Source organism: Bacillus sp. N5-665, from assembly GCF_022637375.2.
Lineage (GTDB): Bacteria > Bacillota > Bacilli > Bacillales > Bacillaceae_G > Bacillus_A > Bacillus_A wiedmannii.
Map to the genome: position 1 here is coordinate 3,113,791 of NZ_CP093325.1, position 461,373 is coordinate 3,575,163.

A 461,373-nucleotide genomic window follows, 5' to 3' on the forward strand; every position below is an offset into this window, starting at 1 on the left:
CACTTACCATTAAGTGAAAATCTTTCATAGAAGATTTTATACTTGCTGGCATCCTCATCACACCCTTCATTTAATTTAGACCGACTGTCGGTCTGTAATAATTAAACAGAAATCATGATTTCTGTTTAATTAAAACCTCAACCATATAATTAAAGGATCCTTCTTTCGCTCCAACAGATACTTCCATCATTTTAATATAAGCTTTAGCTCTTCTGATCATTTCTTCCGGTTTCCACTGGAATAAACCTTCATCAAATATGACTTGTGCTGAAGAGAGTAATAGTTCAATCGTTTCTTGTGGGTATGGTGTAGAAAATATGCCTTCATCGATTCCTTGTTCTAAAATCTCTGCTAAAACAGGAGATAAATGAATAATGGATTGCACTATACTTTTTTGATGCATTTCCGCATTATTTGGTTGATGAAATTGTTCAATCATTTTATCTTTAACATCCCCTGATTTTGGCGATTGCTCCATTAAAACTCGAAATAATTTTTCTAATACCGGGATATTTGGATTAGAGACAATTACTTTCGCTTTAGCAACATCATCTTTAATGATCCTTATAATGATCTCATCCATTACTTCTTCTTTCGACTTAAAATAGTGATAAAATGTCCCCTTTGCTATCCCTATCTCTTTTAAAATGTCATTTACTGTTGTTTTCGTATAACCTTTCGTAACAAATAAACGTTCAGCAGTTTCTAAAATTTCCTTTCTACGCTCCTCATACTCCTTTACTATTCGCATTCACGTTCCCCTTCCCACCAGACCGACTGTCGGTCTATTTAAATTATATGTTTAGTTAGTAAAAAGTTTCCTATTTGTTTATATACAACATTCTTCTTTCTATTTCCTTTATAAATTTTTATTTTTTAACTTCCGTTCAATTTGTTTAAAACGTATCTCATGTTTCTTATCGTCACCTTTCATTTTAGGAAAAGAACGATGCCCCCGCTTGATCCTATTTTTCTTGATTCTTCATTCAGACGCACAATACTTTGTATTTTTTCAGCTCCTTTACCACAAGTCTACGCATCTCCTTTTCATCGATGACTTCAAAAAATGACAATTGATTCATACGATACGGTTCCCCTCTGTTCAATCTATTTACTTATGAATGGATTATTTTGTTAAGTTCCAATATGTAATTTTGCATATTTCATACTTTTAATTTTTGCACATGCGATAATTTATTTATAAAAATATAGATTATTAATAAGGGTGATTTATATGAGCAAGTTCCGAAAGAAGATGATTAAATATTTGCAAACATTTTGGGGATGCTTAGCATTTGGTGTATTAATGTTTGCTATCTTCTTAATTATGGATTTAACAGATACGCCTTTAAATTCATTAGGCTGGAGAGACTGGTTAGGTTCTGCAGCAGGTGCAGCCATTTTATCTGTTGGGATGTTTACTTTAAATAAATTGGATTTAAAATAAATATTCGGTCAATACTGTATGTAGGCTGTATGCCAAATCTCATTTAAAGTAGTTTTCCCTGTATCTCCTTGTATTGAGCAGTTAGCTTTTTCTAGCTGCTCTTTGTTTGTAAAAAACGAACTCAATTGACTACACGCACATATAATATTCTGTGTTCCTTTCTTTATAATTTGAAATAGTCATTACAAAATGAATCTCGTCACGAGAGCACTTTATTGAGTGCTCTTTTTTGATTTTTGAATACTTATTAAATGAAATTTTTGTTTAATTTATAAAATAAAAACGCTTGTCCACTTCAACCCATTCACCATCGTATATTATCCAACCATTATAATCGTATAATTCTTCTTGTATTTTCCATTCACTACGATACATTCTTTAATTCCCCTTAACAATCCTTGCCCTTTTATATAATTGCTTTCCAACTTCATGATTTACTTTTTGCTACCTTCACCTCCTATGACGAGCAATTATAGGAGATGAAGGTATGAATGAAGAAAATATTGTTTTACATGGAACTGCGGTTAAATCAAGTTTAATCGATTCAACACTCCTATCTATTTTTCGTCATTCACTTTACCAACAGAAGCAACAGAAGCAACAGGTTCAACGGTATTGATTTAGGAAGCGGACTCCCTTATATATATTAAAAGCTTTTTGGAGTGAACCCATGTTCCTTATATATTATGTAATGAGTTTATATTTGTGACATAAGGGCTTAATTTTTTATTTATTTTAATTTTCAAGGGCCTTTTTCTTATACTTGTGTGTTAACCAATTCATAAGTTGTAGTGTGTAAGTGGGTGAATGAATGTTAAGGATGGTGTAAAAATGAGTGAATTTAAAAAGAAATTTCATATTCCATGTGATTGTTTTCTCCCCCCTGTACCCCCACCTCAAGTTGGACCGACTGGACCGACTGGGCCGACCGGAGCGACTGGACCAACTGGGCCGACCGGAGCGACTGGACCAACTGCTGTAGGATGTTGTCCATGTAATAATGTTCTTAACAACCCTGGATTTGACATACCACCTGTAGGAGTAGATCCAGTTCCAGGTTGGAATCAAGTCGGTTCTGTTTCAGAAGTAGGTTTTCCAAACGTTCATAGTGGTCGTTTTCTGCCAGATGGGTCATTTAGTCTCTTAGCTGCATCAATTGGTCCAGGTGGAAGTATTAATCAAACAGTTGATGTTGACGAAGGTTGTTGTTTTACATTTTCATTTGCTGCAGATGTAAGGGATGGTGCATTTCTTATAGCTTCTGTATCTTTTCCAGAACTTGGGCAAGCATGTCCCCCAGCCCCTGCAACTCTTGGTCCATCAAACATTCCACATATTGTACCAGTTATGAATCAACCACAATCTCTTTTCCAACATTATGTTCTTGTTGTGTGTATACCTGCTACTGTGACTATAGCTTGTATTTCTTTCCAAAATACTGCTACAGGTGGTGAAGGCGCAACAGCCTTTGTTGACAATGTTGTATTTCAACCTACTGGTGGACCTTGCACTTCATGTTCACAAAATTTTTAACACATTAATACGCTTGAAAATTCCCTTTTTTCTGGCGAATACAACAACTATTAAAGAGGGCCTTCTAGCTCTCTTTTTATATTAGGAATCATTATAATCTGGCCCCTCAACCATGACTCCACTCACTATATATTCATTAATAAACCATTGGTTACTCTTCATTTCATTTCATTCCAATAACTATTTTATATTAAATCCGCACATCCCTCAGAAGCATACATACGATATTATGTTGTATTCTTTTTCAATATCAGTGTTTAGCCGAGAGTACCTTGGATGGCGCTCTTTAATTTTCAAATAACATTTTTAAGTAATTACGAGAGCGGATTTTATTATGTTGTACAAGCACTACTTCGCCTTTTTAAATAAACTATATAGACATCTAAATGAAGGGAGATTTATATTCATATGGCTGATTACTTTTATAAAGATGGTAAAAAGTATTATAAAAAACAGTCACATTCGGGCAATCAAAAAAACAACTGTTTTATTGAGACGCATACAATTGCAGGTTCTGAAGAAAATGCAAATGGAAATATACCTGTATCTGTTTTCCTTGAAACTACCACTCCACAAACTGTATTTGAGGATTTTACAAACAATCACAATAAAACATTAATCCAGTTATTTGTTGTTGGTATGAGTGCACCCGTTCAAGTAACTATTCTAACAAGAAGATCTAGCATACCAATTACTACTACATTACAACCCGTTCAAACAAAAATATTTCAAGTTGAAGATTTTCAAAGTCTTACTTTTACCAAACAGGAAGGTCCTACTAGTATAGTTAGTTTATTTGTGCAAAAAACATTTTGTATCTGCTGTAACGATAATAACGACTCATGTGATGAATATTACCATGAGTGCAATTAATAGATTAAATCACTTGAATAACTCTTTATATAGAGGGTTCTTTTCTTTTTTTAATGTCGTGTGAAATATACCAAGGTTTGAACCCCTAATCCTAGGGCTTCTTTATTTAAATAAGCATTTTAGTGAAAATAAATTTACTGTTTATTCTAAAAATCCATACACTTATATGAACTTTAAAAAATACAAAATATAGTCCTTGGTCCAAGAGCACCACACTCTCTGTCGGTGCTCTTTTCAGTTAAATAATACTTTTGCGAAAATTCTGTTATCTAATTTTTCACTTATCCATTTCACTTTGCTCTATTTTCGCATTTATTATTAGAAATACTAATTTTTTAGAGGTGAAATTATTATGGACGAGTTATTATCTTCCGCTTTAATAAAAGCCTGATTTACTCGGACCTACTTTACCAGCTATTCCACCATTCACTCTGCCTACCGGACCAGGATGTATAGAACCCCTACCAACTTTCACTCAAATCGTCTATGTAAACAAAGCTGGTGATGACGCTACTGCTGATGATTCTGAATGCGCACCATTTTTAACAGTGACTGCAGCAATGGCATCAATAACAGATGCTATAGCACCATTTCCGGATCCTTTAAATATAACTAAACGTTATGCTATCTCTATTGGACCTGGCAACTATATCGAACCATTAATTCATTTAAAAGCTAACGTTCAATTAGTAGAAACTAGTACTTTATTGACTAGATTACAAATTCCTTTCGATATAAATGATCCGTCTTGGTTTGATTTAAACTTTTCCCAGGATCCTAGATCTGGGTTTGTTAATCTGACATTACTAAGTTCGCCTCTTGATTTTAACTTTCAAACGGCACAAAGTGTTTCAGGTAAATTATTCTTTGTTAGCGTTAATATAACCCCTACTCCTATATTCACAACTTTATCGACTTCTCTGAATCAAGTGAATATCCGTGATTCAATATTATCCGCTGGTTATACTCAAAATGGAATTAACATGGAAATGTTTGCTTCGTTCGTTTCTAGTGGCAATATTACTATTAATTCGCAAGCAATCACAGATACCCAAGTCAACTTAGTTGGTGGAGGAATAAATGGTAATGTCATTATTAATGTGCTACCTGGTCATATTCCAATTGCCCCCTTAAATTTAACCAGCTTTGCTATTACAGAAAACATCTTCAATCCCAGCCCTAATTCTGGAAATTTATTTGTCAACGGCGCTAATAACGATATTACAAGAGTCAGAGCGACAGTTGATTCATTACCTATTCGTTCCCGAATAAATCTTATAGGAACAAATACATCTTTAATTAGAGTTGATGATGCTTTCGATTTAGCTTATACACCTAATAATCCAGCAAACTAGGCTCCTCTTCCTCCTACTACAGTACAGGAAGCTTTAGATGGAATTGCTGCATTGCTGGCAGTAACTATCGGTACGCCATAAACATCTTAGAATGAACTTAAATCCTAATTTAACACGAGCTAAATTGCTATGATATGTGAAAGAAAAGTCTCTTCAAATCTGATTGGAGAGACTTTTTTGTTACTAAGCAAATCCGATATCTGAAAATTAATATACATCATAAACAAATTGTATTAAACTTTATTTCCATCATTATTTTTTTGCATAACCGCTATTTTATTTTCCTCTGCTCTAAAACCAAAATAGAGTAAGCCACAAGTAGCAAACGAACCTAATACGGATCCTATAATGATTCCAAACCAGAACATAACGTAACTCCTCCTATACATTAATTCAGACATTTATAAAAAAATTAAAATATATAAATGCAACGTAAAACACTTGTTAAGATTGCTGTCATTCGCACTATTTGTTCTGATAACGTTATATAATCAAGATGCAACAAGCGACAAATGTGGGAAATAATATTCGAACATTTTCTTTTTAATACTAAAGGTGTCAGTTACTACACCTTTTACATCACCGTTTGGCAAATAGATCATGAATTCTGCTTTATATGTAATTGCATCAAACCGTTTGCCATTCTTTTTATAACCAGGTTGTAGAACAAACGATGGTTGCAAATCGATTGCCTGTATTTCACCTGCACCTTGCTTTTCTTTTAACAGCTCATAATATTTAGACTCGGCTTCTGAATTAAAGATACAACCATCTAGCTCAACCTTTTTATTGTTATATTTGCTCTTTGTTTTTCTCTTTTGTTTTATTAATTAGCTGATTAATTTCACAGACATCATTTATCAAACGTTCCATGTTTCTTCACCCCTTGAATATTTTTCAAATAAAAATACATACTATTTTCAAGCCGCCGTGTCCACGGCTAATACTTCTTTCTTTTGTTACAGCAGAAGCAGGTAGGTTCTTCACTTATCTGCTTTCTCTGTATATTTTTTAAGAAATCGAAAATAATACCAACAAGCTGTTTGAACTAGCAGCTTCACTCTTCTCGTAATGGGGATGCAATTTATTACAATTAGCTAACTCATTGAACTCACTGGAAGACAACCAAAATCGTTGTCTGCTTTTTGTATGAGATTTTTGGTTTTACATATACTACTTTTGAACCTGCAGACCAATACGAACCATTTTGGTGCTTGGGATTTCCCTTCCTGGGGATAAGTATTTTTTACTTATCCCTTTTTGTATAGACACGTACATTTAAGGTAAAGCTAATTACAAGCAGATTTTCTGTTTATGCGTAGTTCTAAACAAGAATACTTTTTCTCCTATTAAAGGACGGCAGGTACGACTGCTAGTCCTTTTTTCTTATATCGCATACAATCCCTTCAGGTAACTTCGTACTACATTACCTTCATCGTCGTAGTAAGCAATTTCCCAATAAGGATGGCAGTTGTGCTTCTCAAGTTCCCCATCGAGCAAAACGAACAAATTAGTTTTCCAGTTTCCAACGATCGTATCCCAATACGAGTTAAATCCTTCATAAACTTCTCTTGTTCCATTTCGATAATTGCGGAATGTGTAATGAAAATACTCGCTCGCTACATTACCTTTTCTTTCAACCAAAGTATTCTGCCGAAATAGTAGACATAATAAGTTCCGTTCTCTTTTTGCTGCAGCATAACATTCCCGTACCGTTTGAATGTGTTACGAATTTCTTTCACCAAATCGTCCAATTCTTTGTTAGCAAAAAATGTTTTCGTATCATTATACCAATTGATTTTTTCATAACCCGTATCATCATCAGGGCGCTAGTACGAATTGTTTTCTCTCGATTTTTTTTCCGATTAAATATTGTTCATACGTAAGTTGCACTTGTTCTTGAATTGCGACATGGCAGTAATACCTTTGCTCTACTGGTTTTGGACTATAAAATTCATTTTAAATACGGTGAATGAAATTTTTGCTTTTTCTCGGCATCACCCTTGTTGTCTACAAACAAAAAAAGAGCCGCAACACTTTGCGACTCTTTTTAAATAATAACTATTTAACGGCCACGTCTTTGCTGACCTTGTTTTGTACTACTTTTCTTATTACTTGGCTTATTAAATGATCGATTGTTATCATTTCTCGAACTATTTCTTGGGCCACCTTTTGAACCACTTCTTGAACCTTCACGGCTATCTCTTTGACGATATTGATCTGATTTCTTTGGAGCCGGCTTTGGTACCGGTTTTCCATTTTCATCTACACGTTTTATCTTCGGTTGTTCGATTATTTCTCTTTGCAGTGGTGCACCAAGCGTTTTTTCAATTTCTTCTAAATGTTTTTCATCTTTCGCTGCAACGAACGTAATTGCAATACCTGATCCACCTGCACGTCCTGTTCGGCCAATGCGGTGAATATAACTTTCTACATCTTCAGGAATGTCAAAGTTAAATACGTGCGTTACACCATCTACATCAAGTCCACGAGCTGCTACATCAGTCGCAATTAAGTACTGAATTTTAGCTTCGCGGAAACTCTTCATGACTCTTTCACGTTTCGCTTGAGGTATATCACCATGAAGTTCAGCACAATTATAACCTAGTCCTTTTAAATTATCATAAAGCTTACTTGCTCTAACCTTTGTACGACAGAAAATAACAGCTAAAAATGGCTGATCACGATCCATAACAAAACGAAGTGCATCTGGCTTTGCACGATCTGTCGTCTCAATGACACGCTGCTCAATTGTATTTACCGTTACTTCTTCACTTTGTACTTGAATCATTTGCGGCTCATCCATATAACGTTTCGCCAATTTCTTAATATCTTTTGGCATCGTTGCTGAGAATAACATCGTTTGTTTACTATCAGGTGTCTCATCTAAAATATCTTCAATATCATATAAGAAACCGAAATAAAGCATTTGATCCGCTTCATCTAGTACAATCGTTGAAAGATTACTTAAATCAATTGTTTCACGTCGTATATGATCTAATAATCGACCTGGTGTCGCTACAACAATATGTGTATTACCTTTTAATTTTCTCAATTGTTGTGCTACATCTTGTCCGCCATATATCGCTAGTACATTAATATCTTCTCTTTGAACAAGCATTTTTTTAATTTCAGTTGTAATTTGCAGTGCTAGTTCCCTTGTTGGTGCCACAATTAAAGCCTGAACATCACTAGACTCTGGATCGATTTTTTCTAAAATCGGTAACACGAATGCTAACGTTTTACCCGTTCCTGTTTTCGCCTGCCCAATAATATCTTTACCTGACATAATAACAGGAATTGCCTTCTCTTGAATTGGTGTTGCTTCTGTAATTCCATTTTCACGTAATGTATGATTAAAAGTTTCACTAATTCCTAATTCTAAAAAGTTTTTCAAATAGACCACTTCTTTTCCTTATTTTTCACATTAGCTTTCATTGTACCATTTGTTTCGCCAAATATGAAAAATAAAAAAATTCTTATCTTCTTTTTTTATATTCATCGTGTACTAAATGAATAAATTCTTTTTGTTTTTTCTCGGATTTTATTAATGCTTCCATATTAATAGAAGACAAAATGAACTTTTTAATTTTTCTATTATTCCAAATTAATTTTGTATACTTTGTATCTTCGTGTAGCTTTCGAAACCACTCGAATTCACTTAACTTTGCAATATGATGTTTTAATTTCATATCATTTCGAGGATAAAATAAAATTATATCCATTATTATATCAAGCAATAAACTCATCTTCTCCCCTCCTATACATATATATTTCAAATTTACGTAAATATAGTTACAGGGTGATGAAATTGACGACTACATTCATAAAGAGTTTTTGCGTATTTTTCTTACTATATTTTCAATCGAACTCAATTATTATGGCGAAGTCTCAAACAAATGTGATAAGTGAATTTAAACAAGCTTTACTCAAAAATGATAAAAAATTAATGCGGTCAAATGTAACAGAAGGGATTGAATTGCCTACTTTCCTTACAGATAAACATATTCATGAAATTAAAATAGTACCGTCTCCAAAAGAAGATACTACAATTCTTATTTCCTATTTCAAAGACACTGGTGATGAATTTACTATCGGTTGTATTTTAGAAATAGTAACAAAGAATATTAAAATATCTCGAATTAATCAAATTTATGATGGAACTAACCCTCTTATGAAAGAAGCTACTATTGTAAAAGAATATGAATTGAGGATTAAGCGGCATATACTAACACCTACAAAATTCCCATTCGAAATTCACGAATTTCAAGGGTACATCTATAACGATTACTTAAACCTCCAATACTACAATGAAGATATTCATGGGATTTTAAAAATCACTGTTTCACCAGTTCAACATAAATTAGATCAATATGTACATAAGGGAACTAAATTTCACATTTTAAAACATAATATAAAAAAGACGGTTTTCAAAATAAAATCGCCATTGGTAACAAACTATACATAAAAAGAAAATACAGTGTTAATGATTTGATTAGAATTGCAGAATCTATGAATTAAAAAACCGATCTTTCCTATATCGAAAAGGTCGGTTTTTTAATTCATACAGTGAGTTTTCCTCCATGATAGCAATAATAACTTGCAGCTTTAAGGTTTTTAATTCTCTTTAAAGATTCTTCCGCTTTTTCTATATCTAAACAAAAATCCGGATTAGCTATTTCTAATTCACAATTATCTTGAACGGCCGCATCCCCTGTAATTACACAATTTAAATTTGGAAAATATAATGAAATATGCCCCGAAGTATGTCCTGGGGTCGCTACTATTTGACATTCATCATTCAAAATCATTTGCCCATCATATACTTTTTCATCGACGGAAATATGTCTTATATTTTTTAAGTGTTGTATAAACCACTCACCAAATTCTTTCTCCTCAATTGGCATACGTTGTAACATTTCTTCAGCTTGAACTAATCTCTCTAATTTTATGTCACCATTAATGTAGTGGGATTCAATTTCACTAGCAATAATATTAACGTGAGGATATTTCACTTTGAAATCATTTAAAGATCCTATATGATCGTCATCATAATGAGTAACAATTATATTTTTTAAGTTTTTCATCTCATACCCCTGTTTTAAAATTGCGTCCTCAATTAAAGGTAAAAAATTGATATAACCCGTATCCACTAAAGTTAATTCATTGTTTATTATAATTAAGCTCGGATAAATACATTGTTTTGCCCCGTTAAATTCGAATTCAATTGGTAATTCTATTATCTTCATTTTTCTTCCCCCATACCGCTTATTAAATGTTTAATAATAAATAAATCCTCCACATACATTTTACTGTACATACTTATGTAACGAAACAATGTGAGTCGTTACATAACAAACATTCTATTATTTTGAACAGGTAATTCCTTATTTTTATGGAAATATACAATAAGATAAATAATAAAATTGATTACTTCCTCACTTTTTTGTCTATCCTTTTAAAAAATCTCTGTTTTAGTAAAAGGAGTGTTTATATGGAGAAACAGACACTTTGGAAAAAATTCAAACAAAGCTCAGCAAGCCTCGGAAAATCTAGCGTATATGAAAGTATTATTTTATACTACACAATGAGAAAAAAAGGGTTACCTACTAAAGCGAAATTTATAATTTTAGCCGCTTTATCCTATTACGTATTAACAATCGACTTCATTCCAGATATAGCTGCTATTATTGGGATTGGCTTATTAGATGATGTTTTAGCAATTGCTATAGCGCATAAGTTTGTAATGCGCCATGCGGACGCTGAAATTCGAGAGAAGAGCAAAGTAAAAATGGAGTCATTATTTACTTCAGCACAAGTATAATTATACTGTCCATTCATTTACCTAGCTTTTTACTTTCAAAAAAGCTAACTATAATTATTGATAGTTTTATTTAGCATTCACCATGAGAGCATTACAGAATAAATTCTTAATTTCTCTTAGCTCTCAACCGTAAACAAATAAGGTGTCAGTACTTGTTCCTAAGTTCTGACACCTTATTATTTGTTCTGAAATTTATCTGTTATACAATTCATTCAGGAAGGATTCCAGTAGTGACATTCTTATATGAAGAAATACCATATTAGTGCATGTAGTTTATACAGTTACATGCGTCCCCTTATACAAAACTGCTATTGCAACTACTATAAGAATCATCCCCATAAAAGCAGGTGCAGCATGACCAAGTGATACATAGATTTGCCCTCCAATAATTGGACCAATCATTCTTGCCAAAGCTTGAATAGATTGGCTACCGCCTTGAATCCTTCCTTGTTCACTAGAATCGACAGACTTTGAAAGCATCCCATTGAATGAAGGTCCGAAAATTGAGTCACCAAAACCAAACAGTAACATCCCAACGATTAGAAGAGGATATAAGGAAAATGAAGCAGATGCTGCAATAAAACTGTAGCCAATAATCTCCGAAACCATTCCAAGCATAGCTATTTGTTTATCAGTAAGCTTGATCAAAAGCTTTGGCATTATAAAAGCTTGTGAAATGATATCTTGAAAGCCCATAATTGAAAACATAAGTCCGATTAGTGCAGGTTTCCAGCTAAAAGTATCCATCGTAAATTGTGTAAAAATTGCTTGTAAAGATCCGTTAGGTATCCAAAGTAAAAACGCTGAGACAAGTAACCATTTTAAGTTTTTCATGGAAAGTATGTTTGCCAGCTGTGCAAAAGGATTTAACCTTACAAAAGTAATTTCTTTTAACCTATTATTTTTGTCAAGACTCTCAGGCATATATTTCATCCCATATAAAACATTTAATAAAGTTATAAGTGCTCCGAAATATAAAGGTACAGAATGACCAAACTTTGCAAGTAATCCCCCAAGAGTTGGTCCGATAATGGTTCCTGCACCTACCACTGCACTCACCCACCCAAAATACTTCGTTCTCTGTTCTGAGGGAATGATATCTGCAAAATATGCAAAAATTGTACTGATGCTCCCGCCTGTTATTCCTTCTACTATACGTCCAGCAAATAGTACCCATAAAGCCCCTCCTATACCAAAAACTAAGTACCCGATTGCAGAACCGAAAAGGCATATTAAAAGTAATGGACGACGGCCATATTTATCGCTCAAAGCTCCGAGTGCAGGAGCAGCGAAAAACACGCAGACCGCATAAACAGAGGTCAGTAGCGTAACAACTAGAGCCTGTTCTTCTGGACTACTTATATAAGGCTCCACTATAAGGCTCCACTAAGAATGGCACTACAGGCATAATGATACTGAAACCTATACCACAAAGAAATACAGAAATAAGACCGAATATTAAAGCATGTTTATCTATGTTTTTTTCAGTTTCATTTTTTGATTTTAAAATAGACATTTAATTTCTCCCCTCAGAACATTTTATTGCTTTGTCAACAAAAATAATAACTCTATTTTGTTGATTAGTCAACAAAAATAAAATAATAAAAAGGTAGCCTTACCGTGAATAGGCTACCTTTTTATTATTTAAATATATCTCGCATTAACAGGCAAATTTACGACTTAATATGTATACCTTGTTTCTTTATTTCTGCATCCAAATGCCTACTATACTTTTCCACGAAGTTAATAATACTGTCGAATTCCGCCTCGGTTACTTGCTCAAATACAGCTTTATCCCGTTGTTGAAACTCATTGTGCAACTCTTCGTGAATTTTATATATTTCTTTCCCTTGTTCAGTAAGCTTAAAATAGATTTCTTTTTTATTCTCTGATTTCTGGTAACTTTCGATAAGGCCTTTGTTTATGAGCTTCTTAGTCATTCTACTTATTGCACCGCGAGTCACATAAAAAGCCTCTGCAAGTTGTGTCACGTTAGAATCGGCATTGTTTTCAATGTATTCAATACAATGTACTTCAGAAGACTTAAAACCTTTAAGACCTTCTTCCATTTTATCCTTATTAAGCCAAACCATCTTATTATATAATTCCCTGAAACCGTTCATGACCTGTTCTTCCTTATTCATGGTCTATCCTCCTAACCGCTCATTCATACGTTAAAACCATTATAATAAATTTCTGTTTCCGTTTCGACAATATTGATATAATTATTTGAGTTATCTATGAAAGTAGACGATAAAATATAATAATTCACTATACGGAAAATAAAGCATGTATATTATAATATGCCCTACACGGTAAACAAAAAGTAAGAGCTAAGATTAGTTGTCTTAGCTCTTCTTCCATAAAATTTATGTTTTTTAAATACTATTTCACTTCATTGGCTACAAAAAATTGCTCACAAACACTGGAAATGCGCTGCAAGTCTACGTTTCCACCAGATATAACCGCGACTACCTTTTTCCCTTTAATATATGGATCCACTTTCCCTGCAAGTAGAGCAGCAGTAGCTAATGCACCAGCACCTTCTACAACAGCTTTTCCACGTTGTAATAAGTCTTTCATCGCTACTTCTAATTCACCTTCTGACACTGTTACGATATCATCTACTAATTCGTTTACAACTTCAAAAGTTAAATCGCCTGGTATTTTAACTGCGCAACCATCTGCTATAGTAGGTGCCTCATAATGTTCTACAATCGTGCCTTTGTCATAAGATGCCTTCATCCCATGAACATTTTCTGCTTGGACACCAATTATATTAATGGATGGATTAAAAGATTTTAATGCAACAGCAATACCAGAAATAATGCCACCTCCACCAATTGGTACAATGACAGTATCAACATCCCACATATCATCAAGAATGTCCAAACCAATTGTACCTTGACCAGCCATTACCTCTACATCATCATATGGATGTAAATATGTTTCACCTGTTTCTCTTATAATCTCCTCACATTTTGCCTTCGCATCATCAAAAGTTTCACCGTATAAAACAACTTCTGATCCATATCCTCTAGTAGCCTCAACTTTCGCTAAAGGCGCAGAAATTGGCATTACAATTTTACTCTTAATACCAAGCAAATGAGCAGATAAAGCAATACCTTGTGCATGATTACCTGCCGAACAGGCAATTACTCCTCGGTCTTTTTCTTGATCTGTCAACTGTGACATTTTATTAAATGCACCACGAAATTTAAAAGAACCCGTTAATTGCATATTTTCTAATTTCAAGTGAATTTCTCCACCTGTTTTACTAGTCAAATAAAAAGACTTTACTAATGGAGTTTTACGAGCATTTCTGTCTAGAATGTTTTGAGCTTTTTTAATGTCTGCTATATGTAATGGTAGTTTTTTAGTTATCATACTAATACCCCCTTCTCATGATTTATGATTTACTATTTGTCTCATTCCTAAGTTTTCTTAGGCAATAACTCCTTTATACGCAACCAACCCTGTTAAAAAATCATTCCTCATATATGTACGCTATTATTTACTGTACATATATGCAAACAATTCAACATCCTCTTCATATCACGTTCTTTGTAATGATTCAGGCATGCAATTTGGATCCAGTTATTCTTTTGTAAATACGCTGATTCATAATGGACGATATATCCTTGTAGCGCTAACATATCACCTACCGCTTTAGAAGAAAGACCTTCGCTTAATTGAATGGTAAGTATAACTGATGCAGCATGTTCTTTAGGTGAAACAAGATTTAAACCCATATTAGTAATAGCTTGTTCAATATATGCATACGTCTCGTTTATTTTTTCAAATGCTTTTGCATCTTCAAATCTCTTTAATGCTTCTTGCAGTGCATAAATTAAATTCCATGAATGAGAATATGGAATACTGTCATTTTCTTCGTACATGCCAATGTCCATATAGGCCGGTAATGCCTCATTTACTTTCACATTGTGATTATAAAAAACGAAAGATAATCCAGTAAACGATTTAATTGCCTTTCCACTTACACCGCTTGCAAAATATACATCTTTCAAATCTATCGGTATTGCTCCAATTGAGCTAATGCAATCTACACATAGTTTCACTTTATACTTTTCACAAAAAACATTTAGTTCGTCTAAATCATTTAACATTCCGGTTGATGTTTCATGGTGAACAAACCAAAGCCATTCATAATTGCCAGTTTCCATTATTTGTTCTAATTCTGTATAAATAAATGCTTCTCCCATTTCTTTTTTATACGTATCAAAATGTAATTGCGCGCGTGCTGCATGTCCAACTAATCTATTACCAAATTCCCCATTTGTTAATACTAGTCCTTTCCCTTTTAAAGAACGTAACTGTAAAGCAATGGCATCATTTGCTAACGTCCCTGTTCCTAACATAAGTTGTACATGCTTTGCTTTTGTCATGTGAAGTAACCGTTTTTTCACATTGTCCATTGTCATTTGAAATGACTTAGAACGATGCGAAATAGGCTTAGTAGAAAATGCCTTTCGAACATTTTCTTCAATATCTACTGGACCAGGTAAAAACGAATATTCTTTCGTCATAACCCCTCCAACGCTCGACGCTTCAAACATAGCAGGCGTAACATACATTGGCTGGAAGGCTGCTTCTTCTGTACCAACTAACGTATGGAAAGATTTGAATCCCATTTGCTCATATAAAGGTAGTTCACGTGTTGTAGCAGAAATGAGTGCCAATTCATATCCATTTAGAAGCAAATAACGATGTAAAAAGCGAATTAAACCTAACAACGCTCTTCCATTTCTATATTCACGTTCTACTGAAAGTAAACGAATTTCATATACGTTTTCTCCATGTTCTTGCAAATAATAATCTAGATTTGGAATTTTATTATCTAACGAGAATGGTCGTTTTCCTCGCAATGTAACCATACCTACTAACTTATCGTCATCCAAACAAATTAAATATGTATTTTCTTCATGGAAACGATCTATACGAACACGCTCTTGCGTTTCTTCATGTTGCGGAATTTCTTCTACAAATGTTTTATAATTCAACTTATGTATACTTTCAAATTCCCAAGCTTGATCAGCAACTTTATAAATTAACCCCATGTTGTATCTCCTTTATGTATTTAATAAAAATTATAAGTGGAGATTAACTCCACTTATAAAAAGTTCATTTCATTCTCGATTTACATATAAAATAAGTACAATTATAAGTGCACTTAATATAGTCGTAACAATAGAGTAAGAATACAAAATTATGCAAACTGGTAAACAAGCGATTGTAATTAGTCCTGGCTTAGTAAATCCTTTAAAGATTAAATAAAATATAATGAAAACAGCAACAAGGGTAAGCGCTATCAAATAATCAAATGCAATTAATCCTCCAATAAATGTTGAAATGCCTTTTCCGCCCTTGCCTTTAAATATAATTGGGTAAATATGTCCAAGTAAAACAGCCAGTAAAGCTAACATTACAAATGTAGAATCTCCAAAAAGGTATTTTGCAATAGAAACTACGATTGCCCCTTTGATCGCATCACCTAAAAATGTAGCGACGAAATACCCTTTTCCATATACCCGCCCCATATTTCTTGCGCCAGGATTACCGCTTCCTTCCTGCCGAATATCAACATTATGTTTCCATTTCGTCACTATATAAGCGGTCAATATGTTTCCAAATAAATAAGAAGCCACCAAATACAAAAATTGCATACTATTAATCATGTAATCATTCACTTTCTACATGGGAGTACTTATACAATATTCAATGACCATGTATATTGTACTTTTCTTACTTTACATCCCTTTATACATTTTAACATCATATTTTTACAAATCATACAAAAATTCTCATATAGCTATTTATTAAAATATAAATTCTTCATTAAGTAATAGGTTCCTTTCACTGCTAGTTCTGATGGTGATACAAATATAACTTCTCCCATACTTTTCTCGCAGCATTTCTTAAATTCAGCATATATTTCAGGAACGAAACGTAATATACTGCCACTTACTGCAATTGAAGTTGATAAATCAAACTGCATCTTATTGTAAATATTCACCGTAATTCTCGTTAATTCCGTAGCCGCTTGCACCATAATTTCACGTGCGTCATCATTCCCATTTCTCGCTTCCTCAATAATGAATGGTGCGATTGCTGCAACTTTATCTTTTGAAAAACTATATACTAGTCTTTTTATATGAGACGATGTCAAAAGTTGAAACTCTTCTTGAATTCTTACGCTTAATGGGCAAAGTGTAACTCCTTGATCAAATTGATTTGCCATTCTCTTTAAACCTTGTAACGCAATCCAATATCCGCTTCCTTCATCTCCTAAAATATGTCCCCATCCCCCACTATACTCGTACACTTCCCCTTTCTTTCCTATACAAATCGCACCTGTACCGCCAATTGTTAAAATTCCATCCTTTCCTTTTAAAGCAGCTGCATGAGCAATCATTGCGTCATTAAAAACTTCAATTTGTGTTCCGTACTTCTTTTTCAGACGTAATGTTAATTCATTTGTATTTGCTCCGCTTACACCCGCTAATCCTAAACAAATACAAACGCAATGCCCATTTAATAAACCTTTTTGGCATTGATCAATCGCTTCCATACTATGAAAAAGTGCTTCTTCAAAATCTATTAATATATTTCCAAAACCACTCGTAGCCCTTTCAAGTTCACTTCCGTCTTGATCAAATGCAATTGCTTCTGTCTTTGTTCCCCCGCCGTCTACTCCAATCATATATTTCATATGTTCGCCTCATTCTCTTCGAATTGGAGGGAATGTTATATTCCCTAAAACTACAGATTGCTTTGCACCTGTTGCACTTGGCACATTACTCGGATTACGATGATACGTTTCGTTTGCTAAAATGGCAAAGGCGATTGCTTCTTTCGCCTCTGAAGAATAGCCTATATCTTCTTGAATGAATATGGCGCATTTTTCATCCTTCAATCCATACCGTATCATTTCAACAAGTGTACGATTATAACTGCCACCACCGCCTAAAATCACCTCATCGATTTCATAATACGGCAGAATAAACTCCTTATACTGATAAACAATTGAACTTGCTGTAAACATCGTGACAGTCGTCACTATATTTTCTTTACTATGCTTTTCATACCGCTTCAACAACTCACTGACAAATTCTTCTCCAAACTGTTCTCTACCAGTTGATTTCGGTGGATTCATTTTCAAAAATGGATGGTTCATACAATAGGTCAATATTTCATCTACAACTACTCCCTGTTTTGCAATCTCACCATTTTGATCATATGATAACTGAAATAGCCTTTGACATATTTCATCAATTACCATATTCCCTGGACCAGTATCAAAAGCTATAACGTTCTTATCACTTAGGTGACTTGGTATTACGGTAACATTACCGATCCCGCCAATATTTTGTAATAGTCTATTTTTAGTTGGATGACGATACAAAATAATCTCTGAATATGGTACAAGTGGTGCACCTTGTCCCCCTGCTGCGATATCCATCGTTCGAAAATTAGAAATAACCGTCGTATTCGTTTTATATGCTATAACTGCTGGTTCTCCAATTTGCAATGTGGAAGGAATCATATTACCATCTTGCTTTGGCTGATGATAAATCGTTTGTCCGTGAGAACCAATTAAATTTAATTGTCCCAAAGGAAAATTGGCCTCTTTACAAACTTCCCTTACAGCATTGGTGAAGCATAAACCGAGTTTGAAATTTAAACTGCATATGAGTTGTACATTTGAATTTTCTATTGATAATGCCTGCTGGATCTCATTTTTCATATCATTACAAAATGGAACTGTAGTAAAATGGATGAGTTTGACCTTAGACTCTACACCACTCCCCTCTATATGAACGAGTGCTACATCTATTCCGTCTAACGAAGTACCGGACATTATCCCTGCAATATACATAACATGCATGACCTCCTATTTACTAATAAACAATCATGTAAGTTACAAACGTACAACCGATGGAAAATAATATAAATCTATAAAACAACTGAGCTTTCGATGCAAACGATCCATCAATGAAAGAAACAACTACTGTAAGCAAAATACTTGCCGCAATGCTTGTAACGAGCCATATACTATGCATTTGTGATAAATGTAGCATTCTTAATAAAGGTACGAAAAGTAAATTCGCACATACCACTCCAAATAATAATAAAAATACACCTTTATAACTAAATTTTATACCCATTCCATTTCACCCTCTCTGGACTTCATGTGAAAGAAGTGATAGACAAAATGCCTATCACTCAAAAATAAAATATAAAACTTACGGATTAACAGATTCCCCATCACCATTTTTCTCAATTTCAAGCATGTTTTTGTCGTACATTTTAAAGAATGGTAAATAAATAAGGAATGATATTGTTATGTTTATAAATACGAGTACAATCGCTCTCCAATCCCCACCTGTTGCTAAATATGCACCAATTGGAGCTGGTAATGTCCATGGAGGCATTATATGTGTTGGTGTAACAAACCCCATCGCAGTTGCTGAGTATGCAATAGTTGCTGTTACTAGTGGTGTAATGATAAATGGGATAATTAATATTGGGTTTAGTACGATTGGTAATCCAAAAATAACAGGTTCATTAATATTAAAAATACCAGGTACAATACAAGTTCTTGATAATGCCTTCGAATATTTTGATCGACCAAATACAATCATAGCTAATACAAGTCCTAACGTCGCACCAGAACCACCAATCCATATAAACCATTGGTATAATGGTTCTGGTGAAATGAATGGTAACTGATTTGCGCCACTAGCAACTGCTTCACCATTTTTCCCTAAATATACTTCCCATAATGGCCGGGCAACAGTTCCAACAACCGATACACCATGAATTCCGAATGACCAAAAAAATGTAATTAAAAATACTGGAATGATTACACCGAAGTAACTATCACCAGCTTTTACTAACGGTGCCGCTAATTTATCAACTACATGATGTAAATCAATACTAAAAACGACAGTTACTAAACTCATTAAAATAATAACGAATGCAGCAGGTATAAGTGCTTCAAACGAACGTGAAACAGACGGCGGTACTTGTTCTGGCATTTTAATCATTACATTTTTCGTCTTACAAAATCTTAAAATCTCAACTGATAAAATAGAAACAATCATTGTCACGAATAATCCATGACCTCCGAGATTTGTCATCGGAAGCATAAACCCTTTTTTATCAATTAATTCAGGCGTTAATGTTAATAGTAATGAACATACTGCAAGCTGTGCTCCTGATAAAGCATCTAGCTTATAACTTTTCGCTAAATTATACCCTATTCCAAATGCTATATATAAAGACATAATAAACATCGTTAAACGATATGGTATTAATATACTTGTTTGATTTTTTAATGCCCAAACAGATATGAAACTATCTTTCGGTAATGGTGGAAATGCTACGATTAAAAAGAAACTTCCTACAATAATAAATGGTAACGCTGAAATAACTCCATCACGGATTGCTTGTAAATGCCTCTGTTCAGAAAGCCTTGCCATCGGTCCAGATAAGTTTCTATCAAGAAACGTGACAAATTTATTCATAACGCTTCCCCCTAACTAATTAAATCATTTACAGTTTTTAATAAAGTCGGTCCGCCAAGCGGCGTGTATGCTTGTGGCGGTATGATACCGCACGGGATAGATTCCTCTTCTGCGAATTTTTTAACAGAGTCAAATCTATGTCTTACTTGAGGTGCAACCATTACAACGTCCCAGCCATTCTTTACTTCTTCCTCTATCTCACTTGTTCCAATGGCATGGACTTCCATGTTTACACCTTTTTTCTCCGCCTCTTTTTTTAAAGCGTTTACAACAATTGCACTGGACATCCCTCCAGAACAAACGAATAAAACCTTCATTTATTAATCCTCCTATACTTATAAATTATCCCCTTCGGATGAAAGGAAGTTTCACTTTACTAACAAGCATATGAAGAAGTAAAAGAATTTAGTTATATTGAAAGTAAATTTCAGTAAAAATATTTTTCCTATTAAATTAATGTTTCAATATTTATTTTTCTCAATTGTAAGTACAACCTCACCTCGGATATCATATTAGCTAACCATATAATAGGGAGGCGTATAAATAATCATGAAACGTTTATTAGTGATATGTTGTATCGTCATCTTTTTTATTCCTTTCTCTTTCATTTCTCCTCACTCTACTTACGCTGAAGTAAATACTACGTATAAAAAACACGAATTACGTGCTGTATGGATTGCTTCTGTACTTAATATTGACTGGCCCTCAAAAACTGGCTTACCTATCGCAAATCAAAAACAAGAGTTTATTAGATTATTAGACGATGTAAAAAACATTGGTATGAATGCAGTTGTTGTACAAATAAAACCAACCGCGGATGCTTTTTACCCTTCCAATTACGGTCCTTGGTCAGAATACATTACAGGTACACAGGGAAAAGATCCCGGATACGACCCGCTCGCATTTATGATTGAAGAAGCACATAAAAGAAATATAGAATTCCACGCATGGATTAATCCATACCGAATAACGATGAATCACACTGATATAAATCGATTATCGGATAACCACCCTGCAAAACAGCATCCGGATTGGGTTGTACCTTATGGAGGAAAGTTATATTTTAACCCTGGTATTCCAGAAGTGAAAAAATTTATTACAGAAGGCGCTTTAGAAATCGTACAAAATTACGATATTGATGCTTTGCATATGGATGATTATTTTTATCCATATAAAGTAGCTGGTGAAGAATTCCCCGATCAAAAAACGTTCGAAACGTATAATAATGGTAGATTTACAAATATAGAAGATTGGCGACGTGACAATGTAAATGAACTTGTCAAAGGTTTAAATACTGCTATAAAACAAGAAAAATCATACGTAAAGTTTGGCATAAGTCCGTTCGGCGTATGGCGAAATATAGCCGACGATCCAACTGGCTCTAACACAACTGCAGGCCAAAGAAACTATGATGACCTTTATGCTGATACACGTGAATGGATACAAAAAGGTTATATTGATTACATTACACCGCAAATATATTGGAATATTGGTTTCACACCAGCTGCATATGACATATTAGTAGATTGGTGGGTAAAAGAAACAAATAATAAACCGATTCACCTATACATCGGTCAGGCAGCCTATAAAATTAATAATAATTCTGTCCCAGCTTGGTCTGATCCTGAAGAATACCCAAGACAAATTGCATTAAACCGGTTATATCCTGAAATAAAAGGTAGTATGCATTTTAGCTTAAAAGATATGAATAACAATCCACTAGGAGTTAAAGATAGACTCTCAAAAGACATATATAAACATCCTGCATTAATCCCATCTATGCCTTGGCTTGATCATGATCCACCAAAACAACCGACTTTAAAAGGTGCTATTCCAAGAGATGAAGGTATTGCTGTAGGTATCATTGATGATAGAGAGAATGACACTGCGTATTACGCCATTTACCGTGTAAAGGGGAAAAATGAAGTGGATACAGAAAATCCAAAAAATTTACTTACTGCTGTAAGAAAAACAAAGCTCGGAGAAATTTATGTAGATAAAACAGCTATTTCTGGAGAAACGTATACGTATGTAGTAACTGCAGTCGATCGATTGCATAATGAAAGTGTTGCATCTAGTCATACAACCGTTAAAGCAAAATAACAACTAATAAAAAAACGCCTTAAAAGCTAAGCACTATAGCTTTAAGGCGCTTTTTTTATTTATTCTTAAACTTCTCAGTCGCTGCTCTCATCTTCACATTCAAATCGTGATCAATCGAGTCACGAATATCTCGCTCGACTACTTCCATTTCTTTTTGGAAATTTTGCAAGTAGATTTTTAATTCTTCTTCTTTTTCTGGTCGTTGTGAAGGAGGTAATTGTACGACTAACGATAGCATAGCTGTTAAATCTTTCATTAAAAACGTTTCAAGTTTATGTTGTTGTTCAAACATACGCTGCTCCTGATAATACGGCAAGGCATTTAATACTGAAATTGTAATTTCATCAACCGTTCTTTGTAATGAAGGGTTGATTGAGCGCTTATACGTTTGAATTGTATTTAATGCATCTGGATATCGATCATAAAAATACAATTTATAAAACGAAAGGTCTGATGGTTTTACTGTTTGCTGCGTTTCTTGTCTTAAAAAATCTTTTACTTTCATCGCCGCTACATCAATATCTTCATTTGTAAGTTTTTTCGTTGTTTTCGCCATTACATGTACTTTTTTCTGTTTTTCTTTCGGTAACATTGAGAATACTTGCTCTCTCGTACGTTGACCCGATGCACAGAAAAGAGTGTTTAATGTATATTGTTCTTTCTTTCCTTCCGTACGAATCCAGCGATAAAAGAGTGGGTGTTGTGTAAATTCTTGTAGAAACGGTAATGATTTATTCGATAACTTATCTAAAGAATCATGTGCTCTTTTATATGGTTTCGTCCATGAAAAATACAGTTTACGTCCGAAATATACAACTAAAACAACGACAGTAAATGCGATTAAAAGCAATGTACCCAATAGTACTAATACTGTTTGAATAAAACTCATTTTTTCACCTCCTCTAAAAGTCTGTTATTTCCTTGGACGCTGAATGAGTTTTTGTTTCATTTCATCATTAAATGTGTCTAATTCAATTACAAACTTCTTACTTGACTCGATAATACGTTCTGATGATTTCTCAGAAGCTTCAATCGCAGCAAATACATTTTGGAATGATTCACGTAATTTATCCATGCTAATAGCAGGATTTTCAAGAAGTTTTGTTGTTTCTTCTGTATTTTGTTTTAATGCTTGTGAGTTACTTAATACCATTGATTCAATTGCTTCATTTGTCGCATTCACTGCATCAATTGTTTTACGCTGATTTGTTAACGCTAGCTGGATAGCAGCTGAAACTGTTACAACGTTTTGCGTCATCGTAATTGCATTACGAATTGCCTCTGTTAACTTTTCATTATTTTTCTTAATAATGTCTACAGATGCGATAGATTGTAATAGCACACTTTTCGCTTGCTGCATATTTCGTGTACGTACTAGAATTTTTTCTAATGCATCGTTAATTAATGGAATATCTCTTTGACGTTCTGGATTTTGTTTCTCAGCTTCCAGCATACCAGCGAGTTTTCTTCCTAAGTATACTTGTTTATCAAGAGCGTGAATTTTATCGTGCGATTGTTCTTTAAGCATTTCAAGACCAACTGTATCTTCTTGTAAGTTGTCACGACCAATTAGAAGGGATCTTATAATCTCTTCAATTTGTTTATCTATAGATTGATATTTATGCACGTATGTTTCAAGTGGATTTTTCTTGAATACTTTAAACATAATTTTCTTCATACCACTTGCTTTTAATGAATTCGGATCAAGCTCTGATACCACTTTGCGTAATTCTAACAATGTATTTGGAATTTCTTCATTCTTTCCATTCATCATCGCTGTTACAGGACGTTTTAATGCTGATAACGTTTGTCCTGCTGCTTGTTGCTCTTTATCCCCTAAATCTCCTAGCTGTGACAATACTTTTGATAAATCCGTATTTTGCTCGCTATTTAATTTTTGTACATAAAGATCAGCTTCTTTATTCAGTTCCTCTAATTCTTGATCTTTTATAACTGTATCTACTACTACTTCTACATTATTATCTTTCACAATGGATACAGGTTCTTTTTTCTCGAGTTCAGTCAACAAAATCGCTCCTTTATTTATATGTGCGAATTTATATGCACTATATTTCATCTATTATATCGTATTTCATATACATTCTAACTGCTTGAAATCGATTTTTTTAGAAATGCCTGTTTATGCAGTCATTCCCTGTTTCTTACTATAAGTATACCTGTTCTCAACATTATTTTCCTCAGACTTAAGACCTAGAGAACAACATGCTGAAGGCGGATTCTTCGTATGTTACGTATATAAATTACGTCCTTCCCATCTTACTGTACTCAATCTTTTGACATACACCCTTTTTCAATGTGATAATTATATTACGCTCAATCCTAACTCTTCTTAAGCGCTACAAATGCTCCATTTTGAAATGCCAATAAGACCGTTTCAAACATTTCATCTTCTTCAATCATTTTTCTAAACTCGGCTAATTCGCTTGCATGAGAGGTTGCGTTATCAACAACAAGAAAACCCTTTGGTTGTAAAATGCGTTTTATATGCTCAAGCCACCACATGTATTGCGTACGCTTTGAATCTAGGAAAATAAAATCAAATGAGTGATCTAATTGCGCATCTAAAAATGCCCCTGCTTCTTGATTATGAACATCAATCCTTTGTAAAAGGTTTGCCTTTTCAAAATTGACAAGTGCCTCTCCAACTCGTTCTGAAGAAAGCTCTACAGTTGTTACATTTCCATTTGTTTCTTCTACCGCATTAGCTAACCACAATGTAGAATAGCCATTAGAAGTTCCGATTTCTAAAATGTTTTTTGCGCTACACCCTTTTACTAAAATCGATAAAAACTGCCCCATCTCACGAGTAATATTCCGTAACTTTTCTTCCCGTGTTTTTTTATTTCGATCATGCTCTTCTCCATATTGTTCAAGTTGAAATAATAATGAATCTAACGTATCCATTTTTTCATCGCCTTTCCAAAGCAATATGATGAAAAAGCTCTTGCTGCCCGTCTACTTTCATTATATGCGAAACAAAAACCTTTTTCTCGTTATATGACAAAGATTTGAATTTTTTTATAGCATATTGTTTCGTTTTTTGGTAAAGTTAATTTCTACGTGCAATTATTCCATTCATACTATTTTTAATTCAATTGCAGTTATTAAAAAATATAAACCCCAATTAAATGAATCGGTATTTCAAATTCAATTAAGCGCCCTTTCCGGACGCATTTTCTTTTGTTTATATATTTCTAGAAGAAAGGATGCTTACAATGAACGTGATTAGCTTAGATGCTGCTCGAAAGCGCAAAGAGCATAAAAAATTAATGATTACTATACCGATTATTTCACGTATTTATGAAGAAGATGGGGAAATTAAATTTGAGGTAGCAGGCGAAAAAGATGTACCTCTTGAAATGTTAGAGAAATAAAAAAAAGACGCACTTCTAAAGAAATGCGTCTTTTTTTATACTGTTACATTTAAGTGCATAAGTTTTTCAGGATTAACCATCATATAAATGTTTGAGATTTTCTCATTTTCAAATGTAAATGAAAGCACATAAGTCACTTTATTATTTACTTTAACAATAACACCTGGGGCACCATTTACCATCTTATAATCAACATTGTACTCTTCCGGGAACTTCTTCCCAATTCCAAAGAATAAACGTATAATTCTATCTGCAGAATAGATTGGATGGATTGCAGTTGTAGCTTTACCACCACCATCAGCTTTTAATATCGCATCTGTTTTTAATACTTCTAACATGCCTTGCGCATCCCCACACTGCAATGATGATACAAATTTCTCCACATAGGCAGCCATCTTCTTCGTACTTAATGTTGACTGCTTCGGCTTATCCAAAATACTTTTTCGTGCACGTTGAAAGATTTTTCGGCAGTTCGCATTACTCTTATCTACAATTGAAGCGATTTCTTCGTATTCATAACTGAAAACCTCTCTTAATATGAAAACAACTCTCTCTACCTCAGACAATTGTTGTAAAAGTAATAAATATGCCGTAGAAATTGATTCTTTCATTACAAATGACTCTGATGGATCATCAACCTCTTCCACAAATGGCTCTGGCAACCACATTCCGACATATACGTTCCGTTTATGTGCTGCCGAACGTAATTTGTCAATTGAGCGATTTGTTACCATTTTACATAAATAGGCTCTCATATTTTCTATAGATTGAACGTCCTCTATATTATTAAGTGATATAAATACGTCATGGACGATATCTTCAGCATCCATAACACTCCCAAGGATTCTATATGCTAACGAAAATAATAATGATTGATACGTTTCATATAATTGCTCCGTTTCCATGATGAATTGCCTCACTTTCGGATTGCTTTAATATGTGTAACGCTGCACGTTTTCCGCTTGCTACCGCAGCATCAGCTAATATTTCATCATGTCCTAACCAATCTCCTGCAACGTAAACACCTGGCATTCCAGGTATATTAGGGCCTGGTTTTTCAACACGGTCAATATGAGGAAAATCATATACTACCGTTATTTTCGGTAAATATTGCTGTGCAACAACTTCCCTTTCCCAATTCGGATGTAATAATTCCATCGTATTTTCTAACTGTTCTTTATCATCTTGAATATGATTTAGCTCAAACACAGGGGTATGATACTTAATTAGACTTACTGCAATTGATCCGTCTTCACTTAATTTAGCTGCTCTCGATTGATTTGTATAAAATATAGGTTGATCTAAGCCTAATACAAATTGATGTGTAGGATTGGGTAATCGTCTCAAACCAATATCTAATGCAGCAACGGTAACCGGTACTGATTGTTCACTCCATCTATGCAAACTTGTTCCTTCCGCACCTTTTATAATTTTACAAGCTTCTTTCGGTGGAGTTGTTACAATGACTGCACCTGCTTCAAATACTTCATCGTCAAAACATTGTATTCTTTGTTTCCCTTCACAATGCTGTATTTTCAAAACATGCTTTTTAGCCAGAAATTGCACACCACTAGTACTTGCTATATTCCTTAAATTTGTTATTATCGTCTCCCAACCGCCATCTACATAAAGTACTCCTTCTTTCATAGAAAGCTGTATTTGCTTTAGTACAGAAGATGCTAATTGTATTGTAGGAGCATACGTATATGTTGTTGTTCGGCATAATGCATAAAATATATTTCGAACCATTGGATCTTTAATTTCATTTTCTGCCCATGTAGTTAGGCTCATTTTCGGAACTTTTCCTACATCTAAGTTTCCTAAATGAATCATAAGACGAGCGAACTGTACTTTTGTAGACCATGAAAGTAACGGTGTTGATAAAATGGAGCGAAAATCTGTTGGAATGGTATAAATATCCCCTTTCCATATTCCATGTGCTTTTGTAGATGGGATTTCACCTGGAAGATTTACTCCTAGCTCATTAAAAGCTAAAAACGCTTCTCCACCTCTATATAGAGCATGTGCACCAAGATTCATACAAATGCCGTTTTTATTTATTGTCATCCCTCGACCACCGAAGTGACTGGACTTTTCTAATACAATAACTTTCCTTCCAGCTTTCGCTAAATATATAGATGCTGTTAATCCAGCAAGCCCACCACCAACAATTGCTACATCAAAATGTTTCATAACAAAATCCCTCCTTATACGTTCTACATACAAGACGAACGATTAAGGGGGGATGTGACATTCAGTTACACATAATTTATTTCATCTAACCACTTTATTGCAGTATCAACTGTCAAACAGTTACACCTTCTACAAACAAACTTATTTACATAATAATGTTATTTTCTAATCAATTACATGCTGGTGCCAAATTTCTCTTTCTTCTTCAGACATCCCTCCTATTATTTTTGAAAAATCTATTTTCCTATCAAATGAGTCTTTTAACATATAAAATTGTTCAAACGATCCTGTAAATATTTCTAATGATCGAGAACAACAAACCGTTTCAAGGTTATCAATTGTTGCGCCATCTAATTCTAATTCCTTTAGCCCTTTCATTTTACCTAATGCCGATACATCTTTTACCTTTGCATCTGTCAACTTTATATTTTGAATTGACGCATTGTGTCGAAAGCAATATAAATTAGCGATGTCGCTATTTTCAAATTCAATTGTGATTAACTTATTTAAATTTTGCAAAACAAGTAAATCCAATTCACTAACATTCTCTAAACCTAAAATATATAAATGCTTTAAATTATCTAATTTCGAAATCGCATAGAGCTGCTCACGATTTGAAATATGTACAGAAAGCGATTCTAATTTTTGAAACCGCGGTAGCAACGAAAAATCTTGAATACTAGTATGTGAAATATTTAATTTTTTTAATGATGACATTTCTACAAGTTCCGATAAATTATTTATCTTCGTATTCTTTATATTCATTTCTTGTAAGTGTTTTAGATGTATGATTGGCGTTAAATCTTGAACCGGATTATTAACTAAATATAACTTCTTTAAAGAATTCATTCGTTCTAATCCTGCTAAATCTCGAATTTCATTTCCGGATAAAATTAGTTCTCTCACTTCTGTACAAATCTGTAATGGACTAATATCTACTAACCCTTTTCCACCTAAATATAATCTCTTCTCTCTAATAAACCTGTCTGCACGTTCAGATGCACCCACTATATTTCTCCAATTCTCATCTAAACTATCGTACCAATCTTTCACGTTATTTTCAGATTGAAATATAAATTGAGGATGTAAAACAGGTAATTCAATATTAAATAAAGCGTCTAAAAAATGTATATTATCGTTAGCACCATAACTCCAATATATATAATCTTCCTCTTGATGAATGGTGAAATTTTTACTTTTTAGCGTTTGTAAAATAAATAGTAATAAATCTGAAATTCTATTTGCAATTACGTATTTCACTTCTTCATCTCTTCCAAAATTAATTACTTGTCCCATTTCCCCCTTTTCATCCGGATCAACATCTATTCCTATATTGTTACCGCCATAATCTTTACTAATAGGTATCCAATTGTGATTCACATATCTTTCCTTAATCCATTCTGTTGGTATTGAAAATGCATCAAAATTAAAAAAATCATCCTCTTCAATTCTTTTCCATATTCTCCACTCATCCAAAACTTCATCTAACGAGAGAAATGGCAAACCAAAAAATAACCCTGGTCCTGATTTATCCTCACCGTTATGTGCGAGATAAAGATTACGTAATTCATCTGGAAACGAAATTCCCATTTCACTTTCGGCATATTGAATTTCTTCTATTGTTGCAGGTGCATTCAAAAACGGTTGAAAGTAATTTGTTAATTCAACTTCCAACTCTTTTAAAATATTATGGTTCATTTTCTGCACTCCCCTTGTACTCCAAATTAAAAAAGCGCTATCTTTTACATTAATTGTAATTAATAGCACCATTTTTCGCAATGAAACTCTTGTAATTATAGTGCATTCAAACGAACAATTTTATCACTTTACAAACGAAGAGCAGCAACGCTTTCACATTTCAATAACTAGACTCATATCCTAAATTCAAATTGCATGAAAATATAAGAAAGGCAGGTAATACAAATGACTGCTAGTATCGACTACACTTCCCCCTCAACTAATTTCACCCATGATTTAAGTAAAAGTAATTTTTTTAAGAAAAATGCCCAAAATTATATAAACGTACTTGGCATGAAACAATTAAATACGTTAGAAAATACTTCTTTATTAGATATCTATTTAAGTACAGGAAATGTTATAGAGCCGCATATTCATCAAAATGCAGCTGAACTTGTTTACTGTATTTCAGGATCTGCTGTTGTTTCCTTACTTAATCCTTTTACAAACCAAATATTAAACTTACCGATAAAACCAGGGCAAGTTGCCAACATTCCACAAGCGTGGTGGCATTATGAAATTGCTACAGCAGATGGTACTCATTTATTAGCTATTTTCGATGCCCCAACCCCAGAAGTTATTTTTGGTTCTGATATTTTAAGATTAACTCCCGCTAATATGATAGCTCATACTTACTGTCTCGATGAACAACAATGGAAACAAGCGGTATCCCCTATTCAATCCACTACAGTAATTGGTCCCCCAGCAAACTGTAATAAAAACCGAGGAATGATAAACCCACCAACTCATCCTCCTAATCCACAACAAAATTTATATTACCAAGATTCATACTATTTCCCTCTTTACTGGGGATATTAATTTATTTCATTAATAGACAATTATTGATCTCCTCGGAAAATACGTAGGAGATTTTTTATTGTATATCCACCATTCCTATTTTTTTCGTAACAATTAATAGAGTACATACATATAATATTTATATATCTAATTGGAGGTGATAGTACTATGAGTAATTATAACTATCGAAAAAACTACTCTAATAATAAAAATAGTAGTTCATCAGCATCCTCTCAGTCTTCGAATTCTCAATCTTCCAATTCCCAATCACAAAGAGATTTAGCCGAGCAAGGCTATGTAAAGAAAAAAGGATGTAACTGTAATAAAAACAAATAGTTTATTACTAATTTGAACTATAACATTTCAACGCTCACGATAAATAACTTTCTTCCCTTGTATACCATTTATGAAATGGATGAATTCTATTTTTAATAGAATTCATCTTTTTTATTTATAGGTAATTTTTTCAAACCATTTAACTTATTCCATAAATAATAAAGTATAAATCATACATTTTGATTTACCACCTATCTTCCCATAAAATATAGCCCTTCCTAATAAAATTAGGAAGGGCTATATACAGAATACATTACCACAAGTTATTCGATATTAATACCTGCACTTACAAATCCAGCAACTGCAGCTATTGGACTTGCTGCTGTTAATGAAACATATAACAGTATTTTATCTCCAGCAGCTACTGGAATAGCTTCAGGAATGATTCCCGATGCTGTAGCACCAATCGCTATTACAGCAAATGCTGGTGCTAATAATAAAGGTGCGCCCTGTACTGTAAACGTATTACTCGCTGCTGGTGCAGTTAATATTTGTATCTGCACTTGAACAGGTGATAATGGAGCTAATGCAGCTGTTGCACTAAAGAAACCTGCTAATGACGTAATAGTTCCTGCACGTGGTGCTACAAATGCATAATCACCTATACCTAACGCTAATGTGATACTTGTTCCACCCGTTAAAGCTATGCCAGGCTGACTAAATCCAAATCCAAGAAGAGTTCCTGTATTAGCTATTAATGCGTTAACTAACGCAGATGGTGTTGTACCTGAAGCGAATGGAATAATAGCTCCGCCACCTGTTGCACCAGTTGCTCCTGTTAATCCTGTTGCTCCCGTTGCTCCTGTTGGACCTGTGTCTCCCGTTGGACCTGTTGGGCCTGTTGCTCCTGTCGGGCCTGTGTCTCCTGTTGGGCCTGTCGCTCCTGTTGCTCCTGTGTCTCCCGTTGGACCTGTTGGGCCTGCTACTCCTGTGTCTCCCGTTGGACCTGTTGGGCCTGTCGCTCCTGTTGCTCCTGTGTCTCCCGTTGGGCCTGTTACACCTGCTCCTGTCGCTCCTGTCGGGCCTGTTGCTCCCGTTGCCCCTGTTGCTCCTGTTGCTCCGCCTCCTGGACCTGTTGGACCTGTTGGACCTGTTGGGCCACCTCCTGGAGTAGCACCAATTAGTTGAACTAATAAGTTTAATAGAAGTTGTAAGCTTGCAGGATCAATAATTAAAGAGAAGAAGAATGGTGCAAGAGCACTGAAGAATTGTTGTAATAAAGAAAGTAATTGACCTAGGTCTGGGTTAGGAGATTGTAGTAAGTTAATAATACTTTGAATTAATTGTTTTAAGAAATTCCCTTCTGGAGAAGGTGCTAATTCATTTAGTAAGTTCAATAGTTGAGTAAACAAATTGAGTAAAGCTAATCTGTTTGCATCACTTGGATTTGCAAAAAACGCTGCAATAGCCGCAATTAAAGAGTTTAGTAAAGTTATTAATCTTCCTAATTGTTCGCTAGTAATTGGAACCGTTTGTGGATTGTTACAACAATCTGGAGTGAAAACAATCGGATTATTGCAGTTGTTATGACCAAAACAATTGTTATGTGACATTTATTTCCTCCTTACTTATCTTATATTTGAGTGTTTTCCTATTATAAAAACTATAAAATTGCGTATAGGTTTCAGTCACTTAAAATAGGAAACATGAATTATAATTAAACTGAAAAAACGATATTTAATTATGTTCATGACTCACATATTAATTATATGTTTTTAATAATTGACTGCTTAGATTAAACACCTAAACTTAAGAGTTTATTTTAATTTTCCACGTTTATCTCTTAGGTCCAAAAGCACATTTTAATTTAAATATTAAAACTAAGCATTTGCATATAACCAACAAGTAACAACACCATCTTTTCAGATAAGTAACAATATCTTTACTAAAATTATGTTCTCTCAATAATTAAGAAGCCGTTTCTATTATAGAAAACTCTCATACAATATATCGGACAAGTTATTCTATAATTCGTTCAAAAAATAATTTAGGAGGTGAGAATTAATTGCCAATCATCCAACCATTTATGGCATCTAGAAGATTTACATCTACACTAGGAGCTGGAACAGGAACAGGTGCAGCTTTTGCAATTGCTGCTACAGCTTGTTTAAACGATGCTGGTACTACTGCAACTGCTTTTCCGACTTTTACGTATTACAACTTTTATGTAAACGGCATTCTTCAACCTAGTGTGAACTCCAGTATTACTACTGGACCTACTGGTGCTATTACAATTCCTGGCGGAGATGCATTAGACGGCGGAATTCCAATTACAATTGAATTTATCGTCACTTAGTTTAACTACTTTAATGTAGAACAAAAAGACAGATTCTTTTTATTTAAGAATCTGTCTTTTTTAATTAATAATGATGAATTGCAAAATAATTGAAGAACCTTGCGTAGGTGGTTGATTATCCAATAAAGTTAGCTGACCATTACTAACCAGATATAATGGTTGTGGTTGAAGTATTCCATTAATAAACAAATTAATATAGGAAACCTCATCAGGAGGTAATATGTGTGTTGTACCATATTGAGCTATCCCATCTGAATCTGTATATATAAGTTTTTCTCCATCTGAAAAAGTGTAAAATAATAAATTAGTTGTTGTTATGGGACCAATAACTCCCGTTGGACCCGTTGAACCCGTTGAACCTGTTGCTCCCGGTGTTCCTGTTACTCCCGTTGGACCTGTTGCTCCCGGTGTTCCTGTTACTCCCGTTGGACCTGTTGCTCCTGGTGTTCCTGTTACTCCCGTTGGACCTGTTACTCCCGGTGATCCTGTTAAACCAGTCGCACCTGTTACTCCCGGTGATCCTGTTAAACCAGTCGCACCTGTTACTCCCGGTGATCCTGTTAAACCAGTCGCACCTGTTACTCCCGGTGACCCCGTTAAACCAGTCGCACCTGTTACTCCCGGTGATCCTGTTAAACCAGTCGCACCTGTTACTCCCGGTGATCCTGTTAAACCAGTCGCACCTGTTACTCCCGGTGACCCCGTTAAACCAGTCGCACCTGTTACTCCCGGTGATCCTGTTAAACCAGTCGCACCTGTTACTCCCGGTGACCCCGTTAAACCAGTCGCACCTGTTACTCCCGGTGATCCTGTTAAACCAGTCGCACCTGTTACTCCCGGTGATCCTGTTAAACCAGTCGCACCTGTTACTCCCGGTGACCCCGTTAAACCAGTCGCACCTGTTACTCCCGGTGATCCTGTTAAACCCGTTGGACCCGTCGGACCCGTCGGACCGGTCATTCCCGTTGGAATATAAATTGGGGGAAGAACTGGAAACGTAGGTCCAATGTTTTCAGGTTCTATCATAGCTTTATTTATTGATGATTTATCATCTCGCTTCACTTTAATACCTCGTTCCACATTTTTGTTTACTACTTAACAAAATAATACATCTATCATTTTAGAAGAATTCCATAACTACTTTTTTCATTCTCAAATGATTTTTACATATAGTAAACTTTTTACCGTTGCTATAACTAGTAGTAATAATATAATAAAATGATAGTTCCATTTCAAAATACTAAATCGGTTACGTTCTAATTTAAAAATGAGGTGATTTATATTCAAGATAAGAATGAAAAAATGAAAAAAGAACTATTATCACTGGCTCTTGAAATTATTCTTCCATACAGACTTACAGGTCCTACTGGGCCCACAGGTAATACCGGTCCTACAGGCATTACTGGACCCACAGGTATTACTGGGCTCACAGGCATTACTGGGCCCACAGGTATTACTGGACCCACAGGCATTACTGGACCCACAGGCATTACTGGACCCACAGGCATTACTGGACCCACAGGTATTACTGGACCCACAGGCATTACTGGACCCACAGGCATTACTGGACCCACAGGTATTACTGGACCCACAGGCATTACTGGACCCACAGGCATTACTGGACCCATTATTACAACAAACTCTATGTTCGCTAATAATACATTAGGTGGTCCCATCTCAGTCATATTAGGTGGAACTAATATTCCACTTTCTAATAACCAAAGTCTCGGTAATTTTACAGTGAACGCTACAAATGATATATATACAATTCCTGTTACTGGAAGATATTATTTAACCTATCAAATTAATACAACAACTTCTCTACTTGCTGGTACAAGGCTACTATTAAACTCTTCGACTCCACTTCCCGGATCTATTTTTTCACCCGCAATATCAACTTCAAATTATAATAATAATTTAATAACCAATTTAATTGCTGGTAATACAATTTCCCTTCAAATATTCGGCGTATTATCCATAGTTAATTTAGTTGGAGGTGGTTCAACAGGTGCCTCTTTAACAATTATACGAATCGATTAATAAATGATTCATTCTTTTTTATAATAAACATTCTTAGCTGCTAAAGTAGTAACTATTACGTCATTCCTAAAGCTAATAATATTTCAATAATTTCACGACAGTGATTAAGCAATAAAAACAATTTGTACTATACTCATAGTAATAACCATCTATACTAAATTTTCCGTATATACATTATCAATTTACACTTCTCCCTGCCAATGTTACATTAAATAAGAAGACAGTTTCCCAAAATGCGAACCATCTCAAAACGTATTTGAGAAACATAATCCAATCCTATACGCGAGAGCAATACTATGTCGACACTCAAACGAGTGTCTTTTTTTATGAATTTTAAAAAATAAAACCATCTCTTATAGATGGTTTATCAACACACATTTCTTTATATTCTTGATGCAATTGTAAGTTTATGCAGCTGGATAATAAATGGTCATACTTAACCGAGTTAGCGTACTTCCGGAATTATGATAAGAGTGCGTTCTATCCGCCTTAAAGCGAATTGCATCTCCGCTATTTAATGTATATTGACAATCATTTATTTCAATTATCAATTCCCCTTCAAACACCGTTATAAATTCTTCGGTCCCTTCTTTATGGCCTTCCGAACTTAATTTTCCTTCTGTTTCAATTTCAACCGTATAGATTTCAAAGTTCCTATCATCTTGAAAAGGAAAAGAAGGATACACTTTATATCTCCCATTGTCTTCTGATAATACTTGAACATCATTTCGTAAAACAACTTTCGTATCTGGTTGCGGATTATTGATTAAAGAAGTAAAAGACACTTTCAAACCATTAGCAATTTTCCATATCGTTGTTAATGTTGGACTTGACTCCCCTCGTTCAATTTGTCCAATCATCGTTTTACTCACACCTGTTAATTGCGAGACCTTTTCCAAACTCATTTTCTCTTTCTCTCGTATTGTTTTTAAATTTTTCGCCAAAATAAGTTGAATTTCTTCCATAAGAAACACTCCTACACTATATACAATATAACGACCGTTATGTATAATAAAAAGCACACGTTATATTGTTCTTTTTGGTCATTATAACACACACTAAATAATTAGGGGGTTTTGAAATGCCTATATTTTCTTTTTTGTTATTTGTTTTTATAAGTAGCTTCACACCCGGTCCTAACAATTTTTTAGCTATGACATACGCTAATCAACATGGTTTAAAAAGGAGTATGCAATTTTGTTTTGGAGTAGCTTTCGGGTTTTTCATCCTCACTTCCTTATGTAGCTTCTTTAATATTGTACTAATTAATATCCTACCCATAATCGAATTCCCTTTAAAAATTTTAGGTGTAGCATATATGCTATATTTAGCATTTAAAATACTCACTAGTAAAACTAGTACAGATCCTGATGAAAAACATAATAAAAACTTATTTACAGTGGGGATTTTTCTTCAGTTTGTTAACCCTAAAGGGATACTATTCGGCCTAACTGTAGTGTCAACTTTTATTCTCCCTTACTATAATTCATATTCAAGTTTTCTACTCTTCTCATTATTTCTAGGTGTAGTTGGGTTAATGAGTACATTTAGTTGGAGCTTATTTGGTTCCATGTTCCAAAAACTTTTATTAAAACATACTAAATCTTTTAACATCATTATGGCCGCTTTATTAGTTTTTAGTGCTTTTTCAATTGTAGTCAATTAAATTCAAATTCTAAATTTTTTTGATAGTATATTTTAAAAATATAGCTGAGATGCCCAATGAATCCTCCGCTCCATACATCACTTATTTAGTTTTAGGGCGGTGTCTTGTATATATTCTTATTCATTCGGATAAAAATTTTAAAAAGAGGATTACTCATTAAAAGTTATCCTCTTTTTGGCGCCAATTATTTTTTAAACGTACTGTTCCTCAAATTAAACTCTTTACTTAACTTCATACCACCAACCTTTACGATCAAGCCAACCTGTCATACCATTTAATTGCGTATCTGATGTTGGATCGGAAATAAAATATGTTAATCCATCAGGCTGTAAAATAAATTTAGCTGTCATTTTAACTGAATTTAAAGCTTGCATAGCTTCAGGAACTTCATACGGTGAGAAAGCGCCTGATTGGATAATATTTTGTTTTGATGGCGGAGTTGTCCCACCAGATTGCCCTGTTAACGCATAAACAATTGAATTTGCAATCTTATCTGGATTCCATTTTGACATATCTGCTTCATTATCGATAAATCCAAGTTCAATTAAGATTGCAGGTGCTTTCGTATTCGCTAATACATAAAGGTCTTTTCGCTCCTTCGCGCCACGATTTGACCAGCCAATATCTTTTGAAAGTTGCGCTGCTATCTTTGCTGATAAAGCTTGTTGGTCATAATACAGTACTTCAACACCATTAGCATTCGTATCATATGAGTTTAAATGAAATGAAACTACTAAGTCTACATCATGTGAGTTTGTTTTAGATACAATGTTATTTAAATTTTGCGCTTGTGTTGTCCCTACTTCATCAGTATCATCATAAACTGTATGCCCTAATGCTCTTAATTTAGCAACAACTGCATCCTTAACTTGGCGATCCATAATATGTTCTTTCCGATTCCCATAATTTGCACCCTGTACAATACTATTATGACCTCCATGTAAACTATATCTAGCCATTGTTCAACATCCCCTTTTTTATTAATATATTCAAAGCTCGTCTTATTGTCCGGTCAAATATCCAGTAAAGCTCCAGCAAACAATAATAAGGGCACTAATCTATTTTCTAAAACAAAGGACTCATAAATAAAAACCACAACTAATATTTTTTAGTTGCGGTTTTTACGCATTTAAACTATTTATTTCAAAATCTTTTTATTATAATACATAAAAATGCATTATAATATAAGCTACTGTTCTTTAGGAGGGATTTAATGGCTGATAAATATAAATTTTTGATACTCATTGTTACAGCATTTTTTTCTTTCTTTTCCTTAATAAAAGATTTCCGTAACACTTCAAAAAGTTTCTTTTGGGGGAGTTTTGCTATCCTAACAAGCTTTATATTATTATTAACTCACGCTTTAGAATTAACTCCTATACTTCTCTATTCAGCACAGATGGCTCTTGAGATTATTACAATTCCACGTAAATTAATTCTTCCATCTAGCACTGAAGTTGCTAGTTTTTGCTAACGAGAGGTGATCACTATAAACTGGAAACAAAAATACAATCCAAAGTATCTCTTTTACCGCATGTATAGTTATATTTATAAAGCCCTTGATGATATATCATGGTCCTTAAAATAATTTAGATTGTTATGAGTACACATTTTTTGTGTGCTCTTTTCATATCCCTATAAAATAACGCTTTCATTTCAAAGTTATATTGTTTTAAATTATCTTTTCTACTTCTCTTCTCTTGTTCATATACCCAGTTGTTTATTCATAAATTAAAAATAATTGACATAACTGAATGGAGGCTAACTATGTCTTTTGCAAATATTATTAAATACGGACGCGTTCCGCACTTTAACTCTAACTTCCCTTTGATTTTATTTTGGAGTCAGAAAAGTGGCTGTACTTCACTTGCACATTGGTTTTTTTATCAAATAAATTTATTTAAACAAGCCATAAAATACGATTCCTTCATCCATAATTATGAAAATGAAATATACAAAAACTCCTCCGACTACTTTATTGAACTAGCTGCTGCTTTATATACAAACGGAAAAGATTCCTATAAATTAGTGAGAAACCCCTATACAAGAGCTGTAAGTTCATTCTTTTCACTAATTGCCCCCCCTCACATAGAAAACCCAGCATGGAATCCTATTCGGAATTTTTATTATGGTAATGAATTTTGTAATAAGCCTATTTCATTTAAAATCTTCCTCTACTATTTAAAAGCGCAAATGAAAGATTTAGAACAAGTAGATCCACATTTAATGCAGCAATATGAACCAACTGAGGAGGAGTTTGTTACAAAGTATATCTACCTTGAAAATTTCTCTACTGAAATTGCGCGCTTAGAACAAACATATCAATTAAAAACTTCTCCTTTACACATACTAACCAAATCATGGCATCATCAGAAGGGAAGGGCGATTTTTAGAGGTGATTTTGCAGATGCTGATATTACCGATCCTTTATTCCCACGCCTCCCAACATACGATAGTTTTTATGATTATGAAACTATCCAATTAGTACAGGATATTTTTAATAAAGATTTTCACACGTACAATTACCCATTAACTCCTTTAAAAAATATGTGATTTTCTAATTGTAGTTTCATATATTATAGAGAAACTTAAATTCACCTATTTAAGTTTCCTCATAAAACTCTCGTAGTAAGTTGGGGCACTGGAAACAGTGTCTTTTTTTAATAAAATTCAAATTGTATTATTTATTAAATCATTAAAACGTATAAATATAACGTGAAACACTCATTAAGGTTGTCTTCATTCGCTCTATTTGTTCCACTGCCGTTGTATAATCAAAGTTCAATTATTTCACTATTAAATACAAAAACTTCAATTTCCAAACGATTAGTCTCAATTGTTAAAAAAGCAATTGAAGCATTATAATAACCTAAAATTATAACACACACTGATAAAGCAATACTTGGTCAAGCGTATTACGGACTGTGATTGAGTTGTTAGCATCAAAAAAGCTACATGGGGTTGTCGCAATGGGTTTCATGATATTTTTAAGGCTTATTTAATGAAATCTGAATTTAAAAAATTCAATTTCATAGTTTACGTCAGACTCATGCAACACTTTTTTTGAACAATTTGTACATCCGAAAATTACAAGTGAACGATTGGGTCATAAAGGTGTTTTCATAACCTTACGCATGTTTTACCTTTGATGCAAGAATACGCAGTTAAAACATTTAGTGAACAACTATTTGGATAATAATGTTTACAAATATAAAAATACGGTTTCTCTTTCCTAGAGAAACCGCACCATATCAAAGTTCTTATTATATTTTAAACTGACTCGTATACAGGTCAAAGTAAAACCCTCTATCTTCCATAAGAGATTCATGATTCCCTCTTTCCAAAATACTTCCATCTTTTATAACAAGGATTTGATCTGCTTTTTCAATCGTTTTCAGTCGATGAGCGATTACAAAACTTGTTCGACCTTTCATTAAATTATTTAGTCCTTCTTGAATTTGCAATTCTGTTCTCGTATCAATATTTGATGTTGCTTCGTCGAGAATTAATATATCTGCATCTGCTAAAATCGCCCGCGCAATCGCAAGAAGTTGTTTTTGTCCTTGACTTAAATTCGATCCTTCTGAAGCAATTTTTGTTTCATATTGATTCGGTAAATGTTTAATAAAAGAATGTGCAGATGCTGCCTTAGCTGCATTGATTACTTTATCATCACTAGCATCTAATCGACCATAACGAATATTATCCATAATCGTCCCTGCAAATAAGTACGTATCTTGTAAAACTACTCCTATTTTACTTCGCAACGAATTAATATCATAATCTTTTATATCTTTTCCATCGATATGAATTTGCCCTTGCTGTATATCGTAAAAGCGAGTTAGCAAATTAATGATAGTTGTTTTACCCGATCCAGTGGGACCAACTAAAGCAATTGTCTCCCCTGGTTGCGCCTTAAGACTCACTTCTTTTAAAATCGTTTTATTTCCCTCATAACCAAATGAAACATTCTCAAGTGCAACATGCCCTTGTAAATTTTGTACAACGAACGCATCTTTTTTATTTTGAATTTCTGGTACTTCATCCATAATTTCAAAGACACGTTCTCCACCAGCAACTGCCGCTTGAATTGTATTCATTAAAGTTGCGAATTGACTTAGTGGTCTTGAGAATTGACGAGAATAATTAATAAAAGCCGCAATGACACCTACTGTTGTCATTCCATTTAAAACCATAACTGAACCAGTCCCAATTACAAGCCCCATACCTAAGTTATTTATAAAGTTCATACTTGGAAAAATAAAAGCTGAAAATGTATCCGCCTTCGTAGCTGAAACTCTTAATTGTTCATTAATTTTATTGAAATTTTGTACGGTTTCTTTTTCTTTCCCATATAACGTTGTAACATCCGCTCCTGTTATAGCTTCCTCAATAAAACCATTTAATTCTCCTAAATCTCGTTGACGCTTTGCAAAGTTTTTACCACTATAAGTAACTAGTTTTTTTGTAACGAAAAACATAATAGGCACTGTAATTAAAGTAACAATCGCTAAAATCCAATCTAATGCGAACATCGCAATCGTTACACCTATAAAGGTTAATGCTGATGAAATAATTTGTACAACACTTTGTGTCAACGCTTGATTCAAATTATCTATATCATTTGTAACACGGCTCATTAAATCCCCTTGAGAACGTACATCAAAGAACCGTAAAGAAAGCGTTTGGATTTTCTCAAAAATATCTTGTCGTATTTTTTGTATTGTTTTTAATGCAACGTTAACCATGACAAATGTTTGTAGCCAAGTTAACAATACTGTTACACCGTAAATCGCGATAAGTAACAAACACATTCTCGCCGTACCGCTTAAATCTTTCGGTACAATATATTGATCTATAATTACTCCCATTAAATACGGACCTAATAGCCCAAGTAACGTCGTAACAAATACTAAAAATATTACGAACGTAAGAGCAGCCTTTTGATACCCCATATAGTTCCATACTCGCAATACAGTTCCTTTAGTGTTTCTAGCTTCACCCATTTTAGGCGCGTTACGCCCACCTTTATTAGCAAATTGCCCTTGAAAATTACGCATGTTCTTTCCCACCTTCTTTATGTAAATTGCCACCTTGGGAAAGATAGATTTCTTGATATACCTCACATTGTTCTAACAATTCTTCATGTGTACCATCACCAACTAATTCACCGTTATCTAAAACGAGAATTTTATCAGCATCTATTATTGATGAAATTTTAGAGGCAATTAATAATGTTGTTGTTCCTTTATATTCTGTTCTTAATGCCGATTGAATGTTAGATTCCGAATTCGCATCAACTGCTGAAGTAGAATCATCTAATATAAGAATGGATGGCTTTCTCACAAGTGCCCTTACAATGGATACACGTTGTTTTTGTCCACCTGATAAATTCGTCGCACCTTGTGTTAAATGATATTGATATGAATCTTCCAACTTGTTAATAAACTCAGTCGCACAAGCTGATGAAGCCGCTACTTCCAGTTCGTCATTCGTTGCATCTTCTTTACCATAACGTAAGTTCTCTTCTATGCTACCTGAAAACAATAATGCCTTTTGAGGTACAAACCCGATTGAAGCACGAAGTTTTTGTAAATCGAATGCTCTAACATTTATTCCATCAATGCATACTTCCCCTTGATCAACATCGTATAAACGCGGTAATAGTTTTGCTAAAGTGGATTTACCACTCCCTGTAGAACCGATAATTCCTACTTTTTCGCCTTTACATATGTTAAATGAAATATCTTTTAATACATATTCATTATTTTTCGTGTAACTATAACTAACATTTTTAAAGTCAATATGTCCCTCGATTTGCTTAGGTACAAGCGCATTTGTTTCACTCATAATATCAACCTCAGTATTTAAAACTTGCTGTACACGATCCGCAGATGGAAATGCTCGCGCGATTTGCATAAATACCATACTTATAGACATAAGTGACATTAAAATAATATTCAAATAGTTTATAAACGCTAAAATAGCTCCTACTTGAAGCGTTCCATTAAATACTTTTTCTCCACCAATCCATAATGTTGCGACAATCCCGCCACTTACAACTAACATAATGATTGGCATCATTAAAGAAATAAGCTGCACCGCTCGAATATTTATCTTCGTTAAATTCGTATTAACATTTCCAAACTGAGTAATTTCATATTTTTGTCTTACATACGCTTTAATAACACGTACTCCAGATAAATTTTCTTGTAGCTTTGTATTCACTTTATCTAATGCTTCTTGCACTTTTTTGAACGTTCCGCTCGCATTACTTGCAATGAATATAATCGCAAGTAATAAAATTGGAACAACCACAAGTAATATAGGAAATAACTCGCGTGCTGTTACAAAAACAATTATTATACTTCCGATAAATAACAAAGGACCACGAACAAGTACACGTAATGTCATCGTCATCGCCGATTGAATAGAAGTAATATCATTTGTCACAATCGTTAATAATTTCCCAGTTCCAAATGAATCACGATTTTCACTAGAAAATATTTCTACTTTCGCAAATACATCTTTTCGTATGTCTGTAGCGAAATTAACAGCTGCTTTTGTAGAATACATCATACACCCAAGTCCTCCAACTAAACCGAGTGCTGCAGCTCCTATCATAAGAAGCCCCATTTTTATTACATAATTCAAATCACGATTTGCTATCCCAACATCAATAATATGTTGCATAATAGTCGGTTGAATTAAGTCCATCGCAACCTCAAGTACCATAAATAGTGGTCCAATAATAGCGAAGAACATGTATGGTTTTAAATAATGTAATAATTTGCGAAATGATTTCATACTTAATCTCCTTTTTCCTATGAAATTACCATTTAATAATTCATACCCTCCTTACTTAAACCATATAATTTTTGATTTTCCCAGTACTTCTATTATATTATGTAAATTAATATTTAACATTATTAAATGATAAGCATTAATGACTTTCCGGTCAATAAATGTGCTTTATATTACGCAAATAGAAAAACCGTATTCTCAAATAGAAAGAATACGGTTTTTCTATTTATTTGTTAGATTGCAAAATTCAATCTCAAATTCATTTTTTCAAGTGGACTTCATATGTATAAACCTATTTTAATAGTATGTATACTTGTATCCCCCTCAAAAATATCTATATAAACATTTAAAATTCCGTTAACACTGGGAATTTAAATCCTTTAAAATCTAACTCTTTATTACTTCGAACCATTAAACACTTACTTGACTGTAATTCTGTAAATTGTACATCCTCAATCCCTAATTGATCTGGTGAGAAGTAAAATTCGATTTCTGTAAATCTTTCAGCAATTTCCCCGCATATTTCATCTAAAACTGGAAGTACTGGTGCAAACACTCCATATAATTTCAACTTTTCATTATCTACTTCATACACAATAAGAGCATCTAGCTTCTCTGAATAATACAATTTCTCATTCCATTCCGAGTCATACATATTCAAATAAAACGAAGGGCGGAAGTTTAATGTTGCAAAATTATTTGAAAGTCTTTGGCTACTATCAATAGTTTCATGTATTAACTTTCTATCCTCTTCCATATAATAATCTAACTTTCTAAGTAAAGAATCATTATTATTCTTTTTATCATATGGAATAGTCATCAAATACTCCTGCACAACTTTAAACCCAAATGATGCATATAGTTCAGGTATTTCCGTAAACAATAAAGTACATTCACATTTCTTATCGATTTCTTCTATCATTTTACTCATTAATTGTGTCATGAGTCCTTGTCTACGAAAATTAGAGTGTGTCATTACCGATTGAATTCCCGCTGCATTTATTCTTTCACCATTTACTAGCAATGGTAGCGAAAATGCCGCAACATTTGCAATTGCTTTATCGTCATGTAAAAATGATAAAGCTTTGTATGTATCATCCCAATAACCTCTCTCTGAAAAATCATTCAATGTTTGAATTGTAATCCCAAACACTTCTTCAAATAAAGGAAATAACTGCTCTCTTTTCGGTTCTTCTAAAAGAAGTTTTTCAAAATTTTCAACATTCCCCATGTTGTCCCTCCATACGTTAATTCCATCAAATTAGATGTAGTTGTAGAACCTACTCTTAAAGTAATAGGTCTTACCAATCAATATACTATCATAAAATATAAAAAAAAAGTCTAATTTATTTTATGTTTTGACTATTCGAAAATAAGTCGAATAAAATAATATTAGGATTTTTGAATATTAATAAGTTTGTTATATAAAAATAGTGCTTTCTAAGTCGTTTTTACTAATAGAAATGCACCATTTATAAAAAATATTTTTTTATTTTTTTTCCTTCTAGTCTCTCCTGCGTGTTAATTTCTTCTCCCCTCATTCGCCTTTCAAATGTATTTCTCCAACTCGTAGAAAGTGCCTGTACTTCTAAAATCCTTTTTAGCCCTTTTACATTTTGTTTTTCTTTATGCATGATACGATTAGCAAATGCTACCGTAACACCTTTTGGATCAGACTTCAGTAATTTTAACGTATCAGCAGGTGATACCCATCCTTCTTTTAATACGCGAAAATAAAATCCTGTATATCCTGTTTCTTGAAAATATAGTGGTAACTTTGGAATATTGTATTTCTTAGCTAATTTAAAACAAGGTTGTCTTGGTTGCGTCACTTGGACAATCGCTTCTCCAATTTGAAATGTATCACCTATACAAACATCCTCTTCACACATACGACTAATTGTTATATTTTCTCCGAATGCTCCATATACAAGGTCTTCATTCAACTCTTTTTCCCAGTATCTATAATGTTCTCCAGAATACACACAAACTGCTTTATCTACTCCGCCATGATGAACTAAGTCCGCTTGCCCATCTCCATTAAATTTTAAAAAGGATAAAAACACTGGTTCCCTTACTTGATTCTTATTTATACCTGTATGAATTACCTTTCCGCCGTATGTAACCTCTTTTGGTAACCCTATATTTAAAGATAGTACCTCATATACTTTATTCATCTTAATTGCTCCTCTTACTTACCCCAAAATTTTTCAATAGATTAATTTATACTTTCAAACTCTCTGTCTATTTTTCATTTAAAGTGACAAAAGATCAGCAAATGTAATAACCACTCAAATATCCTTGCTCCGATACTTATCTATCCTTACTTCAAAAACTTTTCAATCCCTCTCTAATAAAGTGATTATAAGCTCAACAAAATCATTGTTCAATCCAATTATTTATATAATAATGATAGGTATAACCTATCATCAAACTTGAGGTGGTCCCAATCGAATTACGACAACTTGAATATTTTTTAGCTGTTACAAAAGAATTACATTTCACAAAAGCAGCTGAGAAATTAAATATTTCACAGCCTTCACTAAGTCAGCAAATACGTGCATTAGAACATGAAGTTGGAATGCCACTTTTCGATCGCATTGGTAAAAAAATATCTTTAACTAACGCAGGAAGGATTTTATTATTACATAGTAAAACCATTTTTCATGAAGTCGAACAAGCTCGTTCTGCTATTCAAGATTTAAACGGGTTACAACAAGGTTCCTTAACAATAGGATCATTGTTAACCGTCGTAAATTATTTACTACCACCCGCTATTTTAAATTTTAATCAATTATATCCTAATATAGAACTCTCTGTATTAGGGCTTCGTACAGGAGATATTCGCGAAAAATTATTACAAAACGAACTTGATATTGGCATTACATTTCTCCCGGTGCAAGATAAGGAGATTATTTCTATCCCTCTATACAAAAGTGAACTTACATTAGTCGTACCAACCGATCATCAATTAGCTGAACGTAATCATGTATCTATTGCTGAATTACAGAACTACCCTTTAATTCTTTTACCTAAAAATTTCTTTTTAACCGAACTAATTACATCTTATTGTCAAAAATTTAACTTTAAACCAAAACCAATTTTAGAAATTAGTACGATGGAATCTTTAATCCAAATGGTTTCAAAAGGAATGGGAATTACAGTGTTACCAAAACCGTATATAGAATTTTTACAAAATAAAAACATTCAAGCAATTAAAATAGAAGATCCTACCCCAACAATAGAAATTGGGCTTATTTATAGAAATGATAAATATATGTGTGCTGCAACTCGAGAATTTATTGAACAACTAAAAAGAACAGTACGTTCTTTACAAAGCTAAACGAACAAAAGAGATTATCCTATAAAACCGTTTCACAACGCTCTAGTAGAATAATCTCTTTTCAAAACAAAATACAACATAACTTTTAAACTCAAATAAATTTCAATGTACCTTTTTAGATATTGGAATATATTTCGTAAAATATGCCCCCACTAGTAATAAAACAATTGAAATGAACCAAATAAAAATACCGCCAAAGTTAAACCAATATGCAAGCAAATTTAAGATTGCTAGTGTAAAGAAACAAATTGAAGTTAACGCACTCTTCAATCCTTTTACCCCTGCTTTTTTTCTTTTTTCATAAGTAATATACATTGAAACGGCAACAAATAAGATAAGAACAATCGGTAATATTACTTTTAGCAATGGCAATCCCTCCCGTATATACACCTTACTATTACCATTTTATCTCATTTATTCTTCTTGAATCAATTAATAGCGTTCTTCTTTCCAAAAGTTAGTATACGTTTTATTATTAAATTTCACATTCACCTTAGAAAAGGATAGGCTCTCTCCAACTTTCAATGAGTACCAGTCGTTGAATATTGGAGATCCGAAGCAAATATTCATTGTACGGTTATGCAAATCAAATAAGACAGAATGCAAAGTTCCAAACCATTCTTCATAATTATGTACTGTCAGCCCAGTAGGATACTCTTTTTCTACTAATCCTTTTAAAGACTTCATGCTCACTAGTTCATTTTGATTTAAATATTCATACAATGTGTGATATCTGTTTGTGGATTGTTCTAATCTTCTATTATTCAATTTTTGAATAGGTAAACTAATCGCATGGTTTGTTGATACGATAAAATCATGGCTTTCCTCATCAATTGTGGTTATTGATTTAAAACCGTCAAATATTTCAATACGCGCTGCGTCTAAAGGATCTGCTACAATTAGATTAATATTACTTGCAATTGGCATTTCATCAACTAGTGATATCGCCTCCTGCACATTTTTACATTTCTCCAATAATACTCGAATTACCGCAAAACATTGTAAACCATTTAACACCGGCTTTCGTAAGCCTTCAATACTCCCTACTGGTTGACCACATGCTGAAAATGTAACAGCTAACCCATGCTCATTAACACCTTCAGTTCGACCAAAATAAAAAGTAGAAAATCCACTATGGGCATACGCGCCTTCAACATGTGTAGAGCAAAAACGCATATCATCTATTTTTGGTGACAAATCATAATTTCTTAATACATATGTGTGCTTTGAATCTGTCTTTTTAGGTAATACGACACAATGACTACATCCTGCTTTTAATAGTGTTTGATAATAATACATCATATTTCTAGCAGGAATTTTCAACACTTCACAAAACCCGTCAATTTCTTCATTAATTCCTGGACAATATTGATTTAATATATTTCTAGATTCTGTCCAATAATTATCTGATACTAAATGTTCTTGTTGTATAAATTGTGGAATGAGATACGGATGACTTTTCACAAACTCTCCTTGTTGCCTTCCAATATCATAATGACTTCCTTTTAATGATGAAAAGTACCCCTTTACTTCATACATCATATTTCCCCCTCTCATTGATTATATCCATATCATACTAAAAGGATTTTATTCATTCTTGATGTTTTTTACTGTCTTTCAAATCAAATTTGGCTGGAATAAAGAAAACAATTATAAAATAAAAATTAGGAAACTGTAATCATTAACAGTTTCCTAATTTACCTATACTATATTATCCCTTCCTCCACCAACGTTTCTGCAATTTGAACCGAGTTCCAAGCGGCCCCTTTTAATAAATTATCGGAAACAATCCAAAGATGGAATCCTTTTGGTGTATCAGGGTCTTTTCTAATTCTCCCGACAAATGTATCTATTTTCCCTTCTGCATATAATGGCATTGGGTACAGCTGTTCACTAGGATTATCTTGCAGTATAACACCTGGTGCATCCAGCAACACTTCTCTTATTTCTGCAACAGTCGCTTCTTTTTCAAGTTCAATATAAACCGATTCTGAATGCCCTGAAACAACTGGAACACGCACACAAGTAGCTGCCATTTTTAAATTGAGATCTTCTAAAATTTTCTTCGTTTCTTGAATCATTTTTACTTCTTCAAATGTAAAATCATTATCTGTAAATATATCTACTTGAGGCAGTACATTAAACGCAATTGGATAATGCTTTTTATCTTTTTTCACAGGTAATATCGTACCCTTAACCTCTTCACCTGCAAGCATTGACTTAGTCTGTTCTTTTAATTCCTGAATCGCATGAATTCCTGAACCTGATACAGCTTGGTATGTGGAAACAATAATTCGTTCCAATCCGAATGCTTTTCGAATTGGCTGAAGTGCCGTCACCATCTGTAATGCTGAACAATTCGGAACTGCAATGATCCCTTTATGCTTCTTTAAAGTGTGCGCATTTACTTCTGGAACAACGAGCGGTACATCATGTACCATTCGGTATTCACTCGTGTTGTCAATTACGATAGCACCACTAGAGACCGCGTGATTGACAAATTGTCTAGAAACTTCTCCTCCAGCGCTAAAAAAGGCAATATCTACACCTTCAAAGCTAGTTGTTTTTGCCTCTTTTATTATTATCTCCCGTCCTTTAAATCGCACTACTTTACCAGCGGATCGTTTTGACGAAAGCAATGTAACTTCAACTATATTAAATTGAGTTTCTTTCTCTAACAGTTCAATAATTTTCTGTCCGACTGCACCTGTAGCCCCAACTACAGCTACATGATAGCCCTTTTTGATCATCTTTTCTCCTCCAATATCACTTAAATGAATATTTCTACAATTTCATTTTATAAAGAATTTAACCATTTGGAAAATTGAAATACGTGATATAATCATTCACAAATCATGATAATAAAAGAGGGATTGCTTATGGAAATGAGACACGTTAAAACATTTTGTGCGATTGTTAAATATGGTGGTTTTTCTAAAGCTGCTCATGCGTTAGGTTATGCGCAATCTACTGTAACAGCGCATATGAAAGCATTAGAAAACGATTTACATCTCCCTCTTTTCGATCGATTAGGGAAAAAAGTACTTCTTACAAAAGCAGGTCATCAATTTCATCCTTATGCTCTAGAATTACTAGCTATTTATGAAAAAGCGCAAGAAATCCCTCAAAATAGTGATGATTTAGAGGGAACATTAACAATTACATCTAACGAATCATTAGCAGTGTACCGATTACCACAATTATTACGTATGTACAAACAGGAGAATCCGAAAGTAAATATCGTACTGGAAACAACTACAAACGAACAAGCAATGAATAAGCTACGTGAAGGAGAATCAGATGTTATTTTCATAATTGGAGAAAGTATGGAACATAATGATTTTATTACGCGTACTTTTTGTAATGAAGCATTTGGATGGATTTTACCTCCCCATTACTCTACACACTCTAATCCATTTTGTTTACTAAATGATACTCAATTTATCTTTACAGAACAAAGCTGCGGCTATAGACAGATGGTAGATCGGTTTTTACGTCAAAGCGGAAATATTCCAGCTAAAACATTTGAAACTTCCAACGTTGAAGTCATTAAACAATCTGTGATGTGTGAGTTAGGAATTTCAATTCTTCCTTACATCGTTGTACAAGAAAGTTGTCAAAAAGAGCAACTCTGTTTTCAGCCTATCGAAACTCCAGCAGTTATTCAAAGCCATGTAATTTATCATAAATCTAGATGGATTTCACCCGTTTTACAATCGTTTCTTTCCTTACTAGAGCGGGACTAAAAGGTGCACAAAAAAAGAGTAACTGCCTAATAAGCACTTACTCTCTTCCAATATTATCTTATTTATTAGTCTGTCCCCCATCTGCAATTAATTTACTGCCTGAATAAGTACCTTTTTGTATAAACACTTGATTAATTAACTCTTTTTGTTCCGCCTCTGACATTACTCCTTTTCCTTCGCCTAAATTCCCGCTTTGTAATTTCCAAATCTTATTGTGATCCGCGTCCATCTTTTCATATTTTCCTTGTTTCCATCTCTCTAAAATATCTGCATATGTATTTCCTTGTACTAGATCATTACTCTTTACAATATCAAGTAAACTTTCAATTCGTTCTTGTGTGATAAAAATATAGCCCCACTTTTGATCAGCTTTCGTTTTTTGATGTGCCATTTCATGTAATGCTGTCTGTATGTTCTCATCTGTCCATTTAAAATTTTTATTAAAACCGCTATTTGGTAATGAATGATTGCCATTTTCTAAAAGCTTTGCATCTTCAGCTTTTACTTTACTATCCGCTAGTACTTCTGCTGCCGGAGCAGCTGGTGATGCCTTTTTCGCAGCTGGTTTACTATTATTTAGATAATACAGCATACCATATGTTAAACCTACGCCGATTACCGCCATACCAGCTAAAATACCTATTATTTTAAAAAATGTTTTCATATTGCTTGTTTCCTCCCACATATCCCATTCATATTTTCTATTTCTTGAACCACATGTATATTTCCTTATATTGTATTTCTTTTCTTTATAAATTGAAAGATTATTCTGTCAAAAAACTCGATCTTTTTCAAATGCAGATCCATCTCTAAGCATTTCGGTTTAATTTTATAAAAATATATGCTAGCCTACCTATAAAGGAGATGAATAAATATGAGTTTATTGTATAGCGGTTTAACTTTTTTAAACTTTGACGATACATATTTATTACAAAATAAACTTCATTCTTATTCACATGAAGATATTGATTTTAGTCATTTAGAGCACGCAAACCTGTATTGCGAGACTCCTTCTTTTAAGCGTATAAAACGGGAATTATATCGTAGAAAGCAAAGAGGAATCACCTTTATCGGTTCTGGAAATTATCATTATGTATCTTATTTGCTACTAAAAGAAATAGATGAACCATTTAGCCTTATTTTATTTGATCATCACACTGACATGAACTTAAAAGAAGAAAATGAACATACTCTTATTTCTTGCGGTTCATGGGTATCATTCGCACTTCAAAATAACCCGAAATTAAAGAAAGTAATTATTATCGGACCTTCTTCTTTAACCATTCATTCTAATGATTATTCATGCGTAGAAGTATTCCCGATAGATACAACTTATGAAGTATCTACACATACGATACTTTCGCATATTCATACAGATACTATATATGTAAGCATTGATAAAGATGTTTTAGATTCAAAAGTAACTATTACAAATTGGGATCAAGGACATATGAAACTTTCTACACTATTAAAATGTTTACATTCTCTTATTAGGAATAAAAATGTCTATGGTATCGACATTTGTGGTGAACTACCGGTTTATCCTTCTCAGCTCTTTCTAGCTAAATATGCAAATGCTATTAAGAAAAATGAAAAAGCAAACTTACAAATTTTAAAATCAATATATAATACATAAAAAAACAACGAGTACCTTATAAGGCACTCGTTGTTTTTATGCACGATGTTCTTTTAACCACTTCGTAATCGCATCTAACCTCGAAACATCAAAACGTCTCTCTTCACACACATTTAAACTGTTTACACTTTTCACAATTTCTAGTTCATTCGATTTTACACTTTTTGCTTCAATCATTTTGCAGTACCCGTCTGTAACCGTATTTAAATTTTCATAATAACGTTGAAACGATTTTGATATATGTAAATGTTTTTCAAAGTTTCTTCTTCTTTTTGTCTCGTCAGATTCTTTCCGTTTTCTAAGTTCTTCATCATTCGTATATAAATAAAAATATTGATCAGGAAAACCAATTTCCTTATTGATCAGTTTTTCTTTATAAAAGTTTTCTATTAAAGATAATGGCTGATTAAATATATCAAAATGGAAACACCAATTATAACTAAGTGGCTGATAAATATCACCATCAAGTATTACTAATTCATATTGCTCAGACTTCTGCACTGCTATTTTCCAGCGCTCTACTTGTTTTTCAAAATACCATGTTCTATGTTCGTTTTTTGGTCTTTCAAATAAAACATTCACTTCAGGTATAATATACGCACCATAATTTTTTTCTAATTCACGACACGTGCTACTCTTACCAACCGCACTTGCTCCCTCAAACTCTATAATCCCCATAGTTTCTCCCACTTTCATTAACTTAAATCTCTTTGCTTCGCATTTTTTCCCCATAACTGTCTCCATAAAACAATGGAAGCGATAGAAAGCATGATTGTTGTAATGATACTCCCCTCAATACCGAACGAGCCCCCATGAAGGACTTCCGATCCTTTTGTTACAGGTTTAAAAAGTGGTGTAGAATACATTGCCATTCCACTTACTGCAAAACCATAAATATTAAACTGTGCCCAATTCCACAACGAATGCCACGCGCATATCCCCCAAAGACTACTGTCCTTTAAAGCGTAAAAAGCTGCAAATACACCAACTAATATTATATTCGATATTGAAAGAATTGTAATACCTGGATTTAGTAAATGAAGAAAACCAAATAAAAAAGAAGTTACAACAATCCCAATCCATATACGACTTCTAACAGAAAGGACCGGAAATAACCAACCTCGAACAACAATTTCTTCTGTTGCACCTTGTATTAAAAAAGCAACTAAAGATCCTACAATTCCAAGTATAGCGGTTGGCGTAATTTGTTGCATTTGTAGTTGTACAATTCCTGTTAATAAAAGTAGCATGACTGGTATTGAAATGAAAACAAACCCTAATAATCCACCTTTCAAATATTTTCTTATCCACTGATTTCTCCAAAACCCAATGGATGAAATTGATCTTTTCTCTACAAATCTAACCCATAAAAAAACAAAAAATACAGCTCCGCCAAACGTCAATATCATCTCAATATCACTATGAATTGCCTTCATTAAAAGTGTTTCTGCTTTCGGTAAAAACAACATAAATAACATGAACAATTCACCTAAAGTTAAAAATACAATTGCAAGTATAACAGCGAATACTGGATGAATTTTTCTTCTTCCTTCTTTGGCTGCTTCAATTATTTTAAATTGAGTAAATTGCAATATTCTCGCCTCCTTAACAAATACATCAGCACTATTCTTATACTATAAACCGTTTTCCTAATACAAATATTCAATAAAAAAAGTTCTCAGTTTAGCATAAACCAAAATTAGGAATAATATATAAATAAAAGAGATGTCTTTGTGTCTTTTCCCATTATCTCCATCCTATTGCACACTGGTATTACCAGCACTTGCTATTTCCCACCATTTGTTGTAAAATAGTAATTAAGGTCAATTTAACACCATATTTCCTTTGCATATTATCAAGTATCAATCAGGATTATTTTGTACTCCTTATGGGTGTTTGATAATATGTGAACTTTTATTTTTCATTCAAATAAGGCCGATCATATTGTAATCTTTTTAAATTTTAGGAGGCATTACCATGACATTAACAGGTAAAGTAAAATGGTTTAACAGCGAAAAAGGTTTCGGTTTCATCGAAGTTGCAGACGGTAACGACGTATTCGTTCACTTCTCAGCTATCACTGGCGACGGCTTCAAGTCTCTTGACGAAGGTCAAGAAGTTAGCTTCGAAGTTGAAGACGGTAATCGTGGACCTCAAGCTAAAAACGTTGTAAAGCTATAATTCAAACAATAAAAAGGTTGTTACCAGCTCGGTTAACAACCTTTTTAATATATAACTAAAATTTTTTACATAAAAGGAGTGGTTATATGTATCGCAATCGAAAGAACGATGTAGCTGAAGTACCACCAGAACAAACCCCTGTCTGGGAATGTGAATCAGAGGATTGTTTAGGATGGATGAGAAAGAACTTTTCATTTGAAGAAGAGCCTAAATGCCCTTTATGTAAAAGTAGCATGAAAAGCGGAGAACGTTTATTACCTAAAATAGGTTAATTTTTACTTAACCCCTCTTTTATAAGAGGGGTTTTTTATTATAAATTTATATCCTCTACATCCGTTCGAACTATAGAATACAATAGTGCATCATGTTGCTTATTTCCTTGATGAATATATCCACGTAATATTCCTTCCTTATGAAAGCCTATTTTAGATAACATTTTACAAGAAGTAACATTTTCAGGGTATGTAATAGCTCCAATTCTAAATAAGCCTAAATCTCGAAATCCATAATGAATAATTTCTCGAGCCGCTTCTGAGGCATAACCATTCCCCCAATAACGAGGATGTAAGTCATATCCAATTTCAGATCGTTTACTCCATAGTTGTAAATTATTTAATCCAATTGTACCCACTAAAGTATTTGTTTCTTTTAATACAATCCCCCATCGTATTGCCTTTTTCTCAAAGTAATTTTTTGAAAAAGATTCAATCATACGTGAAGCTTGTCCAAACTCCGTAAAAGAATTCATACCGTAATAACACGTTACTTCATCCAATGAAAAGATTTCATATATTTTTTGACAATAAGATTGTTCTATTTCAACTAAACGCAAACGTTCTGTTTCTAATATAGGAAACGCCATAGGATCACTCCTTTCTTTCTACTCATTCATTATAGCAGAAAAAGTATTTATAATTAGGAAAGTCCTCAATGTCCCATTTATCAAATATTTCTAGAGAAGCTTATCCTCTTAATTCAATACGAACTAAAAATAACCCTTCTTGCTTTTGCATGATTAGAAAAAATAAAGAGGTGATCAAAATACTATGATCACCTCTTTATGCTCTAGTTTTATAATTAATTGTATTATTTTCATCTCCATCACCCCGCCCTTAATAATACGTCTTATAAATTCGATTCCGTGCTCACTTTTCCCTTCTAAAACAACACCTTATACATACATTTATGGTAAAATGTAGTTAATATTATATTTTACTGTGGAGGTGTAAATGTTCTATGTATATATTCATCGGCTTATCCCTCTTACTCATATTACTCATTTTTTTATTTGCAAAAAAATTCGTTCCAAACTCATTCATGATGACTAGTTTTAAAGGCAATAGCTTTAAGACATTTTCAATTGGCATGTTAATCGCTGCCACTCTTTCTCTTTCATATGGAATCTTTCACGCAGCAACCTATCAACCTAAACATTTAGATATCACGTTACAAAATCAAAACTTTACTGTTTTCGGTAATGTTGGGGAGCTTGGATATTTCTCAGAAGTATTACTAAAAAAAGATACAGAAGTTGAACTACATTTTGCCTCTTGGGAAACAATGCAATTAAATAATCCAGAAATAATAGTAAAATACCCTTCAGGTAAACAAGAATCATGGAAACCGAACATAACATCACTTGCAGCCAATAAATTAAAAGAGACACATGGCATAAAAGAGCTTTATCAACTCTCATCCTATTCATTTAAAGAATCCGGGAACATAACATTAACGATTACTGAGAATAATACAACTAATAAAAAAATCTCAATTCAAGTGAAATAAATAAAACGTCCCTCCAATATACTGGAGGGACGTTTTATTTATATATGTATTCTATTTTGACGGTTCATTTAATGTTGCAATTATTTCATTTGCAATGTTCTTTCCATTTCCAATACACGCACCAATTCCGACACCGTAATATGAGGCACCAGCTAAATATACATTAGGATAAAAATCCGTCATTTTTTCTTGTAATGTTTGAACCGCTTGATTATGTTCTAAATGATATTTCGGCATTAAATCTTTCCAATTTGTAACTTCAACTACTTCTGGTTCGCCTTTAATTCCGAGACTCTTTTCAATATCAAATAAAGCGACTTGTACCAATTCTTCTTCACTATAATTTTTAATCGTTTCATATACTGGATTTGTACTCTTATAAAACATTCTTACTAATAGCTTTTGTTTTCCCGATGTATGCTTCCACTTCCGGCTTGTCCATGTACACGCATCACAATGTAAATCGCTGTTTTCCGTTACGATAAATCCTGTGCCGTCCGCCGGTAATTGTTCATCAAGTACATCAAATCCTAAGTAAATACTTATAAGAGATGCGTTTTTAAATGTATGAAACTGCTCGTTTAACTCATTAGACTGTAATAAAGTTTGTGCGATATCATGCGGAGCTGCTAAAACAACATAATCAGCTTGGATTGATTCATGATTTGCAAAGGAGATTTCATAGCGATCACCTTGTTTCCTTACAGCAGTCGTTACAGCGCCTTTCTTAACGACTGTCTCAGTCAGCATTTCTTCTAAACGATCAATAATCGTAGATAGTCCACCTTTAAATGATACGAACTTTTTGTTTCCTGCTGATTGAAACTGTTTTTTATTCTCTTCAAAACCTTTAATAATACTTCCATATTTATTTTTATAATCCAGTAAATACGGTAATGTCGATGCCATAGTAAGCTCATTTAATTTACCGGAATATACTCCTGAAAGCACCGGAGCAATTTGTTTTTCCACTAACTCTTTCCCTAAAAAACTTTCTAAAAATACAGCAAGCGAAGTATCTTTTGTAAACTCTTTATTTTTCGTTATAAAATCTTTTAAAGCAACAATTTTCCCTTTCGTTGATACTAGCGTACTGCTAAACAAAGACTCCACACTCATCGGTATCCCAAATATAGTGTCAGATGGAATTGGGTGTAAAGTATTATCAGAATATATGTAAGAAATACCCGTTTCGTTATATACCATTTCTTCTTCTAGATTTAAATCTTTTACTAGCGGCATAACATGTTCATTACGAGCAACGATAGAATCCGCTCCTGATTCCATAATAAAATCCTTTTCTTCTACACTATGGATTTTACCACCTAAGTACTCTTCTTTTTCTACAAGGATTAAATTTAAATCGATATTATTATCCTTTTTTAATTTTTCTAAATAAAACATAGTAGAAAGTCCCGTTATACCTCCACCGATAACAACAACTGTTTTCATATGTGCTGCGCTCCTAACCGATACAATTAATAATTCCTTTATTATTATACCCAAAAGTCCTTATATTCGACTAGCAGCTTGTGCATTCTGTAAGAAATTAGACAATATATTCGAATATATTTCCGGTTGATCATTGTGCACTAAATGACCAGCAAACGGAATAACAGCAATATGTATATTGTCGTTTAATTGTTTAAATGTTGTAGCAGCTGTAACTTCATCTTCCGAATCTCCCCCTGCAATACAAAGTGTAGGTACTTGAAGATTAGCTACATCACCAGTTTCATCGAATGGGTACCAATCTTTAACTTGCCACGATTCAAGCAATGCTTTCCAATCACTTTTTTTATGAATTTGATTCATATAAGTTACAACTTCTTCATTTTCTATCAATTGCTGATGGCACTTCGCTTCATACTCCTGAGACTCCTCCCAATTTTCTCTCCTAAGCGGAAAGATACCAGAAAAAGTTAATGTTCTCACTTTATCCGGATATTTTTTTGCAAATAATAAAGCGACTAACCCTCCTAGGGAAACACCAGCTATATGACATCTATCAATTTGTAAATGCACTAACGTATCATGTAAATCCTTTACAGAACGTAGGAAATAATTCTCCAATGTCCCCCCTGATTTTCCATGCCCTCTTAAATCTGGACGAATGACTTCATAGTTTTTTTCTCGAAAAAATGCTACCTGCTCTTCATACTCTACTAAACCCGTCATACCACCAGAGTGTAAAAGCATAATTGGTTCCCCTTCGCCTGAAATGTGCGTATGTAATATCATATATCCCCCTCCTACAAAACAGAATATTCTATCTATTACCAGTATATAGAATATACATCTGAATTTCCAAATAAAAAAGAACTATAACATTTTCAAATCATGCCATAGTTCTTTTTATTTTAAAAACATAAAGTAATTAATCAATTTGTCTATTTCTTGACTTAATGCCAATACTTTTTCATGTTGAATTCCGTAATCCGATACTAAATATAAAAGTTCTTCTTTCTTTATTTCAATTGCTTTTTCCAATTTTACTAATTCCATGTCGTTTTACTTCTCTCTCCAATACTAAAATATATGTATTTTAGTATAGCCTATTTACATAATTAGTAAAAGTAAAATAAGCATGTAAAATCTTACAAATATAAAAATAATATACTATCAACATAAAATTTTAAATTTAACCCTTTATACAGATCATTAGACTTCATTACGTATTAATAAGAAATCGGAATTTATCTAATGTAATATCTTTATATTCCGGAACTCTCTTTATATGATCAAAATAACTATATGAGAATTTAAAAACATGCCCAAAATCCCAATTAAACACACTATAGTCTTTTAGCCAAAATTGATTTTCTGTTGGTAATACATGAGCACGTTTTGATTCGATTAAAGGTAAACGATCTATAGGTGAGTGCAAGTTAATTTCAGTATTCGGCATCAGATTTTGGCTAGCACGTAACACGTATACTAGTTTTAACAGTGGCCGTATCGCTCGATGGAATATATCTATATGCCCTAAGTCATACATAATATTAATTGCATGAGAAAAAGTAAGTAAATGACCAATTAAATCATGATGCGATTCCGCTCTATAAATAATATTAAATTGCGAGAGCTCCTTTAAAATAAACTTAGATAATTGTTTCGGATTTTTGAATTCACTTTCTATCTCATCGTTTATACTTAATTGTTTTACTTCCTTCGTCGTAAAACCAATCCACGATCTACCAGGAATTGTTTTTCGAAACGATAATATAAGGTTAGTAATCCCTTCAATTGCTTGATTATCACCCCATTTTTGTAACTCTTTCATAGCTAATAAACTTAATGCAGCATAAATGACATTATGCCCCACCCAATGAAGTTCATCAATTGTATGTTCCAATGATTTTATAATTATTTTTTCAGCACTTTGAAAATCAATTTCTTCTTTACTATCGATGATTTCACCTAAGTTTTGATTGTTCAACATCATTTTTGTTTGGGAATACATACAATGAGCGATCTCTTCTTCCATATTGTTATCTTTCATAAAAAAATAACTAGCAATTGCAGCTGCTCCGAAATGCGCATGCCAAATATCATTTGTTTGTTTTTTACACTGAGAAATAATTGAAAGACCATCTCTTAAAACAGTTTTATTTTCCATCTTTTTATCCCCCATAATAAAAATCACTTTATACTCATCCTAAAGATGGCGTCAATACAAATAAAATATGATTGGAAACATCACTTTTATTCAAAAAACGATGTTTCACATTTGGCGGAATACGTACAACATCACCTTCTTCTAAAAAATATTCTTTTCCTTCTAACTCCACATACACTTCTCCTTTCATAACAACAGCAATCTCTTCTTTATCTTCATGTGAATAATAACTTTCCGTTGTGCTTGCTTGTTTATTTAAATCCATTATTAACATTTCAATACGTGCTTTCATAAAATCCGGTGTTAATACATCATATACAATGTGATCATTGTTCTCCCGATATACTTTTTTTCGATCTTTTTTCTTAGAAATGAGTGAATCTGTATCAATTTCATTAATAAAAAGTGTAAATAGTGGTACATTTAATGCTTTCGCAATTAATTCCAATACACTTAAAGAAGGATTCGCATATCCTCGTTCAATTTGACTAATTAGTGAAGTACTAATCCCTGCATAATCAGCAAATTCCCGAATTGTCATATTATTTTTCTTACGATAACTTAATACAGTTTGTCCGAGTCTATCATGTATCATAGTAAAAACTTCCTTTCGTCCATCATATTGCATGTTTCATTGTCTTTGTGCTGACATACTAAACAAAGGCAAATAATCCTTTCCTATCGTCTCTGGGACTTATATACTTACCTTTGTACATTATATCGTATTTAGTTCATTATAATAAACAACCTATCGGAGGGACAAACTGTGAAATCACCTATTCTTTCATATTGCATCTTATTTTTCGGCGTATTCGCCCTATCAACTTCAGCAATTTTCGTAAAATTGGCAGATGCTCCTGCGGCTATCATTGCTTTTTACCGTTTATTCTTTGCTGCACTGATTCTATTACCGTTATTACTATTTAATAAAAATAATCGAAACGAGCTAAAAACAGTAACAAGAAGACAATGGGGATTCGGATTCATATCCGGGCTATTTTTAGCTGCACATTATGTACTATGGTTTGAATCATTACAATATACTTCTGTAGCGAGTTCTACAGTTATCGTAACGTTACAACCTTTATTTTCAATGATTGGTGGTTACTTTCTATTTAAAGAGAGATTTACGAAAGGAGCGGTTATTGGTTGCCTCATCGCTATTTCAGGAAGTATCGTCATCGGATGGCAAGACTTCCAAATTAGCGGAGAAGCATTATACGGAGATATTTTAGCATTTATTGCGGCCGGAATTATTACCGCTTATTTTTTCATTAGCCAACATGTTCGTAAAGATTTATCACTTATACCGTATTCGGTAATTAGTTATGGAAGTAGCGCCTGTTTTCTCGGTATATTTGCCTACATGCAGCAAGAATCTTTCATCCATTACTCTACACAAACTTGGTTGTGCTTTATTGGCTTAGCTTTCATTGCTACGATTTTAGGTCAAACAATATTCAATTGGTTATTAAAATGGATGAGTGCTACAGTTATCTCTATGAGCATTTTAGGAGAAACGATTGGAACTTGTATACTAGCGTACTTTATATTAAATGAGACTATTTCTTTACAACAAGGACTAGGCATTACAGTTATTTTTATTGGCTTAGCATTATTTTTAGTGCAACCAAAACTGCCTAACAACAACTAACAAATAAAAAGCATGACAGTATAATGTCATGCTTTTCACTATCCATTATGTATGATTAAACCATCAGGTCTAAAACGACTCATCATAATTTCATTAATAAACTTTCCGTGAGCCTTCAAATTCCCTACTTTTATTCCCTCTTCTACAAATCCAAATTTTTCATATAGCGATTTCGCTTTAGGATTCGTTGCTAAAACACCAAGCTCTACTCGCTCTAACATTAACCAATTATCAGCCAAATCAAGCATTTTTGTAAGAAGTGCTTTCCCAATGCCTTTATTATGATATTTACTATCTACCCCCATAAACAAATCCCCCGAATGAGATCTACGTCCTGGGCTTTGGGTTAATCCAACAAATCCGACAACTTTTCCATCATAATCTGCAACAAATTCAAATTGATTTGGCGCTAAATTACGAATTCTATTTTCCATCGCATCTACACGCATACTAGGTAAGAAAACCATATAAGGTAAAACATCATCTTGTATGCATATACGATGAATTTCTCTAGCATCTTGTATTTCTACTGCTCTAATGTTAATTCCCATTTTTCTCTCCTCCATTTGAATAATATATTGTTGTTTTGTTTTATTCTAGAACCCTGTATTAATGACCCTCTCATTCTTATTTCTTTATGTTATTTTTACATAATTATTTTGGTATTACACTTAATTCCCCCAAAAATTATCAACATAAAACGCGGTATGGTTAACTTTTCAAATTATTATATAAATCAAGCAGATTTTCAATTGAAATACCATTTATTATCATACCGACTATATCACAATTTTCTATTTCAACATTTTTCAGATTACTATTACTTATCGTACTACCTTCCAAATCACATTTATCGAATAAAATAGGTTCCTTCTCGTCTCCGAGATTTGTATTTTTGAATTGTACTCCACCTAAAGTCACCAAATTAAATTTACTACCAGAAAAATTTAAATCTGCATATGATGACCTTCTAAAATTTATATTTCTAAACTTTGATTGACTTACATTACAATTACTCATGTTCATATTCATTATATTGCTGCGAACAAATGCACTATTGTTTAAATTCACTTGATAATACTCTGTATTTGCTAAATTACAGTTTTCGTATTGACTATTTTTCATATCTTTATTTGTAACTACACTCTCTTTGTTTGAGCTTGTTTTTATTCTTTTCACGTAACAATACTCATCTTCCGATTCAAAAATCATTTGGTAACCCATCTTTTTATAAAAGTGATGATTATTAATTTGTCTACTAGATGTTTCGAGATCCCAAATCTTTATGTTCGGATATTCTTTTTCTATTAATTTAATAACATGTGATCCAATTCCTTTTCCTTGATACACAGGATCTACAAAAATACGATCAATTCGACCGTACGACTTACCAGAAATCGTAACTATTATTCCTCCGACTATTTCTTTATCCATTACAATTTTGAAAGAATCCAATTCTTCGATGGAATATTTCATCATTTCAACTGAAGAATATCCTGGTGGTTGGATGTTATAGTCAATAATATCATCTTGGCCGTATAACCATTGTTTTGCTTCTGCATCAAATGTTTTTTTCATTATTTCTGTTAATTTCTCAGCATCCAAAATTGTAGCTTTTTCTATGGATATTATCGTCATTTTTGTTTTCCCCTTCATTGTTACAAACCGACAACTTTTTTAAATAACATAATTATCAATTCACTTTTGCTTTTAATGCTTTCCCCATTATTACATATGGAACATCATTTTTACTTGGAAGAAATGGCTCCAATACATTTACCCAATCCAACCTTTCATATAGCGAACGTGCTTTTTCATTGTTAATTTGTGTTGTTAAAACACTCGTTCTATTTGAAATCCCTTCTAGTAATTCATTATGTAAGTTCGTTCCAAGACCTTCATTTTGATATTGTGGGTGAACTGCTAACTCTACAAATTCAAAACAATCTTGTAACCACTCGTCTACTTGCTCTAGATTTAACGCTGCTCTCATTAATTGATTATAGTACTGTCCCTCCATTGAGCGATAACCATAAGTAAAAGCAACTACTTCATTTTCATCATTTATTGCTACTATACCTTTAAAATCTGTATATTCTATATGTCTTTTCATTCTTTCGATTATTTCATTGAAATTTGTTTTCTCAAATGCTTTACAATACAATTTTGCCATATTCTCAATTAGGATCTCATCTTTTTCAATACTTACGAATTTCACTTTACTTCCCCCCTATTAAAACATTTATAGCTTTAATAAATCACAAAATAAAGAAAATTAAATCAACAACTCTCTTTACTATTAAACTACAAATCAATCTATATTTTCCACTGTTACTTAGTAGTAATGAAAAAAAAGAGACCATGCAATATAAACATGTTCTCTTCTTTTATTCATTTTCAATTGTGTATAATTAAAAATTACATATTACTTAAGGTTGCAACTATTACTTAACTCCTGTAAATCTTCTATAAATCGACTCGCATGATATCCATCACAAACCGAATGGTGTACTTGCAATGAAACTGGTAGCATAACCTTATTTTCTTCATTAAAATATTTCCCACAAGTTATAATTGGTAATAGAAAATCAGCATCATTATTAATATTAAGATTAAATCCAGTAAAACTAGTCCAAGGTATGCTAGAGATTGGAAAAGCATTTGGCGGAATATTCTCTTTCGTGAAGAGACCATGAACATTAGCATAGCATCTCATATCTTCTTCATAATTTTTATAGAAAATGTGGAAATCACTTGAATAATCCGTCCATATACTTGAAAAAGACTTATCATCTTTATGGAAGATTGTATAACTTGGTGTCATTTCCTCCCAATAGCCTAAAACTCCTTCATCGTTAAAACATGTTCGAAATTCTTTATGATTATTTACTACTCTAGAAATTAAATATATAAAAACGGGATAAAATTTTATTCTTTTTTGATGTAATTCCTTTAATAACATCGTGATATCAACATTTACAGTTATACTAAACGTACATTTCAATTTTAAATAATGTTCAAAATACTGCTCTCTATTCCAATTTTCCCTGTCAATTATATGAAACTTCATTGTAATAGCCTCCTAAAATTTTCTTTTTATTTTAGAAGGCTAATTTCCTTGCTTTCACCATAATTGTTCACTCCTAACAGTTTACATTTCACCCTAATTGTTTATTTAATTATATAACATCTATAAGAATCAATTCACATATTTCTGGAAATCCATCCACATACTATAAATAAATCAAATGAAATTTGGAGGAATCATACATGAATAACAAAAATGTAAATAAAAAAGAAAATGTTATCGAAAACGCTGTACCTATCCAAAATAATAATACTGCAAATCTTAATATCGAAGAACAAGCAATGAACGGCTTATATGGAATGCCAGAAACTTCCATTGAAGATGCTGATCATGCTGTAACTGATGATTTGACTTCAAAAGATTAATTAAATGGAAAAAGCCAAGGGAAATATCCTTGGCTTTCTTAACTATGCATCCACTTTTTGTATCTCTTCACTCTTTCTCGAAAGTTTCCCTGGCCAAAAAGCAAACCTTCCTAGAACAACTGTGATTGCTGGTACAAGTAATGGTCTAACAATAAAGGTATCTAGTAATACACCAATTGCTGTTACAATACCAAATTGAACAAGAACTTGAATTGGAAGTGTGCCTAACACCGCAAATGTTCCTGCTAAAATTAAACCTGCTGATGTAATGACACTACCTGTTTGTATAACGCCATTTTTTACAGCATCCAGGTGATTTTGCGTCTTTCTGTTTTTCCATATTTCAGAAACCATAAAGATATTATAATCTTCACCTAATGCTACTAAAAATACGAATGCGTATAACGGTATCGCCCCTTGTATCGCTGGAGCCCCCATACCGAAATGAAGTAATATCCATCCTGCTCCTAGTGCCGAGAAGAATGATAAAACAACAGTTACAATTAAATAAATCATCGCGACAATAGATCGTAAGTAAACAAGTAATAATAAAGCTATAATACTAATCATTACTGGAATAATAACTGCTTCATCACGTTCCGTAATTTGCTTTGTATCATATAATGACGCCGTTTCTCCGCCAATCCACAATTGATCTTCAACATTACTAATCCCAGCACCCTTTAATACTTTTTCTACACTACTTTTCAATTTAGGGATTTGATCTAACGCTTCAATTGAGTATGGATTTTCCGCTAAAGAAACCTCATACATTTGTATTTGCTTATTTTCTTTTCCCTCTTTTGGCTCTTTCACTGTATTTACAAAAGAAAATTTCTCTAGTTCTTGTTTAATAGGAAGCTCTTTTCCTTTCGTATCAACAACAATTTTTACTGGTGCTAGTTCACCAGCTGAAAAATGATCACTAATTAACGTAAACCCTTCGCGTGAAGGCATGTCTTTTGGAAACGATTCTAATAGGTCATATGTGTATTGTATACGTGGTACGAATGAAGCCAATCCGCCTAATACAAATACAGTTAGCATAATTATTGTCCACGGTCTTCTTACTACAATATCTCCAAGTTTTTTACTAAAGGCGCCTTTTGATTTTTTTACTTTTACTACTTTCTTTTTCTTTTTTGCAAATTCTTCATTCATTGAAGTTGTTCTCGGTATAAACGGGAAGAATGCAGCTCTACCGAAAATTAATAAAAATGCAGGAAGAATTGTTAAAGCAGCGATTCCCATTATGAATACAGCAACACTAAATGGTACTGCAAAACGATGAAAGGCACCATAATGAGCAAGTAATAATGTTCCTAATCCAAGTACTACCGTTAATGCACTCATTATAATTGCCCCGCCAGATGCTTTAATCGCAAGTTGCAATGCTTTATATTTACTTTCTTCCTCTAGTAAGTACTCTCTATATCTCGAAATTAAAAATAGACAATAGTCCGTTCCAGCACCAAACAATAATACTGTCATGATTGAAATCGCTTGGGCATCTACTTTAATCCATCCATGATCAGCTAAAAAACCAAGTGTAGGACTAATAATACCGTATGCAAATCCCACAACAAGTATAGGTAAAATTGCTAAAATTGGTGAACGGTACAGTAAAATTAATAAAACCAATACTAGTAATACCGTAGCCACCAATAATTTCACATCTGCTTGACTAAATAAACTAACTGCATCCGTTTGAATACCTACAGGTCCAGACAATCGGACATGTAAACCAGAGTCACTTATTTTTTGTTTGAATGGATCTTCATCCACTTTACTATTTACTATCTTTCTTAAATCTTCAAGATTTCCTTTTAATATATCTGTACCCGCTGATTTATTAAAAAATACTGGTGTGACAAATGATGTACCATCTTTTGATGCACTTTTTGATAATACTTGTTCCGGGATTGTATCAAATGGTGGTAACGTTGATTGTTCCTTTAAAGGACTAGCCTTTAATTCTTTATAAACGTCTTGTATGAGTTTATAATCCTGTGACTGTAATCCACCATCTCTATGCCATACTACAAGCAACGGATTCCCTGCATTATTAGGGAATTCTTTTTTCATAATTGCTTCCGCTTGCTGCGACATAGCTGTTTCAGGTAAATTTTTCGGATTCGGTTCTTTCGTGCTATTTACTTGTGGTAACGTAAATGAAAGTACTAATGTAATAAGAATCCAAACCGATAAAGTTATCCATTGCGTATTCTTCCCTGCTACAAGCCTCCCTAGCATATGTAACGGGTGCTTTTTCATAAAAAACCCACCTTCCTTTTTTCCTCCACTATTAATTATATATACTGGTCGGTTAATTAATCAAGAATGATTAAAAATTATGTTATAATTATCTCAACAATACATGTCAGGAGCGAATGGATTTGGAACAAAAACAACGTCCTCTCGGAAGGCCTCGTCAAAATAAAAATACAAAATCTACAAAAGAAACCATTTTGGAAGTTGCAACTCGGCTATTTCTTACTCAAAATTATCAAGTCGTTTCCATGGATGAAGTTGCAAAAGTTTGTGGTGTTACGAAAGCAACCGTCTACTATTACTATTCTACAAAAGCTGATTTATTTACCGCTACTATGATTCAAATGATGATACGTATAAGAGAGAATATGGATCAAATACTTTCCACGAATAAATCTTTGGAAGAAAGGTTGTTAGACTTCGCTAAAGTATACTTACACGCAACGATGGATATTGACATGAAGAACTTTATGAAAGATGCAAAACACTCTTTATCTGAAGAGCAATTGAAAGAATTAAAAAATGCCGAAGATAACATGTATGAAGTGTTGGAAAAAGCACTTCATAACGCGATGCAACTTGGAGAAATAAGTAAAGGCAATCCTAAATTTGCTGCCCATGCTTTCGTATCTTTATTATCAATTGGGAATTTTAAGGATGAAAATCACAATCCTATTCTTGCAAATATAGATGAATTAGCACAAGAAATCGTTTCTTTTTATTGGAACGGGTTAGGTCATTCGTATTAAATAGATTCCCTTTAATAAAAGAGCATATTTGAATTTTTCTCAAACATGCTCTTTTATCAATTAAGTGTTGTATTTATATACTTACAATTAGACTATTCTTTAGCACCAATTAACAAAAAATTATTATTTACAGATTTTGAATTTGTGCATTTATATTCCCTTTACTTAATCCCCCGTGGTAACAAACTACGGATTCAATATCTAGATTTAAATACTTCTTCAAAGACTGTAGTGCTTCCTGAACATCCAAAGTAGTTGGAGCGTGAATTCCTCCTAACATTCCATTTACACTATACATTGAATCCCCTGCGATAAGAGTTTTACTTTGTTTCAAATATAAACTAATATGACCCGGCGTGTGTCCTGGCGTATGGAGAATTAGTATGCCACCGCAATACGGAAGTTCTTGTCCATCAATCACAGTATCACTCACTTTTCCTTTTGGTGGATTCTCCACATTTCCACCTTTCAATAAAGGTAAATCCCCTTCAATATATGGCTTATCTAGCTCGTGCGCATAAACTTTAATATTACTTCCACAGTTCTGCAACAACTCTGGAAGACTACCTATATGATCTATATCCTGATGCGTTAAAATCACGGCTTTTAATTTATCAAACGATACGTCAACTCTCTCCATCTCTACTTGTATATCTTCAATTTGTCCAGGGAAGCCAGTGTCTATTAAAACTGCCATTTCATCATTCCATAAAAGAATTGGGTGAATAATAAATTCTTGAAATTCAAGTTGTAACATTTCTACCTCTTTAGCAATCTCCATACAGCAATTCTCCTTTATACTGAAGTTTAAAAATATGTGCGAGTAAACTGAAAATATAAAGCGCCACTATCTTTTAATATGTTTTGTCATCCCAATAGAGAATACCTCAAACCCTATAGATTCATAGTAAGATTGCAATCTTTCCACACACATAAGTTGGGGAATAACTTTGTTTTGTTCACAGTGCTGGATTAATCGTTCCACTATTTCTTTTCCAATGCCAATGGACTGATATTTTGGCAATACACATACACCACAAATAACGCCTGTTATTACACCATCGGATATAACACGCCCCATGCCAATTAATTGTTGCTCTTTAAAAGCATATATCACATACCAACTTTGTTTACACATTTGTTCCAATTCATTAACCGTTAATTTTAGAGAATTCCATCCTAAAGATTCATATAAAGCTAATAATTCATTGAAATTTGTTGGGTGTTCAATTGTATAGCTTATTTTAGTTTTCATAAACGCCTCCCTATTCTCCTATTTATATCCTCTTTTACATTACTCTATTAAAAATTTTAGCCCCTCACCAACTTAACTTGAACAAACTTCAATAAGAAAAATAGAATTCCTTCTCAACATAAAATAAAAAGAAGTTACCTCACCTGAGATAACTTCTTTTATATAAATCTAACACTATATTATCACCCAAAAATTATGCAGCTACATACGATAAGAACGAACAAAACTAATAAACTATTTGAGAAATAACCCATAGAATACTACCCCTTTATTTCATTATGTAAAAGATTTTATCATAAAATTATTTACAACATAATAACTGAAAAAGACATTGCATTCATTAGTTATGTATATTTAGTAATATTTTATTTTTGGCCATATTCGTCTTTTCTAAAATCACTTCTCATCCTCCTCTTCTTTAGTTCACATAATTTCAAAATAACAAATTAGTAAATGTTAATTTACTATAATAAGTTTAAATATTTGATTTGCAGCTAAATTAGTAATAAAATAATGACTAAATCCAAAAAGGAAGCGAAAATAATGTTCCATAAAGAATTATTAAATGAATACATGAATTTATTATTAAATATGTCAGGTACTTTCAAATTACTATCAGAAAAATCCTCTGAATTTACACATTTAGAACAACACGTAGTGGAGTATATCGCCCAGCAAAAAGTACCTGTAAATTCAAAGATGATTGCTAATTATTTAAACATTCCTAAGCAACAATTAAGTGTAACTGTACGTAACTTAGAACAAAACGGATATATTGTAAAAAAGCAAGATACGGTAGATAAAAGAGCTGTATTAATTTCTCTGACAGAAAAAGCTGAAAAGGTACATTATGAGAGATGGAAACAAATTTATAAAAATTTCACAGTAAACCTCGAAAAGTTATCCGAAGAAGATAGGCGGGATTTAACTTACGGACTATATAAAACAAATACAATGCTCTCAAAAATGTTAAATAACGACTAACTATATTGTTTTATTATGCAACGGAGGATGTTTCATGGTTAAAGAGTTAGATTTACAATCAGTACAAGGTACGATGCTTATTCCCCTATGGGGACGAGCATATGGCAGTGAGAAAAATAAGGATATTTTAGATGATACAGAGGCTATACGAATAATTAAAGAATGCGATTTCGACTTCTCAACAATAGCAGATACATTTGGCGAATACGGATGTATCACATACATTACCCGTGCACGAAAAATTGATGATACGATAAAACAATTTATAGCAAAACACCCGAACGCCACTATAGTAAATATCGGTTCAGGACTAGATACTACTTTTTCAAGAATTGATAACGGTACAATACATTGGTATAACCTTGATTTACCCGATGCAATCTCTTTTCGCAAGACTTTAATTGAAGATACACCGAGGAATATTAGCATCGCTAAGTCATTTTTTGATACTTCTTGGTTTGACGATATAAGATATGATCCAAACGACGGTATTCTTTTTATATCAGCAGGTGTATTTTATTACTTTAAAGAAGAAGATTTAAAAGAGATCATAGTTGCTATGTCAAAACGTTTTCCTGGAGGAGAGCTATATTTTGATGCTGAATCAAAATTCGCACTGAACCTTTCGAATGCAACTGTAAAAAAATCTGGCAATAACGGCGCGATGATGTATTTTTATGTAAACAATCCAAAATCAATAGAAAAATGGTCTTCTACCATAAAAGTATTAAGCTGCTCCCCTTTCTTTAAAGGTATACCTACAAATAAAGATTGGGATGGTAGTACACGTATTATGATGCGAATTGTAAACGTAATAAAGATGTTGAAGTTTGTTCATTTGCGGTTTGAAAAATAATAAATAAAGAAGGCCGCAATACATTTATATTTAGGTCATAAATGTTAAACTTAATAAAAGGGCAGGAACATATTTGATATGTTCCTGCCCTTTTATTATGGGTACCGATACATAGTCATCTAGCTATGAAAAGCAACTACCCCAAAATGAGAAATTTGGCATCTTAACACCCCTCAAGTGGCTTCTGTATATAACACATTTAAAATTTAATTTTTCTTGATAAATGAAAGATTTCCTGGCATACCCTTAAAATTATTTATGCACGAATAAAATCTCTCCGTAAACGTCCAATTACACTAAAATATACAAAAATTGAGAAATATGAAAAAGACACTCTTATGAGTGCCCTTCTTAGCAACTAAGTCCACTACAGCTATTATCATAACCCATATGAATTTCGCCTGTAAGAGGAAATTTTAAGTTCATATTTAATTATTAAAATAAACCGCACCAAAGTTTTCATTAAATCTTTTACACCAAACAGAAACCGAACCATATTCACTTACATCTATCCCTTCAGGAATTTCGTAGTTTTGGTCTCCTTTATTTCCCTTTAATTTTCCTAATTCAATATACTGATAGTTTTTTACGTCTTCATTATTTTTCAAACGATTTGTAGGAACTAATACAACTCGTACATCTGGCCCATTTGATGTTGCAAAATTAGAAAGTCGTAAAACACGTTTTCCATCCGCTAATTGGTGAATTTTTGCCGTTCCAGTTGTTTCATGGACACCGTTTTGAAACTGACCTTCCCTTATTACTCGATCACTTTGTTGCCTTACTTCAGTTGATTGTATCTCTGTTTGTGGCAATGATTCATTTACGTGCTTATCAATAAATAATTTCTCTGGTCGGAACAATGACCATAAAATCCCCAATACAATTATTAAACCACCTATAAGCCATACATATTTTCTTTTCATAAAGTAAAAAACCTCCTGTAACATACTGTGTAGTAGTATGTTAACAAGAAGGTCTTTCATTTTTCTAACGTAAATGTTACAAAAGTCTTTCAGCCATCTTATTTTTTTACTGATGTGATGGGAAGAGTGAACCAAAATTCACTTCCCTGCTTACCATCTGCGCGATTCCTTACACCAATTTCCCCTTTGTGCATTTCAATCAATGATTTTGCAATAGCTAATCCAAGTCCGGAACCTCCAGATTGTGAACTTCTTGATCGATCTGTTCTAAAAAAACGTTCAAATACACGTAATTGATCATTTGGAGGAATTCCCATTCCTTCATCCCGCATAGTGAATTGGACCTGTTGAGTTGGTTTATTTTCCACTACAGTCAATTCAATTGTTCCAGAGATAGAAGAATATCGAATTGCATTATGTAATAAATTACCTATGACCCTTTCAATTTTACAAGGCATAATCAAAAGTCGAGGTAATGTATCAGGGACATCCAATTGCACATGGATTTGTTTGTCTCCTAATAAGACAGAATGTGACTCTAATACATCTAATAGAACTTTATCTAAATGTGTGAAACTTGGGTGAAAATCTACTTGCTCAAACTCTAACTTTGAAAGATCAAATAAGTCGTTAATTAATCCATTTAATCTTTCTATTTCTTTTAAAACCGTTGCTAAGTATTGCTTTTTCATTTCAGGATCTTCAATCAGGTTATCTTGTAATGCTTCTATCATCATTTGCATGCTAGCCATAGGTGTTCGTAAGTCGTGTGAGATATTGGTAATTAGCTCCTTACGAGAGTTTTCCTGTTCCTCTAACTTAGTAAACCCTTCTTCTAATTTTTTTGCCATCTGTTGAAAGGCTGTTGCCAATTCTTTAAACTCATGTGGTTCTTGCCCAATTATATACATCGTTTCAAAGTGTCTATCACTAAATTGTTTCGTCAATTTTATTAAATTTTGTATAGATCTCATGATAGGACGTGTCATTAACCAATAAATAAACGTTGAAATAATGAATGCCACAAATGCAATTACTGTTAATAACCGCGTTTGTTCCGGTTCAAGTAACATTTTCGTCTCACTATACCATATAGCAATTACCATAATACTGGTACTTAATAGATTCATGAGTAACAATTGAATACGTAATCTCATGTTTCATTTCCTCCATTTGGCTCAAAGCGATATCCTATACCCCAAACCGTATGAATCCAACGATTCTTTATCGTATGCTTTTCGAGCTTTTCACGTAAACGACTCACTAACACGGTAACTGTGTTTGATGCTCCTTCATGTCCAAAATCCCAAATTAATTCAAGAAGCTGCGAGCGAGAAAATACTTGTTTTGGATGCTTTGCCATGAGATAAAGTACCTCAAACTCTTTCACCGTTAACTCCACTTCCTTATCACAAACAAGTACATATCTTGTCTTTGGATATATTTTTAAATCTGGAAACTCTATCACTTCCAATAGAGATTCTTTCGCTTGTATTGGTACATGGCTTCCTCTTCTTAGTATAATTTGAACCCTTAATACTAATTCACGAGGGGAAAATGGCTTTGTTAAATAATCATCTGCCCCCATTGTTAAGCCTAAAATTCGATCCCTTTCCTCTCCCTTAGCAGTTAACATAATAATAGGGACATTTGACTGTTGACGAATTTCCTCGCATAATTCCCATCCATCTTTTTTTGGCATCATCAAATCTAATATAATTAAATCTGGTTGATGTGTAAGAAATAAATCCCCACCTTCTTTACCATTTACAGCGGTATAAACTTCATATTCTTCTCTTTCTAAATACCGTTTGCATACTTCTCGAATATTTTCTTCATCTTCTACGATTAAAATTCTTTTCTTCATATACTATCCTCACTTCTTTTTCACCAATAACGCAAAATTTATTTTTTCTATTATCCAATAAAAATATCTTTATAGGTAAAAATATAGAAACTAATCACATAAATAAATCAGAATTCCTCATTTCAGCCTCGAAACGAATGAAGATTCAGAAAATAATTCATGTAATACAGATAGTAATCTTAACATTTGATTACTTATATGACTAGATAGGTATTTTAAATAGTAGTTACTAAATTATATAAATTAAAAGGAATGAGTCCGATTCAACATCGAACTCATTCCTTATTAGTAACCTAAATTATTGTATCTAACTTTTCGGATTCAATTCATTTCCGGTTCTCTTTCCAAACTTAGCAACAGAACTGTTACCTATTACTGAACTCTTGATAGATTCCATGCTATAGTATCAGTCCCATTCTCTCCATTACCATATTTCATATAATCAATTAAATATCCTACCTTTAACTTGTTACCATTAGATAGTATGTTCCATTGCTTATGGTATCCAGTGAAATTCTTTGGATATGCATGATTAAATTTAAAAGTACTTGCATTCTGTTTTTGATCTAAATGGATATAACTATCTTGAAGTTTTAAATATGCATAATCTGAATAAATAGGATTTCGAAATTTAATTAATACCTCTTCATCCTTTTTAATTGGTTTTCCAGGTTTAGGTTGACCTACTCTTTCAATAATTACATTCACTTTTTCATCACTAGATTTTTCAGCCCAAAGATACTCCCATTTATTCCCGGCATGATGACTTCCCCAATAAGCTGTATTTCCATATGAAGCTACGGTATAAGGAACCCCTTCTGTAACAAATTCACCTGAATTATCTACTACATAATCTTCAAATTCTTTATTAGCTTTAATTTCAATATCAATCTTTTGTGTAGGCGTTAGATTGTGTGCGTCATTGATTTCAAATGTAACTTTTCTGTGCGCAGCAATTTCAGATTTAATAGGGTGTATATTTTCTCTAGACTCATATGTAAATCCATTCTCACGTTTAACTAGTGTGACTGTTTGTGACGGAGCATTCCATTTCTTACTATAAGTAGTAGGAATCTCTTGACTCACACCAAATAAACCAGGTAAAATTGTTGCCCTAATCTTTTGCGTCACAGAATCATAACTACCTTCTACTAATGTTGGTTGCTGTAGTTTTGCAAAAGCACCGTGTACAGAGTCTTTATGTAAATAACCGCGATCTCCCTGTCCCGCTTTTAAATTGTTCAATGCATCAGTTCCATTATTAGCTGAAACCACTGATACGTTATTAGTACTTTTAGCCTTGTTTACAATATGATTTACTTTTTTCGTATCTATATTTACATGTTGAAAAACTTCATTATAGGATAAAACTGGCTTATCAGCAAGGGATTTGTCTTTAGGAGTGTATAGCCTAAACTTTGGTATATTTCCTATATCTGTTTCTAATTGTTCAGTAGCTGCATTTACTCTAGACTCATATCTCCCTGAATCCCCCAAATGCATAATTTCTTCACCTTTTTCAATAGATAAATCCATTGTACTTGTAGGTAAAACTTCAATCGAAAGAAGTTCCCCTTGTTCAACAGCTTTCAATTCATCCAAAGATAAGACAATATTCGCATCTGCTTGTCCTTCTAAACTGTCAATTACTACTTCTGTTTTATTCCGTCCACCTTTTTCTGTACTTAAATAGTTTGCTTTATAACGATCTTGTGTTGCCTTTACAGTATTAATAATTTTGTTTCCTAAACGAATATTAAAATGAGGCGAAACATTTTCAGCGGATGCTGTTCCTACATTCTTATATTCCAAATGTACCCGTAATTTTGCTGCGTTCGTTGTATCCACAGTTGTTGCAGTAGACCAATCAAAATTATTTGTATAACTCTCCGTTTCCGTAGTTGTTTTTGAATATCCGTATCCCACATTTGCTGAAACACTTCCGGAAGGAACAGGACCAGCTGCTGAGCCTTCTACACCACCTGAACCACTTAAACCTACATTAAATGAATGTTGTGTAGATACACTTTTTTCCCATCCTCTGCTAACTGATCCGCCATTATTATCCGTAATGGTTGCAATAGGAATTACTTCAATTCGTTTGACACCAATTTGCAAATTCGGCATGTTGGCAACTATCGGATTGAAATTAGTATCAGAATCGTTGTTATAATTCTCAACCTCATACATATCAGTAAAAGGATCACCATCCGTATTTGCATTCATAGGATTCGATATAAATTTTGGTTTCCCTTTATCCTTCTCGGGATCCCATGCTTTCACTTCATTTTTTCCAGTTTGTGAATTGAATTCAATTTTATATCCATTCATCTCTAAGTCGTTAGAAATACCATCTTTATCCCAATCGTTGTTTGCCATTTCAATGTTTTGTGTAATGAGTGAACCTATTTCCCCATCAGATCCGAGCGTGAAATTCTTATCTTCTTTTTTTACATTTGCATTCTCTTTGAATATTTCAACTGTACCTCCTGGATTCGGTTGTTTTACATCTGCTAAAGCAGGAGATGCTAAAGTCAGTGCCATCGATACACTACCTAATACACTAATTGCTGGCTTCAATTGTTTCATTGTAATTTTCCCTCCTTGGTTTCTAGGTCAATTAGAACACCTACTAGTAAGATTAATTTCATCATATATAACAAATCTTTCTTTTCTCTCTCATAACTGTTAAAAAAGTCTCTCGTAAATGTTACAAAACACTTACAGAGTTTTTAAAATCTATATATGAAACATTAAAAAGCCGTAATATGAAGAACCGATTACAATATATACAAAAAAGCAGCTAGCCAAAGCTAACTGCTTACTAATTTATAAAATCTCAGTAAAAGAATGTATTAATTTTGAAGTGTGCAAATTGGAAGAGTGACTTCAACTATAGTTCCCTTATTCACTTCACTCTCAATAAATACCTTCCCCTGGTGTGTTTCAATAATTTTATAACAGACCATTAATCCTAAGCCGATTCCCTCTTCCTTAATACTGTAAAAAGGTTCTCCTAAATATGGTATACGTTCTTTTGGAATCCCACATCCTTGATCAATAAAGCGAATCCTTATTTGATTATTATCAAGTTTATCAAATTGAATCAAAATTTCTCCTCCTGTTGGCATGGATTCAATTGCATTTTTTATAATATTAACAAATACTTGTTTTAATTGATTTCCTTCACATGGAATCAGTGGAATACCAGGTGTAAAATCAATTCTAATTTTTATATTATTCATCATTGCTTGAGGTTGCAGTAGCATTAAAACTTGATCCATTAGCACACTAATATCATTAGGTTGTATCTTTAACACCTGTGGTTTGGCTACCGCCATAAATTCATTAGTAATACTTTCTATACGCTCAATCTCTGATGATACTATATTTATATACCCCTGATTATTCTCAGTTTCCGTTGATTTTAGTAATTGCATAAACCCTTTCATTGCGGTTAATGGATTATTAATTTCATGAGCCATTGCAGTCGCTAATTGTCCTACGACTGCAAGTTTTTCAGATTTCCGTAGTAATTCTTCTGTTTTTAGCCGTTCAGTGATATCACGAGAAATACTCAGGAAAACTTTTTTACCATTTAAGTTAAAAACACGGACACTAAACTCAGTTGTTATTATTTTTCCTGTTGGAAAAGCATATTCGTCTTGCAAGGTGAAGGAAGTTTGTCCCTCTCTAATTTTTTCTAACAACCTTACAATCATTTTAGAATCTTGTGGTACTACATTTGGAAATGATAACGAGAGCAACTCTTCTCTACTATATCCAAATCTTTTACAACCAACAGGGTTTACCTCAATGAATCGACTTGGAACATAATTTTCATTCAGCTCTACTACATATACTGCATCAGTTGCTTGTTCGATTAGTGCACGGTACTTCATTTCACTATCTTTTAATTGTTGGTGTAATCGATGTCGTTCTCTTTCTGCTTGTTTTCTTTCAGAGATGTCTCTACATATTGCAGATAAAGCTATCACATTTCCTCTTACGTCTAGTATAGGAGAAACTGTCAGACTGACATCAAGAAAACTTCCATCGTTACGTCGTCTAACAGTTTCTAATCTAGTAACTACGGATTCTCTTGTTAGAATTTTCCGAATGTTTTCAAGTGATTCTTCCATTAAGAAATCTGGTACACAGGGTAATCTCTTACCTATGATTTCTTGAAATGACCATCCAAATATCTTTTCATAAGCTTTATTTGCTTGTAAAATATGCCCTTCTCGATCAGATATGGTAATAGCATCTACATTATGCTTTATAAATGATTCTAGTAATTCTTTGGTAGCTCTTAATTCTGATTCTACCCTTTTCCTTTCGGTTATATCGACTGTAGAACCAACAACTTCAATAACTTGTCCATTTCGTTTAATCGGCCTAAGTGCAATAAGAATAATCGTTTTATCATCTGGCCAGGGTAATTCAAATATAATTTCTTTCCCTTCCCATGCCTGAAGATAATACTTCATCAATTGTGAAACTAAATGTGGTGGAACAATAGAAGCATCAATAGTCCGTAAGCTTTTTCCTACCACCTGTTCAGAATAAAATCCTTTTTGATAATAAAACTGTCCATCACATAAAGTGTGTATAAAGTGCTTACCCACTTTTTTAAATTTAAAAATCCCTCCTTGAAGCTCATGTACGGTATCTGTGAGTTCTTGCTTTGATTTTTTTAATTCCCGATTCATTTTAGATAAGTCCTGTGTTAAATAATATAATCTCTGGTAGGCTTCCATAAGAAATAGCCCAATTAAAAGTCCTAACGCTATATATAATAAACCTCCAGAGTAAAGTAACGTAGTATTAAAGAATACACCAACTAACCACTTTATTCCGACAAAAACAGAAAAATATAAAGATGCACTTTTAAAAGGATGAAGGTTTTTAAAATATGTTTTAAAAGTAGAAAATAGAACACTCATACTTAAATATGCAATCACAGGTGGCTCCCAATACCCACCAATGAAAAAGATACGCATTATAATTATGCTAATTAGTGTAATCCAGCCAGCAATGCGACCAAAGTAAATAAAAGATAGAATAAGAGGAACAACTCGAAGATCGTAGGAAAATCCCATGTATGGAAAAGAAAAGAGCATCAAAGTAACTGCAATAATCCCTCCATAGAATTTTTCGAAATATCGCCTGGAATGAATCAAAAACACTTGAATAAATATCGCTGCGCTAACTAATAAAGAAAAAATAGAAAGATTGATGAAATATTCTTTAATAATCATGTAATGTCCCTCCTTGCATTAAAGATATATTCGACAAGAAAACAGAAAATCCTACAATTATTACAAACAGTTCAGGTGCAGAAAATATAATTCCCTACATGACAGTACATGTAAATAGTATCATATTGATTCAAATCGAAAACCAGGGAATCTTCCATCAGAACCTTCAAATCCCCCAAAAATAAGGTGTTTTTTTAAATGTTATGTACAAAAAAACGTAGGAATATTTAATTCCTACGTTTTTTATAAATTAATCAATTCCTTCACTATTACAATTCTTCTAATTCCTCAATTTCGGCTTTTCGCTTTAAAAATATTGCAATATCTCTATTCTCCCTTTCTATTAAACCAAGAGCATGTCTATCATTTAAAATCAATTCTTTATAACCCCATATATAATTCTATTGTTGTCGCTTTACTATGTTTATGATCCGCAAAATACCATTCTAAAGGTTCTAAAGGGTTAGATACTTCAAACAATTCAGCTGGCTACCATGAAGGCAAGTTTTCATTTTCACCCAGTCGCCTTCTTTGGGCCAACGAGGATCTGTCATTGGTATTCTCGCTAGAACTATACTTTATGGATTTGAATTAACTTTTTTATTACTTGTTGCTCTTTTAATGTATTTGCAGTGCTTCCACCTGCAGAGCCTCTTCCTAATATTTCAACTTCATATTTTGTATCCTTTGTAGCCTCTTCTAGTGCCTTTTCTTTCTTTTCAAGTTCGCCTATATTTCATGTCAAATTACAGGAGTGAGTCAGGCCACTCTAAATCGTAGATTAGAAGAACATGAATAATATTCTTTTTTGAATTGTAATTAAACCTCAGAGTGGCACCTCATACTCAGAACCATTTCCTTACCCAACAGAAGTTAATAAAACATAGTTAATTATTGCTTCACCGCTTTGGCTACAAGTGCTGCGTATGCTTCTGCACCTACTTTGGTTAAATGCACAACGTCAGGTGCAAAGTAGTCTTTCTTTCCAGCACTTGCTGCATACCAATCAACTAGAGTTACATTCGGATATTCAGATGCCGTTACTTTCAGTCTCTCATTCACGATTGATTCCCACGGACGTGGTACTCTCGTATTAATAAATATGATTTTACGTTCGTTTCCAATTACTTTTATTAATGAAACAAGTTGCTCAGTAGTAAAGGCTCCATTTGTACCTAATCCAATAATGACATAGTTTCCTAAATTCCCTTCATATTTTAACTGTTCAACTACCGGAATCGCTTTTGACAGCTGGCGACCAATTTGCGCATCAATCCTAATATCAGGAAAAGTATTTTTTAAATACGGAGTAATATCAATCATAACGGAATCGCCTATCGCAGTAACTGTGAGTGAATTTTTAGGTTGCCCAGAATTTACTTCTCTTGATTCCCCTTGTTTTTGAGGCGTCTCTTGATTTGGATCTTCCCAAACTGCAACTGGATGTGGCGCCGGTTGTGTTTGTGCTGCTTCCACCTTATCTTGTTGAGAGTTCTCCTTAGCCTTACTAGCTTTTGATACCCCTACAACTGCTATCGACGAAACGAATAATGTACAAATTAAAGCTAACTTAACACCTAAAGTGACATTTTGAATTCTTAAATTCTTAAACTGAATGTTCCGGAGCGCACCTTGTCGGATTGGTTTTTCAATAAACTTCCATGAAATTTGCGCAATCAATATAATCAAAAGAAATTGAAGGATTGCTCTTATTAATGAAAAATCCCCAGCATTTACCTTTGGAGTCGTCAATGTAAGAATTGGATAATGCCAGAGGTATATGCCATACGATCTTATCCCTATCCAACGTAAAGGTCTAAATCGTAAAAATTGAGCAATACGACTAGCTGGATGAGCTAGATTTGCCACTAACAATGCTGTTGCAATTGATAAGAGAACCATTCCTCCCTTGTATAGAAATGGATCATATTGATTGGTCTTCCAAAACATAACCAAAATAATAATAAGGGCAATGCCTCCCACTACATCAAGAATGAAACGCGCCTTTGGGATAATTTTATTTGCAAGCCTATTGCTTGGCCAAACTAAGGCAAGTACCGCTCCGATAAGTAAGGAAAAGGCCCTCGTATCTGTACCATAATATATTCTGCTCGGATCAGCTCCAGGTTCATACAAAATTGCCATCGCTAAAGCTGAAGCAACGGCTCCCAGACAAATTAATAAAATCATACGGGATTGTTTTTTTATGTAGTAAAGCCCTAAACTAATGATAAACGGCCAAACAACGTAGAATTGTTCCTCAACTGCTAACGACCAAAAATGATTCAATGGAGAAAGCTGGTTAAAATTATCAAAGTACGATAATTTATGATAAATATACCACCAATTACTAACATAAAATAATGCCGCTAATGAATCTCCGCGCATTTTTTCAAGTAAAGAGCTATGAAAAACCGTAATCCATGCCAACGTTATAACGAGCATAACAAGCATTCCTGGAAGCAATCTCCTTGCCCTACTAAGCCAGAATTTTTTTAAATCGATTCTCTTATTTCTCTCCCACTCTATGGCTAGAATATCTGTAATTAAATAACCTGAAAGTACAAAAAATACAGTAACTCCTAAAAATCCTCCAGGCATCCAATTAAAATTAATATGATACAAAATAACACCTAGTATAGCTAGACCCCTTAGACTGTCCAATCCAACCATATAACGACTATTTTTTTTAAAAGGTTTAGTCATCCTACATTCACCTCTTTTTCTTGGAAATTAGGTTAATAATAACGGCACAAAATGCTATTAATCCCCTGAAATCGTATAAGCTAAACTATTACAAACATCTTTTTGTAAGGCTCTTTTTTTATCTTTACATGCACAGTAATTAATACTTTAACACGTTATCTGGCTCTGTTGTGAAAATTTTTAAGCTAGATGTTCTTGTTGCTCTTCCGAAAAAGAGGAATATGATATATAACGTATATTTGAACATTTCCCTGCAAAATAACGTTATAAAGAAGGGCTACTGGTTATGAGCAGCCCCTCTTTTACCTTACTTCACATATACATATGTTTCATTTGAAATCACATTTTATGTCTTGCCCTTACTGTCGTGTATTTTATATTTCAGCGAACCTTGCATCAGAACAATATGTGTTCTGGTGCAAGGTTTTTTTAACTAGAATAAATTCTGGGAAAGCAAATAAGGAACATGACAGATGTGATATTTTAAAGAAAAATAGTTTAAGAAAAATAATAGTAGCCATTTGCTACTATTATTTTTTCTTTAAGTTATCGTAATATGCCTGAAATTCTAAAGGGACGTGGTATGTCAATTCATCTAACAACCATTATGTGCTGAGTTCGTGAATGCGGAAATTTCATTCGTGATTTTTGAAAAATAAAATAAAAAAGAAAAACTATCTTTGAAAATGGATGAAACCTACATTAATGTCAACTAATCTATGTACGAATTCCTTTGCTTTAGCTAGGTGTTCTAGGAAATAAGGAGCCATATGCCGGTCAATTTTTCAATTAACTTGGTGTCTAGTTTAGTGTACCATCTCCAATTAATGCGTTTTTTCGGGTTCAGTTCATTATATTTTCTACTTTGTCTTTATATACAACATATTCTTTTCCATCCACTACTGCTACCACCACAAATTCATCATTTGGATTGAATGAAAGCCAGTCAGCCCACATGCTTGTATTAGCACCTCCACTCCACATATGATGAACAGTGTTTTTAGTTAAATTCATAACTTTATAAGACGCATTTGGTGCATTTGTTCCAGTCTTTATTTCAAAAGTGTATGCGTTATGGATTTTTTTATAAAAGTAAAAAACGTTTGATGGACGAAGTAGATTCATAAAATCTTGTTCTTTTTTCTCTGCAATTTTTATGCCTTCTAGTAATGTGACAACATCTGTTCTTAATGTTTTCCAACTGTCTTTAGCTGAATTCAAGTTAGGCTTTAAAAATTTATATCTATTTTGATCAGCTTTTTCATCAGCTTTATCAATATGCCCCAGTATGCCCGAATATTGAGAGTCTAAATCATCCCATTGTGTGGACATATAAGTAAGAGCAGTAATAGCACTATCAATCGTACTATGCATATCACTAATATTATGAAATGCAACTCCGACTACACGATTTAATGTAATTTTATAATCTACAGTTTTACGTAATTCTGCTAAAGCAGGCTCTAATCGACCTAAATTATCTCTAGCAGTACCTATCATTATGCCACCAGAAATAAGCGTGGGGATAAAAGGGACTTTCACCATTATTAACCCATCAGATTCTAATTTCTTATAATAGTTTACTTGTCCTAAAACTTCATCTAAACGCTTTTGATCAGTCTCTACATCAGCTCCTTGGTTTTTTAAAATCGATTGCAAGGTCTCTTTATGGCTTCCAAATACTCTAACATCTTCTCCAATAGCGTTTTTTAATTTAGTTAATTCTTCTATTAATGCTTTTGCAGACTCTTGGTTTCGTTGAATCCCCAACCTTAAATCTGTAATCCCCTTTTTTAAAGTATCCCCATTTCCATTATTGATCGCCTCTACTAATGTTTCATAATAATTTTCAAACTTTGTATCGTATTCAATAATGCCGGTCAATGTATCTAAAAGCTGTTTTTTTACTTTTGTATTCCATGTAACAGCATGTGCTCTTGCATTCTTTTGATCCTGTACAATTTTACTAGGTAAATCTGCATATCCATTAATAGAAATTCCTTCAAAACTCACATCCGGATTATTAATTAGCAAATAAGAATATTCATTCATAGCTTTTGCAAATAACCCAGCATCTTGTACAGTTTTTTTCATCTTTTCTTCATTTGCTGAAAGAGACATATCTCCAGTGTTCGTTTGTTCAGTTTCAATTGCAAAGGTTGCTACTGGTGTGACTGCATAGGTAGTTGTCATAATTAAAAATGCTGATACAGCCAGTATTTTATAAGATTTTTTTTTCATCTTTTCTTATTCCTCCTGTATAGAGTATGATTTCAAGTCCTATTCTTATTAAAAGACGATGTTGTTGCATAGATTCGATATTATTAAGCAAATCTATATAACCTGTCCCCTATTGATTAATTCTGTTACAGATTTTTAAAAACAAGTAAACTACATGACTATCTTTTTATTTGGATAAAACTTATATATAAGTGAAAGGCGAAGTCTTTAATGAGACTCCGCCTTTTTAATATATAAGGATTTATTAATTATCGCTTTACTGTTTAACAGTGTAATCATAGACTCTCTATGTTATGGATCACTTTGCAATAGAATAAATATTTCCCTATTTTTGTGGAGTAACAGTTTCCACTTTTAATTCCTTTATCCCCTCTTTTAATGTAACCGCATCTGTTCTTAATGTTTTCCAACTGTCTTTCGCTGCATTTAAATTAGGTTTTAAGAATTTAAATTTATTTTGATCCGCTTTTTGAGCTGCATTCTCAATATGCCCTACAACGCCCGAATATTGAGAATCTAAATCATGCCACTGCGTTGACATATAAGTAAGAGCGTTAATAGCATCATCAAGCGCCTTGTGCATTTCATTAATATTACTATAAGCAACTCCAACTACACGATTTAATGTTACTTTATAATCCACGGTCTGACGTAATTCTGCTAATAAAGGCTCTAACTTACCTAAGTTGTCTCTTGCTACTCCCACTATAATACCGCCAATTATTGGTAGACCCAAAATAGCACCCTTCATTACATTAAACCCATCAGATTCTAATTGTTTATAATAGTTTACTGATCCTAATACTTCTTCTAGACGCTTTTGATCTGCATCAACATCTGCACCTTGGTTTTTTAGAATCGACTGCAAAAGATCTTTATTGCCTCCAAATGCTCTAACATCTTGTCCAATAGAGTCTCTTAATTTAGTTAATTCTTCTATTAATTGTTGTGCGTACTTTTGGTTTTGTTGAATTTCACCTCGTAAATCTGTAATTCCTTCTTTTAAAGTTTCTCCATCCCCTGTATTAATCGCCTCAACCAATGTTTCATAATAATTGTCGAACGTGGTATCATATTCAACAATACCAGTCAATGTATCTAAAAGCTGTTTTTTTACTTTTGTGTCCCAAGTAACAGCATGTGCTCTTGCATTCTTTTGATCTTGTACGATTCTACCAGGTAAATCTACATATCCATTAATAGTAATTCCTTCAAAATTTACATCAGGATTCTTAATTAGCATATAAGAATAGGCATTCATAGATTTTGCAAATAATCCAGCCTTTTGCAAGGTCTCTTTCATTCTCGCTTCATTTGCAGAAAGAGCCATATCTCCATTGTTCGTTTGTTCAATTTCACTTGCAAAAGTTGCTACTGGTGAGACTACTGAAGTTGCTGTCATAGTTAAAAGAGCCGATGCAACGATTAGTTTGTACGGGATATTTTTCATCATTTTCTATTCCTCCAATATAAGTTTTCATTTTCAGTTCTATTCTTGTTTAAAAGCGATGTCTTTTGAAATGAATTCTGCATCTTTATGAATATCATTCCAACTTTCTTTAGCAGCTTTTAAATCATCCGGTATTAAAGAGAATTTGTGGTCTTGCATAGAATCGATATTATCCAGTAAATCTGTATAATTTGCGCCCATTGTATTCCACTGCTTTTGAATATTTGTTAGAGACAATATCGCTTGATCTACAGTCTGGTATAGATATGCCAATGTTTCTTTCGCGTTAGTAAGCGAAAGAACTGCTTGATTAGCCCGATCTGCTTTCATACTTAATTCCCCGATTTTGTTAGAAATTTCGTTATAGGAGTCCATATGCTTAGATGCCGTGACACCAGCCGCAGTTCCTAGACCGATACCAGCTGCTCCAAGAGCTGAAAGTCCACCAACAACAGCCGGTGTTGCTGTACCGCCAGTTACAACAATTACAACTGCTCCTCCAATAGCTGCAATAACTAAAATAGCTGCTCCCAATCCACCACCAATTGACCATGCTAATACATCATCAAAATGTTTTTTCTGAGTAGAACGAAGTTGCTCAATTTCAGCTTGAAGTTGTGGAATCGTTGCTTGTTGACCTGCTAATATTGCAGTTAATCCACCTTTCCCATCTGGACCACCAACATTATTTTTAAAATCTGTAGAATTTTGATATAGTTTCCCTTTGAAGTCTTGTAGCATCTTAATTACATCTGTTACCTCTTTTGAATTTGTATTAATTGTTGTAATTAAATCATTTATGCCCTCTTTTAGACCTGCCTTATCTTTCTTTTGTACAGTATCTACTAATGTGTCGTAATAATTTTGAAATTGTTCATCGTAATTTACAATATTACGAGCTGTTTTTTGAATCTGTGGCTTCGCTGTATCTAACCAATAATTCGCATTGATTCGTGACAGTTCTTGATTAAGGTGAATATTTTTGAGCAACTCTCCTCCTTCTGATCCTAAATCGATATTAGATAAATTTACATTCGGTTGCTTAATCATTGTTTTTGCGTACAAATCCATTACAAGAATATGAGACCCTGTTTCAGCCAATGCTTTCTTCAGTCCCTCAGGACCTAAAGCATAATTGCCTACTTTTTGTTCTTGAGCGGTCGTTTCTTGTGCAAATGCATGAATAGTGTTACCAGTAGTAGCAGTTATAACCGTTGCCAGCGTGGCTAAAGTTAGCACTTTGAATGGGAATTTTTTCATCACTTTTCTCCTTCTTTCGCTAGATTCTTATAATCTTTATAGTTTTTTCAAAAACGTAATATCAAAATTTATATACCTGTTCTTCAAGGTAACTTATTACATTTTTTAATTGTCTTAATGTATCTTTTTGAGACTGCTCGTTAGTTACATCAACATTAGTAGATAATTTTGTAATGTTATTTTTTATTAAATCTAAATCTTCTTTATAGCATTTTAGTAGGTCAAGTTCTACATCTACTTGATTTGCAAACGTATGCAAATCATTTTGTGAAAGAAGAAGCATTGATTTTTGCAAATCTGCTATTGATAGTTTCGTTGTTAAATCATATATTTTTTGGTTTTGTTTCTCTAAGTCATCTAAATATGATCGCTGCTCTGCTGTTAGTTTATTTACTTCTGCGAAGACACCAAATGTTTTCTTAATCTTTTCAGTATCAATGGCTTTCATCAGGTCATATTCTTGCGTTTTTGCGGCTGCAGCTGCAGCTATTTCACCTTGTTTGCTTTTCTCAACTGCTTCACGAGCTGCTTTTTTGGCCGATTCAATTTCTAGAGCAGTTTTACCTTGTTCTGTCGCTTCTTGCGCTGCTTTTTTCTCAGCTTCTAGAATAGAGTTGTTAATTTCTTTTCCTTTGTTATACGCTGCCATCCCTGCTTGAGCAGCCGGTTCAATAATTTCTTTTGAAAGACTATAAATTTCTTTGAATATAGCAAATCCCTGCTCATTTAAAGCTCCTGGTATTAATGCAATTTGTTGTAAATCATTTTGAATTGCTTTTTTGGTATTTAATATTTCATTTTTTAACTGATCTATTTTTCCCGTTCCATCTGTACCTAATATGCCTTGCGCAGTTGCCACATCAGTATCGAAATCTTTTAATTTTTTATCAAGCTGTAATTTAAGATCAGTTAACCCATTAATTTGTCGTTGCGCATTTTCTTGATTCGTCATAGCCATTTCTTGAAGTACTTCAAGTCTATCCAAAAAACCTTCTCTATCTTCTTTATTGTCTACATATGATTTTAATGTCGGATAATAGCTATTAAATTTTGTTACAAATCCTTTGCTTTTTGAATTTAATAGAATTAACTGTGGATAGAGTTCCGATGACCATTCCTTCATATCTTGTTTGATTAGGAATTGATTTGTATTTAAAGCTGGGACTTCCTCTAGCTGTACATTAGGACTCATTAAAGATTGATCAATATACGTTTGGATTAATTTAGATTGCGCACCTAATTTTCGTAATGATGAAGAAATATCCATGTTTTCCTGTTGAGTTTCTGCTTGAACGATTGGTGTTGCGAGAGTATTGATAGGAATAGTCGCTCCAGTTACAATGGATGTTATTAAAAATCCTGTCATTATTTTATTCTTCATTCCGTACACTCCTTTACCATTTTTTTTTATAACTTGATTCATATAACTTGTACGACCTAGCGCTAGGCTCTCTCTTTGTACACGGATGAGGAAAGAGAATTCTTTCAGATAGGGTGTTATCCTTATTTTTTACTTCTAATAGGATGTAAGAATTTTACTCATCTCTCATTTAGATACTCTATTTTTCAAAAATAAACAATAAAAATTCATTAGCTATATTTGAATTAGACACCCAATGGGTAGTAAAATATTAATTCTCCCATAGAGTTGCGGTTTAACTTACAGAGCCGCGAAGATAGATAAACCAATGCTTACAGTTAATCCTGTTTTGACCTTTTTTAATATCAATTACATAATATGTCTCTTAGTTTTGTCAGCAAGAGCCTTACAAGACTACAAAAGATGAACTTATACTGTACATTGCTTATACTTTTATTGCGGAATAAATTCACTTTTGTTATGCAAAAACTTAGAACACTTTTATTACAAACTTGATCCTTCTGAGATTCTAGGTCTCTCATTAATTAACTGATTATTAGGAAAATTACTTCCGACATAATGTTACTTACAACTTCGCTATACTCCTATTAGCGTAATCTTCTCCTTTCTCTCTGGTCATACCAGTTATGTTGTTCATTAAAACATTAAATTTTTAATGCGTAAATAGCAAAATTTTGTCGATTGTACTCAATAATTTAACTGTTAAGTAAAAACACCAGCCAAAAACATTATACAAATATAATTAATTAAAAATTTCACCTCTGCAATTGTAATGATTACAAATTTATATGTATAAGGTTAAAAAATAACTATTTTAGCTTAACCAAGAAATTATATTTTAGAAAAAATACTTATAGAATAATTTAATAGGTTTTTTTATACTTTTTTACCTTTATTTAGTTATGTATAATTGCATAAAACATAGATATATCATGTGATATATGTTACATTATTAATTTTCACGAAATACACCCTAATATTAACATTAATAAATATTTAAAATGGAGATATTAATCTATAAACTTATCCATCGTTATAACCATAGGTTTTAAAATATAAAATAGCTGCAAAGCTTTCTTAAAAATCCTTTGCAGCCTCCTGTTTTTTTGTTTTCTTTAGAAAAATAGTGGTTAGTGTATTCTTTCAAGTTAACAATATGGTATAAACATTTCCATTTTGCTTGGATATATGTTTCATGGACTCTTCAAAAGCTATTTGTTTGAGCTGACGTCAGACTCGTTTGTCTAATTCAGAACTATACTGATAAATCCAGCACATAATTATTATTTAAAAAATAGATAAGCTTCGTTTCTCCATTATTTTTGCCAACTCCTGAAAATTGAAACTGTTCCACTAACAAGATAATATCAGGTTAATCATACGTCTATTTGAATACAAGTTCCTTATCTAAACAAATCACACACTTTTTCTAGAGTAATAAGCTCAGTATTTTCAAGTTTTAGAGATTACTTACACCTATGTTTAAGTTTTTACATTGAAACCAGATAACAAACCTATATTATTGTATATTTTTCACGGTACTGTCTAGGGGTCATGCTAGTAATTTTTTTGAAAACCCTCGTAAAATAACTTTGGTCATTAAAGTTAAGCCAAGCACAGATATCTGATAACGAATAAGTAGTTAGAGTTAATAATTTTTTTGCTTCTTCCACTCGTTCCCTTTGAATATATTCGCTTAAAGTAATTCCCATTTCTTTTTTAAATAGTTTAGACAGATAAGTAGGGGTAATTTCCAAATGATTAGCAAGTTCATTGAGAGTTATTCCATCGTAAACATTTTTATTAATATGTTTCATACATGTAGTAACCGCGTATGAATACTTTTGTGCATTGTATTCTTTCACACGATCTGCAAAGGTACGTAAAGCGTCTCCTGACAATCGCTTTGCAGATTCTACGTTATCTAATTGTTCCAAGGTTTGTATATATAAAATACTATGAGCAAAAGCAATATCTGGTGGCAGGTTTCCTTCTATCGCATACCGAGTAGCTAAGGTAATCGCAATAATTCCAAGGTTTTTTTGATTCCTGAGCGGATCCTCTATTAACATAAGTTCAACATCCTCTTGTGAAACTGCATACATATACTGTATTAACTTTTTTTTATTTCCTTCTTTGATAGTCAAAAAGAAATCATTTACTAATGCCATGTTGTGAGTTTTAGGTTTGTTTTGTCGGCGTTTTAAAATATATAAATCAGGTTTCACAATTTTATTAGGAACTTCCTCTAGTACTTTATTTTTTTCTAAAACAATACCTACATCTAACTTTTCATTGAAAATCATGTAATGTAATAAAATTCCCATATCAATTAATGTAGTTTTTTTAATCTCAGATAAACACTGATAATAGGCTAGTCTTTCTTGAATTTTATCATTTGATTTAAATTCTTTTTGAAGTTTTATGGTCATATCATCTGAACCTTTTGGATGTATAGTGGGACCGATAATAATAGTCCCTTTAATGTGATCATGATTTTCTATATGTATTAGAACAAAATTTTCAAGATAGCTGTTACATCTGAAAAGTGGTAAGTTAAAGGGATCGTTTTCTTGATAAATATCACTAAGATGTTCTTCTTTTGAAGAATAAAAAGGACTATAAACATCATCAGATATAGAATGATATAAAATTTTTTTGTCTGTAGATAAAATATGTACAGGGGCATTAAATGCTTTATGTGCAAGATCACACAAGTGTTGTATATCGATGGAAGTATTCATTACATTCTCCTTTTAAGTAAATTATTTGATGAATTTCCGCATTGTTCCTTTTATAGTTTCATAAAATATATTCTGCTAGGTATAATTCACGACAAATAATACTATAAAATATCAAATTAGTACAATTCACGACAAAATATTACTATATCTTTTTTATGAAAATCATATATTATTTAATTGTAATTAGCATCTAAATATCAGAGTAGATAAGAAAATGAAATGAACGAAGGTCATTTCTTAATTCTACAAGATCTAATCATTACACTTGAGAAAACAGTGAAGAACATACAAAATACAGTGGTACTCAATGCGAGGACCAAGCTGGAAAAAGATTCAAAATACAGCGAAAGTAACAGGAGATACTGTACCACCGCAAGAACCAACAATCAAAATTTCAATTCAATTACTTGTACAAATTGAATTCCAAAAATAGATAATGCTAATTTAAATGTAAAACTGAAAACCTACTGTGTTTCAAATTTTAGACAAAGATAACAAAAAGTCGGGAAATTAACAACAGAGGACAATGATAAGACTATTTATGAACCACTATGCTTCGGAAAGTACACGTTGGAAGAAATTCAAGCACCAAATAGGTCTACGTTATTTAAAGATCTAATTGAGAGAAGAATCTTATCATCAGTACAAAAATAAAAAAAGAAAACATAAAAAACGAATGGAATATTTAAAATTCTGGCGATATAAGTACAACTATTTTTATCTAATCCTCACAATATTACTGGTCCCAACATTAGTTTTATTTTCCACAAATGAGGAAGAAATATATAGATTTCAAAAATACTAGGAATTGCAGAGGAGATAGAACATATGAATAAACTTTATTTATATGTTGTTCATCTTTGTATTATTAATCTTTATGCTACCTAGCTTTAATACCGCACCACATCAACATATTATTAATTTTCCACTTTATTTTTAATTAAAAATCAAAATGCCTTTAAATGAAGTTGTATTATAGTTTATTAAATACTATAAATAAAAATGAAATGCTATTTAAACGCCCTCTGACTACTCATATGAGGTTTTTTCTCTAATGATACCTATGGTATTAACTTCACTTTAAAGAATCATTTTAAAAGAATTTGAGAAGCCATTTTTCTAGTTCACCATCAAAAATCTTGAAATTTATGTAAAAAAAGAACCCATTTTATATATAGTTTCTTTTTTCATTTCTTTAACTTAGTCTAATCTATATTGGCCAGTTAATTGTTCCTCAGCCATTCGAGCTAAGTGTAATTATTCTAATCATTAACACCTTTTTCCTTTAAATTCTTTAGACCCTATCCTTGTTTATATGAATAGCTTTCTTATTCGAAAATAGATTTTTAAAAATTCCTACCCCTACAATTACTACACCTATTCCAACTAATTTATTTATTTGTATTGGAACGCTCTCCATTCCAAACAATCCGAATGTATCAATACATAATGCAAAAACTAATTGTGTAATAAGACTAATTAACACCGTATACGCTGGACCTAAACTCTTTATTGCACCCATTATACAAATAATTAATCCGATACCAAATAACCCACTTACATAAAACAAATAATTTGTAGTGTAAAAATTAACGCTTATACTTTTCTCTGTAATGATATAAAATAACACTGAACTTATAAGACCTATTCCAAGAACACATGTAGTTGTTAACCACTGCCCTATATTTTCATTCACTTTCGTATTAAAAACAGATTGTAAGCTAATTAATATTCCTGCTAATATAGCTAAACTAAATCCAATCAAAATCTCCCTCTCCCTTTCATTACTCATATATATTATCTTTAGCAACTTCCTTCATTTTAAAAAAGTCTTTAATTACAATAACTCCATTTCTCTTTTCAATTAATTTTTCTTTATAAAATTTTTGTAACACCCGAATTACGTGCCGATAACTTACTCCTATAAAATCCGCAATACTTGATATCGAAGTTGCATCCAAATCTTTTTTATTCATATTCCCATTACTATCAGTAGAAATAGAAAGTAAATAACTAGCTACACGTACTTCTACTGGATAAAGTAAATTAAGTGCTGTAAAACGAGTCGATATTTTTAATGTGTTTGCAATGTTTTCAAGCAAGAAGTTCATAAATATAGGATCATGTAATAACTTATTTCTAATTACAGCATGAGAAATAGAGATGGCTATAACATCTGAACAAGCTTCAACGACATTATGCGCTTTGCTATTTTGTATGAATTCAATATCACCAACAACCGCCAATGGGTTGATAAAACGAAGGATCAGTTTCTTCCCCTCTTGTGTAATCGTATAAACTTTTACTTTACCTTTAACAACAAAGTATAAACGATCCATTGCGTCATCTATATTGCATATAAACTTACCTTTCTCAAAATGATTTACTTGAAAATAAGCTGTATCTATCTCTGAAAAAATTTCAAGCATTTTATTAGTTTTCAAATAATGGATAATTAAATCTGATCTATTCTCCATTTTCATTTCCTCCTTTCATTTACATATTAAATACAACAATACCTATAATCATTACTATTGTTCCCACAATATGATATCTCTCCATCTGTATCTTTTTTATTTGAAATAATCCCTTCATTTCAATTAGAGTTGCTGTTAATAATTGAGCAACCATAAGTGTTCCAGCTGTTAATGTAACTCCCATTGAATGTATTGCTATTGTTTCTGCACAAATAATTAACCCACCAAGTGCACCTGCTACTAAATATATTTTTTTCACATCCTTTAAATCTGCTACTTTCTCTTCTTTCTTTAACAAAAATACAGTTGTTGCAATAAGGAATCCAATTAAATGCGTTATAATACTCGTTGACCATATACCGATATGTGAACTAAGTTTTGCATTAAATGTACCTTGAAGTGTAATAAATACGCCAGCTAAAATAGCAAATACAACGCCTTTCAAAAAATCATCTCCTAATCTTCTATTTCTGACTTAATTAAAAGCTATAATCCTATAAAGGCAAAAGGACAAATGTCACATCAGTATGAAAATAGCTACAAATGAACAATAAAAAACACAACTCAAAATATTTGAGATGTGTTTTTTATTGTTTTATCTGTATAAAATATTTTAATAATTATAACTACGCTATATTAACAGGTTTATTCTTCATAACAAACTTTCCAAATAAAACACGCACAAGTGGCCCCATAATAATTAATTGTAGTGGATACGCCAAAATAAAATTTTTAATGAAAATTGAAAAATACATCGATACAAATGAGTCTCCTTGTAGTCCACCATGTAAATACATCATAGCCATTCCGTAAAAAGACATAAAGAAAACCATTCCAATTACCATAGCTGTCGCCATCGCAACTATAATATTTATTTTCTTCGATTTATCAAACGGTAACATGAATACAAGTTTTTTCGCACAAGGTCCAACGATACATATTTCAATTAATAATGCAATAATGAATCCAATTATTAGTTCTAATGCGATCTCCTTAATATGAATTGGCCCTCCTGCTCCATTCAGTAATACATTATAAAACGTCATTACAATAACCATCCCAAGGCACATCATCATACCAAATTGGAGGTTTTCCTTTCTTGTTGTTGGCAATTTCTATCATCCTTTCTGTTTAAGTCTTTGTCATTATATCGATTATGGAAACCTCTTCGTAAGTGAACATTTTGTGAACATATTTAAAGCGTTATCATATATTCACTATACTTTCTGATTAAATTCTCACTCTTACTTATAAAGGTTTTATATATTTCAATGTTGAATTACTAAATTTAACACTGAATTACATTACTACTAGGAGGATAACCATGAATGACACAGAATTTTACGTATACCACATCGTTACAAGGGAAAAAATGGATATTAGACAAATCATTCATTTCGATAAAAATCAAACTAATACCCTATTTCATTTCTTTTTTGAAAGAGAACATTTGAATTCTAGTGGTGAAGATGGCATAAAAATTATAAATAACCACTATAAAAATGAAGAATTACATATAAAGAATGAAAATGCTAAAGTAGTTATGAGTTATATCGATCAAACAATTAGAGCGGTTAGAGAAACGATTGTAGAAATGGTTAGACTACAAGAATTTCCTGAATACCCTTCAAGATTATCTTGTTTATATGCTGCAAAGAGCTATGATGATGCTTTAAAATGGAAAGCATTATTTGATTCTTACAATCGAGAAGTTTTGCAAATTGTTAAACTACGAGTAATTGGAAATTGTTTTGAAGGTGACGGAAATCTTTTACCGAAAGAAGATGGTATTCCTTTCTCTCAAAAAATTGAACAAGCGAGAGAGTATTGGAAAGGAACTGTAAATAATGAACTTCCGGAATTACTGATCAATGGAAAAATTGAAGTGGTGGAAATCATTGATGATTTTTCTAAAATTCATATTTAATTCCTTACTAAATCATATAGGATGGAGATTACAATGAGGGAAAAAGTGTACTTCAATCATGATGGTGGTGTAGATGATTTAATTTCACTATTTTTATTACTCCAGATGGATAATGTCAAGCTTACAGGTGTTTCAGTTATCCCTGCAGATTGCTATTTAGAACCAGCCGTGTCTGCAAGTCGCAAAATTATTGATCGCTTCGGCAAAGGCAATATTGAAGTAGCTGCATCAAATTCCCGTGCGAAAAATCCATTTCCAAAAGAATGGCGGATGCATGCATTTTATGTAGATGCTTTACCCATTTTAAATGAGTCTGGAAAAGTTGTAACACCCGTAGCAGAAAAACCTGCACATCATCATTTAATTGAAACCTTACTACAAACTGAAGAGAAAACAACTTTATTATTTACAGGGCCTCTTACCGATTTAGCCCGTGCACTATATGAAGCACCTATAATCGATGGGAAAATTGAGCGCCTTGTCTGGATGGGAGGAACATTTCGTACTGCCGGCAATGTACATGAACCAGAACATGACGGAACAGCTGAGTGGAATTCGTTTTGGGATCCTGAAGCAGTAGCTCGTGTATGGGAATCAAAAATTAAAATCGACTTAGTGACACTAGAAAGTACAAACCAAGTCCCATTAACTATAGACATACGTGAACAGTGGGCAAAAGAGCGTAAATATATTGGTATGGATTTCCTTGGTCAATGCTATGCTATGGTTCCTCCCCTCGTTCATTTCTCAACGAACTCTACTTACTATTTGTGGGATGTATTAACTACCGCACTTGTCGGAAACACTAGCCTTGCAAAATCTCAAACGATTAATAGTATCGTTCATACATATGGACCAAGCCAAGGACGTACAGAGGAAACTGCTGATGGACGGCCGGTAAATGTAGTATATGATGTAAACCACAATGAGTTTTTCGACTATATAACTGGGTTAGCAAAGAAAGTCTCTAATTAAAAACTTATCTATATGGAAAACCCAAAAATGATGTAGCTTCAGATGGTACAGTAAAAATAATTAGAAATTGGTTGGAACTTAATATTAAAAAGAGTATTGAAAGTTAATTCAATACTCTTTTTGTGCAGTTTAATGTTATCTGATTAAAGCTGCGTTTTATAGATTCACCATTTCATAACCATTTACAAAAAACGTTATTGTTTCTAGTTCATCTTCATTTAATTCTCTATCTACGTCTCGTTTATACGCTGCCTTTATGTTCTCTTCATCGCCTTTATGAGCTTCTGTATATGTTCCTACTGTTTTCAGCAAATGCATTTCTTGTAAAAACTCATCCCGATTTATAGCTGTCCCATGAGAAAGAATATATGTCTCAGCATCAAATTTTTCTAATTCATCTATTAATTTAGACGTTCGTTTCGTCGTATAGTTCCACTTCGAAGAAAAAATATCTGCATATATACAGTCTCCTAAAAACAATATCTTCTCTTCTTTTATATACATAACAACAGAGTCATGTGCATGATCTCCGCCTATATGTTTTAACACGCATGTCACTTCACCAAGATCTAATTCAAGTTGATCGTGGAACGTTAAGGTCGGAGGAATAATTTTAATATTTCTTTGTTCTTCACTGAACTCTTTTTTGATACAATCCGCACAAAATTCTATTTCAGTACCCTCTTTTACGCGTGCGTCCAATGCTTCATCTGTCCATTCATAAGATACTAGTTTCTGCATCTCTTTTTTCGTTTCAGTATGCGCAATAGTTAATGCATTTTGTAGTACAGGCAATCCAAAAATATGATCCCAATGCCAATGTGTTAGTGCTACGAGATCAGGATTTGATACGTTTTGTTCTTTTAGCATTTCTAAAAATAATTGTGCATGTGCTTCTGAATTCCCTGCATCAATCATTAAAGTTTTTTCTTGTCCGACGACCATTCCTAATATAGGTCTATCTGTTTCAGAAACAGGTGTCATATACCAAAATGAGTTTCCTATTTTTTTAATTTGTTGCATAATTAGTTCCTCCATTTACTACTATTCTCTTCAATTTATACTACTTATGAATTTCTTCCATCTAACATACTAACTATTTCCCTTTATTCATATACTGTTCTTGTACATGCTGCATTAAATCTCTCATCTTCTTTTCAGCAGGATGCTCTTGGTTCTCTGGTACCTCTCTACCATTTGCTGAAAATTCTTTAGAACATGCTGTACGAGTTACTTCTAAGTTTGCAAGTGGAAATTCCCAAGAATTTTCGGTTCTACTTCCAGTTGAAGCAAGGCGTATACAGCTAGAATCAAGCTTCGTACGCCTCCCTTCTTTATTTACTGTGTAATATAAATCGTTCACTGTACCATATTTCATATCTTTTGTAGATGTAACAGCAGTACCGTCAGCTGCGAAAGTGACAACACTAAACTCTTCTTCTTTTGGTAACAATTCAGCACCAGGTACGTTATATAAAACAATTAAATCCCCTTCATATTCTTCAGGAATTACGTAAATTGTATCTGTAGTTTCTTTACCAAAACTGATACATCCACTTAAAAATAACGTTAATATGATTCCGAAACAAAATGTACTTTTCTTTACAACGTAGTAAATTCTTCTATCCATTTAAATACGCATCCCAATCATAGTCTTCAATCTTATAGAATCTACCTTTATCATTTCTTTCATATGCACATAAAGGTGGTTCCTCAAGAAATTTTAAAATAGAATCATCTATATTCAATATGACTCCAACTGAAATAACTTGAAAATTTTTAGGATCATTTACATAGTCATCACTTTCATAGCCACTTAATATTGACCAACCAGAGTCGCCTTCTTCTCTCGAATCCTCTTTAAGCATAAAGTTAAATTCTCTTCTTTCCAGTACATCATTACTAACAATTACCTTCGTATCAAAATAAAAATCCCAATCTTTTGAAGCTGGATCCTGATATTCCGTATCACATATATTTTGAATTCCAAATGAAATTTCATCACCTATTTTTAAATTTAAACGATACGGATTATTATTGAGTTTCCCTACAAACTTCTTCTCATTTCTTTCAGTAATTTCAACCCACATTCTTTCTCAATTAAACCCATCCTCTTCTTCATTTTTAGTTACAAAAATTAACTTTACCAAATCTCCAACCTTTAATTTCTCCAAAACTTCTGAACTAGGAAGATAGAATGTATAGGGCGCTTCTTTATTTATTTCATAAACATTATCTAAGTACCAAGTCATCTTTTTCTCTCCTTAAAAGCTTTTCAAACTCATATTTTAAAAATAACACTATTTTTTCTTCCGGCAAACTATTACCATAGAATAGCAGTCTTCCCCTAACTCATTTCCTTCCCAATCATTATATATATGTAATAGTTCAAAACCATTCGCTACTAATAATCTTTCTAACTCTTGCGGATATGTATAGCGAAGGTCAATCGTTGTTTTCAGTTCCTCTACTTGCCCATCATCCTCATAAAACCTTCTTGTTGTTATGTAGTGCTGTATTTGCTGAATTGAATCATATGTCATTTCAGTATATAAATCACATTTTCTTCCCATTTCATCACGAATAGTTGTCCAATATACTTCTGTAGATGGTTGTATTAATTCTTCTTTTGAAGGAAAACGTGTATCGAATATGAATATACCATTATTAGCTAACACATGATGAATAGATGTTAATAGCTTATTTTGATCAATATTCGTAAGAAAATGCTGAAATCCATGACCAACCATAAATGCTAACGGAATTGTTTCTTCAATCTTCAATTGTAAGCAGTCTTGTTGTAACCATTTTACTTTCTTATATTTCATAGATTTTCTCTTCGCCTCAGCAAGCATACCTTCATGTATATCTATACCAATCATTTTATATCCGTTTTCTATAAATGGAATTGTAACCCTTCCTGTTCCGCAGGCAATATCTAGAATCCATTCATTTTGTATACTTAGTTTTTTTGCCCATGATAGTAAGAACGGAAAATCTGACAAACTTTTATTTTCCACATCATATCGTTTTGGATTTTCATATTCAGATAGACTCCATTTTGTTTGCAAACGTATTCCCCATTTCATATTTCCACTTAAGCTTAATATATAAATTATAACGAATTATTAGTTTTTTCTCTATAATCAAACACAATTACTTGGACTAATCTAACTTTCCTTTTCGTAAGCTAAAAATAAGTGGAAGAATCGGAGTGTGATACGATGGAACGATTATGGATTCCTATGATAGTTACATTTTTTTCATTCGGTGGATTACTATTAGGCGGCGCTGTCGGCATTGCTACGCGCCAGCTAATTGAAGAAAAAATGCATCGTTTATATGCATTATGTGGCGGAATTTTGCTTGGCCTTTTATCCCTTGAAATTATTCCTGAAACATTTGCAAGCTATGAAATAATTGGGCCTATACTTGGTATAGCTATCGGTATTTTAATTATGAGCTTATTAGATAACTATTGTCACCATCCAATGATACATAAAAAAGATCAACAAGCGTGGCAAACTTTCCTTTTTCTTTCTTTTGCTATATTTATTCATAATTTGCCGAGTGGCTTTGCATTAGGTACAGCATTTATAAATCATAATGATTCTGCCATTCCTTTCTTACTTGCGATTGTAATTCACCATATTCCTGAAGGCCTAGCATTAATCATCCCCTTCCTCTTTACAAAGCATAAATACATTTCATTTTTATTAACGACTTTATTACTTTCACTTATTCTCGGAACTGGTACTGTTTTTGGCATTTTGATGGAAGGAAAAGCTCTACATTTACAAGGGCTCATTATGGGGAGCGCTATCGGTTCACTTGGCTATGTCACAATTCATGAAATGCTTTGGAAAGCTAAGAAACAGCTCTCTTTCCTTTCATTTTTAACATGGGCAACTAGTGGATTTTTACTAATAACAGTATTTACACTATTTACTGGTCATCATTAAAGATAATAATATAATCATTTGTATATTTTTCCTTTTTCTCCAAAACATAATAGTATCTACCTATTATAAGGAGGAAAAATTATGTTTGGGAAAACAGCCGGTGAAGCATTAGTTGACCTATTAATTGACTGGGGAGTAGAACACATTTACGGAATGCCTGGAGATTCTATCAATTCTATAATTGAAGCTTTAAGAAAAAAACAAGATAAAATCAAATTCATTCAAGTTCGCCATGAAGAAGCTGGTGCACTAGCAGCAGCTGCCTATGCTAAGTTAACAGGAAAACTCGGTGTTTGTATGGCAATCGCAGGGCCGGGTGCTATTCATTTATTAAATGGTTTATATGATGCTAAACTCGATAAAGCCCCTGTTCTAGCAATTTCAGGTCAAGTAGAAACAGATTTACTCGGGACGGATTTTTTCCAAGAAGTAAACTTAGAAAGATTATTCGATGATGTTGCGGTATATAACCAGCGCATTATGTCAGCAGAACAGTTGCCTGCTGTCGTGAATCAAGCGATTCGAATGGCTTATACGAAAAAAGGTGTATCTGTTCTTACGATTCCAGATGATGTTCCGAAATTCGAAGTAAAAAGTGGTGCTCGTGTTACAAATACTTCTTTTACATTACCTGAGTTATTTCCGCAAGAAGAAGATTTACATGCTGCAAAACTCGCAATAAATGAAGCGAAAAAGCCTGTAATTTTAGCTGGAAAAGGTGCGAAACATGCGAGAGAATCTTTACTTACTTTCGCAGAACACATCGGTGCTCCAATCGTACTTACATTACCAGCTAAAGGCATTATCCCTGATGAACATCCACTTTGTATCGGTGGATTAGGATTAATTGGAACGAAACCTTCTTATGAAGCAATGAAACATGCGGATACTTTAATTATGATTGGTACTTCTTATCCGTTCACCGGTTTCTTACCCGAAAAAGCAAAAACAATCCATATCGATACTGATCCTGCCCAAATCGGAAAACGTTATGTAACTGATATCGGCTTAGCTGGTGATGCTGATAAAACATTAAAATGGTTAATTGAAAATGTAGAAAAACACGAGAATCACTCCTTCTTAAAGCATCACCAAGAAATGATGAAAAATTGGGAAGAAAAATTACACAATCAAGAAGACGATTCTTCTACTCCAATTAAACCACAACGCGTTATGCATACACTGCAACAAGTAGCTCATGATGATGCAATACTATCAGTCGATGTCGGAAATGTAACAGTATGGACTGCAAGGCACTTCCGTATGACAAACCAGCAATTTATCATTTCTAGCTGGCTCGCAACTCTTGGCTGCGGTTTACCTGGTGCAATTGCTGGAAAAATTGCTTTCCCGGATAAACAAGTGTTTGCAGTTTGTGGTGACGGTGGTTTTGGAATGACAATGAACGACTTTGTAACAGCTGTTAAATATAAACTGCCAATCGTTGTCATCGTATTAAATAATAATAAGATTGCCATGATTAAATTTGAACAAGAAGTTATGGGTAATATCGAATTTGGTACAGACTTAACAAACCCTGATTTCGCAAAATACGCAGAGGCGTGCGGAGGTATTGGATACCGCGTTGAAAATTTAGATGAACTACTTCCTGCTTTCGAAAGTGCGGTAAAACAAAATAGTCCGTGTATTATTGATGTAGTTGTAGATGTAAATGAAGCACCAATGCCAGCAAAAATCACCTTTGGTCAAGCAGCTGGTTATACGAAGCATATGATAAAAGAATTATTTGAAGAAGGTAAGATTGATTTACCACCACTTTAAACGAAAAGACGAGGATAGATAAAGCAGAAAGTATTATGCATTATCTATCCTTTTTTGTACATGTACTAAAACACATTTTTAGGCCTTATTGAACTAAAGCATTCTTTAATTCAATAAGCTTTACAGAAATGCTACCCTTTAGTTCAATGAGGAAAAACTGCCTTAATTGCAGCCCTTGCCTCTCCTTTTGTGCGTGGTGGGTGGTACTTCCATTTTACCAATGGATGGTTTCTTCTTGTTTTTCTTGACATAAAAAGGGGCCGTCCCAAAAGCCAATTTCCCATGGCTTTTGGGACGGCCCCTCTAACCCTTTAACTGAAAGAAAACCTGTTCAATATTGCCTCGGTACTAAGTATAACAGTGTTAAGCTCATTCCCTCCGCTATCTTGTCCCCTTCTGAAATAGAGACTGCGTAAAAAATTTTTGCTGTTCACGCGAGCAATCACCTGACTGCGACTTCTCGGCAAATTGCAGCATTGCGCTAAACCACTAATCCAATCAGCGATTTCTTGATGTGGAAGTAACTCTTTGTCAATCATCGTACCCACGATGTTTACTAACCGTTCATCATCCTCATCGCTAAAAATGTGTCTACCATTATGAAGCATGCCAGAAATAGCGACAAGAACCTTACGCAGCATTGTGACGCTGCTCTCCTCACACTGCACCAGCTCGACAAAAACATCCGCACCATGAGACGCGCTGTGAGCCCAGCCTCCTACTGAAAGGTAACCTCGCAGATCCTTCTCCTCTTTATAATAACGGAGCATCGCATGCATTAATTGCTCAATTTCCGCTTGATTAAAAAATGGATTCTGTCTGTGGCGTTGCACAATCAAAGCGATAGGTAAGGCCGAGAACGTCCTTGTAAAAACTGACTGATCATCCTCGCTACCAATACTATAGAACAAATGGTTCTCATCAGTCAGAACAGTTAAGAGGCTTCGTAACTCCTCTTCACTGAATCTATTCTCTTCCTTAATCCACATATAAAACATTGAATAAATCAAGTTATCTCGTAATTCTGGCTGAGGATCGCCAATATATTGAAGTAACAAAGGTAAGAAATCTTGATGCCGCTCACCTTCACGTAACTGATACTCATCCTTCTCAATTCTTTGCAAATCCAGCATCAATTTAGTCCTTGTATCGCTCATTTCCCCATCTCCTTCAACATTAACATAATCTCCTCTATAACAACTTCTGGCTCATCATGATGAATATAATGTCCACTTCGACTAGCAATCCGGTACTTGCTTGACGTTGATAGCCATTGGAATTCTGCTTGGAGCCTTTGCTCAATTCCCAATATTTCTTGAGATGGCCATCCCTCTTCAACATTGTCAGCTAAACCTCTTGTAATAATTGCAAGAGGTAGGTTACTTTGCTTTGAATGATCAACGATTTGCTTATAACTTTGTATTTTATCAATCTTCTCACTATTCAACATAGGATTCTCGTAATATTCCCTATTTCTTGCAAGCAGATTTTCGGGTAGAACCTTTTCATAGGCAAGTTCTTTATATTCCGGTGCAGCGTCAACCAAAACCATACCACAGATGTTCAGTGGATAAAGGCTGGCGTATAATCTAGCAACCAAACCACCAAAAGAATGTCCCACCAATATATAGGGCTTCTCCACTTCAAGCGCTAGCAACAATTCGTTTAGCTCCTCGACTAGATTATAGCAAGTCGTCGGGACGGATGCGACTTGACTCCTGCCAATACCCGACCTGTTATAGGAAAAGGTTGATGTTTCTTGCGATATTCGGTCTTGGACTTTTTTCCATGTCTCATAACTATCGCCTAACCCTGCTATGAAGATTACGCTTGGAATACTGTTACGTGAATATTTATTTAATAGTCTGTGGTTATCACATATATCAATTATCTTTTTATTTCGTATAGTCACTTTTAATCACCCAGTTCAATTATAGGATTTACACTATCGATATTTCTATAATAATTCGATTATTATTTCTTTTAAAACTTTACTGTTTTTTTAACTTCAGCTATCTTTTTTATTTTTGTATCTCTCTATAAAAAGAAAAATCATTCACATTAGTTTGTATTCGTTTCTCTTCCTTTACTTCTTTATCCTTGCTCTTAGGTATTTTTACATTTCCTAGTTTAATCGCATCTTGCATACTGTTACTAATCAGATTTCCCGCTAAAATTGTCATACTATAAAAAGCAATCGGTATAAGTACAATCCATGTATGTGTAGTTAAATGGCGGAAGTTTTGACCAATTAGACCCGTCCATTCTTTTGTTACACTATCTGGATCCATTCCACTGAAGGTTATTGTTCCACCAAAAAATAATTGCAACAAACCAAGGTGTAAAAGAAGCAATAAAGTACTCACAAATTGTTGGGCTACTAATAAAAGAAATGTTGGTAACATATGCGGCCATATATGGCGCTTCAACCTCTGCCATTTACTCCCGCCGAGAACAGTAGCTGCCAACATAAATTCCTCTTTCTTAATACGTTTTACTTCTTGCGCTACATATAGCATAACTGTTGGTACAGCAAGGAATACAAGAACTATAATTTGAAATGCCACCCGCAAATACAACGGCACAACTTCCGCTCCACTGTCAAACGTTAAAACTTCATTTAACATAAAATAAGAAATCATGACCATTGGTACAATACTAAAAGGATCAAAAAATGATGAAATAACTGGAAAAGAACGTTTACCATACATACCAAGAAGTAAACCAACTCCCCCTCCAACTATAACTCGTAAAATCGCTATAATTATACTCGCTCCAACTGTCCATTTCGCGCCTTCTATTATTAATTGAACAAGGTCGCGGCCTTTCACATCACTTCCAAACCAAAATTTACTTGATGGCGAAAATGGAGCTGCCTCTAGTTCTCCTTTTTCGTTATACATCATCGTAAGTTCGCGAATATTCCCATCAAAAAACACCGTATATCCAATACTAACAATCATTAGTACACTTAAAAAAGTAATACCTATCCAAAATCTCACATCTCTTTTTACAACTTGCCACATATTACACACGCTCCTTTATCACATTTTGCAAGAGTGTATGTACTATACGAAATAGTATAAAAAGCGGTACGTATAATATTACTAGACTCACTGTAAATATTTCTAATTTAGAATTTTCTTTTACAAAAACAAACATACCATATGTATTAAATATCCATTCAATAATATATAAATTGGAAAGCATAAATAATATATTTGTTTTCGCATAATAAATTGTCGTCAATAAAACATTTCTTGAAATATGATGTGTCAAAATATGCTGTAAGCTTAATCCTTTACTCTTGGCAAACAAACTATAATCTTTCTCTAACTCTTCTTTAAATCGTAATAACAACAGTTTAATAAATAATAATGTTGTTGGTATTGTAAGACATATAATCGGTAACAAACGTATCCTTTCTTCCCCTAATCCAGCTAGTTTGACCGGCATAAATCCTGTTTTTTGAAAAAGAATTACGACAAGAAGTTGTGATAATAAAATAAGTAATATATCTGGTATACTCTCAAGCGTAAGAAAAATCCCGTTCCACATTTTCTGTTTCATATGAGAACGTTGCAATACCCAAACGACAAGTACATACGCTATAAGCAAAGATAGTAAAAACGCTGAGAGAAATACAATCATCGTTTCAATATAATGAATCCATATTTGTGGAAATAATTTTCTTGAGTCCCGAAATCCATATGTAATTTCACCTGGTTGAAGTAACTTTCCTCCAAGAAATACAATCGTGTTCCAAAAACCGATTAAATCCATTTGCAATCCCTTAAATAAACGTGGCAGCGCACCTAAGCAGATTATACATAAAATAGCAGCTACTAGTTGTAAACAAGTAATCCCACACCATTTAACAATTCGCATCAACATAACGATTTCTCCTTACTATCCGATAGAATATTCAGAAATCAAAACCAGATATATTACATCTCTTCAGCTATACCTTGCACTCGTTTCTTTCCACTAGGTAAAATGGCTTGATATAAACACGTAACAAAAAATAATAAACCAAATAAAATAATAAACAACGTATCTGCAAGAATCCATTTCGGGAACAACATCGCTATCGCACCGAGAGATAACAGCTGGAATCCTGTCGTTAATGGACTAAGTAAACTTTGAACGCGTCCCATGAATGACTCTTCTACAATTTCATACATCCAGCCCATTATTGCAACATTAATAAATGGTAAAAAGAAAGTCGCAAAAGCGATACATACATAAAAAGACCATACGTGATTTACAAAGTAACACATACCGAAAAAGACTCCTGAGCCCGCCATTCCAAATACAATAATAGGCTTAGGTGCATATTTCTTACCTATACTTGTTGCTACTACACTTCCAATTAGTAATGAAATCCCTCCAACTGCACCACCCACCATCGCTAAACTTTCATACGTTGCTGGTGCTAATTTATATTTTAATATGTAAGTTGTGGATACGCTTAAAATACCATTTAATAGTCCAAACACGATAAATCCTAAAAGTAATTTTTTTAAAGTATCATTTTGATATATGTACTTGATCCCTTTTTGAAACTCTGTTATTAACATTTTCAAATTAACTTCTTTCCATTTTGTTCTACCGTTTGGCAAACGCACTTTTTCTGGAATGGAGATCGTTTGAATCAAAATACCACTCATAATAAAAGTGAGCGTATTTACTAAAATACTCCCGTATATTCCAAAAGTCCAGTACACCATCGTTGCAATTCCTACACCAAACAAAGCATACAAACTATTCACCATTTGATTCACACCTGCTGCTGCACCGTATTGGTCGGATTCAACTACTCCCTGTATCATCGACTGTTCTGATGGAGAGAAAAATTGTATACATGCATTTTCCAAAAATAAAAATATAAAGACGAGTATAATCATTCCGTAATAAAGCGAAATTAGAATTCCGATATTACAGAGCGAACAACATATGTTACTTACCGTACAAATACGTTGTCTATCAAAACGATCCACTACTGTCCCTACTAATAGAAAAAAGATTAATGCAGGTAATGCCATCATAATTTGTGTCATCGTTGCGTAAACTGGTTGTTTTCCGTATTGGTCTAACAAATAAAACATTAAAGAAACTCCAGCAATCATAGAACCGAGTCGCTCTAAAATATTTGCTAGAAAAAAACGTGCATACACTTTGTTACGAAATAACTGTAGCATTTCTTTCATACTTCTAACCCTTTCTCTCGACAAAATTTTATTTTTTCAGTCATTTCTCGGAAGTTACATTATATTTTTCGACCATTATCCAATCTTTTCCTTCTGTATAGAGCACAATAAAAAAAAGACTCATGTTTTTTATACAAGAGTCTTTTTATTTAACTTCGCTTCACGTAATAATATGTAGCTAAAATCTTTATACGTCTCGCTAACTATTTTAATTCTCTAAAGTTCGGATATACTTTATTTATTTTATAAATGTATCGCACATCCACTCATAAAATTTTTCCTTCTCTTCAAATTGCGGATAATGAGCTGACTTTTCAAAAGTAATGAATTCTTTTTGATTCACTTCAATCATATCAAAATATTTTTTCGCTGCATGAAATGAAGTATTATAGTCGTATTTTCCCATAAGGAAATAAAGCGGTAGCTTCATTTCAGTCACCTTAGTAGGCAATGGGTTCTTTAAATCCTTTTCTAATAAGACAGTTTGAGAATGTGATAATCCAACGTTATAACGAATTACATCTAAAAAGTTATATTCATTACTGAGTAGCATCCCAATGTTATCACCATCTGGATTTTCAATGAGTCTTGATGTTCCACCATATTTTGCAACATAATTCCTCGGAGTGTATGTATCGCCATTTTTAATTTTTTCAGTCAACTCATTTAAATAGGCAACCTCATCTGTATTCCCAGCACTTTGTGCCTGTTCAATCACATAGTTTAAACTATCCATTTCACTTTCTACTGTATCACTCATTTGCCCTATGCCAACATATGCTTCATATTTTTCAGGGGCTTTATTGGCAGCTTGCAATCCGATATATGTACCGTAAGAATGACCAACCAATATTACTTTTTCTTTACCAAGATGTTTTGAAACATAATCTGTCATAGCTAATAAATCTTCTACAAGAAGATCTGATGTAAGATTCGAATAGTCTTCAAAGAAATGATACGACTTCCCACTCGCTCTTTGATCGTAATTAACAACTGTGAATTTCTCTTCCAATAAGTTTTGGTATTTTTGCGCATATGGTATTTCTGAAGTACCTGGTCCACCATGTACAAAAATAATAACCGGATTGTTCTTATCTTTTCCGCGTATCATAATTTCATGATCACTTCCATTTATCTCTACTTGCTCTAATGTACTTATACTGTTTTTCCCTTTTATTTGCGAGGTCCATGTAGGAAATATTAGTGCTACGATTAATAATAGTAAAATGATGACTCCAATAAGTTTTATTAATTTTTTTATCTTCTTCATAAGTAGTTTCCTTTCTTTTAAATTTATAAAAACATTAATTTAGTTCAGTAAAACTACCTCAAAAAAATATAAATATACAACAATTTCACCTTGATCTTTTGCACATTTTTAATATCCCATACACTTCTTAATTTTCCCCTATATAAACTCTTAATATTTTCTTAATTTTCAATACATTAATCGTAGAAAAACTTGATCACAGGTATTACAAATATAGAAAAAAGCCCTTGTTTTCAAACAAGGACTCTTTTCTTAAACTATTTCGCTACTTCTTCTTTCGGCATTACCATACCTTTATAAAGTTGGACAGTAATCCAGTAATAGATGAAATAAATGACTAAGAAAATCCCAATCGGCACCCACACCTTTACAAACGGGTCAACTAATATAAAACTGAATAAGTTAAGCCCTACTAACACGTGGGAAATTCCAATAATCGCTGGGAAGATAAATAAATATGAAATTTCTTTATAAATACTTTTCGTTAACATACTACGTCTCACACCAATTTTTCGTAACATTTCATAACGGCGTACGTCACGAGAAGCACCTGTTAATATTTTGAACATTAGCGAACTTGCCATCATTGCTAAAAAGGCAATTCCGAGGAAAAATCCCATAAACATTGTTCCACTCATGAAACTGTTCATAAACTGATAAATTGTCATTTTTGTAAATAAGTCTACTTTTGTACCTGTTGTTTTTTCAATTTGCTCTTTTTGTCTCTTATCTATATCGAGCAACAACGGTTTATATTTTTTCATATCATCTACTTTTGCTAATGTTACACTATGTTCCGTTCCTTGAACTGCTTTGTAGTGTTCTTCATCAGCAATTCTTACAGGTTTTCCGTTAAATTGATTATGTGTAATTTGTATTTCTCTTACAACCGCATCTTCCCAATCTTTTGGCATACGAGGAAGCTTATTGGCTGCTTCGGGAGCTTCTAAAGCAGAATAGACAGGTTCAGTTAAAGGTTCAGCAACACGTTTACGAGCAGGCTCTTTTAAAGTTTTTGTATCGAAGTGATCGGAAACGAGTGGTGGTTTCGCCGTTAAGTCGTTACGTAAGTAATACACCGCTTCTCCATCTACTTTATACTTGTACTTACTTTCTTCCACAATTTCCATTTCTTTTAATGCCGCTTTATCTTGATCATTTGGATCATGAATTACAACATCATATACACGTGAGAAGTCTGTCATAATACCTACATTTTTTTGAAATGCCATCCCTGCCGTCATCGCTCCTGCGCCTAATGCAATTAACATCGCTACAGTGCCTAATACTCTCGATAAACTATTTACGCGAAAGCGCAGCTGTGCATATGTAAAACTATTTAAGCCCGTTTCATTTCGTTTTTTATTCCCTTTAATTTTCATCACAAAAAATGGGAGTAATGAACTAAAGATAAAATATGTTCCAAGAGTTGTAACGATTGTCGCTATTATAAAGCCTAATTCAGCATATATTTTTACATTGATCATAAAGTAGTATCCTATACTTACTAGCAATATACCAAGTACCGTCATTATAATAATGCGAGTTTTACTTTTCTTTACTTCATCTAGTGTTTCATCTTCACGAATTAACTCCAATTCTGTTTTACGTAATAACCGGATGCTATTCATTAAACCAGTAATAAAAAATAGTATTAAGAAGAAAATAGCTGTAACTAAGATTGCTGGTGTATATACAGATGAATAACTACCTTTTGCTGAAATTTCCATACCATTCATTAAAAGGTTTCCTGCTACACTTGCAAGTAACATCCCTACTAAAATACCGATAATAATACTGACAATACCCATACCGAATGTTTCAATAAATAGTAACTGTGCTACTTTTTTCTTTTTCGCACCGAGCATCATATACATACCGAGTTCTTTTCTTCTTAATGTGAGTAAGAACGAATTGGCATATATAATATAAAATACAGTAATGAAAGATAATAGTATGGCACCTACCCAAAATACGAGTCTAATACTACTAATAAGACTATTATCCTTCGTAAATTCACTATTCATCGCCATTGTTTGGAACATGTAGAAAATACTAATACTAATAACGAGACCAATTAGTAACACCATATAATCTTTTAACATCTTTTTCATACTATGACGTGATAATTTGAATAACATAGTCTCGCCCCCCTACTTGGACTCAGCAGCTGAGCCCATATGAGCGAGCACACCTAAAATGTCTTGATAGAAATTTTCTCGCGTTCCTTGACGCTTTAGCTCTTTATATAGAAGACCGTCTTGAATAAATAAAATACGTTCACAATAACTCGCACTAAATGCATCGTGTGTAACCATTAAAATACTTACATTGTGATTTTCATGTAAGTCTTGCATCGCTTCTAACAAGCTTTTTGCATTTTTACTATCTAACGCTCCTGTCGGTTCATCTGCTAATACGATTGCTGGATTATGTACTAAAGCTCGTGCTGCCGCTGTTCTTTGCTTTTGTCCCCCAGAAACAGCAGTTGGATATTTCGTTAAAATTTCAGTAATCCCTAACTTCTTCGCAACCTCATTCACCTTTCCAGTAATCTCACTTGAAGGTACGCCTTGCAGAGAAAGTGGTAAAGCGATATTTTCATAAATTGATAAGTTTTCTAGTAAGTTAAAATCTTGAAAAATGAACCCTAATTTTTGAGATCGAAAATCAGATAATGCATTCCCCTTCATAGAAGTAATATTTGTACCAGCTATTGTCACACTGCCACCCGTTGCTTGATCCAATGTACTAATCACATTAAGTAAAGTCGTTTTTCCAGATCCAGAAGGACCCATAATCCCGACGAATTCCCCTTCTTTAATACTTAATGACACACCCCTTAACGCTTTTGACTGATTCTCATTTCTTTTCCCATACGTTTTTTCTACACGTTCTACAGTAACTACATTTGTTGACATCTCTTTCACTCCATCCCTTTTGTGTAAAATTAATTTCTCACATATTTCTTATCTTTTTCTCATGTAAATCCTTAATAATTTTTAAATTTTTCAATCAGAAAGGATTACACGAGTTACGTAAACCTTTTTCCTATTACATGTTCTCACTTTTCTAAAACTCGTTCCTTCGATTTCGCTTACATTTACCTTACATTTTTGTAAGGTAAAAAATATTACAGACCATTTCATAAGGCGGATTCCTTTGTAATGAGCAAGTTTTTTATTTTTATCAAAATTAATGGGATACATAAATAACAATAATAATAAGTTAAAAAACAATATAGTTTTATTTTAAAACGATAAATTATATGATAAAATCATATTGTCATTAAATAAACGAGGTGCTTTTTATGAAACAAGTTTCAACACTCTTTTTAAAACTAGCTATTGTTTTTATAGGTATAGTAGTACTTGCATTGTGCATATTTTTAGTTCCTAAAATCGGGAATTTCGCTGGAGAATTGTATCCAGCTATTGCTTATATGAAATCTCTCGTTTTAATCGATATGTACGCAGCGACGATACCTTTTTACTTCGCTCTGTATCAAGTTTTTAAACTTTTAAGTTATATTGATAAGAACAAAGCGTTCTCGGTATTATCAGTAAAGGCTTTAAAAAATATAAAATACTGTGCCCTCACTATCGGTACCATATACATACTAGGTATGCCACTTTACTATCTTATGGCAAAAAAAATTGATCCTCCAAGTTTTATACCAATTGGATTGATCATTATTTTCTCCTCTATCGTGATTGCTGTTTTTGCTGCAGTTCTCCAAAAGCTCTTACAAGAAGCCATTAATATAAAATCAGAAAATGATTTAACGGTATGAAGTGAAGTATATGGCAATAAATGATGAAGGAATAGCGATTAAGCTATCCCTTCATCATTTATTATGGTTCTTTAATGAGTTTAAATTCAGTAATACATGTTAATGGTGTATTTTATTATCAATCTCTATTTCTTATTTTTTATTTCCTCTTTTATACTCTCCACAAACCCATTTAGTTCAATAACTTCTGACTGGTCTTCACCGTATTTACGTACATTTACAGATCCGTTCTCCATTTCCTTATCCCCAATAACAAGAACATAAGGAACTTTTTGCATTTGTGCTTCTCTTATTTTATATCCTAACTTTTCATCTCGTACATCTCTTTCAACACGAATGCCAGCTTGTGCTAATTTATCCGCAATCTCATCTGCGTATTGTACATGGACTGCATTCGAAACTGGAATGACCTTCACTTGAACCGGTGCCACCCATGCCGGGAACGCGCCTCCAAAGTGCTCAATTAATATCGCTAAGAAACGGTCTAAAGATCCTAAAACTGCTCTGTGAATGACAACTGGTCTTCTCTTTTCATTCTTCTCATCTATATAATTTAAATCAAACTTCTCTGGCATTTGGAAATCTAGTTGGATTGTCCCGCACTGATGACTTCTATTTAAGGCGTCTTTAATATGGAAGTCGATTTTCGGTCCATAAAATGCACCGTCACCTTCATTTAGTCTATATTTATAATTCAATGAATGTAATACATTTTCTAATGCCTCTTCTGCTTGCTCCCACAACTTATCATCACCCATTGAATCTTCTGGACGAGTAGAAAGCTCTACTTCATATTCGAATCCAAAAGTTTTATAAACATAATCAATTTGCGCCATTACAGATTTAATTTCATCTTCAATTTGTTCTGGAGTTACAAATAAATGAGCATCATCTTGGCAGAAAGTACGTACTCTTAATAATCCATTTAATGCCCCGCTAAATTCGTGTCGGTGTACTTGACCGAACTCACACATACGAATTGGCAATTCGCGATAAGAGTGTAATTTATTTTTGAACATTAACATATGTCCTGGGCAGTTCATTGGTTTTAATGCGAAACTTTTATTGTCTACTTCAGAGAAATACATGTTGTCTTTGTAATGTCCCCAGTGTCCTGATTTCTCCCATAATTCTTGGTTCATCATAAACGGAGTACGTACTTCTTGATACTTATACTCTTTTTGAATTTCTCTTAAAAATGCTTCTAATTCATTACGAATAATTTGTCCTTTCGGTAAATAAAATGGCATTCCCGGAGCCTCTTCAGAAAACATAAATAACTCCAGCTCACTACCTAATTTACGATGATTTCTTTTTGCTGCTTCTTCAACGAAATGTAAATAATCTTCTAATTCTTTTTGAGAAGAGAACGCAACACCATATATACGCTGAAGCACTTGATTGTTACTATCACCTCGCCAATATGCACCAGAAACGTGAGTTAATTGGAATGCTTTCAAATAGCCTGTTGACGGTACATGTGGTCCTCTACATAAGTCTACAAATTCACCTTGTTTATATAGTGTTACACTTTCCCCACTAGGAATTGCTTCTAACAATTCTAATTTCAGGTGATCATTCATTTCTTGAAACAGTTTTTTTGCCTCTTCTCGTGAAACCTCAACTCGCTCTATTTTTACATTTTCATTTATAATTTTTTTCATTTCTTTTTCGATTTCCGGTAAATCTTCTACGTTTACACTACTCGGAAGATCCATATCATAATAAAATCCATTTTCAATAACAGGTCCTACACCAAGGTTTACATTACCATGCATCCTCTTTACAGCTTGCGCTAAAATATGTGCCGCAGAGTGTCTTGCAATTTCTACCCCTTCATTTGAATCTATTGTAACGATTTCTACTTCCGCATTTTCTTCAATATTTCGGCGTAAATCATATAACTGATCATTTACTTTCCCTGCGACTGCTTTCTTTTTTAAACTACTGCTAATGGATCCCGCAATTTCTTCTAAAGTAATTCCTTTTACAAATTCTTTAACGCTTCCATCCGGAAATTTCATTTCAATCATCTGTTCTTTCATTTTTCATCTCTCCATTTCATAATAAAAAGCACACTCATCCCTAAAATAGGGACGAGCGTGCTTTTACCCGTGGTTCCACCCAGATTCCCATTGTAAATACACAATGGCTTCTTTTACGGTAACGTCGTTTACACGGCACTAGATACTTAATTTCCCCAGTGCAGCTCTAAGGTGGTAAGTTATTTTTCTGCGTTAGGAAGTTCTCAGCTTTCCTTCCTTCTCTGTATAACCGGATAAAATAACTCGTGTCCTTTTCTTCGCTTATTATGAAATTGAATACAAAAAAGCATATTCATCCCTAAAATAGGGACGAATATGCTTATATCCGTGGTTCCACCCAGATTCCCATCACAAAAAACATAATGGCTTCTTTTGCGATAACGTCGCTTACACGGCACTAGATACTTAGTTTCCCCAGTGCAGCTCTAAGGTGGTAAGTTATTTTTCTGCGTTAGGAAGTTCTCAGCTTTCCTTCCTTCTCTGTATAACCGGATAAAATAACTCGTGTCCTTTTCTTTGCTTTTAAAAGTACATCCATTAATTGTTATTTACTATATCTTATTCATTTTATTTTTGCAAGTGTTTAAAAATGATTTTTTATTTAATAAAAAAGAAACCAAAAATAGATTTTGGGTTTCCTCTTCTCAATTTTACCAATCTTGTGGTTCATAATTTAAGTCTGAAAATAGACGTCGTTTCTCTTTCTTCGATAAATCTCTCCACTGTCCAACAGGTAAATTATTTAATTCTATATTCATAATTCTTGTACGCTTTAAAGTGTATACTTGATAACCTAAAGCTTCACACATACGACGAATTTGACGATTCAACCCTTGAGTTAAAATAATTTGGAATTCATATTTTGATAACTGTGTTACCTCACAAGGAAGCGTTTTCGTTCCTAAAATTTTCACACCAGCTGCCATTTTCTCTAGAAAATCAGGTGTAATTGGCTTATCTACTGAAACGATATATTCTTTTTCATGTTTGTTTTCAGCACGTAAAATTTCATTTACAATATCACCATCATTCGTTAATAAAATTAAACCGTCTGAGTCTTTATCAAGACGTCCAATGTGACTAATTCGTAATGGATGATTCACTAAATCGATAATATTACCTTTTACAGCTTTTTCACTCGTACATGTAATACCTACTGGTTTATTTAAAGCGATATATACGTGATCTCGAGCAATACGAAGCTGCTCTCCATTTACGCGTACATCATCACCTGGATTTACTTGGTCACCAATTTTTGCAACCTTACCGTTAATAATTACTCTTCTCTCATTAATTAATTTATCTGCTCCACGTCGAGACGCTTTTCCAGCTTCACTAATAAATTTATTGATACGCAAATTAGGCACATCCTTTTCTAAACAAAATTTCAAGCTCACACTGCTTCTACCGTACAATACAAAAGGGTAAGCCTTCTATTATAACTTAAATATATTAACATGAAAGGGTATATAACGTCTTCTATTAATTACTCGTTTATAAGAAAATATCTTTATTATACATTCATTTATGCACGTTTTGAACACTTAATATACAAGCCACTCTTCCTTACATACAGCTTGTTTACCTCTTATATCTTCTAAATCCTCATGAATATTAGCTAGTTTATACAGCTCTGAGAAAATCTCTTCTACATAATTTTGATGCGCCATTTCATCTTTCCAATAAGTTAACACTATGTAACGATTTTCAGTTTTTAAAGACTTCCCAACTACTCCACCTATCATCCCGTTTGCTTTTTTCATTCCTTTATTCCAAATTGTTTCTTGTTTATGTAAAAACTGCTTTTCCTGTTCCACCTTTACATCACATATAGCAACTCTGACAAATGACCCTTCTGTAACAACCTCTTTCAAAGGCATATCAGTTATATCATACAATGTTTGAAACAGTTCAATTTCACATGAAAGAAACGTATCCTCTTGATTACTATTTAAATAAATGGTATCGTGAGCACCATTCATAAATGATTGATACGCCCCCCTATCATTCCATAAAGTATAAACACACGCCTCATCTTCATTCCATCCACCAAATTGTCCGTGAAAACCATCTAGATGCTGTATATCACGCCATTTTTCTTGTGCGATTGAAAATAACTCTTTTTTCTCTTCTTCCACCTTACAGTAGATTGTTTTTAGTAACATTTTTAACTCCCCCTTAGGATATAATTTATCTTCCACTTATATTTTTTAGTTTACATAATATTTTTATAATCTCCTCATTGCTCTTTATGTGCATATAGAACTAATCATATTTATCACTATATCTATCAAACCATCTATCTGATTTCATTTCAAATAATTCAGAATAAAAAGAAAAGTTGTAACCCTTAACGAATTACAACTTTATCTTACCTCCCTTCCTTATTCATCTTTTTTTCAAATAAATAATACGTAATTTCTCCCGGATAATGTACTACCGTTACCTTCCTCTCCCCTTTTTTAAAACTATTAGTATGCCCGTTTTCCCCTAAGTGCTCCCATCCACTTGCCTTTGTAATAGGTATTACACTTATATATTTATAATCCGCTTCATTATCATCGTTAATATGGATTGCTGACATTGGTACTGGAAAATCTTCCATTTTAGATTCTTTGTCCAGATATATGAGTGCAAATAAGCCAACTAATATCATAGCCATTGAAATATTTGAAGCTAGCTTTTTTCTATTCGTTTTCACTAAAAACCCTCTTTTCTCACATATTACTTTCATCATTTTACTAATCTTAGTTATTTATGTATATAAAAAATATAATTAAAATCAATTACATACTATATTCTCTACCATTAATAATATTATTGTTATATATTATAATTATAAAATGTTTATTTTTGGAGGGATTACCCATTGAAGAAATTATTTTTTAATAAATGGACAATAGTTATTTCTATTTTTATTATTACCTGTACGATTTTCTACACAACTAAAGATAAAAATAATAACGAAAAAACCACCGTAGAAACAATTGATACAAAAACTTTTAAAACTAAATTACAACCAAAAATTGATGAATTAACTACAAATTATAATGACATCATCGAAAAAGATTGGTTGCCTGCCTGGGAAGAGATTAACACGAACGGAGATTCAGTAGACAGAAATAAACTATTAGTCACAATGACTGCTATTTCCAAGCAATATGAAAAAATAATAAACGAAATAGACACTGTGAAAATTAAAGAAAATATATCGGAAGTACAAATACAAGAACAACTAATTTATTTCACAACTGAATTTAAGACTGCTTCTAAATTTATGAAAAACGCAGCAGATTTAATTATAGACGGAGCAAATAACTCTACTCCTTCCAATGAAACAATTGAAAATACTAAACATGCTTTAGGACTTGCGGACCAACATATTGTCCTCGCTTTATCTACGTTAAATGAAGTTGAAGTTAAATTAGGACTTGCAAAAAAATAAAACTGGTTACTATTTTAAAATAAAAAAAGATTGCAATTCACATTTTGTCTGTCTATAATGTTTTTATTGATTTACAATCAATGTTTTTATAAATTTTATAATTCGGATGAACCATTCAGGAGAAGGTCTATTGATCTACCGACGGGGCAAAAAGTTGCTGAATCAACTTTGAAACTCTCAGGTCTTGGTTACAAGTAGAACTGCATGGGGACGAATCTCTGGAGAGACTCCCTCTCGCTTGATATAGCGCGGAGGAAAAAGAGCACCGAAGGAGCAAATCCGCTACTATAGCGGATAATCTCTCAGGTAAAAGGACAGAGACAAGCGAAAGAAAATGCCGATTTGTATCGGTTTATTTTTCTATCCCTTGTTTCTCCAGAGACCATTTCATTTACTTGAAGTGGTTTTTATTTTTTCATAAAAAGGAGAATACAGATGGAGACAGTAAGTACAGTATTAGAACAAATCAATCACTATGTGTGGGGATTACCAACGTTGTTGCTACTTGTTGGTACTGGTATCATTCTCACAGTGCGTTTAAAAGGTTTACAGTTTAGTAAACTATTATACGCTCACAAACTAGCTTTTAAAAAATCAGAAGATACATCCTCCTCTGGAGATATTAGCCACTTCCAAGCACTTATGACAGCTATGGCGGCAACGATTGGTATGGGGAATATAGCCGGTGTTGCAACTGCTGTGACAATTGGTGGACCCGGTGCAATCTTTTGGATGTGGATTACTGCTTTGTTCGGTATGGCAACAAAGTATGCCGAAGCCATTCTTGCGGTGAAATACCGTGTTAGTAATGAAAATGGTGAATATTCAGGTGGTCCAATGTACTATTTAGAACGTGGTTTAGGTAAGAAATGGCTTGCTGTTTTATTCGCTATATTCGGTACAACTGCTTCTTTCGGTATCGGTAATATGGTGCAATCTAACTCAGTTGCAGAGGCAATGCGAATTAATTTCTCTTTCCCCCCTGCTTTAACTGGTATATTCATGTCGTTTTTAATCGCCATTGTTATTTTAGGCGGTGTGAAAAAAATCGGGAAAGTGACAGGATACATCGTTCCTATTAAAGCTTTCTTTTATATCATTGCTGGACTTATTATTATTTTCTATCACTACGATCAAATTCCAGAAGCATTTTCACTTATTTTTTCTGGCGCATTCAATGGTACTGCAGCTGCTGGTGGTTTTATTGGCGCAACAATTGCATCTGCAATTCAAATTGGAATGGCGCGCGGTGTATTTGCGAACGAAGCTGGTTTAGGGAGCGCCCCTATTGCAGCAGCGGCTGCAAAAACAGATTCGCCTGCAAAGCAAGCTTTAGTTTCTATGACTGGTACTTTTCTAGATACGTTTATCGTATGTACAATTACAGGGCTAGTATTAATTACTACAGGTGCATGGAAATCAGGTAAAACTGGCGTTGAAGCGACGACACTTGCGTTCCAATCTGTATTTGGCACTGCTGGTAGTATGATTCTTGGTATCGCAATTATATTATTTGCCTACTCTACTATTTTAGGATGGTCGTATTACGGCGAGAAGTGCGTGGCTTATTTGTTTGGAGAAGGTGCTGTTAAATATTATAAAGCAATCTTTATCGTCATGATTGCAATTGGTGCGAATTTAAAATTAGGCATCGTATGGACGTTTGCTGATATTGCAAATGGACTTATGGCGATTCCAAACTTAATTGGCCTTATTGGGTTAAGTGGTATTGTTGTTGCTGAAACAAATCGCTTTTTACAAGCAGAAAAATTGAAAGAAAGTCATAAAAAACAGGCAAGTTAATCTATGAAAAAAGGAATGACTCATACATGATGAGCATTCCTTTTTTTATCCCCTCTTTTACTTAATTACTTTCATTAAAAATATATTTATATCAATGTTTACTCCTTTTTATTCCTCCAAAAGTTTTTCACATAAATGTCATAAATCGTATGGTCTAACTATATAGTTGAAAAAGAATGCGACATTAAAGTGTCGCTGAAAAACTCATACAAGAAAAGGGAGGAAAAATCTTTTGAAAAACAAAATCATTGTTTTCCTATCTGTTTTATCTTTTATTATTGGTGGTTTCTTCTTTAACACGAATACTTCAAGCGCTGAAACATCATCTACTGATTACGTTCCTAACCAATTAATCGTTAAGTTCAAGCAAAATGCATCTTTAAGTAATGTGCAATCTTTTCATAAATCTGTCGGAGCCAATGTCTTATCTAAAGATGATAAGTTAGGTTTTGAAGTCGTTCAATTTTCGAAAGGTACTGTAAAAGAAAAAATAAAGAGTTATAAAAATAATCCAGATGTAGAATATGCAGAACCGAATTATTACGTTCACGCCTTTTGGACTCCAAACGACCCATATTTTAAAAATCAATATGGATTGCAAAAGATTCAAGCTCCACAAGCTTGGGATAGCCAACGAAGTGATCCTGGTGTAAAAGTAGCTATTATTGATACAGGAGTTCAAGGCTCACACCCTGATTTGGCTTTGAAAGTAATTTACGGGCATGATTATGTTGATAACGACAATACATCTGATGATGGTAATGGTCATGGTACACATTGCGCTGGAATTACTGGAGCACTTACGAATAACAGTGTCGGAATTGCTGGTGTTGCCCCACAAACTTCAATTTATGCTGTCCGCGTATTAGATAATCAAGGAAGTGGGACTCTTGATGCTGTAGCGCAAGGTATTCGAGAAGCTGCTGATTCGGGTGCAAAAGTAATTAGTTTAAGTTTAGGAGCTCCAAATGGTGGTACTGCATTACAACAAGCCGTTCAATATGCATGGAATAAAGGTTCTGTTATAGTTGCAGCTGCTGGAAATGCTGGAAATACAAAAGCTAATTACCCTGCTTATTACAGCGAAGTGATTGCAGTTGCTTCTACAGATCAATCAGATAAGAAATCTTCATTTTCTACTTATGGTAGCTGGGTAGATGTTGCAGCACCAGGTTCAAATATATATTCCACATATAAAGGAAGCACGTATCAATCATTAAGTGGTACATCTATGGCAACACCTCATGTTGCAGGAGTCGCTGCTCTTTTAGCAAACCAAGGATATAGCAATACACAAATCCGCCAAATTATTGAGTCTACTACTGATAAAATTAGTGGTACAGGTACGTACTGGAAAAACGGTAGAGTCAATGCATATAAGGCTGTACAATACGCTAAGCAATTACAAGAAAATAAAGCTTCTTAAGAAATAAAGCAAAACTTTAATCAGTCGATCTATCATTAATACGAAATAAAATAGAAGGAGAGACTTCTACAATTAAAGCCTCTCCTTCTTACAAACTATATTACTCCCCCTGCTTTTTAACCATATGTAAATATAGCACAAAATCCGTCATTGTCGATGAATGACCAAGTTGACGGATCATCGCTGTTATATTTCCTCTATGATATGTCCCATGATTTACAACATGTTGTACTAACTCTAAAATTGAAGTTTCTAATTTCCCTGCATATGGATTCTCAATAACAAATACAGCATTCACGTCTTGTATTGTAATTAAGAAGTCTTTATATTGATTTGCCATGTTTTCAAACATTTTTTCTAATTCATGTAACGATTTAGTTTCGATTTGTTTGCGTAAATTTTCTCGGTCTTGTATTGCTTCATTCATACTTTTACCATGCAATACGTGTAACCACACTTGATCTGTAATATAAATATGCGTAAAAGTATCCTTAATTGATGGAAATACACTCTGTATCTGTTCATTAAAAATAGTCTCATAGCTTGGTAATTCTTTTAGTCGATTGAATAACCGTATATTAGCCCAAGCATGGTAATCCACCTGTTTTAACATGTACTCTTTCAATCTAAATCGCCTCCTTATTGTACGAAACGAATGTTTTGTTTCTCCATTTCCGATTCTCTATCAGCTTTTGCAATTCCTTTTTCTTCAATTTCACGTTTATTTATTGTTTTATAATTTACATACGTATGAAATTCCGTTTGAAATGGAAACGGTGTAATCCGAATTGTTTCCTCGTCCACCCATTCAGCTTGAATAGGTTTCTCCACTTTACTATTAAACATTTCTGTTCCTTCAAAACCATCTTTAAACAAATCAATTTCATCTGTCTTTTCTACGCCAGGTTTATTCATACACACATATAAAGAAAGTTCATCGCAAAACTTTAATAATCTATAATGTTTATCGAACATCGCAAATTGTTCTTTTGTTAACGTTTTCAATATTCTTTTTTGTCGTTCCAATTCCCCTGTATAAAATGAAAGCATCTCTTCATCTTCATCATTTAATGGAAATGATAAAAAATGTTTACTACAAAGTAATGCTCCGTATGGATTTGAATCTTCAATTTCATTCAAACCAATCGTATAAAAAACAAAACGCAATGAACTTGGACAATCCATAAATGTATATGGAATATTTTTAGCATCATTCAAAATTGGTACTTTATCAAGTTCTATCCATCCTCTATCATGCTCATATATTGCATCAATTGTCTCTTTTAAGTATGTTTCATCTTCAAAAAAATCTTCTTTTATATGCTTTGCAATCTCTCCAGCTAAAAAACCATGATCATGTTGACGAATTAATATACTTTCTTTCTCATTCTTTTCACGAAAAATCATTCATATTCTCCCCCTCATCCTCATATTACAGCGTTTTCTATACATCAATTCTTAATTAATCCCTAATTATTAGCAGGGATTCAGTCTCTTACAACGAAATTAACATAACTATATAGTATTCTTTCTAACCATATAAATAGCTTTCTCTATACTATCCATTATACTAAAACATTCATTCTAAAAAACTTTTTATGAGGTGAAAACATGAACAAAACAGAATTAGTTAAAAACGTGGCACAATCCGCTGATATTTCTCAAAAGGAAGCTTCTGCAGCGGTACAATCCGTATTTGACACAATTGCTACTGCATTACAATCAGGCGATAAAGTTCAATTAATCGGCTTTGGAACTTTTGAAGTGCGCGAAAGATCTGCTCGTACAGGACGTAACCCGCAAACTGGCGAAGAAATTCAAATCGCAGCCGGTAAAGTTCCAGCATTTAAAGCAGGTAAAGAGTTAAAAGAAGCTGTTAAATAAACAAGAAACCAGCCATTTTATAGGCTGGTTTCTTGTTTTATTTAAGTAATTCCTTTATATTCTCAGCATGATACACTTCACAAATATAAAATATACATTTGCAGTTACTTACAATTTGATATTTTCTAGTTGGATACACATTCGCCGTAACAGAGCATCCATCAAACAATTCAATAATATTCCCAGATGGCTGATATCCTTCGTATAGTACGTTTCTTCTTACTTCCATCTTTTCTATAAGTTTTTCAACTGGAATATTTCCACTCTCTAATTCACTCTTAATTGTATTTGGTAAAAACGAAGTGTCCGCAAAAATTAGATTCTCAGATAACACTTTTCCTTTATAACTAACATTGGATACACGGTAAAGAAATGTTCCGTTTTTATCAAAGAAATTCTTTGCTTCTTTTGGGATGTACTGTCTATCAAGTACCTCTTGTTCGAGAACATCAAACTGAACTGTATCATTCAAAAGCTTTTCTAATGCATGAATAGATGATGTATCTCCAGAAAATAAAATATTTTTTATTGCTTGTACATTATAAGTGAATTCATTTGTTCTATTTTCCGCTACTAACATGAGGAACACCTCTTCTATAAGATTTTTTATTTAACTTATTTATAATTTAAAAGCGCTACTGCATCTAACTGTGTGATTTCAGTTACTTCTTTACTAAATATTGCAATTGAAGCCATATAATCTACACTAGGCCTTATATCTGCCATCATTGTATTTTCTACTAATTCTTGCCTATCCTTAAAAACTAACAAATTTGGAGGATCATTTGGAGCCGACACAGTAATATGTACTGGCGGAATCATTAGTCCTTCACCTGTCGCTTTTAGTACTGCTTCTTTTCGAGTCCAATATGTTAAAAAACCTTCTATTTTCTGTTCATTAGGTAATTTCATAACTTGTGCTATTTCAATGTCTGTTAATACGCCCTCTGCCATTTTCATAACATCTACATTTGGATTCATTTGTTCAACATCAACGCCAACAAGTGCAGACTTTGTAAATGCAACAACAACCCACTCACCCGAATGTGAAACAGATATTTGCGGCATTCCTTCTGGTAATTGTGGTCTACCATGTTGTAACTTACATACAGGGCACATTCGATCAATCGGTACTTGAACTGGCGACATAGAAAGGATCTTTCCAAGAACTAATCTACTAATTACACAACCTATTATAAATCGTGCACGATCTGCCGATTGATGATATGAATTTGCTTTCTCTCGTTCAACATCGTTTAGTAAATTGTAATGCCCTGATTGTAAATCTGAAATTCTTGCCCACCATATTTGACAACTATTCTCATTAAGAGTTGGTACAGAATCTACAACTTTACTCTCTATCATGTAAACTCTCTCCTTCTTAGTACGAATATCACTTTATTTCAAAAATATTATCATGCTATTAACTTATTCGTTTACAGCTTCTTTCTCTTTTTGTAATACAGGTAACGGCTTTTTCTTCTTCTTTGCCATTACCTCTTTATCAGAAATACGTAAAGAAAATAGTAATGCTACAAGTAAAAATATTGCTGATCCAATTAATGCAGCTTGATATGGTAAGAAATCTGACTGAGCATTATTTTGTACACTATTATTTCCAAAACCGGCTAGTATACTAGCTAAAACTGCAACTCCTATCGCTGAACCTAATCGATTTTGCACATTAAATATAGTCGTAGCTCTCCCCATAGAAGGTGGCGTGATATTATTAAATGCCGAAAATTGAACTGCTCCAACAGACTGACCTAAGAAAATACCGATACCAAACAATAATGCCCGAATTTGCCATGGGTTCGTATCGTGATTTACAAAACTTAATAAAACAAAAATAATCGCCGTACAAATTAGTCCAATAGAAATTACCTTTCGAGCTCCTAATTTCTTATATGACCATGGGACAATCTGTGACGATATCATTAACCCAATCGCCTCTGGGAATGTCGTAAGACCTGATTCCAATGCGGAAACTCCTATTACATTTTGATACATAAGTGGAAAAACAAATAACATTCCTAGTAAACCAGCGGATGAAAACAATGAAATAAGACTCATTTTTCTAAAGACTGGTTCTTTTAATAAGCGTAAATCTAACATCGGTTGCTTTACTCTAAGTTCTACAATGATGAACAATGTAATGAGTACAATCCCAGCTATCCCAGTACTCATAATTTCTGGAGAAACCCAGCCTTTTGATGGTCCTTGGCTAAGTGCATAAATAAGCATCGCAAATCCTGGTGCTGAAAGAACAAAACCGCGAGAATCAAAGCGACCAGCTGATTTTTCAATATGCTCTTTTAAAAATAGAAGACCGAATAGTAACGCTAAGATTCCAAACGGTACATTAATATAAAATGCCCAGCGCCAAGACATTTGATCTACAAAGAAACCGCCAATAATTGGTCCTACTGCCGGTGCGACAGCAATTGGCAACACAATAAACCGTGAAATTTTCGGCCTTTCCTCTGGTGAGAATGTTCGGAATAACATCGCCATCCCAACTGGCGTTAAAAGCCCCCCGCCAGCACCTTGAATGATACGAAAAATATTCAATGAAGTAATATCGTTCGCTATTCCACATAATACAGACGCAGTTGTAAATACGAAAAGAGCAGTTAGAAATACCCTTTTCGTACCGAAGCGATCTCCTAACCAACCAGAAATCGGAAGGAAAACAGCTAAGCTAACTAAATACCCAACATTAACCGTCCCCATTGCAGATGGAGGCACTTGTAGTTCTTTACTTATTGTTTGGAGTGCTACATTCACAATCGTTGCATCCATCGCAGCCATAAACATCGCTGTTATATATACGATACTTACAACTATTTTTGGATTTATTTTTGCCTTCATTATCGTTTTCCTACTAATATTTTTTCGCCAACTTGATTACTTTTTGGATTCAAATCTTTCCAGTTATTTTCAACATATTGTAAACAATCATTCCTACTAGCCTCTTCATGTACGACATTCCAACCAATAGGTACATCAAGAAAGACAGGCCAGAGAGAATACTGGCCCTCCTCATTTTTTAATACTTTGTATGTGTAATTATCATTTTCAAACGGATTCGTCATACTGTACTTACCCCTTTCTTATTCTGCAAATATTTCGCTAATACTTGTCCAATTTCTGTAAGTGGTCCTGGTTGACATAAATCTTTATGTCTACAATCAATATCGTGTTGCACAATTTGCCCATCTAAATAATTTAGCCACGTATTTGGAGAGATAGGATCAAACCAGTCTGGTATAACAGTAGATCTAAAGAATAAAATATCTCCGTTATAAACTTTCGGTACATATTTCCCTAACAATCCTACCGAATTTACATATGTTTCTTTCAAGTTCAAAATAGTCTCTTCTTCAAGACTTGCTAATGCACTACCATCTTTACGAAGTATTTCTACTGCACTTTCCATCGTAAGTGGTTTACCATCCATATTATCTGGATCGTATCCGCCTAAAGCAAGTAATGCGATTAACGCTTCTTCTTCAGTAGGTGCTTCCGTATTCGGTAAGAAGTGACCTGGATAAGAATCTAACATAACGAGTAATTCTACTTCTTCTCCTTCATTTTGCAGTTGCGCCGCCATTGCATGAACAACATTTCCTCCGAGCGACCAACCGAGTAACCGATATGGTCCGTGAGGCTGTACTTCACGAACGTGTTTTAAATAATCCGCCGCCATCTCCTCTAAACTTCTTGGAAGTTCTTCATTTTTAGCGATACCACGTGCTTGGACACCGTAGATTGGATAATCTGTCCCTAAAGATTTCATAAGTCCTGCATAGCACCAACTTAATCCACCTGCTGGGTGTACACAAAATAGTGGTAGTTGTTCTCCGCTTGCTCGTAATGGAAGCAACACATCAAGTGCACTTTGTCCATTTCCGACCTCAAGTCTTTCAGCAAGACCCGCAACAGTAGGTGCGGCAAATAAAGTTCCGATATTTAGTTCAACCCCAAGTGCTTCTTTAATACGACTCATAAGCTGCACTGCAAGAAGTGAATGGCCACCTAGATCAAAGAATCCGTCATCAATTCCAATTTGCGGCACACTTAAAACTTCTGTAAACAAGTCACATAACATTTCTTCTTGCGGTGTTCTTGGTCCACGACTAGAAGATGATGCGATAAATTCTGGAGCCGGCAATGCCTTTCTATCTAATTTACCGTTTGGAGTTAAAGGCAACTCATTTACTACTACAAAAGCGTATGGAACCATGTAATCTGGTAAACTACCTCCAGCATACTTACGCATTTCATTCGTATCAATCATTTCATTATTTAATGCAACGATATAAGAAACTAACCGTTTATCCCCTGGTTGATCTTCCCGTACAATAACAGCTACTTGCTCAACTTTAGGATGTTTCATTATTACCGCTTCTATTTCCCCTAATTCAATTCGGAATCCACGAATTTTTATTTGATGATCTGCACGTCCTATATAATCTAGCGTCCCATCTTGACGCCAACGTGCTAAGTCTCCAGTACGATACATTCTTGTACCTGGCTTACCAAATGGATCTGCAATAAAACGTTCTGCAGTTAAACCTGCTCTTCCTAAATATCCACGAGCAAGCCCTGCACCTGCAACATACATTTCTCCAACTACTCCAGGTGGCACCGGTTGTAAATAGTTGTCTAACACATACACTTTAAGATCAGGTATACTACACCCAATTAAACTATTTGCTCGTAAAGAGACGATTGTTTCATCTAATTCAATATAACTAACATGTACTGTCGTCTCCGTAATACCGTACATATTAATAAGTTTTGGTGCGTTATGAGAATGTCGACTATACCAATCTTCTAATCGACTTAGCTCAAGTGCTTCTCCTCCAAAAACAACATATCGTAAAGATAATTTTTGGCCAATTTCTTCATTTTCACGATCTGCTTGCATCAATTGATAGAACGCTGATGGAGTTTGGTTTAAAACAGTTACCTTTTCTTTAACAAGAAGTTGTAAAAATTCTTTCGGTGAGCGACTTACAGTATGTGGTACTACGACTAAACGCCCACCATATAATAAAGGTCCCCAAATTTCCCAAACCGAGAAATCAAAAGCATATGAATGAAACATTGTCCATACATCGTTCTCGTCAAATTGGAACCAATGATCAGTTGCGCCTAAAAGTCTTACTACATTTTGATGAGGTATCATAACGCCTTTCGGTCTACCAGTTGAGCCTGATGTATAAATAACATACGCAATGTGGGAAGGAGATAACTGCTTCATGAGCTCCATTTCATCAATATTGTCTTCACTATATTTCTCAATTTCCCCTATTACTTTCACATCATCAACTAAAATTTTCAGTTCCTCATCACATTCAATTTCCACATCTGAATTTGTTAAAACACATGATGGTTTCGCATCGTGGAGCATAAATGAAATACGATCTGACGGATAATCCGGATCTAACGGAAGGTATCCCGCACCAGCTTTCAGAACAGCTAGTAAGCTTACAACCATATTTAAAGATCTCGGCATCGCTAAAGCAACGAGTTGATCAGGGCCAACTCCTTTTGCAATTAGCAATCGAGCTATTTTATTCGCTTTTTTATTCAACTCTTCATAAGTTAACTTTTCATCTTCAAAGACGACAGCAATAGAATTTGGATTTATATGAGCCTGCTTTTCAAATAATTGTGGCAATGTCATTTCTGGTACAATTTGAAAACCACCATTCCACTTTTCTAACACTGTATTTTTCTCTGCTAAAGTTAATATTTCTAATGTGCCAATTGATTGATCCGGATGTTTCGCTGCATCAGCCAATAACAAAATGAATCGTTCAATCAATTTTTGAATCGTTTCACGTTTATATAAATCCGTACTAAATTCTAGTAACCCGTGTAAGCCGTCTGGCGTACCATCAACTCCGTTACTCTCGCTAATTTCAAATGTTAGATCAAATTTCGCAGAACCAACGCTTTGAATTTCAAGGTTCGCTTCTATATCCGGAGCATCAAACGTTGCTTCTGGCGTATTTTGGAAAGCTAACATAACTTGAAACAGCGGATGACTATTTCGAGTACGTACTGGGTTTAACACTTCAACGAGTCGTTCAAATGGAACATCTTGATTTTCATAAGCTGCAAGATTTGACTGCTTCACTCTATTTAATAATTCTTTAAAACTTGGATCTCCTGATGTATTTGTACGTAACACTAATGTATTTACAAATAAACCAACTATGTCAGTGAGTGCATCATCGTTTCTTCCAGCAATCGGACTACCGATTGGTATATCAGTACCTGCACCTAATCTTGTAAATAGCGCACTAAGTCCTGCTTGCAACACCATAAACAAACTAACTCCGTTTTTCCGTGCAAGCTCTACTAACCTACTATGCATACCCGCATCTATTTGAAAATGAATTGTTTCTCCGCGATAACTCGTTTCAATTGGACGCTGGTAATCTGTAGGTAACTCCAGCTGATCTGGTAAACCTTCTAGCTCTTTCTTCCAAAACTCTAATTGTGTTGAAATAAGACTCTCTTGTGTAGTTTCATCACCAAGCAACTGTTGTTGCCAAAGTGCATAATCTGCGTATTGAACTGGAAGTGTCTCTAACTGAACTCTGTTACCTTGACATCGTGCTTTATATGCCGCTGTAAAATCTCTCGTTAACGGTTGTAATGACCAGCCATCCCCTACAATATGGTGCAATAGAATTAGTAATACATGTTCGTTTTCATTCACTGTAAATAGTTGCAGACGAACTGCTGGTTCAACATCAAGGTTAAAACTATATCTTACCGCCTCTACAAGCACACTTTCTAATTCATCTTTACATGTTTTTGTTATTATCATCTCTAGATTTAAATTTTCCATATCTAAAATTTTCTGATAGGAACTACCTAATACGTTAGGGAAAATCGTTCTAAGCGTTTCATGTTTCTCAACTACATCATAAAAAGCACCTTGCAATGATTCCTCGTTCAACTTTCCAGAAATACGAATGACTAATGGAATATTATAAGTAGGACTTGGACCTTCTAAACAATTTAAGAACCATAACCTGCGCTGCGCAAATGAAAGTGGAACTTCATTTGGTCTACTTACTTTCTTAATAGCTGGTCTTGCAGTTTTTGCTTGATCCAATTGTTTCGCAAGTTCAGCAACAGTTGGCGATTCAAATAGTTTTCCAATTCCTAATTCAACACTTAACGTTTCACGGATTCTTGCCATTAGACGAGATGCAAGAAGCGAATGGCCACCCATTTCAAAAAAATTATCATCAATACTAATGCGAGAAACACCAAGTACTTCTGCAAATAAATCACATAATATTTCTTCTTTCGGATTTCTAGCAACTCTCTCCTTATTCATTTCATTAAAATCAGGAGCAGGTAATTTCTTTCTATCAACCTTACCATTTGGCGTTAATGGTAATTCTTCTAGCACAACAAATGCCGATGGCACCATATAATTCGCTAAACTTTCTGAAACATAAGAACGAATTTCTGAAAGGTTAATCCCTTCACTCCCTTCGGCAACGATATACGCAATGATTCGTTTATCATTTGGGCGATCTTCTCGTACCATTACTACCGCTTGTTGAATATATTCATGTCGTTGTAATACCATTTCAATTTCAGCTAATTCAATTCGGAAACCACGAATTTTAATTTGATGATCTGCGCGGCTCATGTACTCTAACACTCCATCGTTACGCCATTTTACCAGATCACCTGTGCGGTACATGCGCTTCCCTGGTTTTCCATAAGGATCTGCAACAAACCGTTCAGCCGTTAACTCTGGTTTTCCTAAATATCCGTTCGCAAGCCCTTCCCCTGCAATATATAATTCACCAATTACTCCAGGTGGTACTGGTTGTAAACCTGCATCTAATACATACACATCTGTACTCCAAATTGGCTTTCCAATAGGAGGTATACCACTTTCCCTTTCATCGATGTTCATGAAAGTAGACCAAATAGTCGTTTCAGTTGGTCCATATAAATTTGTAATAGAGCAACCTAATTCTTTTAATGTATTTGCTAAATGGGCCGGAAGCGCTTCACCACCAACGAGCACATTTAGTCCTTGTAGCCTCTCTGGATATTCAGTTACTAACGCCTGCCATAGTGTCGGTGTAGCTTGCATAATTGTCACTCTTTCTTCTTGTAACAATGCCGTTAACGCCGAAGGCTCTTGAATCACCTCTTTTGGAGCGATTGTTATACTTGCACCACTAACAAGAGGTAAATAAATCTCTAGAGCAGAAATATCAAACGCAAATGTTGTAACTGCTAATAAATGATCATTTTCATGTAATGAAAACATATCATCCATGGACAATAAAAAGTTACTTAAAGCTTTCATAGGAACAATTACACCTTTTGGATTGCCAGTTGAGCCTGAAGTGTAAATTGTATACGCAGGCTTTAAAAGTGATTCTTCATTTCTAAATGGTAGATTCATATGAGAATATGTGTTTAACGCTAGTTGCATTTTTTCACTATTTAATTCGATCTTTTTTATATCATTTTCTATAACTAAAGTTGATGCAACCGATAAATGCGTTATAATACAAGCTGGTTTTGCATCATTTACTATATAATTTATTCGCTCGGCTGGATATTCTGGATCTATCGGTAAATACGCTGCACCAGCCTTTAATACTGCTAGCATACTAACTACCATTTCCGTTGATCTTGGAAATACTAAAGCTACAAACTGATTTGACCCTATTCCTTCTTCTACTAAATAGTGTGCTAGTTCATTCGCTCGTTCATTTAGCTCTTTATACGTAAGATTTATTCCATTACAAGTAACTGCTATTTTATTTGGATTTTTTTGTACTTGTTTTTCAAATAATATAGGTAGAGAAATTAACTCTTCCGCTTCTTTAGTTTCATTCCATTCGAATAAAACTTTTTGATTTTCTTCAGGAAGAGTAATGTTTATACTTCCAATCGACGCGTCTTTTTCATAATCATTTATCACTAATTCTAATACATTCATAAATCTTTCTTTATGCAATGCTAGTTCCGAATAACTATATACCTCCGGGTTCGCATCAAAATGAATCATTAACTCATTTTCATCGAAACGTTTATAAACATTTATCGATAAATCATCGACAGGTCCTGCTGATAAATTATGTGTAATACCACGATTCCCAGCAAAATTAAGCCCATAATCAAAAGGCATCACATTCACTAACGGCCCGAATAACCTTTGATTTTCACCTAGTAACTTTAAGTCTCTTCTTAATTCCTCATGACGGTATTTATGATGACGACGTACTTCTCGAATCTCTTTAGAAACTTGCTGTAATAATTCCGCAAGAGTTATATTTGGAGTTACTGTAATACGAAGTGGTACTAAATTCATTACCATGCTCGGTGTATAAATAGATGCAGAACCGAGACGCCCCATCATTGGTAAACCTAAAACAATATCATTTGCACCTGTTAATTTATGCATATAAATACTTGTTACAGCGACAATAAATTCCGGCCAATTTGTTAACGAAACATTGATATCTTCTAGTAAAGTTTTCGTGCTAGAACTGGATAAATAAGCTGTTTCTCGTAAAAATCCATTTGATGTTCTCGGCGCTCGTTCTGCTAAACTTATGACATCCGGTTCATCTGCAAACTTTTCTAACCAAAAAGTACGATCTTCCTGAAATTGTTTAGACTCACGATACTCCATATCTTCTTGTACAACTTTTGCAAGAGAACCAAATGGCTTTTCATTCTTTCTTATTTCTTCTATAAGTGATGTATACTCTTTCGCTACCTTTTGGCTAAGAAGTGAAAATCCATAGCCATCCATCACAATGTGATGGATGCGCTGATACCAAAAGAAACGATTATTTTCAACTTGAATAAGTGCTTCAGTAAATAATTTATCTGTTTTCAAATCGACTGGCATATATAAATCATTTTTCATCCATATTTTAGCAGCCTCTTCAGGATCTTCTTCTTTACGAACGTCAATAAAATGCATATGAAAATTTGACGATTTCTCAATAACTTGCCACGGGCCAATTTCATCCTCTTCGAAACGAACATGTAGTACTTCTGCTTCTGTTACAACTTTACGTACTGCTAATTCGAAAATTTCTTGATTAATATTTCCGTTTATTTCAACATATTCCCCAGTATTATAAATCGGATTTAGCGGATCTAATTGCTGTGCAAACCACATACCAGTCTGCGCAGATGATAACGAATGACGAACCTTTTGACTATTAGGCATTCTTTACTACCCCTTTATTATGTAGTCTATTTGTTACAGCACCTGTGCTGTCTGTGAAGATAGTAAACTGTACCAATCGGAAACAGTTGGACGTTCTGCTAAATCTGCAAAAGTTATTTCTTTCCCTTCGCGACGCCACTTCTCTACTAAACTCATAATTCTGACCGAATCAAGTCCTCTATTTAGTAAGTCCTCATCAATATCAATACTCTCTACTGGCTCACGAAGTAGTTGTGCAACTAGTTCATGCACTTCCTGTATAGTGATTCCTTCACTCTCATCACTTTTTACACTTTGTAAATCTTTTAACAGTAAGTTTGTTGATGTCGTTACTGCACATCTATTAGATGCATACTCCAATGCTTGTTTATGATGGTCTAGTGAAAAATCAGCAACTGCATCTGCTACAAAAAATGGCTCTATACCATCCATAAATGCTTCGCAAGCTGTTAAAAGGCAGCCGATATGCGCATAAATACCGCAAATAATAAGTTGATCTCTTCCCTGTTCATTTAAAATTCCTAATAGATTTGTCTTTTTAAATGCACTATATCTCCATTTTGTTAAGAATATATCATCCTCATCAGGAGTAAGTTCACCGACAATTTTCTTTTTATCTGGTCCAGCAGGAATACCGTCCCCCCAAAAATCTTGTAATAACCCTCGTTGTTCTAACGTTTGTCCACCTGGTTGTGCTGTATAAACAACTGGTATACCAAGTTCCTTACATTTTTCTCTTATCACCTTAATATTTGAAATAAGTTCTACTTTTGGTGATTCTTTATCGCTATATGCATCAAGAAAATATTCTTGCATGTCATGGATTAGAAGAACCGCACGTTTCGGATCTGGTGTCCAGTTCACTTTATTTTTTGGTAGTTCTGATTCAACTGGCATTTTGTATACTGAAATAGATGGGATAGCCATCTAATCACTTCCTTCCAATTTTTATATTTTTTATTGTTTTACCGTAATAAGTTTTTCAGTAATGACTTTACGTAACTCTTTTTTGCTTACCTTTCCAACACCTGTTTGCGGGAATGATTCAATAAATTCAATTCGATCTGGAATCTTATAAGCTGCTATACCGCGTTCTCTTAAAAACATTTTTAATTCGCTTACTGTTGGAGCTTGTCCTCGAGCTATAACAAAGGCACAAGTACGTTCTCCTAAATAATCATCAGGCATTGATACAATGGCTACATCATGTACTGCATCGTGTGCTAATAGATGATTTTCAACTTCTTCCGCAGCAACTTTCTCACCACCACGGTTAATTTGATCTTTATCCCTACCTTCTACAATGATGTAACCTTGTTCATTTACTTTTACAAGATCACCTGTGCGATAAAATCCATCCTTTGTAAATGATCGTGCATTATGCTCTTCTGCTTTATAATAGCCACGAATTGTATATGGCCCTCTTGTTAACAAACTACCTACTTCACCAGGTTTCACATCGTTATCATTTTCATCAACGACCCTTACTTCATCGAATGTAGACATCGGTCTCCCTTGTGTATGAATGATGATTTCTTCCGGATCATTTAATCTCGTGTAATTTACTAACCCTTCTGCCATACCGAACACTTGCTGTAACGTACATCCAAATGTAGGGTGTATACGCTTTGCAACCTCAGCGCTAAACTTAGCACCACCTACTTGAATCACTTCTAAGCTCGATAAATCGTTATTACGAGAAGAAGCTGCATCAAGCCAAATCATTGCTAATGGTGGAACTAGAGCAGTAATCGTAACTTTTTCTTTTTCTATAAGAGCAAATGCCTCATCTGGGCTACCACCAGTTGCTAACACTACTTTTCCACCCGCATAGAAAGTTCCAAATGTCCCTGGAGAACTCATCGGGTAATTGTGCGCTACTGGAAGAACTGCCATATAGACGCTATCCGTATTCAAATTACAAATTTCAGCGCTAACACGTAAACTATAAATATAGTCATCGTGTGTTCTAGGAATTAATTTAGAAAGTCCTGTTGTCCCTCCTGATAATTGGAGAAACGCAACATCACTTGGCTGAACTGCTGGTAATGGAACGGGATCTATATACAGATCACTTATGTTCACAAACTCTTCTTCTTCTCCCACTACAATTACATGTTGTAAAGTTGGTACTTTCTCTTTCACTTCTCTTGCTAGTTTTCGATAATCAAAGCCGAGAGCCTTATCTGAAATAACGTAAGCACTCGCCTCACCAAACTCACAAAAATAACTAATTTCACTGCTTCGATGTGAAGGTAGTGCAAAAACAGGAAGTGCTCCAATTCGAAATAGCGCAAAGCATATTTCGAAAAACTCGATAATGTTGGGTAACTGTATTACAACTCGATCCTCTTGCTTTATTCCTAAATTCAGTAAACCTGAAGCTAAGCGATCTACTTTTTTATCAAGCTCACTATACGTCATATGCATATTACCACTTACAACTGCAATTTCATCTCCATACTTTTCAGCACGTTCTCTTAACAACGAACCAAATGTTTCTCCAAGCCAACATCCTTCTTCTCGATAACGATTTGCAAATTCTTCTGGCCATTCCGTGAAACCTGATAACATTATTTCTTCCCCCTATTTTTCATTCAGCGAATTATCTCTTAATCCTAAAGCCTTCAGCATTGTTTGGAACTTAGCTGATGTTTCTGCTAACTCATCTTCTGGTTTTGACTCAGCAACAACTCCTGCTCCTGCATATAATCGAAGTGTATTTTCTTGCACTTCAGCACAGCGAATTGTAACAATCCATTCACCATCTCCATTTAAATCGCTCCATCCTAGCATTCCTGTAAAGAATTCACGATCAAATGGCTCAATTTTTTGAATCGCCTCTCTCGCTTCTTCCATCGGCGTTCCGCAAACTGCTGGCGTAGGATGAAGAGCAATTGCTAATTCCAAAGAAGTAGTATTCGGATCCTTTAGTTCACCTTTCACTTCAGTAGACAAATGCCACATCGCTTCACTATGAATAACGGATGGTTTTTCCGGAACATGTAATGTATGACAGTATGGACGAAGCGCAGCAGTAACCGCTTCAACTACTACCGCATGTTCATGTAAATCTTTTGGTGAAGAAAGTAATTCCTCTGCTCTTCTCTTATCTTCCACTGGATCATCACTACGTGGTCTTGAACCAGCTAATGGATTAGAAATAACTTGCATACCATTACGTGAAACGAGTAATTCAGGACTTGCTCCAATTAATGTTTTATTACACTCGTTTTCATCTTCCGGTAAATTCACAGCAAATGTATAACCGTGCTTATTATGCTCTGCCAATTCGCGAAGTAGTTTTTGTTTATCAATCTTCTCTGAAGATTTAACATCTAACGATCTAGATAGAACGATTTTCTTTAAATCTCCGTCCTGAATTTTTTCAATCCCTTGCTTCACACCATTCATATAAACTTCAGGAGCTGGAACCGGTGTCATTTCAAATGTCAGTTTCTCATTTCGTTTTATCTCATTTGTTTTCTCTAACTGTAAACGCTCAGTAATTCTACTATGTTCTGGTACGATAAGTTGAACTTCTTTTCTACGATCAAAAGGCAAAGCACCAACAACGATAGGATTCGGATTTCCAGCTTGTTTTGCATTACTTAATACCGCTTGTACAAGTTCTGTAAAACTTTCAATTTCATGATGTTTTACTTTAGTAAACTCTCCTTCTGTCAATATCGTTCGAGTTGGTGAAGCAAAAAAGAACGAAGATTCAGTTTTATAATCTTCTAATAATTTTTCCGACAGTTCCTTTACGGCTATAAGTTCATTCATAGTATTAAAACCTCCTGAATTTTTTATTAAACTCCTAATGTAGCTCCGCCATCGACACATAAATTGTGCATTGTAATATGACTCGCTTTATCAGAGGCTAAAAACAATACTGCTTCAGCAATTTCTGAAGGTTGTGCAATTTTTTGTAACGGAATACCGAGTCTATATGTATTTTGAGAACCAGCAATTATATTTTCAGCTCCATTCTCATCAGCCCATAATAATCTTTGCATTTCAGTTTCAGTAGAACCTGGAGAAACTAAGTTACAGCGAATATTGTATGCTGCAAGTTCTAACCCTAAACATTTCATAAACATCGTCGTTGCAGCTTTTGATGCAGCATACGCAGCCATCTCCATTCTCGGAGTATTTGCCGCATTTGAGCCAACTGTAACAATTGCCCCTGACTTTCTTTGCATCATATATTTACTTACTGCTCGGCACATATAGAAAACTCCTGTAGAATTTACAGAGAATGTTTTATTCCAATCTTCATCACTTAAAGAGTGAATCGCTCCCATACGTAAAACCCCTGCAACATTTACTAATATATCTATCGGTGCTATATCATTTTCAATCCGTTCTACTACTTCTTCAACAGCGGCACTATCACTCACATCTAAACGAAAGGTTTTCACACGTGTTTCATTTAATTCATTTTCATTTAAGAGTACGTTTAACCCCTCTTCAGTTTGATCAGCCCCAATAACTGTAGCTCCTCTTTCTAAAAACATGTTTGCTACAACACTACCTATACCTTGCGCTGCACCAGTTACTAAAACCGTTTTCCCATCAAATTCCCCTATGTTCATTTCCTCTATCCTTTCATTTGAAAATTAATCTAATTAAACAAATAATGATAATGATTATCATTATTGATGTAAAAAATAATACACTTACTAAACTAATTGGTCAAGTGTACTTTTCATCAAAATATTATTCATTGATAATGTTTTTCATTTAATATTCTTACACCGAAATGATAATCTTTCTCAATAAACTTGTCAACCTATTTTTATTTTTCAGATAAAATAATTTAATGATTCTCAACACAATTACATCTAAAAGCATTAATAAGTACTTACATTACACATTTAATTCATACTCCTCTTTTTAAACTTGTAGAAGACTAACTGTAGATACCTTCCTTTACAAAGCCTTATCAAAAAACCAAGTATATATTTTCTCAACATTTTTCTGAAAATATATCTTGCAATTACTGATGTATGTCTTGTTTATAATTTAAGATTTAAGACGTATTTCGAATATGATGTATCATTTTTTGATATTCCAATATAATCCAAATAGGCATTTCACTCACTTTTTTGTCTCAAAAAATCCCAAATGTTATATAACCTCGTTACAATCATTCATAAAAAAAGCACCCTATTTAATAGGATGCTTTTTCGTATTTATAGTGTGATAGAAGATTTATATACTTATGCTACGCTGCGATACTCTTCTTCTTGTTCTTTTTTCTGCTTAGGTGCTTGAATTAAAATTGCGATAACAAATGATACGACACATAATACACCGATCACCATGAAGGTTGGTTTGAATCCACCTAGAAGTGCACCGATAAAGGAACCTGCAAGTGCTCCAAATCCAAATCCTTGATACACAATCCCGTAGTTCTTACTATGGTTTTTCATACCGTAGAAATCACCAACGATAGCTGGGAAAATAGTGATATTTCCACCAAAGCAAAACGCTACGCTTGCTACACATACGAAGTAGATACCATAATTTAAATCTACGAAACTTAAAACCAAGACTGAAGCTGCCATAACAACAAATGTACCAGTAACGATTTTTAAACGGCCGATTTTATCTGATAACGGTCCTAAAATAATACGACCTAATGTATTGAAGATTGCAACCATAGCCACCGCATTAGCTGCTGTCGCTGCGCTAAGCCCTACAAGTTGAACACCAATGTCTTTTACCATACCAATTAAGTATAAGCCACTCATACATGATGTAAATAACATAATAAATAATAAGTATACTTGTTTTGTGCCTAACATTTCTTTCGTTGTATATTCCTGAGTTTTTGTTTCATGAACTGCTCCTTGATCTGCAGCTTGATGGATTAAACAAGCACCAAGGACAATCATAGCTGTAACAATTAAACCCCAGTATATAAACGCTTGTGATACACCAACTGATTCAATTAACTGTGCGTTAACGTATTTAAAGATTAAGCTACCCGAACCATATGCAGAGACAGAAATACCAGCAATTAAACCTTTACGCTTTGGAAACCACTTTATTAAATTGGATAATGAAGTGATATATGCTGTACCATCTGCATAACCTACAACAACCCCTGCTAGTACATAAAGCAATATTAATGAGGAAGCTTGTGAACTAAGTATTAATCCTAGTCCTAATGCTAGTCCAGCTATCATAATAAGTTTACGCAGTCCCCATTTTTCTTGCAATTTACTCGCAAATAAAGTTGAAAATGCTAAGGAAAGACTAGTAATTGAGAAAGTTATAGCAACAGCGTTTAGGCTCCAACCGTATTTACTAACTAAAGGCTGATTGAATAAACTCCATGTATATATCGTCCCAAGTCCCATTTGTACTATGACTGTGCCAAGGACAACAAGCCATGGATTAACTTTTGATTTTTTCATATCATTCCGCCTCCTCTTTCTATTTCAATGCTATTAGCTAAATTTTCTTTTTTTATGTTCATATTGGTCACCTCATTTGATTTAACACCTTCATTGTATAAGATGTCCCCGCTTATGTAAGCACTTACAAGATAGAGCGTCAAAAATATGGAATCAGTTACAGAAAACGAAGGTCGAAATACAAAAAACGAATTATTAAATACGTAAGTAGCTATTATAATGTTTTGCATCAATACGACTTACAGCTGTTTTATCATCTCTCTTTATAAAAATTATGTCTCAAGTTATACGATACCTATATTGCGATATTTCGATTTACCTATGCAAACAAAAAAAACTATTTTCACACTACGATGCACTTTATTTTTTATAAAATAAAAAATATTTTATTGATAAATAAAACTAAATATTCACTAATATATCTATACGTGGTTTAATATATATAATAAAAAAATATTTCTGTCTTTAATGAGGAGGTACTATGAAAGCAAACGTAGGGGATACTATACTTTTTCAACGAAATAATTTAAAGATTACAGGATCTGTATTAAAACTTTATACTGAATCGGTCTTAGTTGAAATTACAAATGTAAGCGGTGGTACTTTTGAATTTGATCGAACGATTGTAAATCATAAAAACTATAAAATTTTAAATACGAATACATAAAACAACAAAAAATAGCCCCTGCTCACCAGCAGCGGCTATTTTATATGAAAATACTTCATTAGTTTATATATCCTAAAACACTTACAATCTTACTCGCTTTTAAATTATTAATATGATAATAAATTTCTAAGCCCCTTCTCTCAGCTCGTAACACTTTACCTTTCATTTTTGATAAATGTTGCGAAACAGTCGATTGTGGAATATTTAGTAATTCTGTTAATTGCGTTACATTACATGTTTTTCTCGTACTTAATTCATTTACAATTTGTAATCGGATTGGGTGAGCCATAATTTTTAAAATATCTACATCTTCTTCTGAAACTAAACTTTTTCTCATTTCACTCGTATATGTTGTCATAAGACATTCCCCTTTTATATGAATTTCTCTTATTTAGATCTATTTCCAAAATATTTAAAACTCCGACAAGAAACCTTTATATAAAAATAATAGAATTTTAAATTTTTAAAAACAGAACGAAATACAATTCACTTTATTTATTTGGTACATATACATAATACAATGTTAATATGTGCTCTATGTGAAGTTAGCATATATTTATAATGAAGATTTTTCAAACAATTCACATCTAACTATATACTTCCTCATAATACTATCCAGTGATTTTAACATATTTTAGGCGTTTGTATATACTATCTACAAAATAAATGTTGTTTAGGGGGATTTCAAATGCCAACAATGTTACAAGAAGAAGTTGAAGAAGCGCGCGAAACATATGTCAGTCGTATCATATTGGTCGGTGGATCAGCTTTATTTTTAGTAGGTGGTGTTATCTCGGCAATTTCGGCCTTTAAAACATATAATCGCTTGGAAAATACACCGCCTTCTACAGATAACTCTTAGGTGAATTATTTAATTCTGAATAACAAACAAATGCCGTCTCTAAAAAGAGACGGCATTTGTTTGTTCATAAGTTCTTTACTAGAAAATCGCAAACAATACTTTGTGCATGAATTACAATTGAACTTACTTCACCACAAACTTCGTCTGACTACAACCATCCTTCTGCTTCGTTACTTCTAATACAGCCGGCATTGCGTTTTTCAGCTCTTGAACGTGTGAAATGACACCGATAAATCGGCCTGATTTTTGTAAGTCAATTAAGGCGTCAACTGCTTTTGTTAATGACTCCTCATCTAATGAACCAAAACCTTCGTCGATAAACATCGTTTCGATGGAAATACCACCTTCATACGATTGAATGACGTCTGCCATTCCAAGCGCTAAACAAAGTGATGCATTAAATTTCTCACCGCCAGATAATGTTTTTACATCGCGTGTTTGACCTGTATATGCGTCGTATACATCTAAGCCTAATCCACTTTGACGATTTCTCTTCTCAACTCGTTCACTTCGTTTTAAATAAAATTGTCCATTTGATAATTTACGTAATCGTTCGTTTGCAATTTGAACAATTTGTTCTAAATACTCAATTAAGATGTAACGTTCAAATGATATACGGCTTTCGTTATCACCTTTCATTACTTCATATAAATCAACAAGTTCTTGGAAAGCTTTTTCTTCCTCATGAATTTGTTCATCAATTCGTCTAATGTTTTCATGTAAATCAGAAATATATGTTACCGCAGTTTGCGCACGTTGGCGTTTTTCTTTTATTATATCGAGATTAATTTGTAATTCTATTATGTGTTCACCTAACGCCGTAATATCCATGTACTCTTTATCTTTTAATTCAGCATGTAACTCTTCAATTTGTTTTGCAAGCACTTCAAGAGATGAATAATAACTTTGAATTTCTTTTTGTAACATCTCCATCTCAATATCACTTAATTTAGCTTCTTTATACGTGGATTGATCTGTAAATCCGCTCTGTTCAAGCTCTTTCATAAAGCGCGTAAACGTCTCTTCTTTCTTTAATTTTGTACTTTCAAATTGATTAGAAGCACTTTCCTGTTCTGCTTGAATTCGTATATTTTCATTTTGCCAATGTTGATACGCTTCCTGCACTTTCTTCCATTCGTCCTCCATTAATTTGAGTTCATGCATAGCTTGGTCAAACTGGACTTTCCAAGCTTGGACTGTTTGTAAGTTTTCAGGAATATTTTTCTTATCATGTTCATATGACGTACGAAGCTGCATACACTCCATTTCTATACGGTGCTGCTCTGTTTCTACCTCACGCTTTTGCTTTTGAAGTGCATCTATTTTTTCTTCTACGCTTTTTATATTCACAGCAGTTTGCTTACGCGTTTCTTCGCTTGCTTTTAACGTATTCACTTCAGTTGCTAATTGCTTTCCCTTTTGAACAAGCGCACTATATGTTTCAACTAATTCTTCCGAGCGATAGCCTCGCTTCTTAACATCTTCTATTACCTGCTCATATTGAAGATGATAGAAATTCCATTTCTCCTCTAATTGAACATGTAACTTTTCAGCAATATTCTTCTTGTCTCTTAAATCATTTAACTCATTTTCATCGATCGCATTACTTTGTTCTATAGCTTTTTTCGGATGGTTCGTACTACCGCATACTGGACAAGATCCACCATCATGTAAATGAAGAGCTAATATACCAGCTTGTTCACTTAACCAGCGGCGTTCCATATTTTCATATGCGTTCACTGCCATTTGCATCTTATTGTATGCCGCTTCTTTTTCGTTCTCGAATTTTTGTTTTTCTTGCCAAACATCATATGCTTGCTTTAAAACTTTTGCATCTTCTCGCATATTCGTTAGTTCTTCTACTTTAGCTACATATTGCTCAAGTGCTCGTTCTAATTGCTGTAATTCACCAGACATTAGCTGTTTTTGATTTGTATGCTCCTCTAATTGTCGATCTAAGTTTTGCATACTTTCTTTTAGTTTCCCTACTTGAAGTTCTGCATTTTTTAAATTCAATTGTTTCTCAGCCAATGATGCAATAATCGGTTGTAACTCTTCTAATCTTTGAACAAGTTTTTTTGCATTTTCTCTCTCAGGTTCTTTATTCTTTACTGCTTCATATTTCTCCTGAGCAAGTTCAAAGCTACTCGTTATATTTTCTTTTTTGGCGATTATTTGTTTTAACAAACTTTCAGCCTTCTGCTCATTTTGCATTGCTTCTTCATACCATTGTTCAAATGGTAATAAGCGCTTCGCTTCTTCCGCACGTTTAAAAGATGTTTCTTTCATTTCAATAACGGTACGATTTTCCTGTAAAGTATTATATTTCTCATTCTTTTGTTGTAAATCTATAAATTTCTCATTTACAGATTTCGCTGTATGAAAACGAGTTTCAGCATCTTTTAATTGCTTCGTTTGAACATCTTGTTCTAGTTGTAATTGCTCAACCTCTACCTTATACGCAGCTGTTTCTTGTTCTAATGCTTCTACTACTTGATGCGTGTTTACATGTTCTTGTTCCACTAATGTCTCTAATAATGCTCCATCGCGGATTGGTAATTTAAAAACATTACGGAAGTATAACTCTCGCTCTTTCTGCTTTTCTTGTAAAACGTCTTTCCATTGTTTTCGTTTTTGATCAAGTAACTCACGCATTAACTTATAACGATCCGTTTTAAAAATTCGACGTAAAATTTCTTCTTTGTTTTCTGTCTCAGATGTTAATAGTTTTCGGAATTCCCCTTGTGGTAACATAACAATTTGGCTAAATTGATGTTTACTTAAACCAATTAAATCTTCCACTTTTTTATTTACATCCGTTACATGGAAACGATCAACAGCTGGAACATTTTCTTCATCAATCACTTCATATAGTTCTACTGCATGTCCCGTAATTGTCTTGTTCCCTTGTTTTTTATGTCCAAGTTGTCGTTTTATTTCATAACGTTTCCCTTTTAACTGAAAGGTTAGTTCTACACTTGTATACATATTATCATCAGCAAATTGACTGCGAAGCATGCTCGTATCACTACGTTCTTCTCCGCTTGCCTCACCATATAACACATAACAAATCGCATCAAAAATCGTTGTCTTTCCAGCTCCTGTATTCCCAGAAATGGCGAAAATACGATGATCTCCAAGATCGTTAAAATCGATTACTTCTTTCTGTTTATATGGCCCAAATGCTGTCATAATTAGCTGAATCGGTCTCATCCTCGTTCACCTTCCCGTTCTTGCACTGTTTGTAGTACTTCTACAAATAGACGTTCTTTCTCTTCTGATAAATCTAAGCCTTTCATTTCTTTATAAAAAGCCTTTAATAACGATAAATCATCCGTTTTATGTCTTGAAACAGTTACTTCATTTGACTCTGTGAACTCTCGTCTTTGAATAGATCTTTCAACATGCATTGCATTTGGATATACAGAGCGTATTTTTTCCATTGGCTGCAAGACAGGATTTTCATCTAATAATTTTACAAACACGTAATCTTCACTTACTGGATGTTGTAATAATTCATCTATTTTCGCTTCTACTGTTCGCATTTTACGACGTGGTGCAAGTAACCTTTTTTCAATTGTTGCTTCACCTTGCTCGTCCAGTTCCACCTTATAATATCCTTTTTTATGTTTTTCTTCAGAAATAGAATATGCAAGTGGAGAACCTGAATATCGAATTGTCTCATTACGTACGAAATGCGCTTGATGTAAATGTCCAAGCGCTGTGTAATGAAACTTATCAAAATAATGACTATTTACGTATTCAGCACCACCAATTGAAAGTGGTCGTTCTGCATCACTTGTATTCTCTTCCGCTTCTCCCGCAGAAGTCACAAATGCATGACCAACAAATACGTGTCTTGCTTCTTTATCCATCGTTTCAGAAAGCTCATTCATAAAAATACGCATCGCATCATCATGAGAACGTACATCTTCGTTTTTCAAAACATGTCTAACTATGCTTGGATCCGCATATGGAACGAGATGGAAGTGAACCTCGCCATATTCATCATTTAATATAATTGGCTCATATGGAAATTGAAATTGTCCCACAATAAATAATCCTTGTTTCTTCATTAAACTACTTCCAAAATGAATACGATCTGGACTATCATGGTTTCCTGCAACCGCAATAACTGGTGTTTGTAAATCAATCACTATTTTTTGTAAAACATCATTTAATAAGTCTACTGCTTCCGTAGGTGGAATTGCTCGGTCATATAAATCCCCTGCAATAATTACGGCATCTGGTTTTTCTTCTTCAACAGCTTGTACAAACTGATCTAATACAATCTTTTGATCTTCAGTCATATACACGCCATGAACGAGCTTTCCTAAATGCCAATCCGCTGTATGAAATAACTTCATAGTTTCCTGCTCCTTTTAATTTACTGATTTTAGTGATACGAGTTGATAGTTTATTGTAGTTTTTCCGTTTTCCCACTCTAACTTTTGTATCATTGCACTACCAATTCTTTCTTCATTTGATTTATATAAAGGCAATATTTCTTGAACTGTAAATAAGTGATAACCATCCAATTTTAATTGAAATATGTTTTCTTCTATATGTAATCTTACTTCTTTTTCATTTGAAATAATTTTTGTGTGCATCTCAAATTTCATGACAGATACAACCCCTTTTTCTAATCTCTACACTATTAATAGTATATTGGCTATGCAAGATTGACAAGTAAATACACGGCAAAGTACACACTTTTCTATCGCTATATGTTTTTTATTTTTACATATAATACGGTATGTGAAATTTTATTTATTGTAAAAATAAAAATGTCTAATATGACATCTTTATTTTTGTATAAAGTCTTTCATTACATAATATAAAACTGTAATGAAAACGATCGCTACAAAAAATGAAAATACTGCGATAATGTACCCATCCTTATTTAATAAAATGCAAAAAGAAATAGATATGATAAAAATCGGAAATACAAGTCGTACTTTATCCTTCACTTCCTCTGTCGTATCTGTATGATGAAAATACTGCGTTATCCCTATCATTAAAGAAGACAAAATAATCAGCGACAATAGTAAAGGTCCTGGCATTCCGATTTCTCCTTTCTCTATTTCTAATGAAAAGCAATTTTTCTTACATCATAATCACTTCAAATACTCTTTTTGAAGTGATTATGCACAATTTATACATATATAATAGCGTGTTTATCATGAAAATTTCAAATAATTACAATTACAGTAATGTTGTAATATTCATTTTCAACCTCAGAAATCCTGCAAATATATCTCGTCAAAATATGCGGTATACAAATTAACACGTACCGTCAACTTTAGACAAAATTTATAAAGGACATTTCAATACGTATCAAGAATTAAGAATAAGAAGATATGTAAGGGAGGATGAATTATGACTGAACACGTTTTATTTTCTGTTAGTGAAAACGGCGTTGCATCAATTACTTTAAACCGCCCAAAAGCACTTAATTCTTTATCTTATGACATGTTACAACCAATTGGGCAAAAACTGAAAGAGTGGGAAAATGATGAGCGAATTGCGCTTATCGTATTAAAAGGAGCTGGCACAAAAGGTTTTTGTGCAGGCGGCGACATTAAAACTCTTTATGAAGCGCGTTCAAATGAAACTGCATTGCAGCATGCGGAACGTTTTTTTGAAGAAGAGTATGAAATTGATACATATATTTATCAATATAAAAAACCGATCATCGCTTGTTTAGATGGAATTGTAATGGGCGGTGGTGTCGGTCTTACAAATGGTGCGAAATATCGAATTGTAACTGAGCGTACGAAATGGGCAATGCCAGAGATGAACATCGGCTTCTTCCCAGATGTCGGTGCTGCTTATTTCTTAAATAAAGCTCCAGGGTTTGCTGGCCGCTATGTTGCTTTAACAGCATCTGTTTTAAAAGCTTCTGACGTATTATTTATAAACGCTGCTGATTACTTTATGACATCTGACTCATTACCAAATTTCCTTACTGAACTTGAAAGTGTAAATTGGCATAAAGAAGATGATGTACATACTAATTTAAAAGAAGTCATTGGTACATTTGCAACTGCTCCAAACTTAGAAAGCGAGCTTTCTCCTTCATTAGAAGAAATTAATTCACATTTTGCATTCGATACAATTGAAGAAATCACCCATTCATTGGAGAAAGCTCAAAGTTCCTTTGCTTTAAAAGCGAAAGAAACGCTATTATCAAAATCCCCTATTTCATTAAAAGTAACATTAAAACAATTTATTGATGGACAAGATAAATCCGTTGAAGAATGTTTCGCTACCGACCTTGTACTTGCTAAAAATTTCATGAGACATGAAGATTTCTTCGAAGGAGTACGATCCGTTGTCGTTGATAAAGATCAAAATCCGAATTATAAATATAAGCAATTAAGTGATGTTTCAGAAGAAGATGTAAATCGGTTCTTTAACTTACTTAATGCATAAGGTGAAACATTAATAAGTGGGGGCTCATTACCCGCTTATTATTAGCCCTCACCGCTCGTCCGGTCATGCGGGATAAAATTGAGGCTATATAGTAGTGGAATTCCACTACTATATAGCCTCTTTCTCATTTAATATTTTTTAATAAAATTTAATTTTATTAAATCAAAATGTATGCTACACTATTTTTAATCAAATATTCTAAAAATAAAAAAGGAGGAGCAACTATGATTGAAAATTATTTTCTTTTCATCATTATGTCTATTTGTCTTATTATTTTACCCGGTCCTGATACTGCAATGGCGACGAAAAATACATTGGTTGCTGGTAAGGTGGGTGGAGTGAAAACTGTGTTCGGTACATGTGTTGCACTTTTAATTCATACTTTAGCAGCAGTAATCGGACTTTCCGCAATTATTGTAAAGTCAGCGCTTTTATTTTCTATTTTCAAGTACGTTGGAGCTCTATATTTAATTTATATTGGCATTAAAGCCCTTTTAGCGGTAAGAAACAAAGAAGGCTTTAATACGAACGATATATCTTTAAATAATGAAGATGAACACACTTCTTGCTTTCGCCAAGGGTTTCTTACGAATTTATTAAACCCTAAAGTTGCAGTCTTCTTTTTAACCTTTTTACCGCAATTTTTAAATCCAAATCATAATACGTTTATCCAACTTCTCGTAATGGGTCTTACTTACCTCGTTTTAACAGTTATTTGGTTCGCTTTTTATATATTTTTAATTGATAAAATTAGTGCTTTTATGAAAAAACCGAGGACGCAACGTTATATTCAAGGCTTAACAGGAATCGTCTTAATTGGTTTTGGTATTAAACTAGCTTTTGAAAAAAATAATTAACAAGACGAAAACCACCACTATTAATAGTGGTGGTTTTCATTTAACAACTGATTTGGCTGTTTACTCTCTATTAAAACCAGCGCTCAGTTACAACTTTTTTACGTGTATAGAATTGAACGCCATCTGTACCATTTGTACCTAAATCACCAAAGAAGGAAGCTTTATTTCCTGCAAATGCGAAGAATGCCATTGGTGCTGGAACGTTTACGTTTACACCGATCATACCAGCATCGATATTATCACGGAACGTTTGTGCATGTTTACCATTTGAAGTATAAATAACCGCGCCATTTGCAAATTTAGATTGATTTGTTAATTTAATACCTTCTTCTAAATCTTTAACTCGTACAATGCTTAATACTGGAGCAAAAATTTCATCTTGCCAAATTTTCATTTCTTGATTTACACCATCAAAGATTGTCGCACCTACAAAGTAACCTTCTCCAACTTCTTCCTTAACTTTACGGCCATCTACTAATAAAGTTGCTCCATCTGCTACACCGCTATTAATATAGCCTAATACGCGCTCTTTATGAGATTCACGAATTAATGGTCCAACATAATTATCTTCGTGGAAACCGTCACCTACTTTTAATTTCTTCGTCTCTGCTACTAGTACGTCGATGAATTCATCAGCAATTTCATCCACTACTGCTACTACTGAACATGCCATGCAGCGCTCTCCACTACTTGCGAATGCAGATCCAATTACACCTTGCACTGTTTTCTCAAGATTGCAATCTGGCATTACAATCGCATGGTTTTTTGCACCAGCTAACGCTTGTACACGTTTCCCGTGTTTCGTACCTGTTTCATACACGTAACGAGCTACTGGCTCAGAGCCAACGAACGAAACAGCTTGAATATCTTTACTTTCTAAAATGCTATTTACAACATCTTTTCCGCCTTGTACTAAATTTAATACCCCTTTTGGAAAACCAGCTTCATAGAATAACTCTACAAGTCGCTCTGCTAAAAGTGGCGTTCTTTCAGATGTTTTTAATACGAACGTATTACCGCAAGCAATTGCAAGTGGGAACATCCATAATGGAATCATCATCGGGAAGTTAAACGGTGTAATACCAGCAACAACTCCAATTGGATAGCGCCAAATCGATCCATCAATGCCGCTAGCAATATTCGGAAGAGCTTGTCCCATCATTAAATTTGGTGCTGATGTTGCAAGTTCTACCGCTTCAATCCCGCGCTGCACCTCACCAGTTGCATCCGTTAATGTTTTACCATTTTCTAGCGTAATGATTTTAGCAAGCTCTTCTTTGTTTTCTTGTAAAATATGTAAATATTTGTATAATTGTCTTGAACGATTCGGAACTGGTACTTTAGACCATGTTTCATATGCTGCTTTTGCCGCTTCAACAGCTTTTTCAACATCTTCTTTCGGAGATAGCGGAACGTAAGCGATAATTTTTCCAGTCGCCGGATTCGGAACTGCTTCTACTTCTGTACCAGTAGATTCTACCCACTCACCATTAATATGATTTTTTACCCGTTTAATTTCAGTTGTAATCATTGTATTCTCTCCTTTTTATGATTTATTTTTGATTAGAAATTAATTGTTCACTAACTTTCTTATATAAAGCAGCCATATCGTTTTCGCCATACCCAGCTTCACTTGCTTCTTCATATACGTTTAATAGCATCTCGCTAACTGGTAAGTGCAGTTCGCTTTCTTTCGCTAAATCTACTGCAAATCCTAAATCTTTCTTTAATAAATTCACAGTAAAGCCTGGATCGTAGTTTTTAGTTGCAATGAAACTTTTATAATTACGCTCATAAATTCTACTTTGACCGTAACTTACATTTAAAATATCAAACATTTTATCTAAATCCATATTATTCTTTTTCGCTAATGTTAAAGCTTCACTCACACCAGCTGTATAAAAACCAATTAATAGGTTATTAATTAATTTAACTGTTGTGCCACTATCAATCTGCTCACTAACATGGAAAACATTCGCGCCTAGTACGCCCATGATCAATTCCGTTTTCTCATATACTTCTTTCGATCCACCAACCATAAACGTTAATGTACGGTTTTCGGCTCCAATTACCCCACCACTAACAGGTGCTGCTAAAAAGTCTACTTTCTTTTCCTTTGCAGCTTCCTCTAACTGTTTGTTTAATTGTGGAGATACAGTACTTGTATCAATTAAAACTACATTCGAGTGGCTATTTTCAAACAATCCTTCTTCCCCAAAATACACCGCTTCAACAGCGCGAGGTGAAGGTAAACTTGTAAAAATCACATCGCATGTTTCTGCTAGTTTTGAGATTGATAAGCCAATAATTCCTCCTTCATTTTCAAAGGAAGCTTCAGCCTCTTTATTTAAATCCACACCGTATACTGTGTAACTTGATTTAACTAAATTTTTAGACATTGGAAGACCCATGTTACCTAAACCGATAAAGCCAATCTTTTTCATATCGCTTTCCTCCTATTTACACAATATACTTTCCGCGATTTATAATAGCTTTCGCAATTTCTCTCTTTTTCGTAAACACGTTCGTGTATAAAGGCACTAATAATTGACGAATTTCAGCTAGAATTACGTGTCTATCTTGTTCTTCTGTGACAGCCGCTGAAAGTATAGAAATCGCTGCTTCTTCTACTTTACGATAGCCCTCTTCACAAATAACGTCAGTTATCATTTGTTTCGTACGCTCTTTCTCTTCACCATTTTTACTAATTGCTTTACTCGTACGTAAAAATGCTGATTCCATGACGTACACGTCCGTTAACATATTTGATAATACACGTGAATATTCTTGTTCTTGGTCAATTTTTAACCCTGGAGTTTTAGAGAGCGTTTTCAAAGATTGTTTCAACAATTTTTTCGCTAATAAAATGTAACGATGGTTTCTTTCAACATTTGCTACATCAACTTCTACTTCAGTATCTTCAATTTTTTCCATTTGCTTCATTAACATTTTAGCAACTGTTAATCTATTAATTTCGTTCGTTCCTTCAAAAATACGACTAATTCTAGCGTCACGATATAATCGTTCTACCTCGTACTCTTGCATATAACCGTAACCACCATGAATTTGTACAGCTTCATCTACGATATGACCAAGTGTTTCAGAAGCATTTACTTTATTAAGTGCACATTCAATTGCAAATTGAGACATTTTCTTCATAAGATCTTCATCACTCTCATGAATTGCTTCATCAATTACACCTGCTGTACGGTAGGCTGCACTTTCTGCTCCATATGTAGCAATGATCATATTTGCAATTTTCTCTTGAATCATCGTAAAATCTACTAATTCCGTTTGGAACTGTTTTCGCTCTTTTCCATATTGTACCGACAGACCAATTGCTTGTTTTGCCGTTCCAATATTTCCAAAAGCCAGCTTTAGTCTAGCGAAGTTAAGAATATTAAGAGCTACGTGATGCCCTTTGCCAACTTCCCCTAAAACATTTTCAGCAGGGATGACAACATCTTCTAAAATTAGAGTAGCCGTTGAAGAACCTTTAATCCCCATTTTCTTTTCTTCTAGTCCAATGGATACACCTTCACATGTTCTTTCGACAATAAACGCTGTCATTCCTTTATTTGTCTTCGCAAAAACAACGTATACATCTGCCATATGAGCATTTGTAATCCACTGCTTCTCACCATTTAACTTCCAAGCAGTACCATCTTCATTTAATACTGCACTCGTTTTTGCACTTAAAGCATCAGAACCAGCATTTGGCTCAGTTAAAGCATAAGCCCCAATCCATTCTCCAGACGCAATTTTCGGCAAATATTTTTCTTTTTGTTCTTTCGTTCCGTAATATATGTAAGGCAATGTACCTACACCAGCGTGTATATTAAAGGAAACGCTAAATGCACCAGCATATCCCATTTTTTCTGCTACAAGCCCTGAAACTGCCTTTCCTAACTCAAATCCGCCGTACTCTTCTGGGACTTCGATACTTAATAATCCAAGTTCTCCAGCTTTCTCAAATAATTGACGAGAAACTTTATAATTATGTTGTTCAATATTCTCTATTTGTGGAACAATTTCTTGTTTAACGAATTGTTCTGTCGTTTTTGCGATTAAATCTTCATCTCCTGAAAAATCTTCTGGCGTAAAGAAAGCATGATTCACATCTTTATTAAGTGAAAAAAATTCATCCCACGGTAACTTCGTTTTCTCCATCTGAATCCCCCTATCATTTCGGCCTTACTTGCTACTACGTATGCTCGTCTACGATGAGTGGAATTTCTTATTTTTGAAAACAGAAGGCGATGAATTGTCACATCAAGCAGTTCGTTTTGCCAAAGATGTATTCTCATCGCCTTAGTTGTTTTATCTATTGATCCTCTGATAATACTGTTTTTGCAATTCCAGTATCTAATTCTTCAAAGTCATGATATGAAATTGTTTCATATAACTCACTTCTCGTTTGCATACTTGAAAGTGCATCTTTTTGAGAACCTGTTTCCTTAATTAAAGTAAACACATTCTCATATGCTTTCGCTGCAACACGAAGTGAAGTTACAGGATAAATAACTATTTGGAAGCCCATATTTGCAAATTCCTCTGCACTATAATACGGCGTTTTCCCGAACTCAGTCATATTCGCAAGTAAAGGGGCATTTACTTTACTATTAAATAGACGGAACTCTTCTTCTGATTGAAGCGCTTCAGGGAATATTGCATCTGCACCTGCTTTTACATAAGCGTTCGCTCTTTCGATTGCTTCATCTAAGCCTTCTACACCGCGAGCATCTGTACGTGCCACAATATATAAGCTTGGTGCAACTTCTTTAATCGCTTTAATCTTTTGAACTAATTCTTCTGTAGTAACGAGTTTCTTACCATTTAAATGTCCACATTTCTTCGGTAATTGTTGATCTTCAATTTGAACAGCCGCAACTTTTGCTTCCACCATTTCTACTGCTGTTCTCGCTACGTTTAATACACCGCCAAATCCTGTATCAATATCAACAAGAACTGGTAAATCTGTAGCTCTTACTAGATCTCTTGCTCTTACTGCTACTTCAGTAGACGTCACGATTCCTAAATCTGGTAGCCCTTTACTTGCAGTATAAGCAGCTCCCGATAAATATAAAGCTGAAAAACCTGTATTTTTCGCAACAAGAGCAGCCATTGCATCATGAGCACCTGGAATTTGCAAAATCCCATTTGCTTCTACTAAAGCTCGGAAGCGATTCGCAAGCTCCTCTTGTGTTGACTGTTTATTCACAACCCAAGCCATTCTAAATTCCCCCTATTATTAATTTAAGAATAGATCTACAAATTCGTTTACATTCATATTTTCTAGTTTTTCTTCATTTAGACAAACTTCATGAATTTGTTCTTGTTGCTTACTAGAATAATGACCTGCCATATTTGCAGTGAACTTTTGAACAACTTTTGGAATTGCTTCGTCTCTACGGAAACGGTGACCAAGTGGATATTCACATTCCACATTTTCTGTTACAGTGCCATCCTTGAAATGAACTTGAACAGCGTTGGCGATTGAGCGCTTGTTCGGGTCAAGGTAATCTAAACTGTACTGTTTGTTTTCAACAACAACCATCTTATTACGTAATTCATCTACACGTGGATCATTTGCTACTACATCCTCATAATCATCCGCAACGATATCTCCTTTTAATAAACCGATTGCCGTAATGTATTGTAAGCAATGATCACGATCAGCTGGGTTATTTAATGGACCTTCTTTATCGATAATACGAATTGCTGATTCATGAGTTGTAATTGTAATACGGTCAATTTCATCTAATCTTTCTTTAATTTCTGGATGTAATTTCACAGCACACTCTGCAGCTGTTTGTGCATGGAATTCTGCTGGATATGAAACTTTAAATAATACATTTTCCATTACATAAGACTCTAATGGTCTTGCTAACTTTAATTCTTGTTTATTAAATAATACATCTTGGAATCCCCAACCTGGTGCAGATAATGCTGTTGGATAACCCATTTCACCTTTTAGAGCAGTCATTGCAAGATGAACACCGCGACTTGTTGCATCACCTGCTGCCCATGATTTACGTGAGCCTGTATTTGGTGCATGACGATATGTACGAAGACTAGAATTATCAATCCATGCATGTGATAATGCATTAAAGATTTCTTCACGTGTTCCGCCGAGCATTTTTGCAACTACAGCAGTTGTTGCTACTTTTACGTATAATACGTGGTCAAGACCGACGCGGTTTAAACTATTTTCTAAAGCAAGTACACCTTGAATTTCATGTGCTTTAATCATCATTTCTAATACTTCACGTACTTTTAATGGTTCTTTTCCTTCTGAAATACGAACACGGCTAATATAATCTGCAACTGCTAAAATTCCGCCTAAGTTATCAGATGGATGTCCCCACTCTGCTGCAAGCCAAGTATCGTTATAGTCTAACCAACGGATCATACATCCGATATTAAATGCACCTTTCACTGGATCAAGCACATATGACGTACCTGGTACACGTGTACCATTTGGTACGATTGTTCCTGGTACAACTGGTCCTAGTAATTTCGTACACTCTGGATATTGTAGTGCTAAAATTCCGCATCCAAGTGTATCAAGTAATACGTAGCGAGCAGTACTGAATGCTTCTGCACTAGTTACCTCTTTATTTAATACATAATCCGCAATTTCTTCTAATAATGCATCTTTTTGTTTAATTTCATTTGTTTTAATCATACTATTCTTCCCTTTCTGTCGAAAATTCGTTATTATTAATGATGGGTGTCGGTCAAACACCCATCTAGCGGGCGGCGCTAACAACTCCCGAGTTGTTCTTATTTACTAAGTACATGTCGCTCGCCAACATAATTTACACGTGGACGGAACAATCGATTGTTCGCATGTTGCTCAATTACGTGCGCACATAGTCCCACTGTTCTAGAGCTAAAGAAGATTGGTGTGTAAAGTTGAATTGGAATACCAAGCATCCAATATACTGGAGCTGCATAATAATCAAGGTTCGGATAAATTCCTTTTTCCTTCTCCATAATCTTTTCTCCAGCTTCACACATTTCATATAGTGTATAATCACCTTTTACATCACATAACTGCTTTAAAGCTTCCTTCATCATCAGTGCTCTTGGATCCATCTTCTTCATGTACACACGATGTCCAAAGCCCATAATTTTTTCTTTGTTATATAATTTCTTCTGTAACAACTCTTCAAACTTCTCAACATTACCAGCTTCTAACAGCATGTACATAACCGCTTCGTTCGCACCACCGTGTAAGCTACCTTTTAAAGATGCAACTGCCCCTGTTAAAGCACCATATAAGTCCGATTGCGTTGATGCAATAACGCGCGCTGTAAATGTAGAGTTTGGCATTTCATGTTCACTATATAAAACAAGGGAACGATCAAAGATCTTCTCCTCAAGTTCAGTTGGTTTTTTACCTGTTAACATATAGAAGAAATTCGCGCTATATGATAATTCTTGAAGAGGCTGGATTGGCTCTTCATTATTTAAAATATGATAGCTATTCGCTACAATGTTTGGTACTTTGCTCAATAATTTGTACCCGCGGCTTTTGTTTACTTCTAACGAGCGGTTTTCGATATCATTATCGTAACCAGCTAATGCGGACACACCTGTACGCAATCCATCCATCGGGTGCGTTTCTTTCGGTAATGCCTTTAATACGTTGAATACACCTTCTGGTACCGCGTATTCTTCTTTTAATTTCTTTTCAAGTTGTGCTTTTTCATCCTCATTCGGTAGATGTTCTTCCAATAAAAGGTGCACAATATCTAAATACTCTTTTGTTTTTGAGAGTTCGATTAAATCATACCCTTGAATTACAATTTCACCTTTCACTGTGTCAAGAAACGAAATTTTCGTCTCCGCTGCCACTATACCATCTAATCCCGGGGAAAATTTTTCTTTAGCTTTCATCATTATTTCCTCCAATCCTAATAGATCTTCGTGCACATAACTGTAAGCCTTTACAAATTCGTGAAACTACATTTCTATTTCAATGTATCAGAGTTTTTAGAAGATTTCAATTTATTTTATAATGATAAGTTTCCTATACTTTTACCGATGTAACAATACAATTTTTCAAAAATAATTTTCACATTTTATAAAGAAAGGACTGACTTCTTTATGTGTCTTATTAAAACAAAATATAAGGATGACTCAGAAAATCCCACAGAATATATCATTCAACCAATTTTTTTAAGAAAATAAAAAAAAACGAGCTGTACACATATACAACTCGTTTCTACATGATATTTATTTCACTATCTCATCAATATAATTCTTATATAAAACTTATTTATTTTTAAAAAAGTTATTATTTCACATAATTAAATTGAATTTCTTCCGTTTCCTCATAGTAACATTTAACTAAATGATAGTTTTTAAAGTACCAAAGATTATAAACATCTCCCAAAATAGAATGACTTCTTTCTCAACTGACACGATTTCCCCATCTGATTTCTCAGAAACTATCCCTAAAGAATAGTCCGGCTGAATTGAACTATTATTATGTTATCCTTTAACCATTGTAAATCGTTAAGTTCAATTGAAATTTTCCTCTTTGTTACTCCCGTTTACGCAAATTCTTTTTTACCTAATCGCTGTTTTACAAAAATGACAAAAATAATGAAAGCGATTAGTCCTGAAATTGCACTACCTGCAAATAAAATACGGTAACCAAACATTTGCGAAACAACTCCAAGTAAAATCGCACCAAGTCCAATCCCTAAATCAAATGCAGTAAAGAATGAAGCGTTAGCAACTCCTCTTTTACTCGGATCAACAATTGTAAGCATCGCTGCTTGTAATGCGGGCTGTGCTGAACCGAATCCAACACCGTATAATGCAGCTGCGATAACTACCCCTATTAAACTATTTGAAATCGTTAATACAACTATCGCGATAATCGTAATACATAGTGCCGGGAGTATAATAAATACTTCTCCATACTTATCTAATAGTTTTCCTGAAATTGGTCTTACAATCGTTAAAGCAACTGCATATACAAGAAAGAATGTCCCAGGATTCACATCGATTGAAGATGCAAATAGCGGTAAAAACGTCGTAATTCCTCCATATGCAAATGATAAAAAGAAAACTACAATTGTAATGGATAGAACCGATTTTTCAAACAACTGCATTTTCCCTTTTTCTTTTTGTGGTGTGAATGGCATTTTCGTCATGAACGATAATAGGACTGCCATAAAGGATAAAAGAGTTGCCAACAAGAATAGGCCGTGAAATGAATAATGTTGTACAACCGATAATCCAATCATTGGGCCGATTGCCATTGCAATTGTCATAGCCATCCCGTACCAACCCATACCTTCACCACGGCGTGAATCTGGAATAATATCAGTTATCGCTGTTCCAACAGCTGTTGTAGAAACAGCCCATGTCACCCCATGAATAACCCGTAAAACAGCTAAAAGAACAATAGTCGATGCTAAATTATAAGAATACATCGTTATCCCAAAAAAGACGAGTCCGAAAATAATAAAAGATCTTCTCCCATATTGATCTAACATTCCTCCGATAATCGGTCGTATTACAACTGCTGCTATTGTAAACATTCCCATCATAAGTCCAACTTGTGATTCATTGCCGCCTATCTCTTTAATAAAGAGCGGGAGCGTTGGTACAAGTAAATAAAATCCTGTAAATAAAAATAACATTGCGAAAGTCATTTGAATAAATGATTTCGTCCATAATCGTTCCATTAAAATTCCTCCATAAACACGTATATTCTTGCAATTAACACCTCCATTTTACATTTTCTTAGTCCCTTTTCCCTCCGTAAATAGACGTAACTTTTTATAATAAATGGTCCACCATCAATATAAATTGGTCTTACAACTTTATAAGTATACATTAGCCTAAAGTCCTATCTATATGTACCTTTATACGCGTGAAAAGAATATACTACTTTATTATCACAACTTAGGAGTGATTATGTTATGTGGGTATCTTCAAGAGTAACAGCCGTCGTTCCTTCGACTCCTGGGATACACGTTCCAGCCGTTCATACAGCTAGTTCCGATGTAGGAATTGAACTTCCTGCAACTTGGCAACAATATCAAATTCCAGGTCAAGTTACTCCCTCATTTTGGCATCATGGCGCACATCCAAGTAATACTACCTTTCAAAGTCACAGTTATCCTCCACTACCCCAGGCTCAAGTTTTTTATCATTTTCCTTCCATTTATTTTCAAAATTTCTATGGTACTTTTAACATTTAAACGAAAAAAGCACTTAAGATTTGTAATGTTTACAAATCTTAAGTGCTTTTTAATATTATTCATAAAATTTTCTTATTGTCCATTATTAGCAGGAGCTTCTCCTGCATTCCCACCAGTCTCTGGTTGTGTGGTCGCTGGTGGAGTTGTATTTCCTTGACCTCCCCCATTATTTGCTGGAGGTGTCGTATTTCCTTGACCTCCTCCATTATTCGCTGGAGGTGTTGTATTTCCTTGGCCTCCTCCGTTATTCGCTGGAGGTGTCGTATTTCCTTGGCCTCCTCCATTATTCGCTGGAGGTGTTGTATTTCCTTGGCCTCCTCCGTTATTCGCTGGAGGTGTCGTTCCTTGGCCATTTCCATTATTTTGTTCATTTTGTTTCTTTTCTTCTTCTTGTTTCTTTTGCTCTTCTAGTTTCTTTTGTTCTTCTTGCTTCTTAAGTTCTTCTTGTTTCTTTTCTTCTTGTTTTTTAAGTTCTTCTTGTTTCTTTAATTCTTCTTGCTTTTTCTCTTCTTCAGTTTTTTGTTGTTGATCTTGTTTTGGTTGTTCCGTTGTATCCGGTACGCTCGTATTTGGAGAAGAATCACGTTTTTCCCCTTTTATACGTAGCTCACTACCTTCTTGAATTACACTACTTGGCATTTTAAATCTTGATTTATCTGTAGCCATCTCGCTCATCATTTCTTTAAAGATCAACTGTGCAATTTTCGTATTTTTACTACTAATATACTCTTCTTTACCATCTTTCATATACCCAGTCCATACTGCCATCGTATATTGCGGCGTATAACCTGCAAACCAACTATCACGAGTTGCACTTTCTGGAATTTTATATTGAGCTAATTGTTTTGAAGCATAGTTTGTTGTACCTGTTTTTCCAGCTACATCTAAAGAACTTATATTTGCCGCTGTACCAGTACCTGATGTCACTACTGAACGAAGCATATCAGTAATCATATATGCTGTAGAGTCAGCTATAACTTGTTTTGGTTTTTGCTCAAAACTTTGTGACTTGCCGTCTGGATAAACTATTTTCTTAACAAAATGCGGTTTTGCATACTTTCCACCATTTCCAAATGTCGCATAAGCACCCGCCATTTCAGTTGGCGATACTTCGTTTGTACCAATAGCTGTAGATTCTGCCAGCGGTTTATTAAATGTAATACCTAATTTCTCAGAGAATTCCTTTGATTTATTAAGTCCTACTTCTTTCGCAGTTTTAACTGCTGGAACGTTACGTGACATTTTTAACGCTTCACGCATAGTAATTGGGCCTAAATGAGTTCTGTCCGCATTTCGAAGTTCTTGTCCAGTTGAATATTTAAATGGAGAGTCATCAATTTGATGATACGTAGCCCATTTTAAGTATTCAATTGCAGGACCGTAATCAAAGATTGGCTTCATAGTTGAACCAGCTGCACGATCTAATTCAATTGCCATATTATGCCCTTTAAATACTGCTTTATTTTCACCGCGCCCACTACCTATAGCACGAACTTCTCCTGTTTTCGTGTCCATAAATGTGAAAGCACCTTGGAATTTATCATTTGGATAATTAATAATATTTGTATTTAAAATATTATCAGCTAATTTCTGTGCATCTGGATCCAAAGTTGTATAAATTTCTAAACCATCAGATCCAATATTAGCATCGGGTAATTCTTTTTCTACTTCTTTCACAACTGCATCCATAAATGCAGGGTATGGCATTGCTTGAAGTTCAGTTGCAGGTTTAAGACCATCTGTTACTGAAACTTTTGATGCTTCTTCCATTTCTGCCTTTGTAATATAACCATGTCGGTTCATTAATTTTAGTACAACATCTCTTCTTTCTGTTGCCCTTTGAACATTTTCTGGTTTCGATGGATCATAGTTATTTGGTGCTTTCGGTAAACCTGCAAGCATCGCAACTTCTGGTAATGTTAAATCTTTCAATTCTTTACCATAGTAGTTTTGTGCTGCTGTTGCGATACCATATGAACGGTTTCCTAAATTAATTTTATTTAAATACATTTCTAAAATTTCATGTTTTGAATACTGTTGTTCTAGCTTATACGCTAAATATATTTCCTGAACTTTACGTTTTGATGTTTTTTCCATCGATAAGAAGTAGTTTTTAATAACCTGTTGCGTTATTGTACTTCCACCTTGTGAGCCGTAATCTCCTTTAAGACTCACCAACACAGCACGGGCAGTACCTTTAAAGTCTACTCCACTATGCTCATAAAAACGTGCATCTTCAGTTGCTAAAAATGCATTTTCTACTAATTTAGGAATTTGATCATACGTAACATTCGTCCGTTTTTCTTTCCCGTATTCATATACCAAATCGCCATTTTTATCATAAATTTTTGAGGATAACGGATTAACAAGTTTTGCTTTCTCAAGTTTTGGTGCGTCCTTAATCATTACGAAGAAGGTAGCAACCCCCGCCACTAAACCAACAATACCAAGTAATAAACAAGTAATTAAAAACTTACGAAAGAACGATGTTTTCCCTTTTGGTTTTTGTGTTTTAGAAGCTGGCTGTTTTTTCTTTTTAACTTGTCGTCGCTCCTCTCGAGAACGATAATTTTCTGACATGTTACTTTCTCCTGCCTTTCAATTCTCCCGTTGATTTACTTAAAAATATTGAGGTCACTTTCTAAACTGAATTTAATTAAGAAAGTAAATTGACCTGGAGCATTCAATATTTTCCTAATTCACAGATTATAAATTTTAGAATTCTTCTTATGCAAACTATTTTCACTTCTATTTTCCTAATAATGCTGCCCCTTGAAGCATAGAATGTAAAAAGTGAATTTTTCATACCTCGTATAAATAATATACCTTTTTTTCAAATGGTCAATATTTTCTTATTTATAAATCAAAGGTGAAATAAAAATAGCACAACGATATGTACTTCGTGTGAACTTCCTTATCATTACGTATAACGAACATTTAATATATTGTATATAAGTATAATACCTCTTTAATTATAAGGATTTCAACACCACAACCTCAACATCTACAAGAAATTATTAAAAATGAAAAGTGAGGAGTTGCATAATGATGAAGCTATCTCCCGTGAGTTCTAAAAATATTGTTGCTGTTGGCTATAATCCTTTTTCTATGATTTTACGCATTCAATTAAGGAATGGAATGTATGATTTCTTTAACGTGCCTGAAAACATTTACACCGGTTTATTAAGCGCACACTCTAAAACTAATTATCACAATACTTATATTAAAAATTCTTACCGCTATACTAAAATTTAAACTTAAACAGAATGAAAAAAAGAAAGGAGGTAGTCCCCCTTTCTTTTTACAATCATTTCACGACTTAGCTATCTTCTATTCCTCTTATTCATTTCATCATATGCTTCAATTTGTTTTTTTAATCTCCGGTCTGCTTTTTTATCATGTACAACTAATATCGCATGTATAACTCCTGGAACCCAAAATATTAATGTTAATAGGAAGTTAATTATTGCTTGAAATGGTTTTCCACAAAATAATACGGCTACTGGTGGTAGTAGAATTGCCAATAAATACATCATCTCTTGAAAACTCCTTGTTTTGTATTTTTTATCTCTCTTCTTATCATACGCTCACAAAACCAATTATTTTTATATTTCATACATTCCAATTAAGCATAAAAAACTTTTCTACTCTTATATATTCTATTCAAATGCCTAAAAACCTACTACTTTAATCTTACCACGTATGTAAAATTGAAATCCCCCTTCCTTTATCAAATGTGTATTTTCACATTTTTATTTTTTCTAATCTTTCTTCTTTCTCTATTATAGTTAATCCAATCGCAGAAATAATAGTTCCTATTGCTTGTATCCAAATACCAATGAGTGCTATTATCTTCTCATTCTTCTTATCAACCATACTGTCTTCATTTTCTATTTCGTTCTTCGATACATTAATAATACCTTGATACGCCTGAAGTCCAGCACCTAAACTTTGCAAAGAATTACCTAGTATTATAATTCTCTGTATTGCTTTCATCTGAAGCAAAGCTGCTTCTACTCCTAAAAAAGCACCAATCGATTGTAAACTGTTCCCGATAATTATGAGATAATCATTCTCTTTCAATTGTTTATTTATATTAAAATATGTTCCTATTACATTTGATATATTCCCTAATGCTAATAATTCAATGCCCATTTTATCAAGCATTTCGCTTTTATTCTCCAAACACATATTTTGATTTTCTCTTTCAGCTTCATCTCCGGTATCATTACTCGCTATTATTTGTAATATATAACCGAGGGCTTGTAATGAGCTTCCTACAATTATAAGATCTGATTCAACTTTCTCTTCTCCAATAAATCCTCTTGTCGTCCCAATAGCCGCAGTAAGATTTCCTCCTACTTGAAACCATGCTCCTGTCACTTTTAAACCGCTTGGATTCATTTTTATCACCTATTTAGAAATTTTCTAGTGCTTTTTTCGCCATACACAAATGACATCCTTTATCTCATATTTATTTTCTATATGTAATTTTGTGCATTCTAAAATGTGTTAATCATACAAAAAAGCACCTTTAAGGTACTTTTTTTAGACAAAGCGTATATCACTGAAAATATGCTAATTAAAAGATACGTATACACTTCAAAATATATTTACATACATTCTGGGCATGTCAATGAAGCTCCATTTTTATCTATTGTTATATTTAATATATATTGAATCGCATTACGTGACCACATTTCAGGTGTGGGTGATTCATTTACATACTGTGGTGCACATGAATACAGCATTGGAGTGCTAATGCTGCCGCCTGGATCTAAAGCGACAACAGCCATGCCATAGGGCAATTCAAGTGCCATAGATTTCGTGATACCTTCAATTGCAAACTTTGAGGCACAATATGGCGCCAGCTCAGCTTCTCCCTCTCGGCCCCAACTAGAACTCATATTAATAATCATTCCTTCTTTCCTAGCTACCATCGCTGGGACAAATGCCCTAATTACATTTACTACACCATTTACGTTTACATTCATTACATTTTCGAATTCTTGAGCTGTTACTTTCCACAGTGGCGCATTTTTATTAACAATCGATGCATTATTTATTAACAAATCAGGTGCTCTATATCTATGAAGTATATAATTCGCCCAATTACTTACTTGCTGGGAGTCTGAAACATCGATTATTTGAAAATCATGTATATTACCGTAATATTTTTTCAATTCTTCAATTTTATCTTTTGAACGTCCACAGCCATATATATTCCATCCCAATTCATGAAATCGATCAACCATTGCACGACCTAATCCTTGCGTCACTCCTGTAATCATTACAATTTTTCCAGTTTCGTTTCGTTGCATGTACCTCTCCTCCTTTATAAAATTTTACACTCTCCCTTTTCATTCAGCCATTTACTAAAGTATCAACTCATTTCATACTTTAGTAGGAGTTTTTATGTAAGCAAAAAGAGTAACCATAACAGTTACTCTTGCTTATATATCAAAAAAGTCATTATTCATTTCGTTATTACTTTTATATTTCAGCTTCTCTTTCCCGCATTTCTCACACCGATACATAAAAGCTACACCTAGATTACTTCTTTTAAAATCTTCATTATCCTGCATCTTAATAAACCCACATTTATGCTTACAGTGAGATTCATCTGAAAAAATTTCAAACCAATTTTTCATCATAGAACAGTTCACCTATATGAAAGAATCTTCATCTAGTCTGATTACCTATTTTTATTTAAATTCTCAATCTCATTTTGCAACTTTTTGAATTGTTCAAAATGCATAGTGATAGATTGACTGTTACCATAATCAACACTATGCTTCACAAATAAAACACCAGTGTCATGAAAAATTGCTTCCAGTTCTTTTCTGATAGTTACTTTCATTATATGTGCTGTTTTAATAGCCGATAAAATTGCAATTTCATTAAACTTTAATTTTATTTCATTTGGACAAAATGCTTCTTCAACCAAAATAACTTCATTGCTATAAATAAGCGCAACAAGATTACTTGATTTTGCATCTGTTAAATCTACTTTTTTTATAACATTATTCATTACATTTTGCCTCCTTTGATTTCGTATATATTAATTATACAATTGTTATTATTAATTACTCAACCTTACATTAATTTTAGCATACTTTTATTACGGGATTAAGCTACACTTCAAACGTTTTACGATTCCACAATTTTTGTTACATGAACTATTTGGACTATAAGACCATATAGTAGTGTTAACAAATGATTGTAAAGCGGGTGAAAAATATGCCCTCAGTTGTAGGGAATTTAGTTGTACAAAATAGTAACGGTTCATTTAACTTAGGTGATTTCTACAACGTTTCTCCGAAAGAAAATACGAAGGCTTATAATGGATCTGGTGCTTCAAACGTTGGTTTTGTTGTTAATACTTTTAATGGCGTGAGCGCGACTAATACGTTTGATTCTGACCTTGCAGATCAAAACCAAGTGGGTACAGCCTAATCCTATTTTTTTCATCGTTCTGTTTAGGAATTTTAAATTTGTCTATACTATAATCAGGCTGTTACACAGCTATTGTTGATTTTTGGAGTACCCTATCTTTTTCTCCCTTTCCCTGGGGCTAAGCAGCTAGTATGAAGCTAGCTGCTTTTTCTTTTCATTATTTATATCCCTCATCTAACATAACGTAAAGGAAGCTAAAATTGAAATTCCAGCTTCCTTTACGTTATTTCAATAATATCAGAAGTATTAAATACGTAAGTTTTATAAAATGCGTCAGTACATATTACAATGTACTTTAGCGGGTTTATATGCACTACTGTCATATAACTTGTAAGGATGTAACCATCTTCAAAATATGTCACCAATATTTCTTTCTCAGACAATAATGACGTTAATAATTTATCAGAAATTCTCTCTTTTGCTTCGTTTGTTAAGAACGGTTTTTGTACTTTAAACTTCTCTCCAATAACCTTTCGCAAACTTAACAACTGTTCCGACATTACTGTAAATGGAACCCATTCTTTTTCTATTTTCTGCACCTTTACATCATTCATTTCTTTATCTCCTTGATCATTTATCCATTCAATTTCACACTTAATGGTACTCAATTATTCTTTCATAATGCTAGGCTCATATTTATCCCGCATTAACAGGTAGTGAAGCTCCTACCTCAAAATCCGCTATATACGAGGAGGTAAGACGAAAATCAACTGCCCGTAAACGCTTAATTGGTGAAAGCTAATAAATAACGGACGATGAACACCCCGCTAATTAAAGTTTCACTTTATTTCTTATTCGCATACTATCTGCATATACAAGAACATTCGTTCTAATTATACACGAACCTACGTTCTTTTGGAATGATTTAAATTATATTTTTATACATCATTTATTGTTTCTTCATCAAATGAGCTTTTCACTTCTTATATAATAGGCCGTTCACATATCAACAGAAAAAGCGACTTCATACAAAATGAAGTCGCTTTTTTCTAAAAACGTATATTTCTATATTTACTTTTCTATCCTGACAAGCGTTCTTTCCGGAATACAAATCTCATCTATATTAAAATGATTTATTTTTAATTTTAATTCTCCCACTCGTTCCTGATCTTCATCACCAACCCAACAACTGAATAATTCAAAATAGTCCCCCTCAATTAAATAACCTTCCATAATCGAGCATAAAGCTAATAGCTTTTTTTAGCTTCTTTCTTCTCCTTTTCACTTTGCTACTCAACAAGTTCAATGCCCCAGCTCATTGAAACTTCATACGTGTAACTTGTTTGAAATTGAAACTCTTGTAAAATTTCAAGCATACTTTCATCTGAAAAGCACGATCCAAAAACAATTACATCATTAGAATCTGGATCCGTTAACTGAATTTCTACATTGCATCCTATATAACTTGCCAAACTCATTTTTACTCCTCCAATATTCATATGTAAAATACTTTATATTAACATTTATCTATTTGGATATAAAATCCCTGCCTAAACTAAAAAGCTTTTTTCAAGTTTATTAACCAACTATAAATGAAAGCATATATTATACAGAACGAACTCACAAAATTTCTATAGAAAAGAGAGCAATGTAAACACTCTCTTTTCGTACATACTGTTTAAGAATACATAATCTCCCCTTACTACATATATTTTGGTTGTACTATTATATATAATTCCCTCTCCGTTACTGCTTTTTTTGGGTTACGAAAATACTCTAATTCGTATTTTAATACTTCATAGTCAACCATCCCAATCTTAACCCCTTTCGTTTCTTTTAAAATAGCTAATAAGTTACTTATATCTTCATCATGCGATTCAAAAACCTTCCCTCCGCCTTCTCTTTGAAAAATTACTTTCATATTTTCTCCTCCTACATAATATATTTATCTATTAAGTAATTCGTTTAAAAGCATTCTTTATTTATCCTAAAAATTTCATACTAAAAAGAACATCCTTTTTTAGTAGAATGCTCTGCTTTTCACTTCCTATAACCTCACTATTTTTTAATACTATTGTATGTATCACCGATGATTTTATGAGTTTTTTAGATTAGTTAGTTCAAATTTGTTTATGGCTATTTCATAATGAAATACCAGGCCTTTCCTTTCGTATGAGAAATATTCTTGTTGCACGTTGTTTCTTATACCTTCCATGCCCTTGCCCCTTCTCCATCACGTTCAGTGCCATACTATATACATACACCGATATTCCTTTCATTCGTTCAACATATTTCAATTGTTTATGTTCGCTACATCCCAGTCCCCCTTCTTTTAAATCAATTACACACAAATGGGCATAATCTAAATTTACTAACGATAATGAAGCAAACATATTTTTAGGAAGACCCTCTTCTTTTCCTATTCAAAAAGTATTTTCATATATTCTGTACTTGTAATATGATATATAAATTTTTCGACATTTTTCTACACAAATAGACATTTTTAGTGTATTCTATAGTAGAAGAATAATTAAAAGACTTATTCTTTGCTATTGAGAGAAGAGCCTGAGAGCCATATCAGGCTCTTCTTTGCTTATATATGATGTATGATTCTTCAAATTATGTTTATTCACTTCAATCAAATTAATCAATTAAAACATTATAATATCAACATTCTATAAAGTGCTTATTTTCCCCATTCGAAAAAACCTATAATTTTCCATTGTAATTCTTAATATTTAAATGTAATATTATATTGTCTTACTATCTATTTATAACTCACACACTAACTAGAAAAGGGAACCTATAAAGGTTCCCTTTTCTAATTACAGTCATTATTTCTTTTCTAGAAATTCAAATGTATTTTTAAAGTCTTTATCGTTCACTTTAATATCAGCATCTTTCAGTAAATCATTGACTACTTGTTGTTTCCATTTTCCAGTCGTATCTTGTAGTCTTTGCTGTTCTAAATCTTTACGAATTTGATCTTTTACTTCATCAAATGGCTTCAATTCTTTTTTATCTGTCACTTTAATAATATGGTAACCGTGAGTTGTTTTTACTGGCTCACTTACTTGTCCTGCATCTAATTTATATGCAGCTTCCTCAAATTCTTTCACCGTTTGCCCCGGAGCAAAACCAGTTATTTCTCCGCCTTGTTCTTTTGAACCAGGATCCTCTGAGTATTGCTTCGCTAAAGCTGCAAAATCTTCACCATTATTTACTTTCTCTTTCACTTCTTTAGCAGTCTTTTCATCTTTCACTAAAATATGACTTACCTTAATCTCTGGTTTATAGTTATCTTTTACATCTTTTTCTGTGACAGTCGCTTTAATCGCTTTCTCAAATGCGATTTCCGGCTTCATTTTTTCTTTTAATTCATCTTCATTTTTCAATCCAACTTGCTCTAAAGTCGCTTTGAAGTTGTCACCCATTTTATCTTTTGCTTCTTCTACTTGTTTTTTTGCTTCCTCATCTGAAACTTTATATTTATCTAGTAACGCCTTACTTAACACCATTTGGTATAAAGTACTTTCCCCATATTTTTGTCTTAATTCTTTACTTAACTCTTTCTCTGTAACATTTCCTACTTTTGATGTTACTACGTTGTCTGAGGAACCGCATGCCGATAATGCCAGTACTACGCATGAAATAATTGTTCCTAAAAATAACTTTTTCTTTTTCAATTCAAAATACCTCACTTTTATTATTATATAAGAATAACTATACAATATACTTGTGTTAACAATGTGTTTTCCACATGTAATTCATTTCATTTGAATAAACTATGTATCGTGTCCTTTTTTCAATACGTAAAGGGTCATCTTACTATGTATTAGTAAGATGACCCTTTACGTATTCCTAAAACATTTATTTACTTATAGGTACTTAATATTTAAATGTTCTTCCAGTATCCAATTATTTTGCCCGATATCTACCGCATTTTTCGCTCTGCCCCACACACGAAAAGATTTTGATCCATCAATATTTCCTTTATAATTTATACATTCAGGCTCTGCATAATAATTTACTCGATACCCAACAGGATATTTTGAAACTGCATAAAACCATTTCACATCAAAATGTTTTACATATACCCACTGTTTATCATTGCCTAAGCAAATCATATCTTTATCTGCGTCTTCCCAATAACCATGTAAGATTAAATATGGATTTTTTTGAGTGATTGTACCTGTAAACTGAGGATTCGCAGGATTTTCATATACGTTTATGCCATATCCATCAGGATATTTTGAAACTGCAATACCAATACCATTTGATTGCTGTGTATTCTTTTTGTTAAATTGAATAGGTTGATTTACTTGATCCGAACCTATAAACCAAGAAAGCGACTTATTTCCTATTAATTGATTTAAATCACATTTCCCAATACCAGGAACATTTCCCGCATCAGTATATTGCCAAATATCACACGGATATGCTGGCTTATTTCCTCCATAACGAGGAATCCATACAAAATCAACTTCAATATTACGTGCTCCAAATGATACATACGTGTGATGCCCCACGTATAGCCCTACTTTTTTCGCACCTAAACAGCATAATTCATCTATAAACGCTTGTGTCCCCCCTTGCATATCCATCATCGTTTGAATTTCTATGTCCACCACCCAAAACTTAGCAGATTTATCGCCACGACTCCAAAAATCTTGTGCCTCTTTCCTTGCATCAGCAATAGATATAAAGCGACAAAATGCATAATTACCAAATGGAATACTGCGTTTCTTCATTTCATTCACATAATTTTGATACATAAAATCTACTGTATTCGAGCCATCTTGAGCTCTAGCAATAACTAAATCTAGCTGAGATGCTGCAATATCCCAATAAATAGTTCCATTCCATTTTGAAATATCGATAATATACCCCAATACAATTCATCTCCTTTTTAATATCATATTCAAAGCTTGTCTTATTGAAAGCCTCTTATGCCTAATACTAGCTATCTATAATATAAATAAGGAGAATCTATATTTTTTTCAAAATATATGATCTTTTAATTAAGTTTCTACTAATTCCTCATAATCTAATTACACCATTAAACTCCATATCATTATCAACTCAACTAAAAATTTCATATTATATATTAATACGCCTTTATCATCTAAACAAAAAACGCAGTATACAATACTGCGTCTTAGGAGCTGATTTCATGGAAAAAAAACCTATCGTGGTCAAAGTTCCACCAAACTCAAAACTAAAAATCACATTTTTCGGTCCTTGTAACGAGGTAATTACAAATGTTTCTATAATAAATCAACTTTCCACACCTAAGTGTCAAACTATTACGCAATATCCAAACTATAAGAAATACGAAACTGAAGTACGATCATTATCCAGTTGTTAATCCATTCTATTCACAATCCTTACAATTTGGTTAGCTCCGCGACTTCGGGAATAGACCAAAATTACTCATTTTATGTTATTCCATTGATAATCTATTGATTTTTTACACGTTTTTATTAGTCGAGCATATATTATCGTATGGAGATTATCCACTCATAAAACCTATCTTTCTTTAGAGCGTACTTTTTATGTATGCTCTTTTTTTATTTATCTCTCATTCTGTACACATAAACCTGCTTACTTTTATATTTCACAGGCAATCAACCTACCTGCTGCTTATAAACAATTTAATCAATGTGTAATCAACAATACTCCTTTATTTATTATACATTCACTACACTGTTAAATTAGTGTATTCATTCAATCATCTTTCATCTAATATATTTCCCTTCTAAATTGACCATAAATGTATTAAAATTCTTTATATACTCAAGGAGGTCAGATATGTTCAAGTTGTATCCAATACTACTCATCTTAGGATTTATTTTATTTTTATATAGTGTAATCGTCTTAATGTTTTTCCTTTCCATACAATAGCAATACCTACACAAACCTATGTTAAATATGTAATTTCTATATAGTAAAGAAAAAGCCCGTAATTATACGGCCTTTTATGTATTTATAAAATAAGATGTCTTTTCTATTCCATAAGACGACTAGCAAATGTAATGCCTAAGAACTTTCACAACCATGTTACTCGTTTCGTTGTACGCTTTTTATTACCTGCAGAATATCTAATACTCATAATAAGCTAGCACTTTCAACCTTACATCCTAGCATGTGAAATTCTCCTGAAACAAACTATATTTAACCTATTTACTTATATATTTTAGAAAAACAATAATAATCCCCCACCATTTGGTAAAGGGGATTAACTAAACCTACTGAAAAGTAATATATTCTCTTCGTTATTTTATTGGAGAAGGAAATCTTGCAGCTTCAAAATGAACCGTATTCAAACCATTAACATTTTGAACAATTACTCCAGCAACACTACTCTCAGCAAAAACTTCAACTGAATCCCCTGCTTCTAATTGAAGAATAGACGTTACTGAAACATCATTGTTAAAAAATACACCGGTCCCAAAGAAATCATTATCAATTGCTATTGCTAGATTTCCATTCACACGAATTTCAACTCTAGCTCTGTAATTTACATTAAAATCATTTGGAGAGAATGTTATATTCCCTAATACACTATATACCCCTTTAGTCTTCGGAATAAAAATAGATGTTGCTGCATTATATTCATTCGCTAAATCAAACTGTTCATTTTGAAATAATACTTTAACTGAAGTATTTTCCGGAACAGGTTGATTCATTGTATTAACAGCTCTAAATGCAGACGCCCTTACAAGCTTTTCTTTCTTATCATCACAACAATTCACTTGTACATACTTTCTATCACATTGACTATTTTTTCTAAAGCAATCGTGACTTTTCTTTTTGTAATCTTTACAATACTTACAGTAATAATAAGACGTAGTAAGTCCCCCCTTTAAATTTATTATTACATACTATGCAATATAGATTAGAATAGCTTGGACAAACTGTTACTATTTTCAATAAAATAAAATATCCCCACCATTTGGGTGAGGATTATTCTTTCTCTTTTTTTTACTCGACTTTATTTAATTGGAGAAGGGAATCTTGCAGCTTCAAAATGTGAGCCGTCTTCTGAAGGACTTAAAACTCCGTCTATGCTACTTTGTGCATAAACCTCAACTTGATCTCCTTCATTCAATTGAATAATCGTCGAGACACTTACTACATTTCCAAAACCTATTGGGCCGAAAAAGTCATTATCTATAGCTATTGCTGCGTTTCCATTTACACGAATTTCTACACGAGCTCTATAATTTAAGCTAGGATCGTTTGGAAAGAAACCAATCGTTCCAATAATAGAGTAAACTCCCCTAGTCTTCGGTATAAAAATAGACGTTACTGGATTATACTCATTTGCTAAATCAAATTGTTCATTTTGGAACAATACCTTTACAAAAGTATTGGCAGGAACCGTTTGATTCACCGTATTTCTAGCTCTAAATGCAGATGCCCTAACAAGCTTCTCCTCGTTGTCATTACACTTACTCGTGCTCTTACAACAATCATGCTGTTTCTTTTTATACTCTTTACAATACTTACAGTAGTAATAGCAAGACATACTAGTTCCCCTTTCATGCTTATTACTACATATTATGTAAGAGGGATTCGCAATGTTTGGACGAGCTATTGTTTTAGCACTATACTTGTCGCCTATTTATATACACTTGAGAGGAAAACATATTAATAAAAACACAACCTAGATGTATCGTGCAATCCATTCAAATTTAATGGATTGCACGATACATCTATTTTACTTTCATTACAAAAAAGAGCGAATCTACATTCGCTCTTTCCCACATATTTATGGCCCAAAGCTTACCATCCAACCTAACATAAATCCAAATATAGCAAACAGCAGCATAAAAACAAATAAACTACATGCCCACAATGCATATTTTCGACTTTTGCTTTTTGTGATCATACCTACGACTGAGCACACCACTCCAATACCAACTATTTGTAGAAAACCTTTACCTATAAATGTTTCTTGAATAAGCAATATAATGTTTAAATACAATAACGCTAAAAAGGCAATAATTAATGAAAGAGTCCCCATCCACGTTTCCTGTTTATAAATACGATTCTTTCTTTTTTTTAAGAATGCCAATTCCATAACCTCGCTTCACCTACTTTCAATTTTCTAACTTTTTCGTGGCTCATCAATTTTTCAACTTCTACTTTAGGCCCAGTTACAACCATCCCGTATGTTTTTACCCCATTTTTTTCAAGGAAAGAAATACGCTTTGACAACTCTAATACTTTTGCTCTAGATAGCTTCACTGCTAAATTTTCATGCTTCTGTAATGACTTTAAAACATCAATAAATTGTTCCTCATGAGGTGAATCACTTTCAAAAGCACCACTTGGCCTTGAAATCATATCTGCTGGGAAGCCAATCGGGGCTACATACATACCCTCATCATTCATTTGCTTCTCCTCTAATCCTGTATTAACGGCATACCAAACGATATCAATAGTAGGAAACATATTTGTTACCTCTTGTACACTTAATAATTCTCTAAAAGATACAAATGCTTCTACAACAGATTCTTGCGGAAGACCCTTTAATACCTGCGCTTCTTCACCACTATTATAGGACGCATTATAATTATTAGGATGAGATAATACTTCGTTATCTATATACGGGATTTCTGGAATTTTCTCATCTGTTGTATATTCACGGCTTACTTTCGTTGCTCTACTAAATACATAATCTGTTTTCTCTTCTCCTATTCGAATATCTTTCTTCCCTACCCTTTTATATAAATCAAAATGCAATTGCAAACTAAGTGGTAACAATGTTTGCTCCATGTCCCTATCTTTCAAAAATACATTTGGTTCTGTTACACTTAACGTTTGATTCACTACATTCCGTATCTCCATTGCGTTTGTAGGTGCCAATGTATAATATAAGAGTGTTGATATATATAAAATAGGTTGAATAAGTAATAAAAAAGTAAATACAATTAAAACATTCGTAATACGCGCTCTTTTTTTACCTATTTTCAACACTTGCTCTTGTTTTCCATCAGGAAGGGCAGCCGGTCTTTGATGAAGAGCTTCTTGTAACAATTCTTTATAATCATCTTGTTCAGAATGAGGTTTATCATTTGTCATTTTGACTCTTTTCCTCCTTTAACAATTCTTTTAATCTCTTTCTCCCACGAAATATGTGACTTTTATACGTATTTAACTTTAAATCTAGTACAGAAGCACCCTCTTCGTACGTTAATTGATGTACGTCACATAATAAAATAGCTTGTGCCTCTACCACCGGTAAAGTATGAATAATCTGAATTAACTTTTCATAACTATTTTTTGCGACTACATACTCTTCTGTAGATTCCCCCGCTTGTATCGTCTCTAATTCCTCCGTTCCTACAAAAGTTACTTTATTTTCTTTCCTAACAAAATCAATAAAAGTATGATATGCCACTTTAAAAAGCCATGATTTTACCTTTTGATTTTCATAGTCTTCTAAATAAAGATACGCTCGATAAAAAGTCTCTTGCATCAAGTCCTCTGCTACGTGATGGCTACGAGAAAGGGAAAATAAATACCGGTACACATCGTTTATATAAACCTTATATATTTCTTCAATCTCCATCCCCCTCCTCCTTTCATATATAACACGAATAAACAAATTAAAAAGTTGCATTATTTTTCCTATTTTTTTTATTAATAAAAAAATAACATTTACACATTTCAATAACTATTTACAATTATAAACAAAATACTAGATATTATGGCTGTAAATATCTTTCAAAACCAGTAAAAAAACTATTCAGATGTTCTCCTGCTTTTTGTAGGTTGATAGTTATAGGACAATCATCCTGTACGATATACCCGCAGATAGGACTTCGTTGTTACATCTCGATCTGGTCCGCGTAAATAAATGTTCATATATCCTTGCATACAGAGCCACTAACCATCATTTGTCATGATAAGATAATTCTCACTTTTTCTTTAATCGGTATCTTCTCATCAAAAAAAACACTTGTAGTATGTACGGAGATTATCTCATCGGTTAATTACAAATTGTAGGTGAGGACTATTTGGCGCTTACATATCCCTCTCCATTTGCGGGTAATAAGACGCCCAAAAAAATTTCGGAACATGCAAGAAAGGTAGGTAGGAGCCGGATCGTCCGTATATGTCCAATTGGCGAGGACTAATAATCGGTTTGGGATACCTGCCCCCTACTGATTAAACTTTCAATTTATAGATTAAATACAGTTCCATATGGGATAGTAAGAAAAGAACTTCCATACGGTGTGATTTGATGCACTGGGTAAAAATACTCCATAGATGAATAATACGGCTGGATACCTTGTTGCTGCATTTGCATTTGTTGTTGCATTTGTAACGCTTGTTGAACAGCTTGAACCGTACTTTGTGCTCCGCTAAACGTTATTGATGTACCATACGCTGGTCGTATACCTGCTTGGGTAGTAAAATATGAATAAAACATTATTTTCATCTCACTTCCGTAAAAGTAATTACAATTTATGTTATGATTTTTATTTCAGTGGGTGTGGAGAATTAATCTATTAGCTTTGATTAAGTTTAAAGAATTTTTATTATCTGTTACACTTGCATATGTCATTTACAAGGTTCATCTACTAATACTAATTTAATTTTTGGAGGAGCATTTCATTAACAAGTTTCTGATAACTATTTTTTAAATTCGACCACTTTCAAAATTTTAGAAATGAATGTTCAAGATTACTAAAAATAGATTACTTCTCTATACAACCTTCACAAAATAAAAACACCCTAAACGGATGCTTTATTTTTCACTACTTTTATTCATTAACAATACTTCAATTGTCCACGAATTTCACCATTAGGATGTTGTACGGTATGAACATTAATATATATGTTTCCAGATATGATTTCATTTACAAGAGTACCTAATGTTTGACCCGCTAACGGCCCGACCAAATCATCTTGAGTAATCATTCCTGTGAGGGTTGCACACTCTATTGAAACTGGATTTGTTATAGGTCCAAATAAAAAAGCTACAACAGGACCGTTCGTTCCTTTTGATCCAAGATGCAGATGGGCAACAACTACATCCTCTATATCGAATAAATCTAATTTGAATTTTAAGCTAAGCTTGTCCAGGCTTAATTTAAAGAAAGCCTCTCCTCGAGCATCTGTTTCTACTGATGGAACTTCATTCCTACCGCGTAACTTTGCAAAGAACATATTTACCACTCCTACGTTTTTATATACTCCTAATATATTCTTGCCCTTCATATATGGTGTTAATAAATCGGCTGTTAGTCTACTTAAATTTTTTATACCATAGGTTAAATTATCAATTCTATTAAATTCTATAATCTGACTATTACGTATTAAATTTTTATTCATATACTATATTAGATTACTCGAAAGGAGGCGTAAGTATGGAAAGTTGTGTTTTGTTCGTTAATGGACAACCTCTTTTAGTGGTCTCAGTCGCTGGAATCGAAATTGCTAGATTAGAACTTTCTCTTCAAGTAGCATTGACCTTAATAGCATTAGGAATTCCAATCTGTGCATAAACGTTAGGTATCTATTCAAAAGAGAGCTTAGGCTCTCTTTTTTATTTATATCTTTCCTTCACAACAAAAAAGACGCCACTAAAATCACGGCATCGTTTAAAATAATTGCTATTTGTTTAATCATTACTTCACTAGCAACCCTAATTCATATAGAATTTCTGAGAACGAATAGCCATATGCAAAACCTACAATACGAATCCCTGGAATCCATCTATGTTCTAAATTTTCATTGTATGTTTTCTTATAATACTTTAATTTAGAATCTATACTGTATTTGTCGTTAATAATTACTTCATCACTATGAAATCCATCCATTTCAATCTGAACAGCTACGTACTCTGCTCCCTCAATAAAGGCTTTATTATAACACTTTTCTAATTCTTCTAATGTCATCCCCATTAATAACCTCCTATCCAAATGGGTGTTTTGTTCAATAAAAAAGAGCATCTAGATCAGTAAATGCGAAGATATATAAAAGGTAAGCTCTTTGAGTATTTAATAGATTATAAGCTGGTTGCTTGTCCTCCAATATATTATATGATTTTCATATAAAAATGGTTCATCAAAAACAAGGTAAACATTACTCATTGTCATTTTAGAAAATAGTTACATTTTAATTTTTTAAGCTAGTCTATCAATCGCTCCCTTCCAACTCCTCACTTTCTTCACGTATTTGTCCAATTAATGAAATTACGGAACCTACGGCTTGTATCCAACTTCCTGTTATTTCTATAAGTTGTCCTTCTTTATTTTTTTCATTCGGTTCGCTGTTCACTTGAATGTTTGAATTTTTTTTAATATCATTTAATCGATTTTCTTTACCATACTGTCTCTCTTCTCTATTAGTTTTCAGTTCATAAATACCTCCAATTGCTTGCAATGAATTCCCGGTAGCTTGCATTAAGTTTCCTACTATATTTAAAGATTCATCTTTATCTGAAGTATCCTCAAATTCATCTGCTAATGCTGTAAGTCCTCCTAAAGCCTGTGTCCAATTCCCAGCAATCACTAATTTAATTTTTGTTTCATCTTTAAACTCAATAACCAATCCAGATATTACAGTTACATTACCAATTGATTGAATTTCATTCCCGATTTTTTCAAGAGATATTTCCCCTTGACCATCAGCCTCTAAAGCATTTCCAACTGCTTGTAATACGTTCCCGTATACACTCAAATCTTTCCTTACATTACTGCTTATAAAATAAAAAGGTGTACTTCCAATAGCGGCAGTTATTGTACCTATAGCTGCTATCAATGCACCAAATATTTCTTTTAGTTGGTTCTCCATTTATAACCTATCCCAACATTAAGTAATTACTTTCATCTTATTCAATCCCACATCTACCTGTTAAAAATTCAAATTATCTCTTCGTTTTCCCTCTTTTATTAGGTTGCTTTATAAAAGCAAATTTTCTAAGTAATCATGCTCATATATTGAGCGTAATTCTGTATTATTTTTATACATATTGCTACTTCTTTTTTAATGACTATACATTTGTAAGGTATTAAAATCCCCACTTTCTTTCTACAAAATAAAAAAGCAACTGTTAAGCTACTTTACATTCGTTTTATCCCCAAGAGAAATGATATATATATTCCCCCGTTACACTTTGATTAATTCCAATAATTCTGGCAAACCTCATTAAGTCCGCACCCTGAAGAAAATACATCGCAAGCGTGACTGGCACTTGTGACCACATAAATTGATAAAACTCCTCGACTCTCTGATTTGTTGAAACAATTAAATCATTTACAGGCCCTTGATTCCATACAGAAGTTCTAACTGAATTAAACGGAAGATCCTTCCCATTAACCACTATTCTTGCCATGCTTTGAGTTATGTCCACATCAATTCCCTCCATCATTACAAAAATCGGACCTGTATATTTACTCCTATGGTTATAAATATTCTCGACTTTCATAAATGACTAAGGCAAACCTCTATTTTTCACTTCTATTCAAATGAATTTATTTATTACAGTAAAAAAGCAAATGAAATTTTAGTATTACTCTCCCTCAACTTCCATGTGTATGAACATCGTTTTTCTAACATCTAGTTCACCTACTTAAAAATGCAGGATTTCCCTTTCCAATATCGAATTAGTAATGTTTGGAAAGGGGGTGTAACATGGCGGAAATTAAAGTGGGACTTACACAATTTTTAGACTTCACACTGAAAAGTAGTACTGCTAAAACAAATTTTGTAAAGAATTTAAAATCTCAACCTGAATATCACCCGGTTTTTGATTACTGGAAACAATTACGAGAAACTGTTATTAAATTTCATAAAAACGAACTACCTTTTGAATGTTTTGAAACATTAGTACAAACTGTTGATCAGAAGAAAAAGCAAAACTACATTGATGTTATAAAGCAGTACAAAAAATTTATTAAAAACAAAGACGTCTCTTGGTTTGATCCAGGTAAATCGCATTGGTTATCAGATAATTTAATCGTCCGCTCATCACCTGAACTCGGTTTGCTCATTAATGATGACCCGCATCTTATTAAACTATTTTTCAAAGGAAAGAAAGAGCGAATTGATAAATATAACATCAACTCAACACTAACATTATTAAATGAATCAACATTTTCAAATGAATATAACGATGTGAATTATACTGTCCTTAACATCCAAAAGAACAGAATGTATACGAATAACTCTATTAATAATGATCATTTAATAGCTCTTGAATCAGAAGCCCACCAGCTTTCTTATTTATGGAATAAGGTGTAAAAAGGTATAGGTATCTATTTCAATACCTTGTTCATGCGTAATTTGGGCACAATTTTCAAAAATCCAATTCGTTTCTTTTAAGTGAAGCTCACCTTGCATTGTTTCTCACAAACAATGCAAGGTGGGCGTTTTTTGAAAACAGTTTCTTTACCCATTTCAACATCCTAATTCCCCCTCTGAAAGAATAATATAATAATCTTTTTCTACCGCATCTACATCCCCCTTGTTAGTCACGCTTCTTTCACCCACATTTCTTTATTTGGTTGTGATTATTGCTGGTACTCAGATAACGCCGCCCTAATCTCTTCTCTCACAACTTCACGAATAAGTTCTTATAACGATTCCTCTAAATTCATATATGCATCCCCTACATCTTTTTTTGAATTTCCTGCTTGTTGTTTAATTCACTCATAAAATTTATGAGTAATGATCATCCACCATTTACCTTCTCTAAGTGCCGGAAAGAGATTGCTTGTTTTATCCGACATTATATTATAGGCGCTTCATAAACATCTCATAAAAATATGTGAGAAAAGAACGTTATAGCAATGGCTATCATGAATACAATTTGATTTACCCTACTTAAAATAGTAACCTTACAATTCATAAGTTTGACACAGCTCATGAAAAAGCTTATAAAGAAAAGTGAGGTTCCTAATATTCGTTTCTAGTTTCTAAGGTATACATCCGAAGATTATTAGCGAACGTTTAGGACTTAACAGAGTAGGTATCACATTGGACAATTTTTTCCATGTTGTACCAGGACTTCAAGAAACTGCGGTGGATCAATTTGCAAACGAATTATTCAGAAAGAAAACTCTCGTTAGAATTTCGTTAGAAGTTTTCATTTCACAGCAAATACACCAACTAAACAACCAAAAATATTGATAGTGAAAAAGGAGAAACAAAACATGAAAGAAATCAAATCTGAACAGGAATTCAAAGACATCATCGCAAGTGAGGAGCCAGTAGTTGTTAAGTTCTTTACTACATGGTGCCCTGATTGTGTGCGTATGGACAACTTTATCGGAGATGTAATGGAAGAGTTCAATAAGTTTGAATGGTATTCTATTAATAAAGATGAGTTCCCAAGTATCGCTGAAGAGTATCAAGTAATGGGTATTCCAAGTTTACTTGTATATCAAAATAGCGAGAAGCTAGGCCACTTACATAGTGCTAACGCAAAAACTGAAGAGCAAGTTACTGAGTTTTTAGAAGCATACTAAGATAAGATGAAGACCCTCTGAAAAATATTTTCTAGAGGGTTTTTATTTTGCCCAATCACCTTTGAGCGGTGTAGTATACGGATTCATCATAATATATGTATCCTTTCCCCTATCCCCTCGATCCAAATCGCGTTCACACCCTAACTTTGCACTTTACAACATATTTTTCCTTTACGAAACTTTGTTATCCCCTTCTTAAAAACCTAAAAAACGTCAACAATGTTTGTATAGACCCACACAAGTTTCGTTTGGTACTCTATTTATAGAAAGAAATTCCTTGTAGAAAGGTGAGTGATTAAAATGGATACTCTTTCTCATAAAGAAGCTGATAAAGGTGCGATTGTCAGCATTATGGCCTACATATTTTTATCCTCTATGAAAATCATCATCAGTTATATTACCCTCTCTAGCGCATTACGTGCTGACGGTTTAAATAACTTAACGGATATCGGTGCTTCTTTAGCGATATTAATTGGTCTAAAAATCTCTCGTAAACCTCGTGACCCAGATCATCCTTATGGGCATTCGCGCGCAGAACAAATTGCATCACTCGTTGCTTCTTTTATTATGGCAACGGTCGGTTTAGAAGTTGTTATTAGCGCCATTCAATCTTTTTTTAATCCGAAACAAGCAGCGCCTAATGTACTTGCTGCATGGGTAGCCTTATTTTCTGCTGTCGTTATGTACTTTGTGTATTTGTATACGAAAAAGATTGCAGCGCGCACAAAAAGTAAATCATTAGAAGCCGCTGCAAAGGATAATTTATCAGATGCTCTCGTAAGTATCGGTACAGTAGTAGGTATTGTCGGTTCGCAGTTCCAAATGCCTATTTTAGATCCTATTGCCGCTTTAATTGTCGGCCTTATTATTTGTAAAACTGCATGGGAGATTTTCGTAGAAGCTTCTCATATGTTAACGGATGGAATCGATCCAGATAAGATGGAAGAGTACGCTGGTGCTATTGAACATATTGGTGGCGTGGAAAACATCGTAGACATTCGCGCGCGTATGTACGGGAATCAAACGTACGTTGATATTACAATCGAGGTAGATGCTCGTATGGATGTTGGTGAAAGTCATTGTATTACTGACAACATCGAGGCTATGCTTCGGAAAAAGTTTGGCATTTACCATGCACACATTCATGTTGAACCAATGGAAAAAGAACCTATTATGACATAGGTTCTTTTTTAATGAACGCTTTATGAAATATAACACATAAAACGAGCCAGCTACCGCCAGCTGCCCATCCTGCTAATATGTCAGATGGATAGTGAACGCCAAGATATATTCGGCTAACTGAAATAGATAATACAACAAAGCTCGCTATAAAAATAATCAACAATTTTTTATGCAATGTAATACGTTCTTCAGTAATTGTGACGTATGCAATAAATCCTAAAAAAGCAGTAGCATTCATCGTATGACCGCTCGGAAAACTATATCCAGTTGCAGTAACAAGCTGCGTTACATCAGGTCTTGCTCGTTCGTACCATAGTTTAAGCATACTGTTTAAATAACGAGATCCATAATAATTAATTGTTAGAAGTAATGCACTAAGCAACTTTTTTCTAACGAGAAAATACATTACAAGAATGATGAGTAACGGAAAATATATTCTTTTGGAACCGATAAAAGACACCCAAGTAAAGTAGGCTGTCAAGTAATCGTTTCGAAAGCTTTGAATAAAATGCGCGACTATATTGTCAAATTTCTCAATACAAGCGGTATGATACGAAAGTGATAATACGACAAAACAAATGAGTAGCGTAAAACTTAACAAGTATAAATGTCGATATCGTTTCACATACATAACCTCACTATGCAAAAAAATGGAGCGGTTGTTTTAGTTTTCCTCTCCATTTCTTTTTTATGCATAGTTTATTAAAAAATATAATTGTTAATTTTTTCTTGCATTGTTGGAATATCTTCGTTCGTTACTGTAAAGCGAACCACTTTCTCGTCAAGATCAAGCGCTTCCGCAAATAAACCTGCTAATCCACGAGATTTTCTGTCTACTTCCATAATAATTTCTAAGCGATCGTAAGCGCTTGGTAAGATTAATAATTCTAGTTCATCTAATTTCCCATAATACTCTCCGGAAACAGGAACAAACTCAAATTCTTGTGCAAACGGAACTTGCTTACGTAATCGATACGGTAATTCTTCACATTCTATATGACGCGCTTTAAAACCTAATTGATTTACACTCTCCAACACACTATTTAATAGTGCATTGGGCAACACTTGAATGTAATCACGATCAATTGGATCTATACTGCGTTTAATATCAAGACCTGTATGCACCCAAACGGTTTTCATTCCAAGTGTAAGCGGCGTTTCAACTGGCATTATAAATGAAAATGGAATTTCTTTTTTTTCATTCGGCTCAACAGAAAAAGGTTCTGTTAAACGAACTCGCTCTAAATCATATGTTGCTGTTACTTTTTTATCATCCACTTCTCGTACATACGACGTCGATAACGTTAAGTAAATGCTTTCAATTTGTTGGCTAACTGAACCACCAGTTATATGAACCTTCCCTAGTATCTCTTCTCCAACAATATACTCATCTTTTTCAAGAACTGTATCTACTTTTGCATTACCAATACCAACACTTGCTAAAAACTTTTGAAACATGGAACCTCCATCCTTTCTAAAGCAAAAGCTATATCTTTTTTTAAATCTTGTACATTCTCATAGTACGGCGTTTTTATTTGTAACATTCGCATAAGCATCTCACGGTTATAATTTTCCAAAGTTAATTCGTCATACCATGGTTTTTCATGTTTTTCATGAGATTCATAGCCTGCATATAATAAAAATAACGAGAAATGACCAAGCGCATAAAAATCGCTACGAAAGTGAACTTCTCGCATCAAAGCTTGTTCACCTTCATAAGTTGTAGCTCGTTCATCACCCTCACCCTTCAATTTAGCCAAACCAAAATCAATAATACTAATTCGATTTTCTTTCATTAATATATTCGGAATACGTAAATCTCGGTGAATAATACCTTTACTATGAAACACCGATACAATTTCTAATATTTCATATAAAATTTTAAAAACTTCACGTTCTGTATATGCATGCCCATCTAAGAAAATATAATCTTCGAAATTTTTACCAGGCATATATTCCATCACGAAAAAGCTTTTTTTCTCCCATACGAAATGATCATATAAACTAGGAATTGCATGATGATTTAATGTTTGTAAAATCATTTTCTCTTGTTCAAATGATTTTCTACCAGACTCATATCTTTGTTTACTCTGTCTTAATTGTTTTAAGACTTTATATCTATTTATTTGTAAGTCATTAACGACATATGTAACCCCATAACTGCCCATTCCAATTACTGATTCAATTTTATAACGTTCTGCAACGATTGTATTTTTTCGCAGTGGTCTATCAAATAAAGCTAGTATACGACGCCATTTCATCAGCTACTTGAAAAGAAGCTACGACTTTTACGTTTTCTTTTATAATGCTGATGCCCATAACCAGATGAACGTCGTTTATAATCGCTACTTGAATAAGAGCGACCTCTATGGCGATAATCACTACTAGAATACGAACGATTTTTTTTCCTACCTAATAAAGAATCAATAATTTTTTTGAACATCCCTTCACCTCTTGAGTAAAATTTCCTTTTAATTATACCAATAATTTCCGACTATATTTGTGACAAGTTTGTAAAGAGTAAAAAACGACGAGTTAAGCCCGCCGTTACTTTCACTCATCCTCTTCATCAAAAACTTCATCAATCATACATTTCTCTAATAAATACTCGAATGTAATATCTGCGAGATCTTCAATTTCTTCTCGTTTTGGGACGTACCCTCTTTCAATTAGTTGCTCATAAAAAAACTCCGCAATCTCTTCCGTATCAATTACGACCTCAATTTCCTTCATGAGCATCACTCCTTTATTTCTGTTTTATGAAAAAATCTCAAAATTATGTATATGAGATTAGAAAAATAGTTTTTCTTTTTTTATAGGTCATATCCTTTGGACGAGATGCATACGATGGTAGTACAAGCTATCAAAAAGGGGGATTTAATTATGGAATACCAATATGAGGTAGAACAAGAAGTAGGGCAAACAAAAGAAGAGTTCATGCATGAAGATCAATGGGCAGACTCTCTTATTAAATGGCTTTTTATTTTTTTAATAATTGTAGGCATACCTTATACTGCATATGTTGTTGTTCAATTCATTCTCTCTTTCTAGTTAACTATTTTTTCTCTGTCAATTTAACTAAATAATTATGAACAACATCCATAACAATTTTGTATTCTTCATCTTTAAATGTATCGAATAACAATTGATAATCGTTATAAATATCAAGTAATCCATCAATGATTTCTTGACGATTTGTCTTAACACTCACTTTTTTTGAGTTGTTAATTGACTTTAATTTTCCTAAATCTAATTTATTCATACCAGCTTTATCTTGTTTCATTTTCTTCAAAATTGCATTTGCCGTTTGAGCATTAGCAAGTAACGTTAAATCTGACTCATCCGCTTCTAACCATTCTCCATCCGTAATTCGTGACAATTCGTATATAGTATCTTCCCATGCGTCATTTTTATATCTCCATACTTCTGTACGAAAACCAACAATACGAAACACATCTTTATCATATCCTGTTACTTGCACGAGATCACCAAATGTGAAATTATAGTTTAATTCAATCCACTCAGTTTCACCTTTTTTCATATCTTGCTCTGAAACGTGCTGCAACGTTTGCTCTACGTAAAACCCATCGTGATTATTGACTTCGTAAACGTAAACTCCATCTAAAACCTTCATATTTGTGATTTTACCAACGGTTCCATATAGCGTAATCACGACTATGTCCCCTACGTTATATTTAGGTTGCTTTTTTCTCGCCATCTATATCTCTCCTTTTTTTGACGTCGTGATTTTGATAACAGTATATGCAACCTACATAAAAACGCTTATCACAGAAGCGTATATTCATAAATTTTTTCAATAAAAAATATCACCGTATAAAAAAATTATTTACAACGTAAAAAAAGCTAGCAAATAGACTAGCTTCACGTCAAAAATTTCATATAGTTCTTATCTCTCTTGTATATATAAATCCCAAGCTTCATCAAATATAGACATACTTTCTAGCAATCCACTTAACTCTAAGTATGAACTAATTTCATCATAATCTTCAGATTGCTTTGGAAAGCTTAAATCATCATACATTGCTTCTGCTAAATTCGATACTTCATTACTAAATAAAGCTGCACGATGCTTCATCATATAGTGGTAAAATGTCTTTTTCAAAAATATTCCCTGCCTTTCTAACTTGGATACATTATACAAGGCAAAAAAGAAAAAAACCAGCATAAAAGCTGGTTAAAAGTCGAAATAATTTCTTTTTAATAGACGTGGTCTTCCCATTAATTCTTCATATGTTAGTTGTTTTGGTAAATCTTTCGTATAAATTAGAAACAATTGATCTTCTATTTCTTTCACTGTTTGATCTGCTTGATAGTCCATACCACATGAGGAACAAGAAATGCATGGTGTCTCTTGGATTTCAATGGCTTTCGTACCATCTGGTAATTCCCAATATACAGTATTCAAGCTTTCTTTCGCTTCTGTACTGTCACACCACATACAATTCATACTGCATCACCCTCATTTTTTTTGTCGTTTTCTTCTAATTTAGCCATTTGCGATTGATACTTTTTGTCTTTAAGTTGATCACGCTTATCACGTTTATCTTTTAGTGATGCATGAGTGTCATTATCTTCATAGTCTTTACGACGGCTCATACGCTGTAAGTCGTCTGGAACAAGGTTAAATTTCTTATCACTCATAAGACCTGCGATACCAACATCTGAACGTTTTTCTTCGTAGTTTGGATAGATTTCTTTAAAGTACCCTTCTGCTCTTCCTGGGATATAGCTCTCTGGCTCTGGATACGTTGTAATAACACCTTCAAAGTTACGAAGCACAACTTTATCTGCACTTTGCGAAATTAAATAGTTTGGTTGAAGCGCAATTTTCCCGCCGCCTCCTGGTGCATCTACAACGAATGTTGGAACCGCATAACCAGATGTATGACCGCGTAAACCTTCAATAATTTCAAGACCTTTAGATACTGGTGCACGGAAATGACCAATACCTTCAGATAAGTCACATTGATAAATGTAGTATGGACGTACACGGATTTTTACTAAGTCATGCATAAGTTTTTTCATAATTGGAACGCTGTCGTTAATACCAGCTAAAATTACTGCTTGGTTTCCGACTGGAACACCAGCATTCGCTAGCATTTCACATGCTTTTTTCGATTCCTCTGTAATTTCAATAGAAGTATTGAAATGTGTATTTAACCATACTGGATGGTATTTTTTAATAATGTTACATAAGTTTTCTGTAATACGCTGCGGGAATACTACCGGCGCTCTCGTTCCGATACGAATAATCTCGACATGCGGAATCTCTCGTAAATTTTTTAATACATATTCTAAAATTTTATCGTTAATAAGAAGACCGTCTCCACCAGAAATTAATACATCTCGTACTTGTGGTGTATCACGAATGTAACCGATTGCATCATCTAATTGTTTCTTCGGCACACCCATTCCAATTTGTCCACTAAAACGACGGCGTGTACAGTAACGACAATACATAGAACATTGATTCGTTACTAAGAACAATACGCGGTCTGGATAACGATGTGTTAGCCCTGGAACTGGTGAATCTTCATCTTCATGAAGCGGATCTTCTAAATCATATTTTGTTTTATATAACTCTTCCGAGATCGGTACAGATTGCATCCGAATCGGACAGCGTGGGTCATCAGGATTCATTAGCCAAGCATAGTACGGTGTAATATTTAACGGGATCGTTTTTGTTGAAATTTTAACGCCTTCTTCTTCTTCAGGTATTAAATTAATTACTTTCTTTAAGTCATCCAAAGTTTTGATCGTATTCGTTAATTGCCAAACCCAGTCATTCCATTGCTCTTCCGTAACATCCTTCCACAACTCGATATCCTTCCAGTGACGATTTGGTTTGTATACATCATGTAACATTGCTATTCCCCCTTTTTATACGCTCATCCTTTATATAAGCAATAGTTATGCCAACTTTACATTATTGATAAGTAAATGTACGGAGAACGCTATTACATAAACAAAAAAATATTTGTAAGCACTGTATGAAATCCATACATACTATCATATTCATTACTTTTTATATATGTAAACACGCTTTTATTGGTGCAAACACACAAAAACCGCCAATTATTCGGCGGTTTTGTCGTACTTACTCAATTTATATTGAAGCGTTTGGCGAGGGATACCTAACATTTTTGCAGCTTGTAATATATTCCCTTCCGTTTCAATTAGCGCTTGATCTATTAATTCCTTTTCCGTTTGATGAAGTGCTTCTCTAAGTGGCAATATGCTCTTCTTCTTTGGCAGATTCTCTTTCCGAAATGTACGCGGTAAACAATTGGCTGTTAGTGTATCCCTTTCTGCAATAATGACAGCATGTTCAATTGTATGTTTTAGCTCACGAACATTGCCAGGCCATTGATAAGCTTGTAGTCTTTCTTTCGCTTCCTTATCCATTTGAAGTACACCTTTTTTATAACTTTTATTATATTCGTTCAAAAAATAAGACGCTAATAATAATACATCCTCAGTTCTTTCACGTAGCGGCGGAATATATAATGAAAAGACATTTAATCGATAATATAAATCCGTACGAATTTTATTCTCTCTTAAACATACTTCTGGTGGCTGATTCATTGCGGTAATAACGCGAACATCTACTTTTCTCGTCTTATTATCACCAATTCGACGAATTACACCATCTTCTAATACACGTAGCATTTTCGCTTGTAAATCGAGAGGCATTGAATTCAGTTCGTCTAAAAACAATGTCCCACCATCCACAAGTTCAAATAACCCCGCTCGTTCAATTGCCCCAGTATAGCTACCTTTCGTCGTTCCGAACAATAAACTTTCTAATAGCGACTCTGGCAAAGCTGCGCAGTTTTGTGCAATAAATGGCTTGTTCTTCCGTTTAGAAGCTTCATGAATCGCTTGTACAAATAACTCTTTCCCTGTTCCTGTTTCCCCATATATTAAAACATTTGCATCAGTTGGCGCTACTTTTTGTGCTAATTCTTTCGTCTGTTTAAATCGAGCATCATCCGTCACGATCGTCTCAAATGCAACATGCTTTTTAATTGCTTTTTTTCTAGATGACCGCTTTATTTTTGACTGCAAATCTACAATTGTATCCGTAAGTTTTTGAACTGTAGAATAGTCCTTTGCAATTTCAACAGCTCCAGCAATATTTCCATCTATAAAAATAGGTAACGTCGTATTTACTGTACAAATGTCTTCCCCATTTAAATTTTGATAATGCTGAACTTGATGAACGATTGGTTTTTTTGTATCTAACACTTTCATTAACGTACTTGTTTCCCTAGATAAAGAGGGAAACGCTTCTAACAAATGTTTACCTAACACTTTTTCAATTTTTGATCCATCGTGTTTTGCAGCTACAGTATTATAGAAAATTGTAATACCATTTTCATCTACTGCGTGTATAGCCTCATCAATACTGCCCAAAATCGCTTCAATGACTTCTTGTGTCGAAACTGCTAGCAATGTCATCCCCCCTTTTGCCGAAAATCCAGCAATAACATGCCGGATTTCCGGCATACCTATATGCGATTATAAGCATGACGATTCCGTTCTATTTTTTATACCGTACTATTTAGACAAATCTTTCACCCATATATTCATATCTTCCAGCTTATCGAAAATGTAGCAATTGTTCGCCAATCTTCCTGTATACGTATAACCTAACTGATGAAAGGCCGCATTCATTCCGAATGAAAGTGATCGAGCAATTGTATAGGAGCAGAAAATCGATTTTTCTTGCAGTTCTTCTTCTAACTTAATTAGTAAACTTTTCATAAACCCATGTTTACGATATTCGGGTAAAGTAGCACAATTCGTTAATTCTGCATTTCCTTCTTTTATATTCATTTCTGCAGATGCTGTACTAATTATTTTTCCCTCGAATTCATACACATAGTAAATTGTATCGTCTTCTTTCATCGTTTGTTTTACATAACTCGCTTCGTTTAAAGGCGTCGGATAAACTTCAAATACTTTTCCAAAGACGGCTGCTAATTCTTCCGCATCCTCTTCTGTCGCTTTTCTTAATAAAAATTTCTCTGGGACTATTTTTTCCTTTACTTCTTTTGCTTTAACACCGCTTAAAATGGTATCTTCCTCTGCCCAATGAATACTATTTCGTCTTTCATCACTAATAAATTTCACAAAGAAGTATGCATCGTGACCTTGAAAATAATGCGGTATTGTTGCTTCCAATAAAAAACCGAAAGAGAGCCATGTAGAAACATGCTCTCCCTTTCCTTTAATAATACATTTAGTGAAAGAATGCTTCTCTGCTAATTCGTCAATTGTTTGGATAATCCTCTCAATATTTCCTGTGTAGTGGTCTACTCGAATACGTTTATTAAAATAGTCTAAAACACCTTCAACTGTATAGCCATTCGTCTGTTCTCTAAAAGATTCATAGTATTTCATTTTTTCACCTCACACCAATCTAGTAATGTACATGCAATTATTTTTGCGGCAGCTATCATTTTATCAACTTCTATATATTCGTTTGGATAATGTGCTACTTTCGTCTCTCCTGGACCAAATACTATCGTTGGTACGTTAGCGATTTGTGTAAATAAACCTCCATCAGTCCCCCACGGAGATGCTTCAATAATTGGTTTGTTCCCTTCGATTTCAACAAAGTTATGCTCTAGTGTCGTAATTAACTCATGATTTTCTTCTAGTTCACCAGGAACCCATCTCGCTCCAAACCACTCTACTTCTACAGGATTTTCAACAAACCAATTGTCCACATCATTTAATTCAGCGATCCAATTCTCAAACTCTTCTTTTGCTGCCTCTATAGTCTCATTCGGCGCAATACCACATCTTCCTTCTAAATTTAACGAATCAGGAACAGAACTTGGCCAGCTCCCTCCTTCAATTTTCCCAATATTAATTGGAATTGGAATTGGAATTCCTTTAAATAATGGATCTGTAATTCGATTATTTCTCTTCTCTTCCAATTTTCTCAAATGATCTACAACAAACATACTTTTTTCAATTGCACTTACTCCTTCATAACGCGTTCCACCGTGTGCTGCTTTGCCTTTCACATGTAGACGAAACCACATGGACCCTTGTTGTTTCGGGAAAAACTTCATATTTGTCGGTTCTGGAATAATGACACCATCTGCTTTATATCCTCGTAATATAGTCGCTAATGTTCCTGCCCCGCCGCTCTCTTCTTCTATTACACTTTGAAAATAAATATCTCCTTTTAATTCAATACCAGATTCAATAATGGCTTCCATCGCAAGCATCAGTGCGACATTGCCGCCTTTCATATCCGTTGTTCCACGACCATATATACGATTCCCTATTTGCTCACCACTATAAGGGTAATGGTCCCACTGATTCACATCTCCTTCTGGTACGACATCAATATGTCCATTTAATATCATAGATTTCCCGTCGCCACTTCCTTTTAAAGTTGCCACTATGTTCGGGCTATCTGAAAAACTTGTACGCGGTGATACAAAATAAGGATGCTCTTTCATTTTAGAAAATGAAGGTTCCCAAATATCAAGATCTAAACCTAGCTCACGTAATTTTTCAATCACAATTGCCTGCGCACCACTTTCATCACCAGATACGCTTTTTTCTTGAATTAATCGTTTTAAAAATTTTACGCTCTCCTCTTCATGACTCTCGATATAATCACAAATTTTCTTTTTTAATTGCTCCATATATTACATCTCCCCTCATTCGATTACTAGTAAGTTAGAACCAATTTTAAAATCAGCTTCTGTATGTTGTTTTATATCTTCCACTGTGTATGGGCTCATTAATTCTTGTAAAACGAGTCCACCCTGCGTCACTTCCATAACTGCCATATCCGTAATAATTAAATCTACACATTTCTTTGAAGTTAATGGTAATGTACACTCCGAAACAATTTTTGCATTTCCGTATTTATCAACATGATTCATCACAACAACGACCCGCTTCGCTTTTTGTGCCAAATCCATCGCTCCCCCAATACCTGGAACGCGTTTTCCTGGTACAATCCAGTTTGCTAAATCCCCATTCTCACTTACTTGTAATGAACCAAGAATCGTTATGTCTAATAAACCTTTTCGAATCATCCCAAACGCTGTGCAACTATCAAAATAACTCGCTCCTGTAATAAGAGAAGTCGGTAAACCTGCTGCGTTACATAAATTTTCGTCTTCATTCCCTTTTCTTGGCGTAGGTCCCATACCTACAATTCCATTTTCCGCATGAAACATAACGTTTATATCGTCAGGAAGATGATTCGGTACAAGCGATGGTATACCAATACCTAAATTTACAATCATACCATTTTGTATTTCTTTCGCCGCGCGCCTAGCAATCTTATCTCTCACTTCTACGCCCATACCCATTTCCAATTCACTCCTTCCGACGGTACGATATAATTTACAAATACTCCTGGGACAACAATTTCTTCTGGATCTAAACTTCCAAGTGGAACGATTTCTTCTGCTTCTACAATCGTTATATCCCCCGCCATAGCTACGTGAGGATTCATATTACGAGCACTTTTATCAAACACAAGATTACCAAACGGATCCGCTTTTTTCGCATATACAATTGCAACCTCTGCAGTTAATGCTGTTTCAACTAAATATGTCTTGCCATTCATTTCAACTGTACGTTTTCCCTCTTCTACAATCGTATCAACACCTACATCAACTAATACACCTCCAAGTCCTACACCACCAGCGCGAATACGCTCTGCTAATGTTCCTTGAGGAGAAAACTCGATTTGTAACCTTCCTTCGTTTAGCTGTCTTCCTGCATTTGGATTTGAACCAATATGTGAAGTAATTAATGATTTTACTCTTTCATTCGTAACAAGACGACCGATTCCTACATCAGGAAATCCCGTGTCATTTCCTATTAAATTTAAATTTGTAACTCCTTTTTCTAAAATCGCCTGTATTAAAGATGGAGGGGATCCAATCCCCCCAAATCCTCCAAACATTAATGTCATATCATCGTGGAACAAAGAAATTACTTCCTCTATCTCTTTTAATTTATCGAATGTATTCGTAATAGTTGTCATGCGATACTATGCCCTCCTTTTTGCATCATTTCTTCTACACTTTTTGCAAAAATTGAAAGTAATTCATCTAACTCGGAATATGTAGTTGTCATCGGCGGTGCTACAAGCAGTGCACTATCTTCTTTTCCTGCTTGCCCTGAAACAGCTTGATATAAAAGAAGACCATTTTTAGCTGCAACCGAAATAAGTTCCGACGCCTTTGTAAACGATTGCAATTCTACTCCAATCAGCAACCCTTTTCCGCGCACATCAGCAATGATTGTCGATTGTTGCTGAACTTTCTGTAGTCCTTTTATTAAATACTCTCCCTTTTCTGCTGTTTTTTCAGGTAGATTATGTTTCTCCATATATTCAATAACAGCTAGAGCTGTTGCTGCAGATAATGGATTTGCACTTAACGTATGCCCACTCATTACAGAACGCGATCCACGTAAAATTGGCTCCATAACACGGTCACTTACAATCGTCGCTGCCATCGGTGTATATCCAGCTCCTAAACCTTTACCAAGAGTCATAATATCCGGTTCTACACCCCAATGCTCCATCGCAAACCATGCGCCAGTACGACCAAGCCCTGTCATTACTTCATCAGCAATAAATAAAATATCGTAATGACTACAAATATCTTTAATGACTTTATAATATTCTTTCGGCGGAACGACTGCGCCTCCAGCTGCTCCAATAATCGGTTCAGCGATAAAAGCTGCGATATGTTCTGCACCAATTCTTTCAATGGATCTTTCTAGTTCAGTCGCACAAGCAAGCTGACAAGTTGGATATACCTTTTGCACCGGACATCTAAAACAATATGGAGCTGGAATAGTTGGATAATCTTCTAAAATTGACACGAAACGTTGTCTGCGCAGTGGATGCCCAGACATTGATAAGGCTCCCATCGTAATACCGTGATAACTCATCCATCGTGACAAAATTTTATGCTTCCCTTGAATACCTCGCTCTTGAAAATGCTGGATTGCAATTTTCATAGCTGTTTCATTTGCTTCCGTACCACTATTCACAAAAAAGCTCCAGTTCAAATCTCCTACACTTAAATCGCTTAATTTCTTCGCTAATTTTTCAGCTGGTTCACTCGTAAACTGTGATCTATAAACGAAAGCAATCTCCTCTGCTTGCTTTTTTATAACATCTGCAATCTCCTTTACGCCATGCCCAATCCCTGCCGTAATTGCCCCTGACGAGCCATCAAAATATTTATTTCCGTTTTGATCATACAAATACACACCTTTTCCATGTGAAATCATTGGATACGGCTGACCAACAAGTGGTTTAATTAAGTAATCGCGCATAGCGCTCCCCCATTTCTCCAATTTGTATATATATATGAAGAAAATTGACGTTTCTTTCATAAAAAAGAACCCTCTGCGAAAGCAGTGATTTTATCAAAAAACTATTATAAAATATACAAATGAGTGCTAAATATTAATTTCAAAAACAGAAAATTCAGAACTTAAAATGAAGACCAACCCTTATCTATACGCTCGAATAACCCTCCTTTATATAAAATAAACGCTTCACTACATACTTTCTCAAAATAATATCAGCTTCCCTCAATTGCCGACATTGTGTAAACTTCGACGAAACTCCCTTTAAACTCCTTCCTATTCTCCTACTTTATATTGCATATTTTCAAACAAATATCGACAATTAATCCCACTAAATACATAGCAATTATTTTTATAGAAACCAATATTTCACATACATTCTCCTCCGTTTTATACAATAAAAAAAGAACCGATTAACCACATTAATCAGTTCGGCACGACGCTCTTTTATCGGTTAATACTGCCACTTGCTAACGTAAATAGAAAAAATAATGTTACAAATTCAAAATTCATCCTACATCCTAAAGCACAAAATCGTCCATAACTCCATTCACAATTCCTTTTGGGATATCCCCATCCCAATATTTCATTCCTTTCCTTATATTTAAACTACCTTTCCTTTATAATTTATGTAGGACAATTATCACTTTGTATGTGTATTTGCCCATTATTAAAAAAATCCCTAGTTTCCTAAGGATTTTTGGACATGTTTTCGATATGTTACTTCATACGCTCTTAAGGTTTTTTATTTCGAAATATACATTGTAATCGGTACATCATCATCCAACATAGATGATATATTGCTGTATACTCTAGAAAATTATAAGGCTCTTTCGCCTAAAAAACACTTATCCATAAGCAATACTCTTTATTAATTTTCAACTTTTCTCCTTCAAAAAACAATTTTTTCGCATAACCTCTTTCTTGTTAAGCATATAGTTTTAATGATGACAAAGGAGGAATATTCATGTCTCAATCTGAAATCGAAAAATATGGACAAGAAGCTGCACGTTACGAACAGCTCGCTCGTTACTATCAATTTAATAATCCGAAAAAATATGTAGAACTATATATGAAATATTACGACGCGCTTACGAAACTTGTACAGGCGTATGAAAAAAGAGATTCACAAGAAGCTGCTTTACCGTCACACATACGTTTTTTTCACTCTGCTTCAAATACACCTGCGGTTGACATTTTAGTAAACGGGCAAAAGGTTATTAAAAATATTTCATTTAAACAATTTAGTCCCTATTTAACATTAGTGCAAGGTAAATACCGTATAGATATTGTCCCAGTTGGAAATGAAACTCCCATCTTTTCAGCTTTAGTACCAATAATGGGGAATCACACTTATACTTTTGCTGCAATAAATAGTGACAATCATCTACAATTACAACCTATGCTTGATAATACACATTTACCAGCTGGTCAAGCAAAAATGCGTTTTGCACATTTTTCTCCAGATACCCCTGTTGTAAATGTAGATTTAAAAGGTGGAGATCATTTATTTGAAAATGTACTCTTTAAACAAATAACAGATTTTTTAGAAGTTAGTCCTGGTACAGCAGATATTGAAGTTTCACTCGCCGATAATCCCAGCGTCTTACTAACTATACCGAATTTCAAAGTCGAACCGAACATCATATATACAATTTCACTTTTAGGTTATTCAGCGAAAGATCCTAAATTAGAAGCCGTTATACTTACAAATTAAAACAGTCTACACCATTCATTTGGTGTAGACTGTTTATTTTTGAAATACAATTTGAAATTCTGTCCATTCGTTATCTGAACGGCACATGATGGACCCATTATGTTTTTCTACAATTTGTTTACATACAAATAATCCAATACCAGTTCCTAACTTTTTAGTAGTTACAAATGGTTCAAAAATCGTTTCTACACTTTCAGCTGGAATCATTGGCCCATTATTTTTTATCACAATTCGAATCGATTGATCTTCTTCAAATACATCAATGATAATTTTCCGTTCTTCTTTCATTGATTCTAGAGCGTCAATTGAGTTCATTAATATATTTAAAAATACTTGTCTCACTTCACTCCGATAGCCAACAAGTGGAATTTGATACGGTAAATTCTTTTCAATCGAAACATTTGCATTGACCAAACTCGGATATAAGAACTGTATAATATCTTGAAACAAATCGTTAAGCCAAAATCGTTCTGATTCATTCCACATTTCTTTTTTCGATACGAGTAAAAATTGCGAAATACGAAAATTTAACTGGTCTAATTCATGCGAAATAATATCTAAATACGATAAACTTGGATGATCTGCTTTTAATAATTTAACAAATCCCATAATTGAAGTGAGTGGGTTACGGAATTCATGTACAAAACTTGCTGACATTTGCCCTAAAATCGTCAGCCTTTCTTTATGTGTTTCGTTAATATATTGCTGTTTTTCCTCTAAATTTTTTGATATAATTTCCGAGTATTTTAAAACAGTATAATAAATTAATTTATCAAAACAAGTATGTATTTGGGCCATAATCGGTTTCAATTCACGTGCGCTAACATCTAATTCACACATCGCTTCGAAAAGTTCATTTCTTCCCACATTTGCATTATAAACAAAATCTCCAATATTCGCATCTGCCCCTGCACGTTCAATAGCAATTTTCTCGCATAATGGCTGAAGATAATCTATATCTTTTTCTTCCATAGTAAGTTCGATAATTAACTCTAATAAATCCTCTCCATTTTGAACTGCTTCTAGTTTATATGGATCTTTATCGGAAATTATCATTTTGTTTTTCCAGTTCTCAACGAATTGGTGCCTGTTGTTTTTCAAGTGCGAACAAAATACTTCTTTAATATCCTTATCGATTGGAAAAACCCCCATTCCCTCCATTTCCATGCGACGAATACCCTTTATATTTTGAATATTAACACAAAAAATGCGATTCGTTAATAGATTATTGTCACATTTTGTTAATATGTGTTGATAAAATTTTTAATGTCTTTATTAAAAGTTTAAATTGATACATTCCATTTTCCTTCCTTTCATTCAAATTTTTTTACATTCGATGCGACTTTTTTTGCATCCTGCTTCATTCTTTCGTACAATAGAAAATGAAAGGTGTGAAAAATATGGTAAATAAAAATGTGGAAGATTATCTCCAAGAAGGCATTTACGGCCAAAAGCAGAACAAACCAGAAGAACGTAATATGTATTTAACTACATTACGTGAGCGTGTAGAAATCGCTTTAACTATCGGTCAAGTAATGCAAAGTAATGTATATTCTGAAGTAGCTAGTAGCATGCGCTCTTCTCAATCATTACAAATATTCCTAAATGGTGGCATTGCTTACCCACATTTATCAAAATACATTAAATTAGCAAATGAAAAAAATGTTCCTTTTACAATTGTTCAAAATAAAGGCATAGAAACACCAATCGGTTTAGTATTATCTCATAGCACCGCTATTGACAAAGAACAAATTTATGTAGAAGATGCTATTTTCAAACAAGAAATGAAATAAAAGGTACACTTGATTAAATGAAATCGTTCTGAAAAACGTAAAACAAACAATAAAAAACGAGTATGGAATCGTAAACATTTCCTTCTCGTTTTTTATTGTTTTGTTTAAGCTTAATCTACTTTATTTTTTAATACACACTAATTTCATTTCTGTCATTTCTTCTATTGCATATTTAATTCCTTCACGCCCCGTACCGCTTTCTTTCACACCACCGTAAGGCATATGATCTACCCTAAACGTTGGAATATCATTTATCATGACACCACCAACTTCAAGCTCATCAATTGCACGCATTGCTTTAAACAAATTATTTGTAAACACACCTGCTTGTAGGCCGTAACGTGAATGATTTACTTGCTCTATCGCTTCATCAAATTCTTTAAATGTATTTACTGTCATGAGTGGACCAAATACTTCTTGGCACTGAACAGATACATACTCTGGAACATTTGTTAATACAGTTGGTTCAAAAATCCTTGCATCACGTTTCTTACCACCGTATAAAACAGCTGCCCCTTCCTTAATAGCTTCTTGCACCCACATTTCTATTCGCTCTACATCTTTTTTCGAAATTAAAGCCGATACATCCGTTTCTTCCAGCAATGGATCCCCAACAACAACTGTTTCCATCGCTTTCTTTAGCTTTGAAAGAAATTCATCCATTCTCTTTTCATGTACAAAAACACGTTGTACCGAAATACAAACTTGTCCATTGTTTACAAATGCTCCCCATTTTACACGTTCAATTAATTCATCTGCTAATTCTACATCTTCATCAATAATTACAGCAGCATTTGATCCTAGTTCCAATGTAACTCGCTTTAACCCAGCCTTTGCCTTAATTCCAATTCCAACTTTCGGACTTCCCGTAAAAGTAATGGAAGCAACATCATCATTTGTAACTATCGCCTCACCTACAGTTGAACCGGGACCAGAAATAATATTTAAAGCTCCTTTTGGCAATCCTGCCTCTTCAAATAATTCAACTAATGCGTAAGACGATAATGGCGTTTGATCAGCTGGTTTTAACACAACTGTGTTTCCGGCAGCAATTGCAGGGCCGACTTTATGCGCCACTAAATTTAATGGGAAATTAAATGGTGTAATAGCTCCTATAACCCCTATCGGTTTTCGTATTGTGTATGCAATACGCCCATCTGCACCAGGTGCTGCATCAAGTGGCAGTGTCTCACCGTATATACGCTTCGCTTCTTCCGCTGCAAATTTGTATGTCTGAACGGTACGATCTACTTCTCCCCTCGCAGCACGAATTGGTTTTGCAGCCTCTTTTGCAATAATCTCTGCAAATTCTTCTCTTCTTTCATCCATTTTTTGTGCAACCTTCTCTAAAATAGTCGCACGATCATATGCAGATAATGTATTCATTTTTTTCATTGCATTTTTTGCAGCAGTAACAGCCTCTTGTACATCTTCTTCCGTTCCTTGTGCAATTTCCGCTAACGTTTCTTCAGAATATGGTGCGTATAATGGTTTATAAGTGTTTACAGGCTTCCAATCTCCATTTATATATAAATGCTTTTTCATAATTCTTCCCCTTCCAAATATATGTTTACAACAATATTTCACCTAGTGAAAGGTCTGACTTATGTCATTGTATCATAGCACTTATTCTGCCAAAAACATTATGCTCAAAAAAACCCTGCCATATAGCAGAGTCTACGAACTAATTTGTTCTTGAAATGGAATTTGTTTTTCATCTTCTAAAATAACAATTGATTCTACAGTTTTTGTTACTTCTAATCTCTTTATATAGTGTCCATCTAATTCTTTTACACAAAACTTATAATTTTCAATTTCAATGAAATCCTCTTCAGCAATTTCTATATTCTTCGTTAAAATCCAACCACCAATTGTATCAACACCATTATCATCAATCGTTAAACCTAATAACGTATTCACTTCACTAACAAGCACTTTTCCCTCTAGTATTGTTTTCGTTTCACTAACTTTTTGAATTTCTGGCTGTTCATCCGTATCAAACTCATCTTGAATATCTCCCACTATTTCTTCTAAAATGTCTTCAACTGTAACAAGTCCAGACGTACCACCATATTCATCTATCAATATAGCAATATGTGTTCTTTCTTTTTGCATTTTTAAAAATAAGTCGTGTATTGGGATAGAGTCGATAACTAAAATGATTGGCCTAATATATTGCTCTACTTTCTTATTACTTACTGCATTATGCTGCACAAAATCTGTGAAAATATCTTTAAAGTTTACAAAGCCTATTACGTGATCTTTGTCCCCATCTACAACTGGATATCTCGTATATTTTTCCCGAGACATTTTTTGCAAAGCTTCTTCAGCAGGCATTTCTTTACTTATAATATGCATCTCAGTTCGGGGTACCATTATTTCTTTCGCTATACGATCATCAAATTCAAAAATTTTATTTACATATTTATATTCAGACTGATTAATCTCTCCATTTTTGTAACTTTCTGAAACTAATAACCGTAATTCTTCTTCTGAATGAACCTCATCGTGCCCTTTCGGTGGTTTCAGCCCTAACAACTTCGTAATAATGCGGGCTGATCCATTTAATAGCCAAATAAATGGAAACGCCATACGATAAAAGAAAATTAATGGTTTAGCAACAAACAAACTCACTTGTTCAGCTTTTTGAATCGCGAATGTTTTTGGGGCCAATTCCCCTATTACAACATGTAAAAATGTAATAAACAAAAACACTAAAATTACAGCAAACATGTCTGCTAGTTGAGTAGAAATGTTCAAATTTGCAAAAAGCGTGTCAAACATTTGCTTTAACGCCGGTTTACCAAACCACCCAATCCCCAGAGCTGTAACTGTTATTCCTAGCTGACAAGCAGATAAATATTCGTCTAAGTTTGTAATGACTGTTTTGACAGATGTTGCGCGATTATTTCCTTCTGCAATTAAATAGTCAATTCGTGAACTTCGCACTTTAACAATTGCAAATTCTGCTGCAACGAAAAATGCCGTTAAGGCAATTAAAACAATCACTATACTTATACTATATATGTCCAAATACTTCTCCTTACTTACATTGTAAGCAAGGAAGCCACCTCCTACTTAATTTTATTCAAGTGAAGTAAGCATTCTAATACTCTAACAAAATTCTACATTAGCAACCACCTTTTTATATATTATATGCATACATAAAAAAGATATTTATCATTATGATAATCTAATTCATTTCCCTTAGTCAAATAGTTCTAAATCTTAAGATAAAACATTTTATATAAACGATATATTCTTCACAGCTTCATTTCGTGAAAAAACACTTTCTTTGCCGATTCCACACTTCTTTTGTCACACTAGAAGGGAACTTCCTTCATAGATCGAAATCATTCAACAGGATATATATAGGAGGGATTATTTTGGAATATAAAACACCATTTATCGCAAAAAAATTAGGTGTTAGCCCAAAGGCTGTTGTCCGGATTGCACAACAATTAAATCTTACGATAGAAAAAAATAAATATGGTCACTTTATTTTCACACAAGAAGATTTAGATCAAATGTTAGAATTCCATCTTTTACAAATAGAGCAGTCTCAAAACTCTCACCCTACTCAAAAAACATCATCAAATGATGTTGAAGAATTAAAAACTCAAGTAAATACAATTGTTCAAAACAAATCATCACATGAATTTGAGCAATTAGCAGCTCAATTAAACACTATTACGAGAAGGCTAGATCGAATGGAAGAACAAATGCAAGATAAGGCAAATGATGTTGTTACGTACCAACTTTTACAACATCGCCGTGAAATGGAGGAAATGTTAGAGCGGATTCAAAAGCTAGAAGCTTCCCTCAAGAAAGAAGAACCAATATATATTACTCCCGATTCAAAACCAACATATGAACGAGAAAAGAAGCCGAAGCGCCGCAAAATGATTTTTAGTATATTTGGATTATAATTTTTAGACCCTTATTAAAATAATAAGGGTCTTTTTTCATGAAGAAAGACTTCATATTAAAATAGCATTCTCTTTATTATATATATTCATTTCGCTTTATTTTGTTAACATAATATTTTTACTGTATTCTGCGATTAATGCCTGTGCATGAGCATTCCCTTGAATCACATCTCGAAATTCTTTTAAAGAATACAAATGCGTAGCCCCTTTTCGGGCATGAATTCGCACTGGTACACCTTGTAAAGTATCATGAAACTGAAATGGCTTATCTACCGGTTCAATTGGGAAACCGAGTGTTAATAAATACATATACATTCTTTTTGTCACTGCTGCAATATACCATTCTGCTTTCGTTTCTAATGCATGCATAAATAAAATAGCTGTTAGTCTTTTGAAGTGTCCTCTCCCACGAGACGTTTTCGCAATACTTAACTTGCCTATTTCATACACATTTTTCAAATCTTTCACTAAATCATTTTTAGAAAACGGATAGAAAAACTCAGAATTCGATTGCTCTGGTTCCGTATACTTAATACATTCTACTGTACCAATATGATGTTCATCTTCTATTAATAAAAATCGTGATGGATTTAAATTACGTTCTACGAACATTAAGTTTCTTTCTTCACAAAAATCTCCCCATAGTTGCTCGAACCAAAAATGTTCTTCTTTTGTTTGAACACGCTGGAACATATTTACCCGCCTTTCCCATCGCCGCTCTGTTTTTGATAACGCTTTCACTATCTATCATATAAGAACAAATCTTCGTATGCAACTAAAAATATTTATGACTTATTATATTCTGCAAAATGAATTAAATTCCATCTTAATTGTCTTTTATCCCTCATGTACCGTTCTTCTAACAATATATTTATATTACTTTCAAATTCAAATCGTATAAAGCTGCCTTCCATACAGCATATATTTCTTCTTAATCTAAAAAAATCCTTTATAAAAAAGGATTTTTTTACTTCTTCATGCTTTTTAACCACTTCTCAAAAATTTGTACCATTCCATGTTTTCCGGCTAATTTCTCTTCCCCTTGTTTCGTTTTATATGGATATAATTGCAAGAACACACCACATCCAGACTCAATTTTTTTACTATGCATATGACTTCCTGGATATACACAAATAACTTCATAAATGGCCCTTCGATAATAGACTCTCTTTCCATCCTGTTCTTCTACATATTTTATAGACCAGTACTTATACATTTGCTCAGTTGCCTTCGTATTTCCAACGTGCTGAAAAATATTGTACATGGGGCTATACTTCACTTCGATAATAATAGAAGATTGATATACGTATTTCCCTTCTTCCTTTACATAACAGTCTAAGCGAATGTCTGGCTTCTTCGTATCTTCTCCATTATAAAAATTACTCCCTTTACTTAATGCAATAAGAGGATGAGTTTCAATTAAATCATTAAATGCGACTTGTACTCTAATATCATCTCGTTGTAAAACTACTGTCGTTCCATCCTGTAATCCATCTACATAAAAATGTTCTTGAATTTGTTCACGAATGGAATTTCTAGCCTCAAAACCAATTTGCTCTAACATGGAAATAACGATAAAAAAAGCGTAATATTCATACACTAAAAATGTTGGTTTATAAACAAATAATAAAGATGGAGATTGTTCTGTATATTGTGGAAGTAAATCTAAATGCTGTAGTAGTTGTTGATGTGGTATCGGTAAATTATGTGAGTGCATGTTACCAGTTTCGGAAACTTCTCTCCAAAATGGAGAATGCATTAAAGTTTGAAAGTATTGTACACTTTCATGTACAAAATGCGCTAATATTTTATATTCTTGTATCTTCATAGAGCTTTTTCGCAAATCCGCCTCTTTTAGTAAATGTATATTTTTATATTTTTGTTTCTCTCTATCGGTCACTGATCCATTACGCTCAATTGTTTGTATAATCGTTTTTACAGCTTGAAATTCTTCTGATTTCTTCCTTTTTGCTCTTTCTAATATTTCAATTGTTTGGCGCAAAAAACTTTCCGCTTCAAGTAAATAGAGATAAAATTGCATCGCTTTAAATTTAAGAAATGCATTTTCCTTACTATTTTTTTGTTCTATCAACTTACGATTATAATATTTTGCATACGGTTTTCTTTCCGCCACTATGGCTCCTTTTCTCGTCGCTTTCCGCTCCTGTTCTTCCCATTTATATTCATGTATAAATTTTGAACTCGATTCTATTTTCTTGAAAATTTGCTTTATCTTTTTCATTTTTTGCGGCAACTTTCTAAGTAACACTAAATAAGAAGAATCTTCAATATCACTAAGTGCAGAGAAAGTCTTTTTATAATAACCTCTATCTAAAATCAACTCATTCAAAATTGACTTTACATAGTTTTGAATCATTTCAAATTGATCATCAAAAAAATTTTTGGGAACGATTTGAAATGCGCCATAATACGTTCTATCTTCTATATTCACTTCAAAATGATATAATCCACAACGCCATGGATAAAAGAATTCCGTTTTTCCATGTTCATATATTAATACCTTTTGTTTTTTTTCATTTATTTCATATTTTGACTCTTTTATATTTTTCTGTCCCTCATATACTTTATTCCATATAAAAGTAATATTCATTGGACTTTCATAATGGTAATGCAATCTAATTGGTTTTAATTCTTGTACTTTATAAATACATTGAACTAATTCTGTAGTAGATGTACAAAGACGATTTAATAAAATATATTCCCCTTTTGCCTCAGTTCCAATGATTAACTTTAATACAAAAGGGAGCGTTTCTTTCGTATCAACGATTTCTGTTTCATATCGCCCTTCATTTTGCATAGCCATACAGCTCCAGTTCTCTACGCTTTTCTCTTATATATGCTAAAGAGTGTTCAAATGTAGATACTCTGTTTGCAAGTGGCGATTGCAAAAGAGGTAGTAATGTTGCCCCCCTTTTTACGTCTTCAGAAAGTAAAGACCCAACCATCATTTCAGTCCCTCTTATTTTCGTCAATACACGTTGCTTGATTTGTAAATCAAATCCCTCTTCTCTACTGATCATATAGGAATGATTATTTTGGAACGGTATATTTTGCAAGTAAGTAGCGATTGCGTTTGCACATCGAAATGAAATTCCCTTTGACATATCATGTGATGACAATACAACATGTAACTTATCTAATAGTTCTAACTCTTCTTCAGAAAACACCTCAATCATCGCTTTATTCCTGACCCAGCTTATACGAAATTCTCCTGCAGTTACTTTCAGAGGTGGTTGTAATACAATTTTCTCTTGTTCCATACACATCTCACAAAACGGAATCTTTTGTAACGTTATTAAATTCGTCCGATCTAATAATCGATCTGAGAGTTCTTTCGTTGTTTCATCAAAATTTACTGTACCTACAAATATAATATTTTCACCAATTTCAATTGTTGATGGAATTGGATTTTCTTTTTCTTGTACACCTTCATACAAATTTAGAATACGGTTTTGCTTTTCAAGTTGAAGAACAGATAGAAATGGAGTAAACCAATGCTCAATATGCGACATATTCATTTCATCAAAAACGATTATATATAGTTGATTTTGATTTTCTTTTGCCTTCATTAACGCCCTAACTAATTTTGTTTCACTTTCAATAAAAGTACCATTTGGGTGAAGGTAACCAAGTAAATCATGTGGTTCTTGATACGATGGTGAAATCGGAATCCAAACCAATTCTTCCCCATACTGTAATCCAAGTGCTTCTGCATAAGCTTGCACAAATCGGGATTTCCCAGCGCCTGGTATACCACCTAGAATCGTCAACATATTTGTTTTCGCACTTATATGGAAATTATAAATGTCCGTTTCATCCAAATATAGCCCTTTATTACGTACAAAACTTTTTACATACTGTAAAAAGACGGATTCACGCTCATCCCATTCCCATTCATCCTTGTGCACTTTTATTTCCTCTACTTCTACATGCTTACCTTCTTCAGTCATTCGTTTTTTTAATTGCTCATACATGTGATTGCTTACAAAATACAATTGATCTTCTACCGCTATTTCCACATACTTCATCCAGTCATTTAAGTCTATATACTTACATTCCCGCTGCTGTTCAAAATAGGCGATTGAACTAATTGATGATGATTTTAAAGATATATTTCCATATAACCTTCCATCGTGCCACAATAATTCGGGAGGCTCAAAGTCTTTCGGATATTTTGGCATTAGAAATGACAAATAGCCATTTCCAAGTTTTCTTTCTAAAGACTCTCCTTTTTTGTATTCGGAAACTTTAGGTACTGGAATCATTTTATAGCCATTGGCCATTTCTCGTGGTTCTTCCGCACAAATTAACTCCACGTATATATGTCCTCTTTCATAATAGAGACGAAACATAACCAATTGCTTTTCTAATTTTCTTTTCTTTAATTCCGAAAAGACTTTTTCATTCTTTTTATTGCTACATAAACCTTCAAATACGTATGGTTCATTTTTTAATTGCTCTTGTAACGTGAATGGTATTGGCGATAGGCATTGCACAAAAAAATTCTCTCCATTCTTCTCTCTCTCTGCTTTTGTAAACTTTCCGATAAACCTCATATAGTACATTCTTTTTATAAAACTTGGCTGAAGAGCTTTATGTAATTTCACCTTCGTCACCTTCTTTTTTTCATACTATTCTTAGTGTATGAAAGAAATGAAAAACTAGAAACAAAAAACCTGACGTTATCCGCCAGGTTCAAAATAAAAACGTATATTAATGAGATGGAAATGCTTTTTTCTCTTGTAAAATGGCATTATGAGCAATTTTCATTTTAGCAAGTACATATCGTAATCGATCTTCAGCGTTTTCATCTGTATTTTGCTGTAATTCCGCCAAATTCTCTACAGCACTCGCTAAATTTTCAATCACTCCTCGTAGTTCAGGATGGTGATTAAAAAAGGATTCTTGCACTAATACTTTCCTTACTTCACTCGCTAAATCAACAATTCTGGTTAACTGTTCTTTTTCTTCCATTTTTATCCCTCCTGAATATCTTATGTATTAAATATTCTCTAGACAAAGAAAAAAGCCCTTTATTTAAAAGGACTTTTACATTTTTATATTTCCAGTTAATAGCATATAAAGTGATGTGATAGCTGCGATAACAATTGCCCACATTACATATCTCTCAATACCTTTAAAACAACGATTTCCTTTTTCTTTTCTTGCATACATGTAAACAATAATCCCGATTCCATACACGATTGAAACAAGTAATAAATTTTTCAAACCTGCTGCATATAGAAGCCATACAGAATAAATAGAAGCAATTAAAGCTAACGAGCCGTTTTTTACTTTTGCATCTTTTAGTTCGTTTGTAATAACTAATTTGAATTGGAATAACGCTGATAATAAATATGGTACTAAAATTGATGTTGAAGCTATGAAATACATAATTTGATATGTTGATTCTGAAAACAGAACGATTATAAATATAATTTGGGCAACGCAATTTGAGATCCATAATGCCATATGTGGCGTTTGTTTTTTATTTGTTTTCGTAAAGACTTTCGGAAACACGCCATCTTTTCCTGCTACGTGGGAAATTTCAGAAACAAGTAAAAACCAGCCTATTAATGTACCTACAAGTGAAGCAACTAACCCAATGTTAATCGCAACTGCGCCCCATGTCCCAACAACATGTTCTAATACATGTCCCATTGATGGGGTTTCTAACACGGAAAGCTCTCCTCTTGTCATCGCTCCCATAGACAAGACAGAAATTAAAATATAAATAGACATTACTAAAATAAGTCCAAGTACTGTCGCTTTACCAACATCTCGGCTATTTTTCGCTCTACCAGATAATACAACCGCTCCTTCAACCCCAATGAAAACCCAAAGAGTTACAAGCATTGTATTTTTCACTTGACCAAGTATAGAGGAAACTGATATAGTTCCTTCTCCCCAAAAATCATGTGTAAACGTATCCCAGCGAAACGCTGTTACCATTACAACAATAAATAATACGATTGGAACTAATTTCCCTATCGTTGCAATAACATTCATAATAGATGCTTCACGAATTCCAAATAAAATTAGAAAATGAAGTGTCCATAATAAAAGTGATGCTCCAACAATAGACGCAACATTATTTCCACCTTTAAAAATGGGGAAGAAATAACCTAATGTACTAAACAGTAACATGATTGTTGCAACGTTTCCTAAAATTCCTGCTAGCCAATATCCCCAAGCACTGTTAAATCCGATATATTCTCCGAAACCAGCACGTGCATAACTATAAATTCCGCCCTCAAGCTCCGGTTTTTGTCTTGCTAACGTTTGATATACGAGCGCGAGTGGAATCATTCCCATCGCTGTAATACACCAACCAATTATTATAGAGCCGCTATTCGCTCCTACTGCTAAATCATGCGGTAAACTAAAAACACCGCCACCAACCATCGTTCCGACTACTAATGCAATTAATGGAAAAAACCCTAACTTCTTTTCTATTTGTACCACCCCATCTGTCATTCTAGGTGTTATGTTCGTTCAACTATTAAAGTCACCTTTTTCTCTAATAGACGTTTCTCTTATATTTTTTCAGGAAAACATTACTTATTCTAAAAGAAAATGAAGAAAAATGGAATACTTTTTTGAAAAAATGTATAAGTATGCACAAAAAAACCGTTCATTTTGTAATGAACGGTCATTTCATACATATAAATTTGTATATTTCTTATAAAATTAACGAAGTAAATTCTCTTTTTGTAAAAATTGTTTCGCAACTTCTTCACTACTTTTTCCATTCACATTTACTTCATAATTCATTTTTCGCATTTCTTCATCTGTAATCTTCCCAGATAATGTATTTAATACTTTTTCAAGTTCAGGATATTTCTGTAACGTCTCTTTTCTTAATAGTGGTGCACCTTGGTACGGTGGGAATAACCCTTTATCATCTTGTAGCACTTTAAGTCCATACTGCTCAAGTTCACTATCAGTTGAATATGCATCGATTACGTTAACATCCCCTGATTGAATTGCACTATAACGTAGTTTCGGTTCCATCGTTTTCACATTTAAAAACTTATAGTTATATAATTTTTGCATTCCTTTATAACCGTCTTCACGATCAGCAAATTCTAATGTGAATCCTACTTTAGCATCCTGTGCCATTTTTCCTAAATCAGAAATTGTATTTATATTATTTTGATCTGCTATTTTTTTCGGCATAGCTAGTGCATATGTATTGTTATACTCCATCGGCTTCAACATAACCATATTATATTTCTTTTCCATTCCAATGCGAGCCTGCTCATATACTTCATCCCGATTTGTACTTTTTGGCTCTTCTTTCACGAAAGTAGATAAAGCTGTTCCTGAAAATTCAGGGTATATATCTACTTCTCCTGATTTCAATGCTTCAAATACAAATGCTGTTTTTCCAAGACCTGGTTTTAATTCTACGTGTAAATCGGTATCTTGTTCGATAAGTTGCTTATACATTTGAATTAAAATTTCAGGTTCTGATCCAAGTTTGCCGGCAATAACAATATCTTTCTTTTGTGTGTTCCAAAGAAAGGGAGAAGCAATCATTATACAAGTAATACATATCGTCAATATAATACGCTTAGAAGAGCGTTTTGGACTCTCAAGCACTCTAAGTACTACATCAAAGAATAAAGCGAGTAACGCGGCTGGTACGGCCCCTAAAATGATAAGCGCATGATCATTTCGATCGATACCAAGTAATATGAGTTTTCCGAGCCCACCAGCACCTATAAGAGCTGCTAATGTAGCTGTTCCAACAATTAATACCATCGCCGTACGAATACCGGCCATAATAATTGGTAAAGCAAGAGGAAGTTCTACATTCCACAGTCTTCTCCAGCTATTCATCCCCATAGCTCTCGCTGCCTCGATTAAAGATTCATCTAACTCCCTTATTCCTGTATATGTGTTTCGTAAAATAGGTAATAGTGCATACACAACTAATGCAATAATGGCCGGAAGTTTTCCAATTCCTACTAACGGAATTAAAAGTCCGAGTAATGCCAGTGATGGGACAGTCTGCATAACTGCAGAAGTTCCTATTATAAATTCAGCCATTCGTTGTTTTCTCGTTAATAAAATGCCAAGTGGCACCGCAATAATTACTGCAAAAAATAGTGAAATAAGCGATATTTGTAAATGCTCACTTAATGCAGTTAGTAATTCTATTTTTCGCTCTTGGAACGTTTGTATAAAATCAGTCACTGTTTAGCCTCTTTCCTTCATTTGTTCAACAATGTAATTAACAATATGACGACTTGTTAAAGCTCCAACATATTGACCATTTTCTTCAACTGGAACGACTTCGTCAGCTCGTACACGAATTAATGCTTCTTGTAAAGAAGAATGCAATGATAGTGCATCCCCTTCTATCCGCATACTTTTATCAAGTGGTAATACATCTTCTACACTTTTCCCCTCATACCAAGGCCGCCCACGATTTCCAATGAACTCCTCTACAAACTCATTTTTCGGATTATGTATAATACCTTCTGGTGTATCTAATTGAACAACTTTTCCTTCTTTCATAATACAAATACGATCTCCAAGCGATAATGCTTCTTGCATATCATGTGTTACGAACACAATTGTTTTTTGAATCTTTTTTTGCAATTGTACGATATCCTTCTGAAGCTGTTCCCTACTTAATGGATCTAACGCACTAAACGGTTCATCCATAAGAACGATTTTCGGGTTTGCGGCTAATGCCCTTACGACACCAACGCGCTGCTTTTGCCCTCCTGACAATTCATCAGGCATACGATCGCGATATACGTCTGGATCTAGCCCGACCATCTGTAGCAACTCATCGACACGAGCTTTTATTTTTTCTTTGCTCCATTTTCTCATTTCAGGAACAACTGCAATGTTTTCTGCAATTGTCATATGCGGAAACAAAGCGATTTGCTGCAATACGTATCCTATATTCCAACGCAATTCATTAATATTATATTGTTGAATATCTTTTCCATCGATTAAAATAGATCCTTCAGTCGTTTCAATTAAACGGTTAATCATTTTCATTGTCGTTGTTTTCCCGCAACCACTCGGACCAATGAGAACAAAAAATTCTCCCTTATTAATTTCTAAATGCAATGAATCCACTGCTTTCGTGCCATCTTCATACGCTTTTGACACATGATTAAATTGAATCACAAATACAGCTCCTTTAATGTTGTTTCCTTTATTTTGATGGAATACGGCATTCATTTCAAATGATACGCTTTATAATTAAAAAAGAGCCCACATTTGAGCTCTAACGGTCGAACAATATTGTTTTCATTATTGCAGCATATTCACGTACATACATTTTTTTCTTAGAGCGCATTGGTGTTTCAGCAGCTAGTGCCTCCATCTTCATGCCTAAACGCTTTGCAATTATTTTCGTTCTATATAAATGATACGTATTACTTACAACTACCGCATGTTTCACATCATATAAATCCATACTAAACTTTACATTCTCATACGTATTTGTAGATTGATCTTCTATTAAAATACGACTCTCATCTATACCATGTACCATTAAATAGTTTCTCATACTGTGAGCTTCTGGTATATCTTCGTCTTCTCCTTGACCACCTGAAACAATTACTTTCGCTTCAGGATGGGAAAATAAATATTCCAACGCTACTTCCAAACGGTTTTGTAGAGATAATGACGGTCTATCTCCAAATAACTTTGCACCTAATATAAGAACGTACGGAGAGTGATTACTCAATTTTTCACGAGCAACTTTCTTCATTCGAAACGTCATATAAAGAATGTACAGTGGTGGAAATAATAAGATTATAAGCAAAATCCATTTGTTCATAAATAAGTTTGCACTCCCTTTCTTTTTATTATATAGAAAAAGATAGGAAGGCAGAAGTATTTTTTATACGATTAATTTATCACTCAACTCCTAGTTGTTTTTTCACCTCTTTATATACGCTCATATATGCTTTTAATTCTTTAACTAAATCATGAATTAATGGTTTTGCATCTTCTCCCAGTTCACCGTCTTGTACATGAAGTCCATCAAGCACAACTTGTTTTGGGATTGCATTTGCGTACACCCCTCTAGCAACAATCCGCATATTGTTTAATGCGTTAATGCCACCTTTACCGCCTCCAGCAACTGCAAGTAATGCGACAGGTTTATGAACAAATTCACTACTGCTTAAATAATCTAACGAATTTTTCAACGCCCCACTCATTGCATTATGATATTCAGGTGTACATAGTACTACACAGTCTGCAGTTTTCACTAATGTCTTTAATTTTTTTACCGCTTCTAATTCACGTTGTGATTCTTCCCCGTTATATAAAGGCAGTTCCTCTACTGATAAATCGTATAACTCCCCTTCAAATTGATCAGCAATATATTTTGCCACCACACGAGTTCTACCGAATTTTCTTGGCGTACCGTTAATAACGACTAGTTTCATAATTATTTCTCTCCTTTGTTTTTCAGTTATACTTATATATTATCAGAAATTTCTATACAAAACACAATATAAAGAGGGAACTAGCTTGATAAAATAGTATGATAGACGAAAAAAAGAACTCATACGAAAGTATGAGTTCTTCACAATTACTTTTCCTCCTCTTTATGACACAGTATGCCAATGTTTCCTTTCGCTTCAAAATGGTTATACGCTTTTTCTGCTAATTTAATACGCTCTTCTGGTAAAGCTACATATTTCATAATACTTTCTATTATTTTTTCGTATGGAGTAAACACAATTCCTGGCCACTCTATCTCGTCCTCTCGATTACTATTTTCCGAAATAATAAATTTCTTATTTGCCACCGCATAAGAAACTCGAGGTGTTTCAAGAATGCCTGATAAGTAAAAATGAATATTTAATATAATTTTAGACCTAGCAATCAACTCATTTCTAACAATTCCCCACGCATTATTTTTAAAAACAATATTTAAATTTGGGGCAACTGCTTTTAATTGATCTAAAATAGCTTGCCGCCTCGGATTAAGAGCACCTATAAACAGTATATCGATGTCTTCAGTCACCTCATCTTCAAATGCATCTTTTTTTATTTCCAAAGTTGGGGCGTAGTTCATTCCTACATGTTTTATTTCTGTTCCTACACCTTTTTGTTTTAACCATTCTATATTTTGTTTACTATAATCCCAAATTTTCTTATCTTTTAATAACATTAAATAAAGTGGGTGTGCATAAGGGCTTCCTTCATATAGTTGTTCTAAATTATAAATAATTGCATTTTTCGGAAGTAGATTTGGATTATGTGCATACGTATGCGCTCCAAAAACAATTGTATTTTTCACATTTTCTAGTATTGTTTCTGAAATAATTGCTGTATTTCCCTCCTGCTCCAATCGCCATTTCAAAGCTCGCGCGACATCTATGAAACTACCATACGTCTTTGGGCATATAAAAAGACAATAATCATATTCTTTATTTAAATAAGCTTCCATTAGCCTTAAATTATTTTTATACAAATCCACATCCGGATATTTAAGTAAAAGCTCATTTGCATGTTTTTTTGCTACTTTATATAATCCAGCATAATAAGCAGCAATGCACCTTCTTAATTCAATTCTTTGCCGATGCTCATCTGCTACGTCCATATCTAAAAGAAGATTTGCAATACAATACGCTTTTAAATGATCACGATCATAATAATAATCTAGTAGTGGCATCAATTCTTCATACGTATTTCCATGCACAGATTCCCCTAGTTCTAGCGCCCATCGTATTAATTCCATTATTACTCCACTACTCCTTTAACCAAAATTGTATTTAATAAAATTTCGCATTACTTTCTACCATATTTGCTATATGCAACGGTAACTCTTCTTTTTTCGATTCCAAAAATTTTTGTGACACTGCGCCTAAATGTTTTTTATGCGGTATATAAAAAGCACTTATAGAAATCTCATAGTCAAATAAGTAATCATACACATGATAATCTACAAATAGAAGATCATTATTCGGAAAAGGAACTTCCTTCCCTTGCAACGCATACATCAAAGCAATATTATTTTGAGATTTTAATCGATACATTCTTGCAAGTTGGTATAATGGCTCAGCCCTAGTTGGTCGATATTCCCACGCTTTTTGAAAATAAAGAATTGCTAATGCTGTATATTGTTCTTCTTGCTTCTTCATAGTTTCTTTTTCATCCGCTTCTGTTACTTCATGTTGCTGATTTGCCGAACGGTTTGCTAATTGTTCATAACAAAATCCTATTCGCAATAACGAATAGAAAACTTCTTCAACCCATCCCCCTGCTTCCACTCTTTTTTTGTACCATTTAATCGAATCTTCAAATTGACTTAGATGAAAATAAGTTTGGGCTAAATAAAATAAATATCTTATATGCAAATCAGGCGTTGTTTCTGGATCATTAATCCCTTCTAACAACAATCTCTCATCTCTCTCAAATTTATCAGCTTTACTCCCACCATCCCCAGGGTCGTTAACGACAAGCGTCTCTAACCTTGCTACTCTCGTATTGTAATTCGCACCAACTTTGGAACGATCTATATCCCAATACTCATGAGTAACACCGACAGATTTCCATGGTAAAGAAGCTTTCAAAAGGCGTGTAAGCCAATACTTAATATGAATATCATATTGCAATGTAAGATAATGGTCTTCCGTTAAACTAGTCTTATCAAACTCAGGATCAACTTCTAATATCATATCTGCATCTAATATTAATAAATAATCTGCTTCTGGATATGTTTTTTGTGCCAATGAAACAGCTAAACTTCTGTTATAACCAAAGTTTTTAAATGGTTCATGATGAACTGTTCCTGGGATTTCATTTTCTTTACACCAACTTTCAATAATTTCAGGTGTATGATCAGTTGATCCCGTATCACAAATAGAAACAAAGTCTACAATTGATTTTGTAGCATTTAAACATCTTTCCATAATTCTAGACTCGTTCTTAACAATCATACAAAGACATAACTTTTTTTCTTCCCCTGCATTCTTCACTTGCTCATTTCCCATTTAACCACCCCATATTTTATTAACACGCTCTTTTCATATGTAACACCACTTCATAGCTACACTGATGACATAATCATCCTTTTACTATTTATGAAAATTTCATTTTATTTATTCTTATTTTTATGTTGGGACATCTTTCATGCTTCCTTTTATATTTGATACAATCAGTACAAATAGACAATGATTGAATGGTATTTTTAAATTAGAGATTTCTTACACTATAAAAAAAGAAACTTGCGCCTATGCACAAGTTTCTTTTCAAAAATCATTTCCTATTTTTTCACAACTTCATGTCCACCGAACTGATTACGAAGAGCTGAAACTACTTTTCCGTGGAATGTATCATCTTCTTGAGAACGGTAGCGCATAAATAATGACATCGCGATTACCGGTGCTGCCGCTTGAAGTTCAAGTGCCGTTTCCACAGTCCATTTCCCTTCTCCTGAAGAATTCATCACACCTTTAATACCATCTAGTTTTGGATCATCTGCAAACGCCTTTTCAGTTAAGTCCATTAACCAACCGCGGATAACCGATCCGTTTGCCCATACTTTTGCAACATCTTCATAATTGAAATCAAAATCACTTTTATCTAACACTTCAAAGCCTTCAGCGATTGCTTGCATCATACCGTATTCAATACCGTTATGAACCATTTTTAAGAAATGACCACTTCCGACGCGGCCTGCATATGAATACCCATTCTCTACTGCTAAATCTTTAAATAAAGGTTCTAATTGATCATATATTTCTTTTTCTCCACCAACCATTAAGCAAGCACCGTATCTAGCTCCTTCTACACCACCTGATGTACCGATATCTACGTAATGTAAGCCAAAGCTTTCCGCTTCTTCCGCACGGCGTAACGTATCTTTATAGAATGAATTTCCGCCTTCAATAACGATATCGCCTCCTTCTAATAATGGATATACATCTTTTAGTACCGATTCAACAACTTCTCCCGCAGGTACCATTACCCAGATTGTACGAGGAGCTTCTAGTTCAGCAATCATTTCTTTTAATGTATGACGAGCAGTAATCCCTATTGCACCTGCCTTTTCAACAAGCTCTTTATTAACGTCGTATACAACTACTTCATGCTTGTCTTCATATAAATGTTCTGCTAATGGGAATCCCATTTTTCCTAATCCAATTAAACCTAGTTTCATATTAATCAATCTCCCATTCTATACAAATATATTTAATAACGAAATTAGTCCAAGTGCTACAACAGATAATATCGTCTCCATTGCAGTCCATGTTAATAATGTTTCTTTCACAGTCATTCCAAAATACTCTTTAATCATCCAAAATCCAGAATCATTTACATGTGATAAAATTAATGATCCTGCACCTGTTGCAAGTGCTAGCAGTTCAACATTTACACCTGGTGTACTTGTTGCAATCGGCGCAACAATACCAGCTGCTGTCATCATAGAAACCGTTGCCGATCCAGTTGCAATTCGGATAAGTGCCGCAATTCCCCAGCCTAATAATATCGGTGAAATATGAGATTCTTTCGCCATTTCTGCGATTGTCGTTCCAATTCCAGAATCTAATAATACTTTATTAAATGCGCCGCCTGCACCAATAACTAACAGTATGTTCGCAATAGGCCCAAGGCAATCGTTTGTAAATTGTAATACTTTATCCTTTGAGAAACCTTTTGCATAACCAAGACTAAAGAAAGAGTATATCGTTGCAATTAATAACGCGACGATTGGATCTCCAATAAAGTGCAATACTTGTGCAAGTTGACTTGTTTTGTTTAGTGCTACTTCCGCAATTGATGCACCTAGCATTAGAAATACTGGAAGTAAAATTGTAAACAATGTATTTCCGAAACTAGGAAGCTCCTTCTTCTTATCTCTTTCAATAAATTGCTCCGCTATATCTAATGGTACTTCTTTATGTATACGAGCACCAATCCATTTCCCGTAAAGCGGACCTGAAATGATTGCAGTTGGAAGTCCGACAATTAAAGCATATAAAATTGTCTTCCCTACATCTGCTTTAAAAATACCTACTGCTGCCATCGCTGCTGGATGTGGCGGAACAAGTCCGTGTACAACAGATAAACCTGCTACTAGTGGTATACCAATTGTAATAAGTGATACCCCTGTTTCTAACGCAATTGTAAATACTAATGGAATTAACAGTACAAATCCAACTTGGAAAAACACTGGAATCCCCACTAAAAATGCAACGAACATCATTGCCCAGTGAACACGTTTCTTCCCAAAACGATTAATTAATGTGTTAGCAATTCGTTCAGCACCACCAGATTCGGCCATCATTTTTCCAAGCATCGTTCCTAATGCTAATACTATCGCTAAAAACCCTAACGTATTACCAAGCCCTAGCTTAATAGAATCGATAATCCCTGGATCTTTTGGTGAAGTTCCAATCAATGGCATTCCCATTGCAAGTCCTACACCAATTGCTGTTAAAATTAACGCGACAAACGGATGCCATTTTACTACTGTAATAAGTAAAAGTAGTATGACAACTGCCGCTAGTACGATTCCAACTACCATTTCTCCCAATCCCCCTATTGTTTACGTTGGAAAGCAGCTATACAATCAAATTCTTCTTTCAAGCGATTGTAAAGTCGTTCATACATATAAAACATTTCTAAATATATAGCCGTATTTTCTTTATTCGGTACATGATGATGAACAATATCAATCCAATCCTTTACCTCTTCAAGAGAATCAATTTTTCCTACAGCATATAAAGCAACTGCCGCTGCCCCAAGCGCAGATGCTTCATGACTTTCAGGAACAAGCAATTCTTTTCCCATCATATCGGATAACATTTGTCTCCAAAATGCAGATTTCGCAAAACCTCCTGAAACGCGTATTTCAGTAAGTGGCCCTGTACAATCCCTGATTGCGAGTGCAACAGAATATACGCTCATACAAACACCTTCCATGACTGCACGTATAAAATGTTCTCGTTTATGCTGAAGGTTTATTCCAAAGAATGTACCACGAGCATTTGCATTCCAGTAAGGTGCACGCTCTCCAGATAAAAACGGTAAAAATAGCAATCCACCCGCTCCAGCTGGTACACTTTCCGCATACTTAATTAATAAATCATACGGATCAATGCCAAGTTTTTTTGCTACTTCTTGCTCTGGGCTACCAAATTCATCACGTAACCATCTCAGTAATATTCCGCCGTTATTCGTTGGTCCGCCGATCACCCAGTGCTCGTCTGTTAATGCATAACAAAACGTTCTTCCTTTTTCATCTGTATTAACACTTGATGAAATTGTTCGAACCGCACCACTTGTACCAATTGTAATTGCAGCTGAGCCAGGCGATATTGCTCCAACGCCTACATTCGCAAGAACACCATCACTTGCACCAATAACAACTGGCGTATCTTCACGAATGCCCATCTTTTGTGCTAATTCAGGTTTCATACCCGATAAAATATATGTAGTTGGCACAGGTTTTGATAATTGTTCTGGTGACATATGTAACATCGTTAAAACATCTTCATCCCAGTTTAATGTTTCTAAATTAAATAACCCAGTAGCAGATGCTATTGAATAATCCACTACGTAACGTGAAAACAATTGATAAATAACATATTCTTTAATGGAAATAAATTTATAAGCGCCCCTATATAATTCTGGCTCTTCCTCTTTCATCCACAATAATTTAGAAAGCGGCGACATCGGATGAATTGGTGTGCCCGTTCGTCTATAAATGTCATGCCCATTCATATGTTGTAATAATTTTTCCGATTGTTTCGTACTTCTATTATCTGCCCAAATGATAGAACGCGTTAATGGTGCACCGTTTTCATCTACTGCAATTAATGCGTGCATTGCTGTACTAATACCGATTGAAGCAATATCTTCTGGTAACACGTTACCTTTTTCAATGGCAACGCTTACAGTTTTGTATACAGCAGCACATATTACATCAGGATCTTGCTCAGCCCATCCGACCTTTGGTTGAATAATTGGATAATCAACTGCATGTGATGCAACGACTTTTCCTTTTTCTGTGAACACAACCGTTTTTGTACTTGTGGTACCGATATCAATCCCGATTACTCTCCCCCTTGTTTCCATGCGAATCTTCCCTTCGTTTCTAGTAAAATACGAACTAGTAAACCGTTTACATGAATTAGTATATAAAATTTTTTTCATTAATCAAGTTTTAAAAAGAAAATTTTTTTCATAACAAAAAACAAATCCCCTCATTCCATTTCACTTACATACTAAATTTAGCTTTTACGTGCGGTAAAGTTGCATTATATTCGTTTCGCAACACATTCTTTTTCTTTCATTAACAACACATATATAGTCCTTCCGTACTTTCTACTCATTTGTCTGAAAAATGAGTTGTACAGCAACTACCTCCGCAATGGAAATTTTGTGCACTTTGCTCGTTTTTATTGTATTAAGTTCACTCTTCCTTTTATCTTAATAGTCTTAGAGTGCGGATCCTACTATCACTTTATTAACTTGTAAATATATGTTCCATACTATAAAATCTAATAGTATTTATATTTTTCAGAAAAATAAAACAATATTTTAGACTTTATTGTATAATGTTGTAAAAAGATGTCGGAGGGATTTAATGTTACATAAAATATCTCAATTCACAATTAAGCTTTCATCAATTCTTTTATCACTGTTACTATTATTAAATTTACCTTATTTATTTATCACTCAACAAGGATTCACCTTTCAACCAATTTATTTTTTTAACCAGATCGTTACTATGTTAAAACAGGTTTTCTCACCTGAATCATTGTTGGTTATAGGATCAGACCCAAAGTTTGGTCATTTAAAAACAACACCATTATTTCCAACTGTTTTAGAACCTTACCTATATTCGTTTATTATATTATTCGTAGCCTTTTTGCTTGCGCTCTTTATCTCATCTAGCATGGCATTTTTTTATTTTTTAGCAAAAGATTATATAAAAAAATGGATAAACCGAATTGTGTTCATATTAGAAGCTGTCCCTGATATGATGATGATGATTTGTTTACAAATATTTTTCATATGGTTACTGCGGAAATTCGGGGAATTACCTGTCACCATTATTTCTTTTAATGAAAATCGAGCTTATTTACTCCCTATTTTATCTTTAGCTGTCTTACCTACATTACAAATGTTTCGGATGATGGTGTTATACATAAAAGAAGAACATGGAAAACATTATGTAGAGGTTGCATATGGAAAAGGGTTTTCATCAAGTTATATACTATGCATTCATTTATTCAAAAATATATCTATCCACTTCTTCCACCATTTAAAAACGATTTTTGTTTTCTTACTTTCTAACTTATTCATTTTAGAATTTGTTTTTAATATGCAAGGCATTATTCAATTTTTATTTAAAAAGGCGTTTATTTCACCTCCGGCTGCATTTATTATACTTGTCATGATTATCTTACCGTTTTATGCCATTTTTCAAATAATCTCTTTCATGATGAATAGATGGCAAAAGCAATTGAAAGGAGCAGCTTTATGAAATCTATTTGGAAATCAAAACGCTTTTTAATCGGCTTTACTTATTTATTCATACTTGTTTCAGCTAGTTTTATTTATAGTTGGTTCTTTAAAGATAACATCCCAAAACCTCCTCAGTTACTTTACAATGACAATAACGAATTACTTGGAAAGGCCCCCTTTCCACCATCGTTAATACCGCCTTTTGGATCTGATCGTTTTGGAGAGTCTGTTTTCTTACAAATTATAGAAGGAGCAAAATTCACTATCTTATTAGCTGTGGCAATTAGCTTCTTTCGAATTTTATTCGGAACATGTATAGGAATTCTCTTAAGTTTATATGCTCCAAAATTCAAGAGATTTTTCCAGGCATGCTCAGAAGTGTTTTACTATATTCCTACTTTATTTATCGCATTTATACTCATCACGCCCGTTAATATTGTAATCATATCAAATGCTGATAGATTAGATCCAAATATTTCATTTGCGTTTTATCAAGTACTCGTACTTATTTTCGTCGCTCTGCCTACACTTTCTTTATATATATCCTCAGAGGTTGATGAATTTATGAAACAAGATTATATTTTAAGTTCACAATTACTGGGTGCTAGCCGTTTTCATATTATCAAAAAACACTTACGAGTCTTATTACTTGACCGCTTATTTGTGTTATTTATGGAACATATCGTCCAAACTCTCATACTCGTTATCCATTTAGCGTTGCTTGATATTATAATTGGTGGGATACAAATGCGTGAACTCTATGACGGAGTACTCAAACCTGTTTCTCTATCGAATGATTGGGCAGGCCTTATTGGATTAAATCGTTATGAAATGAATATTTCATGGTGGATTATTTTGTATACTCTCGTTTCATTCTTTATTACGATTCTATTTATTAAGCTTATGACAATCGGGATTCAAGATGCACTGAAAGCAAGAGATTCGCAAGTTGTAGCAATTCAAACCGTTCCAAATCATAAAAAATTTGTTAAAAGTAAAGACTCTTTTTCGTTTGTAGATAAAGTGAATCTTTAATCATTTCTCATTAATCGGCATTGATATAAAAGAAGCTGATCCCTATTGAATACAGGGATCAGCTTCTTTATGCCGTCTAACTTTTTTACATGTCCTTTGCTAGACTCATGCTTTTTATATTTAAAGTGAATTATTTACAATCACAATTATGCTGTTTAAAATCGATTACCATACGTCCTTGAATTCTGCCTTGTTCCATTTCTTCGAATACATTTTGTACTTTATCTAGAGAACAAGTTTGAACAACCGGCACTACTTTTCCTTCTGCACCGAACATGAACGCCTCCTCTAAGTCTTTACGAGTACCAACTAGAGAACCAACTACTTCAATTCCATCTAGTACAAGTCGCGGAATGTTTAAATCCATAGTTTCTACTGGTAAACCTACTGCAACGACTTTACCACAAGCACGTACTGCATCAACTGCTGAATTGAATGCTACTTTAGAAACGGCTGTTACTACAGCAGCATAAGCACCACCAAATTCATCTTGAACAATCTTATCAGCAGGACCTTGAGAAATTGGATTGATAGTCATATCCGCACCAACTTCTTTTGCTAACGCTAATTTATCGTCATTAATATCTACTGCAATTACCTTTGCACCAAATACGTTTTTAGCATATTGGATAGCTAGGTTACCTAATCCACCACAACCATAGATGACGATAGGTTGACCAGGTTTAATGTCTGATACTTTTATTGCTTTATATGTAGTTACGCCCGCACATGTGATTGATGATGCTTGAGCAGGATCTAATCCTTCTGGTACTTTCACAGCATAATCAGCTGTAACAATACATTGTTCTGCCATACCACCATCGACTGAATAACCAGCATTTTTAACTTCACGGCAAAAAGTTTCTCTACCAGTTATGCAATATTCACAACGCCCACAAGATTGGAACATCCATGCAATACTTACACGATCACCTATCTTTAGTGAAGTAACATCATCAGCAATTTTCGTAACAATACCTACACCCTCATGACCAAGAATACGGCCATCTGTGTTTCCAAAATCATGATTTGCAACGTGTAAATCAGTATGACAAACTCCACAATACTCTACATCTACAAGCGCTTCACCTGAGTGTAACGGACGTAATTCTTTTTCAATAACTTCAATGTTTGCTTTACTATTTTTATTAACTACTACTGCTTTCATATATGATCTCCCCTTTAGTGTTTTAGAATTTTAATGAGTACATCTCAAATCTTCTGTCTTCACTGATTTGGCTAATCATTATGCCAAATTTAAATGTTCAATCATCATTACACGTTCATCATAACATGTAATTTTAAAAGCTTATTGTTAAATATTGAACAATATTTGAATTATTAACCAAATGTTTTCTTACTATATTTGAAGGGAAAACTGAGATTTCATCTATGTATCGTTTATTAGAATTCAAGACGCGGAGTAATAAATAAAAATTTTTTTAATATAGGAAATTATTATCATCATATTTTCAAAAAAATTATAACGAGTAAACCTAGATTATATATCATCAAACTATTGACGAATATAAAAAGCCCTTCAACTGAAGGACTTTTTATATTCGTTTCATCGAAATTGTTTCACGTATACTTTGTAAATTTTGCAACGTTTCTTCTTGGCGTTGTAACGATAACCCAACGTATAATGTATCTAACAAACTTAACTGTGCTAATCTTGATGAACTTGCTTCTGTACGGAATTCTGTCTCACGTGTTGAGGTATACAAAGTAATACCAGCAAGTTGACTTAATGCTGATTTCTGATAGCTCGTAATTGCAATAATGTGAGCTCCCCTTGCTTTTGCTACTTCTAACGCTTCTAGTAACCCTTTATTGCTACCAGAATGAGAAATTGCAATTACCACTGCTTCTTTAGTAAGTAAACCCGCACCCATAATTTGAAAATGTGAATCTGTATGAGCAATACAAGAAATACCCGTTCTCATAAATTTATGATATGCATCCCTCGCAATAATACCAGAACCACCATTTCCATAAAACTCAATACGACTTGCATCTTGCAATACCTTTACGGCTTGCTCTAGCGCTGTATCATTTAACAAATGCAATGTATCTTGCAGTCCTGTAATATGCGAATGAAAAACTTTTTTAGCAACTGTTACCATACTATCTTCTGCCGATACTTCTTCATGAATATTTTGCATAGGAGTATGTACAATTTCACGAGCTAATGTAATCTTTAAATCTTGAAACCCTTGAAAACCGAGGTGCTTACATAAGCGGAATATCGTAGCTTCAGAACTATTCGTAACTTCAGCTAATTCTGTAATAGATTTATGTACAACATCTTGTGGATGTTTCAATATATGTTCGGCAATACTTCGCAATTTCGGTGATAAACCGTTTAACGAAGCTTGAATTTTTCCAATCCCACTTCTTGTAACTGGCATAGCATATCTTCCCCTTCCATCGTAGTTTTATTGTACCTAATTATAGAAAGAAGAAAAACCTTTATTTAGCACTACTATAAATTGAAACTTTAATCAGTGAGAGTATTGTACATCTACCACTAATTATAAGCCCGCAAATAGCATGATAAATTTTAAATACTCCTATGTATTCTGTCGTAATATGGTACATAATTATTCATACTTATTATTTCCCCCGTGCTTCACCGCATATAATGCAGCTTGCGTACGATCATCTACTTCCAATTTAGCTAAAACATTTGAAACGTGTGTTTTCACAGTCTGTTCTGTAATATGAAGCTCTGCTGCAATTTCTTTATTACTTCGCCCTTTCGCAATTTCACGAAGTACTTCTTGCTCTCTTTTCGTTAACATGGAAAAAGGGTTCTCTTTTTCTTTCTTGACTGCTGATTGTCCGAATAGTGCTGGTGTTACTTTCGGATGAAAATTCGCATTTCCTTCATGTACTGCAATGATAGAAGCAACAAGTTGCTCTGGTTGTACTTCTTTTAATTGATAACCATCTGCTCCAGCTTCCAGTGCTGGTAAAACATAATCTTGCTCTGAAAAACTGCTTAATATAAGTATCTTTATTGTTTCATCATATTGTTTTATCCGTTTTGTTGCTTCTATACCATCCATCTTCGGCATTGATAGATCCATTAATACTATATCTGGTCTTTCCGTTTGAATGAATATTAATGCCTCTTCACCATTTTCTGCTTCCCCAACTATTTCAAATTCTTCTCTCGTTTTTAAAAAGAATACAAGTCCTCTTCGAACGATATGATGATCTTCAACTAGTAGTAATTTAATCTTCAATCTTCTTCTCCCCTTTAAACCGGCAATTGAATTTCAATTTTCGTACCCTTTTTCAGCTCAGTTTTTATTTGAAATGATCCCCTCATTAACTGAATACGTTCCTTCATACTTTTTAAACCGAGCGCTGACTCTCTTACGTGATCTTGTATAAATCCTATTCCGTTATCCTCTATGTAAAAATACAACTGGTTATTTTCTATTTTTAAAAGAACATTTACCTTTTCACATGAAGCATGTTTTTTACAATTATGTATTGCTTCTTGACTAATACGCCATAAAACTTCTTCTATTTCATCTCCAATTGAAACCATACCATCAATTCGAACTTCCACGTGGATCCCTAACAACTTTCCGTAATTTTTAATTGCTTCTGCTAAACCTTTCTCTAATCCTTCCGGTCTTAATTGCCAAATTAAAAGTGTCATTTCTTGTAATGCTTCCTGTGATAATTCTCCAATATAGCTCAACATCTCTTGCAAGTCTCTATCTTGCGTCATATTTAAAGTACCTTTTGCTGTTAGCATAATAGAAAATAACAATTGTTTTACTGAATCATGTAAATCACGTGCAAGTCGATTTCTTTCAGCTACCACTACGTATTTACGTTCTTTCTCTACTAACTGAATACGTTGTATTGTCGTTCCTATTTGAAATGTAATTGATTCTAGTAATGCTAATTCTTCCTCTGAAAAATGTGTTTTTTGAGGTGAAGCCACATTTAATAGACCAAACTTCTCCGATCCAGACCTAAGGGGAATTGTCGCATGATGCGTAACATCTTCGGTCTCTCCCCAATTACATTCAATCGCATCCTCTATCCGCTTACATTCAATAATATTTGTTGCTTTTTCTAATCTCCCATTCACAAAACGCTCTACACACCAGCAATCTCCTTCACACATCGGCTTCTTCTCTTTCCATGTAAGAGCCGGTGGTAAGTTTTCATCTACAAGCATACGGTGCTTTCCACTTTCATCGATAAAGAATATCCACCCTGTTTGTAAATTCATAACTTGTAACAATGTATGTAACACTTTTTCTAACATGTCCTGTAAGTCTGTTGCTTCATTTAATAATTCAGCAATTGCTTTTAATGCTTCTAAACGATGCATCTCTTTTTCTTCAAAGTTCATTTTCATCACCAACTACCATTATAACATTAAGAAATTTCTAAATTCTACAAATAAAGAAAGAACCGCATTCCTTCAGTTCTTTCTTTAAATTAATCATTTTATTATTGTGTTTCTATCCAATATTAAAAACAGAATTTTGTTAATAAACTGTTCTTGTTCTTCTTTAGCTGTCCGATAAAGATTGTCCACCATGGTTATGCTGTAAACTTTCAGTAGTAACGACCATATTTGCTGCTGGCATTTGCACTTGATTCTTATGGAACATAGACATTAATTCAAACCTTACTTGTCTAGAAGTTTCAAAATAATCTTCTGGCTTTATTAAACCTGTAATACAAAATTCATATCCAACATATTTAAGATTCGGGTTTAAATCTGTGACACCAACATATTTAAACGGTTCAACAGCTTCATCCTCTACTTTATAAAGACTCGAAGCCAATTTTTCATTACAATTAACACAAACTTCTTCTAACAATTCCTTAACTCTTGTAGGATCTTCCTGATAACTTACCGTAATCCGTTCAATTACGCGCATCCATCCTTTATTAAAATTTTGTATCGTCCTAATCTCTCCGTGTGGTATCGTAAGAAGTTTTCCCGACCATTCACGAATTTGCATAAAACGAATACTAATTTCCTCAATCGTTCCTGAATTTGTTCCGTTAAAAGTAACAAAATCGCCAACACGAAACTCTTTGTCCGCTAATCTCGCAAAGCCTAATATAACATCTTTTAACATCTGTTGTGCAGCAAAACCAATAACAACTCCCGCTATCCCTGCACCTGCAATGATACTTTTTATATCTACAAATTGGCTAATTAAATATATGATTAGACTGATGATAATGATATATCTAAAAATAGATCGAATCACACTTTGAATCGTTTGCTCTACCTCTTCATCAAAAAAGCTTGATTTCCTAAAAAACCAATCAATAATGCGGTTAATTACAAAAGAGATAATGATTAGTACTAAAGCAAATAGTAAAAATCTTAAAAGTAAAAACTCTCTTACATAATTAAAAAATTCTTCAGTATACGTTAATAAACTCATCCATCCACACCCTTAACTAATGAAAATTTCATGAAAAACTAATTTATTGTCATACTTTTTGATTTCCTTAAAACTTGTTACACTTTCTTCTATAAATATACCCTTTTTTATTATCTAAAGGGAGATAACAATAGAATTTTTTATAAATGACTTTATGTTAAGACCTCAATACTTACCTAAACAAAAAGGGGAATATTAACACAACGCCGAATTGTTCATTTGAAAATATTTTGACTCGCGGAGGTTAACTAACAATGGGCTATATCGAAGAACTAAGAGAAGTTATTGGATCAAGACCACTCAATCTAGCTGGCGTTGCTGTAGCTGTTTTCAATGAACAAGGACGAATATTACTACAACAAAGGCGAAATGGTGTTTGGGGTGTTCCCGGTGGATTTGTTGAACTTGGTGAATCAACAGAAGAAGCCGGAAGACGTGAAGTTCTTGAAGAAACAGGGATTGAAATAGGAACTTTACAGTTAATACATGTATTTTCCGGAAAAGAATTTTTTGTAAAATTACCGAACGGAGATGAATTTTACCCTATAACAATCGCATACCTTTGCAAAAATATTACAAGTGGTACGTTAAAAGCTGATGGGTTTGAATCATTGCATGTACAATTTTTTAATTTAAATGGATTACCAGAAAAAATTAGTCCATTCATAAAAAAACTAATCGAGCAAAACGTCGTCACAATTTAAACGAAAAAAGAGACCTTTTTAAAGGCCTCTTTTTTTCACTTCACTTCTGCATGTAAGCATGACTTAAAATGTCCAAGTGCAAATTCATGTCCTTGCGCATTAAAAGATGCAACTGCCTTTTCATAAACTACAATTTTAAATCCTTTATTATAAGCGTCTACTGCTGTGTGAAGAACACAAATATCAGTACAAACACCTACAAGATGAACTTCTTCTATTCCTCTTTCTCTTAACTTCATCTCTAAGTTTGTTCCTGCAAATGCACTATATCGTGTTTTATCCATATAATATACATTCTCTGCATTTTTATATGTTTCGTACACATCTTGTAATTCACCAAACAAATCACTTCCATTTGTACCAGCTATATTATGAGGCGGGAATAACTTTGATTCTGGATGATATACATCGTTTTCTTCGTGTTTATCGATCGCAAAGACAACATAATCTCCATTTTCAATATATTGCTTCGTTATATGGACAATTTCCTTCTCAATTTCTTGTCCTGGTTTCCCGCAGGTTAAAGCACCTTTTTCAGCTACAAAATCATATGTATAATCAATATTAATAAGCGCTCGTTTCATAACTACTATCTCCCCTTCTTCTGTTTCACAGTAAACAATAGAAAATTTGTTATTACGACATCGTATGTACTATTCGACATTTCAAATGAAATACCTACATTTTTCATGTAAAACTTACCTTAATCTGAGTTTATCATATGATAGATAAACAATGGTAAAACAAATAGCTCCTATTAACAAATCATGAATTTGTTCATTGAGCGTAATTTGAATTACTTCTTGTATCATAAACCAAATTAATGACATCGTTATACGAATAAAGACGATACGAATACACCGATTCACATCTTCAGCCTCTTTCTCTGTCATAGTAGAAACAAGTGATTTACTATGACATCCTCTAGTATAAATAAAAAAGTACACTACTTTTTGAGTAATGTACTTTTTATTCTTCTTAAGACGCAGGTTTTGTTTCAAATGTTGCTTGATTAAAACTAATAACCTTTCCTTTCGGGTCATTGTTTTCATACTGAACTGCAGTAACCGTATGATTACCTGTCTCAAGCGCCTTTTCTTTTAATTGTACTGTTGTCTGTGTTGTACTAGTGACTTGATGTTTATCTGCATATACTTGATCTACAAATATAAATGTTTCTTTATCGTTTTGAAAATTAGAAAGCTCTAATTCAACTTGCTGAATTAAAGTATCCTTTTTGATGAACACAGCCGGTATATTGCCATTTTCAGAGGTGCCATCTGGAGTAATAACTTTCACTTTTCCTTCTCCGACTGGCACCGCTCCTTCAGGAAATACAACTATATTCTCATTACTTGCGTTTACAACTTTTTCTTCCTGCTTTGATTGTGTGCCCTCTTTTTCCTGTGGAGTACCGCAACCAACTAGTAACAATACAGACAATCCAGTGATTATGAATTTTTTCAAAATTCATCCCCCCTGTCATTTCATTATAATTTATTATACAAAAATAACTTTTAAATTTTAAAACTAATTTTAAAACTTTCATGAACAAATAGAATCTTGCCCACGATTAATGTATCATATTTTCCTTAATAGAACATTAATTTTTTTTATGAAATAAATAGTAATTCCCTCTTATCTATCATTTTAGCCCAACAAATTAATTACATACCTGTCCAAAATAAAAAGACATTGTTCATTCAATGTCTTTTTATTTTAGGCTTTAAAAAACAAATGTTGTAATCTCATCTACTTCTTTTCTTGGAAGTTTCTTCGGCTTATCTTTCGGAAAACCGAGTGAAATAACCATATTTATTTGTTTTTCAGGCTCAACTTGTAAATATTGTCGTAGTTCATCTTGAGCTAACAATACCGGTCCTGTCATCGGGCAAGTACCAAGCCCCTTTGCATGTGCAGCCAGCATTAAATTTTGTGCCGCTAAACAGCTACTCTTAATTCCTTCTTCTTCCCAAACTGAATCTGGAACAAAAGCAATTGGATCAAATATCTTTTCACGAAACTTTGATTCATATGGTGTTGCCAAACATACGATTAATACTGGCGCCTCCGAGAAAGCTGTTGCATATGGTCCGAAAGAACGTGTAAGTAATTTCCCTGCTTTCTCTTCTCCGTTTTCTGCCGCTTTTGCCGCAAGTTTATGTAATGCATCCCATGTCATTTGTTCAATTTCTTTAATTTTCTCTCGGTTCATAATGACCAAGAACTCCCAAGTTTGTGAGTTTGTATCACTCGGTGCATAACGAGCACAATCAATAATTTCTTTTATATCACTAGTGGATACTTCTTGTTCTGTGAACTTCCTAACACTTCGTCTACCGTGAATTACTTCTTTAAAATCTTCATAATTCATACATTAAATCCCCTTTTTACAGCGTTTTCAAATCTTGTCCTATGCTTGAATTATATCATGAAAAAAAGCTGGAGGAATACCAGCTTTTTTCTTCAATATTAGTTCGTAACTTTAAACAAACGAATACTTTCTTCATATGCAACTTGGAGTTTCTTTGTAATTGGTCCTCTTTCGCCGGTTCCAAACTGTTCATCACCTATTTGAACGACTGGGAATATTTCAAGTGGTGTCGCTGTAAAGAAGCACTCCTCAGCCTCATATACTTCTTGTAGTGAAAATTCTCGTTCTTCTACTTCAATATGTAACTCTTCCGCTAATGTAATAACGAAGTGACGTGTAATGCCGTGTAGAATGAAATTGTCAGCCCGATGTGTAATCAATTTATTATTCTTCACCATAAAGAAATTTGAATGACACCCTTCAGTTACAATTCCATCTCGTACTAATATCGCTTCTTGATAGCCTTGTTCATTTATTTTATTTTTAATCATAATATTAGGTAGCAGATTTAAAGATTTTATATGACAGAACTTCCACCGTATATCCTCTTCTACAGTAACTTTTATTCCTCGTTCCATAGCAGCAATTGGTCTTGGAAACGAAACAATATTTGCAAAATATGTTGGTTGCATATTTGACTCATATACATGATTACGTGCTTGAGCACCTCTTGATATTTGCAAATATACATTCCCATCTTCTTGAAATTGATTTTTTTCAATCATTTGATGCAACTCTTCCACTAACTCCTCCTTAGTAAAAGGTGGAATTAGTTTTATTTTTTCCATAGAATTAAAGAATCGTTCCAAATGTAGATCTAATAAATGTGGCTTCCCATCATATAGTCTGAATACCTCGTATATACCATCACCAAATTGAAAGCCTCTCTCCTCTAATGGAATCATCGGCTGTTCTTCCTTCGTATTTACAATTCTTCCGTTAAACAAAATCCAATCTTTATGAGTAGCTTTCATTCATTCCCACTCCTTTATTCCATAATTGGTTTAATTGTACAACTTATCCACACTCAAAAGAAGGAATTTTCTGTATTTTCATAAATAAAAAAGTACATCACCCATTTAAAGTGATGTACTAGACCATTCATTTACTTTAAAAAATATTTTTCAATATCATCTAACATAAGGTTTGCAGCTACAATACCACCTGCTGTATTCCAAATCACTTCATCTACTTCGAATACTTTATTATCTTTAGAAGCCTGTAACTGCTTAAAGAGCGGATCTTCTGTCCATTCTTTCGCTAACGTGTTTCCTTCATTATTCTTATCCGCATCTTTATCAGATGTGAAATAGAATAAGTAGTCCCCGTCCATATTTGGAATTTGTTCTTTTGTAATTCCTTTTATCGCAAATTCATCTTTATCTTGTAGTGGTGGTCGTTTAAATCCAATATCATTTAATACAACGCCTGAGAATGAATTTTTTTGATAAATACGAACATCACCTGGGACGAAGCGAATAATTGAAACTTTAGAGTTAATTTTATCACCTAATTGTTCTTTTATTGCTGCAATACGCTTTTTATAATCATTAAGAGCATTTTGCCCTTCTTTTTCTTTATTTACAGCTTTTGTATAAAGCGTAAAGTTTTCTTTCCAATCACCGCGCAATGTTTCAGCATATACTGTTGGTGCGATTTCTTTTAACTGCTCGTATATTTTTTCGTGACGCATTTTATTTCCAATAATTAAATCCGGCTGAAGCTTCATTACTGCCTCTAAATTAATGTCACGTTCAGTTCCTACTACTTTCGTATCTTTTAACTCTTTCGCTAAATGAGGATACCATTCATCCCCAGCTCGTGGTTTTGTCGTTCCAACTGGCGTTACTCCAACACTTAAAAGTGCCTCAGCACCCTCATTTGTTAAAACAACAACTCTTTTTGGCGTACCATTTACTGTCGTTTCGCCCATTGCATGTTTTATACTATATGAATCTTTTGCCTTTACTGATGTATCTTTATCTTTCTTCTCTTCTTCTTTACCGCACCCTGCGATTATGACCATTAATAACATAATGCAAAGTATAAGAATATTTTTAGTGCGTGTCATAAATCCTCCCAGTTGAAAATGATTTTCAATTATATTCACAAGACTAATGTATATCTTATACATTGTCAATAGATATATCAGAAAACTTTTTCAGTATATATAATTTAGATCTCATTTTTATTCAAAATATTTTTGTACTTATTTGCTATTCACTTTTTAACCGTAACATGTGAAACATAAACGGACATAAGAAAGTAATTGTAATTCCAATCAATGCATAACGTACATAATACATATCAGGTATTACTTTTTTTAGTATGAGCTGCATCATTAACATGAAACTAAGACCTAAAACTGTTTTTACTGCTTGTATTTTAAAATTATTATTTTCATTCATTTTAATAAAATGATTCTCTAACATGATACCAATCGTTGAACCTGTCAAAACTCCAAGTAATTTTAAATTATCTATTTGGTCAGTCATAAAATACATAATGAGTGAAACTGCCAATACAATTCGTTGTAACAATATAAATTTCCTATCACTCAATTCCCCTGTTACTTTCGTATATAAATAAACAACTATGACACTAATTAAAACGGCACCTATTATATCACTGAGCCAATGTACACGTAAATATAGACGAGAAGTAGCAACCAATATTATAAAAATAATTCCAATGATCCAAATGATTCTCTTTTTACATAACATCATAAAAGAGCCCCAAAATGTTGTCGCTAACTGGACGTGTGTACTTGGAAAAGAATAACCAGCGGCTGATTTTTCATATAAAGCTTGAATTCCGTCGTATGTATACGGTCGTGGGATTTTCATGAATTCTTTTACCACTATCCCCATATAACCAGAGAAGCAAAGCATAACAATCATATGAAACGCTTTTCTTTTAGAAACGCACCAATATAAAATCGAAATAATGACTAAATACAACGTTTCATTTGCAATACTGGATATAAGTTTAAAAAGTATTGTAAGCACACTTCCCTCCAGACTGGTCATCCATTCAAGAAATAAAAGATCAATATTAAACATACAAAAACGATACCTCCAAAAAAATTTCTTTCTGCTATTTGTCAGCACTTAAGTTAAACTAGTTGATTTACATGTCAAATTTATACACCTACTTACGTTATAGATTAAGAATATATAGTACCACATACTAATAATAGATACTATGTTAAATCATCTAATCATTTTTATAAATTTTAATGAAATTTTGAGCTTTATATACAAAAACATCTATATCTTGTATCCCATTACTTATCTTTCATTTCAGATCGCACCCATCGCAGTTCGTATTTTGGGTTATATGGAACTACTATTAAATAAAGCAGTATACATATAACTTTCAAAGCCATTACAATTACAAATAAAAAACCGCCTTATGTAAGGCGGTTTCTATCATTTTGCTTTAACCAATTTAAAATAAATATATACGATTGATAGTGAATATAACGTATGCAAAATAAAAGAAATAAAAGGGCTATTCCAGTGCTACTATACAGTAAACCGAACTTTAAAAAAATATTTAAAAGCGGTGGAAAGTTCGTTATGTTTTGTAATGTAATAAGCATACAAAATAAAAGGAAAAACACAGGGGCATATTGCAATTCATACGGCTTTCTCTTCTTATTCATTCTTTTTCGAATGAACATATGGCTTAGCTCTGCTACTATAAAACACCCTCCAATTAATACAAGACCAGAAGTCATCGTCATACATCCACCTGCCTTATATTTATCCCGCACGACTACTCATCGTTATATTTTCTTCACATATATTCCATCTTCCTCATTAAAACCAAAGCTCTCTATGAACGATTTTGCTTGTTCTGTTAATTCCGTTTGTAATACCTTTATCTCTTTCACATTTCTTTCTTTCATCATCGCTTCAAATGTAAAATACGTATTTGTCCCATAACCGTAACTTTGATAATCAAAATGAACAATTAACTGAGATAAAACCGCACTCTCCTCTTGAACACGATAATCTATCACACCAATATATGTATCATCAACTTTCACACAATACTGTACCTGATTCTCACTTAAACTATGTGAGCGAAACATTTCTTTAACAACGTTTTCATTTTCTACATTTACTTTTTCAAACGTAATCATATGTTGTCCATCCTTTTACTATTATTGTATCAATAATTCGTTCCATTTATGAAAAAAACCTTAAGATCCTATGCGATCTTAAGGTTTTTCTAATTAAACTAAGCTATACGCACGTTTCGTTTCTTCGTGGAACTTATTCGTATCGTATTTATGCTCAACATAAATTTGATGCCATACCATAAACGCAAGTACAGTCCAAATTTTACGGCTATAATCGCCTTTATCTGCACAATGTGCTTCCAGTAAGTTTAATACATACTGTTTGTCGATTAAATGCTCTGTTTTACTCTCGTTTATAATATTGATAGCCCAATCATGCATTTCGTCTTTTAACCAGTGACGAATTGGTACTGGGAATCCAAGTTTTTTACGATCTAATACGTGATCTGGAACGATTCCGCGTGCCGCTTCACGTAAAATAGCTTTCGTAGTTCCGTTAGCAATCTTAAATTCAGTTGGAATTTTAGATGCAACATCGAATACTTCTTTATCTAAGAACGGTACACGAAGTTCTAATGAGTTTGCCATTGTCATTTTATCAGCTTTTAATAAAATGTCACCGCGTAACCATGTGAACATGTCAATGTACTGCATTTTGCTTACATCATCATAATCTTTAATTTCGTTATACAATGGTTTCGTGATATCCATATAGTTAACACTTTCATCGTAATACTTCATTAATTCAGCTTTCTCTTCTTCACGGAAGATTTTCGCGTTTCCATAGTAACGCTCTTCAATTGGCGTACATCCGCGCTCTAGGAAGCTCTTTCCTTTAAAGCCTTCTTTAAGAGCACCACTTAATGCTTTTAGAACGCTCTTACCTGGGCTAGGAATGTAAGAGAACATTTTTAGTGAGTTTGGCTCACGATAAATGTTATAACCACCAAATAGCTCGTCTGCACCTTCACCTGAAAGAACAACTGTTACATGCTTACGTGCTTCTTTTGCAACGAAGTACAATGGTACAGCTGCTGGATCTGCTAAAGGATCATCCATATGCCAAATGATTTTTGGGAACTCATCCATAAACTCTTTCGCTGAAATGAATACGTTATGGTTTTTAACGCCTAATTTCTCAGCAGTTTCTTTGGCAACATCAACTTCACTGAAACCACGTTGTTCAAAACCAATAGAGAATGTTAAAAGATTTGGATTCATTTCTCTTGCGATAGAAGCGATAATAGATGAATCGATACCACCAGATAAGAATGAACCTACTGGTACATCACTGCGCATATGCACTTTTACTGAATCATATAACACATCACGAATTGCTTGTATATGCTCCTCTTTCGTTGCGCTTGAAGCATTGAAATAAGGTTTCCAGTAGCGATGGATTTCCATCTCTTTACCGATTTCTTTTACGAAATAATGACCAGGCTCGATTTTATTAACATCAATTGTTAATGTTTCTGGCTCTGGACCATATTGGTACGTAAAGTAATGTTGTAGTGACGTTGGATTAACGCCTTTATCTTCCATCACATGCATAATACTTTTCTTCTCAGATGCGAAGAATGTAGTATCACCTTGTTGTGCGACGTATAAAGGTTTAATACCGAAGTGGTCACGTGCACCGAAAAGTTTCTTCTCTTCACGATCCCAAATCATAAATGCAAACATACCACGAAGATAGTCTACACATTTTTCTTTCATATGTGCATACAATGCAATGATAACTTCTGTATCAGATTGTGTTGCAAACGTTGCACCTTTTTCAAGTAACATTTCACGTAATTCTACATAGTTGTAAATTTCACCATTAAAAATAATTACATATCGATCATTTTCATAAGTTAGCGGCTGATGTCCTGCCTCTAAGTCAATGATGCTTAAACGGCGGAAGCCAAATTGTACATGTTCATCACGAAAATATCCTTCGTCATCTGGACCGCGGTGGAAAATCATCGTGTTCATATTTTCAAATTGATGTTTTTCTGTTTCTGAAAACTCTCTAGGGTTTTCACATAAACATCCTACAAAACCACACATACTTCTTACCCTCTTTCAGTTTTCATTCTGTCTATATACTACTATATCAACCCTATTTATACTAGCATAATCAATTGAATATGGCGACCAAAAACTATAAAAAAATCACTCCATTTCACATTTTTAACAATTTTTTATGAAAACATGAAAACTAGGCAATCACCTTTCTCCGCTTTTGTCATATGATATTGCAAATTGATTTCTAGGAGGGAATACCATGAGTGAAGAAAAAAAAGACTCTTCTCGCCCACCGGTTCGCAATTATTTAAAGCAAATTGATGATTTCTTCGAGCAAACACCTCTTCGCAATGTAATCGCTGATTTAAATCATTTTTTCCAAAAAGGAAATCGTTTATTAACATTCCCTGTAGATTTATATGAAGTTGGTGAAGAACTCGTTGTTACAGCCGAACTACCAGGTATACAAAAAGAACAAATTCAAATTGAAATACAAAGTGAATACTTAAAAGTCTCTGTAAAAGAAGAGATACTTGAAGAGGTCGAGGAAGAAACATCTCATAACTATTATCGCCGAGAACGTTCCATTTCAGAAGCATCAAGATTGATTAAATTACCGTACTCAATTAATAAAAAAGCAGCGAAAGCTTCGTATCAAAACGGCGTGTTAGAAATTCGGGCACCAAAACTTCCACAACAACATGACATTTTATCCATAGACTAATGTAAAAAAAGAAGGGTGCTGTGCACCCTTCTTTTTAATCCACTAATCTCTTCATATCACGTATAATGTCTTCGTACGGCGTATTACTAATACCACTATACTTTTTCATTACTTTTCCGTTTTGATCAATTAAATAAAATGATGTACCATGCATAACTTGACCATTCTCTGGTTTATCTACAAGTGATTGGAAATTATCTTTTGAAAACTTTGTAATATCTTCTAACGAATAACCCGTTAATAAATTCCAGTTACTAGTATCCTCTGTAAACTTTTGAATGAAAGCCTTCAAATTTTCCGGCTTATCAAGGTCTGGATCTACACTAAACGAAACAAACTGAACGTCTAATTTCTCTTCTTTGGCCATCTTTTGCAGTTTTGCCATATTAGCAGTCATTGGCGGACAAACTGTTTGGCAATTTGTGAACATAAAATCAGCAACCCAAACTTTCCCTTTTAAATCTTTTGTACCAAATGACTTTCCATCTTGATTTGTAAATTGGAAAGTTTCTAAATCCCAATTCAATGGTTTACGAAGCTTTGAACCCGATCCACTACATCCAGCAAGTACAAAGAGACAAAATACAACCATAAGACCAATTATTTTTTGATAACGCTTCATTTATAAACCTCTTTTCTCTATCCTAAATTTAAATAGGTTATGTTTATCATAACAAAAGTTAACACTACGAGAAAATTGTTTACTACATTTGTTCACGAAATCGTACGAATTTACGTATGTTACTTCTTTATTTCAAGCCAATTACTAGACAAAATTTATTTTTTTACTATTATTTCTCTAAATAGAAGTTGCAAAACTAATTTTATTGTTACTTTTGTAAACGCATCCCCCTATTTTTTAACAATTCCTTAAACATTCATCCATGTTATACACTGTATTCCTTAACAACATTTCGGTACAATACAATTACAACGATTTTAAATGAGGTGATGTTCATGACAAAACGTTATGAAAACATGGATAATGTGAGTACAAAAAAATCAATTCGTTCCTTTATACGTTGGCGAAAAGAACGAAAACAAAATAAAAAGGATTTTTCTTTTTTAGTAGAACAATCACCTGTTAAACAAAGTAAATTCCTACAAAACAACTTTGAAAAGACGACTATAACTTGGATTGGTCATTCCACATTTCTTATCCAAACGAATGGGCTGAATATATTAACAGATCCAGTATGGGCTACTAAATTAAAATTAGTTCCAAGACTTACTGAACCTGGTCTTTCTATACAAGAACTACCTAAAATTGATATTGTCCTCATTTCACACGGTCATTATGATCATTTAGATTTTTCAACGCTTCGTCAGCTAAATGATGATGCTTTATACCTTGTACCTATTGGACTGAAAAAACTATTTACTCGCAAAAAATTTACTCGTGTAGAAGAGTATAATTGGTGGGAAAATACAATCATTAATGATGTTTCCTTTCACTTCGTACCTGCTCAACACTGGACGAGAAGATCCTTATTTGATATGAATACATCTCACTGGGGTGGATGGATTATTAATAATGAACCAACGAATGAAACCGTTTATTTTTGTGGTGACAGTGGCTATTTCCAAGGTTTCAAAGAAATTGGCAGACGCTTTTCAATTGATATTGCCCTTATGCCAATTGGCGCTTATGAACCAGAGTGGTTTATGAAAGTATCTCATGTTTCACCTGAAGAGGCAGTGCAAGCTTATTTAGATTTAAACGCTACACACTTTATACCGATGCATTACGGAGCTTTTGCCCTCGCCGATGAAACACCCCGCGAGGCAGTAACAAGGCTTCGAAATAATTGGAATTTACGTATGTTACCGTGGGAACAACTGCATGTACTCTTTTTAGGCCAAACTTTTACTTATAATAGCGCAACAAGCGGTAAGCAAGTAAATGAAAAAATTGAAACATTACACGTATAACGTAACTACTTATTTTCTATATCCAACATATACTATAGAAAATCATAAAGTAAAACTTTAATCAGTGGGTGTTTTCTATGAATGAATATTTACAGACTCGCTATATCATTAGCGGGAGTGCCTGTATAACCCTTCTTATTTCTTACTTTCTATTCACATAAAAAAAGCTACTTGAAAATATATTTCAAGTAGCTTTTTTATTACTCTGCTAAATACATAAATCCGATTGCACCTGGACCTGTATGAGTACTAATAATAGGCGTTGTAAAGAAAATTTCTGATTGAGCAAATCCACTCACTTTTTCAACAGCCGCTTTTACATTTTCAGCTAAAGGAATTGCTTTCGCATGCGGAATTGCAACAGCTTTTACAACTTTTCCAGCTGTATCTTCCTCAAATAACTTAGCTAACGTTTTTACAATTTGACCTTGGCTACGCACTTTCGTTACAGGGTTATAAACACCATCTTCAAGGCTAGCAATTGGCTTTATATTAAGTAGCGAACCGATAAACGCTTTTCCTTTACCGATACGCCCACCCTTCACTAAATTTTCTAATGTATCTACTACTACATATAAACGAGTATTCTTTCTCACTTCATCTACACGTTTTAAAATTTCTTCTAGTGAGCGTCCTTCATTTGCCATTTTCGCAGCTTCTATTACTTGATATGCTAAAGCATGTGTAATAAATTGAGAATCAACAACTGTTACTTTTGTGTCGGTCATTGATGCAGCACTATTGGCAGTTGCCACAGTACCACTCATTCCACTTGTCATATGAATGGAAAGTACTTCACTTCCATCTTCACCTAACTTGTCATACATTTCTACAAATGTACCCATTGCCGGTTGTGATGTTTTTGGTAATTCCTCTGATTTGATCATTTCTTCAATAAATTCATCAGGTTGTAAATCAACGCGATCTAAATATGTTTGTCCATTTACAGAGATTGATAATGGTAGCACATGAATGCCATACTTTTCGATTACATCCTGCGTTAAATCTGCAGTTGAATCTGTTACAATTTTAATTTTTTGCATATTATATTCTTCCCTTTCCAATACGCTCTCCTTGTTATTATACTAGCATTCCCTGTGCTTTCAACAATTTCGAACAAATTTCACCAAATTAATTATATTTTTATACCTAAAATGAAAAAGACAGAGTTTACTAACCCTGTCCATACTCTGTATCATGCATTTTTTTCAAGGGTATTTGTTTTATATACATTTAAATAATCATTCCACTTCAAACAATTTTGCAAATATTCACGGAAAGAATACGAAAATCTTGGGTGCTTTTGTTTTTGAATTTTTGCAATAAATAATTGAAGACGAGACTGAATTAGAAACGATAATGGATGCTGTGCCTGTAGGACAGGGATTTCGAATATTTTAATACAATCCCCTGTTGAATGAGTGAAATAAAAACTTTTCGTAATCACAATATCAATCCTCTTTTTCATTGGATTTTTGAACTTCCTCTACTTTACACTGTAACACGTTGTTTAAAGTGGAGACTTCTATGAATACAAAAGTATCCTTAGTCAATCCCTGTAGTCCTTTTGGTTAGAAGATTTATACTCTATTCATCCTCCGTCCTAAATATCCGATAAGACAGGAATCCCGTTATCCGTATATTGCTTAATAATTTTAGTATAAACTTAGCAAAGCGCAAAGTTTGTCTAAATTTTGGAGATTCTATAATTTTTTTCTTCTATATATTGTATACGTTTATGTCTAAAGTATAACAAATAAATAAAAAAAGTGCCTTTATAACGAGGCACTTTTCGACTGTATTTCTTCTTCTCTTTTCTTTTTTCGCTTATTAACAATCTTTGATAAAGCGATACTAATTTCATAAATACAAATAAGCGGTACCGCTACTAAACTATGAGATAAAAAATCAGGCGGTGATATACACGATGCAATGATAATCAATGCTACGTAAGCATACCTTCTTATTTTTATTAGAAATTCCGCCGTTAACAGTCCAATACTCGTTAAAAACATGACAACTACAGGTAATTCAAAAATTACAGCAAATGGAACTGTTAAATTAAGAACAAAATGAAAATACTTTTCTGTCGTAAACATCGTATTAAACATTTCATTACCTATCGTAGTTAAAAAATGAAATAAAAACGGCATTACAACGAAATATCCAAAACATAAACCTGCAATAAATAATATAGACAATACCGGTATATACATTACTGTCATTTTTTGTTCATTTGGATGTAAACCCGGTTTTACAAATAACCAAATTTGTATAGCAGCAAAAGGAATTGTACAAACGATAGCAAATACTGTAGCAATCGAGAAAAAAATCCATAATACATCACTTGGACCGAGAACAGTTAATTTCATTGGTAAATCTTTTACTAGCCAAAAATAAATATCCTTCGTAAAAGTAAATCCGATAATTAAAAATAGGACAAAGGATAGTACTGTATATATTACTCGTTTGCGAAGCTCAACAATATGTTCTACTACGCTCATTTCCCGATCTTCCATCTCGTTCACCACACTTTATTTATCCATTTCGAGGAAAATTCATTACATTTTTTCTTTCTTTTCCTTCTCTTGAAATGCATCATCAGTCAATTCTTTCGTTGATTTTTTAAATTCTTTTAACGTTTCCCCTAAAGCCTTTCCGATTTCCGGCAATTTTTTCGGCCCAAACAAAATGAGTACAGCTACTAAAATTAAAATTAATCCTGGAAAGCCAATATTTGAAAACATTTCTCCATCCCCTTTATTAGTAGATTCTTTGTCCTACTATTGCATAATTTTATTTTGTCAAAAAAGTTTGAAAACGTCAACAAATCCATTGCCTTTTGTCAAAAAAATTCAAAAATATAATCAATTATACAAATTTCATTTTCTATTGCTCTTGTGTATGATATGGTAAGGGAAATGACATATTATTTTATGATAGTAGAAAGGATTTGCATTATGACTGAAAAAATGACACGAATGACACATTTTGTGAAAGAAGAAATTGCAAATGCAATTACACATGGTATCGGTGCCATTTTAAGCATCCCTGCCTTAATTATATTAATTATTCATGCCTCTAAGCATGGTACCGCATCTGCTGTAGTTGCATTTACGGTTTATGGTGTAAGCATGTTTTTACTGTACTTGTTTTCGACCTTGTTACATAGCATTCATCATCCAAAAGTAGAAAAATTATTTACTATACTAGATCACTCAGCCATTTATTTATTAATCGCTGGCACATATACTCCTTTTTTACTGATTACGCTTCGCGGACCATTAGGCTGGACGTTACTCGCTATTATATGGACACTAGCAATCGGAGGTATCATCTTCAAAATTTTCTTTGTACGCCGCTTTATTAAGGCATCAACATTATGTTATATCATAATGGGATGGCTCATAATCGTTGCTATTAAGCCACTTTATGAAAATCTAACTGGACATGGTTTTTCACTACTTTTAGCAGGCGGAATTTTATATTCTGTAGGGGCTATATTCTTCCTTTGGGAAAAGTTACCTTTCAATCATGCCATTTGGCATCTTTTCGTTTTAGGTGGTAGTGCGATGATGTTCTTCTGCGTACTCTTTTATGTCTTACCTACAGCGTAATAAAAAAGGTTTCAGCTTAATGTAAGCTGAAACCTTTTTTATTACTTATGTAATTGTGATGCGATTACATCCTGTGTATGCTTCGTTAATTCTTTAATATCCATATTCGCATACTCTTCAGATGTAATCGGCTTCGAAATGGTTACTGTTGCATGAGCTGGTTTCATACGGTTTCCATTCGCTTCAAACATTTTATATGTCCCATCTAATGTTACAGGTAAGATTGCTACACCAGATTTTACTGCAAGGTGAAAACTCCCAGCCTTAAACTCTCCAATTTCGCCACCCTTACTTCTCGTCCCTTCTGGGAAGATTACGATAGAATGCCCGTTCTTTAACAGCTCAATTCCATCTTTAATTGCTTGAAGAGATTGACGACGATCATTACGAACCATAAATACACAATTCATAAGTTCCATCCAAGTTGGCACAACTGGAAACTTCTTAATCTCTGCCTTTGAAACGAATCCAATTGGTTTATTTAAGTAACCTAGTAAAACAGGAATATCCATATTACTCTGATGATTACTTACAACTAGTACCGGCTTATCTTTTGGAACATTTTCCAGACCATTTACTTCAATTGCCCCACCAGCTACACGTACCATTTTCTTACCAAACCAATTTGTCGTTTTATACACAACATTATCTTTTTCTTGTGGCGACATCGTATTTACTTGTCTTTTCAGACGCCACATTCTCGGTGTAATCGCAATTACGATTAAAATTAAATAAAAGATTTTAAAAAACGTTTGAATCATACAGAACCCCCACCTATTATCATTCCGTCCTTCATTATACTAGACAAACGAAGGAAAAAGAAGAAAAAATGTCCAAACAGCAAGTGCTTGGACATTTTTAAGTATTCTATATTAGAAACGTTTTGCTAATTCACGAGCATTAGCAATTGCTGCTTCTTTAATTTCTGGTGCTTTTTCAGGGTTTGCATTCATACCTTCAACTGCAATGTATTCAGTTTCATTTACACCAATGAATCCTAATACTGTTTTTAAGTGATTGCGGCCGAAGTCTACAGCTGCGTATGCTCCTTCAGAATAAACGCCACCTGTTGCTTGAATGTGAAGTGCTTTTTTGCCTTCTAATAAGCCAACTGGACCATTTTCAGTATACTTGAATGTTTTACCTGCGATTGCTAAGTTATCTAAGTATGCTTTTACTACTGGTGGATAGCTAAAGTTCCACATTGGAGTTACGAATACATAACGATCCGCATGCATAAATGTTTCTAAGTTTGTGTTCATTGCTGCAACTTTTTGTTGTTGAACTTCAGTTAAAGTTTCAAAGCCTTCACCTGCTGCAAATTTACCCCAAGCAGCGAATACATCTGCATCGATTGCTGGTACTGTAGTGTTGAATAAATCAATTGTTACAACTTCGTCTTGTGGATGTTCGTTTTTATAAGCCTCTATGAAAGCTTCCCCTACTGCCACTCCGAAAGAACCTTCTGCTGAATTTGGATTTGCTGTAATAAATAGTACTTTTGTCATTGTATTCTCTCCCTTTTACACATTTTATCTTTAATTTGAGATTTATATTTCGAAAGTAAATAACTTACCTTATGTAAGTATAATACAAAAAGTTGTGTTCAATGTCAATAAAAAATAGCTACTTTTTTTTCGTAAGTTAATAAACACTATCTTTTCAATACGTTTTTGGTGAAACAAAAAACTACCTCCACATTCCATGGAGATAGCCTTCATCATTTTCTATTTTTGAAACACATGTTTCACTTTTTCAGCCGGAATATTACTTCCGCCTCTACCTTTTACATCTTCAATCATCATTGTAATGACCATATCTGGTGAATTTAAATCAAATGCAGCGAACCAGCCTAGCTCTTTTCCTTCGGCCTCTTTTGATACTTTCAATTCCGCTGTACCTGTTTTTCCAGCAAGCGTCTTACCATCAATTTTAGCAATTTTCCCAGTGCCATCTGGATCATTAATTACTTTCGTCATAGCAGTTTTTAATATATCCTGATTGCCTTTTGAAATGACATTCTCTTTCCAAACTTTTGGCTGCTTATCTGTTTTAATAATGTATGGAGAAGGTATGTTTCCATCATTAACAATTGGTGCGTACGTTAATGCTAGATGGAGTGGCGTCATTAATACTTGCCCTTGTCCATAACCTGTGTCTGCCATTTGAATATCATTTTTAATTCCATCATTTGCGATTTTAGAAGCTGGGAATCCATATTCAATTGGTAATTTCTCATCGAATCCGAATTTTTTCGCTTCACTCATAAATTTATCTTTTCCGATTTTCAAAGCTTCTTGTGCGAAATAAATATTATCCGAGTATTTCATTGCTTTATCAAAATCAATCGGATTTGCATCTTTTACACGCGTTACATAATAATTACCCCAAGAAGAATCTTTTGTCCATTTGAGTCCTTCAATTTTCAATTCTTCTTTTGGATCGATTGTTTTCGTTTCAAGACCAATTGCACCTGTAATTGGCTTAAATACAGAACCTGGTACCGATAATTGTGTAAATCGATTCGTCATCGGTTTTTTCGGATCATTATTCCAAGCCTCGCGTTGTGCTTTTGATGTTCCTCGTGCAATTAAATTAGGATTATAAGCTGGACTACTTACAAGAGCAATTGTTTCTCCACTTTTCGGATTAATTGCCGCACTTGAACCAGCTTCTCCCTTCATTTCATTATACGTTTTTTCTTGAACAACACTATCGATAGTTAAAGTTACATTTTCTCCATCAACAGCATCTGTCTTCGCTAAATTTTTAATTTCTTTTCCCTGTGCATCTTCCATGAAGACACGGCCACCTTTTTTCCCGCGTAGCTGTTCTTCCAATACTTGCTCTAATCCAGCCTTACCAACTGGTTCATCGGCTTGATAGCCTTTCTTTTGAAGCGTTTTTAAATCTTCAGCATTTACTTTTCCGATATAACCAGTAAGATGCGCTGCTGCTTCCCCTAACGGATATGTACGAACATTTACAGGTTTTGCTGCAACACCTGGTAAATCGATGTACGTATTTTGCGTTGCTCCCTCAGGCAAAATTCCAATTGGTACGAGATACCCTGGTTTTACCCATTTCGCAGCTAGTTTTTGATCAATCTCTTCTACAGACATATTTAACAACTTCGCTACTGCTTCTTTCGTTTGCGGAGCAGTTTCATCTAATTTTTCTGGAACAATTCCAATCTCAGAAGCTTTCCCATTCGTCGCAAGACCTTTTCCATTACGATCGTATATTTCACCACGTTTTGGTTGTGTTGTTTGCATACGCACTTTACTATCTTTTGTCATACCTGGGAATATAAAATCAGGAGTCCAATCTATTTTCCAAGATTCTTTATCTCCATCTTTTTCTTTCACCATTTTTGCTTCATGACCAAAAGTGATTTTACCACCAACTGTATCCATACTTACTTTAAAAGGAACAGGACCTTCATCTTTTTTATCTTCTTTTACTTCCCCTGTTTCTACTTTTAAGTTTTTCACTTCAATGCCAGAATAAATTTTTTCATATTTCTCAGTGAACTCTTTCTTTGAAATATCTTTTTTTGCCTTTTCGGATAATTGATCATACATTTCTGCAAATTTTTGTTTATTCCATGCTTTTGTATATGTATCAAACGCTTCTTGTGGTTTTTCTTCTTTACCGCATCCAACTAACATGAACGTTAAGCAAAGAAAAAGAATCCCCCATATCTTTCTCAATCGATTCTCCTCCTCTTTCTATATGAATACTTTTGAAAATTTTAGCATTTTTACATGCTAGATTTCATTATAGCACTATTGAATATCATCTATAAACTTATATTAACGAATACAAATAAAAAGATTGATGTGAATTTCACATCAATCCTTATTATTATTGTTGCTTCTCATATACATGATAATAGTACGTATACGGATTCTTTTCATCCGTTAAACCTTTTTCAACAAAAACTTCTTTCCAATTTGTCATATCCATTTCTGGGAAGAATGTATCTCCTTCAAATGCATGATGGATTTTTGTTATATATAACTTGTCTACGTAAGGTAAAAAGAGATCATAAATTTGTGCTCCGCCGAAAATAAAGATTTCCTCTTCATTTTTGCATAGTTCAAACACTTCTTCTACAGAATGTGCTACTTCACAACCTTCAACATGATACCCTTCATTACGAGTTACAATAATATTACGTCTTCCAGGCAGTGGTCTACCAATCGCTTCGTAGTTCTTTCTGCCCATAATAAGTGAATGGCCCATCGTTGTTTTCTTTACATACTGTAATTCACTCGGTAAACGCCAAGGTAAATTATTATCTTTGCCAATTACTCTATTCTCGTCCATTGCGACCATAAATGAAACAATCATTTTTTCATCTCCTCTACAATTATACTGCAACCGGTGCTTTAATTGCTAGGTGTGGATCATATCCTTCAATCGTTAAATCTTCCATTTCAAAATCAAACACAGATTTCACATCTGGATTTAATGTAAGTTTCGGGAATGGACGTGGTTCACGTGCCAATTGCTTTTCTACTTGTTCAAAATGATTCGTATAAATGTGTGCATCTCCAATTGTATGAACAAATTCTCCCACTTCAAGACCACATTCATGTGCGATTAAATGTGTTAGTAATGAGTAACTTGCAATGTTAAATGGAATTCCAAGGAATATGTCACCACTTCTTTGATATAACTGACAAGAAAGTTTGCCATCCGCTACATAAAACTGGAATAGCGTATGACAAGGTGGTAATGCCATACTTGGTACATCTTCAGGATTCCAGGCAGAAACAATTAGGCGACGGGAGTCTGGCGTTTTTTTAATCATTTCAATTACATCTTTTAATTGATCAAGCGTCTCACCAGCTGTCGTTTTCCAGGCACGCCACTGCTTTCCGTATACATCTCCTAAATAACCATATTTATTCGAGAAATCATCATCTTCTAAAACGTTCTTTTTAAACAATTCCATTTGCTCATCGTACTGCACTTTAAATTCCTCATCTTGTTGTGAGCGAAGACCGAAATCAGTCATATCAGGACCAGTATACTCATCGCTTTCTACCCAGCTCTTAAATGCCCATTCATTCCAAATATTATTATTATGCTGCAATAAATAACGAATATTTGTATCACCTTTCATAAACCAAAGCAGTTCACTTGCTACAAGGCGAAACGGCACTCTCTTTGTCGTTAATAAAGGAAAACCTTTACTTAGATCAAAACGCATTTGATATCCAAATACAGATACAGTGCCTGTCCCTGTACGATCTTCTTTCTTCGTACCATGCTCCATTACATGGCGGCATAAATTTAAGTATTCATTTTCAGCATGTTTCATATGTAGTAAAACCTTCTTTCAATCGTGTATGAAATTTATCATAACATGAAAAATAGTAAATTTAATCATCCTAATCAATAAAAAATATTTCTATATTAACAGAATTCTACCCCTTTATATTTTTACAAAAGGTAAATTTATAATCGCCTGATCCTAAATCCTTTTCAATGTTATGTTCTGCTTTCCAATTCGTTTCGTCTATCCGCAATGTAGTGCTTGTATTTGGTGGTACAGAAATCTTGAGAAAGGCTTGTTCATTTTCTACACGCCACTCAATCTTAATTTCTCCATAAGCTGTCTCACGTTTTACTCTAATCCATTCTAAATTCGAATCAAAATGTGGTTGTACATAAAAATGTTTATATGCAGGTTTTGTCTCATCCATTTCTAATCCAATAATATATCGGTATATCCATTCAACGATAGAGCCATATGCGTAATGATTATAAGAATTCATACTATCATTCCAAAGTGTTCCATCCTCTTTCACGCCATCCCAATGTTCCCAAATCGTTGTGGCACCTTTTTTCACTTGGTATAACCATGATGGATAATCTTCATAAAATAGAAGCTTACAAGCAAGGTCATGCCTGTTAAACTTGCTTAATATTAAATTCAAATACGGTGTTCCTAAAAAACCTGTTGTTAAATGATTTTTATTTTCTTTTAATAGCTCAATTAAGCGATTAAATACTTTCTCCTTCACATCATCTTTCACTAGTTCAAAAAGAAGTACTAATATGTGGGCTGTTTGGGTATTTGAAATTAACCTTCCATTCGGTGTAACGAAATCATTTTGAAACGCTTGAACAATATTTCCATGTAACTCTGCATAAAACTTAGCATCTGTAGTTTCATCTAAAATCTCAGCAATTCTTCGTAAAAGCGATGTAGAATACGCATAATAAGCTGTCGCAATAAAATGCTTGTCTGTTCCGCCTTCATATACATCTGGTTTCGTATCTAATGCAAGCCAATCTCCTAAATGATAGCCTGTATCCCATAAATACTCGTTCTCACCTTGTGAACGTATGTAATCTATATACTTCTTCATACTGTTATATTGTTCTTTTAAAATCGATACATCTCCGTAATGTAAATAATGAACCCACGGGCATATAATTGCTGCATCGCCCCAACCACCAGAAGTATGTAAATCAAAATCCGCTCTTTTCCCAAAAGCATCTGGAATAACTAAAGGCACAGCTCCATTAACATTTTGATCTAATGATAAATCTTGGAGCCACTTTTTAAAGAACAATTGTACATTCATAATTTGCGTAGCTGTCCCAATGAACATTTGTGCATCTCCGGTCCATCCAAGTCGATCATCTCGCTGCGGACAATCTGTTGGCACATCAAAAAAGTTCCCTCTTTGAGACCATTCCACATTATGATGAAGTTGATTGATTAATGGATTAGACGTTTCAAATTCAGTCGTTTTTTCCATATCCGTATGTAATACAATCCCTTCAAAATCTGCTATTTGAGGCGGCTGGGTTAATCCACTTATCTTCACATACCTAAAGCCTTGATATGTAAAATGAGGTTCAAACGTTTCCTCTTCTTCTCCTTTTGCTATATACACTATTTTTTGTTTTGCCTTTCGGAGATTTCCGGTGTAAAAACTACCGTCTTTATTCAATATTTCAGCATGATGCAATTCTATCTTTTGGCCAATATAAACATGACGGACTGTAAATTGAACCCAACCTACCATATTTTGCCCCATATCAATGAGCCATTCGTGATTCGGTAGTTTTGAAATAGAAATCGGTTTAATAATTTTCATTTTACGAATTGCTTCGTTTTCTTGCGCAACAAGTATTTGTTTGGAATGCTCAATTACTTCAACATCTTCTAGCCCTTGCCCACTTTCTTCTAGCCTAGCGTCGTAAACCTCCCCTTCATAAATTTCTGAATACAAAATTGGGCTTGGTATTACCTTCCATGTTTCGTCTGTTACAATTTTTTCTTTCGTTCCATCTTCATACGTTATATGTACTTGAGCAATTATCACACGTCTTCTACCGTAATAATTACGTACATGATGCATGGTAAGTGGTCCCTTATACCAGCCATTACCTACCAGAACCGAAATAGTATTGTGCTCACCCTTTAATAAATGCGTTATATCATACGTTTGATACAGTACTCTCTTATCATAACTTGTCCATCCAGGGGTAAAATAACAATCTCCAATGCGCTCTCCATTTATAGAAGCCTCGTATAATCCTAAACTTGTGATATATAAACGCGCTTTTTTAACTACTTTTTTAATAGTAAAATTTTTATTAAAGGACATAACTTGCGCTCGTTCTTTTTTCGCAGCAATCCAGTTCCCGCTCCAGTTATCTTGCCCTTGTAATCCAGTCTCCCAAAATGCTACTTCTGACCAAGATGATTCTTCTCCGTAATTATCCCATACCTTTACCCGGTAAAAATAACGCGTTTCCGCTCTGTATGAAAATGAATTGATTGGTATATGTAAACTTTGATCTGTTTCTACTTTTCGCGAATCAAACATTATAATTTCAAAATCTCTATCCTTCGCAACCTGCAATTGATAAGCAAGTTGTTTTACATTTCGGTTACTCGACTCAAGCAGCCAACTCATTTTAACAACTTTTGAATCTATACCTATCGGATTTTTTTTATTATCGCAAAGTACTCTCTTTATTGTTAGCACACTTCTTCACCATCTTTTCTATATCTTAATTTAAATTAATTATAATAAAAATAAAATTCTAAACAAATAATAATTTCATTCATTCTTACAAAATTATTAACTTTCCAAATTTATAAAGGTTTTCATTTTCTATTACCGAAAGTATAGTGCGGTAGAACAAAATTTATATTTGGAGGTTAGAAGTATGTCTAAAATTGAAACTCCTGTTATGACTTCTTTACAAACAACGGTTGAAAAAATGATGAAGGATTTAAATGTTCCTGGAGCTGCTGTAGCTGTTATAAAAGACGGTGAAGTTATTATTTCAGAAGGATTTGGCTATCGAAATTTAGGGACAAAAGACACTGTTACACCGAATACTCGGTTCGCAATCGGTTCCTCAACGAAAGCTTTTGGTACACTTTCATTAAGCTTGTTAGCACAACAAAATAAGTTTAATTGGGATACTCCTGTCCAGTCTTATATACCTAACTTCTCTTTATCTGAACTACTTGCTAGCTCACAAGTTACCGGACGAGATTTAGCTTCTCATCGAACTGGTGTAAGCCGTCATGAGGCTCTTTGGTACAGCTCTTCCTTATCTCGAAAAGATCTCGTTGAAAAAATAAAACATTTACAACTTGATGCACCGTTCCGCACAGCATTTCTTTATAACAACTTAATGTATGCAACAATTAGCTACATTGTTGAAAACATTACGAATCAAACGTGGGAGCAATACGCTACAGAACATATTTTAGAACCTTTAAATATGAGACATACAAATTTCTCTGTTACAGATTCACAAACTACAGATGATTATGCTTTACCTTACATTGAAAATGAAGGTGAAATAAAAGAAGTTCCATTCCGCAATATTGATACGGTTGGCGCTGCTGGTTGTATTAATTCTACAATTGAAGATATGGCCAATTGGGTCCTTCTTCACTTAAAACAAGGGAAATTTGGAGAGCATGAATTAATTTCTCCTGAATTATTACAACAAATGTATACACCGCACAATTCAATTCCAGATCAACCGGTTTTATCACTACCTGAATCTCCATTAAATAGTTACGGCCTTGGTTGGTTTATTAGCGCTTATCGTGGTAATAAGGTGATTCATCATGGTGGTAATATTGATGGATTTTCAGCGCTTGTTTCATTCATACCAACAGAAAACATAGGCCTTGTCATTTTAACGAATGCTGGAGGTACATTACTACCTACTTATCTCGCTAATCAAATTTATGACGAACTACTTGAATTAGAATCCATTGATTGGCATAAACGTGCTGTAGAAGATACTGAAAAAATGAAGGAAATGATGAAAGAAGCAACTGAATCCATTCCTGAACAAATTAAAGGGACTACACCTTCTCACAAGTTAGAAGATTATACCGGTACTTTCGAGCATCCTGCATATGGAACATTACAAGTATACAAACGAGATGAGTCGTTATTTGTAAAATTTATGGAGATGGAGATGGACATTCAATTAGCGCATCATCATTACGACATCTTCTCTGCAAAAGTTGACTTATTCCAAATGAAAATGAGTTTATTATTGGCTTATGAAATGAGTGTTAGTGGTGAATTCCCATCCCTTCAGTTACATGTACCAGCTATGTTAAGCACGCAGCCGCTTGCATTTAAGAAAATTAAATAAATATTTTAATAGAGGGAAGATAACACTTCCCTCTATTTCCCTTTAAATTATCCATCCCAAAAAAAGGATAATACGTAAAGGATACAGAATTCTATTATTCAACTAATTAAATTACCAGGAGGAAAAGCTGTGTACACAGAAATTTCCAAAGAAATTGTTTCGATTACTCATCACGATTATTCAGGTTGTATAGATAAGGAAGGATGGGACGATCCTGCTACTTATTTACAGACAGTTGAAAAACTAGAGAGACAAGGAGAACTAACACCAGTACAATTTACTGAAATTGTACGTGATTACTTACTAGACTTTAAAGATAATCATATGTTTTTCAAAATGCACTCTAAAAATCAACCTCTTAACAGTGTTGGCTTCCAGGTGAAAAGATACGAAGACCGCCTATATATTACATCCAATTCACAAGAAATAAGATTGAAAAAAGGACAGGCTATTCTAGCATTAGATAATATGAAAATTCCAGAGTTATTAATAAAATATAAGAAGTATTTAAATGAGAATACATATGAACGTGAAAAATGGGATTATGTTTTATTAAAATCATCAAATTGTACACTTATAAATGAAAATGGCGTAACCGAAACCATTACTTTACAAAAGTATAAACAAAGCGAATATACGCCTATTTATTCATTTAAACAGCAGAATAAAGATACACTCTTAATTACTTTGACGGATTTCGCAAATACTGATGCTATTAATAAATTATTAGACTTACATAAAGATGAGCTTAATACTTTTCCGAACTTAATAATAGATGTGCGATTGAATCGTGGCGGGAGTGATGATGCATTTTTTAAATTACTTCCTTACTTATTCGAAGACAAAGAGATTTCCCTTTTAGATTCTTCAGATACAATGCAATTAAATCATACAGAACGAAACTTTCATTTACGCATGAAAGACATCGAAATGGAAGATTATGATTCTTTAGACGAACTTTCCAAAATATTCACAGATATATTTATTCAAGATTTAAAAAAGAATTATAAAAAAGGATTCGTTACATTTGATACTTCTGAGTTACCAAAAGAACTTCAATCATTAAAAATACACGGACGAAAATCACCTTGTAGAGTAGTTATATTAACAGATGTTACATGTGGAAGTTCTGGTGATTCTTTTGTAGAAGTAGCAAAAAAATCATTGAAAGTAAAAGTAATAGGTCGTCCTACTGCTGGTTTAAATGTTTATTCTAATTTAGCGGTAATGGAATGGGCTAATACATTCGCACTTTACTACCCTACTTCACGGCTCTCTATTATAGATAAAGGCGAAGGAATGTCCGGAATTGGTATACAGCCGCATATACATATCCCGTGGACTCCGGAACATCTACAAGAAGATGTTGATTTAAAATTAGCATTACAACTGCTTCAAAACGAAGAATGGTAAAAAAATAAAGGGAGATGTGAATCACACCTCCCTTTTCTATTTCATATTAATTTTTCTGGTTGAAACCAAATTGGCTTTAATGACTCAAAGTCTTTATGATCTTCTAAAACTATAGTAAGACGCTCTAACGTATCATCTAACATATGCGGTGCTGCTCGTAAACTCCAGACAACTGAAGAGAAAACCGTCATGCCAACGTAAACCGCATATAATTTCCAAAACTCCTCTGGTATTCTCCCGTTAAAGTATCCTTCTATTTGTCCGATTGAATACGGAATACTAATGTCCCTTGCAAATAGTGCAATTTTTACGAAATCATGAAGTGGGTCGCCCCAATCGTAGCCATTAAAATCAACAACACCTACATATTTCGCATCACGTACAATTATATTTTCTAAATGAAAATCATCGTGTTGAAATCGATTTGGGCGGTTTTGTAAATATATTTCATTTTCATCTATAAACTTAATGATTTTATCATCTTTTTTTATTTTTATTCCACATGTTTTATATGCCTCTACATATTTTCGATGTTTTTTCATTGCTCTTTCATACCATGGAAGGATATCCTTAGGAGCTTCATATGTATGCATTTTTGCTAAATCTTTTCCTGCCTCTATACCAATTTCATATTGTTCTTTTGGTGAATACGTAGGCAATAGCTTCTTCGCATCTTCCCCTTCTAAATATGAAAAAATGCCATAGCATAAACCTTTTTCTGCCAACAAACCCATTTCAATTGGTTTTTGTGCTTGCACACTACGGTTTTGCATTTCATTTAAAATTTGAAACTCTATTTTCTTTCTTTCATACTCTTTCATATCGCCTGTCCGCAATAAATATTTTTCGTTATTCGCACACGTAATTATATATTTCTTATCTGGTGAGAAACCTTTGGAGATTTCTTCAATATTAACTGCATCCTTTACTATTTGTATATTGTTTTGCCATGCTGTAATTGTCTTCATATATACTCCCCTTACATTTCTACATTTGGTGTATACGCTACTTCTATTATAAAACCATTCGGATCGTAAAAAGAAATGGGCTCCTCTAATTTGCTACCCAAAATTCAATATGATGAATACCTGCTCGAAGTGTATTCATATTAAGAATACGCCCCTTGTACTACTTGTACAATTTCCATCGGTGTATTGACCATATAATCTGGTGCATCTTTTTTCACTGTTTCAATGACATCATATCCCCAAGATACCCAAATTACATTTACCCCAGCCTTTTTACATGCTGCTACGTCTCGCTGTTCGTCACCAACATATAACATATCTTTCTCTGTTATCTTTTTGGATTTTAAAAACCGTTTTATCATTTTATCTTTTCCGAACAAATTTTTTGAACAATACACTTCTTGAATATTTTCTATATCATTATTGTGTAAAAATGCTCGAATATGCTCTTCTGAGTTCGATGATATGACTGCAATTCCGTAGCCTTTCTTATGTAGTTCATCTAATACATCCTTCATCCCATGGAACAAAATGAGATCTTTTATAGCAGGTTGATACAATTTATAAAACTCTAATGCTAATATCGGTAGTTTATACAGTGGTACATCGAGTTGTTTACATCTCTCCGGCATCGTTAATTTACGTAAATACTCAATTTCTTCTTCCCTTACGGTTTTATATCCATGCTTTTCAGCAAGCTGGTTATAAATTGGTACAAATATATTTTGTGAATCTACTAATGTGCCATCAAAGTCAAAAACAATATATTTTTGCATTCCCATACTCCCTTACTTCTTTTTTCCTAAACCTATTTTATTCAACAATATAGTTGTCTTACCCTTCTATAAGCATAAAAAAGAACAAGATTTTCTCTTGTTCTTTTTAAGAAAGCCATTTTGGCGGTACATTCGTATTCCAATAAATATTTCCTAACTCATGGTGTCCTGAGTACCCATCATCAAATCGATGATAGTGGAAATTAAAATAGTAACCATCTTGCGGTGGATGATCTCTTCTTACATGAAATCGCAATAAGTCATTTCCTGATTTCGTGTCATACACATGAAAAATCTTTTCATTATTTCCGCCAGCTGGCCTTTGAGAAATCGCTAATGATTGCAGCGAATCTTCTGGTACATCATTGGCAAGCTCAGCAATTGCCTCTTCAATTTTCGGTAATATTACATCTTTAAACTCATCTTCAATTACTGGACCAATTTTAGTGCCAAACTTTTGCATCGACTGCTTCTCTGCTTCTAGCATTGCATAAGTAATAAAAGTATCGGTGGTTAACCTGTCATTCGTTTCTTCATATGTATAGGACGTACTCTCCAAATTTTGTTGCCCAGCTGTACTCGTAGGCTTGTCCGCAGCTTTGGCATTATCAAGCAATATGGAAGGAGGCGTCACTAAACCAAATGTAAATACGGTAATTAATGCGACTAAGGTTTTTCTAAACCAATTTGGCATTTATGTTCCCTCCCTTTCACTCATTATATTTTATATAACGGTTGTTTCTTCTATTATACAAAATGATTGTAATTTTTGCACTTTACAATTTTGTTAACGTTCACATATTTTTCACTTGAATATGAAATTGTAAGATTTCATACAATATAAGTACAACAACAATGAGGAGGCAATCAGATGACTTTAGATGTCATGTATTCCGCCGCAAGCATACTCGTTTTAGTATATTTCCTTTATCAATGTGTAACAGATTAAAAAAAGAGCCATTTTCCGGCTCTTTTTCTATGGTAAAAATACAATCCAACCAATCCATACTATAAAAATAATCCCGGCAATTACAGTAGGTAATAAATAAAAATGAGAAAGTATAACTATTCCATACAAAAGCAGTACTGGAAGTAATAAATAGCAATCTGCCTTCCATCTTAACAGTAGTAATTTTCCTTCATCACAATATAAATGAAGAAACATTTTTTTCGTAAATTCATTCCAATAATCGCGCGCATAACGAGAAATTGCAACTAAAGAAAATACAAGAATAATAGCTACAATCCACCTCGGACTCATGATAATACTTACAGTACTTATACATACAATTTGAATATAAAATATTCGTGCACTACTTGTACGGAAAAATTCTTTTAAAAAGGATTCAACAATACGAGAATCTTTTTTCTTCCCTAAAAACTTTTTAGAACATGGAAACATCCACGGCTTTTTATTCGAACTACTCGGTTTAGCCGCATGACCACCAACTTGCATAATCCCACTCGTCCAGCGCATACTTTCTTCTTTCTCTTTCTCAACTTCTTTAAAAAAGCAATTTTTATAATTTAGTTTTTCTTTTATCAATACGATAATTAATAAAACTGCTAGACCGATACATAGTATAGAATAAAAGGAATTTTTATAAATAAGAGACAGACTCAATCCAAAAAAGGATAGACTTATAGAAAATATCACATTTTTTACAATCCATAGTAGCCATCGTTTCCCCACACGTATATGAATAAATCTCGTTAACAACGACAACATAAATCGAAATGCAGTAAAAAATAGCCAAAATAATATGATTTGTACCTGCGCCACTCCAATACTTTTCATCAACACTGGTAACATAGCAACTACTACCACTACATTCGTTATCGCTATTCGAATTAACGTATATGTCATGCCATACTGGATTAACTTTTGCATGTGAGCGGGATAAGAAATTAAAAATAAACTATCCGCTTGTTCAAAAAATGAGCGAACTCCTCTAGAATATGTAATCACATAAAATGCGAGTAAACCTAATCCGAAATAAACTGTCTCTCCCATCGATAATTCTTCCATCCATAGTGAACGATAATAAATCCCTATAAATATAAGTGCAGGAATAATAATATATAGTGCAACCGTCCAATCAGTTATAGAACGTATGGACTTCCATTTACGCCCAAGTTCATGGCGCAATCTTTTATAAAATTGTTGTTTAATCATGCTGTTCACGCCTTACTATTACATCAAAGCAGTCTAATAATGAACTCCCTGGCATTTCTGCTAACGCTTGGATAGATTCTAGATTTCCATCTGCGACTAATGTACCTTGTGAAATGAGTAAAAATCTCTCACAAATTCTTTCAGCTGTGTCTAATACGTGCGTACAAAGTAAAATACCTGCGCCACGTTCTTTTTCTTTATATAAATAACTTAAAAACTCTTTCGTAGCTACTGGATCTAAACCGATAAAAGGTTCATCAATGATATAAAAATCTGGTTCAGTTAAAAATGCCAAAATGAGCATCGATTTTTGTTTCATACCTTTTGAAAACTTTGATAAATACTCATGTTTATGTTTATCCATTCGAAACATATGTAATAACTCTTCTGCTTTTCTTTCCCAGCTTCCTACTTCGTTCTCGCGAGCATCCATTAATAGTTCGATATGTTCCCAAAGCGTCAAATAATCATAATATGTCGGGTGTTCCGGCACGTATGCATAAGGATTTTTCTTTTCACCAAATGATATTTCACCATTCATATTTACAAGTAAACCGAGCATCGTTTTAATCGTCGTACTCTTCCCAGCACCATTCGCACCAATAAGTGCAACTAATTCACCTTTTTCAATTGAAAAGGCAATATCATGAATTGTCTTTTCCCCTATATCATATCCGGCAGAGCGAATATTCACGTCTAACATACATTCCCCTTCTTTCCATTTCCAATAAAATCAAGGAAAAGAATAACAGATAACTATCTATATATCATTATAAAATATTTATTTTCATAGCAGGAATACATACTTTTTAACAGAATATTTAATGTTTGATTACATTTTATTGGAGTGGATTATATGTCTTTTCAAATTCGCGAAGCTACAATAGACGATATAGATGCACTTTGTTCTTTAGCGAAAGAATTAAAAGGTTCTTCTATTTCCTATGAAGATATGAACAACCGATTGCAATTCGTACAAATGAGTCCTTTTGATTTTTTATATGTTTATGAGGAAGAAGAAACCATATGTGGATTACTTGGGTTTCGTATACGTGAAAATTTAGAAGATATAACTCGTTATGGGGAGATTTCAATTATTAGCGTTAATTCTACAATACGACGGAAAGGCATTGGACAAGTATTAATGGATTATGCAGAACAATTAGCAAAGACACATAATTGTATCGGCACATGGCTAGTCAGTGGAACAAAAAGAGTAGAAGCACATCCTTTTTACAAAAAATTAGGATATGAAGTAAATGGATATCGATTTGTAAAACATTTTTAAACTACTTATAAATGGAAAGGACTAAAACTATGACAAACATCGAAGCTATTTTTATTGATCGTGACGGTACAATTGGCGGTGACACTACAATACATTATCCAGGCTCTTTTACATTATTTCCTTTCACAAAAGCAGCTCTGCAAAAACTAAAAGCTCAAAATATAAAAATTTTCTCTTTCACAAATCAACCAGGTATCGCAGATGGGATAGCGACTGTAGCTGATTTTGTAAAAGAATTAGAAGGCTTCGGTTTTGATGATATATACGTATGTCCTCATAAACACGGTGATGGTTGTGAATGCCGTAAACCAAGTACAGGTATGCTGCTGCAAGCGGCTGAAAAACACGGACTTAATTTAACAAAATGCGCTGTAATTGGTGATCGCTGGACTGATATCGTTGCAGGAGCAACAGTACATGCGACAACGATATTAGTTCGAACAGGCGCTGGATATGATGCTTTACATACGTACCGAGACAAATGGGCACATATTGAACCAAACTACATTGCAGAAAACTTTGAAGATGCTACAAATTGGATTTTAAATCAACAATAATACAAATTAAAAGAGACGTTTTCACAATGAAAGCATCTCTTTTAATCTTATATTTTTTTAAAACGTTAATTCATAATGGAAATAACGATTATCTCTCAAATAACCATTTTCAGCGTATAATCGCTGTGCTGATAAATTATCAATCTCCGTTTGTAATTTTACACCTTTTGCACCATTTTCTAAGGCAAATTCTTTAGCAGCTTCTAGTAATTTTTTACCTGTTCCTGCTCCGCGCTTAGTGGCTTGTACAAATAAATCATTTAATATCCATAATTCTTTCATCGAAATGGAAGAAAATGATGGATATAATTGTGTGAAGCCAATATATTCACCGTCTTCAACTGCTACAAAAATAACGGATTCTTTTCTCTCTATTCGATTTCGCAAAAATCCTTTTGCTCCTTCTATATCGGAATCTTGTCTATAAAACATACGATAGTTATTAAAAACTGATGCTAGTCCATCTAAATCTGCAATTGTTGCCTCATATATTCTCATTTCACTCCATTCCCCTTCCAATACTCTCTCATTATATCTGTTGCCCATTTAGGCTGTACAATTTCTTCTTTCGGCATAAACTCTTTCATTATCGGCTTTATATCCAATATAGGGGTGCCATCAATAGCATCTAATCCCTCAACAATAATTGATTTACCTTCTCTTTTGATCACCTTTACAATTGTGGTTCCTATGCGATTCGGACGATTTTTCCCGCGCTGTGCAAAAATGCCTACTTTAGGATAATCATTATTATTTCTAGGATGTCTAGCAAAATATTGAATTTGTTCATCAGTTACTTTATGAAAATAAAAAACAACTTCAATATGAGAAAAATCTTCAATCCCTTGTATACTTTCCTCTGTATATATTTCAGTTAAAGTAATATAGGATCTTACTTCTCCCCACTCATCATCTTTTATTTCCTTTCTTTCATTATGTACAAATGCGATTGGTTGAACTGAAAACATACGCATTCCCCCTTAAATGTAACCACTTACATTATAAAGTATTTTCAGAATGTTTTCCACAAACACGAACTAGATTACATAATATAATTATGATCTATTTCGTAAAGCGAAATTAACTGCTTCAACTGCATGTATATGAGTTGTGTCAAATATCGGAACTGATACGTCTTCCTGCTTTATTAATAATCCTATTTCTGTACAACCTAATATGATTCCTTGTGCCCCTTCTTGTACTAGCTCTTCTATAACTATTTTATAATACTCTCTAGATTGAGATGTTATCTTTCCTAAACACAATTCTGTATATATTACTTCGTTTATCTTTTCTCTATCCTTTTCTGATGGAACCATTACTTTTATACGATTCTCTTCTATGCGTAATTTATAAAAGTCTTGCTCCATTGTATATTTTGTTCCCAGTAAACCAACCGTTTGAATATCTTTCCTTTTAATTTCTTTCGCAGTTGCATCAGCGATATGTAAGACTGGAATATGAATATTCTCCTTTATTTTCTCAACTACTTTATGCATTGTATTTGTGCAAATAATTATAAAATCTGCTCCTCCCCTCTGTAACGAATATGCCGCATTTCCTAACATTTCTCCTGCTCCATTCCAATCTCCGTTAGACTGGAATCGCTCAATCTCTTCAAAGTCCACACTATGAATCATACATTTTGCTGAATGTAACCCTCCCAATCTCTCTTTTATTTCTTCATTTATGATTCGATAATATTCAGAAGTTGATTCCCAACTCATACCACCAATTAAACCTATTGTTTTCATTAAAACCCACCCACCTTATACTGTTTTTTAAAACTAATCACAACATTTTATTATGTATATTATACACAATAAAACAAGACTTTACGTTTATAATATAAAGTCTTGTTTTAACTATTTCCAAGGAAATTTTTATAAGAATATTCTGAAATTAACTTTCTGATGTTTTTATAGAATCTTCATATTGATAATGAAAACATTCTCGATACAACTGTTTAATTTCATCATATGATGGCACACGTGGATTATTTGCTGGACTTCCACTTTCAATTGCATCTGATGCCATTTTAGAAATAGCTGTTTCAAATTCAACTTCACCAATTCCGTATTCTTTTAAATTTGGGATACGAAGATCAAAACAAAGTTTTTTTATTTCCCTCAGCGTGTAGTCGGCTACTTCTTCATCACGATAGGAATACAAATCTTTATTTAAACAACGTCCAATATCCGCTAGTCTTTTTACTGCACTAACTTTTGTATATTCTAAAACTGTAGGTAATAGTATTGCATTCGATATACCATGTGGTACATGAAATAATGCTCCTACCGGCCTTGACATTCCATGAACTAACGTAACAGATGCATTGGAAAATGCGATTCCAGCTTGTAAGGAAGCAATCATCATCGCTTCTCTTGCCTCCATATTCTCTCCATCCTCATATGCAATACGTAAATATTTCATAATACCTTCAATAGCGGAAAGAGCTAGTACATCTGTAAGTGATTGTGAAACTTTAGAAATATATGCTTCGACTGCATGACATAATGCATCTATCCCTGTTGCTGCTGTAATATGGGGTGGTACCGAACGCGTTAAAATCGGGTCAATAATCGCTACTTGTGGGGTAAAACTCGGATGTTTCATCATCATTTTTACATCTGTTCGTTTATTCGTAATTACTGCTACACTTGTTACTTCCGATCCAGTACCAGAAGTTGTTGGGATTGCAATTAGTGGTAGCGGATCGTTTTCTATTTCCATATCTTTTTGGACGTAATCTTCCACTTCTCCACCATTTGTATATAACACCGCAACTGCTTTCGCAGCATCAATACAACTTCCACCACCAATACCGATAATAAAATCACACTTTCCTTCTTTACAAAGTGTTAACGCTTCTAACACGTGTATATTTATAGGCTCAGCATTTACTTTATTATATGTAATAACAGTTATACCTTTCGTATTTAATTGTTGTATACACCTCTCAACATATCCTAAATCCTCCATAATTGTATCCGTAACTATAAACGCTCTTTTCCCCAACTTCTTAGATTGTTCCCCCAGCTTTTCAAGCGAATTTCTTCCATATAATACAGACTTCGGCATACGAAACTCAGCAACATCTTGCAAGTACTCCACCCCTTCTTACCCTAATTTATATTTTAGTTTATAAAATATCGACTTAATAAATTCCTGTTGCAGTATAGAATGCAATTACTAAAAATACAGCAACCGTTTTCAAAATTGTAATAGCAAAAATATCTTTATACGACTGTTTATGTGTTAAACCTGTGACTGTAAGAATAGTAATAATAGCCCCGTTATGTGGTAATGTATCCATTCCTCCCGATGCCATTGACACGATACGATGCATTACTTCTAATGGAATATCAAATTGATTGGCCGCTGCAATAAACTTATCTCCCATCGCACTTAAAACAATTCCCATTCCTCCTGATGCAGAGCCTGTAATTCCAGCTAAAATATTCGTCGTGACCGCTCCATTCACTAGAGGATTTGTGAATGTGGCAGAAATGCCGTCTCTCATAATCGCGAAACCTGGAAGTGCTGCAATTACCCCACCGAATCCAAACTCAGCACCTGTATTCATCGTTGCAAGTAACGCTCCACCAATACTTGTATTTAATCCAGCTTGAAATCCTGTTACTACTCGTTTCCAATATAATAATAACGTTGTTACAATACCTATAATAAGTGCCAATTCTACTGACCAGATTCCAACTACTGCACTTAATTCTACTTTTCCAAATGCTTTCATACCAATTGCAGAAAAATCAAAACCATTCGGATACCACTTCGGTATCATAATAGTAAAAACTTTATTCATTACACCTACTAAAATAAGTGGTATAAAAGCAATCACTTGCTGTACTCTTGTAATTTCAATACTTTTAAGCATCGGCATATCTTTTTGTTCTACTTGCAAAGAAGCTGCCATTTCAGTATCCCCATCGTTAAAACCAAAATACCCTTCTCCTGCTGCCTTCGCCTTCTTACGTCTACTCTCTAAATATAGTAAACCTAACGTAAGTACAAAAATTGCCCCTACAATACCAAGTATCGGCGCAGCATAAATGTCCGTTTTAAAAAATGTTGTAGGTATTACGTTTTGAATTTGTGGTGATCCAGGTAGCGCATCCATTGTAAACGTGACTGCTCCAAGTACAATCGTTCCAGGGATTAAACGCTTTGGAATATTCGCTTGTCGAAACAGCTTAGCTGCGAACGGATATACAGCAAACACTACTACGTACACACTAACGCCACTATACGTTAAGATAGCACCCATTAATACAATCGCTAAAATCGTACGTTTTTCACCAACTAACTCTATAATTGTCTTTGCAATCGAGTCCGCAATTCCTGACATTTCTACTACTTTACCAAATATTGCCCCAAGTAAAAATACAGGAAAATATAGTTTAATAAAACCTACCATTTTCTCCATAAAGATATTCGAAAAGAAAGGTAATACAAAACTAGGCTCTGTCAAAAATACCGCAAATAATGCAAATATCGGTGCAAATAAAATAACAGAAAACCCTCTATATGCTACAAACATTAGTAAACTAAGTGCTAATAATATAATAACTAGCTCCAATTATACCCCTCCTTTAAACAGAAAATTCAAACTTTTATAGATAAACTTCTACTAATCTTTTGATTCTGACATCCCTCCTCTTATTCATACAAATTTTTCATGCTGAAAATGTCTAATTATACATATTCGATTACATATGAAAAATCCCTTTAAACATAAACGATTTCATCGTCATACGTTATAAAGGGATTGTTAGTCTCTACATTTACTACTTTACCAAACTATTTTCTAAACAAAAATGATGTAGTTCTTTTACATCATTTACTATATGAGTCGCACCAACTTCAGTCAATTCTGTTTCACTACCATAGCCATATAAAATACCAATTGAAGCAATCTCATTATGATTCGCACCGATTATATCGTGTTTTCTATCTCCAATCATAACAATTTCTTCTTTATTAAGTTCTTCATTTGTTTGTAAAATATGAGCAATGATTTCTTCTTTTTTTCTTCTCGTACCATCTAAATTACTTCCAATGATACTTTCGAAATAATTCTTTAATTGAAAATGCTCTATAACTTGTTCAGCAAATATAGTAGGTTTTGAAGTCGCTATAAATAAACGATTTCCGGTATCTTTTAATCGTTTTAAAAGATTTGGAATACCCTCGTATACATTATTTTCTAACAATCCACGTTGCTTTACATACTCTCTGAAATAAAAAACAGCTCTTTCAACTTCCCCTTCATTCATATTGTACCTCTCTACGAATGATTGTTGGATGGGCGGACCGATAAATGAGTCTAACTCATTTACATGTAATTCTTCAATTCCAAGCTTTTTTAATGCATACAATACTGAATTTACAATTCCTTCTTTCGGATCCGTCAATGTTCCATCTAAATCAAATAGAAATGTTGTATACACATTTAATCCCCCGCTCCTATTTACTTTACATATTATATGGAAGGCTTTTTCATGGCCACCTTTTACTATACTATCATTATTTATCTTTTCGAAATTTTTTCTTCTATGTCACATACTTTCAGTTACAAAATGTAATACATATGATAAAGTAAAAAAGTTACAATTATTTTAATAGAAACTGGTGAATCTAATGTCAATTACGTTAATTGTTATAATGGCTTTCACAATTGTTATTCATGCGGTTGAAACAAGCTCTTATAGTATTCGATTAGCTGGAGTGCGTTTAAAGAGAATTGCTGTTGCTTTGTCTGTCGTAGGCATGGTGTTACTCATTTCAAGAACATCTAACATGCTACAAGCCTTTTTAATCAGTGGGTTTGTCGATGAGGCAAAACGAGACGCATCCATTAATTTAGAACATATTATACGGCTCGTTCTATTATCCGCCTCTGTCGGTACATTGATTGCGATTATACTGTATCCAACTTTAACCAAACTATTTGGATATGTCATTCAAAACTTTGAAACAGACGGTTCTTTCATTCGAATGATGAGAACAAATAACATTCAAAAATTAAAGTACACAAAAAAATATGTACGCTTCCCAAAATTAGAAATGATTCATAGACTACGCATTGGTGGTATTCCAAAACGTATTATGCTTATTAACATGTTTGCTACTGCTATTTATACAGCTGGTGTTCTTTCAGCCCTATACGCTTCCTTTTTACTTCCAGATTACGCAACAAAAGCTACTACAGCTTCTGGCCTTATTAATGGGTTTGCTACTATTTTATTAACAGTGCTGCTTGATCCACGTATCGCTCTTTTAACAGAGCGAGCTCTTCAATCAGAAGAAGGTGCAGAAGCAATGAGTAAAATGTATGGCTGGCTAATGATTTCTAGACTTTTTGGTACGTTATTAGCACAACTATTATTCATACCAGGTGCTTACTGGATCACATGGATTATTAAACTGATGAATTAGTCCTCTATAAAAATAGTAGGTGGGATAACAAATGACTATACAAACAGAGCAAGATATAATTCGCTTAATAGAAAACGACGAATGGATGATGAACGTATTACAAATGGCAAAATCACTAGAGTTACCTGATTGGTGGATTTGCGCCGGATTTGTTCGCTCTAAAATTTGGGATACTTTACATAACTATGAAGCTAGAACAACTATGCCTGATGTTGATGTAATTTATTATAATAGTCTACATAAAGATGAGATATACGAACAATCATTAGAAACGAAATTAAAGAATATTGATGCTACTATCCCTTGGTCGGTAAAGAATCAAGCTCGTATGCATGTGGTGAATAATATGCCACCGTACTCTTCTTCTGTTGATGCTATTTCTAAATTTCCTGAAACAGCAACCGCTTTAGGGGTTACATTAGACGAAAAAAACAAAGTTATATTAACAGCCCCATGCGGTATTGAAGATGTTCTTTCCTTACAAGTGAGACCAACAGCTCCTTTTCTTGAAACAAAAGAACGATTACATATATACAACACTAGAGTTAATAAAAAGAACTGGCAAAACAAATGGCCTAATATTACAATCACTTATCCCAAAATGTAAGAAAAGGAGCTTCGCATTACACGAAGCTCCTTTTCTACTTTATTTCAAAAACTGAATGACTATTTCAGCAAATCGATCTGCTTCTTCATAATGCGGTGTATGACCACTCTCTTCAAATACAATATAATCCCCATTTTGAGCATCTTTATTAAATGTTTCAATTTGTTTTTCACACGTTACTACATCATGTTTTCCTACAATTAATAACATTGGATTTTGTATATCTTGTATCTTAGGTAATAATGAAGTATGAACTGCTCCTTCTACTTTTAATCTATCAAAATGAATTTTGGAGCGATTTGAACATACTTCCCACTCTTCATCACTATACAAACTCTCGTCTGTCATATCTTCCTTATAATTGTAAATCTCCATTCTATTTTCTTCTAATTCATTGCTTAGTCTTATATAAGCTTCTAGCAACTCTTCTGAAGTAGCATTGCTAGATGAATAGGCGATGGACTCTTCTGCTACTTCTTCTTTTCCATACTTTTTTAATAAATGCCCTGTCTTTTGTAACAAAGCTCTACTTGTTAATGCAAAATCGAAAGTTGGCGCTTCAAATATGATTTTCTCTATTGAACTTGGATATATCGACGCATATAACAATGCTACATATCCACCGAAAGAATGTCCAATGACAGACCATTTCTCAATTTGTAATACTTTTTTTAGTTCCTCACAGTCTTCAATCAAATCATTTAATCCAAAAGCTTCGTCCTCAGTAATTTCTTCTGAGCGACAAACACCTCTTTGATCTATCATTATTACATATAAAGAATCGTTTAAACGTTCCGCTTGATGAAATGAAAAATCATAGCAACTTTCTCCTGGTCCACCATGCAAGTATAGGACTGGTTTATTTTTAAGATTTCCATACGTTTCAACGTATAGCTTTTTCCCTCTAATGTTCATGTATTTCCCTGTTCCTATCAAATTCGCCTTTATAATCATCACCTTCTTTTTTACTGAATATTATAACACCTTAGATTAAATAATCCCTATTACATTTAAAAAGACGATGATTATTGCAAGTGGCGCTACAAATCGAAGTAAAAACGCCCAACAAGTAAATACTTTCTTTCCATAATTTCCACCTACAAAAAACTCTGCTTCTAGCACCTTCTTTTCCATTTTGAATGAAACGAAAATACTAATAAATAGTGCTCCAAGTGGCATTAATATATTACTAGATAAGAAGTCCACTGCATCAAAAATATTCTTTCCGAAAATCGTAATATCACTCCATATTCCAAATGATAACGCGGATGGTATACCTACTAAGAAAATGCTGAAACCGATTATCCATGATAATTTCGTTCTCTTTTCTTGTTCACCATTTGCTAATGCTGAAACAACTGTCTCTAGTAGAGAAAATGCCGATGTTAATGTTGCAAATGTAAATAGTGCAAGAAATACTGTTAAGAACAACCCACCGAATGGAATTTGACTAAATACAGATGGTAATACGATAAATAGTAATCCAGGCCCTTCTGTCGGCTCCATTCCTAATGAAAATACGGCCGGAAAGATAGCAAGACCTGCAAATAATGAAACAAATAAATTCAATCCAACAATTGTAACTGCTGATTTTGGTAAACTTTCTTTTTTATTTAAATACGAGCTATAGGTAACCATAATCGAAATCCCGATACTAATCGCAAAAAATGATTGTCCCATCGCGAATAAAATACTTTCTGAAGTAATCTTTGAGAAGTCTGGTTGTAAGAAAAACTTCACACCTTGTATTGCATTATCAAGTGTTAATGAACGAATAATAAGAGCAACAAATAAAACGAACAATGCTGGCAACATATATTTACTTGCTTTTTCAATTCCATTTTGTACACCCTTTGATACAACCCAAATCGTAATGAACATAAAAGCGAAATGTCCCATAATCGCCCAAGCGGGATTTCCAATTGTTTCAGTAAATAATGCTCCATAATTTTGTCCCGGAGTAATAAGTTGTCCCGTTACTCCTCTGAATAAATAAATTAACACCCATCCACCTACAACACTATAAAACGAAAGTAGTATAAAACATGTTCCAACGCCAAGGCGTCCAATCCAGTGCCATCCTGTATTAGGTGCGATACTTTTAAATGCTCCAACTGCTTGTTTCTGCGTACTGCGTCCAATCATAAATTCAGCTATAAGTAGTGGTAGTCCAATTAATACAGTAAATAATATAAAGATTAAAAAGAATGCTCCTCCCCCACTCTTCCCAGCGATATAAGGAAACTTCCATATTGCGCCAAGTCCAATTGCTGATCCTGCTGCAGCCATTATAAAACCTAATTTCGAAGTCCATTGCTCCGTCTGTTTCATCTTATTTTCCTCCTAGTTAAATTACTTTATATAAATAATTAAATTTTATAAACCAATCCGAATAAACCCTCCATTTCTATTTCCATAAAATAAAAAAATGGCTCAACGTCTCTATATAAAGAGACGCTAAGCCATTTACTTAACGCGGTACCACCCTTATTGATTCCATTATGAATCCACCTTAGTAGTAATCGTTTGATTACAAACCTAATATCGAAGGTTAACCGTTAAGATTTACTAAGAATGTGATTCCGTTCCACCTTACTGCTCCTAGGCGAGTTCAGGATGTCATTTGACTATGTCACACCAACCCATAGCTCTCTGTACAAATATACGACCTTACTACTCCTATTCAACACATTTTAATATTTAGAATATATTTTCTTTTGAAATTAATATGAAGTATATCGGTTATATTTATAACTGTCAAGGGCTATATTAAAATTTGATGAGAAACCTCTTTTATTTTTCATTATCCTTCGTCATCATCATCACCGTGATTATCAGTACTTTCTTCTTGATCATCGTCATCTTGTTGTTGAGATGACTCCTTTTGCTGAATAGCATTATTTACCGCAGTAGTAGACATGACTTCACCTGTTATTGTATGTACTCTTACATCAACCGTTTCTGTTTGTTTTTTTATTATAATTTGGTAGGTAGACGTACCATTTATATTGACTACACTTACCTTCTCGATAAAACCGCCTGGTACTTTTTGTAACGCAACTTCTTTCGCCTGCACTTCTGTAACGACTTTTTGTATTTGTGAAGTACCAATAAAAGCACCCGTCGCTTCTTCAATTTCTACCATTACATTCTCATTTGCACTTTTCTCTATCTCTATTACATATACATTTTTTTCGTTCTTTTTCTCTAGTCTTATCCCTTTCACATTCCCTTGTACTTGCTGCACTGCAATCTCTTTTGCTTGCTGCTCTGTAACTTTTGTCGTTTGTTTCTGTAACAATTGAATTTTCCCGGTAGTTTTTTCGATCTCAACTATTGTACTTTGAGTAGCATTTGTTTCTACCGATATTACAAATACCTCTATCCCCTTTCTTTTTTCTAATATAGTTTGTTTAATGATCCCCTGTACTTTCTGAAGTGCCATTTCTTCCGCTTTTTCTTTCGTTATTGTATTACTTTTTAATGATATTTCTTTTGCACGTTTTATGTTACCACTTTGAGCATCTACTATTATTTCATATGAGCCTTTTTCATTTAAAAGGTTTACCTTATATACATCTTGTTCCCCTTTGCTTACTAATTTCATATTTTTTATTTTTCCAGGATACTGTTCAGACACAATATTCTGAATTTGTTTTTCGGATAATATTTTTTCTCCTTGATTAGAAACAATACGTTGTGATACAAAAGCTACACTTACAAGCACAAAACAAAGTAACAATGCAACCTTCCATTTCTTTTTCATTTTCAAGCTCCTATCTCTTTATAAAAAACGAGGCAAATATACGGTAACTTTCGTCCATTTTCCCTCTTCACTTTCCAGTTGTATATTCCCTTCATGAGCATCAATAATTTGTTTCGCAATCGACAATCCTAGACCTGTTCCTCCTGTTTCCCTACTCCTCGCTTTATCAACTCGAAAAAAGCGATCAAACACTTTCTGTATATCCTCCTTAGGAATTCCCATACCGTAATCTTGAATAGAAAAAAAGACTCTTTCCTTTTGTATTCCTACTATCAAATCGATTGAATCTTTACTGTATTTCATTGCGTTATCCAATAATACTACTAATACTTGTTTTATTTTTTGTTCATCAATATTTACAACAATCTTTTCTTCCTCTGTAATAACACGAAAATCCCGATTATATGTTTTTTCTAGTTGTTCCGCAGTCAACTTGCATAAACGAACTACATCTGATTCTTTTGTTTCCAACTTCCACTCTGCACTACTGTTGGCAAGCAGTAACATTTGATTTGTCATGCCTTTCATTCTTACTGCCTCGGAGTATATCGCTTCTACAGATTCTTCTAAAACATCTTGTTTTTTCATTCCCCATCTTTTTAATAATTTTGCATAACTTTCAATAACTGTTAACGGTGTTCTCAATTCATGTGAAGCATCTGAAACGAACTGCTGTTGTTTTTCAAAGTTTTGATGTAATAAATCTATCATTTTATTAAATGTCGTTCCCATTTTGTACAATTCATCTTTTGATTTTTTCTCTAGCGATATCTTTTTGAATATCCCTCTATCTTGTATATGCTCCATTGTTTGTATTAAAGAGTTTACAGGTTTTAAAATGAGTTTACTTAACATTCTTCCCGCAAAAAAAGACGGAATTAAAACGAAAAGTGAAGCAATAACTAATACATTTTTTAACATATTTAAATTCTCTTGCAAACTATCTAAACGTTCCGTCATTTCTAACGAAACGATCTTCCCATCATTCCAAATGATTGGTATTTTTATATAAGCGAATTTCCCTCCATTTTTCTCATAAATTCCCGCTGATTCTTTTCTTTCAAATTTCGTATTTACTACTGGGATTGGTTTTGCAATATCCACTTCTTGTCTAATCATTACCTTTGAATTTTCATTAATAACTCTAATCATACCGTTTGAAGGTAAATATGGTTGCAACAGATTTGCTGCATCTATTTCTTTTACTGATTCTGCATTCATTCCTTCTATAATATGTACTGCCTCACGTTTTAAGCGTTCTAACTCTCCGTTCGTTGTAACTTTATAAAACAAAAAGTATATAGAACTATTAATAAGTAACAAAATAAGTAATAACCATACTGTAGAGAATAAATATATTTTATTTTTAATTTTCATATATTACACCTTTAAGACATAGCCAACACCTCTAACAGTGTGAATAAGTGGCACGTCCACATTACAATCTACTTTTTTACGTAAATATCGAATATATACATCGACAACATTTGTATCACCATAATAATCAAATCCCCAAACATTCGTTACGATCTGTTCTCGATTTAACACTTGATTTTCATGCTTCATTAAAAAGAGTAATAAATCAAACTCACGTGGTGTTAATTCCACTAAATGATTTCCTCTTTTCACTTCTCGTGTTTTCTCATCTAAATATAAATCTGCAATTTGATAACTACTATTTTCCTCTTCTTTTCTTACGTTTGAAATTCTTAAACATGCACGAATTCTCGCTAAAAGTTCTTCTATTTGAAATGGCTTTGTAATATAATCACTTGCCCCTTGATCTAAGCCACTTACTTTATCAACAACTGAGTCACGAGCAGTTAATAAAATAATAGGTATTACAGCATTTTTCAAACGTATCCTTCGAAGTACTTCTAACCCACTTATATTTGGAAGCATTACATCAAGTAAAATTAAATCCCATTTACCAACTTGAAACTTTTCCATTGCCTCTGTTCCTGTTTTAGCAATCTCACTTTCATATCCTTCAAACTCTAATTCTAACTGCACGACACGCGCAATTTTTTCTTCATCCTCAACAATTAAAATCCTTTCTCCCATAAAAGCCTCCCGCATTATATAATCTTTTCATACCATTTCAGTATAACAACTAATACTTTCCTCCAAAAGAAATAATACCCAATATTCTTTTCGACTTAATGAAAAAAATCAGGAATGAATTATATTCCTGATTTTTAGAGAGACAATCCAACCCACTGCCAATATGCATAGTAAAATACAACCATTACAAACATATACATAACACTTAAATAGCTGCTTAACTTTAATAAATCTTGCGGCTGAAAAGTTTCTCTATCACTTTCTTGAAATAAAAGTAATGCTTTAGAACTGACTGGAAAGGTTAAACAATAATTCATGCCAACAATGCCTAAAAATAGTACAGCGACTTCGTTTAACTGTAGACTACTTGCAAAGTATAATAATGGCGGAATAAAAATTACCGCTCTCGTTGTGTGAGATGTAATATATAAATGTGATGTGACTGAAAGAATAACAATTACGAGTAACACGATGAAAATGGATTGCTTATTAATTAGTTCTGTTACTAAAAATAACTTCTGCATAATCCATTGCGCTGCACCACTCTCCATTAAAGATTTCCCTAATGCAATTGCTGCTCCAACAAATAAAATTAAGTTCCATGAGACACCTTTTAAACTTTCTTTCCACTGCATCACGCCCAGTTTTGGCAAAGTTAATAAAAACACTCCGATTATCGTTACAGTTGCAATTTCCAAACCGTGAAACGACTCTGTTAACCAAAAAGCTACCATCGCTATTAAAATACTGATTGTATACTTTTCATTTCGCGATAATTCAAACTTAACTTTTTTCTGTTTCAGTTTTGTTTTTACTTCCTCTTTATCTAAAAATAAAAATAATATTACACGACAACTTATAAAGCTCATTATGAATCCAAATGGAAATCCCCATATTAACCACTCTACAAATGTAATATCCTTATTATTAAATTCCTTTAACATATCTAGGGCAATTAAATGGGAACCTGCACCAATAATTGTAGAACTTGTTGAAACTAAAATAACAGTAGGCATTAAAATTGCTAATGCTTTCGTAATTCTTCTACTCCCAATTTCTTTTGATATAGCTTGAAAAACAGGTAATACAACCGCTGCGCGTCCAGATGTTGATGGAATAAAGAAAGCGAGTATTTGAATAATCATTGTCAAAATCCCGCACAAGCCCAAAATATTCCGAGCACGATTTACAACAAAGCACGTCATTTTCTCAGCTAAACCGGTAACTTGAAGTGCCCTTCCTAAAATAAAGGAACCGATCATAAGCCAAATGACATCTGAAGCTAACGAATCAAATAAAAGATCTTGCTTTGCTGTTCCTGAAATAATTAGAAATAGGACAGATCCAAGTGCGATATAGGCCGAATTTATCGTTGTTGTTGTCCATAATATAATTGCACAGCAAAATCCAAACAAACTCCATTTCGCTTCCATCGTTAATGACGATGGAAGCAAAAGAACTATTTCTACTATTAATATAAGTGCTATGGGCAGAATCCAAGATGGCTTAGTTTTCGGATGATCAGTACTGTTCACATGTAATTCCACTACATTTTTTTCAATCATGATACGTACCCACTTTTATTCAACCGAGAAGCGATTTGATAACCGACTAAAACTGTACGCATCGTACTCTCTGTACAATCACGAAGCCATTTCTCCGCATTAGAAAATGCATTTTCTAATGAAGATGGCATTGGTAATATACTTGTATATGCATCAATTCCATAATCGTAATTAATACGTGCACCTTTACCGACTGTCCCAACTAATGCGATTACTGGTAATCCATATTTTTTTGCGCATTTAGCCACCTCAGCTGGAATTTTACCACGTGGTGTTTGAAAATCTATACTTCCTTCCGCAGTAAATACAAGATCACACGCTAGCAATAGTTTATTTAAATCCATATACTTCATAATAATATCGTATCTCGGATGAAGCGTTGCACCAATTAAAGCTTGCAGTCCAGCACCAAGTCCGCCAGATGCACCACTACCTGGCGTATGATGTACATCTATACCTATATCTTTTTTTATAACAGAAACATAGCGCTCCAGTGCTTTTTCTAGTTCTATTACTTGGGCTTCGTTAGCACCTTTTTGCGGACCGAATACTCGCGCTACTCCCTGCTCGCCGCATAATTGATTAAACCAATTACAGGCAACATCGATTTGAACATGCCTTAATCTAGGATCTACTTGTGATGTATCTATGTTTGAAACTTGTAATAAAGAGGTTCCACCTTGAATTTGTATTTCCTTTCCATCTTCATTTAAAAACTTTACACCTAACGCTTCAGCCATACCAGCTCCGCCATCAGATGTTCCAGAATCACCACACCCTATTAATATACGATCTACCCCTTTATTTAAAGCTAATTCTATTAACTGCCCAACACCATGAGTAGTCGTTTTTCTAGGATCACGTAAATTTCTCGGTACAAGGCGTAATCCTGCTGCAGCAGCCATTTCAATAACAGCTGTACGCTCACCATTTCTCGTTTCAAAAACACCAAAATAAGATTGTGTCTTTTCTCCTACAGGTCCCGTTACTTCTACTTCATACATTTTTCCACCAGTAATATTTGTAATTGCCTCTGTAAAACCTTCCCCACCATCCACCATTGGTAAAGTTTCTACAGTAGCTAACGGCATGACTTTTAAAATCCCTTCTTTCATTACATCAGCAGCTTCCTTCGCCCCTAAACTTTCTTTAAATCCTGATGGTACAACTAAAATACGCATGTAATATTTCTCCCTTCACCTTGTATATCTCTTTCGTTTCTAAGGCTTATACTAAAGGTGAAAAAAGAGAGAACAATTAAGCTTACATTAAAATTTGGTGAGAAAGTGCTGAGTTTTATGAACTAAAAAATCCGTTGTACTATAAAATAGCACAACGGATACATTTCCTTCCCCTATTATTAAGGGATAAGTCTTGTACAGTCCCTTGGAAAAGCACTCGCCTCTCGTACATTTGTTAATTCTAATAGTTTGTATACAACTCTCTCTAATCCAATTCCAAAACCACCATGCGGGGGACAACCGTATCGGAATGTATTTAAATAAGATTGAAATGTATCTGGATGTAATCCCTTTTCTTTAAAAGAAGCAAGTAACTTTTCATAATCATGAATTCGTTGTGCCCCTGATGTTATTTCTAACCCTTTATATAGTAAGTCGAACGAATCAGTAATAGACGGATTCTCATTATTCGGCATCGTATACATCGGCCTAGCTTCTTTCGGATAATGTGTAATGAAAACTAACTCACTCTTATATGTTTCCTTCACATATTTCCCTAGTAGTTTTTCACCTTCTGTATCTAAATCCCCACTTGGCGACTCTTTCCGGTATTTATTTTTCAAAATTTCTTGCGCTTCTAACAATGTAATTTTCGGTATTTCTATAATAACAGGTACTTCTATTTGTAATAGTTGTAGTTCTTTTTCACAGTTTTTTGCTACTTGTTGAAACATATATCGTAAAACATCTGTTTCTAATTGCATCACTTCATAAAAATCATGAATAAATCCAAGTTCTACGTCTAACGATATATATTCATTCAAATGACGGGAAGAATTATGATGTTCCGCTCTGTAAACAGGTGCAACTTCAAAAACACGTTCTAACCCTCCAGCTACCATCATCTGTTTATAAAACTGTGGTGATTGTGCTAAATAAGCTTCTTTTTGAAAGTATGGAAGTTTAAAAACATTCGCTCCTCCTTCTGCCCCTTGTGAAACAATTTTCGGAGTAAATATACGTGTGAAATCGTTCTCTATAAGAAATTCACTAAAGCTCTGAACGAGTGTAGATTTCACTTTAAATATCGCCGCGGTTCGCTCATGTCTTAATGATAATACCCGCTCATTCAGTAGTTGATCTAAACCAATTTGTAACTTCTTTTTATTTATTTCAAACGGAAGTGGTTCTGCGCCATTTAATATTTTCACTTCGTGAGCAAGCACTTCAACCCCTAACTCTGTTTTCGAAGTCTCTACAATTTCACCAACGACTTGAACGACACTTTCCACATCTACCTTATATCCAGCTAACTCATTTTCTAATACACATTGCATAACTCCCGATCGATCCCTTATTAATAAAAAACTAACATTACTTAGATGACGAATCTTTTTTACCCAGCCTTGAAGTAATACAACCTTTCCACCTTGCTCCGTACATTCTTTTGTGAGTGAACGCTTCATTATTGACCCCATTATTTTTCCCTCCATTAATTTTATATTTATTTACATTATTGTTGTCATCGTCATCATCCACGGTCACTCACCTCCTTTCAAAGAATACAAAAATCCGCCCCTATAAATAGGGACGGATTTTTCCGCGGTACCACCCAAATTGTCATAATGACCATCTTAGCCCTGATAACGGTAGGTACCGTTTGCTTTTACTAATTATCACGTTCAAAGCAACACTCACAGGTGTCCTTCCATCATGCGGTATCGCAATCTTCTCAGCAACCGATTGCTCTCTGTAGACCTTTGCATCATGTACTTTTCCTGATCCTCACTTTTTATATTTACAGAGTATTCTATCTCTTCGTTTTATAAAACGCAAGCCTTTTTTAATATATTTTGATTTTTCATATCCATTTTTGTACAATTTCCTCTAAAGCCATTCCACGTGAGCCTTTTAGTAATACAACATCCTTTTTCGTTATAACTTTTAATACTTCCTCTGCTATCTTGGCTTTACTATTAAATGACTGTACTTTTCCTATATCATATTTCTTTCTCGCTTCTTCCGCTACAATTTCAGCTAACTCTCCATAAGTAAATACATATTGAATGCTCTCTTGATTTAACATTTTACCAATTTCTCTATGATATGTTTCAGCATTCTTCCCTAACTCCAACATATCCCCAATTACTATCATTTTTTTCTTATAGGCATTTAATGTCTGTAACGTTTCAATTGCAGCCTTCATTGAAGAGGGACTGGCATTCCACGCATCGTTAATAATTGTAAAACCTGTTTTGGCAGTTAAAAATTGAAAGCGCATATGAGTAATATTTACTTGTCGCAATGCTTTCTGTATTTTTTCTGTAGGGACATTATAAAATTGACCTACGGCGATTCCGACAATCGTATTTAAAATATTATGTTTTCCATGTAAGGGAACATCGTACTGTATTTTTGAATCATTTAATTTAAAATGAACACCATATTCATCTAATTGCACGTTTGTTGGAAACAAATCATTTGTATACTTTTCACCAAATGCCTTACAATTTATACTCGATAAATTCTTATTTTTCAAAAGCAATGCTTCATCACCATTATACAAACATAATCCTTCATCTTTTAATCCATCAATAATTTCTAATTTAGCCTTCGCAATTTCTTCTTTTGATCCAAGTGTCTCTAAGTGAGAATGGCCAATCATTGTAATGATCACTACATCTGGCTGTGCTATTATTGATAAGTTTCGAATTTGTCCTTTTTCACTCATCCCCATTTCAAGAATTAAAAACTCTGTATCTCGTTTCATCTCTAAAATTGTTAATGGTAAACCGATTTGACTATTAAAATTCCCCTTTGTTTTATGCACACGATGAGTTGTACTTAAAATCGTGCTTATTATATCTTTTACTGTTGTCTTACCATTACTACCTGTAATTCCAATTACTTTTACATTTAGCTCTTTTCGATAAAATTGTGCCAATTGTTGCAAAGCAAACAAAGTGTCATCTACAAATATAATTGGCATCCCTTTTGGCGGAGTGCCGTAAGACTTTTTCCATAAGGAAGCGACAGCTCCATTATCGAATGCCTCTTTCACATAATCATGTCCATCTTTCACCCTAATGATTGGAACAAATAAATTTCCTTCTTTAATGCTTTTGGAATCTATGCAGACACCATGTATCTCTATGTGATGAAACGATTCTTGTAACCCTTCACCACCTACTACTTCTTCAAGTTTTTTCAAATTCATTTGAATCAAATTATCACCTTTTTCCATTTCATTACATAATTTCCGTTTCATTTACGCATATTGATAAAGTGAAACTTTAATCAGTGGGGATTTTGTTCCTCCCCACTGATTATCAGCCCTCACCAATCGGGCTTTTACGGGCAGTTGATCCCCCACCTAACTTCTTTGCTTTCCCTGAATTTTGAGGTGGAGGGTCTTACTGCCCGTTAATGCGGGATAAAAATTTTATAGCGAGGTGTTTATATGAAAAAAGCGATTAGTTTCTTTCTTCTTTTGTTATGCCTAATTGCAGTGAATGAAACATACGCCTATTCACCAAAATCTTTACCAATCTCCCAAAACTCTGATCAATGGAAAGTGAATATTGATGAACCGAAGAACATAGATAAAAATATGCTTCAAGCTAAAGAAGATGAATTTAAAACATATCAATTTTCAGTAAAAAATGTTGGTAACAGTGAAGTATATAACGTACAAGTCGAAGTATTCCGCAACGAGCCAAAAACGAAAACGAAATATGAACTTTTCTCACGAAAGGAAAGTCGCTTAGCAAGTGGAAAAACTGGATTTGAACATACTAATTTTCCAATTGCCACAAAAGCAGATGAAGTTGATGTAATCATTACTTGGCAAGAACACCCTTTCCGCTCCATGAGAAACGGTCAAAAAGTTGAGTCTAGAAAATTTAAAGAGCATTTTGTTTTTAAAGACGAAAAAAACAACTAGAATGCGGATGAATTTACATTAGCATTCATATAGCTTACTTTACTAGTACCAGTGCTTAAGCAAATTAAAAAGTCGTGGCTTATAAACGCCACGACTTTTTATATTAATTCGTACTAATTCCTCTTGCTGCCCAAATACGATCGATATCAGCAGCATGTTGTCCACCATATAAAAGAGCATCCGCTTGCTTAATCGCTTTTGCTCCATCACTGAATTTAGAGTTTGGTGTTAATGACCAGTGTGATTGTAAAATAATTTTCGTTGCTACATCACGTCCAAAAGCTTGTGCCATCTCATATTGACCTTGTGCCCAAATTTCCCCATCATCATGTACCTCATTTGTAATATCTTTCGGATACACTTTATTCGTATCTAATCGGCGTAAGCACGTCGGGTCTGAACTAGAATACGCAGCCGCATCCCATTCTCCAACACATGCTTTTCCGTATCCTGTAGTTGATACTGCATCTTCATACGTAGCACCTAAGAAGTCACCAAATCCTTCTCCCATCGCTCCGCCTTCTACTGAACTACCAAAGCCAGGAACTTGGTTATCTTGAATTGAATGTCCGTATTCATGTGCGATAATACCAGCATCTTCTGCATCATCTACTCCGCCAGTACCAAAAGTTAAAGCTTTCGTTGTCGGAGAATAAAATGAGTTATCCGCCGTCGTTCCATTCACATTCACTTTAATAGAGCGATTATTAATATTTTTAAAACCTAACCCTTGAATGTAACGCTGTATTGTATCGATATGATAATACGACATAACATCTTCAAAGCTATCATTTGCACGTGTATAGTTAAATTGTAAATTTGTAGATTTTGTTTTTGATTTTGAAGAAATCGTTACATACTCTCCAATTAAAAATCCTGTCCCATCTAAACCTTTTAACGTAACAGTCTTCAATTGATTCGTTAACGCTGTTGAATCTGCATCGTTATTATCTTTTAAGCCTACTTTACTACCGCTAGATACGACTGGGTTAGGTAAAAATACTTTTCCTGTCCCTTCAGCTTTTCGGTTTATATCAACCTTTTTAATTAACTTCCCATTTTCTGCATCAATAAATGTTTCCCATGCACCAAATGGATTATTAGAATGGACTACAACTTTATATACTGGACGAGCAATTCCCTCTTCAACAATATATCCAAATTCTTTCTCTGTAGGAGCCCATAAGTTTTGTTCACTTGCTTCTCCAACATACGCCATTGATTTTTGTATTGCATCTTTTTCACTAATTTTTGTCGTTACTTCCTTCACACCTTTGACAGATTGATAATCAGAAACAGCAAGTACGCCCTTTCCCTCTCCGTTAAGAGTAACTGTAATTTGTTTTGAAAATACAGGTGCACCATTAACAACTTGCTGGAACCTAACATATGAAGCTACTGACGTTTCTGTTGTAGAAATATATTGCAAGTCTGAAAGGTCTGTTTTTAATCCATATTGCGCAGCATTTTCTTTTAAATATTCAGTTGCTTTTTTCTGCGGCGAATAAGCTTCTAGCTTTACTTGCTGCTTTTTTTCCAATGCCGAAACCGTAGAAATCGTCCCCATTACTAACGGCACAGTCATTGCCATTGCCACCATTTTTTTATTAAACATAGAACCACTCCCCCTAATAAAGTAGCTCAACCTTATCCCATTACCACTAGGCAATCATTCCCCACAAAATGGGGGGATAAAAATTGAATCTACGAGTAATTCTCTATAAACAATTCTATTACCTTTCCATTTAGGGTCAGTGAAATTTTCTCAATATTTATGTGTAAAGTAAAAACAATACTTTAGAAAGAAATTTCTAAAGTCATTCCTTACCCCTGAAACTTTTCATATTACTGTTTTAAAAAATAGGATTTTTTACCTAACGATAGGTTGAAAAAAATATAAATGAATGCTACGATTTAAATAACCTTTTTTAGGAGGATCTATTATGAGTAAAAGTGAAGAAACACTCTCTTCAATAATGGAAGCAAGTTATCGCCTTTTTGCTACGTACGGTATCGCTAAAACAACTTATACGATGATTGGTGAGAAGGTTGGTATCGCAAAACCATCTATATATTACTACTTTAAGTCTAAAGATGCCTTGATTGAATGTATTTTTACTGAATTATGTAAAGCTATGCAGTTCTCTTCGTATTTTCATACAGAAGAATTTACGAAAACAAATTTTATTGAAAAATGTATTGCAATTGGCCTTAAAATAATTGATGAACAGCGAAACGACCCTTATTTTAATCTTGTGTTACAAGAATATGTTTTACTATCTTCAAGAAACAATATGTACAAAGATCGATTACTAACTGTGCAAACAGAATATTTACATGGATTTGAGGTACTCCTTACAAAAGCAAATAAACTTCAATTAATTGAAAATAAAAATCTAGTTTCAAAAGCTCATATGTTAGCATTAGTGCTTGATAATATCGGGAATTTTATGATGATTGATGCAAAGATAGATTATAAACAAATTTGGATTGAAGCTGTAAATAGCATTTTTGAAAGAAGGGATTGAAGTGAATACAAAAAAGCGCATTATCGGCTTAGATTTCGCTAGAGCTTTGGCGATGTTTGGTATGCTACTTGTTAATTTCATGGTGATAACAGGTGCAGAAGGAAATGGTCCCCCTTTTTTAATAACCCTCATGTCACTATTTGAAGGTAGAGCTTCTGCTTTGTTTGTTATACTTGCAGGCATCGGTATAACTTTAATGACTAGGTCAGCCGTTGCTAGCAATGAAAAAATAAAAATTTCTAATAGCCGAAAGACCATATGGAAACGATCACTATTCTTATTTATTTTAGGATTACTACTATATGGACTAGAGTGGACTGGGGATATAATACACTACTACGGTGTTTACCTTTTCGTCGCTGCATTACTCATTACAGTACGCAAAAAACTATTACTTTTTCTTTCTATCATTATTTTATTAATCGCACAAGCTCTTCAGCTTACTTTCAATACTTTCGAAGGTTGGGGAGGACCTACTCCATTCATAAACTATGTAGACTTCTGGACAATACAAGGTTTTCTTCGCAATTTATTCTTTAATGGCTATCACCCTATTTTCCCTTGGTTCTCGTTCTTCTTAATCGGTATGATAATTGGCAGGTTAGATCTTCATAATAAGAAAATTAGAGAAAGATTACTCTTACTGGGTATTACAATTACAATATTGTCAGAACTTTTATCAAAAGGGCTTACTCACTTTTTTATTCCATACATCGGCAAAGAGGCTGCCACATTTTTATTTAATACAGGACCCATCTTACCAAATGTATTATATATTTTATCTGCTACAGGATCCGCTATTGCTATATTAATCATTTGCCTCAACATCGCTGAAAAATATAGAAATAATTGGTTTGTCACTTCCATTGTACAAACAGGACAATTAACATTAACTCATTATGTCAGTCATGTATTTATCGGTATTGGGACGTTAATTCTATTAAATAAAATGGAACAACAATCACTACTATTCGTTTTATTATTTGCTAGTGGATTTTTCATTTTCAGCATTTTAATTAGTGTGTTATGGGGAAAGAAATTTTCTAGAGGACCTATCGAATGGATTATGAGGAAATTAGCCGGATAAATTTCCATCATACAAAAAGGAAGTTGGAATGATTCCAACTTCCTTTTTTCTTTAATGAGCCGCGCTTAATTTAATTCGAACTTTCGCTTCACCTAAAGATAGTTCATCGTCTTCATTCGTTAAGTGATCAAATGTAAATTGCTTAACGAGTAAATTTTCTTCCAATAAATCTTTATGGTTCGTTAATGTTCGTTGTAGTTCTTCCTCTGTATCAAGAATAACATCGACTCGTAAATTAACCGGTAAATTCAACTGCTTACGATATTCTTGAACCGCTCGAATGAATTCGCGCGCTACTCCTTCTTGTAACAATTCTTCCGTTACATTCGTATCTAACATAACTGTATATTGTCCGTTAGTCGTATTAGAGAACCCTGATTTCGCAACTTTCTCTACTAGTACATCTTCAGCTGTTACAACTACCTCTTCTCCTGATGCTGCTTCGTAAACTGCTCTTTCTGTAGATACAAAGTGTTGTACTTCTTCTTTTGATAATTGTTTTAACCATCCATTTAATGCATTCACATTTTTACCAAACTTCGGCCCAGCTGCTTTAAAATTCAACTTTAATTGATAGGACATGTATTTCGTTTCATCGAGTTCAACATGAAACGCTTTGACATTTAGCTCATCCATGACGATATCACGATAAGATTCCCAATCCATATCATTTTCATTATGCGCTAGTAATACAAGTTCTGCTAAAGGCTGTTTTACTTTTAAAGAATGCTGATTACGGTTACTTCTTCCTAGTTCAACAACTTGTAAAACAGCATCCATTTCCGCTTCTAGTTTCGGCTGAAGTAGTGATTCATTTACAACTGGATAATCCTCTAAATGAACGCTACTTCCAGTTAAATTTAAATAAATATCTTCAGCGACAAACGGTGTAAATGGTGCGATTAATTTACTAATTGTTACAAGTACTTCATGTAGTGTCTCATATGCAGCTGCTTTTTCAGCATTCATACCAGATTCCCAGAAACGATTACGTGATCGTCTTACATACCAGTTACTTACTTCATCTACAAGCGCCGCGATTTCACGAGCTGCATTCGTAAATTGATAATCATCAAGTGCTGTTCTCACTTTTTTCGTTGTGCTATGCAATCTTGATAATACCCATTCATCCAATTTCGTTCGCTTTACATCATACGTTTCATTCGGGTTATACTCATCTAAATTTGCATATAAGACGTAGAAGCTATACACATTGACTAATGTATCTACAAATTTAGATTTTGCTTCCAGTACTGTTCTTTCCGAGAAACGTTTCGCATTCCACGGAGCACTGTCAACGAGTAGCGCCCATCTTAATGCATCTGCACCAAACTGATTTACTAAATCAACTGGATCTAGTGCATTCCCTTTACTTTTAGACATTTTCTGTCCTTCTTCGTCTAATACATGCCCTAGTGATAACACTCGTTTATATGGAACTTTTCCTGTATATAGTGCTGATACTGCTAATAAACTATAAAACCAGCCGCGTGTTTGATCAATGCCTTCTGCAATAACATCCGCTGGAAACTGTTCTTCAAATAACTTTTTATTTTCAAATGGATAATGATATTGCGCAAATGGCATGGAACCACTATCAAACCAAACATCAATTACTTCTGGTGTACGATTCATTTTACTTCCGCATTTTTCGCAGCAAACTTGCACTTCATCTACATACGGCTTATGCAATTCCAAATCTTCAGGTGTTTCTTTCGTACTATGCTCTCTTAAGTCAGCAATGCTTTTCGGCGCGAATTGATGATCGCAACTTTCACATTCCCATACGTTTAATGGTGTTCCCCAATATCTATTTCGGCTAATATTCCAGTCCACCATATTTTCTAAAAACTTACCAAATCGTCCATGTTTCATATGGTCTGGATACCAAGTAACAGAATCGTTATTTTGTAAAAATGTATCCTTAATTGCAGTTGTTCGGATTAACCAACTCTCTCCTGCGTAATAAAGAAGTGGTGAATCACAACGCCAACAATGTGGGTAGCTATGTTCATACTTTTCTTTATGGTATAGTAAGCCTTCCTTCGCTAAATAACGAACGATATCCACGTCACAATCTTTTACAAATTTCCCTTTCAAAAATGGTACTGCTTCTGTATATTCACCTTTCTCATCTACAACATGCAAGAATGACAATCCTTCACTTTGAACGACTCTATAATCGTCCTCCCCATATGCTGGAGCGATATGAACGAGTCCTGTACCACTATCTGCCGTGACAAAATCGGCTGCGATAACTCGATAGCCATTTGTAACTTCCTTCATTGGAAATGGCGGCATATAAGATGTGTTTACTAATTCTTCACCTTTATGAACAGATAATACTTCATAGTTTTCTTTTAATACATCTTCTACACGTTCTTTCGCAACAATGTATACATGACCTTCTTGTTTCACTTTCACGTATTCCATATTTGGATGTACAGCGAGCGCAACATTTGCTGGAAGTGTCCAAGGTGTCGTTGTCCAACCTAGGAAATATTCATTTTCACTATCTTTCACTTTAAACTTAACTGTTGCACTTAAATCTTTTACTGTTTTATACCCTTGTGCAACTTCATGTGAACTTAGTGAAGTTTGACAACTTGGGCAATATGGTGAAACTCTATGTCCCTTATACAATAATCCTTTTTCATGAATCGTCCCTAAAATATGCCATACACTTTCGATATATGGATTCTCTAACGTAACGTATGGATCATCCATATCTACCCAATAACCGATGCTTTCAGTGAATTCACGCCACTGCTTCTCATATGTGAATACACTTTCTTTACACTTCTGAATAAATGGCTCAATTCCATACTCTTCGATTTCATGTTTACCAGAAATACCGAGTTGCTTCTCAACACCTAATTCTACAGGTAAACCGTGTGTATCCCATCCCGCTTTTCGTAGCACTTTATAACCAGCCATCGTTTTATATCTTGCTACTACATCTTTAATTGTCCGTCCAAGCGCATGACCTACATGCGGTAATCCATTCGCCGTTGGTGGTCCTTCATAAAATACGAAAGACTGTGCGCCTTCTCGATTCTGAATTGATTGCTCGAAAATACTTTGCTCGTTCCACTGCTTACGAATACGTGTTTCTCTCCCTACAGCTGACTCTTTTACATCTACTTTCTTCATCTACAATCACTCCTTTTGAATATTTTAAAGCACACAAAAAACCCGTCCCCATGAAGTAGGGACGGGTTTAACCGCGTTACCACCCTAATTCTATTAGCTCTTCGCTAATAGCACTTAGCAACGTACTATCATACGTGTTCTTTGTAACGGTAGACATCCGTCCGGGCTTACTTATTTTCAGCCTCGGCTCCTCGGAGATGATTTTCAAATAATGTCTGCACACCGGCTTTCAGCTATACACCGGCTCTCTGGGGAACAATTCATTATTTTACTCGTTCTCGTCTTCAGATTTGTATACTTTATTAAAAGCTATTTTATGCCATTGGGCAATAAATTGTCAACTAATTCGAAATATATATTTATTTATATCCTTTTTTCCCTATTCCTATACAATTATTTCTCAAATTCTTGTATTCCAGCTAAATCTTCATCTTCTTCAATAAGCTCAGCAAAGAATCCTGATTCATCCTCACGAAGAACAATTTCAAGCTCTTCCTTCGCCTCTTCAATTCTGTTTAACTGTGCTAAATAACAAGCGCGATCGTATCTTGCTAACAAATCACTCGCATCTATTGTTAATACATCATTTGTTATTTTTTCTGCCTTTAGTGTTTGGCCGGTATCATGATATGAAGATGCTAAAGAAAGAAGAATTGCTGCTTCATTTGGATGATGTATAGAAGCATTTTCTAATACATGAATTGCCTCTTCAAACCTTTCTTGACTTTGATACATTTCTCCTAAAGCAAGAAACGCTCTACTTACAAACGGTGTTTGCTCCATTAATTGTAAGGTAATCTTTTCTGCTTTTCTTTCTTCTCCTATTTTAAAGAATACTTGCGCTTGTAAAAGAAGCGTATCATAATCATCTGGTAACTCTCGAACCATTTGCTTCGTTATTTCTGAAGCATCCCGTAACATATCTTCTTCCTCACACGCTATGAAAAGATTTACAAGTTGCTTCGCTACATCGTAATCCCATTTATTTTCTAACGATGTTTGCAATACATCTATCGCCTCTTTATACATCGCCACATTCTCGTAAAATAGTGAAAATCGCTGCGCTGCCATACTATTTTTTTGATTTAACTTTAACGAAATTTCATACAAATCAATGATTGTAGTAATAATCGAAATTTCTTTCGCACGGTTTTTCATACGATAAAAAGCTCTCGTAATTATGGATTTCTTCGGCTGTTCATTTTGTTGACGTTCAATCCATCTTTCCGTCACCGCAGATGCAGCATACATAAATGCCATACTTCTTTCTGCCTTCTTCACCTTTAATGTATGAAGAAAATCTCGTATGTTAGACAATTTCTTATGTTGTTCTATCGCTTTTACATACACATCAAATATTCGTTCATTATTTGCATCTTTTTGTATAACTTTCATTGCAATTTCAATTGCTTTTTCATTTCTTTTTTTCACTAACACTTTGGCATAATGATATAGAACTTCTATATGCTCACTATCTAATTGAAGTGCCTCTTCAATCTGTGCTTGTTCTTTATCTATTTCATCCATCGCTCCATACACATATGCAATCGCATCTAATCGCCATATTTCAGGTGCTTCGTCCGCTAATTGTTCTAGTTCTGTCAGTAACTCTTCCTGAAGACTCATTTCTACTGAAAGCTGCGCCAAATATTCCATATTAATATGCATCGGCTCTTCTTTCATAGCCTGAACCATATGACTTTGTTCTTTAGAACGATTTTCTTCTTTTTCGTATATTTCTGCAAGCTGTAAATGTACACCTTCGAAATTCTCATCAAGCTCTAAACATGTTTCATACGCTTGTTTTGCTTCCGTCAATTGCCCTAATACCATAAGTGTTTCACCCATTCGGTAATAAGGTAATGCCGTTTCCTTTTGTTCTATCGCCTTATTATACCTTTTCATCGCTTGGCCGTACTGCCCAATAGATTCATATAAAATACCTGTATAACAACCGTATTCGCTTATTTCATTTCTTTCTTTGTGTAACGTTCTTAAGAATGCTATACCTCTTTGTACAAATACCGTTCCTTTAATTCGATTCACATATTCATCTAACGCACTTGCCACATTATATTCGCTCTGCTTTATACCACTCTCTAACTTAGACAAAGCTACTTTAAACCCTTCTTCATTTCCACCAAGTTCAACCTCAGCATCCCATAGAACCATTCCCGCATTCATAAGAAAATCTTGGCTCTTTTCAATTTGTTTTTCAATACCGAGAATATATTGTTTCGCTTCCTTGTATTGTTCTTTCGCCATATAAACTTGCGTAAGTCCAAAGTGAGAATAAACATCATCATGATTTTCTTCTAATGCACGATTATACAATGTTTCTGCTTCTTCCAGACTATCATTTTGAAAATGATAGTCACCGAGTTTTACGTATAGAGGTGCCTTATCGTCACAATTCTCAATACCTTTTAATAAAATTTCTTTCGTACTTTCCTCATCCTTCAAATCAGACTCGTATATTTCCGAAAGTTTCGTATAGATGTAAGGCGCATTACTATCCAAATAAATCGCTACTTTAAGCCCTTTTATCGCTAAATGTAATTTCCCTAAATGATGCGCACATCTCGCGCGCTCATACCATACATGTGCCTCATTTTTATTCTCTCTTAATAGGTCATTAAAAATTTCATACGCTTCTTCATATCTTTCTAAATCTATTAATATTAATCCGTGATTCGTTAAAGTGAATCTTTCTGGACTACGTTCTAAAGCAACTTGAGAAAACTGCAACGCCTTTTCAGATTGATCGATATACATGTATGATAAAGCGAGAAAACTCCAAGTAATCGGCTGATCTGCGTCTAATTGTAATGATGAACGAAAACTTGAAATCGCTTCTATATAACTCTCCTGTTCAAAAGCATATCTTCCGTTTATTAAATGATATAAAGCACGATTATTTTTCTTCTCAACACTTGTCAGCATTTGCCCGGCTTTTTCTAATTCTTGAAGGCGAATAAAGCACTGCGCACCATGCAATTTAACAAAATCTGAGTTTGGAAACTTCTCCATTAACTTTTCAATACAACATATAATAAACTCATTATCTACTTCAACATCTAAATGCTTAACCGTATATAACCACGTATTCGGATTATCACTCGTCTCTTTTAAAAATTGTACTAAGTTATGAATCCCCTCTTTATCATGTTCATCTAAATGATCCGTAAGAGAAAAAACAGATTTAAAATAATGATTTTCTTCTTCATTTAAAAATGCTAATCGCTCCTTCTTTTCTTTCGGAACAAACGTAATCGCTAAACAACCTGTGTAACGATATTTTTCTTGTAACTTACTATATTCCACAATAACTGGTTCTATAAAGTTCGGATCTTGAACATAAAAAGCTTGTAACGTATCATCATATCCAGATAGCACTTGTACATGTGAAGCATGCTCAATATCTATACTTAATAAAACAGGAATCCCTTCATCCAGCAGTCTCTTATAATTTTCCTCATTACCTTTAAAATAACGATATTCATAACCTAATTCTTCTAAATAAGAAACAGTATCTGAAAACTTTGAGCCTGTCATATCAAAAATAAACTCTGCTATTTCATCTTGTGTACGTTTTTCTCCCCATAACTGCAACATCATTTCTAAACTTGTCGGAACACAATAATTATCCTTTTGTACAATCGGAACTATCGGTAAATACACCTTTTTTCCATCTGGATTTTTTTCTAAATTATGATATAAAGACTCTTTTAAACTTTTTTCTTCTTTTAATAACTGTTGTAAATCTACAAGTTTATTCATTTTGTAAAGCGCTTCTGCACGTAAATGTACAAAGTAAGCTTTATACGCATGATAAGGAAGCTGATTATTTATATTATCTATTACCGCTAACATTTCTTCATACTTCCTTAAATCTAATAAATATTTTACCTTTTCAAAATGAAAATATGGTACTTGCGGGAACTTTACAATCGCATCATCAATTAGCTGTAAAGCACGTTTTTGTTCTCCTTTATTCGCATATAATTGTGATAATAAATAGGTAGATAGCTCTTCACAATCTTTATGCTGCATGCCAGCTATAAATTGTTCTTCTGCTTTCTCCCATTCACCTGTATGCATATAGACGTAGCCCCATTTATCAAATACGGCACGTGAACTGTACTCCTCTGCCTTTTGCATATAGATTAGGGCTTCTTCATTTCGTTTCATTTCCAACAAACATCGTACTAACGTAAAATATGTTTTCGCTAAAAGATCAGCTTCTATTTCTTCTTTATTTACCTCTTCTAATGAGTCTTTTAACAACTGTTCTACTTCAAGTATTTTCCGCTCATCAATTAACTCATCACAATATAAAGAGAGCGTTCTCATATTTGGGAATTTTTTGTAGGCGTAGCGAATGAGGAATGAACTGTATTGGTGCATAAGCCCTTCATCAGTAAGACGTATTAATATGTCAAACTCCTTATGCGAAGGAACACTAGCAAGCCAATTCTTCAAATAAGATAAAGTATTCTTTTCTTTTATATATGAAATTTCATTATTTATTTCCTGTAATCCATCTATAAATCTCTTGTCTTTCAAACAAGCATCTAACTGCTTAAAATCTAGCATGTATTCACCTCGAATATTTATTTATACTGCTACTTGCTTAGATTTTACACATCATATTGTAGGTATTCAACTAAAATCTCTTATAATGGATGGTATTAATTAATATTATTCAAATTTATAACAAAATATAGTAAAAATGATTGTTTTTCTCCATATTTTGTTTAATTAAATGGAATAACGTAACATGAGGATCTTATCTTTTGGAAGCCGAAATCCGTACATGGAATTATATCGGCGATAATTCAAATATATCAGCGATTATACGGTGCATATCGACTTACTACATATAATGACATTTTTTTCATTTATCAAATTTCAAATCTACAAAAACACCGTAATGATCGCTAGGAAATACGCCAGATGAAGTTAATGATGAATTCCCAAATATAGATACGTTTTCAATTATAGGAAATCTCATTGGGGCATTTTCTTGTATCATAATCCAGTCATATCTTTTGTCTTTCTTTATCTCTCCTCTTAAATTAGGATTCTTTCTATACTCTAAAGTTGGTTGAACCTCTTTAAGCTGCGCTACATCTATCCAATGATTATTTATTAAATATTGATGCACCCTTGAATGTGGATCGTCATTGAAATCACCACATAATAATTCGTAATCACTCACTCTATTTGTAATCCAATTATTTACGGCATTCATTTGTTCTTTTCTTAACCTATTAGATTTCCAATTTAAATGAACATTCGTTACTCCGAACTTACAATCTTTATATGTAAACATGATTCGAATGGCACAATAATTTGATTCCTTTATGTCATTTTCCCAAATTGCTTCTTCAGCTATAATAGGAGTTTTACTTAAAAAGCTAGCCCTTCATCTGGAGAATCAGGGTACTCCTTAAATATACAAAACGGATAACCTATTTGATCCGCTATATACTGCGCAACATTTTTCTTTGAATTCAAATTAACACAACTTCTAACTTCCTGTAGAGCAAGAATATGTGGGGAAATACTTCGAATCTCCTCACAAATAGCTTCTAATCGCTCCAACCAAAGATTATCATTGTTCCATATATTGAAGGTAGCAATCCTTAATAAACCGCTATCTTTCAACATTCTATTTCACCAAATGTAATTTTCATATTCGGAGCATATACTAAAGAAGAATGCAATTGCAATGCTTTAAAAAATCGTAGTTCTGCTTCATACTGAACTAAAGCTTCATCATATGTTAACCCTCTAGCCATTAAACATTCTATAAAATGCTGTTTATCACCCGGATCCTCTGCAATCCCCTCTTCTTTTAATGAATGATACAACCTTTGTTTATCATTATGGTGCATATTAGAATCTAAAAAGTTCACTTTATCACTTACTCTACATTCAATATTTTTTACGCCTAGTTCACTTAAAAACATCGGTATTTTCATGCCAATATTTCCATCTTTTCCGCTTCTCTGCATGTCACTTTCAAATAACTTCTGCAAAGCACCTAGCCTAATAATTTCCGATTGATTCTCTCCATCTACAGAGTATGAAGACATATTTGATATCCAATGTGGTTCAAAACAGATTATTTTTCCGCCCTTTTTAATTGAATGTATCATTTTTTGTAGCATCATTTTTGGCGAACTCATATGTAATAAGAAAGCATGACAAATTGCTATATCATATGTATCGTTCAATTCAATTTCTGTAGCATCTCCCTCAAAAAATTCTATCTCATATGGAAGTAAACGAAACAACTCTCTCGCTTCAGCTAGTAATGTTTCTCCACTATCAATGCCTGTATACTTTGATCCTTTTGGAAGTAATGGCATTAATACTAAGCCTAAATAACCATATCCACAACCGACATCAACAATTTGTACGGGCTTATGAATCTTCCAAACTGTATTTACTAAAAAGCTTACATAATCGTCATTGTAATATAAATCTCTCGTGTTTTTTTAAATATGTTAGTTTACTGTTCCAATCGTATGTTTCCAAGTTTAACGCCTCCTTTTTATATATGACATTACAATTCTCCATTTAATAAGGACATTCCTACACTTGAAACAATTCTAGAAAAATTTAGATTTAATAAAATAAAACTTCTGCTTTCACATTTTCTATAAAAATAAATAGGCATACATATCTACTATGATACGTATACCTATTTGTTTTACATCTCCTTAGGTGCCTCCACCCCAAGTAAACGTAATCCCTCTTTTAATACAACTGTCACAGCAAACACTAATGCCAGTCTACTGTCTTTCTCTTCGCTCTCTTCCAATATACGCACATTTCCGTAATATTTATTAAACGATTGTGCTACATCTAATACGTATTTCGAAATGATTGATGGCTCATTTTTGTTGAAGGCTGCTTCGACTACTTGTGGGAATTTATTCAATAATTTTACAACGCTCCAGCTATGATCATCTTTTAAAGCAAACGTACACGTTTCAAATTCTACACTTTCTTTTCTTAAAATAGAGCACGCACGTGCATGTGTGTACTGTACATACGGCCCTGTTTCCCCTTCAAATTTCAGCATGTTTTCTAATGAGAATTCAATATTATGCATACGCTCATTTTTTAAATCGTGGAAAATAACTGCGCCAGCGCCGACTTGCTTTGCTACTTCTTCTTTCTGCTTTAAATTTGGATTTTTCTCTTCAATATTTTGTTTTGCAAGGTCAATTGCTTCCTCAAGTACTTCTTCAAGTAAAATAACTCTTCCTTTACGTGTCGACATTTTCTTGCCGTCTTTTAAAATGAACCCAAACGGTACATGTTCCATGCCGTCAACCCAATTGTAACCAAGCTTTTTTAATACAGTGAAAAATTGATTAAAATGTAAACTTTGTTCTGGGCCAACTACATATAACGCTTTATCAAATGCATATGTGTTTTGACGATATAACGCTGCCGTTAAGTCACGTGTTGCGTAAATCGTCGCACCATCTGATTTTCTAATTAAGCAAGGCGGCATTCCCTCTTCTTCTAAATTAACGACTAACGCACCTTCTGACTCTTCAAGCAAATCATGTTCCTCTAAAATCCCAATAAAATCTTCCATTAAATTATTATAAAAAGCTTCTCCTTGAAAATTAGTAAATTCAACACCGAGCAGTTCATAAATATGAGAAAATTCTTTTAAGGATTCGTGACGGAACCAATTCCAAAGCTCAACTGCTTCTTCATCACCTTCTTCTAATTTCTTAAACCAAGCGCGTCCATCTTCTTCTAGTTCTTCGTCGTCTTTTACCTCTTCATGGAATTGAACATATAACTTAAATAGTTCACGTATTGGATCCTCTTTCACTACTGCTTCATTTCCCCATTTTTTATAAGCAGTAATTAACTTTCCAAACTGTGTTCCCCAGTCCCCAATATAATTAATTCCTACAACTTCATAGCCACATTTTTCAGCGATATGTTTCAATGAATTCCCTATCATTGTAGAACGTAAATGCCCCATTGAAAAAGGTTTCGCGATATTCGGAGAGGAATAGTCGATAACTACAGTCTTTTCACATCCAAAGTGATTTTGACCGTACTTTTCTTTCTCCGCTAAAATCGTTTTTAATACTGTATCACTTACAGTTTCACGATTAAAAAATACATTTACATAAGGGCCAACAGCCTCTACTTTCGTAAAGAACGGATCATGTAATTTCTCCGCAACTTCCTTTGCGATAATAGCTGGTGATTTTTTATATTGTTTCGCAAGTAAAAAACATGGAAATGCCGCATCTCCGAATTCATCTTGTTTCGGCGTTTCGATTAAATCTAAAATTTGGTTTTGCGTTAATTCATTCGTGAAAATATTAGATAAACTTTCCGCAAACTGCGTTTTATAATCCATACTACAACCTCCTTAATTTTTAAAACACAAAAAACTCGTCTCTAAAAAAGAGACGAGTTTTAACCCGTGGTACCACCCTTGTTGTTCGTTAAGAACCACTTTCCCGTTTATAACGAGGACAGGGGGCCTCGGCTTTCTCTACTATTCGTTCAAGAAGCATCTCCGAAGTGCGCTTCATCTTTTTCTTCCGTACTAGGCTCACACCATCCCTAGCTCGCTTTCCTTTGAAAAAAGACTACTCTCTTCATCACAGACAGTATATTTAATTAATTATTGCTTATTATACATCTTTTCAAACAATTAGCAAGGGTCAATTACACCAAAGTGAAACTTAGCACTTTTTCTTTTGTATACGTGAAAATTGTGTTTTTCAAATCTAGAACTACGGAAATGATCTTTCAAAACGACACGCTTTCTCGCCACACGCTTCGCTTCCGCAATTGTTTCGTCAGTAATATCATGATACAAAGCGAAGTGTTTTAATCCTTTTATTCCATCTGATTCTATAACAGTTTCTTCGAACATTGGATCAAGGTAAACGACATCATAACTATTGTCTTCACATTGTTTTAAAAATGAGTAATGCTCCGTTTGCTTCACATCGATTTGTTGCATTGCCTCATCAATTTCAGAAACAGATGAAGACCATGTTTTCAAACCATTTTCCATAATATAAGCCATATACTCATTGCCTTCAAGTCCCGTTACTTTTCCGCTTTCACCAACAATATAACTAGCTACAATACTATCTGATGCCATGCCAAGCGTACAATCTAACACTGTCATTCCGCTCTCTAATTGCGTGGCTTGTACAAACGGATCATGTTCTCCGCGCATTAACCTTTTCACACGAAACATCGCTGAGTTTGGATGAAAGAAAAACGACTCTTCCGTTCCTCTCGGATAAATAGCTAATCGGTTTTTCCCTACAACAAGTACATCTTGTTCATACTGCTCATGCAGTTTATGTACTGGTACGTCATTACGTTTAACGAAAGAACGATTTAATTCTGCTGCTACCTTGTTTGCATAATCTGTCATTTCTTTGTTCGTTCTTCCTGCTGTTGTTACGATCATTTTTTCACCTCTATATAAAGAAAAGAGGGAGATTTACTCTCCCCCTTCTTTAGCAATTCTTTTCAAAAGCTTGTTCTAAGTTCGTAATAATTTCGTCCATAGTTGCACCTTCAATTTCATGGCGGTGAATGAAGTGAACAACTTCTTTTCCTTTTAATAATGCCATAGATGGTGAAGATGGAGGAATTTCTCCGAAGTATTCACGCATTTTTGCAGTAGCATCTTTATCTTGGCCTGCGAATACAGTTACAAGATGATCAGGTTGTTTTTCAGCACGAACAACTGCTTGACCTGCTGATGGACGTGCTAAACCAGCTGCACAACCACAAACAGAGTTTACAACTACTAAAGTTGTACCTGCCGTGTTTTCCATAAATTCTGTTACAGCTTCTTCTGTAGTTAACTCTTCAAACCCAGAACGCACTAATTCTTGACGCATTGGGATTACCATTTGACGCATGTATTCTTCATAAGCATTTGACATCTTGTAATCTCTCCTTCAACTTTCATTCCAAATTCATCATATCACGCTCTATTACTAGGTGCAAAAGAAAGATTACGATGATTTCATTTTTTTGTAGGGATTTCACAAACCCCTTCACGGCAATGTCCAACTGGGACAAGTTTTCTATTGTTAGCGATATAATCGTATACTTTACTTCCAAATCCAAGTACAATAGATAGTTTTATAAAAGGCACGGCAAACCAGTAAGATGGAACAGCCTTTGCTAATACATGTATGCTATGAATCCCGTCATACCACTTATTATTTTTCAAAATATACAATCTTTGTTCCATCTTGCTTTGTAGTTCTTGAGAGAGTTCATATTTCTCAACTACATCTTCATCTCGAAATGAAACAAATTTCATCTTACCCTTTTTATCTAATTTTTTCGTACGTTCAGCAACCGCCGTACACATCGGGCACCAACTATCATAGAAAACAATCATACATTATTCTCCTTTACGAGACTCCGTCATTTGTTTCCATACAGAACCTTTTGCTTCTTCTCCGCCTTCAATACGCTCTAATGCTAGACGCGCTTGCATCGCTACTTCAAACTCTGGATCATCTTGCGCTGCTTTTAATGCCGGAATCGCACTTTCATCTCCAAGTTCAAATAAGAACATCGCTGCACGCCAGCGTACTAATTTACTTGAATCTTTCAGAGATTTAATCATAACGAACATCGCTGCTGGATCACCTACGTCTGATAAGCAATCGCCCGCTGTACGGCGAACACTTACTGAACGATCTAATAACGCTTTATATAATAACGGCAATACTCCATCACCTTTTACCATACCTAAATACGCTGTTGCTAAACGGCGGATCGAAACTTTTTCATCATCTAACGCCATCTTCAACACTGGCATATCTTCTTCAGTAGGATCCATTTGTTCTAATGCCGCAAAACGGTTTTTCCAGTCAGCATCTTTCATCATCTCTTCTGTTACTTTATATGGCTCACGCTTTTGAATCGTTACTTCAACAGCACCTGCCTGGTTTAATAATTCTTTAACTGTTTCATTTACACGTTCTTCTGAATAAGCAGCAACAATTTCTTCTACTACTTCTTTCCCGATTTCTTCAAAATTACCGTAACGTGTACTTTGTTCCACCCATTTACGTTCTTTTACAACGTTTGGTGCAGACATTTGAACTTTCATAATTGATTCTTTAAAACGATCTGGTAAACCAACACGTTCTTCCGTTGTTCCATCTGTTAACTTTACTTGCATTGGAATTGTAAAGAACATTTGAACAAACACTTTCACTTCTCCAAAATGAGCAAGTTGTTGTTCTTCACTTTCTTCTACTACTTCTTCGCCGAAAACAGCACGAACTTGTTGTAATAAAACTTTCCAGTCAAACTTCGCATTTCGCTCCACTGCTAAAAAGTCGGCTACATGATATACACCTTTAATGCCTTCAATTTTCAAAATTTCTTGCACTTGCATTGGTGCTTGTTCTTTATTTTCATTTGTATAATTATTACGCGCTCCTGATGGTAATACTTCATTCAAAATAACTTTCATTGTATTTGGACTTGGCGTCGGTTCAATTGCTTTAATCTTCACGTAAAAAACTCTCCTTTATTGCATGTTCTTAGCTGTATTGTAACATGTTCCACCTCTTTAAACCTACTCGGATGCTTTATCTTGCTGATTTCTTTCCATCATCATACTTTTTCATTCTTTCTCTTTCCACCTAATTCCCCCAAACCCATTGTTTAAAATCCCATCTTATTGCGATGCCCCCTCCCGCCTTTTCTCCAAAAATGTAATGCTCTCAATCAGAACTTCCGTTATATATATTCTCTTTCCTTGATCATCCTCGTAATTCCTCGTATGAATACGTCCGGTAATTCCAACAAGTGACCCCTTCTTACAATATTCAGTTACATTCTCAGCCGATTTTCTCCAAACGACACAATTAATAAAATCTACTTGTTGCTCACCTAAACTATTTCGAAAACCTTTATTCACCGCAACACATATTCGTGCATAAGCGACACTTTGCTTTGTGTAGTATAATTCTGGCTCCTTTGTCAATCTACCGATTAATACAACTCGATTCATCATATGTTATACCACCTCACATATTTTTCTTTATTGTAAAGAAAAATGTATGAAGGGTAAAAAACGTAAAATAATATATTTTAAAGTAAAAAATATTATTTTATATGCTGTAAAAGAAAAAAAGAAACCTTACATATATTAAACATGTAAGGTTTCAAAATTTATACTTCACTACAGGAAATGTAATATCCACCGCGAGCCATCTTTATCTCAACACGATACATTACATTTTCTAAGTAAAAAGTAATCGGTTTAACTTTACTCTCAAAATTCAATTGTTCCTGACATTCAACCGCATACCTTTCGATAGCGGAAATAATAACTTCTGATGATGGATACGTTAAAGCATCTTCTAGTTCTATGAAAAAACTTTTAGAAAATAGTTTTTTCATAATCCCTTTCTTCTCTTTCATCATATTCCATCCCCCTTCAATTTGATTTACCAAAAACCATATTATACCATTACCGAAATTAACCTGCATTAACAGGCAGTATAAGCCTCACTGATTAAAATTTCACTCTATCTTTGAAAATAAAAAAATCCTGCATTTTTCATGCAGGATTTTTTTATTAGTCATTTTTCGTAAAGTAAGAAACGAAACGAAGAATTTCTAAGTATAACCAAACTAATGTAAGCATTAGTCCCATCGCAGTGTACCACTCCATATATTTCGGAGCTTGACTACGTACACCATTTTCGATTAAATCGAAATCTAGTAATAAGTTTAATGCAGCAACTACGATAACAACTGCACTAATAATAATACCAATCGTACCGCCTTGGTGAATGTACGGAACAGTTACACCAAACATGTTTAGTAGAAATACGACTAAATACATAACCATAATTCCAAGTGTTGCTGCCATCACGCCTGTACGGAATTTATCCGTTACCTTTACTACACGCGTTGCATATAACACTAACATTGCAAATAGAATTGAGATTGTTAGTAATACAGCATTTAAAACGATAGAATCGCCAAACTTCATTGTATAAACCGCTGAAATACTACCTAATACAACCCCTTCTACTGCCGCATAGATTGGTGCACCAAAAGGTGAAATACGTGGGAAGAACATAGACGCAAATGCGATGATTGCCGCAACGATTAAAGCACCAATTAGTACTGGCATCTTCATCGTCCCCTGCATCATCTGTATGTATGAATAGACAGACGTTGCAAGTAGCAAGATAAGCATAATAAACGTTTTGCCTACTGTTCCGCCAATCGTCATCGCAGAAGCACTTGCTCCCTCTTTACGGAATGCCTCTTTTTTCAACATTGGATTAGATGTTCTCATTTTTTCCCTCCTAAAATAGGTTCTACCAATAGTGTAAAGTTTTTCTCTTTACTTTTCAATATATGCAGCTTGTTTTTATTTTAATCCTTCAACGATGTCTGATAGTTCACTCCATCTTTCCATCGTTTTTTCTAGCTCTTCTTCTGTTTTTTGCTGTGCTTCAGATAATTCTTGTGCCTTTGTGAAGTCAGATCCAACTTTCGTAAGTTCTTCTCCAATTGACTCAATTTTCTCTTCTAGTTCAGCAATTGTATCTTCAATTGTTTCCCATTCACGCTGCTCCTTGTATGAAAGTTTACGTTTACGTTGTTGTTTCGGAGCTTCTTCTACCACTTTTTTCTCTTTTTGAACTTCCGCCTTCTCAATAAGTTCTTTCGTCTTTTCCATTTCTAAAAAGTCCGTATAACTACCTAGGAATTCACGCACTTCGCCTCCACCACTAAAGATGAACAATTCATCTACTACTTTATCTAAGAAGTAACGGTCATGCGATACAGTTAAAACGACACCTGGGAAATCTTCTAAATAATCTTCCAGTACTGTTAATGTTTGTGTATCTAGATCATTCGTAGGTTCATCCAGTAATAGTACGTTTGGTTCTCCCATTAAAATACGTAATAAATATAAACGTCTTCTTTCACCACCAGATAGTTTACCAAGCGGTGTACCATGTGAGTGCGTCGGGAATAAGAAACGTTCTAGCATTTGAGATGCACCAATTACTTTTCCATCTGTCGTATGAATAACTTCTGCAATCTCTTTAATGTATTCAATCATACGCTGATTTAAATTCATCTCTTCATTTTCTTGCGTATAATAAGCAACTTTTACAGTTTGTCCTACTTCAACTTCACCACTATCAGGAGCTAACTTGCCTGCAAGCATATTTAATAGAGAAGATTTTCCGCTTCCATTCGCTCCAATGATTCCGATACGATCTCCTGGTTTTACAATATGATTAAAGTTGTGTAATACCGTTTTATCACCGAATTTTTTCGTTACATCTTTTAACTCAAGTACTTTTTTACCGAGGCGACTGCCGCTAAGCGCAATATCAACTGACTGTTTTGCAGCTGGTCCTTCTTGACCTTTTAACTCATCAAATCGTTGAATACGTGCTTTTTGCTTTGTCGAACGAGCTTTTGCACCGCGGCGGATCCATGCTAGTTCGCGGCGATATAAGTTTTGACGTTTTGATTCTTGCGCAATTTCTTGTTCTTCACGAAGTGCTTTCGCTTCTAAAAATGTACTATAGTTTCCTTCGTAACTATATAGTTTACCATTGTCTAATTCAAAAATACGGTTTGTCACACGATCTAAGAAATAACGATCATGGGTTACAAGTAATACCGCACCATTATATCTTGCTAAATATTCTTCCAACCATTCAACTGTCTCATGGTCAAGATGGTTCGTAGGCTCATCCAAAATTAATAAATCAGGTGTTTCAATAAAACATTGCGCCATTGCAATACGCTTTTTTTGTCCACCAGATAGGTTTCCAACAGTTGCTGTAAAATCAGTAATTCCTAATTTCGTTAATAACGATTTTGCATTCGCATTTGCTTCCCATGCACTCATCGCATCCATACGTTGCTGCACTGCAAATAATTGTTCCTGTACTTTTTCATTACTTGGATCTTTTTCGATATTTAATAACGATTGTTCATAATCACGAAGAAGACGAATTAAAGGTGTATCACCATGGAACACTTGCTCTAATACTGTTAGTTTTTCATCAAACTCTGGTTGCTGTGATAAATAACTAATTGTATACCCACGGGAATGCGTCATATCACCTGTATCAGGAGTTTCTAACCCTGCAATAATTTTTAATAATGTCGATTTACCAGTACCGTTTACACCAATAATTCCGACACGTTGTCCTTCTGTAATACTACATGATAATCCATCAAATAACGGTTTTTCTCCGTATGATTTCGATAAGTTTTCCACAGTTAACATTTTCATATTTGTGCATTCCACTCTTTCATAAATTGTTCAATAAACTGTTCCATATAACGATGACGAACTTCAGCCTCTTGTTTTGCTGCGTTCGTGTTCATTAAGTCTTTTAGTTTCAAAAGTTTTTCATAAAAATGATTTAAAGATGGATCGTTATTTTTTCTATATTCATCTTTCGTCATCACTTCACGTGGAGGAATAGTTGGATCATACATTAATCTCCCTTTCGCTCCACCATACGCAAATGTGCGAGCTATTCCAATTGCTCCAAGAGCGTCTAAGCGATCCGCATCTTGAACAAGCTTCCCTTCAAGTGAATCCACTTTACCGCCATGACCACCTTTATAAGACATATTGGCAATGATATGAAGAACATGTTTACTTTCCTCTGCTTCAACATGTAACTCTTCTAACCAATCAGAAACTTTTTTCATTCCTGCTTCTTCACTTTCATTTAACTTCTCATCTGCCACATCGTGAAGTAATGCTGCCATTTCAATTATAAAACGATTTCCCCCTTCTTGCTCGGATAAAGAAATCGCCAGTTTATGTACGCGTTCAATATGATACCAATCATGCCCACTCGCATCTTTTTCTAAAATATGTTTTACAAAAGTAATTGTTTTTTGAATCTTTTCTTGTTTTGTCATTTTATCTTCACCCAGTTACTTATTGTAACACGCCCGCATTTTTTCATCACATATTTTCTTGTCCGCCCATACACTGGGTGGTAGGCATCATCATGAAGGAGGAATAAATATGTTCTATAATAATCAACCGCCTTATCCACAACAACCATTTTACCCTCAGCAACAGGACCAAAGATACACAGAACAATATGAAGAACAAGAGCTACAAGAGCAACACTATGAACAAAATCCATACGCATCACAACAAAACCAAGAAGCTAATCATCAACAAAATTCATTCGACACACGTCCAAATTATGAATATCCTCAAAACCCATATGCAGCACCGCAAAATCAAGAACAACAATTTCAACAAAATCCATACGTAGCACCACAAAATCAAGAACAACAATTTCAACAAAATCCATATGTAGCACCACAAAATCAAGAACAACAATTTCAACAAAATCCATACGTAGTACCACAAAATCAAGAACAACAATTTCAACAAAATCCATATGCAACTCAGCCGCAAATGCACCAACCAAACTATGACGCGCGTGTTTCACCACCGGCACCTCAAACAATCGATCCAACACAACCACAAATTTTACCACCAGGACCAACACTCGATATTACACAACCGCAAATCTTACCACCAGGACCAACATTTGATATCACACAGCCTCAAATCTTACCGCCTGGACCAATTACAGAACCAACGCAACAACAAATTCAACAAGTTGTCGGTACACAGTTTTTACCTTTAAAGAAACCTGTACTAGATTTCGTAAAACCTTGGGTAGATTACGGTTTAAATGAAGCAAAACATACATCACACAAACATGCTTTAACAGAAGTTGCTGCGATTATGTTTTTAGTTGGGAAAGGATTCAACCCGACGATTGCACATTATATTGTAGAATCTTGGGAGAAGAATGAGCAGTTTTAGGGTTGTTTATTTGCTAAAACATAAAAAATATAAAAGTGCCAAATCCCTTATATCACAAGGGGTCTGGCACTTTTTAGTATCCGGAATAAAGTTTATTAGAATAATTATTTTTATGGATTTTCATACTTTTTTATATAATACGTGAACAAAATGTGAGCAAATATGTGAACATAAACGGCACACGAAACGCCTTTACTATTTTGAATTTCATATCAGGGCAAACCATTTACTTTAACTTTTAGATTCACAGTAAACCCTAATTCTTCATCATCCAAAGTATGTCTAAACTTGGGCATACTTTTTCACTTCATATATACATAGACTTCACATGCAGTTACATAGTATATTTTCCCTTGGCTGTTGTGTACTTTATATTGCGGTGAGCCATTAACACTTATTTTGGCATCGATAATGAAACCAAGTCCTTCATCTACAGTTCCAGCTACATCTTTATCAGACCAAGAAGCAGAATCATAGAAGCGAAGGTTGTCCACTTTAGAAACAACGCGTTTTCCTACTTCAGAACTTGCAGCAGAAGTTTGTTCCCCTTGATATTTAATGTAGGATGGATTGTTATAAATCCATTGATTACCACCAAGATTTAACCAATCACCTTGTTTTCCCCACACTTGATAGGATTCATCTTTACTTAATTGACGGATAATACCGTAATTTGTTGATGGTCCATTTCTAAGGTTTACATTATATCCATCGATATAAGCAAGCCCTGTTGTCCATGTTACGTTTTGAGAAGGTTCTTGTGGTTTTGGTTTAACTGTAACTGTTTCGCCTTCATACGCCTTTTGTACTATCTTCTGATTCCGCAATGGTATAACCGCCCTTAATAGATGAAAGTATGTCCTTCATATCGTCAAGAGCAGCTGCCATACGGTCGATATCGGGATTACTTTCCCAAATCTCCCAATAGAACACATCTTCAAATAAATTAAAAACAGCCCGTAAATCACGCTTTTGTTTTTCATCAATAAAGCGGTCTTTAACTTCGCCTTTTTTAATTTCGTGTTTTTCACCTTTGACGAAATCTAGCATTTTTCGAATGAGACTTTTATCTTCATGAGTAAAATCATCTGCCTTCGCAATTTCTACACGTTCAGCAAATCCCCCCATTGAAAACCCTGTAATATCGCCTTTCTTTACTTGTTCCCATGTTTCTTCATCGTCGACGCGGACTGTCATAAGCCAGGTACCAGCTGTTACCTCTTGATCGCCAACCATCATATCGCTTTTAGCAATCCAGTTTTCGACGACAGTACCTTTACCAGCTATTTCATCATGCTGCTTATCGATATGTTGGTAATTTTCCATAAAAGTATATGCAGCCTTTTCTATCTCTTCTGCAGTCATCATGTCATCGTGACTATCTTCAACAAGCGGTTCATATACTACACCTGTAATAAGCTGCTTCTCTTCCTCTGTTTTAAGGATTGGGATCTGTTTTGATATATTTGGTTGTTTAGCAGCTTCGCTTTTCATGATGGCAAATTGACGACCATTAGCTCCCTTTGTAACTAGGGAAACATAGCTAATATTAGCGTTTTTCAGTTCATATGCCATTGTTTTACCTCCTTCCCTATAAATATTGGGGTTCCACTGTCAAAACGCATAGCAGCCAATTTAAAGCTGTATACGTTTTGACGATGAAACCCCAATCAGATAGGTGTATTTTATTACTCTTCTGAAATCATAGTGCAACGGCAATGCGGATGAGCTGGTGGGCACATCTTTCCATTACTAAATAGATCATCAATATCTACCGTTTCCCCATGTAAACCACCACATTCTTTACAAACACGCTCGTCATTTCCTGTAAGCCATGTTTTCTTGTTTCTATTTGCACCCTTATAAGCAATTAAATTGCCGTAATTCATTGCATATGTTATTTCTGTACGTGCAATCATCATTGCTCTGTAGTTACTCGCTTCAGACATTACATCTGCAATAGAAACACTTAATGCATCGACACCCATTCCCTCACTAAGATTCTTTAACATCGTTTCTCTTAATCTATCTTTAGTAGTTTCATGGATTCCCTTTGCTAATTCAAATGCATAAGCAGCAACCCATTTTGCAGCGACGTCACCAATTGGATCTAATACCATCCAGGTTAAACCGTTTGATACAATAGTACTCTGTACAAACTCTGTTACATCACCCTGTAGCGTAGCAGTGACTTCATCGACAAACATTTTTCGTTCCTCATCCCAATCGACACTATCAAGAAATTCATCAACTTCTGCTTCTGTAATCACAAGATCAATCTCTTCATCTGCTTTATTAATACGAATTACGGGAAGCAGGTTTAAGAGCCGCTTTCCCTGCTCTGAAAAAAATCAGCTACCTTCTTTTGCATAGCTTTCTCTATTTCTTCATGCTTTTCTCTAAATGTATTAATAGCAATTAAGTTATCTTGTTTATCATCTGCAGCTTTTGCAATCTGCTCTACTTGAGAAACAGTTTGACTGCCTTCAAAGAATGTATCCCCATCTGCTACTGGTTCATAACCTACTACTTTATGAGATTCATTCCTTGTTAATATACGTTTCTCATAACCATCAGCCGCATATTGCATATCTGCTTCACGATCATCTGTATCAATTTCGTTTAATTTAAAATACCAATCTAAACCACCTAATATTTCAGCGAATACACGGAACAATTGATTATTCAATCGATGTTCTAATATTTCTTGCCCAGGCTCAATAATAGAACGCTTGTACATCTCATTCATTTCCTTAGCAGTTGTTTGTCCTAATGAACCTGTCATAGCCCAACCGATACGATAAGGTGGTACACGATGGGCCACACATATCTCCATTGCGCTATCCTGCTTATATAAACGGAAACTACCTTCTTTTACGTCTGGACGGACTGACTTTTTCTAACCTAGCTTTTGCTCCTGGCGGTACAGGAACAACGGCCAACTTGTGATGCTCTCCTTTTGTTTCTGCAGAGAAGAACTCTTTTAACTCGTTTTCTGTTCCATCATCTATTTCATCGACGCCCTCAAGAAATAACAAAGCATCTGGAATAGTCTTACCCGTGAAAAAGTTAATATCGTAATCTCTCACTGCTTGAGATCCAACTATTGAGCCAATAGAACTAACGTAATTAGGTATCCCATAATAAGAAGAACGAGAACCGAATTTACGAATAACAATAACTTCACCGGCTTTTTCTGTTCCATTTTCCGCGATATCCTCCGCTCCTAAAGGGCGACCATCAACAAGGCTATAATCATCTGGATAACCGAATTTTTTAAACCATCGTTCTTTGTTACTTACGATTTGAGCAAAACGTACTTTATCTTTATGAGCACGTACTGTATGAGCTGGAATATGGTAAAGTTTTGACGGTTCATCTTTGTTATTCCGAACAACCTCGATAATACCCCAGCCAACTGTTTCATAATCATCCCATACGGCCCTTATAATCTCTGCGCTTGTCATTTTTGGATTACAATTACGCATGAATTCTTTTAATCTTTTATATTGCTCTTGGTTTGCTTCTTTCACTTCTTCAAAAGGAGCAAAGTCGAAACCAACACCCGCAATATCATCGACTTTTGCGCTAATACAAGCAGAATGGATTGGATTACTTTCCTTTATTTCCAGCAGTACTGACATATCATAAGGAGGTATAATTAATCCCTTATCACCATATATTTGCGCGAATGGGTCAACCGCCATTTGCTTACTGTTGTCTTCCTTATTCTTCGGATCATCTGCAGCTTTATTAATACCAAATACTTTTACATTCTTAATTGTCTTCTTATCGCTCATATCGTTTATGTGTCCTCCTTTCTTCTATTAGGGGCACCGCCACATCGCTATCAAGTTAAGAAACACATTCTTCCCCAAAACGATAAAAATGAACTTCGGTGCTATAAAAAACACACAATAGTAAAAAGTTAGCATATAATATAGTGATGAATAGATTTCATGTAAGGTAACTGCTTATATTCCTATAACAAAATATACCCATAGGAGGTAGTTATATGTTTGATAAAAATCAAATACTTCAAGCTAATGCATTGAATCCAAATTTAATTGGTCCTACACTTCCCCCAATTCCCCCATTTACTTTACCAACAGGAGCAACTGGCCCAACGGGAGGGACAGGCCCAACGGGAGCAACTGGCCCAACAGGAACAACTGGCCCAACGGGAGCAACTGGCCCAACGGGAGCAACTGGCCCAACAGGAGCAACTGGCCCAACGGGAGCAACTGGCCCAACGGGAGCAACGGGAGCAACTGGCCCAACGGGAGCAACTGGCCCAACGGGAGCAACTGGCCCAACAGGAGCAACTGGCCCAACGGGAGCAACTGGCCCAACGGGAGCAACTGGCCCAACGGGAGCAACTGAAAGTTGTCTTTGTGATTGCTGCGTTTTACCTATGCAGAACGTTTTACAACAACTTATTGGGGAAACAGTAATTCTTGGCACTATTGCAGACGCGCCCAACGTCCCCCCTCTTTTCTTTTTATTTACTATCACTTCCGTAAATGATTTTTTAGTTACAGTTACAGATGGTATCACATCCTTTGTGGTCAATATTTCTGATGTAACAGGGGTAGGATTTTTACCACCAGGGCCATCTATAATATTACTTCCACCTGTAGACTCAGGATGCGAATGTGATTGTCGTGAACGACCAATTAGGGAATTACTAGATACGCTTATTGGTTCTACAGTGAATCTTTTAGCAAGTACTGGTTCTACTGCAGCAAATTTTAACGTGGAACAAACAGGTCTTGGTATCGTTCTAGGTACTTTACCTATAAATCCAACTACAATCGTTAGGTTTGCTATTTCAACCTGCAAAATTACAGCTGTGAACATTCTATAAAATTTAGAGATGTATGATACAAAATAGCACCAAATGCCCATCAACCTAACATTTTGAAGTATCCCCAAAACAAAAAATTGTACATTTTCACCTGAGGATGCCAATTTTCTTGTTTTTGGGGTATTTGCTTTTCTTAGCTTGATAGGTATGTGGCGATACCTCTATTAATAAAAAGCAAATGAAATAGCCGAACAATTTATACCCGACTACATTCTTTTAACCTTTCCACCCATAACGACTTTACGTTTACTCATATCGTCCTCACATGCATAACGAGTCATATCGATACTATGATTATCTTTATCTTGTAATCTATTTTTAGGATTACCGTCTTTATCAACTTCATAATCAATATTCTCGAATTCACCTGCAGTTTTCGGACAACGTTTAGGGTCGATTATGATTTCCACTAAATCATCTAGCCATTTTTCCCCGTATTCAACGGAACCAGGACCTTTAACTGCACCTTTTATTTTCTTAATATCATGATCGTTTTTCATTTCATCAATTGACTTTGGTTCCGATGAATCGGCAATTATCTCGACGTCATCCCAACCGAGTTGTTTAATCTTTTCAGCTAAGGAACGGTTACTGATTTTAACGCCATGTATTTCACCGAATATATAAAGCTTTCTGCGCGTTTTATCATAATGCATACGGCCAAAAGACAGCGCGTCATTCCCATAACCCCAGTCAATCCCTTGACGTATATTATCAAATGTTTTAATTTCTTTATCTGTAATACGTCTGAATGTGAGATTACTAAATGGAACAACGCCACTGCCTGTCGGTTTCCCTTCATATTCATGTTCATATTGCTGTGGTTTAAGTCTTTTTGTTTCTTCTGCTTCTTCCACGAACTGCTTAGAAATATGAGGATTATCATGATATGTACTATGATGTACAAATGTATTCTTTGGCTTGAATTGCGTTTCAAACTTCTTATTAACCCAGGACTGTTTTCTCTTCGGTGGTTTATACGAGTAATACATTTTATATCGCAGTCCATTCGGTAATTCTTTACGCAAAATAGACTTCTCTATTGTAGAAACATCTTCTTCTAATTTAAATTCGGCCAACTCTTCAAACCATGCAATAGCAACTGGATACTTCGCTATTTTAATAGATTTGATTTTTGCAGGGTCATCAGCACCACGGAATATCATTTTGTTTCCACGCGGTTTATAAATGATTTCCATCGGACTTTCTTTAAAACGAAATAAATGCTCTACACCTAAGATTTCTATCGCTTCTTTTATTTGCTCATAGCAGGATTCCCTTATTGTATCCTTTACTTTACGTATACAAAGAACCGTAATAGGAAACTGAATAAGGTCCATCCATAACGATACAAATGGATATATCAGTAGATTTACCCGAACCACGACCGCCCTTACAAACGATTTTTAATATAGATTCACATTTACGGGCTAACCAAACTTGATGAAATGCTGGTGGAAGTATTTCATCTATTTGCTTTTTAGACATTTAAATCACCACTGATATTATCTACAATGACAACTGGCTCAATATTATTATCATCATTATTAGTAGATTTAATCTTATCGATTTGAACCTGTATAAATTCAAGTTTAGCGCGTCGCTCATCATCTATATTAGCCAACCTATCAAAATCTTTAATAAGAGCAGACAAGGTAGAAAGTGCTTTAGATTGAGCATTTAAGAAACTTGCTTGTTTATCCCAAGCAAATTGAATCTCCCACTCTTCTTCAAAGCCGCTTTCACTAAGCTTTTTCTTTCGTAGTTCCTTTGTCATGTCCTCTTTATTATTAACGAACATAATACGTTGAGCATGAATGATTTGAGCGTGCTGCAGCATTATACTTTCCCATAGAATTGATAATGGATCATTGTTAATGGCTTCCTCTAGCTCTTCTTTTAAAGCGTATAATTCTTGTGGTAAATACTTTCTATACAAACCATGTGTAGCAGCATTACCATTACGTAGCGGAGCAGAACCTCCGGGATTACCGGTAGCATTTTTATTGCCCTTTTTGGCTCCACCACGATTGTTTACAGCATTCTTATTACCTTTGGGTGCTCCTGGTTTCTTTTTGGAGTACTCCGTATCTTTCTTTGGAGTACTCCGTTCATTTTTATGGAGTACTCCATTTAATTTGTCTATCCATCCATCTTTCGATTTCCATCCGCCAACCGTTTTTTCACTTACAGTTTTTTCGGATGTAGACAACAATTCGGCAATTTTACGATTCGTAATATCACCATTATGTTCTTTAAATATTTCATACGCTTTGTTACGGTCTGGACTTCGTTGTCTGGCCATAATTACATAACACCTGCCCCCTTATCCAATTGTTTGCACTTCCTTCTCTAAACACTCAATGCATATATGAGCATTATCCGTATTTGCTTCACGGATATATGTTTTATCAAAATGAGTAATAGTTAATGGCATTTTTAATGTCCACATACAAGGTTCATTACAAACAGAACATGTAGGAACGTTTATATTTTCTTCTTCCATTTACACCACCTCACGGTAATTCCTTTAAATCATTTTATTACATCCTATTATTGTAAATCTATTTATCTATATGTAAAATTATAAATAATCTCTAACATTTTGAATCGAGGTGAAAATCATGAGAAGTTTTAGTTCATTATTGATCTCTACCATCTGTTCAACCATCCTTTTAGTTTGGAATTCCCTTTCTTTTTATACTGAATTCACAACAGGACATACATACTACTGGATTTACGGTATCATAGCCTTGGTTTTTCTTCTATTCTTTATCCTAAACATGCGAGATATCATCAAGAAAAACTACAGAACATCAGGACAATAGGAGTTGATACATATGTGGAAAAAGATTAATAATTATAAGTTTCATCTAAAAGATTTGAAATTTATGACTTGGCTATTCCCAATTGTCGGTTTGTTATACGCTTATGACTTCTTCTCTGGGCTAATCTTTCACCAGGAGTTCTACTGGCTCAAATTAATATGCATGATAATAATGGTCCTGGGATTTATGGATATTAGAAAAAAGCTTAAAAACAACGATTATAGAACGGCAAGATGACAGAGGAGCCCTTTTTAGGGTTCCTTTTTCTCTGTAAAATAAAAAAAGCAGCAGATTCGCTACTTTAAATGTTTCTTATTTGGTGCTACCCCTATTTATAAACTGAAATCTTCCAATGATTTATCAATCTCATCTTGTTGAATGCCTATATAACGTAATGTAATTGATGGAGCAGAATGATTAAAGATCGTTTGTAGCATTACTACATCTTTTGTCTTTTGGTAATAATGATATCCAAAAGTTTTTCTAAGAGTATGCGTTCCAATTTCATCAAGGCCTACTTTTTCAGCAGCAGCGTTCATAATTCGATAAGCTTGAATTCTTGTGATTGGTTTTCCTGTCTTTTTAGAAGCAAATAAGCAATCTGTTTCATTCATTCCAGTTACATACTCATTTATTTTTTCTCTTAACCCTGTATTGATAATGAAACGTTTCTCTTTTCCGGTCTTTTGTTCTTTAATAACAATGTGAGTTCTTTCTTTTACATCATTTACATGTAACTTTAATAAGTCACTAATTCTTAGACCAGTATTGATTCCCATCTCAAATAAAAACAAATCACGATAAGACTGGCGACGTAAAACCTCTTTCACTTCTTCTAATTTTTTCTTATCTCGAATTGGTTGCACAAACTTCATTCCTTACCCCTCTATACGTTATGTTACATTAGATGTATCTTTATTATACAATATGTTACATAAAATATGGTATTTATTTTTAAAAATAGAAAAAAACGCTGATATAACGGCATTTATAATAATAAATATAATGTAACAAAATATATGATGTGTTACATTATATGGTTTTTGAACCTTCTTTACAATATTTGGTTTGTGTTGAGTTTGTTTTGTTTGTAAATGGCCAGCCTTTTTTAATTCTTACAGTAGCTGGTATCGAAATTGCTAGATTAGAGATTTCTCTTCAAGTAGCATTAGCTCTAAGAGTACTTGGAATACCGATTTGCGATTAATTAGCATATCAAAATAAAAAGCACCTGAATGTGTGCTCTGATATTAATTATTTATTTGTATTTCAATTACGGTAAATGAAGTTTTCTCCTTCTTCCAATCACCTAATATTGCTGCATCAATTTATTTGTACATTATTAAGTAACTGGAAGAAGAGCAAAAGCCCTTCTTCGTTTACACAATGTAAATTGTAATTGAATGTGAAATCAAGAAACAACTGTTCATTCAATCTGCAACCATCGCCACCGGTTATGACGATCCATTTTCAGTTATAAGGAATTTTGTGAGCAATGTTTTCCGCCACTTCTCACAATACAAATATAACACGGAAATGCCAAAACAACCGGCACATTTACTGCCAAAAAGCGGTCACGACTCTGCCACTACTTCCACATCTTTCTATTCTGTATTTGAAACTGTAGTTTGAACTATTTTTTCGTTTTCCCACCAGCTTTTAACAAAATAAATAATTTGAATGATTTCTAACTCTTTTTCCTTATCGAGTGTTGTTTTACTCCTATATATCATTTTTTATTTGCTAATGTTGTATATTCTACTTCTACAAGAACAGCAGGATATACAAGACTATTGATAGTTTTTATAGGAATATATAATCCGTCGTCACCATTTTAAGCCGCCAGGTATCTCGCCCTCTTCTTCCTTAGATTTTTCCTACAACTTCAATAAAAAAACTCATGTTTCTCTTTCTGTAAATCTTATTAGAATAATATATTATTAAATTCGTATATTGAGCACAATAAATTTTTTGTAGAAGCATACACCTTATAAAAATATCTTCTATTAATAAATTTTTATAAATAAATTTCTATAAATAAATTTTAAAAACTAGTATACATGCTTATACATAAATGAAAAAAACGAATATATTGACATTGAAAGATTTTAAAAATCTAAATTTATTTTAAAAAGGAGATTAGATAATATGAGTGAACAATGCCCAATTAACGTACCTTGTGAGGTAAATGGACAAACTCAAACACCATTAAGTGATGCAGCTGCAACACCAATTCTTACTCCAGGAGCACCCATTGTAAAAATCCCAGTTGTTTTAGCAGAAAGAACGATTCAAATTGTTGTAGAATCTGATATTTCATTAGATCCTCCAGCAGTTGAAATCAAACGCATTTTAAAAAATGCATTTTTAACACAATGTAAGTTAGTTCCTGTAGCATTTACTCCAGTACCAGGTACACCTTACCGCCGAGTTACAAGAGCAAAATTATTTGTACAAGGATATATTCGTAAAAACATTGAATATGCAAATGACGAGTGTAATGGTGTGCTATATGACCGCATTGCCAATGTCCCATTTTCTGGTTTTGCTGATTTAACAGCTGGTGATTTTCTATCACAAGCTATAGTAGCTGCTTCCTCAGATACTACTTCTCACTTTATTAATCCTAAAAATGGTGATCTACCACGTTTAGACAAATACTTCTTCGAAAATACAGTTTTTTATAATGAACAACCGTATTGCGAATTAGTCAGCGCTCAATTTTTTGAATTAGACTTTTCACCTTGTCCAACAGACCTAAACGAACCATTTGATACTCTTCGTGAAAAAATTGTACTAGATCTTACTTTAAAAGTTTTACAAGTACAACAAGTACGAGTTTAAAACAAAGAAGCACTCAAATTGAGTGCTTCTTTGTTTTATAAATTTGTAAATAAGAGAACTTCTAAACGTTCAAAATTAACCTACTTAAAAAGAACACCAATGTCCATTTTGGTGTTCTTGAAAAAGAAAACTATAAAATAAAGTAAACTGAAATAAGTGAGTGAAACCTATTCCGATACTATATTATATGCTTGACTAACATTTATAGTGTTAAAAATTTCAAATTATATATCATTATTAATAAAAGATCAAAAGCGAAATTCTCTTTAGCATTAAATTTTGAGTTCTTTACCAAACAGACGACTCCAAAATGACTTTTTTGTCCTGATTTCTTAAGTTGATGGGCGTGCTGTCTTACCTCTGCTTTTTTACCCGTATTAATAAAATGTGCATTGACTACCAATGCTATAATCGCTCCTATAAATCCTGAAATTGGTGCAACTTTAGTTATTATCATGTTCACGTTAATTCTCTCATATTAAATAGTACAATCCCATAACTACCATCGTAATTTCATCATATAAATTCTTTTCCCAGTTACCCATATCTTATATTGTGTGTAACTGACCCTAGCGTGAAATCCCTTGCTATCATTGATTTCATTTCACTTTCTCTTTTGAGTTACACAGTACAAAAATTATGAGTAACTGTATAGGGATACCACCAACATTTTGCAAAATAACCTACGCTGTGTAAAAAAATAAAATAAGCTGCCCATATGGACAGCTTGTTTACATATTTCTCGTTATTGGAAGTTAAATTTTATCAGTTTTTCCTTCTTTGAGTACCTGTATTAATTTTTATAACTTGTTTTTTTAAGTAAGAAAAACCCTTTAGGTTCCCATAAAGGCAATTATGTCCAAACTAACTAATTCCTTTTCTATATAGTATTAAAAAAGGAGGTGAGAAAATGAGTAATAATGAGCATAAATCTTTAAGTAAAAATAAAGTGAAAATAGAATCGGCACATCAAGAGTGTATTGACCGTGCTTATCGTATTCCCATATTTTTAAGTACGACAACTCATTTAAATGACAACCAACAACGGTTTCTAAACCGTCTAATTTTAGAAATTGAGTATGCTTTGCTTTTTCCACGTACATTGCCTTTAAGTGAAAGTTATCCGGAATCCATTTTAACTGATATTCGTCGTCTAGTTTCATCAAGCTATGGAATGTTGGCAGTAAACCTTCGTCGTTTTAAAATTCAAACAGTTGACGTCAATGTAGGACCTCTTCCACCATCAACTCCATTCTGGGTAGGATCAGTTTATTCACAAGTAGAACCTTCAATGGCTTTTCAATTTGGTCTACCCTTATTATTAGTAAGAGAAGAAGATACTGACGTAAATAATGGAATTTGGGCAGGAGGAATTGCCCCACTTAACCTATTTATAGTTTGGCATTCTGAAACTCAAACTGTAGACCAATTCTTTAACACTCCTGAATGGAGATCAGCTTTTGCAAATTGGAGTGCACAAGTAAGAAATGCTTTTTATATTCAGACAGAACCTAAGTTCAAGTACAGTTGTGAATGATAAACTGGCCCTTTAGTTTTCTAAGGAACACATGAATATTCTATACAAAACTAGTTAATATAACGTCCTATTATCGATAGCAAGGAAAAAGTGGCCCCTTACTCTGACAAGGGGACCTACTCCTGGTGCGGGTTTTCGGGTTCTCGTTTGTTACTGGATTAGTCGAAAACTGTATAAAATTTTGTATGCTCTTAGCGTGGTTTTTTCAACAATGCTGGCAATACCCCTAGATTTAAAAAGAAAAAAGCAATGATTAGATTTTAAACCTAATCATTGCTTTATCCATTGCATCTTGATTTACACCTATATAACGTAACGTAACCTTCTCTGACGAATGATTAAATATTTCCATAAGTAATGCTATGTTTTTCGTTTGCATATACATATGATACCCATACGTTTTTCTTAACGTATGGGTTCCTATTTCATCTAACCCAAACTCTGCCGCTGCTCCACTTAATATCTTATATGCCATGCTACGACCAATTGGACGATTCTTCCCTTGTCTACTTTGTAATAAATACTCATTGTCTTCTCTTTCTTCAATAAACCATTTAAGTTCTCTTTTCAGTGCTGCAGTAATTTGTATTCGTTTTTGTTTCCCTGTTTTCTTTTCCCTCATAGATATATGACTGCCTTTGACATCCCCTACTTTTAGTTTCAAAATATCTGAGATTCTAAGACCTGTATTAATACCCATAATGAAAAGAATGTAATTACGTAAGCTTTTTTCCTTAAAGTACTCTTTTAGCTGTTGTATTTGCTCCGGATCACGTATCGGTTGAACGAAATTCATTATTCATTACCTCCCTTTTCTTCTGTCTCGTAAACTTCTAATCTAAGTGCAAAAGCCAGTTTATAAAACGCTTTAGACTTCCAACGTCGATAAGTACGCTCTGACATCCCTATTTCGTTATAAACCATATAATCACATACGTCCTCTTCTTCTAAATAACGTTTATAAATAATATCTCTTTGGATACTGCCTGCACGTCCATTTCCTAATCGGTTTAAAAACTGATTAATACGTACTGACATTTTCTCAAGCCACTCTTCTCGCTTGCTTTGTTGAATATTTGCTATAGCAACATCTTCTAACGGCTTACCAACTGCATGTGTAGGACCATGCTCACGCATTTCATAAGAAGGAGTAACTTTCATTTCTTTACGCATCATCCCAAATTGCCTATGTATACGTACGCTTTCCAACACACCTTCTAATTCCTCCTGTGTTGCTGATCTATCGATTTTTGGTAAGAAAGATAATTGTTTAGTCATGTAGGACCACTCCTTTTTATTTTTTTACTTTTGTCTTAACGCTCCACGTCTACGTTCATAACGTGGACCACGAATTCCCATTAAATCTTCAATGTCACGAGTGCTTAATTTTTCTTTTCGTTTTTTCTTGTTTTTCTTCTTAGCTTGTTTTGATTGCTTTTTCCATTCGCGCAATTGATCTTTTAGCACCTTCATTTCCCCATCTCCCTTTTCAAAATAAAAAGGACACCTATCCCTAAAACAGCTTTCATTGCTGCTTTAATGAATTGGTGTCCTCTAGTTTTCTAGCCGGACTATATTCTGTTTGCTTTCACTTTAAAAGAATTACTGTTTTAACTGTTCTATTAAATTACTCTATTCATCGTTCCCTTCCAATTCCTCACTCTCTTCACGTATTTGTCCAATTAATGAAATTACAGAACCAACTGCTTGAACCCAACTTCCTATAATATCTATTAGCTTTCCTTCTTCATTTTCATTAGTTTCGTTGTTTACCTGAGTGTTTGTATCTTTCTCCACATCATTTACATTACCTTCTTTATTAGACTGGTCCTCATTTCTGATACTTTTTAATTCGTCAATACCCCCTATTGCCTGTAATGAATTCCCAATTGATTGTAATAAGTTTCCTATAATATTTAAGTGTTCATCTTTATCGGATGTATCCTCAAATTCATCTGCTAATGCTGTAAGTCCACCCAATGCTTGTGTCCAATTCCCGGCAATCACTAATTTAATTTGTGTTTCCTCTTTAAAATCAATAATTAATCCAGATATTACAGTGACGTTACCAATCGATTGGATTTCATTACCAATTTGTTCAAGAGAAACTTCTCCTTGACCATCAGCCTCTAAGGCATTTCCAACAGCCTGTAATACGTTTCCATAAACATTTAAATCCTTTCTTACATTACTGCTTATAAAATCAAAAGGCGTACTTCCAATAGCGGAAGTAATTGTTCCTATTGCTGCAACCCATGCACCAAATATCTCTTTAAATTGGTTCTCCATTTAAAACATATCCCAGCATTAAGTAATTAATATAATCCTATTCAATTACTCATCTCACTGTTAATAATTTCAAATGTCTCTTTACCATCTCCTTTTTTATAATAATGTCTTATAAAAGTACCTTTTTAGGAATTATACGTATTTATTAAACGTAATTCTATATTGCTTTTATACATATTACTTAGCATTGGTTGGATTGCATTATTCGGAATATGGTGGTCTGCATTCTTTCATTAAATGCATCTATCCACTGAATAAAACTCAATATTCCATCCATACTATAGATAACCCATCTTTAATGTGCTGTAACCAGTTAGATTTTATTTAAGACTGAGCAGTTAGCTTTTGCTAGCTGCTTTGTTTGTTAGTATTCTTTTAAGAGGAACAAGTTATATGCATAATAACTCAAACAAAATCCATACTATATTTAGGTTAGGTCTTAAAATTTAAAACCCTTATTCCAAACTTAGACCTAATATATCGCTCCTCTCCCTTCCCTGGGGCTCAGTAGCTAGCTTTTGCTAGCTGCTTTTTTATTAAAACGAATAAAATTCGATATTCTAACAATATTAATCGCAATACAACTTGCTTCTTACCCAAGTTGTATCTACTTGAGCAGTTAACTTTTGTTAACTGCTCTTATATTGAATAAATTTCTAAAACATGTTAACAATATAGGTACACCAAGGTTGAATACGAATGACCATTGCGTTCTTCTTATTCACAGAGCAGTTAGCTATGATAACTGCTCTTTTTTGGTTTGTCCGAATAAAACTCTAAATTTTGTCCAATACTATACATGGGCTGATACAGCTTGAATTCACAGTGACCTCTGTAATTTTCTTTTTCCCTTTCTCTGAGGGCTGAGCAGTTAGCTTTTGCTAGCTGCTCTTTTATATTGATTTAATAATAAAATTTAGGTCTTATTTCTTTTTTTACACCATATACTTCTAACCTAGCCCCAGCTCAAAGTGTTACCTCCTATCTTAAAGGGAACTTATGCATGGTGCTCTTTTTTAGTTTCTATATTTCTACAAAATGAAATTTTTGTTTAGTTTTCTTTCCTGCATAATATTTCGATATCCGTTTATACTATAGTTGTATCCTATGCTACTTCTAAAAGCGTACAATGGAGCAGTTAGCTACTTCAGCTAGCTGCTTTGTTGTGCCAAATAATTTTTTATTTCTCAACAACCATTATTGGAATTAAAATCCCAATAATGGTAATATGAAAGTAACTTTCAGTCATAATTATTAACATGTCAAGTGTTGTTCCCTTTTAAAAGGTCCTGTGTCAACCAGGGCCTTTTAAACTTGTTCCCTACTAAAATAGCTTTTTCTTCAAATACTTCACGCACATGAAAAAATTACATTTGGTATCACGTACTCTTTTACACTAAGAGATTTGATCCGAAGAGCACTTATATATAGTGCTCTTTTTGGTATGGAATGTGAAATAAAGGCTTGCTCTTAAAACCTTTTATGTAATTATTGTAGGGTTTTTCCTTACACCCGTGTGTCTGGTTACTCATAAGTTGTTAAAGTATAAATATAAATTGTTAGTTAATTTATAAGGGAGTTGTAAAAATGAGTAAATTTAAAAAGAATTGTCACATACCCTTTCCATGTGCCTTTCCTTTACCTCAAATCGGGTCTACTGGATTAACTGGTGCTACTGGACCTTCGGGACCTACTGGAGCTACCGGACCTTCAGGTGGACCTCGGGGACCTACCGGGCCTACTGGAATTCAAGGTAGCCTGGGACCTACTGGGCCTCAAGGTATTTCTGGACCTCAAGGGATTCCTGGGATTTCTGGATCTATTGGTTCAACTGGACCTTCTGGAATTCAAGGTAGCCAAGGTATCCAAGGCATTCCTGGCATTCAAGGTCCTATTGGACCCACTGGAATAACAGGGGTCACTGGAATTCAAGGGATTCCTGGCATTCAAGGGATTCCTGGCATTCAAGGGATTCAAGGGATTCCTGGTCCGACCGGCCCTCAAGGGATTCCTGGCATTCCTGGTTCTGTAGGTCCAACTGGACCTTCTGGAGCTGTTGGACCTACCGGCCCTTCCGGGGGACCGCCAGGACCAACGGGCCCGACTGGACCTTCTGGGGGACCACCAGGACCAACCGGAGTGACTGGCCCCACTGGACCTTCTGGGTCACCAGGACCAACTGGACTTCAAGGTATTCAAGGTATCCAAGGGATTCCTGGCCCCACTGGACCTCAAGGAAGTCAAGGGATTCAGGGGATTCAAGGTAATCCGGGGCCTATTGGTCCTATTGGACCCACTGGAATAACTGGGGCGACTGGAATTCAGGGTATCCAAGGTATTCAAGGTAATCCGGGACTTATTGGACCTATCGGCCCGACTGGCCCAACTGGGCTTCAAGGTATCCAAGGCATCCAAGGCATTCCTGGGCCTACTGGATTACCAGGAACCGCTGGAGCTACCGGACCTACTGGGCCTACCGGTCTTACAGTATCTGGGTTATCTCATTATGCTTATGTTTTCAATACAGCAGCTCAAGTTGTTGCCTTAGAAGCACCTATTCTTTTTAATTCACATGGTAGAATGACATCTGGTTTTACTCATACACTGGGAACTTCTCAATTAATGGTTCTTAATGCAGGAGATTATAAAATTTCTTTTTCTGTATCAGGAGTTGAGCCTAATCAATTCACACTTTTTTTAAATGGTGCTCCGGTTACCAGCGCAGTTTATGGATCAGGTGCAGGGACTCAACCAAACAACGGCCAAACAATTCTCGCTTTAGCTGCAGGTGATATTATTACCCTTAATAATCATACTTCCGCTGCTGCAGTTACTTTGCAGACTTTGGCAGGTGGAACACAAACGAATATAAATGCTTCGATTGTAATTGAAAAATTAATTTAATTTAATGATTTATTTCTTGAAACTCTAGCAGTTAATAACCTAGAGTGGATTCTTTTTTTTAACAAGCAGTTAGCTTTTGCTAGCTGCTCTTTTAATTAAAATAACGCTTTTGTTTAAAACTTTTCACATTTAAACCAGACAAGCATATGTTATTTTATGGAAACTTCCCATTCATAGCATTCTACCTTTCTTATTTAAGAGCACGCTTATATGTGTGCTCTTTTGTATTTGCTATGAAATAAGAATTTTATTTAGTTGCCATTAACCTTTTTATCCACTTTGAATATAGTATTATCATCCAAGTGAATACACAGGTCGCCCTGGACCAGCCTCCTTGTATTCCTTGTACACAGAACCCGTTATAACTAGCGGGTTCTGTATATTTTTATCTATACAATAACTATTTTGTTTAATTTATAAAATACAAGCGCTTGTCCATTTCATTTTGTTCTACCCCTACATTTACTATTAGTAATAAGAACTGAATTTTTCAGAGGTGAAAATATAATGGACGAGTTTTTATCTTCTACTTCAATAAACCCTAATTTAGTTGGACCTACTTTACCACCCGTTCCACCATTCACACTACCGACTGGGCCAACTGGACCGACTGGGCCGACTGGACCGACTGGGCCGACTGGACCGACTGGGCCGACTGGACCGACTGGACCGACTGGACCGACTGGGCCGACTGGGCCGACTGGGCCGACTGGACCGACTGGATCACTATCAGTAGCTTACGGAACTTTTTGGCAAACGGAAATCATTACAGTTCCTTTCGAATCCCCTTTTTCTTTTAATCAGGCTGACCCTATGGTGGGGGGAATTTCTCTGTTAAATCCAACCACAATTAATATCACACAAGCTGGGGATTATCGAATTTCTTTCATTTCCTCGATTAACTTGACTGTAGCCCTTTCATTTCCTTATTCGCCTACCATTTCTATACTATTAAATAACAGTCTGATTCCAAATTTCAAAGCTACTTTCGGTCTTTCAATACTAGATCCAGAGGATGTAGATTGCGCTCAACTCATTGGAGACACTATTTTATCAGTCCCAGCCAACTCAACACTTCAACTTATAAATAATAGCTTTGTAGGCGAAACAGCCATTCGTACATGCGATAATGGAATAAATGCTTTAGAATTAAACATTATCAAATTAAACTAGTACAAGTACGCCTTTAAAACTAGGTGTTATTATGGCATCTAGTTTGCAGTTTCCAATGAAATTTTTGTACAAAGAATACACACAAAATCAAAAATAAATTCATAAAATATTTTATATTCTTTTCTTTTAGAATGAATAGTCTTTACAGAGCACTTCCCGAAGTGCTCTTACATTTACATATCAAATAACGTTTTTAATTAATTACGAGAGCGGATTTTATTATTTTGTACAAGCACTCTATTCTTCTTTTAATAAAATATATAGATATCTCAAAGAAAGGAGAGCGACATAAGTATGGCTGATTATTTTTATAAAGATGGTAAAAAATATTACAAAAAACAATCGTATTCTCACCACCAAAAAGACAACTGTTTTATTGAAACCCATACATTATCTGGTTCTAATACAACTTTAAATTTCAGCGTACCAGCTAACACTACAAGAACTGCTTTTGAAGATTTCACCAATAACCACAATAAAACATTACTTGATCTTCGCATTCCCGGTACTTCCCAACCAATTGAAGTAACTATCCGAACAAGAAGTTCTCGTCTGCCGATTACTGTAACAATAGTTGCAGGTGAAACCAAGGTATTCCAAGTAGAGGATTTCCATAGTCTCACTCTCACAAATAATACTAATATCAATAGCAATATTGGTATATTCATTCAAAAAACATTTTGTATCTGTTGCAATAATCAAAATGATTCTCGTAACAAGTATTATAAAGAACAATCAAATTCTCACTATCAAAAAGATAACTGTTTCATCGAAACTCATACCGTAGCTGGTTCAGAAACTACCCCAACCGAAAATGCACCTTTAACTATTATCGTACCCCCTGACACTTCAAGAAGAGTTTTTGAAGATTTCACTAATAATCACAACAAAACATTACTTCAAATATCTGTTCCCGAAGATGTCTCCCCCATCGAAGTCACTATTCAAACAAGAAAATCTCCTACACCAATTATCGTGACTCTTGCTACAAATGAAACAAGAGTATTTCAAGTAGAAGATTTTCAAAGCCTTACTCTCACAAATAATACCGAATTCCTTAATTTCATTGAAGTATTGATTAAAAAGACATTTTGTATCTGCTGCAATGATAGAAATGATTCGTGCGATGAATATTCCCGTGATTACGAATGTGAATGTTAGATTGACTCCCCAAAAGAATCCTTATAAAGGGTTCTTTTTCTTTTACCTTAGTATCATCTAATCATTCACATTTATTCAACATTTCATCTCTTAACAAAATTCCGATTTAATTAATATCCTACAAAATAATACTTTCATTAAAAAACCATTCATATTTCATTTTACGAATAATCTTTTTTATATCGTACATACTATCTGCAAGCCGATTTCCCACGGCTGTACTCTTTCCAAACGGAGCTCTCTCCTCCGTACCACTTGAGAACAGGCGGGTAACTTAATTAGTTGCCTGCCGTTTTTACGTATAATCGTAAAACTTCTTGTCCATACTTTTTAGAGAAAACATCTTATGCCATTTGGAGCGACCTCCAGCACATGATATTTGTACGGCCGTTCCTATAAAAGGAGCGGTCTTATTTTATCTTTGCTTGCCTCTTTTCTATTCAAATAACGCTTTTTTTAAATCCCATTGCCTAATTCCTCGTTTGTCCATTTCACTTTACTCTACCTTCACATTTACTATTAGTAATACGAATTTTTCAGAGGTGAAAATATAATGGACGATTTTTTATCTTCTGCTTCAATAAATCCAGATTTACTCGGACCTACTTTACCAGCTATTCCACCATTCACACTGCCTACCGGACCCACTGGACCTACCGGGGGCACTGGACCTACCGGAGGCACTGGACCTACCGGAGGCACTGGACCTACCGGAGGCACTGGACCTACCGGAGGCACTGGACCTACCGGGGACACTGGACCTACCGGGGACACTGGGCCTACCGGGGACACTGGACCTACCGGGCCTACTGGACCTACCGGGCCTACTGGACCACCCGATGGACCTACAGGAGCCACTGGACCTACCGGGCCTACTGGACCACCCGATGGACCTACAGGGGGCACTGGACCTACCGGAGACACTGGACCCACCGGGGGCACTGGGCCTACCGGGGGCACTGGGCCTACCGGGGGCACTGGGCCTACCGGAGACACTGGACCTACCGGGGACACTGGACCCACCGGGGGCACTGGGCCTACCGGGGACACTGGACCTGGATGCATAGAACCTCTACCAATATTCACTCAAATCGTCTATGTAAACAAAGCTGGTAATGACGCTACTGCTGATGGTTCTGAATGCGCACCATTTTTAACAGTAACTGCAGCAATGGCATCAATAACGGATGCTATTGCGCCATTTCCGGATCCTTTAAATATAACTAAACGTTATGCTATCTCTATTGGACCTGGTAACTATATTGAACCATTAATTCATTTAAAAGCTAACGTTCAATTAGTAGGAACTAGTACTTTATTAACTAGATTACAAATTCCTTTCGATATAAATGATCCGTCTTGGTTTGATTTGAACTTTTCACAAGATCCTAGATCTGGGTTTGTCGATCTGACATTACTAAGTGGGCCTCTGGACTTTAACTTTCAAACAGCGCAAAGTGTTTCAGGTAAATTATTCTTTGTTAGCGTTAATATAACCCCTACTCCTATATTCACAGCTTTATCGACTTCTGTGAACCAAGTGAATATCCGTGATTCAATGTTATCCGGTGGTTATACTCAAAATGGAATTAACATGGCGATGTTTGCTTCATTCGTTTCTAGTGGAAATATTACTATTAATTCACAAGCTACTACAGATACCCAAGTCAATTTAGTTGGTGGAGGAATAAATGGTAATGTCATTATTAATGTGCTATCTGGTCATATTCCAATTGACCCCTTAAATTTAACCAGCTTCGCTATTACAGAAAACATTTTCAATCCCAGCCCTAATTCAGGGAATTTAATTGTCAATGGCGTTAATGACGTTATTACAAGAGTCAGAGCAACAGTTGATTCTTTACCTATTCGTTCCCGGATAAATATTTTAGGAACAAATACATCTTTGATTAGAGTTGATGATGCTTTCGATTTAGCTTATACACCTATTAATCCAGCAAACTGGGCTCCTCTTCCTCCTACTACAGTGCAGGAAGCTCTAGATAGAATTGCTGCATTGCTGGCAGTAACTATCGGTACACCTTAAAAAGAACTTAAATCCTATTTTAATAGGAGCTAAATTGCTATGATATGTGAAAGAAAAGTCTCTTCAATTCTGATTGTAGAGACTTTTTTAGTTTCTAAGCAAATCCGATATCCGAAAGTTAATATATATATCATAAACAAAGTGTATATTTCTTAACAAAATTCAAATTTGATTAAAGTAACTGTGTTTTTCGTTCTTCCATACGAATTACTTTTCCACTTTGATATACAAATGATTGTTCACCAAATCCACCTTGGGGTGGTTCTATTAGTTGGACCTGACCATTTTTAACAACATATATTCCGTTTATTTCCAAATCTATTTCAGCTTTCATTTCTACAAGATTTTCTTTAATAATTCCCATTAAGACCACTCCCGTATGTTATGATTATTTTGTCGAAGCAAGTCGGGAGCAATCTCGACTTTTTTATTTTGTTATAGATATTCCACAACATTATCGGGAATAAATGATTGTTCTAATGATAAATAAATTCGTATTGAAATCGGTTCTTTATTATCTCTCGCAGACTTGCAAAGCTCCTCCGCTTCTTCCCAATCGAACTGCTTATCTTCCACTCGCTTAAATCTCCAAATTCCAATTGTATATTCCTCAAATAATTCATACTGATCATTTGGCGCTGTTGTTGGTTTTAATTCATCAGTAGCTCTTACTTGCTTTGGTACTTGAACAACTACATCCGTAAAACGAACTTTAGAATTTAATCGATGAATGTTTGCTTTCTCAGTATCGAATGCTACTACAGGCTCAACATCAAATATTGTTAACTGCTTTGGCATTACAATCCTCCTAAACCTCTTTTTTATATTTAGATAACACTTGTTCTAAACGTTTACGTTCACCCTCTAAATCCATTTCATCGTGCTTTACAGGCTGAGATTGCACTTCTGTATCTTGTGTATGTAACCAATCAGGGACGATTTCTTTTCTAGTATTACTTCTCCCACCACGAGACTGGTATTTCTTACGGAATTGAGTTTGTGCAGCCTCAACATCAGTAATACTCTTATACCCCTTAGCATGCCAATCTCTTAAAATACCTTGTACATAAGACATATTAGGTGCATTCTTTTCTAGAGCTATTTTCATTGCTTTGATAACAAGCTGTGCATTCAAATCTTCAATCCACGCATTAATCCCTTCAGCCACAAATGGTTTAAGAACTCCTAAGTTTTGCTCATAAAATGCTATTGGATTTTCTTCTGCAACTTTTTTATCACTTGAGCAGCTTGCTGCTTCTTCTTTTGTTTTTGTTTCTTCTTTTTCTTTTGTTTCTGTTTTTGTTTCTTCTTTTTCTTTTGTTTCTGTTTTTGTTTCTTCTTTTTCCTTCGTAGGGTCTTCGAAGCCCCTTATAAGCCACTCAAAACGAGCTTGGAAGTATTCCTTAATACGAGGAATTTTAAAATCTTGCTGCTGTTCTAAATCTAAACATGTCTCATAAAAATCAATTAAAAAATCTTCACACTTAATATTTTGGATTTCTTTTAACACACACTTTTCAATATTCATATTTGTAATAGCATTGAATTTAAGCCAATTAATCAACACAATTTCTTTCGTCTTTTTGTTGTAATGAATTTTCTCGTAATCAGCAAACCGCTCTAGCAGCTTCTCAACCGTTTCACGGTTATATCCTGTATCCATTTCTATCACTCGTAGTGGAAGCTCATAGATACCACTCTGAGAAGTTTTGCTATTAGTCATTAAGTATAAATAGAAGTATTTCTCCTCCGGTGTAAGATCTAAAACGAAAGCATCTTGCCAATATGAAACTTGAACAGGTCTATAAACTGCCATATTATTCATCCTCCATTGTTTTACTTGATTTGCTTTGATATACTTAATCCAATTCAATTTTTAGAAAGACTCTCTATAAGAGTCTAAAATCTATCACTCTGCCAAGTGATAGATTTTTTATTTTCTTCGACTAACTACTGATGCATTTATCCCCTGCCCTTGAAGGCTTTTAACAACTACACGATAACTCTTTGATACATCGTGATCCTCTTTTTCATTACGAAGGCTCTTAAATTCTTTTGCGCATCTATTTAATTCCTTCTCCCAATGATTTGCTTCATCCAACGATTCAGCGTTGAACAAATTATGAAGACATGTAACCATGCAGAGGATTTTGGTCATGAGACCTGTCACATCCTATTTCATTCTGGTAATCAATTATTAATGCATCAAATGTTTCTAGATTATCAAGAAGCAAAGGCTAAAAACTTCGCACAACAATTTTGTGTACCTACTTTTATGTTACGAAAGCTTCCTCCCCTACAGTTAAAAGCATATATAATCTCAGAAAAATTCAATGTAACAACACAATTTGCTGAAAAAAGGCTTTTACATTATGAAAATCAATTATTAGCAAGTAAATTACAGAATCAAATATCACAATACTGTAATTTTCAAAAATAACGATGCAGGAGGTATTGAATATGAAAGGAAGTTTTCGTAAACGTGGAAATACTTGGTCTTTTACAATAGATATCGGTATAGATCCGGCCACAGGAAAACGCCAGCAAAAAAGTAAAAGTGGATTTAGAACAAAAAAAGAAGCCCAAAATGCTGCTGCAACGATGATTACGGAGATAGAGAAAGGCATATATTTTGATGACAAACAATTAACTGTTTTAGATGTATGGGAAAAGTTAAAGCCTCTTCGTAAAGCTGAATTAAAAATTACATCTTATGAAAAAGACATGAGCTTAGTTAGGCTCTATATCCTTCCCCCATTTAGTTATAAAAAGATTAAAAGTATTAAACCCGTAATGATTCAAAGCTACTATGCTGAACTTAAGGAAAAAGGCCTGTCAAATGGTACAATCAGCAATATCCATCGCTGCTTCAGATGCATATTCAAACATGCAGTAGAATGGGAAATCATACATGATAATATAATGAATAAGGTTAAAAAACCACGTGAAGAGCAAGGTAAGATGAAAACATGGTCTAGCGAAGAATGTAATCGATTCCTCCAGTATCTAAAAGAAAAAAATACTAAGTACCATATGTTCTTCTTACTCGCAATCTATACAGGTATGAGACGCGGAGAATTACTTGCACTAACGTGGAAAGATATTGACTTTGATAATAAACGTCTCCTGGTTAATAAATCGCTTGTAAAAACAGAAAAAGGACTATTTAAAGCTGCTACAAAAACTAAGTCTTCAAATAGAAGCATTAGTATCTCTTCTTTTGTTATAGAGAAATTACAATCCTACTACTCCTATAAAAAGAAAGAATTTTTCCGCTGGGGTATACACTTGAATGAAGAGGCCTTTATTTTCACCGGCAATACGATGCATTCGCCCTTACATATAGATGCTCCTCATCGCTTTTTGAATGATCACTATAAAAAAGCTGGTGTTCCTCGAATTCGTATACACGACTTACGACATACTCACGCTACACTCATGCTTCAGGCTGGAGAACACCCTAAAATCGTACAAGATCGCTTAGGGAATTCATCTATTCAAATGACTTTAGACAAGTATAGCCACATCACACAGAACATGCAGCAACAAGCGGCGGAAAACTTCGAGAGCATAATAAAATCTAATGAAAATACCTGATAAAAGATGAACAAATTTAATGTGAGCAAAATGTGAGCATCGAGGGAAATCACCACTTAAAAACCTTGATATAATAAGGTTTCTCATACTATCTCGTTGAATCTTGGGAGAAGAATGAGCAGTTTTAGGTTTGTTTATTTTATGTTATTTAAAACTATAAAAGTGTCACAAATGCCTGTTATATACGCATTTGTGACACTTTTTATTTGTTATATATTTTAAAACAGTAGTTTCATATTAATTGAGTGGAAAATATGAGCAAATAATCGCCTTTTAATTTAACTGTATTTGATAAATTTTTATTTTAAAAACCATTCATTATTTCTCTGTTTATTTTTTCCTATTATCTTATAATTTAGATTAGGAAAGGAAAGAAAATATATATGTCTAAAAATGAAACTGTACTCTATTAAATAAAATTGAGATAGTAATTGAAATTTTTAAAAATATATAAAAAGAAGATCCCTTCTATAAAGATTTATTAAAACGATTAAACCGTTTAGCCACATATCTGCAAAGTAAATCTCGTGGAATTAAAGGCGCAGTGAGAGCCTATACTGAAACTGGTCTCGTAAAAAGATTTGACGATCCTCTACTTATTGAATTAGATAAATTAGAGGCTATGCTAAATGAAAATAAATAATAGTAAACCGACATCGAAAAACGACTCAGATATGTAGAGGAACAAACTGATAGAATCTTAAAGGAAACTTGCATGTATCCCCTTTTTAGAAAAACAAGTAAAACTTTAGTCAGTGGGGTTTTATTCACCCACCACGCGAGTAAAGGTGTGAAAAATTTTGAGTAATATGAATAAAAGCCGAATTGAAATTCTAAAAATGAAAGCAAAAAGAAATGGTAGTAGAAAAGAACTGATAGACGAACTTTCTAATATTGTTACAGTTTCTATGGACTCATTTATGGATCCAGAATCTAATGATTTATTTTGTAAAGACTTATTTAATACGCTAGCACAAACTTCAAACATAAAAAATTTTGGTAGCACTAATTATGAAGAAAACAGAATACTATCAATAGCATTGTTAAAAGAAATAGCTAAAACTATTAAATTTCCAGTTAATCAAGGGAGACTCTTTTTCTCTAAGGGTGGTAAATTTGAAGCAGTTAAACTGAACATTGCTGAAGTATTTGAGAATTTAGAAGCGTTATCAACCATATCAAGATTTCTAACTGGATATGCAGATTTTGTATTAGTTGGGGACGATTTAGAATTCGGGATTGTTATTGAGCGCACTGAATACCACTACGAATTCAGTATGTGGGGCGTATCCACAATATGAAATACGAAAATACAAAAGACCACTTCAAAAATGAGAGTGGTCTTTTTATTACTTTATCTATCAACCTTTCCAAATTATTCATATCAACACTTTCTTTTAAGACCTTCTCTTCCTAGGACCTACAATTAATTTAATCGCCGTTCTTTCTTGATCATTAATAGTAACCTCTTGAAATGCTGGAACAAAGGCCAAATCAATACCACTTGGAGCAACAAATCCTCTTGCGATTGCAATTGCTTTAATCGCTTGATTTATAGAACCCGCCCCAATCGCTTGAATTTCCACATTGCCACTTGTTCTTAGTACACCAGCTATTGCACCTGCTACTGAATTTGGTTTTGATTTTGAAGATACTTTTAATATATTTTCCATGTAAGTTGCTCCCTCTATTATTTAATCGCTCTTTTGTTACGGTTTAAAATATTTCAACGTATCTTTTATTACTATTCACACCAAAAGCAAACAATGCTACATATGTACATTCATTCGATACTTTTCGTCTTCTTCCTGCCCCACTACGTAAATAAAAGAGAATAACCATAAACTCTAATGTACAAATTTTCAAAATAGACATTCGCTTTAACGATCACATCATTGCAACTGAGGATAATGGTTTTATTTTTACATGTGAAATTAAAATAAACATTCCCACTATACTTTAACATTTCAAGATATTCCACTGATATTTTTACCAAATCATTAACCTTTTCTTCTTCAAAAATTGTTACAACTACTATTCTATTACTATATTTCATCGTATTAGCACTTTATACTCCAAATCTATCACCTTTTATATAAGACAAGTATAAAATACTATGTGTATACACTTCATTCATAATAGGAGGTAATATATTGGGTTCATACTATCATTCTTCAAATTCAAATAAAAAATGTTCATGCAACTCCTCTTCTAGTTCCTATAAAAAATGTTCATGCGACCATTCACATAAAAAAAGCTGTCCAGCATACGGTACTTTTTGGCAAACTGAGTTTATAACTGTTCCTTTTGGAGATCCTTTTCCATTTAATCACGTTGGCCCTATAGCAGGAGGAGTTTCCTTACTAAATCCTACTACTATACAATTTAGTCAAGCTGGTGATTATAGAGTTTCTTTCATTTCAACGATTAACACTACTTCAAATCCTGTATTTCCACATATTCCAGTCATGACTATATTTTTAAATAATAATCCACTTGCTAATAGTCAAGGTGATTTCGCTTTCCAAATGAATACTTCATCAAATAACGAATGTCTTCAACTAGCAGGCGAAACGATTGTTACAGTGACAGCTAATTCCACTCTTCAACTGAAAAATAATAGTGGTTTTAATCGTCAAAGTATTGCAACTTGTGATAATGGTATTAATTCAGTTGAATTAACAGTTATAAAACTAAGTTAATAATCCTCTTCACATTCAGATGCTATTTCAGCATCTTTTTTTATTGAATAATGCTCTTTTGATTCCTATAATCAAACATAAATTCCATTGTACGTTTCTGTTAATCTAATAAACATGAAAAAAGTACCGAACTCTTCTACTACAAAAGTTCGGTACTTTTTATATTAAAAACTTCTCATTCTTTCTTACTTCTCCACATAAACCGACTTAACAATTGTACGATTATACGGTTGTCCTTCTTTATTCGTCCCTTTTATATCCATCGTAACGTTATATACTCCTGGTTGCTTTATGTCCTTCAAAGCACCAGTAAACGTATTGTTATTACCCTTTTGTAATTCATTGTATTCAGAGACTAGTTTCCCTTCTTTATTAACTACTCTTACTGTTATAGAAAGATCCCCTTTCATTTCAGGTGCCACAGGTGATTTTTTCAGTTTATACTCAGATTTATTCACTTTAACTTTTGTAGGCATTTGGAGAACAAATGGTGCACCACTATCGTAATCGCTTACAATTAAAAATGCATCTTTCGACTGCTTCGCCATCATTTTAACTTTCCATTCTCCTACATCCATTTTATCAAATTTAAATGTTCTAATTGTCGCACCACCAAAGAAAGATTCACCTTCACCAGTAGTAATAACACTATCCTTATTTGTATACATTTTTCCTTTTGGAGACATCATTTGTACTTCTACATCAGAAGACGCTGTTAAGATAGAAACTATTCCTTCAGCTTTTTTATCAACCGTAACAGTTTGCTCTATCCACTGATTTTGTGGCAATTCTCCTCCTAATATGTTTTGATTTGAAGTTGTATTTAATTGTTCTATATTTTCATTTGAATTAGTGCTGGATGCTACTAAAGCTGGTACGGCTACATTTGCTGTATGTAAATATGGTTCAATTCGAGAGAAAACAGCAGATCCTTTTCGTATATTATCATGATCAAATCTGGAATCTGTAAATAAATGCGTTCCATATGGCAGCTTAGCACTCCACTCATTTACTAGTCCATCATTTGAACCGTATGATGACAAATATAACCCGCCCATAGATAGCGCAGAAAATACTGGTCCCCAGCTAGTACCGGTAACCGTATAGTAACGGTTTAATTTAGCTGCTGGATTATTATCAATCGTTGAACGAAATTTTGCCATTTCCCCCATTTGTAATGAGTACGTACCATCATCTTTTTGACCTAATATAGAAGCAAGCCATCCTGCCCACCAACTATATGATAAATCCGCCAAGTTTGATCCATGATGTGGCGTCGCAAGCGTTATAACATTTCCAACAAATCGATTTGCACCATATTCTACTAATGCAGCCTGTGTATCGATACCGCCTTTACTATGTGCTACAATATTAACTTTTTTACCGAAGTGATTATATATTTCTTCTAATTTTTGTGCTAACAATTTTCCGTTATCCCACTGACTAGCTGACCCTTTCCCAGCAGCATCATATAATTGGATAAATACTGTTTGATAACCTGCTTTTAAAGCATAGTCATACATATCATTTATATCGTGATACACTGTCTTTCCATACCAACTATCAGCATTCCCATTCCTTCCTTGTACAAAAAGAATTGGAGGCTTATTCTCATCGTAATTAGCAGGTTTTTGACCTAAAAACCATTCTCCAGGTGTAAATACTTCTTTATCTGGAAAGCCTGTTTTAAGCTCTTTTACAACTTCTGCTCGCACATTTGTGCTAATCATTGGAACCATGATAAAAAATACAATTAGTAAAGCAACACATCTTCTCATCAATCGCATGTTACTCCCCCCACTTTTTTTGAAAGAAGGTGCTCTTTGTAATTTTTTTATCTTCTCTCTTAATACTAGATAATCTTTTTACTTAAACAAGATCTTGTCCCTATTTTCAAGAGATTACTAGTACCCCTTCTTCCTTAACACACGTTATTCTCTTTGATTCAATCTCTTCCTTTTGAGAGAGCGCTACAAAAAAGTTTCTCAACAATTGTTAACTTTACTGAATCCAAATATCCTCCAATTATTATTGTTTATATAAAGCATACAAATCTTGAAAAAACTTTAGTAAAAAAACACTTTATTACCAGCTAATTATAAAAAAGTTAATGAAGATATGTACTTTTATTTAAATTAAATACAAACTAAACAAAATAGAGGCTTATAATATAAGACTTTCCTACCATTAAATATTAAACTGAAATTTCCGAATAGAAAATAATATTTCCAGAAACATATATTATGATAATTTCCGCAGACTTGAATTACACTTTTAGAAGTACTAACCTAGCGATGAGCAGAAGAAAATTCTGTAACAAGAAAGGAGAATGCTTTATGATGACCAAGTTACAAAAGGAGTTTTTTAAACGATTAAAAATTCCTGCAGAAGAAGTAACATTTGATGATTTAGATGAAATCCTCTTAAAAATGGGATTGATTCTCCCCTATGAAAATCTTGATATTATGGCTGGTACTTTTAAAGACATCTCAAAAAAGAACTTAGTAGAAAAGTTACTTATTCAAAAACGAGGCGGTCTTTGTTATGAATTAAACTCCTTATTGTATTACTTTTTAATGGATTGTGGATTTCAAGTATATAAAGTAGCTGGTACTGTTTATGATCTTTACGATAATAAATGGAAACCCGATGATGGTCATGTCATTATCATATTAAATCATAATAATAAAGATTATGTTATAGATGCCGGTTTTGCCTCTCATCTACCTTTACATCCAGTCCCTTTTAACGGAGAAGTCATCTCTTCTCAAACGGGTGAATATCGAATTCGCAAACGAACTACCCGAAAAGGTACACACATTTTAGAAATGAGAAAAGGGGCTAACGGGGAATCTACAAATTTCTTGCAATCTGAACCATCACATGAATGGAAAATAGGCTATGCCTTTACTTTAGATCCAATAGATGAGAAAAAGGTGAATAACATTCAAAAAGTGATTGTAGAACATAAAGAATCTCCTTTTAATAAAGGAGCTATCACTTGTAAATTAACTGATTATGGTCACGTATCATTAACAAATAAAAATTATACAGAAACCTTTAAAGGCACCAAAAATAAACGTCCAATAGAATCAAAAGATTATGCTCGCATTCTTCGTGAATCTTTTGGAATAACGCAAGTGAAATATGTAGGAAAAACACTAGAAAGAGGCTAGTTGACTAGAAGTATTTCATAATAAAGCAGATTCCATATTTAGAATCTGCTTTATTTTATATTTTGTTATAAAGAAATTTATTTTGCTCTTATCCTTTAATTTTCAATCATATACTCATCATCATATTTATCGTATTGGAGCCCTGATCCTATTTTTGATTCCGTAACTTGATCTCTTAAAAACGGTGCAGCTTCCATTTTGCTAGTTGCAATTTCAATTCCATATTTTTTCGTTAAATGGGCTAATTCTATTAAAAACCACTCTCTTCGCAATGTAACTGGAATATCAAATGTTCTTCTTTTCATATATAATAGCACCTCTTTAATTTCATAACTTAATGAACATCATTACACGCACGTGTGAAAACTACCTTTCATCACTAACATCCAATGAAACATTATAGTATATGCATGTCCATTTTAAACGTGCTATTACAAAACAACATTTCAGTTTACATAATCATATTATGTAAGAGTAAAAGAGAAAGGTATATCCCTTCTCTTCTACTCTAGAAATTTAAATTAAGAACATCTTGGTACACCTAAAGCTAAGAATAAACCTGCTATTCCCGCAGTAATCGGTACTTTTAACGTAATAACATCGTCTACTTTCGTTACTAAAAAGAAAGCATTACCTTCTTGTAATATACAAGTTACCAATAATTGAAATTCCATTTAACCCCCCTCCTTTCAATCGATATATTATACTTTATGAATTTCCTTTAAAAATGTAATAGGAAACACATCTATTTTTCCTTATATATAAAATAAATGTTTATAAGTCTATTAAAAATACTAATTTTCTAAATTTATATAAATCGTGTAATATCCAATAAGTTCCTATATAATCAATAGTGAAAATCTTACAAATGGAGGTATAAAAATGGCGATTTTGAGTAATATTGGTGCAGCTTTATTTTTTATTGCTTTTATTCTTTTAATACTATGTATCATTTCATTCTTTAAGAAAAATGGAAAAGCAAAACACTATGGTCGTCCTACTGTTATTCTTTTTATGATTTCAATTCTCTTAATAGGAATGGGCACTACAAAATCTGAACACCCAGTCATCGATTTTTTTGCTACTTTAAGTTTAATTTTATTTATTTTTTTCCTTGTTCTAGCAATCTTATCCGTAATTAAAAAGACAGGTGTAGCAAAAAAACAATTTATTATCACTGCTATTTTATTTGTCATTTTTGTTGCATTATCAAGTATTTCAGCTCCTTCTTCTGAAAAGACGACAGCAACAAATAAACAAGTCGCTTCTAATAATGCAGAGAAAAAAGATGATAAAAAGAAAGAAGCGGACGAGAAAACTCAAAAGCAAGAAGATGAGAAGCGTCTAGCCGATGAACAAGCTCGTAAGCAAGAGGATGAAAAACGCCAAGCCGAAGAGCAAGCTCGTAAGCAAGAGGATGAAAAACGTCTAGCTGATGAACAAGCTCGTAAACAACAAGAAGAACAAAAACGTCTAGCTGATGAACAGGCTCGTAAACAACAAGAGGAGCAAAAACGCCAGGCTGATGAACAGGCTCGTAAACAACAAGAAGAGCAAAAACGCCAGGCTGATGAGCAAGTTCGTAAACAACAAGAAGAACAGAAAAAAGCACAGCAAGCTCAAACACAACCTGCTGCAAGTAGCAATAGTAATGTAACTTACAAAAATTGTACTGAAGTTAAAAATGCTGGGAAAGCTCCATTATATAGAGACCAACCAGGTTATAGCTCTAAACTCGATCGTGATGGTGATGGAGTTGCATGTGAAAAATAGTAATGAAAAAAGAAGCTTAGTAGAAGCTTCTTTTTTTTACTGTTACGTATAAAATCTAATTACTCTTCCATTCTTGTAAGCAATATATCAATTTAAAATAGCATCTTATTTTTTAAATACTTGTAACATTAACCATTAACTGGATCTATACTCCAATTAATGATTTCAATATGTTTCACCTCCACTTTCCCTTTGACAAGAACATGTGGAATTAGGTGAAACATCCCAAATCTTCTACCCTTTTCGTATTCATCTCTGTAATATTCTTTTGTGCAGGTATTTAATTGCTTTAATTCTCTATATTCATTAAAGTTGATGAGTTCTATTTCACATTCTTTTAATTCTCTATTTGGTCCATCCCAATTATGCTTTGAGTACTTGTATATTGCCATACACTGACCATTCAGTGCACTAATAGGAATTTTATAAAACAGTTTATTTGTATTAATGTTTATTCCTATTTCCAGTAATACTTTATAAATCTCATAAGGATGCAGTGGTAAAAAATGCACAACATCATTCCATAAACATTCTAGTTTTGGTATTTTACGTGTTAATAAGTTCTCCCTTTGAGTATGATCTTTATATTTTTGTATATACTCACCATATAAAATTGGATATACCCTTTTCAATTCATTTAATGGGATTAAATATTCTCCTTTTAGTTCTTCTGGTACCATATGATAAACATATTCCATAAAAACCTCCTATAAAAGATATACTTCCTACCCAAAAGCGTCTTAGATTGATAGAAAATAAATTTGTAAATCATCTATACCTTAATAATGCACTATGGATAATTTCCTGCTCAAAAAATTCTTCGTCATCAGTTCTATTATTTCCTCTATTAAATATCACTCCTATTATTCTCAAATCAGACACATAATAAGTGATTTCAATCACCACATTGTTTTTCATTTATCGCTATTCTTAATTTAGATATTACATTTAAACTTTATGGAGGCATTCATATGGAACATACATTTACTGAAACTTCAATTGTTGGTGAGATTGTTACACAATTTCCGAAAGCTAGTGATCTTTTTAAATCGTATAGAATAGATTTTTGTTGCGGTGGTAATAAGCCACTTATTGATGCAATTCATGAAAGAAATTTATCAGCTTCTGAAGTAATTACAGAGTTAAATACGCTTTATCATAATACGAAACTATTAAATGAATCTGAAATTGATTGGAAAAATGCTTCTTATCGCGAATTGATTGATTATGTAATTAATAAGCATCATCGTTATTTAAATGAAGAGTTACCGCAGTTAAGTCCATATGTGACGAAAGTATTACGTGTTCATGGAGTAAATCAGCCTCATTTAGCTCAAATTCATAAGCTATTTCATGAACTTAAAATGGAATTAGAACAGCATTTAATTAAAGAAGAAACGGAAGATTTTCCATTAATTTTAGAATTTGAACAAAATCCAACTGATGAAAACTATGCAAAGTTACGTAAAGTAGTAGATGAACTAGAAAATGAACACAATCATGCCGGAAATATTATAAAAGAACTTCGTAAAGTGACAAATGACTTTACTCCTCCAGAAGGAGCTTGCGGCACTTATCGACTTGTGTATCAACGCCTTGAAGCGCTAGAGTCTGATTTATTTGAGCATATTCATTTAGAAAATAATATTTTATTTCCACGTGCCATTACGAGAGCATAAATTAAGTGCAGGACATGAGTGTAAATACTTATGTCCTGCTTTTTCATTTTGCGAAAAATATCCACGCCCCTCTCAAACAAATCAGAATTTTAACAATTTGTGAATCATTATAGAAGTGTGATAAATATCACATCTCCCGCTTTTTTGATTTTCTATAATAGAAATATAATCCTTTGTTCAATATTTCACATAAAAAGGGGAAACGAAAATGAAAAAACGTTTAGTTATGATCGGAAATGGTATGGCTGGCATACGCTGTATGGAAGAAATATTAAAACATGATAGTGATTCATATGAGATTACTATTTTTGGAGATGAACCGCATCCAAACTACAACCGTATTATGCTCTCTCATGTTTTACAAGGCAAAACAAATATGCAAGATATCATTATGAATGAATATAGTTGGTACGAAGAAAACGAAATAACTTTATACACAAACGAAAGAGTTCAAAGTATTAACCGAGAAGAAAAAATTATCATTACAGAAAAGAATCGTACTCTTACATATGACAAGCTCATTATTGCAACAGGTTCTAGTGCTTTTATTTTACCTGTTGAAGGTTCCACTCTTCCTGGTGTAACAGGATTTCGAACTATTGAAGATACACAATTTATGATAGATACCGCTAAAGAAAAGAAAAAGGCCGTTGTCATTGGTGGCGGGTTACTCGGTTTAGAAGCCGCGAGAGGTCTAATTGACTTAGGAATGGACGTGCATGTTGTTCATTTAATGCCAAACTTAATGGAGCAACAACTAGATACGAAAGCAGCTTCTCTATTGCGTGAAGATTTAGAAGCGCAAGGCATGAAGTTTTTAATGGAAAAGAAAACTGTAAAAATTCTTGGTACAGACTATGTTGCTGGCATTCAATTTGAAGATGGTGAAGTTGTAGATTGTGATTTAATCGTAATGGCTGTCGGAATACGACCAAATACGAAAATAGCCAGAGATGCTGGTCTCATTGTCAATCGCGGCATTGTAGTCAATGACTATATGCTAACAAATGATGAAGCCATTTATGCAGTTGGCGAATGCGCAGAACATGATGGTATCGCATATGGACTTGTTGCCCCTCTTTATGAACAAGGCACAATATTAGCGAAACATATAACGAATTTACAAACGAATGGATATATGGGCAGTATCGTTGGTACGCAATTAAAAGTTGCTGGTTGTGATTTATTCTCTGCTGGCCAAATTTATGAAGATGATCAAACGAAAGCAATTTCAATCTTTGATGAATGTAAACGTTCCTATAAAAAAGTATTAATTCGTGATAATAAAGTCGTCGGTATCGTTTTATATGGTGACACAGCTGACGGTACACGCCTCTTTAGCATGTTAAAGAAAGAAGAAGATATACAAGAATATACAGCCGCTTCCCTTCTTCACAAAGCTGGTGAAGAAAGTGAACTTGACGTTGCTACAATGAGTGCAGATGACACGATTTGTGGATGTAATGGTGTTACGAAAGGTACAATCGTTCATGCCATTTTAGAGCAAGAGTTAACTACTTTTGAAGAAGTAAAAGGCTGCACGAAAGCCGCAGGATCTTGTGGTAAATGTCGTCCGCTTGTGGAACAAGTTTTATCTCATACACTCGGAGATGCTTTTGATGCTTCTGCGCAGTCTGCTGGTATGTGCGGATGTACAACTTTATCACGTGATGAAGTCGTAGCAGCCATTCACGAGAAAGGCTTAAAATCTCCAAAAGAAGTACGCAATGTTCTTGGTTTTGCACATGAAGACGGCTGTTCAAAATGTCGCCCTGCTTTAAATTACTACTTACGGATGGCGATTCCAGAAGAATATGAAGATGATAAATCATCTCGTTTCGTTAATGAAAGAATGAATGGTAACATTCAGCACGATGGTACATTTTCTGTTATTCCACGTATGTACGGAGGCGTTACAACAGCTGATGATTTAATGAAAATTGCTGAAGTTGCGAAAAAATATGACGTCCCTCTTGTGAAAATTACAGGTGCGAGTCGAATCGGCTTATATGGTGTAAAAAAACAAGATTTACCTAACGTATGGGCTGACTTACATATGACTTCGGGATATGCGTATTCAAAATCTCTTCGTAATGTAAAATCATGTGTTGGTTCTCGCTTCTGCCGTTTCGGTACGAAAGATTCATTAGGACTTGGTATGCTACTTGAACAATCATTAGAAATGGTAGATACACCACATAAAATGAAGATGGGTGTAACGGGCTGTCCTCGTAACTGTGCGGAAGTACTAACGAAAGATTTTGGCGTTGTTTGTGTCGAAAATGGATACCAACTTTATATTGGCGGAAATGGTGGTACAGAAGTACGCGAAGCTGATTTTGTAATGATTGTCCCAACTGAAGATGATGTCCTTCGCATCGCTACAGCTTACATGCAATATTATCGTGAAACTGGTATTTATGGAGAGCGTACTGCCTACTGGACAGAACGTTTAGGCTTCGATCACATAAAAGAAATACTACAAGATGCAAGTATGGTGACTACGCTAAATGAACGCTTCCAAACAGCTCGTAGCACATATACGGAAGCGTGGGGACAAGCACTAGAAACGAAGTCATTAAAAGCGATGTATGAAGTAGAAACTGTGAAATAAGGAGCTGTGATCTATATGATACAAACGAAAGAAAAAATAAAAGTTATGCGTGCGGAAGACCTTCCTATTCAAATCGGTAAAGAAGTGCAAATGAAAGGTACGTCTATCGCCCTATTCCGCCTTTCAAATGGAGATATTCGAGCTGTAGAAAATCGTTGTCCTCATAAAAACGGACCGTTAGCAGAAGGAATTGTATCTGGAGAATTCGTCTTTTGTCCACTGCATGATTGGAAAATCTCATTAATAACAGGTGAAGTTCAAAAACCTGATGACGGCTGTATCCAAACATACGAAGTAGAAGTTATTGATGGTGACATTTATATAAACATGTAATTTACGAAAGGAAGCCTCCCCCTGGCTTCCTTTTACATAAAAATAGAAGAGGTGCGATTATGAACGGATATGTATATTTAGTTGGTGCAGGACCGGGTGATGAAGGGCTTATTACAAAGAAAGCGATAGATTGTTTAAAGCGTGCAGATATCGTTTTATATGACCGTTTATTAAACCCTTTCTTTCTTAGTTATACAAAAGAAACATGTGAACTTATTTATTGCGGCAAAATGCCAAAGAATCATATTATGCGACAAGAAATGATTAACGCCCACCTCCTTCAATTCGCACAAGAAGGAAAAATCGTTGTCCGATTAAAGGGCGGAGATCCATCTATTTTTGGCCGCGTTGGTGAAGAAGCAGCAACTTTAGCAGCAGCGAACGTTCCATATGAAATCGTACCAGGTATTACATCTAGCATCGCCGCTAGTAGCTATGCAGGTATCCCCCTCACCCACCGTAACTACAGTAATAGCGTCACTTTATTAACTGGGCATGCAAAAGGCCCTTTAACCGATCATGGAAAATATAATTCATCCCACAATAGCGACACAATTGCCTACTACATGGGTATAAAAAACTTACCTACAATTTGTGAAAACTTACTACAAGCAGGAAAGAAAAAAGATACGCCAGTAGCCGTCATTGAATGGGGTACAACCGGAAAGCAGCGCGTTGTCACAGGAACACTTTCAACCATTGTTCCTATCGTCAAAAACGAGAATATTTCAAATCCATCCATGACAATTGTTGGTGATGTCGTTTCCTTACGTAATCAAATCGCTTGGAAAGAACGTAAACCATTACATGGTAAAAAAGTTTTATTTGCATCCGCAACAAATAAAACAAGTTCAATGGTGCAAAAGTTACAAGAAGCCGGTGCAGAAATATATCAAATTCCAACTTTCAAAAAGGAAGAATACACATTAACATTTGAACAAATCAATGAAATTTTTAACGTTGATCGCCTTGTTTTTTATTCAGCTGAAAGTGTAGAAATATTGATGCGATCATGTAGTAAACATCAGAAAGATATTCGTTCCTTACAGGCGAAACTGCAATATATGAACGTTGCCACTCAAGAAAAACTGATGCAATATGGGCTACTAAGTAAACAAGCAGCATTCTCTTCTGATACTACTGTTTATTTAGGCAGAAATATTAATCGGATTGCTTTTATTCAAGAGAAAATTGGTGCCGGGTCATATATGATGACTCATGCGTATACAATTGATCATCGTTTCGATGAAGTCCATTCTCGTATGCTTTCTGAATTCTCATGGGATAGTATTGTATTTGAAGGGCGTGCCTCAATTGATACATTTCTATCAGAAATAAAACGCCTTGGCTTTATCGATATTCTTACTCTTCCCTTCTCATATACCGATATTCCAACTTTACACTATGCGAAGAAAATCGGGTTTTATAACGTAGATCAACAATTACAAGACATGATTATGAAGAAAGACATGGTGGGACAATGAAAGGAATTGTATATGTTGGACACGGTAGTCGCCTGCAAGAAGGTAATGAACAATTCATTCACTTTATTCAATCTGTTATGAAAGAACGTAACGAACAGATTCAAAAAATAGCTTTCCTAGAACTAACGACACCTACCATTCAAGATGTAGTTACAGAAACGATACTAGAGGGCGCAACTGAAATAATGATTGTACCTGTTTTATTATTTGCAGCAGCTCACTATAAACGTGACATTCCTTTTGAAATAGAGCAACTACAAAAGAAATATCCACAAATAACATTTTCAGTTGTACCACCCTTTAGTACGCATCCACATATGGTGGAACTTGTAGTAAAAAGAATACGTGAAACTATGCCAATGCAAGATAGTAGTATTTTACTCGTAGGGAGAGGTAGCAGTGATCCACAGCCGATACATGAGTTACAACAAATCGGAGCAACGGTCGAACGAAAACTCAGTATGCCAGTATCGTGCTCCTTTTTAACGAAAGGAGCGCCCTCTTTTACTGCTGAGCTCAAGGCTATAACATCGACTGCCTCCCATGTTTATGTCATGCCGTACCTTCTCTTTACCGGATTGTTGCTTCAAAAAATTAAGTTGCATACGAAAAAATATGATCACGTTACGACTTGTAACTGTCTTCAGTTTGATACATATATGAAATTAACATTGTTAGAACGAATGGAGGAATGTGTGTATGTATGACATGTACCCTCTTATGTTTAATCTAAATAAAAAAGTGGTCGTGATTATTGGTGGAGGTAAAATTGCATATCGAAAAGCGTCTGGATTAAAAAATACAGGCGCTTTTGTGACCGTTGTCAGCCCAGAAATTTGCGAGGAAATGAAGGAACTACCTTTTATTACTTGGAAGCAAAAAACTTTTAGTAATGATGATATTAAAGATGCTCACCTTATTTATGCAGCTACAAATCAACATGATGTCAATATGATGGTCAAACAAGCTGCCCATGATTTTCAATGGGTTAACGTTGTAAGTGACGGTACAAAATCATCGTTTCACACACCGGGTGTCATTCGATATGATGAATATGTTGTCACTATTTCAACTTCAGGTAAAAATCCATCGTTTACAAAGCGTTTGAAGCAGGAACTAACATCTATATTTCCTAAACTTATAAAAAAGCTTTCTCGTACTCACAAATAATAATCTATTTCTTAACTAAAATAGTAATTACCTTTGGACAAACGTTTTTTAGAAGCGTTTGTTCTTTTTGTTTTGGTTCCTTTTTTGAATTAAGCCGCTTGATTATCAGGCATGGTACAATTGTAAACGACACCTAATATATCAAAGACTGTTTTCTTCTCATATCGATGGGATTTCTGTCCATCATTTACCGCCTCAAATCTATTCGTTTTTGCACGTATATTCAAAACAAAATATATGACAAATAAATAACGACAGTTACTGTAATAATGCTGAAAAGTGTTGAAAATAAAACGATTTGTGCATGTAATTCAGGCTCTATTTGATACTCCATAGCAATGGTTGATGTATTTCTTGAAGTAGGAAAAGAACTTGCAATAAATAATAATTGTGCAACAATACCATCAATGTTTAGTAGGTATATCATGGCAAGTGCTAATAATGGTCCCATCAATAATCTTCCAATTAAAGCCCATGTTATGACTCGATGGAAAAAATTAAGCTTAATGTTGGATAATTGCGCTCCTAGCAATATGAGTGCTATTGCAACAAAACTATTCGCAAGCTGATTAAGAGGTAGAAAGATATAATTAGGTATTTGAATTGTAAAAGATTGAAAGAGAACCCCTAATATGAGTGCATGAAATACAGGTAGTCTTAGAAATGATTGAATAATACTTCCGATTGTTTTTGTTGCTGATAGTAAGTTATATATCCCATATGAATAAGTTAAAAGATTCTGGAAAATGACAATAAAAATCTGAATGGAAACCCCCACTGGATTGTGACTGAAAATCAATTGACTTACTGGTAATCCATAATTACCGGAATTCATTAACGAAATGCTATTTTTTAGAGCTGCACTTTCTCCTTTTTCTAACTTTAATGTTTTTGAAATGAAATGACTTACTATCATCACACTCAGACTGTAAAGTATTAAATAGTATATTATCTGGAGCAACAAACCTGTTTCTATACTAATATCATATATATTCACAAATACAGCCGCTGGCATCAAGCAATAAGTAATAAGTGTAGATAGCTGCTTTAAGTTAAATTGGAACTTTCTTTGTAAGATTGCACCAATTAGCATCAATATTAATATTGGTAATATTACGTCTAATATAATAAAAACAAACATTTAAAACCTCATTCTACATATATTTTAGTTGGATTAAACGCTCTCTTTTCCTTAACATATCAAATATGACTCATAAAGAAAATTAGGGATTATTTATACAAATTCATAATTTTATCTTATCACCCTAAACTGTATTCTTTATTTTAAGTGTATTTTTTCACAATATCCATTAGCCTTACCCAAAAATCTGGGCCTAAAAATATGCAGTTTTTTCTCGTTATAGATACCTCCATATGTTTTTGAATTTCGAAACATTTCAATATTTTAATATTTTTTTATACATATTAATAGATATAATTTAGAAAGGAGCGACTATTTATCGATTCGTTAGCGATCAATAGTCATCGTTTCATTCAAAAGTTATTATTTTCGTTCTCGATATATTCCGACAAAGGCAAAGTCCCTTTCTAGTACGCTAAACGTGTAAGAGGCGAAGTACCTTTAGCTACTCGTTCCTTTAAAGTTCCCCATTGTGGAATTCGATTTAATTTCATACATTTATCGCTTAATTTCTTTATCTGTAGGCAAAACAATTGCAGCAATTATATAAAGTAACACTGTAAATCCACTAGTAAAAAAAGCTGATAATGCAGTTACTATGCGAAGAATACTTACATCAATTTCATACTTGTCGCTTAAGCCACCTAACACACCTGATACTTGTTTATCTTGAGTGGACTTATATAACTTTTTCATCTAAACACCCCGATCCAATTAAATATTTGTATGTTAAAAATTAGTTCGATCTTTGGAAGAAATTTAAACTTTCTTTAACTAACCTACCCTTTAATTGAATAACATCTGATATCTATATTTTAACATAAAATCCCATAAAACTTCTGGTTTTCATTTTAATACCACATTATTTTAGAAAACAAGCATTTGTTAAGATAGCAATATAACATATTGAAGCCTATTACTAAAAGAACCATCCTAGATTACTTTAGGATGGTTCTTTTTCTTTATCCTTTTCGGCAAGAAGACTCCATCTGATGTGTGTTACGGGTGAAACCCAACAAATCAGGTGGAGATGAATTGCTATCAGTAGGTAGACCAAACACTTTTGTTTCTTTTTGTCTTACGATACAATCTGCCCTTAGATAAGGAGGGAATAGATCGTAAGACAACGAAATTGGATAATCATAATCCTTTTGTTACTTGAGCCAATAGGAATTGCGATGCAGACTATGTTCACATTTTGTTCCGTTCCAAATATTGATTTGTCAAAAAAATAATTTTAATGAACTTTCTAAGAAAGGTGGTGAAAACTATGACTAGGAAGAAAGCAGTGAAAGTATTACGTAAACAAAAGAAAAGAGAAACTATGCAACGTTTTACGCAGAAACAAAATATCGGACGAGCTTGCCTGACTGCCAAAGAATTCCGCTTACTGCAACGCATGTCACATAGTTCAAAAGCATTGCGAAATGTTGGGTTGTACACGATGAAACAAAGTTATTTGAACCATAATAAAATGGCTACTGTAAAAGAAGTGGATACTGCCATGCAAGCCGATATGAACTACTGGGGCATTCAATCAAACTCTGTTCAAGCAATTCGTAGAGCCTTATATGCAGAAGTAAAGAGCTTTTTTAAAGCGATGGAAAAATGGAAGAAAAATCCTGAGAAGTTCACAGGTCGTCCTAAGTTTCCGAATTATTCTCGTCCAACTGACAAACGAATCATTGAAATCTATCAAGTTCCAAAAGTGGATGATAACGGATATTGGATGATTCCGATGAGTGTTGCATTCAGAAAAAAATTCGGTTCCATTAAAATACGTATGCCTAAAAACGTAAGAAATAAAAAAATCTCCTACATTGAGATTGTACCGAAGCAAAAAGGTCGGTTCTTTGAGGTGCATTATACATATGAGATGCACGTCTCTCAAATGAAGAAACAATCAGCGACCACTAGTAACGCTTTGAGTTGCGATTTAGGTGTAGATAGATTAGTAAGTTGCGTGACAAATACAGGTGATACATTTTTAATTGCTGGAAAAAAACTAAAATCCATTAACCAGTACTTCAACAAAATGATACGTAATCTCCAACAGAAAAATATAGAAAATGGACTTTCGAAACGTGTTGTAACGAATCAAACGGCTGCACTTTGGCATAAACGCGAACGACAAATAAATGGTTACATTTCACAAACTGTAGGCCTGTTGTTCAAAAAAGTGAAAGCATTTGGCATAGATACGATTGTCGTAGGCTATAACGTTGGTTGGAAACAAAGATCTGATATGGGGAAAAAGAATAATCAAACGTTTGTTCAAATCCCGTTTCATGAACTGATTGCAGCGATTGAGAATAAATGTATAAAAGAAGGGATACGATTTTTAAAACAAGAAGAAAGCTATACTTCTAAAGCTAGTTTTCTTGATAAAGATCCGGTTCCAGTTTGGTCTAAGGATGATAAAACTTATTATCGCTTTAGTGGCAAACGAATCACCCGTGGTCTGTACAAAAGTAAAGCAGGAACATGTATCCATGCTGATATTAATGGTGCGCTGAATACATTGAAAAAATCAAGAGTTGTAGAATTGGATGAAAGTCTTAAAGTGAAAACACCGATTCTATTAGAAGTACAAAAACGTAAGGCTGTTGCTTCGCGCATAGCTTAGTGGGTGCGTCAACCATCTATGTGTACTCGACTTGTCGGGGCTTGTAGTACACGCCGGATTCATCTGAGTGGTGGCTTCTTCCATAAGGAAGAACTGCTCTTTTTCGAAAGGGTGGTGCAAGTGGGAAAACAATCGTTCGTTGCCAGTACCAACCAAAAACATACTTGGGGTGTTACGGTAAGGTGGCATGAATGCTAGAGCGTCAAATGTCTAGCGATAGATGAAAAGACCTAGCTTTCTAACTCAAGCCCCCACTGAAACGCTTCATCTCAGTGGGGGTAGTTGACTAATGATTCTTTAACATCACTAACAGCTTCTCTTGACTATACATCCATACTGTAATGATTAAACAAGCAAGTGCGACTTCTGATAATGCCATAAATCCAATTGCATAATGACCTGTTAGTTGGAATAGTAAAGTTAAAATTAGGGGTGGGAAGAACCCTCCTAGTCCGCCTAAAGCTGAAACGAGTCCATTTACAATACCAGCTTGTTCTGAGAAGTACATTGGAACGAGTTTGAAGATTGTACCATTACCAATACCTGCGCAAAATGCGACTAGTAGGCAACCAAATGTATACACGTTCATACTAGGCATAAATGATAAAATAATACCTGAAAGTGTTAAACCGATAAATACGAAGATTAATATTTTAAACGGGTTAAACTTATCACCAAGCCAACCACCAATCGGACGCATCATTGTTGCTAATACGATGAATCCGGCTGTCCGCATACCTGCATCTACTTTTTCTAATCCGAAATGAGATACTAAAAAGTTTGGTAAGTATACTGTAAATGCGACAAATGATCCGAATGTTAAAAAGTAAAAGATACATAAAAACCAAAGTTTTTCATTTTTATATACACCTTTTATTTGTTCCATTAATGGTGTATTCACCTTTTTCTCCTTACGATCACCTAATAAAAAGTTCATAAGTGCAAATGCTGCAAGTAAAACTAAATAACACTGTACTGTCGTTCTCCAGCCAACTGAAGTTGCAATGACAGGTGCTAAAAACGAAGTAATTGCTGTTCCGGCGTTACCGACACCGTAAATACCATTTACAAAACCGTGACTCTCTTTCGGAAAGTATTTCGGTAAAGAAGTTACCCCTACGGAGAATACGGCCCCACCGATTCCGACGAATAAGCCACCAATAATTAAATCCATCATTGAATTGGCAACACTAATATAAAAGACAGGAAATAATAATAGAATAAAACTAATAAAGAATAATTTTCTTGCTCCGAAACGATTTGTCCAATAACCAATTGGAATGCGAAGAACAGAACCTAAAATAACCGGTACTGCTGTTACCATAGAAATTTGTCCCGCAGTTAATGGAATATCCGCTTTAATATAAGGCATTAATGATGATAAAATAACCCATACCATAAAACCGATAACTAGATTAGAAGTTTGTAAACTTAATTGAAAATTAGGACCTTTCATCCTGTTCCCTCCTATGTATGCATAGTTATATTCATTCCCTCCAGCCTAATCACGTCCTAACATGATTAGGCTGAAAAGAATCAACCACCACTTACTGGCGGAATCATTGCTATGACATCGCCAGTTTGAATGATATCATCCTCATTTGCATACTCTTCATTGATAGCGACCATTATCTCACTTGAAATTGCTACGTTGTATTTCGTAATAAGGACTTCCTTTAGTTCAGCAACCGTAATATTTTCACAATCTATGTGTAATGCTGACTTACTTACTTCTTCTTGTAAATGTGCAAATAATAGTACTTCAATCATATTCTCATCTCCTTTCTAGGCTCACCATTTACATACGCTACCTTCTCTAACTGATCACCTATCCATGACTCACCATCTTCCCAAAACTCTTTCTTCCATATTGGAACAATTTGTTTTATACGCTCCATAATATATTCGTTCGCCTCATAGGCAGCTTTCCGATGTGGTGTAGAAACAGCGACGACAACAGCAAGATCAGAAATTTGTAATGTACCAATGCGATGTGTAATGGCGACATTTGTCCCAGGCCACTTCTCTCCTACTTCGGTGCCAATTCTCTTAAGCTGTTTCTCCGCCATTGTCTTATAAGCTACATACTCTAAATATAGTGTACGACGCCCTTTCGTAAATTCTCTGACAGTACCAATGAAAGTTGCAACTGCGCCACATTCACGACGAATTACTTTGTTTGTAACTTCTTCAATTGAAATAGGTGTATCAATTACTTCATAATACGTATGTATCATCTTGCACCTCTTATCTTTGTATAAGTTAGCAACCTATTTTTCTATTATTTGTATGATCGAAGTGGTTCTTCCCACGGCCACTCACTTCCGGCGCTTGATTCTAATAACAGTACCGAAACAGTTATTCCTGCTTCAAATCCTCTCGTTCCTCCCGGCAGGACTATACATGCATTCGCCTCTGCAAGTGAAGAAATTGCACTAGATTTGTCTAAACCAACTGGTGTAGCTTGCAATGTTCCATCTACAATTTCCACTTTCCCTCGTACAAAACGAGTAAATGGGTTTGCTTTCAGAAAGTCTTTCTGTAATATTGCCTCTGCACGATATACGTGCGAATCTTTTCTATGCAAATATGTTCCAATGGCTGGCCGAACATATAATTCACAACCGACATAACAAGCTGAAGGATTACCAGATAGACCAAATAATAGTTTTCCTTCTAGCTCAGCTACAGTTGTCACACTTCCCGGTCGCATCGCTATTTTGTTGAAAAGCACATTAGCTCGTAATCTCTCATAAATAGCAGGTAAATAGTCATAGTCTCCTACCGAAACGCCACCAGTTGTAATTAAAATATCGACTTCTTTTATCGCTTTTTTCACAGTGTTATAACACGTCTCAAAATCGTCAGCGAATTGTCCATAATACTGTACAACTCCGCCCGCTCGTTCAACTTGAGCAGCTATCATATAGGAGTTACTATTTCGAATCTTCCCTGGCTTTAATTGTTCATGTACTTCAAGCAGTTCACTTCCTGTCGTTACAATTCCGATAACCGGCTGTTTTACAACGTAAACGGTACTATAACCAAACGTAGAAAGAAGCGCCACTACTCCAGGGTTAATAACAGTCCCTTTTTTCACAAGGATGGTATTTTGTTTTACATCTTCACCTTTAAAAGAAATGTTATCACCGGCGGCGAAGGAGCGTTTTAATTTCATATACGTCTTTTCTTTTTCTTCAAATCCTTCCGTTAGCTCTAACATAACAACCGCATTACACCCTTTTGGAATTGCGGCTCCGGTCATAATACGGACAGCTTGAAATGCTTTCACTTCTTCTGTAAAAACAAAACCGGCTCCAATTTCACCAATCACTTCAAACAGAATGGGATTACTGCTACTTGCTTCTTTTGTATCTTCTGCTCGAATCGCAAACCCGTCGTATGGAGAGCGATCAAAATGAGGGACATCATGATCTGCAATAACATCTTCTCCAAGAATTCTTCCGTAACTTTCTATAAGAGAAACCTCTTCTATTTCACCTTGATGAGCGTATTTCATTACACGTGCCACTGCTTCTGCCACCGGAATTGGTATACGTTTTTCTAACATTCTTTTTCACCTCGTTTTAATAAGGGGCAACGCTCTTTCTGTTCATCCTATATATTTTGCGTATAATCGTTTTGCTATTTTCACATCATTTGTTCCATGAATAAATGCTCTACCGTCTGTAAATAACACGAAACGATATTCATCAATTAGAAATGATAGTAAGTAAGGCGTTTTTTGGACATGTACACTTTTTTGTAATCGTTTTTGAATTTCGTTTAAATTAAGATTTCTCTTTATTCCTGAACGGATTTGAACCGTATTCCGTCCGCATAGCACTTCCGTTTTCATCTGCGCTTCAAATGCTAGACTTGGATACGTTCGTGATTTCCCACAAGATGGACATGTAGTTTTTTTCTGTCTATTTACTTTTAATGAGAGATATTGATTGTTCCAAATATCAAATGATAACATCGTTCCTCTTAGCGACTCATAATCATCCACCAATATTTTCATCGCCTCTGTCACTTGGTGAGCAACAACCATCTGTACAGCTGGCTGAATAATTCCGGCTGTATCGCATGTTGCACCGCCCATAGGATGATCCATTAGACAGCGAAAACATGGTGTTTTCCCAGGAAGAATTGTATACGTTACACCGTAACTTCCAATGCATCCACCGTATATCCAAGGTATATTTTCTTTTTGTGAGATGTCATTTATAAGTAGGCGCGTATCAAAATTGTCAGTCGCATCTAATATGAGATCTACTTCTTTTGTTAACTCTTCTATTTCTTGCATTGTGACATCCGTTACAACTGGTACAATTTCCACTTCAGAATTAATCTTTCTTACATGTTCTGCCGCTGCAATTGCTTTCGGTTTAGACTGCTTTGCATCTTCTTCTGTATATAACTGTTGCCGCTGTAAATTACTCCATTCGACGTAGTCACGATCGGCAATTGTCAATTTCCCAATTCCCATCCTAACGAGCGCTTCCGCATTTGCAGCTCCTAGTGCACCCGCACCGATTAGGAGCACTTGCTTTTCTCTTATTTTGCTTTGTCCCATTTCACCAATTCCAGAAAACAATACTTGCCTTGAATATCGCTCTTGCATAGAGGATCCTCCTTTCACTATCCGCCAATGTAAGACATTTCAACTTTTGGACGTTTATTTGTACTTTCCGTCGTTCTTTCATCTGAATATCGATCTGTTCTATATCGCCATGTATGTTGTAAAATTTTTAATAGTGAGGCATCCGAAATATTTTCTCGAAGAAGCGTTCGCAAATCCGTTCCTTTTTCTCCAAATAAGCACGTATAAAACTTGCCGTCTGCCGAAATACGAGCTCTCGTACAAGAAGAACAAAATGACTCAGATACTGAAGTAATAAGTCCAACTTCGGCATCGCTCCCTACATATCGATACAATTTCGCAACTTCTCCAAAGTAACGAGGTTGAACAGGCTCAATCGGATATACGCGATTAATCTTCTCTATTAATTGTTCCTTCGTAATAACTTGTTCAAAGTTCCATCCGTTCGTACTGCCAACATCCATAAACTCAATGAAACGTAACTGTATTTCTTGTTCTTTAAAATACTGAGCCATAGGAAGAATTTGACTATCATTCATTCCTTTTTTTACGACCATATTTACCTTTACTTCTAATCCAGCTGCCTTCGCTGCTTCAATTCCTTTTAATACAGGTTTTGTGCTTACATTTCGGCCATTTATTTTTTTGAAGACGTGATCCTCTATTGCATCTAAACTAATATTTACACGTTTTAATCCCGCGTCTTTTAACGCCTTAGCTTGTTTTGCTAAATGAATACCGTTTGTTGTGAGCCCAATATCCTTTAAGCCTTCTAACTTTGCAAGCCTTGCGATTAACTTCGGTAAGTCTTTACGCAATAACGGTTCGCCGCCAGTAAGCCTAATTTTATTGACTCCCATACTTATAAACAATCTTGCTAATCTTTCTATTTCATCGAACGTTAATAATAACTCTTCTTGTAAAAAAGCGTAATCAGGTCCGAACACTTCAGCGGGCATACAATATGTGCACCTGAAATTACAACGATCAATAACTGAAATACGTAAATCTTGAAGTGGCCGTTCTAAAGAATCTTTCATTTTCTCGTGCATCTATATCCCTTCTTTTCTGCTCAAATCCTTAGTAAGTTTTCGTTTTTTTATTTGCTTTCATTATAAAAAAGAAGCGACATATTCAATGTGACATTTCTCACATCACTTTCCCCATTCAAAAAATCTTCACAAATCCGTTCGAATTTTGTTCACATCTTCAGTCTCTCCTCCTTACGGTCATTGAAATTTCACTTTATTTTTAAAATAGCTCTTGCATTTTCAGCATATTTACACTCAAAATAGGAAATGTATTGCTTATAAGAAGAAAGGTGATTGCTGTGGCAAACAGTATGACATTATCTCAAGATTTAAAGGAATTACTTGCATCTGTTGAATATAAAATGCAGATTAAAAAGGGGAGTTTTATTTTTCAAGAAGGTATGGAAGCAACAGAACTCTATATCATCCACTCTGGAAAAGTACAAATTAGTAAACTAAGTGCTGACGGGCAAGAATTAACACTCCGTATTTGTTCGGCATACGACATTATTGGAGAATTAACATTATTCACGGACAATGCGAAGTATTTATTAAATTCAAAATGCCTTGAAGATGTTGAAGTAGGAGTAATAAAGCGTGAAACCTTAGAAAAAGCATTACTCCAAAAACCCGCACTTGTATTTGAATTTATGAAATGGATTAGTGAACATTTAAGAAGAATGCAAACGAAGTTCCGAGATTTAGTATTACACGGCAAAAAAGGTGCCTTGTATTCTACTCTCATACGAATGACAAATAGTTATGGTGTGTTAAAGGAAAATGGTATTCTCATCGATTTACCATTAACGAATCAAGAACTTGCTAATTTCTGTGCAACTTCACGTGAAAGTGTAAATCGAATGTTAAATGAATTAAAAAAGCAAGGCACAATTTCTATTCATAAAGGAAAGATTACAATCCACGATTTACAATTTTTAAAATGTGAAATTGCATGTGAAGATTGCTCTACCTCTGTTTGTAGTATTGATTAGCATCTTATTTAGATACTTATACCTATAAGGAAAGCCGAGGTCTCCAATTAGATCTCGGCTTTCCTTATAAACTACTAAACATATAAAACTAAATCATTTTTTCAATTCATTTGGAATACGTCTTCTGTAAATCACATAACTACGGCTTAAGTATTTAATTGGGGCACTAAAAACATGTACCAGTCTAGTAAATGGCCATACTGCGAAAAGCCCCATCCCTGCAAGAATATGAATTTTAAACCATACAGGCACTTCCATCATATATTCGACTTTCGGTTGGAAAATAAAGAGACTTCGGAACCAAGGACCGATCGTTGTACGATAATCAAACCCTTTTGAGTCGATGTTTAAAAAAGTTGAAGAAAGTCCTGCTAGCATTACGATAAGTAATAAAATAAGCGCAATATAATCTCCCTTTGTACTCGTTGCAATGATGCGTTTTACTGTTACACGGCGGTACGTTAATATAATTAAACCGATGATAGAAGCAATACCTGCCGGAAGTCCGAAACTAATTGCTATTATGTGATACATATGCTCCGAAATACCTATTGAACGATATACAGCCTCTGGAATTAAAATCCCCATAACATGACCGCCAATTACGAACATGATCCCAAAGTGGAATAATAGACTTCCAATTCGTAGCATTTTCTTTTCTAATAGTTCACTAGATTTTGATGTCCATCCAAATTGATCATAGTTGTATCTGAAAATATGTCCACCGATAAAGATCGCAAAAATGATATAGGGAAACAATACCCATAGAAATTGATCCATCATTTTGACAACTCTCCTTTCTAATTTGTCTGTACACCCCATGTATCGATAGCGAGTAGAACAGCCGCAAGAATCGGTTCATACATACTACCTGCTTCTTTTAACTGTACGTGTAATGCTTGTATGTTCTCCTTGTATTTACTCATAATTGGTTCACTGTCTTGCTCATTTGCATTTGCAAAAAACTCGAGTAATAACGGTAAATAATCAGGTAGTTCTTTATCTGTTACTTCAAAACCAGATTTTTTATAATGCTGCTTTAACTCTAGTAATTCAATACCTCTTTCTCTTTGTTCGCCGGTGTTCATATAAGTTAAATACATATTTGTCTTTTTACCAAAATCAAATGTATATACGTAACAGTCAATTAATTGATCATCCATTTTATCCAGCGCTTGCTTTATAAATGCTGTAAGTGATGCTTTAACGTCTTCCTGTTCAATCGCTTCAATCTCTTCTTGCAATTCAGTTAAAGCTTCTCTCCACCCGAGTTCCGGATAGGAAAGAAGGAATGAAGAACATGAAAAAGCAGTTTGTAAACTTTGTTTCATATTTTTCCGCCCCCATTATTTAAGAAATTGTCGTGCAAGAGCCTGGGCCACCTGTGAAAGATAAACCACAGCTTCCTTGTTCGTTATATAAATCTGCAACTTGCTCGCGGTGAGATGTCGGGATGACGAAGCGATCTTTATATTTCGCGATAGCAAGAAGACGATACATATCTTCTACATCCTGTTTCGTTAAGCCAAGTTCTTTTAATACCGATTCATTTGGTTCTTTATTAATTTGCAATGCTCTCATATGTGTTCGCATAACAGCCATTTTTTTCAATGTAAGTCGAATATGTGATTCATCTCCTGCAGTGAGTAAATTTGCTAAATATTGAATTGGAATACGCATATTATCAATAGTAGGGAAAATCTCTTCTGCTTGCCAGTTACTACCTTTCCCCTCCACCATGTTCATAATTGGGCTAAGCGGCGGGATATACCAAACCATTGGCATTGTACGATACTCTGGATGAAGAGGTAGAGCGATTTTCCAATCGATAATCATTTTATAGATTGGTGACTGTTGTGCCGCTTTAATCCATTCTTCAGGAATCCCTTGTTTTTTCGCTTCAGCTGCTACTTCTGGATCATTTGGATCGAGGAAAACAGTAAGCTGAGATTCATATAAATCTTTTTCATCTTCAACAGACGCCGCTTCTTTTACTTTGTCAGCGTCATATAGCATTACCCCAATATATCGAATACGTCCTACACATGTTTCCGAACAAATTGTTGGCATACCCGCTTCAATACGCGGGAAGCACATTGTGCATTTTTCAGCTTTATTTGTTTGCCAGTTAAAATACACTTTTTTATACGGACAAGAAGATACGCAAAATCTCCAAGCACGACATGCATTTTGATCTACAAGGACAATCCCATCTTCTTCACGTTTATACATCGCACCCGATGGACACGAAGATACACAAGATGGATTCATACAGTGTTCGCATATGCGCGGTAAATACATCATAAAGACATTTTCAAAATCCGTTTTAATTTCTTCTTCCATTTTCTTTACGTTCGGGTCTTGCAATCCTGTTATATGTCCGCCAGCTAAATCATCTTCCCAGTTTGGACCCCATTCAATTTTGTCGATAAATTCACCTGTAATTGCTGATTTCGGACGAGCAACTGGCTGATGCTTACGCTGTGGACTATTTGTTAACGTTTCATAATCATAGTTCCAAGGTTCAAAGTAATCATCAATTGTTGGTTGATCTGGATTGTGGAAAATATTCATAAGGCGCTTCATTTTTGAACCGGATTTCAGTTGAATTTCACCATTTTTCAATTCCCAGCCGCCTTTATATTTCTCCTGATCTTCCCATTGCTTCGGATAACCAATTCCCGGTTTCGTTTCTACGTTATTGAAGTACATATATTCAGCACCTGGACGATTTGTCCAGGTGTTTTTGCACGTTACACTACAAGTATGGCAGCCGATGCATTTATCTAGGTTCATTACCATTCCGACTTGTGCTTTAATCTTCAAGCCAATCTACCTCCTTCAGTTTGCGAATTACAACGTTTAAGTCACGCTGGTTCCCTGTTGGACCATAATAGTTAAATCCGTAGCTTAATTGGCCATATCCACCAATCATATGTGTCGGTTTCACATGAATACGGGTTGGACTATTATGCGTTCCTCCGCGGGTGCTTGTTAATTTCGTACCAGGCACGTTAATGTGACGATCTTGTGCATGGTGCATAAATGCCATTCCCCTTGGTATACGGTGCGTTACAACAGCACGTGCTACAACAACTCCGTTACGGTTAAAGCACTCAATCCAATCATTATCTGCAACGCCAGCTTCTGCAGCGTCCTCTTTATTCATCCAAACAGTTGGACCACCTCTAAATAGCGTTAACATCGGTAATGAATCGAAATACATACTATGAATTGACCACTTATTATGTGGTGTTAAATAGTTTAAAGTAATTTCTTTCCCTTCTACTTCAGGCCGTGATTTACGGAACGGCTTATGTTGCAGAATTGGTTTAAATGTTGCCATCGTTTCACCAAATTCTTTCATCATGTCATGATCTAAATAGAAAGATTGTCGACCAGTTATCGTTCTCCAAGGAATGAGACGTTCTACATTTGTAGTAAATGGTGAATAACGGCGTCCACCTTTTTCTGAACCTGTAAATGCTGGAGAAGTAATTACTGTTTTCGGCTGCGCTGTAATTTGTTCGAATGTGAAGCATTCTTCTTCACGTTCTTCTGCTAAATCACGTAGTTTTAAATCCGTTTGTTTTTCAAGTGCTTCCCATGCTTTTACAGCCATATGACCGTTTGTTGTAGAAGAAAGTGTTAATACCGCTTCAGCAGCATTAATTGCTTCTTTTATGTCTGGGCAACCTTTCGCAATAGAATCCGTTCGAACGACTCCTAATCGGCTCTTTAATTGCTCATATTCTTTTTCCGCAGACCAAGAAATCCCTTTCGTACCAATTGGCTGTTTTCCGGTATTTGGTCCTAGCGCAGTCATTTTGTCATAAATCGTTTTATAATCCCTTTCGACAACATGAATTTGTGGCATCGTTTTACCTGGGATCGGTTCACACTCACCTTTGCTCCAATCTTTAATCTTGCCAAGTGGTTGCGCTAATTCTTGTGGTGTATCGTGAAGAAGTGGTGTTGCAACAACTTCTTTCATTGGTTCAAGATCTATTTTCTTCGCTAAATCAGACACAGCTTTAGAAAGAGAAGTGAAAATGTCCCAGTCAGAGCGTGCTTCCCACGGTGAACCGATTGCTGGATTAAATGGATGTACAAATGGATGCATATCTGTACTACTTAAATCATGCTTTTCATACCAAGTTGAAGCAGGTAAGACGATATCAGAATAAAGCGCTGTTCCAGCCATACGGAAATCTAAATTAATGAGTAAATCTAACTTCCCTTCTGGTGCTTCTTCATGCCACTTAATTTCTTCTGGTCGTAACGAATCACTATCGTCATTCATTAATCCGTTCGTTGTACCTAATAAATGTTTTAAGAAATATTCGTGTCCTTTACCAGAACTTGAAATTAAGTTTGCACGCCATACGAATAAGTTGCGCGGGAAGTTATTTTTATTATCAGGATCTTCAATCGCAAATTTCAGTTCTTTATCTTTTAATTTTTGTGCAACGTATTTTCCGATTTCTTCTTGCGTTGTTGCACCAGAAGCAACAGCTTCTTTATATAATTCAATCCCATTTTTCTCGAATGTCGGATACGAAGGTAACCAGCCAAGTCGCGCTGCTAATACGTTGTAATCACCGTGATGTTGATAACGAGAGTTGCCTTCCACTGGTGATGCTAAATGTCCAACTGGTGTATCTTCATAGCGCCATTGATCTGTTACGAAATAGAAGAAAGATGTACCGTTTTGTAATTTTGGTGGCCCTTGCCAATCTTTTGCCATCGCGATTGTTTGCCATCCTTCTGCTGGTCTTAATTTTTCTTGACCAACATAATGCGCCCAACCACCGCCGTTTACACCTTGTGCCCCAACGAGAAGAACAAGATTTAAAACGGCGCGATAAATCGTATCAGAGTTAAACCAATGGTTAATACCCGCTCCGACAATAATCATTGAGCGACCATTCGTATCAACAGCATTTTGTGCGAACTCACGAGCGATTTGAATAATAAGCTCACGTTTTACTCCTGTCATTTTCTCTTGCCATGCAGGTGTAAACGGTACGTCATCATTGAAGTCTTTCGGCTCTTGCCCGCCAAGCCCTCGGTTCACACCATAATTTGCTAACGTTAAATCGTATACAGTTGTAACGAACACTTCTCCTTCTTCTGTCATAACTTTTTTCACTGGAATTGTACGTTCTAATATTGTATTTCCATCATCAGAGAAGTACGGAATTTGTACAGTTTGAACACTATCCTCCATTCCAAGTAAAGAAAGACGTGGATCAATCTTTTCACCTGTTTCTTCGTCTTCTAAACGTAAGTTCCATTTCTTTTCGTTATCCCAACGTGACCCCATTGTGCCGTGAGGTGTTGCAAAATCATTCGTATTCTCGTTCCAAAGTACAGGTTTCCATTCTCCTAACTTCGTTTCACGTCCAACATCAGAAGCGTTTAAGAAACGATCAGCAACGTATTGATCTCCTTTTTGTTTCAATGTGACGAAGAAAGGAAAATCAGTATATTGTTTCGCATACTTTGTGAAGTATTCCACTTGATTATCTACGTAAAATTCTTGTAAGATCACGTGCCCCATTGCCATCGCAAGTGCACCGTCTGTACCTTGTTTCACACTAATCCAGTCGTCCGCAAACTTTGTTGACTCAGCGAAGTCAGGACTTACAGAAACGACTTTCGTTCCTTTATATCGAACCTCTGCTAAAAAGTGAGCATCTGGTGTTCTCGTCATCGGTACATTTGAACCCCATGTCATAATGTATCCGGAGTTATACCAGTCACTACTCTCTGGTACATCTGTTTGATCGCCCCAAATTTGCGGAGAAGCTGGTGGTAAATCTGCGTACCAATCATAGAAGCTAAGCATCGGTCCACCCATAAGTTGCATAAAGCGGCTACCCGCTGCATGACTTAACATCGACATAGCTGGAATTGGTGAGAAACCAACATTTCGATCTGGACCGTATTTCATTACTGTGTATAGTAAAGAAGCTGAAACGAGTTGTAACACTTCATTCCAATTCGCACGAATGAATCCCCCTTTACCACGCGCCTGCTTATACGTACGTGCCTTCTCAGGGTTTTCCACAATGCTTTTCCAAGCGTCTAATGGTGACTCGTTATTTTGTAATTCTTCTTGCCACATATTCCAAAGAACACCACGTACATACGGATATTTCACACGAAGTGGACTGTAAATATACCAAGAAAAACTTGCTCCACGTGGGCATCCTCGTGGTTCAAAATCAGGCATATCAGGACCTGTAGTCGGATAGTTAAGCTCCTGCCCTTCCCAAGTTACAATTCCATCCTTCACATATATATTCCAACTACATGAACCAGTACAGTTCACGCCGTGTGTAGAACGAATTACTTTATCATGCTGCCAACGCTTTCTGTACACATTCTCCCATTCGCGATCTTCATATGTTTCTTGTGTATGATTATCGTTATAACGATCTATTGGTGAAAAATATTTTAAACGTCTCATTAGTGCTGAAGGTTTCTTCTTCATACTGTTCACTCCTTTAATACGTCTCTCTTACATACCCTTACTATAAGAGAGGTTGTAAAATACAGATGTGACATTTCGCACAGTTCAAGAGATTGTCAAAAATTACGGAACAAATATAAAAAAGTGAAAATCTAATCATTGTGGAGGGTTCACATCCTTCACTAACTGTTAAATTACTTCCTTACTTCTAGCAAAGTTTAAGATGAAGTACAGATTATAATGAGCGTGCAAAAAATTTCTTATATAATAGAGGAAATAATTTAGGAATAGTTAAATTTGATATGCCTAAATCGTTAGATGAGCTTATAAATGAAAATACAATACTTTCAATCCACCATACTAAGGGTAAATATCCTGAAAATAGTTGAACAAAAAACGCCAGGAAATCCATATGATTTGCCAGCAACTTGGATTGAATGAAGAGAAGAAAACACCAGAATGGCAGGATATTAAGATAATAATAAAAGGAGTAGATTATGATATTAGAACCGCTTTATGCCGAAAACATTATAGTAGCCGTCATATATAAAAATGAGTTTAGATGGTATGTAACAGATAAAGAACTATGGTTTTTAGATTATAATAAATTAGATCAAGCATATAAAAATATAGGTATAAGCATTGAAGATAATGATGAAACGGAAGAAAGAAATGGAATAAAAGTATTAGATCATGAAAATGTAGAAGTATTTTTAGTAAGGATTAATCAATATAAAACAACTAAAGAAGAATTAAATTATTTACTACTTGAAAATATTAAAAGGAAGAATGCAGGAGAAGATCTATTAGATTATAGTCCAGTCTTATTAATTAACTTTGATAATAAAATACTATATTCAATGTTTCCAGAACCGGCATCATACGAAAACTATGTTCCAAAAGATTGGATTGGTACATATGAAGATTTCACTGAACTCATACCTACATCAGAGAGATATTGGATAAATAAGTTTAATAATAATCTACTTTTACTATAAATGTAAGTAAGACAAGAGTAATGATTGTATAAGAATTTATTACCTTAATAGAGCTTATGAAATTAATAGAGAAGTAAATAGAATCACTAAAGCCAGAAATAAAGGAGTAAAATAGTCATGAAATATCCATATAGTTTTGAAGTACTTAACAGTAGTGATTTAGTTATGAGACTTCCTCAAGAAATAAAACTTGTTGAAACTTTTTTAGGAATTGAAGTTTCAGCTTTTGGAGATTGGATTTTAGAAGAAATACATAGTGTTTTAAACGGAGAAAAAAATTATGTAGTAGTGAATGGCAACATTTGCGGTTTAGAAATCCGGAACGATATAACTACTGTGTTAGACAATTTAGCCGAAGATGGTAAAGGCGAATATTGTGAGATTGAAACAATGAAATTGGTAGAATTGATTCATATTTGGTTAAATAAACGAAAAGAATATAAAAAAGATAACGGAGTGTAATAATTTAAATAGATGGTCTCTTCATGTGAAGCCGACTTTATTTTATTCATATACATTTTAATCACAAGGCGTATTAATATATGTTCCAAACTTTACGCGTAGGGTTTCCTACGCTATTTATTTTGCTCATTGAGGTCAATCTTTCCTGTCCTTCCCCTCTTCTACTTTTACCGACGATACTATTCTATATCAAAACGTATTTCACATAAAACGAGAAATCATTATTTACCATATTGCCCTTAGTTACGGAAACAATTATACTAGATGTAATCAGAATAAATAATCTGAATATTCTTAGAATTAAAGATAAAATCTTTAATTCCCGCAATTAGATGGATACATACTATTTTCCACTAAATAGATTAGCAAACGATAATAACATTAGGAGGATTACGATGCACCAGCTTGATTCATTACATCCCATTATAGAAAAAATAATTAACAATATTGAAAAGTTAATGGTCGGAAAACGAAAAGAAACGATCTTAGCTTTGACAGCGCTCTTAGCTGAAGGTCATGTACTATTAGAAGATGTGCCTGGCGTTGGGAAAACAATGTTAGTACGTGCTCTTTCTAAATCCATTGATGCTGATTACAAGCGCATTCAATTTACACCTGATTTACTGCCGTCAGATGTAACAGGAGTTTCTATTTATAATCCGAAAGAGCTCCAATTTGAGTTCAAGCCTGGACCAATCATGGGGAATTTTATACTTGCTGATGAAATTAATCGTACATCTCCAAAAACACAATCTGCCTTACTTGAAAGTATGGAAGAAGGCAATATTACAATAGATGGCATGACAAGACCGTTACCAAAACCGTTCTTTGTAATGGCTACACAAAATCCGGTCGAATATGAGGGAACATATCCTTTGCCAGAAGCACAGCTCGATCGTTTCTTATTGAAACTAAAAATGGGATATCCTACACCAGAAGAAGAGTTTGAAATTTTAAACAGGATGGAAAAAACAAATCCCCTCTCCCATTTACAAGCTATTACAACAATAGAAGAATTACTTTATTTACAACAGAGCGTACGGGAAATAAGCATGGACAAAGCAATCAAGCATTACATTGTAAAGCTTGTTAGCCAGACTCGTTCTTATAGTTCTATACAGCTTGGTGCAAGTCCACGTGGCTCGATTGCTTTAATGAAAGCTTCACAAGCTTATGCATTTATCCATGGTAGAAATTATGTTATTCCAGACGATGTTAAATTTTTAGCCCCCTACGTGTTAGCTCACAGACTCATTCTAAAAATGGAGGCAAAATTTGAAGGAATTACAGGAGAACAAGTTATCGCAAAAATAGTTGCGCGAACTACCGTACCTACTCAAAGGAAGATGAACCTTTGATGAAACGGATACTACGAGCACTCTATCATTTTACTAAGTTATCACTCATTCCGTTATGCCTAGTCTTAACATTTGTATACGCTATGCTTCAAGGAGGATTTGTAAGTTGGTTTTTGTTTTACAGTATGATTCCTATTGGCCTTTATTCACTACTGCTTCCCTTCTATGCTTTACGGAACGCCGAGGTAAAACGAACAACAAATCAAGACGAATATGTAGCAGGAGAACCCTTTTTAAGTACGATTACACTAAAAAGAAGTTTTCCTTTTCCCTTACTGTATTTAATTATAGAAGATGTGCTGCCATCACAATTTACAAATTGTAAACAAACGAAGATGAATAAAGTAATACTCTTTCCAGGATTGAAACGAAATATTTCGTTTCAATATGCAATTGACACAATACCTAGAGGAGAGCACACTTTTTCAAGCGTACGTGTCAAAACTGGTGATTTATTCGGTATGATGGAGAAAGAAGTAACTTTTTCAGTTCCAGATACATTTTTAGTCTACCCTCAGTATGTAGATATAACATATCGACAAATGGAAAATCATTTCGAACAAGGAGCACTTTCAGCAAATATAAATTTAGTAAAAGACTCTACCATTTCTGTCGGTGTGAGAGACTATAAACCTGGTGACCGCTTTTCATGGATTGATTGGAAAGCAACTGCACGAACAAACAACATTATGACGAAAGAGTTTGAACAACAGCGCAGCCATAATATTATGATATTCATGGACAGAACCCCATCCCCTCTATTCGAATCAGTCGTCACATTTACTGCCTCTATTGTCAGGTCTGTCTTGAAGCAAAATTCACCGGCGTCATTCGTATCTGTCGGAAAAGAACGAACTTTTTTCCCTTTAGACAATGGAGATAGTCAGTTACATCAAATCTTTTGTCATTTAGCGAAGGTACAAGCAGATAGTGTATTCCCACTCTCCCGGAGTGTAGAAATGGAATTAAGAAAAATTTATGAGCCCGTCACGATTATACTCGTGACAAGCGATCTTTCTCCCGATATTCAAAAGGCGGCTGACTTTGCTGCTATAAAAAATAGAAGATTAATGGTGTTTGTCGTAAAAGAAAAAGCAAATCAACTCTCACACCGAGAACTCAGTATTCTAGAAACTCTACAAAAACGAAAAATATTTGTAAATGTGGTTTATGGAAACCAGTATACAAACGTGTTTTTTGAGGTGAGCAAATGATAACATTACAGGTAAAAAAACAATTGGATATGACTAGATTTTTCATGCATGCATGCGCATTTCTACTTTTACTAGAATGGCTAAGGCCCCTTATAGGTATTACAAACGTAGGTAGATTAGATATTTTCATAATATTTATAGGGATTTGCTTCACGCTCTCTTTTTTTCAAACAAGGTGGCAGATTCCAATAAAGATCGTCACAATTTTATTCATCATTCATTTCCTATATTATAAAAACACTTTTATAAATCCATCTTGGCTAATGAAATTTTTTACTGATATTTCTCGAAATGCCTCCTTGTTATTTCAGGGGAATTTGCAAGATGTTTCTCCAGTTTTTCCAACACTTTTATTTTTTTTATCCTTTTGGTTTTTGAGTGCTTTCATCTCTTTTTGGATGATTCATAAAAAACGTGGGCTGTTATTTCTTATATTGACTATTATTTATATCACCGTTTTTCATAACTTACATTTATATCATGCAAACTACGCTATTATTCGTACTGTTGTCATCGGCTTTTTTATGCTTAGTCTTCTCCGCATAGAACGAATAAAAGAGATGGAACACTTTCAAAATTATGCTAGAGAAATCTCAAAATTACTTAAATCTCTTACAATATTTATTGTATTTTCAGCAACTATCGCATACTTTGCTCCAAAATTTGGTCCTCAATGGCCAAACCCAATGGATTTTTTAAAATTCAACACATCCGAAGCAAGTAAGAAGCAAGAAGTTTCTAAAATTGGGTATGGTTTAGATGACTCGAGATTAGGTGGTCCTTTTAAGGCTGATCCTACAATTGTTTTCACAGCACAAACGCAAAACAAACAATATTGGAGAGTCGAAACGAAAGATTTTTATACAGGAAAAGGCTGGGAAGTTTCTGAAAATCAAAAAAAGATTTCTTTTAAAAGTAAAAACGACGTCGTGAGCTGGTACGAACAAAATACAAAAACGGAGACAACAAAGGCAACAATCAACATGCAAAAAAGTTATCCTCACCTTACCTATCCAGCAGGGTTAATCTCAGTTGAGGCTTCCTCAGATGTATCATACAGCGTTGACCCATTTTCTGAAAAAATCTATACGATGGACGGAGGTTCTTCTACTACTTTACATTCATATAAAGTAACATATGGGGTCCCGGAGTTTTCCATAGAAAACTTGAAAGCTGTAAAAACGAATGAAGGTCAAGAAACAAATCCTTATTTCATGACAAAGTACACGCAACTTCCCGAATCATTACCGCAGCGAGTAAGAGACTTAGCTATTAATCTAACAAATGATAAAAACAACCGATATGATAAAGTATTAGCTATTGAAAATTACTTCACCGACCATTCTTTCGTATATGAAACAATGAATGTGTTGTTCCCTGCCAAAAATCAAGATTATGTTGATCAATTCCTTTTTGATACAAAAAGCGGCTACTGTAATAATTTTTCGACATCTATGATCGTGTTACTTCGTTCTGCTGGGATTCCTGCTCGATGGGTAAAAGGTTATACAGAAGGAACTCTTGATAACACACTAGTTGGTGCAGAAGGTGAGGATGTATATAAAATCGCGAACGATAACGCACACTCTTGGGTCGAAGTATATTTCCCAGGATACGGATGGATTCCATTCGAACCAACAAAAGGATTTACCAATCCCTATAATTTCACAAATAATACTCCTGCTCCTACTACACAAAATAGCGAAGAAACTAATTCTCAAAATGCGCAAATGCACCAAAGAAACAATGAAGCAAAGCTCAAAAGTTTAATTGAAGATACAGAAGACGCTCCTACTAAAAAGCTTACAAATTCTAAAAATGGACTTTCTTGGTGGTACGTATTCCTCTCTACGATACCAATTAGTATCATCGGATACATTCTCTTCACCACTAGAATGAAATGGATTACATTTTTTATTATTCTTTTCTACAAATACCGAAAAGATGATGCTGTTTATAGCAAAGCTTACGGTGCACTTTTAAAACAATTTGGCAGAATTGGTATACCGCGAGGGGAAAGTCAAACATTCCGAGAATATGCTCTCCACATTGATACACTTTACAACTCGGCTCATATGCAACAACTTACTTTCAGTTATGAGAACGCTATGTATCAAAAGGGACAGGCCGCAGCAGAATGGAAGAAATCCGTACACATATGGGAAATTCTTATGAAAAAAGCAGCCTCTCCGCCTAAATCAAATGACTTCCATTCAGCGATTTAATCTTGATAATGTGAGTTGAAAGAAAACGCCTCAAAGAACTACATTGTTCTTTGAGGCGTTTTTTAATAAAGTGAAACTTCTAGTTATTCTCCAAGTACCTTCTCAATCTCAACCTCTAAATCCACCGGCTTCGTCTGCGGCGCAAAACGCCCTACTACTTTCCCGTCTTTTCCAATTAAAAACTTCGTAAAGTTCCATTTCACTGCTTTCATACCGAGTAAACCTGGTGCTTGTTCTGTCATGTATGTATACAGGGGATGAGCCTTATCACCTTTCACATCAATCTTTGCAAACATCGGGAAATTCACACCATAGTTTAATTCACAAAAACTAGTAATATCTGCTTCTGTACCTGGTTCTTGTCCTCCGAATTGGTTACAAGGGAAACCGAGTATTTCTAGTCCTTGGTCTTTATATTTATCATATACTTCTTGTAATCCTTTATATTGTGGTGTAAAACCACATTTGCTAGCTACATTTACAATAAGAAGTGCTTTTCCTTCGTAATCTTTTAACGATTTATCTTCTCCTGTTATCGTTTTAGCTGAAAAATCATAAATTGTCATTGTCCTGCCCCTCTCTTCACTATCATTCCATGTTTATACTATACTACATTCGTGAATATACAGCTCTTTTTACGTACTTATAAGCTGAAATGATAGCGCTTTGTTTTTGTTCGAAAATTCGACACAGACTACTAGACTTTTATGATGGAAAGTTTTACAATTGAAATGTGAACAAAATGTGACAGTTTATATTCCATTATAAAAGAAAAGGATGGTGTCCATTATGAAAACTGCACAACATGAAACGATTTCAAATCGCGAGTTTTATTTCGTACTATATATGATGTTATTGTATGTTACTGGCTGGGTAATCGATGTAAATGGTTTATTCTTAAGCTCCTACTTTAATTTAGCAGGAGAGATTATGCTTCCATTAGTTGGCGGCATTGTTGGGCTGTTTGTTATGTCTATCAATAAAGAACAAACGAAATAATAACACTTTAAAAGGGCAGAAGACGAGCTTTCGTTTTCTGCCTTTTTTCTATTTTAGCGTATAATAGAAACATGCAGTAAATAAGGAGTGGTAATGATGAAAAAAGTAGAGCAATTATCTTCTCACCTATATCTTATTGATGATTTTGATTTACAACATAATGAACGAACTGGTACGTACGTTTTATTAGGTGACGATATTACTTTAATTGAAACTTGTGCAGCCCCTTCTCTTCCGTATATTTTAGACGGCTTACAACAATTACATATTGATTTAAACGAAGTTAAAAACATTATCGTTACACATGTTCATTTAGATCACGCCGGGGCTGCTGGTTTAATGATGGAAAAGTGTCCAAATGCTACTTTATATGTGCATTCTCGCGGTGCTCGTCATATGATTGATCCAACAAAACTCATTTTAGGCGCAAAAGCTGTATACAAAGAAGATTTCGATAAACTATTTGATCCAATTCTTCCTATAGAAGAAGAACGTGTTCATATTGTACAAAATGGTGATACATTACAGATTGCAAAAGACCGCATCCTGACGTTTTATGATACACCGGGACATGCTAAGCACCATATTAGCATTCACGATTCATTAACAAATGGCATTTTTACTGGCGATACAATAGGAATTTACTATAGAGAACTCGCAGACCTTGGTGTAGAACTATATTTACCATCAACGTCCCCTTCACAATTCCAACCAGATGCGATGATTGCTTCTAAGAATCACATTCAAAGTATGAATGTAGATACTATTTATTTCGGTCATTACGGTGCATCATCCAATGTTACAGAAGTATATAACCAGCTTGAACATTGGTTACCTATTTTCGTTCATACTGGTAAAGAGGTCTTTGAACAGTATAATGATTTCGATGAAGCGACTAAAGCTTTACAAACTATATTAATGGATAAGATCTCTTCTCACCTCACAAAGTTAAACGTTCCATCAGATCATTCCGTTTATAACATTTTACATCTAGATATAGAAATTAGTGCGATGGGCATTATAGATTATTTCACGAAGCAAGAAAAAGCAAACCCCACTATTAAATAACCGTAAAAGAAGAGATATACAACAGTAGTTATTGTATATCTCTTTTTTCTTTGAATATATTTTGAGTAAAGGATGGTGGAATGCAATGCAAAAAGTAATGCTATACCTCTGCTTTACATTATTTATCGTCTTATTATTATTTGTCGGAGTGAAAATTCAATTTTATTTAGATACAGATGCGCAGGTGAATTTTAACGTTTATCCAAGATTATTCTACTTTACACTCTTCCCTCTTATAGTTGGCATTTTATTACGATTTCTTCAATCCATTAATCGCGAAACAAGTAAACAAAACTGGCGCTTTCAACCGGATAAATTTATCGCTATTACTGTGCCTACGCTATTCATTTCCTTTTCTCCAGCTCTACTCTTTTCACCAGTTGGTGCGTACCTACCTTATTTAGCAAATATTATTCTTATAAATACAACTTTTGTTACGATAATTAGTTTAATAGCTGGTTATTCCCTTTTAGATTGTTTTATACAAAAAGATAAGGAGCATAGTAAGGAATATAACTAAGTGATTTCCCACTTTTATTTTATTAAGCAAATCAAGATAATTATGCCCTGACTTGTATGCAAAAGAACTTAATGTTCAATTTTTAAGTGTCGTTGGTTATGGTAGTTTATTTATAAGTGCAATACTCCTTGTAAGAGTTGCTATACATACGGTAAGGAAATTTATGTAATAACAAAACGAGTATGAAATCGCATAGATTTTATACTCGTTTTTTATTGTTCATATTTTTAATCGGTAATAGGAAATTTATGTTAAACTTAAGAAAGTCGTGCACTAAGTCAAAATACATTTCAAACAAGGGAGACTTATTATGAAATTAGGTACTTTCTCGTTTCTAACGTTTCTCGCAAGTATATGTTCTTTCTTTATTTTAAGAGGACCTCATGCAAATTTAACTTTAATTATTGCGATTCTCAGTATACTTTCATTACTCGGAATTATTTTTGCGATCGCATCAAAAAATTGGTTATTCGGAATAGTTGGTACAGCATTAAATGCAGTAATATTAGTATTTGTATATTTCTTATTGCTAGCAAAAGGAATAGGTGGTTAATATGTTTACGTTTCAATAAGAAAACCTCACAGCTTAGGCTATGAGCTTTTTTATTTATCGTACCTTTTCATCTACATACTCCATAAACTGCTCTGCTTTCATAAATCTTTCTTTGTACGCCTCAGGTATATCTTCTACTTTTATTCCACCAGTTGATTTAGTCTTCACTCGTACTATTTCATGTGTCATTAAAGCTTCCATATAGCGATCAAACTCTTCTTGTGTTAATACTTCTTTACTAGATTTATGACCATTTAATTTATCAAAGTATGGTTGAAGGCTCATACTTAAATTTTTCATTTCTTCTCTTTTTCCTAGTGATAATTGATCATAATCAATATTACCGTTCGAATCCCCGTACTCAAGTTTTGCATTTGTTAATTTCTTCAGTTCTGTTGTAAACTCTTCATATTCCTTCGCACCCATTTCATCTTTCGCTTCTGATAATTTTGCATTAAAACGCATATACGCTTCTAATGTCATTGCTCCAGCATGTTTTTTTAAATTCTCAAAAGATCCGTATATACCATCCGCCATAATAGATTGGTAAGCAAAACCAGTCGTTGGGATTAAAAATACTGCTGCAAGCACTCCTGCAATAAGTCGCTTCTTCCTTTTGTTACCCCTGCGATTCATTTTAATCTGAACAATTACTTTTTCTTTTAACTCCGGCGGGGCAACAATCCCCTTCGCTTCTTCTTGTATAGATTCTCTAACTCTACAATCTAAGCTCATTTCACATTCCCTACCTCTCCTAAAAAGATTTCTTCTATTTGTTCTTTTTGGCGTAGTTTCTTTAATGCCGCATGAATTCTAGACTTAACTGTACCGATTGGAATATGTAATATTTGTGCTACTTCTTCTTGAGAGTAATCGTGTAAGTATCTTAAGATAATAACTTGTTTCAATTTATACGGTAACTTATGAATGAGTTCGATTAATTTTTGATTTGATATTTTACTTACAACATCGTTAGAAAAATCAATTTGTACTGGTTTTCTTTGCTCTTCTGCTTTTTTTACAATTCGCAGTCGCATCCATCTCTTTCTTCTATAAGAATGAATTTGTTTAATTGCAAGTCCAATTAGCCAAGGACGAAATGGCTTCTCGACATCATATTTACGAAGCGATTCATATAGTTGTATGTATATTTCCTGAACGATATCATCTACATCCGTTTTATCTTCTATTAAAAAATGTGCTGTTTTATATACTTCTTGAATCGTTTTATCGTACAATTCGCTATATGCTTCTTTATTGCCTGATAAAGTTAATTGGATTAAATCTGAATACAATGTTTCATCCTTCATGTACCTTCCCTCCCTTGTCATACACTATATATTGGCAAGTAATTGATGTTTCGTTCGATTTTTTCAAACATTTTTTATATAAATTAATATAATGATTCAATGAGTTCATAAGCTTCACTTATAACCTTGCATAACTATTATATAATTTTCCAATTTCTAATGAAGACTTAAAATGATTTATATAGTTAAATTTAGGAGGATATATGATGAAAGCTATCGTTGTAACGTCGTTCGGTGGTCCTGAAGTGATGCAATATACAGATGTGGATATACCGGTTATTTCAGAAGATCAAGTTTTAATTCGTGTTGTTGCTACTAGTGTAAATTTCGCCGATATTAAATCACGATATGGAAAAAAAGGAAATAAAGCACTACCTTTTATTCCAGGTATAGATGCCGCTGGTATTGTAGAACGTGTCGGTTCTCATGTGAAAAATATTTATCCTGGACAACGTGTCATTGCTTTTCCTCAAAATGGATCTTACGCTGAATACGTTGTTTCAAATGAAAATCTTACTTTCGTATTACCTGATGAAGTTGACTTTCAAATTGCAGCTGCTTGTCCGATCGTATCTTTTACAAGTTATAATTTACTCGCAAATGTTGCACGACTTCAACAAGGCGAATCAGTACTCATTCATGCGGCTGCTGGTGGAATTGGTACTACAGCGATTCAACTTGCAAAACGATTAGGGGCTGGAACCGTTATCGGTACTGTCGGAAATGAAGCGAAAAGTAAAATCGCTTTAGACGCTGGAGCTGATTATGTTATATGTCATCAAGATGTAGATTTTGTAGAGAAAGTCAATGAGCTGACAAATGGTGAAGGGGTTGATGTAATTTTAGATTCTATTTCTGGAACGGTTTCGGAAAGAAGTTTAAAATGTCTTGCTTATTACGGTCGCCTCGTTCATTTCGGTAATGCAAGCGGTGAAATTGGTAACTTTCAAACGAAAGATTTACACGCAAGTTGCCGCTCTATACTCGGTTTTAGCTTTGGTACTACACGAAAAAAACGTCCTGAACTACTCCAAGAAACTGCAAATGAAGTTTTCCGTTATTTACGTGATGGCCGTCTGAAAATGAAAGCTGCGAAATCTTTTCCACTTCAAGATGCAGGGAAAGCACATGAATGGGTCGAAAGTAGAAAAAGTACAGGGAAAGTAATACTAACTGTTCAGTCCCCTTCCTGAAATGAATACTTGAAACCGAGGTGTCATTCATGGGATCACGAATTATGCATGCTATTATCGCTAACAGGATTGCCGAAAAACTAAATATCCAAGATAAAACTTCTTTCATACTTGGAGGCGTAGCCCCCGATGCTGTGCATTCAAAGATAGAAAAAGTCACCTCACATTTTTACGCTGGCTCAACAAAAGACTATACGAGACGAATTGATTATGAATCATTTATTCATAAATATAAAGATTATATGGAGTCCCCTTTTCTCCTAGGCTATTGCACCCACCTCATTGCCGATGATAATTGGCTAAGCGGCTTTTTTCTACCTTGGCTTAAAAACAGAATCGAAAATGACGAAACTATCGCGCCTATGTACTACAACGACTTTAAATTATTGAACGCAAAATTACTTTATCATTACGATAAAGAACAACGGCTCTTCTCTCTTCTCAATCAAGAGGCTCACATTATAGATATTGAAGAGGTTTCTAAAGAAAACGTTTTAGCTTTTCGAAAGTATCTTTTTGAAGATATGTTGTATCCAAAGCAACATTTACATGAAGACTTACAAGTATTTACGTTTAATCAAATCATTGGTTATATTGAGACAGCTATTAAAAAAGGCGTATTTTATATTAATCAACTCTCTAATGAAAAATCCACTTCAAACATGTAATCCCCCTCAATATATTTGAGGGGGATTTTCACATAGCAATATTATTATTTGTTCTTTTCCATAACCGCAAAATAATTGCCTTCACTATCAGCAAAGTTAAACACTTTACCAGAAGGCATAGTTACCATTTCGCCAACAGTAACATTTTTATTTTTTAAATCTGTATATAGTTGATCAAGATTTTCTGAGAAGAACATTAGGGACGGTGTACCAAGATTTAATTCTGGGCTCATCTTAGAAATAACTTCTTTATTATGTAATATAATGCTCGTTTCTGCACCGCTATTCGGAGCAATTTCAATCCATCTCATTCCTTGCTTGTTATCTTCCTCTGCAACTACATGAAACCCTACCTTTTCCGTCCAAAAATGTACTGCCTCATCTTGATTATTTACATATAACATAATTTGTCCGACTTTATGAATCATTGTTTTTCCCCCTAATGGTTTTAATATTCTATGTAGGTTTCTACAGGTACTATTATTATTCCTTTTTTCATTCAGTTGAATACTTGTAAATCGCTAGTTAGTGAACTGTGAACTACCCACCACTTAGTATCTCTTACGTGCTTACCCGGAAGTGGAGGCTTCTCGGTTCATCGTTACTTTTGATAGCTAACCCCTTGTTCCAAAGGTCATTTTGTTACTATTTATGCCAACGCTAAGAAGCTTATGGCTTCTTTTTTGATATTGATAGCTGCGTTATAATCACGACTGATTGTGAGTCCACATAATGGCATTTCTTTTTTATTTTCACAACGACTACACATCTTTGTAGAAGGAAACCATTTATCTATTTTTACAAGCTGTTTACCTTGTTCTTGTAGCTTATATGCTAAAAAAGGGCGTGAGCATCCGCCAACCGTTATCCGCTACACTCTTACCAAATCTAAGTACTCGTGACATTCCTTTCATATTGTATTTAATAAATCATGGTAATGTTTAAGGTCGATTATGGCTATAACTCTATATAAGCTTTTTCCCCACCTGGAATCTTAAATTTCTTTACATCATATTCTTTAATTATATATTTCTTTATCGCTTCAAAATCTTTACCAAAAGCAAGAATTGGATTTTTTGAGAAATATATTATTTCTTCCTCGTCATAAATTCGGGCTTTGATTACTTCTTTGTCAGAGTGAAACGATAAATTGACTCCTTTGTAAAAATATTCATAGTATCCCTCTTCATCCTGTTCACTCTTATCTTCAAAAGGAACAGATTCAATATGATATATAGTTCCATTTACATTTATTGATTTCATACAACACTACTCCTTTTTAAGAATATCCATCAGAACGTAAAGTGATAATAAAGTTGTTTAAATGTTGTTCAACTAAAACACCCGTTAGTTCACTTAAGGTAATCCTATTAAACCTGGAGTAACTCCTTCTATTCTTGCCCAGTCAAATAAAGTTTCAACTATCATTTGATTCTTACATTTAATTTTTAATAAACTGCCTTCTGAAGTCGTACTTATTTCAAAATGCTCAATGATATTTTCTGTTCCTAAACTTTCTATTGTTAAATTGCGAATAGTAAAGAAAGAGATTTCTACATAAATTACATCCCACTTATTCCAGCGTTTAGGTTTATATTCAACGTTTTCTTTTGTCATCAATTGGATAACTAAGGTAGGGCCATCCCTTTTAAGACACACTTCTAATAACTCTGCGTCTTCAAATTTTGGTATTTTTCCAAAAATGCTAATTAACGCCTGGGGATTTAAAATTTTTAATTGATCAATCATTTTTATACTCCCTATTTATTATTCCTCTTCTCAAAATAATAATGTTTCTCCATCCCATCTACTTGTCCCATTCTTGTATTGTACTCAGGTCTTTCATTTTAATGAGTTGGTTGATCTCCAATGCCACGTTTCCCGAAGATATGACCGGCTAAATGATCTAGAATTATAATTTTTTATCCATCGACTTCATATGTGAATTCCTGGGTCATAATAGGCTGTTTTTTATCGTTTAGTATCCATTTTTTGAAGAGTCAATGGGCTTTATGTCGCAACACTCAAAATGAATTTCATAATATTCTTCCTCAGAAAATATTTGTACAATTTGTCCCGTGCCCTTATCAGCAATTGTAAATTCGTTAGTTTCAGAAATGTCCCAAAGCTCCTCAATAAATTTTGTGAAGTTCAATATCCTAACATTTGCCCATATCGGTTCTAAACAATTAGGAACTAATATAAAATATTCTGTTATATGATTTGAAAAATTTAAAGAAGCTAAAGAATTTTCAATCCATAAAATATACTTACTTTTAACATTACCAATTGGAATACAAAACTTTGGTTTAGAGTCAACCTTACGAAACTTTTTCAATGGTATATCGAATAGTTCTATCCATGCAGAATCGGGATTTTCAAATTCAATAAATTTTAAATTTGAAAATAGGCTAATGATTTTTTCAGCACTAATTAATGCCTTCTTCCTACGAATCCTATCATTTTGATATATCATAATCTATACGCCTCTCATTTATTATAATAAGTATGATGATCGTTATTAAGCCTGAAATGTTCAAATATCTTTTCTTCATAAAAATCCTGTCTTTTTTCAAGACAATTATGGATGGTATCTTCCTTTCACGAGCTGTTGTAGACCCACTCTGTATTCCACGTTCAATAATATTTTTTCATAATAATTCAATTCTATCTTAAGGTCAGGGAAGGTTTTCGGCATTCTCGTTCGCCAGGGGTTCGCAAAATCTGTGTAATATTTAAAACTTCGATTCTAAAACACCACGTTTTATGGGGGAGAGATAAATCCCTTTAAATATATTTGCATTACTTCGGATATGTCCACTTTATTCTACTGATAGTTCTCTATGGAAAACAACTATAAAATATGGAGTAATTAAATTTAAGTGAAAAAAGACCACACTTTCTAGTGTTTTTTACGCTTCAATATCTTTCCCTTCTGCTACCACTGTATCTCGCCACAACACAAGTAGTTTTCTAAATTCAGAGGTCTCAATTTTACATTGGTTATTTGGGGCACTCATAAATAAGTTAATAGCACTAGTATAATTAGGTTCAATGTAGACTGCTGCTACGTTCCCTTCTATTTCATATTGTGGAACTTCTTGCTTCACTACAGTATCTAAAATCTGTATATACTCATCTGCTTCATCATCTAAAATATCTTCTAAAAAATGAGAAATTATAGAAATCTCTTTGGGTAAACGTATTCTTAATCCGCCGAGTCCATCACGATAAAATTCGTATATGTATTCCATTTTTCACCTCCTAGTATAAATAGATTACATATTTATTATCTCATTATTCTGTATAATTATTTCTATTTTAAATCTGAGAGAGGTTTTTCTTACATATCTAACTGTATCGACTTCAATCTTATTATTATTTGCTTCTCACGCTTTGGAATTAACAGTTACTGTCGTACGTATTGCATGTGGTATTGTTTTTGAACTGCTTCAGAATCAGAACTCATTTGCGTAGCAATTTTTTCAGCTTTTTGAACATCACTTTGAAAGATTGCCATTATAATATAACTCCTTACTGTAATATGTTTTTTAATTACAAAAGAAGAGCCTATGTAGTTTTTTATATTAATGATATTTAACAGGGAATATGTAGTATTTTCATATAACCCAAAGTATAGACCCTATATCAATAAGTTAATCCATAAAATGGAGCACATCATTAATTATACCAATACATCCTTACATTGACTTAGAAAAAATTTAAGTTAGTGAATAATCTTTCTATATATTTTTAAGAGGAAATAATTAGTTACCTAAAATGAGCATATTGACTCAAATAAAAAAGGCGTAACTATAAATAGTTACGCCTTCCCTATTATTTATCCCGTAAACGTCCGATTGATGAGGGATAATAATCAGCGGAGGAATCCCCACTGATTAAAGTTTCACATTATCTAGGCTTTTTCTTCCCAGTAAATGCTGGTTTCTTTTTCTTTGGTGCTTTCGGTTTCGTTTCTACAAATGATCCGTTGAACATTTCTTGCTTTGTAAATACGATGCCTAGTTTTTTTGCAAATTGAAGTAATTTACGCTCTTCTTGTTGTGTTACAAGAGAAACGACTGTTCCTTCTTTACCCATACGTCCTGTACGTCCTGAGCGGTGTATATATTGGTCGACTGTGTCTGGTAACTCCAAGTGGATTACATGTGTTAAATCATCGATATCAATACCGCGTGCTGCAATATCAGTAGCAAGTAGAATTTCTAATTTCCCACCGCGGAAAGCACGCATCGTTGCTTCACGCTCTTGCTTACTTGCTTCTGCATGAAGAGCTGCTGCTTTCATTTTACGGAATTGCAATTTCTGAGTAATTTCATCTAAACGGAATGGGTCATTTAAGAAAGCAACTGCTTTTACATCGCCCATATGCATAATTCTTCTTACGTAATCATTTTTTTCGCGTCGCTCACAAATGATATACGTATGCTCAACTAAGCTTTTTGACTCCGCACGTGTTATACGTACTAATTGTGGTTCAACTGCTAAATCACGTGCAGCATCTTCTGCCGCTTTTGTAATTGTCGCCGAGAAGAATACTAATTGACGATCTCGCATTGTAGACTTAATTACATCTTGTACTGCGCCCATCATCTTTTGTTTTACAATTTGATCAAACTCATCAAATACAATCGTTTTCACTTCATGCATCTTTAGCTTTTTCATTCGAATTAATTCTAAAATACGTCCTGGTGAACCGACAATTACTCTCGGATGTTTCTTTAATTTTTCAACTTGGCGCTTAATATCTGCACCACCAATTAAAGATGCCCCTGAAATTTCAGTCCCTGCTGTAAACTTTTGAACCTCTTCGTGAATTTGCATTACAAGCTCACGTGTTGGCGCTAAAACAACAACTTGTGGTTGTTTTACTTCAGGATTAATTTTATGTAAAAGGGGTAATAAGTACGCTAATGTTTTTCCTGTTCCAGTTGGAGATTCAGCTATAACGTCTTGCCCTTCTAAAATAGTTGGAATCGCTTGTTTTTGAATTTCAGTTAATTCTTTAAAACCAGCCTTCTCCCAAGCTTGTTGTAAAAATGGTTGCATATCTTTTATCATTTGTTTTTCTCCTTTATCTCTATTTTTGAAGAAAATGTTGTATTGTTCGCACCGTTTCTATCATGTGTGAAATAACAGCTATTAAATCATCAACATGGTCTTCTGTAATCGCTTTTTGAAATAGAACCTCTACCTTATTATGATATGAAATCGCTTGCTTATTATATTCGTATGAAATTTTTTGCGTAATCATTCTTTCTTTTCCCCATATAGAATGCATGAAAGTTTCAATTTCTTCACACACTACCTCTGGTTTTTCTATCGGGAATGAAAATGCTAACTTCATTTCACAACCTGGTGTAAATTGTGGTACTTCCAATATTTCACCAGACAAGTTCTTTGCATCTACAGATAGTGAAAATGTTGCTTTTACTACCGGTTCGAACGGTTCTGTTAATTGAAATGAAATATGGTATATACGACTTAATGAGGCAAGGTCCATCATATCTTTTCGATCTGTTACAAGAATATCTCCATGTAAATCAAAATCATAAACAGCACCTTCTACGATTACTTTTAAATTATCAAAAGCAGTTGGATCAAACATAATTTCCTCCAAAAAACAGGCGCCTTTCGATGGAAAGGCGCCACTTGATGTATATATAGTTTACAGATAAACGAGATGAATTACAACCTTTTAGAATAAACCTACTGCTTTTCCATCTTCATTTACATCCATTTGTAGTGCTGCTGGCTGTTTTGGAAGGCCTGGCATTGTTAACATTGTTCCTGTTAACGCAACGATAAACCCTGCACCAATAGATGGTTTTAGCTCACGAATTGTAACGATAAAGTCAGATGGACGACCTAATTTTGTTGCATCGTCAGAAAGAGAGTATTGTGTTTTAGCCATACAAATTGGTAGGTTACTCCATCCTTCTCCTTCATATTGAGCTAATTGCTTACGTGCTTTCGGAGCAAACTCAATATCTTTTGCACCATACACTTTTTGAGCAATTGTACGAATTTTTTCTTCTAATGGTAATTCTAATTCATAAAGTGGTGCGTAGTTGTTCTCACCTTTTTCAATTTCTTTTAATACTTTTTCAGCAAGGTCAACTCCGCCTTGGCCACCCTTTTCCCAAACTTCCGTTAAGGATACTGCATAGCCACGCTCATTGCACCACTCTTGTAAGTATGCAACTTCTGCATCTGTATCTGTAATAAATTTATTAATTGCAATTACGAAAGGTACACCGAAGCTTTGAATTGTTTCAACATGCTTCTGTAAGTTTTCCATACCTTTTGCTAATGCGTCTACATTTTCTTCTTTTAATTGATCTTTTGCTACGCCACCATGCATTTTAAGCGCACGAATAGTCGCAACAATAACAACTGCTTCTGGTTTAATACCAGCTGCTCGAGCTTTAATATCTAAAAACTTCTCTGCACCTAAATCAGCACCGAATCCAGCTTCTGTAATAACATAATCACCTAATTTTGCTGCCATTGTTGTAGCGATAACACTGTTACAACCGTGAGCGATATTCGCAAATGGTCCGCCGTGAATGATAGCTGGTGTATTTTCTAACGTTTGTACTAAGTTTGGTTTTAATGCGTCTTTTAATAATAATGTTAACGCACCTTCTACACCTAAATCTTTAACCGTTACAGGTTGATTTGCAAAGTTATAAGCAACTACGATGCGAGATAGACGTGCTTTTAAATCTTGAATATCTGTTGCAAGGCAGAATACGGCCATAATTTCAGATGCCACTGTAATATCGAAACCGTCTTCACGTGGTACACCTTGAACTGGTCCACCAAGACCAATTACTACGTTACGTAGGGCACGATCATTTAAGTCAACACAGCGTTTCCAAACGATTTTACGCGTATCAATCCCAAGTGTGTTTCCTTGTTGGATATGATTATCAATAAACGCCGCTAACGCGTTATTAGCAGTTGTGATCGCATGAATATCTCCAGTAAAGTGAAGGTTAATGTCTTCCATAGGTACAACCTGTGAAAAACCACCTCCTGCTGCTCCACCTTTTAGCCCCATCGTTGGTCCAAGAGATGGTTCGCGAAGTGCAATTACTGTTTTCTTACCAATTTTATTAAAAGCTTGACCTAAACCAACTGTTACTGTTGATTTACCTTCTCCAGCTGGAGTTGGGTTAATCGCTGTTACTAAAACAACTTTACCGTCTTTCTCGTTCTGTAAGCGCTTAAAAATATCAAGAGATAACTTACCTTTATAATGTCCGTATGGCTCTAATTCATCTTCTAAAATATTTAATTCAGCTGCAATTTCTTGAATCTTCTTCATACTCGCTTCTTGTGCGATTTCAATGTCGGATTTAACTGTTGTAGTAGTTGTCATATACCCTAGTCCCCCTTTAATTGGTTCTGATGATATTGTATCAGTTTTTTGTATTTTCTGCACTTATTTACCTCCTAAAAATTCTTTCATTTCTTTATATGTTTTTTAACATAAATACCCATAAGAATGTTAACGATTGTTGTAACTCGATAGGTAGTTGACCTAGCATCTTCTCATTTACTCCGCGCTTATATACACCGATGCCATCTACAACTTCAAAACCTTGTTCTTTCGCTAACTGTTCAAATTCCCAAGGCATCATCGTATTACAAACAACGTCTTTGCCGTATAAACGAGGATAGCTGTTCTCTCGAGGTTTTGCTGTCGGTCCTAAAATTGCAATACATGCATACCCATCGCTTTTTAAAACGCGCTTTATCTCATTTAATGCTCGTAATGGTTCCTCGGTCCATTCTAAAGAATTAATTGCCATAATTGATTCAAATTGCTCATTTTCAAATGGTAAGGAAGAAAGATCCCCTTTTATAAAAGATAAATTCGGTCCTTCTCCGCGCTCCTTCCCTTTTTGAATCATCACTTCTGATAAATCTACTCCAACTGCTTTGTAGCCCGCGCGACTTAATTTATATGTACCGTATCCATCCCCACAACCAACATCGAGCACCTGAGCTTCTTTCTTCACATACTGTTCAAAAAATGGAATAATTGTACTCCTACTCCCGCTATCCCACATCTCCTGACTATTTTGAGTCCAAAATTCTGCACTACTATCCCATTTTTTCTCTGCTGATTCATGCCAATTAAATTTCGTCATACATTCCCCTGCCTTCACGTTTTATCACTCATTTCATTCTACACCATTTTCCAAAATTCCTGTTTATCTTCACTAGGAGATGTACAAGCTAATAATGGAATCTTTATTCTCCAATTTTTGCTTTACTTGGGTTTAACTCATACTCATGTTCTTCTCTTTATGTAAGATACTATAGGTACACCCAATTGAAAGAGAGGGATGTACATGCGAAGAAAGAGAAATCATCATTTTAAAAGTGGTGAAAAAAACGAAGAGTATGCAGCTGAAATATCACCAGCTGGCATACCAATTAGACATAAGCGTAAAGAAATTGCAAATGAAATAGAAGGTACAAATACCGGTGCAATGGTAGGCTATGTCGCTTTATTTCTTTCGCTTTTCTCAATTGCATTTTATCCGGTTACACTCGGCTCTCTTGCGATTTTAGTCGGCTTATTAGCTGTCAATTTCGGCGCAAGAACACTTGGATATACAGCAATTGGTTTTGGTAGTTTTTCTGTTTTATTTACTTTACTCTATCCGCTTGCTTTGTCAGCGTTTTAAAAAAAACACACCAAGTTATACTTGGTGTGTTCATTCGTGGTACAACATAATATGACCGCATCCACAGCAATGTTTCGCTGTAATTTCTTGAAACACTGGATAATTTTCTTCATCCCGATGCTCAATAAACACCTTTTCAAATCGATACATATTTTGTGCATATGCCCAATCTTGTTTCGTACGTGCATACAAAGTTGAGGAAAAAAACTCCTCACCACCGCAAACGATACATGTATTCTTCATTACTACCCCTCCTATGCTTGTCTTACTTCATCTATATGAACATAAGCATAAGAAAAAGACCTTCTATTACTAGAAAGTCTTCTCTGAAACAAAAAGAAATGTACCAAACATTCCTACTCCGCTATATTCTTTCGTAACACCAGCTTCTGTTTTAAATGTTTGCTTTACAGTCATAAAGAATACACCATTTCGTGCATCTGCACTTTCAAATTGTAATTTTTCTTTTTTACCATCTACATTTTGTGTGCATTCAAAACTACTCTCATTACATTTCAATGCATACTTATCTTCTAGATACAATTTAAAATCTGATTCTTTCGGACAAGTTATAAGTAATATCGCCACGAGAATAATACTTACAATACCCACAATTGTATAATATTTCTTCATTTGTACTCCTTTCAAATGACAAGAAAACTTGACTGCATGCGCCAAGTTTTCTTAGTCCACAACCCATTGCCACTCTTGTTCTTTCTTATCAAAAATGAGCCAACCTGTCTCTGTTGCTTCTTCTTTCAATTCGTCAATATTATCTAGTACCTCATCCGTACTTTCATACGAACCAACTACATATACCGGAATTTCAAGACCTCTTCTTGACTCAATTTTCCCTGCTAGATCAATATAAAGACCATCTTCCATTAATGGAAGAAGCCCCATGATCACTTCTTTCGAAATTGCTGGGAAAATTTTTGATTTTTGGAACAAAGAAAAACGTTTCTTACCGAAAGCACCGAGTTTATAAGGAATGACTTTACTTAACATTCCTACAAAGTCAGCAATTCTACGATAATACACTTTGTTGTACCATCCGTCATCATGTGAAAAATAAACAAATCTATTTTTCAATAGCGGAAAGAATGTTCTTGCAAGTGGTTCTTTTTTGTGAGCCAAATATAAAAGCTCTGCAATTTCTTTTGGCTCTAATTCATCTAAATCGCTTGCATCATCAAAATCTACCCAACAAAATTCATCAAATTCATCAATCTCTGCTTGAATTAGCTTATGTATATTTTCTTCCTCAACATATTCAAATAAAGTATGATAATGAAAATCTGTCCATTCAAAGTTATGCTTCAAAAGCAACACTTGATGAAGCGGTGAAGGGATGTTACTTGCAAACTCTTTAAACGTAATTCCTGATGTAATAAAACAATGACCCCGACGATTACCATTAATATATATCATATTCTTTACTTGGTCAGATCCTCCAGACAAAGCACCTAGCCACCTTCGTTTTATATGTTTCAATTCTATAGCATATTTTAACATGAAAAATTTTAGAAACATAGAAAAAAATTCAAAAACTATTTACAATTTCATGTGTTTTATTACATAGTGATTACAAGAAAAAACACCTGCTCGTGAGCAGGCGTTTTTAAAGGATTTCATCTGGGTTTTGAGGATGATGATTTCCCTCTTTCTTTTCATCTTTTTGGAACATCGATTGAATTTTATCAATTGTTTGTGGAGCTAATTCAATCATTTTTTCTGCTAAATGTGTCGCATTTTGTAGATGCAGAATATTTACTCCATCTTTATTCACTACAAGAAATGCTACTGGTGTAATAGAAACACCACCCGCGCTACCGCCACCAAATGCAGGGTTACCGTTCGCTCTTTGTCCATCATTCGTTTGGAAATCAGAACCTCCTGCTCCAAACCCGAACGCTACTTTAGAAACCGTTAACACCACACCACCGTCAGCCGTTTGAACAGGCTCTCCAACAATCGTATTTACATCGACCATTTCTTTTAAATTTTCCATTGCCGCTTTCATTAACCCTTGAATTGGATGATCCACCGTTCATAACCTCCTTTGTCATATCTTTCCTAGTTTTTCCGAAAGTTTGTGAACTAAACATAAAATTTTATATTGATTTCAAAAAACTTAAGTTGTAATATTTAGAAAAATAAAAAAAGAGGTCGATTCGTTATGATGCGAAAATTAACAAAGAAAGATCATGAACAAGTATTCGCTTACCTAAAAGAAGAAGCAGCCATTAACTTGTTTATTATTGGAGATATTGAAGCTTTCGGTTATGACACAGATTTTCAAGAATTATGGGGAGTATTTAAAGAGAATGGAACATTAAAATCAATTTTACTCCGCTTCCACGATTCATTTATACCCTATAGTAAAGAAGACTTTGTTACCATTGATTATGAGACACTTCTTTCCGCATATAAGCCGCTTAAACTCTCTGGCAAGTCAACTATCGTAGAAAAATTTGAAACTTCTCCTGCTATTCAACTAGGTGCCAAAAGTGATATGTATTTTTGTGAATGTCTAAATGGCAACAGCTTACCTGACACGCCTATTCATGAAACGATTAAGCTTGCATCAATAGATGATGTAGATCGAATTATGCAATTAAGAAGTAGCATCGATGAATTCCCGACTGCTCATGAATCAGAAAAAATGTTAAGGCAAGCTATCGAAACCAATACAGGACGTACATATTATATTGAAAAAGACGGTGCAATCATCGCATCCGCCTCTACTTCCGCTGAAAATTCATTATCTGCAATGGTTGTTGGCGTATGTACACACCCAAATTATCGCGGAAATGGCTACGCTTCACTCATATTACAAAAAATGATTCGAGACTTTACGAAAGAAGGCCGAACACTTTGTTTATTTTATAACAATCCAGCTGCTGGACGAATTTATAAACGTCTAGGGTTTAATGACATCGGGATGTGGACGATGTACCGATAATAAGAGGTACTCTATAAGAGGAAATAGTTGTAACTTAGCAATAAAAGCCGATTACACAAAAACTTCACACCGTTATTATGAAGATTGAAAAACTACTTGCGGAGCAATACTCTAACTAAAACATGTTATATATTCAAGCTAAATTTAGATAGATAAACGCCCCAATTGTTGCATCTACTCCAGCAATTGGGGCGTTTATCCTCAAATTCTTTCCACTATATTTATGAAACATTTATTCCACTTATGTCGCTATTATCATTACGTGCAAATGCTCTTCTTAATATTACTGCTTCTTATTATACTGTGCTTTAAAATCAATATATTCCTGTCTCGCGTCTTTGTTATTATCCTGTTTCCTATTAAAATAAGTTATAATTTGGAACATATTTTCTACTAATTTTCCATCCTCATTCTTTTTCTTATAATCTATATCAATACTTAATTGTAATATCTGTTTTGGATTTTTTGCAGAGTCAAAACTAAGTGAAATTGTTGATCCATCATATTCATCATAGTTAATTTTTAACTTATCATTAATAATACTTTGGAATTCGGATTCAGTTAGTCGATATCCCACTGAATTAGGCTGATCAAACTTTTTTATATCATCCCCGGGCTTCATCTTTAGTTTCCCTATCCCTTTTAAACGATCTACAATTAAGTTCACGTATGAACCATCTAGATTTGAATCCGGACTTTGCACCTTTTCATTTTTATACATAATATTTGTACTATAATTAACTTCTTCTTTATAATTTTTATCATCTACTTCCGAGGTAATTTCTTGTGTTGTATTCCCATATAAACTTTTATCTTTTATATTATATACACCTGTCGAAGTTTGGTAGATTGTTTTACTATGCTCTCCATCTTCTTTTTGTTCATATGTACTATATATACCTCTTTGTTCCACAAAAGCATACCCATCATCACTCGCAGACATAACCTTTTTCATGTCACCTTCATCCAATGCCTTAATAAATGGCTCATACTCTACCTTTTCTTCAAAAAAACTACATGCTTGTAGTAGGCTGATTGTTATTATGATAGTAATCATTTTAGAAACCTTTTTTGTGTTCATTTCATCATCACACTACACTCTCTACATTTTCGATCAGATTATCTTCTAATCACTTTAATCACCTTACATAATTAAATTTTCTTTTAAAAGTTAAAATACTCTCCTGTAAATAATTACTTTTCTATCATCAAAACTTACAATACACACTTTCTTTATGCCTTACGTTTCGATTTACCTTTTTTATTTTTCTTTCGATATCTTGGAGTTTCTCTTTTATGTTGCTCCCACGTTTTATTAAATGACGGAAATTTAAATCTGCAATACGCTAATAGCTGAAATTCAGCTGCACCTATGGCTATCGTATACATTAAAAAGGTCCCTACTACATACATACCTAAAGTATCAAATCCATAATCGTTATGAAAATATAGCAAAATAAGAATAGTTACTGCGTATAATGTAGCCCACTTCATCATCTTTCCTTTTGCTTTACTAAAAAAGGAAGCGGATCTTTCATCCATACTAAATGCACCTTCACTTGCCTGTTTAAACGTATCAATTGTTGTCAAAATATGAAAAATTACTGCTCCTAAAAATAATAATCCTGCATACAGTAATGTAATCTGATCAATTGAATTATTAGCCATTTTAGTACCAATCAAAACTACGAGTAATATTATTGCCATTTGAAATGCATTTAATAATACAACAATTGTTTGTAGCTTTTGAAATTTAAATTGAGCTTTTGGAAATAAATATAGAATGAAAAAAATTACTTGCAGAGCATATAACAACACTTCCAGCTTAACAATTCCTATATTAAGGAGAACCATACAGTAATCCCAATCACCTGATACAATAATAGAAAAAACGGCTATTGAACTATAAAGTATTCCTCCAAACATAAATCCTGTAGCACCCTCAGGACTTAAACGATCATTACATGTCATCCTAAACTTATCTAAATCTTCCTCTTCTATATTCCACATCTTGGCTCTTCACCTTCTATACGTTTCAATTATTTTTCGAACACTAAAATTCTATTAATATATTATTTATTTTTCGTTTTGGATTTCTTATTTTGTTTTCGAATTCTTCCACACTTTCTCTCATTCTCTTCCCACTTCATATTAAATGACTTGAATTTAAATCTGCAATACACTAAGAGCTGGAATTCTGCCGCTCCAATGGCTACTGCATACATAACAACATTACACATAACATAACCAAACATTGTGTTTAATGAGTAATTATTATTTATATAAATTAAAACAAGAAGAATTAACACATAAATTACAGCACCTTGTATAACATGTCCCTTTGTTTTACTAAAAAACGAATCTGATTTGTCCCCACTACTAAATGCACCTTCGCTTGCTTGTTTAAATGTATCAACTGTTGTCACAATATGAACAATAATTCCACCTAATACTAATAGACCTACATAAACACGTGTATTGAGATCAATTGAATTCTCAATCATTCCAGAAAGAACAAATAACGTGCATCCGATAGTTCCAAGTTGAAATGCATATAATAATATAACGAGCGTTTGTAATTTTTGAAATTTATAACGAGCTTTAGGGAATAAATATAGAATTAAAAACATTACTTGCAAACCATATAACACTAATTCAATCCTAACAATTACCTTATCAAACAAGGTAGTATAATAATCTATTCCTCCTATAAAAATAATAACCATAAATAATGAAGTATAAAATATCGTTCCGAGCATAAATCCCGTCGCACCTTCAGGACTTAAACGCCCTTGACATGTCATTCGAAACTTATCTAAATCTTCTTCTTTTATATTCCACACCTTGACATTTCACCTTCTATACAGTTTAAATAATTTCCATTCACTTCAATTCTATTTCCCTCTTATTTACTTTTCGATTTGGATTTTGTATTTCGCTTTCGAATTCTCCCACGCATTCTCTCATTCTCTTCCCATGACATATTAAATGACTTGAATTTAAATCTACAGTACACCAATAGTTGAAATTCTGCCGCTCCAATGGCTACTGTATACAGTAAAACAATACCTACCGCATAAAGAACTAAAACATCAATTCCATAACCATTATGAAAATATATCAAAATAAACAGGATTAGCGCATATATTGTAGCCCACTTCATCACATCTCCTTTTCTTTTACTAAAAAATGAGATGGATCTTTCATCCTTACTAAACGCACCTTCACTCGCTTGTTTAAATGTATCAATTGTTGTCACAATATGAACGATAACTGCTCCTATAAATAATAACCCTACACAAATTAAAGTCATTCGATCAATTGAATAATCAGATATTCCAGGAAGAACTAACGCTGTAAATGTTATTGTACCTAATTGAAATGCATATAATAATACAACGAGCGTTTGTAACTTTTGAAATTTATAACGTGCTTTTGGAAATGAATATAGAATTAAAAAGATGAATTGTAAGCTATATAAAACAATTTCAGTTTTAACAATTGTTTTATCAAAATAAGTATGATAATAATCCAATCCCCCCATAAAAATAAAAAACATAAATACTGAAGTATAAACTATCCCTCCAATAAAGAAAACCATAGCACCCTCAGGACTTAAACGATCATTACATGTCATCCTAAACTTATATAAATCTTCTTCTTTTATATCCCACATCCTGGCTCTTCACCTTCTATACAGTTTAAATAATTTTCATTCACTTCAATTCTATTTCCCTCTTATTTACTTTTCGATTTGGATTTTGTATTTCGCTTTCGAATTCTCCCACGCATTCTCTCATTCTCTTCCCATGACATATTAAATGACTTGAATTTAAATCTACAGTACGCCAATAATTGGAATTCTGCCACTCCGATTGCAACCGCATACATTAAAATAGTTCCTACTCCATACATAACAAAAAAATCAATTGAATAATCATTTTGAAAATACATCAGAAGAAGTAGTATTGATATATATATTATAGCCCCCTTTATCATAGCTCCTTTTGTCTTACTAAAAAACGAGGTGGATCTTTCATCACTACTAAATGCACCTTCACTTGCTTGTTTAAATGTATCTAGCGTTGCTGCAATATGGATAATAACTGCTCCTACAACTAGTAGCCCGGTATACATCCTACCAATTGAATTATCAGCCATTTCAGAAACAATCGAAACTACAAATAATATCGTTCCAAGTTGAAACGCATATAGTAATACGATTAGCGTTTGTAACTTTTGAAATGTAAAACATGCTTTCGGAAATAGATATATAATTAAAAATATAATTTGAATACTAAATAACACAATTTCAGTTTTAACAATTGTTCTATCAAAAAAATTGTTGTAGTAATTCAAATCACCTACAAAAATAATAAACATAAATATTGAAATATAAAATATTGTTCCAAGCATAAAACCCGTAGCACCTTCAGGACTTAAACGTCCTTGACATGTTATTCGAAATTTATCTAAATCTTCTTCTTTTATATTCCACACCCTGACATTTCACCTTCTATACAGTTTAAATAATTTTCATCCACTAAAATTCTATTCCATTCTTAATATTTTTAAGTACATAAATTTTTGTACAACTAAATTCAGATAATCTTTTAGGTATATCATTACCACATTAATTACCATAATCATATACTCAGAATGCTTTTTGATAGTTCAAATAGTATCCTTTCTCCTCAAAAGTTCCAAATATTCTTCTTTCAATTAAGTATAACCGTCTTCTTGTCACCTTCATCCAATGCCTTTATTAGACTCTCATACTCTATTTTGATTTACCAAAACTATACGCGCTCAGTAAAACATAACTGTTATCACAATAACTATTTTTTACTACCCCTTTACTCATATCCTCACAACATTTATCGTTCTCAAAATTCAATCAAAATATATTATTTTTAATTTATATACTCTTTTTCATAATTTACATATTCTTTTTTGGCACTTTGATTATTATCTTCTCTGGTATGATAATATGTTGAAATTTCTTGATTGCGTTTTATAAGCTTATCTTCTTTTCTTTCTTCATAATTTACCGATATTGTTATTTGTATTATTCTCATTTGATTTTCTTTTGTATCATTAGGCGTATTAAATTCAATCATCAATATTGCAGAATCAAATTTATCATATTTTAAATTTAACTTGTCATTTATTATGCTTTTAAACTGTAATTCAGTTAAATTATAGCTTATTATGCTCGGTTCACTAAATCTTTTTGTATCTTCACTCGGTTTCAATTTACTAAGTTCATTTAATCCTCTAAACATTATTTTTACATATGAAACATCTATGCCTTGATTCTGGGCTATTGAACGAGATTTTTCATTTTTCAAATTTGTACTATAGACAGTTTCTTTTTTGTAATTTTGATTACTACCAACGTTTTTATCATTTTTTATATCAGTAGCAATCTTTTGAGTTGTTTTCCCATATAAGTCGTCTTCTTTCACATTATATACTCCATGGGTTGTTTGATATATTATCCTGCTATGTTCACCATCTTCTTTTTCTTCATAAGTACTTTCGCTAGTCTCTTCTTTCACATATGCATATCCATCATCACTCGCAGACATAACCGTTTTCATATCCCCTTCATCCAATGCCTTTACTAATCTCTCATACTCTATCTTCGTCTCCCCAAAACCACATCCACTTAATAAACTTGATACTATTGACAGAACTATCATCATCTTAGATTTCTTCTTTAACTTCATACTGACACCCCGTTGATTTCTCTAGGCATTTTTAAGTTCATTATGTTCCCTTTTGGAAAGTAATACACTTCACCTGTACTTATTGGTATTTATTTACTCATACAGATTATATTGAAGATACTTTAATTTTTATTAGCATCGATTTTTATACAATTCTTAATTGCTTATATACTCTGTTCGAATTTTCAGAAACCAAAACTTATTTTATTTCTTTCGCTTTCTTTTCCTCTCTCTCTTTATAACGCTTTAAGAATTCCTGACGCTCCCTTTCATGCTCCTCCCACGAAATATAAAATGACGGAAACTTAAATCTACAATAGGCTAATAATTGGAACTCTGCTGCACCTATGGCTACTGCGTACATTACAAGGGTTCCTGCCATATACCCCACTAAAACCCCTGTTTCATAATTATTATGAAAATAAATTAAAATAAGAAGGGTTAGTACATATATCGTAATACCAATCATTGTATTGTTTTTTATTTTACTAAAAAATGAAGTTGCTCTTTCATCGGTACTAAAGGCTCCACTCTCTGCTTGTTTAAAGGTATCAATTGTTGTCACCAGATGAACAAAAACTGCTCCTAGAAACAATAAACCCACATACAATAATGTAATTTGATCAATAGAATAATTCGAAATTGCTGGAAGTATAAATAATGTGAATCCTATAGTTCCTAGCTGGAATGCAAATAATAATATCACAAGTGCTTGCAACTTTTGATATTTGAAACGAGCTTTTGGAATTAGATATAGAATGAAAAAGATTACTTGCAAACCATATAACACTAATTCAATACTAACAATTATTTTGTCAAAGAGAGTTGGATAGTAACCCCAGCCAATCTTAATTAATGCTACCAAAATAAAAAGCATGAATAATGAACTATAAACTATTCCTCCAAACATAAACACCATAGAATCTTCTGGGCTTAAGCGATTTCTACATGTTATTTTAAATTCATCTAAATCTTTTTCTTTTATGTTCCACATTTGTTAACTCCACCTTTCCCCGAACTATAGTATATTACCAAAATATAGATGCAATTTTCTTAGTCACTGATTTTATACCTTTTTATTTTCATCGCCACTCTTAACCATCTCTTTTGTTGTACTGCGCCTTGTATTTTAAATATTCCTGTCTCGCATCTTGGTTATTATCCTGTTTTCTATTAAAATACGTTATTATTTGGAACATATTTTCTACTAATTTTCCATCCTCATTCTTTTCTTTAAAGTCTATATCTATCCTCATTTGCAAAATTTGTTTTGGATTTTTTGGGGCATCCAGGTGCAATACGATTGTTGCTCCATCAAATTCATCGTATTGTATCTTTAATTTATTATTAATAATATTTTTAAATTCAGATTCAGTTAGTCGATATCCCACTGAATTAGGCTGATCAAACTTTTTTATATCATCTTCAGGCTTCATCTTTAGTTTCCCTATCCCATTTAAACGATCTACAATTAAGTTCACGTATGAAACATCTAGATTTGAATCCGGACTTTTCACCTGTCCATTTTCATACTTAACATGAGTACTATAAATCGTTTCTTTTTTATAATTTTCATTTGTCCTTTTTCCCTTGCCTTTTTCTATATCAGTCGCAACTGTTTGTATCGCCTCTCCATATAAACTTTTATCTTTTGTATTATATACACCTTCCGTAGTTTGACGAATTGTTTTACTGTGCTCTCCATCTTCTTTTTGCTCAAACGTACTATAAATACCTCTTTGGGTCACATAAGCATACCCATCATCACTCGCAGACATTACCGTACTCATGTCCTCTTCTTCTAATGCCTTAACAAATCTCTCATACTCTATCTTCATCTCCCCAAAACCACATCCACTTAATAAACTTGCTACTATTGACAGAACTATTATCATCTTAGCTTTCATCTTTAACTTCATACTGACACCCCGTTGATTTCTCTAGGCATTTTTAGGCTCATTATGTTCCTATTTGGATAGTAGTACACTTCATCTTTACTTAATGGTATCTATTTACTCATATAGATTATATAGAAGATATCTTAATTTTTTAATGGATCAATTTATATACAGTCCTTAATTGCTTATGTACTCTATTTGAATTTTTAGAATTCCAAACTTATTTTATTTCTTTAGCTCTCCTTTTTTCCTTTTCTTCATAAAGCTTTACTCTTTTCTGACGTTCCCTTTCATGTTCCTCCCACGAAATATAAAATGATGGAAATTTAAATCTACAATAGGCTAATAATTGGAACTCTGCTGCGCCTATGGCTACCGAATATAGTATAAGGGTCAATACGGCATACCAACCTATTTGCCCCATCGTATAATCATTATTAATATAAATTAAGATTAGGAGAGTTAATACATATAATATAGAAGCAATCATAAAAAAATCTTTTGTCTTACTAAAAAATGAAACTGAATTTTCCCACTTACTAAATGCGCCTTCGCTAGCTTGCTTAAAGGTATTAATTGTTGTAAAAATATGAATAATAAAGGCTCCTAACAATAATAAGGCTACATAAGTCAATGTAACACGATCATTTGAATAACCGAAAATACTCGAAACAACTACTGTTACAAATCCTATAGTCGCAAGTTGAAGTGCATATAGCAATATAACTATAGCTTGTAACTTTTGAAATTTAAAACGGGCTTTGGGAAATAAATATACAATAAGAAAAATGATTTGTAAGCTATACAAAAATAACTCTATTTTAATAATTGTTTCCTCTAGTAAACTAGGGTATACTGACCAACCAAATTTCACCAAACCATAAATTACACCTAACATTATTAATGAGGTGTATATGATTGAACCTAACATAAAACCTACAGCAGCCTCAGGACTTAAACGATTTCTACATGTTATTTTAAATTCATCTAAATCTTTTTCTTTTATATTCCACATCCAAGTTTCCCACCTTTAACTACCTTTACTTAAATCATGTAGATTAAAAATAAAAACCTTCTCATTTTAACGAAAAGAGAAGGTTTTCTTGCTGTTATACATTCATGCCATATTCAGAACTTTCCCTCTTCAAATAATGTATTATAGTTGTTAATCTTTGAAATTTTATTTTCGCTATTAATTTAGGCATTTTTACTTTTCTTAAAAAATACCAAATATGCAAATAATGACGAGATTAAGAGGAATACACCCGCCCCTATCCCCTCATATATTTTAAAATAAACAGCAGCAATTATCACAAATATTGACATTATTATTATTAGAATCATTGTATATTTCATTATAAATTCTAACGCTTTATATATAGATACTATTGTCCTTTCAAAAAAACTTTTCTCTGTTTCCAAAACATTTCGATCCTTATTCAAATTAACAACCTCCTCTTTTTACAAATTAACATTTGAATAAATTTACCCCTTCAAAATAGCAACAAAGTGAACTATAGTACGTAACTACTGTCAATACAGAATAATCCAACTGAAAATCACATGTCGAAATATTAAGTTAATTACATATAGATTTGAGAACGAAAAACCTCCTCATTCTAACAAGAAGAGAAGGTTTTATTTATGTCATTTCCCCAAACCCTATTCAAAGCTATCTCTTTTATGATATTTCATGATGTTTCCATATTTTAAAAGCCACAAGCTTAAAATATTATTCTTCATTAAATACAGCAATCTTCACTTCAACATACTGTAAAGACTCATCACCGCTAAACACATGATAAATTGGCGAGGCTAAATTCAGATTATTATCCTCCATATACAGAAGCATTTCACCATATACCTGCTCTGTTAATTTTTCATAATCTCCCGTATATCGTTTCATGAGCATCTCATCAACATAATAATAGCTCCTAAATTGAAGTGTTTCTGATGTTGGAATTTTATCTTCATTTACTGACATGAATAATTCAACGTACATATTTTCATCAGATGGTATATTTTTTAAAGCATAAAACATCGGACCTTTTACTGTTAAATTCGCTGTTGCAATTTCTGACATAAAATGTTCAATTGCTTCTTCCATATCTTCGTAATGAAAATAGTACTCTTTTGAAACAACATTTGTATATGCAATACTTTGTCCTTCAATTATCATTTTATTGTTTCACCTACTTCTATAATAGGAGCATAAATATCTAGCCACATGTCACCGTATACATCTAAACATACGTGATAAAAACCGCTATCTAATTTAATATGATGCTGTTCTGCAAACTCATGTATTAAATTATAAGCCTCCTCAATATCACCATCTTCATCAGTAAATCGAACACTTAATGCCTCTTCAATAATTAATCCATCAACGTATTCATATGCAGAATTCTCTCCCAATTTAACACGCTCATTTACTGGAACAGAATACGTATATTCGCCGTACTCTGGTTCATTTTCCAATGGCTGATATTTAAAAAGAACAGGACCTACAGCATATATTCCATTATGAACAACTTGATTTCTCAGTGCGATAGCAGGTAATAACCAATCTTCTTTTTTTACAATTTGAGTAATACTAATTAAATTTAAAAGTGATAATGCTTTATATTGAATTTTCATAATACCTACTCCTTTTACTATTCTTTCTCTTGGCTATATATTCTTTTGTTTCTTCAAATGTCACTTACGCTCTCTTTCATATTCCTTCCACATTATAGTAAATGGCGAACATTTAAACCTACTATACTCATTTCCTTTACGCCTTACGTTTTGATTTACCTTTTTTATTTTTCTTTTGATATCTTGGAGTCTCTCTTTTATGTTGCTCCCACGATATGTTAAATGAAGGGAATTTAAATCTACAATACGCTAATAGCTGAAATTCAGCTGCACCAATGGCTATCGTATACATTAAAACAGTACCTATTACATACCCAATAAAAGTATCAAACGCATAATCATTATGAAAATAAATCAAAATAAGAAGGATTAATGCGTATATTGAAGCAACTTTCATCATAGTTCCTTTTGTTTTACTAAAAAAGGAAGCAGATCTTTCATTCATACTATATGCACCTTCACTTGCCTGTTTAAACGTATCAATCGTTGTCACAATATGAATAATCACTGCTCCTATAAATAAGAAACCTACATATACTAATGTAATTCCGTCGATTGTATAATCAGACATTCCAGGAAGAATTAAAGCCGTGAATAATATCGTACCTAATTGGAATGCATATAATAATACGACAATCGTTTGTAACTTTTGAAATTTAAATCTAGCTTTTGGAAATGAATATAGAATTAAAAAAATTATTTGCAAGCTATATAGCACAAGTTCCATTCTAACGATTGTTTTCTCGAAGAAAGTAGTATAATAGTCCCAACCAAACGTTACCAAAGTACCAATAAGAAAAAACATCATAACTGAAACGTACACTATTGTTCCTATCATAAAACCTAAAGCACCCTCAGGGCTTAATCGACTTTTACATGTCACCCTAAATTGATCTAAATCTTCTTCTTTTATATTCCACATCCAATTGTCCCACCCTTAACTACATTCACTTAAATCATGTAAATTAAAAATAAGAACCTTCTCATTTTAACGAAAAGAGAAGGTTTTCTTGCTGTTATACATTCATGCCATATTCAAAACTTTCCCTCTTCAAATAACGTATTATAGTTGTTAATCTTTGAAATTTTATTTTCGCTATTAATTTAGGCATTTTTACTTTTCTTAAAAAATACCAAATATGCAAATAATGACGAGATTAAGAGGAATACACCCGCCCCTATACCCTCATATATTTTAAAATAAACAGCAGCAATTATCACAAATATTGACATTATTATGATTAGAATCATTGTATATTTCACTATAAATTCTAACGCTTTATAGATAGATACTATTGTCTTTCCAAAAAAACTTTTCTCTGTTTCCGAAACATTCCGATCCTTATTCAAAATAACATCTTCTCCTTTTTACAAATTGACTTTTGAATAAATTTTCCCTTTCAAAATAAGAACAAAGCGAACTGCAGAACGTAACTACTACCAATACAGATTGATCCAAATGAAAAATCTCATGTCGAATTATTCAATCAATTACATATAGATCTTAGAATAAAAAACCTCCTCATTCTAACCAGAAGAGAAGGTTTTATTAATCTCAGATATTCTTACATTATAATAATGATTCTTTTTGAGCTATTTCATAGTGCTCTGCTATTTTTTTACACATCTTTTTATATTCCAGCATCCACTCTGCTATTTCTTCTATCTCTTCATCAGTGGACTTTTTCTTATATTTAAAACCAATCACTTTCATATCCGAAAACACTTCTTCTTCCATTTCTTCATCTACCGGAATACATTGGATAATAACTTTCGTTGTGTTTGAGACTTGCACAAAAATTTCAAATGTGCCAACAAACATAGCAACCGTTCGGAATAATTCTTTATTACTCATATATAAAACCCTTGCAAGTTCTTCTGCAAGTTCAGGATATATAAACAATACATCAATCATTTCAGCAGCTATTATGCAATCATCTACTGATACTTTCTCCAATATTTGCTGCTTAATTAATTCCCCAGTTTTATGCTCACACTCTTGTTGAAAATATACAGTTTTTTCTTTTGAAAATAGCCACATATGTAGACTCCTTCCTACTAAAAACAACAATTAGAACTCTTAATTCAAGAATACCTTTATATTATTCTTCTATAAAACGAAACTAAAATCTGGTTTTTACTTTTCATATTTCCAGAACTATAAGTACACTAAATTATTATTGTGTATCCACTGCAATTTTTATTTCAACATACTGTAGCTCTTCATCACCGCTAAAAATATGATAAATAGGTGAAATCATATCAAGTTCATTATCTTCCATATACTGAAGCATCTCAGCATATGCATACTCGGTTAATGTTTCATAATCTCCTGTCAATCGTTTCACAAGCATGTCATCTACATAGTAATAGCTTCTAAATTTCATTGTTTCTAATGGTGGAACTTTATCCTCATATATCGGCATAAATAATTCAATATACATATTTTCATCTGAAGGAACATTTTTCAATGCATAAAATAGTGAACCTTTTGCTGTTAAGTTCGCTTTTTCTATTTCTAGCATAAAATCGTCAATCGAATCTTTCATATAGGTATAATGAATATAGTATTCTTTTGAAACAACATTTGTATATGCAATACTTTGACCTTCTATAATCATTTTACGGTTTCACCTACTTCTATAATAGGAGCGTAAATATCTAACCAAGTATCACCGTATACATCTAAGCATACATGATAAAAACTACTATCTAATTTAATATGGTTTTGATTTGCCACCTCGTGTATTAAATTATACACATCTTCAATATCACCATCTTCATCCGTAAAACGCACACTTAAAGCATCTTCAATTATTAAACCATCAATGTATTCATATGCAGAATCTCCCCCCAGTTCCACACGTTCATTTACCGGAACACAATATGTATATTCACCATATGCTGGTTCATTTTCAAGTGGTTTATATTTAAAAAGAACCGGTCCTACTGCATAAATCCCATTACGGATAACTTGATTTCTCAGCGCAATAGCAGGTAGTAACCAATCTTCTTTTTTGACGACTTGAGTAATACTAATTAAATTTAATAGTGATAATGCTTTATATTGAACTTTCACAACATCTACTCCCCTTATCTTTATTTCTTTCTAATTCGAATGGAAACGTGCAATTTCTCATTTCATACGCATAAATTAACAACTTATGCTATAGCAAAAATTCATTTCTTTTATTATCTACTTTTCGATTTGTTTTTTTTATTATATTTTCTAAATTTCTGACGTTGTCTCTCATTCTCTTCCCACGTCATATTAAATGATTTAAATTTAAATCTACAGTACACTAAAAGCTGGAATTCAGCTGCACCTATGGCTACTGCGTACATTAAAATGCTCCCAACCACATACATTAGTAAAGCATCAAACCCATAGTCGTTACGAAAATAAATTAAAATCAGAAGGAGTGGTACGTATATCATTACTCCCTTCAGTACATTCATCTTTGTATTACTAAAAAATGATTTAGATCTCTCATCCATACTAAATGCACCTTCACTTGCTTGTTTAAACGTATCAATTGTTGTCACAATATGAAAAAAAACTGCTCCTAGAAATAATAAACTTGCAAGCGTCAATGTAAAAACATCAATCGACTTATTAGCTATTTCAGAAACGATTAAAGCTGTGAGCCCAATCGTTCCTAATTGAAATGCGTATAATAACACGACAATTGTTTGTAATTTTTGAAATTTAAAACGAGCTTTTGGAAACAAATATAGTATTAAAAAAATGATTTGCACACTGTATAACAACAGCTCAAACTTTACAATTCCCATTTCAAAGAGAACCTTACAATACTCCCAACCACCTGATAAAACGATAGAAAATATAATTATTGAACTAAAGAGTATGCCCCCCATCATAAATCCTGTAGCTCCCTCAGGACTTAATCGTACTCTACATGTCATTCGAAACTCATCCAAATCCTCTTCTTTTATATTCCACATCATTAAATTACTCCTTTTATGTCATCTAACTTAACATCAAAATAAAGACCAAATCTTTTTCGTTATTTGTTTGACTCCTTTTTTTGCATAATCGATTGCATTATCTTCTCCTCCCCACTTATAATTCATCACTGCTGTGGCAAATACCGCAACACCAGCTCCTACAACAGTGCCAACAGGCGGAACGAAAAACGATCCCGCTACTGCACCAGCTGCTGCTGCTCCAGCAGTTGCTCCAATATCTACTGCTGAATCTGTTGCTATATCAACTATATCCTCTCGCTGCCATCCATTTTTTTGAGCCTCTGCAATGTTATTTCCAACTGACACAACCGCTCCAAATATAGCGGCCCCTTTTAAAAACTTACCAGTTTTCCCAAGTTCTTTAAAGGCTTCTTTCCATTTTCCAGGATGTAAATCCTTTAACCCTTTTACATACTCCGTTTTAAACGAACTCCATCCCCTTTCTTTAATTGCAGTAGTTAATCCATTTTGACTCCGATCCTGATGAAATTTGTGAAAATCTTGAAATTCCGGTAACTTATAAATTCCTTTTCTTGCTTTTCTTACTTGTTCATTCGTGATTCTCGAATTTTCTACACCATCCATTTTAAGCCCATTTTTTACGTAACGAAATATACTATCATCACTACTATCCATCTTTAGTAATTTGAATACTTCCACTAAATCTTCTTTTTGACGTGTTGATAGTGTAAACTTCCCTTTTCCTTTTCGAGAATCAGGATCAAAAATTGCTTTAAAATCATAATTCTTTTTAGCATAATACATACGAGCAAAGGCAGCTATTAAAAATTTTGTTCCTTTTTGTTGTATATCAAACGCCGTCATATGATTCGAAATACCATTTATTAAGTTTCCATTCCATCCACCAGCCATAATTTTTTCGACTATCTTACTAGAAAAATCTCCATTGGCTGCTTGTATTTCTTTCATTCCCTTGTCTAATGAACTTAACATTTCATTAAAATGTTGAAGTTCATTTTGCTGACTATTATACGTTTCTAATTTTTCTAGCGTATCACTAATTTCCTTTTGACTTTTTTGGATTCCTTCAGATATTCCTGAAGATGATGGATACTGAGTTGGGACAATGTCTGCTATAGTCGATATAGTTTGTTTTGCTTCTTCATTAGAACGATCAAATTCATTGCTGTATCCATTAATTTTTTTCTTTACATTATCTAAATAGTTCCCATAAATCTTTGTGTCACTATCACTATCAACTGTACTATTAAAACTCTCTATTGCTTTTTGAAATTCATTTTTCAACTCTTCCGCTGCAATTTGAAATCCAGCAATCGTAGTACCATGTACTCTAGAAAAATACCTCTTTATTTCATCTGCTGCTTTCCCTTGAAAAGAATTAAGTTGGTTCAAATCATCTATTTTCCCTAATAAAGTTTCAAAATATTGATTTAGTTCGTCAGCACTTGTTTGAAATCTTTTTTGTAATTCGTTTACTTCTTGTAATTCAATATTTTTATCCACGTTTCTCTCCCCTTATTTCATTTTTACGTAGAATGTTTTTCTAGTGCTGCTGTATACCAACTTTTAGTTCTTGCCCAAGTTTTGCATCTTTCTCTACCATTTTTGCTCCAATTTCTTGTACTCTACTTATATCATTTTCTAACAATTTCTCATATCGCTGAACTTTCTGAGAAAGTTTTTCAATCGCTTCACAATATTTTTTCAGTTTACTTAAATTCGTACGATGTAACTGCATACCATTAAATTTAGTCTTACCTAAATCACTAGCACCACTTTTCAATTCACTTACTTTCGCGTCAAATACCCCTTTATTTAATTTAATTTCCCCCATTTATCATTTCCCCGCCTTCTGTACTTCTACTTGAATACTAGCGTCAACCATTGAAACACTTCTACTTAAAGAAAGAATACTAGACTCACATGTAGCGATTTCTCTTTCAAGCCGCCGTATGGCTTGATCGATGTCTTCTTGCACTCTTCCTAGTTCTCCAATAAACTTCCCTAAATTCGAAATGACTTGTTGTTCATACGTTTCTTTAAAAGTAGTTGCTCTTTGCCCTTTCCAACTACTCTCGTTTATTTCTAAAGACTTAAACTGCTCTTGATTTTGTTTAATTGCTTCAAGATTATTTACAAATTTCCCCTTAGCAGTTATTAGCCTTCGTAGTTTCATTTGTAATTCAGCCAATTGCCCTTGTTGATGACTTATACTACTTAATAAACCAGATTTTTGACTATTTAATTCCTCTATCCCCATGCAAATCCCCCCTTAAATAGTTGGCACTTTAATTCTAGTAGCAAAACGATTTTCAACAAAATACCCTTCAAATGGATTTAATTTTGTACTACTTAAATCTTTATTAGATACATCGAAGACCATTTGGCCTGATGATTTTCTAAGTAAAATAACATGAGATTGCGTTTTTATTGTTTTTGAAACTAAGTCGTATCGACTGTCAATTGAATCAACATCACAGCCAATTACGAAGTGGATGCCCATAAATGCACCATTTGTTATTAATTCCGCCAAACTATATATATCGCTATCTTCTAAATTACTTAAAATATCATTTACATCTGCGATTACGATTACAATCGGCTTAAATTTCTTAATAAATTCTGCCGGGTTCACTGTTTCACTTGATGCTTCCTGCTCCTCTTTAAACGCCGCTTCTCTCGATTTATAAGCATTTGTAACTTGTTTAATCGTTTTCTCAATTCCTGTTTTTTCAGCTACATATAAAGCAGAGCTCTCTCTATAGTTTGAGAAATTGCGTGTTCTTGTATCAATTAAACCTAGGTCAAAGTGACCACTGTCTGCTAACTGTTGAAGGAATTGATGAACTACATTTTCAACTTCATCTTTCTTGATTCCCCCTACAACAATATTAGCCGCTTCCGTTAAATCTAATTCGAGAGGCGTAACGCTTTCTGTTTCTACACCAAATGTTAGTTTGCCTGCTTCAATAATTTTTCTTGTTTCTGGCCATGCAATGAATTCTTTGTATTCCAGAACTTCAGGTACCATAGGAATTGCTTTCGGTCTTTCTCCATCCCAGAAGGAATCCATCTCTTTTCCTTCAGCTTGTATATTTTCAATTCGAGTAAGGACATCTTCTCCATTTGTCGGTAAAGCTGTTTGGAAGATTGTTGGTTCGTCAATTTTTACTAAACCACGGCCTGCTAATTCTTCAATTTTTAACTCTGTTCTTCCTACAATAGCTCTAGATTCTGCCTCATCTATCATATATAGAGCAATTTGTAGTTTAATATTTGTATTTACTTGTACTCTCAATGCATTTTGACGTGTAGCCGTAAGCATTAAATGAATTCCTACTGCTGCCCCTTCACGTACAATTTGTGCAACAATGCGTTCAAAGTCTTCGACAAATCCAGCTTCTCTAACAGCATCATAGTTATCTAACGTAATTAATACTGTTGGTAATACTTCCTTACTAACTCTCTCATACATTTCAAGACTCGCAACTCCATATTTACTTAGCAATTGCTTTCTATCTTTTAATAAGTCTTCTATGCGACGAAGAAACTTCTCGCATTTTTCAACTTGGTCTAATGTAATGATGTCCGCCACATGCGGTAAAGATTTTAATGGCATTAAGCCATTTGTTCCGAAGTCTAATAAATACACATGCAAATGCTCCGGACTATGCTGACGAGCTACATCCATAATGACTGATTGTAAGAATGTTGATTTTCCGTAGCCTGGGCTTGAGAAGACCGCTACGTGTCCGTCTTTACTAATATCTAGTGTTAATGGTGTTTGTGATTGTAATTCAGGCTGATCTAGTAGACCAACTGTTGCTTTTAATGGTTTCTTTTCTTTCGTCCATGCTTCTTTGAACTGAATAGCGTGTAAGTCTTGTAAATATACGCTTTCTGGAAGTGGCGGTAACCACGGTCTAGCTAACGCTTCAATTTCATTTATTTCTGCGTAATCGTGAATGTAGTCAATAACAGCATCCAGTTCAGATGGTACGCTTATTACTTCTTTACTGCTACCAAGTCCACTTAAGTCTTCACTTAATATTTCATATTGTCCTAGATCATTTATTGCATAGATTGTTGCGTCTAAATGTTCTTTATCCTCTTTGTTTTCTACATAGTCTGCTCCGCTCCAAGCTGATTGGAATAGTTCATAAATTTCATTATTCCCAACTTGTAAGTAAGCACGTCCTGGTAATGTAATTTCAGCAGCATCTGGTGTTTTTAAAATTTCATTACTATCTGACGTATTTTGAACTTTTAATGCTAGTTTGAATTTCGAGTTACTCCAAATTTGATCGTCTACAACACCACTCGGTTTTTGCGTAGCTAATATTAAATGGATTCCGAGTGAACGACCGATACGCGCTGTTGAAACTAACTCTTTCATGAATTCTGGTTGTTCTGACTTCAGTTCCGCGAATTCATCACTAATTAAAAATAGATGTGGCATCGGTTCACTTACTAAACCTTCTTTATACAGTTTTTGATACTGGTTAATATGGTTTACATCATTTTCCCCAAATAATCGTTGTCTTTTTTGTAATTCAGCTTTAATTGATGCGAGCGCTCTCATACTTTGTGCTCCATCTAAGTTCGTAATTGTTCCTAATAAATGCGGTAAGTTTTTGAATAAATTCGCCATACCGCCGCCTTTATAATCAATTAGTAGAAAGGCTACTTCGTAAGGATGGAAATTGACTGCTAGAGATAATATATACGATTGTATAATTTCCGATTTACCTGAACCTGTTGTACCTGCTATTAACCCGTGTGGTCCGTGTGCTTTTTCGTGTAAGTTTAAGTTTACGATATCTTCTTTACCACGTAACCCAAGTGGTACAGCTAAAGATTTATGTGCAGCATTTTTCTCCCAGCGACTTGTAATATTTAGTTCTTTTACTTTCTCAACACCGTACATTTCTAAAAATGTTACACTTTCTGGGATACTATTTTTTAAGTTTTGCAAATGATTTAACGGTGCTAATGCTCGTGAAACATCTTCTAAATTGAACCCTTTCGGTACGTGATTGAGTTTAAATTGACGGTTTACAAGCTCTCCCTGTTCTAAGATGATGTTCCCTTGTTTTGCATCTCTTATGTCTATTACCGTTTTTACATGCTCCGGTAAACTTTGCATAACATCTTGTACAAATACAAGTGATACACCTAATTGACTCGGATCATCATTAAAGAATTCCATAACAACATGGTCTAGTATTAGTTTTTCATCTGTAATGAGAACGACATAGTGCGGTGCAAAGTACATTTTTTCATTCGTTGAACTTTTTTCATCTAGTTTTAATTTTCGTTCTTTCAATATTTGATACAAACTATTTAACACTTGATCACGGCTACGATCATGGTATACAAATCCACGTACATTTATATCGCGAACACTTCCATGAGGTAACCAGCGCATCCAATCCCATTTTTCCTTTTCTTCTTCAGGAAAAATAGTAATAAACTGCAAGTCATAATAACTATGGAATAACGCGGTTTGTACAACTAATAATTGTAATTGTTCTAACACTAAAGAGCGTTGTCCAATATAGCCAACCGGTCCATTTATCAAATCTGTTACAACGGGTACATCTTCCAATGATAGATAACGCTGTCTTAGTTCACGTGCTATATCAATTAATTCATCTTTCGTTTGACTAAATTCTTCTTCATTAAATTGAATTTCAAAACTCGTATTAGCTTGTCCTGTCCCAACGCTAAATGTCAAGAAATCATGATGTAGCATTGTTTTTTCATATATACGTGGATTTACTTGCACAGCCATATTACGTATGACTTCAACATTTGGATTATGATATTGTAATGCATGACGCTGCTTTTCACTTTCTGCATGTAAATCTTTCGTTTTTTGTTTTATATACGCTCTATAACTTTTATCACGTTCCACAATGTCGATTTTATATTGCTTTAAATTTTTTATATAAGATGTGACAGATACAATAATCGTTACTAATGTCATCGCAATCGATGCAATAATAAACATCCCATATTTCATAAAGATTGCAAGTAATACTGTTACGACAATCATGACAAGAGAAGGTGCAATAATTCTCGCCAAATGCTCAGTCGGTTTTGACGGCATACTTGAAGGTTTTGCAATTGTCATTTTCTCTTCTGGTTCACGGTAAATAATACGTGGTGAACGATGATAGTCTGGATAACCACTTTGATAATTCGTTTCGGATTCTACTAAAATAGGTAACGTAGATTTAACGTTCTCTTCTGAAGACAATACTTGAATATCTTCACTGCCTATTTCTACTAAAACACCATCAAAATATAATACGTCTCCAGCTTCTAACATAACGCTATCTTTTAGCTTCGTATAATTATGAAATACATCCCCGTCATATACGTTCACTTTAAAAGAATCGTACAACGTTTCACGAGATAGCATTAAATCTACATTCGTTCCGGTAATAGAAATATCATCATAACTATTTTGACTCAATGTAAGAGAATGTTTCGTTCCTATATCAAACACTTTATTTGTACCAATAATAGATATAAAGATTTTCAAGCTCACATCTTTAGTTTTTCCAATCTCAAATTCCTTATTGAACTCTATTAATTGATTTTGTACCATCCAAGCATTTACTTCATTATTCCACTTTAACTCTACTTCTTGTTCTAAACTTGGATTCGTAATATCATTTGTCCACTCTTTTCCAATCGACACTATTGATTGCTCATTTGGATGTAATGTGCACTTATATATTTTGTCTCCATAAGTCAATACTAATAGTTGCTCCATCCGTGTTCACTGCTCCTTTTCAACTGTCTCATCAAGTGCTTGCTTACTCTTTCTTCTCTGTGCTTGACGAGTCTTTATCGTTTGATGATTTGCCATATTTCTTTTCATATTCATCTAATTGTTGCTCATATGTTTTTAATTTTTGATCACGCTCTTCTCCTGATAAATCCGGATTATTTTTCATCGATTCAATTTGTTTAACAAGGCCGTACATAATAAGCTGAGGATCATCAAGTGTCTTAGCTAAATCTAATGATTTATCAAAATTACCTTTTCCGTTATACATCCAATACAGCAAATACTTTTCATCACTTTTCAAACTAATATTTTTCATAATCATTTTCTTTTGATCTTCACCTAGTTTTTCAGCCGTAATGTATGCAAATGCTAACTCATATTTAGATGCAATCGGTAATGATTCAAATTCCTCTTCATTTAATTGCGTAATTACTTTGTCATAATCAGTTGCTATGAAACTCGCATTTGCTTCTATTAACTTATTTTGATAAGGAAATTTTATAAAAGTGAAATATATTAAAGGAGCAGCTAAAATAACTGTCGCCGCTATGAAGGAAAAAGCTAAGTATTTAAATGATTTATAGCTCTTTTTAGATACTAACTGCATATTTTTTTCTGTTTTTGTTTGTTCCTTCTCAAAGCTGTCATCAAGAAACTGCAGTAATGCATCTAAACTTTCCATTTGAGCAACTGTCTGTTCAAATGTTGTTTCTTTTGCATCTTTTAGTAACCCAGCATATAAATCATCAAAATTGTGCTTTTCGGAGAATAAAGCAATAATTAGACACTTGTATTGCGTTAAAAATTGCTCTTCTAACAACGGGGTTGGTGGAACAATATCTCGAATTCCTCTATGTATAATACTTGGCATTAAATTCGCATTAAAAACTATATTGTCTGGATGTAAAAAGAACGTAATTCGTTTATTTAAATATTTACGAAATTGCGCAACATTTCGAAGCAGTCTCAATTTCTCATTTCTTCCAAAACGGCTAAGATCGTCCCACTTATATAAATTTTTGTCCACTTGAAATAGAAACGTAAACATATCATCCGTTTCTTCTATCGTTAATGGTACAAATTCAGATGATGCGCCCGTAATTATATCGAATTGACGGAAATCTTTTATACGTGTTTGAGATTTTGTCATCTCCAATTTCCAATTTTCTTTTTCTATTTGAAATTGATAGTTCATTGCATCAATTTGAATTGTTTTTTCCGTCATGTTTATCCTCTTCTCCTTTTCTTTATAACCAGTAATAACTTATTTTCAAAAAACTAAAAGTAAGAAATATTCTTTATAAAACTTGTAAAATATCTCCGTCTGTTATTTGGTGATCAATTAAACGATCATTATCTGTTAAAACAATTGACTTATTTCTCACTTTCATTACAAAATGTGAACCTTCATGATTATCAATCTTTAGCGTATCTAATAAGTTTTTCAATAAATATTTAATAGATTGATGATTCGGAATACGCAAATCATATGTATTTCCATTCCATTTACTAAAATCTACCGTTACATTAATATGCGTTTGTATTGCCATTACTTTACCTCCAACTTTTCCGAAGAACCGTATAAATACCGATGCAAATAAGTAAAACACTGCCGCCTAACAATATGATTATTGTTGTACTTATTGGCTTTTCATTCATTGTTTGATTACTTGCTACTTCATCAGCGCTTTTTCTTACAACGTATTCACTACTAAATAAACTATTTTTCGTATTTTTAACACTATTATTTTCTTTTTGTTTTATAAAAAGAGAATCTCTTAAGGATTCCATCTCTTTTTGTTCTTTCTTTTTCTTTTTTTGAATCTCTTCTTCTATATCTTTATTAAATAACTCAATTGATGCTTTATCTAATTCTGTTTCCTTATGTTCCCTTTTATTTTTTTCTTGGTCTTTATCTTCAAAGCGGTCTACTTTAAACTGAATCTTTCCATCATCACCAAGATAACTGTCCGCCGCGCTCCTAATCGGTAGCGCGACAAACAGTAAAAGGAAACAAATAAATGATAACTTAACCACTATGCTCCATTGTTTGATCATTTACTTCTTTTTCCTCCCATTTCTTGTGCCATACAAATAGATTACTAACTAATCCTATAATGGCAATTACAAACAATACGATAAAAATAACTTTTCCTGTATCTTTACCGCTAATAAAATCATTTAGAAAACCTTCTATATATTGAAGCGGTGAAAATTGACGCAATTTACCTACAGAAGACATTTGGTCTACTTTACTTCCAACTGCTTCAGTTAAAAATAGATACATACTTAAAAATACTAATAAGATAAACATCCCTACCATTTTTATTTGTCGTAGTAAGTATGTTGAAACTAATACGAACGCCATCATAATGATTGTGATAAACGCAATCCATAGTAAACTTTGATCCTGACCGAATTTTAAAAGACGGCCTGAAATGATTCCTATACTGATTCCTTCCACAATCGATATTCCAAATGCTACTACTGTAGTTGGTACATTCATATCAATTAAAGAGAACCTCTCTTCAAAATGATCTGATTGCGTTCGTTTCTTTTCTTGATTCGCAATTGCATATGCTGTAAATAACGCAACAATGAAACAAGTTAATACGATTAAGTATGGTGTAAAAGCATTACCAGCTACAATTACCCCATCATTTTGTTTCTGAACTGGACTAGATAAAAACTCATATAGCATCTCATTTTGACGATCTCCAATACGACTATTCGCCAAAATCTTCGTAAAGTTTTTCGAGAATGCTTTATCATCTTCCATTTTCTTCGTAAAATCATTTAATAAAGAATCTGCTTTCGAAACAATTGTCGTTCCGCTGTCTTGAATTTCTTTTGCTTGTCCATTGATTTGGTCAAATGTTTTATACACATCATCTGATGTTGCTAAACTATGCTTCGAACTTTCTACTAATGATTGAGTTTGCATCGTTAAAGATTTAATACCAGAGTCTAACGATAGTACAGCTGTTTGTTCACCTGCATTATTAGTCGTTAATACTTGTTGCTCTTCCACTAACTTTAAGCTACTCTCACGCCATTTCGCTAAACCTTTTACATACTCTCCTAAATTTTGATTCATACTAGTCGCTTGCTGCATCGTTTCATTTAATTTCTCCGCTAATAGCATTGAATTTTGATCTGCACTAGTAATGAGTTGTTGGTAAGAGTCTATTTTTTGTTTTAAACCTGTCATATCTTGCTTTACTTCACTCGTAATACTAGCTGAAACAAGATTTGAAATTAAATCAATTACACTTTGCTTATTTAACATATAGTACAATGAATGATCAGTAGCAATCGCATCTAAACTTCCCTCTTCAAGCTTAGGCCCCACATCATTCGTTCTTAAATCAATCCCATAATACACTTGATAAAGACTCATTAAACCTTGATAACTTTGAACGGTCTCCACTGCTTCTTTAATTAATACATTAGATGTATTATTTGTTAACTTCTCAGTTTTTTGATGTACAATATAATTATTTGTACGTTCAATAACTGTTGAGCCACCACCTTGGTTTTGGTTTCCACCGTTTCCGTTATCTGTCCCTGTTCCGCCTCCCGGGTTTCCTCCGTTATCTGTCCCCGTTCCGCCTCCTGGGTTTCCTCCGTTATCTGTCCCTGTTCCGCCTCCCGGGTTTCCTCCGTTATCTGTCCCCGTTCCGCCTCCTGGGTTTCCTCCGTTATCTGTCCCCGTTCCGCCTCCTGGGTTTCCTCCGTTATCTGTTCCCGTTCCGCCTCCTGGGTTTCCTCCGTTATCTGTTCCCGTTCCGCCTCCTGGGTTTCCTCCGTTATCTGTTCCCGTTCCGCCTCCTGGGTTTCCTCCGTTATCTGTCCCCGTTCCGCCTCCTGGGTTTCCTCCGTTATCTGTCCCCGTTCCGCCTCCTGGGTTTCCTCCGTTATCTGTTCCCGTTCCGCCTCCTGGGTTTCCTCCATTATCTGTTCCCGTTCCGCCTCCTGGGTTTCCTTCGGTGTTATTATTACTCTGTTCTGTCTTTTGAATGATAGGCTTGTTAACAGTGTTTACTAGCGGCATTATTCCATACTGCGTTTTATTAACTACATTTTCTACCTTGCTGTTATCTGTTTTTGTTCCTTCATTTTCTTTATTTGGTTCTTCTTTTTTAGGTTCTTCTTTTCCAGTACTAGTTTCTTTTTCGTAATTACCATTCAATTTCCATTCCCATGTTACAGGAGAGAAAACATCTATATTGATACTTGGATCTATTAGCTTCACATGAAGACTAATTTTCAAATCTCCCTCATTACGTGCTGATATTGCAACTGCTCCGTTTTGCAAGAATTCACTTGTACGGTCCACACCATCAATTAATAGTGAATCTGTACTTCCATATAACTCAAAGCCACTAGGAATACTTATATTCATAGTTTGTGAAGAATCCATTCGAATTACTTTCGCTGTATCACTGAATATAATCCCATCTTTAGACAAACTTGCTTTTACTTCTTTAATTGAATTCCCTAAAGATATTTTATTTACTGGTTCATAATTAAAATTATTTTCTTTATTATATTTATTCGTAAATTGGATTACGTTTTTCAGTTGTACTTTCGTTACATCAGGCAAATCACTTTGAACGATTTCTTCCATGTTCATACTAGGCAACTTTGTAATTAAATTTTCAATTTGTTGCTTGATACGAATATCTGGTTGTTTCATTAACGAATTTATAACTACTTCGTGTTGTCCATCATTTGATATAGACTTTTGTAATCGTTTAAGGATTGTCGCTTGCATGTCACTTTCTAATTTCTCTGCAAGTTCTGTATCATATTCTGACACTTGTTTTTTTACATCCGTTAAATATTTTTGTATTGTTGAAGCATCAGCTAAAATATTAGGATCTTTCTCTGAAAGTGTAAACTGATTTGCGATAATTTTATTCGCAGATTCTAATGCGCTTAACTGCTTTAAAACATCGCCTGAATTCATATCACTCATATACTGATTAAATTGATTTGTAAAATTATTCGCTAACAGATTATTATCAGTTTGTATTTTTTGAAAGTTATTAAATCCTTCTAAATACGTATTATTAGATTTATTCCCTTCATCTAATGCTTGTCCAAACCCTTTTAAAACATCTTGGAATCCTTTAAAACTATTAACAGAAATACCAGTGTAATCTTGTACCGTTTTAAATTGGTTTGTATAATTTGCCAACGGGCTATGTACATCTTTTTTATACATAGTCGTTTGATTGGTCCCTTTTTCAATTATTTTACCTATATTATCTTGTGCACCTTGCAACTTACCGATAACACTTGCAAAATAAACGTCGATGATTTGCTTATTAAAATCTTCTAAAATAGCAGAAGCTGTATTTTCTGCCTCAGCTTTCAAATCTTTATTCCCAGTTGCATTTACTTTGTAATTTAAAGTTAATTTCTCTGGAAGTTCTGAATCAATTGCAACAGCCTTTCTAGAAAAATCGTTAGGTATTACAATCATCATATTGTAATTATTATTTTTCAAACCACTTTCTGCTACACCACGACTTACTACGTACCATTCTTGTTTCGTATTTTTATTTACATTTTTAACAAATTGATCTCCAAACGCTATTTTATTACCTTCAAATACAGTACCTTGATCTTCATTTACCAATGCAACTGTCATTTTTTGCGTAGTATTCTCATTTGCTTTCTTAACATTTTGATTTAACGCTAAATAGGAGACCCCTGTTGATAACACAAGAGCTAAAATAATAAACAACAAGATGCTCCACTTGAACTTTTTCACTACCTATCACTCCTGCGACTGCGAGTCTTTTAAGTTAAAGACTTCGTATCTTACTCTAATTTTAAAGTAATTTAGCCATACAACGTATGGTTGCATGGCTAAATTATATAGTTCTTTTTATCTGTCTTATTGTAGACCGAAATTACGAGAAAGATCTTCGTCATGTCTTGCAACAGCTTCTGCAGTTTTATTAAGCTGCATATTAATTTCTTGTAATAACTCTGCGAAGTTTTGTACTTTTGGCTTTAATTGATTGAACTGTTGATCAAAACCTTCGAAAGCACGACCTTCCCATTCTCCTCTTAATTCATTTTGTAAGTTTTGTAGTTGACGTAAAATGTCCTCAATTTGATTTGCACCTTGTCCATATCGAGTCGCTTTCGATTTAAGCTCCTCTGGTGACATGCGAATTTGTCCTGCCATGAATAAATCCCCCTTAAAATTTAAAAATAGTAAAATTAACCAATAATCAATTCTACAAATTGATTATATCAATAATTTAAAAATTTCTAAACAAAAAAATGATATTTTTCCAAAATTTCTCTTTTACTATAATAACACTATATTATATAATATTAATTCAGTGTTTTTAGGCATACTCTATAAATCAACTATAAATTTAAAGAAAACCTTTTATTATATATATATCTTTAAGGACTTTTCCATTTTAAATTCCAGCAATAAAGTGCTCACTAAATCACTATTTTCCCTTCTCCACTGACTGTTCATTCTCACCAATCAAATTTTTAAACATATTGGGCTATTCCAGCTCTAAAAGCTTTCTTGTCATTATTAATCACCCCAAATAACGCTTCCTGAAGCGCAAATGTACTTTTATAAAAATACATTCGTTCCTTTACTGCTTCTAAATTAGGGTAATAGGCTGCAAATAGTTGTAAAAACTCCTCTCCATAACTAGCTAATATCCCTGCAAAATCATAAGCAGGATCCCCAATGCTCGCACCACCAAAATCTATGACTCCTGAAATATCCTTTTTTGTTGCACTATATAAAATGTTTGTCATGCCAAAATCCCCATGAACGAGACTCGGTGTAAAATTAAAATGACTCTCTTCATTTAAATACGTTTCAAAAGATAATGAAACTTCTTTTTTTGCCTCTTCTCTCATGTATGGATAAACATAATCTTTTAATTGACTATATAAACTATTTATTTCTGAATACATATCAGCACTATCATATTGCATAATACCTTCAAATATAGATAACGGAATTTCGTGCAACTCTTTTAAAAATCCCGCCAATGTGCACGCAAGTTTCTGTAATTGTTTTTCTTCATTTATTCCCGTAAAGATATTTTTCCAAAACGGGTCCCCTTCAATCATTTCATATCCTGCAAATACTTTCCCTGGTACTTCATCTTGAAACCCTTGATAACTCGGGTTGGGAATTTGAAGCGTAATGAAGGGTCTTATTTTCTCTAGCAACTGCGTTTCTATTCGCAGTTTCTGAATACCTTTTTCATATTTCGGGAAACGAAATACTATATTTTTATTTACAATTAATACATCATTATTTTGGCCTATTTCATTTATATAAGCGGATCTTATTTTTAATTCAGGACATACTCTTTGTAAATACGAAATATACTCATTTTCTTTTCTCATTCTTTCCCTCCTCCCGTTCAAGCCTATTGTTCTCACTTCAAAGTCATAATTACCTGTCTTTCAACAAAACCAAGCTCTTCGTACATCTCTTTCGCAAAATTTCCAGCAAATACATTCAAACGAATTTCTGAATAATTTTTTTGTAATTCCTTAATACCAGCCCCCATTAACTTTCTTGACAACCCTTTTCCGCGGTACTCTGGAAAAACATACAATTCGTATATAAACCCTAGTTTTTTGTGAGAAAAATAGTCCGTATTTTCCCCTATTAATATCCACCCCATTACATTGTTTTCTTTTTTAACGACTAAATAATATGCTCCCTTTTCTACAATCGGCCTTGTAATTTCAATTGCTTTCTCTGTACTTAACTGACAATTTCCCCTCGTTCCTTCAAAAAGCGATTGAGCTGCATATTGTATTATTTCGTCCGTTTCTTCCCGATTCGCCTTTTCTATCATTTTTCACAACTCTCCTCTTTAATAGGCATTAATATTGCTCGTTCAAGTTCCTCCGACTCAATCACAATTGCCATCAATCCCTGTTCCGTACTCGTTTCATGAGAGTCGTCCTTCTCCCAAAACACAGCTTGTCCCGCTTCCACCTTCACTTTTTCTTTATCTGCTCCGCATACATATCCTTCTCCGTCCACAATAAGAAGCAGCTGTGATGCAACTGCTTCATGATATCCAATTATTCCATTCTCTCGTAAATGCATAGCACCGATATGTACATTTCCTTGATGGTTTAATATTTTTGACATTATGAAATTAGATTGAAATGCTGAGATTTTCTTTCCCACTTTTTCACTAAAATCAAAAATTTTCATTACTAATCCTCCCTATACGTATAAAACCATCCTTACTGTCTGCATCATATGTCCTTCAAAATCTTCTTCAAATTCCTCTAATTGTGCAAAACCTTTCGCTTCATAAAAACGTTTTCCTTTTTCATTCGCTGCTTCTACATGAATGTATAGTTTCCGAATTCCTTTTAATTCCGTTAACCCTTTTTGTAATAAAGCACTTCCTACCCCTTTCCCTTGCTGATCTGGTAACAAATAAATCGCTCCTAATTCTGCTTCGTTTTGCAGTCTAACAGGCGAGAAATTCGCAAAGCCAATTACTTCTCCCTCGTCTTCCGCAACGAATAAATGTGTATTTTCAAGACGATATTTCATTTTTTCATCAGAATAGGCCTCGTCTAAAAATCTGTCTTGAATCTCTCTCGGAATAATTCTTTCGTATGTATCATGCCAAGCTATTTTCGCTACGGATTGTACAGCGTGAATATCTTCTTGCTTCATTTCTCTAATTACATATGTCATCTCGTTGTCTCCATTCTTTATAAATTATATTCTGCTAATATACTAGAAGAAATGGCAGAACCATTTTCATAATTCACTTTAATTAATTTTAATTTCTCAATTGAAGCTGTTGCATAATCAAATTTTTCATATATATATTCCATTACACTTAAAAACTGATTTGCATGTAACCTATTTGCAATCGTGCAATGCGGAACCCATTTTCCTGGCACGTAATATGAATTTAAATTATCATGAAAAATTTTAAAATAATCATGATAAAAATGATGAAACCTTATCAATTCATCTGTAATGGTCGGTGCTAGAAAGATTGTTCCGTTAGTAGGAAAAATTCCAACAGAAGGAAAAATTACCTCAGCCATATTCGCTTGAACAGCTACAAACTCCTCTAGTTTCTTAGTATACAAGTTAACATCTAACTCATTGTAATCAGCTAATGTAATATGAGGTTCTACTCCTGCTAATTGATTTGTGCCAATGATATTTGTTATTTCATTTTGTAATTCTATAATTTTATTAGTAAACACACGATCAAATGTAGCAATAATAGCGTACATACTTCCTTACCCCTTCGTTACATATAACGCTTCCCATTCTTCACGAATCATTCCCATTCGAATAGAATCATAGTACGTCCCGTTATAATAACGACATTTTCGCATCCTACCTTCTAAGCTCATTCCTATTTTCTCCGCTACTTTCATCATTCGTTCATTGCCAGACCAAGTCGTGATTCCTACTCTGCCAATCTCCATCTTTTCAAATAGTAAATCTCGATATAACGTTAACGCCTCTGTACCATAACCACCATTCCAGTAATTTGGATTATAAATAACAAGCCCCATCTCTAACCAACGCGTCGGTTTATATTCCCAATAAAACCCGATTGTCCCTATAATTTGACCGTTATTTTCTATAATTAAATTGGATAGAGGTTCTTCTTTTAAACGAGTTTTCATCTTCTCTTTATAAGACGAGTATTCTTGCATTGAAAACGGAAAATACGGTGCATCCCATTTTTTCCATTCTGGATTTTCTTCTTTAAATACGAGATCCCATAATGTTTTTATATCTGATTCTTCAATTGCACGAATTGTAACTTTATCCCCTTTTACTCTTACGTTTTGCATAATTTCCTCCTACACTCCTCTTTATTTCATATATAATTATAATATTTTTTCAGAAAAATCAAAACAAATATCCTTTATTATATTGTATAATTTTGTTATAAGATACCAATTATTCATGTGGAAAGCTGGTGATTCAATGAATAATCGATTTAGTATTACTTTATTTCTCACTATTATTACAACAAATATTATTCTCTATTTCTTCTTACCATTACGTATTGTTACAAAATGGGACTTCAATGGAACGCCTACATCAACAATGGATAAAAGCACTTTTGTTATCGTAAATATAATTATATGTACCTTCTTATTCTTTTTATTTTTAGCTTTATCTAAAGCAGCGAGTAACCAGAAATTTCTCCTTTGGATTGGCAACACAATTTTACTATTTTTATTTTTTGTCGATATTGTCATTGCTCTCATCGCTCTTGGCTTCACTCTTCCTCTTGATCATTTAATATTTTTAGCATTAGGGCTTTTATTTATATTAATAGGCTATTTCAGTTCCAAAATTAATACGAGTAAATCAACGGTTTCATTGGAATGGAATGATAAACACCTTGAAAAAAGAGCTTCAAATATTTGTAGTATTTCAATGATAATAGCAGGTATTTTCCTAGCCGGGCTTCCATTTATCGTTCCTGTTCCGTATAGAGGTTATGCTATAATCGTAATTATTTTAGGAATGACGCTTGCCATTTTACCGAGTACGATTTACTTACTTATGAAAGACAGCAAGCAATCTACTCATTTAAAAAGGTAATAAAAAAATAGGAGGCTCCATACCTCCTATTTCATCTTTTCTATCTCAACTAAAATACCTTTCTCTATCCAGCCTTCTACTCCGTCTCTTTTAATTAAATCATATCCTGAGCAGCTATTATCAATGAGAGACACAATGTCCCCTTTTCTTACACTTATTTGTGCACAAGAAATATCGGTTTTCACTGTGTATTCACCTGAATTAAGTTGCCTAATATATTCATTTTTCACAGAGAGTAATTTATTCGTTTCTCTTTGCTTACATACCGTATAATCTTTCATCTTCTCTATAGGATCTATGTAATAATACGGATATGTCACCCCGCCCTGCATTGATGTGTTCGCATTAAAATCCGCTATCACTTCAAACTCTGGAAAATAGTCTACATATGTATAAGAAAACGTATCACCTGCTCTTGTCCTTTGAATGATAAATGCGTTTAATTGTCCTGCTTCTTTAATCGCATTTCCACCGTCAATTGCAATAATCTTTTTCTCCTCATCAATAACTGGATTGTTAGACGGTGCCTTGTCTGAATAGTTTACAACAGGCCAATGACCGACAACTACATACTTATTTGCTCTATGTGATTTATTGAAAAACTCTGGCATTGCTATCGCATTTTTGCGCACTGTTTCTTTCCAATCTTCTTTATCATCAAGGCCAGCATGTACAAAAATATAATCTTCTGTTTCAATCGCTGTTGGTAATTCTGTTAGCCACTTTATTTCTTTTGAAAAATGCCCCATCAATATGTTTTTCACTTCACAAATATCACTTTCTTCATTAACGGTAACACTCAATTCCGCTAGCCACTCATTAAAAATTGTATTCTTTCGCGTACATAAATAATTTATTAGCGCGGGATTTTCATTCACAAGTGCTTCAACTACAACTTCACAATTCCCTTCAATTACATAAACGTTTGGCTTGCTAACTACTAGATCCATCACATAGTTTACGACGCCAATGCTATTTCTTCCTTTCTCACAAAGATCACCATTAATAATTAAATAATCCTCATCTTTAAAATTAACTTTATGTAGTAGTTCATTAAAAAGATTTAATTCTCCATGAATATCAGAAATAATGATGACTCTTCCATCATTTGGTATAGATAATTTCTTTATTTTTTCCAAGTATAAACGCTCCTAACATTCTCCAAATTCAATATTCCCTTGTTATTTTCTAATATTCGACAAATTATATTACTGGACCTGTTGCTAGCTCAAATCCAGAAAAGAAAATAGGTTCCATATATTTTTAAACATGGAACCTACTTAATATTATAGCTCTTTATAAAAAGAATAGCTTACCTTATCATAGCCCTCTCTTTCATAAAAACGATGTGCATCCATTCTTGGAAACGCAGATGTAAGAACGATAGAGCTGCACCCTTTTTCTTTCCCCCATTTTTCTACATATGACAGCAGAACTTTACCATATCCTTTTGATCTGTGTGCTTCCGCAGTTACAAGATCATATACGAAAACATGTTTCTCATTATAAAAATTCGTACAAATCGCTACACCAGCTAGACTAACTGCTTCATGCTCTTCATTACGTAGCGAAAATAGTTTATAATTCTCTTCTTTCATTTTTTGAAACAAAGAACTTGCTTCTTCTCTTGAAAGTTTCGTTCGTAACTGCTGTAATACGGGAAATACATCATGTAAATCCGCTTCTGTTACTACTTCTCTAATATTCATTTTGATTCTCCCCTTACTATTTATAAAATTTTCTAAATGTTATATCATCATTATAGAAAGCCACTGCCCTTAGCTTAAGTGACAGTTTTATTCTTTTTTATAAGGCCAGTATGAAAAGGAGCGTCCACGAATGGATCTGACTATCCCATTAGTATTACAAAGTAAAACACCCCTTTACTTACAAATTTATGAATATATGAAACGAGAAATCTCTCATGGGTCACTATGTGCCGGTACACGCCTTCCTTCTCACAGAAATTTAGCAGTACAACTTAATGTGAGCCGTATTACAGTGGAATCCGCTTATCAACAATTACTAGCTGAAGGGTATGTAGAAAGCAAACCGAAACGTGGGATTTTTGTTGCAGAAGTTGATATTGATGTCATTCAAAAGAAACAGCAAATTGCGTCAAACAGTGCTAACAATAAAAAAGACGAACAATATGATTATGATTGTAGTCAAGGACTTATTGATCAAAAAGCTTTTCCAATAACAAACTGGAAAAGAGCAATACACGAAACTTTATTTCAGTATGAAAATGAATTATTTGCTAAGGAAGATCCACAAGGTGAGCTCGTTCTACGAGAACATATTTCAAAGTATTTATATCATGCTCGCGGGGTACATTCTTCACCTGATCAAATTATTATTGGAGCAGGTACGCAGCCTCTTCTTTGGCTACTACTTCAACTACTTGGTTCAAAAAAGGAATTCGGAATCGAAAACCCTGGATTTCACCGTATTCCTGCTATGATTCAAAGTTCTGGTCTTACCGTTCACCCCATCCCTTTAGATAATAAAGGGATTCATATTTCCGCTTTACGTGAATCGGGTTGTAATGTAGCGTATGTCACTCCATCTCACCAATTTCCACTTGGAATCATTATGCCGTTATCTAGAAGACTCGAGTTATTAAAATGGGCGAATGATTGTAAGGGCTATATTATTGAAGATGATTACGACGGGGAATTCCGTTATATAGGAAAACCTATTCCTTCTTTACAAGGACTAGATGCAAATGAACGCGTTATTTATATGGGAACTTTCTCGAAATCTTTTTTACCTTCTTTACGAATGGGATATATTGTTTTACCACCTCATCTGTTAAGAGCCTATGAAGAGCTTGGTGGTATGTTTAAACAAACAGTTTCTACGCTGCAACAACTTACCTTTGCCACCTTTATTCAAAATGGTGATTGGGAACGTCATATTAACCGCAGTCGGACGTTATATAAAAGAAAACATATTTCTTTAATTAAATCTATTACAAACGAGATGGGAAATAACGTTCATATACTCGGTGAACAATCCGGACTTCATATTGTACTTCACGTTCATAACGGAATGAATGAACAAGAACTTATTCATGCAGCCGCAAAAGAACGTATTAAGTTATACCCTCTCTCCACATACGATTCGGTTCATAATGTAATGGATGAGTCGTATGTATTGCTCGGTTTTGGCAGTATTCCAGAGGATTGTATCGAAACTGTAGTTCAATTACTGAAAAAGGCCTGGTTCCCTAAATAAGAATAGCTCCACGTAAGTTATACTTACGTGGAGCTATTTTCATTCACTATTTTTCTGATCTCGCTGCCCTTCCCGGACGTTTGACACCAGTTGTTTCTGTTGAATAGGAAGCTTCAATGATAGCAGTTGGATCTACAGAGAGAACGAGATCTTTCATTTTTGGATAAATGAAACGGTTTGTAATACAATAAATGATTCTCTTATGTTCTCCTAAAAAACCACCTTCTCCATGTAGATACGTAACGGATAATTGCAATTCTTTCATAAGCAGATCGCCTATTTCTTTATTTTTACCAGAAATAATCATGACGCTCTTTCCTTGATTAATACCATCTAATATGAAATCAATCATCTTCGTAACAATATAGAAAATTGCTAATGAGAACATCGCTTGTTCGATTGAAAATAAAATCGCTACAAATGTGAAAATAACTGCATTTACAGCAAGTAAAAATGTACTAATCGGTACTTTAAAGTGTTTGTTCATCCAAACCGCTAACATTTCTGATCCATCTATTGCTCCACCCATTTTAACAACAATCCCAACGCCTATTCCAAACAGTACGCCACCATAAAGTACAATTAATAATTCAGAAGTTGTAATCGCCGGAAATGGTTTTAAATAGATTAATCCGAGTGTTGTAACTACATTTGCATAAGATGTACGGATGAAGAACTTCTTCCCCATTACTTTTGCGGTAAATAGCAGGATAGGAATATTAAGTCCTAAAAACACTCCGTAAAGCGGTAATCCAGCAACTTTATTTGCCATAATAGCAATGGCCGTTACCCCGCCATCTACTAAGCCATTAGGTGCTAAAATAAGCTCTAATGAACCCGCTACAATAATCGATCCAATTGTTAATAATACGTATTCAAATACTCTTTTCATTCATTACCCCCAAAACTTATGTATTTTCTTAGTATTATTTTAACGTAATTTTACTACTGATTCAAAGATATGAGTTTATATACACAAAAGTTTCACCTTTACAGTGATTTTTTATGTAATTTATTTATAGAAACACACTTACATATTACAGTAAGTGTGCTCCAAACATTTATTTAAGTTTTGAGTATGAATTCATTTTCATTTTTAATATTTCATCAACTGCCCTATTATACCCACCAGCATTTCGAAGTGACTCTCCAACTTTACGACTATTTTCTTTAAACGTTACATCATCCATTACTTTCTCTACAGTCTCACGTAACAATTCAGAACTTAATTCTTTACGATTAATCCTTATTCCAGCCCCTACTTCAGTCACTCGTTGCGCAACTAAAGGCTGATCTCCTGTTACAGGAATTACAACTAACGGGACACCGTAATATAGTGCTTCACTCGAACTATTCATACCACCATGTGTCACGAATACATCAGCATGCTGTAATATTTCTAATTGCGGTACGTAATTATACAACTTAAAGTTATTCGGAATGTTTTCAAATTGATTTATATTTATCCTCTTACCAACTACTAATACGACTGTCGCTTCTACATCTTTAAACGCTTCAAAACATTTTTCATATAGTTCAGGTTGTTCATTAAAAACTGTTCCCATAGAAATGAAAATCAATTTTTCATCTTTTAAATCCTCCATAGAAAAGCTGTCTACTTCTTTTCGAGTAGCAATTGATGGGCCGACAAACTTATACGATTCATCGAATACATCTGAACGCGGCTGGTATTCTTTTGAAGTATATACGATAGTAATATCACCAGGATGATTCATAATATCATACATACTATTACATTTCATTCCATACTGCCTATTCCATTTTTCCATTCCCGCTAAACAAGATTGATATAATGGATTCGTTTCATCTACTTGTCTTGATTCTTGTTCATCATTAAAAGTAATGTACTGATTAAAAGCAAATGTTGTACAAGAAGAAACGCTAGGTAATTTTAAAACATTGGCTATAATACGTCCTACGGGAAAATGATTATCGTATATCAAGTAATCGTACTTTTCTCCTTTTGTTTCTTCTACAATTTGAGTCACAATACGCTCTGATGCCTCAATCATATGAGATAGCATCGTCAAAGGACTCCCACCTTCATTTACTCGTTCCATAATATTAATTTGAGAGAGGAAATTCTCAAACACTCGGAATTCTGCACCTGTTGCTTCAATCTTCTTTCTATAATCTTCAATACAATACGAAACAACTGTCTCCCCTCGCCGAATTAACTCACTTACAATAGCTAAAGTCGGATTTATATGACCTTCTCCAGGGAAATTTATTACGAGTACATTTGCCATCATATTCTCTCCTATCTAATATTATTAATAATTAATTATATTAATTAATTTAAAACTATTATAAAGGAATCTATTCTATTTCTTCACATTTTTCTCTTCATTTTATTATTGAGAAATATTTTTCATAACCAACATTATAATTCTTATAAAAGAGCGCTTAACTCTTCATTTACTGAAAATAAGAGATTTACATTCGGGTGTTTTTACAGATTTATCATCAGAAATATTATTTTGATAATTCATACAAAAGTAGAAAAATATAATTTTCACACTGATTTCTCACTATAAATTTATTTAAGTTCTATGTTGTCCCTATCATTATCCACTTGGAACATATTCTGTTATATAATGAATTTATAGAATTTACAGAAAAAGGAGCGTTTTTATGCTACAACAACTATTCACTTCACCTATTTTATCTGTCCAAACTTTACACCCAGGTTATGAAGACCATGCAAGCGATGTGTTTCTTGTTAAAACAGCAGCTGAAGAAGTTATTGTTCGTTCCTCAAAAATAACGGAAGAGCCAAACAATGATTTTTGGTGGGGATGTAAAAACCTATTTGGAATTGACCCAAGGAACGTACATCATTTAGAAGCTGTACATACATTGTTGCAAGCACATACTAATCTTCCTATCCCCGCAATATTAGAAAAACATATTTTAAATGGTCGTGAGTTCGTTGTAGCCGAAAAGTTAGTAGGTAACACAGTTCAATCTTTTATCGGGCAACCAGATTCTATTTTATTCAATCTAGGAAAAGGGCTTGCAGAAATACATAAATTTAAAACCGATTACATAGGAAATGTACCAGGCTCATTTCAAGTTACACTAGATGAATTCCAATCACACATTTTGAATGTGAGTAAAGAGATTGTGAATATGTTTTATTCCGATAATGAAAGCATACAAAATGCATTTCCTACTTTTGAATCACAACTTTCTTCCTTACCAGCACCAAAGGAATCAACGCTCGTTTTAATTGATATGGACCCTACTCAGTTTTTATCAGATGGTACAACTATTACGGGATTAGTAGATACAGAAGCCTACGCAGTTGCTCCCCGGGAGTTTGATTTTATCGGCTTAGAATATATATTTACTGAAAAAGAGGCTCATGCTTTTAAACAAGGTTACGAAACCATTATGCCCATTCCCCGTCTTGAAGAATGTAGACATCCCTATCGATATTTGTACCGATTATTATCTGTTCAGGGCAGCGTGGAGTTAGAAAAGTGGCTAAGTCATCCAGTCTATTTTTAAATACGAATGAGAGGGATTATGAAATGAATATTGAACAAAAGAAATCTTTAACAGCAAATGCAATTCAGCAAATGAAAGATTTAGCTCATATTTGCGGGGAATACGATCAAATTGATTATTCGTCAAATTTCATATAAACTTTTTAACTGCTCGTACTAATGAAGAGATAAATGATTTTCTACTTTATGACGATACTCAATTAATCGGTTCATTAAGTATGTATGACTTTGAAAGACCAACAAAACTGGAGTTAATAGGGTTTGTTCATCCGAACTATAGGAAACAACATATAGGCACTACTCTTTTACAAGCTGCAATAAAAGAAATACGAATAAGAGAGGCAGATGAAGCTCTTCTTATTACGAATGGAGATTCTATTTCCGGGAAAGAATTTGCAAAACATATGAAGTTACCTTATTTATATAGTGAATATAGTATGGAGTTCAAAGCAAAAGAAGTTCAAAAAACACCAAAGAATACTATACAGTTCCCTCTTGCCTCTTCAGAATCACTTCTTGATCTTATTGAAATTTCCAGTAAAGCTTTTGGAGATTCAGCAGAAAATACCGCTATATGGTTACAAAAAATGATGAATTCACCTTCTCATCAAGTTTACAGTGCTCTTATCAACGAAAAATTGATAGGAACGATTACAGTTTCTGAGCAAGAACAATCTACTACACTATCAGGATTCGCCGTTCATCCTTCTTATCAAGGTAAAGGATATGGTAAAGATATTCTTAGTTATATGGTACATACCCTTATTACAAAAGGAATTTCAACAATTGAATTGGACGTCGAAACGAAAAATAACCACGCTTTAAAGCTATATACACAATGTGGTTTTGAAATAAAAACGAAGCATGACTATTATAATGTAATGAATTTTGAGGAGAATACATATGTTTAAAAAACCAATTTATTCTAATTATAATATTTTTGCAGACATCTATAATAAACATTGGGGACATTTTGCTGAACACTCCTATCCAGCCTATCATAAATTCGTTTTACAAGACGCTCCTCCCCACTCCCGTATATTAGATCTTTGCTGCGGGACTGGTCATCTTACTAGGAAACTACTTGATCATAATTTTATAGTAACTGGTATAGACGGTTCTGCAAAAATGATCGAACACGCACTTCACAATGCGCCAGATGCATCCTTTATCGTCGGCGATGCACGCTTTTTTAAAGTAGATGAGCCTTTCCACTATGTCATCTCAGCAGGTGATAGTTTAAATCATATACTGACATTAGATGAGCTCAAAGATACTTTTCATCATGTTTATTTAGCATTATATGATGGAGGTACTTTTGCATTTGATATGAATATGGAGAAAGGTTTTCTTGAAAAATGGATTGCTTCATTTCATATTTCAGCGGAAGAATATGTATGTACGATTGATTCTACATATGATAACGAAAATAAAAAAGCAGAAATGAACTTTATACTATTTCAACATGATATAGATAATAATTGGAAAAGAAGTGACTTTACTTTTGAAGAAGCTTGTTATTCCAATGAAGAAATAATATCTTTGTTGAAATCCGTTGGTTTTAAGAATATTCAACTACACGGTACAAATAGAGCATTTTTCATTTGTCAAAAATAAAAAAACTGAATCATATCGATTCAGTTTTTTCTTAGTATATTTACGAAAGCAGTCGTTTCATTATTTTCTTTATAAACTCGCGGGATTCTTCTGTCTAACATACATGTAACTTCATAGTTAATTGTACCTAACATATCCGCTACTTCTTCTACCGCAATTTCTTCTTCGCCTTGTTTACCGTAGAATACTACTTCGTCCCCAACTTGTACTGGCATTGCTTTTGAAACGTCTAACATGAGCTGATCCATACAAACACGGCCAATAACAGGTACTCGAACTCCATTTATTAATGCATGCCCTTTATTAGATAACTGACGATTATAGCCATCAGCATAACCAATCGGTACAGTTGCAATCCATTCTTCACCAGTCGTTACATACGTATTCCCATAACTTACACCGCGATTCTTCTTCGCATGTTTAATATGAGCTACTTTTGATTTTAACGACAACGCAGGCTGTAAAGAAACGACTGCATGATCTACCTCTTTTGAAGGATACATTCCATATATTCCAATACCTACACGGACCATATTTTGAAATGTATTGCTAAGCTCCATTGAACCTGCACTATTTGAACTATGAATATATGGAATATGAATTCCTAATTCTTTTGCTGTATTGACAGCTTTCTCAAATAAACTTGTTTGCATATTCGTATATGATTTATCAATTTCATCTGCCGTAGAGTAATGTGTAAACATTCCTACTACCTCTACATACTCCATACGGTTTAATTCTTCTAAAAATGGTTTAACCTCTTCTTCTTGTAAACCGATACGACTCATTCCTGTATCAATTTTCACCTGAATTTGCGCTTTCTTTTGAAGACGGTTTGCGATTTCATTTATACCTTGTAAATCTTCACTTCTATAAACAGTCATCATAACGTCATATTGAATTGCCTCTTCCGCAGCTGCTACTGATGTATAACCTAAAATTAAAATCGGCACGTTAATTCCTGCTTCTCTTAACTCTATCGCTTCATCTACAAATGCAACTGCAAGCTGATTTATTCCTACTTCAATAGCAGCTTTCGCAACTTCAACCGCCCCGTGGCCATACCCATTTGCTTTTACAGCAGCCATCATTGCAATATTTTCATCATTCACACGCTTTTTAAATTCTTTTACATTATGTTTTACTGCATTTAAGTCAACTTCAATAATTGTATCTCTTCCATATTTCAAACTCATTGGTCTAACTCCTAACTCAATAATTGCATTCCATTCTATTTCACGTTTCATATGACCTTTTACAATATAATACTTTTCAATATGCTAGTCAAACTACTAGAATTTTCGGAATTTTGAGTATGATATAATACTCTTAAGAAACTATTATATACGGAGAAGAGGAGAATTACAATGTTTGTACAATCTGCATTGCATCAACTACAAGTTGCTGTTGATACTTCTATTCAAATGCTTAACCAATATAATGAAGATAGTTTAAAAATACAACCAATTCACTCGAAGCGATCTTTATTTGAAATGTGTGCACATCTTTCTCTGATTTGCCATGCGGATTTACTCATTTTAAATGGTAGTACGGATAAAGAGTTACGTACTTTTTATTTAGAATATACACCGGAAACAATTGCCCATATGCAACAAATAATGATTGAAGGATACAATCTTCTCTCTAAAACATTTCTTTCCTATTCCCAAGAAGAATTAGCAGAAGTTATGACTGCCTATTGGGGTGTTTCTTATTCTCGGTTTGAATGGTTACTTGAAATTCTCTCACATTTTTATCATCATCGTGGGCAAGTTCATATTTTATTGTGCGAGCATATGAAAGATCCTCGCATTCCTTTATTTGAGTGATTTTCCACTCATTCATTATCCAATTTACATATCATCAAATACACGTTCATTATTAATAAATAGAGAAGCAATAAATCCAATAAAAAGTAACATTCCTAATAAAATAAACGTTTGAGTATAACTTCCTATTTTCATAAGATAAATAGAAATGAGGGGTCCTATACTAGTACCTAAAAATAAAACAAAGGTATAGATAGAAACTGCTATTCCCCTTGCTTTCCCTCCCAATTGGCCGACAAGAGCAACTAAAGACGGAACGGATATAGCAATACCTATTACAAAACAGACACTCATTATGACTAGAAGGGGCAGATACGAAACAAAGCCCATTGCACTTAGACTAAAAATAGCGACCAGCAATCCACCTTGAAGAACTTTCCTTACTTCGAACCTCTTCGTTAAACGACCCGCAATTGGTGATAGAATCATACCAAATAACCCCGCTAAGCGAAAATAAAGGATTTGTTCTGCAGTTAAATTATAAGTAGGAGAGCTCAAATAATTCCCTAAAACAGTATACATATTAACAAAAGCCATCAATAAAACAAACGCAATCATATAACTCAATACTAAGCTTTTATGTGTAAAGACTTTGCCCATCTGCTTAATCGGTCCCAAAATATCAGTATAGGATTGAGATATCTCCCCTTTCGGAAGAGAATATTGAATCCATACAGCAGTAATCATATAGACCACGCTAAGAAGAAAGAACACCATATGCCATCCAAAATGTTGACTAACAACCGTACTTATTACCTGACCTACAATTCCAGCTACTAAAAAACCGGTACTAACAAATCCTATTGTTGTAACCTTTTTTTCTACTGGAAACATTTCTACAACATAAGCTAACGCTACCGGAGAAAATGTTGCTGCTGCAATACCCTGTAAGCCCCTAAAAATAACAAGCCACAATATACTATCCACAAACCCTAAGGAAAACGAAATAATCGACAGAGCAAGTAATCCAATGAAGATCACTTTTTTTCGCCCATATTTATCAGAGGTTGCCCCAAATAACAAGCAACCTATAGCAAATCCAACAGAAAATATACTGCCTGTAGCTGCAGATTGTGCTAGTGAAACATTAAAAAGATCTGAAAATAGTGCAATTAAAGGGATTGTTACATATAAGCTAGACATAACTACCATACCCGACCAACATAATACAACGGTCATTATTGTGTAATTCTTTTCACTATTTATTTCCTTTCCTATTTCCATCATAATATCTCTCCCTTATTACAATTTTTTTATCAATTTAAAACCTCTAAAGTGCGCAAAATGGTATTTCTTTAACTGCTGCTTATTTTAATTACATCGTAAAAAGTATGACTGCCTCAAAAGTTAGTCAAACATATAATAAGGTAAGCTAATTATATTCCCAAATAAATAAGTTGATCCTCATAATCAACTTATTTACCTACCTTCTCCTAATTTCACCTGCATATTTATTTGTATTTTATTTAATAGCTTCTCTAAAACTTGACGCTCTTCTTGATTAAAGTCGTCAACTAACGAAGCGCAAGATAACCAAAAAGTTGGTAAAGATTGCGTTACTAATTCTTTTCCTTTCGAAGTAATTTTCACTTTTAACCTTCTTCGATCTTCAGAATGATGAAATCTTACGATTAACTCTCGTTTCTCCATCCAATCTAATAAGCCAGTGACAGAAGCACGTGTTATCCCTAATCGACTCGCAATATCCGAAGGACTCATGTTCACTTCTTCCCCATTTGATTCCATTTCACGCAAAATAAACAACAGTAAAAAATCTAATTTACTTTCCGATATACCAAGTGGAGCTAAATCTACGTCAACAGCATCAAGAACATTATCAGACGTCCATAACATTAACAAACCAAGTTTTGCTGCGATTGGATCCGTATCCGCTGATGCTGTCTTTTTTATTAACTCTGTATACGGCCCAATCCCTAAAGGAAGAGAATCATTTTTTGAACCCATTTATCTTCACTCTCCTTTCCTTTTAATTAATTAGCTTACCTAACTACTTTTTCATTATACTCACATTTTTACTTTTATTGCAAGAATATTGTTAAACAAAAAATCCTGTCATGAAAACAGGATTTTTCAAACTGACTAGCTATTATCTTTAAATAATACGAAACTCCTTTAAGGCAAAGGAAATACCACCTTCACTTGCCTTCTTTGTAACGAAATCAGCTTTTGTTTTTAGTACTTCTCCGCCATTCCCCATCGCAATTCCTAATCCTACATATTGCAACATCTCAATATCGTTTCCACCATCACCAAAAGCAATTGCTTCTGATTTACAAATGTTTAAGTGATCCAATACTTTTTGAATTGCGGTGAGCTTCGATACTTTATTATCTTCCAATACATTTATGACATAACCATGAAAACGGTCGAATGTAAGCATTGGGTATTTTTCAATAAATTTTTGAGATTCTATTTCATCCGCATACAGACATAAACAATAGATCTCTTCAGACAAATCCTTGCTTTTTTCAGGGTACTCCCCTAAATTTAACGTCTCGCTAAGTGCTTGCATTACACGCTCATTATCTGAGGCTATTCCGTTCATTGTAAAACCCTCAGTAAAATAAGAAACGCCGTGACCATGTAATTCTGCAAACTCTGAGATATCATGAACGATTTCACTGGAAAGTACTGATTTATGTATAACTGATTCCTCACACTTAATATGTGCACCATTTGCAGAAATAAACGTATTTATGCCTAGTTCCTTAAATTGCGAACATAAGCTATATGGTCTCCCTGTTGTAACAACTACGTGAATTCCTTTATCTATTAATCTTTGTATCGCTTCTTTTGTACTTTCGTGCATACTTCTATCAATCTCACTTAAAAGCGTACCGTCAACATCAAAAAACACTACTTTGTACACGGGTCTTTACATCCCGTCCAAATGATTCGTATCATTAATGAAATGCACCGTTTTTTGTTCGCCATCAATTTCAATTAAGCTTATTCCCGTATCTCCCATTTTAAAATAATAGTCCATTGAAATGGGCATTTTGAAAAACGCACGTAATAGACTATTTATTACACCACCGTGTGCAACGATTGCTATCCGTTCATAAGTATTCTCCGTCACGATTTTAGAAAAGATTCCTTCTATTCTCATTCTAAATTCAATAAATGATTCCCCATTTTCAAAACGGTCATGAAGAAACTTTGGCTCTGGATATTTCTTTGCTTCTTCAAAAGATAAGCCTGCTTGCACTCCGTTATTAAACTCCATTAATTCCTCTTCTAGTTGAATTGGGCATCCAATTCCTTCAGCTAACGTTTCACCAGTTTCACGAGCACGCTTTAATGTACTTGCCCAAATGAAATCTGGTGGAAAATCTGCTTTCACTTTCTGTACAAGCCTTTGCACTTGCTGTCTTCCCTTTTCTGTTAATTCAAAGTCAGCTCGTCCTTCATGTACATGTAAAATATCTGCTTCGGATTCACCGTGACGTATTAATAATATTTGCACTTGTTTCCCACTCCCTTGTTTAATATCCACAAAATTCCATTATATCATATTTTAAATTTTCTTTAACAAAAATATATTACTTTGACAGTTTTTTAACCGTCTAGTAAACGTGTTATTCCACTTAACAATTCCAAACACTCTAAACTTATAATTCTTTGAAAAGTGACAAACAAAAAAGCCCTATCCATAATGGCAAAGGACTAATATTTTTTATCCTACTCAAAAATAAAAAGAGAAATGGCATCCCATTTCTCTTTTTCACTCTTATTGTTCTTTTGGTGTATCTGAAGAAGGCAATTTCTTCGCTTGTTTTTCTTTAAAGATTTCTCCAATTGCCCCGAGAGTACCAAGTGTTTCAATTGCATTAGACGGAATAAAGACTTTATTTGCTGGACCTTTTGCAACCTCAATCAATGATTCAAATGATTTATAAGCAAGTACGCGTTCATCTAAATCTGCTGCACGAAGTAATTCAATTCGATTTTGTTCTGCTTTTGCAATTTCCTCAATCGCTCTTGCTTCCCCTTGCGCTTCTAGTTCTTTTGCTTCCTTTATACCTTCAGCTTCTCGAATACGTGCTTCTTTATCACCTTCAGCCATTAAGATTTTACTTTGCTTTTCACCTTCAGCACGAAGAACTTTATCTTGTTTTGCAGCTTCAGCTTCTAAAATAATCGCACGTTTATTACGTTCTGCTTTCATTTGTTTTTCCATCGATGCTTGCACATCTTTTGGCGGATTAATATCAACAACTTCAACACGCTCAATGCGAACGCCCCATTTTTCTGTTGCTTCATCAAGTGCTAAGCGAATTTCTGTTGAAATTTTTTCACGACCAGATAGCGTTTCATCCAGTTCCATTTTACCGATAATTTGGCGCATCGTTGCAGAAGTAATATTACGAACACCATATTCATAGTTCGAAATACCATATGTCGCAAGTTCTGGTTCTACAATTTGATAGAAAATAATTGTATCAATCTCTACTTGTACATTATCTTTCGTAATTACCTTCTGCGGTGGTACATTCGTTTGTTGAATACGTAAGTCATGATATACACGAACGCGGTCTACAATTGGTATTAATAAATTTAATCCCGGCTCCATAATACGCTGAAACTTACCAAATCTTTCAACGACTCCAACTTTTTGCTGTGGAATAATTTTAATTGTTAATGCGATAAATGTAACAACAATTAGTGCGAAAATAATCGTTAATGTTAATGCTACTGCCATATTTATTCACTCTCCTTTTTTACTTGTAATATAGTACTATGCCTCTTTATAACAATAACTTTTTCTCCAGCATCAATTGGATCATCTGCAATAGCTGTCCAAATATCTCCATCCACCTTCACAATACCATTCGCTTCTTTTGTAATCGCTTGCATAACAATGCCTTTTTTACCGACAAGCATATCTACTGTATCAGTAAAACCTTTTGCTTCTCGAAAGTTTTTTGAAATTCTTTTCGTAAAGAAAGTCAATGTTAAACTTACAATTGCACCAGCAACAACTTGTAACAGTAGTGCTTCAGGAGCAAACAAAGCAATTAGACCTCCGACAACAGCTCCAATTCCAAGCCAAAGCATATAAAACGTAATCGACAACATTTCCGCAATAAATAAAATACCAGCTATTATAAACCAAATCACCCAAGCAGCCATATGCAACCCTCACTTTCTTTCTCATTTTCTATATGTATATGAAGAAAAGAATGGTTTATCCGCCCTTTCTTATACCAGGGCATTTACTACAAGCTATTGTACATATTCACTGTTATAAAAAGTATTAATAAAATACTATATTAATATATTCTTCATTATACATGAAAATCCCTTTCAAAAAGCGACAAAAAAATGAAATTCTTTCGAAAATTTAATTTTCAATTTATAATTATTTTAACTACTAAAATATTATTTTTTAGGAAGGTGGTGTGCTTGTTGCAAAACCGTTCACTAATTTACTATTTAGGCTCTAAAATATGCATTACTCTCGCTGACATCGTATACATCATGATTATTACAACTCATATGTATATCACAACGAAATCAGCTACATTAACCGCTCTTTTTCCATTAGTACAAGTCATAACTAATCTTATAGCAAATACATCTGCACCACTTATAATGAATCGTTTTTCATCTTATTCATTACTTTTCACACTACAATGGACAAAAACTGCTCTATTATTTTTATTAATGATATTATTCCCATCCCTGTCCACAAATATTGTAGCACTATTCATTTTCATTTTTTTCATTTCATTATGTAGCGGTTGGAGCGCGCCATTATTATACGGTATCCTTCCTCGCCTTACACGAAAAGAACAATTAGTAAAAGTAAATAGTATTTTTTCCTTTTCCACACAAATTGCGCAAGCCGCTGCTTATTCATTTACAAGTGTCATCGTTCTTCATATCGGTGCTACTTCTACACTCATGATGAATAACATTTTGATGATTTTTGGATGTGTTGCACTACACCTTTCATTACGTTCCCTACATACTGAACGAGTAATAGAGCCTTCTTCTTCAAAAGGCGCTGCTTTATTGGAAGGTTGGAAACTCTTATTTCAATACCCTTCTCTCCGTATCGTTACATGTATGGACTTAATTGAAACTTTCGCAGGGACAATATGGATCGGTGCTATTACAATGGCTTATGTAACGACTGTTCTTCATAAAGGAGAAGAATGGTGGGGATATATTAATACAAGTTATTATGTAGGGACGTTAATTGGCGGGATATTAGCATGGAAAATGAGTACATACATTCAAAACAATTTAATACGCTCCATGGCGATAGGCTCTCTTATGTTTAGTATTCTTACATTTTTATATGGTATGACAAGTAGCGGGTTTATTGCGCTTTTTCTATGCGTTCTAATGGGGCCATGTTATCAAATTAGAGATATTTCTCAAACGACAGTACTACAATCTAGTGTAGCCCCTACTTTATTATCAAAAATGTATACAGCTCATGGTGCAATCCTCTCGACAGCTTCTGGTCTTTCTATGCTTAGCGTTGGAATTATTACCGACCTGTTCGGTGTTCGTACTATTTATATTCTCGCTTCTTTCCTTATATTGTGCTCTGTTTGTTTATCATTTAACTTATTAAAATATGATAAAACAGAGCAAAAAGATATTTCACTTTAATTAACAAAATAAATAGGACAGGAATTCCTGTCCTATTTATTTTATTCATGATAAGTTAGGGATTTTCCGATGCTTTGTCGCTTGTTCAAAAGCGTATGCTAGTTTAATCAAGGTCCCCTCAGAAAAAGCAGTGCTTGCAAGAGTAATTCCAAACGGTCTCCCGTTATCCATATATCCCGCCGGTATTGCTATAGACGGATAACCTGCTTTCGCACATATAGTGGAGCCTATATAAGAAGGGAACAGAATCGCATCAAGATTGTATTTTTCCAGTGCAAAATCAATGCCTTGTTCTTGAGAAAAATATATATCTTCTAATCTTGCATTTAAATATTCTGGATTTCTTAACGTATTAGGAACATCTTTTCTTCTCTCCAACTTAGTTTGTCCATATTTCAAAGCTCTTTCTGCTATATTTTCATTAAACTCCATTAACTCTGAAATAGAATGCACTGGAATAGTAGAAGGTAATTTTGAAAGATAGTTATCTAAACTATGCTTTAATTCATAGAGCGATACACCCCAGCTCCATTCTCTATGAAAAGACGGAATATTAATATCCTCTACTACTGTCGCACCCCCACTACGCAACACTTCAATCGTTTCCTTAAACAATTTTTCATCATACTCACCAGTTTCATAATAATCTTTAGGTGCATTGCTAAATACACCAATCTTTGCGCCATTTAAGCCATTAACATCAAGATATTTTGTATAATCCTGCTCTGCCATACCTTCACTTTTATGAGTAGCTACATCCTTCTCATCTACCCCAGTTAAACTCCCTAGCAAAATAGAAGCATCTGTTACCGTTCTAGCAAATGGTCCCGCTGTATCCTGTGAATAAGTAAGCGGAATAATTCCCCTACGACTAATTAGACCAACAGTCGGTTTAATACCGACTACAGAGTTTTGAACAGCTGGACTCAATATAGAACCATCTGTTTCCGTTCCAACAGATACTACTGTAAAATTAGCAGCAACTGCTATCGCAGATCCTGTACTTGAGCCTCCAACAAACATATCATCCTCACCTGTACCATAAGGGTTTATTGTTTGTCCACCTCTTGCACTATATCCAGCCCACATATCAAAAGACATTCCATTTGCTAATTCTGTCATATTTGTTTTTCCTATTATCACTGCTCCTGCTTCTCGCAGCTTTGTTACGAGAAATGCATCTTCAATACTTATATTTTGTTCTAGAGCAATCGTACCTGCACTTGTATGCATAGAGTCGTTCGTTTCAATATTGTCTTTAAGTAAAACAGGTATACCGTGTAGTGGACCTCTTACACCTTTTGTTTTTCTTTCATGATCTAGCGCTTCTGCAATAAAGATAGCGTCTGGGTTGATTTCTAAAATAGAATTGATTTTTGGTCCGTCTTGATCATACTTTGCGATTCTATGAAGGTAATACATAACTAATTCTTTTGAAGTTAATTGCCCAGCTGCCATTGCTTTTTGTATATCATGAATTGTTAATTCTTTTTGTAACAGTGTATTGAACTGAACCTCCATCATCATTCTCCTTCTATAAAGCCTTTTATTGATTACATGTACCTATTAGTTTTTCATTTTCTCCACTCCTCACATATACAATTACAATCCCTTTAAAAGAATTCAACTTACCAATATAAAAACCTTTTATTTCCTGAAAAATAAAAAAAGTCTGAAACGAATGAACTTCCGCTTCAGACCCTTTTATTACTTTACATATACTTCATCTAACAAATGTAAAAACTCACCTTGTTTCCCAGCTAATGCAGGGCATTTTGCAATATCAATCCATTCGTAGCAAAATACTAAACCTTCATCTTCCTCACCGGCACTTACAGTATGTTCCCAATTATCCTTTACATCTGTTGGTAACGTTACGTGGAAAAAATGGCGTTTTTGATATTCCTTTTTCTCCTTTACATGTATGATGTAGTCGGCTAGGAATCGTTCTATGCATAAATGACGTAATCCAGACTCTTCTTGTACTTCACGTAACACTGCTGTTTCTAACGTTTCCCCTTCGTCAACTGTTCCCCCTGGTACTTGTATACCAGCTTCAGGTATATCACGATGTTTAAAAACAAGCAGTTGCATAACTCCTTCTTTTTCTCTTGTTACATACACGTGTACCTTTTTCTTATATAACACCGTCATAACCCTTCTCTCCCCTCAATTGTTCACTCTGTTACTTCTTCAAGTGTCAGTTGATTTTCATATAAATATGTAGCTTGTGGATTTCCCACATACCTCACGTGCCATGGTTCAAATCGATAGCCCGTAAGCGATTCTTTCTCTTTTGTATATCGAATGACAAAACCAAATTTATGGGCATTTTCAGAAAGCCACTGCCCTTCTTTCGTTTCACCAAAAATTGTCTCTAACTGAAACTTAGCAGATTGCGATGTAATATCCATAGCTAGTCCAGTTTGATGTTCACTCGTTCCAGGAACTGCACTCGACATTGCTGTTTTTGCTTCTCCATCTTGTTTTTTATACATCGTATTTAATGCTTTTTGTCGATCAAAAGATCTAAATCCAGAGACTGCAAAAAGGAAAATACGCTCCTTATCAGCTTGCTGAAACATTTCCTCAAGTGCCCCTGCTGCCTCTTTCCTCATTTTTTTCTTTTCTTGATCACCTTCACTTGAGTAACGTACTTTCGGAATAACTAAATCTGGCGGTCTATACCCATCTGGCAAACGCCTACTTTTATTCACAAGCACAAGTATCGAATTCGGATTACTAATGACCGCAATATCACCATCCATATTCGCAATCGTTTCTTTCGCTTTCGGAAATATGTTATTTACATTTACCTCGCGCGCCTGCTTATCCTTATACATTTTATAATTGATTCCTGCTACTCCAACAATGAGTATCATCGCTACGATACCAAGTAGTGTCCATCTTTTTTTCATATAACGACCTCTTATTTTAATAATTTGGCCATTTCATACTCATCGATGTTCTCTCCATCGATAATAAGAGCAGCTCTTTTGACACCTTCTTTCTCAAATCCAGCTTTTTTATATAGTGCCTGAGCTCTTGTATTGTGGGCCATTACCGTTAATTCTAAACGCCATACATCATGTAATCTTGCCCACTTCTCAGCATCTTTAAACAATCTCGTCCCGATACCTCGCCCGCTATACTCTTGCAAAATACCAATTACAATACTTGCTACATGTCTCTTTCTTTGAATATTATTTCCATTCACTAAAATAAACCCTACTATACTTTCTTCTTCAACTGCTACGAATATTGTTGCATATTCATTTTCTATAAAGCGATGAATCATTTGTTCTTGTTGCTCGGTTGTAAATTTTCTTTCTTCTGGTTCATATAGCATAAATTTCGTTTCTTCATCTAGTTGCTTACTTAATTGCAAAAATGGTGCTGCATCTTCTATTTTGATCTCCCTAATCACTTCTATCACCCTACCAGTTTTATAATAAAAAGTTTTCCTTGTAAAAAGATTTTCTCTACTTTCCCGAAAATCCCTTTGTAAATCTCCCAGTATAATTTGACAAATTTCGATATTAATATAACAACGACAAATTATGTCTATTCTGTGACGTCTCATCATGACAAAAAACGCAAGCATTACACTCACGTTTTTTCAGACTCTCCCACAAATTTATGTTTCATTTTATCCATTCACCTTTTCTGCCTGCCAGAAATATTCACCAAATGCTTTAGCAAGGGCATCAATCGATCGATTTAGTTCTTCCTCCGTATTATCTACGCCACCAACTTCAATTAATATCGCTTGCCCTGACAAGTCTTGATTGTAGACACCATTTCCTGTTTGGAATCCTTTTTGAATGACACCACGACTCACTCCTGGATACTTCTTGCTAATCGTCTCATGTAAAGCCGTTGCTAATTGTAAGTTCTTTTCATAATTTTTATTGCCTTTCCCTATTACGAAAGCAAGCTTTGCATATGATTTATCTCCAATTGCTTTTGTCGTAACATTCTTCCGAGCACTATCACGATGTAAATCAAAGAAGTACTGCAGTTCTTTATTGCCGGTCATTGCTTCTTGTACAATTTCCCGCGACATTTTGTAAGAACTATTACTATTTAACCCTTTACTAATCAACTTTTGGCCGACATCAGTCTTGTCGTTAGCAGCTCCAATCCCTTCACTTTCTAATTGTTCACGAAATCGTTCGCCGACTATTGAAATATTCGTGACAGAACTGGTCGCTTTATTCGGATTTGGATCGTTTGCTAAATTTAGTAACGGCAAATAAGATTCCCAGCTATGCGAATGATAAATAAACGCAACTTGTCTTTTTCCTGTCGTTTGAGCCGGTTGCTTTTTCTCTTTGTTCGTATCTGGCTTTTGAGCCTGTCCACCTTCACCAGTCCGTTCTTTTACCACTTCTTCAAGTGGAACGCTCGACTCTATCGGTAAGTTAGAATAATTTGTCCCTTCACCCGCAATTACAATTTCTGTATCGTACTTACCAAAACCAGGTAGCTCTTTGCCGACAAAACTGCGTACATCATTAAAACGAATATTCGTAGCCATCGAAAAGAGAAAAGAAGAAATCGAAAAATCTTGATTTAAATTTCGATACTCCTGTGTAAAATAATGATTCTCTTTCCCAAGTACGTACATGTAACCATTCATCGATAACTCATTTAACCAATTATATAAATACGTTGACTTTGTCTCTTTCATAGAAGTTACCATCATACTAATAAGAAAAAAAGTCGCAAGTACTGTAGCAATAATAAGTAAAATTAACTTACGTACACTTGTGAATTTCACATAAAAAAAGCCTCGATTCATACTATCACCCTCTCTATTCCAAGTTATGTACAAGCTCTAGAGAATAGACCGTCTAAATTCCGGCTATATTGTTAATGAGGTGAAATGAATTGAAGCTACTAATTGGAACATTACCCTTTGTACTATCATTTATTTTTTATTGGCTTGCTAAGCATCCTACAATCCGTGTTGCTTTACATATTTCAGCTTACTTAGCACTTTATGTACTCGGTACAATTATTTCTATTAATATATATGACGTTTTAATACAAGATTTAGTTTTTATGACAAGCATTCATGGAATTTTACTAAATCCATTTTTTCTTATATCAGGAGCGTATATAGGGATATACACCTTGCACTTAATCTTGTCTTACATTATTACGAAAATAAAAAATGGAGCGTAATGAAATGCAACCACCATTCATCTGTCATACATGCAAAAAAAGAATTGCGCGAAAGAAAGATCTTATTACTGCCACATCGTACTTCCGCTTTTATTTATTTCACAGTGATTGCTTTAAGCGACAGCAAGTGTTCATCTCACGATTTATCCCCGTAAATACGCTTTTTAATTTCTTTCTTATTATATATGGACTTATTTTTGGTAGCATGCTTATGATTACAGAACCATCTATTATTTGGGTGATTTTCTTATTTCCCATTTTATATCGGTTTCTTTCCTATTGTTATGTTGAACGTTTTTTCTCTACATAACGTGCAGACTGTCCTCTAGGAATACTTAAACATTCCCACTCGTTTTCTTTTAACATTTTACCGATGTAAATAATTTGTCCTATATGCAAAGCATAATGAGAAATTTGTCTTTCTATTGCTTGCATGACAGTATGTGCTTCACCACGAATATATACCGTCTGTAATAAATCTTCTGGCGTTAGCACATGCATCGTTTTCAAAACATATTCCCATCCTTCATTCCATGATTTGAGTACCTCTTCCTTAGAAGAATAACCAGCTTCAAATTCAGCATCTCGGTTACGATCTATTTTTTCACCATCAGACGTTAAAAAGTCCGTCCATCTAGAACGCATATTACCATGCAGATGCTTTATAATAACCGCTATACTATTTGTTGCTTCATGAGAAGACCATTCGATTTGTTCATATGATAATTGAGAAAGCACCCGTTCCCCTTGTTTCTTTGTTGCTTTAAAATTCGAAATCGCACATTGTAAATATTCTCGTCCAATATCCATGTTCCCCCGCCTTTACACTAACTAATTTTCGTTCCATTTGGTAATTCCATATTAGGCTGTAGTAATACGACATCACCATCTTCAGGTACTCCTCCAAGAACAAGCACTTCTGATTTAAATCCAGCTACACGTTTTGGCGGAAAATTTACAACAGCAACGATTTGCTGACCGATTAAATCTTCTGGGGTATATCTCTTCGTAATTTGAGCACTCGACTGCTTAATTCCAAGCTCTCCAAAATCAATTTCTAGTTTAATTGCTGGAACTCTAGCTTTTTTAAATTCCTCTGCATGTGTTACAGTTCCAATTCTTACATCCAAAGTTAAAAAATCTTCAAAATTAGCCATTTTATCATTCCTCCCAATTATTACTTAGACAAAACACAAAAATTCCCTTTTAAAAAAAGAAAGGCGCCTAAGCACCTTTCTTTTGTAGTTCACTTGATTCATTTGATTTATAGAAGAAGAAACCGAGGATCCCGCCAATACATGATGGGATTAACCATCCTATTCCTTCATTATATAATGGTAACATTTGTAGTACGTTAGAAATCGCGTCAATTTTAATATTCGCACTTTCTAAACCGTTAAAGAAACTAATTAACAATGCGCCTAAAATAGCCCCAATATAAATGGTATTACGCTTCCCTATCCATTTATGGAAGTAAGAAAGTACAATTAATACGATTGCAACTGGATAAATGATCATTAACACTGGTAAAGTGACTGCAATTAATTGTGTTAAACCTAGGTTAGATACAATTAAACTAAACACACATACCATCGTTACAATCGCTTTATGCGAAAGTTTTGGGAATATGTTTGTAAAGAAACCAGCACAAGCTGATGTTAATCCAACAGAAGTTGTTAAACAAGCAAGTATAATAACAAGTCCTAATAAAATTTTACCACTTGTTCCATATAACTCATTTACAACATTCGTTAAAATAAGTCCACCATTCTCCGAGACACCAAGTGATGTACTCGTTGAACCAAGATAAGCAAGTGATAAATAGATTAACGTTAAACCAAGTACAGCAATAATACCTGATACTACTGTTATTTTTGCAACTTCACTACTCTCTTTTATCCCTTTAGAGCGGATAACTTGTACAACGACAATTCCAAAGACAAGTGCACTAATTGCATCCATCGTTAAATATCCTTGAATAAATCCACCAAAGAAAGCATTTTCTTTGTATGCCGCTAGCGGTGCAGCTGGTTCTCCAATCGGATCAATAATTGCCTTTCCGACAATAACAGCAACAATCAATACTAACAATGGTGTAAGAAATTTCCCGAACCAATCCACTAATTTAGATGGATTTAATGATAAATACCACGTTATTCCGAAGAAAATTATAGTGAAAAGAAATAGCATGTACCACTCTGAAACCAATGCCTCTGATAGAAATGGCTTCATACCCATTTCAAATGAAACAGCTCCCGTACGCGGAATCGCGAAAAATGGTCCAATCGCTAAATAACTAATCAATGGGAAAATAAACGCAAATACAGGGTGAACTCTAGAAGATAGCGCTTTCAAGTCCCCCTCTACAAACGCGACAGCTGTTACAGCTAATAGGGGTAATCCGACTCCCGTTACTAGGAATCCAATTGTAGCAATCCAAACATTCTCTCCAGCTTGTTGCCCTAAAACTGGTGGGAAAATTAAATTTCCTGCTCCTAAAAATAGTGCAAATAACATTAAACCAATTGCTACCGTATCACCTGGCCTTAAACGTCCCTTCATACTTTTCATTTGCATAGCACTTTTTCATTGTTTTTCTCTATTTTCACAATATGCTATGCATCCTCCTCTCTGCTCAAGATGATAAAATATGCCCCTTACAAAGCAGTGTCTTTCTCCATAATTTCTCCATTCCCCTTATTCTTACTCTAACTATTAATTTTTGATTTTTTTGAATTTTTAACTCATTAGAGTGGTATTGCGTGGAGTATAGTTGTCAGACCTCTTTGTTTTTATCACACATATAGTAACATATTTAGTTGAAAAATAAAAACATATTTTCAAATTGATTTTTTTGAAAATCAAAATTATCTACATTTTTCATTCTTTCACACAAATATTGTTACAATCTCAACTTTTATCCTATCGTTATTTTCAAATAATTTTATACACGTAACATAGTAAAAGCCATCCAACATAATTAGATGGCTTTTGTATGTTACTCTATCGTTTCAACTTCACGTGGATTTTTCATCTCTTCCACATACACAACTCTAAATCCATGATCTTCTAAATCTTTCAATAACGTCTCTAATTCACCATCGTTAAACTCTTCTCCTAATGTAAACATAATTCTACGAACTAATAAGGCATCATTATCAAAAGTCATTAAACTTTGGATACCTGTATATTTTTTTAATACTGTCGATAATTTTTGAATGGCCCCATTATAATCTTGTGTCCCAATCATGACAGAATATTTACTAGAATGAACGCCCCAAGCATCTTCTAATAACTCGAAAACCTTTTTATGCGTTAAAATTCCAAGAAAGACTCCATTTTCATCAACTACTGATAAATAAGGTAATTTTTTTATTGTAAAAAACACTTTAAAGAACGAAGAATCTTCTCTAACATAACCTTCTTTATCGTTTAATAATTGTACTACACTCTCTTCAAGCGAACCTTTATATTCTAAAATATCTACTTTGTATACATTCCCTAAATATTTCTCTTTTTTTTCATCTAAAACTGGTACACAACGATACCCAGTTTTATTTAAATGCTCCAGTGCTTCCCCTATCGTAATTGAACTTGAGCAAAATAAAACTTCCCTTTTCGGCACATAATTCCCTTTAATCCTCATAAACAGCCTCCTTATGTTAAAATACTTTCTGTGCCATAACTATATTATATTTTCAGAAAAAAATAAATGATTTATTTTACTTTTCTGAAAATTATTCATTTTCTTGTCATAATTTATTCACGTTTCATTCACTTATATCCCCTACAATACTAAATTTCTTTAAGAAAAATATATTGTAACTTACGCCAAAAAAAGCTAAAATAAGAATAAGAATTTTCTGAATATTCTAAGAGTAGGTGATTACATGTCTTTATTGCGCTCACATATATGTAAATTTATCGTTGGTGTTCTCATTATATTTATCATTAGTCCTATTCCTGCATTATTCATTACACATAAATACTCATACATAACTGGCTTTATAAGCATTTTTCATAACTTCGCACAACTTTCTTCTATGACAATTCCAAAGATTGATTGGATGCACGAATCTATCTTTTTCTCAGCAAATCAAATGGTTAACACTTCTAATCATTCAACACCGTTATTCCCTTACATATGGGAAATATATTTTTTATCGATTGTTCGTTTTACCTTTACTCTTGCAATCGGATTCTTTATCAGCTTAGGGATCGGCCATTTATTTTTTAAAGCACCTCAATCGGTTAAGAAGTTCACTTCTTTATTAAAATGGATACCGTACTCTTTTTGTACTGTATTATTACAATGCTCAGTCTTATTACTACTCCTATACATCACAAAATTGATAAAGCTTCCTTACTACTCATCTTTTATCATCGTTTGTAGTACTTCCATGATTATCGTTATGCAAGCAATAAAAAAGTGGGTTCCTTTCTTAAGTAACACAAATGAATATGAAATAAAACAATCTTCTTTCCTTGTAGATACATTGTTTTTAGCGCTTACTTCGAATCACAAATCTATTCTAGGTTCCATTATTCTTTCATTCGTTATTATGGAATGCGTTTTTCATGCAAGCGGACTATTGCAATTTATCGTTCAATTCGGCGGAAATGCCCCTGTTATTGTTACAATTAGCTTATTACTTTTGTATATCCCATATTGCATACTCTCTTTCCTTCAAACACTATGGACGACAAATCACGTTAAACAACAATCATACGCTTTAACGAGAAGTATTCCAAAACCTTAATTTGAAATAACCCTCTATAATCTGAAAGTAGGGGGTTATTCCTTTTGTATAGCGGACAAAATAACAGCAAATTCAAAAACAATTGCAGAAACATACCAATATTTACCCTTTTTCTTTGACTATTCTTTTCGTTTGGATTTATTATAAAAGTATAACATAATCGCAGGAGGTGACATCTTTATTCCAAACTACGGAATAGAGAACACACTTGGACATATTAAATATTTTTCTCATCTTTGTACTCATCCTTATTTCCGGCTTTTTCGTTGCATCAGAATTCGCTGTTGTAAAAGTACGAAAAAGTCGCATTGACCAACTTGCAAATGAAGGCAATAAACAAGCTTTAGCTGCAAGAAGTGTCCTATCTAATTTAGATGTTTATTTATCAGCTTGTCAGCTCGGGATTACGATTACTTCTTTAGGGCTTGGTTGGCTCGGTGAACCGACTGTGGAACATTTACTACGACCGCTCTTTGAAAAGATTAATATTACTGGAACAATGGCGAATACTTTATCCTTTATTATTGCTTTTAGTGTTATTACATTTTTCCATGTTGTATTAGGTGAATTAGTTCCAAAGTCTTTCGCCATTCAAAAAGCAGAAGCAATCACACTTAAGTTTGCACGACCACTTATTTTATTTGATAAAATTATGTATCCATTCATTTGGCTACTTAATAGTACGGCAATCTTTTTCACAAAACTACTCGGTTTAGAGCCTGCGAAAGAAAATGAACTTGCCCATTCTGAAGAGGAACTACGACTCATTTTAGGTGAAAGTTTCAAAAGCGGCGAAATAAACCAAACCGAATATAAATATGTAAATAATATTTTTGAATTTGACGACCGGGTCGCGAAAGAAATTATGGTCCCTCGTACAGAAATGATTTGCTTATCTACAGAAAATACGTTAGAAGAGAATATGGATATCGTCGCAACTGAAAAGTATACACGCTATCCGATCATCGAAAAAGATAAAGATGATATTATCGGTATGATCAATACGAAAGAAATATTTCACGATCAAACGAAAAACATTCATAAACCACTTGAATCTTACATACATCCAGTACTAACTGTATTTGAAACTGTTCCAATTCGCAAAACATTAGTACATCTACAAAAGAATCGCGTTCAGATGGCAATCGTTATGGATGAATATGGTGGTACTGCTGGACTTTTAACAATGGAAGATATTCTTGAAGAAATCATTGGAGAAATTCAAGATGAGTTTGATGCGGATGAATCACCTATGATTGAAAAACGTACGCCGAAGCTTACTGTTTTAGATGGGAAGGTGCTCATTTCTGAAGTAAATGATATGTTTGGCCTGCATATTGATGATAGCGATTTAGATACAATTGGAGGCTGGCTCCTCTCTCAAGCAGTTGATTTAAATATTGAAGCTGGTTATTCCATTGAATTTGCCGGTTTTCAATTTAAAGCACTAGAACTTGATGGACATCAAGTGAAAAAAATTGCGGTGCATAAATTAGACACGAAGAAGGAGTTATAAAGTGACAGTATTATTAACAATCTGTATCATTGCCTGTTTCATTGTTTCATTTCTCGCCTTTATTTATCCTATCATTCCAGGCATCCTTGCTGTCTGGGCTGGATATTTAATTTACCATTTTGGTATAAATGGCGGAGAACTAACAACTTCCTTTTGGATTATTCAAGTCATTTTCACACTATTTATTTTCATTGCTGATTTTATTGCAAATGGATATTTCTTAAAGAAATACGGGAGTTCTAAATGGGGAGAGCGTGTCGGTATGATTTCTATCATTGTCGGATCTTTCTTCTTCCCACCATTCGGTTTAATTATCATACCGTTCTTATCGGTATTTATTACAGAACTAATGCATAAAAAAGCGCCAAAAGACGCCTTTCTAGTAGGAGTTGCTACTGTAGTTGGTTTTTTAAGCAGTACAGTAGCGAAAGCTATTCTCCAAATCATTATGATTCTCATATTTGTATGTTATATCATCTTTTAATCATCCCAATTTCGGGATGGTTTTTTTAATATGAAATACCTACTCGACTATTCTTATATTTGTTTTCACTACACAGATTCCACGTAAATTGCGCTGTATCACCAACTGTTATTTTCGCTCCCCCTTCTGGTAATACATCTTTTTCAGTTCGATACACTCCTGTCACATCACCGTCTATTAAATGCGTCGGACAAACGACCGTCCAACATAAATTACTACTACTAAGTATCTTATATGCAGCTAAATGATCTTCTGCTGCTGTTGTCATTTTCCTTTTTGATTCAGCTGATTGAAAACGATATAAATTTAGATTTGTTCTTGCTTGTAAAATACCAGCTGTTCCTATTGTAATGATCTTATGAACCCCTACTTCTTCCATTTTCTTTATAATATGTGGCATACTCTTTGCCAATGTCCCATTTTGATCCGTTCCAAGTGCACTAATTACTATATCGCTTCCTTCTATCACTTTCTTTATATCATTTTCATTCCATACATTACCTTCTATAACTCGTAACCTTTCATGATTTATTTCTATTCTATTTAAATCACGCGCTAATGCAGTCACTTCAGCTGCATCCTTTAATGCTAATTTTATTATATTTGAACCTACTCGACCAGTTGCTCCCAATATACATACTTTCATTTGTTTTCCCCCTTTTTCATTCTTTCTCTATTTTTCAATAATTTTAATCAATTTTCAACAAAAAAGCTTCCTCATATATAAGAGGAAGCTCTATTATTATTTTACCCCGCTTTAACGGGCAGTAAGACCCCACCTCAAAATTCAGTAAAAACAAAGAAGTTAGATGGGGATCAACTGCCCGTAAAAGCCCGATTGGTTCAACTAATAATCAGTGGGGGATGCCCCCACTGATTAAAGTTTCACTTTATTTCTTTTCTTTAGAATCTGTAGATTTCTCAGTTCCACTTGTTTCTTTATCCTTTTTGTCCTCTTGTTGTGTTGTTGTATCGTCTTCTTTCTTCTTGTCCTCACCTTTACTACAACCTACCATTAATAAAGAACTTGCAAGTGCCATAGCAGTTAATGATTTAACCCATTTGTTCATTTGCGTTTCCTCCTTTAGATAGAATATGTACAACCCCCATATTACTCTCTATTTTTAAAGGAAAGATTGAAAAATAGTAAATAAACGGTAAATATTTGTAAATTTTCTGATAATAAATACAGACACCTATTCTTTTTTTCTCCATGAAAAGTAAAAAAACTAAGGCGCCTATCTTTCCGCCTTAGTTTCTTATGCAAACTCCTCATTTTCATATACATGTTTAATCTTATACTCTTTCTTCACAACATATTGCCATACACTATAGGCATAACGATTCATTTTCAGGAAGCAATTTTCTAAAAACGAGCGGAATTCTGGATTCGCAACTTCAACTGCTACTTGAGCGAACTTTAGTGCTAACCGTTTTAAATGCGAAATATAACAAGTTGCAATATGGACATCCCCTGTATATTTACTATCAGTCTCCTTTTCCATTTCATGAAAATGAGATGAAATTGGTTCACAAGTTATATGCTGTACATTCTCTCCTTCTTGAAAATTCACTTGTTCATTATACGCTTGCAACATATATGGTAAATGATGCTGTAATAGCTCCTTTAATTCTTCGTCTCTTACCTTTCCTGTATACTCCCCAACCTTATAAATAAGCATATAACTATACCTCATTAATTCTTTCATACAATCCATGAAAATGCCTCCCTTCTCTTTTGTCTATATGTTATAAATATGATGCTATAACATTTGCTATTCTTGCTAAAAACCAATTCCACTTACTAATTTTCTCAAAGTCTTCTTCTGAAAATCTTTTTGATTTATGAAAGTCTTCTTTTAATCGGCTCCATACGTCAGCAACAACTGTTGTATCATATATGATACAGTTAGACTCACAATTTAAATAAAAACTTCTATTATCAAAATTCGCTGTACCTATATCAACAATTTCTCCATCAATGATTGTTACTTTCCCGTGAAAAAAACCATTCCGATATTGATAGATCTCTGCTCCAGCATGGTTCATCTCTCTCAAATACGGATAGGCAGCTTGTTTTAACAATACTGCGTCGCTTTTAAATGGTACGAGAATTTTCACATTGACACCTCGGTTTAATGCACCTTTTAACTCTTTCATCATTTCTTTACTTGGTACAAAATATGGCGTAGCAATAATTAAAGACTTTTTAGCCTGCTTTAAAAGCGCTCCATATTTTTCCCATAACCCTTTTCCATTTGAAAATAAATATTGATATTTTACATGTCCAATTGCAGGTATACTTTTATGTACAGGCATTTTTTCTCCCGTATCTTCTTTCCAGTCAGCAGCAAATTTTCTTTCCATATCCGTGGCACCATTCCCGTTGACTCGCACATGATAATCACGCCACGGGCCAAATTTCGGATCTTGTCCAAGGTACTCCTTTCCAATATTAAAGCCGCCGATATATGATACTTTTCCGTCAATCGTAACAATGCGCCTATGGTTTCGTTGATGCAACGAATAGAATAAATGTTTCAATTTAGGTTTTTTACTAAACGTAAACTGGACACCATTGCTGTTTAGTTGACGAATTATCTTTTTCTTCAGCTTATATCCACCTATTCGATCAACTGACAATTTCACTTCTACTCCACTCGATGCCTTTTTCTCGAGTAACTGCAAAAATTCTTTGCTTATTTCATCTTTACCTACAATATAAAAATGGATATATATGTATTTTTCTGCATTACGTATATCCTCAAATAATTTCGTATATAACTCTTCACCGTTCGTATATAGTTGAAATTCACCTAATCGAACTTGTCCTAATTCATATTCACTAGCCATTTTTTTCCCCATTTCCACATCGATGTTCATCCATATGAATACACCTATTAAACAAAGGATTACAACGAAAAAGTGTTTCATGGATATTTTCCTTCCTCCACTTACTGTTATTTCTATATCTTCCCTTTTTTAATACAATATCATTCAAGAAAATATGTCATTACATGATATATGTCCATATCAAACGATAGCTCATTTGCATATTGTATGTTGTATCTTAAAATAAAAGGAGGAAATAACAATGGGCTTCGCACATGGTAATGGATTCGCGCTATTAGTCGTATTATTTATCCTCTTAATCATCGTCGGTGCTGCTTGCTTCTGCTAAGTAGTTATCGTCATATGATATGTGGATGAAAAAACTATAAAAGCGGACACCTATTTTTAGGTGTCCGCTTTTCATATGAAAAATATTTCCGTTTGTTATTGTACCTTTAACGACTACATATTCAACTCAAAAAGTTAATAATGTAGCTACTTTCTTACTCTCCGCCTTACGTATATGGCGTTGTTCTGCACGTAACACTGCAATGCGATGTAATTCTTTCTCTTCTTCTGTTTCAGGGATAACTCGCGGCACAGGAACCGGATTATTTTCCTTACTAAGCGCAACAAAAGTAACAAATGACGTTGCTGCTATACGTTTCTCACCTGAAATTAAATCTTCTGCTACTACCTTCACAAATACTTCCATAGAAGTTCTACCCGTCCAAATTACAAAAGATTCATAACTAACACAATCTGAAGAGCGAACAGGATGTAAGAAATCTACCCAATCCATAGATGCTGTGACACATTCTTTTCTTGCATGTCTCGTTGCTGAAATAGAAGCAACCATATCCATCTCGGCTAATATCTTCCCACCAAATAGCGTATTATGATCGTTCAAATCTGTTGGAAATACTCGGCTCGTTTTAAACACTCTAGACTCATTCGCTGTTTTCCCTTTTACTTCAGTCATTGTTATCACCTCTTTGATTATTTAACCCGCTATTTGCAGACATTAAGACTCCCACCACAAAATTCGGCTGGAGCAAAGAAGTTCGGTAAGAGTTCTATTTCCTATTAACACTAGAACGGCATGAGCTTACTATCACTACACGTTTAATATTAACAACATTCAGAACTCTTAGTCCACAAAAAAGAACCGATGTTATCAATCGGCTCCTCTAAATACATATTGTTCTTTTGGCGGTTCAACCTTATTCCATTTCGTTACTTCTAATACAGGGATATTCGCATGGAATGGCTGATAAAATTCCGTTGATATTTCTCCTTCAACTTGAATCCAATCATCATTTTTCCATTCTACACCTTCTGGTTTTTTCACTAACATACCATATACACCAGAATCCGCTACACAATGTATAATCCCGAAACGGAATAAGAAATATTGTTCTTTTTGAGAAGAGTCATCTTTGAAAACAAACCCTTTAAAAGATAATTTTTTCCCAGTAAACTCGCCAGGATAATTATAAATTGTTTCCATTCCTTTTAGAAAATCTTCATCTTTTAAAGTAATACTATCTTTCGTAACAAACTCTTTTTTCCCCTTTTCCATTACACCACGGTATCCTTCTTTCCCGTAATAAATGCTCGTATCAGGTCTTAGAAATTGCCTTGTCATAAATGGATCTGTACTTTCTGCTTGCGCAACAGGAAAATGAAATCCTTTCGCCTTAACGATATCTGAATCTAACGTTGCAATCGGGAAAAACAATCCTGAGACAATCGGAAAACAAAACAATGAGTACGAAAATGCTTTTTTCCACCATGTATTCTCATCTTTTGAATGATCATGCCCGCAATGGCTATGATCACAACTACAATCTTGTTTTTCTTGTTCTTTCTGATGTTCTTTTTGGAATACGATAATAATTTGAACGACCGTTAAAAAACCTAAAATAATAGCTGCTGTTGTTGATAAATAAGCATACTTCATATTGATATACTTCGTAATATTACCGGAAATATGAAGCTGCGCGATTAAGATTGTAAAACCTAACAATATATATGCTCGAAACATAACCTACCACCCCATCGCATAAATGAGTAGTGAGCTTGCATAAACAACAAGTGTAACTGTAACTGTAACGACAATTACAAATTTCGTTTTAAACGTTGCAAGCATCATAAACATATTTTTAATATCCACCATCGGTCCATATACGAGGAACGCGACAAGTGACGCTGTTGAAAATGTACTTTGGAATGACGAAGCAATAAACGCATCCGCTTCTGAACAAAGTGATAATATGTAAGCTAGTCCCATCATAACAGCTGGTGAAGAGAACGGCCCTTGTCCTATAGCAAGAAGTGTTGAAGTTTGTACGAACGTTTGAACTGCCGCTGCAATTAACGCACCTAATACTAAATATTTTCCCATCGAGAAAAATTCCTCAACAGCATGCGTACATACATCCCACATTTTTTTACGTAATGGACGCTTATGATTCACTTCTGGGAAGTGATCATCTCGTAATTGATGTTCTTTAAACATAAATGATAATATAATTCCAACGATAATTGCTACGATAATCGCTACAATAGAACGATACCATACCATGTGCATACTACTTCCAAAGGCAACGTATGTTGCAAATAATACGACTGGATTAATGATTGGTCCAGTTAACATAAATGCAATCCCGGCATATGGCGGAACCCCTTTTCCGATTAATCGCCTTACAATCGGAACGATTCCACATTCACAGCCCGGAAACATCATCCCTAAAAAAGTAGCCATTAAAACAGACAGAAATCGATTTTTCGGCATCCATTTTGCTACCATATCTTCTGTTACAAACATTTGAATGAATCCTGAAATAAATACACCAATGAGCACAAAAGGAAGTGCTTCGATCAATATGGAGATAAAAATTGTATTCATTTGCAGGAATGCTTTCGGTAATTGAAACAATTCCATGATGTATTTCCTCCAACTTTTCATTAACAATATGTAATTTTAACCTCATTTTATGAATTGGACAAGACTTATACGGAATTCACCCCTTTCATATACATTACATTTTATAAGTTATATTCTATTCAAAATTTAGGATTTCATAGCAAAAAAGCTGCTCTAGCGCAGTTACACAACTATGCTAGAGCAGCTTTCTTCTCATTAAAAGTAACGTTTCTTCCAAAAAACAAATGCTAATGTGAAAGATAGTGTTACACATATTATGAGTACAATTACAAAACCATGTGCTTCCCCTTCAAACGGTACCTTTACGTTCATTCCAAAGAAACTAGAAACCATCGTTGGTAACGATAAAATGATTGTAATAGACGTTAACAGTTTCATAACACTATTTAAATTATTTGATATAACGGAGCTAAAAGTATTCATCATTCCACTTAAAATGTGACTATATATTTCCGCCATTTCAATAGCCTGTTTATTTTCAATTAATACATCTTCTAATAAATCTTGATCGTCTTCATACATTTTTAAAAATGTACTATTACGCATTAATTTTTGAATTACAATTTTATTCGCCTTTAATGATGTTGTAAAGTAAACTAAACTTTTTTCAAGGCCTAGCAATGTGAAAATCTCTTTATTTTTCATCGACTTATTTAATTGATGCTCTAAATCGATTGTTTTTCTGTTAATTTGCTTTAAGTATCTTAAATAATAAGTAGAAATCGTATATAAGAGCTGAAGTGCAAAGCGTGTCTTTTTAAACGTATAAAATTCTTTAATACGTTGATTAATAAAGCGTTCAAAAATTGGGTTTTCTTCTAAACAAATTGTCACAAAGCAATCTGGCATTACAATCATACCTATTGGAATCGTGTCATAAATCGAATTTCCTTCTTCATCATGTCTAACTGTTGGAATATCCACGATTATTAAAGTATTATTGTCTTCCTTTTCAATACGAGAGCGTTCTTCATCATCTAAAGGGTCTTTAATGAAATCTAAGTCTACATTTAAAGTTTGTACTAGATATTGAATTTCTTCTTCCGTTGGATGAAGTACATTAATCCAGCAACCCTTTTGCATTTCCTCAACCTCTTGTAGTTTTCCGTTTCGGTCTGTTAAATAAATATTTAACATACTATCACCCCGATTCTTTTTACATGTAGGAATCTACCTCTCTTACATAACAGTTTTTGAACCGCCATTCTCAGCATATGAAACATACGTTTAAATTTCAATAGAAAAATTATTTTGAAAACGTTTTTATAAGAAAAATATTCTAAACAAAGAAAAAGACAGAGTGCTCTCTGCCTTAAAAAGCTTATGTTGCCTTTATAACATATTTAGAAAGCATCCACAAGTTAAAGCCAACTGAAATCGTATAACCAGCGTATGTTGAAATAATAAAACTTACATAATCGAAATAAGGAAGCAATACGATATTTAAAACTATCTTCACAATAATACCAATTACTAATCCTAGCACTGTTTTCTGTTGTTGATTAATTCCTTGTAACATCGCAGCTGTAACTGTAAAAAGCGAAAATAGTATACAGGCAGGAGCATAATACTGTAAAATAACTCTCCCCATCTCCGGATCATTTCCGGCACCAAATAAAAGAGTATATACTGGTTTTGCTAACAACATCATTCCAATTGCCGCTGGTACCGTAATTGCTACTACTAATACATTCGTCCTCGTAAAATGTTTGTACAGTAACTTCACATTCCCTGCTGTATAGGCTTTTGTCATCTCAGGTACGAGAGACATACTAAAAGCAGTCGCAACGGAAACCGGGATAAGTACAACCATCTGGACAAGACCAATTATTGCATTAATCTTCTCCGCTTCTCCTTGCATATACCCTATTTGTATAAGTAGTTTATTAATTGTAAATGTATCAATCGTCTGATACAACGGAATTGCTAAACCAACCACAACAAACGGTATTGAATATGTAAAGAGCTCCTTATACAGCGAGAAGAAAGATTTCGTTGTTTGCGGTCTACTTGCCATCTCTTTTTTCTTTAAGTGCTTTCTCCTCCTTATGTAATACGCACTTAAAACTGTTAATCCACCTATCGCTCCCATAAAAGCACCGAACGTTGAAATACCAACCGCTAGCGAGATAGAAGCTTTTAAAATATATAAAACGACAAAGCTTCCTATTAATATGGTTAAGACCCGAAAAAATTGCTCAACAACTACACTTAAAGCAGAAGGCCCCATCGATTGAAACCCTTGAAAGAAGCCCCTTAATAAACTCATTACTGGTACAAGTATTAACGCAAAACTTACAATTTGAATATTATTAGTAACCGCTGTTATACTATTCCCCGTTTGATCATTTCCATCGATTACAAGTTTAGCTAAATGTGGAGCTAATATATATAGCGCTAAACATGAGATGACTCCCATTATTAACATAAAAAAGATACCACTCTTAAGTACTCTCTTAACTGTATGATAATCATTCAGTTGATCATATTTTGATACCATTTTTGAAACTGCAAGTGGTAGTCCCATCGTCGCAATGCTGAGCATAATCGTATATGGGCGATAAGCATACGTGTATAAAACGTACCCACTCGTACCGACCATTGCTGTAAACGGTATAACATATATAAATCCTAACATTTTAGATATCATCGTTGCCATCGTTAAAAATATCGTTCCACGTATAAACGGTGACCCTTTCATCACATTCCTCCGCTACGCTTTATTATTACACATTATGGACAACTCCTTTTTTTTAGAACCGAAACAAATAAAAAAAGCCAATGAACAATCATTGACTTTAACGCGCTGCTTTTTTCTTTTTTAAATACTTTAAACCGAAGTATAAAGCAACAAAGAGAACAGCTCCTATAATTATGTAATGTGTGTAATCAGATGCATACTCTTTAATGTGTCTCCAATTTCCACCAAGCTTTTCACCTAAGTATATAAATAGTATTGACCATGGAATAATCGCAACTACAGTATACAGTGTAAATAGTTTTAATGGCATCTTAGCTAATCCTGCTGGAATAGAGATTGCATGACGTACGACTGGGATAAAGCGTGCAGAAAAAATCACTCCTGCCCCGTAACGCTTAAACCAACCTTCTGCTATGTCTAAATGGTGTTTATTAATAAGTAGATATTTTCCATATTTCTCTACAACCGGACGCCCTCCGTAATATCCAAGCCAGTATAAAAAGATTTGGGCTAAAGTACCACCAATAGTTCCGGCGATAACTGCACCAACAAAACTAATTTTACCATCCGCTACTAAAAATCCAGCATACGAAAGTACAATTTCACTCGGGATAATTTCAATCATTAAAGCTAGCGCTACTCCAAAGTAACCTAAGCTTGCAAAAAATTGCAATAACTGATCTATTATGCTTGCTAACATTTTATTTTCTATCTCCTTTTTTCTTCACATACCATCCCATTATTACATAAAGGTCGCATTCTGCCAATATCTTCATTTCAACAATTTTATCGGCATAAGCATGATTAATCTATTAAAGTTTCTTTTTGAGGTTCTTTCATGTAGGCAAACATTTCTTTAATTTGCTCTTCTGTATTTCTAGCAATCGATAAATTAGGCAATTCATTCTCACCAAAAAACTCCAAATCTTCTGTTTCAATACTAGTTTTCTTTTCGCCACCAATAATCTTACAGCTAATAAAAATTTTATATACGTGTGTTGCTGAAGGCGATGGTTGATGTTTTTCTTTATCAAATATAGCGAATAGCTTAAAATCATCTACTTCATAACCCGTCTCCTCTAAAACTTCTTTTGCTGCTACTTCTGTTGGCGTATAACCGATATCGGCCCATCCACCTGGCAATGCCCATTTCCCATCACTTTTTTCTTTCACAAATAATAACTTTTCATTTTGAAAAACGACTGCTCTTATATCAACTTTTGGTGTTTGATAGCCTGTCTCACTTGCAAATAATTTCTCTACTATTTCCCAATCTGTCTTTGTGTAATGTGACATCATCGAAATGGAAATATCCCGTAATTGTTGGAAACGCTCTATATCATACACATCTTTAGAATACGTTAAACCCGCTTGGGCTATAGCTTGTATTTGTTTTACCCAATCAATCCATTTTACCGTCATGTTTCCACATCCCCCATACTCTTTTAAGTGAATAGTAAGTCAGTTTTGTTGATACATCTTTATTATACAAAAAAAGAGATTGATAATGTTCCAATCTCTTTCAAAATTAATCTAATTCATGTAAGTGGTCTTGTATATACTTTCTTCTTTTATTTATATATTCATCGATCATATCAGCTTCTTGATCAAATGTTTCTAATTTTTCTTTCATATATGGATCTTGTAGTAAATATGGACGAATCGATTCACACAAACTTTCAACTTTCGGCATCATAAACGAAACCGTAAATTGTTCTTCTAGTATTTCTTCCAAAATACTTCGGTATTGCTTTCTAAATACAGGTATATCTAACAATCTTGCACTTAACGTGTTATAGCCTTGAATGCGAATATACTCATGATTAAGTGGTCTCCCTTGTACATCTCGCCCCCAAGTTGCATCATAATCCCACGGTATCACTTCAAATAAATTTGTTTCATCGTTATGATATAGTGCATAGTTATGAACGAAACCATCAAAGTTTTGTGTGAAAATAACGCCAGCTAACCACCTTAAATATTTATCAACATGTAGAAACTTCCCAATTTCTTTTTCATAAGCTTCCCTCGACAAAGCATTCGCTTGAAATACAAATTCACTCAGTTGTTCTTCACTATTTTTATTCGAATATTTAAATTCATAACCCGCAAAGAGCTCGGTCTTAACATCTTTATCTCTCTCACTCATTAAAGAAAAATTCGCATCATCATCTATTGCATAATAAATAGAACCACTTGGTAATCCTCTATTTTTCAAAAAGTTTTCATCAACTGATTCTAACTGTAAATATACACCTTGAATTTGACCATTAATTTTTATAAATACATGTTGTGATTTTGGTGAAAGTACACCAATATCATGAAAAAAGTCTAAAGATAATTTGTTTCGTATGAGAGACGGATCCATAAACTCAGAATTTAAATGAATTTCTTTCGCACCTTGAAATTTTTTCGGTTTATAAAACATAACATGATAAGACTTTTTCTCAAACTCACGAATATGAGCCCCCCGGTATACGATATCAATATCATACTTCTTTTTTCCATAAGTTAATTTTGCTGGCACTGGACTATCTGACCAAATGTCTTTTTTTAATTCCACTAAGTACATTGGATGAATAAAAAAATCATATGAAGGTAGCATGTTTTCTCATCCCTTCTCAGTTCTCTTCATTCAATGTATGCGCCTTGTCTTGTCCATACATCCGCTATCATCCATTTATATAAAATTACACTCTTGTCTTGTTCAGAAAGACGTCATATCTCATATCATGTTAAGGAAAAAGAATACCTTTTCACCTGAATACATGATAAGGAGGATTTCTATGAAACGTGATATTAGAAAAGCTGTTGAAGAAATCAAAAGTGCTGGGATGGAGGATTTCTTACACCAAGATCCAAGTACTTTTGAGTGCGATGATGATAAATTCTCTCATCATCGATGTACAACAGGTTGTAAATGTACAACTGGGGGTAAATGTCCAAGAACAAGATGTACTCGCGTGAAACATTGTACTTTTATTACAAAATGTACGCACGTAAAAAAATGGACATTTGTTACAAAATGTACTCGTGTGCGCGTTCAAAAATGGACATTCGTTACGAAAGTGACTCGTAGAAAAGAATGCGTTTTAGTTACAAAACGTACTCGTAGAAAACATTGTACTTTCGTTACAAAATGCATACGCTTTGAAAAGAAATTTTTCTGGACAAAACGAAGTTTCTGTAAAAAATGCGAATTCTTCCCGCATAGAGACGGTCACTCGTGCGATGATTCATGTGATCATGGCAGAGACTGTCACGATAATGGACACAAATGGAATGATTGCAAAGGCGGACATAAATTCCCATCTTGCAAAAACAAGAAATTCGATCACTTCTGGTATAAAAAACGTAATTGCTAGTTTTTATGCCTACAAAAAAAGGCCGTTTTGCGGCCTTTTTTACGTTCATTGAAAATGACTTATATCTGCAAATTGCTTCACTTCACCTTTATCTTCTTCAAATTCTATTATACTTAGACTAGCACTATGCATAAATGGATCATCCCACACATTTTCTATTTCAATACCCGCAAAATGTCCTACAAGTAGTTTTGCCGCTGCCGCATGGGAAACAATTAATATACTTTCTCCTTTATGCTTTTCTAAAAGAAGCTGTATCCCCTCAATTACCCTTTTATAAACAGACTCAAAATTTTCTCCTGATGTTGACTGAAAAAGATGTGGCTCATACCAAAACAATTGTATTTCATCTGGGTATTCCCTTTCTATATCAGCGATTGTCTGTCCTTCCCATATACCCATGTTAATTTCATAGAAATGCTCATCCGCTATTATCGGTATATCACGATCGCCCTTTATTAACTCTGCAGTATGAAGGGTTCTTTCACTCGGACTACTATAGATCGCATGGATAGATAAATCTTTCATTCGGTCTCCTAATTGCTTTGCTTGTAACATACCATTTTCAGTTAAAGCAGAATTTTTCCGGCCTTGCATTCGTTTCGATACATTCCATTCCGTCTCACCGTGCCTTGTTACATATACAGTTGTTTTCATTTCACATTCCCCCTTACCATTTTGGCCGCAATTCCCACGGTTCTACTCGTCCTACAATCCATTCATCACATTTATTCTCAATTCCTTTTATTACCCCATCCGATATTTCTTCATGGGTAAGCCATCTCCCGTATGTATCTTCTAATATAAAACCTAATATTATTCTATGGTAGCTACATCGCGTACCACCTATTTTTTGTGCGGGTATACGCGACGCTTTACTACCAAAAATATGAAAAACGTTGTATGTTTCAGACGACAAATCCACTTCTCTACATATGAATGACAACGTATCCTTCGCACTTGCGTGTACCCATGCGACAACTAATGTTATTGGGCCATTCTGCACAATTGTGCTTTTAATAGCTAGCTTTACATCGTCATCATTATGATAATCTAACGGAAGACATGTGATACTTTCTGGCGCAGCACTCTCTCGCTTAACATTTTCTAATTTCACTTTATCTCGTCCAATAATAGAAACATGAAATCCTTGCTCACAAAGCCACATAGAAACTCTCTTTAGCATTCCTGTTCCACCAATTACTAGCGCATGCAACTTCTTCCACCCTTAGTAAAATGTCATATGAGACTTATCTTCCCTATAATAGTTCAGTCGGTCTTGCAATGTCCCTGAATGAAATTCAAACTTATGGCCGTCAGGATCAACAAAATATATAGACTTACAATCCCTTACATCCCGTTCTCTTCCTTGTAAAATATGAACATCGTTTTCTTCTAATCGTTGCAGTAGACGTTCAAAGTCTTTCTGTTCAACTGAAAACGCAATATGCGTATAAGATTGATGAATCTCATTTCTCGGAATATGTGTTTCTTCATTAAGTGCTACCCATACCCCACATATATTAAAATACGCAAGTTTTCTCCCTTTAACTAATAATTCTCCTTCTAGTACTTTTTCGTAAAATATAATAGATTTTTCTAAATTAGACACTGAAAAACAAAGATGATTGATTCCCTTTAACAACTCTAATTCCTCCTATACAAATAAAAGATGAGCGAAAATTCACTCATCTTTTATTATACTATTTCTTTGTAATATATGCCCATTTATAACTGAAGTCCCCACCAAACGTATGATTCGCAATACCTTTTACGTATGGCTTCTCTAAGTAAGCCGTACTTTGTTGGTACGTAGGAGAAATGGCAGCATCTTGACCAATTAAGATTTTTTCAGCTTCTGCAAGGGCATTCCAGCGTGCTTTATCATCTTTTAATAGTTCTCCTTTTGATTTCGCTACTAAATCATCATACTTCGGATTAGAATAATCCATTTCATTAAATGAGCTTCCAGTAACAAACATATCAATATAAGTCATTGGATCTGGATAGTCCGGACTCCATGCAGATAATGAGAATTCATATTCAAATTTCTTTTCTAACTCTAGCTTTTGCTTATATGGTTGTTGTTTCAAATTCACTTTAATACCAGGTAAATTTTTCTCTAACTCTTCTTTAATAAAGTCACCCACTTTTTTACGGCTACCGTTATCATCATTTAGAAATTCTACTGTAATTGTATCTTGGCCAAGCTCTTTCTTCGCTTCTTCCCATAATTTTTTTGCTTTTTCAGCATTATCTTTGCTGTCACGGAAATTTTTATTTACAGTACGGAAATCTTTCCCATCTGGTCCTGTCGTAAATTTCTCAGGTACTAAGAAATATGCTGGTAATGATCCGTCATTTAAAATAACATTTGCAATTCCTTTTTTATCGTATGCCAGATCAATCGCTTCACGAACTTTTTGATTTTTAAACGTTGCATTTTTCTGGTTAAAACGTAAGAAATACATACGTGGATCTAACTTCGTTTTAAATTCATCCGGCTTATTCTTTTTATACTTATCAACAAATTCAGAACTTAAAATAACACGGTCCGCTTGATCACTATCATATAAGTTTACTCCCGTGCTCGTTTCCTTCACAATATTCACATTAATTTCTTCTAACTTCACAGTATCTTTATCCCAATAATTAGGGTTTTTCTTTAACTGATAACTTCGTTCATGTTTCCATTCACTCATCGTAAATGGTCCATTATATAATAGTTTATCTGCTTCTAATGCATATTTATCCCCTTGTTCTTTCACATATTTTTCATTTAAAGGGAAAAATGTAGGGAATGAAGTAAGCTCAAGGAAATATGGTGCTGGCTGTTCTAATTCTACTACTAACGTTTTATCATCCTTCGCTTTAACACCCAATTGATCTGATGGTAATTCTCCTTTATTTACTTTCTGTGCATTTTTCACATCAAATAAAATAAATGCATATTCTGCCGCTATTGCTTTATCTAATGTACGTTGCCATGCATATACAAAATCTTGTGCTCGAACTGGATCACCATTTGACCATTTCGCATCACGTAATTCAAATGTATATGTCTTTTTATCTTCACTAATCTTCACATCTTTTGCCATGCCTGGTGTTGGTTTATTATCCTTATCTAAACGATATAACCCTTCCATTGCATTTACAAAGGCACGGAATGATACAGAGTCTGTTGATTTTGACGTATCCATTGAAGGGATTTCTGCTGTTTCTAGTAAGTTTAATACTTGCTTATCTGCTGCTCCCTTATTCGATTCTTTCTTCGTTGTCGAAGCCTTCTCACCATTCCCACATCCTGCAACCAATACACTCGTCGTTAACGCAAGTGCAGCAATTGTTGTTGTCTTTCTCTTCATTCTTCCTTCCCCCAATCTATATGTATAAGTTAAATCCTATATAATATATTTCATTATACAAAAGATTCTGATTATTTTAAATATTTATTTTAACAAACATAGAAAAAAGCGGTCAGAAATTTCTTTCCAGCCGCTTTGTTGAATAGCATTTACTTGTAATCCATCCTCTATATCAAATGGATTTTGGACCTTAAATATTTCTTCCATCATCTTCAAAAACTCTTCTTCATTTTTAGATTCACCGTTAACCGTAAGTGAGTATGGTTCCACTTCACCCAATTTATAATCGACAACAAATTGAATCGCCACCTTTTGCCTTGGCGTTCCAGCGTTATATCCTTGGAATTCTACTAATTCTAACCCTTCCGTTCCACGATAATATATCCAACCTGAATTTTGAAAATAATTTTCGAAAGATTCACCTATGGAAAAGAAAGGATATTCATAAAGCGAGCTTGTACGAACCTTTTGAATAACGTCTCGATCAGTCGGAAAAAAGAAATGACTAAAAAATATGCTAGCAACTGCTAAAATAGTAACAATTGTCGCTCCCATTTTGCTCGTTCCGCCGCTATCATGGATAAGATAGTTTTCAACTGATTTATCTTTTATTTCTCTTGCTTTTATTCGGTATATACGTCTTTCCGCAAATTGATAGTATAATCCATTTGCAAAAATCCCCATTCCAAACAGAATAAAAATGAGTAATAAAAACGTAAGAGGCACCATATTAATGATTGGCAACGCTACATTAAATCCCATATAATACGAAAATGCATCACACGCTACTAATAACAACATAAATAAAGTAGCTGGTACATAATACTTACGATATCCTAGCCAGCCTATATTGAAAATAGCAGCCCAACCATTCCAGCTCCACCTAGCAATCCGCTTATTCTCAAGCTCCCATTTCCTTTTGTAATACGGATATTGTCTCCCTACATATACTTCTAATTCCTTGTCTATTAGCGAGCATCCTTCACCTTGTTCAGTATGCAAAGTCCGCTGGCAACTTTCACAATTCAACTGATCTCCCTCGCAAAGTTGCCCACAATTTATACATTTCAAAACAATCCCTCTTCCCATCCATACGTCATTTCAAAATACCTTCGTGTTTTAATAACCACTCTTTCCTCCATAAACCACCAGCATATCCAACAAGCTTTCCACTCTTTCCTATTACACGGTGACATGGAACGATTATTGAAATTGGATTCCGACTATTTGCTCCTCCTATTGCCCGTACAGCTTTTGTATTTCCAACCTTCTCTGCAATATCTAAATATGAAGCACTTACGCCGTACGGAATAGTATAAAGTGCATCCCATACATTTTTTTGAAATGATGTGCCCTCCGCAGACAGCGGGACCGTAAACTCTTTTCTTTTCCCTTTAAAATATTCATCTAACTCATTTATACATTGTTCTATCATTTCATTTTTATTTTCTTCTTGTCGTTCATCAACAAATATAACAGACGTAATTCCTTCTTGATTTGCTTTAATTTCTAGCAAACCTACTTCGCTTTCATAATAAGCCTGGTACATATGTCATCCTCCAATTCAGTTCATATTAGTCATTGTAACACGAATAAACAAAATTTTTCGTATAAGCGTTTTATTAGAGAAACAAAAAAGAGAATGGTAAAATATAAGAAAATTCAATCAAGGAGGCTATTTGATGAATTCCAAGCTTTTTTCACCTTATACAATTAAGAACGTTACACTAAAAAATCGTATCGTTATGTCGCCTATGTGTATGTATTCATCGGGGAATGAGGATGGCAGCGTTACGAATTTTCATCTCATTCATTATGGAACTCGCGCTGCTGGCCAAGTAGGTTTAGTTATGGTTGAAGCAACTGCGGTGTTAGCTGAAG

452 protein-coding genes, 20 pseudogenes, 1 riboswitch and 6 other annotated features (2 of these 479 cut by a window edge) are annotated in these 461,373 nt (G+C 34.1%); of the genes and pseudogenes, 123 read left to right on the forward strand and 349 right to left on the reverse strand.

The features are described from left to right. Positions 1–70, reverse strand: partial view of an MFS transporter gene (locus MNO09_RS18580; protein WP_088107165.1) — the 5' end (the start) only. The gene continues 1,193 nt to the left of window position 1, outside the view; only the first 70 of its 1,263 coding nucleotides appear in the window; the start codon lies at positions 68–70; its stop codon lies beyond the left edge, outside the window. Between the two features lie 42 nt (positions 71–112). Further along, on the reverse strand, positions 113–751 hold the full coding sequence (locus tag MNO09_RS18585; protein WP_070168820.1) for a TetR/AcrR family transcriptional regulator: 639 nt from the start codon (positions 749–751) through the stop codon (positions 113–115). Between the two features lie 483 nt (positions 752–1,234). Here MNO09_RS18585 and MNO09_RS18590 point away from each other — a divergent pair, with 483 nt between their 5' ends. From MNO09_RS18590 to MNO09_RS18610, 5 genes and pseudogenes are all read left to right on the forward strand, one after another. Then, positions 1,235–1,447 (forward strand): hypothetical protein, encoded by a 213-nt coding sequence (locus MNO09_RS18590; protein ID WP_000033155.1) that lies wholly within the window; start codon positions 1,235–1,237, stop codon positions 1,445–1,447. Positions 1,448–1,934: 487 nt separating this feature from the next. After that, complete coding sequence (locus tag MNO09_RS18595; protein WP_254980976.1) at positions 1,935–2,066, forward strand: hypothetical protein; 132 nt, start codon at positions 1,935–1,937, stop codon at positions 2,064–2,066. A 212-nt stretch (positions 2,067–2,278) separates the two neighbouring features. After that, positions 2,279–2,980, forward strand: a complete 702-nt coding sequence (locus tag MNO09_RS18600) for a hypothetical protein (RefSeq protein WP_078183220.1) — start codon at positions 2,279–2,281, stop codon at positions 2,978–2,980. A gap of 408 nt (positions 2,981–3,388) precedes the next feature. After that, positions 3,389–3,853 (forward strand): exosporium protein D, encoded by a 465-nt coding sequence (locus tag MNO09_RS18605; RefSeq protein ID WP_070168819.1) that lies wholly within the window; start codon positions 3,389–3,391, stop codon positions 3,851–3,853. A gap of 425 nt (positions 3,854–4,278) precedes the next feature. Continuing rightward, positions 4,279–5,289: pseudogene (locus MNO09_RS18610) on the forward strand (exosporium leader peptide); the annotation flags it as partial. Positions 5,290–5,441: 152 nt separating this feature from the next. On the opposite strand, the gene MNO09_RS18615 reads toward MNO09_RS18610, so the two are convergent. The 6 genes and pseudogenes from MNO09_RS18615 to MNO09_RS18635 all read right to left on the reverse strand — a co-directional run bounded on the left by MNO09_RS18615 (position 5,442) and on the right by MNO09_RS18635 (position 8,957). Further along, positions 5,442–5,576, reverse strand: a complete 135-nt coding sequence (locus tag MNO09_RS18615) for a hypothetical protein (protein WP_000498516.1) — start codon at positions 5,574–5,576, stop codon at positions 5,442–5,444. A gap of 123 nt (positions 5,577–5,699) precedes the next feature. Next, positions 5,700–6,035, reverse strand: a complete 336-nt coding sequence (locus MNO09_RS18620; RefSeq protein ID WP_088107164.1) for a DUF1064 domain-containing protein — start codon at positions 6,033–6,035, stop codon at positions 5,700–5,702. Positions 6,036–6,594: 559 nt separating this feature from the next. Next, entirely contained in the window at positions 6,595–6,852 is a 258-nt protein-coding gene (locus MNO09_RS18625; protein WP_164083068.1) for a hypothetical protein, read from the reverse strand. After that, positions 6,828–7,101 (reverse strand): annotated as a pseudogene (locus MNO09_RS31050) (hypothetical protein). The gene MNO09_RS18625 and the pseudogene MNO09_RS31050 overlap by 25 nt, the downstream one beginning before the upstream one ends. Positions 7,102–7,273: 172 nt before the next feature. After that, positions 7,274–8,614 (reverse strand): DEAD/DEAH box helicase, encoded by a 1,341-nt coding sequence (locus MNO09_RS18630; protein ID WP_002096607.1) that lies wholly within the window; start codon positions 8,612–8,614, stop codon positions 7,274–7,276. Between the two features lie 73 nt (positions 8,615–8,687). Beyond that, positions 8,688–8,957, reverse strand: a complete 270-nt coding sequence (locus MNO09_RS18635; RefSeq protein ID WP_000054886.1) for a hypothetical protein — start codon at positions 8,955–8,957, stop codon at positions 8,688–8,690. A gap of 62 nt (positions 8,958–9,019) precedes the next feature. Here MNO09_RS18635 and MNO09_RS18640 point away from each other — a divergent pair. After that, a pseudogene (locus MNO09_RS18640) lies at positions 9,020–9,729 on the forward strand (hypothetical protein). A gap of 41 nt (positions 9,730–9,770) precedes the next feature. Here the strand turns inward: MNO09_RS18640 and MNO09_RS18645 are convergent. After that, entirely contained in the window at positions 9,771–10,457 is a 687-nt protein-coding gene (locus MNO09_RS18645; RefSeq protein ID WP_088107163.1) for an MBL fold metallo-hydrolase, read from the reverse strand. Between the two features lie 245 nt (positions 10,458–10,702). On the opposite strand from MNO09_RS18645, the gene MNO09_RS18650 reads away from it, so the two are divergent. Further along, positions 10,703–11,032 carry a YkvA family protein gene (locus tag MNO09_RS18650; protein ID WP_000415093.1) on the forward strand — a complete coding sequence of 110 codons (330 nt, stop codon included), beginning with the start codon at positions 10,703–10,705 and terminating at the stop codon, positions 11,030–11,032. A gap of 273 nt (positions 11,033–11,305) precedes the next feature. Here MNO09_RS18650 and MNO09_RS18655 read toward each other — a convergent pair. From MNO09_RS18655 to MNO09_RS18700, 10 genes and pseudogenes are all read right to left on the reverse strand, one after another. Further along, positions 11,306–12,548, reverse strand: a pseudogene (locus MNO09_RS18655) (MFS transporter). 157 nt (positions 12,549–12,705) lie between these two features. Further along, positions 12,706–13,176, reverse strand: coding sequence for a MarR family transcriptional regulator (locus MNO09_RS18660; RefSeq protein WP_001030911.1), 471 nt, complete (start codon positions 13,174–13,176; stop codon positions 12,706–12,708). A gap of 241 nt (positions 13,177–13,417) precedes the next feature. Next, entirely contained in the window at positions 13,418–14,419 is a 1,002-nt protein-coding gene (gene tdcB, locus MNO09_RS18665) for a bifunctional threonine ammonia-lyase/L-serine ammonia-lyase TdcB (protein ID WP_000628895.1), read from the reverse strand. Between the two features lie 107 nt (positions 14,420–14,526). Then, a complete protein-coding gene (locus MNO09_RS18670) occupies positions 14,527–16,110 on the reverse strand; it encodes an aminotransferase class V-fold PLP-dependent enzyme (protein ID WP_070168816.1) in 1,584 nt (527 codons plus the stop codon). Positions 16,111–16,179: 69 nt separating this feature from the next. After that, on the reverse strand, positions 16,180–16,728 hold the full coding sequence (plsY, locus tag MNO09_RS18675; protein ID WP_241950039.1) for a glycerol-3-phosphate 1-O-acyltransferase PlsY: 549 nt from the start codon (positions 16,726–16,728) through the stop codon (positions 16,180–16,182). A 134-nt stretch (positions 16,729–16,862) separates the two neighbouring features. Further along, positions 16,863–17,762 (reverse strand): BadF/BadG/BcrA/BcrD ATPase family protein, encoded by a 900-nt coding sequence (locus tag MNO09_RS18680; RefSeq protein ID WP_000876624.1) that lies wholly within the window; start codon positions 17,760–17,762, stop codon positions 16,863–16,865. 9 nt (positions 17,763–17,771) lie between these two features. After that, entirely contained in the window at positions 17,772–18,929 is a 1,158-nt protein-coding gene (gene anmK, locus MNO09_RS18685; protein ID WP_000274958.1) for an anhydro-N-acetylmuramic acid kinase AnmK, read from the reverse strand. A 22-nt stretch (positions 18,930–18,951) separates the two neighbouring features. Beyond that, entirely contained in the window at positions 18,952–19,218 is a 267-nt protein-coding gene (locus MNO09_RS18690; RefSeq protein WP_000511497.1) for a hypothetical protein, read from the reverse strand. Between the two features lie 78 nt (positions 19,219–19,296). Further along, positions 19,297–20,580 (reverse strand): PTS sugar transporter subunit IIC, encoded by a 1,284-nt coding sequence (locus MNO09_RS18695; protein ID WP_001032306.1) that lies wholly within the window; start codon positions 20,578–20,580, stop codon positions 19,297–19,299. A gap of 11 nt (positions 20,581–20,591) precedes the next feature. Then, positions 20,592–20,897 carry a PTS sugar transporter subunit IIB gene (locus tag MNO09_RS18700; protein WP_000865895.1) on the reverse strand — a complete coding sequence of 102 codons (306 nt, stop codon included), beginning with the start codon at positions 20,895–20,897 and terminating at the stop codon, positions 20,592–20,594. 226 nt (positions 20,898–21,123) lie between these two features. On the opposite strand from MNO09_RS18700, the gene MNO09_RS18705 reads away from it, so the two are divergent. Beyond that, a complete protein-coding gene (locus tag MNO09_RS18705) occupies positions 21,124–22,683 on the forward strand; it encodes a glycoside hydrolase family 10-like protein (protein WP_033659156.1) in 1,560 nt (519 codons plus the stop codon). A gap of 55 nt (positions 22,684–22,738) precedes the next feature. Here the strand turns inward: MNO09_RS18705 and MNO09_RS18710 are convergent, their stop codons facing one another. From MNO09_RS18710 to MNO09_RS18720, 3 genes are all read right to left on the reverse strand, one after another. Then, entirely contained in the window at positions 22,739–23,572 is an 834-nt protein-coding gene (locus MNO09_RS18710) for a DUF3974 domain-containing protein (protein ID WP_000008384.1), read from the reverse strand. 24 nt (positions 23,573–23,596) lie between these two features. Continuing rightward, positions 23,597–24,709 (reverse strand): toxic anion resistance protein, encoded by a 1,113-nt coding sequence (locus MNO09_RS18715; protein WP_000137410.1) that lies wholly within the window; start codon positions 24,707–24,709, stop codon positions 23,597–23,599. 314 nt (positions 24,710–25,023) lie between these two features. Further along, positions 25,024–25,608 (reverse strand): O-methyltransferase, encoded by a 585-nt coding sequence (locus MNO09_RS18720; protein WP_088107170.1) that lies wholly within the window; start codon positions 25,606–25,608, stop codon positions 25,024–25,026. A gap of 311 nt (positions 25,609–25,919) precedes the next feature. Here MNO09_RS18720 and MNO09_RS18725 point away from each other — a divergent pair, with 311 nt between their 5' ends. Continuing rightward, a complete protein-coding gene (locus MNO09_RS18725) occupies positions 25,920–26,078 on the forward strand; it encodes a hypothetical protein (RefSeq protein ID WP_001100982.1) in 159 nt (52 codons plus the stop codon). Between the two features lie 35 nt (positions 26,079–26,113). Here MNO09_RS18725 and MNO09_RS18730 read toward each other — a convergent pair whose 3' ends face one another. From MNO09_RS18730 to MNO09_RS18740, 3 genes are all read right to left on the reverse strand, one after another. Beyond that, on the reverse strand, positions 26,114–26,983 hold the full coding sequence (locus MNO09_RS18730; protein WP_000447164.1) for a sigma-70 family RNA polymerase sigma factor: 870 nt from the start codon (positions 26,981–26,983) through the stop codon (positions 26,114–26,116). Beyond that, on the reverse strand, positions 26,961–28,271 hold the full coding sequence (locus MNO09_RS18735) for a phytoene desaturase family protein (protein WP_000680073.1): 1,311 nt from the start codon (positions 28,269–28,271) through the stop codon (positions 26,961–26,963). Before MNO09_RS18735 ends, MNO09_RS18730 begins: the two co-directional genes overlap by 23 nt. Before the next feature lie 165 nt (positions 28,272–28,436). Continuing rightward, the gene (locus MNO09_RS18740) at positions 28,437–29,969 is read right to left on the reverse strand and encodes an SMI1/KNR4 family protein (protein WP_078183218.1); all 1,533 of its coding nucleotides are present in this window, start codon (positions 29,967–29,969) and stop codon (positions 28,437–28,439) included. 225 nt (positions 29,970–30,194) lie between these two features. Between MNO09_RS18740 and MNO09_RS18745 the strand changes: the two genes are divergently transcribed. Then, a complete protein-coding gene (locus tag MNO09_RS18745) occupies positions 30,195–30,827 on the forward strand; it encodes a cupin domain-containing protein (protein WP_078183200.1) in 633 nt (210 codons plus the stop codon). A 578-nt stretch (positions 30,828–31,405) separates the two neighbouring features. Here the strand turns inward: MNO09_RS18745 and MNO09_RS18750 are convergent. After that, positions 31,406–32,695 (reverse strand): exosporium glycoprotein BclB-related protein, encoded by a 1,290-nt coding sequence (locus tag MNO09_RS18750; RefSeq protein WP_088107161.1) that lies wholly within the window; start codon positions 32,693–32,695, stop codon positions 31,406–31,408. A 452-nt stretch (positions 32,696–33,147) separates the two neighbouring features. On the opposite strand from MNO09_RS18750, the gene MNO09_RS18755 reads away from it, so the two are divergent. Continuing rightward, positions 33,148–33,438 carry a DUF4183 domain-containing protein gene (locus MNO09_RS18755; RefSeq protein WP_001121646.1) on the forward strand — a complete coding sequence of 97 codons (291 nt, stop codon included), beginning with the start codon at positions 33,148–33,150 and terminating at the stop codon, positions 33,436–33,438. Between the two features lie 60 nt (positions 33,439–33,498). On the opposite strand, the gene MNO09_RS18760 is transcribed toward MNO09_RS18755, so the two are convergent. Beyond that, positions 33,499–34,500: a DUF4183 domain-containing protein gene (locus MNO09_RS18760; RefSeq protein ID WP_241950040.1), complete on the reverse strand. Its 1,002-nt coding sequence runs from the start codon at positions 34,498–34,500 to the stop codon at positions 33,499–33,501. Positions 34,501–34,710: 210 nt separating this feature from the next. Between MNO09_RS18760 and MNO09_RS18765 the strand changes: the two genes are divergently transcribed. Then, positions 34,711–35,478 (forward strand): BclA C-terminal domain-containing protein, encoded by a 768-nt coding sequence (locus MNO09_RS18765; protein ID WP_241950041.1) that lies wholly within the window; start codon positions 34,711–34,713, stop codon positions 35,476–35,478. A 407-nt stretch (positions 35,479–35,885) separates the two neighbouring features. Here MNO09_RS18765 and MNO09_RS18770 read toward each other — a convergent pair whose 3' ends face one another. Then, on the reverse strand, positions 35,886–36,500 hold the full coding sequence (locus tag MNO09_RS18770) for a helix-turn-helix domain-containing protein (protein ID WP_098656909.1): 615 nt from the start codon (positions 36,498–36,500) through the stop codon (positions 35,886–35,888). Positions 36,501–36,559: 59 nt separating this feature from the next. Here MNO09_RS18770 and MNO09_RS18775 point away from each other — a divergent pair, with 59 nt between their 5' ends. After that, positions 36,560–37,144, forward strand: coding sequence for a LysE family transporter (locus MNO09_RS18775; protein ID WP_001121295.1), 585 nt, complete (start codon positions 36,560–36,562; stop codon positions 37,142–37,144). Between the two features lie 221 nt (positions 37,145–37,365). On the opposite strand, the gene MNO09_RS18780 is transcribed toward MNO09_RS18775, so the two are convergent. Then, a complete protein-coding gene (locus MNO09_RS18780; RefSeq protein WP_000135308.1) occupies positions 37,366–38,103 on the reverse strand; it encodes an N-acetylmuramoyl-L-alanine amidase in 738 nt (245 codons plus the stop codon). A 254-nt stretch (positions 38,104–38,357) separates the two neighbouring features. Between MNO09_RS18780 and MNO09_RS18785 the strand changes: the two genes are divergently transcribed. From MNO09_RS18785 to MNO09_RS31055, 3 genes and pseudogenes are all read left to right on the forward strand, one after another. After that, positions 38,358–38,618, forward strand: coding sequence for a hypothetical protein (locus tag MNO09_RS18785; RefSeq protein WP_000774121.1), 261 nt, complete (start codon positions 38,358–38,360; stop codon positions 38,616–38,618). Positions 38,619–38,911: 293 nt separating this feature from the next. Further along, on the forward strand, positions 38,912–39,697 hold the full coding sequence (locus MNO09_RS18790; protein ID WP_000006502.1) for a sulfotransferase family 2 domain-containing protein: 786 nt from the start codon (positions 38,912–38,914) through the stop codon (positions 39,695–39,697). Positions 39,698–40,165: 468 nt separating this feature from the next. After that, positions 40,166–40,340, forward strand: a pseudogene (locus MNO09_RS31055) (tyrosine-type recombinase/integrase); the annotation flags it as partial. A 67-nt stretch (positions 40,341–40,407) separates the two neighbouring features. Here the strand turns inward: MNO09_RS31055 and MNO09_RS18795 are convergent. From MNO09_RS18795 to MNO09_RS18810, 4 genes are all read right to left on the reverse strand, one after another. Then, the gene (locus tag MNO09_RS18795) at positions 40,408–42,204 is read right to left on the reverse strand and encodes an ABC transporter ATP-binding protein (protein WP_001243530.1); all 1,797 of its coding nucleotides are present in this window, start codon (positions 42,202–42,204) and stop codon (positions 40,408–40,410) included. Further along, the gene (locus MNO09_RS18800; protein WP_241950042.1) at positions 42,197–43,951 is read right to left on the reverse strand and encodes an ABC transporter ATP-binding protein; all 1,755 of its coding nucleotides are present in this window, start codon (positions 43,949–43,951) and stop codon (positions 42,197–42,199) included. Before MNO09_RS18800 ends, MNO09_RS18795 begins: the two co-directional genes overlap by 8 nt. Positions 43,952–44,294: 343 nt before the next feature. Then, positions 44,295–45,179: a GNAT family N-acetyltransferase gene (locus MNO09_RS18805; protein ID WP_000528686.1), complete on the reverse strand. Its 885-nt coding sequence runs from the start codon at positions 45,177–45,179 to the stop codon at positions 44,295–44,297. A gap of 241 nt (positions 45,180–45,420) precedes the next feature. After that, positions 45,421–46,125, reverse strand: a complete 705-nt coding sequence (locus tag MNO09_RS18810; protein WP_001045581.1) for an MOSC domain-containing protein — start codon at positions 46,123–46,125, stop codon at positions 45,421–45,423. Between the two features lie 263 nt (positions 46,126–46,388). Here MNO09_RS18810 and MNO09_RS18815 point away from each other — a divergent pair, with 263 nt between their 5' ends. Continuing rightward, complete coding sequence (locus MNO09_RS18815; RefSeq protein ID WP_000248936.1) at positions 46,389–47,291, forward strand: LysR family transcriptional regulator; 903 nt, start codon at positions 46,389–46,391, stop codon at positions 47,289–47,291. Between the two features lie 102 nt (positions 47,292–47,393). Here the strand turns inward: MNO09_RS18815 and MNO09_RS18820 are convergent, their stop codons facing one another. From MNO09_RS18820 to MNO09_RS18830, 3 genes are all read right to left on the reverse strand, one after another. Continuing rightward, positions 47,394–47,657 carry a hypothetical protein gene (locus MNO09_RS18820; protein WP_000921702.1) on the reverse strand — a complete coding sequence of 88 codons (264 nt, stop codon included), beginning with the start codon at positions 47,655–47,657 and terminating at the stop codon, positions 47,394–47,396. Between the two features lie 66 nt (positions 47,658–47,723). Next, positions 47,724–48,830 carry a C45 family autoproteolytic acyltransferase/hydrolase gene (locus MNO09_RS18825; protein ID WP_000273364.1) on the reverse strand — a complete coding sequence of 369 codons (1,107 nt, stop codon included), beginning with the start codon at positions 48,828–48,830 and terminating at the stop codon, positions 47,724–47,726. 167 nt (positions 48,831–48,997) lie between these two features. After that, positions 48,998–50,041 carry an aspartate-semialdehyde dehydrogenase gene (locus MNO09_RS18830; RefSeq protein WP_000591698.1) on the reverse strand — a complete coding sequence of 348 codons (1,044 nt, stop codon included), beginning with the start codon at positions 50,039–50,041 and terminating at the stop codon, positions 48,998–49,000. Between the two features lie 129 nt (positions 50,042–50,170). Between MNO09_RS18830 and MNO09_RS18835 the strand changes: the two genes are divergently transcribed. Beyond that, a complete protein-coding gene (locus tag MNO09_RS18835) occupies positions 50,171–51,037 on the forward strand; it encodes a LysR family transcriptional regulator (protein ID WP_000425882.1) in 867 nt (288 codons plus the stop codon). 58 nt (positions 51,038–51,095) lie between these two features. Here MNO09_RS18835 and MNO09_RS18840 read toward each other — a convergent pair whose 3' ends face one another. Next, a complete protein-coding gene (locus tag MNO09_RS18840) occupies positions 51,096–51,722 on the reverse strand; it encodes a PRK06770 family protein (RefSeq protein ID WP_116480646.1) in 627 nt (208 codons plus the stop codon). Positions 51,723–51,911: 189 nt separating this feature from the next. On the opposite strand from MNO09_RS18840, the gene MNO09_RS18845 reads away from it, so the two are divergent. Beyond that, the gene (locus MNO09_RS18845) at positions 51,912–52,673 is read left to right on the forward strand and encodes an arginase family protein (protein WP_000055485.1); all 762 of its coding nucleotides are present in this window, start codon (positions 51,912–51,914) and stop codon (positions 52,671–52,673) included. A 36-nt stretch (positions 52,674–52,709) separates the two neighbouring features. Here the strand turns inward: MNO09_RS18845 and MNO09_RS18850 are convergent, their stop codons facing one another. Further along, the gene (locus MNO09_RS18850; RefSeq protein ID WP_241950200.1) at positions 52,710–53,369 is read right to left on the reverse strand and encodes an AAA family ATPase; all 660 of its coding nucleotides are present in this window, start codon (positions 53,367–53,369) and stop codon (positions 52,710–52,712) included. Further along, positions 53,369–54,265 (reverse strand): CPBP family intramembrane glutamic endopeptidase, encoded by an 897-nt coding sequence (locus MNO09_RS18855; RefSeq protein ID WP_001160956.1) that lies wholly within the window; start codon positions 54,263–54,265, stop codon positions 53,369–53,371. Before MNO09_RS18855 ends, MNO09_RS18850 begins: the two co-directional genes overlap by 1 nt. A 385-nt stretch (positions 54,266–54,650) precedes the next feature. Between MNO09_RS18855 and cspD the strand changes: the two genes are divergently transcribed. Further along, positions 54,651–54,854: a cold-shock protein CspD gene (gene cspD / locus MNO09_RS18860; RefSeq protein ID WP_000176365.1), complete on the forward strand. Its 204-nt coding sequence runs from the start codon at positions 54,651–54,653 to the stop codon at positions 54,852–54,854. Between the two features lie 86 nt (positions 54,855–54,940). Continuing rightward, complete coding sequence (locus MNO09_RS18865; protein WP_000286202.1) at positions 54,941–55,126, forward strand: cold-shock protein; 186 nt, start codon at positions 54,941–54,943, stop codon at positions 55,124–55,126. A 38-nt stretch (positions 55,127–55,164) separates the two neighbouring features. Here the strand turns inward: MNO09_RS18865 and MNO09_RS18870 are convergent, their stop codons facing one another. Continuing rightward, entirely contained in the window at positions 55,165–55,716 is a 552-nt protein-coding gene (locus MNO09_RS18870; protein WP_088107150.1) for a GNAT family N-acetyltransferase, read from the reverse strand. A 374-nt stretch (positions 55,717–56,090) separates the two neighbouring features. Between MNO09_RS18870 and MNO09_RS18875 the strand changes: the two genes are divergently transcribed. Then, positions 56,091–56,639, forward strand: coding sequence for a hypothetical protein (locus MNO09_RS18875; RefSeq protein ID WP_000275253.1), 549 nt, complete (start codon positions 56,091–56,093; stop codon positions 56,637–56,639). A gap of 51 nt (positions 56,640–56,690) precedes the next feature. On the opposite strand, the gene MNO09_RS18880 is transcribed toward MNO09_RS18875, so the two are convergent. The 5 genes from MNO09_RS18880 to MNO09_RS18900 all read right to left on the reverse strand — a co-directional run bounded on the left by MNO09_RS18880 (position 56,691) and on the right by MNO09_RS18900 (position 60,886). Continuing rightward, entirely contained in the window at positions 56,691–58,091 is a 1,401-nt protein-coding gene (locus tag MNO09_RS18880; RefSeq protein WP_000860333.1) for a protoporphyrinogen oxidase, read from the reverse strand. A gap of 60 nt (positions 58,092–58,151) precedes the next feature. Next, positions 58,152–58,880, reverse strand: a complete 729-nt coding sequence (locus MNO09_RS18885; protein ID WP_000600636.1) for an alpha/beta fold hydrolase — start codon at positions 58,878–58,880, stop codon at positions 58,152–58,154. 114 nt (positions 58,881–58,994) lie between these two features. Then, the gene (locus MNO09_RS18890) at positions 58,995–59,144 is read right to left on the reverse strand and encodes an aspartyl-phosphate phosphatase Spo0E family protein (protein ID WP_000424360.1); all 150 of its coding nucleotides are present in this window, start codon (positions 59,142–59,144) and stop codon (positions 58,995–58,997) included. Positions 59,145–59,310: 166 nt separating this feature from the next. Then, positions 59,311–60,258 carry a hypothetical protein gene (locus tag MNO09_RS18895; protein ID WP_088107149.1) on the reverse strand — a complete coding sequence of 316 codons (948 nt, stop codon included), beginning with the start codon at positions 60,256–60,258 and terminating at the stop codon, positions 59,311–59,313. A 34-nt stretch (positions 60,259–60,292) separates the two neighbouring features. Then, positions 60,293–60,886 carry a helix-turn-helix domain-containing protein gene (locus tag MNO09_RS18900; protein ID WP_306667946.1) on the reverse strand — a complete coding sequence of 198 codons (594 nt, stop codon included), beginning with the start codon at positions 60,884–60,886 and terminating at the stop codon, positions 60,293–60,295. Between the two features lie 138 nt (positions 60,887–61,024). Between MNO09_RS18900 and MNO09_RS18905 the strand changes: the two genes are divergently transcribed. Continuing rightward, positions 61,025–61,912: a DMT family transporter gene (locus MNO09_RS18905; RefSeq protein ID WP_064470559.1), complete on the forward strand. Its 888-nt coding sequence runs from the start codon at positions 61,025–61,027 to the stop codon at positions 61,910–61,912. A 38-nt stretch (positions 61,913–61,950) separates the two neighbouring features. Here the strand turns inward: MNO09_RS18905 and MNO09_RS18910 are convergent, their stop codons facing one another. The 4 genes from MNO09_RS18910 to catA form a co-directional block, all read right to left on the reverse strand. Further along, entirely contained in the window at positions 61,951–62,478 is a 528-nt protein-coding gene (locus MNO09_RS18910) for a GNAT family N-acetyltransferase (RefSeq protein ID WP_098655677.1), read from the reverse strand. A 145-nt stretch (positions 62,479–62,623) separates the two neighbouring features. Then, the gene (locus MNO09_RS18915) at positions 62,624–63,568 is read right to left on the reverse strand and encodes a GNAT family N-acetyltransferase (protein WP_033659154.1); all 945 of its coding nucleotides are present in this window, start codon (positions 63,566–63,568) and stop codon (positions 62,624–62,626) included. Between the two features lie 37 nt (positions 63,569–63,605). Next, entirely contained in the window at positions 63,606–64,130 is a 525-nt protein-coding gene (locus MNO09_RS18920; RefSeq protein ID WP_000673962.1) for a GNAT family N-acetyltransferase, read from the reverse strand. Positions 64,131–64,337: 207 nt separating this feature from the next. Continuing rightward, positions 64,338–64,982, reverse strand: coding sequence for a type A chloramphenicol O-acetyltransferase (catA, locus tag MNO09_RS18925; RefSeq protein ID WP_070168786.1), 645 nt, complete (start codon positions 64,980–64,982; stop codon positions 64,338–64,340). 200 nt (positions 64,983–65,182) lie between these two features. Here catA and MNO09_RS18930 point away from each other — a divergent pair, with 200 nt between their 5' ends. Further along, complete coding sequence (locus MNO09_RS18930; protein ID WP_001060700.1) at positions 65,183–65,365, forward strand: DUF4021 family protein; 183 nt, start codon at positions 65,183–65,185, stop codon at positions 65,363–65,365. Between the two features lie 42 nt (positions 65,366–65,407). Here the strand turns inward: MNO09_RS18930 and MNO09_RS18935 are convergent, their stop codons facing one another. Continuing rightward, a complete protein-coding gene (locus tag MNO09_RS18935) occupies positions 65,408–67,639 on the reverse strand; it encodes an MMPL family transporter (RefSeq protein ID WP_000716571.1) in 2,232 nt (743 codons plus the stop codon). A gap of 122 nt (positions 67,640–67,761) precedes the next feature. Here MNO09_RS18935 and MNO09_RS18940 point away from each other — a divergent pair, with 122 nt between their 5' ends. Next, positions 67,762–68,385, forward strand: coding sequence for a TetR/AcrR family transcriptional regulator (locus MNO09_RS18940; RefSeq protein WP_000436028.1), 624 nt, complete (start codon positions 67,762–67,764; stop codon positions 68,383–68,385). 127 nt (positions 68,386–68,512) lie between these two features. On the opposite strand, the gene MNO09_RS18945 is transcribed toward MNO09_RS18940, so the two are convergent. Together MNO09_RS18945 and MNO09_RS18950 are read right to left on the reverse strand one after the other, a co-directional pair. After that, positions 68,513–69,166 (reverse strand): MBL fold metallo-hydrolase, encoded by a 654-nt coding sequence (locus MNO09_RS18945; protein ID WP_088107147.1) that lies wholly within the window; start codon positions 69,164–69,166, stop codon positions 68,513–68,515. A 66-nt stretch (positions 69,167–69,232) separates the two neighbouring features. Further along, positions 69,233–69,640, reverse strand: coding sequence for a GNAT family N-acetyltransferase (locus MNO09_RS18950; RefSeq protein ID WP_000850345.1), 408 nt, complete (start codon positions 69,638–69,640; stop codon positions 69,233–69,235). 543 nt (positions 69,641–70,183) lie between these two features. On the opposite strand from MNO09_RS18950, the gene MNO09_RS18955 reads away from it, so the two are divergent. Both MNO09_RS18955 and MNO09_RS18960 read left to right on the forward strand, forming a co-directional pair. Further along, on the forward strand, positions 70,184–70,624 hold the full coding sequence (locus MNO09_RS18955; protein ID WP_000468590.1) for a MarR family winged helix-turn-helix transcriptional regulator: 441 nt from the start codon (positions 70,184–70,186) through the stop codon (positions 70,622–70,624). Positions 70,625–70,658: 34 nt separating this feature from the next. After that, on the forward strand, positions 70,659–71,480 hold the full coding sequence (locus MNO09_RS18960) for a class I SAM-dependent methyltransferase (protein WP_000237903.1): 822 nt from the start codon (positions 70,659–70,661) through the stop codon (positions 71,478–71,480). Positions 71,481–71,908: 428 nt separating this feature from the next. Here the strand turns inward: MNO09_RS18960 and MNO09_RS18965 are convergent, their stop codons facing one another. The 7 genes and pseudogenes from MNO09_RS18965 to MNO09_RS18995 form a co-directional block, all read right to left on the reverse strand. Beyond that, a complete protein-coding gene (locus MNO09_RS18965) occupies positions 71,909–72,406 on the reverse strand; it encodes a DM13 domain-containing protein (protein ID WP_000824735.1) in 498 nt (165 codons plus the stop codon). A gap of 98 nt (positions 72,407–72,504) precedes the next feature. Next, positions 72,505–73,563: a sensor histidine kinase gene (locus MNO09_RS18970; protein ID WP_002096621.1), complete on the reverse strand. Its 1,059-nt coding sequence runs from the start codon at positions 73,561–73,563 to the stop codon at positions 72,505–72,507. Further along, on the reverse strand, positions 73,560–74,273 hold the full coding sequence (locus MNO09_RS18975) for a response regulator transcription factor (protein ID WP_000746046.1): 714 nt from the start codon (positions 74,271–74,273) through the stop codon (positions 73,560–73,562). Before MNO09_RS18975 ends, MNO09_RS18970 begins: the two co-directional genes overlap by 4 nt. A 372-nt stretch (positions 74,274–74,645) precedes the next feature. After that, on the reverse strand, positions 74,646–76,862 hold the full coding sequence (locus tag MNO09_RS18980) for a binary toxin-like calcium binding domain-containing protein (protein WP_000811546.1): 2,217 nt from the start codon (positions 76,860–76,862) through the stop codon (positions 74,646–74,648). Between the two features lie 266 nt (positions 76,863–77,128). Continuing rightward, positions 77,129–79,534, reverse strand: a complete 2,406-nt coding sequence (locus MNO09_RS18985; protein ID WP_000584324.1) for a PAS domain S-box protein — start codon at positions 79,532–79,534, stop codon at positions 77,129–77,131. A 269-nt stretch (positions 79,535–79,803) separates the two neighbouring features. Next, positions 79,804–80,056 (reverse strand): annotated as a pseudogene (locus tag MNO09_RS18990) (hypothetical protein); the annotation flags it as partial. Positions 80,057–80,425: 369 nt separating this feature from the next. Beyond that, positions 80,426–82,240 (reverse strand): acyltransferase family protein, encoded by a 1,815-nt coding sequence (locus tag MNO09_RS18995; protein ID WP_000165410.1) that lies wholly within the window; start codon positions 82,238–82,240, stop codon positions 80,426–80,428. A 480-nt stretch (positions 82,241–82,720) separates the two neighbouring features. Between MNO09_RS18995 and MNO09_RS19000 the strand changes: the two are divergent. Continuing rightward, positions 82,721–82,850, forward strand: a pseudogene (locus tag MNO09_RS19000) (IS6 family transposase); the annotation flags it as partial. A gap of 233 nt (positions 82,851–83,083) precedes the next feature. Here MNO09_RS19000 and hblB read toward each other — a convergent pair. From hblB to MNO09_RS19025, 5 genes are all read right to left on the reverse strand, one after another. Next, a complete protein-coding gene (gene hblB, locus MNO09_RS19005; RefSeq protein ID WP_078183190.1) occupies positions 83,084–84,481 on the reverse strand; it encodes a hemolysin BL regulatory component HblB in 1,398 nt (465 codons plus the stop codon). A 325-nt stretch (positions 84,482–84,806) separates the two neighbouring features. After that, the gene (gene hblA / locus MNO09_RS19010) at positions 84,807–85,934 is read right to left on the reverse strand and encodes a hemolysin BL binding component B (RefSeq protein WP_078183189.1); all 1,128 of its coding nucleotides are present in this window, start codon (positions 85,932–85,934) and stop codon (positions 84,807–84,809) included. A 36-nt stretch (positions 85,935–85,970) separates the two neighbouring features. Next, entirely contained in the window at positions 85,971–87,191 is a 1,221-nt protein-coding gene (gene hblD / locus MNO09_RS19015) for a hemolytic enterotoxin HBL lytic component L1 (RefSeq protein WP_000714431.1), read from the reverse strand. A 61-nt stretch (positions 87,192–87,252) separates the two neighbouring features. Beyond that, positions 87,253–88,572, reverse strand: a complete 1,320-nt coding sequence (gene hblC, locus MNO09_RS19020) for a hemolysin BL lytic component L2 (protein WP_000791001.1) — start codon at positions 88,570–88,572, stop codon at positions 87,253–87,255. A 1,514-nt stretch (positions 88,573–90,086) separates the two neighbouring features. Further along, complete coding sequence (locus MNO09_RS19025) at positions 90,087–91,316, reverse strand: helix-turn-helix domain-containing protein (protein WP_001097920.1); 1,230 nt, start codon at positions 91,314–91,316, stop codon at positions 90,087–90,089. A gap of 307 nt (positions 91,317–91,623) precedes the next feature. Between MNO09_RS19025 and MNO09_RS19030 the strand changes: the two genes are divergently transcribed. Then, the gene (locus MNO09_RS19030; RefSeq protein WP_262366812.1) at positions 91,624–91,749 is read left to right on the forward strand and encodes a hypothetical protein; all 126 of its coding nucleotides are present in this window, start codon (positions 91,624–91,626) and stop codon (positions 91,747–91,749) included. A gap of 861 nt (positions 91,750–92,610) precedes the next feature. Here MNO09_RS19030 and MNO09_RS19040 read toward each other — a convergent pair. From MNO09_RS19040 to MNO09_RS19055, 4 genes are all read right to left on the reverse strand, one after another. Next, positions 92,611–93,081: a DMT family transporter gene (locus tag MNO09_RS19040; RefSeq protein ID WP_088107146.1), complete on the reverse strand. Its 471-nt coding sequence runs from the start codon at positions 93,079–93,081 to the stop codon at positions 92,611–92,613. 19 nt (positions 93,082–93,100) lie between these two features. Then, positions 93,101–93,793 carry a Crp/Fnr family transcriptional regulator gene (locus MNO09_RS19045; protein ID WP_000431591.1) on the reverse strand — a complete coding sequence of 231 codons (693 nt, stop codon included), beginning with the start codon at positions 93,791–93,793 and terminating at the stop codon, positions 93,101–93,103. A gap of 19 nt (positions 93,794–93,812) precedes the next feature. Next, the gene (locus tag MNO09_RS19050; protein WP_088107145.1) at positions 93,813–94,238 is read right to left on the reverse strand and encodes a DMT family transporter; all 426 of its coding nucleotides are present in this window, start codon (positions 94,236–94,238) and stop codon (positions 93,813–93,815) included. 181 nt (positions 94,239–94,419) lie between these two features. After that, positions 94,420–94,905: a DUF2798 domain-containing protein gene (locus tag MNO09_RS19055; protein ID WP_001143430.1), complete on the reverse strand. Its 486-nt coding sequence runs from the start codon at positions 94,903–94,905 to the stop codon at positions 94,420–94,422. A 212-nt stretch (positions 94,906–95,117) separates the two neighbouring features. Here MNO09_RS19055 and MNO09_RS19060 point away from each other — a divergent pair, with 212 nt between their 5' ends. Together MNO09_RS19060 and MNO09_RS19065 are read left to right on the forward strand one after the other, a co-directional pair. Then, positions 95,118–95,720 carry a DUF2441 domain-containing protein gene (locus tag MNO09_RS19060; RefSeq protein ID WP_001000138.1) on the forward strand — a complete coding sequence of 201 codons (603 nt, stop codon included), beginning with the start codon at positions 95,118–95,120 and terminating at the stop codon, positions 95,718–95,720. 21 nt (positions 95,721–95,741) lie between these two features. Then, positions 95,742–96,695 (forward strand): nucleoside hydrolase, encoded by a 954-nt coding sequence (locus tag MNO09_RS19065; RefSeq protein WP_098098625.1) that lies wholly within the window; start codon positions 95,742–95,744, stop codon positions 96,693–96,695. A 156-nt stretch (positions 96,696–96,851) separates the two neighbouring features. Here MNO09_RS19065 and MNO09_RS19070 read toward each other — a convergent pair whose 3' ends face one another. From MNO09_RS19070 to MNO09_RS19085, 4 genes and pseudogenes are all read right to left on the reverse strand, one after another. Further along, a complete protein-coding gene (locus MNO09_RS19070) occupies positions 96,852–97,718 on the reverse strand; it encodes an MBL fold metallo-hydrolase (RefSeq protein WP_001184105.1) in 867 nt (288 codons plus the stop codon). A 73-nt stretch (positions 97,719–97,791) separates the two neighbouring features. Beyond that, entirely contained in the window at positions 97,792–98,325 is a 534-nt protein-coding gene (locus MNO09_RS19075; protein ID WP_000375923.1) for a DUF6843 domain-containing protein, read from the reverse strand. After that, positions 98,318–98,947: pseudogene (locus MNO09_RS19080) on the reverse strand (immunity protein Imm33 domain-containing protein). Before MNO09_RS19080 ends, MNO09_RS19075 begins: the two are co-directional and overlap by 8 nt. 48 nt (positions 98,948–98,995) lie before the next feature. Next, entirely contained in the window at positions 98,996–99,784 is a 789-nt protein-coding gene (locus MNO09_RS19085; protein ID WP_000870998.1) for a class I SAM-dependent methyltransferase, read from the reverse strand. A gap of 135 nt (positions 99,785–99,919) precedes the next feature. On the opposite strand from MNO09_RS19085, the gene MNO09_RS19090 reads away from it, so the two are divergent. Beyond that, positions 99,920–100,657: a ZIP family metal transporter gene (locus tag MNO09_RS19090; protein WP_000440594.1), complete on the forward strand. Its 738-nt coding sequence runs from the start codon at positions 99,920–99,922 to the stop codon at positions 100,655–100,657. An 81-nt stretch (positions 100,658–100,738) separates the two neighbouring features. Further along, complete coding sequence (locus tag MNO09_RS19095; RefSeq protein WP_000467226.1) at positions 100,739–102,439, forward strand: pyruvate oxidase; 1,701 nt, start codon at positions 100,739–100,741, stop codon at positions 102,437–102,439. A 311-nt stretch (positions 102,440–102,750) separates the two neighbouring features. Here the strand turns inward: MNO09_RS19095 and MNO09_RS19100 are convergent, their stop codons facing one another. From MNO09_RS19100 to MNO09_RS19135, 8 genes are all read right to left on the reverse strand, one after another. Beyond that, complete coding sequence (locus MNO09_RS19100) at positions 102,751–103,596, reverse strand: DUF2785 domain-containing protein (protein WP_001285741.1); 846 nt, start codon at positions 103,594–103,596, stop codon at positions 102,751–102,753. After that, positions 103,593–104,351 carry an alpha/beta fold hydrolase gene (locus tag MNO09_RS19105; RefSeq protein ID WP_000155511.1) on the reverse strand — a complete coding sequence of 253 codons (759 nt, stop codon included), beginning with the start codon at positions 104,349–104,351 and terminating at the stop codon, positions 103,593–103,595. The genes MNO09_RS19100 and MNO09_RS19105 overlap by 4 nt, the downstream gene beginning before the upstream one ends. Before the next feature lie 109 nt (positions 104,352–104,460). Continuing rightward, a complete protein-coding gene (locus tag MNO09_RS19110; RefSeq protein WP_000267887.1) occupies positions 104,461–105,465 on the reverse strand; it encodes an ABC transporter permease subunit in 1,005 nt (334 codons plus the stop codon). A gap of 1 nt (position 105,466) precedes the next feature. Then, positions 105,467–106,333 carry an ABC transporter permease subunit gene (locus MNO09_RS19115; RefSeq protein WP_000929007.1) on the reverse strand — a complete coding sequence of 289 codons (867 nt, stop codon included), beginning with the start codon at positions 106,331–106,333 and terminating at the stop codon, positions 105,467–105,469. Positions 106,334–106,386: 53 nt separating this feature from the next. Next, positions 106,387–107,649 carry an MFS transporter gene (locus MNO09_RS19120; RefSeq protein ID WP_000661753.1) on the reverse strand — a complete coding sequence of 421 codons (1,263 nt, stop codon included), beginning with the start codon at positions 107,647–107,649 and terminating at the stop codon, positions 106,387–106,389. A gap of 238 nt (positions 107,650–107,887) precedes the next feature. Continuing rightward, entirely contained in the window at positions 107,888–108,919 is a 1,032-nt protein-coding gene (locus MNO09_RS19125) for an alpha/beta fold hydrolase (RefSeq protein WP_000721359.1), read from the reverse strand. A 257-nt stretch (positions 108,920–109,176) separates the two neighbouring features. Continuing rightward, entirely contained in the window at positions 109,177–111,060 is a 1,884-nt protein-coding gene (locus MNO09_RS19130; RefSeq protein ID WP_000897900.1) for an FtsX-like permease family protein, read from the reverse strand. Between the two features lie 12 nt (positions 111,061–111,072). Beyond that, positions 111,073–111,840, reverse strand: coding sequence for an ABC transporter ATP-binding protein (locus tag MNO09_RS19135; RefSeq protein ID WP_000106412.1), 768 nt, complete (start codon positions 111,838–111,840; stop codon positions 111,073–111,075). Positions 111,841–112,229: 389 nt separating this feature from the next. On the opposite strand from MNO09_RS19135, the gene MNO09_RS19140 reads away from it, so the two are divergent. Next, complete coding sequence (locus MNO09_RS19140) at positions 112,230–112,712, forward strand: DUF2975 domain-containing protein (RefSeq protein ID WP_000815884.1); 483 nt, start codon at positions 112,230–112,232, stop codon at positions 112,710–112,712. Positions 112,713–112,837: 125 nt separating this feature from the next. On the opposite strand, the gene thrS is transcribed toward MNO09_RS19140, so the two are convergent. The 4 genes from thrS to MNO09_RS19160 all read right to left on the reverse strand — a co-directional run bounded on the left by thrS (position 112,838) and on the right by MNO09_RS19160 (position 117,494). Then, positions 112,838–114,757, reverse strand: coding sequence for a threonine--tRNA ligase (thrS, locus tag MNO09_RS19145; protein WP_000663105.1), 1,920 nt, complete (start codon positions 114,755–114,757; stop codon positions 112,838–112,840). A gap of 44 nt (positions 114,758–114,801) precedes the next feature. Continuing rightward, positions 114,802–115,024 (reverse strand) — a binding site (T-box leader). A gap of 35 nt (positions 115,025–115,059) precedes the next feature. Further along, positions 115,060–115,283, reverse strand: a binding site (T-box leader). Positions 115,284–115,407: 124 nt separating this feature from the next. Then, on the reverse strand, positions 115,408–116,115 hold the full coding sequence (gene rluF / locus MNO09_RS19150) for a 23S rRNA pseudouridine(2604) synthase RluF (protein WP_001222161.1): 708 nt from the start codon (positions 116,113–116,115) through the stop codon (positions 115,408–115,410). 186 nt (positions 116,116–116,301) lie between these two features. After that, the gene (locus MNO09_RS19155) at positions 116,302–116,922 is read right to left on the reverse strand and encodes a YdbC family protein (protein WP_000925141.1); all 621 of its coding nucleotides are present in this window, start codon (positions 116,920–116,922) and stop codon (positions 116,302–116,304) included. 206 nt (positions 116,923–117,128) lie between these two features. Continuing rightward, positions 117,129–117,494, reverse strand: a complete 366-nt coding sequence (locus MNO09_RS19160; protein ID WP_097860495.1) for a hypothetical protein — start codon at positions 117,492–117,494, stop codon at positions 117,129–117,131. A 132-nt stretch (positions 117,495–117,626) separates the two neighbouring features. On the opposite strand from MNO09_RS19160, the gene MNO09_RS19165 reads away from it, so the two are divergent. The 3 genes from MNO09_RS19165 (at position 117,627) to MNO09_RS19175 (ending at position 121,431) form a co-directional block, all read left to right on the forward strand. Then, positions 117,627–118,202 (forward strand): hypothetical protein, encoded by a 576-nt coding sequence (locus MNO09_RS19165; protein WP_000732314.1) that lies wholly within the window; start codon positions 117,627–117,629, stop codon positions 118,200–118,202. A gap of 208 nt (positions 118,203–118,410) precedes the next feature. After that, positions 118,411–118,530: riboswitch (glycine riboswitch) on the forward strand. Positions 118,531–118,637: 107 nt separating this feature from the next. Continuing rightward, on the forward strand, positions 118,638–120,005 hold the full coding sequence (locus MNO09_RS19170) for an alanine/glycine:cation symporter family protein (protein WP_000451054.1): 1,368 nt from the start codon (positions 118,638–118,640) through the stop codon (positions 120,003–120,005). Between the two features lie 232 nt (positions 120,006–120,237). Continuing rightward, positions 120,238–121,431: a S8 family peptidase gene (locus MNO09_RS19175; RefSeq protein WP_000790928.1), complete on the forward strand. Its 1,194-nt coding sequence runs from the start codon at positions 120,238–120,240 to the stop codon at positions 121,429–121,431. A 100-nt stretch (positions 121,432–121,531) separates the two neighbouring features. On the opposite strand, the gene MNO09_RS19180 is transcribed toward MNO09_RS19175, so the two are convergent. Both MNO09_RS19180 and MNO09_RS19185 read right to left on the reverse strand, forming a co-directional pair. After that, positions 121,532–122,056 (reverse strand): DinB family protein, encoded by a 525-nt coding sequence (locus tag MNO09_RS19180; RefSeq protein WP_000666442.1) that lies wholly within the window; start codon positions 122,054–122,056, stop codon positions 121,532–121,534. A gap of 14 nt (positions 122,057–122,070) precedes the next feature. Then, positions 122,071–122,838, reverse strand: a complete 768-nt coding sequence (locus MNO09_RS19185; protein WP_000577278.1) for a DUF3891 family protein — start codon at positions 122,836–122,838, stop codon at positions 122,071–122,073. Between the two features lie 204 nt (positions 122,839–123,042). Between MNO09_RS19185 and hbs the strand changes: the two genes are divergently transcribed. After that, positions 123,043–123,315: a non-specific DNA-binding protein Hbs gene (gene hbs / locus MNO09_RS19190; RefSeq protein WP_001043960.1), complete on the forward strand. Its 273-nt coding sequence runs from the start codon at positions 123,043–123,045 to the stop codon at positions 123,313–123,315. A gap of 37 nt (positions 123,316–123,352) precedes the next feature. Here the strand turns inward: hbs and MNO09_RS19195 are convergent, their stop codons facing one another. The 10 genes from MNO09_RS19195 to MNO09_RS19240 all read right to left on the reverse strand — a co-directional run bounded on the left by MNO09_RS19195 (position 123,353) and on the right by MNO09_RS19240 (position 139,995). Then, a complete protein-coding gene (locus MNO09_RS19195) occupies positions 123,353–123,895 on the reverse strand; it encodes a hypothetical protein (protein ID WP_000959141.1) in 543 nt (180 codons plus the stop codon). Positions 123,896–123,930: 35 nt separating this feature from the next. Continuing rightward, positions 123,931–124,680: a 4'-phosphopantetheinyl transferase Sfp gene (sfp, locus tag MNO09_RS19200; protein WP_000573029.1), complete on the reverse strand. Its 750-nt coding sequence runs from the start codon at positions 124,678–124,680 to the stop codon at positions 123,931–123,933. A gap of 63 nt (positions 124,681–124,743) precedes the next feature. Next, entirely contained in the window at positions 124,744–126,186 is a 1,443-nt protein-coding gene (locus MNO09_RS19205; protein ID WP_000644766.1) for an MDR family MFS transporter, read from the reverse strand. Next, entirely contained in the window at positions 126,186–126,410 is a 225-nt protein-coding gene (locus tag MNO09_RS19210; protein WP_000184070.1) for an MbtH family protein, read from the reverse strand. The genes MNO09_RS19205 and MNO09_RS19210 overlap by 1 nt, the downstream gene beginning before the upstream one ends. Continuing rightward, positions 126,407–133,567 (reverse strand): non-ribosomal peptide synthetase, encoded by a 7,161-nt coding sequence (locus tag MNO09_RS19215; protein WP_001133959.1) that lies wholly within the window; start codon positions 133,565–133,567, stop codon positions 126,407–126,409. The genes MNO09_RS19210 and MNO09_RS19215 overlap by 4 nt, the downstream gene beginning before the upstream one ends. Before the next feature lie 33 nt (positions 133,568–133,600). Then, positions 133,601–134,494 (reverse strand): isochorismatase family protein, encoded by an 894-nt coding sequence (locus MNO09_RS19220; protein ID WP_001007295.1) that lies wholly within the window; start codon positions 134,492–134,494, stop codon positions 133,601–133,603. Between the two features lie 30 nt (positions 134,495–134,524). Further along, a complete protein-coding gene (locus tag MNO09_RS19225; protein WP_000948426.1) occupies positions 134,525–136,141 on the reverse strand; it encodes a (2,3-dihydroxybenzoyl)adenylate synthase in 1,617 nt (538 codons plus the stop codon). 12 nt (positions 136,142–136,153) lie between these two features. Next, the gene (gene dhbC, locus MNO09_RS19230; RefSeq protein ID WP_088107143.1) at positions 136,154–137,353 is read right to left on the reverse strand and encodes an isochorismate synthase DhbC; all 1,200 of its coding nucleotides are present in this window, start codon (positions 137,351–137,353) and stop codon (positions 136,154–136,156) included. A gap of 26 nt (positions 137,354–137,379) precedes the next feature. Then, positions 137,380–138,165: a 2,3-dihydro-2,3-dihydroxybenzoate dehydrogenase gene (gene dhbA / locus MNO09_RS19235; protein ID WP_001020439.1), complete on the reverse strand. Its 786-nt coding sequence runs from the start codon at positions 138,163–138,165 to the stop codon at positions 137,380–137,382. Positions 138,166–138,792: 627 nt separating this feature from the next. Then, positions 138,793–139,995, reverse strand: a complete 1,203-nt coding sequence (locus MNO09_RS19240) for an L-lactate MFS transporter (RefSeq protein ID WP_088107142.1) — start codon at positions 139,993–139,995, stop codon at positions 138,793–138,795. Positions 139,996–140,476: 481 nt separating this feature from the next. Here MNO09_RS19240 and MNO09_RS19245 point away from each other — a divergent pair, with 481 nt between their 5' ends. Beyond that, on the forward strand, positions 140,477–140,662 hold the full coding sequence (locus MNO09_RS19245; RefSeq protein ID WP_000646791.1) for a YkvS family protein: 186 nt from the start codon (positions 140,477–140,479) through the stop codon (positions 140,660–140,662). Between the two features lie 58 nt (positions 140,663–140,720). Here the strand turns inward: MNO09_RS19245 and MNO09_RS19250 are convergent, their stop codons facing one another. Further along, complete coding sequence (locus MNO09_RS19250; protein ID WP_000214798.1) at positions 140,721–141,020, reverse strand: ArsR/SmtB family transcription factor; 300 nt, start codon at positions 141,018–141,020, stop codon at positions 140,721–140,723. Positions 141,021–141,350: 330 nt separating this feature from the next. Here MNO09_RS19250 and MNO09_RS19255 point away from each other — a divergent pair, with 330 nt between their 5' ends. Further along, the gene (locus tag MNO09_RS19255; RefSeq protein ID WP_001142748.1) at positions 141,351–141,524 is read left to right on the forward strand and encodes a hypothetical protein; all 174 of its coding nucleotides are present in this window, start codon (positions 141,351–141,353) and stop codon (positions 141,522–141,524) included. Between the two features lie 123 nt (positions 141,525–141,647). Here MNO09_RS19255 and MNO09_RS19260 read toward each other — a convergent pair whose 3' ends face one another. From MNO09_RS19260 to MNO09_RS19275, 4 genes are all read right to left on the reverse strand, one after another. Continuing rightward, on the reverse strand, positions 141,648–144,737 hold the full coding sequence (locus tag MNO09_RS19260) for an AAA family ATPase (RefSeq protein WP_088107141.1): 3,090 nt from the start codon (positions 144,735–144,737) through the stop codon (positions 141,648–141,650). After that, on the reverse strand, positions 144,734–145,891 hold the full coding sequence (locus MNO09_RS19265; protein WP_000765143.1) for an exonuclease SbcCD subunit D: 1,158 nt from the start codon (positions 145,889–145,891) through the stop codon (positions 144,734–144,736). Before MNO09_RS19265 ends, MNO09_RS19260 begins: the two co-directional genes overlap by 4 nt. Positions 145,892–145,906: 15 nt before the next feature. Continuing rightward, positions 145,907–146,146: a DUF2584 family protein gene (locus tag MNO09_RS19270; RefSeq protein ID WP_000667347.1), complete on the reverse strand. Its 240-nt coding sequence runs from the start codon at positions 146,144–146,146 to the stop codon at positions 145,907–145,909. A 183-nt stretch (positions 146,147–146,329) separates the two neighbouring features. Further along, complete coding sequence (locus tag MNO09_RS19275; protein ID WP_001119403.1) at positions 146,330–146,587, reverse strand: hypothetical protein; 258 nt, start codon at positions 146,585–146,587, stop codon at positions 146,330–146,332. Positions 146,588–146,903: 316 nt separating this feature from the next. Between MNO09_RS19275 and MNO09_RS19280 the strand changes: the two genes are divergently transcribed. Together MNO09_RS19280 and MNO09_RS19285 are read left to right on the forward strand one after the other, a co-directional pair. Beyond that, a complete protein-coding gene (locus tag MNO09_RS19280; protein WP_000134917.1) occupies positions 146,904–147,959 on the forward strand; it encodes an enoyl-CoA hydratase/isomerase family protein in 1,056 nt (351 codons plus the stop codon). Positions 147,960–148,183: 224 nt separating this feature from the next. Then, the gene (locus MNO09_RS19285; protein WP_000572332.1) at positions 148,184–148,816 is read left to right on the forward strand and encodes a LysE family translocator; all 633 of its coding nucleotides are present in this window, start codon (positions 148,184–148,186) and stop codon (positions 148,814–148,816) included. A 70-nt stretch (positions 148,817–148,886) separates the two neighbouring features. On the opposite strand, the gene MNO09_RS19290 is transcribed toward MNO09_RS19285, so the two are convergent. The 8 genes and pseudogenes from MNO09_RS19290 to MNO09_RS19325 form a co-directional block, all read right to left on the reverse strand. Continuing rightward, a complete protein-coding gene (locus MNO09_RS19290; RefSeq protein ID WP_088107140.1) occupies positions 148,887–150,347 on the reverse strand; it encodes a CoA-acylating methylmalonate-semialdehyde dehydrogenase in 1,461 nt (486 codons plus the stop codon). Between the two features lie 22 nt (positions 150,348–150,369). Continuing rightward, on the reverse strand, positions 150,370–151,260 hold the full coding sequence (locus MNO09_RS19295; RefSeq protein ID WP_088107139.1) for an NAD(P)-dependent oxidoreductase: 891 nt from the start codon (positions 151,258–151,260) through the stop codon (positions 150,370–150,372). A 16-nt stretch (positions 151,261–151,276) separates the two neighbouring features. Beyond that, the gene (locus MNO09_RS19300) at positions 151,277–152,986 is read right to left on the reverse strand and encodes an acyl-CoA dehydrogenase FadE (protein WP_000416018.1); all 1,710 of its coding nucleotides are present in this window, start codon (positions 152,984–152,986) and stop codon (positions 151,277–151,279) included. A 154-nt stretch (positions 152,987–153,140) separates the two neighbouring features. After that, on the reverse strand, positions 153,141–154,049 hold the full coding sequence (prpB, locus tag MNO09_RS19305; protein ID WP_000312656.1) for a methylisocitrate lyase: 909 nt from the start codon (positions 154,047–154,049) through the stop codon (positions 153,141–153,143). A gap of 18 nt (positions 154,050–154,067) precedes the next feature. Further along, entirely contained in the window at positions 154,068–155,504 is a 1,437-nt protein-coding gene (gene prpD, locus MNO09_RS19310) for a 2-methylcitrate dehydratase (RefSeq protein WP_000598118.1), read from the reverse strand. Between the two features lie 98 nt (positions 155,505–155,602). After that, entirely contained in the window at positions 155,603–156,724 is a 1,122-nt protein-coding gene (gene mmgD, locus MNO09_RS19315) for a citrate synthase (RefSeq protein ID WP_002096629.1), read from the reverse strand. Between the two features lie 397 nt (positions 156,725–157,121). Continuing rightward, a pseudogene (locus MNO09_RS19320) lies at positions 157,122–157,312 on the reverse strand (hypothetical protein); the annotation flags it as partial. A 68-nt stretch (positions 157,313–157,380) separates the two neighbouring features. Next, positions 157,381–158,526, reverse strand: coding sequence for an MFS transporter (locus MNO09_RS19325; protein ID WP_000440677.1), 1,146 nt, complete (start codon positions 158,524–158,526; stop codon positions 157,381–157,383). Positions 158,527–158,763: 237 nt separating this feature from the next. Here MNO09_RS19325 and MNO09_RS19330 point away from each other — a divergent pair, with 237 nt between their 5' ends. After that, positions 158,764–159,045 (forward strand): hypothetical protein, encoded by a 282-nt coding sequence (locus tag MNO09_RS19330; protein ID WP_088107138.1) that lies wholly within the window; start codon positions 158,764–158,766, stop codon positions 159,043–159,045. Between the two features lie 72 nt (positions 159,046–159,117). On the opposite strand, the gene MNO09_RS19335 is transcribed toward MNO09_RS19330, so the two are convergent. Next, entirely contained in the window at positions 159,118–161,625 is a 2,508-nt protein-coding gene (locus MNO09_RS19335) for a PBP1A family penicillin-binding protein (protein WP_088107137.1), read from the reverse strand. Between the two features lie 465 nt (positions 161,626–162,090). Here MNO09_RS19335 and MNO09_RS19340 point away from each other — a divergent pair, with 465 nt between their 5' ends. Beyond that, complete coding sequence (locus MNO09_RS19340) at positions 162,091–162,300, forward strand: KTSC domain-containing protein (protein ID WP_000977084.1); 210 nt, start codon at positions 162,091–162,093, stop codon at positions 162,298–162,300. 68 nt (positions 162,301–162,368) lie between these two features. Here MNO09_RS19340 and MNO09_RS19345 read toward each other — a convergent pair whose 3' ends face one another. The 5 genes from MNO09_RS19345 to MNO09_RS19365 form a co-directional block, all read right to left on the reverse strand. Next, positions 162,369–162,581, reverse strand: a complete 213-nt coding sequence (locus MNO09_RS19345) for a YqaE/Pmp3 family membrane protein (RefSeq protein WP_000990228.1) — start codon at positions 162,579–162,581, stop codon at positions 162,369–162,371. A 208-nt stretch (positions 162,582–162,789) separates the two neighbouring features. Beyond that, complete coding sequence (locus tag MNO09_RS19350; RefSeq protein WP_001069867.1) at positions 162,790–163,449, reverse strand: DUF6944 family repetitive protein; 660 nt, start codon at positions 163,447–163,449, stop codon at positions 162,790–162,792. 209 nt (positions 163,450–163,658) lie between these two features. Then, positions 163,659–164,366: an SDR family oxidoreductase gene (locus MNO09_RS19355; RefSeq protein WP_001189475.1), complete on the reverse strand. Its 708-nt coding sequence runs from the start codon at positions 164,364–164,366 to the stop codon at positions 163,659–163,661. Positions 164,367–164,498: 132 nt separating this feature from the next. Then, a complete protein-coding gene (locus tag MNO09_RS19360) occupies positions 164,499–164,699 on the reverse strand; it encodes a hypothetical protein (protein ID WP_000977406.1) in 201 nt (66 codons plus the stop codon). Between the two features lie 41 nt (positions 164,700–164,740). Then, positions 164,741–165,076, reverse strand: a complete 336-nt coding sequence (locus MNO09_RS19365) for a hypothetical protein (protein WP_001066871.1) — start codon at positions 165,074–165,076, stop codon at positions 164,741–164,743. Between the two features lie 209 nt (positions 165,077–165,285). Between MNO09_RS19365 and gerPF the strand changes: the two genes are divergently transcribed. After that, the gene (gene gerPF / locus MNO09_RS19370) at positions 165,286–165,501 is read left to right on the forward strand and encodes a spore germination protein GerPF (RefSeq protein WP_001141565.1); all 216 of its coding nucleotides are present in this window, start codon (positions 165,286–165,288) and stop codon (positions 165,499–165,501) included. A gap of 218 nt (positions 165,502–165,719) precedes the next feature. Here the strand turns inward: gerPF and MNO09_RS19375 are convergent, their stop codons facing one another. The 6 genes and pseudogenes from MNO09_RS19375 to MNO09_RS19400 all read right to left on the reverse strand — a co-directional run bounded on the left by MNO09_RS19375 (position 165,720) and on the right by MNO09_RS19400 (position 170,333). Further along, positions 165,720–166,055, reverse strand: a complete 336-nt coding sequence (locus MNO09_RS19375) for a YolD-like family protein (protein ID WP_241950043.1) — start codon at positions 166,053–166,055, stop codon at positions 165,720–165,722. A gap of 457 nt (positions 166,056–166,512) precedes the next feature. Continuing rightward, positions 166,513–166,919 (reverse strand): annotated as a pseudogene (locus MNO09_RS19380) (hypothetical protein). A 224-nt stretch (positions 166,920–167,143) separates the two neighbouring features. Further along, on the reverse strand, positions 167,144–167,362 hold the full coding sequence (locus MNO09_RS19385) for a hypothetical protein (RefSeq protein WP_000864294.1): 219 nt from the start codon (positions 167,360–167,362) through the stop codon (positions 167,144–167,146). 220 nt (positions 167,363–167,582) lie between these two features. After that, on the reverse strand, positions 167,583–167,834 hold the full coding sequence (locus MNO09_RS19390) for a hypothetical protein (RefSeq protein WP_002096635.1): 252 nt from the start codon (positions 167,832–167,834) through the stop codon (positions 167,583–167,585). A gap of 441 nt (positions 167,835–168,275) precedes the next feature. Further along, complete coding sequence (locus tag MNO09_RS19395; RefSeq protein WP_000727485.1) at positions 168,276–169,127, reverse strand: peptidylprolyl isomerase PrsA; 852 nt, start codon at positions 169,125–169,127, stop codon at positions 168,276–168,278. Between the two features lie 192 nt (positions 169,128–169,319). Beyond that, positions 169,320–170,333: a glycoside hydrolase family 25 protein gene (locus tag MNO09_RS19400; RefSeq protein ID WP_088107136.1), complete on the reverse strand. Its 1,014-nt coding sequence runs from the start codon at positions 170,331–170,333 to the stop codon at positions 169,320–169,322. Positions 170,334–170,614: 281 nt separating this feature from the next. On the opposite strand from MNO09_RS19400, the gene MNO09_RS19405 reads away from it, so the two are divergent. After that, the gene (locus MNO09_RS19405) at positions 170,615–170,809 is read left to right on the forward strand and encodes a hypothetical protein (RefSeq protein ID WP_000412573.1); all 195 of its coding nucleotides are present in this window, start codon (positions 170,615–170,617) and stop codon (positions 170,807–170,809) included. Positions 170,810–171,716: 907 nt separating this feature from the next. On the opposite strand, the gene MNO09_RS19410 is transcribed toward MNO09_RS19405, so the two are convergent. The 7 genes from MNO09_RS19410 to MNO09_RS19440 form a co-directional block, all read right to left on the reverse strand. Then, positions 171,717–172,316: a hypothetical protein gene (locus MNO09_RS19410; RefSeq protein ID WP_070168767.1), complete on the reverse strand. Its 600-nt coding sequence runs from the start codon at positions 172,314–172,316 to the stop codon at positions 171,717–171,719. Between the two features lie 119 nt (positions 172,317–172,435). Then, positions 172,436–172,972 (reverse strand): C1q-like domain-containing protein, encoded by a 537-nt coding sequence (locus MNO09_RS19415; RefSeq protein WP_001278094.1) that lies wholly within the window; start codon positions 172,970–172,972, stop codon positions 172,436–172,438. A gap of 243 nt (positions 172,973–173,215) precedes the next feature. Further along, the gene (locus tag MNO09_RS19420; protein ID WP_000417675.1) at positions 173,216–173,527 is read right to left on the reverse strand and encodes a hypothetical protein; all 312 of its coding nucleotides are present in this window, start codon (positions 173,525–173,527) and stop codon (positions 173,216–173,218) included. After that, positions 173,509–174,531, reverse strand: a complete 1,023-nt coding sequence (locus MNO09_RS19425) for an anti-sigma factor (RefSeq protein WP_000180314.1) — start codon at positions 174,529–174,531, stop codon at positions 173,509–173,511. Before MNO09_RS19425 ends, MNO09_RS19420 begins: the two co-directional genes overlap by 19 nt. After that, a complete protein-coding gene (locus tag MNO09_RS19430; protein ID WP_000401928.1) occupies positions 174,521–175,021 on the reverse strand; it encodes a sigma-70 family RNA polymerase sigma factor in 501 nt (166 codons plus the stop codon). The genes MNO09_RS19425 and MNO09_RS19430 overlap by 11 nt, the downstream gene beginning before the upstream one ends. Positions 175,022–175,633: 612 nt before the next feature. Beyond that, positions 175,634–175,885 carry a DUF3947 family protein gene (locus tag MNO09_RS19435; RefSeq protein WP_000500106.1) on the reverse strand — a complete coding sequence of 84 codons (252 nt, stop codon included), beginning with the start codon at positions 175,883–175,885 and terminating at the stop codon, positions 175,634–175,636. Positions 175,886–176,226: 341 nt separating this feature from the next. After that, positions 176,227–176,625, reverse strand: a complete 399-nt coding sequence (locus MNO09_RS19440) for a CHRD domain-containing protein (protein WP_000464549.1) — start codon at positions 176,623–176,625, stop codon at positions 176,227–176,229. Positions 176,626–176,825: 200 nt separating this feature from the next. Between MNO09_RS19440 and MNO09_RS19445 the strand changes: the two genes are divergently transcribed. Continuing rightward, positions 176,826–176,963, forward strand: a complete 138-nt coding sequence (locus MNO09_RS19445; RefSeq protein ID WP_000443219.1) for a DUF3956 family protein — start codon at positions 176,826–176,828, stop codon at positions 176,961–176,963. Between the two features lie 123 nt (positions 176,964–177,086). On the opposite strand, the gene MNO09_RS19450 is transcribed toward MNO09_RS19445, so the two are convergent. The 3 genes from MNO09_RS19450 to MNO09_RS19460 all read right to left on the reverse strand — a co-directional run bounded on the left by MNO09_RS19450 (position 177,087) and on the right by MNO09_RS19460 (position 178,888). Further along, positions 177,087–177,362 (reverse strand): hypothetical protein, encoded by a 276-nt coding sequence (locus tag MNO09_RS19450; RefSeq protein ID WP_000525902.1) that lies wholly within the window; start codon positions 177,360–177,362, stop codon positions 177,087–177,089. 235 nt (positions 177,363–177,597) lie between these two features. Next, positions 177,598–178,254 (reverse strand): DUF6944 family repetitive protein, encoded by a 657-nt coding sequence (locus MNO09_RS19455; RefSeq protein ID WP_000431331.1) that lies wholly within the window; start codon positions 178,252–178,254, stop codon positions 177,598–177,600. A 280-nt stretch (positions 178,255–178,534) separates the two neighbouring features. Next, entirely contained in the window at positions 178,535–178,888 is a 354-nt protein-coding gene (locus MNO09_RS19460) for a hypothetical protein (RefSeq protein ID WP_000862002.1), read from the reverse strand. 206 nt (positions 178,889–179,094) lie between these two features. On the opposite strand from MNO09_RS19460, the gene MNO09_RS19465 reads away from it, so the two are divergent. The 4 genes from MNO09_RS19465 (at position 179,095) to MNO09_RS19480 (ending at position 182,111) form a co-directional block, all read left to right on the forward strand. Beyond that, complete coding sequence (locus tag MNO09_RS19465) at positions 179,095–179,703, forward strand: hypothetical protein (protein WP_000807977.1); 609 nt, start codon at positions 179,095–179,097, stop codon at positions 179,701–179,703. Between the two features lie 735 nt (positions 179,704–180,438). Next, a complete protein-coding gene (locus MNO09_RS31060; protein WP_240515226.1) occupies positions 180,439–180,591 on the forward strand; it encodes a hypothetical protein in 153 nt (50 codons plus the stop codon). A 23-nt stretch (positions 180,592–180,614) separates the two neighbouring features. Next, positions 180,615–180,929, forward strand: coding sequence for a thioredoxin family protein (locus MNO09_RS19475; RefSeq protein WP_000658778.1), 315 nt, complete (start codon positions 180,615–180,617; stop codon positions 180,927–180,929). 300 nt (positions 180,930–181,229) lie between these two features. Then, positions 181,230–182,111 (forward strand): cation diffusion facilitator family transporter, encoded by an 882-nt coding sequence (locus tag MNO09_RS19480; RefSeq protein WP_000380378.1) that lies wholly within the window; start codon positions 181,230–181,232, stop codon positions 182,109–182,111. Here MNO09_RS19480 and MNO09_RS19485 read toward each other — a convergent pair. The 5 genes from MNO09_RS19485 to MNO09_RS19505 form a co-directional block, all read right to left on the reverse strand. Then, positions 182,101–182,736: a phosphatase PAP2 family protein gene (locus MNO09_RS19485; protein WP_000833364.1), complete on the reverse strand. Its 636-nt coding sequence runs from the start codon at positions 182,734–182,736 to the stop codon at positions 182,101–182,103. The two genes, MNO09_RS19480 and MNO09_RS19485, sit on opposite strands and share 11 nt — an antisense overlap. Positions 182,737–182,813: 77 nt before the next feature. Continuing rightward, positions 182,814–183,569 carry a sporulation protein gene (locus MNO09_RS19490; RefSeq protein WP_000486601.1) on the reverse strand — a complete coding sequence of 252 codons (756 nt, stop codon included), beginning with the start codon at positions 183,567–183,569 and terminating at the stop codon, positions 182,814–182,816. Next, entirely contained in the window at positions 183,551–184,372 is an 822-nt protein-coding gene (locus MNO09_RS19495) for a serine/threonine protein kinase (RefSeq protein WP_000872029.1), read from the reverse strand. Before MNO09_RS19495 ends, MNO09_RS19490 begins: the two co-directional genes overlap by 19 nt. Beyond that, positions 184,372–184,554: a hypothetical protein gene (locus tag MNO09_RS19500; protein WP_000473373.1), complete on the reverse strand. Its 183-nt coding sequence runs from the start codon at positions 184,552–184,554 to the stop codon at positions 184,372–184,374. Before MNO09_RS19500 ends, MNO09_RS19495 begins: the two co-directional genes overlap by 1 nt. A gap of 110 nt (positions 184,555–184,664) precedes the next feature. Then, positions 184,665–184,844, reverse strand: coding sequence for a YozD family protein (locus MNO09_RS19505; RefSeq protein ID WP_000658451.1), 180 nt, complete (start codon positions 184,842–184,844; stop codon positions 184,665–184,667). A 150-nt stretch (positions 184,845–184,994) separates the two neighbouring features. On the opposite strand from MNO09_RS19505, the gene MNO09_RS19510 reads away from it, so the two are divergent. Further along, positions 184,995–185,162 (forward strand): DUF3930 family protein, encoded by a 168-nt coding sequence (locus tag MNO09_RS19510; RefSeq protein ID WP_000456535.1) that lies wholly within the window; start codon positions 184,995–184,997, stop codon positions 185,160–185,162. A gap of 4 nt (positions 185,163–185,166) precedes the next feature. On the opposite strand, the gene yodN is transcribed toward MNO09_RS19510, so the two are convergent. From yodN to MNO09_RS19560, 10 genes are all read right to left on the reverse strand, one after another. Then, positions 185,167–185,829, reverse strand: a complete 663-nt coding sequence (gene yodN / locus MNO09_RS19515) for a germination protein YodN (protein WP_000101496.1) — start codon at positions 185,827–185,829, stop codon at positions 185,167–185,169. Between the two features lie 189 nt (positions 185,830–186,018). Continuing rightward, positions 186,019–186,234, reverse strand: coding sequence for a YozE family protein (locus tag MNO09_RS19520; protein ID WP_000750728.1), 216 nt, complete (start codon positions 186,232–186,234; stop codon positions 186,019–186,021). Between the two features lie 72 nt (positions 186,235–186,306). Continuing rightward, a complete protein-coding gene (locus MNO09_RS19525) occupies positions 186,307–186,579 on the reverse strand; it encodes a YokU family protein (RefSeq protein WP_000995761.1) in 273 nt (90 codons plus the stop codon). Then, a complete protein-coding gene (gene kamA / locus MNO09_RS19530; RefSeq protein ID WP_000902134.1) occupies positions 186,576–187,997 on the reverse strand; it encodes a lysine 2,3-aminomutase in 1,422 nt (473 codons plus the stop codon). The genes MNO09_RS19525 and kamA overlap by 4 nt, the downstream gene beginning before the upstream one ends. Before the next feature lie 210 nt (positions 187,998–188,207). Beyond that, the gene (gene rocR, locus MNO09_RS19535) at positions 188,208–189,593 is read right to left on the reverse strand and encodes an arginine utilization transcriptional regulator RocR (protein ID WP_078183181.1); all 1,386 of its coding nucleotides are present in this window, start codon (positions 189,591–189,593) and stop codon (positions 188,208–188,210) included. Between the two features lie 99 nt (positions 189,594–189,692). Then, positions 189,693–190,538, reverse strand: a complete 846-nt coding sequence (gene ablB / locus MNO09_RS19540) for a putative beta-lysine N-acetyltransferase (RefSeq protein ID WP_000878611.1) — start codon at positions 190,536–190,538, stop codon at positions 189,693–189,695. Then, positions 190,535–191,803 (reverse strand): peptidase, encoded by a 1,269-nt coding sequence (locus MNO09_RS19545; protein WP_000436671.1) that lies wholly within the window; start codon positions 191,801–191,803, stop codon positions 190,535–190,537. The genes ablB and MNO09_RS19545 overlap by 4 nt, the downstream gene beginning before the upstream one ends. Before the next feature lie 15 nt (positions 191,804–191,818). Next, entirely contained in the window at positions 191,819–192,481 is a 663-nt protein-coding gene (locus tag MNO09_RS19550) for a CoA transferase subunit B (protein WP_000525267.1), read from the reverse strand. Further along, positions 192,466–193,164: an acetate CoA-transferase subunit alpha gene (gene atoD / locus MNO09_RS19555; RefSeq protein WP_000208097.1), complete on the reverse strand. Its 699-nt coding sequence runs from the start codon at positions 193,162–193,164 to the stop codon at positions 192,466–192,468. The genes MNO09_RS19550 and atoD overlap by 16 nt, the downstream gene beginning before the upstream one ends. Then, positions 193,161–194,471: an aspartate aminotransferase family protein gene (locus tag MNO09_RS19560; RefSeq protein ID WP_001205890.1), complete on the reverse strand. Its 1,311-nt coding sequence runs from the start codon at positions 194,469–194,471 to the stop codon at positions 193,161–193,163. Before MNO09_RS19560 ends, atoD begins: the two co-directional genes overlap by 4 nt. Before the next feature lie 1,003 nt (positions 194,472–195,474). Between MNO09_RS19560 and MNO09_RS19565 the strand changes: the two genes are divergently transcribed. After that, entirely contained in the window at positions 195,475–196,224 is a 750-nt protein-coding gene (locus MNO09_RS19565) for a DUF4397 domain-containing protein (protein WP_064477332.1), read from the forward strand. A 33-nt stretch (positions 196,225–196,257) separates the two neighbouring features. Here MNO09_RS19565 and MNO09_RS19570 read toward each other — a convergent pair whose 3' ends face one another. Then, the gene (locus tag MNO09_RS19570; protein ID WP_081257457.1) at positions 196,258–197,391 is read right to left on the reverse strand and encodes a BA2291 family sporulation histidine kinase; all 1,134 of its coding nucleotides are present in this window, start codon (positions 197,389–197,391) and stop codon (positions 196,258–196,260) included. A 233-nt stretch (positions 197,392–197,624) separates the two neighbouring features. Here MNO09_RS19570 and MNO09_RS19575 point away from each other — a divergent pair, with 233 nt between their 5' ends. After that, complete coding sequence (locus MNO09_RS19575) at positions 197,625–198,017, forward strand: YueI family protein (RefSeq protein WP_064477333.1); 393 nt, start codon at positions 197,625–197,627, stop codon at positions 198,015–198,017. A 120-nt stretch (positions 198,018–198,137) separates the two neighbouring features. Here MNO09_RS19575 and MNO09_RS19580 read toward each other — a convergent pair whose 3' ends face one another. Together MNO09_RS19580 and MNO09_RS19585 are read right to left on the reverse strand one after the other, a co-directional pair. Continuing rightward, positions 198,138–199,562 carry an aldehyde dehydrogenase family protein gene (locus tag MNO09_RS19580; protein ID WP_064477334.1) on the reverse strand — a complete coding sequence of 475 codons (1,425 nt, stop codon included), beginning with the start codon at positions 199,560–199,562 and terminating at the stop codon, positions 198,138–198,140. 132 nt (positions 199,563–199,694) lie between these two features. Further along, positions 199,695–201,050, reverse strand: a complete 1,356-nt coding sequence (locus MNO09_RS19585; protein WP_064477335.1) for a hemolysin family protein — start codon at positions 201,048–201,050, stop codon at positions 199,695–199,697. A 353-nt stretch (positions 201,051–201,403) separates the two neighbouring features. Between MNO09_RS19585 and racA the strand changes: the two genes are divergently transcribed. Continuing rightward, positions 201,404–201,946: a chromosome-anchoring protein RacA gene (racA, locus tag MNO09_RS19590; RefSeq protein WP_064477336.1), complete on the forward strand. Its 543-nt coding sequence runs from the start codon at positions 201,404–201,406 to the stop codon at positions 201,944–201,946. A 96-nt stretch (positions 201,947–202,042) separates the two neighbouring features. On the opposite strand, the gene MNO09_RS19595 is transcribed toward racA, so the two are convergent. From MNO09_RS19595 to gntK, 14 genes are all read right to left on the reverse strand, one after another. After that, positions 202,043–202,639, reverse strand: a complete 597-nt coding sequence (locus tag MNO09_RS19595; RefSeq protein WP_000487799.1) for a hypothetical protein — start codon at positions 202,637–202,639, stop codon at positions 202,043–202,045. Between the two features lie 274 nt (positions 202,640–202,913). After that, a complete protein-coding gene (locus tag MNO09_RS19600) occupies positions 202,914–204,764 on the reverse strand; it encodes a hypothetical protein (protein ID WP_088046805.1) in 1,851 nt (616 codons plus the stop codon). After that, on the reverse strand, positions 204,754–206,574 hold the full coding sequence (locus MNO09_RS19605; RefSeq protein ID WP_064477338.1) for a DUF8727 domain-containing protein: 1,821 nt from the start codon (positions 206,572–206,574) through the stop codon (positions 204,754–204,756). Before MNO09_RS19605 ends, MNO09_RS19600 begins: the two co-directional genes overlap by 11 nt. Before the next feature lie 106 nt (positions 206,575–206,680). After that, positions 206,681–206,941, reverse strand: a complete 261-nt coding sequence (locus MNO09_RS19610; protein ID WP_000391452.1) for a hypothetical protein — start codon at positions 206,939–206,941, stop codon at positions 206,681–206,683. Between the two features lie 75 nt (positions 206,942–207,016). Next, positions 207,017–208,444: a basic amino acid/polyamine antiporter gene (locus MNO09_RS19615; RefSeq protein WP_000129472.1), complete on the reverse strand. Its 1,428-nt coding sequence runs from the start codon at positions 208,442–208,444 to the stop codon at positions 207,017–207,019. A gap of 213 nt (positions 208,445–208,657) precedes the next feature. Then, entirely contained in the window at positions 208,658–210,169 is a 1,512-nt protein-coding gene (locus MNO09_RS19620) for an ABC transporter permease/substrate-binding protein (RefSeq protein WP_000129148.1), read from the reverse strand. Between the two features lie 3 nt (positions 210,170–210,172). Beyond that, positions 210,173–211,120 (reverse strand): ABC transporter ATP-binding protein, encoded by a 948-nt coding sequence (locus MNO09_RS19625; RefSeq protein ID WP_000614066.1) that lies wholly within the window; start codon positions 211,118–211,120, stop codon positions 210,173–210,175. 100 nt (positions 211,121–211,220) lie between these two features. Further along, on the reverse strand, positions 211,221–211,778 hold the full coding sequence (locus MNO09_RS19630) for a YdcF family protein (RefSeq protein WP_001045782.1): 558 nt from the start codon (positions 211,776–211,778) through the stop codon (positions 211,221–211,223). Between the two features lie 79 nt (positions 211,779–211,857). Beyond that, a complete protein-coding gene (locus MNO09_RS19635; RefSeq protein WP_000780363.1) occupies positions 211,858–212,394 on the reverse strand; it encodes an NADPH-dependent FMN reductase in 537 nt (178 codons plus the stop codon). 146 nt (positions 212,395–212,540) lie between these two features. Beyond that, entirely contained in the window at positions 212,541–213,695 is a 1,155-nt protein-coding gene (locus tag MNO09_RS19640; protein WP_000420438.1) for a CgeB family protein, read from the reverse strand. Positions 213,696–213,729: 34 nt separating this feature from the next. Continuing rightward, positions 213,730–214,950 carry a tetratricopeptide repeat-containing glycosyltransferase gene (locus MNO09_RS19645; RefSeq protein ID WP_000526208.1) on the reverse strand — a complete coding sequence of 407 codons (1,221 nt, stop codon included), beginning with the start codon at positions 214,948–214,950 and terminating at the stop codon, positions 213,730–213,732. A gap of 272 nt (positions 214,951–215,222) precedes the next feature. Then, positions 215,223–216,119 (reverse strand): phosphogluconate dehydrogenase (NAD(+)-dependent, decarboxylating), encoded by an 897-nt coding sequence (gene gnd / locus MNO09_RS19650; RefSeq protein ID WP_000765990.1) that lies wholly within the window; start codon positions 216,117–216,119, stop codon positions 215,223–215,225. Between the two features lie 18 nt (positions 216,120–216,137). Then, a complete protein-coding gene (locus tag MNO09_RS19655) occupies positions 216,138–217,487 on the reverse strand; it encodes a GntP family permease (protein ID WP_000260206.1) in 1,350 nt (449 codons plus the stop codon). Between the two features lie 14 nt (positions 217,488–217,501). Then, positions 217,502–219,040: a gluconokinase gene (gene gntK / locus MNO09_RS19660; protein ID WP_000450012.1), complete on the reverse strand. Its 1,539-nt coding sequence runs from the start codon at positions 219,038–219,040 to the stop codon at positions 217,502–217,504. 511 nt (positions 219,041–219,551) lie between these two features. Here gntK and MNO09_RS19665 point away from each other — a divergent pair. Continuing rightward, a complete protein-coding gene (locus MNO09_RS19665; RefSeq protein WP_000902494.1) occupies positions 219,552–220,454 on the forward strand; it encodes an ABC transporter permease subunit in 903 nt (300 codons plus the stop codon). Continuing rightward, a complete protein-coding gene (locus MNO09_RS19670) occupies positions 220,451–221,470 on the forward strand; it encodes an ABC transporter permease (RefSeq protein ID WP_000836586.1) in 1,020 nt (339 codons plus the stop codon). The genes MNO09_RS19665 and MNO09_RS19670 overlap by 4 nt, the downstream gene beginning before the upstream one ends. A gap of 130 nt (positions 221,471–221,600) precedes the next feature. Here MNO09_RS19670 and adhP read toward each other — a convergent pair whose 3' ends face one another. The 5 genes from adhP to MNO09_RS19695 form a co-directional block, all read right to left on the reverse strand. Continuing rightward, positions 221,601–222,638 (reverse strand): alcohol dehydrogenase AdhP, encoded by a 1,038-nt coding sequence (adhP, locus tag MNO09_RS19675; RefSeq protein WP_000649116.1) that lies wholly within the window; start codon positions 222,636–222,638, stop codon positions 221,601–221,603. 388 nt (positions 222,639–223,026) lie between these two features. Further along, positions 223,027–223,881, reverse strand: a complete 855-nt coding sequence (locus tag MNO09_RS19680; protein ID WP_088107135.1) for a MurR/RpiR family transcriptional regulator — start codon at positions 223,879–223,881, stop codon at positions 223,027–223,029. Between the two features lie 192 nt (positions 223,882–224,073). Continuing rightward, positions 224,074–224,721, reverse strand: coding sequence for a response regulator (locus MNO09_RS19685; RefSeq protein ID WP_000694649.1), 648 nt, complete (start codon positions 224,719–224,721; stop codon positions 224,074–224,076). A 14-nt stretch (positions 224,722–224,735) separates the two neighbouring features. After that, on the reverse strand, positions 224,736–225,854 hold the full coding sequence (locus MNO09_RS19690) for a GAF domain-containing sensor histidine kinase (RefSeq protein WP_001008443.1): 1,119 nt from the start codon (positions 225,852–225,854) through the stop codon (positions 224,736–224,738). Between the two features lie 163 nt (positions 225,855–226,017). Next, positions 226,018–226,911 (reverse strand): mechanosensitive ion channel family protein, encoded by an 894-nt coding sequence (locus MNO09_RS19695; RefSeq protein WP_000055440.1) that lies wholly within the window; start codon positions 226,909–226,911, stop codon positions 226,018–226,020. A 254-nt stretch (positions 226,912–227,165) separates the two neighbouring features. On the opposite strand from MNO09_RS19695, the gene MNO09_RS19700 reads away from it, so the two are divergent. Continuing rightward, the gene (locus tag MNO09_RS19700; protein ID WP_000540502.1) at positions 227,166–227,615 is read left to right on the forward strand and encodes an NUDIX hydrolase; all 450 of its coding nucleotides are present in this window, start codon (positions 227,166–227,168) and stop codon (positions 227,613–227,615) included. A 35-nt stretch (positions 227,616–227,650) separates the two neighbouring features. On the opposite strand, the gene MNO09_RS19705 is transcribed toward MNO09_RS19700, so the two are convergent. The 10 genes from MNO09_RS19705 to asnB all read right to left on the reverse strand — a co-directional run bounded on the left by MNO09_RS19705 (position 227,651) and on the right by asnB (position 236,134). After that, positions 227,651–228,199 carry a cysteine hydrolase family protein gene (locus tag MNO09_RS19705; RefSeq protein WP_000816760.1) on the reverse strand — a complete coding sequence of 183 codons (549 nt, stop codon included), beginning with the start codon at positions 228,197–228,199 and terminating at the stop codon, positions 227,651–227,653. 114 nt (positions 228,200–228,313) lie between these two features. Then, positions 228,314–228,508 carry a hypothetical protein gene (locus tag MNO09_RS19710; protein ID WP_078183176.1) on the reverse strand — a complete coding sequence of 65 codons (195 nt, stop codon included), beginning with the start codon at positions 228,506–228,508 and terminating at the stop codon, positions 228,314–228,316. A gap of 85 nt (positions 228,509–228,593) precedes the next feature. Then, positions 228,594–229,082, reverse strand: a complete 489-nt coding sequence (locus tag MNO09_RS19715) for a putative periplasmic lipoprotein (protein WP_000713502.1) — start codon at positions 229,080–229,082, stop codon at positions 228,594–228,596. Between the two features lie 259 nt (positions 229,083–229,341). Next, entirely contained in the window at positions 229,342–229,989 is a 648-nt protein-coding gene (locus MNO09_RS19720; protein WP_001105302.1) for a nitroreductase family protein, read from the reverse strand. 98 nt (positions 229,990–230,087) lie between these two features. Next, positions 230,088–230,963, reverse strand: coding sequence for a D-amino-acid transaminase (gene dat, locus MNO09_RS19725; RefSeq protein ID WP_000648370.1), 876 nt, complete (start codon positions 230,961–230,963; stop codon positions 230,088–230,090). A 131-nt stretch (positions 230,964–231,094) separates the two neighbouring features. Then, on the reverse strand, positions 231,095–232,060 hold the full coding sequence (locus MNO09_RS19730; RefSeq protein WP_000198714.1) for an ABC transporter substrate-binding protein: 966 nt from the start codon (positions 232,058–232,060) through the stop codon (positions 231,095–231,097). Between the two features lie 145 nt (positions 232,061–232,205). Beyond that, entirely contained in the window at positions 232,206–233,051 is an 846-nt protein-coding gene (locus MNO09_RS19735) for a phosphatase PAP2 family protein (protein ID WP_000481799.1), read from the reverse strand. A gap of 350 nt (positions 233,052–233,401) precedes the next feature. Further along, complete coding sequence (locus MNO09_RS19740; RefSeq protein ID WP_000200467.1) at positions 233,402–233,731, reverse strand: hypothetical protein; 330 nt, start codon at positions 233,729–233,731, stop codon at positions 233,402–233,404. A 48-nt stretch (positions 233,732–233,779) separates the two neighbouring features. After that, positions 233,780–234,139, reverse strand: coding sequence for a GNAT family N-acetyltransferase (locus MNO09_RS19745; RefSeq protein ID WP_088107134.1), 360 nt, complete (start codon positions 234,137–234,139; stop codon positions 233,780–233,782). A 93-nt stretch (positions 234,140–234,232) separates the two neighbouring features. After that, positions 234,233–236,134 carry an asparagine synthase (glutamine-hydrolyzing) gene (gene asnB / locus MNO09_RS19750; RefSeq protein ID WP_000333825.1) on the reverse strand — a complete coding sequence of 634 codons (1,902 nt, stop codon included), beginning with the start codon at positions 236,132–236,134 and terminating at the stop codon, positions 234,233–234,235. A 217-nt stretch (positions 236,135–236,351) separates the two neighbouring features. Between asnB and MNO09_RS19755 the strand changes: the two genes are divergently transcribed. Further along, positions 236,352–236,816, forward strand: coding sequence for an Hsp20/alpha crystallin family protein (locus MNO09_RS19755; RefSeq protein WP_001288088.1), 465 nt, complete (start codon positions 236,352–236,354; stop codon positions 236,814–236,816). 34 nt (positions 236,817–236,850) lie between these two features. On the opposite strand, the gene MNO09_RS19760 is transcribed toward MNO09_RS19755, so the two are convergent. Beyond that, positions 236,851–237,438, reverse strand: coding sequence for an SCO family protein (locus MNO09_RS19760; RefSeq protein ID WP_000833346.1), 588 nt, complete (start codon positions 237,436–237,438; stop codon positions 236,851–236,853). Between the two features lie 335 nt (positions 237,439–237,773). Between MNO09_RS19760 and MNO09_RS19765 the strand changes: the two genes are divergently transcribed. Then, positions 237,774–238,748: an MBL fold metallo-hydrolase gene (locus MNO09_RS19765; RefSeq protein WP_000167209.1), complete on the forward strand. Its 975-nt coding sequence runs from the start codon at positions 237,774–237,776 to the stop codon at positions 238,746–238,748. 200 nt (positions 238,749–238,948) lie between these two features. Here the strand turns inward: MNO09_RS19765 and MNO09_RS19770 are convergent, their stop codons facing one another. The 4 genes from MNO09_RS19770 to MNO09_RS19785 form a co-directional block, all read right to left on the reverse strand. Next, a complete protein-coding gene (locus MNO09_RS19770; protein ID WP_033657798.1) occupies positions 238,949–239,791 on the reverse strand; it encodes a DegV family protein in 843 nt (280 codons plus the stop codon). Positions 239,792–239,943: 152 nt separating this feature from the next. Further along, positions 239,944–240,195: a DUF2535 family protein gene (locus MNO09_RS19775; protein ID WP_000629012.1), complete on the reverse strand. Its 252-nt coding sequence runs from the start codon at positions 240,193–240,195 to the stop codon at positions 239,944–239,946. Positions 240,196–240,523: 328 nt separating this feature from the next. Beyond that, positions 240,524–241,267 carry a twin-arginine translocase subunit TatC gene (gene tatC / locus MNO09_RS19780; RefSeq protein WP_000390124.1) on the reverse strand — a complete coding sequence of 248 codons (744 nt, stop codon included), beginning with the start codon at positions 241,265–241,267 and terminating at the stop codon, positions 240,524–240,526. Between the two features lie 42 nt (positions 241,268–241,309). Next, the gene (locus tag MNO09_RS19785) at positions 241,310–241,495 is read right to left on the reverse strand and encodes a twin-arginine translocase TatA/TatE family subunit (protein WP_000492443.1); all 186 of its coding nucleotides are present in this window, start codon (positions 241,493–241,495) and stop codon (positions 241,310–241,312) included. A gap of 213 nt (positions 241,496–241,708) precedes the next feature. On the opposite strand from MNO09_RS19785, the gene trhA reads away from it, so the two are divergent. Then, positions 241,709–242,365, forward strand: coding sequence for a PAQR family membrane homeostasis protein TrhA (trhA, locus tag MNO09_RS19790; RefSeq protein ID WP_000136877.1), 657 nt, complete (start codon positions 241,709–241,711; stop codon positions 242,363–242,365). A gap of 41 nt (positions 242,366–242,406) precedes the next feature. Here trhA and MNO09_RS19795 read toward each other — a convergent pair whose 3' ends face one another. From MNO09_RS19795 to MNO09_RS19820, 6 genes are all read right to left on the reverse strand, one after another. Next, a complete protein-coding gene (locus MNO09_RS19795; RefSeq protein ID WP_000616596.1) occupies positions 242,407–243,126 on the reverse strand; it encodes a lysophospholipid acyltransferase family protein in 720 nt (239 codons plus the stop codon). 111 nt (positions 243,127–243,237) lie between these two features. Further along, positions 243,238–243,873 (reverse strand): FMN-dependent NADH-azoreductase, encoded by a 636-nt coding sequence (locus MNO09_RS19800; RefSeq protein WP_000170043.1) that lies wholly within the window; start codon positions 243,871–243,873, stop codon positions 243,238–243,240. Positions 243,874–244,092: 219 nt separating this feature from the next. Continuing rightward, entirely contained in the window at positions 244,093–246,078 is a 1,986-nt protein-coding gene (gene pbpC, locus MNO09_RS19805) for a penicillin-binding protein 3 (RefSeq protein ID WP_001227227.1), read from the reverse strand. Between the two features lie 154 nt (positions 246,079–246,232). Then, on the reverse strand, positions 246,233–246,721 hold the full coding sequence (locus MNO09_RS19810; protein ID WP_000637214.1) for a dihydrofolate reductase: 489 nt from the start codon (positions 246,719–246,721) through the stop codon (positions 246,233–246,235). A 19-nt stretch (positions 246,722–246,740) separates the two neighbouring features. Continuing rightward, on the reverse strand, positions 246,741–247,697 hold the full coding sequence (locus MNO09_RS19815) for a thymidylate synthase (RefSeq protein ID WP_088107133.1): 957 nt from the start codon (positions 247,695–247,697) through the stop codon (positions 246,741–246,743). Positions 247,698–247,803: 106 nt separating this feature from the next. Continuing rightward, positions 247,804–250,386 carry a family 78 glycoside hydrolase catalytic domain gene (locus MNO09_RS19820; RefSeq protein WP_000955729.1) on the reverse strand — a complete coding sequence of 861 codons (2,583 nt, stop codon included), beginning with the start codon at positions 250,384–250,386 and terminating at the stop codon, positions 247,804–247,806. A 184-nt stretch (positions 250,387–250,570) separates the two neighbouring features. On the opposite strand from MNO09_RS19820, the gene MNO09_RS19825 reads away from it, so the two are divergent. Together MNO09_RS19825 and MNO09_RS19830 are read left to right on the forward strand one after the other, a co-directional pair. Then, positions 250,571–252,034, forward strand: a complete 1,464-nt coding sequence (locus tag MNO09_RS19825) for a serine hydrolase (RefSeq protein WP_000034347.1) — start codon at positions 250,571–250,573, stop codon at positions 252,032–252,034. Positions 252,035–252,163: 129 nt separating this feature from the next. Then, positions 252,164–253,447, forward strand: coding sequence for a S41 family peptidase (locus MNO09_RS19830; RefSeq protein WP_000287840.1), 1,284 nt, complete (start codon positions 252,164–252,166; stop codon positions 253,445–253,447). A gap of 41 nt (positions 253,448–253,488) precedes the next feature. On the opposite strand, the gene MNO09_RS19835 is transcribed toward MNO09_RS19830, so the two are convergent. From MNO09_RS19835 to MNO09_RS19860, 6 genes and pseudogenes are all read right to left on the reverse strand, one after another. After that, on the reverse strand, positions 253,489–254,415 hold the full coding sequence (locus MNO09_RS19835) for an aminoglycoside phosphotransferase family protein (RefSeq protein WP_000849647.1): 927 nt from the start codon (positions 254,413–254,415) through the stop codon (positions 253,489–253,491). 29 nt (positions 254,416–254,444) lie between these two features. Then, positions 254,445–254,554: pseudogene (locus MNO09_RS31065) on the reverse strand (aminoglycoside phosphotransferase); the annotation flags it as partial. A 1-nt stretch (position 254,555) separates the two neighbouring features. Further along, complete coding sequence (locus tag MNO09_RS19845) at positions 254,556–255,191, reverse strand: HAD family hydrolase (RefSeq protein ID WP_001174998.1); 636 nt, start codon at positions 255,189–255,191, stop codon at positions 254,556–254,558. 106 nt (positions 255,192–255,297) lie between these two features. Continuing rightward, the gene (locus tag MNO09_RS19850) at positions 255,298–255,885 is read right to left on the reverse strand and encodes a YpjP family protein (protein ID WP_001134411.1); all 588 of its coding nucleotides are present in this window, start codon (positions 255,883–255,885) and stop codon (positions 255,298–255,300) included. Between the two features lie 282 nt (positions 255,886–256,167). After that, the gene (locus MNO09_RS19855) at positions 256,168–257,367 is read right to left on the reverse strand and encodes an ABC transporter permease (protein WP_088107131.1); all 1,200 of its coding nucleotides are present in this window, start codon (positions 257,365–257,367) and stop codon (positions 256,168–256,170) included. After that, positions 257,360–258,070 (reverse strand): ABC transporter ATP-binding protein, encoded by a 711-nt coding sequence (locus tag MNO09_RS19860; protein WP_000887839.1) that lies wholly within the window; start codon positions 258,068–258,070, stop codon positions 257,360–257,362. Before MNO09_RS19860 ends, MNO09_RS19855 begins: the two co-directional genes overlap by 8 nt. A 153-nt stretch (positions 258,071–258,223) precedes the next feature. On the opposite strand from MNO09_RS19860, the gene MNO09_RS19865 reads away from it, so the two are divergent. Together MNO09_RS19865 and MNO09_RS19870 are read left to right on the forward strand one after the other, a co-directional pair. Beyond that, positions 258,224–258,655, forward strand: coding sequence for a GNAT family N-acetyltransferase (locus MNO09_RS19865; protein WP_000009770.1), 432 nt, complete (start codon positions 258,224–258,226; stop codon positions 258,653–258,655). 29 nt (positions 258,656–258,684) lie between these two features. Continuing rightward, positions 258,685–259,212, forward strand: a complete 528-nt coding sequence (locus MNO09_RS19870) for an HAD-IIIA family hydrolase (protein WP_000181712.1) — start codon at positions 258,685–258,687, stop codon at positions 259,210–259,212. Between the two features lie 57 nt (positions 259,213–259,269). On the opposite strand, the gene MNO09_RS19875 is transcribed toward MNO09_RS19870, so the two are convergent. The 6 genes from MNO09_RS19875 to MNO09_RS19900 form a co-directional block, all read right to left on the reverse strand. Further along, entirely contained in the window at positions 259,270–259,710 is a 441-nt protein-coding gene (locus tag MNO09_RS19875; protein ID WP_001223855.1) for a GNAT family N-acetyltransferase, read from the reverse strand. Beyond that, positions 259,707–260,180 carry an SAM-dependent methyltransferase gene (locus MNO09_RS19880; RefSeq protein WP_000493262.1) on the reverse strand — a complete coding sequence of 158 codons (474 nt, stop codon included), beginning with the start codon at positions 260,178–260,180 and terminating at the stop codon, positions 259,707–259,709. The genes MNO09_RS19875 and MNO09_RS19880 overlap by 4 nt, the downstream gene beginning before the upstream one ends. 87 nt (positions 260,181–260,267) lie before the next feature. Next, positions 260,268–260,966, reverse strand: a complete 699-nt coding sequence (locus tag MNO09_RS19885; RefSeq protein WP_000848579.1) for an aspartate/glutamate racemase family protein — start codon at positions 260,964–260,966, stop codon at positions 260,268–260,270. A 148-nt stretch (positions 260,967–261,114) separates the two neighbouring features. Beyond that, positions 261,115–262,317, reverse strand: coding sequence for an alcohol dehydrogenase EutG (gene eutG / locus MNO09_RS19890; protein ID WP_088107130.1), 1,203 nt, complete (start codon positions 262,315–262,317; stop codon positions 261,115–261,117). Between the two features lie 52 nt (positions 262,318–262,369). Beyond that, on the reverse strand, positions 262,370–263,809 hold the full coding sequence (locus MNO09_RS19895) for a GntP family permease (RefSeq protein ID WP_000424300.1): 1,440 nt from the start codon (positions 263,807–263,809) through the stop codon (positions 262,370–262,372). Positions 263,810–264,017: 208 nt separating this feature from the next. Continuing rightward, on the reverse strand, positions 264,018–264,680 hold the full coding sequence (locus MNO09_RS19900) for an HAD family hydrolase (RefSeq protein WP_000288764.1): 663 nt from the start codon (positions 264,678–264,680) through the stop codon (positions 264,018–264,020). Positions 264,681–264,870: 190 nt separating this feature from the next. Here MNO09_RS19900 and MNO09_RS19905 point away from each other — a divergent pair, with 190 nt between their 5' ends. Beyond that, positions 264,871–265,668, forward strand: a complete 798-nt coding sequence (locus tag MNO09_RS19905; RefSeq protein WP_000028920.1) for a lipid II flippase Amj family protein — start codon at positions 264,871–264,873, stop codon at positions 265,666–265,668. A 31-nt stretch (positions 265,669–265,699) separates the two neighbouring features. Continuing rightward, entirely contained in the window at positions 265,700–266,275 is a 576-nt protein-coding gene (locus MNO09_RS19910) for a nucleotidyltransferase family protein (protein ID WP_000155288.1), read from the forward strand. Positions 266,276–266,314: 39 nt separating this feature from the next. Here the strand turns inward: MNO09_RS19910 and MNO09_RS19915 are convergent, their stop codons facing one another. From MNO09_RS19915 to MNO09_RS19955, 9 genes are all read right to left on the reverse strand, one after another. Further along, the gene (locus MNO09_RS19915) at positions 266,315–267,229 is read right to left on the reverse strand and encodes an alpha/beta fold hydrolase (protein WP_088107129.1); all 915 of its coding nucleotides are present in this window, start codon (positions 267,227–267,229) and stop codon (positions 266,315–266,317) included. A 36-nt stretch (positions 267,230–267,265) separates the two neighbouring features. Then, positions 267,266–268,606: a sodium-dependent transporter gene (locus MNO09_RS19920; RefSeq protein ID WP_000814548.1), complete on the reverse strand. Its 1,341-nt coding sequence runs from the start codon at positions 268,604–268,606 to the stop codon at positions 267,266–267,268. Between the two features lie 116 nt (positions 268,607–268,722). Next, positions 268,723–268,971, reverse strand: a binding site (T-box leader). Positions 268,972–269,078: 107 nt separating this feature from the next. Further along, positions 269,079–270,041, reverse strand: coding sequence for a PepSY domain-containing protein (locus MNO09_RS19925; RefSeq protein WP_088107128.1), 963 nt, complete (start codon positions 270,039–270,041; stop codon positions 269,079–269,081). Between the two features lie 18 nt (positions 270,042–270,059). Further along, the gene (locus MNO09_RS19930) at positions 270,060–271,418 is read right to left on the reverse strand and encodes a HAMP domain-containing sensor histidine kinase (protein ID WP_000694912.1); all 1,359 of its coding nucleotides are present in this window, start codon (positions 271,416–271,418) and stop codon (positions 270,060–270,062) included. A gap of 3 nt (positions 271,419–271,421) precedes the next feature. Continuing rightward, complete coding sequence (locus MNO09_RS19935; protein ID WP_000504580.1) at positions 271,422–272,105, reverse strand: response regulator transcription factor; 684 nt, start codon at positions 272,103–272,105, stop codon at positions 271,422–271,424. A gap of 134 nt (positions 272,106–272,239) precedes the next feature. Continuing rightward, positions 272,240–273,670, reverse strand: coding sequence for an SLC13 family permease (locus tag MNO09_RS19940; RefSeq protein ID WP_000570750.1), 1,431 nt, complete (start codon positions 273,668–273,670; stop codon positions 272,240–272,242). Next, complete coding sequence (locus tag MNO09_RS19945) at positions 273,667–274,851, reverse strand: glycerate kinase family protein (RefSeq protein ID WP_001221982.1); 1,185 nt, start codon at positions 274,849–274,851, stop codon at positions 273,667–273,669. The genes MNO09_RS19940 and MNO09_RS19945 overlap by 4 nt, the downstream gene beginning before the upstream one ends. Before the next feature lie 179 nt (positions 274,852–275,030). Further along, positions 275,031–276,329, reverse strand: a complete 1,299-nt coding sequence (gene aspS / locus MNO09_RS19950) for an aspartate--tRNA(Asn) ligase (protein ID WP_000534852.1) — start codon at positions 276,327–276,329, stop codon at positions 275,031–275,033. Between the two features lie 105 nt (positions 276,330–276,434). Then, positions 276,435–276,646 (reverse strand) — a binding site (T-box leader). Between the two features lie 66 nt (positions 276,647–276,712). Continuing rightward, a complete protein-coding gene (locus tag MNO09_RS19955) occupies positions 276,713–278,095 on the reverse strand; it encodes a UDP-N-acetylmuramoyl-tripeptide--D-alanyl-D-alanine ligase (RefSeq protein ID WP_000410664.1) in 1,383 nt (460 codons plus the stop codon). 216 nt (positions 278,096–278,311) lie between these two features. Between MNO09_RS19955 and MNO09_RS19960 the strand changes: the two genes are divergently transcribed. Then, the gene (locus MNO09_RS19960) at positions 278,312–278,794 is read left to right on the forward strand and encodes a YozF family protein (protein WP_000709310.1); all 483 of its coding nucleotides are present in this window, start codon (positions 278,312–278,314) and stop codon (positions 278,792–278,794) included. Between the two features lie 103 nt (positions 278,795–278,897). On the opposite strand, the gene MNO09_RS19965 is transcribed toward MNO09_RS19960, so the two are convergent. Continuing rightward, positions 278,898–280,409 carry a M36 family metallopeptidase gene (locus MNO09_RS19965; protein WP_070168757.1) on the reverse strand — a complete coding sequence of 504 codons (1,512 nt, stop codon included), beginning with the start codon at positions 280,407–280,409 and terminating at the stop codon, positions 278,898–278,900. Between the two features lie 328 nt (positions 280,410–280,737). Between MNO09_RS19965 and MNO09_RS19970 the strand changes: the two genes are divergently transcribed. Both MNO09_RS19970 and MNO09_RS19975 read left to right on the forward strand, forming a co-directional pair. After that, complete coding sequence (locus tag MNO09_RS19970; protein WP_000045221.1) at positions 280,738–281,322, forward strand: TetR/AcrR family transcriptional regulator; 585 nt, start codon at positions 280,738–280,740, stop codon at positions 281,320–281,322. A 1-nt stretch (position 281,323) separates the two neighbouring features. Beyond that, positions 281,324–282,409 (forward strand): DUF418 domain-containing protein, encoded by a 1,086-nt coding sequence (locus MNO09_RS19975; RefSeq protein WP_001093117.1) that lies wholly within the window; start codon positions 281,324–281,326, stop codon positions 282,407–282,409. Between the two features lie 51 nt (positions 282,410–282,460). On the opposite strand, the gene ileS is transcribed toward MNO09_RS19975, so the two are convergent. From ileS to MNO09_RS20045, 14 genes and pseudogenes are all read right to left on the reverse strand, one after another. After that, positions 282,461–285,562: an isoleucine--tRNA ligase gene (gene ileS, locus MNO09_RS19980; RefSeq protein ID WP_088107127.1), complete on the reverse strand. Its 3,102-nt coding sequence runs from the start codon at positions 285,560–285,562 to the stop codon at positions 282,461–282,463. A 54-nt stretch (positions 285,563–285,616) separates the two neighbouring features. Then, positions 285,617–285,856, reverse strand: a binding site (T-box leader). A gap of 99 nt (positions 285,857–285,955) precedes the next feature. Continuing rightward, positions 285,956–290,158 (reverse strand): bacteriocin-processing peptidase family protein, encoded by a 4,203-nt coding sequence (locus MNO09_RS19985; protein ID WP_088107126.1) that lies wholly within the window; start codon positions 290,156–290,158, stop codon positions 285,956–285,958. 301 nt (positions 290,159–290,459) lie between these two features. Continuing rightward, positions 290,460–291,235 (reverse strand): annotated as a pseudogene (locus MNO09_RS19990) (endonuclease/exonuclease/phosphatase family protein). Further along, a pseudogene (locus MNO09_RS19995) lies at positions 291,229–292,108 on the reverse strand (class I SAM-dependent methyltransferase). Before MNO09_RS19995 ends, MNO09_RS19990 begins: the two co-directional pseudogenes overlap by 7 nt. Before the next feature lie 175 nt (positions 292,109–292,283). Further along, positions 292,284–293,972: an arginine--tRNA ligase gene (gene argS / locus MNO09_RS20000; RefSeq protein ID WP_088107123.1), complete on the reverse strand. Its 1,689-nt coding sequence runs from the start codon at positions 293,970–293,972 to the stop codon at positions 292,284–292,286. Positions 293,973–294,017: 45 nt separating this feature from the next. Continuing rightward, positions 294,018–294,232, reverse strand: a binding site (T-box leader). Between the two features lie 40 nt (positions 294,233–294,272). Beyond that, positions 294,273–295,049, reverse strand: coding sequence for a class I SAM-dependent methyltransferase (locus MNO09_RS20005; RefSeq protein ID WP_088107122.1), 777 nt, complete (start codon positions 295,047–295,049; stop codon positions 294,273–294,275). A 49-nt stretch (positions 295,050–295,098) separates the two neighbouring features. Next, on the reverse strand, positions 295,099–295,533 hold the full coding sequence (locus MNO09_RS20010) for a BrxA/BrxB family bacilliredoxin (protein WP_000063705.1): 435 nt from the start codon (positions 295,531–295,533) through the stop codon (positions 295,099–295,101). A gap of 83 nt (positions 295,534–295,616) precedes the next feature. Next, complete coding sequence (locus tag MNO09_RS20015) at positions 295,617–296,000, reverse strand: thiol-disulfide oxidoreductase DCC family protein (RefSeq protein WP_000634876.1); 384 nt, start codon at positions 295,998–296,000, stop codon at positions 295,617–295,619. A 3-nt stretch (positions 296,001–296,003) separates the two neighbouring features. Continuing rightward, positions 296,004–297,131: a conserved virulence factor C family protein gene (locus tag MNO09_RS20020; protein ID WP_063262727.1), complete on the reverse strand. Its 1,128-nt coding sequence runs from the start codon at positions 297,129–297,131 to the stop codon at positions 296,004–296,006. Positions 297,132–297,296: 165 nt separating this feature from the next. After that, positions 297,297–297,635: a single-stranded DNA-binding protein gene (locus MNO09_RS20025; protein WP_088107121.1), complete on the reverse strand. Its 339-nt coding sequence runs from the start codon at positions 297,633–297,635 to the stop codon at positions 297,297–297,299. A gap of 158 nt (positions 297,636–297,793) precedes the next feature. Then, positions 297,794–298,048, reverse strand: coding sequence for a DUF4318 domain-containing protein (locus tag MNO09_RS20030; RefSeq protein WP_000975142.1), 255 nt, complete (start codon positions 298,046–298,048; stop codon positions 297,794–297,796). Between the two features lie 154 nt (positions 298,049–298,202). Further along, entirely contained in the window at positions 298,203–298,934 is a 732-nt protein-coding gene (locus MNO09_RS20035) for a Bax inhibitor-1/YccA family protein (RefSeq protein WP_001260655.1), read from the reverse strand. 75 nt (positions 298,935–299,009) lie between these two features. Beyond that, positions 299,010–300,905, reverse strand: coding sequence for an ABC-F family ATP-binding cassette domain-containing protein (locus MNO09_RS20040; RefSeq protein ID WP_000783182.1), 1,896 nt, complete (start codon positions 300,903–300,905; stop codon positions 299,010–299,012). Further along, positions 300,902–301,549, reverse strand: a complete 648-nt coding sequence (locus MNO09_RS20045; protein WP_000165957.1) for an HD domain-containing protein — start codon at positions 301,547–301,549, stop codon at positions 300,902–300,904. The genes MNO09_RS20040 and MNO09_RS20045 overlap by 4 nt, the downstream gene beginning before the upstream one ends. Positions 301,550–301,658: 109 nt before the next feature. Between MNO09_RS20045 and MNO09_RS20050 the strand changes: the two genes are divergently transcribed. Further along, positions 301,659–302,480, forward strand: a complete 822-nt coding sequence (locus MNO09_RS20050) for a hypothetical protein (RefSeq protein ID WP_088107120.1) — start codon at positions 301,659–301,661, stop codon at positions 302,478–302,480. Positions 302,481–302,782: 302 nt separating this feature from the next. On the opposite strand, the pseudogene MNO09_RS31070 reads toward MNO09_RS20050, so the two are convergent. From MNO09_RS31070 to MNO09_RS20065, 4 genes and pseudogenes are all read right to left on the reverse strand, one after another. Beyond that, positions 302,783–303,289: pseudogene (locus tag MNO09_RS31070) on the reverse strand (SH3 domain-containing protein); the annotation flags it as partial. Then, positions 303,282–304,055: pseudogene (locus tag MNO09_RS31075) on the reverse strand (XkdF-like putative serine protease domain-containing protein); the annotation flags it as partial. The pseudogenes MNO09_RS31070 and MNO09_RS31075, both read right to left, overlap by 8 nt. Positions 304,056–304,168: 113 nt before the next feature. Then, positions 304,169–304,687 carry a phage head morphogenesis protein gene (locus tag MNO09_RS20060; RefSeq protein WP_241950201.1) on the reverse strand — a complete coding sequence of 173 codons (519 nt, stop codon included), beginning with the start codon at positions 304,685–304,687 and terminating at the stop codon, positions 304,169–304,171. 113 nt (positions 304,688–304,800) lie between these two features. Next, positions 304,801–306,280: pseudogene (locus tag MNO09_RS20065) on the reverse strand (phage portal protein). Between the two features lie 215 nt (positions 306,281–306,495). Between MNO09_RS20065 and MNO09_RS20070 the strand changes: the two are divergent. After that, entirely contained in the window at positions 306,496–307,347 is an 852-nt protein-coding gene (locus tag MNO09_RS20070; RefSeq protein ID WP_241950045.1) for an exosporium leader peptide-containing protein, read from the forward strand. 206 nt (positions 307,348–307,553) lie between these two features. Here the strand turns inward: MNO09_RS20070 and MNO09_RS20075 are convergent. From MNO09_RS20075 to MNO09_RS20085, 3 genes and pseudogenes are all read right to left on the reverse strand, one after another. Further along, a pseudogene (locus MNO09_RS20075) lies at positions 307,554–308,835 on the reverse strand (PBSX family phage terminase large subunit). Beyond that, a complete protein-coding gene (terS, locus tag MNO09_RS20080) occupies positions 308,828–309,652 on the reverse strand; it encodes a phage terminase small subunit (protein ID WP_088107118.1) in 825 nt (274 codons plus the stop codon). The pseudogene MNO09_RS20075 and the gene terS overlap by 8 nt, the downstream one beginning before the upstream one ends. Positions 309,653–309,673: 21 nt before the next feature. Next, the gene (locus MNO09_RS20085) at positions 309,674–309,853 is read right to left on the reverse strand and encodes a hypothetical protein (protein ID WP_000390758.1); all 180 of its coding nucleotides are present in this window, start codon (positions 309,851–309,853) and stop codon (positions 309,674–309,676) included. Positions 309,854–309,971: 118 nt separating this feature from the next. Here MNO09_RS20085 and MNO09_RS20090 point away from each other — a divergent pair, with 118 nt between their 5' ends. Together MNO09_RS20090 and MNO09_RS20095 are read left to right on the forward strand one after the other, a co-directional pair. Beyond that, positions 309,972–310,175 carry a hypothetical protein gene (locus tag MNO09_RS20090; RefSeq protein ID WP_080014171.1) on the forward strand — a complete coding sequence of 68 codons (204 nt, stop codon included), beginning with the start codon at positions 309,972–309,974 and terminating at the stop codon, positions 310,173–310,175. 12 nt (positions 310,176–310,187) lie between these two features. Beyond that, complete coding sequence (locus tag MNO09_RS20095; RefSeq protein ID WP_000265596.1) at positions 310,188–310,412, forward strand: hypothetical protein; 225 nt, start codon at positions 310,188–310,190, stop codon at positions 310,410–310,412. 95 nt (positions 310,413–310,507) lie between these two features. Here MNO09_RS20095 and MNO09_RS20100 read toward each other — a convergent pair whose 3' ends face one another. Continuing rightward, positions 310,508–311,050: a site-specific integrase gene (locus tag MNO09_RS20100; RefSeq protein ID WP_000673904.1), complete on the reverse strand. Its 543-nt coding sequence runs from the start codon at positions 311,048–311,050 to the stop codon at positions 310,508–310,510. 188 nt (positions 311,051–311,238) lie between these two features. Here MNO09_RS20100 and MNO09_RS20105 point away from each other — a divergent pair, with 188 nt between their 5' ends. Both MNO09_RS20105 and MNO09_RS20110 read left to right on the forward strand, forming a co-directional pair. Continuing rightward, a complete protein-coding gene (locus MNO09_RS20105; protein ID WP_229181210.1) occupies positions 311,239–311,382 on the forward strand; it encodes a DUF3956 family protein in 144 nt (47 codons plus the stop codon). Between the two features lie 941 nt (positions 311,383–312,323). Further along, positions 312,324–313,019, forward strand: a complete 696-nt coding sequence (locus tag MNO09_RS20110) for a CsxC family protein (protein WP_001294973.1) — start codon at positions 312,324–312,326, stop codon at positions 313,017–313,019. Between the two features lie 202 nt (positions 313,020–313,221). Here the strand turns inward: MNO09_RS20110 and MNO09_RS20115 are convergent, their stop codons facing one another. Continuing rightward, on the reverse strand, positions 313,222–313,476 hold the full coding sequence (locus MNO09_RS20115) for a hypothetical protein (RefSeq protein WP_033657800.1): 255 nt from the start codon (positions 313,474–313,476) through the stop codon (positions 313,222–313,224). Positions 313,477–313,929: 453 nt separating this feature from the next. On the opposite strand from MNO09_RS20115, the gene MNO09_RS20120 reads away from it, so the two are divergent. After that, on the forward strand, positions 313,930–314,556 hold the full coding sequence (locus MNO09_RS20120; RefSeq protein ID WP_000069270.1) for a hypothetical protein: 627 nt from the start codon (positions 313,930–313,932) through the stop codon (positions 314,554–314,556). Between the two features lie 253 nt (positions 314,557–314,809). Here the strand turns inward: MNO09_RS20120 and MNO09_RS20125 are convergent, their stop codons facing one another. The 4 genes from MNO09_RS20125 to MNO09_RS20140 form a co-directional block, all read right to left on the reverse strand. After that, on the reverse strand, positions 314,810–315,352 hold the full coding sequence (locus tag MNO09_RS20125) for a site-specific integrase (protein ID WP_001012158.1): 543 nt from the start codon (positions 315,350–315,352) through the stop codon (positions 314,810–314,812). Continuing rightward, positions 315,352–315,834, reverse strand: coding sequence for an ArpU family phage packaging/lysis transcriptional regulator (locus MNO09_RS20130; protein ID WP_000166159.1), 483 nt, complete (start codon positions 315,832–315,834; stop codon positions 315,352–315,354). Before MNO09_RS20130 ends, MNO09_RS20125 begins: the two co-directional genes overlap by 1 nt. A 24-nt stretch (positions 315,835–315,858) precedes the next feature. Continuing rightward, entirely contained in the window at positions 315,859–316,029 is a 171-nt protein-coding gene (locus MNO09_RS20135) for a hypothetical protein (RefSeq protein WP_000866149.1), read from the reverse strand. 159 nt (positions 316,030–316,188) lie between these two features. Then, on the reverse strand, positions 316,189–316,845 hold the full coding sequence (locus tag MNO09_RS20140) for a DUF6944 family repetitive protein (RefSeq protein ID WP_000431217.1): 657 nt from the start codon (positions 316,843–316,845) through the stop codon (positions 316,189–316,191). 1,587 nt (positions 316,846–318,432) lie between these two features. Here MNO09_RS20140 and MNO09_RS20145 point away from each other — a divergent pair. The 4 genes from MNO09_RS20145 to MNO09_RS20160 all read left to right on the forward strand — a co-directional run bounded on the left by MNO09_RS20145 (position 318,433) and on the right by MNO09_RS20160 (position 324,130). Continuing rightward, the gene (locus tag MNO09_RS20145; protein WP_088107116.1) at positions 318,433–319,749 is read left to right on the forward strand and encodes a BclA C-terminal domain-containing protein; all 1,317 of its coding nucleotides are present in this window, start codon (positions 318,433–318,435) and stop codon (positions 319,747–319,749) included. A gap of 507 nt (positions 319,750–320,256) precedes the next feature. After that, positions 320,257–320,922 (forward strand): exosporium leader peptide-containing protein, encoded by a 666-nt coding sequence (locus MNO09_RS20150; protein WP_086398573.1) that lies wholly within the window; start codon positions 320,257–320,259, stop codon positions 320,920–320,922. 294 nt (positions 320,923–321,216) lie between these two features. Then, positions 321,217–322,083, forward strand: a complete 867-nt coding sequence (locus MNO09_RS20155) for a hypothetical protein (RefSeq protein ID WP_000796374.1) — start codon at positions 321,217–321,219, stop codon at positions 322,081–322,083. Between the two features lie 553 nt (positions 322,084–322,636). Beyond that, on the forward strand, positions 322,637–324,130 hold the full coding sequence (locus MNO09_RS20160) for an exosporium leader peptide-containing protein (RefSeq protein WP_241950046.1): 1,494 nt from the start codon (positions 322,637–322,639) through the stop codon (positions 324,128–324,130). A 172-nt stretch (positions 324,131–324,302) separates the two neighbouring features. On the opposite strand, the gene MNO09_RS20165 is transcribed toward MNO09_RS20160, so the two are convergent. From MNO09_RS20165 to MNO09_RS20180, 4 genes are all read right to left on the reverse strand, one after another. After that, positions 324,303–324,494, reverse strand: a complete 192-nt coding sequence (locus MNO09_RS20165) for a DUF3954 domain-containing protein (RefSeq protein ID WP_000511362.1) — start codon at positions 324,492–324,494, stop codon at positions 324,303–324,305. A 71-nt stretch (positions 324,495–324,565) separates the two neighbouring features. After that, positions 324,566–324,928, reverse strand: coding sequence for a hypothetical protein (locus MNO09_RS20170; RefSeq protein ID WP_001125993.1), 363 nt, complete (start codon positions 324,926–324,928; stop codon positions 324,566–324,568). Between the two features lie 10 nt (positions 324,929–324,938). Then, entirely contained in the window at positions 324,939–325,946 is a 1,008-nt protein-coding gene (locus MNO09_RS20175; protein ID WP_061673109.1) for a DnaD domain-containing protein, read from the reverse strand. Between the two features lie 117 nt (positions 325,947–326,063). Next, positions 326,064–326,288, reverse strand: coding sequence for a hypothetical protein (locus MNO09_RS20180; RefSeq protein ID WP_000161462.1), 225 nt, complete (start codon positions 326,286–326,288; stop codon positions 326,064–326,066). On the opposite strand from MNO09_RS20180, the pseudogene MNO09_RS20185 reads away from it, so the two are divergent. The 3 genes and pseudogenes from MNO09_RS20185 to MNO09_RS20195 form a co-directional block, all read left to right on the forward strand. Next, positions 326,274–326,570, forward strand: a pseudogene (locus tag MNO09_RS20185) (ImmA/IrrE family metallo-endopeptidase); the annotation flags it as partial. The gene MNO09_RS20180 and the pseudogene MNO09_RS20185 sit on opposite strands and share 15 nt — an antisense overlap. 20 nt (positions 326,571–326,590) lie before the next feature. Further along, positions 326,591–327,727, forward strand: a complete 1,137-nt coding sequence (locus tag MNO09_RS20190; RefSeq protein WP_000678744.1) for a site-specific integrase — start codon at positions 326,591–326,593, stop codon at positions 327,725–327,727. A gap of 800 nt (positions 327,728–328,527) precedes the next feature. Beyond that, positions 328,528–329,028, forward strand: coding sequence for a YxiF family protein (locus MNO09_RS20195; RefSeq protein ID WP_000069070.1), 501 nt, complete (start codon positions 328,528–328,530; stop codon positions 329,026–329,028). 96 nt (positions 329,029–329,124) lie between these two features. Here MNO09_RS20195 and spoVS read toward each other — a convergent pair whose 3' ends face one another. Further along, positions 329,125–329,400 (reverse strand): stage V sporulation protein SpoVS, encoded by a 276-nt coding sequence (gene spoVS, locus MNO09_RS20200; RefSeq protein WP_000427789.1) that lies wholly within the window; start codon positions 329,398–329,400, stop codon positions 329,125–329,127. Between the two features lie 480 nt (positions 329,401–329,880). Between spoVS and MNO09_RS20205 the strand changes: the two genes are divergently transcribed. Then, positions 329,881–330,429 carry a hypothetical protein gene (locus tag MNO09_RS20205; protein WP_000536143.1) on the forward strand — a complete coding sequence of 183 codons (549 nt, stop codon included), beginning with the start codon at positions 329,881–329,883 and terminating at the stop codon, positions 330,427–330,429. Positions 330,430–330,614: 185 nt separating this feature from the next. Here MNO09_RS20205 and MNO09_RS20210 read toward each other — a convergent pair whose 3' ends face one another. Continuing rightward, positions 330,615–332,216: an esterase/lipase family protein gene (locus tag MNO09_RS20210; RefSeq protein ID WP_241950047.1), complete on the reverse strand. Its 1,602-nt coding sequence runs from the start codon at positions 332,214–332,216 to the stop codon at positions 330,615–330,617. 549 nt (positions 332,217–332,765) lie between these two features. Here MNO09_RS20210 and MNO09_RS20215 point away from each other — a divergent pair. After that, entirely contained in the window at positions 332,766–333,605 is an 840-nt protein-coding gene (locus tag MNO09_RS20215) for an arylamine N-acetyltransferase family protein (RefSeq protein WP_000988431.1), read from the forward strand. A 95-nt stretch (positions 333,606–333,700) separates the two neighbouring features. On the opposite strand, the gene MNO09_RS20220 is transcribed toward MNO09_RS20215, so the two are convergent. Together MNO09_RS20220 and exsG are read right to left on the reverse strand one after the other, a co-directional pair. Further along, a complete protein-coding gene (locus MNO09_RS20220; RefSeq protein WP_000830254.1) occupies positions 333,701–333,910 on the reverse strand; it encodes a hypothetical protein in 210 nt (69 codons plus the stop codon). 216 nt (positions 333,911–334,126) lie between these two features. Beyond that, the gene (exsG, locus tag MNO09_RS20225) at positions 334,127–334,279 is read right to left on the reverse strand and encodes an exosporium protein ExsG (protein WP_000395677.1); all 153 of its coding nucleotides are present in this window, start codon (positions 334,277–334,279) and stop codon (positions 334,127–334,129) included. Between the two features lie 208 nt (positions 334,280–334,487). On the opposite strand from exsG, the gene MNO09_RS20230 reads away from it, so the two are divergent. After that, positions 334,488–335,378, forward strand: a complete 891-nt coding sequence (locus MNO09_RS20230) for an excalibur calcium-binding domain-containing protein (protein ID WP_000996461.1) — start codon at positions 334,488–334,490, stop codon at positions 335,376–335,378. 128 nt (positions 335,379–335,506) lie between these two features. Here MNO09_RS20230 and MNO09_RS20235 read toward each other — a convergent pair whose 3' ends face one another. Continuing rightward, entirely contained in the window at positions 335,507–336,076 is a 570-nt protein-coding gene (locus tag MNO09_RS20235; RefSeq protein ID WP_000456962.1) for a hypothetical protein, read from the reverse strand. A 273-nt stretch (positions 336,077–336,349) separates the two neighbouring features. Here MNO09_RS20235 and ric point away from each other — a divergent pair, with 273 nt between their 5' ends. The 6 genes from ric to MNO09_RS20265 all read left to right on the forward strand — a co-directional run bounded on the left by ric (position 336,350) and on the right by MNO09_RS20265 (position 342,658). Further along, positions 336,350–337,057: an iron-sulfur cluster repair di-iron protein gene (gene ric / locus MNO09_RS20240; RefSeq protein WP_064473964.1), complete on the forward strand. Its 708-nt coding sequence runs from the start codon at positions 336,350–336,352 to the stop codon at positions 337,055–337,057. 208 nt (positions 337,058–337,265) lie between these two features. Further along, complete coding sequence (nirB, locus tag MNO09_RS20245; protein ID WP_078183117.1) at positions 337,266–339,671, forward strand: NADPH-nitrite reductase large subunit; 2,406 nt, start codon at positions 337,266–337,268, stop codon at positions 339,669–339,671. A 15-nt stretch (positions 339,672–339,686) separates the two neighbouring features. Next, positions 339,687–340,004 (forward strand): nitrite reductase small subunit NirD, encoded by a 318-nt coding sequence (gene nirD / locus MNO09_RS20250; RefSeq protein ID WP_000616696.1) that lies wholly within the window; start codon positions 339,687–339,689, stop codon positions 340,002–340,004. Positions 340,005–340,063: 59 nt separating this feature from the next. After that, positions 340,064–341,488 carry a uroporphyrin-III C-methyltransferase gene (locus MNO09_RS20255; RefSeq protein WP_070168735.1) on the forward strand — a complete coding sequence of 475 codons (1,425 nt, stop codon included), beginning with the start codon at positions 340,064–340,066 and terminating at the stop codon, positions 341,486–341,488. Beyond that, entirely contained in the window at positions 341,485–342,195 is a 711-nt protein-coding gene (locus MNO09_RS20260) for a sirohydrochlorin chelatase (RefSeq protein ID WP_000676447.1), read from the forward strand. The genes MNO09_RS20255 and MNO09_RS20260 overlap by 4 nt, the downstream gene beginning before the upstream one ends. Then, the gene (locus MNO09_RS20265; protein ID WP_078183116.1) at positions 342,188–342,658 is read left to right on the forward strand and encodes a precorrin-2 dehydrogenase; all 471 of its coding nucleotides are present in this window, start codon (positions 342,188–342,190) and stop codon (positions 342,656–342,658) included. The genes MNO09_RS20260 and MNO09_RS20265 overlap by 8 nt, the downstream gene beginning before the upstream one ends. Before the next feature lie 223 nt (positions 342,659–342,881). On the opposite strand, the gene MNO09_RS20270 is transcribed toward MNO09_RS20265, so the two are convergent. Together MNO09_RS20270 and MNO09_RS20275 are read right to left on the reverse strand one after the other, a co-directional pair. Further along, positions 342,882–343,799: an AEC family transporter gene (locus MNO09_RS20270; protein ID WP_078183115.1), complete on the reverse strand. Its 918-nt coding sequence runs from the start codon at positions 343,797–343,799 to the stop codon at positions 342,882–342,884. Between the two features lie 498 nt (positions 343,800–344,297). Beyond that, positions 344,298–344,495, reverse strand: a complete 198-nt coding sequence (locus MNO09_RS20275; protein WP_000737850.1) for a PspC domain-containing protein — start codon at positions 344,493–344,495, stop codon at positions 344,298–344,300. A gap of 574 nt (positions 344,496–345,069) precedes the next feature. On the opposite strand from MNO09_RS20275, the gene MNO09_RS20280 reads away from it, so the two are divergent. After that, the gene (locus MNO09_RS20280; protein ID WP_070168731.1) at positions 345,070–346,425 is read left to right on the forward strand and encodes an RNA-guided endonuclease TnpB family protein; all 1,356 of its coding nucleotides are present in this window, start codon (positions 345,070–345,072) and stop codon (positions 346,423–346,425) included. A 286-nt stretch (positions 346,426–346,711) separates the two neighbouring features. On the opposite strand, the gene narK is transcribed toward MNO09_RS20280, so the two are convergent. The 6 genes from narK to moaA form a co-directional block, all read right to left on the reverse strand. Beyond that, positions 346,712–347,881, reverse strand: coding sequence for a nitrate transporter NarK (gene narK, locus MNO09_RS20285; protein ID WP_000678171.1), 1,170 nt, complete (start codon positions 347,879–347,881; stop codon positions 346,712–346,714). 80 nt (positions 347,882–347,961) lie between these two features. Further along, positions 347,962–348,195: a molybdopterin converting factor subunit 1 gene (moaD, locus tag MNO09_RS20290; RefSeq protein ID WP_000573685.1), complete on the reverse strand. Its 234-nt coding sequence runs from the start codon at positions 348,193–348,195 to the stop codon at positions 347,962–347,964. After that, entirely contained in the window at positions 348,192–348,662 is a 471-nt protein-coding gene (locus MNO09_RS20295) for a molybdenum cofactor biosynthesis protein MoaE (protein ID WP_000582103.1), read from the reverse strand. Before MNO09_RS20295 ends, moaD begins: the two co-directional genes overlap by 4 nt. Positions 348,663–348,706: 44 nt before the next feature. Continuing rightward, the gene (locus MNO09_RS20300) at positions 348,707–349,996 is read right to left on the reverse strand and encodes a molybdopterin molybdotransferase MoeA (protein WP_000890794.1); all 1,290 of its coding nucleotides are present in this window, start codon (positions 349,994–349,996) and stop codon (positions 348,707–348,709) included. Positions 349,997–350,038: 42 nt separating this feature from the next. Then, complete coding sequence (locus tag MNO09_RS20305; RefSeq protein ID WP_001158147.1) at positions 350,039–351,052, reverse strand: molybdopterin-synthase adenylyltransferase MoeB; 1,014 nt, start codon at positions 351,050–351,052, stop codon at positions 350,039–350,041. Between the two features lie 17 nt (positions 351,053–351,069). Next, positions 351,070–352,083 carry a GTP 3',8-cyclase MoaA gene (moaA, locus tag MNO09_RS20310; RefSeq protein ID WP_000544619.1) on the reverse strand — a complete coding sequence of 338 codons (1,014 nt, stop codon included), beginning with the start codon at positions 352,081–352,083 and terminating at the stop codon, positions 351,070–351,072. A 278-nt stretch (positions 352,084–352,361) separates the two neighbouring features. On the opposite strand from moaA, the gene MNO09_RS20315 reads away from it, so the two are divergent. Next, on the forward strand, positions 352,362–353,054 hold the full coding sequence (locus tag MNO09_RS20315; RefSeq protein ID WP_000013864.1) for a Crp/Fnr family transcriptional regulator: 693 nt from the start codon (positions 352,362–352,364) through the stop codon (positions 353,052–353,054). A gap of 93 nt (positions 353,055–353,147) precedes the next feature. On the opposite strand, the gene narI is transcribed toward MNO09_RS20315, so the two are convergent. The 4 genes from narI to MNO09_RS20335 are packed head-to-tail and all read right to left on the reverse strand — an operon-like array spanning position 353,148 to position 359,553. Continuing rightward, the gene (gene narI, locus MNO09_RS20320) at positions 353,148–353,837 is read right to left on the reverse strand and encodes a respiratory nitrate reductase subunit gamma (protein ID WP_000969205.1); all 690 of its coding nucleotides are present in this window, start codon (positions 353,835–353,837) and stop codon (positions 353,148–353,150) included. Between the two features lie 17 nt (positions 353,838–353,854). Beyond that, positions 353,855–354,385, reverse strand: coding sequence for a nitrate reductase molybdenum cofactor assembly chaperone (gene narJ / locus MNO09_RS20325; protein WP_000814221.1), 531 nt, complete (start codon positions 354,383–354,385; stop codon positions 353,855–353,857). 19 nt (positions 354,386–354,404) lie between these two features. Continuing rightward, entirely contained in the window at positions 354,405–355,880 is a 1,476-nt protein-coding gene (narH, locus tag MNO09_RS20330) for a nitrate reductase subunit beta (protein WP_000692675.1), read from the reverse strand. Next, positions 355,870–359,553, reverse strand: a complete 3,684-nt coding sequence (locus tag MNO09_RS20335) for a nitrate reductase subunit alpha (protein WP_000729056.1) — start codon at positions 359,551–359,553, stop codon at positions 355,870–355,872. Before MNO09_RS20335 ends, narH begins: the two co-directional genes overlap by 11 nt. Before the next feature lie 476 nt (positions 359,554–360,029). Between MNO09_RS20335 and MNO09_RS20340 the strand changes: the two genes are divergently transcribed. From MNO09_RS20340 to MNO09_RS20360, 5 genes are all read left to right on the forward strand, one after another. After that, positions 360,030–360,530 carry a hypothetical protein gene (locus MNO09_RS20340; protein WP_000599747.1) on the forward strand — a complete coding sequence of 167 codons (501 nt, stop codon included), beginning with the start codon at positions 360,030–360,032 and terminating at the stop codon, positions 360,528–360,530. 117 nt (positions 360,531–360,647) lie between these two features. Next, the gene (locus MNO09_RS20345; RefSeq protein ID WP_000877038.1) at positions 360,648–360,992 is read left to right on the forward strand and encodes a hypothetical protein; all 345 of its coding nucleotides are present in this window, start codon (positions 360,648–360,650) and stop codon (positions 360,990–360,992) included. A 395-nt stretch (positions 360,993–361,387) separates the two neighbouring features. Then, complete coding sequence (locus MNO09_RS20350; RefSeq protein ID WP_000553990.1) at positions 361,388–362,350, forward strand: AAA family ATPase; 963 nt, start codon at positions 361,388–361,390, stop codon at positions 362,348–362,350. Next, positions 362,350–363,564: a DUF58 domain-containing protein gene (locus MNO09_RS20355; protein ID WP_000821905.1), complete on the forward strand. Its 1,215-nt coding sequence runs from the start codon at positions 362,350–362,352 to the stop codon at positions 363,562–363,564. The genes MNO09_RS20350 and MNO09_RS20355 overlap by 1 nt, the downstream gene beginning before the upstream one ends. Then, on the forward strand, positions 363,561–365,789 hold the full coding sequence (locus tag MNO09_RS20360) for a transglutaminase TgpA family protein (protein ID WP_002096668.1): 2,229 nt from the start codon (positions 363,561–363,563) through the stop codon (positions 365,787–365,789). The genes MNO09_RS20355 and MNO09_RS20360 overlap by 4 nt, the downstream gene beginning before the upstream one ends. A gap of 83 nt (positions 365,790–365,872) precedes the next feature. Here MNO09_RS20360 and bsaA read toward each other — a convergent pair whose 3' ends face one another. Next, positions 365,873–366,355, reverse strand: coding sequence for a glutathione peroxidase (bsaA, locus tag MNO09_RS20365; RefSeq protein ID WP_000158179.1), 483 nt, complete (start codon positions 366,353–366,355; stop codon positions 365,873–365,875). Between the two features lie 223 nt (positions 366,356–366,578). On the opposite strand from bsaA, the gene MNO09_RS20370 reads away from it, so the two are divergent. The 4 genes from MNO09_RS20370 (at position 366,579) to MNO09_RS20385 (ending at position 368,929) form a co-directional block, all read left to right on the forward strand. Then, positions 366,579–366,788, forward strand: a complete 210-nt coding sequence (locus MNO09_RS20370) for a DUF3925 domain-containing protein (protein ID WP_000844986.1) — start codon at positions 366,579–366,581, stop codon at positions 366,786–366,788. Positions 366,789–366,884: 96 nt separating this feature from the next. After that, positions 366,885–367,856 (forward strand): MBL fold metallo-hydrolase, encoded by a 972-nt coding sequence (locus MNO09_RS20375; RefSeq protein WP_000754992.1) that lies wholly within the window; start codon positions 366,885–366,887, stop codon positions 367,854–367,856. Between the two features lie 85 nt (positions 367,857–367,941). Next, entirely contained in the window at positions 367,942–368,376 is a 435-nt protein-coding gene (locus MNO09_RS20380; protein WP_001174532.1) for a hypothetical protein, read from the forward strand. A 310-nt stretch (positions 368,377–368,686) separates the two neighbouring features. Then, positions 368,687–368,929, forward strand: a complete 243-nt coding sequence (locus MNO09_RS20385) for a hypothetical protein (RefSeq protein ID WP_000766029.1) — start codon at positions 368,687–368,689, stop codon at positions 368,927–368,929. 54 nt (positions 368,930–368,983) lie between these two features. On the opposite strand, the gene MNO09_RS20390 is transcribed toward MNO09_RS20385, so the two are convergent. Both MNO09_RS20390 and MNO09_RS20395 read right to left on the reverse strand, forming a co-directional pair. Then, entirely contained in the window at positions 368,984–369,664 is a 681-nt protein-coding gene (locus MNO09_RS20390; RefSeq protein ID WP_000050694.1) for a DUF3600 domain-containing protein, read from the reverse strand. After that, a complete protein-coding gene (locus tag MNO09_RS20395; protein WP_000651110.1) occupies positions 369,661–370,239 on the reverse strand; it encodes a sigma-70 family RNA polymerase sigma factor in 579 nt (192 codons plus the stop codon). The genes MNO09_RS20390 and MNO09_RS20395 overlap by 4 nt, the downstream gene beginning before the upstream one ends. A 206-nt stretch (positions 370,240–370,445) precedes the next feature. Here MNO09_RS20395 and MNO09_RS20400 point away from each other — a divergent pair, with 206 nt between their 5' ends. Together MNO09_RS20400 and MNO09_RS20405 are read left to right on the forward strand one after the other, a co-directional pair. Beyond that, a complete protein-coding gene (locus MNO09_RS20400; protein WP_000644660.1) occupies positions 370,446–371,432 on the forward strand; it encodes a quinone oxidoreductase family protein in 987 nt (328 codons plus the stop codon). Positions 371,433–371,461: 29 nt separating this feature from the next. Continuing rightward, positions 371,462–372,100 carry a zinc dependent phospholipase C family protein gene (locus tag MNO09_RS20405; RefSeq protein WP_000535607.1) on the forward strand — a complete coding sequence of 213 codons (639 nt, stop codon included), beginning with the start codon at positions 371,462–371,464 and terminating at the stop codon, positions 372,098–372,100. Between the two features lie 44 nt (positions 372,101–372,144). Here MNO09_RS20405 and MNO09_RS20410 read toward each other — a convergent pair whose 3' ends face one another. The 11 genes and pseudogenes from MNO09_RS20410 to MNO09_RS20455 all read right to left on the reverse strand — a co-directional run bounded on the left by MNO09_RS20410 (position 372,145) and on the right by MNO09_RS20455 (position 380,283). Next, positions 372,145–372,528: a VOC family protein gene (locus MNO09_RS20410; RefSeq protein ID WP_000581455.1), complete on the reverse strand. Its 384-nt coding sequence runs from the start codon at positions 372,526–372,528 to the stop codon at positions 372,145–372,147. 221 nt (positions 372,529–372,749) lie between these two features. After that, positions 372,750–373,017 (reverse strand): annotated as a pseudogene (locus MNO09_RS20415) (zinc ribbon domain-containing protein); the annotation flags it as partial. Positions 373,018–373,057: 40 nt separating this feature from the next. Next, a complete protein-coding gene (locus MNO09_RS20420) occupies positions 373,058–373,363 on the reverse strand; it encodes a hypothetical protein (RefSeq protein ID WP_000836245.1) in 306 nt (101 codons plus the stop codon). Positions 373,364–373,456: 93 nt separating this feature from the next. Beyond that, entirely contained in the window at positions 373,457–373,849 is a 393-nt protein-coding gene (locus MNO09_RS20425) for an immunity 50 family protein (protein WP_000566971.1), read from the reverse strand. 98 nt (positions 373,850–373,947) lie between these two features. Continuing rightward, a complete protein-coding gene (locus MNO09_RS31080; RefSeq protein WP_478209787.1) occupies positions 373,948–374,019 on the reverse strand; it encodes a hypothetical protein in 72 nt (23 codons plus the stop codon). Between the two features lie 59 nt (positions 374,020–374,078). After that, positions 374,079–374,576: a hypothetical protein gene (locus MNO09_RS20430; protein ID WP_000640276.1), complete on the reverse strand. Its 498-nt coding sequence runs from the start codon at positions 374,574–374,576 to the stop codon at positions 374,079–374,081. 436 nt (positions 374,577–375,012) lie between these two features. Next, complete coding sequence (locus MNO09_RS20435; RefSeq protein ID WP_000455778.1) at positions 375,013–375,354, reverse strand: hypothetical protein; 342 nt, start codon at positions 375,352–375,354, stop codon at positions 375,013–375,015. Between the two features lie 658 nt (positions 375,355–376,012). Continuing rightward, entirely contained in the window at positions 376,013–377,182 is a 1,170-nt protein-coding gene (locus tag MNO09_RS20440; protein WP_000588608.1) for a DEAD/DEAH box helicase, read from the reverse strand. Positions 377,183–377,201: 19 nt separating this feature from the next. Then, positions 377,202–377,729, reverse strand: a complete 528-nt coding sequence (locus MNO09_RS20445) for a hypothetical protein (RefSeq protein WP_000460226.1) — start codon at positions 377,727–377,729, stop codon at positions 377,202–377,204. Between the two features lie 90 nt (positions 377,730–377,819). Then, positions 377,820–379,508, reverse strand: coding sequence for a formate--tetrahydrofolate ligase (locus tag MNO09_RS20450; protein ID WP_012644371.1), 1,689 nt, complete (start codon positions 379,506–379,508; stop codon positions 377,820–377,822). Between the two features lie 94 nt (positions 379,509–379,602). After that, entirely contained in the window at positions 379,603–380,283 is a 681-nt protein-coding gene (locus tag MNO09_RS20455; RefSeq protein WP_000160053.1) for a class I SAM-dependent methyltransferase, read from the reverse strand. Positions 380,284–380,487: 204 nt separating this feature from the next. On the opposite strand from MNO09_RS20455, the gene MNO09_RS20460 reads away from it, so the two are divergent. After that, entirely contained in the window at positions 380,488–380,826 is a 339-nt protein-coding gene (locus tag MNO09_RS20460; protein ID WP_001253201.1) for a hypothetical protein, read from the forward strand. A gap of 30 nt (positions 380,827–380,856) precedes the next feature. Here MNO09_RS20460 and MNO09_RS20465 read toward each other — a convergent pair whose 3' ends face one another. The 4 genes from MNO09_RS20465 to ytfJ form a co-directional block, all read right to left on the reverse strand. Beyond that, positions 380,857–381,069 (reverse strand): hypothetical protein, encoded by a 213-nt coding sequence (locus tag MNO09_RS20465; RefSeq protein ID WP_000798748.1) that lies wholly within the window; start codon positions 381,067–381,069, stop codon positions 380,857–380,859. 69 nt (positions 381,070–381,138) lie between these two features. Further along, positions 381,139–381,459 (reverse strand): hypothetical protein, encoded by a 321-nt coding sequence (locus tag MNO09_RS20470; protein WP_000761182.1) that lies wholly within the window; start codon positions 381,457–381,459, stop codon positions 381,139–381,141. Between the two features lie 51 nt (positions 381,460–381,510). Further along, on the reverse strand, positions 381,511–382,287 hold the full coding sequence (locus MNO09_RS20475) for an oxalate:formate antiporter (RefSeq protein WP_000014094.1): 777 nt from the start codon (positions 382,285–382,287) through the stop codon (positions 381,511–381,513). Between the two features lie 160 nt (positions 382,288–382,447). After that, positions 382,448–382,873: a GerW family sporulation protein gene (ytfJ, locus tag MNO09_RS20480; protein ID WP_000349987.1), complete on the reverse strand. Its 426-nt coding sequence runs from the start codon at positions 382,871–382,873 to the stop codon at positions 382,448–382,450. A 132-nt stretch (positions 382,874–383,005) separates the two neighbouring features. On the opposite strand from ytfJ, the gene MNO09_RS20485 reads away from it, so the two are divergent. After that, complete coding sequence (locus MNO09_RS20485) at positions 383,006–383,791, forward strand: GNAT family N-acetyltransferase (RefSeq protein WP_000984745.1); 786 nt, start codon at positions 383,006–383,008, stop codon at positions 383,789–383,791. A 283-nt stretch (positions 383,792–384,074) separates the two neighbouring features. Here the strand turns inward: MNO09_RS20485 and MNO09_RS20490 are convergent, their stop codons facing one another. The 34 genes from MNO09_RS20490 to MNO09_RS20655 form a co-directional block, all read right to left on the reverse strand. After that, positions 384,075–384,848 carry a DUF3952 domain-containing protein gene (locus MNO09_RS20490; RefSeq protein ID WP_000628353.1) on the reverse strand — a complete coding sequence of 258 codons (774 nt, stop codon included), beginning with the start codon at positions 384,846–384,848 and terminating at the stop codon, positions 384,075–384,077. A gap of 176 nt (positions 384,849–385,024) precedes the next feature. Further along, positions 385,025–385,801: a hypothetical protein gene (locus MNO09_RS20495; RefSeq protein WP_000267082.1), complete on the reverse strand. Its 777-nt coding sequence runs from the start codon at positions 385,799–385,801 to the stop codon at positions 385,025–385,027. Positions 385,802–385,863: 62 nt separating this feature from the next. Continuing rightward, a complete protein-coding gene (locus MNO09_RS20500) occupies positions 385,864–386,634 on the reverse strand; it encodes a hypothetical protein (RefSeq protein WP_000267139.1) in 771 nt (256 codons plus the stop codon). A 62-nt stretch (positions 386,635–386,696) separates the two neighbouring features. Then, a complete protein-coding gene (locus tag MNO09_RS20505) occupies positions 386,697–387,467 on the reverse strand; it encodes a hypothetical protein (RefSeq protein WP_000263485.1) in 771 nt (256 codons plus the stop codon). A gap of 62 nt (positions 387,468–387,529) precedes the next feature. Further along, complete coding sequence (locus tag MNO09_RS20510) at positions 387,530–388,291, reverse strand: hypothetical protein (protein WP_000267110.1); 762 nt, start codon at positions 388,289–388,291, stop codon at positions 387,530–387,532. Positions 388,292–388,509: 218 nt separating this feature from the next. Beyond that, positions 388,510–388,581, reverse strand: coding sequence for a DUF3952 domain-containing protein (locus MNO09_RS20515; RefSeq protein WP_117616460.1), 72 nt, complete (start codon positions 388,579–388,581; stop codon positions 388,510–388,512). Positions 388,582–388,704: 123 nt separating this feature from the next. Beyond that, on the reverse strand, positions 388,705–389,523 hold the full coding sequence (locus MNO09_RS20520) for a DUF3952 domain-containing protein (protein ID WP_000768493.1): 819 nt from the start codon (positions 389,521–389,523) through the stop codon (positions 388,705–388,707). Positions 389,524–389,722: 199 nt separating this feature from the next. Next, positions 389,723–390,517, reverse strand: coding sequence for a hypothetical protein (locus MNO09_RS20525; protein ID WP_000267174.1), 795 nt, complete (start codon positions 390,515–390,517; stop codon positions 389,723–389,725). A 100-nt stretch (positions 390,518–390,617) separates the two neighbouring features. Then, the gene (locus MNO09_RS20530) at positions 390,618–391,442 is read right to left on the reverse strand and encodes a DUF3952 domain-containing protein (RefSeq protein WP_000769100.1); all 825 of its coding nucleotides are present in this window, start codon (positions 391,440–391,442) and stop codon (positions 390,618–390,620) included. Between the two features lie 199 nt (positions 391,443–391,641). Then, entirely contained in the window at positions 391,642–392,436 is a 795-nt protein-coding gene (locus MNO09_RS20535; RefSeq protein WP_000267171.1) for a hypothetical protein, read from the reverse strand. 182 nt (positions 392,437–392,618) lie between these two features. Further along, entirely contained in the window at positions 392,619–392,864 is a 246-nt protein-coding gene (locus tag MNO09_RS20540) for a hypothetical protein (RefSeq protein WP_070168725.1), read from the reverse strand. 289 nt (positions 392,865–393,153) lie between these two features. Further along, positions 393,154–393,600 (reverse strand): DUF5085 family protein, encoded by a 447-nt coding sequence (locus MNO09_RS20545; RefSeq protein WP_088107113.1) that lies wholly within the window; start codon positions 393,598–393,600, stop codon positions 393,154–393,156. Next, positions 393,597–394,058, reverse strand: a complete 462-nt coding sequence (locus tag MNO09_RS20550) for a DUF5085 family protein (protein WP_070168724.1) — start codon at positions 394,056–394,058, stop codon at positions 393,597–393,599. The genes MNO09_RS20545 and MNO09_RS20550 overlap by 4 nt, the downstream gene beginning before the upstream one ends. A 136-nt stretch (positions 394,059–394,194) precedes the next feature. Next, positions 394,195–394,980, reverse strand: coding sequence for a hypothetical protein (locus MNO09_RS20555; protein ID WP_000267144.1), 786 nt, complete (start codon positions 394,978–394,980; stop codon positions 394,195–394,197). Between the two features lie 182 nt (positions 394,981–395,162). After that, entirely contained in the window at positions 395,163–395,408 is a 246-nt protein-coding gene (locus tag MNO09_RS20560; protein WP_001030787.1) for a hypothetical protein, read from the reverse strand. 220 nt (positions 395,409–395,628) lie between these two features. Then, positions 395,629–396,099 carry a hypothetical protein gene (locus MNO09_RS20565; RefSeq protein WP_000266199.1) on the reverse strand — a complete coding sequence of 157 codons (471 nt, stop codon included), beginning with the start codon at positions 396,097–396,099 and terminating at the stop codon, positions 395,629–395,631. Between the two features lie 136 nt (positions 396,100–396,235). Further along, positions 396,236–396,679, reverse strand: a complete 444-nt coding sequence (locus MNO09_RS20570; protein WP_000582722.1) for a DUF5085 family protein — start codon at positions 396,677–396,679, stop codon at positions 396,236–396,238. Further along, entirely contained in the window at positions 396,676–397,137 is a 462-nt protein-coding gene (locus MNO09_RS20575) for a DUF5085 family protein (RefSeq protein WP_000868166.1), read from the reverse strand. The genes MNO09_RS20570 and MNO09_RS20575 overlap by 4 nt, the downstream gene beginning before the upstream one ends. Before the next feature lie 113 nt (positions 397,138–397,250). Next, positions 397,251–398,024: a hypothetical protein gene (locus tag MNO09_RS20580; RefSeq protein ID WP_002096673.1), complete on the reverse strand. Its 774-nt coding sequence runs from the start codon at positions 398,022–398,024 to the stop codon at positions 397,251–397,253. A 36-nt stretch (positions 398,025–398,060) separates the two neighbouring features. Continuing rightward, complete coding sequence (locus MNO09_RS20585) at positions 398,061–399,533, reverse strand: T7SS effector LXG polymorphic toxin (RefSeq protein ID WP_000360012.1); 1,473 nt, start codon at positions 399,531–399,533, stop codon at positions 398,061–398,063. Between the two features lie 40 nt (positions 399,534–399,573). Continuing rightward, the gene (locus tag MNO09_RS20590; protein WP_000503892.1) at positions 399,574–399,864 is read right to left on the reverse strand and encodes a TIGR04197 family type VII secretion effector; all 291 of its coding nucleotides are present in this window, start codon (positions 399,862–399,864) and stop codon (positions 399,574–399,576) included. A 3-nt stretch (positions 399,865–399,867) separates the two neighbouring features. Then, positions 399,868–400,290, reverse strand: a complete 423-nt coding sequence (locus tag MNO09_RS20595; RefSeq protein ID WP_000510565.1) for a YwqH-like family protein — start codon at positions 400,288–400,290, stop codon at positions 399,868–399,870. 12 nt (positions 400,291–400,302) lie between these two features. Continuing rightward, positions 400,303–404,814 (reverse strand): type VII secretion protein EssC, encoded by a 4,512-nt coding sequence (essC, locus tag MNO09_RS20600; protein ID WP_000436750.1) that lies wholly within the window; start codon positions 404,812–404,814, stop codon positions 400,303–400,305. Positions 404,815–404,857: 43 nt separating this feature from the next. Continuing rightward, positions 404,858–406,057, reverse strand: coding sequence for a type VII secretion protein EssB (gene essB, locus MNO09_RS20605; RefSeq protein ID WP_000137024.1), 1,200 nt, complete (start codon positions 406,055–406,057; stop codon positions 404,858–404,860). 73 nt (positions 406,058–406,130) lie between these two features. After that, positions 406,131–406,382 carry an EsaB/YukD family protein gene (locus tag MNO09_RS20610; RefSeq protein ID WP_001007573.1) on the reverse strand — a complete coding sequence of 84 codons (252 nt, stop codon included), beginning with the start codon at positions 406,380–406,382 and terminating at the stop codon, positions 406,131–406,133. Positions 406,383–406,386: 4 nt separating this feature from the next. Then, positions 406,387–406,890, reverse strand: a complete 504-nt coding sequence (gene essA / locus MNO09_RS20615) for a type VII secretion protein EssA (RefSeq protein ID WP_000595666.1) — start codon at positions 406,888–406,890, stop codon at positions 406,387–406,389. Then, a complete protein-coding gene (gene esaA, locus MNO09_RS20620) occupies positions 406,862–410,614 on the reverse strand; it encodes a type VII secretion protein EsaA (protein ID WP_241950048.1) in 3,753 nt (1,250 codons plus the stop codon). Before esaA ends, essA begins: the two co-directional genes overlap by 29 nt. A 126-nt stretch (positions 410,615–410,740) precedes the next feature. Further along, positions 410,741–411,037: a WXG100 family type VII secretion target gene (locus MNO09_RS20625; protein ID WP_000918598.1), complete on the reverse strand. Its 297-nt coding sequence runs from the start codon at positions 411,035–411,037 to the stop codon at positions 410,741–410,743. Between the two features lie 323 nt (positions 411,038–411,360). Then, on the reverse strand, positions 411,361–412,242 hold the full coding sequence (locus tag MNO09_RS20630) for a phosphotransferase family protein (protein WP_001224474.1): 882 nt from the start codon (positions 412,240–412,242) through the stop codon (positions 411,361–411,363). 32 nt (positions 412,243–412,274) lie between these two features. Beyond that, positions 412,275–412,703: a GNAT family N-acetyltransferase gene (locus MNO09_RS20635; protein ID WP_000570281.1), complete on the reverse strand. Its 429-nt coding sequence runs from the start codon at positions 412,701–412,703 to the stop codon at positions 412,275–412,277. After that, positions 412,700–413,071: a hypothetical protein gene (locus MNO09_RS20640; RefSeq protein WP_000688084.1), complete on the reverse strand. Its 372-nt coding sequence runs from the start codon at positions 413,069–413,071 to the stop codon at positions 412,700–412,702. The genes MNO09_RS20635 and MNO09_RS20640 overlap by 4 nt, the downstream gene beginning before the upstream one ends. A 12-nt stretch (positions 413,072–413,083) precedes the next feature. Further along, complete coding sequence (locus MNO09_RS20645; RefSeq protein WP_000222829.1) at positions 413,084–413,569, reverse strand: GNAT family N-acetyltransferase; 486 nt, start codon at positions 413,567–413,569, stop codon at positions 413,084–413,086. A 17-nt stretch (positions 413,570–413,586) separates the two neighbouring features. Next, positions 413,587–414,126: a 2'-5' RNA ligase family protein gene (locus MNO09_RS20650; protein WP_000270867.1), complete on the reverse strand. Its 540-nt coding sequence runs from the start codon at positions 414,124–414,126 to the stop codon at positions 413,587–413,589. A 6-nt stretch (positions 414,127–414,132) separates the two neighbouring features. Continuing rightward, positions 414,133–414,699, reverse strand: coding sequence for a GNAT family N-acetyltransferase (locus MNO09_RS20655; RefSeq protein ID WP_001181828.1), 567 nt, complete (start codon positions 414,697–414,699; stop codon positions 414,133–414,135). A gap of 136 nt (positions 414,700–414,835) precedes the next feature. Between MNO09_RS20655 and MNO09_RS20660 the strand changes: the two genes are divergently transcribed. Continuing rightward, the gene (locus MNO09_RS20660; protein WP_033657809.1) at positions 414,836–415,462 is read left to right on the forward strand and encodes a DUF1648 domain-containing protein; all 627 of its coding nucleotides are present in this window, start codon (positions 414,836–414,838) and stop codon (positions 415,460–415,462) included. 26 nt (positions 415,463–415,488) lie between these two features. Here MNO09_RS20660 and MNO09_RS20665 read toward each other — a convergent pair whose 3' ends face one another. Together MNO09_RS20665 and MNO09_RS20670 are read right to left on the reverse strand one after the other, a co-directional pair. After that, entirely contained in the window at positions 415,489–416,601 is a 1,113-nt protein-coding gene (locus MNO09_RS20665; RefSeq protein ID WP_000411317.1) for a metallophosphoesterase, read from the reverse strand. A gap of 147 nt (positions 416,602–416,748) precedes the next feature. Further along, positions 416,749–417,171 (reverse strand): GNAT family N-acetyltransferase, encoded by a 423-nt coding sequence (locus tag MNO09_RS20670; RefSeq protein ID WP_001026086.1) that lies wholly within the window; start codon positions 417,169–417,171, stop codon positions 416,749–416,751. Positions 417,172–417,301: 130 nt separating this feature from the next. Here MNO09_RS20670 and pdxR point away from each other — a divergent pair, with 130 nt between their 5' ends. Then, positions 417,302–418,702 carry a MocR-like pyridoxine biosynthesis transcription factor PdxR gene (pdxR, locus tag MNO09_RS20675; protein WP_000366306.1) on the forward strand — a complete coding sequence of 467 codons (1,401 nt, stop codon included), beginning with the start codon at positions 417,302–417,304 and terminating at the stop codon, positions 418,700–418,702. A gap of 46 nt (positions 418,703–418,748) precedes the next feature. Here the strand turns inward: pdxR and MNO09_RS20680 are convergent, their stop codons facing one another. After that, complete coding sequence (locus MNO09_RS20680; protein ID WP_000831975.1) at positions 418,749–419,594, reverse strand: YitT family protein; 846 nt, start codon at positions 419,592–419,594, stop codon at positions 418,749–418,751. Between the two features lie 169 nt (positions 419,595–419,763). Further along, complete coding sequence (locus MNO09_RS20685) at positions 419,764–420,972, reverse strand: macrolide family glycosyltransferase (RefSeq protein WP_000024483.1); 1,209 nt, start codon at positions 420,970–420,972, stop codon at positions 419,764–419,766. A 385-nt stretch (positions 420,973–421,357) separates the two neighbouring features. On the opposite strand from MNO09_RS20685, the gene MNO09_RS20690 reads away from it, so the two are divergent. The 3 genes and pseudogenes from MNO09_RS20690 to MNO09_RS20700 all read left to right on the forward strand — a co-directional run bounded on the left by MNO09_RS20690 (position 421,358) and on the right by MNO09_RS20700 (position 423,852). Beyond that, positions 421,358–422,236, forward strand: coding sequence for a hypothetical protein (locus MNO09_RS20690; RefSeq protein WP_000941389.1), 879 nt, complete (start codon positions 421,358–421,360; stop codon positions 422,234–422,236). 23 nt (positions 422,237–422,259) lie between these two features. Continuing rightward, positions 422,260–423,146, forward strand: a pseudogene (locus tag MNO09_RS20695) (GNAT family N-acetyltransferase). Then, on the forward strand, positions 423,139–423,852 hold the full coding sequence (locus MNO09_RS20700) for a class I SAM-dependent methyltransferase (protein ID WP_000474000.1): 714 nt from the start codon (positions 423,139–423,141) through the stop codon (positions 423,850–423,852). The pseudogene MNO09_RS20695 and the gene MNO09_RS20700 overlap by 8 nt, the downstream one beginning before the upstream one ends. 20 nt (positions 423,853–423,872) lie before the next feature. Here MNO09_RS20700 and alr read toward each other — a convergent pair whose 3' ends face one another. Next, positions 423,873–425,048 (reverse strand): alanine racemase, encoded by a 1,176-nt coding sequence (gene alr / locus MNO09_RS20705; protein WP_002096683.1) that lies wholly within the window; start codon positions 425,046–425,048, stop codon positions 423,873–423,875. 171 nt (positions 425,049–425,219) lie between these two features. Between alr and MNO09_RS20710 the strand changes: the two genes are divergently transcribed. Next, positions 425,220–425,681 (forward strand): DinB family protein, encoded by a 462-nt coding sequence (locus MNO09_RS20710; protein ID WP_000498023.1) that lies wholly within the window; start codon positions 425,220–425,222, stop codon positions 425,679–425,681. A 24-nt stretch (positions 425,682–425,705) separates the two neighbouring features. Here MNO09_RS20710 and MNO09_RS20715 read toward each other — a convergent pair whose 3' ends face one another. The 6 genes from MNO09_RS20715 to MNO09_RS20740 all read right to left on the reverse strand — a co-directional run bounded on the left by MNO09_RS20715 (position 425,706) and on the right by MNO09_RS20740 (position 430,835). Beyond that, positions 425,706–426,905 carry an MFS transporter gene (locus MNO09_RS20715; RefSeq protein ID WP_033657810.1) on the reverse strand — a complete coding sequence of 400 codons (1,200 nt, stop codon included), beginning with the start codon at positions 426,903–426,905 and terminating at the stop codon, positions 425,706–425,708. A 195-nt stretch (positions 426,906–427,100) separates the two neighbouring features. Next, positions 427,101–427,646 (reverse strand): MarR family winged helix-turn-helix transcriptional regulator, encoded by a 546-nt coding sequence (locus MNO09_RS20720; protein ID WP_000534967.1) that lies wholly within the window; start codon positions 427,644–427,646, stop codon positions 427,101–427,103. Between the two features lie 148 nt (positions 427,647–427,794). Beyond that, the gene (locus MNO09_RS20725; protein ID WP_000278953.1) at positions 427,795–428,571 is read right to left on the reverse strand and encodes a Cof-type HAD-IIB family hydrolase; all 777 of its coding nucleotides are present in this window, start codon (positions 428,569–428,571) and stop codon (positions 427,795–427,797) included. Positions 428,572–428,577: 6 nt separating this feature from the next. Further along, positions 428,578–429,168: a histidine phosphatase family protein gene (locus MNO09_RS20730; RefSeq protein WP_001166451.1), complete on the reverse strand. Its 591-nt coding sequence runs from the start codon at positions 429,166–429,168 to the stop codon at positions 428,578–428,580. 264 nt (positions 429,169–429,432) lie between these two features. Then, positions 429,433–430,404, reverse strand: coding sequence for an SPFH domain-containing protein (locus MNO09_RS20735; protein WP_000257391.1), 972 nt, complete (start codon positions 430,402–430,404; stop codon positions 429,433–429,435). A gap of 2 nt (positions 430,405–430,406) precedes the next feature. Beyond that, positions 430,407–430,835: an NfeD family protein gene (locus MNO09_RS20740; protein WP_000741980.1), complete on the reverse strand. Its 429-nt coding sequence runs from the start codon at positions 430,833–430,835 to the stop codon at positions 430,407–430,409. 276 nt (positions 430,836–431,111) lie between these two features. Here MNO09_RS20740 and MNO09_RS20745 point away from each other — a divergent pair, with 276 nt between their 5' ends. After that, a complete protein-coding gene (locus MNO09_RS20745; RefSeq protein WP_001181388.1) occupies positions 431,112–432,329 on the forward strand; it encodes an MFS transporter in 1,218 nt (405 codons plus the stop codon). 45 nt (positions 432,330–432,374) lie between these two features. On the opposite strand, the gene MNO09_RS20750 is transcribed toward MNO09_RS20745, so the two are convergent. The 5 genes from MNO09_RS20750 to spoIIP all read right to left on the reverse strand — a co-directional run bounded on the left by MNO09_RS20750 (position 432,375) and on the right by spoIIP (position 437,133). Next, positions 432,375–433,850 carry an amidase family protein gene (locus MNO09_RS20750; protein WP_000453672.1) on the reverse strand — a complete coding sequence of 492 codons (1,476 nt, stop codon included), beginning with the start codon at positions 433,848–433,850 and terminating at the stop codon, positions 432,375–432,377. 186 nt (positions 433,851–434,036) lie between these two features. Further along, a complete protein-coding gene (locus tag MNO09_RS20755; RefSeq protein WP_000217590.1) occupies positions 434,037–434,483 on the reverse strand; it encodes an NUDIX hydrolase in 447 nt (148 codons plus the stop codon). A gap of 23 nt (positions 434,484–434,506) precedes the next feature. Continuing rightward, complete coding sequence (locus MNO09_RS20760; RefSeq protein ID WP_000747719.1) at positions 434,507–435,247, reverse strand: M15 family metallopeptidase; 741 nt, start codon at positions 435,245–435,247, stop codon at positions 434,507–434,509. Positions 435,248–435,258: 11 nt separating this feature from the next. Then, positions 435,259–435,756 carry a GNAT family N-acetyltransferase gene (locus MNO09_RS20765; RefSeq protein ID WP_140399226.1) on the reverse strand — a complete coding sequence of 166 codons (498 nt, stop codon included), beginning with the start codon at positions 435,754–435,756 and terminating at the stop codon, positions 435,259–435,261. Positions 435,757–435,978: 222 nt separating this feature from the next. Continuing rightward, positions 435,979–437,133, reverse strand: a complete 1,155-nt coding sequence (gene spoIIP / locus MNO09_RS20770; RefSeq protein ID WP_001079285.1) for a stage II sporulation protein SpoIIP — start codon at positions 437,131–437,133, stop codon at positions 435,979–435,981. 89 nt (positions 437,134–437,222) lie between these two features. Between spoIIP and MNO09_RS20775 the strand changes: the two genes are divergently transcribed. Together MNO09_RS20775 and MNO09_RS20780 are read left to right on the forward strand one after the other, a co-directional pair. After that, positions 437,223–437,519, forward strand: coding sequence for a hypothetical protein (locus MNO09_RS20775; protein WP_000770742.1), 297 nt, complete (start codon positions 437,223–437,225; stop codon positions 437,517–437,519). 4 nt (positions 437,520–437,523) lie between these two features. Beyond that, the gene (locus MNO09_RS20780; RefSeq protein ID WP_116480642.1) at positions 437,524–437,829 is read left to right on the forward strand and encodes a permease; all 306 of its coding nucleotides are present in this window, start codon (positions 437,524–437,526) and stop codon (positions 437,827–437,829) included. Here MNO09_RS20780 and MNO09_RS20785 read toward each other — a convergent pair. From MNO09_RS20785 to cbpA, 4 genes are all read right to left on the reverse strand, one after another. Further along, the gene (locus tag MNO09_RS20785; RefSeq protein WP_000351101.1) at positions 437,802–438,329 is read right to left on the reverse strand and encodes a DUF1572 domain-containing protein; all 528 of its coding nucleotides are present in this window, start codon (positions 438,327–438,329) and stop codon (positions 437,802–437,804) included. The genes MNO09_RS20780 and MNO09_RS20785 overlap by 28 nt on opposite strands. Positions 438,330–438,346: 17 nt before the next feature. Then, positions 438,347–438,676, reverse strand: coding sequence for a chaperone CsaA (gene csaA / locus MNO09_RS20790; protein WP_001263043.1), 330 nt, complete (start codon positions 438,674–438,676; stop codon positions 438,347–438,349). Between the two features lie 67 nt (positions 438,677–438,743). Then, entirely contained in the window at positions 438,744–440,081 is a 1,338-nt protein-coding gene (gene brnQ4, locus MNO09_RS20795) for a branched-chain amino acid transport system II carrier protein BrnQ4 (protein ID WP_404487249.1), read from the reverse strand. A 436-nt stretch (positions 440,082–440,517) separates the two neighbouring features. Beyond that, on the reverse strand, positions 440,518–441,165 hold the full coding sequence (cbpA, locus tag MNO09_RS20800) for a cyclic di-AMP binding protein CbpA (protein WP_001220512.1): 648 nt from the start codon (positions 441,163–441,165) through the stop codon (positions 440,518–440,520). Between the two features lie 244 nt (positions 441,166–441,409). On the opposite strand from cbpA, the gene MNO09_RS20805 reads away from it, so the two are divergent. The 3 genes from MNO09_RS20805 to MNO09_RS20815 all read left to right on the forward strand — a co-directional run bounded on the left by MNO09_RS20805 (position 441,410) and on the right by MNO09_RS20815 (position 444,279). Next, entirely contained in the window at positions 441,410–442,279 is an 870-nt protein-coding gene (locus MNO09_RS20805) for a hypothetical protein (RefSeq protein WP_000055288.1), read from the forward strand. A 208-nt stretch (positions 442,280–442,487) separates the two neighbouring features. Further along, the gene (locus MNO09_RS20810) at positions 442,488–443,795 is read left to right on the forward strand and encodes a hemolysin family protein (protein ID WP_000353741.1); all 1,308 of its coding nucleotides are present in this window, start codon (positions 442,488–442,490) and stop codon (positions 443,793–443,795) included. 1 nt (position 443,796) lies between these two features. Beyond that, on the forward strand, positions 443,797–444,279 hold the full coding sequence (locus MNO09_RS20815; protein WP_000217333.1) for a DUF456 domain-containing protein: 483 nt from the start codon (positions 443,797–443,799) through the stop codon (positions 444,277–444,279). 25 nt (positions 444,280–444,304) lie between these two features. Here MNO09_RS20815 and MNO09_RS20820 read toward each other — a convergent pair whose 3' ends face one another. The 4 genes from MNO09_RS20820 to cls all read right to left on the reverse strand — a co-directional run bounded on the left by MNO09_RS20820 (position 444,305) and on the right by cls (position 447,213). Beyond that, on the reverse strand, positions 444,305–444,925 hold the full coding sequence (locus MNO09_RS20820) for an NAD(P)-dependent oxidoreductase (protein WP_000861615.1): 621 nt from the start codon (positions 444,923–444,925) through the stop codon (positions 444,305–444,307). Between the two features lie 244 nt (positions 444,926–445,169). Continuing rightward, positions 445,170–445,349: a hypothetical protein gene (locus tag MNO09_RS20825; RefSeq protein WP_001045960.1), complete on the reverse strand. Its 180-nt coding sequence runs from the start codon at positions 445,347–445,349 to the stop codon at positions 445,170–445,172. Positions 445,350–445,538: 189 nt separating this feature from the next. Next, positions 445,539–445,997, reverse strand: a complete 459-nt coding sequence (locus MNO09_RS20830; RefSeq protein WP_000340554.1) for a spore coat protein — start codon at positions 445,995–445,997, stop codon at positions 445,539–445,541. Between the two features lie 31 nt (positions 445,998–446,028). After that, a complete protein-coding gene (cls, locus tag MNO09_RS20835; RefSeq protein WP_000680136.1) occupies positions 446,029–447,213 on the reverse strand; it encodes a cardiolipin synthase in 1,185 nt (394 codons plus the stop codon). A 160-nt stretch (positions 447,214–447,373) separates the two neighbouring features. Here cls and MNO09_RS20840 point away from each other — a divergent pair, with 160 nt between their 5' ends. Then, complete coding sequence (locus tag MNO09_RS20840) at positions 447,374–447,460, forward strand: YjcZ family sporulation protein (RefSeq protein ID WP_000505094.1); 87 nt, start codon at positions 447,374–447,376, stop codon at positions 447,458–447,460. A gap of 126 nt (positions 447,461–447,586) precedes the next feature. On the opposite strand, the gene MNO09_RS20845 is transcribed toward MNO09_RS20840, so the two are convergent. From MNO09_RS20845 to cotH, 8 genes are all read right to left on the reverse strand, one after another. Beyond that, entirely contained in the window at positions 447,587–448,093 is a 507-nt protein-coding gene (locus MNO09_RS20845) for an acyl-CoA thioesterase (protein WP_000141167.1), read from the reverse strand. 195 nt (positions 448,094–448,288) lie between these two features. Continuing rightward, positions 448,289–449,158, reverse strand: a complete 870-nt coding sequence (locus MNO09_RS20850) for a TIGR03943 family putative permease subunit (RefSeq protein WP_000488062.1) — start codon at positions 449,156–449,158, stop codon at positions 448,289–448,291. A 3-nt stretch (positions 449,159–449,161) separates the two neighbouring features. Next, on the reverse strand, positions 449,162–450,058 hold the full coding sequence (locus tag MNO09_RS20855; RefSeq protein ID WP_000418724.1) for a permease: 897 nt from the start codon (positions 450,056–450,058) through the stop codon (positions 449,162–449,164). 198 nt (positions 450,059–450,256) lie between these two features. Further along, on the reverse strand, positions 450,257–451,198 hold the full coding sequence (locus MNO09_RS20860) for a magnesium transporter CorA family protein (RefSeq protein ID WP_000932392.1): 942 nt from the start codon (positions 451,196–451,198) through the stop codon (positions 450,257–450,259). Between the two features lie 184 nt (positions 451,199–451,382). After that, positions 451,383–452,762 (reverse strand): putative polysaccharide biosynthesis protein, encoded by a 1,380-nt coding sequence (locus MNO09_RS20865; protein ID WP_088107112.1) that lies wholly within the window; start codon positions 452,760–452,762, stop codon positions 451,383–451,385. A gap of 97 nt (positions 452,763–452,859) precedes the next feature. Then, on the reverse strand, positions 452,860–453,462 hold the full coding sequence (gene uptA / locus MNO09_RS20870; RefSeq protein WP_000881203.1) for an undecaprenyl phosphate transporter UptA: 603 nt from the start codon (positions 453,460–453,462) through the stop codon (positions 452,860–452,862). A 104-nt stretch (positions 453,463–453,566) separates the two neighbouring features. Next, positions 453,567–454,184 (reverse strand): NUDIX hydrolase N-terminal domain-containing protein, encoded by a 618-nt coding sequence (locus MNO09_RS20875; protein ID WP_000216907.1) that lies wholly within the window; start codon positions 454,182–454,184, stop codon positions 453,567–453,569. A gap of 106 nt (positions 454,185–454,290) precedes the next feature. Beyond that, positions 454,291–455,367 (reverse strand): spore coat protein CotH, encoded by a 1,077-nt coding sequence (cotH, locus tag MNO09_RS20880; RefSeq protein WP_000937986.1) that lies wholly within the window; start codon positions 455,365–455,367, stop codon positions 454,291–454,293. A 181-nt stretch (positions 455,368–455,548) separates the two neighbouring features. On the opposite strand from cotH, the gene exsB reads away from it, so the two are divergent. Beyond that, positions 455,549–456,127 (forward strand): exosporium protein ExsB, encoded by a 579-nt coding sequence (exsB, locus tag MNO09_RS20885; protein WP_000817494.1) that lies wholly within the window; start codon positions 455,549–455,551, stop codon positions 456,125–456,127. A 45-nt stretch (positions 456,128–456,172) separates the two neighbouring features. On the opposite strand, the gene MNO09_RS20890 is transcribed toward exsB, so the two are convergent. The 6 genes from MNO09_RS20890 to MNO09_RS20915 form a co-directional block, all read right to left on the reverse strand. Continuing rightward, a complete protein-coding gene (locus tag MNO09_RS20890; protein ID WP_000859200.1) occupies positions 456,173–456,784 on the reverse strand; it encodes a phosphoserine phosphatase 1 in 612 nt (203 codons plus the stop codon). Positions 456,785–456,797: 13 nt separating this feature from the next. Beyond that, the gene (locus MNO09_RS20895; RefSeq protein WP_000543156.1) at positions 456,798–457,343 is read right to left on the reverse strand and encodes a short-chain dehydrogenase; all 546 of its coding nucleotides are present in this window, start codon (positions 457,341–457,343) and stop codon (positions 456,798–456,800) included. Between the two features lie 12 nt (positions 457,344–457,355). Further along, complete coding sequence (fosB, locus tag MNO09_RS20900; protein WP_000911696.1) at positions 457,356–457,772, reverse strand: FosBx1 family fosfomycin resistance bacillithiol transferase; 417 nt, start codon at positions 457,770–457,772, stop codon at positions 457,356–457,358. A 58-nt stretch (positions 457,773–457,830) separates the two neighbouring features. Then, complete coding sequence (locus MNO09_RS20905; RefSeq protein WP_000824266.1) at positions 457,831–459,492, reverse strand: peptide ABC transporter substrate-binding protein; 1,662 nt, start codon at positions 459,490–459,492, stop codon at positions 457,831–457,833. Positions 459,493–459,576: 84 nt separating this feature from the next. Beyond that, entirely contained in the window at positions 459,577–460,581 is a 1,005-nt protein-coding gene (locus MNO09_RS20910) for a DUF2628 domain-containing protein (RefSeq protein WP_078183102.1), read from the reverse strand. A 7-nt stretch (positions 460,582–460,588) separates the two neighbouring features. After that, complete coding sequence (locus tag MNO09_RS20915) at positions 460,589–461,041, reverse strand: methylated-DNA--[protein]-cysteine S-methyltransferase (RefSeq protein ID WP_000283909.1); 453 nt, start codon at positions 461,039–461,041, stop codon at positions 460,589–460,591. A 133-nt stretch (positions 461,042–461,174) separates the two neighbouring features. Between MNO09_RS20915 and namA the strand changes: the two genes are divergently transcribed. Next, a protein-coding gene (namA, locus tag MNO09_RS20920) for an NADPH dehydrogenase NamA (protein WP_001086182.1) crosses the window boundary here: on the forward strand, positions 461,175–461,373 show its 5' end (the start). Its footprint extends 839 nt past the window's final position; only the first 199 of its 1,038 coding nucleotides appear in the window; its start codon is at positions 461,175–461,177; the stop codon falls past the right edge of the window.

Excerpts from the sequence above, each read along its gene's own strand:
- MNO09_RS18585 (WP_070168820.1), bottom strand. The coding sequence starts at position 751 with ATGCGAATAGTAAAGGAGTATGAGGAGCGTAGAAAGGAAATTTTAGAA.
- MNO09_RS18590 (WP_000033155.1), top strand. The coding sequence starts at position 1,235 with ATGAGCAAGTTCCGAAAGAAGATGATTAAATATTTGCAAACATTTTGG.
- MNO09_RS18595 (WP_254980976.1), top strand. The coding sequence starts at position 1,935 with ATGAATGAAGAAAATATTGTTTTACATGGAACTGCGGTTAAATCAAGT.
- MNO09_RS18600 (WP_078183220.1), top strand. The coding sequence starts at position 2,279 with ATGAGTGAATTTAAAAAGAAATTTCATATTCCATGTGATTGTTTTCTC.
- MNO09_RS18605 (WP_070168819.1), top strand. The coding sequence starts at position 3,389 with ATGGCTGATTACTTTTATAAAGATGGTAAAAAGTATTATAAAAAACAG.
- MNO09_RS18615 (WP_000498516.1), bottom strand. The coding sequence starts at position 5,576 with ATGTTCTGGTTTGGAATCATTATAGGATCCGTATTAGGTTCGTTTGCT.
- MNO09_RS18635 (WP_000054886.1), bottom strand. The coding sequence starts at position 8,957 with ATGAGTTTATTGCTTGATATAATAATGGATATAATTTTATTTTATCCT.
- MNO09_RS18645 (WP_088107163.1), bottom strand. The coding sequence starts at position 10,457 with ATGAAGATAATAGAATTACCAATTGAATTCGAATTTAACGGGGCAAAA.
- MNO09_RS18650 (WP_000415093.1), top strand. The coding sequence starts at position 10,703 with ATGGAGAAACAGACACTTTGGAAAAAATTCAAACAAAGCTCAGCAAGC.
- MNO09_RS18660 (WP_001030911.1), bottom strand. The coding sequence starts at position 13,176 with ATGAATAAGGAAGAACAGGTCATGAACGGTTTCAGGGAATTATATAAT.
- tdcB (WP_000628895.1), bottom strand. The coding sequence starts at position 14,419 with ATGATAACTAAAAAACTACCATTACATATAGCAGACATTAAAAAAGCT.
- MNO09_RS18670 (WP_070168816.1), bottom strand. The coding sequence starts at position 16,110 with ATGGGGTTAATTTATAAAGTTGCTGATCAAGCTTGGGAATTTGAAAGT.
- plsY (WP_241950039.1), bottom strand. The coding sequence starts at position 16,728 with ATGATTAATAGTATGCAATTTTTGTATTTGGTGGCTTCTTATTTATTT.
- MNO09_RS18680 (WP_000876624.1), bottom strand. The coding sequence starts at position 17,762 with ATGAAATATATGATTGGAGTAGACGGCGGGGGAACAAAGACAGAAGCA.
- anmK (WP_000274958.1), bottom strand. The coding sequence starts at position 18,929 with ATGTATATTGCAGGGATAATGTCCGGTACTTCGTTAGACGGAATAGAT.
- MNO09_RS18690 (WP_000511497.1), bottom strand. The coding sequence starts at position 19,218 with ATGGGTATAAAATTTAGTTATAAAGGTGTATTTTTATTATTATTTGGA.
- MNO09_RS18695 (WP_001032306.1), bottom strand. The coding sequence starts at position 20,580 with ATGAATAAATTTGTCACGTTTCTTGATAGAAACTTATCTGGACCGATG.
- MNO09_RS18700 (WP_000865895.1), bottom strand. The coding sequence starts at position 20,897 with ATGAAGGTTTTATTCGTTTGTTCTGGAGGGATGTCCAGTGCAATTGTT.
- MNO09_RS18710 (WP_000008384.1), bottom strand. The coding sequence starts at position 23,572 with ATGAGTTTTATTCAAACAGTATTAGTACTATTGGGTACATTGCTTTTA.
- MNO09_RS18720 (WP_088107170.1), bottom strand. The coding sequence starts at position 25,608 with ATGGATACGTTAGATTCATTATTATTTCAACTTGAACAATATGGAGAA.
- MNO09_RS18725 (WP_001100982.1), top strand. The coding sequence starts at position 25,920 with ATGAACGTGATTAGCTTAGATGCTGCTCGAAAGCGCAAAGAGCATAAA.
- MNO09_RS18730 (WP_000447164.1), bottom strand. The coding sequence starts at position 26,983 with ATGGAAACGGAGCAATTATATGAAACGTATCAATCATTATTATTTTCG.
- MNO09_RS18735 (WP_000680073.1), bottom strand. The coding sequence starts at position 28,271 with ATGAAACATTTTGATGTAGCAATTGTTGGTGGTGGGCTTGCTGGATTA.
- MNO09_RS18740 (WP_078183218.1), bottom strand. The coding sequence starts at position 29,969 with ATGAACCATAATATTTTAAAAGAGTTGGAAGTTGAATTAACAAATTAC.
- MNO09_RS18745 (WP_078183200.1), top strand. The coding sequence starts at position 30,195 with ATGACTGCTAGTATCGACTACACTTCCCCCTCAACTAATTTCACCCAT.
- MNO09_RS18750 (WP_088107161.1), bottom strand. The coding sequence starts at position 32,695 with ATGTCACATAACAATTGTTTTGGTCATAACAACTGCAATAATCCGATT.
- MNO09_RS18775 (WP_001121295.1), top strand. The coding sequence starts at position 36,560 with ATGCCTATATTTTCTTTTTTGTTATTTGTTTTTATAAGTAGCTTCACA.
- MNO09_RS18780 (WP_000135308.1), bottom strand. The coding sequence starts at position 38,103 with ATGGCTAGATATAGTTTACATGGAGGTCATAATAGTATTGTACAGGGT.
- MNO09_RS18785 (WP_000774121.1), top strand. The coding sequence starts at position 38,358 with ATGGCTGATAAATATAAATTTTTGATACTCATTGTTACAGCATTTTTT.
- MNO09_RS18790 (WP_000006502.1), top strand. The coding sequence starts at position 38,912 with ATGTCTTTTGCAAATATTATTAAATACGGACGCGTTCCGCACTTTAAC.
- MNO09_RS18795 (WP_001243530.1), bottom strand. The coding sequence starts at position 42,204 with ATGCGTAATTTTCAAGGGCAATTTGCTAATAAAGGTGGGCGTAACGCG.
- MNO09_RS18800 (WP_241950042.1), bottom strand. The coding sequence starts at position 43,951 with ATGAAATCATTTCGCAAATTATTACATTATTTAAAACCATACATGTTC.
- MNO09_RS18805 (WP_000528686.1), bottom strand. The coding sequence starts at position 45,179 with ATGGGGAATGTTGAAAATTTTGAAAAACTTCTTTTAGAAGAACCGAAA.
- MNO09_RS18810 (WP_001045581.1), bottom strand. The coding sequence starts at position 46,125 with ATGAATAAAGTATATGAGGTACTATCTTTAAATATAGGGTTACCAAAA.
- MNO09_RS18825 (WP_000273364.1), bottom strand. The coding sequence starts at position 48,830 with ATGTATGAAGTAAAGGGGTACTTTTCATCATTAAAAGGAAGTCATTAT.
- MNO09_RS18830 (WP_000591698.1), bottom strand. The coding sequence starts at position 50,041 with ATGATCAAAAAGGGCTATCATGTAGCTGTAGTTGGGGCTACAGGTGCA.
- MNO09_RS18835 (WP_000425882.1), top strand. The coding sequence starts at position 50,171 with ATGGAAATGAGACACGTTAAAACATTTTGTGCGATTGTTAAATATGGT.
- MNO09_RS18840 (WP_116480646.1), bottom strand. The coding sequence starts at position 51,722 with ATGTGGGAGGAAACAAGCAATATGAAAACATTTTTTAAAATAATAGGT.
- MNO09_RS18845 (WP_000055485.1), top strand. The coding sequence starts at position 51,912 with ATGAGTTTATTGTATAGCGGTTTAACTTTTTTAAACTTTGACGATACA.
- MNO09_RS18850 (WP_241950200.1), bottom strand. The coding sequence starts at position 53,369 with ATGAAAGTGGGAGAAACTATGGGGATTATAGAGTTTGAGGGAGCAAGT.
- cspD (WP_000176365.1), top strand. The coding sequence starts at position 54,651 with ATGACATTAACAGGTAAAGTAAAATGGTTTAACAGCGAAAAAGGTTTC.
- MNO09_RS18865 (WP_000286202.1), top strand. The coding sequence starts at position 54,941 with ATGTATCGCAATCGAAAGAACGATGTAGCTGAAGTACCACCAGAACAA.
- MNO09_RS18870 (WP_088107150.1), bottom strand. The coding sequence starts at position 55,716 with ATGGCGTTTCCTATATTAGAAACAGAACGTTTGCGTTTAGTTGAAATA.
- MNO09_RS18875 (WP_000275253.1), top strand. The coding sequence starts at position 56,091 with ATGTATATATTCATCGGCTTATCCCTCTTACTCATATTACTCATTTTT.
- MNO09_RS18880 (WP_000860333.1), bottom strand. The coding sequence starts at position 58,091 with ATGAAAACAGTTGTTGTTATCGGTGGAGGTATAACGGGACTTTCTACT.
- MNO09_RS18885 (WP_000600636.1), bottom strand. The coding sequence starts at position 58,880 with ATGATATTACATACGCACATTTCAGGCGAAGGGGAACCAATTATGCTT.
- MNO09_RS18890 (WP_000424360.1), bottom strand. The coding sequence starts at position 59,144 with ATGGAATTAGTAAAATTGGAAAAAGCAATTGAAATAAAGAAAGAAGAA.
- MNO09_RS18895 (WP_088107149.1), bottom strand. The coding sequence starts at position 60,258 with ATGGAAAATAAAACTGTTTTAAGAGATGGTCTTTCAATTATTTCTCAG.
- MNO09_RS18900 (WP_306667946.1), bottom strand. The coding sequence starts at position 60,886 with ATGCAATATGATGGACGAAAGGAAGTTTTTACTATGATACATGATAGA.
- MNO09_RS18910 (WP_098655677.1), bottom strand. The coding sequence starts at position 62,478 with ATGGAGGAGAGAAAAATGGGAATTAACATTAGAGCAGTAGAAATACAA.
- MNO09_RS18915 (WP_033659154.1), bottom strand. The coding sequence starts at position 63,568 with ATGAAGGGGAAAACAAAAATGACGATAATATCCATAGAAAAAGCTACA.
- catA (WP_070168786.1), bottom strand. The coding sequence starts at position 64,982 with ATGAAGTTTCATATAATTGACAGGGAAAATTGGAATAGAGAGCAGTAT.
- MNO09_RS18930 (WP_001060700.1), top strand. The coding sequence starts at position 65,183 with ATGAATAACAAAAATGTAAATAAAAAAGAAAATGTTATCGAAAACGCT.
- MNO09_RS18935 (WP_000716571.1), bottom strand. The coding sequence starts at position 67,639 with ATGAAAAAGCACCCGTTACATATGCTAGGGAGGCTTGTAGCAGGGAAG.
- MNO09_RS18945 (WP_088107147.1), bottom strand. The coding sequence starts at position 69,166 with ATGGAGATTGCTAAAGAGGTAGAAATGTTACAACTTGAATTTCAAGAA.
- MNO09_RS18950 (WP_000850345.1), bottom strand. The coding sequence starts at position 69,640 with ATGAAAACTAAAATAAGCTATACAATTGAACACCCAACAAATTTCAAT.
- MNO09_RS18955 (WP_000468590.1), top strand. The coding sequence starts at position 70,184 with ATGTTCCATAAAGAATTATTAAATGAATACATGAATTTATTATTAAAT.
- MNO09_RS18960 (WP_000237903.1), top strand. The coding sequence starts at position 70,659 with ATGGTTAAAGAGTTAGATTTACAATCAGTACAAGGTACGATGCTTATT.
- MNO09_RS18965 (WP_000824735.1), bottom strand. The coding sequence starts at position 72,406 with ATGAAAAGAAAATATGTATGGCTTATAGGTGGTTTAATAATTGTATTG.
- MNO09_RS18970 (WP_002096621.1), bottom strand. The coding sequence starts at position 73,563 with ATGAGATTACGTATTCAATTGTTACTCATGAATCTATTAAGTACCAGT.
- MNO09_RS18975 (WP_000746046.1), bottom strand. The coding sequence starts at position 74,273 with ATGAAGAAAAGAATTTTAATCGTAGAAGATGAAGAAAATATTCGAGAA.
- MNO09_RS18980 (WP_000811546.1), bottom strand. The coding sequence starts at position 76,862 with ATGAAACAATTGAAGCCAGCAATTAGTGTATTAGGTAGTGTATCGATG.
- MNO09_RS18985 (WP_000584324.1), bottom strand. The coding sequence starts at position 79,534 with ATGATTATTAAAGAATATTTCATCAATCTTTCTATTTTTTCTTTATTA.
- MNO09_RS18995 (WP_000165410.1), bottom strand. The coding sequence starts at position 82,240 with ATGACTAAACCTTTTAAAAAAAATAGTCGTTATATGGTTGGATTGGAC.
- hblB (WP_078183190.1), bottom strand. The coding sequence starts at position 84,481 with ATGAAAAAAAAATCTTATAAAATACTGGCTGTATCAGCATTTTTAATT.
- hblA (WP_078183189.1), bottom strand. The coding sequence starts at position 85,934 with ATGATGAAAAATATCCCGTACAAACTAATCGTTGCATCGGCTCTTTTA.
- hblD (WP_000714431.1), bottom strand. The coding sequence starts at position 87,191 with ATGAAAAAATTCCCATTCAAAGTGCTAACTTTAGCCACGCTGGCAACG.
- hblC (WP_000791001.1), bottom strand. The coding sequence starts at position 88,572 with ATGAAGAATAAAATAATGACAGGATTTTTAATAACATCCATTGTAACT.
- MNO09_RS19025 (WP_001097920.1), bottom strand. The coding sequence starts at position 91,316 with ATGAATACTTCCATCGATATACAACACTTGTGTGATCTTGCACATAAA.
- MNO09_RS19030 (WP_262366812.1), top strand. The coding sequence starts at position 91,624 with ATGCGAGGACCAAGCTGGAAAAAGATTCAAAATACAGCGAAAGTAACA.
- MNO09_RS19045 (WP_000431591.1), bottom strand. The coding sequence starts at position 93,793 with ATGGAGAATAGATCAGATTTAATTATCCATTATTTGAAAACTAATAAA.
- MNO09_RS19060 (WP_001000138.1), top strand. The coding sequence starts at position 95,118 with ATGAATGACACAGAATTTTACGTATACCACATCGTTACAAGGGAAAAA.
- MNO09_RS19065 (WP_098098625.1), top strand. The coding sequence starts at position 95,742 with ATGGAGATTACAATGAGGGAAAAAGTGTACTTCAATCATGATGGTGGT.
- MNO09_RS19070 (WP_001184105.1), bottom strand. The coding sequence starts at position 97,718 with ATGCAACAAATTAAAAAAATAGGAAACTCATTTTGGTATATGACACCT.
- MNO09_RS19075 (WP_000375923.1), bottom strand. The coding sequence starts at position 98,325 with ATGGATAGAAGAATTTACTACGTTGTAAAGAAAAGTACATTTTGTTTC.
- MNO09_RS19085 (WP_000870998.1), bottom strand. The coding sequence starts at position 99,784 with ATGAAATGGGGAATACGTTTGCAAACAAAATGGAGTCTATCTGAATAT.
- MNO09_RS19090 (WP_000440594.1), top strand. The coding sequence starts at position 99,920 with ATGGAACGATTATGGATTCCTATGATAGTTACATTTTTTTCATTCGGT.
- MNO09_RS19095 (WP_000467226.1), top strand. The coding sequence starts at position 100,739 with ATGTTTGGGAAAACAGCCGGTGAAGCATTAGTTGACCTATTAATTGAC.
- MNO09_RS19100 (WP_001285741.1), bottom strand. The coding sequence starts at position 103,596 with ATGAGCGATACAAGGACTAAATTGATGCTGGATTTGCAAAGAATTGAG.
- MNO09_RS19110 (WP_000267887.1), bottom strand. The coding sequence starts at position 105,465 with ATGTGGCAAGTTGTAAAAAGAGATGTGAGATTTTGGATAGGTATTACT.
- MNO09_RS19115 (WP_000929007.1), bottom strand. The coding sequence starts at position 106,333 with ATGTTGATGCGAATTGTTAAATGGTGTGGGATTACTTGTTTACAACTA.
- MNO09_RS19120 (WP_000661753.1), bottom strand. The coding sequence starts at position 107,649 with ATGAAAGAAATGCTACAGTTATTTCGTAACAAAGTGTATGCACGTTTT.
- MNO09_RS19125 (WP_000721359.1), bottom strand. The coding sequence starts at position 108,919 with ATGAAGAAGATAAAAAAATTAATAAAACTTATTGGAGTCATCATTTTA.
- MNO09_RS19130 (WP_000897900.1), bottom strand. The coding sequence starts at position 111,060 with ATGTTATTCAAATTATCACGTCATAGTATGAAAAAGATGTTAAAAGAT.
- MNO09_RS19135 (WP_000106412.1), bottom strand. The coding sequence starts at position 111,840 with ATGTCAACAAATGTAGTTACTGTAGAACGTGTAGAAAAAACGTATGGG.
- MNO09_RS19140 (WP_000815884.1), top strand. The coding sequence starts at position 112,230 with ATGAAACAAGTTTCAACACTCTTTTTAAAACTAGCTATTGTTTTTATA.
- thrS (WP_000663105.1), bottom strand. The coding sequence starts at position 114,757 with ATGAAAGAACAGATGATTGAAATGAAATTTCCGGATGGAAGCGTTAAA.
- MNO09_RS19155 (WP_000925141.1), bottom strand. The coding sequence starts at position 116,922 with ATGTTACTAAAAACAATCTACTGTAAGGTGGAAGAAGAGAAAAAAGAG.
- MNO09_RS19160 (WP_097860495.1), bottom strand. The coding sequence starts at position 117,494 with ATGATGAAAGTAATATGTGAGAAAAGAGGGTTTTTAGTGAAAACGAAT.
- MNO09_RS19170 (WP_000451054.1), top strand. The coding sequence starts at position 118,638 with ATGGAGACAGTAAGTACAGTATTAGAACAAATCAATCACTATGTGTGG.
- MNO09_RS19185 (WP_000577278.1), bottom strand. The coding sequence starts at position 122,838 with ATGATTTTTCGTGAAAAGAATGAGAAAGAAAGTATATTAATTCGTCAA.
- hbs (WP_001043960.1), top strand. The coding sequence starts at position 123,043 with ATGAACAAAACAGAATTAGTTAAAAACGTGGCACAATCCGCTGATATT.
- MNO09_RS19195 (WP_000959141.1), bottom strand. The coding sequence starts at position 123,895 with ATGTTAGTAGCGGAAAATAGAACAAATGAATTCACTTATAATGTACAA.
- sfp (WP_000573029.1), bottom strand. The coding sequence starts at position 124,680 with ATGATAGAGAGTAAAGTTGTAGATTCTGTACCAACTCTTAATGAGAAT.
- MNO09_RS19205 (WP_000644766.1), bottom strand. The coding sequence starts at position 126,186 with ATGAAGGCAAAAATAAATCCAAAAATAGTTGTAAGTATCGTATATATA.
- MNO09_RS19210 (WP_000184070.1), bottom strand. The coding sequence starts at position 126,410 with ATGACGAATCCGTTTGAAAATGATAATTACACATACAAAGTATTAAAA.
- MNO09_RS19215 (WP_001133959.1), bottom strand. The coding sequence starts at position 133,567 with ATGCCTAATAGTCAAAAGGTTCGTCATTCGTTATCATCTGCGCAGACT.
- MNO09_RS19220 (WP_001007295.1), bottom strand. The coding sequence starts at position 134,494 with ATGGCTATCCCATCTATTTCAGTATACAAAATGCCAGTTGAATCAGAA.
- MNO09_RS19225 (WP_000948426.1), bottom strand. The coding sequence starts at position 136,141 with ATGTTATCAGGTTTCACGGAATGGCCAGAAGAATTTGCAAATCGTTAT.
- dhbC (WP_088107143.1), bottom strand. The coding sequence starts at position 137,353 with ATGAATGAACTTATAGCCGTAAAGGAACTGTCGGAAAAATTATTAGAA.
- dhbA (WP_001020439.1), bottom strand. The coding sequence starts at position 138,165 with ATGAACATAGGGGAATTTGATGGGAAAACGGTTTTAGTAACTGGTGCA.
- MNO09_RS19240 (WP_088107142.1), bottom strand. The coding sequence starts at position 139,995 with ATGAAAAAATCAAAAGTTAATCCATGGCTTGTTGTCCTTGGCACAGTC.
- MNO09_RS19245 (WP_000646791.1), top strand. The coding sequence starts at position 140,477 with ATGAAAGCAAACGTAGGGGATACTATACTTTTTCAACGAAATAATTTA.
- MNO09_RS19250 (WP_000214798.1), bottom strand. The coding sequence starts at position 141,020 with ATGACAACATATACGAGTGAAATGAGAAAAAGTTTAGTTTCAGAAGAA.
- MNO09_RS19255 (WP_001142748.1), top strand. The coding sequence starts at position 141,351 with ATGCCAACAATGTTACAAGAAGAAGTTGAAGAAGCGCGCGAAACATAT.
- MNO09_RS19260 (WP_088107141.1), bottom strand. The coding sequence starts at position 144,737 with ATGAGACCGATTCAGCTAATTATGACAGCATTTGGGCCATATAAACAG.
- MNO09_RS19265 (WP_000765143.1), bottom strand. The coding sequence starts at position 145,891 with ATGAAGTTATTTCATACAGCGGATTGGCATTTAGGAAAGCTCGTTCAT.
- MNO09_RS19270 (WP_000667347.1), bottom strand. The coding sequence starts at position 146,146 with ATGAAATTTGAGATGCACACAAAAATTATTTCAAATGAAAAAGAAGTA.
- MNO09_RS19275 (WP_001119403.1), bottom strand. The coding sequence starts at position 146,587 with ATGCCAGGACCTTTACTATTGTCGCTGATTATTTTGTCTTCTTTAATG.
- MNO09_RS19280 (WP_000134917.1), top strand. The coding sequence starts at position 146,904 with ATGACTGAACACGTTTTATTTTCTGTTAGTGAAAACGGCGTTGCATCA.
- MNO09_RS19285 (WP_000572332.1), top strand. The coding sequence starts at position 148,184 with ATGATTGAAAATTATTTTCTTTTCATCATTATGTCTATTTGTCTTATT.
- MNO09_RS19290 (WP_088107140.1), bottom strand. The coding sequence starts at position 150,347 with ATGATTACAACTGAAATTAAACGGGTAAAAAATCATATTAATGGTGAG.
- MNO09_RS19295 (WP_088107139.1), bottom strand. The coding sequence starts at position 151,260 with ATGAAAAAGATTGGCTTTATCGGTTTAGGTAACATGGGTCTTCCAATG.
- MNO09_RS19300 (WP_000416018.1), bottom strand. The coding sequence starts at position 152,986 with ATGGAGAAAACGAAGTTACCGTGGGATGAATTTTTTTCACTTAATAAA.
- prpB (WP_000312656.1), bottom strand. The coding sequence starts at position 154,049 with ATGGCTTGGGTTGTGAATAAACAGTCAACACAAGAGGAGCTTGCGAAT.
- prpD (WP_000598118.1), bottom strand. The coding sequence starts at position 155,504 with ATGATTAAAACAAATGAAATTAAACAAAAAGATGCATTATTAGAAGAA.
- mmgD (WP_002096629.1), bottom strand. The coding sequence starts at position 156,724 with ATGATGAAAGCTAAAGAAAAATTTTCCCCGGGATTAGATGGTATAGTG.
- MNO09_RS19325 (WP_000440677.1), bottom strand. The coding sequence starts at position 158,526 with ATGGAACGATTATGGACGAAATCATTTATTCAAATGACTTTCGCAATG.
- MNO09_RS19330 (WP_088107138.1), top strand. The coding sequence starts at position 158,764 with ATGTGGGTATCTTCAAGAGTAACAGCCGTCGTTCCTTCGACTCCTGGG.
- MNO09_RS19335 (WP_088107137.1), bottom strand. The coding sequence starts at position 161,625 with ATGTCAGAAAATTATCGTTCTCGAGAGGAGCGACGACAAGTTAAAAAG.
- MNO09_RS19340 (WP_000977084.1), top strand. The coding sequence starts at position 162,091 with ATGATGAAGCTATCTCCCGTGAGTTCTAAAAATATTGTTGCTGTTGGC.
- MNO09_RS19345 (WP_000990228.1), bottom strand. The coding sequence starts at position 162,581 with ATGATGTATTTATTGGCAATTCTACTACCACCAGTAGCCGTATTATTT.
- MNO09_RS19350 (WP_001069867.1), bottom strand. The coding sequence starts at position 163,449 with ATGAATCCAAGCGGTTTAAAAGTGACAGGAGCATGGTTTCAAGTAGGA.
- MNO09_RS19355 (WP_001189475.1), bottom strand. The coding sequence starts at position 164,366 with ATGCAACGAAACGAAACTGGAAAAATTGTAATGATTACAGGAGTGACG.
- MNO09_RS19360 (WP_000977406.1), bottom strand. The coding sequence starts at position 164,699 with ATGATGAAAAATTGGTTTGAAATTTTTTCAGATGAATCTCACTGTAAG.
- MNO09_RS19365 (WP_001066871.1), bottom strand. The coding sequence starts at position 165,076 with ATGAATAATGTTATAAAAAAAGTAGATTTAACAGATGCAAAATCAAGT.
- gerPF (WP_001141565.1), top strand. The coding sequence starts at position 165,286 with ATGCCCTCAGTTGTAGGGAATTTAGTTGTACAAAATAGTAACGGTTCA.
- MNO09_RS19375 (WP_241950043.1), bottom strand. The coding sequence starts at position 166,055 with ATGAATGATGTAAAGGTGCAGAAAATAGAAAAAGAATGGGTTCCATTT.
- MNO09_RS19385 (WP_000864294.1), bottom strand. The coding sequence starts at position 167,362 with ATGAAAGTAATTTTTCAAAGAGAAGGCGGAGGGAAGGTTTTTGAATCG.
- MNO09_RS19390 (WP_002096635.1), bottom strand. The coding sequence starts at position 167,834 with ATGTTTGCTTCATTATCGTTAGTAAATTTAGATTATGCCCATTTGTGT.
- MNO09_RS19405 (WP_000412573.1), top strand. The coding sequence starts at position 170,615 with ATGGAAAAAAAACCTATCGTGGTCAAAGTTCCACCAAACTCAAAACTA.
- MNO09_RS19415 (WP_001278094.1), bottom strand. The coding sequence starts at position 172,972 with ATGTCTTGCTATTACTACTGTAAGTATTGTAAAGAGTATAAAAAGAAA.
- MNO09_RS19420 (WP_000417675.1), bottom strand. The coding sequence starts at position 173,527 with ATGGAATTGGCATTCTTAAAAAAAAGAAAGAATCGTATTTATAAACAG.
- MNO09_RS19425 (WP_000180314.1), bottom strand. The coding sequence starts at position 174,531 with ATGACAAATGATAAACCTCATTCTGAACAAGATGATTATAAAGAATTG.
- MNO09_RS19430 (WP_000401928.1), bottom strand. The coding sequence starts at position 175,021 with ATGGAGATTGAAGAAATATATAAGGTTTATATAAACGATGTGTACCGG.
- MNO09_RS19435 (WP_000500106.1), bottom strand. The coding sequence starts at position 175,885 with ATGTTTTATTCATATTTTACTACCCAAGCAGGTATACGACCAGCGTAT.
- MNO09_RS19440 (WP_000464549.1), bottom strand. The coding sequence starts at position 176,625 with ATGTTCTTTGCAAAGTTACGCGGTAGGAATGAAGTTCCATCAGTAGAA.
- MNO09_RS19445 (WP_000443219.1), top strand. The coding sequence starts at position 176,826 with ATGGAAAGTTGTGTTTTGTTCGTTAATGGACAACCTCTTTTAGTGGTC.
- MNO09_RS19450 (WP_000525902.1), bottom strand. The coding sequence starts at position 177,362 with ATGGGGATGACATTAGAAGAATTAGAAAAGTGTTATAATAAAGCCTTT.
- MNO09_RS19455 (WP_000431331.1), bottom strand. The coding sequence starts at position 178,254 with ATGGAGAACCAACTAAAAGAAATATTTGGTGCATTGATAGCAGCTATA.
- MNO09_RS19460 (WP_000862002.1), bottom strand. The coding sequence starts at position 178,888 with ATGAAAGTCGAGAATATTTATAACCATAGGAGTAAATATACAGGTCCG.
- MNO09_RS19465 (WP_000807977.1), top strand. The coding sequence starts at position 179,095 with ATGGCGGAAATTAAAGTGGGACTTACACAATTTTTAGACTTCACACTG.
- MNO09_RS19475 (WP_000658778.1), top strand. The coding sequence starts at position 180,615 with ATGAAAGAAATCAAATCTGAACAGGAATTCAAAGACATCATCGCAAGT.
- MNO09_RS19480 (WP_000380378.1), top strand. The coding sequence starts at position 181,230 with ATGGATACTCTTTCTCATAAAGAAGCTGATAAAGGTGCGATTGTCAGC.
- MNO09_RS19490 (WP_000486601.1), bottom strand. The coding sequence starts at position 183,569 with ATGTTTCAAAAGTTTTTAGCAAGTGTTGGTATTGGTAATGCAAAAGTA.
- MNO09_RS19495 (WP_000872029.1), bottom strand. The coding sequence starts at position 184,372 with ATGAAATGGCGTCGTATACTAGCTTTATTTGATAGACCACTGCGAAAA.
- MNO09_RS19500 (WP_000473373.1), bottom strand. The coding sequence starts at position 184,554 with ATGTTCAAAAAAATTATTGATTCTTTATTAGGTAGGAAAAAAAATCGT.
- MNO09_RS19505 (WP_000658451.1), bottom strand. The coding sequence starts at position 184,844 with ATGAAGGAAATTGAGGTCGTAATTGATACGGAAGAGATTGCGGAGTTT.
- MNO09_RS19510 (WP_000456535.1), top strand. The coding sequence starts at position 184,995 with ATGGAATACCAATATGAGGTAGAACAAGAAGTAGGGCAAACAAAAGAA.
- yodN (WP_000101496.1), bottom strand. The coding sequence starts at position 185,829 with ATGGCGAGAAAAAAGCAACCTAAATATAACGTAGGGGACATAGTCGTG.
- MNO09_RS19525 (WP_000995761.1), bottom strand. The coding sequence starts at position 186,579 with ATGAATTGTATGTGGTGTGACAGTACAGAAGCGAAAGAAAGCTTGAAT.
- kamA (WP_000902134.1), bottom strand. The coding sequence starts at position 187,997 with ATGTTACATGATGTATACAAACCAAATCGTCACTGGAAGGATATCGAG.
- rocR (WP_078183181.1), bottom strand. The coding sequence starts at position 189,593 with ATGACATTGCTAGCAGTTTCGACACAAGAAGTCATTGAAGCGATTTTG.
- ablB (WP_000878611.1), bottom strand. The coding sequence starts at position 190,538 with ATGAAATACTATGAATCTTTTAGAGAACAGACGAATGGCTATACAGTT.
- MNO09_RS19545 (WP_000436671.1), bottom strand. The coding sequence starts at position 191,803 with ATGGAGCAATTAAAAAAGAAAATTTGTGATTATATCGAGAGTCATGAA.
- MNO09_RS19550 (WP_000525267.1), bottom strand. The coding sequence starts at position 192,481 with ATGGGTATGGGCGTAGAAGTGAGAGATAAGATTGCTAGGCGCGCGGCG.
- atoD (WP_000208097.1), bottom strand. The coding sequence starts at position 193,164 with ATGACAACTATTACGAATACATTCGATAAATTAAAAGAGATAGAGGAA.
- MNO09_RS19560 (WP_001205890.1), bottom strand. The coding sequence starts at position 194,471 with ATGCGCGATTACTTAATTAAACCACTTGTTGGTCAGCCGTATCCAATG.
- MNO09_RS19565 (WP_064477332.1), top strand. The coding sequence starts at position 195,475 with ATGTCTCAATCTGAAATCGAAAAATATGGACAAGAAGCTGCACGTTAC.
- MNO09_RS19570 (WP_081257457.1), bottom strand. The coding sequence starts at position 197,391 with ATGGAAATGGAGGGAATGGGGGTTTTTCCAATCGATAAGGATATTAAA.
- MNO09_RS19575 (WP_064477333.1), top strand. The coding sequence starts at position 197,625 with ATGGTAAATAAAAATGTGGAAGATTATCTCCAAGAAGGCATTTACGGC.
- MNO09_RS19580 (WP_064477334.1), bottom strand. The coding sequence starts at position 199,562 with ATGAAAAAGCATTTATATATAAATGGAGATTGGAAGCCTGTAAACACT.
- MNO09_RS19595 (WP_000487799.1), bottom strand. The coding sequence starts at position 202,639 with ATGTTCCAGCGTGTTCAAACAAAAGAAGAACATTTTTGGTTCGAGCAA.
- MNO09_RS19600 (WP_088046805.1), bottom strand. The coding sequence starts at position 204,764 with ATGCAAAATGAAGGGCGATATGAAACAGAAATCGTTGATACGAAAGAA.
- MNO09_RS19610 (WP_000391452.1), bottom strand. The coding sequence starts at position 206,941 with ATGGAAGAAAAAGAACAGTTAACCAGAATTGTTGATTTAGCGAGTGAA.
- MNO09_RS19615 (WP_000129472.1), bottom strand. The coding sequence starts at position 208,444 with ATGACAGATGGGGTGGTACAAATAGAAAAGAAGTTAGGGTTTTTTCCA.
- MNO09_RS19630 (WP_001045782.1), bottom strand. The coding sequence starts at position 211,778 with ATGAACAAATGGATTTTGCTTATAATCTTATTATTTCCACCACTGTAC.
- MNO09_RS19635 (WP_000780363.1), bottom strand. The coding sequence starts at position 212,394 with ATGAAACTAGTCGTTATTAACGGTACGCCAAGAAAATTCGGTAGAACT.
- MNO09_RS19640 (WP_000420438.1), bottom strand. The coding sequence starts at position 213,695 with ATGGAATTAATACGATGGGCGCTAGAACTAGGGGAATCTGTGCATGGA.
- MNO09_RS19645 (WP_000526208.1), bottom strand. The coding sequence starts at position 214,950 with ATGGGAAATGAGCAAGTGAAGAATGCAGGGGAAGAAAAAAAGTTATGT.
- gnd (WP_000765990.1), bottom strand. The coding sequence starts at position 216,119 with ATGAAACTAGGTTTAATTGGATTAGGAAAAATGGGATTCCCATTAGCA.
- MNO09_RS19655 (WP_000260206.1), bottom strand. The coding sequence starts at position 217,487 with ATGGTAGTTGGAATCGTACTAGCGGCAGTTGTCATACTACTTTTACTT.
- gntK (WP_000450012.1), bottom strand. The coding sequence starts at position 219,040 with ATGGAAACAAGGGGGAGAGTAATCGGGATTGATATCGGTACCACAAGT.
- MNO09_RS19665 (WP_000902494.1), top strand. The coding sequence starts at position 219,552 with ATGTTACATAAAATATCTCAATTCACAATTAAGCTTTCATCAATTCTT.
- MNO09_RS19670 (WP_000836586.1), top strand. The coding sequence starts at position 220,451 with ATGAAATCTATTTGGAAATCAAAACGCTTTTTAATCGGCTTTACTTAT.
- adhP (WP_000649116.1), bottom strand. The coding sequence starts at position 222,638 with ATGAAAGCAGTAGTAGTTAATAAAAATAGTAAAGCAAACATTGAAGTT.
- MNO09_RS19680 (WP_088107135.1), bottom strand. The coding sequence starts at position 223,881 with ATGCCAGTTACAAGAAGTGGGATTGGAAAAATTCAAGCTTCGTTAAAC.
- MNO09_RS19690 (WP_001008443.1), bottom strand. The coding sequence starts at position 225,854 with ATGAACTTTGAAGAAAAAGAGATGCATCGTTTAGAAGCATTAAAAGCA.
- MNO09_RS19695 (WP_000055440.1), bottom strand. The coding sequence starts at position 226,911 with ATGAGTTTATTAACGTATACTGAAGAATTTTTTAATTATGTAAGAGAG.
- MNO09_RS19700 (WP_000540502.1), top strand. The coding sequence starts at position 227,166 with ATGGGCTATATCGAAGAACTAAGAGAAGTTATTGGATCAAGACCACTC.
- MNO09_RS19705 (WP_000816760.1), bottom strand. The coding sequence starts at position 228,199 with ATGAAACGAGCGCTTATTAATATTGATTATACATATGATTTTGTAGCT.
- MNO09_RS19710 (WP_078183176.1), bottom strand. The coding sequence starts at position 228,508 with ATGACAGAGAAAGAGGCTGAAGATGTGAATCGGTGTATTCGTATCGTC.
- MNO09_RS19720 (WP_001105302.1), bottom strand. The coding sequence starts at position 229,989 with ATGAATTATGAAGATTTTAAAGAAGTAATTCACGGTAGACGAAGTGTT.
- dat (WP_000648370.1), bottom strand. The coding sequence starts at position 230,963 with ATGAAAGCTACTCATAAAGATTGGATTTTGTTTAACGGAAGAATTGTA.
- MNO09_RS19730 (WP_000198714.1), bottom strand. The coding sequence starts at position 232,060 with ATGACACGCACTAAAAATATTCTTATACTTTGCATTATGTTATTAATG.
- MNO09_RS19735 (WP_000481799.1), bottom strand. The coding sequence starts at position 233,051 with ATGTTTAATATTGATCTTTTATTTCTTGAATGGATGACCAGTCTGGAG.
- MNO09_RS19740 (WP_000200467.1), bottom strand. The coding sequence starts at position 233,731 with ATGACTTCTGGTCTTGTATTAATTGGAGGGTGTTTTATAGTAGCAGAG.
- MNO09_RS19745 (WP_088107134.1), bottom strand. The coding sequence starts at position 234,139 with ATGATTACGTTTGAAAAAGTAAATGTAGAAAATGAAAACGTTGTTAAA.
- asnB (WP_000333825.1), bottom strand. The coding sequence starts at position 236,134 with ATGTGTGGTTTTGTAGGATGTTTATGTGAAAACCCTAGAGAGTTTTCA.
- MNO09_RS19755 (WP_001288088.1), top strand. The coding sequence starts at position 236,352 with ATGAGTGAAGAAAAAAAAGACTCTTCTCGCCCACCGGTTCGCAATTAT.
- MNO09_RS19760 (WP_000833346.1), bottom strand. The coding sequence starts at position 237,438 with ATGAAGCGTTATCAAAAAATAATTGGTCTTATGGTTGTATTTTGTCTC.
- MNO09_RS19765 (WP_000167209.1), top strand. The coding sequence starts at position 237,774 with ATGACAAAACGTTATGAAAACATGGATAATGTGAGTACAAAAAAATCA.
- MNO09_RS19770 (WP_033657798.1), bottom strand. The coding sequence starts at position 239,791 with ATGCAAAAAATTAAAATTGTAACAGATTCAACTGCAGATTTAACGCAG.
- tatC (WP_000390124.1), bottom strand. The coding sequence starts at position 241,267 with ATGGAAGATCGGGAAATGAGCGTAGTAGAACATATTGTTGAGCTTCGC.
- MNO09_RS19785 (WP_000492443.1), bottom strand. The coding sequence starts at position 241,495 with ATGTTTTCAAATATTGGCTTTCCAGGATTAATTTTAATTTTAGTAGCT.
- trhA (WP_000136877.1), top strand. The coding sequence starts at position 241,709 with ATGACTGAAAAAATGACACGAATGACACATTTTGTGAAAGAAGAAATT.
- MNO09_RS19795 (WP_000616596.1), bottom strand. The coding sequence starts at position 243,126 with ATGATTCAAACGTTTTTTAAAATCTTTTATTTAATTTTAATCGTAATT.
- MNO09_RS19800 (WP_000170043.1), bottom strand. The coding sequence starts at position 243,873 with ATGACAAAAGTACTATTTATTACAGCAAATCCAAATTCAGCAGAAGGT.
- MNO09_RS19810 (WP_000637214.1), bottom strand. The coding sequence starts at position 246,721 with ATGATTGTTTCATTTATGGTCGCAATGGACGAGAATAGAGTAATTGGC.
- MNO09_RS19815 (WP_088107133.1), bottom strand. The coding sequence starts at position 247,697 with ATGAAACATGCTGAAAATGAATACTTAAATTTATGCCGCCATGTAATG.
- MNO09_RS19825 (WP_000034347.1), top strand. The coding sequence starts at position 250,571 with ATGTCTAAAATTGAAACTCCTGTTATGACTTCTTTACAAACAACGGTT.
- MNO09_RS19835 (WP_000849647.1), bottom strand. The coding sequence starts at position 254,415 with ATGAAGACAATTACAGCATGGCAAAACAATATACAAATAGTAAAGGAT.
- MNO09_RS19845 (WP_001174998.1), bottom strand. The coding sequence starts at position 255,191 with ATGCAAAAATATATTGTTTTTGACTTTGATGGCACATTAGTAGATTCA.
- MNO09_RS19850 (WP_001134411.1), bottom strand. The coding sequence starts at position 255,885 with ATGCCAAATTGGTTTAGAAAAACCTTAGTCGCATTAATTACCGTATTT.
- MNO09_RS19855 (WP_088107131.1), bottom strand. The coding sequence starts at position 257,367 with ATGATTAAACAACAATTTTATAAAAGATTGCGCCATGAACTTGGGCGT.
- MNO09_RS19860 (WP_000887839.1), bottom strand. The coding sequence starts at position 258,070 with ATGTTAGACGTGAATATTCGCTCTGCCGGATATGATATAGGGGAAAAG.
- MNO09_RS19865 (WP_000009770.1), top strand. The coding sequence starts at position 258,224 with ATGTCTTTTCAAATTCGCGAAGCTACAATAGACGATATAGATGCACTT.
- MNO09_RS19870 (WP_000181712.1), top strand. The coding sequence starts at position 258,685 with ATGACAAACATCGAAGCTATTTTTATTGATCGTGACGGTACAATTGGC.
- MNO09_RS19875 (WP_001223855.1), bottom strand. The coding sequence starts at position 259,710 with ATGAGAATATATGAGGCAACAATTGCAGATTTAGATGGACTAGCATCA.
- MNO09_RS19880 (WP_000493262.1), bottom strand. The coding sequence starts at position 260,180 with ATGTTTTCAGTTCAACCAATCGCATTTGTACATAATGAAAGAAAGGAA.
- MNO09_RS19885 (WP_000848579.1), bottom strand. The coding sequence starts at position 260,966 with ATGAAAACAATAGGTTTAATTGGTGGTATGAGTTGGGAATCAACTTCT.
- MNO09_RS19905 (WP_000028920.1), top strand. The coding sequence starts at position 264,871 with ATGTCAATTACGTTAATTGTTATAATGGCTTTCACAATTGTTATTCAT.
- MNO09_RS19910 (WP_000155288.1), top strand. The coding sequence starts at position 265,700 with ATGACTATACAAACAGAGCAAGATATAATTCGCTTAATAGAAAACGAC.
- MNO09_RS19915 (WP_088107129.1), bottom strand. The coding sequence starts at position 267,229 with ATGATTATAAAGGCGAATTTGATAGGAACAGGGAAATACATGAACATT.
- MNO09_RS19920 (WP_000814548.1), bottom strand. The coding sequence starts at position 268,606 with ATGAAACAGACGGAGCAATGGACTTCGAAATTAGGTTTTATAATGGCT.
- MNO09_RS19925 (WP_088107128.1), bottom strand. The coding sequence starts at position 270,041 with ATGAAAAAGAAATGGAAGGTTGCATTGTTACTTTGTTTTGTGCTTGTA.
- MNO09_RS19930 (WP_000694912.1), bottom strand. The coding sequence starts at position 271,418 with ATGAAAATTAAAAATAAAATATATTTATTCTCTACAGTATGGTTATTA.
- MNO09_RS19935 (WP_000504580.1), bottom strand. The coding sequence starts at position 272,105 with ATGGGAGAAAGGATTTTAATTGTTGAGGATGAAGAAAAAATTGCGCGT.
- MNO09_RS19940 (WP_000570750.1), bottom strand. The coding sequence starts at position 273,670 with ATGATTGAAAAAAATGTAGTGGAATTACATGTGAACAGTACTGATCAT.
- MNO09_RS19945 (WP_001221982.1), bottom strand. The coding sequence starts at position 274,851 with ATGCGTATTTTAGTTGTACCATCAGGATTTAAAGAAAGTTTAGGGGCG.
- aspS (WP_000534852.1), bottom strand. The coding sequence starts at position 276,329 with ATGGGGTCAATAATGAAGCGTTCACTCACAAAAGAATGTACGGAGCAA.
- MNO09_RS19955 (WP_000410664.1), bottom strand. The coding sequence starts at position 278,095 with ATGGAAAAAGGTGATAATTTGATTCAAATGAATTTGAAAAAACTTGAA.
- MNO09_RS19960 (WP_000709310.1), top strand. The coding sequence starts at position 278,312 with ATGAAAAAAGCGATTAGTTTCTTTCTTCTTTTGTTATGCCTAATTGCA.
- MNO09_RS19965 (WP_070168757.1), bottom strand. The coding sequence starts at position 280,409 with ATGTTTAATAAAAAAATGGTGGCAATGGCAATGACTGTGCCGTTAGTA.
- MNO09_RS19970 (WP_000045221.1), top strand. The coding sequence starts at position 280,738 with ATGAGTAAAAGTGAAGAAACACTCTCTTCAATAATGGAAGCAAGTTAT.
- ileS (WP_088107127.1), bottom strand. The coding sequence starts at position 285,562 with ATGAAGAAAGTAGATGTAAAAGAGTCAGCTGTAGGGAGAGAAACACGT.
- MNO09_RS19985 (WP_088107126.1), bottom strand. The coding sequence starts at position 290,158 with ATGCTAGATTTTAAGCAGTTAGATGCTTGTTTGAAAGACAAGAGATTT.
- argS (WP_088107123.1), bottom strand. The coding sequence starts at position 293,972 with ATGGATTATAAAACGCAGTTTGCGGAAAGTTTATCTAATATTTTCACG.
- MNO09_RS20005 (WP_088107122.1), bottom strand. The coding sequence starts at position 295,049 with ATGATCGTAACAACAGCAGGAAGAACGAACAAAGAAATGACAGATTAT.
- MNO09_RS20010 (WP_000063705.1), bottom strand. The coding sequence starts at position 295,533 with ATGTCAAATGCTTATGAAGAATACATGCGTCAAATGGTAATCCCAATG.
- MNO09_RS20015 (WP_000634876.1), bottom strand. The coding sequence starts at position 296,000 with ATGATTGTTTTCTATGATAGTTGGTGCCCGATGTGTACGGCGGTTGCT.
- MNO09_RS20025 (WP_088107121.1), bottom strand. The coding sequence starts at position 297,635 with ATGATGAATCGAGTTGTATTAATCGGTAGATTGACAAAGGAGCCAGAA.
- MNO09_RS20030 (WP_000975142.1), bottom strand. The coding sequence starts at position 298,048 with ATGATGAAAGAGAAGAAAGGGATTATGAAAAAACTATTTTCTAAAAGT.
- MNO09_RS20035 (WP_001260655.1), bottom strand. The coding sequence starts at position 298,934 with ATGAGAACATCTAATCCAATGTTGAAAAAAGAGGCATTCCGTAAAGAG.
- MNO09_RS20040 (WP_000783182.1), bottom strand. The coding sequence starts at position 300,905 with ATGAAAATGTTAACTGTGGAAAACTTATCGAAATCATACGGAGAAAAA.
- MNO09_RS20045 (WP_000165957.1), bottom strand. The coding sequence starts at position 301,549 with ATGACAAAACAAGAAAAGATTCAAAAAACAATTACTTTTGTAAAACAT.
- MNO09_RS20050 (WP_088107120.1), top strand. The coding sequence starts at position 301,659 with ATGTTCTATAATAATCAACCGCCTTATCCACAACAACCATTTTACCCT.
- MNO09_RS20060 (WP_241950201.1), bottom strand. The coding sequence starts at position 304,687 with ATGTTTGTCGATGAAGTCACTGCTACGCTACAGGGTGATGTAACAGAG.
- MNO09_RS20070 (WP_241950045.1), top strand. The coding sequence starts at position 306,496 with ATGTTTGATAAAAATCAAATACTTCAAGCTAATGCATTGAATCCAAAT.
- terS (WP_088107118.1), bottom strand. The coding sequence starts at position 309,652 with ATGGCCAGACAACGAAGTCCAGACCGTAACAAAGCGTATGAAATATTT.
- MNO09_RS20085 (WP_000390758.1), bottom strand. The coding sequence starts at position 309,853 with ATGGAAGAAGAAAATATAAACGTTCCTACATGTTCTGTTTGTAATGAA.
- MNO09_RS20090 (WP_080014171.1), top strand. The coding sequence starts at position 309,972 with ATGAGAAGTTTTAGTTCATTATTGATCTCTACCATCTGTTCAACCATC.
- MNO09_RS20095 (WP_000265596.1), top strand. The coding sequence starts at position 310,188 with ATGTGGAAAAAGATTAATAATTATAAGTTTCATCTAAAAGATTTGAAA.
- MNO09_RS20100 (WP_000673904.1), bottom strand. The coding sequence starts at position 311,050 with ATGAAGTTTGTGCAACCAATTCGAGATAAGAAAAAATTAGAAGAAGTG.
- MNO09_RS20110 (WP_001294973.1), top strand. The coding sequence starts at position 312,324 with ATGAGTGAACAATGCCCAATTAACGTACCTTGTGAGGTAAATGGACAA.
- MNO09_RS20115 (WP_033657800.1), bottom strand. The coding sequence starts at position 313,476 with ATGATAATAACTAAAGTTGCACCAATTTCAGGATTTATAGGAGCGATT.
- MNO09_RS20120 (WP_000069270.1), top strand. The coding sequence starts at position 313,930 with ATGAGTAATAATGAGCATAAATCTTTAAGTAAAAATAAAGTGAAAATA.
- MNO09_RS20125 (WP_001012158.1), bottom strand. The coding sequence starts at position 315,352 with ATGAATTTCGTTCAACCGATACGTGATCCGGAGCAAATACAACAGCTA.
- MNO09_RS20130 (WP_000166159.1), bottom strand. The coding sequence starts at position 315,834 with ATGACTAAACAATTATCTTTCTTACCAAAAATCGATAGATCAGCAACA.
- MNO09_RS20135 (WP_000866149.1), bottom strand. The coding sequence starts at position 316,029 with ATGAAGGTGCTAAAAGATCAATTGCGCGAATGGAAAAAGCAATCAAAA.
- MNO09_RS20140 (WP_000431217.1), bottom strand. The coding sequence starts at position 316,845 with ATGGAGAACCAATTTAAAGAGATATTTGGTGCATGGGTTGCAGCAATA.
- MNO09_RS20145 (WP_088107116.1), top strand. The coding sequence starts at position 318,433 with ATGAGTAAATTTAAAAAGAATTGTCACATACCCTTTCCATGTGCCTTT.
- MNO09_RS20150 (WP_086398573.1), top strand. The coding sequence starts at position 320,257 with ATGGACGAGTTTTTATCTTCTACTTCAATAAACCCTAATTTAGTTGGA.
- MNO09_RS20155 (WP_000796374.1), top strand. The coding sequence starts at position 321,217 with ATGGCTGATTATTTTTATAAAGATGGTAAAAAATATTACAAAAAACAA.
- MNO09_RS20160 (WP_241950046.1), top strand. The coding sequence starts at position 322,637 with ATGGACGATTTTTTATCTTCTGCTTCAATAAATCCAGATTTACTCGGA.
- MNO09_RS20165 (WP_000511362.1), bottom strand. The coding sequence starts at position 324,494 with ATGGGAATTATTAAAGAAAATCTTGTAGAAATGAAAGCTGAAATAGAT.
- MNO09_RS20170 (WP_001125993.1), bottom strand. The coding sequence starts at position 324,928 with ATGCCAAAGCAGTTAACAATATTTGATGTTGAGCCTGTAGTAGCATTC.
- MNO09_RS20175 (WP_061673109.1), bottom strand. The coding sequence starts at position 325,946 with ATGGCAGTTTATAGACCTGTTCAAGTTTCATATTGGCAAGATGCTTTC.
- MNO09_RS20180 (WP_000161462.1), bottom strand. The coding sequence starts at position 326,288 with ATGACCAAAATCCTCTGCATGGTTACATGTCTTCATAATTTGTTCAAC.
- MNO09_RS20190 (WP_000678744.1), top strand. The coding sequence starts at position 326,591 with ATGAAAGGAAGTTTTCGTAAACGTGGAAATACTTGGTCTTTTACAATA.
- spoVS (WP_000427789.1), bottom strand. The coding sequence starts at position 329,400 with ATGGAAAATATATTAAAAGTATCTTCAAAATCAAAACCAAATTCAGTA.
- MNO09_RS20210 (WP_241950047.1), bottom strand. The coding sequence starts at position 332,216 with ATGCGATTGATGAGAAGATGTGTTGCTTTACTAATTGTATTTTTTATC.
- MNO09_RS20215 (WP_000988431.1), top strand. The coding sequence starts at position 332,766 with ATGATGACCAAGTTACAAAAGGAGTTTTTTAAACGATTAAAAATTCCT.
- MNO09_RS20220 (WP_000830254.1), bottom strand. The coding sequence starts at position 333,910 with ATGAAAAGAAGAACATTTGATATTCCAGTTACATTGCGAAGAGAGTGG.
- exsG (WP_000395677.1), bottom strand. The coding sequence starts at position 334,279 with ATGGAATTTCAATTATTGGTAACTTGTATATTACAAGAAGGTAATGCT.
- MNO09_RS20230 (WP_000996461.1), top strand. The coding sequence starts at position 334,488 with ATGGCGATTTTGAGTAATATTGGTGCAGCTTTATTTTTTATTGCTTTT.
- MNO09_RS20235 (WP_000456962.1), bottom strand. The coding sequence starts at position 336,076 with ATGGAATATGTTTATCATATGGTACCAGAAGAACTAAAAGGAGAATAT.
- ric (WP_064473964.1), top strand. The coding sequence starts at position 336,350 with ATGGAACATACATTTACTGAAACTTCAATTGTTGGTGAGATTGTTACA.
- nirB (WP_078183117.1), top strand. The coding sequence starts at position 337,266 with ATGAAAAAACGTTTAGTTATGATCGGAAATGGTATGGCTGGCATACGC.
- nirD (WP_000616696.1), top strand. The coding sequence starts at position 339,687 with ATGATACAAACGAAAGAAAAAATAAAAGTTATGCGTGCGGAAGACCTT.
- MNO09_RS20255 (WP_070168735.1), top strand. The coding sequence starts at position 340,064 with ATGAACGGATATGTATATTTAGTTGGTGCAGGACCGGGTGATGAAGGG.
- MNO09_RS20260 (WP_000676447.1), top strand. The coding sequence starts at position 341,485 with ATGAAAGGAATTGTATATGTTGGACACGGTAGTCGCCTGCAAGAAGGT.
- MNO09_RS20265 (WP_078183116.1), top strand. The coding sequence starts at position 342,188 with ATGTATGACATGTACCCTCTTATGTTTAATCTAAATAAAAAAGTGGTC.
- MNO09_RS20270 (WP_078183115.1), bottom strand. The coding sequence starts at position 343,799 with ATGTTTGTTTTTATTATATTAGACGTAATATTACCAATATTAATATTG.
- MNO09_RS20275 (WP_000737850.1), bottom strand. The coding sequence starts at position 344,495 with ATGAAAAAGTTATATAAGTCCACTCAAGATAAACAAGTATCAGGTGTG.
- MNO09_RS20280 (WP_070168731.1), top strand. The coding sequence starts at position 345,070 with ATGACTAGGAAGAAAGCAGTGAAAGTATTACGTAAACAAAAGAAAAGA.
- narK (WP_000678171.1), bottom strand. The coding sequence starts at position 347,881 with ATGAAAGGTCCTAATTTTCAATTAAGTTTACAAACTTCTAATCTAGTT.
- moaD (WP_000573685.1), bottom strand. The coding sequence starts at position 348,195 with ATGATTGAAGTACTATTATTTGCACATTTACAAGAAGAAGTAAGTAAG.
- MNO09_RS20295 (WP_000582103.1), bottom strand. The coding sequence starts at position 348,662 with ATGATACATACGTATTATGAAGTAATTGATACACCTATTTCAATTGAA.
- MNO09_RS20300 (WP_000890794.1), bottom strand. The coding sequence starts at position 349,996 with ATGTTAGAAAAACGTATACCAATTCCGGTGGCAGAAGCAGTGGCACGT.
- MNO09_RS20305 (WP_001158147.1), bottom strand. The coding sequence starts at position 351,052 with ATGCAAGAGCGATATTCAAGGCAAGTATTGTTTTCTGGAATTGGTGAA.
- moaA (WP_000544619.1), bottom strand. The coding sequence starts at position 352,083 with ATGCACGAGAAAATGAAAGATTCTTTAGAACGGCCACTTCAAGATTTA.
- narI (WP_000969205.1), bottom strand. The coding sequence starts at position 353,837 with ATGATGGATCAATTTCTATGGGTATTGTTTCCCTATATCATTTTTGCG.
- narJ (WP_000814221.1), bottom strand. The coding sequence starts at position 354,385 with ATGAAACAAAGTTTACAAACTGCTTTTTCATGTTCTTCATTCCTTCTT.
- MNO09_RS20335 (WP_000729056.1), bottom strand. The coding sequence starts at position 359,553 with ATGAAGAAGAAACCTTCAGCACTAATGAGACGTTTAAAATATTTTTCA.
- MNO09_RS20340 (WP_000599747.1), top strand. The coding sequence starts at position 360,030 with ATGATATTAGAACCGCTTTATGCCGAAAACATTATAGTAGCCGTCATA.
- MNO09_RS20345 (WP_000877038.1), top strand. The coding sequence starts at position 360,648 with ATGAAATATCCATATAGTTTTGAAGTACTTAACAGTAGTGATTTAGTT.
- MNO09_RS20350 (WP_000553990.1), top strand. The coding sequence starts at position 361,388 with ATGCACCAGCTTGATTCATTACATCCCATTATAGAAAAAATAATTAAC.
- MNO09_RS20355 (WP_000821905.1), top strand. The coding sequence starts at position 362,350 with ATGAAACGGATACTACGAGCACTCTATCATTTTACTAAGTTATCACTC.
- MNO09_RS20360 (WP_002096668.1), top strand. The coding sequence starts at position 363,561 with ATGATAACATTACAGGTAAAAAAACAATTGGATATGACTAGATTTTTC.
- bsaA (WP_000158179.1), bottom strand. The coding sequence starts at position 366,355 with ATGACAATTTATGATTTTTCAGCTAAAACGATAACAGGAGAAGATAAA.
- MNO09_RS20370 (WP_000844986.1), top strand. The coding sequence starts at position 366,579 with ATGAAAACTGCACAACATGAAACGATTTCAAATCGCGAGTTTTATTTC.
- MNO09_RS20375 (WP_000754992.1), top strand. The coding sequence starts at position 366,885 with ATGAAAAAAGTAGAGCAATTATCTTCTCACCTATATCTTATTGATGAT.
- MNO09_RS20380 (WP_001174532.1), top strand. The coding sequence starts at position 367,942 with ATGCAAAAAGTAATGCTATACCTCTGCTTTACATTATTTATCGTCTTA.
- MNO09_RS20385 (WP_000766029.1), top strand. The coding sequence starts at position 368,687 with ATGAAATTAGGTACTTTCTCGTTTCTAACGTTTCTCGCAAGTATATGT.
- MNO09_RS20390 (WP_000050694.1), bottom strand. The coding sequence starts at position 369,664 with ATGAGCTTAGATTGTAGAGTTAGAGAATCTATACAAGAAGAAGCGAAG.
- MNO09_RS20395 (WP_000651110.1), bottom strand. The coding sequence starts at position 370,239 with ATGAAGGATGAAACATTGTATTCAGATTTAATCCAATTAACTTTATCA.
- MNO09_RS20400 (WP_000644660.1), top strand. The coding sequence starts at position 370,446 with ATGAAAGCTATCGTTGTAACGTCGTTCGGTGGTCCTGAAGTGATGCAA.
- MNO09_RS20405 (WP_000535607.1), top strand. The coding sequence starts at position 371,462 with ATGGGATCACGAATTATGCATGCTATTATCGCTAACAGGATTGCCGAA.
- MNO09_RS20410 (WP_000581455.1), bottom strand. The coding sequence starts at position 372,528 with ATGATTCATAAAGTCGGACAAATTATGTTATATGTAAATAATCAAGAT.
- MNO09_RS20420 (WP_000836245.1), bottom strand. The coding sequence starts at position 373,363 with ATGAAATCAATAAATGTAAATGGAACTATATATCATATTGAATCTGTT.
- MNO09_RS20425 (WP_000566971.1), bottom strand. The coding sequence starts at position 373,849 with ATGATTGATCAATTAAAAATTTTAAATCCCCAGGCGTTAATTAGCATT.
- MNO09_RS20430 (WP_000640276.1), bottom strand. The coding sequence starts at position 374,576 with ATGATATATCAAAATGATAGGATTCGTAGGAAGAAGGCATTAATTAGT.
- MNO09_RS20435 (WP_000455778.1), bottom strand. The coding sequence starts at position 375,354 with ATGGAATACATATACGAATTTTATCGTGATGGACTCGGCGGATTAAGA.
- MNO09_RS20440 (WP_000588608.1), bottom strand. The coding sequence starts at position 377,182 with ATGATAAAAGATATGCAACCATTTTTACAACAAGCTTGGGAGAAGGCT.
- MNO09_RS20445 (WP_000460226.1), bottom strand. The coding sequence starts at position 377,729 with ATGTTTGATCCAACTGCTTTTGATAATTTAAAAGTAATCGTAGAAGGT.
- MNO09_RS20450 (WP_012644371.1), bottom strand. The coding sequence starts at position 379,508 with ATGACAACTACTACAACAGTTAAATCCGACATTGAAATCGCACAAGAA.
- MNO09_RS20455 (WP_000160053.1), bottom strand. The coding sequence starts at position 380,283 with ATGACGAAATTTAATTGGCATGAATCAGCAGAGAAAAAATGGGATAGT.
- MNO09_RS20460 (WP_001253201.1), top strand. The coding sequence starts at position 380,488 with ATGCGAAGAAAGAGAAATCATCATTTTAAAAGTGGTGAAAAAAACGAA.
- MNO09_RS20465 (WP_000798748.1), bottom strand. The coding sequence starts at position 381,069 with ATGAAGAATACATGTATCGTTTGCGGTGGTGAGGAGTTTTTTTCCTCA.
- MNO09_RS20470 (WP_000761182.1), bottom strand. The coding sequence starts at position 381,459 with ATGAAGAAATATTATACAATTGTGGGTATTGTAAGTATTATTCTCGTG.
- MNO09_RS20485 (WP_000984745.1), top strand. The coding sequence starts at position 383,006 with ATGATGCGAAAATTAACAAAGAAAGATCATGAACAAGTATTCGCTTAC.
- MNO09_RS20490 (WP_000628353.1), bottom strand. The coding sequence starts at position 384,848 with ATGATTACTATCATAATAACAATCAGCCTACTACAAGCATGTAGTTTT.
- MNO09_RS20495 (WP_000267082.1), bottom strand. The coding sequence starts at position 385,801 with ATGTGGAATATAGAAGAGGAAGATTTAGATAAGTTTAGGATGACATGT.
- MNO09_RS20505 (WP_000263485.1), bottom strand. The coding sequence starts at position 387,467 with ATGTGGGATATAAAAGAAGAAGATTTATATAAGTTTAGGATGACATGT.
- MNO09_RS20520 (WP_000768493.1), bottom strand. The coding sequence starts at position 389,523 with ATGAAGTTAAAGAAGAAATCTAAGATGATGATAGTTCTGTCAATAGTA.
- MNO09_RS20525 (WP_000267174.1), bottom strand. The coding sequence starts at position 390,517 with ATGTGGAACATAAAAGAAAAAGATTTAGATGAATTTAAAATAACATGT.
- MNO09_RS20530 (WP_000769100.1), bottom strand. The coding sequence starts at position 391,442 with ATGAAGTTAAAGATGAAAGCTAAGATGATAATAGTTCTGTCAATAGTA.
- MNO09_RS20535 (WP_000267171.1), bottom strand. The coding sequence starts at position 392,436 with ATGTGGAATATAAAAGAAAAAGATTTAGATGAATTTAAAATAACATGT.
- MNO09_RS20545 (WP_088107113.1), bottom strand. The coding sequence starts at position 393,600 with ATGATAATTGAAGGACAAAGTATTGCATATACAAATGTTGTTTCAAAA.
- MNO09_RS20550 (WP_070168724.1), bottom strand. The coding sequence starts at position 394,058 with ATGAAAATTCAATATAAAGCATTATCACTTTTAAATTTAATTAGTATT.
- MNO09_RS20555 (WP_000267144.1), bottom strand. The coding sequence starts at position 394,980 with ATGTGGAATATAAAAGAAGAAGATTTAGATCAATTTAGGGTGACATGT.
- MNO09_RS20565 (WP_000266199.1), bottom strand. The coding sequence starts at position 396,099 with ATGTGGCTATTTTCAAAAGAAAAAACTGTATATTTTCAACAAGAGTGT.
- MNO09_RS20570 (WP_000582722.1), bottom strand. The coding sequence starts at position 396,679 with ATGATTATAGAAGGTCAAAGTATTGCATATACAAATGTTGTTTCAAAA.
- MNO09_RS20580 (WP_002096673.1), bottom strand. The coding sequence starts at position 398,024 with ATGTGGAATATAAAAGAAGAGGATTTGGATGAGTTTCGAATGACATGT.
- MNO09_RS20590 (WP_000503892.1), bottom strand. The coding sequence starts at position 399,864 with ATGGGGGAAATTAAATTAAATAAAGGGGTATTTGACGCGAAAGTAAGT.
- MNO09_RS20595 (WP_000510565.1), bottom strand. The coding sequence starts at position 400,290 with ATGGGGATAGAGGAATTAAATAGTCAAAAATCTGGTTTATTAAGTAGT.
- essC (WP_000436750.1), bottom strand. The coding sequence starts at position 404,814 with ATGGAGCAACTATTAGTATTGACTTATGGAGACAAAATATATAAGTGC.
- essB (WP_000137024.1), bottom strand. The coding sequence starts at position 406,057 with ATGACGGAAAAAACAATTCAAATTGATGCAATGAACTATCAATTTCAA.
- MNO09_RS20610 (WP_001007573.1), bottom strand. The coding sequence starts at position 406,382 with ATGGCAATACAAACGCATATTAATGTAACGGTAGATTTTAGTAAATGG.
- essA (WP_000595666.1), bottom strand. The coding sequence starts at position 406,890 with ATGATCAAACAATGGAGCATAGTGGTTAAGTTATCATTTATTTGTTTC.
- MNO09_RS20625 (WP_000918598.1), bottom strand. The coding sequence starts at position 411,037 with ATGGCAGGACAAATTCGCATGTCACCAGAGGAGCTTAAATCGAAAGCG.
- MNO09_RS20630 (WP_001224474.1), bottom strand. The coding sequence starts at position 412,242 with ATGAGAAAAGAAAATGAGTATATTTCGTATTTACAAAGAGTATGTCCT.
- MNO09_RS20635 (WP_000570281.1), bottom strand. The coding sequence starts at position 412,703 with ATGATAGAAAAGGCGAATCGGGAAGAAACGGACGAAATAATACAATAT.
- MNO09_RS20640 (WP_000688084.1), bottom strand. The coding sequence starts at position 413,071 with ATGAAAATTTTTGATTTTAGTGAAAAAGTGGGAAAGAAAATCTCAGCA.
- MNO09_RS20645 (WP_000222829.1), bottom strand. The coding sequence starts at position 413,569 with ATGACATATGTAATTAGAGAAATGAAGCAAGAAGATATTCACGCTGTA.
- MNO09_RS20650 (WP_000270867.1), bottom strand. The coding sequence starts at position 414,126 with ATGTACGCTATTATTGCTACATTTGATCGTGTGTTTACTAATAAAATT.
- MNO09_RS20655 (WP_001181828.1), bottom strand. The coding sequence starts at position 414,699 with ATGCAAAACGTAAGAGTAAAAGGGGATAAAGTTACAATTCGTGCAATT.
- MNO09_RS20660 (WP_033657809.1), top strand. The coding sequence starts at position 414,836 with ATGAATAATCGATTTAGTATTACTTTATTTCTCACTATTATTACAACA.
- MNO09_RS20670 (WP_001026086.1), bottom strand. The coding sequence starts at position 417,171 with ATGAATATTAGAGAAGTAGTAACAGAAGCGGATTTACATGATGTATTT.
- pdxR (WP_000366306.1), top strand. The coding sequence starts at position 417,302 with ATGGATCTGACTATCCCATTAGTATTACAAAGTAAAACACCCCTTTAC.
- MNO09_RS20680 (WP_000831975.1), bottom strand. The coding sequence starts at position 419,594 with ATGAAAAGAGTATTTGAATACGTATTATTAACAATTGGATCGATTATT.
- MNO09_RS20685 (WP_000024483.1), bottom strand. The coding sequence starts at position 420,972 with ATGGCAAATGTACTCGTAATAAATTTCCCTGGAGAAGGTCATATAAAT.
- MNO09_RS20690 (WP_000941389.1), top strand. The coding sequence starts at position 421,358 with ATGCTACAACAACTATTCACTTCACCTATTTTATCTGTCCAAACTTTA.
- MNO09_RS20700 (WP_000474000.1), top strand. The coding sequence starts at position 423,139 with ATGTTTAAAAAACCAATTTATTCTAATTATAATATTTTTGCAGACATC.
- alr (WP_002096683.1), bottom strand. The coding sequence starts at position 425,048 with ATGAGTTTGAAATATGGAAGAGATACAATTATTGAAGTTGACTTAAAT.
- MNO09_RS20710 (WP_000498023.1), top strand. The coding sequence starts at position 425,220 with ATGTTTGTACAATCTGCATTGCATCAACTACAAGTTGCTGTTGATACT.
- MNO09_RS20715 (WP_033657810.1), bottom strand. The coding sequence starts at position 426,905 with ATGGAAATAGGAAAGGAAATAAATAGTGAAAAGAATTACACAATAATG.
- MNO09_RS20720 (WP_000534967.1), bottom strand. The coding sequence starts at position 427,646 with ATGGGTTCAAAAAATGATTCTCTTCCTTTAGGGATTGGGCCGTATACA.
- MNO09_RS20735 (WP_000257391.1), bottom strand. The coding sequence starts at position 430,404 with ATGGCAGTAGCATTAACATTAACGATTATTTTCGCACTAATTGTTGTT.
- MNO09_RS20740 (WP_000741980.1), bottom strand. The coding sequence starts at position 430,835 with ATGGCTGCTTGGGTGATTTGGTTTATAATAGCTGGTATTTTATTTATT.
- MNO09_RS20750 (WP_000453672.1), bottom strand. The coding sequence starts at position 433,850 with ATGGAGGTTCAGTTCAATACACTGTTACAAAAAGAATTAACAATTCAT.
- MNO09_RS20755 (WP_000217590.1), bottom strand. The coding sequence starts at position 434,483 with ATGACGGTGTTATATAAGAAAAAGGTACACGTGTATGTAACAAGAGAA.
- MNO09_RS20760 (WP_000747719.1), bottom strand. The coding sequence starts at position 435,247 with ATGAAAAAAAGATGGACACTACTTGGTATCGTAGCGATGATACTCATT.
- spoIIP (WP_001079285.1), bottom strand. The coding sequence starts at position 437,133 with ATGAATCGAGGCTTTTTTTATGTGAAATTCACAAGTGTACGTAAGTTA.
- MNO09_RS20780 (WP_116480642.1), top strand. The coding sequence starts at position 437,524 with ATGCAACCACCATTCATCTGTCATACATGCAAAAAAAGAATTGCGCGA.
- MNO09_RS20785 (WP_000351101.1), bottom strand. The coding sequence starts at position 438,329 with ATGGATATTGGACGAGAATATTTACAATGTGCGATTTCGAATTTTAAA.
- csaA (WP_001263043.1), bottom strand. The coding sequence starts at position 438,676 with ATGGCTAATTTTGAAGATTTTTTAACTTTGGATGTAAGAATTGGAACT.
- brnQ4 (WP_404487249.1), bottom strand. The coding sequence starts at position 440,081 with ATGAAGGGACGTTTAAGGCCAGGTGATACGGTAGCAATTGGTTTAATG.
- cbpA (WP_001220512.1), bottom strand. The coding sequence starts at position 441,165 with ATGAGGATTAAAGGGAATTATGTGCCGAAAAGGGAAGTTTTATTTTGC.
- MNO09_RS20805 (WP_000055288.1), top strand. The coding sequence starts at position 441,410 with ATGTCTTTATTGCGCTCACATATATGTAAATTTATCGTTGGTGTTCTC.
- MNO09_RS20820 (WP_000861615.1), bottom strand. The coding sequence starts at position 444,925 with ATGAAAGTATGTATATTGGGAGCAACTGGTCGAGTAGGTTCAAATATA.
- MNO09_RS20825 (WP_001045960.1), bottom strand. The coding sequence starts at position 445,349 with ATGAACAAATGGGTTAAATCATTAACTGCTATGGCACTTGCAAGTTCT.
- MNO09_RS20830 (WP_000340554.1), bottom strand. The coding sequence starts at position 445,997 with ATGGATTGTATGAAAGAATTAATGAGGTATAGTTATATGCTTATTTAT.
- cls (WP_000680136.1), bottom strand. The coding sequence starts at position 447,213 with ATGAAACACTTTTTCGTTGTAATCCTTTGTTTAATAGGTGTATTCATA.
- MNO09_RS20840 (WP_000505094.1), top strand. The coding sequence starts at position 447,374 with ATGGGCTTCGCACATGGTAATGGATTCGCGCTATTAGTCGTATTATTT.
- MNO09_RS20845 (WP_000141167.1), bottom strand. The coding sequence starts at position 448,093 with ATGACTGAAGTAAAAGGGAAAACAGCGAATGAGTCTAGAGTGTTTAAA.
- MNO09_RS20850 (WP_000488062.1), bottom strand. The coding sequence starts at position 449,158 with ATGTTTCGAGCATATATATTGTTAGGTTTTACAATCTTAATCGCGCAG.
- MNO09_RS20855 (WP_000418724.1), bottom strand. The coding sequence starts at position 450,058 with ATGGAATTGTTTCAATTACCGAAAGCATTCCTGCAAATGAATACAATT.
- MNO09_RS20860 (WP_000932392.1), bottom strand. The coding sequence starts at position 451,198 with ATGTTAAATATTTATTTAACAGACCGAAACGGAAAACTACAAGAGGTT.
- MNO09_RS20865 (WP_088107112.1), bottom strand. The coding sequence starts at position 452,762 with ATGAAAGGGTCACCGTTTATACGTGGAACGATATTTTTAACGATGGCA.
- uptA (WP_000881203.1), bottom strand. The coding sequence starts at position 453,462 with ATGTTAGCAAGCATAATAGATCAGTTATTGCAATTTTTTGCAAGCTTA.
- MNO09_RS20875 (WP_000216907.1), bottom strand. The coding sequence starts at position 454,184 with ATGACGGTAAAATGGATTGATTGGGTAAAACAAATACAAGCTATAGCC.
- cotH (WP_000937986.1), bottom strand. The coding sequence starts at position 455,367 with ATGCTACCTTCATATGATTTTTTTATTCATCCAATGTACTTAGTGGAA.
- exsB (WP_000817494.1), top strand. The coding sequence starts at position 455,549 with ATGAAACGTGATATTAGAAAAGCTGTTGAAGAAATCAAAAGTGCTGGG.
- MNO09_RS20890 (WP_000859200.1), bottom strand. The coding sequence starts at position 456,784 with ATGAAAACAACTGTATATGTAACAAGGCACGGTGAGACGGAATGGAAT.
- MNO09_RS20905 (WP_000824266.1), bottom strand. The coding sequence starts at position 459,492 with ATGAAGAGAAAGACAACAACAATTGCTGCACTTGCGTTAACGACGAGT.
- MNO09_RS20910 (WP_078183102.1), bottom strand. The coding sequence starts at position 460,581 with ATGGGAAGAGGGATTGTTTTGAAATGTATAAATTGTGGGCAACTTTGC.
- MNO09_RS20915 (WP_000283909.1), bottom strand. The coding sequence starts at position 461,041 with ATGTACCAGGCTTATTATGAAAGCGAAGTAGGTTTGCTAGAAATTAAA.